Genomic DNA, 461,373 nt, shown 5'->3' with positions numbered 1-461,373 from the left:
TTTGCCGAGCTCCTCATCGACAAACTGCTTGAAGCGGAGCCTTATAAAGTCGCCAAGGAACTGAGAGACATTCAACGAGGGCTTAACGATAACCCCCGTTTTGTCGACCTTCTCAGCACGATTGCACAGGATGATGATGCTATTCGCTACGAATATGACGACATAAGGAGAGCGTTTTCGACGCTGCCGGAGACGTCCCTCAAGGCTGCGGCAGAACGCACTTTCGAAGCCGCGCGTCAGCTCTCACCGGACACGCAGGGATCATCGCTTCTCCTGGAATGTCTCACCCGGGTCGGCGCGCTCGAAAAAGCCTGGACGATCGCGAAAATGGCGCACGACCACGTACCCGACACGATCCGCGATGCACCCGAACGCGACCATGCCCGCCTTCGTGTGATCTCCATCGAATTGGAGCGCATGGTCGAGGCCGGTGATTTTCGGGCCATCCACGCGCTCAAGAGCGAACTCCTTAAGATTCAAACATCAATGGATGAGAGAGTTGCACGTGACCAGCAGGAACCTCCTTTCCCAAGCCATCACTTCTCGCCTTGACACCTTGGCGGTGCTGCGAGAGGCACTGGCTCCCCGCTTTGCCGATGGTCAACGGCTACGCGCGTGCGCAAGTGAACTGGAAACAGTAAGCGCGCTCGAGATTCCGGCGGATACCGCGACAGCCTACGGCGCGTTTGCAGACCTCGTAGGCATCGCGGCGTCATTTGTCGACTGGCGTCAGACGGTGCTTCAGGCCGGGGCTGACGCTGCCAGGCACTTCGCATCTGCCTCTGCGCGGTCGACGCTATGGCTCGACGAATACGCAGGTTCCGCGCCCGTAGCCTTACGGCTGCTGGCTGAAGCGATTCCGTCGGTACAGACGAGCCAGGACGTAGCAGCCTGGCTCGATCGACTCTCAAGAACCGTCTTGCCCGTCGTCTTTTACGAGAAAGGCGCGGTCGGCCGCGGAGCTCCTCCCGTGCGCGACGCCGTCGCACAACCCAGGCCCAAGGAGCTTGAGGTCGCATTCCTTACGTTCACCATCGATGACGAAGCGGTACAGTCGACCCATTACGTCACACCGATGGTCCAGCACGACATATCGATCGAAGTGAAGGTCTCGCGGTGGCCAGAGCATGCAACGAGTCTTCGCCTGTCGCCTATTTCTGTCGAGGACCCGACTACATACACGCTGACGTCATTCGAGTTTGACCGCCCTGTGGGCGATGGACCCTTCGCACTACGTCAGAGCGGTCGCGCCTTGCTCAAATTCGCTCAATCGCTCTCTGCCAGACCGTATGAGTTCAAGTACTCCGCGCAGTTTTTTCCTCCCGAGGTCGAGCAACCGGTGGCCGTTGTAGGGCAGCGAACGTTGCGGCTGGAGGGAGTCGATTTTGCACGAACGCCCCTGACGGGCTTCGCGTCCCTTGACAGGGCAATTCTTGGCCTTCGCGCTCAGCTTCGCCAGGCGCGAGGCGTCACGCACGACGAGTCGATCAATTTCCTTCGGATCATGACGTCCCTCCTCAGTTGTTCAGCTCGCTCAGCGCACGACGACATATTCAGGGATACAGCCTCGGAAGCGGCATTTCAAACGGTACTTGCCAACGAGCTGAGGCGTGACGCAGCGATCGGCGCTGATCTTGAGGAACACCCGCACGTCGGGCGAGGCATCACGGATCTGTCGTACAAAGGCGTTCGCATCGAATTGAAGCTTGAGAAGACGCGGCAGTTGAAGCCGAGCGACCTTCAGGCATATGTAGCCCAGACCCGGACATATGTCGCCGCATCCGGCAGGCGCCTGGGTATCCTTTGCGTTCTGGACGCAAGCGCGAAGGGCGCTCCGATCACCGCTCCTGAGGCACTTTTCCAATTCGACAACGACGGCACGACATGCGTTGCCATACTTGTCATACAGGGCAATTTGACGAGGCCAAGCGACTATTCCAAAGGCCTAACCTCGAAATAGCGGGCAGGGCGTGCAACCCAGGGCAACCACACGCCGCTGTTTTCAGTCAGGTAGGGTGTCAAGCATCGCCGCGAGCTTCTTGAATCGGCTTTGGCCGGCTCGCCGGGCCAAGGGGCGAGCGGCATAGCGCGCCACCATGCGTCCATCTTTCCATCGCCCCGCCTGCTGCGCCTCCTCAGCGGTGGCACCGGCCTCAACCATGTCCAGGGCCGCACCGACCCGCGCGGAATGTCCGGAAAACGGCAATGCGCCGAATCCCGCCAACCGGGCGGCCCGGCGAAAGATTGCCGTCACTTGCGTGGTCGAGAGCGGCAACTCCGCCGCAGCGTGCGATCGTTCGCGAACGGCGGTGAAGACGTGGTTGGGGGAGGGGGCGACCGCGCGCCAAGCGCTGAGCATCGCCATCGTCTCCGGGCGCAGATATTGCGTCACACCGAGGCCCTCCTGGTCGGTTTTACTCCGCCCAAGGCGATACGTGCCACTGCCATCGGCGCTGGCGGCAAGCCGATCCCAGCTGAGGGACACCAGTTCGGCAGAACGGCTCATGAGGTCGTAGGCAACGTTGATCATGGCGAGATCGCGCATACGCCGATGGCGCTGTAAGGCCTCGAGCCTGTCACGGTCGGCCGGCGCTGCTCGGCGGATGCGGACCGGCGTATCGGTCGCAGATAACGCGGCCGTCATCGCCACCACATGGCGCAAGGCCATGGGGGCGGCCTGACGCTGTTCGGCGGACAAGCGCATTCGGACCAGGTCGCGCCACCAGTCCTCAGCCATTACGTCGCCCATCGGATCGGCCAGGCCCAGTCGACGATGCATTTGCCGGAGGGTCCAGAGGTGATGCTCCACCGTCGCTTTCTGTCGTCCGGCGTCGACCAGTAAGGTGATGAAGCGCTGGATATCCGCGAACAGCGCCGGCAAAACCGGCGCATGGGCCCACAAGCAGTATGCCCGCCAGGTCAGCCAGTCAGCCCGAAGGGTCCGGCGACTGTTATCAGCGAGTCCGGAGACCCCTGAGTCGCGCCGCTGATCAAGTAGGCGAAGCACGCGCTCGCGCTCGTGCTGTGACGCAAAACCCCAGCGCAGCTGCGACAACAAGGACGCAGCACCCGAAGCAGGCTCTACCCCCAACTGGGCCGGGATGCGTAGCGGCTGCTTTTCCGCCGTCGCCAGCGCTCGCCGCTCGGCATCAAAAGGCAGCGGTACATGCCGCGGCGGCTTTGCCGACCTGGGCTTGGGCGGACGTCCTCGGCGACGTGGGGTGGGGGAGGTCATAGAAAGTCCGGCAGCTGACGCACTCTACCATTTATCGCCAGCTGACAACGGCCATTGTCAGAGTGCGTTATTTCACGATTGTATGGAATATGTATGGCATATCTTTTTGCGTGATACGCCATATGCGAGTAAGCTCAGCTTGTCCTTCGCCGAGCGTCTGCCATGAGTGATGCGAATCCTTTCAGTGACGTGGAACAGCGCGTGCGCGAGTCCTGGGAAGCCCGCTGCGGTGTCCGTCGCGGCCCGCTGGAGCAAGCCGACGTCGACGCCATCGCCGAGGCGGCGTTCGCGCTGGAAGGGGGCAAGCCGACCGTGGAATTCATCCGGCGCATCGCCGGCGGCGGCTCGCCCAATACGATTCACCCGAAGCTCGATGCGTGGTTTCGCCAGGGCCGCCCGGCCGCGGCACCGAGCGCCGTCCCTGCTGAATTGCTCCTCCTGTGGGAGCGTCTACAGGCCGACGCCACTCGCGTCGCCCAGGACGCCCTCACCCCGATACGCGCTGCGACCGCGGACGATCGGGCGGCGCTGGCTGCGGAAGCGGCGCAGCTGGCCAGCGATCAGGCTGCGGTCGCCGACGAACGCGCAACCACCGAGCGGCTGGTCACGGCAATGCGCGAGGAGTTCCAATCCCTGCAAGCGCGCAACGAGACGTTGCAGGCCGAGCTAACGCAGGTCAGCGAGCAAGCCCGTGAGGCCGCCGAGATGATCAAACAGCTAGACGACGAGGTGGAGCGGTTGCAGCGTGAGGTGATCACGGCCAAAACCGAGCAGACCCGCCTCACCAGCCTATTGGCCGCGGCCGACGTCCGCCACGCCTCGCAGCAGGCCGAGTTGGACGCCGCATGTGAGGCCACGCGTGCCTTCGAAGTGCAGGCCCTTGCGCTGCGGGCGGCGGCCACCGAGTCCGCCAACGCGCTCAGCGAAGCCCAGCAACACGCCGAGCTACAGGACGGCGAACTGGGCGCGGCACAGACCACGGTCACGGCGCTGACCGATCGCATAGACCAGTTGGAGCAAGCGCTTCAGTTGGCGCGGACGGCCGCGAAGGCGGACGCGAGCTTGCACGATCATGTGGCCGCCGATCTCCACCGTGAGCGCGACGCTTTGGTGGCGGTCCGAGCGAAGGCAGCGCAAGCCAGCGAAGCCTTGGCGGCCAGCCAAGCCACGGCGGCCGCACTGGCGCAGGAAAGGGATCGCTTGCACGCCGTCCTCATGCGTGTCTCACCCGATGAGCCGACGATCGTCGACAATCCCCCCGACTAGTTCGCTATCCGACTAATACAGCTGTCGGCGCGCCGGCCGATAGCTCTACCTCGGGAATAATTTCTCGAAATCGTGCTCCACATTTGCAGCAACAACGCGCAAGCGTCCGCGATGCTTCTGTTGAAAAGCGTTCTGGAGACGAAGCGACTTCGAATCTTGTCGAGGAACGCGGGTGCAGACGATCAGTGCTGCCAATCGACCGTCGCCACCAGTTCTTTCGCAACGCTTGAGGAACTCCGCCGTTGCAACGACTTGTTCAACGGCTCGATCTACGTCTTTGCCTTTGAGCTCTACGATAAGGTCGCCGATCTCTCGCTGCGTCACGACGAAATCAGCCGAGAGTGCATGCTTTACCAGGCCTCCGTCGACCTTAGTGATGAAAAATCGTTTCTTCTTCGGATTGAGAAATACAGCGGACTTCCCGTTCTCTTCAACTTTTACTCTTGACACCCTCGTACTTTCCCTGTGTGGCGCACATCCATTACCGGTCATAGGAGGCTTCCAGGTCCAGCAAATCGCTAAATTCCGAACCTGTACGCTCGGACACTTCATCAATGTAATCGGCGTTGATCAACCCGTACTCATCCATGATGGGAACGAGCTGTCGTCCCTGAATTGCGAATGCGCTCGCGCGACCTCTGGCAATACGAGCATCTTGGGGCACGATGCTGTCGAGAGATCGTCTCGCTTGCGCAGGGAGGTCATCAGTCAGCTGCCCCGCCTTGATGAGTGTATTGATTTTAGCGAGGACGTAAGGACTATGAGTCGTAATAACTATCTTGCGCGGGTTCACGGGCTTGCCCGCGGCTTTCCGACGATACGAGTTACATATCCTGGCGAACATCTCTACAAGCGATGTCTGAGCGTCCGGAAAAAGGTGCGCCTCGGGCTCTTCGATGAAGACCAGAGCAGGCCCCTCCCTCCACAGCGCAAACTTCAGCGCATCGAGCAACGGCAGTAGCTCCTGCTGCCCTGATGACAACGCGTTGAGCGGAATGCTTCGGCCGTCGTTGGTGGCGAAGTATTGTTTGTTGCGTTCCTGAACAATTTTCCCCCCCATCAATTCTTCGATGTTGTCTAGAAGAGAAGTCTTCACCTCTCGATGGAAGCTGCCTTCACGAAGAGCCGTGACCAAGCGCCCGAAGTTATGGACTACCGGATCCAGTAAGGTCTGGTCGTCGAATGCAGTGACAATCTTTCCGACGCTGGTAAAGAAGGACCGACCGGCAGGTATGTATAGCGACTCTTCCGGCAGATCGGGACCGAAGCCGCTTTCGATTGATTTGCGCAGAGCCTCGAACACTCTCCAGTGAACCTCGAACTGCTCCTGTCCAGCACCCTTCTTCTGAACCGCTTTGGCGTATGTGGAGAACACCGACGCAAGCAGGGCCTCGAAGGCTTCGGAGAAATGTATGCGACATCCATACTGACCGTTGCGGGCCTTTCTACCTCGGCTAGCCGTAATGCCAAACGCACCGGTTTCAAACGTGATGGTAAAACCTTTTGGGCCCCAACTTGACGGCGGGAACCACTGAACGAATTCTTCGGTCAGGCGCTCCTTAATATCTGCCGGCGAACTGGCGTCGCTGACCCAACCTGGAATTAACGAGGGGAAGCGATTGAAAAAATAGAAGATCTTGCAGATAACGCTCTTTCCGCTTGCTTGCGGACCGATAATTACCGTCAAATCTGTCAGTTCAAGCTTCGCACTATCGATGCACGAAAACGAATGAATTTCGAGTGTTCGCAAGGTCGTATCCCTTTAACCGACTATTAGACGCGCGGCGAGGGTAGCAGGGTGGCACCGGCGAGGCTAGGTACACCGGCGTCGATAGGCGATTCGCGCGACTCCCCGCACCAACGGCGCAGTGGTGGGAGACCTCAGCCCGTGGCCACGCCGGCTTGGTTGATCTTGCAAAAAGGTTTCTCCGCGACGGTCGCTTTGGGGTGCCCGCGGCACGACCTTGGCGGCCGAGCTCGTGCCGCGGGCAGGGGCGGCCGCGCGCAACGGGCTGCGAACGTCGATCCCCCCGGGGTTGGCGACGGCCTGTGTCCACCGTACCCTGATCTGCACGAGCCACGTCCGCGCGCGGAGACCATCGCGCGGTTCAGCGCGCTTCGTCATCCGCAGGGGAGGAGGCCATCGTGATCGCCTGGCATGACAGCTTGCTACTGCCGTGGGAGTCGGCCTGGAGCGTGGGACAGAAGTTGGCCTGGCTCAACGCCGGCAGGCCAAGGGACGTCCTGAAACATCTGGTGCGCCGATGGCACGACGCTGCGCGGCACATCATCCACCCCGTCGATAGCGGACGTTTTCCCTGGGCGGACAATTGCGCGTCCGACACAGCGCAGGGAAAGCAACTGCACGCGACGCTGGCTGCCCGCTTTGGACGCGGCAGTGATGTCGCACGTTGGTGCCAGCGTATGCAGTTCGGCCTTACGTGGCAGGTACGCTATTGCCCCGTCTGTCTGGCGGGTGGCTTTCACTCGATAATCCACCAAATTCCCGGGCTTGCGCGCTGTCCCATCGACGGGGCGCTGTTGCGCAACGATTGCCCGAAGTGCGAGCGAGCGATCGGCGCATACGACCTCATCGATTTCGCGCCATTCGAGTGCCCGCACTGCAGCCACCCGTTTCGTGATCCGGGTGCACCCTTCTTCCGTACGGACGACGATGGGGCGGACGGACGTACCGGGCGGCTGGAACTGGTCGGGCGGTGGGCCGCAGACGCGATGGAGCGGCTCGCGCCGGATGCCGCGTGGCTCGAACTCGAGTGGGTCGATATTGCATGGGAAGGCACGCGACGGGTGGTCCCCATGCGCGAAGCCATCATGGGTCTTTGCCATACGGTCATCCCATTCCCGCTGGCGTCCGATCTTGGTCCGCCGACATTGGTGCACGTCTCCTATAGCGCCGATCTCGAGCTCACCGACCCGTTGACGGTATTCCCTCTAGAGAATGTGCGAGAAACCATTCAGGTTGTTAGGGGGGACATCAGGGCACGGCTGGGATCGCACGCAACATGCTATGACGCCGGCGCAGCTTTGATGCGTGAAGGATATGGCCGCAGTGGATACGATATACCGTGGTACGAGGGATTTTGTCCCACGGCGTATGCCGTTCTCGCATGGGAGAAGCGTGCCGCAGGCTATGCAAGGAGTCTTCGGCTGCGCGAGGCTAAGGGCGAAGTCAATCACACCTACGCGCGTTTGGCGTATCTTGAATCAGCGCTACGAAACCTCTTCGAGTATTCCCTCTTTGCCGCGCGGTTTTCACAGTTCTGGAGATCACGAACCAACTATTCAACGGCCGTTCCCGCTTGCAAGTTACGTCCCGCACCTTGGCTCCAGGTGTGGGGAACGGTGCGCGACTCGGATACCGGTGATTGGCGCTGGTCAACGATGCCACGCCTTTCGATGGCACCCGATTCTGGTTTTTGGTTCGATCGGTGCGATGGCGGCCTCGTCGAAAAGTACTTGCGTCTGCGTAAGACAACGACGGGGATGCTGCCGCCTTACCATCAGTGGGTGAAGGAGTGCTGGACACCCACGACGGGCGATCCTCCAAGCATTTGATGTTCACGCTTCTGGCACGGACCTTCGCCATTTCACGTCAATGAACACATCCTCCACTGGAATCCTGCGCGTCCCCGGTGATAGAAGCCACGGGTGCAAGAGGTCTGGCGACGAGTGTCCTAGCGACCGACGACAACTAGCCACTCCGGTCACGTCACCAAGCCTGATTGGGATCGTCGGTCGCCTCTTGTCGAGCGATGTCGATCACCGCGTCAGGCCGTATCGGGAAGACATCCGAGGCCGCGCGGGCCTCGAGGCTAGCGCCGAGACCCAGTGCGGCGTCGCTCAGCCGCTCCGTACATCCGTAGAGCCAAAACGCACGCGCCCAGCCGCCACGATCCAGGGTCGGCGCCAAACCGGGGATTGCGCCCAGGGCGGTCAGCAACGGCTCAACCTCGGGTCGCACGCCCGAGTCGTCGAACTGAAAGGGCGGAAAGAGGAAGGTCTCGTCCGGCTGCGACCAGACGGCAAAAACCTTGCCAGAGGCCCGTAGGTCCGTGAGCAAGCGTTGCGCACCCTCGACAGAGCGACTGAACAACGGCGCGAGCGCCGCCGCCGACGGCCAGCCAGCGTTGAGGAGGTCGTCGCGCAGCTCAACGGCAGCGCGCCGGGCGGCGAGTTCGGGAGAGTCCGAGGGCACGGTGGGCATCTCATTAATCTCCCATCGGACAAGAGGCGTAGGCCCGCCGGGTTTGCGCTGCCGAGCGCCACAGTGCGTATGATTGAATACGATTTAGCCCATCGAGGCAACGGCTGCTATGAACGATGCCAGTGAGGCGCGCAAATGATACTGCAGCGATCTTTGACGGCATCGTAAGTAGGGGCGTACTTAGGCCTGCTGCAGTGGAGTGCGGGTGATGCGGTAAACGCCCTCGCTCAGGACCCGGAGACAGTATTAGCGTTGGTGCTTAAAACCGCCGGATAAAGTAGGCGTCGCTGGATAGTTGAATGGGTGAAATCGCCTGATGAGTAGCCTTGAACGAAAAGAGATGATCCTCGCAGCCTCTTTGTCGGTGGCCCAGGCGGCGGCGCGTCTGGGCGTCGCCGGCTGGCGTATCGACGAGTTGCGTAGGGCCGGATCGCTGTTTGGGGTATGGCATGCGAAACAGGGCACGTTTGTCTTTCCAGACTTTCAATTTGACCAGCGATTGGATGCCGAGACATTCCGTGAGCTTCTGGCGATCGCCTCGCGAGTCGGTTTCGATCCAGCACAAAGCGACAGGGGAGGCTGGGGACGGGCGTACTGGCTCTACCAGCCAAGTGAGCTCCTGTCACGCCAGGCGCGTGCAGACTACACAGATGCTCTCACCGATCCTGTGCGCGTGGCCATGCGGGTACGTAACCTGTCAGCCGAGGCGCGAACGCCCGTGGAGGCGCTAATGGATGACCCGGAGGGTGTGCTGGCTCTGGCACGGCAGCTGTGGCCTCAGCAAGCCTAGCCTCGACGAATTCAGGCCGGCCCAGGGACTCGGCGGAGCTACTGTACCCTCAGTTCGACTAAAGCTTTGTCGATTACCATCGGCAAAAAATACGATGATTACCGTCAGTTCTCAACTAAAGTTCGAGAATTACCTTCTTCGGGATGGGACTTGGACGCAATCAGTGGTGGAGTAAAGATCGAACTTCTCACAGGTCGTTGTGGCAGCGTTAAAAGCGGCGCCGAACCGGCGAAAAGGTTCGAGATTTAGCGCCTACACCTGGTCGATACGGCCTAACTTTGTTGGCCGCACCCAATCCAGCGCTTAGAAAACGAGCTAGGGCCCGTGAGGGCGAGGGTTTCCCGAAAGGTGGCGGCCGATCTCAGGCAACACAGATGTTCGCATAATGTATATAGGCTGGGGTTTTGTAAAATAGACATTTCCCGGCCAGAAGCGTGCGATTCGGGCGTATAGACGGCTAAACCTAATGCGAGCGCAACGCCTGCCGCCGTCCCCGAAATCCTTTGAGCGCATCGAAGCCACACCTTTGCGCGGCGAGGGTTTACTTGCTCGTCTCGTTCTGCTTGGACTCTTAAAACCCATTCGTCAGGGTCTAGTCCGATTGCCTTCGCCATTTCTTCTACCGCTTCTGGCTGCGCGTGTGACGTTCCGTTTTTCCAGTTAGACAGTGCTGGGCCTGTCAGCCCTAGTTTCCTGCCTGTGGCGGCTAGGCTCGTCAGATGCATAGTTTCCATATACATGTCAAGCAATTTATTCGTGCTGTTCATGGCATCAAGGGCCTTGACTGTGGGACCGTAAAGGTACTTTACTCTGTGCCGTCATCAAGGGCCTTGATGATGTAAACGCCACAGGGGGCTCCGTGCACGACTTTCCGACGATTGACCAGCTTCGCGCCATCGGCGCCTCACCTGACGCCATGCGCGTCCTTTACGGGTTCATGGCCTATCTGGGTCTCTGGGTGCTCGCTGGGAGCATCGTTTGGGGCATCGTCGGCGCGACTGCTCGGATCATCGAGGACCGTCGCTACCTCCGTGAGTGTGCCCTCGACCTCGTTGCGAGGTCTCGCAAGTGATCCATGTGACCGAAGACATGCGTCGCGACTTTATTGCCCATCACGGTCGTGAATGTGAGTTGGCTTTGTTCCGCGCTGACGCGGCTGCTCGCTCTGGCACCGTCCGCGAGCGTTTCACCATGATGGCGTTGCACAAGAGTGATGCCGCTATCTACTCCGCCGCCGCATTCACGTGGGCGAAGCGTGAGGTTGTTTCGTGATGTCCGTGGATCAATCCTTCGCGCTTTGGCTTTTTATGGGCTGGCTGCTCGCTCTGTTTACCCTGTCCGATGATTCGCGGGGGGGCTGGTGATCCGTCGCGGCCTCCCCGAAGCTTTCGTCCCGCCTGAGCGGTGCTACCGCCGTCGCGACCTTTGCACGTCGATCGTTTTCACCCCCGCCCACGTCGATGCCATTCGCCCCCCTGTGGTGGCCTCGGCGTGGTTCGGGGACTTTGTACTGGATGGGTCGGTACACATGGGCGACACGGCCGCGCTGTGCGCGGAAGGGCCCATCAGTAATACGGGCCTAACAGGTTCCCTCGGGGCAGGGGAGGGCGATACCCCCGCTTTTCAGGTCTCTATCGACTATTTCACCCTCGTGTTTCCGGAAGCTGCTGCTGCTGAGCATGGGCAGGTGTCGAAAACCATCCTCGGCTTCCTGTTTGGTCCGTCGAAGATGAAGGCCACGCAGCTACAGACGAAGAACTGGCAGTTCTACAGGTCTAGCTGCTCGATACACGACGACGAAGGCAAGCTGGTTGGTCGCATCGGCATGGATGGCAACGGTGATACGTGGTGCGTGTCCCTTTCCGGCGCTGGCTGCAAGCTGGTTGACGACTGGAAGCGTGTCATGGTCCAGGCGCAGAACCTTCGCGGTCACATAAGCCGTGTAGACGTGGCGTTCGATGATTTCCTCGGCTCGGTGTTCGACATTCATCAAGCCAACGCTATGGCGATGAACGGTGAGTTTGCAGGCAACGGTATGCCGCCTTCCACGCGGTTCATTGACGACCACGGATCGAACCGTGGCTGCACTGTCTACGTCGGTGCCAAGGGCAGGAAAGAGCTTTGCATCTATGAGAAGGGTAAGCAGCTTGGTGACCCCGCATCGCCGTGGGTGCGTGTGGAACTGCGGTTGTGGTCGCGTAACTGCGTCATTCCGCTCGACTGCATCACTGGACCTGAGCGCTTTCTGCGTGGTGCCTATGCCGTGCTCAACGCCCGCATTCCGGTGATTAAGCATGCCGAAGCTGCTAGGCCCGAGTACACGCGTCGCGAAGTGGAAGCAACGCTGGAGGCTGTCAAGCGCGTTCTGAAACAGCAATGCGGACCTATGCTCCATCTGCTCTGGTCGGCCTTTGGCCCCGGTGCGGAGGACTGGCTTAAAGAAAATATTTTCCGCGACACGATGCCCGGTCGATTCAAGGGCAAGGGCGGGGAGCGCGAAACGTTGCTTAGCATATTGCGCGAGGCGACGGGTCGTGAGTTCGTAGCGCCGTTCTGACGGCATCCCAAGGCGTTTAGACGTCCAAACAGAGAAGACAATATGAGCCTCCAAATTCAAATCGAAAACGAAAACGTCAAGGTTCGCGAGGGCATGAGCAAACAGAACAAGCCCTACAAGATGCGCGAGCAGGACTGTGTTGTGTACGGCATCGGTCGCTTTCCGATCCAGATGAAGCTGACGCTTCCCGATGGTATCGAGGGCTACAAGGTCGGTCTGTATGACGTGACCACGCCGCTCAACGCCGGTCGCTACGGACTGGAAGCTGCCCGCGATCTCGGCCTCGTGCCTGCCGCGAAGAAAGCCGTCCAGGCGGCGTAAAGGAATTCATTCCATGGCTATCTGCGTAACTCTCAATCAAGACGGCACGCTCGCGACGACAGGTCAGGCGGTCTCTGAGTGCGCGGGTTACGTGATGGTCAGCGGCAGTGAATACGGGGTCTATCAGGTCGTGCAGGACGCGTTGTCCACACCGACCCCGGAAGAGGCGGCGGGCTGGTTTTTTGGTCCACTCACCTTGATCGCGACTATCTACGTGTTGTCTCGACAGGTCGGATCACTCGCCAATTTTTTTGACCGGTAACACCCAATCAAACTCACTCAATCAAAGGAAAAAACATGAAGAACCTCCGCGAACTCGCCGCCCGCAACGCACGCAAGCTGGGTGCTGCCGGTGCCATCGCTGCCACTGCCGTTTCCGGTTCCGCCATGGCGGCGGGCACCGATTTCTCTTCGGTCACCTCCGGCGTGGACAACAGCACGCTCATCACCGGTCTGGTCGCGATGGCGGTTGTGCTGGTTGGTGCCGGCTTCGCCAAGTGGGGCTCCAAGAAGATCGGTGGCTTCTTTGGCTGATCGGTCATCGAGGTAGGGGAGGGGGCTTCGGCCCCCTCGTTTTTCGTCCGTTTACTTCGTGCCCTTCGGTGAGGGGCACCAGTTAAGCCGACAAGGGGTGACCATGCTGCTGGACTTCGCGATGTTCATATTGGGCTGCGCTGGCGGGTATGCGCTGGTGTCGGGGCTTGACCGGTGAGGGCGCTCGTCTTAGCCCTCGTGGTGCTGTTTCTCGGCTGCGTCTCCATGTCTGTGGTCGCTGCGGCGTCGTGCCCTGCGCAGGACTCCGCCCTCACGCAGTGCCAGGCATACGGCGATAGCTTGGTCGCTAGGTCCGGTGGCGCAGACAACGCGTCGTACACGTGCATCCTGTCCGATGACGGCCATAGCTACTACGCGAGGCTGACGACCAATTGCTGCGGCACGTCAAACTTCCTCGCCGCGTCGTTTGATCCGTGTCCGCCGACCGATTGCACGGCTGGTAAGTGGTCGTCGGGCGTTTGGACTGAGCCCGGCTCTGGCCTCGGTTGTCGTGGTGGTTGCCAGACTAAGCCTCAGTTGCAGGTTGATGACGGCATCACGCGCTTCGGCATGGTGACGACTGGTGAAATGTGCGACGCAACCACGCCTCCTGCGCCTCCGGAATCCACCACGCCACCCAAGACGCCCGGTTATACGCCCAGCGATCCGCAAGACCCTAGCAAGGGTGGCGACTACTGCGCCGAGAGCGGCGACGGCACGTTGTCGTGTGTCCATGGTGCTGCACCGAATACGGGTGGCGATGTTGGGTCTACGGGCGGCACGGGCGGCTCGTCGGGCGGCACAGGTGGCACGGGAGGCTCCACGGGCGGTACAGGCGGCACGGGTGGCTCGTCGGGCGGTACAGGCGACACGGGAGGCTCCACGGGCGGTACAGGCGGCACCGGAGGCTCGTCCGGCGGTACAGGCGGCACGGGAGGCTCCACGGGCGGTACAGGCGGTACCGGTGGTACGGGTGGCTCCGGTGGCGGCACCGGGCCGGCCTCGGGGAGCAGTAGTGGTGGTACCGGTGGAACGGGTGGCACGGGTGGCACGGGTGGTACCGGTTCCGGGTCGGGCACTGGTTCTGGCACGGGTTCCGGTTCCGGTACGGGCAACGGTTCGGGCTCGGGTACAGGGAACGGTTCGGGCTCCGGCACCGGTAATGGTTCGGGCAATACCGGTGGTAATTCGTCCGGCGGTACGAACGGTAACGATGGTGATGGCAAGTGCACCGCTGGCGATGCCTGTAGCAACGGCAACGCGGCGGGTGTTCCGGATATTTCTTACAAGTCAAGCGGCAGGACGGTGGGCGATGAAATTAGCGACTTCAAGGGCCGCGTCAGCAATTCGCCGTTGCTGGGCACGGCTAAGAGCATGTTCACCGTGCAGGTCAGTGGCACGTGCCCGCATTGGCAGTTGCCTGCTACAGCGTGGACGCCGGCCAAGTCGTTCGATTTCATCTGCGAAGATCCCCTTGCTACCGCTCTGGTGGCTGCTGGATGGATCATCTTCGCTGTTGCGGTCTACAAGGCGTTTCAGATCGCCATTTATTGAGGCGTTGGCGCTCGTGTTGTTGGCTGGCATGTCCGTCAGTGGTGCTGCTCACGCTGACGGTTCGGGTTACTCGTGCACCGCGGGGTCCGATGGGACCATTGCTTGCGCTTCGCCCTCTTCAAGTTCGTCCGGGGCGTCCGCTTCTGCCGCTTCGTCGGGTGGTGGTGGTTCGGGTCTGTTGTCTGGATTGACCGACTGGTTTAGTCAGACCACTTCGCGCATTTGGAATTCGGTGACAGGCTTTTTCAAAGACCTTCCGGCCATGGTGGTCGGTACCTTCCTCGGCTTGTTCGCGTCGCTGCTGGAGGCCATTCCGATACCCGATTTCGTCAAGAGTTTTAGCCTGTCGTCCATCCTCTCTGCCGCTGGCCCGCAACTAGGCTATTTCATGACGGTGTTCAAGTTTCCGGAGGGGTTCGCGGCCATCGGGTCCGGTTACGCCTTTCGCCTCCTACGTAAATTCCTGACCCTATTCCAGTGGTGATTGCATGCTAGTTTTTAACGAAGGTGTGCCGCGTTCGGGAAAGAGCTATGACGCGGTGAAGTCGCATATCCTCGTCGCGTTGGCGCAGGGCCGTAAGGTCTACGCGCGACTCAACGGGCTCGACCATGTCGCCATCGCCGTGTACCTCAAGCTCGATGAATCGAGGGTGCGCGAGCTTTTGATTCACGTCGCCAAGGCTGAGGTCGTTGACCTATTTCAGGCTGTCATGTCTGAGCAACTAGGCGACTGGGTGATTCCGCCGCACCTGCAAAACGCGCTGTTCGTGATCGATGAAGTCCACGACTTTTACGTCACTGGGCGGCAAAACCTCCCCGCGCCGGTTGAGAATTTCTTCGCGCTCCACGGCCAGAACGGCATGGATGGCGTCATCATGACGCAGGCTTATAAGCGGCTTCATCCGGTCATCCGCGCGCGCATCGAGCGTAAGAACCAGTTCCAGAAGCTCACCGCCGTGGGTCTCAAGGGATGGTGCCGTCAGACCATGTTCGTCACGATCGCGCCCGACAAGTACGAGAAGGTCGGGGCGAAGACGTGGCGGTACGACAAGCGGATTTTCCCGTTGTATGCCGGCTATGCACCAGGCGCGACCAACGTCGAGGTCTACGAGGGCGGTTCGCGGTCGGCTTGGATGAAACTGGCTCTCCCCGGTGCGCTGATCGCTATCGCGGCGTTCATCTTCCTGCCGAAGCTGTATGCGTTCTTCCACCCCGTGGTTCCGTCAGGCTCCAAGACGATGGGCGTGCATGTGCAGGCCGTCCATCGCGAGCCGGATGCCAAGGTCGGGCAGGGTGCTCAGGCGTCCCCTGTCGGTGCTGAGAAGGCTGCACCGGTCAAGTCGGCGGCGCTGCCGGGCAGGGATCACGGCAAGTACGACACGGACGGTATGCCCCCGGAAGTCGCCTACGTGTTCGATCTAAGCGTGCAGGCGCGGCCTCGGGTGGCCGCTGTGTTGGAATCGAGTTGGCGGGGCACGGTGGGGGTCATTGAGTGGCGTGAGGATCAGGGGCATGTGTTCGAGCGCATGAGCTTTGACGACCTCCGCTCGATGGGGGTCACGGTGGACGTGAAGCCGTATGGCGTTCGCATCGCCTACCAAAAGCAAGTCATCGTCGCTACGCAGTGGCCAGTGGACATGCCTGGCACGATTGCGCAATACGACCGTGCACCAGGCCCTGCGGTCGCGTCCCCGGTGCCGAGCGTCAGCGAGCCGCCGGGGACTCGACCGTCTGGGCCGCAACACGGGAAATGGGCGCAGCGTCCCATGCAGTCGGCGTACTTGCCGCCTGAGCAGACGGTGGTGAGCGCTATTGGTGGGTAATTACTGAACTGGTGGATCCGCCGGCAGTGCATTAATTCGGCCGAATATGCGCAACGTTACGATAAATAATCCTTGCAATTATCGTAACGTTACGTATAATAGGCACATACCCCACGAGACAACGCCATGAAAGACGCACGCGACCCCGGCACCGTTGAAATGTCACTTGCCCTGAAGCGTGGTCGCGGTCGTCCTTCCACCGGCAGGGCTAAGTCCGCCGCTGAGCGGATGCGTGAATATCGTGCCCGTAACGTGACGGTAAATCGCAACGTCCTTGAGGTCGCGCTTGGTAACGCGGGCCAGGTCGACGCGGTGTCGTTTCAGGTCGACGGCATGGACCAGCTGGCTGAGGAAAATCGTCAGCTTCGTGACCGCATTGCCAGCCTCGAGGTCGAACTGGCCGTCCAGCGCGCTATCAGTGGGTATTAACCGTCACGTTACCTAAAAGGGGTGCAGGGGTTCCCCCTGCGGATACGCTCTCGGTGTCACCAACGAAGAAGCCCGGCCATCACTGACCGGGCTTTTTTCATGCGTCGGCCTCTGTCCGCCGAACCCGCTTGTCACGTTCCTCGTAGAACACGAGGCTGCGTATGGCGTTGATGTGCAGACCGCCGTTCGCCATCGTCCGGCCAGGTGGAACGAGGTACTGTTGTACGATCCGCCACCCATGCCACTTATCGGTGTCGATGTTCATTCGGCCGTCGTGTCTTGCCATGGCCCAATTGAGGATCTGACTCAGTGGTATCTTGCGGCCCTGCGGGGTGATCAGTACGTCGGTCTCAAGCTGCCATGTACTGCGCGGCATAGGGCACTCCATGTCGGCGGTACAGGATGCCCAAGGCATCTGTCAACTGTCTGCGAAGCTTCTTCAGGTATTCGCATAATGTATATTATGTCAAATTGCGCGACGCCTTCGCAGGGCCTTGAACGCCGCCATGACCATGCTGGCCGGCCGACAAGGAGAACCCCATGGCCCGGCCCTTCCAGCTTGACGGCGACTCGCTGATCCTACCCAACGGCCGCCGCGTCGCCCTGGACGCTATCGAGGACTGGGCAATGGCGGCTTGGGGTGGCCGGCAGACCATCCAGACCGAAAAGTGGCGCGGGTGGCGCATCGTCCAGCAGTATCTAGTGCCACCGTTCAAGACCATCCACAACTCAGGGCTACACGTCAACAACGTGCTAGCCGTCGCCATGGAAGTCGAGAACTACATGCGCGACCTCAAACGAGTCAGCGGTCAGCGGTAGACCACGACCAGCCCGGCCACCGTGCCGGGCTTTTCATTGATGCGTGCAGTGAACGTTGCCCGGCCACGGCTCGATAACGTGATCGTAGGTGCGATAGACAACGCCGGAAACACACTTAGCCCGCCCGTCTCGCATGGCACGCTCCAACACACAAGGAGGCGCATCGCGATCCTGAGGGCAATGGTAGAGGACGAAATTTGAGTCGCGAGGCGAAGGTTGAGACGGATGAACAGGCGTAGGCGGACGTTCAATTTGGGCACTCACAGGCTGTCCGTGCCGCCAGATGAACCGATAAATCGGGATGCTGGCCAGCACGAGCAATGCCGCAATGGTGTAGTAGTGCCACGGACGCATGGTGGTTCCCTCCCCTTTGCGCGCAGCGTACACAAAAGCGGGTTTGGCGGGCAGTGGTCGAGGCATGAAAAAAAGCCCGGCCAGTGATGACCGAGCTTCCTTGTTGGTGACACCGAGAGCGTATCCGCAGGGGGAACCCCTGCACCCCTACTGTCTTCGAACGTCTCTCCAAACCACGACAATGAGGACAACCACGCTCACCACAGATATCAGAGCAGACAACAGGTCAACGACCGGATACATACTAATTATCCTTTTTCGTAACGTTACGACACAAGCGACGCTAGACGATCACGAACATGCCGAAGCGAGACATTCGAATCCTGCAACTGAGATGCGAACGGACCAATCTTCAACTGGTACTTAGCGTAGGTCTCCGCCAGAACATCGCAAACGCGACCAATAACCAACAGATCAGCCGATAACAGCGCACGAAGCTGACGGTTTTCCTCGGCAAGCTGGTCCATGCCATCGACCTGAAACGACAACGCATCGGCCTGCGAAGCATTGCCAAGGGCAACCTCAAGAACGCCGCGATTTACCGTAACGCTACGGGCACGATATTCCCGCATGCGCTCAGCAGCCGACTTAGCGTTACCCGTAGAAGGACGGCCGCGACCACGCTTGGGAGCGAGAGTCATCTCAACCGTACCGGGGTCGCGTGCGTCTTTCATGGCCTTAGCTCCTTAGGTATGGGTCTATTATACGTAACGTTACGATAATTGCAAGGGTTATTTATCGTAACGCTACGCATATTAGGCAATGATCTAGCCACCGTTGCCCATACGATAATCAGCATCCTTGGCATCCCGACGATGCTGCGCAGCGGCTTCCATGTCGCCACGTTCAACCGCATCGTTATACGACGACCAGGCACGATCTCGATCCGCCTCAGCGCCCCCTCCGAAAAAGCTGGCGATATCACGCACTGCCCACACACCGAAGTAAACAGCGGCCATGGACGCACCAAACGCGATGATTGCATCCACCACCGGCGACACACTGATACTTGCCACGATATCCTCGTAACCCATACACACCTCCCCTACCCTATTCGCTCAGCCACCAATGGCCGACACGTTCGTCAACTGGGGCGGAACATAGGCATTGCCGGTGTCTCGCTCACCCCACTTATGTTTGCTGCTACCGGAATCCCGACTTTGCACCGGCTCCCTTTCGGTCGGCGGTGCAAAGGCGGGGGCCGCTGACGCCGCGCTACGCGCGTCTTGCGGAATCGCACCAGGCATATCCACCGGCCAGCGCGTCGCGACAATGACCTGTTTTTTCCACTCGATACGCACGCCGTAAGGGCGCACGTTGACCTGAACACCCATCGATCGCAGTTCATCGAAAGACATGCTGTCGAGCACATGGCCCTGATCCTCACGCCACTCGACAACGCCGACGACACCACGCCACGAGGACTCAAGCACCGCCGCGACACGCGGCCGGGCTTGCTGGCTGATTTCGAAGACATAAGCGACCTCAGGCGGCATACCTTCGGTGTCATACGCGCCGTGGTGGCTCGTCGGCAGCACCGCGCTTTTGGTGGGAGCAGCTTTCTCCGCCGAAAGAGGCGCCGGTGCCGAACCGGCCTTTGCAGGCGGAGTCATATACGCGGGAGTGGTAGGAGTCTTCGTGAGCTTCACGTCGCCATGCATGAAGCGATTCACCACCGGAATGGCGAAACCGAGAATGACCGCCGCGATAATCAACGGCCGGGCCAGCTTCGCCCAGACGGTGCGACCACCGGACTCGTATACCTCGGTGTTCGTCGCACCAACCGCGTAGCCGGCGTAAAGAGGAAAAATGTCAGGGTCATACTTGAGCGTCTGCCCACCCACGCGCTCGTACCTATCGGGCGCAATGGTCGTGAAATAGCTCACGCGATACCGCGACTTAAGGCCAACGGCGGTGAGCTTTTGGAACTGATTCTTACGCTCGATACGCGCACGGATGACCGCGTGCAGCCGCTTATAAGCCTGCGTCATGATGACACCATCCATGCCATTCTGACCGTGCAGCGCGAAGAACTGCTCGACAGGCTCGGCCAACGGCTGGCGACCAGTCACGTAGAACTCGTGCACCTCGTCAATGACGAACAGCGCGTTCTTCATGTCATCGGGAATCGACCAACTGCCCGCAGCGTCTTTTTCGTAACGTGACGCCGGAGGCACCGCCTGGAAGGTCTTGACCACATCGCGGGTCTCGACATGAATCAGCAGCGCCTGCACCTGCTCCAAAGGGATTTTCAGGTAGGCAGCGATTTTCTCGTGGTTGAGGCCGTTCAAGCGCGCATAGACGCGACGGCCAGCTTTGAGCGCAGGGAGAATGTGGGTCTTGACCGCATCGTAGCTCTTGCCCGAACGCGGCACACCTTCATTGAAAACAAGCATACGTCACCACTGGAATAGGGTCAGGAATTTACGTAACAAACGGAAGGCGTAGCCCGCGCCGATGGTCAAAAGACCCTGCGCGATCTTTAACGTCGTGAGGAACCAACCCACGTCAGGACCAGCCGCAGCGAGCAACGCGCCGAGGCTGTATTGCTTGAGGAAATCAGGCACCGGGATCGCAGCGATGACCAGCGCGAACAAACTCAGAATGGCGCTGATGATCGCCACAACGATATCTTTCAGCAGCGCAACGAGCGAACTGAATCCCGCACTCATGGCACCGGACGCCCAGCCCGTCAGCTTCGACACAAAGCCACCACCGCTCGATGACGAAATGCCGCCGCTACCGCCACTACTGGACGTGCCCTTGCACGACAACTCACCGGTCGAAAGCGTTGTGCACGTGTACCCAGTGCCGTTGTTCGTGCCGGTGCACACACGATCACCATTGGCCTGCGTCACGCACTGGTAGCCCGTTCCGTTCGAAAGACCCGTGCAGGTGTAGACGCCCTTATCGTCGGTGTGGCACTCCACACCCGGAGGCGTCCCGGTGGAATTTGACTGCGCACGCGCCTGCCCTGGCATCGCCAGCGCAAGCAACACGAGCAGCACGAGGCTAGTAAAAAGCGATGCGGAACGCACAGAAGGCAGCCACGGCAAGCATGATGTAACCCGCCCTCTCAAACCAAACCGAGAAGGAGCCATTGCACAACCAGTCAAATCGAATCGTCGGCGTGTACTTCGTCGCCGGGACACTCCACACCGGACACGCGCCACCCGTGCTCACCGTGAAAAATCCCGTAGCGGTGGAAAGCAAAGGGGAGCCCATCACCTGGGCTTTGTAATCCGTGAAGGCGTCACCGACCGTGCGGCCGTTGGATGTATAGAACGAGCCCGGCACACCAGCCGCATCACCTGCGGTGCACGCATCGCCAGCAGTGCACTTGTCGTCCTTGGTGCCCGTGCCATCCCCACCGCCGGTGCCGCCACCCGTGCTACCGCTGCCGGTTCCACCGCCGGTCGAGCCAGACCCCGAACCCGTGCCGCCACCTGTAGAGCCACCAGACGACCCACCACCCGTGGAACCGCCTGTATCGCCGCCTGTAGAACCCCCACCCGTAGAGCCGCCACCGGTGCTACCACCACCGGTAGAACCGCCCGTAGAACCGCCCGTGGAGCCGCCTGACGAGCCTCCGCCTGTAGACCCGCCACCCGTGCCGCCAGAGCCGCCCGTGTTCGGCGCAGCGCCATGGACGCAGATCGTGGGGTCGCTAGTACAGTAATTGCCGCCCTTACCAGGATCAGACGGATCATCGGGCGTATAGCCGGCAGGCGGGCCGGTAGGACTAGTCGGCGGAGGACCACCAGTGGCTGGGCACTGCTCACCACTCTGAATCGTTCCGAAAATCAGAGCGCCAGACGGGTCGTTTCCAGCAGTCACCATGCAGCCACCACGGCAACCCAAGCCTGATCCGTCAGTGGTCCAGCCACCACCCTCAAACTTACCGGACTCACAGGAGTTAGGAGGGCACGGATCAAACGACGAAGACGCGAAATTGGATGCGCCACAACAATTAGTTGTCAACCTAACGTAATAGCTCTGACCGTCGTCGCCGAGGTTGCACACGTAGGAAGCGTTATCCGAACCACCAGAACGAGCTACCAAACTATCGCCATAGCTGTTGCACTGCGACAAAGCGGATTGCTGCGCCGGGCACACAGAAGCCGCAAACGCCGACATCGAAACAAAACCAAGGCAAGCGACGAAAACCGCAACGAAAAACGACCTCATCGCTGAAAACCCGCGACGACGCCATATGCCGAAACGCAGCCGAGAATAAATAAACCGAAGCAAAGCAGCATGAGACCCCCTTCATGTGACTCAGCTCGTGTGACTCGCCCTGGACAAGTCACACCAGGTCAGTCACACCGTATCAACCACCGGATGGAACGAGGGGGCCAAAGGCCCCCTCCCCTACCTCGCTTACGACGGCGATCAGCCGAAGAAGCCGGCCACCTTCTTCGTGGCCCACTTGGCGAAACCCGGGCCCACGTAGATGGCACCGAAGGCCAGCAGACCGGCCACCACGTCCGTGGTGCTGATGCCGGCACCGATGTCGGCGTAACCCGCCGCCATGGCCGAGCCACCCGCGACAGCGCCGGTCAGGACGGCGGAAAGGGTCAGCTTCTTGAGAACGTTACGCATGATGTAGCTCCTATCGTTGTGTGTTGGGCGACATTGCCCGTTGATTGATTGACCCACTTAACGGTCGAAAAAGCGGCCGAGCACGCCCACATTGCGCGCCACAAGGTGCAGGGTGAGCACCAAAGTGAACGGACCTGCAAACCACCCTGCCGCTTCCTCCGGGGTCGGTGTGGACAAGGCGTCCTGCACGACCTGATAGACCCCGTATTCACTGCCGCTGACCAGCACGTAGCCCGCGCACTCAGAGACCGCCTGACCTGTCGTCGCGAGCGTGCCGTCTGGATTAAGGGTTACGCACACAGCCATCGCCAGAAATCCTTATGCCGACTGCACTTTCGAAGCGACCGGCGCACGCATGAGCTTGCGCGCATCGATGGCGAGACGGCTGTTGACAAACTTGCCGTTCGCCTCCGCACGCACGTAAACCTCGTCACCGACGACGTACTCACCTTCAGGAAGCGGCTGGGTGTCGAACAACGGAAATTCGAACGCCGTGCCCGCGCGCGAGCCGTCTTCGATCAGCACACCCTTTTGCGACCTGAACACTTCGCCGGACTTCTTCGACACCGACTCACGCACGCTATTTTTTTCGATCAGAACACGCTTCATGACTATTTACTCCGTATGGACGTCTAAATGGGAACACGTAAAGGATGCGCATCAAGCGCGACTGCCGTTCCGAACGGGTTTTCCGTCACCCACGCCGGAACGGTCGGACGCGTGAGGAACGAGGCGACGAGATCGCCCAAGTCAGCAGCATCGTCAGCGATGCTGGTCAGGTAATTGAGCAAGCCACCGTATTGCCGCTGGCAATGCCGCATGGCGTTTTGCAAGTTGGCTTTCGCACGCACCACGCTCGACTTGATACGGCACATCACCGCGCTCACCCACGAGAGCGCCGGATAACGACCGACAAGGAACAATGCAGGCTCCACCAACACATCGAGCGGGATAACGTGTCCCTTGCGATGATAGAAACGGGCTTCCCAGCGCACCCACTCGGCGTATTCCTCGCCGTCGCGGTAACCCTGCTCCCTGCCCTTCTCGTACACGACCAGCTGACTACGGCCCGTTTGCTTGCCGATATACATCGTCATGCCGCTTCCATCGTTCCAGCCCTGCGTATTCGCCGCCGGTGGACGGCCGCCCGTGATGAATTCGCCCTGGTCATACAGCTCGCGAGCCAGCGAAAGGCCACGCTCACCCTTGTAATCATCGTGAGCGATATCAACACGCGTGATTTTTGCAGCCACGGTTTCCAACATTTCACGGACTTGTGACCACGCCACGTCGTGGTCAAAGCCCGCTTCAACGCGGGCGCATGCTGCGCCGGTTAGTTCAATGGAAACCGTCCCACGCTGATTCTCGCCACCCCAGCAGATATCGCCGCAGGCCGAGCCATCAGGCGTCAGCAACATGACGTGATGGGCGTAACCACGACGACCGCCCTTGACCGCAGGCTCAACCGTAATGCCGGACTTGGGAGCCAGATCGCGCACGAACTTCTCAGCAGCCCACACCATGGCGTCGTCGTCGGTCTCAGAACGGAACACATGACCCGCCCCGGCACTGAAACGAAGGAAGTCGATATTGGCGGCTACCTGCGAACGCTTCGTGGGCAGCGCTTTCTTCGCGTTAAGGAACTTTGATCCCCTGTTAGCCGACGGGATCACCGTCGCTTCGCGCCGGGTCACAGATGCACCCATACGGCATGGAGCCCCTTACGAACGACAAACAGAACCACCGCCAGAGCGACGTAGAACGCCATGGAGCGAACGAACGATCGCGAGCGCATCACAGGCCACGCTCCAACAGAGCAAGCTCAATGCGGATGTACTCAGTGCCGACCTTCGAATGCTCGGCATGCTGGATGCGAGCCTCACGGACACGCACCCGGTCGAAACCCGACAAGCGGGGGTAGACCGAATGCGGGCACACACCACGATTGGCGAAACCAGCCGGATACAAGTGGGCATGGTCGTGGGACGACGTAACACGCTCACCGAACTGGCGACCTGGACAAGCCGGCTCGTCGCATAGGCAAAGCGCCTCAACCACGCTTTCGGCCAAGCGGTCACGGCCAACCGGCAGCGGAGCCGGGCGCGGGACATAGTAATGGCGAGAATTGGGCTCGAAGGCCTCAGGCAGACGACGGGCCTTCATGCGGACCTCCGCAGGAGGCGAGCGACCGAACGATCGAAGCGACGCCAGCCCGGCGTGCGGGACACGTACGCAAACATGAAGTCATAGGTCAGCCGGCCAAGCCACGCGCCGATAAAGCCGGCGATGACCGGCCAGAGGGTCACGATCACCCAAAACATCACAGCCACCCGGCCCGCTTGAGAGCGGCGTCAGAGCGAAGGATGGCGGCGACACGGGGGACCACTACCCCGAGGAACCACGCGGCGCAGAGCGCCAACCATGCAGTGAGAATGACCATCCGAAAGCCCCCTTGAGTGTCTAAGCCGCTTAGACATGGGGCGTATGTATAGTAGCCTTCGACACCCGTGTCTACAGGCCTTTGACGTGAACAGCACAATTATTTTGCTTGACAGGTATCGCGAGATATGCTCGCTACCGTCTGACAATCAGGTAGCCATCAAGCTCGGAGTGACTCGCGGCGCAATCAGCAACTGGCGTCAAGGCCGGAGCCACGCGGAACCGGAAAGCGTCCAGGCGATGGCGAAGGCTTGCGGCCTCGACCAAGAAGAATGGGTGCTGCGAGTGCAGGCTGACCGCGAAATTATCGCGGCCAGAAAACAGGTGTGGCTTCGGGCTGCTCAACGCCTCGCTGCGACGGCTGCGCTTGTCACGCTCACGTTCGGTTTAGACGTCCAAACGGCTAAAGCGAATTTTCACGGAGAATACACACAATTTCGCGAAATTCCCGCGACGTGTATATTATGTCAAATTGGAAACGTCGCCTTCGCAGGGCCTTGAACGCCGCCTGTCGTCGGTCGCCTTCGATGTCGTTTGGTCATTAACCTCGTCGTACCCCTCATACCTCGTCATTTCTCGATGCTTGCCACGGATAAGCGATTGATTTGTTGAGGGTAGACTTCTCTGTCGGAAGCAGAGGCTGGACGGCCGTCGGCGCAGGCCCACCATGGCATTCATTAACGACGTCGTCATTCCTTTCAAGCGACACGGTTAACGACACCGGCGAGGCCACGGCCGCGGATACCCTGATGTGTCCTACGGCTTTCTCGGCGCACGCGCTGCGATCTTCCGGCTGCGTTTTGCAGCTGCGTCGGCAACAACGACGCCCTTTGCTTTTGAACGTGGTGGCGCGGCAGTCCGGCCTTTGGCCAGAGCCTTCTCTAACGCCGAAGCAATGCCCTTGAATCGAGCCACCTCGTTATCTGCCTTCCGCAATTGATCGCGTAATAGGTCACGCTCCGTCTGAACCGTAACAAGGGCGCTCTGATGCGCTCGCTCTAAGGTTTCGAAACGGTGTTGCCACTGCCTGGCGTCTAGTCGAGCGCGATCGATCTCCTGGTGCGCTCGATCTTCGACGTTCCGTATATAGGTTTCTTTCTGCTCGCGATCCCTTCGAAGTTCGCCATCTCGTTCGTCCAGTAGCTCGCGAAGTTCCTTGATCTCTGAGGCCTGATGATCGCCAATAGCCTGAAGACGGTCACGTTGCTTCACAAGGTCGGCACGGAGCGCCTGGTTGTCCTCTAGCTGAGAGTCCAGCGTCTGACTGGCGCGTTCGGCCAGCTCCAAAGCAGCCTTAGCCTGGATGGTTTCGGCGTCGGCTGCCTGTAAACGGGTCTCCCAGCGCTCAATTTCTCGAACCAACTCGGCGCGCGCCGATTCCAATGCAGTGCCTTCGTTTTTGAGGTTGGCTGCGGCTTCGCGGTCGGCATGCTCGACGGCCAACCGCCATAGCTCGACCATCGCCTGCCCTACCGAACCCGGAACGTCCGGAAGGGCGCTCATCTCGCGGAACCGCTTACCGAGTCTGTTACGCCAGGCGTCAAGCATGCGTGTGACGGTGTTCGGCGAACCTGTACCAAGCGAGGCCCGAATCTTTTCTACCGTCGGATTCTCGCCAGCGCTTAGGATCGCGTCCGCAGCCGCGTTGACCTGCTCTTGGGTGATACCAGTACGCATGGAATGGTCTCCTCGATCGACGCCCTGCCCGCTTGGATTCGTACTCACGATAAGTGATGATTATCGCTAGTAGTCGCGCTATTACGTAATGTATATTACATATTATGAAATATAAATGCACATCGAAGGATCTGGCTGCGCCCGCAGCCGACCTCGTGTTGCCGGAACAATTGGCCCAGCAGGCGACCGACGCCGTGCGAGAACTGCTCGCCGAGGCCGCGGCGGCCAATACCACGCGCAGCTACGCCGCTGCGCTGCGTTATTGGGCCGGCTGGCATCAGGCCCGGTTCGGCGTCGAATTAGCGTTACCGGTGAACGAGGCCGTGGTCATCCAGTTCCTGGTGGACCACATCCAGCGCAAGAACAAATCTGGCCTAGTTAGTGAACTGCCACCGGCGGCCGATCAGGCGCTGGTGGCCGCGGGCCTCAAGGCCAAGCTCGGGCCGCTCAAGCTCTCGACGGTGACCCAGCGTGTCGCCGTGCTGTCGACGGCGCACAAGCTCAAGCGACTGGCCAACCCGTGCGAGCTGGCCAGTGCTCGCACGCTGCTTAGTCGGGCCCGTCGCTCGGCGGTGAAGCGCGGTGAGCGGCCGACCAAGAAGACCGCCATCACCCGCCTGGAACTCGAGGCTATGCTGGCCACCTGCAACGACTCGCTAGAAGGCCTTCGTGATCGCGCCCTGCTCTGCTTTGGGTTCGCCAGTGGCGGGCGCCGGCGTAGCGAGATTGCGGCAGCCGACCTGCGCGACCTGCGCAAGATCGGCGACGACGGTTATATCTATCGGCTTGAGTACTCGAAGACCCAGCAGGCCGGGGCAACTGTAGACTCGACGCCGGACAAGCCGATCTTGGGGCGTAGCGCGCAGGCACTCTCAGCATGGCTCGAGGCAACAGGGATCCGCGAGGGCGCGATCTTCCGACGCATCTGGAAGGATCGTGTTGGCGCTGCCCTGCTACCGGGTTCGGTAGCAGCGATCGTGAAGCGACGGGCGTCGCTGGCAGGACTAGAGGGAGATTTTGGGGCACATAGCCTACGATCAGGATTCGTCACTGAAGCCGGTAAGCAAGGCGTGCCATTGCCGGCAGTCATGGCAATGACAGAGCATCGCTCCGTCGCGAGCGTAATCGGGTATTTTCATGCGGGTGCCGCAGAAGATAATCCGGCGGCTCGTCTACTGAAATGAAGGCCAATTCTCCCCTGCTCCAGTCGCTTACGGCCTTTTGGAAACGTTCTGGAGGTCTGTTCCGGGTGCACTCCCACGGGTTTTGACTGCGGGCGCGGTGGCTTGGGAGCCTCCTCGGCCGTACAGTTTGTCGGCGCAACTCGGTGCGGTGGTGCTCAACTAGCAATCGGGGACCTACGATGTGCTTCAAGTCCACCATAAGTCTGTGAGGACGCTGCCCCCTGCTTCTCGCCGACAGAAATGGCGTTAATCCAGAGCTACAAGCATTCGGAAGCTAAATGACCCCGTCTAAGAGCACATCGAAGCCGAAAGCGCCTCGCGGTGGCAGCGCGAAACGCGCGCCCGCAACGCTGCGGTCGATGAGCGGCGCCGGGTTCGAATTCGAGGATCTGATAAGCGCCTGGCAGTTGGTGAAGGCCCTATCGGGTGAGCATGCACCGGGTATCGAGGGCGTCGTCGCGCAGGTCCAAGCCCAAGTCTCGACCTTAGGGTGGCGCATCGACGACCTGCTGCTGACGGCCCAGGCGGCCGGCGCGCTGCGGCGGCTAGCGATCTCAGCGAAGGGGAACTTGCAGGTAACCGCGGCCGGCCTCCCCGCTGACTTCGTGACGCGCGCCTGGGATCAGTGGCGTGATCCGCAGGGGCCGTTCAACCGCGCGACCGACGGACTGGCCTTGGTGACGCTCGGCACCCACCAGGCGTTCGACCCGGCGTGGCGCGAAGTAAAGAACGCGTGCAGCAGCACAGATACGGCGCTCACGATGAGCCGCATACGCAGCAATGCGAGGCAGGCGCACGTCTTCGACAGCGTCCAGAAGCCTGGCGGCGTGTCTGACGAGGAGACCATCGAACTCATTCGCCGTCTGCACGTACTACCGACCGACTTGCAGTCGGCGCACTCAGAGGGCAAGACCCAGGCCATCGCGCAATGCCGCCGCTTGCTCGCGTCTGGCTGTGACGACGAAGCACAGGTTCTTTGGAAAGAACTCATCAACGTCGCGAAAGAGGTGCGCCTCCGCAGCGGCACGATCACCGTCCCGGACTTGTTGTCATTACTCCGGGGCCAGTTCGGCCTCCGCCATCACCCAGACTTTGAGCGTGATTGGGAGGCGCTCTCCAACATCACCACGGACTACAAGGCGCGGATAGAGACGGACCTGCCCTCAGGCTACGCCGTGCGCCGTACGGCGGAGAAAGCGTCACTCCAGGCAGCGGTCGCCAACAACCCGGTTACGGTGGTCTTCGGGGAGTCGGGCTCGGGCAAGTCGGCGTTGGTCAAGTCTGTGTTGGACGGCGCATACCCATCTTGGCACCAGGTGTGGTTCGGTCCCGAAGACCTGAAGACGGCGCTCAGCGCGGCGCGGCGCGGCACCCTCCCCCTGACGCACGAACTTTCGCACGTGCTGAACGCCACGGTGAAACTGCAGAACGTGCTGGTCGTCGACTCTGCGGAACGCATCGAGGCCGGTGAGTTCGTTGTCGTCCGCCAGCTACTCCAAGCTATCCTGCCTGGTGACGGCGAAGAGGCTGAGGGCGCGTGGCGGGTCGTCATCGTCACGCAAACGCAGAGTTGGATTGAAGACGCAGAGACGATACTCGGCGGGCGGAAAGCGCATCTGGTCGAGGTCGAAGCGCTCAAGAGCGATGCTGTGAAGCTGGCGCTTTTGCCGTCGCCCATCTTGGGCTGGTTGGCCGCGCATGACGACACTATCGCGGCGCTGACGAACCTGCGGACATTGGCTTGGGTCATTAAGGCGGGCGCGGCGATGGGTTCGACCGCCGGCGGACTAGCCTCTCACACCGCCATTGCTGACCGCCTCTGGAAATACTGGACGAAGGACAGCGCTGACGTGCAGGCGCTGATGATGCGCCTCGCCCAGCGAGAAGCATCGTTCGAGCGCAGCTTCGCGCTGACCGATTTGGAGCCGGCGGACACGGCAACGTTCATGCGACGGCCTGCGGAGCTTCCGCTGCATCTGAACGAGCGGACCAACCGCATCGAGTTCGAGCACGATCTCGCTGCGGATTGGGCGCGCTTCCAATTCCTGAAACAGATGTGGACAGACACGCCGCGGTGGGCCGTCCTGGCGGGCAACCCGCTCTGGACGAACTCGCTCCGGATGCTAGGCCAGTTCCTGCTACGACAGCCGGCCGAGAATGGCACGGGCTGGGACGTCGCCTTCGGCGCTGCGGAAGCCGCGAAGAACGAGTTGGCGGGCGATATCCTTCTTGATGCGCTCTGTTTGGACCCCGACGCCGAACGGTTCCTGATCGAACGCATCGACCTCCTGCTCGACGGTAGCGCGAAACACTTCACGCGGCTGCTTCTGCGCTTCCACCACATCGCGACGGTGCCGACCGGCGGCGGAACGGGACTGAGCGTGGCGGTCGGCTTGTACATGGAGGCACAGTACCGCTCGATTGTCTTTGGTCGGTGGCCGCCCGTACTCCGCTTCCTTATCTCCCAGCGGGAGCGATTAGCTGGGCTGGTTTCGTCCGCTCTTGCGAAGGTCATCGAGACCTGGCTGACGCAGACACCACGCACCTTGAGCAGCGGCAATCTGATGCCGTTCCGCCTGGAGATGGCGGAGATGGCGCTCGCCATGGCCCGGACCGCGCAGGTTCAGAAGGGCCACGGAGTGGTCTACCTGACACGTGAAGCGTTGTTGTACACCGCGCCACTAGCGGGCGCGGCCGACCTGCCGACCGAGGTCGGGAATTGGGCGCTCGAACTCGCGGGACGCCGAGAGATTGACGCAGACGTCAAGCGGCGCATCGCCGAGGTTCAACTGCAGGAGGCGACGGTGCACGCCCAGCGCCTGAAGACCAATGCCGAATACAGGGCGAGGCACGAAGCACGGATGCAGATGCCGCACATCCTCGGGTCGTCCCGCGAGAGCTTGCCGCCTTGGCCGTTGGGGGCTAGGAGCAAGGTAGACATGGATTTTCGGATCGCCTGCATTAAAGAAAACGGAATCCACGCTCTGATGCGTGCGCAGCCTCAGCTGGCCGCCGAAGTCCTACTGGCGCTTATCATCGAAGATCAGCCGGAACGAGAGTACGGGTCTGACCGGTTCGAGATGGACCTCGGCCTCGAATACCCCAAGGATGCGTACCCAACGGCCTTCTGTAAGAGTCCATTCTTCCTCTTTTTACAGCTAGCCCCGGAACCGGCGCTCACCTCGCTCATCGCGCTGGTGAACTTCTGCACGGAGCGCTGGGTCGCCGAGATAATGAAGGGGAGCACTGGTGAGGTCCCTGGTGTGACGCTACAGTTCGCGGACGGATCAAACAGAACCTTTCCCGGCTGGTGGCAGGTTTTCGGCTGGCCGCAGTCCAATGACTCGATGCGCAACGGAAACCTGTTTTGCGCTCTCGATGGGTTGGAGCGCTGGCTTACGCAGCGGCTCGACGAGGGCAAGGACGTCATCGCTGATATCGAGGTGATACTTCGGGAAGGAAATTCTGCAGCGCTCATCAGCGTGCTCCTCAACGTCGCCAAATATCGGCCGCCTTTGCTAACGGGGCCACTCGCTCCTCTTCTAACGTTCCCGAGCCTGTTCTATTGGGACAGTGCCCGTGTGGAGCAGGTTGCCTATAACTTCATTGGTTGGAGCTGGCTCCAGGGCGGTCAGGCGATGTTTGACTTCGCTCGTGATTGGACCTTGGCACCCCATCGCCAGCGGACGTTTCACGATGTAGTAGTCCAACTCCTATTGGCAGACGATGAGTTTGCACAGCGTCTTCAAGCGCTTCTCCCGACCTGGGCGCTGCCTGATGAGCTTGCCCGGATTTGATGGACACCCATCGTGAGCCGTAAGGTTCGTCCAGAGGTGTCCCATGTCAAAAAGAATTCGTCGTCAGTTCACACCTGATTTCAAGGCCGGCGCGGTTGCCCTGGTCCTTGAGCGAGGTCAGCCGGTGTCTCGGGTATGCCGTGACCTGGATCTGGTCGAGAGTGTCTTCAGGCGCTGGATCGAGAAGGCTCAAGCCGGTTCTGGAGCGCCTTCGCGATCGCCCCCCGCCGTTCCGCTGACGGCCGAGCAGGCCGAGATACAGCAGCTTCGACGCGAGAACGAGATCCTGCGGATGGAGCGTGACATCCTAAAAAAAGCGACGGCGTTCTTCGCCAAGGAATCGAGCTGAAATGCCGGTTTATCGAAGCGGAGAGCGCGTCGTACTCCATCGTGGTTCTCTGCCGGCTGCTCGAGGTGGGTCGCAACAGCTTCTATGCCTGGCGGCATCGCCAAAAGCATCCGAGCCCCCGCGTGCTTCGTGACCGCCAGCACCTGGCGCAGCTGAAGCAGTTGCATGAGCGCAGCCGAGGGCTTTACGGCAGTCCCCGGCTATGGCATCTGGCTCGTGAGCAGGGGCTGAGCCTGGGGCGCCATGCGACCGCCCGCTTGATGCGCCAGGGCGGTCTCGTCGGGCGCAGCTGGCGTACAAGCAAGGCATCACGACGGGCCGCCACGGTGTCCGTGGTGGCCGATAACCATGTTGATCGATGCTTCACCACGGCCGCCCCTGATCAGGTCTGGGTAACGGACATGACACAGTTCGCCACGCAACAGGGTCCAATGTATCTGGCCGTCGTGATCGATCTGTACGCCCGGCGAGTGATTGGCCACGCAACGGCTGCGACTATGCATACCGACTTGCCCTTGCAGGCCTTGCGCATGGCCGTAAGCCAGCGCGGTTCGGCGCAGGGAGTGCTCCATCACTCCGACCAGGGCAGTCAATACACGAGCGCGGCTTACCAGGCCGAACTCGCTCGACTGGGTATGCGGGTGAGCATGAGCCGGCGCGGCGAGTGTTGGGACAACGCGGTGGCTGAGAGCTTCTTCAGTACGTTGAAGTGCGAGATCGCAGCCCCACGCCGCTACGCCTCGATCGAGGAGGCACGCCACGTGGTTTTTGAATACATCGAAGTGTTTTATAACCGGCAGCGCTTACACTCGACCAACGGCTATCGATCGCCTGCGGCGACCGAAGCTGCTACCCCATAACTTGAGTGTCCATTAAACCGGGGCAAGCTCATGACGACTCGAAGAAGGCGTTGGAGTTTAAACTGCTCGTTGCAGCGCTCGACCAAGCCAACTATCCGACCGTCACCGACCCGACAACAGGCGCAGACACCAGGGGCTTCGTCTGCCCTGACGAGCTGAGCCTCGAGGTGCAGTCGTGGCAGGCCGATAGCGCTCACACCCTCGCATACCTTGTCGTGCCAGACCGATGCAAACGGCGGCTGCAAGGTGGTCAATTGCTCACCGACGATGAGGCCGCGTACCTCTTCAATCTGTTCCAAGAGTGTGAGGGCAGAGAGGAAGGCGACGATGAGGGCATGAGATCGAGATGCCGTTTCGCTGTGGCCGGCACGCTCGTCGCATTGGGGGGCGCTTGGCTAGCTCGTAATCCCGAAGCGCGGAGGCGCGCCCTCGAAGCGGTACGCGCCGGTATTGAAACGATCACGTCGACAGGAGAGGAAATCCGCGGGCGGCGCATGGGAGCCCTCGGCGACGAGCTGAAGTTCATCGCCTACGCAGTTACGCACTTGTGGCTCGCCGATGGAGCGGGTGTTCAGGAATGGGAGGCCGCCGTCCTGCTTCTTCTGACAAGTGGCGACACGCGAGCGACCACCGTTGTGCTCGGCGTAGCCTACGCCAATCGGGAGCAGCTTGGCACCGCGTGGTGGCGGCTGCTCCACGCTGGGTTGTTCTGGTCGGGTCTCATTCTGCTTGCTCCGCACCACGGCGATGGCGACGTCGCGGAGCGCGCCTGGAAGGCGTGGCTTGCTCGGCTGCGGCGCTTTCCACTCCGCGGACGGAACGCGATGCCGGACGACCTCGACATCAAGCGCGTGGCTGCAGCCCAAGAACGTTTGGATTTCCAGCGCCGGATGCGGCTCTATAGTGTCGGCGACCAGTCTTGGCGCGGAAAGCCTGAGCGCGATCGTGGCGGTTCGCTAGACGGCCACTTCCTCGAAGCCCTATTCAACTGGCTCATCGAAGGCGATGGCACTGGCAACCGCGACCTCGACACGCTCTTGGCTCTGCGCATCTGGGACTACGACGCCACACGCGCTAAGGCGCGCGAAACGAAGAAAGACGGCGAGTACGACTTGCCGAGCCAAAACCTCGGCTACGACATCCTCTTGAAGCTCGGAGCCCTGTCGATCGCGGCGCCCGAGGGACAAGCGCGCGCGGTTTGGGAACCCGTTCTCATCCACGGCCCGGCCGCGCACTACGCGCTGCGGCATTTCGTTCGCGGCTTGTTCCTGCGGCTCGAGAAAGGTGACGATCCGGCGGCGTTCGAGCGCGTCTGGCGGGCCACCGCGGAGTATGGCCTCGCCGCCGATTGGTCACAACCTGGCCTCTGGTTCTATGGCGAACGCTTGATTTGCGACCTGCTTGGCTTCGGGAGCGAGGACGCCCTGTTCAGGCTGAACTCGGGCGCGGGTCTGCGGATGAAGGATATCTACCAACGCTGGGCCGCCGCACACCTGGCTCGCGACGAAGAATGCGTCACCCGTTTCTGCCACTTTCTGACGACGAAGTTCGGAGCCCCGTTGCGGCTTGATGGGCTTCGCTGGCTCGCCGCCATGCTGAAGGAACACGAGTCTTCGAGGCGCTGGTACCGTGACGGTACAGGCGACGCATTGGTGGAGCTGGTGGCGGTGGCACTGATTTCCGACGCACACTCCCTGTCGCAACACGCTCAGGCGCGGCAGGCGCTTGTCGAGATAGCTGCTGCTCTTGCAGCTATGAACATCCCAACTGCCCTAGCTCTCCAAGAGCGCATTAAGCAGCTGCGATAGCGGTCGAGGAGAAGCTTAATTTGATCGGCGCGACGAAAAGCTCGTTCGCCGCCCCAATCCCAACGTCTGCAATTGGCCGACAGCGGCAACTGATCCTTAATCGATTTCGTGCATCCCCAGATGCATGTCGGAAATTCCATAGCTCCTGGCAATGGTCTGAGCCGACGATGATATCGATTGTTTCAGCTCGTCGATCGCCCGCATGTCGTCGAGTTCTAGGCATACAAAGTTCTGACCGGGACACCGCCGACGGTTGACGATCGCTGTGATTAGGCCGATCCGATCCATCACGAACCGCAGGAAGCAGGTGATCTTGTCATCCTGGAACTCATGGTACGCCTTAGATTTTTCTTTACGGTTCACGGTGCCTTTGCCAATCAGTTCTGTGATCTCAGTCAGGCCTCGGGTCATATCGTCGACGTTGCCCTCGCATGACATGTAGTGTCTAACTGCGTTCCGGCTTATGTATCCAAGCGCGATTCGCAGGCACGACACGTCGTCGTATGGGTGGATCGAAGCGTAGTCCAGATGGTGACGGATGGCATCCAGGACCCCTTGCACGGAAACTTCATCGCCGAGGTCCACTAGTCGGTCGATAAGAAATCCGGGGCCTATCACTTCGCAATATGTCGGCACTTTCGCTCGCTTGGTGTGCTTGCAGAAGCCAAAGATGTAGAGCTTAGCGAAGCCGTCTTTGATGGACGTTCCGTTAGGGCCCTTCTTCTCAAATGCGTCGATCGTCTTCTTTACCTTCGCAGCGTCCGCCACCGAGGTGACCTGCACGGCGATGCCGCCACCCTTGCTCTTGTCGGCGGCATCTATGGCCGGAAAGCTCGTACGGAGTTGATCCATGCGCACCAGGTCTGCAATATCTAGCAACCTAAAGAACTGGATTGTCAGAACCTCAAGTAGCCGGGACATGTCGTTGAAGCCAGCGTCTTTGCCCAACTCGATGCGACGCTGCATCACCGCAATGTCTTGGGTCAGATTCTTGATGAGCGCTTCAAGCAAGTCAGTTCACCTTAGGTCATCGTTGGTTTCAGGGACAGAGCCCTCACCGTTTCGAGCCATCTCAAGACAGTGGTCACCGTGAGGCACCTCCTGCCGATTAGCCTACCGTAAAGCCAACCGCAGCGAACGGCAGGAGTGGTCTATGCCTGCCCTTGCGAGTACGACGTCGGCAGGGCATGCCGCGACGGGCAGAGACCGACCCATTTCTGCCGGTCACGACCGTCCGCTTTCGGGAAGGCCCGTCTTTAACACCTGAGTTAAGCCGCGCCGCGAAGCGGCGTCGGCTTGGACGAATTGTTAGGCATCAGCTATTGGAGTCTGGCTGACACGAGTAATGAAGTACCGCTTTGTTCGGTTTTGACTGGCGGTCTTGAGAGCAACGACCTTGAAATACAGATAGTGCTCACGCCGTAAATTGCTTTCGTGAAGCGACCAAGTGATCAGCGCTCGTTCGCGCGGAGTGAGCCCTTCGCTGAGATGAAACGATATGACTCTGCCTTCGGACCGGTCATAGAGCTTGCCCCAACGGCTTAACGTGTTGTAACGCGTAACATTGCCGAGCACGGGCTCGGCCAAGGTCTCGTTGTGGGGGCGCAGATTGAGGCCCGTTTCGCGATCGAACGTCGCGAGAACCTTGCCTCTTGGCCTTGTGACGTTGAGTCGCATTTCAGGCGACTGCATTAGGGGGCGATGGACATCTAAGAGCGCGCTTTCGAGAACCGCGGGGAGCTCTCCCATGGTTGGCTCAATGCGGTCTTGCAATGAAGGCCTTATGGGCGCGTCGTCTAGGCGGCCAATCGCTTCGTTGAATGCGTACTTTAGAAAGTCGTAGAAGATGCCTGAGGTGATTACACCCCCTACATAGATCGTGGCTTCGTAGATGAAGCTGCCACTACGCGGGGCCTGAATGTAAAACTCCGCTCCCTCCGCCGCGTCGGCGCGCGTTCGAATCTCTCCATTCACGAGGGCGTTCGTCGTGATGGTGATCGCGCGTGCGATTCCTTCGAGTGACTTGGCGCCGTCGTATAGATCAAGCCGATTGTCGTCGGCTGTCCCGTGCTCGTAGACAAATTTAACTTTGAATTCCGGCATAGCTCCCCCTGATGCCTAACGCTGGAGTTAAGCGGCGGCGAAGCCGTCCGCCTTGGACGAGATGTTAGGTACCACTCGCCGAAAGTGCAGAGACATCCTTGAGTGCCTGTACATGCCATGCGGTGAAGTTTGGGAAACCGTAAGCTCTATCCGGAGTGCTGCAAACCATGATGATCTCTGGATTAGACGACGGCACTGCCGCATTGAAGCAAGCAATGTCGTCGTACAGATCGGTTTTGGCAAATGGGACAAGATGTTTGCCTGTTCCAAGAGTTATGCGATACACCAAACGGCCTGCATCAGAGTCTGCGTCAATCATCCACCAAGGATAGAGGTCGAGGGCTGGTCTTGATATTAGCGCAAGAAAATCTGGCGGGTAGGAAAACGTAGCTGGCAAGAGATCGGGTGGAAAGACTGCAAACGTCATTAACTCTCCCGTGACACCTGACTACTGAATATACGGACCCATGGGTCCGGTTATACATCTTGCGCAACGCACCACGAATGGTTACGCAACCCCATGATTGACAACTAACTTCGCCGCGTTCGGTCCGGCTATTCAGATGCAGTATATCCGGACCCAGCAGACGCGCGAATTTCGCTATCTTGGTGCTTTTCACACCACTAGGAGTGACCGTTATGGGGTGAACTGCCCGCTACCTCACCACCCCCACGTCTCATGGATCGGGTGTCCGCGCTCTGCCGCCGGCGCCACCTGAGTCGGCGGACCGAAGAGGCGTATCGATTCTGGATCCGGCGCTACATCCTTTTTCACCACAAACAACATCCTCGTACGCTTGGCACACAAGGCATTGCACCATTTGTAAACCACCTAGCGGTCGATCGCAAAGTCGCTGCGTCCACGCAGTCGCAGGCGTTGAATGCCATCCTTTTCTTGTACCGCGACGTGCTCGAAGTGGCCGTCGGTCACTTGGATGGCCTGCGGCGCGTCCAACGCTCATCTAAACTTCCCGTCGTGCTAACGGTTGAGGAGGTTCGCCAAACCTTGGCCAAGATGCAGGGCACTCCTCGGCTCATGGCCGAGGTGCTCTACGGTGCAGGCCTGCGTGTCACAGAGTGCATGACACTTCGCATCAAGGACATCGATTTTCGTGCAGGAACCATCACCGTTCGAAGCGGTAAGGGGGCGAAGGACCGCACAACTGTGCTGCCTGCGACGCTGACGCAGGCGCTTCAACAGCACCTGTTTCACGTCATCGCCTTATACAAGCGCGATGTCGATCGAGGCCGCGGATATGTTCCGTTGCCCGGAGCGCTGCACCGGAAGTATCCCAAAGCCGCTCGCAGCGCTGCCTGGCAGTTCGTATTTCCGTCCAAAGTAGTGCGTCCCTGCCCTGAAACGGGTCGTCTACTTCGCTGGCACGCATCAGAAGCCACGGTCCAGAGGGCATTCAAGCTGGCGCTGGAGCGAGCTGGTGTCCACAAGCATGCCAGCGTCCATACGTTACGACACTCGTTTGCGACTCACCTGCTTGCCCAAGGGACGGACATTCGAACCATTCAGTTGTTGCTTGGGCACCGCAGCCTACAGACAACGATGATCTACACCCACGTTCACCAGGACGTGAGTCGTACGATGAGTCCGCTTGATCGCCTGTAATGGGTATACATGCGCCGGTCATTACCGCGGCCGGCGCCTGTTCGCGTGCTGTTGCTTGGCGTTGAACATTCCGAGCGCCGAACGACTGCTATCGGGCGACGCGACCGATTCACCGACCGGCTGTTGTTGGCCGACACCTGCCCTCCCCTACCGGGTGATCATGGACCACACACTCGTCCGTCGGTTTCTCTGGGTCAGTAGAGGACATACTTCTGAGGCATAACGCTGGAATTGAGCAGCGGTGTGGCCGTCTGCTGGAACGAACTGTTAGACGTTACCCGCAGATGCCATTTATTTGCACCACTCAGCCCCGCACATTGACATGAAACAACCGCCGTAGGTATGCAGAACCTTTGAAGTCGAAAGGCCAGTAGATCTGATTAATTGCAAGCAGCTCACTGCCAAATGCCCCCTGTGCTACGTGAGCGTAAGGCTGATACAACGATAGAAGCACGTGGACCTGCGTGATGTATTCAGTCACCGATGAGTGCCAGACCTCATCCAAATGGCAAAGCTCATGCCAAATGGCCCCCATTGCCTGGTCACGCTCCGACGCACTCAGGCACTGCGCCACATAGCTAGTGACAGCGAAGTCGAGTTCTGACCACTGGACATCGAAATGCCCGCTGAGATGGGAATCCACGCTACGTCGCCACCGGCTCCATCGCTGGAATGCGTGGCGCCACATGACTTGCTGGGTTGCGAGGCTCGCATGCGAGGCAAATCGACGAAGGCAAACAGCCACCCCCTGCCGTCCCTCTCCCCCGTACGCAGAGCCCGGGGAATAACTGCTAAGGATGATTGAATCGACGTACGCCTCAATCGCATGGGTGGGAGCCGACGCAAGCATCTCACCCAAGGGCGCCTGGATCCAGGGGTAGCGTACTGGATAACGGTTGAATGCCTTCATCCACAACTGCCACTCCACCTTATCTAGCATCACCCGCGCTAGCACGGCTACCAGTGCATTATGTTCTGTTTCGGAGAGCGTCGACTGACGACCCGCCCCTTCTGCCACGGACAGCACCATGCAAAACGTCGCACGCTTGCTCGTGCAATGCGTGGCTAGCTCAAGCTGGCGGCCGCGCGACAGGCAGAGGGACATCATTAGCACCGCGGGCACTTTGGGTTGCGCATCCGCAGCAACGGCGATTGCCTTCATGTCGAACCGCGCCAAACAGCGTGCCAGCTCCCCAAGATACAGGTTAGGGTGCGTTGCACTGGACAATCGCGGCCACTCCTGCGCGATCTCGTCCCATTGCCCGGCGTCATCGTGAGCATCAAACTGCTGGACAAACTCGCCTTCCCATATAGGGACCTCATGATGTGCAAGCTTGTCATAGCGGACTCGATTTCGCGCAAGGATGCCTGCCGCCTCAGCAAGAAACGCTACCGAAGGCCGGCAGGCATCCGGAAGGGCGTCCCAGAGATTTTCCCGTCCACCACACATCCGTGCGGTAATCAGTAGGCACGCAAACAAGGCTCTTGACCCGTCCGTTGAATGCACCCAACCGTCCGACGCTGATCTGAACCAACGCATCAGAGCGACATACAGGTCAGTTACGTCGCCTCGTTTCCCGTCACCGTGGGTAAGCCAGAGCGAATGCTGTTGAGACAAGGGAAATGACGCGTCCATGGCGACGCTTAAGGCCTGCGCGCCGTCTCCGCCCCAGGAAGCGTCCAGCGGGTTGCTCTCCGCTTGCAGGGCCTCAAGAAGCGCTACGGGCACTTTGACATCGCCCTCTTCCATGGCATCAGCGACAAACTGGGTCAGTCTTTCGTGGGTTGTACTCACAGCGCGCCTGCCTTCCAAATGAGGTGCTCAGGTGCACTCAGGCTATCCCATAGATCCACGAAGGCGTCGCTGACTTGCTGGCCATCATCTACGCGCTGCAAGATGTGGTGTGCGCGACCCAGACTGTTGACGGACGTACCTAGCGACCAGGCGAGAGCGGCCTCTTCGGCGCGAGGGAAGATCAGAAACCGGTCGTGGAACGCCCAACCTGCCATGCCAGACCTGGCTCGATACTCAAGCCGCAGACCGTAATGATTGCCTTTAGCGGCGGCAAAGGTCTGGCGCTGACGCGTGAAAAATGCGTCCGTCGGTTTGGCCAGTTGGCCGCACTCTGGAAGATCCTCCATCGATGTGAGGCCACGCAGCTCCGCGCCCGCATGAGGGCAGAAGAACAGCGTCTTCAAAAGATCGTCTGCGCTGAGGTATGGATCCCACAACCATGCGCCCTCGGTGCCATGCGTCGCCACAAGCTGCCGAATATCGTCCAGTGCTTTCTGGTGCTCAGCCCGCTTGGCATGAGGTGCGGGCCGGTATTGAACGAACCGCCGTTCTTTCACCAAGCGCGACGTCTCGTCCCGATACATGCGCTTGCGGGTCCAGTCTTCTCTGGGCCCGACTCCAGGCGCTGCCACGTGTGATCGCATGGAGCGCTGCAGTGCGACGCGCTGTTCCACAAGAGAGCCATCCTCCGCCTTGAGCTTGAACGTACGAGGCTCAGGATCGATGGCGTGCGTGCCGAAGTGCACGCTGTTGATGAATCCTGCCTCGCCTGTCGCGGCCAGTACCAGCTCGTATTGGTCATCCCACACGTACGCCCGGTACTGCCCTGGGTGCGTTGGCGCCGGCAGCACTGTGGTCCCTTCGCTGACTTCCCGCGTGAAATGCCCAGCCACGATGCCATCAAACGCCACGCTCACCGTTGCGTGCAGTGGGCGTGGCGTTGCGTTCTCATGCCAAGCGACGTTGACCTTGAAGCCGTCGTCGCGCATACCATGAAAGCTCGCCATGACAACGGTCACGGGGAGCTGGAAAACTACATCACCTAACCGATCTGACAGACTAGCCAGATGGAGCGGCAACACCTTGGATACCGCTTCTGACAATACCTGCAAGAGGCGCGGATCGTCGAAGAATGGCTTAAATCTGGCCTTGGACAAGTCAGCCCATTCGGCGACGTAGGATCCGTTCCAGAAGTTGTTTTTCAGAATGCGGTTAAGTGGCAGCGGAAAAGCTTGGTCCGGGGGCACGAATTGGGGCATCCCAGCAGTCAAGGGACCCAGTGACAGCGGCTTTCCAGAAGGCGCCCAGCTTCCCTCTTTTTCCAAGCACTCTAGCTTACCAACCGCATCGTCGATCGGAAGCACGTAGCGACAGATGCCGAACTGCCAGTCGCGCAAGTCGCGCAGCAGGATGGGGGAGGCATTTAGAAAAGTTACTTCATCGGACGGCTTCTCCACGCGAGCTTCCGCCACCATCAGGGTAAGCACATTGACCGGAGGCGTGCCCCGGGCCACAAAGGCCACGACCTCGGTGACCTCCACATGCGTGTAGAAACCCAATACCCCGGGCGCAACCATGCGCTTCAGCGCGGCAACTCCCTTCTCCAAGCCCATGCACCCTCCTCCATCCTGTGGTCCTGGGTACCCTGCCGGCGCACCCGACGACGTCCTAAGAATCGCGACCGACCCGGCAAAATCAAACGCGGGGATGGATTGCGATGTACACGAAAGCGACATGACAATCTATGGCGCGCCGGGCGACGCTCGGCGTGATCGCAAACTCCCTACGCATATTAGGCCACTAGTGCTGTCACGGCTGCAAGGACGATCGAACCATGAAGAACGGTCGCCAACGCGGCAGATTATTTGCTCCATCTCAGCGTTGCCTGCGCCAGCGATCTAACTTTTTTAGCCTGGTATCTCCTTGGTATCGATCAGCCATCCTCTTCTCATGCTGTGTCCACCCACGTCCGCCGCGGACCTTAGGTATCGCCGCTATTTCGAGGATGAGTCCATGACAACTCAGGCGTTCCTGTTTCTCCGCTATGGGTCGAAAGCCGCCGCTGCCCTAACCCCGATAACCATCCCTAATCGACTGCACTAAACGGTATGTAGTGACGCCTCTTTAGTGCTGACCTGAGCGGTCCCTCGCTCAGGTTTCAATCGTCCAAAGTTTTACAGGTCACCCTATCGCTTAAGCCACGCCATGCGGTCGCGTTCGAGCGCCTTGCGCAGGCGTACAAGCCGATGGCCGGGCGACCGCGCTAGGCCTCGCTGCAGCGCCACGGGGTCACTCTCCTGCATCGCCCACGAAATGCCACTCGGAGCAAGCTCCTCCGGGAAGTCAGGCAAGGTCAGAGAGGCAGTGATCCACACCGCCCCCCGACGCCACGATGGAGGGCCGGCATGGCGCGCCGCTTCCCATGGGCTGGCTCGCCACGGCGGGGTATCTTCGCGGCGTACCCTGTACAGCGACGCAGGCCCAGGACCCGGCCAGAGGAATTGACCGACCGCCCTACCCTTTCCGCTCTCCAGATGGCCCAAGCAGTGGCAAAGCAACGCTCGCGCCTCATAACCACTAAGCTGCCAATGGGACGGCCACGGCAGGCCTCCGAACAGGTGCCATTCCATGGTTGCGGCGAAATCGTTCAGCAGATCCAACAGCCACCGAGCTTCGTCTGAGGCATCGAGCTGGTGGCGCTCGAACCACATCCGCTGCAACGGGAACAAGGGCGAAGGCGCCCAAGTCAGTGGATCGTTGTGGTGCGAGCACGATAACGCCAGAACGCGCGCCCAACTCTTCCTAAAGTAACGTGGCCGTCCTACAGCATCGTCCTCCTGCCAACAGGCAGGGCAAAACGCTCGCCGCTCTCCTGGCGCAAGCATATCGGGCTCGTCGGGCACCTGAGCATCGCGCATCCGAAGCAGGCTGACCCTCAACAACCGAGCGAGCCGCACAATGTCGCGCGTCCGCAGATAGGCCTCCTCGGTGCCATGCACACCCAATACGTCCGTGAACCAACCCCCACGCTTGAGTACGATACCCCCGTAGACATGCGAGGCTCGCTCAATCAGCGAATCGATGGATTCCTCGGGCAGAAGCGGCTTGACCCACCACCGCTCGCGCGGACCGCCATAGCGATATTGCAACCAGGCGGTCATGGGGTTCTCCCCGGCGGTGTCTCGGGCGGCGGCTCCCTGGAGGCCTTGCGACCGCTGAAGTAAGCCGGAATCTCGGACTCCGCGCGCTCAAGAAAGCGTTCATCTATCCGACTGATGCCTTCCTCAATGGCGAGAGCGGCAGCGAACACGACGCGCTCAACGATAAGGTCCAGCCGCCCCTTGCTGGCCTTCACCAGTAAGCGCTGAATGGCCGGTGTCGAAAGTCGCGAACGCTCGGGTAACGGCAGGCACGATTCCAGCTCGTCCAGAAAATTAGCGAGCAGCTCTCCTGCCCGCCAAAGAGGGAGTTTGACGCTTCGGAAACGAGTGACCAGGTGTTCCTCGCGCATCATGGCTTGCTGCGCGTGCTCTGTGCCTAGTGCGAGTACAGAGATCTCAGCTTCGTTCATCAAATACTTGATGCCCTCGAACGCGTTTTCCATCTGTCGTGCCGATCGCTTAAGCAGGTCCTGAATCTCGTCGATGATGAGCATGCGCACCCCTGCGCCTCGCAGTAGCTCAATCACCAGCTCTTCGCGCTCGTCATTGGTGTAGCTAGCTATATGCGGGCAACCCAAGGCTCGAAGCGTACGAGAGAAGATTTTGCTGGCCTCGCGTGCGTTGGTCATGGTTATCCGCACGACCGGTTGGGCGGCATCTGTGGCATCGGTGTTGTCCTGCTCCGGGTACCGGCGAAGCACGGCATTCGCGATCATCGTCTTGCCAGATCCGCCCACGCCGGAGACCACTAAGCCGCGTGCACGCACTCGACCTCGCGAATTCACCAGCATATCGGTCACCTTGAAAATCGCGTTAATCTGCTCATGCACAATGAATCGATCACGACAGGTCCAGTCGCTGCGTTGCGGAACGGGCATAGCCATTGCGGCGAGGGCGAGCGGGCTCAGATGGGGGTAGGCCGTATTCATTACAGCTCCTCCGTGCGAATGCTGGCTCGGTTGGGGACGACCGTCGTCTCTTCGCTAACGGAGTCTTCAGACTTTGACCCTGTGATCCGCCTCTGGCCGCCGCGACCAGGCGACGGACGCGACTGCTCGTTGGAGCGTGGACGCTTTTTGAATTCGAACTGAGCGATCGCCTCGATGCGATCGCTAGTGGCGAAACCTTCGTCCATGATGGCTTCCATCCGCAGCGTTTCTTCCGGTGTGTGTGCGGCGCGAGGCTGCCCAGCTGCCGGCCCCGCCACTGCCTGCGCTTCAACGATGGTTCCGCAGTCCTCACGCCACCAGATGCGGGTCAGATCCTGCGGGTGGAAGCGCACCAGCACCGAGCGATCGCGCCCTATGGAGGCCTTCATCGCCGGATGCCAATAGCGCGAGCGGCGGAAGGTGATGCCGTCGTTTCGAATGAGACGTTGCGAGCACGGCAAAAAATCCAGGCGAAACTGGTCGGGTGAAGCCATAAGCTGGGGTGCAGTCAGGTCGCCAGATGGTGAGGTCCATGCGCGCTCCCACGCGACGAGCGGGGCGATGCCAAGCGCCCGGTGGCGACGGACGTGGTAATACTGGCAGATGCGTGTTACCAACCATTCGCGGAGTTCTGATAGCGTCATCTGCGCGCGGCGCTCGGAGGGGTATTTGCCGCGGTCCTGCACGTTGCTGAAGGTGGTGCCAGCGAGCCCGTGCACCATCCGCATAAGTGTCCCCATCATGCGTTCGATGTGCCCGCCGTAACGAGGAGTCCCGGGTGGGCGGAAGTCGAGCTCTATACCGTGTTCGGCACACCCCGCTTCTAACGCGCGACCGCGAAACTCCCTGGCATTGTCCACGAGAATAAGTCGGCATTTTCCGTACATAGGCCAGAGCCCCGGACGACCGCCGTTCTCGCGTATCTTTGGTAACGTGGCGTGCTCGACGCACAACGCGACAGACACCGATGAGGGAGCGTCCATGGTCAGGTGGATGCCAAGCACGCAGCGCGTGCCGACATCGATGGCAACGGTGAGCCACGGTCGCCCTAGCACGCGCGAGCGGTCCTCGCTCAGGACCAGGATATCTACCAGCGTGTGATCGATCTGGCAGACCGAAAGCGGCGCCTCAACGAACAGCGTACCTGGCACCGCGCGCCAAATTTCTTGGGCCCTCTTCGCTCCCAGCTTCGCGCGGTCCATCTCGTAGCTGGCCGCGGCACGAATGCGACGGACCACTGTGCTGATACCGGGTACCGGCCAGCGAAGGCGACGGCAAAGTGACTGTGCGCGCAAGGCGACCTCAAGCTGCGAGGTACGCTCTCGCCGGGCGTGGTAGCGAACAATCGAGTGGGCGATAACCTGCTCGGTACGCGGGTCAAGCGCTGTTGCGCCGCGCCGTCGGCCACCGGGGTCGGGCAGTAGCCCCGAAGCGCGTCGATGCGCCTGGTACTGCTCGCGCAGTCGCTGGATCTGACGGACGGACAGACCGTACTTCGCCGCCAACGCCTTAGTCGTCACGAGTGGCAGGCGGGGCCGGTCGATCTGGGCTTCGAAGTCTTGAGCCAGCGCCCGTGCTCGTTCCCACTGGCCGGGGTTGGCTCTAACTCGATCGAAGCCGACGGCTCGCATGCCCGGCAGCGCATGCAAGGCATCGGTGGGTAGATCTAGGCGCTCCCCGGTCGAAACGTCCGTTACGCGAACGCGCCCCAGGTCACGAAGTGCCTCAATGCGGACCACTGCAGCGCCCCAGCCGAACAACGCACCCGGGGTCAAGCTTGTGTATGGGGTGGATCCGGTCGTTACAGGTGTCACCGGCGCCGCGGCCTCAGGACCGCGAACACGTAAATTTTTAGACGACATGATGTTCTCCCTCAGCAGGGCCGAGCGGCCCAAGGCGGGCGCGATCGGCACCCGGGGGCAAAAGTCGCCCGTAACGGCGCTCTATGGAGCGTCGAACGGGTTGACATGGTCGGGCGAGGCTGAGAACCTATGCGTACGGGGTTCCTACCGTAGATAGACAAAAAGACCTGCATTGCCGTGCGGGTCTTTTCTTTTTTCAGCCCCGTATCGGGGCTAGGTTTTCATCGCGATCTCCCGTAACGAGATGGACGACATTCGACACAGCCAGCGTGCACTTGTCCGCTTAACGTGTCGTTGTTGTTGCGTCGCATATGCGCGAGGCGAACTCGCGCAATGGAGAGCGTGCCAGATGCGAAACGTGATCGCAAATCGAAGAAAAGCCCTTTGTTTAAGGGACTTAATCGACTTTTCGCGACATGCGTAGTTCAGGCGATAATCGAGTTGGCGTTCTCGAGATAAGCAATGATGCACCTATGATACCGATGTGATGCAGAAATGATTCATATGTTGTTTCTCTCGTCGCGCTTGTGCGCAGCTACAGCAGTCGGCGTTCCACCTGGCTTAGGAAAGTGATTATCGCGAACGGGGATAGTGCACTTGCTTGAGCAGCAAGCCGTAGAAGTAATACGCCTTCGCAATAGCCGCCGGGTCGCCGTTGGTGACCGCTCTTCGCTCGCTCCGAACCTGTTCTTGAACCAACCGAAGGCCGGTGATTCGGTCCTGGTCTATCACGTCCTTGGCCATTTCATGCCGAATGGCGTGATGCAGGCGCGCCGTGCACTCGGCCATGACGCTTCGAGCAATTTCTCGCTAAATTTCGTCGTTTTCGAACGACATCGGCGCACTCCGTTTGGATGGACGCAAGCTTAGACGCGAGCCACGTCATTCACCAGCGGACAATGACGCTTACGCCTCGTTGGTGACGAAATTGATATGGCGGTCCTTCGCGCTACCGATGTCACGTGCCCACCCGTTGTCAGGGCCCGTCTAGCGGTTCCTGCGACCGGATCCCCGCATTAGACCGCCCGGAATAGTCATGTAGGCGATCCGTAGTAGTCGTGATCGTCTCAAACGTGCCTGCCGAGGCTCGCGGTTTAACAAGCGCTACCGATAGCACGCGAGGATGAGCATCCCCCCTTGGTCACCAACCGTGTCGTCGCACGTATGAGCTGGTCTTAAACCGCTACAACAAACGCACGAATTTCACTAACCGCGTCGGGTTAATCAAACGACGACGCGCATTTTAACCGACGGCTCAAGGAAAGCCCAACCGAATCAGCCCTCTGGGTCGAGACGTGGAAAATGACAGAGTTGGTGACCGACGACATCAGGATCGGCGCGTTGATTGGAGTTGTCCCGAACAACGCCGCCAATTTTTCGACAGCACCTGTTCCCTCGATGAGCGCAGTTCTAGTCAACCTGCGAGCGAATGTCTGAGACCACCCATACTGCAATCGATGGGTCGCCTCAAAAATCTTGTACTCGGCAAGGGTGGTCTGGAGCTCTTTTAGGCTGGCCGCAGGCAGGAGTTCTGTCTGACACCACTCGTCTTCGTGGAACTGTGGCGCCCCATCAAATGATGCTTGGGTAGGCACGACGAAGGTCAGGACATCGGAAGCAACCGTCGGCATCGAGTAACGGATTGATGCCACATCAACTACCTTTTTCTCAACGTCTACATTCTTAGAACCAAGCGACGATTTCAGTCGACTAATCCAGCTCATCCCGGTCCTGCCCTGTGAAGGTGTAAAGGTAGCAAGGTCCACTATGAGTAGAAGGCGGACATCCCGGCGGAGCATAGCCTGCTCTGCCCCGCCCGCGTCAATCGGTCGTCAGCGCGCGCTAATAACAGACGCCACCTGCGTTTGATGCCCGTCCAGCCCTTCACCCACACCAATCAACCAGGCGTGGGGCGAAAGCCGTCCCCGCCTACCCTCGATAACACGAGCTAGTCGACTCGTTGAAAGACCAGCGTACCGTCCGTCTCAACGGGCACCGGCAGTCGCTCCTCAATCAAGGCGATCGCAGCCATGGATCTGGATGACGGAGCCATTCATCGCTACATCGACGCCGCCTCGTGGCACCGGATGACGCCCGACGACTATCCGGCTGCCTTTGATCTCAACGGTCATGGTCCCTCCCGCCACAGTCTCAACGTCCAGGTGTTCGCCCTCACCGATGCGATGCAACGTACGATCCGTGGTGCTCCAGGTAACAGAGACCGGTCGGCCGTTCGGCTGCAGATCGTAGCCGTTGGTATAAATGAATCCTTTCAACGCATGATGTTCGATGAACGCCTGCCGGTCCGCCTTCGCTCCTACGGTGAGCTCGTGCATGGAGTTGGCTTCACAGGAGTCATTCACCGGGGCGATCAGCGAGATGCGAGCGTTCGGAGAAAACGACTGTTCGCCAAGCAATGTGCGAAATTGACTGAGCTCGGGATGGCGGCTTATGGTCTCGATCGTATCGACAGCTGGGGGAGAGGTCGCTTCTGCGGTCGTCGCTAGCGTGAGCGCGCTGCAGGCACATAGCGTGATGAGTCGCATGATCAAGGTTCCTTAATGTGGCATGACAAGACACGGCCGAGGACCCGCCGGGTGGTTGGTCCTCGGCACACACGCTCAGTGATGACGCGAGTTCCATTCGTCCGTGTAGTACTGCTGATAAGTCCGTCCGTCGATGACGTGCTTAGATGTAGCGTAGGTGTTCACCATGGCCTGAGTTGTGCCGTAAACGGTGTTATGCACTGGGTCGGCCACGAAGGCGTTCCACTCCGCCATGTACTGTGCAGACGCCTTGCCTGGAATCTGAATATCCGCACCCGTCGCGTCCAGGATCTCCTGGCGAACCTTTGCCTCGACAAAGGTGGCCGTTCCCTCTTCGCGCATCATGCCGTTAACATAGTCGCCCTGATTGAGGGAATCATGATGAAGAGGGTTCGGATTGTCAGCGTGGGCAAGCTCGTCCGCTATGCTGTAGCCGTCACAACGTCACAACGTCACAACGTCACAGGGACGTCCCGTTGAGCGCGCCGATCGCTCGATTGTCGGCGATGAAGCGAACCGCGCCGGATCGCTTCATCGCGGCGGGTCAGCGCCCAAGCCCCGGTGCCGCCTGCTGCTGGTTCTGATTCTGGGCCAGCGCCCGTTCGGTGGCCTGTTGCTGCTGGGCCGCCTCAAAGCGCTCCATCGCCTGCGGCCACTGGCCGCCGCTCTGCTCCATACTCGTATTTGCCGCGGCCGTCGGGACGTTCGTGCGCAGGTCGGCGAGGTGATCGCGCTGGCCCGGCGGCGTCTGCACCGCCCACATGCGGCTACCGTCTTCCGACAAGGCCACTTGATCGATACGTTGTAGCCCGTCCGAGCGCGCCTGTACCACGAGCGCGGAAGCGATCTGGTCGCTTTGCAGGTCGGGGGTGCGCCCGAGTCGGCGATCAATGACATAAACCTGGTCTCGAGCCTGTTGGAACATGGCGTGATCGGGATGATCCGGGTGGTCGAGGCGTCCTGGCAACTGCGCCGCGGTGGCCGTCTCCGTCTTCGCTCGGACCTGGTCCGCCAGAACCTTCAAAGTATCGTTGCCGGCCACGCCATCGACATCGAGCTTGCGGTCCTGCTGGAATGCTTCCACCGCCGCTTTGGTCGTCGAGCCGAACTTACCGTCCGGCGTGACGGTGTTGTTTAGGTAACCTAGGGCGGCCAGCTTCGTCTGCAATTGCTCCACGTCGGAGCCGTGCGTACCCTGCCTGAGGGCAGCATGGTCACCCTGCTTCGGCGCCTCCTGTTTCGGCTCTCCCTGCTTCTGTGCGCCCTGCCCGACGACATGCAGCAGATCGCGGGTGTGCCCGTCCTGGGTGATCTTCAGGTCGCGCGAATGGTCCTTGTTGCGCTGAAGGCTCAGGTCGGATCGCGACACCTCCGACCATTTCCCGTCGATGTACGACCGTCCGTGACCGTCCATGTCCCACTGGACCAGATCCTTGCCCTGCGCGTAGTAACCGCGCGAACGCTTGCTGGCCGGGTCGCCATGGCTATGGGATGCGCCCTTGTCCATGTCCTGCACCAGTCCACGGCCCTGAACCGGATCGATAAAGATGCCCTTTACGGTTCCGTATTGCGCAGCGAGATCCGGATGCGCCGTGTCCTTCGCAAGGGTCGTGGGATTGACCAGCGGATCGGCCAAGACGGCGTCCCATGCGCCTTTCAGTGGACCGTCCGCGCTAGCGTTCTTCATCGCGTTGAACGTGTCCGCGCCCTTGAGCGCCTCGTCACGGCCGGAGTGGAAATAATCCGGGAACTCGCCAACCTTCGATTTCAGGCCGTCGAGACTCGTGATCTTACCGTCCTGAATACCCGTGATCAGCTTGTCGCCGTAGGCATCACCCTGGTTATAGGCTTTGGCGACCACCGCGAAGATTCGTGCCTTGTCCTCGGTCGAAGCCTTCTGGTACAGGTCCGTGTCCTTCAATGGCTCGGCGACACGGTCCATCAACTTGTTGACCTGCGTGACATCGCGTTCGTGAACGAACGTCTTGCCGGTATCGGTCGCCAGGTATTCGTTGAGATGGGATTTAAACGTCTGGTCGATATCTGGACCGCCGGCCGGCATTAACGATGCCGGGATGTCCTTCTTCTTCTGGTACTGCTTCAGGTGCGCGTCGAAATTTGCATCGCGGACGTGGTTGCCGTCTCGCCCGAGGTCGGCGGACATCTTCGCCTGCTGCTCGTCCGTGAGTACCCATTCGGGATGGTTTTCGTTCGCCCAGCCCTGGTAGGCCGCCACCAACTGGCGCGCATCCGCCGGATGGGCGCCGAAATCGGTCTGCAACGTGCCGATGGTGTAGCCGCTGTTGCCCACCGGCTGAAGATTGACGTTGCCGGCGGCGTCGCGCACCGTATTGCCCGCGAATGCCAATCGGTAAGACGCGTCCTTACCTTCCGAGCTGACGCCGATGCTGAAGTACGCGACCGCTCGAAGTTCGTTATCGGTCAGATCCGCCATGCCTTATTCCGCCTTGCAAGAGAGCTGCGGTGATGACGGCAGGCCGAGCACTTGTGCCACGTATTCCATCGTATCGCTCGCGCCTTTGGCCTTCGCTTCGTCGATCGCCGCCTGGAGTCTGACCTTATCCACCACGCGCACGGCCGGCGCGTCACCGGCGGGACTGAGGTCCGCCTTTTTCAGCCTGAACACGAAGCACCCTTCGACGGCCAGGAAAGTGCCATCGTCGAGGTCCAGCGCCGAGGTGATGTTCGACCAGTATTTCCCCTTCGGACAGGCTGACGCGGACATTTCCTGGTGATAGATCGGAAACTTGTGCCAGGCGTCCGCGCCGCCGGGCGACGGCGTCGCGGCGATAAAGCGGGAGCCGCAGTAGGCGGCCGATTTCTTCACGTAGATGCTGTCCGCCCCCAGGTCCAGCCCGGGCAGCGACGCTGATGACGCACCACCGGAAAAGGCGAAGCCCTTGCCGACGGCCACATGCGAAATGCCCTTGGCATCGGTGAACGAGGCGGACTGGTGGCCGTCGGCTTCGAGCGCGACGTCGACCTTCATACGTTCGCCGGTGAAAAAATCCATCGCTTCCACGTGCGCGCCACCCTTGGATTCCGACAGCACCCACGCGCGCAGCTTGCCGTGATCGTCCTCGACGAACATAGCGGCGCCGTTGGGGAAGGCGCGCTGGGCCACTGTGCTGGCGGGCCAGCGGGCTTCGCCTGACGCCAGGGCGGCCGAACAAAACGGGATGGCGAGCATCCCCAGCGACATGGCGATCCTCAAGGGGATCGCGGACTCTCCTGAAGAGCGGATTGCAGACATCGCGATGGATTCCTGGCTATGGACGAATGGCCAGGTGTGGTGGTGCCCTGCCCGGACTTTATCATAGCGATCCCAGGGTTCATCGCAATGCGGCTCCCATGGCGTTTGATACGTAGCTTCGACAGCCAGATGCTGCTGACCCGCCTGTGCGGCCCGGATGCGAGAGTCGATCGCATCGCCAGCCACGCGGAGGTGGCAGTGATCCTGGTATTCGCTATCCCGAGGGGAGCTAAGCATTCTGCAGAATATTCAGACGAAGCAACTATAGTCATCAAGTGACTGAGTAATGGCGGATGGCATGCTTCTGCGACGATGGGAGGCTTTATCGCCCTGGTTGATTGACCAAGTTCGATGGCAAAGAAGACGTTTCCACTATCCCCTGCCCCTGTGAGCCTGTTGGCGGGTCGCTGATACCGTGGCTGCTGGCACTGTTCCCCGTTTTCCGAATCGCTCGGCTGTGGATGACGCCAGCCGATAACCCGCCGCTATTCGCCCCAACGCCAGTCACGCTCCAGCGACTCGGCGCAAAAAGTTACAAGCGCACGCACCTTCGGAGCCAGATGCTGGCGCATTGGCGTAGACCGCGTGCAGCGGCGCCGCCGGAATGAGCCCGGTATTATTCTCAATCAGACCTGCAAACTGAGCCCGGCGTCGCCCCCACTGCCTCACTTCATCTTCCCAGAAAAATTAGAAGCAGCCTGTTCATAACTTTGTCCCGACCGGGGGTGCCCACTGCACCCCGACCGAGCCGGAAAATGCTCGGTGCCATCGCCTTGGCCCACCGGCCGCTGACCGCACCTCAGTTGGCGACGAACATGGGCGTCAGCCGGCAAGCCGCCCTTAACAACTGAACCTTCTGACGGCGCGCGGCTCGCTCGCAACCGCGTTGGAGGGGCTTGCGTTGTCATGCAACCCGGTCGGGGCCCGGATGCTTCATGAAAAAGACGATCTGGACAATAATCTGTAACAGTGCGTGATTAAAGTAGCCATACTTCCTCCGGCAGTCCTTCATGAAACGGCAACCTCTTTTCCAGGCCCTAGGCCTCGCGCTCCTCGCTCAGGGCGCGCCCTTCTCCTCAGCATTCGCGCAGAATGCTGCACCGACGGAGGAGACAAAGCCCGCCAAGCCCGCCGCAGCGACGAATCTGGGTGCCATGGTCGTCACCGGTGTCAGTGCCGCGACGCAACGTGCCGCCGCCATCAAGCGCGACTCAGATGTGCTCATAGATACGACCTCCGCCTCAGACATCGGTGAGCTCCCCGACTTCAACGCCGGCGATGCCCTAAAGCGCGTCGCGGGCGTCAATGCGCTCACCTACCAGGGCGAGCCACGCTTCGTGATCGTTCGCGGCTTCAACCCGAACTACAACGATCTGCTGATCGACGGCTTCAGTCTGGCGTCTACCGACATCAACCTTGGTCAGACGAATACTGGCGGCCGACAGGTATCGATGGAAGTGCTCCCGTCGAACATCGCGTCGCACATCGACGTCGTCAAGATGGCCACTCCTGCGCAGGATGCCAACTTCATCGGTGGCCTGACCAATTTTGTTACGCCGAGCGCCTTCGACTACCCGGTGCACGCGTTCTCCGCAACCGCCACAGGCGGCATCGCCGAAGATAGTTCCAAAAACGGCGGTAATCACGGGGTCGGACAAGCCCAGGTATCCGGATCACGCCAGTTCGGCGACCACCACCAGTACGGCATTTATCTGTCCGCTACCTATTGGAAGCGCGACATCAACGTGCCCCAGGTCGAGATGGGTGGAACGCGGAACTGGTATAACGCAGCCGGAGTGCAGACCACAGCATACAGCGGGAACGGTTATGCCGTGCCTTCCTCGCGAGTGAATTACAACTATCAGAACAAGCGCGACCGCACCGGCTTGCAGGGCCGTTTCGACTGGGCGATCTCGGATCGCTTCACCGCTTTCCTCAATGCGTACTATTTCCGCCAAAACGAAGATTCGGATCGCAACGACCTCAACGCCGCCGTACAGACCGGCTCGCTGAACCTGGGGCAGACCGCCACCAGCGGCAACCTGACGAAGGTGAACCAGACCATCCAGCTTGGACGTTATCGATGGAAGCGCGAACTTGGCGGTCTGTACGGCCGGTTCAGCGGAGAACTGGATGGCGGCTGGATGGTCGATGGTGGATCGAGCTGGTCGAGTTCGCGCGTCGACAACCCGCAGACGGTCGATAACTTCGCGCAAAATGGGCTGGGCTTCGGCTACGACACGTCCGGTCAGACACCGAGCTTCGCTCCATCCAATCCTGCCCTGGCCAACGACGCGTCACGGTACGCGCTCGGTTATCACCGTGAAGAGCGTTATCGCCTTCGCGAAAACCGCTTCGACGAGCAGCTTAACTTCAGCCGTAACACGCAGACGACCGACCGCGGATGGGGCGTAGGTTTTGGCGCGCGCATCAGCGCGATCTACCAGGATGTCTCGTTCGACCGGACCAGCTGGTCGGGCGCGCCTTATACACTGGCCGATGTCCTTTCCGGACAGAGTCTATGCGCCTTCCAGTGCGATTCGCCGATCCCGCTGATCAGTGCTTCCGCGGCCGACGCAGCATTCCAGCATTATGCCTCGAGCGAAAAGGTGACGGAAGACACCGCCTCCGAAGCCGGCGGCACCTACCGCACTCGCGAGGTGGTCTATGCGGGATACGGCCAGGCACAATATCGCAGCGGCCGCTGGCTGTTGCTCGGCGGCGTACGGGTCGAGGCCACACGGGCCGGGTCGAGCAGCACACAGGCAACGAACGGGACGTATGCGCCCGTCTCCGCCTCCCAGCATTACACCAATGTCCTGCCGTCCCTTATGGCCGTCTACGATACGACCGAAAGCAGCAAACTGCGTTTAGGTTTGAGCAAGACCGTGAGCCGACCCACCTTCGGCTCATCCTCGCTGCACGGCGGCGTGCTCAACACGCTGTCCAGTCCGGCGACGCTAGCCGTCGGCAATCCCGACCTCAAGCCTCGGCAGTCGACCAACCTGGACATCGCCCACGACTGGTACGTCGATGGTGGGCGCGGCATCGTGTCCGTCGCCGGATTCTACAAGTGGATTCACGACGACATCTTCAACTACGGCGAACTGGAGCAGGTCGGCGGCGTGGACGTTCCCATCCTGGTGACGAAGTCGCGAAACACGGATAAAATCGTGCGGGCCTGGGGCGGCGAGTTTGGTTTCTCCGACACGTTCCATTTCCTGCCGCATCCGTTCGATGGCCTCGGCTTCAGCGCAAACGCGACGCTGATGCGCGCCAGCTTCCCCGTGACCTTGTCGGACGGCAGCACGCGGCGTATGAGCAGCCTCCCCGAGCAGCCGAACGAGATCTACAACGCGTCGATTTTCTACGACAAGGGCCCTGTCCACGGGCGTATCGCATGGAACCACCTGGGATGGCTCTGGGACGACCGCTATCCCAACTTCACCACGGCGGGCTTCTATGCGAACCGTTACCAAAAGCCGACAAACAACATCGACCTGCAAGCGTCTTACGACGTGGACAAGCACTTCGCCATATCGCTGGATGTGCTCAACCTTACGCGCCAGGGCGTCACCGACACCTACGGGAAGACGCAGGAGCTGCTCCAGTCCGAATGGCGGCTTCCGCGTCAGGTGATGCTTAGCGTAACCTTCAAAGACCTGTGAGTCTCAACCTTGGTATGGATCGCCGCATGGCCCCTCCCGACACCCGAACACGACGCATCGGGCAAGCATTTCGTCGCAAGAACCCGCTGGTCACGTTCACCGAGAACGAGCGCGCACTGCTCACGCTGGTGCGCGACCTCGGACCTGTGGCCCGCTCTGTGCTCGCCCGCTCGATGGGACTGGCGATGCAATCGGTCGTCCGCATCGTCGAGAGCCTCACCGAGCGCGGATTCCTGCGCATTGGCGACGAGGCCATCCGCAGCAGTGGTCCGGGACAGCCGAGCCTGCCTGTCACGATCGTGCCCGACGCCGCGTATGCGGCGGGCGCCTCGGTGACGGCGGCCCGTACCCATCTGGTTATCCTCGACTTGCTGGGCCGTCCGGTCGCCGAACGTCACTGCCGCGCCGACGGTGCGCATGTCGACGACGTCGTCCAACTGCTTAGAGGGGAATTGACGGGCATGCTCGGCGAAAGCGGTATCCCTGCCGAGCGCCTGTTCGGACTCGGTGTCGCCACGACCGGCTACTTTGTCGGTGAGGGACGCCTGAACACACCTGCCGCCATGGAGGATTGGGCACTCCGCGATGTGGAGGAGACCCTGTCACGTCACCTGAGCCTGCCGGTATGGATCGAAAACGACGGTAACGCCGCCACGGTCGGTGAAAAACTCTTCGGCGTCGGACGGCGCTACGACAGCTTCGCGTACGTCTACGTCGCGGCGGGCCTCGGCGGAGGCGTCGTCACGCAGGGCACGCTTTTCCGAGGCGTCCACGGCAATGCGGGAGAGTTCACCGGTACGCTTCCGCTTGAGCAGCGCGAGTGCCGGCCGAGCCTGGCCCGCCTGCTTCGCCTGGTCAACGATGCCGGTGGCAACCTCAACGACATCGACGAACTGCTGGCCAGCTTCGACATCGAGTGGCCGGGGGTGGACGAGTGGCTTGCGACGTCGGCGCCCGTCATGACCGCCATCGCCTCCGCTATAGGCGGCGTCCTCGATCCCGAAGCCATTGTCATCGGTGGGCGCATTCCACCAGTGCTTGCCCGGCACCTCATCGAGCGAACCACGTTCTACGCTGCGCCCCTTCGTGATCTGGAGCGTCCTTTCCCCATCCTGGTGTGTGCAGAAGCACCAGGTGACGCCGCCGCGCTGGGCGCAGCCTCCCTCCCCTTCAGCGAGCATTTTTTCCTATGACCCCTCCACGCGACCCTTCCGTGCCCTTCGACGGGACTCGCCGCCAGGCCCTGCAGCGCCTCGGAAAAGTCGCCCTGGCAACGTCCATGATCGGCAGCGCCGGCCGCGTCTGGGCCGAAACAACGGCCAGCCGCGCTAAATTGCACGACGTCGGCCGCAAGTTCGAAAGCAATGGCAAGATACGCGGCTTCAGCGGCAACACCATCATCTGCCATGTCCCCCAGCAGGAGGCGGGCTACGAGACGTTCGACAGCCTTCTCGACGTTTACCGCGACCTCCAGCCCATGGGCTTTGCAAAGAAACTGTCCATCCTGCCGCCGTCGAGCTATCACATGACGATCTTTGGCTGCGCCAACGACCAGGATCGTGTGGCGGGAAAGTGGCCCGGTATCGTTCCGCTAGACGCACCGTTGGAAACATGTCACGCCACGCTCATCGCAAGACTGAGCGCGCTGAAGCTGGACAGCGAACTGCCGTTCCGCATGCGCGTCGACGCCGGGCGAACGCCTCCTCCGGAGGGACTCCGGGTCGAGTTGGTGCCCGTCGACGCCGCCGAGGAAGCCAAGCTTCGCCGCCTGCGCGACCGCATTGCCGAGGCGGTAGATATTCATACTACGGACCATGACAGCTACACATACCACCTGTCGCTGGGCTACCAGACGGCGCCATTCGACAAGGACGAAGCCGATGCTTTCGAACGCTCACGGCGGGGCTGGCACCAGATGCTGGCGAAAAAGATCGACGTGCTTCATCTTGGCGCACCGGAGTTCTGCACCTTCCGCGACATGTATGCGTTTCGCCGACGCCTGCTGATTACCTGAAGCTCAGCTCCTCGAAGTTGCACCTGGTTCATTTCGGGCGATCGAATCCTGTTACTGCATTTACAGGGTCGTTATTCCGCCTTGCAAGAGAGCTGCGGTGATGACGGCAGGCCGAGCGCTTGTGCCACGTATTCCCCTTCAGACAGGCCCTGGTGCCCGTCGGCTTCAAGCGCGACGTCGGCCTTCATAATGGCGATTACGAAGGGGCTCGCGCACTCTCTCGAAGACCGGGTTGCAGACATCACGATGGGTTCCTGGCTAAGGACGAATGGCCCCGCGTGGCGGTGCCCCGCCCCAGGCCGCTATTCTACCTGCCCAGTGGCCGGTGATAATGCCGGAACGCCCGTCCCTACCCAGAGTCCCCCATGCCCATCGTTCGTCGTAAGTTCTCGCGCCTTTGCATGGCGATCATGGTCGCTCTCGGTGCTGGCAACATCCACGCTCAGCAGGTCGCTACGGACCAGGTGCCCGCACTGCAAGACGTGCCGTATGTCGGCACGGTAACGCTCAACGTCGATGTCAGCGACACGGCGCAGGGTATCTTCCGGGTCCACGAGTCCCTACCGGTACAGGCAGGCGCGCTGACCCTGCTGTACCCGCAGTGGATTCCCGGCGATCACTCGCCGACGGGCCCTGTCGCGATGCTCGCCGGCCTCAGGCTCAGTGCCGACGGCAAGCCGCTTCCTTGGGTGCGCGACAAGTACAACGTCTACGCTTTCCATGTCGACGTTCCTGCTGGCGTGTCGACGCTCGATGCCGATTTCCAGTACCTGTCGGAACGCGCGGACGACGCGGACTTCGAGATCACCGACCGCATGATGTACATGGAGTGGAGCAAGGTGGCGCTCTATCCAGCGGGTTACTACACGCGCGGCATCACGTTTGCGCCCAGCGTGACCCTACCGCATGGCTGGCAGGCGGGCACGGCGCTCGAGACGGCCGCGACATCGGGAGACACCACCACCTTCAAGCCGGTGACCTTCGACAACCTCGTCGACTCGCCGGTATACGCCGGCCAGTACGTGAAGCGCGTGGCCCTGAACCCCGGCGATAAAGCGCCGGTGTATATGGACGTCTTCGCCGATGAGCCCAAATATCTGGAGATGTCAGCCGAACAAGTGGCAGTGCACCGCAACCTGGTGACACAGGCCACGAAGCTGTTCGGGTCACACCACTACGACCACTACGACTTCCTGTTCTCGCTGTCGGACCAGTTGGCCGGCAATGGCACCGAACACCATCAGTCCAGCGAAGACGGCCTCGGCGCGGACTACTTCACCGCCTGGAGCGAGAATGCATCCGAGCGCGACCTGCTCGCCCACGAGTATGTTCATTCGTGGAACGGCAAGTTCCGCCGCCCCGCCGACCTGTGGACGCCAAACTTCAACGTTCCGATGGGCAACTCGCTGCTCTGGGTCTATGAGGGCCAGACGCAATACTGGGGCTTCGTCCTTACCGCGCGCGCAGGCATGTGGACGCCGCAGGAGTTCCGGGACGGCCTGGCGATGGTCGCCGCCAACTACGATCGCAACCGCGAGGGTTTCCGGTGGCGCTCGCTGGAGGACACCACCAACGATCCCATCGTCGCGCACCGGGCCCCCCTGCCCTACCGTAGCTGGCAGATGAGCGAGGACTACTACAGCGGCGGCCAGATGATGTGGCTTGCCGTCGATGCGAAGCTGCGCAGCCTGACGGGCGACAAGCGCTCGCTGGATGATTTCGCACGCGCGTTCTTCGGCGTCGACAATGGTAGCCACGTACCGAAAACCTATACCTTCGACGACGTGGTCGCTGCGCTGAACGACACGGCAAAGTACGACTGGGCCAGCTTCCTGAAAGCCCGCGCATACAGCCTCAATCCGCCGCTACAGGATGGCCTTGCAGGCACCGGCTGGAAGCTGGTGTACGACGACAACGAAAGCGCGTTCGAGAAGGCCTATGACGGCCGCCCGGAAATTTCGCGCCACCTGTTGAACTTCACATGGTCGATCGGCCTGACGATAACGGGCAGCGGCACCATCAACGACGTGCGCTGGGACGGCCCGGCGTTCAAGGCAGGGGTCAGTACGGGCGCGACCATCGTCGCGGTGAACGGCGTGGCGTATTCGAAGGATGTCCTGAAAGACGCGATCACGTCCGCGAAAGACAGCAGTCGCGAGATCGCACTGACACTGAAGTATCAGGGGCGTTTCCGCACGGTGTCGGTGGATTATCACGGCGGTCTGCAGTATCCGCACCTCGTGCGGGTGCCGGGCACGCCGGATTACCTCAGTGAGATCATTGCGGCGAAGAAGTAGACGGATGTATGGCAGCGGCCCGTGCAGGCCGCTGCCTGCGATAAGGCGAGGTCCAGCGGCGGCCCCGAAGAAAGCATGCAGAAAACCTGGGTACCTAGGATGCACGCATGTTTTCGCGCATTCGCCCCTGGTATGGAACTGTCGGACGTTGTCTGGGCCTGCTGGCCCTGCTTGTCCTGCGCGTGCTTTGGCTGAGGGCATATCCGCTCAATTCCGACGAGCCACAGCACGCGCACGTGGCCTGGAGCATCGCCCAGGGCGACCTGCCCTATCGCGACGTCTTCGATAACCACGGGCCGCTCTTCAGTGCGGTCTATGCCCCGCTGATGCATGCCATGGGTCCACGGTCGGACATCCTCGAGTGGCTGCGACTCGCAGTGGTGCCCTGGTACGTCCTGGCGCTGGTGGCTACGTGGTGTCTGGCCCGTCGGCTTTATTCTCGTGGCATCGCCGATGCCTCCGTGGTGCTGGTTGGCCTGACACACGCCTTTTTCATCAAGATGGGCGAGTTCCGCACGGACGATCTTTGGACGGCGCTCTGGCTTTGTGCACTGGCGACTGCGGTACACGCGCGGGGGCGGGCCTCCCGATGGGCGCTAGTCGGCTTGCTGCTGGGTGCGGCATTGTCGGTATCGCAGAAGACGCTGCCTCTTTCGTGTGTCGCCCTGCTCGCCGCGGCCTGCGTCTGGGCCATCCCGTGGCATAAGGACAGGCGAGCCCTGCTGAAGGGCGGCAGCGCCCTGCTGGCGGGTTGCCTCGTCGTGCCTGGTGCGTTCGCTCTCTATCTCGCTATACAGCATGACCTCGGGCCGGCGTGGTACGACCTCGTGGCGTACAACCTGTCTGCTACCGGGCGCGCGGCACACGCCGATCACCGTCTGGTCTATGGGATGCTGGCCGTCGCAGTCGCCATGGCGACCACGACGTGGTTGCGGCGCGTCGGTCCGGGTGATGCGCGGACACACTGGCGCCTCTTCCTCGGCATCCATGGGCTTTTGTTCGCTTCCTTTATCTGGTTGGTATGGCCGCTGCCTACGGCACAGGACTTTCTGCCGGTGATACCTACGATCTTCGTATCCCTGATCGGCCTGGTCAGCCGGTTTGGGCGATCGGCCGCATGGCCGCGATCGCGCGCGGCAGCCCTCGTGGCCATGCTGGCCGCGGTGGAGCTCGTCTTGCTGATCGAGCAGGCGCCGCCCTGGCGCGACACCCTCGCTTACAAGGAAGGGCAACTGCGCACCGTGCTTGCCTGCACATCGCCCGACGACACCGTCATGGATGCCAAAAGCGGTGCCATCTTCCGCCCGCGGCCGTACCACACGGTGTTGGAAAGCATCGCCCTGCAGCGCTTCGAACGCGGGCTCAAGGCGGAGGACATCGTACCCGCGCTGGTCGCGCACCGCACCATGACGGTGATCGTCGACCGGCTGCCGCCAGCGACCCGTGCCTTCATTGCGCAGAATTACCTGTCCGGCACGGCGAACGTCTTCATGGCCGGGAAACAGCTGGTGGGTCGCGATTTCGATGTGACGTTGGCGGGCACCTACACCGTGACCGACGGCGCGTCTGAGGTCGCCGTCGTCATCGACGGCCGGCCGGCCGCGTCACGTTGGCAGCTATCCGAGGGACATCACTCACTGGATACGCCGTCGCATGGGGCGCTGGACCTGGTATGGAGCCCGGCATGGAGGGGAGGCTGGCGGCCCGTCGTTACCCCAGGCTCGTTTCCACCGGTTCTGGCAGGCACGCGCACCTGATCCTCATTCCGCGTTGGCGATATCGAAGCGGCTGACCCTGCCTTGCGTGAAGTGGAACACGTGACCCACGGTCTTGTCTTTCAGCCCGTGGGTCTGGCCTTCGAGAGGATTGCCTTGCAGATCGCGGATGGTCTGGATGACCCGCACCACGATCGCGCCGTCGGCCGATTCTTCGAACGAAACCGGCTCGACGTGCGCGCGGACCATCTGCCATTGGCCCGTCCAATACGCGCGCACCGCGTCCTTGCCGTGCTCGTGACCGCCGTCCATGCCGTTGGCCCACGCCACATCGTCGGTCAGCTTGGCGAATAGGCCGTCGATGTCACGCGCGTTGAAAAGGCTGTAGATGTCACGAAGTGTCTGGATCGGATCGCTCATCGGGTGTGCTCCTGGTGAATTTACATATGGGCATATGTATTGAGCTACTCTGCACCCTGGCACGGCGTTCCGCAAGGCAAACATGATGCATAAAGACGTACTTTCCACGCCGGGACACCTGATCTCACTGGCGGCGCGGGGCTTTGCCCGCTTGAGCGAAGCGCGGCTGAAACCGATGGGCTTCGGCGTTGGTCACATCCCCGTACTGATCGCGCTGGTAACCGGCAAGGCAAGGACGCAGCGCGACCTCGCCCGCTTCGCGCGCGTCGAACAGCCGCCCATGGCGCAGATGCTCACACGGATGGAGCGCGACGGTTTGATCCGACGCACGCCCGACCCGGTGGACGGTCGCAGTAGCCACGTCACGCTCACGGCCCACGCCGAAGCAAACCTGCCCGACGCTTGCGAGACGCTCTTCGCAGGAAACCGCGAAGCGCTGGACGGCTTCAGCGAAGCCGAACAAGCGCAACTGCTCGCGTTGCTTGGCCGCCTGATCGTCAATCTGGACAAGATGACCGATACGGAGGCCTCCGGGCGTCGGTAGCCTTTCAACTCGTCCCGTCCTCGCCCTCCCCTATCGGCCATCCCCTCCACCGCACTTAAATGCATCGCTCGGCGCCCCTTAATGCGAAAATAGCCGACCGCCCCCCTGCCCCCCCTTGCCCCCATGATTCGACTCACCGACATAAAGCTCCCGCTCGACCACGCCGAAGGCGCCCTCGAGGCGGCCGTCCGCGCCAGGCTGGCGCTCGGCCAGGCGGGGCTGCTCGGCTTCACGGTCTTCCGCCGTGGCCATGACGCGCGCAAGCGCGGCAACATCCAGCTGATCTATACGCTGGACGTCGAGGTGGCTGACGAGGCTGCCCTGCTCGCGCGGTTTGCCGAGGACAAGCACGTGCAGCCCTCCCCCGACACCAGCTATAAGTTTGTGGCGCAGGCGCCGGCCGGTCTCGAGCAGCGCCCTGTCGTGATCGGGCTTGGGCCGTGCGGCCTGTTCGCGGGGCTGCTGCTGGCCCAGATGGGCTACCGGCCGATCATCCTCGACCGGGGCAAGGCGGTGCGCGAGCGCACGGTCGACACCTGGGCCCTGTGGCGCAAGCACAAGCTGGAACCGGAATCGAACGTGCAGTTCGGCGAAGGTGGCGCGGGCACGTTCTCCGACGGCAAGCTGTACAGCCAGATTTCCGACCCGCTCCATCACGGCCGCAAGGTGCTCACGGAGTTCGTGAAGGCCGGCGCGCCGGAAGAAATCATGTACGTCAGCAAGCCGCATATCGGCACCTTCCGGCTGGTGACGATGGTGGAAGCCATGCGCGGGACCATCGAGGCGCTGGGCGGCGAGATTCGCTTCAACCAGCGCGTCGACGACCTGCTGGTCGACAGCGCCGCCGATGGATCCCGGCAGATCCGGGGTGTGGTCCTGGCCGACGGCGAACAGTTGCTGAGCGACCATGTCGTACTCGCGGTGGGACACAGTGCGCGCGACACGTTCTTCATGCTGCACGACCGCGGCGTGTATATGGAAGCCAAGCCGTTCTCTGTCGGCTTTCGCGTGGAGCATCCGCAATCGATCATCGACAAGGCGCGCTTCGGGCCGCAGGCGGGTCACGACCTTCTCGGCGCTGCAGACTATAAGCTGGTGCACCACTGCAAGAACGGTCGCTCGGTCTACAGCTTCTGTATGTGCCCGGGCGGCACGGTGGTGGCTGCAGCGTCCGAGCCGGAACGCGTGGTGACCAACGGCATGAGCCAGTATTCGCGCAACGAACGTAATGCGAACGCTGCCATCGTCGTGGGTATCGACCCCAAGGACTTCGCCGCCTTCGACGACAGTGGCAGTCCGTTGGCCGGTATCGCCTTGCAGCGTGCGCTCGAATCGCGCGCGTATGAGCTGGGTGGTCGCGATTACAGCGCGCCGGCGCAGTTGGTCGGCGACTTCATCAAGGGCACGCCTTCGATCGACTTCGGCACGGTGCAGCCTTCCTATAAGCCCGGGGTGCGTCTGACCGATCTCGCATCGGCCCTCCCCGACTACGCCATAGAGGCCATCCGCGAAGCGCTCCCGGCGTTCGATCGCCAGATCAGGGGCTTCGCCATGAACGATGCGCTGCTCACGGGGGTAGAGACCCGGACCTCGTCGCCGGTACGTATCCGTCGCGGCGACGACTACCAGAGCCTCAACACGCACGGGCTGTTTCCCGCCGGCGAAGGCGCGGGTTATGCGGGCGGCATTCTTTCGGCAGGGGTCGACGGGATCCGTGTGGCGGAAGCCTTGGCCAGGAGTATCAACGGCGCAACCTGATACCGTCACACGCAGACGGCGCCGGTCGTGAGCCCATACGTTCACCGGTCCGAACCTGACGCCGGCCGAGACCTGGAGCACGGGTCACCGCACGCGGTATGGTCTTGCCTTCGGTACCGACGGCCGGCTGTGGGAACTCGAGCACGGTCCTCAGGGCAGCGACGAACTGAACCTGATCGAACGTGGCAGGAGCTTCTGCACCATGTCGCTAACTAACGGATAAAGACGATGGCAGGTTTCGACTGGCATAGCGGCATCATCGAAGCGACGACTCCGGTGGATCGAGGCTACCGTAATACCCAGAATTCCAGACGGTTTTTCGTAGCCGCCTGCGGGCCAGCCTTTACCTTCGATCGCGACTTCATGGCGTATCTAAAGGACGGGCGGGCTAAAACAATGGGTGACGCGGCGAAGGAATGGACGAATCGTCGACATTCATCGGGATGACCGAAGAATAAGAAGCACCCTGCCAGCGACACTGGTGTCCGACGTAGGAAGTTCGCGCATTACACCGACATCCGAGATCGCCTGTTCTATTTCGCTGGCTGTCAAGGCTTTGCACCAAGCGCCTGAAGCTGCTGTACCGCATTGGCATTCTGCGAGCCAAGCGCACGCGACTGGCGGTAATTCTTGATTGCCATTGGTTTATTGCCGTCGCGAGCATAAGCCTCACCACGGCTTCAGCGAAGCCGAACAAGCGCAGCTGGTCGCGTTGCTTGGCCACCTGATCGTCAACCTGGACAAGATGACCGATACGGACGCCTCCGGGCGTCGGTAGCCTTTCACTCCGCTATAAAAAAAAGCGAGGCTAATCGCTTATTAAATGCCTGAGACGGTTCTTGAAGGACGCAACGCGTCCGCCGGCACGCGTCTCGTCCGCACCCTCCCCTTGTAGACGCGATCCGGTCGCCCCAGGCTCGTAGCTGGCCAGGTCGGCGGTCGGCGCGAGAGAGGCCCAGCTGAATTGCACACCCTGGAACCCGCCCAAGGTGCCGAAGTAATTGGGCTTGCGCTCGTACTGGATAGTGACCTCATACGTATGGCCTGCTTCCAGCCGAATCGTGCCCGAAGTACCTCAGTTCGCCTGTGCTCCGGCTTGTCAGCGTCTTGACGATCAGTTTACTGCGCCCTACTTCTCGACGGACAGACAACCCGATGGCCTTCACTGTCCCCTGGTATTCATCGGAATGACCGGTGGCAGAATACGTGCATCGCTCAAGGTACGCGGACGAGTCGTCGGTTTCACCATGGCGCTGAACTGGTGCAACGAGTGAGTCGACAGGTCCTGTGTGTCGGAGCTGAGCGCCTCGTTGATGGGTACCCTGCGGCCCGTATGCAGATCGGAGCGGAAAAGCTCGCGTGCGTCACCCGGTATGTTTGCCGTCGTGGTCAGGTAGTTCTTGATAACGGGAGGCACCATCCCACGAAGACGCGGATCGGCCATCATCTGCGCGCCGACTTCCCATTTCTTGCGTTCCCGCTCCTCCTGGACATGAGCCACCATGCTGTCGAAATGCGCGGGTTGACGTATATCCGCTGTGCCCGTCAAGGCGGTGTAGCGAGGTGTCGCCAATGCCTGCACCCGGCTCTCGATCGCTTTCAGCTCTGTCGACGGACTGGCCATATGCTTGATCGTCGCAAGTTGCGACATCACTGCCACGTCGTTGAAGATGGCTGGCGAGGCGAAGTCTGCTCCCGTCTTGTCCACGGCGGCGGCACGCAGCCCATCGCGCGTACTGTGTTCCGACGTGATCGCACCGGTGGTCCCAGCGACGAGTTGACGCTTGACCGAGGGGGTGTGCCCCGCGATCGGCTCTGCATGGCCCGTTGTCGCCCAGACCAGGTCGGCGGTGCGCGACCGGACACTGAAGACATTCTTGGCCTGCCGGCGAGTGATCGCCTTGAACAGCGCTTTCTTCTTCAACGTCCGCGTGGCAACAAACTCATCCAGCCCGATGCCGACAAACGTCGGTGTCGCACCGGGCACATCGGACATGACCCTCTCCGCGCCGACGCGAATAGCCGGTGCGGTGCCGCCACCGCTCGACGTGACCCATGAGGTCCATTTTCTGCGGTGCCTCCGCAATTCCGCGTAAACGGTTTTGTTGATGCCTCGAAGCGCCAACTTGTGGCCTTCGGCCGGGCCAAGCGTCGGGCTACCCGCCGCAGCAAAGCGCTTGCCGTTGCGCTTCAACATACGTTCCTCGTGGGTGCTCTTGGTCATGGTCGTCTCCGGTGGTCGTCGCCTATGTGATTCACATGCAATAGGCGCGCCAAACCGTGGGATCGTTCCTAGGTGTAGTGCGCCAACGACTCCACGGTGGCGCTGGATAGACGGGCGGGTATATTTCCACACGCTCGAGCAAGCGGCACACACATATATCTCGAGGTGGCCTTCCCGCTAGGGATACCGTTCGTCGGTAGATCGTTTGGCACCTGAAACAGGGGCGGCGAAACTCGACAGGACAAGGTATGCGTTTCGGGCCTGGAGACTAACGACTCGCCCCGTACTCACGACAAAGCTGCTCAACAAGCCCGCGATGATCCGGCAAATCAACCAACGCCCTGGCAGCCGCCTGGCGAATCATCGCAAACTCCCTGCGGGCCGCTTCCGTCTCCGGATAAGCACTACGCCTAGCCTCAAGATCAGTCCGAAACTCCATCCCATAAAGCACATACTGCCAGCTGGCCGGCATGAACATCTCCAGGTCAGTCAAAAAATCCAGCCTGTGAGGCGGCCGCTGCTTCCACTTGACCAGCTTGTCCCGCAAGCTCTGCGGAATACCGGCACCATCACAGTTGTCGACCCAGAACGAAGAATCACGCCTTTGACTGAGGCAATAATGCATCTTGATAAAGTCGATGATCCGGTCGTACCGCGCCACCATCATCTCGTTGAAATGACGCGCAGCCCCTTCCATGTCCTCGGTGCCGCCAGGCAACAGATGCGTAAGCAGATAGCTCGCCAGCTCGACCAGCGCGATGCCCGTGGACTCCAGCGGCTCGACAAAGCCCCCGGCCAGCCCCACCGCCACGCAGTTCTTCCGCCAGTGCTCGGGTCGGTATCCCGTCTCGAACTTGATGTGCAGGGCCTTAAGGTCATCACCCCCCGTCCCCACATACTTCCGGAAGACGTCTTCAGCGCGCTCGTCGGTGGTATGCCGCGACGAATACACATACCCAACGCCACGTCGCTTCTGCAACCCGATATCCCAGATCCAGCCGGCCTCCTGCGCCGTGGAGATGGTGTACGAAGGGATCGGCGCATCGGGCGCCTGGTAAGGCACCTGCATGGCGACGGCGCGATCGGCGAACAGCACGTCCGCCCGGCTGCGAAAGGGTGACTGCATCGTGTCGCCGATCAACATGCCACGCAGTCCGGTGCAGTCCACGTAGAGATCGGCGGTGAGGTCGCCCTCCTCCTTCGTGACCACCCTGGCGATGGCGCCATGATCGTCCAGCTCCGCGCGCTGCACCGTGGCCATGTGCCGAACCACGCCGAGGGTCTGCTGGCCATGCTCGGCAAGCACACGCGCAAAGCAGGCTGCGTCGAAGTGGAAGGCGTGATTCATCGGCCCCTGGTAGTCCGGGTCCCTCGCCCGCCTGGGCGCACGCGAGTGGTCGACCAGTGTGGTTTGCATGGAGACGGCTTCGGCAAACGACATGCCGTCCGGCGCAGCACCAAGCAACCAGTACGGCAACAACTCAGGCCCGCAGGGACGCTGGCTGGGTGCGTTGAACGGATGAAAGAAATGGTCCGGTCCGGGCGCGCCCGGCGGCCGTACCCAGTGGCGATAATGGATACCCTGCTTGTACGTCGCCGTGGCACCGACCAGGAAGCGGCGCTCGTCCAGACCGATCGCCGACAACGTCCCACGAATCGAGGGAAAGGTGGCTTCCCCTACCCCCAGCAAGCCGATGTCGGACGACTCCACCAGATGCACCTGCACGCTGCGCGGATCGACCGCGTTGACGGCCTTGGCCAGGTAGCAAGCCGTCAGCCAGCCGGCGGTGCCTCCGCCGACGATCAGCACTTTCTTCAGGCGCGCCATGGGGTTTCCCTGCCGATACGGCCGGATGCAGATAAAGAAAGGCCGGGCCACCACAGGCGGGCCCGGCAAAAAAGCCACTCAGGGGAGACTGAGAACGGCAAAGCCAGCTAACTCAGAACCAGACGCCCAGCTGCACACCGTAGGTCCGCGGCGCGAGGTACTGCGATACGTACTGCAGCGAGCCGTCGGCCATCTGGAAGCGGCCGGCGCTGGTGCGGGTCTTCTTGTCGGATACGTTTTGCACGTACCCGTTGACCCACCACTTGTCGCCCGGTTCGCTGTAACGCAGCGACAGGTCGCCGCGCACGTAGGCCTTCTGCTGATCCCCGGACCCCAGGTTGAAATAGCTCAGCCACTGCGCGCTCTGGTACTGCGCGCTGACCCGGGGCGTGAGCTTGCCACCGTTGGCAAGGTGGAAGGTGTGCTCATAGATGCCGGTGAGCGACACGTTCGGTGCGTGCGGCAGGTCGTTGCCGGTGACGTCCAGGCAGCTGGCCAGGTTGGATGCCGGCGGGCATGCCGGCAGGCCCTGGTAGTCGTTGGAACCGGCGTACACCAGTTTGCCCAGCTCCTTCTTCGGGATGGCAGAGAAGATCAGGTTGAAACGGTCGTCCTTTTGCTGATAGGCCAACTCCGATTCGATGCCGAACACCTTGGTGCTGCCGCCCACGTTGGAGAAGCCCAGGCCGTGGTTGCCATCGGGGTAGATGATGGGCGCGGACAGCTGGAAGTTCTTGAAGTCTTCGTAGTAGATCGCCGAGTTCCACGTCATGTGGCCCTCGAGGAAGGTGAACTTGGTGCCGACTTCGTAGTTGGTCAGTGATTCGGGCTTGTACAGCGTGCCCGCGTCCTGCGTGCCGCCCGATTTATAGCCGGTGGAGACGCTGGCGTAGAGCAGGCCGTTCTCGCTGACGTCGGTATCCAGGCGCACCAGCCAGGTCGGCTTGCTCTTGCTGTACTTGGCCGTGTTCCGCTGCGAGACGCTGAAGCCGTTCGACGGGTCCGGATACACGTCCGGCGAGATCGGCACCTGCGGCACGGTCGGGTCAGCGGCCCAACCCCAGTTGATACCGCCCTTGTTTTCCTTCTCATCGTGCGACCAGCGCGCACCACCGGTGAGGCGCCAGTGGTCACTCAAGTGCCAGGTGGCCTGACCGAACAGCGCATACGACTCCACCGTTTCCTTCGGCTGGATGAAGGAGCCCTGCCAGCTGACGGTGCCGTAGCGCGTACCGTTCATGATGGGGATGTCGAAGCGGATGTCGTTGTCTTCATAGCCGTAGTAAGCACCGAGGATCCAGTCCACCGTCTGCGGCCCGACGGACTTCAGGTTGATCTCCTGGCTCCAGCTCTTGTACTTCGAGTCGTTGGTCCGGTCGTCCTGGTACACGCCGTTGGTGGTGAAGCTGGTGGGCACGCTCACGCCCACGTCCTGGTCGAAGTCGCTCTTGCCGGAGTAGCGGTTATAGCCGGCGATATAGCTCAGCTGCATGCCGTCGCTGATATTCCAGTCCATGCGGCTGCGCAGTGTCTTGGACGTACGGTCCAGGTAGGGCGCGGTGTCGATCAGCGCCGACCAGAAGTCCTGGCCCTGACGCGGCGTCTGCATGAGGCTCATGCTGGGCGTGCCGCGATCGGCGAAGTACTCGTACGACAGGTTCCACTTGAACGCGTCGCTGGGCTGCCACAAGGCACTGACGCGGGCGGCGGACTGGTCCTGCGAGCTGTACTTGTCGCCGCCCTGCACGTACTGGCCCGGGTCGATCGGCCGGAAGTTGGCCAGCGTACCGCCGGAGATCGGTGACGCCAGATAGGCTTGTTGCTGCTGCGCCACGCTGGGCAGTTGGCCGGACGGTTTCTGGTAGTCGACGTAGCCGTCGTGCTGCTCGTGCACCACGGCCACGCGCATGGCGAAGGTATCGCTGATAGGCAGGTTGAAGGCGGCGCGCGCGCCGGCCTGGTTGTAATTGCCTGCGCCGACCTGCGCATTGCCGTAGAAACCCGCACCGATGTCCGGCTTGGCCGTCTGGAAACTGATGGCACCGGCGGTGGAGTTGCGGCCCCAGAGGGTGCCCTGGGGCCCGCGCAGCGTTTCGACGCCTTCCATATCCAGCAACAGGCCCGAGGCCGCCTCGGCACGTGGCGCGTAAATGCCGTCGACGAAGGTGGCGACTTCCGGATCGGCGTACTCGGTCTTGGCGCTGTCGTTACCGATACCGCGCAGGGTCAGCGTCACGACGCCGTGGTCGCCCTGGGATGTGCCCTGCAGGCCCGGTACCAGCTTGGTCAGGTCCTGCACCGTCATGACGCGCTCCCGATCGAGCGTGTCGACGGTGATCGCGGTGACGGCCACCGGCGTTTTCTGCAGTGGCGTCTCGCGCTTGGTCGCCGTGACCGACACGGCGTCGAGGTTCTGTACTTTCTTTTCGGCGGCGCCCGGCGCGTTGGACGGCGGCGGCGTTTGCGCGGTCGTATCCTGGCCCGCGGCGAACGCCGTGCCCGGCGCAATGACGAGCGATATGGCGACGTACAACAAAGTGCGGTGCAGATTCATCTGGCTCTCCCCATCAATCGTTCGGATAAGTCACGAAGGTCCCCTACTCCCCCCGGCACGCCATCGATCCAGAATGACAGCGCTGTCATCGAGAGATAATAGAGTGCCGTGGCGATGAATGCTTGCCGCAAGGCAGCACGTCATCGAGGCAACGACAAACTCAGGCTACGCAGACTCGCGCGACGCTCGCGGAGCCTTTCCATCGGCGGATATTGGTGCAAAGCGGATAGAACATCAGGGTGTGCCGCTCCCGTGGGCGGGGCACGACAAGGTCCGGTCCGCCACCGTGCCGAGCGACACGTCGGTGATGGCGACCTTTCCACCCGAGCGGCTGGACCACTCGAACGGACGATCTATCCTCCCCATGTTGGCGCCGGCATCGCGGAAGCATTTCAACGGGATGCCGACGCGTAGCCACTGACCCTTTGGCAACGCGGCAAGCTGGCTACCGAGGGCTACCCGGCCACCACAGCCGGCGCCACAGCCCATGCCGATGGTCGAGTTGTCCCCCGGTGAGAGGGCGTCGACGCGCAACGTGGTCACCAGCAGGACATCGCCGTTGGTCTCGCGCTCCGCGTCTATGGGCGCGGGTGCCACCAGTGCGATGCTTGCGGCGCCGGTGCCGATGCCGGACCAGCTGAGGCTGCGCGCGTCTTCCTGTGCCTTGTAGTCGAGCGCGCCGATACGCAGGCTGCCGTCTGCCGTGGCGGCCGGTGTGGCGGCGACATCCATGGCCACGCCGTTCGCCCCCGTCAGGCGCACGACGACATCCTGTGACGGCTTGCCGCGGGTGAAGTAAACGCCGGCCTGTTGGCTGCTCAGGGGGATCCCCGGATCCTCGGACAACGTGGCCGTCTTCCGGGGGGCCACATAGGTCAGGCCGAAGCCGTAGGGAAACTGCGGCTGCTCGCCCTGCGCCCCGGCTGCCGACGGGCCCTGTATCGCCCGGCGCGGCCACGCATAGGACAACGTGCCATGGAAGTCGTGCGCGATACGGCCATCACGGCTACGCAGCAACACATCGGCGATGCCCTCCCCTTCGCTGCCCGGCAGCCATGCCACCACGAAAGCGTCGGCGGCGTTGATCTCGCGATTCATCCACAGGGGTCGTCCGGTCAGGAACACGGCGACCACCGGCACGCCTTGCCCGCGCAGCTTGCGCAGCAGATCGAGGTCGCGGTCGTTACCCGGGCGGTAGGCCAGGTTCGGCCGGTCCCCCTGGAACTCGGCGTAGGGGTCTTCACCGAACACTACGATGGCGACGTCGGGCTTTTGCGTGAAGTCGCCATCCACCGACAGCTCGGCGCTGCCACCCGCGGCGCTTACCTGGGCCTTGATGCCTGCCCAGATGGATGTAGCTCCCGGGAAATTCGCGTTGGTCTGGCCCGTTCCCTGCCAGGTCAACGTCCAGCCGCCATTCTGTTTGGGGATATTGTCGGCGCCGTCGCCGGTGACCAGGACGTGCTTGCGCGGGTCGATCGGCAGCACCGCACGGTCGTTCTTCAACAGCACCAGCGATTCGCGAACGGCCCGCCGCGCCAATGCTCGATGCGCAGGGTTCCCGATCACCTTCGCGGACCTGACGGCCCATGGGTTGGTCGATGGCGCGCCGGCCTCGAACATGCCCAGGCGCACCTTGACCCGAAGAATACGCGTCACCGCTTCGTCGACGCGGCGCATCGGGATCACCCCGGATTTCACCTCGGCCAGCGTGTTTTTGTAGAGCCCCTTCCACGAGTCGGGCGCCTCCAGCATGTCCAGCCCGGCGTTGTACGCCACGGGGCAATCTTCGTTGGTGCAACCGGGCACCTGGCCGTGCGCGTTCCAGTCGCCCAGCACGATCCCGTCGAAACCCATGCGCCCCTTCAGCACGTCGGTGATCAGCGGCTTGTTGCCGGCCATCTTTACGCCGTTCCAGCTGGAGAACGAGACCATGACCACCTGCACACCGGCGTCGATCGCGGGTGCATAGCCTGCCGCGTGGATGTCGCGCAGCGTCGACTCGCTGATCCGTGCGTCGCCCTGGTCCTTGCCATCCTGGGTGCCCCCATCGCCGAGGAAATGCTTGGCGGTAGCGATCACGTGCCCCGAGTCGAGGAATTCGGGCGTACCCGCCTTGCCTTCCAGACCGCCGACCATCGCCGAGGCGTATTGCGCCACCAGTGCAGGATTCTGGGAATAACCCTCATACGAGCGGCCCCAGCGCACATCCTGCGGCACGGTCAGCGTCGGGGCGAATGTCCAGCTGATGCCGCTGGCACGCAGTTCCTGCGCGGTAACGGCGCCGATGTCGTGGATCAGCTGCGGGTCGCGCGTCGCACCCAGCGCCGAGTTTTGCGGAAACAGCGTGCTGCCGACCAGGTTGTTGTGGCCATGCACCGCGTCGATACCGAACAGCACCGGGATCGCCGGCCTTCCGCTCGATGTGTCCATGGACGCGTGGTAGAACGCATCGGCCAGCGCCTGCCACTGCTTGCCATCGGGATACGGCTGTCCTTCGGGCTTGGAGTTGCCACCGGCCAGCACCGAGCCCAGGCGGTACGTGCGTACGTCGTCCGGCGTCACGTATTTGATGTCGGCCTGGATCATCTGGCCGACCTTGTCTTCGACCGACATGGTCGCCAGTAACGCCTTCACCCGGGCTTCGATCGTGGGGTTGGGCGGGAGCGGCGACTGCGCTTTTGGCCATTGTTCCGGGTGTACGGACGCGGCATCGCCAGCGACGGCCGGAACGGTGGTCAGCAAGGCGCCTGCAAACGGCAGCGCGGAAGAAAGACGTCGCAAAAACAGGCTCGATCGCTGCAGCAATGGCACGTCAAGGCTCCAGGCTGGCGTACCGGCGGCACGCTTGTCGAAGCGCATCCTGGCATAAATGACAGCGCTGTCAATTTGCTATGCAGCATGACTTTCCTGGCCGGGCGGCCGGGCGAATGCTTCAGGGCGCGGCGGCGGTGGAGCCGCGGATCTGCAGGGAGAAGGGAATCTGCACCAGCTTGCCCGTGCCTTGACTGCGCAAGGAGTTCAGCAGTTGCTCGGCCGCGATCTTCCCCATCTCGCGACTGGGTTGCTGGACGGTGGTGAGCGCGGGCCACAACTGCCGCGACAGCGGCGTGTCGTCGAAGCCGCAGACCGACAGGTCGTGCGGCACCTTCAGACCGTACTCGCCCGCCGCCCACATGACGCCGGTGGCCATGTCGTCATTGGCCGCGAATACCGCCGTCGGCCGGTCGGCCAGCGAGAACAGTTGCCGCGCCGCCTCTACGCCGGAGCCGAACGTAAAGGCGCCCTGCACCACCACCGCCGGATCCTCCGGCAAGCCCGCGGCGGCCATCGCCTCGCGATAGCCGGCCAGTCGCCAACGGCTGGCGCCATGGTCGGCGATGCCCACCACATGAGCGATCCGTCGGTGTCCCAGCTCCAGCAGATGCTCGACGATCGCGCGCGCGGCCTGTTGCTCGTCCATCGTGACGCCCAGGGCCTTGCCGCGCTTCTGCGGCGACACGCTCGCATAGGGCACGTCGCGTTCGCGCAGGCGTTTCAGCAGGGGCGCATGGTCGGTGATCGGAGGCGTCAGCACGACGCCGTCAGGATGGTGGTCGGAAATCAGCGCATCGAAGCGACGGATGAAATCGCCATCGCGCATGCGCAGTGGCCGCACCATCATGCTGTAGCGATGCGCATCGCAGGCCTCGAGCACGCCATCCTGGATTTCGGCCAGATAGGTCGATGACGGGTTGTCGTTGTTGTCGTACAGCATCGCCACCAGGAACGAGCGGTTGCCCGCCAGGCTGCGTGCCGACGGGTGCGGGCGATAGTCCATCGCTTCCATGGCCGCGCGCACGCGCTCGCGCGTGGCATCGGTCACGTTGGCCTCGTCGTTGAGAACACGCGACACGGTCTTGGGCGATACGCCCGCCGCGCGCGCCACGTCTTCGAGGCGTACCCGCATGGAATCTCCGCTGTCACCTCACTGGCGGCTGACTATGCCGCCAGCCCCTCGCCTTTACAAGGGTGACAAGCGGCCATGATGCTGCGTCCGCAGCATGCGGTAAGCCCTGGGCCATGACATAACTGTGGCTGGAGGAGATACCCATGACCGTTTCAACCACAGCGCGGACCGGTGGCGCGCACGCCCAGCCGGCCGCCGACGGGCGCGGCCGCGCAGGACGTGGTCGGTTGAGCAAGGGCGAGGCGCCGAGGACGGAGCGAGCCGCCCTGTCGTTCTGGCAGATATGGAACATGTGCTTCGGTTTCCTCGGCCTCCAGTTCGGGCTCGCCCTGCAGAACGCGAATGTCAGCCGGATATTCCAGACGCTGGGCGCGAACGTCAACGACATCCCTGCCCTATGGATCGCCGCGCCGCTGACCGGGCTGATCGTGCAACCCATCGTCGGTCACTACTCCGACCGCACCTGGAACCGCATGGGTCGGCGCCGGCCTTACTTCCTGGTCGGGGCGGTGTTCGCCTCGCTGGCCCTGCTGTGGATGCCGAACGCGCCGGCGCTATGGATGGCGGCCGGTCTGCTGTGGATCCTGGATGCGTCGATCAACGTGTCGATGGAACCGTTCCGCGCGCTGGTCGGCGACCAGCTGCCCACGCGGCAAGCACCCACGGGTTTTGCGATGCAGAGCTTCTTCATCGGCGCCGGTGCCGTGGTCGCCTCCCTGTTGCCCTGGGTACTCGCGCGGTTCGGCATCGCCAACGTGGCGAGGGACGGAGCCATCCCCGACACGGTCAAGTACGCGTTCTATGCCGGCGGAGCGGTACTGCTGGGCGCCGTGCTCTGGACCATGCTGACCACGCGCGAATATTCACCCGCGCAGCTGCGATCGTTCGCCGACAACGTACCCGAAGGCCCCGCGGTGGACGTATCGCCGGCACGCCGACCCGGCCTGCTTCTGCTGTCGGCCGGTGCCGTGGTCCTGATCGCTATCCGGTACTTCGCGCTTGAAAAGGAGGTTTACCTGCTGGCCGGTGGCCTGATCGTCTTCGGCGCGCTGCTCACCTGGCTGAGCCGCACCCGTAGCCACGGCATGCTGCGTGAGGTGATGGGCGATCTCTACGGCATGCCCATGTCGATGCGGCGGCTGGCCGGGGTGCAATTGTTCTCCTGGTTCGCGTTGTTTGCGATGTGGATCTACACCACGGCGGGCGTGACCCAGACGATCTACGCCACCACCGATACCACCTCAACCGCGTACAACGAGGGGGCCAACTGGGTCGGCTTGCTGTTCGCGGCCTATAACGGATTCGGCGCACTGGCCGCGGTGGTCATCCCCTTGATGGTGCGCCGTTGGGGCCTGCGCATCAGCCACGTGGTGAATCTGTGCCTGGGTGGCGCGGGCCTGCTGTCGTTCCTCTACATCCACGATCCACGCTGGCTGCTCGCCTCGATGGTGGGGGTGGGCTTTGCCTGGGCCTCCATTCTGTCGCTGCCCTATGCGCTGCTCTCGGACCATCTGCCGACGGCGAAGATGGGCGTCTACATGGGCATCTTCAACTTCTTCATCGTGATTCCCCAGGTGCTCGCGGCGAGCATCCTGGGGTTGCTGCTGCGCCTTTGCTTCCACAACCAGCCCCTCTGGGCGCTTGGTCTGGGCGGCGTCAGCCTGCTCATCGCCGGTCTTTGCACCCTGCGCGTTCCCGAGCCGGGGCGCGAGCCTGTCGCATAAGTCCGCACCCACCCGCCTTTGCTGCACTGCAGTTTGCAATCGATTGCATGGATAGGCACGCTGCGACCCCAGAGGTGGGGACGGTGCACGACTGACCGGATGCAAACTGATCGATGGAGACACGATGACGACCGACCATCGCACAACGCGAGTGGTGCCCGGGTGCACGATGCGCCTGGGGCAGATCCTCAACATGAATGTCGGTTTCTTCGGCATCCAGTTCGGATTTGGATTGCAGCAGGGCAACATGAGCCCGATCTACAAATACCTGGGTGCCGACGATGCGTCGCTCCCCGTACTGTGGTTGGCCGGCCCTGTGACCGGCCTGCTTATCCAGCCGTTGATCGGTGCCCTGAGCGATCGCACGACCTCGCGCTTCGGCCGACGTACCCCGTACTTCGTCATCGGGGCGCTGCTCTGCAGCGTATGCCTGTTCGTCATGCCCAACAGCGGCACGCTATGGATGGCTGCGGGTCTGCTGTGGATGCTGGACGCCGCGGCAAACGTCGCCATGGAGCCCTACCGGGCCTTTGTCAACGACATGCTGAATCCCGCCCAGCGCGCAGCGGGCTATATGGTGCAAAGTGCCTTTACGGGTTTGTCCCAGACCGCGGCCTACCTGATACCGTCATTCCTGATCCTGATGGGCATGCGCGCTGACCGGATGAATGCGCACGGCCTGCCGCTTATCGTGGAAATCGCCTTTACCGTGGGCGGTGTGGTGTCTGTCGCGTCTGTGGCATGGTCGGTCTACACGACACGCGAGGCGCCCGCAGCAACCGTGGCAAACGCCCCCCTGTCCTTACGTGCCGCGTTGGTGGACGTCTACGACGCCGTGCGGGACATGCCCGCTGCCATGCGGCAACTCGGCGCGATGATGCTGTTCCAGTGGTACGCCATGTTTTGCTACTGGCAGTACATCGCCCTGTCGCTCTCGCGAACGCTTTATGGGACGACCGAGGCACACGATCCGCACTTCCTCGATGCCGTGTTGCTGAGCGGACGCATCGGCGGTTTCTACAACTTCGTCGCTTTTGTCGCCGGGTTCGCCCTGCTTCCCTTGTTGCCGAAGTTTGGCCCCGCACGGCTGCACACGGGTGCGCTTCTGCTGGGCGGACTGGGTATCGCGGTGGTTCCCATGATCTCCAACCCCTGGTTGTTACTGGTACCGATGGTCGGCCTCGGCCTCGCATGGGCGAGCATGATGGGCAACCCCTACGCCATGCTGTCCGCGGCGATACCCCAAGCGCGTGCGGGCGTCTACATGGGCATATTCAATACGTTCATCGTGATACCCATGCTGGTCGAAGTGTTCAGCGTGCGCGCGCTTTACAGCATGCTGGGTAACGACCCCCGGCATATCCTCGTGCTGGCCGGTGTCGCCCTTTGTGTCGCCGGCCTGCTCGCCCTCCGCGTACGCATACCGTCCGTGCGTATCTGACGGCGCGTCGCGACGGGCCGTCGCTACCTCCGTACTTACGCGTTCCTGTCACATACTTTTATTATCGTTTTATGCAATCGATTGCATCAACTGTCGAGTCGCCATCATCCTCAGGGGGAATTCGTGACCATCCGCACCGCTCGTTCTGTTGCCGCTCCACTCAAGACACTGACCGTGGCCCTGCTCATCGCACTGTCCGCCCCTGCTGTGGCTCAGGATGCTCAGCAGGAGACCCCGCCGAAGGATGCTGCGACGAAAGACAGCACCGCCCAGGACAAGGCAGTCGGCTTGTCCAACGTCGTGGTCACTGGCGCGGCTACCCAGGTCAGCCAGCTGGACGCGCCGTTCGCTATCACCACCATCGATCGCCAGCAGTACGATCGCGCCGCGCCGACCAGTCTGGTCCAGGCCATCCGGGCGGTACCGGGGTACTGGACGGAGTCGTCTGGCGGTCAGGGCGGTGGCCAGAACATCTACGTGCGCGGCCTGCCTGATGGTGGCTGGTACAACGTCCAGCTACAGCAAGATGGCCTGCCTATCTTCGACGAGCCCCAAGAGTCGTTTCTCAACATCGATACGCTCAACCGCACGGACCTGACCACTGCGGGGCTGGAGGTCGTCACCGGTGGTACCTCGCCCATCTACGCGAACAATGCCGCGGGTGGCACGGTGAACCTGATCTCGCGCTGGGGCACCACCCAGCCCACCGGGGCGCTACGTGTGACTGGAGGTTCGGACGACCTTCGCCGTCTCGAGGGTTATGCCTCCGGCCCCATCACCGACAAGATCCTGTATAGCGTGGGTGGCTTTGCCCGCGACGACAGCGGTTTTCGCAACGCCGGCTACAAGGGCGACAGCGGCAGCCAGTTGCGTACAGCGCTTTCTTTCCTGTTCGACAGCGGTCGACTGGACTGGGACGCCAGATACCTGAATGACCGTACGGCCTTTTATACCGCGACGCCGCTGCGCGATCCGCGGCATGTATCGCAGTCGCTATCCCCGGCTCTCGACCCGGGCGATGGAACCATCCTGTCGAACAGCTATAGGCAACACACGCTCGAAAGCTTCGACGGCAACGGCCGTATGGGACGTGACAGCGACCTGGCCAACGGCATCCACACCAAGATGTTCCAGACCGGCACCTATCTGGACCTGGATCTGGGCGACAGCGGATGGACCCTCAGTAATAAGCTGCGCTACACCAATGCGGAAGTCGATTACGACACGATCTTCTCCGGTGCCAACCCCTCGGACAGCCAGGGCTACCTCGACTCGCGGCTAGCAGCAGCGTCCCGGGCGTTCCCGGGCACGACCCGCCTCGGCTATGTGGACGACGCCAGCGGCACGGACGTGGCACCGGTCAACGGACTGGTCATGGAAAGCCCCTGGTGGGCCGTGCGGACACGCGTGCGCACCGTGATCGACGACCTGCGCCTTAGCCGCACCCTCAACACGGGCTGGGGCGATCACGATGTGGCCGTCGGCCTGTATGGGGATGATTTCAGCTTCCGCCAGAGCCGCCTTTCCAGCACCCTGCTCACAACGGTACAGAACCAGGCCAACGCACTCGACGTGCTGGCCTACAATGCGAACGGCACTCCGATCGGTTCGGTGACCTCTCACGGATTTTCCCGCTACGGCAGCAGTGCTGTCGCCGGCGATGTCACCGGTCGCTACCTCACCGCCTACGCCGCCGATACGTGGCACATCACGCCGGCTTTCTCGCTGGACGTGGGCGTGCGCAAGACGCGTTTGCTCGACAGCGGCAGCAACGACACCACGGCCACGCGCAACCTGGGCGACTCCACCACGCTAGCCGATGACGCCGTGATGGGCTTCACCGGTGCCAGTACGACCAAGTCCGAAACACGCGATGCATTGACCTGGACCCTGGGCGCGTCCTACAAGGTTCTGGACGATACCGAACTGTTCGCCCGCTTCACGCGCTCGCAACGCCTGCCGCGACTGCAGAACATCTACCTGCTGCAAAACCTGCCCGTGACGAACATCAAGCAGGGCGAAGCCGGCATCCGCTTCGGTGAGGACACGCTCTCGTTCTCGTCCATCGCCTACTGGAGTTCCTACAACCGGGTGTCCTTCAGCGGCCTCGTGCTCGACCCGAGCACGCAGACGATCGTCTCGCTGCCCCTGGTCGGCAAGACCCGCACGTACGGCCTGGAGAACTCGGTCAACTGGCGGCCTTCCCACGTGTTCGGCCTGGCTGCCAGCCTGACCGCGCAGGACCCGGAAACACTGAGCCTTTCCGCGCCAGGCGGAGTCGATGCCGCCGCTTACCAGGGCAAGCAGCTGCCGCGCATTCCGAAGTGGATGGGCAGTCTCACCCCCACCGCCTACTTCTCGCTCGGCGGCGTACCGATGGAGTGGTCGGTCACCGTTTTCCACACCGCATCGCGATATGTGGACTTCGCCAACCAGACGTCACTCCCCGGCTATACCACCTACGACTCCAGTCTCCTGGCAAAGCTACAGCCGAACCTCACCTTGCAGCTCTCGGGCAGCAACCTGACCAACTCCCACGGCCTCACCGAGGGCAATCCCCGCACCGACACGCTTGCCGGACAGGGCACGGTAGAGCCGATCTATGCGCGGGCTATCTTCGGACGCTTGTGGCAAGCCTCCGTCACGTACAACTGGTGATCCGGGATGACCTTCCGGCGCACTACCCGGTATGCCTGCACAGCAGGCCTGTTCCTGCTGACAGGGTTCTCGCCGGATGTCAACGCATCCAGCGCATCGTTCGCAGCCAACGAAGCCCGTCTTGCCCATCCCGATGGAAAGGTTATGGTGGTCTCGCATCGCGGTTGCTGGACATACACGGCCGAGAATTCCCTGCCAGGCATCGATAAGTGCGTGGCATTGGGGGTCGACATGGTGGAGATCGACGTCCGTCGTACGCGCGACGGTGACATGGTGCTCATGCACGATGACACCGTCGACCGCACGACCAACGGCCACGGCAAGGTGCGTGATCTTGACGCCAGTGAGGTCCGCTCCCTTCGCCAGCGCGCCCGTGGCGGCGGCAACGAACCGCTCACCGACCAGCACGTGCCGACCCTCGACGACGCACTCGACCGGGTCAAGGGCCGCATCCTGGTCAATCTGGACATCAAGGACGACGACATCTACGACGCGGTCATTGCCCGCGTGCTGGTCAGAAAGATGGAGTCCCAGGTGCTGGTCAAGCGATCGATCGACACCGATCGGGACGACGTGCGGCACTGGGGCAGGCAGCTGCCCTTCTCCGTGGTCCTCCCCGTCACCGCGCATGGCAAGGGTGCCGGTGAGCTGATACGACGCTGCAACGACCTGCCCGTGGTCGCCGTGGAGTTGTTGCTTGGACCGGGAGCCGGGCTCGACGGCGTGGCCAGCGCCGCGCGCTCCCTGTCGGTCCACGTCTGGGTGAACACCCTGGCCACCGATGTCGCCAGTCATCGCCCCATGAACATGTCCGCCGGCCATGACGATGTCGCCGCACGGAACGATCCCGATGCTGCGTGGGGCTGGCTGTTCGACCGTGGCGTCGACATCGTCCAGACCGACGAACCTGCCCTTGCGCTCGACTACTTCACGAAGCGTGGCCTCCACGCCGATATGGCTTCTCGTCCGGCAGGACAGTGACTTTGTTTAACAATCGGATGTTGTACATGACTGTCTATGTTCTTCAGTATGCGTTTGACGACATCAGGGCCGGAAAGTCCCAGTGTCGCTATCACATCGTCATCAATGGAGTCACGGTTGCTTCAAACTGTGTCCCTGGCTTTTGGTCGAGTCGGCGGTCCGCGCAGAACGCAGCTCAGCGTCACGCGAAAGACTTCATATCGCAGGGTCCCCTGGATGTCGGGCTTAGGCCCCAGTGATGAGGCAAAAAAAGCGAAGACGGATCACTCGACGCCGTCGGTCGGCCAGCACGCGATGCGTGCCGGTGCCGCCGAATCCTTGCGCGGAGATGCGCATACCCACCCATGCCCCGTCGCTGCATGGGCAACGGTAAGTCGGATGCCCGAGGGCGCCATCGAAAGCGTGCCTACCTGGGTGGCGGATCGAATGGAGGCTGTACAGCCCGGCCGCCCGGACTGAACGGAGACGATGTCCCAATGGTCGACGCCATGGATATCCATGCGGTCGACGACCAGTGACGAACCCGATCTGACAAGTGCGGGGCACGTCGTCTCTGCCGTCATCGCCGTCGCCCCCTGGACGTCACCCAGGCAGAGCGCTATGCCCAGGACGATGCGCCGCACGGGCATGACCGCGTCAGCGCCCATCGATCGTCGTCACGGCGTCGGCGGCGGTAACGATGACACGTTCGACAAGGGCTCGCGGCAGGGTCCTGTCCCCTCCCATGCGTCGGGCACTGACAGGGGCATCCTGCAGCGCCTGCGATGCCTCGCACAGCGGCGTGCAGCGGGTTTGCTCGGCGAGGTTCCACAGCAGCCCCGCACGAAACATGACTTCATCGACATCACGATCGGAGAACGCCTCCAGCAGGGCAAGCGCATCCTCTGCGATCGCCTGCTGGCAGGTTCGGCTGCTTACGTTGTTTACGGCAGCCGAGGACGGTCGTGCCTTGTCGGCCCGGACGCCCGACACTCCCTTGAATGACCACAACGACATGACTTTCCATCCATCGAGTTTTCACTCGATATGCACATGCCGTGCCAAGCCTAACTCATTGTTTTTAATGCTCGCTTGACATCACGCCAGTGTACCTAGATGACCATATTCGGCATTTTTACCACTTTCGAGCTACTCCCCTATCCTGCATTCCATCAGCAGCGGCGACGGGATATCGCACTCCGGATGCATGCGATTCAACTGGTGGATCGACCCGGAGATGCCGCTCATCAGGCCCGGAGTGAACGCGTCACGCGCCAGGCCGCCGACGATGCCGTGTTCCTCGATGCTCGACAGGATGATCGCGATGCCCGGCATGTTCTCCGGCGGCACAAGGTCGGAATCGATCCGGCGGGCACGCATCAGCAGTTCCCACGTGCTCAGGTCGCCGTGGCATAGCGTGTGGCTGTAGCCCCAACCGCCCTTGACGGCGGCGCGCACCGCGCGTTCCAGCGTGCTCAGGTGACGGGCCTGCCCGGTTCGCGCGTAAAGGTCACACGCGGCCAGGCCGATACCGACACTGCCATGGCACCATGTGTTGGCGAAGTCGCGGCTTTCGGGTTTACGAACGTCGATCCAGTTGCGGCTTTCCGCATCGTAGAGCGACTCCTCGAAATCGAAAGCGCGCTCCGCGAGAGCCAGCCAACGCTGTCGATCGGCCTCCGTGCCGGCCTGGCTCAGGCCCAGCCGAGCCAAGGCCCAGCCGGTTCCGGTCGCGCCATGGGCGAATCCGCCGATGGGTTCGCTGAAGATCGAGGCGGGCCAGCGTGCGCCGCGCGCATCGACGATGGCCGTGGCTTCCAGTCGACGGCCTGCGCGTGCCGCCAGGGCCAGCCAGCGCGCATCGTCCGTGGCGTCGGCCAGATGCAACAGGGGGACGATGGCGCCGCTCACGCCTTCGAGCATGTCGAGCACGCGCTCGTTCGCGATATCCCAGCGTTCCATCACCGAGGCCTGCTTGACAGCGTTGGCGAGCAATCCAGCGTCTGGGCAGAGGCCGTCGAGGGTAAGCCACGTAAGCACCTGGGAACCGAGGCCGATGAAGCCGCCGATGGCTTCCGGCTCGTCCGTGTCCTCGGCCGTGCGCAGCACGCGCAGCACACCGTCGAGCGCCGCCGTCACGCCTTCGACGTCGTCGGCTCGTCCGTGCGTCATCTCGTTCGCGTAACCCGCCAGGGCCAGCGCGATACCTGAAAGGCCGACATAGAGGTTCGGTTGCAGGGTGCGCATCGTCCAGCCGCTGCGCCCGAGGATCGGACTGATCCACGTCATCGTTCCGTCGCGACCGCTGACGGACAGCCGCAGCATCTGCTCGACGGTATCCTTCGCCATCGCGCGCCGGCGGCGATCGATGTTCCCGGCATGGGGATGGCGAGCGGAGAGGTCGTAGGGCGAGCGCTTGTCGTCGTTGAGGCGCACGTTGAGGTGCGCGGTCACCAGTGCGCCGCGTATGGTCAGCTCTTCCATCTCCGGACGCATGTCGAGCCACGCCTGGAATACATCGTCGATCTGCGGCTGTTCCAGCACGTTGGCGAACACGGGGACATCGCCATGGCGCATGTCTTCGATTTCAGCAGCGATGGACGTGGCGTCGGCGGGTGCGACCGGCGAAACCGAGGCATTGCGTTGCAGCAGGTCGGTCGCCCGCGCGATGGCCGCGGGCTCGTCGTGCAGTGATGCCGGGTGCCAGAGCATGCGCATCACTTCGACATACGACTGGGTCGGACGACGAATGCGGCGGATACGGCTGCCTCTGAACGCGGCGACCCGGCCGGCGAGCGCGCCGGCGCGATGCAGGGCGACCAGGCGAGTCGTGAGCTCCTGGAAGCCCGAGACGATATCCTCCCAGAACCGCGAAATGTCCGGATGGATGCACGGATGGTTCTTGGCCTCGTCGATCTGCACGTCGACAAGGCCGACGCGCGCATCGCTGGTACCGGCGTTGACGATTTCCGGGCCGCGGATGGTGGGTTGCTCGCCCTGCAAGGCACCGATAGCGGAAATATCCACGCCATCCAGCCCGAGCGCGGGCGCGCGGAAGGGCACCAGCCCCGTGCGCAGCACCGACGAGCGAATGAGGGCCTGCGCCAGGTCGACGGCTTCGCCCTTGCCCGACGGCGCCATCGTCTCCTCCGTGACGAACAGGCTCTCGACATCGACGACATAGGGCACCGGACCGCAGGCGATCAGGTTTTCGTGGTGGATATCGGTGCCGCCGAGCAGGCGCATGACCGCCAGCCAGTGACCGATGTTCCGGTAGAACGTGACGAGCTCCGCATCGTCCGCACAGAAGATGTGTTCGACGTAGCCTGTCCAGCCGTAGGTGTCCCGATCCAGCACGGCTGGCACACGGATCCGTGGCGATACATCGGCAAGCAGGCTTTCGAGGAAGGATTCCAGCGCCGCATCCACGCGCAACGAGCGCGGTTTGTACATCACGGTGCCGTTGGCGAAGACCACCCTTGCCACCGCTTGCCCGCCGTCATGGACATCGCCCTGGCCGAGGTCCAGCGAGCGCAGTTCGCCCATGGGCTGGCCGAGGAACGCCACAAGCCGGGCACGGTCGGCCGCGAGGCGGGATGCGAGGGTGAGGATGCCCCGGCCCTGCTGCGCAAGCGCGCGCTCGAGGCGTGGGGCGAGCACGGGATAGCGTTGGCGCAGCGCGAGGGGAAAGTCGGCCTGCGTGGCCTTGGCGACGAACTGCGCGAACTTCGCCGCTTCATCGCTGGCGGTCAGTACGCCGGACAATTTCGCCGCATGCAATTCGAGTAGCAGGACGCGATTGAGTTTACGCGCCGCGTTATCCAGCAGCGCACGATCGGCGCTACGGATGAAGATGTCTTTCTCGTCCGCGCTAAGGTCAGGTTGCGCGGCAAGCTCGTCGGCGAGTTGTCGCCTGACGTCGTCCGTCAGGAACGCGATGATCGTGGCGAACGTATCGTTAGGCTGCGAGCCGGCCATGTATGGAATCCGCGCGTTGGCGAGAAATAGCCGTGGGGGTTGGCCACGGCTATCGTTACTGCCGTCTGTCAGCAGCAGAAACTCGGCCGGGAGGCCGTACAGGAACTGCAGTTCGAAGCCAGTGCGATATCGGTACTGGTGAACGCAGCGATGGTGGTGGCGTGCCCTTCGGTATAAAGCGATCCCGCCGGATTGTCGTACCCATCGACGCTGTCGGCACCACTCAACCAGCCAGCCAGGATCTTGTCGGTCTGCATATTGAGATACTCCACGATGTGTTACAGGCAGGCGCCCGAACGTGGCGCGACCCCACCGCCGCGGGCGCTTCGGCGGTGACGTCTCCTGCGTTGCCGGGACAAGCCGACGCAAGGTCGTTTCGACGGTCCCGGGGGACACGTCGGCAAACGTCATCTTGTACGAAATGACGCCCTGCTCGGCTGGCCATGCCGAATTTGCGCCCAACGCGACGAACACGGGCGCGTTCCAGGTGTGACAGTGCGCAGGTGAGCCCGGCTTCGTGTCCTCCATTAACCGGATGAGTCGATGATTCTCAAGCATTTTCTTCGCCGACATCGCCCTGCACTCGTTGCCGCCGTCGTCCTCTCCGCGATGAGCGCGATATCGACGATGGCCTTGCTGTCCCATATCAACAGGCTGGCTGCGGGCGGACCTGGTGCACTGGGTACGATGCCGCTGGTTACGGGGATCGGCTGGCTTCTCGCGCTCCTGGCATCCAGTGGCGCGTCGCAGTTCATCCTGGCGCGCCTGGGGGCGTCGCTTGTGGCGCAGTTGCGCGTGGATCTGTCGAACCGCTTCATCGAGCTCGAATACGAAACACTCATGACGACCAAGCATTCGATCGTGGGCTCCCTGATCGAGGACGTGGCCAGCATCGCCCCGCTGGTACTGGTCGCGCCCCTGCTCGCCTACAACATCTTGCTGGCTGCCCTGTATACCGTCTATCTCGCAAGCGTGTCGTTGCCGCTGCTAGGCACCCTGCTCGCTTTCCTCTGCTCGACGCTGCTGGTATCGCTCATACTGGAGAGGTTCCTTCGCACGCGCTTCGATCGACTGCGCGACGCCAGCGACACCGTGTTCGAATACTTCCGGTACCTCAGCGACGGCAAGAAGGAAATGACGCTGAATGTACCCCGCGCCACCTACGTGGCCGACGAACTGCTGGGTCCGGCGATCCAGCGAGCACGCGTGCTTTCGGTCCAGGTGAATACCGGGCTGGGCTTCAACGAGGCATGGTCGTCGGCGGTGGTCTACGCATCGGTGTTCGTGATCGTCTATCTTGGGTATGCGGCGTTGGCGTTGCCGCAGGCGACGGTCGTCTCCTTCGTCATCGGTGCGCTCTTCCTCAGCGGCCCCGTCGCGTTCATCGTGAGCGCGGCAAGGCAGGTGGGCATGGGCACGGCCAGCCTTCGCCACCTTCAGCGCGCGGGGCTGGATCTCGCGCGTGAAACCGTCGAACGGACACCGGATATCGCGGCAGCGCCACTCGACACCTGGGAATGCATCCGGCTGGAAGATGTCTCTTACCGCTATGCCGGCGACGCCGAACCGCGCATCGCGCTGGGGCCGGTGAACCTGGAAGTACGGCGCGGCGAGATGGTGTTCATCGTCGGTGGCAACGGAAGTGGCAAGTCGACGCTGCTGCTCGTTCTGAGTTCATTGCTGGCACCCCACTCGGGCCGGGTCACGGTGGATGGCGTACCCCTGGATGGCAACATCCATCGTTATCGTGAGCGTTTCACCGGCGTCTTCGGTGATTTCTTCCTCTTCCCCCACGTCATCGACGCGACGGGGCGACGCCTCTCCGACCACCATATCGAGCAGTTGCTGAAGGCACTCGGGCTCGGCGCCCATGTGCAAGTGAACCAGGGCGAGTTGTCGAAGCTCACGTTGTCCACGGGGCAGCGAAAGCGCCTGGCCTTGCTGCAGTGCTATGCGGAAGATCGCGAGATCTTCTTCTTCGACGAATGGGCGGCGGACCAGGACGCCCACTTCCGTGACTACTTCTATCGCACCTTGCTGCCCGAGCTTAAGGCACGTGGCAAGACGGTCATCGCGATCAGTCATGATGACCGCTATTTCCACGTGGCCGACCGTGTCGTCAAGCTCGAGGGCGGAAAGATCCTCGAGTGTCTTGCGGACGTCGGTACGGCCCCGCCCATGTGACGCACGTCCTGTTTTCTTCCCCTCCCATCGCCGACGGTGGGGGGATGTGGTCGTGGCTGCGTTGTAGTCAAGGAGTGGCTCTCGATGCGTCCCGCTGATCCTTCCGCAGACGATGCTCGTCGCCCCTCTGAATTTCCTTCCACTCCAAGGGGTAGACAACAATGACGATCAAGAACATCCGGCGCGCCATTCCGTCGGCCATCGCCACCGTGATCCTGGGCATCGTCCCGTTCGCGGCGGCGACCGCCGCGCAGACGGACATCGCGGCACTCGCAAAGACCCAGGCGGTCCAGGCCTGGCATGAACAGGTCAAGGAGGACGGCCCGCCGGCCGAAGGTTGCTGGAGCGTGTCCTATCCGAGCCGCATCTGGACGGCGGAGCGATGCAATGCAGCGCCCAACTACCGCTCGATCCCGCCGTCGCCGACTTCCGCCGGCCAGTCGCGGGTCACCCGCTCGACCAGCCTTTCCGGTTCGCCGGTCTCCGCCAAGGCAGGCGCCGGTGTCGACTATTCGGCGGTAACAGCTAGCCTCACGCGTTCGGCCACGGGCAGCTTTCCCACGGTGACGGGCGTCACTTCCGAGTCGGGTGCCCTGGGTGCCAACAAGTACACCCTCCAGCTCAACACCAACACCAGCGATGACGTCGTCAACCTCGGCAATACGTCGCCCTACTGCGCCGCCAACGGTTATGCCGCCTGCTCCACCTGGCAGCAATTCATCTACTCGACCGATAACGGTAGCAACAATCCGCAGGTATTCATCCAGAACTGGCTGTTCGTCGGCCCGGGTGACTCGTGCCCGCGAGGCTGGCAGTCCTTCAATACCAGCGAATACCAGGGCTGCTTCACCAATAGCCAGGCCGTCGCGGTGCCCAATGTCCCGGCAAGCAGCCTGGGCAGCGTCAAGCTCGCCGGCTCGGCCACGGCCAACGGAAACGACACCGTGACCTTCACGAACGGAACCAAGGTCTACGCCATCAGCGAGCGCGACAGCACGCTGCAGATCGCCTCGACGTGGAACACCTCGGAGTTTAATGTCGTCGGCGACGGGTCGAACTCGCCTGCGGCGAACTTCAACCGTGGTTCGGCCATCACCGTCAAGCTGGCCGTGAACGACGGCTCGACCCGCGCCCCGAGCTGCCTGGGTCCGAATGGTGGCGGCACGACGGGTGAGTACAACAACCTCACTCTGGGTCGTTGCACCACGTCGGGCGGCGCCACGCCGTTCATTCAGTTCACCGAATCGAATTGATCCCGGAGTGGATCGTGCTCGACGATGCATCGTCGAGCACGATCCATACCACGCCATCAGAACGTCTTTACGAACCGCGCCGATACAAGTCGTGAACTGTCACGTTGGCCCATCTGGTAATCATAGCCAAGGTCCAGCGATGTATCCGTCGCAAGGTTGGCCTTGAGTCCTACGTTAAACAGACCGCTGTAACGCGAGAGGCCGATACCGACCAGGGGCTGCCACTGTTGCAGTCCCACGAAACTGGCATCGAAGACATCGCCCGTTGACGCCAACGTGCGCTGGAACTGTGCACTCGCCCGGACGTCCAGTCCGCGCCCGCCCCCGAAGTCCCAGTGACGACTGGCTCTGAAGCCAGCTCCAGCCTGCCAGCGATCGAGTACCTGCGCATGGGCCTGCAATCCGAAACCGCCCGCCCCTTGCTCGGTAAAACCGTCGCGACGTATGTTTGCGTATTCAACGTTTATGAAGGGAATCACACGCGTGCCGGCCAGGTTCAGATTCAGTCCTGTCTCACCGTAAGCGACGCTGTAGTCACCACCGTACCGTGTGCCCACAGCCTGTGTATCCAGACCCAGCAGCAGTTGCCGATTCACGTCCTGCTCAAAATGTCCCACGCCCAGGCGTGCCTGCGTGTACCAATTGCCGTTGAGCGTGCCCGCGTAAAGCATCCCTTCGGTCGTACGGCTGCGGTTACGGTCGGCACTCTGATCGAGCCGTTGCTGGCCCTGGCTCTGCCCGAACGCGAAGCCGGCCACGCCGGAGTTTCCGATCTTCCGATCATTGCCGATCATCCATCCATTGAGCTGGAAACCGACGCTGTCGAAACCGGATCGCCCCATGTTCCCGTCCATGCTGAGGTCGTGCGTCCACATGCCGTAGCCGCTCTTCCTGTCCAGCAGGTCGTCCAGGTGATCGGCCAACGCGCGGCTGGAGGCGTCGATCGCCTCGAATGTCATGGCCGCACTGGCTGCATGCAGTTGCCCCGACAAGGTCTGCAGGGATGCCTGTGCGGCCTGGACCGTGGGAGCCTGCTGGAACTGACCCGCGGCAGTGACGAACGTCGCGGGCACGTCAGAGAGGGTACCGCTTGCGACGTTGGCGTCCATCTGGTTGAAAGCCTTCTGGACACGCGTGGCGCTGGCCATCGACGCTGTGGTGAGCACGCCACCCCGCTGCGTTACTGCGGTGGTCACGTTGAGGCCGGTGGTATCGAGCCACGCGCTTTGGGCGTCGTACTGGATGGTCGTTGAGGTGAATACGACGCCAGCATCCTTTACCAGCTGACTGAACGTGCCGCTCACACCGCCGGACGCGACGAGGACATCGGTATGCGTGTTGCTGACATAACCGGCGTCGGCACCCGTGACCTCGAGCGTTCCGCCGAGCGTGGCGGCCCCGCTGACGGCAAGCTTGCTGCCCAGGCTGACCGCCAGGATACCGCCGGATGTCTGGCTATAGCCGCCGCCCACCGTCGAATCACCGGCGTGCACCAGGACCCTACCGTTATTGACGAGGCCGCCAAGCACGCCGGGAACACCGTCGAGGCTACCGCTCGTATTTACGGTGACACTCCCTGCAAGCGCCTGCGTCGCGCGCAGCGAACCCGCGTTTATCGCCGTGCTGGCCACACCTGGCAGGGCATTGCCGTCGATCAGCCATGTACCGGTACCATTCTTGAGCACGGCACCACTGAAAGTCGTCGATCCCGTGACCGCATCCGAGTAACGCTGGGTGGTGCCTGCATCACCGTCGAGGGCCAAGGTGGACTGGCTGTTGCCGCCTATCTTCAGTGCACCGTGAATGTAGCCACCGGCACTGAGCGTCACGTGGTGGACCAGCGCCGGGTCCATCTGTACGTCGCCCACGATATAGCCGGCGTTGGAAAGCGTGAGGCTGCCATTCGAACCGTACTGGCCAAATCCGGAATACACGGGGACATAGATCGCGCAGGCCGGCGTAGCGGAACAGTCGCCCGATGAAGCCGCAGTCGTTCCGATCGTCGAACCGGCACCGTTGACGACCACGCCCCCCACGCCGAGTCGGATGCCTGTCTGGCTGCCCGTTATATTGCCGCCGCTCGTATTGTTGACCGCAACGATCGCGCTGGACATGCTGTCGCCGGCAACGCCCGTCATGCCGGCGACGAGGCTCCCTCGGTCATTGTTCACAGCACCACCGTCCCGCAAGCTAATGCCGTTCTGCACGCCGACGATGGAGCTTGCGCCCAGGTTGTTGATAACGACGTTCGTATGCGAGGCGAAGACACCGCTGCTGATCGGAAGGTTGAACGGCGGGGCTTCGCTTCCCGAAGTGATCCGACCACCATTTGTGTTGTTGACAGCAGGCATATCACCATAAATGCCGGCATTGGTGAGGCCTGAAATGGTGCCACCATCATTATTCACGACTCCGGCGGATTCCACCCCCCTGGAACCACGAATGATGCTACCGGACCCATTTGTGAGCGTGCTGTTGGCGCCGAGCGACACAGCGCCGCCGACATAGCCCCGCTGGAGCACCGTCTCGATGATGCCTCCATCACGGTTGATCACGGCGGCCGCGCCGCCGCGGACCGCCGTGAAAGGACCACCACCATGCACGGTGCCGGCATTATCCAGCGTGGCACCGTCCTGGAGCAGGGTGTCGGCGATGCGGGCACCGGCATCCACCCTCAGAACGGCGGGTACCTGATTCCCGCCCACCGTCGCCTGATAGCCGAGCGACGAGCCGCCGGCGACCCGAAGCGTTCCTGCGGTGACGAAGGTTCCGCCGGTGAACGTATTCGCGCCGGAAAGCGTCACCGTGTTCACGCCGAGCTTCGTCACTTGTCCCGAACCGCTGATGGCACCCGCAAAAACCTGGTCATCATTCCGGTTGAATACCAATGACGCGTTGTCGAGGATGGGACCCGCCAGGGTGCCCGTCGTGCCACCGTCGCCGATCTGCAGGCTGCCCTGGTTGATCGTTGTGCCTCCCGTATGGGTGAGGTCGCCCGTGATCGTCAGCGTGTTAGACCCCGTTTTCTGGAACACGCCAGCGCCGCTCACCCGGTTGCTCAGCGTCACATTATCGGAGCGATCGATCACCAGAAGCCCATCGTTGAAAATATCGCCCGTGACGCCGCCCGTGGTGCCACCCGTACCCAGTTGCAACGTGCCGCCATTGATCCGGGTGCCGCCCGTGTACGTATTGTCGGCCACCAGTGCGACGGCGTCGGCCCCCTCCTTGATCAGGTTACCGCTTCCACTGATCGTTGCTGTTATTCCAGGCGCCACGTAGGAAGGATTGCCTAGGTTCAAGACCAGGGTACCGTTGTTGGCGATCGGCCCGGAGTTCCAGTTTTTCGCTCCGCCATTGCCGATCTGCAACGTTCCCCGGCTGATGGTAATCCCCGCCAGGGAAACATCGTTGGCAACGATGAGCGTGCCTGTACCAGCCTGGGTCAGTGAACCCGTACCCCGGATCGCACCATCGACACGCACGGTGTCGCTGCGATTGAACACCAGTGCGGCGTTATCGGTAACGTCCCCTGCGACCGTGCCAATCGTCCCGCCGTTACCGATCTGCAACGTGCCTTCCGTCACCGTGGTCGGTTTGTTGGCTGTGTTCGTGCCATCCTCGGTGAGATTGCCAGTCACTATCAGTGTTCCGGCACCATCTTTCAGCAGCGCACCACTGCCCGTTATGTTGCTGCCGAACAGCACGTCGTCACTGCGATCGAACCTGACGTAGCTGTTGTTGACGATATCGCCGGTGAGCCAGCCAACGGTGCCGCCCTTGCCAATTTGCAGGATGCCGTCAATGACGGTGGTTCCGCCGGTATAGGTATGGTCGCCGGTAAGGATGAGCGTGCCCGCGCCCGCTTTGCGCAATGCGCCCGAGCCCTGGATCACTCCGGCGAACTCGACAAGGTCGCTGCGATTGAACGCCAGTGTCCCGTTGTCGGTCACATCGCCGATGATCGAGCCGCTGGTACCTCCGCTGCCGATCTGCAATACGCCGCCATCAATGGTGGTTCCACCCGTGTACGTGTTGGCGCCGCCAAGCACGAGGGTACCGAGATCGGTTTTGACGAGCCCAGAGCTACCCGTGAGCACACTTTTGATCGTGGCTGCGTAACCGACGCCAGCGGCGGTGCCGTCCCCAACGCGGAACACAGTGAGCTCGGGATGCCCCGCTCCGCCCACAAGGCCAATCGGGTCGCCTTGCACGAGATAACCGGTGCTGGCGAACTGCATGCCCGCCACCGTGACGTCGCCCTTGCCCGCGTCCACCGTAACCGTACCCGGGGTGGCCTGGAATACGGCGAACGAGCCGTTCGCAAAGACCGAATTCGTCGCGCCATTCACGTCGGTCCAGTTCGTTCTGGCCCCAGTGCCGCTCGCCTGCCATGTTCCATTGCCGCCGTTGACGGCGCGGTCGCCCTGCGGGCCGCCATCGCCATCCCAGAAGGTGACGTTCATGCCTTGGGCGTCTACAACGTTGATCTGATGCGCGACGGCGGTCTGCACTCGCAGGCCGCCGTCCACGTCCAGGCCATTATCGATAAGCGATCCGCCATAGTTGAGCAGACGGTAGACGCCCGGCCCAGGAAAGCCACCTGATGAAGAGTCGATCTTGAGCCTGCCGTCCAGCGTCAGGTCTCCTTTGACTTCCAGGAAGTCGCTGACCCACGGGTTATGAGCATCGAAAGCGGTCGCGTCATAGGCCAGCACGGAGCTCGACGAAAGCGCCAGGTTGCCATGGATAAGCAGGTTACCGACGGCTCCCCGGCTGCCGGGTGCCAGGGTAGCGCCGGCGTCAACGGTGACGTTGCCACCGATGGTGCCGCGGCCACCGAGGGTCGCGCCGCTGGCAACCTCCGTGTTCCCGGTCGACGCCGACTGGTCTCCATCCACGTAAAGCTCCCCCGACGTCACCTGTGTGACGCCGGTATAGGCGTTGGTACCAGTGAGCGTCAGCGCGCCGGCACCTTCCTTGACGACGTCGAACGAACCACTGAGCTTGTCAGCCAGTACCGTGGCAACCCCCGTAGCAACGTCGATCGCGCCACCGGCAAAGCCTGTGCCGTTAGTGGGAGGTGAGGTCGGCGGCTGATCGGGCGGTGAGGACGTTGGCGGGACAGATGTCGTCGGCACAGACGGAGGCGACGATGGTGGTACGGTCGATGGTGAGGTCGGCCGGACGTTTCCATTTCCTCCCCCCCCCCCACCGCATGCAGAAAGCCCAAGTGCCATACCCACGGCCAGCGCCATGGCTCCCAGCCTGAATCCCGTGCCCGACGTCGCTGCGCCGAGAGCGCCCACACCTCGCGATGCTTCCATGTACCCCTCCCCTGATTGCGCAGCATCTTGCCGTAAGAACCAGCGAGACGCCATATGCAATGCGGCAGAGGACCACGATACGCAAGACTGGGCAGCGGACGCACGCTTACTATCCGGGAGCATCCGAGTAGAGAGCTCAGGAGAAGGTGCCGAAGCACGATCCTTCGGCACCCTTAACCAGTGAAACGTCTTGCCTAGTTCGACTGGGTAAACTGGACCGACGGTGACGCGCCACCGCTTGCCGTGCAGCTGCCGAGATTCAGATTGTTGGTCTCACCGGTCGTGCCGGCGTTCGACACGCAGGTCGGTCGTGCGGTGGTGCCATCGACGGCGGCGATCTTGACCGTGATCGACGAGCCGGCATTGAAGTCCGCTTCCGCTCCGCCCGCATCGCCGCTTACGTTGAAGTCGGCTTGGCTCCAGACGCTGGCGATACCCAGCACGCTGTCGCTGGCACTGAGCGAGTAGGCCTTCGTACCGTTGGTGAAGACCAGCGTATCGTTGCCACCGATGGTGGCGGTTCCCGTCAGCTTGAGTTTGGCCAGCTGCGTCGCGGGAACGTTCGGTGCGGTCACGCCGGCGCTGTTCTTGTAGCAGGAGCCACTGCCGCCGCCGAACCACCCACTCGGGCACGTGTTGCCGTAGCCGATCAGCCAGTACTGGATGAAGGCCTGGGCCTGGCCCGGCGTGCTGTAGTCGGTGCCATAGACGAATTGCTGCCAGTTCCTGCAGCCCGAATGATTCTGGCAGGCCGAGGTTGCCTGATCGGCATTCGTGTTGACCTGGAGCGTGTACTCGTTGGGTCCGAGAATGCCTCCATTGCCGAACGCAGCCACCCCGACGCTGCTCTCGGACGTCACGCCGGTAACCGACGGAAACGTTCCGGTGGCGCTCCTGATCAGGTTGGATGTGGCGATCGCGTAGTCGTTGCCGTTACCGGTGGTTGCCGCACCCGAGGCCGGTGCAAACGCCCCCACAGCCTGGGCACGGCGCGGCATCGGGTGAGCGGATGGACTCACCTGCGAACAGGACGTCTTTTCCCAGGTCATGCTCGGGAAGGTCGCCTGGAAGCAACCGTTGGAGGGCGTCGACATGCGTGTAATGTCTTCGTGCCAGCTCTGTACGGCTTGCGGAAGCACCATCGACGGCGCTTGCGCCGTGTCATCGCTGAGAGGTGCCGCGAAGGCGGCGGGTACGCAGGCTGCACAGGCAAGGCTGGCGACGACGGCGAGCTTGATGCGTCGAACAGCAACGGAAAGGTTGTTCACTGGCACGTTGTTCTCCCGTGGAAACGCGTTGGTATAGCGGTGAAAGCCGGATGATCCGGGCCCCCCGTTGTTTCCGAAATAACATGCGGCCCTGAAGTGCCACCTCCCTGTGTGCCGGGATGTAACCACGAAATATCGACGTCGCGCCATGCGCCAGGAAACGAAAAATGTTTCGTTTTACGCGTAAAAAGATGATGCCGACAACATATTCAGCACTTTTGAAAATGCTGCCGGCCGACTTGGCGATCCATGCTGCGGAATAATGCCTAGCCGTCGCGAACTGGCGTTTTTCGTCTTTTTTTTGGCAACGTGTGGCTGCCGAAAAAGCTTCGCACTTGTTGCTCTCCGCCGATCAACGGCGCCTGTTCATCAGGTATGGCCGCACCGGAAGATCGACGTACCTCATGACCAGGTAAGCGAAAGCGATCAGGCCAACCACGCTTCCACCGATTATCAGAGTCAATGCCCAGGTGTCCGGCTTAGTCGCCGATAGCAATCGCCGAAGATATACATGAGCGAACGGCGCCACCGACACCCATCGATCCGTGAAAGGCCATGCCCGGGTGCGCGAAGCATCCGGGATCGTCATCGGTGATCGTCCTGTCCGTCGTCATCTGGAATAGATGCATTGTAGATCGGCGGATGGCAGACTGAACCTTGCAACCATCCAGGCAGGGCGCAAACGCCGGCCGCGAGGAAACATGCCCATGAAGCACCTGACGAACGCGCTCTTGCTTGGCGCCCTGCTCACCGGCGCCGCCCATGCACAGACCAATGCAGGCGACCAGAAACCCGATCCGGAACTCCCCTTCACGGTGACGAAGGTAGCCAGCTTCGACCTGCCCTGGCGCATCGCCTTCCTGCCCGATGGCCGGATGCTGGTCACCGAAAAAGTCGGCCGGGTCGATCTGGTGACTCCGCAGGGTGCCAAGACCGAACTCAAGGGCGTTCCGACCAGCTACGTCGAAGGCCAGAACGGCATGCTTGGCGTGTTCCTGTCGCCGCATTACGCCAGCGACCACTACGTCTACCTCACCTACGTCGCCCCCGGTGATTACGGCGGCGGCCTGGCGATGGGGCGCGGCCGCCTGGTCCTGGATAACGACCAGCCACGACTGGAAGGCTTCCAGGTGCTGTGGCAGCAGATGCCCACCGGCAAGGGTGGCCAGCCCGGCGCCCAGATCGCGTTTTCACCCGACGGCAAGTACCTCTTCCTTACCGTGGGCGACCGGCAGCGCTTCACCCCCGCGCAGGATCCCGACCAGCCCGAAGGCAAGATCCTCCGCCTTACGCTGGACGGCAAACCCGCCCCGGGCAATCCGTGGGCAGGCAAGGTCGGCGCCCGGACCATCCCGCTGATCGATCCGCCGGCCGATACCGAGGCGGCCAAGACGGCACCGGTCGTCAGTACCTACACGTTCCCGGGTGCCAACCTCACGCCCGCCGAAACCTGGAGCACCGGCCACCGCACGCCGTACGGCCTCGCCTTCGCCCCGGACGGCCGGCTGTGGGAACTCGAACACGGCCCCTTCGGCGGCGATGAGTTGAACCTGATCCAGCGTGGCAAGAATTACGGCTGGCCGCTGGTGTCCTACGGCGCCAACTACAACGGCGTGCCTATTCCCAGCCCGGATACGCGCCCGGATCTCGTCAAGCCGGTCATCTACTGGAAGCCGGTGATCGCGCCGGGCAACATCATGTTCTACAAGGGCGACCTGTTCCCGGACTGGAAGGGCAGCGCGCTGATCAGTGGTCTGGTCAGCAGCGGACTCATTCGCGTCACCGTCGACGACAAGGGCGGCGCCACCGCGGTCCAGCGCTGGAGCGTCGGCAAGCGCATCCGCGATGTCGAGGAAGCGCCGGACGGCTCGCTCTGGCTGCTGGAAGACGCGCAGCCCGGCGGCCTGTACCGGCTTGCCCCGAAATAAGTCCTGGCGCAGCGTGAGGGCGCCGGTCAGTCCCTGAAAATGGCCGGCGTTCCCACCCAGATCATCCGCACCTCGTCCTTGCCCGCATTGCGCATGCTGTAAGGATGCCGCTGGTCGAAGTGCGCGCTGTCCCCCGCGTGCAGCACGAACGTCTTCCTGCCCACCGTCATTTCGAGCGAACCACTGAGGAGGTACCAGAACCCCTCCCCTTCCCTGTGTATCGTCGGCGCCACGAGCCCCGCCGGCACGGTCAGGCGTAACGCTTCCATCTTGCGCTCGGCATGTCGCCCGCTCAGGCGTTCGTAGACCACGGGCGACTCGAGATCGATCCGGTCGTGCTCATCGGCGCGGCAGACGATCTGCCCCGGCGTGGGAACGCCGACGAAGTAGTCGACGTCCACCTCCAGGGCCTGGGCGATGGCTTCAAGGGACAGCAACGAGGGGTAGGCCAGGTTTCGTTCCACCTGCGACAGGAATGGAACGGACAACCCGGATTGATTGGCCAGGCCTTGCAGGGTCAGACCCAGCCCACGTCGTCGATCCCGGATCGCCGAGCCAATACTGAGCCCTGCGGCTTTGTCCGGCGTTCCCTGCGCGCCCGTCATGGTCAGGAGCTGTGGTCGCTGCTGATCAGCCAACGCGTACCAACCTTGTGGAACAACAACGAAGTAAAGCCCGAGACCTCGGCGCCGGTGTCCGGCTTGAGATGATATCGGCCGATGACGAAGGCGTACTGGGTGCCCAGCGGCTTGACGTCGAGGATATCCACGGTCAGCTTGCCCAGGCCAGCGCCCGGCTTGCGGAAGCGTGACGCGTACATCGTCTCGATGGCCTCGTACCCTTCGACGATGCCGCTCGAACCCACGTAACGCGTGCCAGGCGCGCGTTCGTAACACTCCATGAAGGTTTTCAGGTCACCGGCGGACCATGACGCGGCGCTGGCGTCGAGGGTCTGCTTGATGGCCTGGGCAACCGTTTCGGCTGGGGCATCCGCCGCCATGGAGGCGGTCGTCACCACGGCGCCCAGGGCGCAGAAAAGAACGGACAAGGTTTTCATGGCACCCCTGGAGCATGTGGGAAGTCGCCCTTCCGCCGGCGCCGGCAAGCATGGCCGGATGGCAGCGGTCGGTCCGTTGGCAGCCTAACGTAAAAGCTTGACTCCATCAAAACTTTTTGATCTGATCGAAACAGGGATCGCTGCACTGCCGCAAAAAAAGCGGTTCAGACGGCTATACGTCCGGCGCCAGGGGCGCAACGCACACTTGCTCGAGAACACGCTCGCCATGGCGGCGCGTGCGCGAAGGGTATGCCTGTTTTTCAAGACCGTCTTCCATCCAGCCGAACGGCAGGGGCTTCCATGAACCAAGATCTCAAGCGCACGCTGCTCTACACCGCCCTGCTCTCCGTGGCATTGGCCACCGGCGCGGCCGCCGCGCAGGATGCCACCGACCCGGCCAACGGCAAGAAGAAAGCCCAGGCGTCCGACACCCCGCAGAGCCTCGAAGGCATCACCGTCACCGCCGCCAAGCGCGAGCAGGATATCCAGAAGGTGCCGATCAGCATGACGGCGCTGACCGGCGAGCAGCTCGAACGCCAGGGCGTGACCAGCCTCGTCGACCTGGCGCGTATCGCGCCGTCGTTGACGGTTGCTTCGTCGGGCCCCGGTTCCAATAACCTGATCATCCGCGGTATCTCGTCGAGTGCGGGCTCCGCTGCCACGGTCGGCTATTACCTCGACGACGTACCCATCGCCGCGTCGAGCAATGCCGCGCTGCTGTCCACACGGGGTGTCATCGATCCCTCGGTGTTCGATATCGAGCGGGTCGAGGTGCTGCGCGGGCCCCAGGGCACGATCTACGGCTCCAGTTCGATGGGTGGCACGGTCAAGTACGTGACCAACCAGCCCGACCTGGACTTCGTCGAGGCGCGCATCAAGACGGATGTCTCGGGCACGTACCATGGCGGCCCCAATGCCAACGTCAATGGCGTGCTCAACGTGCCGCTGATCAAGGACACCGTCGCACTGCGCGTATCCGCGTACTACCGCGACGATGACGGCTATATCGATCGTTACCCGATCTCGCCCGCCAACTACCTGGCGGCGGACCCGGATGGGGCGAAGAAGGACAACGTCAACACGTACAAGACGTACGGTGCCCGTGTGGCGATGCTGATCAAGCCGGACGACTCGCTGACGATCACGCCCAGCGTCATCTACCAGTATTCCCGGCTGGGTTCGCCGTTCACCTACGACAAGGTCCCCGCGACGCTCGACAACCCGTACCAGGTACGTGACGTCAGCGAGACCAACGTCCAGAAGTCGACGATCTCCAACCTTGCGATCCACAAGCAGTTCGACGCCTTCGAACTGATGTCGTCCAGTTCGTATTTCACCCGCGATATCAGCATCCGCGACGACAGCTCCAAGGTGATAAACTACTTCTTCGGCCTGCCCAGCGTCTACCCCACGACGATGTACGGCAGCTACAAGAACAAGGAATTCACCGAGGAAGTCCGCGCCACAAGCAAGTTTGACGGGCCGGTGCAGGCGATCCTGGGTGCGTTCTATCACGACGTGCGCGCGCCGCTGAATTCGTCCATTCCCTATCCGGGTGGCTTCAACCAGACCTTCGGCACCCCGTTCCCCGCCTACTCCACCATCTACCAGGGCGGCCGCAACGCCACCCTGGATGAGTACGCGGTGTTCGGCGAGCTGTCCTGGAACATCACCGACAAGCTGAAGGCCAGCGCAGGCCTCCGCGCCTTCGAGGTGAAGCAGGGCTTCTCGCAGACCGGTGACGGCCTGCTCAACGGCGGCCCAAGCGCCGTTCAGAGCAAATCGAAGGATTACGGCAGCACGCCCAAATTCACGCTGCAATACCAGATCACGCCCGACGACATGGTCTACGCCACGGCCTCGGAAGGGTATCGGCCGGGCGGCCCGAACAACCCTGCCCCGGCCACGTTGTGCGGCTCGGAGGTCTCGGGGCTGGGCCTCAGCCAGTCCCAGCTGAACAAGTACAACCCGGACACCCTCTGGAACTACGAGCTGGGCTTCAAGAGCGCCTTGCTCGACCGGAAGTTGCTGGTCGACGCGTCCGTGTATCACATCGACTGGAAACATGTGCAGCAGCAGATCGTGCTCGGCTGCGGCTACAACATCACCGCCAACTTCGGTAGCGCGGTCAGCCAGGGCGCGGAACTGGAACTGAAGTTCCTGCCGGTCAACTCGGTGACCCTGAGCGCCGGCTTCAGCTACAACGATGCCTACCTGAAGAACGATGTGCCCGGCACCTCGGCGAAGGACGGCGACCGTCTGGTCAACGTGCCCCGCTTCACTGGCTCGGTGGCCGGTGAATATCGCCACCGGGTCAACGCGCAGTACGACGGCTTCATGCGTGCGGACGTCAGCTACGTGGGCGACTCCAACTTCCTGTACGACCGACAGAGCCCGTTCTACCGTCGCAAGGGCTTCGCCACCACCAACATCCGCGTGGGCATGGAGGGTCGCAACGGTTTCGATATCTCGCTGTACGCCACCAACCTGTTCGACAAGCGCGGCGAGACCGACCTGCCGGTCGCCATCTCGGCCGACCTGCCGACGACGCGCCGCGTGGCGCTGAACCAGCCGCGCACCATCGGCGTGACGATGCAGTATCAGTATTGAAGGGTCAGGACACTTAGTGAGGGGTCAGGCTTTCTTCAAGAAGCACACCTTGAGCACCAGCCCCTTGATCTTGTCCGAGTTCCCTTCGACGTGTTCTGCATCGCCATCCACTAGGTGGATGCCGCGTATCACGGTGCCTTGCTTCAAGGGGATGGAAGACCCCTTGACCTTCAGGTCCTTGATGACGACGACGGAGTCGCCCTCGTTGAGGACGTTGCCGTGGACATCGCGCACGACCATCATGCCCTCGTCGGCCGCAGCGGACTGCTGCGGCCACTCATGACCGCAATCCGGGCAGATGTACATCTCGCCGTCGGGGTAGGTGTTTTCCATGCCGCAGATCGGGCATGCCGGGATGTCGAGGGTTTGCACGGCGCGCTCACTTGCTGGTAGATACCGAGCGCGTGATTATACGGGGCGATGCAGCGAACGAACCCATCAGCATGGCGACGTCGGGTAGGTGCGACGAATCGCCGCTGCGCCGCCCGCGCCCTACTCCACCGTAAACAAAACCCGCTCCGGCGGCGCCTCATCGACCGCCTCGCGCAGCCGGTCGAACCGATCCGACGCCCAGAAGCCCTTCATCGAAACGTCTTCCACATCTTCCAGCGCATAGTCCACCCGCCCCGTGACCAGCATCGCCGTCATGGCCCGCAGGATCGGGCAACCCGGCAGCATGTCCTCGACGAAGAGGAACTGCCCGGCCTGGTTCACCTCCAGGAAATGGAAGTCACCCTCGGCGTCCATCACCAGGTCGATGCAACCGAACACGAGCCCCAGTTCCCGCATGAACGCCCGCAGCCGAGCCTCCAGCGCCTCGGGCAGCACGATACCGTCTGCGCGTAACTCGGGATCGCCCGCATGCGTGCGCCAGTCCACGAAGCCGCCGCCCCGCTCCTTGTGGATCGCCAGCGCGAACATACGGTCGCCGATCACGGTGACGCGCACGTCGCAGGTCTTCTCGATATAGCGCTGGTAGATACCCGGGCACACGGCGATCGCCTCCGCGGGCAGGTCGCTGTCGCCGTCCAGCAAAGTGACGCCGACCGCGTGCATCTTCCCGCTGTCGCGCTCTTCCCACTGGTGGACCAGGAAACTCTTGAAGACGATCTGGCCCCAGCGCACGCGCATGGCGTGTACCTCGGCCGCGTCGGTGGTCACCACGGTATCGGGGAAGGGAATGCCCAGGCGCCGGCACACGCTGAGCTGCACCAGCTTGTTCTCCGCGTGCCGCGCCGCGTCCATCGGGTTCACCCAGAGCGGGCGCGCAAACGTGCTTTCCAGGCTGAACACGCTGCGCTGGAACATCTTCCATTCCCACTCGGCGAAGGTGCGGTCCGCCTCGGCGCAATGCGGCTTCGGTTCCTGGAACCGTCGGTTCCAGACGGCCGTGACACCACCCGCCAGATCGAACGGCGCATCCATCGACTCGCCGTCCGCGTCGATGTGGAAGCGATAATGCGAACCGGGCGCCGTGGGCAGGGCCGCGAACCACAGCGGCTCCACACCCTGCTGCTCGATCGCCCACGCCAGCGCGCTGGCGTGCGGATCGCTGTGCGGCGCGAGGATAAGCGGACGTGTTCCTGCCATGCTGTCTCTCCCTGAACGAATGCGCCCCGCGAAAGGCGGGGCGCAAGGTGCGGACAGGGGAATCAGCCGCCGATGATGCCGATTTCCGGCTCGGGTCGATCCGGATCGGTATAGACGGTGAGGAATACGTTGCCGCGGTTCTCTTCCTTCAGCGTGGGGGTGACTTCCGTGGCACGAAGGCGGGCGAAGGCGCGGGGAGCGGAAAGATCGTGGGACGACGAGGCATGGCATGTCATGGCAAAACGTCTCCTGGGAGCGGCAGAAGGGCCGCGATTTACCCTAAGCGATCCCCGGAAGCCATGCGTGAAAGCCTGCCGAAAACGCATGGTGGTCCCAGGCGGCGCCCCCTGCGCTTACCAGTCCGTCGGCCGATAGTCCTTGAGGAATTGCCCCCATACATGCTCGCCCGTGTTGATCCCGCTGATGATCGGATCGACGATCCGCGCCGCACCGTCGACGATATCCAGCGGCGGGTGGAACCGTTCTTCCCGCACCTTCTTCGCTGCCAGGTCGGCCGGATCTTCATCGGTCACCCAGCCCGTGTCGACGCTGTTCATGTGGATACCGTCGTTCTGGTAATCCGTGGCCGAGGTGCGCGTCATCATGTTGAGCGCCGCCTTGGCCATGTTGGTGTGCGGATGACGGGTGGTCTTGAAGTTGCGATAGAACTGCCCCTCCATCGCCGAGACGTTGACGATGTGCTTGTCGCGCTCGGGCGTGCGCAGCATCAGCGGCTTCAGCCGCGCGTTGATGATAAACGGCGCGATGGCGTTGACCAGCTGCACCTCCAGCAGTTCCACCGACGGCACCTCGGCCATCAGCAGGCGCCATGAATTGCGCTCGCGAAGGTCCACCTGCTGCAGGTCCTGGTCCAGCCGGCCGTCCGGGAACAGGTGGCTCTGCGCCAGCAGTTCCTCGGGCAGCAGGGGCAGCTGCGAGAGCTCGGCGGCCCGGGTCAGTCCCGGCAACGGTGCCCGCTGTCCGGCGAGCCCGCCGGACGAGGCGGCGGCATCGGGCAGGATGTGCGAGCCGCGCAGGCCCTCGTAATGACCGACCAGCTTGCGAACGTGCTCGGGCATGTCGTGCAGGGCGGCCGTCTCACCCTCCATCATGTGCGCGTAGAAGTCCGGCGGGCGGCGCACGGTCTGGCACGCATTGTTGATGATGAAATCCAGGCGTGGCCGCGTGGCGACCAGTTCCTGGCAGAACGCTTCCACACTGGGCGTGTGCCGCAGGTCCAGCCCGTAGACCTGGAGGCGGTGGCCCCACTCGCCGAAGTCGGGCTCCTCGGCGTAACGCGCCGCGGAATCCCTCGGGAAGCGCGTGGTGACGATCAGTTCGGCGCCGGCACGCAGCAACTTCAGGCCGGCCTGGTAGCCGATCTTCACGCGACCGCCGGTCAGCAGCGCCACGCGACCGCGAAGGTCCACCAGCTCGGTGCGCTTGGCGTAGTTGAATGCAGCGCACGTGGGGCACAACTGGTCGTAGAAGAAATGGATGGCCGAGTATTTCTGCTTGCACACATAGCAATGCTTCGGCTCGATCGATTCGCGCGGTTGCGCGGCATCGGCGTCGGGCCCGATATCGTTGGCCTCGAACCCTTCGGGCGCGAAGACGTTGGGTGTAGTGAACACCGGCTTGCGCCGCAGCGCGCGGATGCCGGTCTGGTTGAGCACGTCGTCCTCGGCCTTGATCTTTTCGGCATGACGCGCTTTTTGGGCAACTTTCAGCTTGATGCGGCGCTCACCCGGGTCGGGGTGATAGACCTGCGCCACCGCCTGGTACAGGCGTTGACGATCATCGGCCGGCAAACGGTCAAGCAGCAGCCTGTCGGCCGCGACGGACTCGAGCAACTGCGTCGCCGCACGCAGGCGCTCCAGCAGCGCGGTCTCGGCGGCGACGTCGGCCAGGGGGGCGGTAGTGTCCAAAAGCATGATCCGTAAAGAGAAAGAGGAAAACCGGAACGGTGCGCCACACAGTCGTGGAGCACATCCAACCCGCTATTTTGCCTGTAATGCCACCCAGGGTGGTAACCGCGCGATCAAGCCGTTTCGGCAGCACGCCGGAAAACGCTTATGCGCCACGACAGCCCGATTCGCCGTCTGCATTGCGGCATGCCGTGACTGTGATGCGCGACACAGCGTCCGACCACGCAGTGTCATATTCACTCTCAACACTACTTAAGAAATCTTTTTTCTTTCAGACGGCCAAACAAGATCGGCGGATATCGTCCTGCCTGTCGTTAACGCGGGGAACACCATGCATACCGAACGACAAGGCAAGCTGCCGCTGACCACGGCACAACGGGGACTGTGGGTGGGACACAAGGTCGGCGCACCCGGCACCACCATGAATATCGCGGAGTTCGTGGAGATCGAGGGCACGCTGCACCTGGAGCATTTCAGGCGAGCTCTGCTCCAGGTGACCGACGAAGCACAGACGCTGCGCGTGGGTATCGACGAAGACAACGGACGTCCATTCCAGTTCGTTCGCGATGTCTATAACGGTACGTTTCCGTGCATCGATCTTCGCGGCGTGACCGACCCGCGCACGGCGGCCGAGGCGTGGATGCTCGACGAGCTGAGCCAGCCCGTCGACCTGGCACGCGATCCGTTGTGGGTGAGCGCGCTTTTCCTGCTCGACGACGATCGCTTCTACTGGTACCAGCGTGCGCACCATGCCGTGTACGACGGCTACAGCGGCGGCAAGGTAGCGCAGCGCGTGGCCGAACTCTACACGGCGTTCGTACGGCAGGAGGCCCCGGGCCCCTGCGACTTCGGTGCGCTGGCGGAACTCGTCGATGCGGAGGCCGCGTATCGGTCGTCGTCCCGTTTCGGACGCGACCGCGATTACTGGACGGCGCAACTGGCAGGACTGCCCGATGCCGTGACCCTCGCCCGCAGGCGACCGCAAGGCAGTGCGGCCGGCCTGCTCCGGAGTGTGGGCCATCTGTCGAGCGCCACGGTGGATCGACTGCGCCAACTGGGACAGCAGCACGCGACCAGCCTGCCGCAGGTGTTGATCGCCCTGGTCGCCGCCTATTACTACCGACTGACCGGCGCCGAAGACCTGGTGTTCGGCATGCCCGTGTCCAGCCGGATGGGCGATGTGTGGCGGCGCACGCCCGGCATGGTGGCCAATGCGGTCACCATCCGCCTCGCACTGTCGCCCGAGATGACGGCGGGCCAGCTCTTCGCCCAGGTGGCCACCACGGTGCGCAGCGCGTTGCGGCACCAGCAGTACCGCTATGAGGACGTGCGGCGCGACCTGGGGCTGGTCGGCCAGGGCCAGCACCTGGCCCGGCTGGGCATCAATATCGAGCCCTTCGATTACGCGCTGGATTTCGCTGGTGGATCGGCCAAGGCGCACAACGCATCGAACGGGTCCGCGGAGGATCTGACCGTGTTCGTTTATGACCGTGGCAACGGCGCCGACCTTCGTTTCGATTTCGATGCCAGTCCCGCGTTGTACGACATGGCCGAACTGGACGAGCACCGGCATCGACTGGTCCGGATGATCGATGCGGTGCTGGAGACACCTTCGCAGCCGCTCGCCGCGATCGACCTGCTCGAGCCCACCGAGCGTCGGCGACTGATGCACGACTGGAATGCGACGACCTGCCCTGTCGATGCGCGTCCGCTGCCGCAGCTGCTGGCGGCGTGGGCGGCGCGCACGCCGGATGCCGTGGCCATACGCTCGGAACGAAGACAACTGACCTATCGCCAGTGGCACGACCGCAGCGCCGCCTATGCCCAACAGCTCATCGACGACGGCATCGAACCCGGCGACATCGTGGCACTGGCGCTACCACGGGACGAACGCCTGCTGGTGGTGCTGCTGGCCGTCATGCGTGCGGGAGCGACTTACCTGTTGCTCGATCCGGAGGGACCGGTCGAGCGCGTGAACGACATGCTCAACGATGCGAAGCCGCTGGCCCTGGTGACCACGCGGGACATCGGCGAGCGGCTGCCGCATGGCGGCATGCTGCTCGTCCATGTCGAGGACGAACCCCTGCCGGTGTCGCGGCATCCCGACCGGTGCCAGGCCGGCGGCATCGCCTACGTGCTTTACACCTCCGGCTCGACCGGCAAGCCGAAGGGCGTGCAGGTGACCCACGCGAACCTGTCGCATTTCCTGCAGGCGATGGTCCATGCGCTGGCGCCGGAACAGCGTGAGCGCTTCGTCGCCCTCACGGGGGTGACCTTCGATATCGCCGGACTGGAGTTCTACCTGCCGCTGGTAGTGGGTGCGCAGGTGGTAGTGGCCGATACGGCCACGCTCCGGCAGCCGGCCGCCGTGGCACGGCTGATCGACGAGGAAGGCGTCACCGTGGTGCAGGCCACCCCGTCGTTGTGGCGGATCCTGCTGGCCCACGCGGCGTTGCGGCTCGACACCGTGCACGCACTGGTCGGCGGCGAGGCCCTGACCGAGGACCTTGCCGCCCGACTCTTGCAGCGCGCGCGCAGGGTCACCCAGCTCTACGGCCCCACGGAAACCACGATCTGGTCCACGGTGGCCGACCTGGATGCCGGCGATATCTCGCCGCCGCCGATCGGGCGTCCCATCAGCAACACGCAGGTGTATGTCCTCGACCGCCAGCGCCAGCCGGTGGTACCCGGTGCCACCGGCGAGCTGTACATCGCCGGTGCCGGCGTAGCGGCGGGTTACCTGCGCCGCGCCCCGCTCACCGCAGAGCGGTTCGTCGCCGATCCCTTCGCGGCAACGGAACGACCGATGTATCGCACCGGCGACCTGGTGCGCTGGCGTGACGACGGCCAGCTCGAATTCGTCGGTCGTGTCGACCAGCAGGTCAAGATCAACGGCTACCGGATCGAGCCGGGCGAGATCGAGCACCGCCTGCTGGCCCTGCCCGGCGTGCATATGGCCGCGGTGGTCGCGCGTCCGGACGAGTCGGGCAAGACCGTGCTGGTGGCGTATGTCGTGCCGTCCGCGGATCGCCCCTTCGACGAGGCCCGGTTACGCATGGGACTGGCGCGCCACCTGCCCGAACCGGTCCTGCCCGCCTATATCCTCCGCCTGGACAGCATGCCGTTGACGGCCAGCGGCAAACTCGACCGCGCGGCACTGCCGGCGCCGACGCTGCTGCGACAGGCCACCTACGAGGCGCCGCGCACCCCCACGGAAGAGCAGTTGGCCGGCCTGTGGCGAGACATCCTGGGCGTGGAGCGGATCGGTATCCACGACAACTTCTTCGCCCTGGGCGGCGACTCGCTCGCCGCGGCGGAGATGGTCGCGCGATGCTCGTCCCAGTTGGGATCCGAACTGTCGCTGGCCAGTCTCTTCGACGCATCCACGATCGCCGGGCTCGCCCGTGTCCTGGAGCGCGCCGAACATCACGACGCCAGCCCGCTGGCGCCCCTGCTCCGGTTGCGTGCCGGCGGTGACGTCCGGCCCCTGTTCTGCATCCATCCCGCCGTGGGAATCAGCTGGAGCTACGGTGGGCTGCTACGCCACCTGGATGCCCACCAGCCGGTGTTCGGTCTGCAGTCCCGCGCACTGCTCGCTGCCGCCACGCACGACACGATCGAGGACGTGGCCGACGATTACGTCGCGCAGATCCGGCAGGTCCAGCCGCAGGGTCCGTATCGGCTGCTGGGCTGGTCCATGGGCGGACTGATCGGGCATGCCATGACGGCGCGCCTGCAGGCGGAAGGCGAGTCCGTCGAGTTCCTGGCGATGCTGGATGCCTATCCTTTCGCGGCTTCCGACCTGCCCGTGGACGACGCCGACGAGGTACGCGCCGTGCTGCATTTCCTCGGTCTGCACGAGTTCGCGGGCGAGGATGCACCGGTGTCGATGGATGCGCTGGCCACGCTGCTATGCGACTCCTACGACGTCTTCAACCTGCCGGTGGTGCGAGCCCTGAGCCAGCGGGATCCTGGCCTCATCGCGCGTGTCATCGCCCTCACCCGCCAGCACCTGGCCATGGCCCGCCGCTATCGACCGGCCCGCGTGGATACCGACGTCATCTTCTTCCATGCGACGCGCAAGACCGCGATCGCGTCGTCCGAGGTGTTCCACCAGCATCCGGACGCCTGGCAGCCGTGGGTCGGCGGCAGCTTCCATGTCCATGACGTCGACTGCCATCACCAGGCGATGCTGGAGCCCGCCCCCGCCATGGAGATCGCACGGCAACTGCGCCACCGGCTGGGCGAAGCGCGCTTTTCCCCGGCGCGCGTCGTCGCCACCACCTGAGGAGGCGGTCCGGTGATCGTTCTGTTCACCCTGGGAACGCGGGGCGACATCCAGCCGTACGTGGGGCTCGGTGTCGGCCTGCAGCGCGCGGGCCACGCCGTGCGCATCGTGACCAGCGAATCGTTTGCGCCGATGATCCTCGCGGCCGGGCTGGCGTTCGCGCCGCTCACCGGCGACTTCAAGGCGACACTGGCGAGCGACCCCACCCTGTCCGCGCGTCCCGATCGGCTTGTCACGGTGGCCAGGATCTTTCGCGCCCGCTACGCCCAGTGGGCCCGTGACTGGATCGCGCAGGGCCGGGAGGCGTGTCGCTCGGCCACGCTGCTGATCGGCTCGGGCAGTGCCACCCTGCTCGCCCGATCCCTGGCCGAGGCGCACGACCTGCCGTTCGTGGCGGTGCAGTTGCAACCCCTTGCACCCTCGCGGCGGCTGCCTCCGCTGACGTTGGGGGGAAACGGGTTATCCCTGCCCGGCGGCGTCAACCTGGTCCTTTACCGCCTGCTGCGACTGCTGGTGTGGCGGGTCATGTGCCCCGCGGTGAACGGCGTGGTGCGCCCGGCACTCGGCCTGCCCCGCTTTCCCTGGCGTGGGCCGCCGCGGGACGGCGTGGATGGGCACGACAAGGTGCTCTACGGCTTCAGCGAGCAGGTGCTGCCCCGTCCGGACGACTGGGAAGAGCGCAGCCAGGTGGTCGGCTACTGGTTTCATGACGATCCGTCCTGGGCACCGCAGTCCGCATTGCAGGCGTTCCTCGATGCGGGGCCGCGTCCGGTCTATATCGGTTTCGGCAGCATGGTCGGTGCGCGATCCCGCGAATTCACCGACACGCTGCTGGACGGCCTGCGCAAGAGTGGGCAACGCGCCGTCCTCGTGACCGGCTGGGGCGGCCTGTTACCACCGGAGGACATCGACCGCGAACGGGTCTTCGTACTGGACCATGCGCCACACGACCGATTGCTACCGCTGATGTCCGCGGCGGTTCACCACGGCGGGGCGGGCACGTCGGCGGCGGCCGCGCGCGCGGGCATCCCGTCGGTGGTGATTCCCTTCTTCGGCGACCAGCCGTTCTGGGCCAGGCGATTGCACGGCCTGGGCGTGGCGCCGCCCCCGCTCGACCGGCGCCGGTTCACCGGCGACGACCTTGCGCATGCCCTCCGCACGACGCAACAGCCCACCATGCAAACGGCGGCCACGATGCTCGGGCAGGCCATCCGGGCGGAAGACAGTGTGGCGCGAACCATCGACCAGCTTCGCCGATGGCAGCTGTTGCCGGCTGACGCGATCGGTTAGTCAGGGCGACTCCTGCGCGATCTTGCGCAGCTGTCGCTCGAACTCCTCCGGTGGCTGTCCGCCGGAGATGAGGTACCGGTCGTTCACCACCACGGCCGGCACACCGGTGATGCCACGGCTTTGCCACAACGCTTCGTCGCGACGCACGTCCTCGGCATAGCGCCCCGTGTCGAGCACTTCCCGCGCCGCGGCGGCATCCAGGCCCACCTCGGCCGCTGCCGCGACCAGTACGTCGCGATTGCCCGGATCGGCCTGGTCGGTGAAGTTCACCGCGAGCAGCCGACGCTTCAACGCGTGCTGCCTGCCCTGCTCCGCGGCCCAGGCAAGCAGGCGATGCGCATCGAAGGTGTTGTAGATGCGGCTGTCGTCGGAGGTTTTCATGGCGAATCCGACATCGGCGGCGCGCGCCGTGATGCGTTCGCGGTTCATCCGAACCTCGTCCACCGACATGCCGTACTTGGCGACGATGTGTTCCAGCGTGTTTTCCCCGCCGGGCGGCATCTGCGGGTTGAGTTCGAAGGGATGAAAGGTGATCCGCGCGTCGACCTCGCCGGCCAGGCGCTCCAGTGCGCGCTCCAGCCCACCCAGGCCGATGGCGCACCAGGGGCATGCGATATCCGATACGAAGTCGATCTTCATGGGTTTGGACATGTCGTCACCTGTTCGTCGATCACACGATCGTACACGCCACCCCGTGATCTTCGATATCATGCCGGCCACGTCACGCAGCCGTCGGCAGGCCATGTCCGCAGGGATTCCACCACTCGACCTGTCGCGTCTGGCTCCCAGCCTCTACGCGCAGGGCACCGAGGAAGCCATCCTCACGCGCATCCTGGACCGTGTCGCGCCGGTCAGTCGTTACTGCGTCGATATCGGCGCGAGCGACGGCCTGCGCAACAGCAACACGGCCCTGCTGCTGCGCGAGCAGGGCTGGCTGGGCACCCTCGTGGAAGGCTCGGCCTACCGCTTCGGGCGCCTGAAGGAAACCTACGGCAACGCCGGCAACGTGCGACTGGTCGGCGAGCGCGTCCAGCCCGATACCGTGGACGCCCTGCTGGACGCCGCCGGCGTGCCGCCCGTCTTCGACCTGCTGTCCCTGGACATCGACGGCAACGATTACTGGGTATGGCGAGGCATGCAGCGCCATCGCGCACGCCTGGTGGTCATCGAGTGCAACCCGTATTACCCGCCGCCGGAGCGCTGGGTCATGGCCTACGACCCCGAACACCACTGGGACGGATCGACCCATTACGGGGCCAGCCTGGCATCGCTGGTGGCCCTGGGCACCACGCTGGGTTACGAGCTGGTGTGTTGCGACGACATGGGCAACAACGCGTTCTTCGTCGATCGCGCCCTCTATCCGCTGCTGGGCATCGCGAACAACGAACCGCGCCTCCTGTTCCGTCCCGCCATGTACAACCTGCGCTATGTCGGCCACAACCGCTTCCTCACCGGCCACCCCTACCGCTACGGTCCGGGCGAGGCGATCTGAGTGACGTCGGTGCCCGTCCTTCCCGCTGCCTACGACCTGCGCCTGCTGGGCGATGGCCAACCGGTCACCACGCGCGTGGCACGCTGGCGGAGCGACATCGGCGAGGTCGCGGTCAAGACGTTCGCGGCGGCCGATCGGGCACGCGGCGAATGGGAAGCCTGTGTCGTGGCCTTTCTCGGCGAAGGCCCGGCGAGCCCGGACATCCGTGTCCAGACCCTCGTGCCCACCCGTGACGGTGCGGCATGGGCCGGGCACCCGGGCGGTGGCTGCGTGCTGGTCACGCGATGGGAGACGGGCAGCTACCGCGCTTACGACACCTACGCCGCGCACGAGTGGGCCGCGCTGGGCCGCGGACTGGGCGCCCTGCACGCACGCCTGGACGCGATGCCGGCGGATGCGCCGCAGACGCTCTCCGCGCGACTGGCTCGTATCGATCCCGCGGCGGAACGCGCACGACTGGACATCGCGGGGCGGCCGCTTCCGGCCCATCCCCGGATCGACGCCGCCTGGGTCGCGCGCTATCTGGCCCTGTGCCGCGAGATGCTGGCGGCGTGTTATCCCGGGGCCATCGAAGGCTTCCCCACCGACGACGCCCAGCGGCCCATACACAACGATTACAACCAGTTCAATTACCTGTTCGGCGACACGCTGCCGCCGCTCGTCATCGACTGGGAAGCTTCCATCGGCGCACCGCGCGAATTCGAGGTAGTTCGCTGCCTCAACCATCTTCCGCTGCGGGCTCCCGCGCTGGCGCGCACCTTCGTTCATGCCTATCGGGAACGTCGCCCGCTGCGCGCCGGGCACATGCGCTGGGCGGTGGACGTGGCCTGCCTGATGCACGCCACCAAGCACTGGGTGTTGCAGGGCTGGCTGGACGGCCTGCCGGGCTTCGACCAGCGGCTGCTGGGTGCGATGGAGATGGTGACGATGCTGGCACGCGAGCGCGAACGCCTCGGCGCGTTCTTCGTCGACACCATCGAGGGATCGCACTGATGTCCAGCGAACGGCAACACGTGTTTCCGCCTCCCATGGAACGGCATTACCCCATCGTGGACGGACGCATTCGCACACGGTCGCTCGAGGCGCACATCGTCGACCACTGCAACCTGACCTGCGTGGAGTGCTGTTCGCTGTCGCCCCTGCTGCCGGCATGGACGGCCGATCCGGAGACGCTCTGCGCCGACCTGCGCCGCGCCTCGCGCGTGCTGCAACCCCGTGTGTTCAAGCTGGTGGGCGGCGAGCCGACCCTGCATCCCGCACTGGTCGATATCCTGCAAGCGGTGCGCGGCACCGGTATCGCGCCGACGATCTCGGTCACCACCAACGGGTTGCTGCTGGACAGGATGCCGGACGCGTTCTGGGCCGGCGTGGACGCGCTGACCATCTCGCTGTACCCACGGCCCCGCCTTTCCGAAGATCGCATACGGCACGTCGAGGCCATGGCCACGCGTTTCGATGTGCGCCTGAACTGGAAGCCGCAGGCGCAGTTCGTCCGGATGACACGCGACCCCGCCTCCACGGATGTCGCGCAGACGCAGGCGATCTACCACGACTGCTGGCTGCGGGAGCGATGCCACCTGCTGCGCGACGGCATCTTCTACACCTGCACACGTCCCGCGCATTTCCACACCCTCCACCGCGGGCGCGACGACTTCACGCAGGATGGCCTGCCGCTGCACGACGGCCCCTCGCTGGCCGACGAGATCCACGCCTACCTGTCGCGCGAGGCGCCCCTGCGGGCCTGCTTCCACTGCCACGGCGGCAGCGCCGTCATGGAGCCGCACCGCATGATGGGGCGGGCCGAACTCGACGCCGCAAAGGCCCGCTTCGCATGATCCTTCGCGAGCGCGATCCTTTCGGGATCAGGCAGGTCGTCTACCATCCCCGCAGCGCGACGTTCGGCGGCGGCATCCGCGAGCTGCTGCGCCATCCGCAGCTGACAACGGGGCCGCTGGACAGCCAGGCGATCGCCGGTTATCTCACCGGCGCACGGTATGCCGATCGCACGATCCTTGCCGACGTCCGGGCCGTGCCTCCCGGTCACGCCCTCGTCGAGGCCAGCGAGGGGCTGGCGGTGATAGAGCGACCACTGCGCCGCATCGCAGGCGACCTGGAAACGCTGCTGCTCGACGCCCTGCGCGACGCGTTGGCCGATGGGCGCGCCACGGCCGTCGCGCTCAGTGGCGGGCTGGATTCCGCCCTGATCCTGGGCCTGCTGCATACCCACGGCATCCGTCACCTGCCGGTCTACGTCCTCGCCACCGGCCTCCCCGGCTACGACGAGCGCGCGGCGGCCTGCGAGACGGCGCGCCGCCTGGGCGTCGAAGTGATCGTGGTCGAGGCCGATGCCCAGGCGTTCGTCGGCGCCCTGCCCGAGGCCATGCGTCATCTGGACGAACCGCTGTACAACCTGCATCCCGTGGCGAAGCTGCTACTGGCCCAGGCCATGGCGCGCGACGGCATCGTGCGGGCCATCACGGGCGATGGCGTGGACCAGGTGCTGCGACGCGATCGCTCCGCCGACTATCTGCCGTTGTGCCGGACCCTGTTCGAGGCCGCCGGCGTGGCACTGTCCCCACCGTTCCTCGCCGCGCCGGTGGTCGCACACCTGTGTTCGTCGCCTGCCGATCCGGACAAGCGCTGCATCCGCCGTCTTGCCCGGCAGCACGGTGTGGCGCGCGCGCTGACCGACGCCCCGAAGCGCGCGCGACTGGCGCCGCCGATGGATCTCGGGCACCTGCTGCCACCGGCGCCCATCCTCGCGCTGGCCGCCGTGCTCGGCCTGCCGGTACCGACACTGGCGACGGATGCGGAACGGGTGCAGTGGGCCACGCTGCTCCTGCTGCTACGCGACCTGGGCGTTACCGCCTGATGTGCGGCCTGGCGGGGCTGATCCGTTTCGACGGCGGCGCGCGGGGGCAGATCGCGCGCGTGCTGGCCGTGCGCGACCGCCAGCGTCACCGCGGTCCGGATGGCGAAGGCCTCTGGCACGACGAGCATGCGGTGCTCGGTCATACCCGACTCGCCCTGCTGGATGCGCCACACGGCGCCCAGCCCATGGCGAGCCCGGACGACCGCTACGTGCTCGTCTACAACGGCGAGGTCTACAACCATGACGCCCTGCGCCGCGAACTGGCGGCGCACTGGTCGTTCCGCTCGTCCAGCGACAGCGAAGTGGTGCTGGCTGCCTACGCCACCTGGGGCGAAGCGTGCGTGTCGCGCTTCAACGGCATGTTCGCCTTCCTGGTCTGGGACACGCGGCGGCGACGCGCCTTTGCCGCGCGCGATCGCCTCGGCATCAAGCCGTTCGTCTTCATGCAGGACCACGACGAGTTCGTCTTCGCCTCGGAAGCCAAGGCCCTCCTTTCCGCCATGCGCACCCGTCCGCGAGCCCATCGGGAAGCGGTGACCGAATACCTGGTGGCGCCGTTCTTCAGCGGCGTGGCGCGACCGATGTTCGACGGCATGGCCTACCTGGCACCGGGCCACGTGTTGCACGTGACGGAGGACGGCGTACGCACCCGGCCCTGGTTCGTCGAAGGCGATGCATCGCGCGCGGCGGCCTCGTGGACCGACACCGCGCACACGCTGCGCCACCACCTCGACCAGGCCGTGCGGCGCACCCTCATCGCCGATGCGCCGGTGGGCCTGTTCCTCAGCGGTGGGCTGGATTCCACGCTCATCGGTGCGTTGGCCAGGCGGGCGGGTGCGACACCGCCCAGCTTCACCCTCGCCTTCGAGGGACATGCGGCGTATGACTATGCGGCCTCGCTGATCGTCGATTCGGACGACCAGCCCTACGCGGAACTGGCGTCGACGCAACTGGGCCTGCCACGCACGGACGTCGTGCCGCTGCGCGCCACCTTCGCCGACAGCGTGCGTGACGTGGCCGCCCAGAACGACGCCCTGCCCGCGTGGGAGCAGGAGGTGGCACAGCACCACCTGGCCCGCGCCGCCAGCCTCAGGGTGAAGGCGGTGATGGTCGGGGATGCGGCCGACGAAACGCACTTCGGCTACCACTTCCTGCTCGATCCGCACGCGGTTGCCGATCCGCTGCACGTGTTGCAGCGGCTCACCGGCGATCCCTACCTGCGCCCGGGCTTGCTGGACGCACCGCTGGTCCACTTCGCCGGGCTGTATCGGCAACTGGCCGTCGACGCCGGCCATGCGTGGTCGACATCGGCGGATGGCCGGCGCGCCACGCAATGGCTGGTCCGGCACCGCTGGCTGCAGCGGCTGCTGCACAACGGTGACATCCATGGCATGGCCCATGGCCTGGAGGCCCGCGTCCCGTTCGGCGACACGGACCTGCTGGACGTCGCCGCATCGATCTCGCCCGAGGACGCGCTGCGCGATGGCGCGGAAAAGGCGCTGCTGCGCGAGGCGGCGCGCGGCCTGGTGCCCGAGGCCATTCGTTGCCGGCGCAAGTCCGCGCTGCCGAAAGACCAGGGCACGGGCGAAGCGATCCGGCGCCACGCGCGCGACACGCTGGCCACCCACGGCGAGCCGGTCGCCGCCGTCATGGACGTGCCGCGCCTGTTGCGCCGCTGCGCGGATGCCCGGCCGCTCGACGAACACGAGCGCGCCGTGATGTTCCGCGCCGCCTCGCTGTCGCACTGGGCGACCCTGCACGACGTGGACCTTGCATGAGCCGCATCCTCTTCTGCGTGGTGCCCGAGCGCGGCCACGTCAATCCCTGCATCGCGCCGGCGCTGGCGCTGAAACACGGCGGCCACGCCGTGGCGTTCCACGCACCGGGCGACATCCGTCCACAGCTGGCGCGTGCGGGCGGCTTCACCTGTTTCGGACCCACCGAATCGCCCCGCCCGGCCGATTGGCGACGTGGCGCCGGCTTCGCCCGGCAGGTACGCGATCCGGCCTGGCTGAGGACGTGGGTCACCTCGTTGTTGCTCGACGACGTGGAGGCCGAGGTGGCGCGCATCCGCGACAGCATCCAGGCATGGCGCCCGGATGTCGTCGTCATCGATCCGTTGCTCTACGCCGCCGCGATCGCCGCCGGAGCGGCAGGCCTGCCATGGGTCGCGATGTCCAACTCGCTCAACCCCGTGCTTCCGGCGTCACTGGATTCCGAACTGCTGCGTACCGTGGCGTCGCTGGCTCCACGGCGCGCGGCGTTGTTCGCCGCCCACGGCATGGCGCCCCGGTTCCGCGGCTGCGACGTCCTCTCGCCGTGGCTGACGCTGGCGTTCACTACGGAGCACTTCGTCGGCGATGCCCCGGCGGGTGTCACGCTGGTGGGCCCGTCGCTTTCGCCGGGCGCACGCGGCGACGAGCCCGCGTTCGACGGCGATAGCCTCGATGCCGCACTGCCGCTGATCTACATGTCGCTGGGTAGCCAGATCTACTACCAGCCCGCGATGTTCGCGACGGTGATCGACGCCGTGCGCGACCGGCCGCTGCAACTGCTGCTTTCCGTGGGCGACCTGATCGACACGGATGCCTTGCCACCGTTGCCCGGCAACGTGCGGGCCGTGCGCTACGCGCCCCAGCTGGCAATGCTGGAACGTGCCTCCCTTTTCATCACCCACGGGGGCGCCAATTCGGTGATGGAAGCGTTGTCCTTCGGCGTGCCGATGATCGTCTCGCCGCTGTGCAACGACCAGTTCCACCAGGTGCACTTCATCGAACAGGCGGGGGTGGGACGGCATCTCGACCTGCGTCATGCATCGGTCGAGCAGACGGCAACGACCATCGAGGCGATGCTCGGCTCGCCCGGGCTACAGGCGAACGCCGCACGGGTCGCACACGGCTATCGCCGGTCCGGCGCCGACGAAGCGGCGCGCCTGGTCAGTCGGCTCGCCGAAGAAAACCGTCGGGCGACAGGGTCATGATCACCCGGTCCTCGATCTCGTGATCCACCGCGAAGCGCGGATCTTCGGCCAGGAACGCCCGCGTGGCCGTGGCCGGGTTGTTACCCCTGCCGTACGGCTTGCCGGCGAAAGTCTCCGGCGGCAGGTGCTCCATGATCGTATCCATCACCACGACATAACTGCCCGGCGTGACCCAGGGCGCATAGGTGCGCAGCTCGCCCAGCACGTGCTCGTGGGTATGCGTGAGGTCCAGCACGAGCATGACCGGGGACCGCTCGCCGACCAGCGTCCTGACCGCCGCCACCGTCGCTTCATCGAGCGGATGACCTTCCACCAGATGTATTCGCGCGGCCAGGCGATGCGCCGCGAGACGCTCGCGCACCTCGGGGCGCAACCGCGGCTCGATCGCCACGACGATGCCGTCCTCGCCCACCAGCTCCAGCATCGAGGCGGTGAACACCGCACCGCCACCGGCCGCGACGCCGGTCTGCACGATGCAGCGTGGCCTGATGCGCCAGACCAGTTCCTGGATGGCCAGCATGTCGCCCGGAAGATGGAAGAACCGCTCGCCCAGCCACCGGGTCTGGAACACGTGATCGGTTTCGCCCGCGCGGGTCAGCCAGGCGAGGGTGAGATCGCGCATGCGCGTGGCGATGCGTTCGGACATGGCAAGGGGCTTCCATGGACGGCGTGACGGAGGGCGCGTTGAGCCGGATGCTGCAACGCGCCTGGGGATGGGGCGAGGTGCGCCTGGTCCCGCTCACTGGCGGTCATATTAACAGGTCGTTTCTCGTGCACGGCGACGCCCCGTCCTGCGTTGCGCGCCTGTCGTGGGCGGGGAAAACGTCGGCCCAGGTGGATCGGGAAGCGAGGATGCTCGCGCTGGCCACCGAGGGCCTGCACACGATCGCCGTTCCCACGATCATCCCCACGCTGCATGGCGCCGGCCATGTCACGACGGCGGCCGGTCAGTGGCTGCACGTCTTCGAACGCATCGAAGGCACCACCGGCGTGCCCGTCGGCGTGCCGGGCGCCTCCGCGGATGCCATGCATGGCCTGGCGGTGCTGCATGCCGCGCTGGCCCGTGCCGACACGGACACCGGCGATCCGGTGGCCTGGCTGCTCACCCGTTACCGACGCGTGTACTCACGCGGCATGCCGACCTGCATGCACGGTCTGGTGCGGGAACGCGAGTACGACGCTGTGCTGACGCACGCAGGCGACTGCCTGGCCCGGGCGTCGACATCGCCATGGGCATCGCGGCGGATCCAGTGGCTGCATGGCGACTTCCATGCGGGAAACCTGCTCTTCCACGGCGCGCGGCTGCGCGGGGTGGTGGATTTCGACGAGGTGGGGCAAGGCTCCGCCTGGCTGGAAGCGGCGTTCGCGGCGTTCGCGCTCAGCCGCGACGTGACCGGCGAGGATGCCTTCCGCTTCGATGCGGTCGCATGGGAACGATCGATGCGCGGCTACGCGCGGTCCGGATCCGTGGGCGATGTCGCGACGTGGATCGCCCGCCGTGACGTCCTGGCCACGCTGTTCTGTGTCGACCAGGTGCTGATCCACCTGGAAGCGGCGCAACGCGGCCTGTGGACACCCGGTCCCGGCATGGGCTTCCTTGGCGGCTGGCGAACCCTGCTGGATCAGGCCTCGCTGGCCAGCGCCTCCGGCGAGGCCAGCCAGCGTCGCACCGCTTCGACCGTGGCCCCCCTCGTCTCGTCGCAGGGCGACCCATCGTGCAGGCAAACGACCGCATCCTCGCCGGCCGCCGACTGATCCACCGCATGCGCACGCAGCCGGTCCGCAAGCTGCGCCGGGCACGGCGCGGGTAGTAGCCAGTCTTCGAACAGGGCCGTCCACCCGACGTGCGCGCGACCCAGCCGTGCCAACACACGCCATCGTGTATCGCCGTCCTGCGTCCCGTACGGCAGCCGCAAGGGAATGACGGCTGGCGGCTGCCTGCCTGTCGCGGCATAGGCATCCCGAATCACCGCGTCGGTGGCCGCGATCTCGTCGGCCAGTGACGCATCGGTCAGCTGGCCGTCGCGTGCGTGCGACCAGGTGTGATTGCCTATCGCATGGCCCTCGTCGAGCATGCGTACGAGCACGTCGCGCCGCGCGGCCGCGTGCTGACCGAGGACAAAAAAGGTCGCCTGCCGACCGGCGCCGCGAAGCACATCCAGCAATGCGGTAGTCGAAGGGCCGGGGCCGTCGTCGAAGGTAAGGTGAATCGCCATGATGCGCTCATGATAACGCGCCCCCCGTGCCGTCATCAGGGGATGATCCCGCGCTCCCGGAACCGCGAGAACAGGCGGAAGAACATCCCGGCGGTGTCCTCGCAGGCATGGAAGCCTGCCCGACGCGCCTTCGAACCGTCGCCGAACATGTCCCATGTCCACGAGAACACGAAGTCCGCGAAGGGCCACGCCGCGACGTGATCCATGGGTAGCGGTGGCAGGCCGTGCCGCTCCCGCAGCGCGTCCCAGGTGCCTGCCCTGTCCGGCATCACCTCGGCCAGTGACATGGCCATCGGCGGCGTGGCCTCCATGCCGAACCACGCGGCAATGCGGGGCCACAGGTCGCACCAGCGCACCAGGTCGCCGTTGCCGATATTCCAGGCCTGGTTGCCCGGCGCGTCGGTGGCGGCCCAGCGTGCCGCGTTCGCCAGAAGGTCCGCATCGGTGAATTCGATCAGGCGTGTATAGGCCTGCGCACTGCCGGGGAAACGCAGCGGCACCTCCAGCGCCTTAGACACGGACGCATAGACGGCGATGGCAAGCGCGAGGTTGAGCGGGTTACCCACCGCGTCGCCGCCGACCACCGCCGGACGCAATGCCGACCAGGTCCAGGCGGCGGACTGGCCGACGCGTTCCAGCAGGCGTTGCTGCGCGGTCATGAACTCCGTCGGCAGGATGGGCGGATCGTCCTCGCGCGCCGGGGTGCGGAACGGCCCCAGGTGGGCACCGTAGACCTTGTAGCCTTGCATGATCGACACATGCCGCAGGCCGTGCGCCACCGGCAGCAACCCGTCGAGCAGGTTTTCCAGCATCGTCATGTTCGGCCCGAGCAGGCCCGGCCAGGTCGGACTGTCCTGGTAGGCCGCGTAGAAGACGTGGGTCACCTCGCGCGCCTCGCGCAGTGCAAGACGGCTGGACGAACGGTCCAGCAGGTCGACGGCCAGGGCATGGTGGAGGCTGTTGGCCTCGCCGCCGCGCCGTGACGCGGTGACGATCGCCCAGTCGGGTTGCCCGGCGAGATGGCGTGTCAGCTGGCTGCCGATGACGCCATGGGCGCCGACTATGAGGGCGGTGTGGGAAGGCATGCGCTCGGGTTCCAAGGGAAAGAAGGAGCCGCCAGCGTATTCAGTGCTCCAGGCAATGATTAGTCCGACCATCAGGCTTACACTTATAAGAAATCGCAATGGAACTCGGATGGATCGCCTCCTCGCCATGCAGGTCTTCGTGCGCGTCGCCGAGCGCGGCAGCTTCTCCGCTGCCGCGCGGGCCATGGGCATCAGCCAGCCGTCGGCAAGCCAGCAGGTCGCCGCCCTGGAGGCCGAACTGGGGGCGCGCCTGATTCATCGCACCACCCGGCGCCTGACCCTTACCGATGCGGGAGCGCGCTACCTCGAACAGGCGACCGTGGTGCTCGATGCCCTGGCCGCCGCGGACGCCGCCGTGAAGGACGACCCGAGGCAACTGCGCGGTCGCCTGCGCGTCCAGGCGCCCAGCGGTATCGGGCAGCAGGTGGTGGCGCCGTTACTGGTGGCCTTCCAGGCGGAGCATCCCGATGTCCGGGTGGAGCTGGCCCTGGACGACCGCATCGCCGATGTCGTGGCGGAGAGGGTGGACCTGGCCCTCAGGCTGGGCCCCTTGCCACCGAACGGGCTGGTCGCACGACACATCGGCCGGGTCGAACGCGCGCTCGTGGCCGCGCCCGACTACCTTGCGCGACACGGTACACCGCGTACGCCGGACCAGCTCAGCCTTCACCCGCACGTCCGCTTCAGCGGCAGCGTCGACCATCCGCTCAGGCTGACCGGACCGGACGGACCGGTCACCCTCGCCGTGTCGCCGGGCTTCGTGGCCAACAACAGTTTCGTGCTGATTGCCGCGCTGGTCGCCGGCCGCGGTATCGGTGGCGTGCAGTTGCCGCTCGTGCGTAACGAACTGTCGCGCGGCACGCTGGTGCGCGTGCTCGACGCGTTCGCCTACCCGCCGCTGGACATGCACCTGGTGCTGCCGACGCGCCGCCATGTGCCATCCATCGTGAGGGCCTTCATGACGCGCGTCGAAACGGCCGCCGCGGACGCGTGTCGTTCCGACGCGTGAATCGACCGACCCGTTTCACGCGGTTTGCCGTGCGAAACGTTCCAGCCAGAGGAAATTCGCCAGGGCGGAGGTCGCCCCATGGGACTGCGTGCGCACCACGGTGTCCAGCAAAGCGAACACCGCACGCGGTTCGACCAGCCCGATGTCGGCCAGCGCGCACTGCGTCAGCTGCGCGGTCAGCAAAAGCGCATGCCGCGCGATCAAAGGCGGCAGCACGTGGGCGAAGGTTTCCTTGCTGTACCCCGGCGGAAACACGTCGGCGCCCAGTTGCGATGCGAGGTAGCGACGCATCACTTCCCTGCCCCGTCGGCTGGCCCGCGGCAACCGGTGGCAGAAGGCCACCAGCTGCGGATCGCCCAGCGGAGCGACGGGCCATTGGCCATGGCGCAGCATGTCCGGCGCACGACAGCCGTTGGCGATCAGCGATGTCATCGGCACGGGACCCGCTGGCGCGTCGAACGTGCGCAGGCTGCGCGCCGCCTCGCGCGCCCGGGGCGTCAGCAGACCTTCCGCGCAGATCGCCGATTCGCCGACCCAGCCCGGGTCCATCGCCGCGCCGGACCGCGCTTCGCCGGCGTACGCGGGAAACAGTTCGTCGCCGCCGACGCCGGTGAAGAGCGTGTCGCGACCTTCGGTTCGCGCCGACGACCACAACGCCATGCAGGCTTCGAGATAGAACTCGCGATAGAACCCTTGCGCGCCCGCGGGCGCCATGTCCAGATCGGGCGGCCAGTCGACGATGTCGACGGTCGCATCCGCCAGGCCCAGGCGATCGACGATGAGCGAGCGACGCGGCACCTGCGTGTCGCGCACCTCGCCGTCCAGAAGGATGCCCCGGCTGGCGAGGGTCGTGCCCAACGAACGCAGCACCGTGGCCACGGTCGCGGAATCCATGCCGCCGCTGAGCTCCACCGTCGCATGCTCCCCGACCGGTCGGGCGGCGGCGCTTCGCCGCAAGGCGGCCTCGAAGGCGGGCAGGTCGTCCTCTCCCTCGCGATCCTCGCGCGGGGCGCTGGGTGCCACCGGGTCGGGATATCGCAGGTGGGCCTTGCCCGGTTCGACGTAAAGCGACGCGCGCTCGGTGAGCATCGTGACGCCGCTGTACGGCTGCCGCGCGGCATACATCGTGTGCATCGCCAGGCGATGCGTGACGACTTCCGTATCCAGGGCCATGGGGAGCGCGGCGAAATCGGCGGAATCCCACGACAAAGTGATCCGGTCGTTCGTCGCCCGTGCATACACGGGGGCCGATCCCAGCATGCCTGCCCGTATCCTCAGGCGACAGCCGACGCGTGCCACCTCCACCATGAGGTAATCGAGCGGCCAGAGCACACACGCCTGGTAGAGGTGATGAAATGCCTCCTCGTCCACGTGCCTCGGCGCGCGTGGCTCGCCGGTAGGCGCAGCAAGGCCCGCGGTGCCCGACTGACGCTCCCGCACGACCAGGAACCAGCGATCCGTCGTCACGACCAGGCAGGATTCCAGCATGCGATGCGCGTAAGGCGTGATCCTGCTGTGTCCCACGACCACCGATCCGTTGCGCCAGGACGGCGCCAGCGAGAGGTCGTGCAGTGCGATGTCCGCCTTGATCACACCATGGTCCCCTTCATGAGAAAGCCGCCCCCGTGAGGGAGCGGCCCGATGGTCACGATGCCCGCGCTATCGCGCGGATCATCCGCTGGCGATCAGCCCCAGTCGCCACCACCGCGCGATCCGATACGGCCGATATCGCCGGTGTCGTCGATCTTCGGCTCGTGCTTGAACGCCGCCATCGTGCGTTGCAGCGGGCCGTCCATCGGTATCCCGAACGGATTCATCATTCCTGTGTCTTGCATGGCGAGATCACGCTGGTCCATGAAAATGCTCCACTGGGTGAGGCCGCGGTAGCGCGGCTCGACGAAGCTAGCACGCGGTACTGCCGACGAACCGTCCCGCGCGCAGCGGTTGCAGAAAACCGGTATCCATTGCCGGAAACGTGCTTTTTCGGCCTGACGAGGGACGCACGGGAGGCTGCCGCTGCCCGGGGCGTTCTGCACGCCGGACGACGATCCGTGCATGACCGTAACCCATTGCTTTGCTAATGCTTTCCACGGCACGAAAACGCGTACGGATCGCCGTGTATCCACGCGCCAGACGAGACCCCGGTCACACTTTCCCGCCGGAGGGCGGCACTAAGCTCGGCGCGCCCTGGACGTCGAAGCCGACGTACGGGCATCACCCAGGGTACGCACGATCACCACCACGACCCCCTACCCGGCATGGCGACATGCGGCCGGTCCTTCGCTACGCGTCAAAGGATTCCTGACCATGCCTTCCCGATACGGTTCCGCCACGAAGCTCCCGTTCGTGCAGCTCACCGCGGCCCTTGCCCTCGCGCTGGCCGCCTGCCCGCCTGCCACGGCAAGCACCTCGCCCGCCGCCGTCCAGACCGACTTCGTCGATACCATGATGCCGCCGCTGGCGCCGCCAGGGACATCATCGGTGCGTGCCGCCCGCCACGACGCGATCGTCGCCGCCGCGGCGCCCGCGGAATTCGTCGCCTTCCTGAGCGAGGTCTCCAACGCCAGGTACGCCACCGTCTCCCATGTGGCCGGCCTTTCCGAGTCCGCTTTCGACGACATGCGCCACTACCTGCGCAACCGCTACGACGGTGTGACCGTGGTCCGATCGTTCGCCGAGCAGGGCACCACATACGACTGCATTCCGACCGGGCAGCAGCCGGCCTTGCGCGACGGCAGCCGTATCGCCACACCGCCGGCGTCGGGGCCGGTCGCCACGCATGCATCGAGCGCGTCTTCGACGGTTCCTTCAACCTGCCCGGCGGGCAGCATCCCGCTGGAACGCGTGGGCCTGGACCAGCTCACCCGCTTCACCAGCCTGAAAGCGTTCTTCGCCAGGAGTCCCGCTCCGGAAGCACACCGGCAGGCATCGGGGTTCGCCACCGCGGATGCGTCGTCGACGCATCACTACGCCTCGATGTTCGCCAGCATGGATGGCGCGGAAATCGCCGGCGCCGGTGCCGACCTGAATATCTGGAACCCGGCCTTCGTCACGTCGAACGACTATATGTCGATCAGCCAGATATGGCTCGACGGGGCCAGCAGCAGCAACCAGACGCAGACCCTGGAAGTAGGCTGGCAACGGCGGCCCAGCTACGGCACTTGGGGTAACCAATCCATCCTGTTCGTCTACTCGACGCAGGACGGCTATGTCAGCACCGGCTGCCACAACCTGGAATGCGGCGAGTTCGTGCAGGTGGCATCGGGGAATGTCTTCGGCGTGGCCTTCGCCGCCAGCCGTTACAGCAGCACCAACGGTGCGCAGGGCGTGGTGAAGGTGGCGTTCCAGCGCAATGCCGACGGCAACTGGTGGCTCAACGTCGATGGCACCTGGGTGGGGTATTACAAGGCGGCGCTGTACTCGGGCGACCTTGCCACGACAAGCACCAACACCGCATTCACGGCTGGCGGCGAGACCTACGCGAATGGCGGCGGCGCAAGCACTCCCATGGGCAGCGGTGTCTTCGCGGCCAATGGCTACCGCAAGGCGGCCTTCCAGGCCAACCATTTCTACATCGACAGTGCCCTTACTTCACACGCCGTCACCCAACTGTCGAGCGTGGTCGTCAGCGACCCCGCCTGTTACACGATCGCGTTCGCCGGACAGCGTTACAGCGGCGTCGTCTCCGGGGCCAGCACGATTGCGCCGTCACCGGAAATGACGACCGGTGAAGGCTTCTACTTCGGTGGGCCCGGTTGCCACTGAACGAAAAGACCTCAGTCAGGCTCGCCCCGGTGGTCGGCGTCAAGCCAGCCCCGGGGCCGGTTCATCGCCCACTCCACCTCGCGCGCTTCTTCCTCGGCCAGGCCACCGCCACCGATCGCGCGCTGCAACGCTTCGCGCGACAGGCCGAGCAGCTTCGATTTCCGTATACGGGGCTCCAGGCCTTCGGGGCCCAGTTCTTCCATCAGGCCGATGAGGTTCGCCCGACGGATGCGCTGGAGGCGCAGCATCGAATCGATATCCGCCGTCACCGGTGCGGACGGAAAAACGTCCGAAGCGGAAGATGCCTCCGGCAGGGGGGTATGCGATCGGGAAAGGTTCATCACGGTCTTGCCTGCTGCATTAATCGGGACTCCGCGTCGCTAAGCTAGCGGCATTCGGCACCGATTGCTCGCCGGAAATAGGCACTCCCGCTGCGGACTTCCGCATAGTCGGATAGCTGCTTCGACACGTATTGCAATCGATTGCTCATTAGGGGAGCCTTCGCGCGGCACGACGGCTCCGCTCAGCCGCAAACCTGTCATCGACAGCGAGCGCTTGCTGGACCGTCACTGGCGCAACCCTGTCCTTTCGGTGTCTCCACCATGCTTGCGCGTTCCGCCATCCCGCTTCGATCCGTACTCGCCAGCCCCCGGTCGATGCGGCTATGGCAGATATTCAATATGAATGTCGGCTTCTTCGGTATCCAGTTCGGGTTCGGCCTGCAACAGGGCTTCATGAGCCCGATCTACAAATACCTGGGAGCCGAGGATGCCTCGCTGCCGCTCCTGTGGCTGGCCGGCCCCGTCACGGGCCTGCTGATCCAGCCACTGATCGGTGCGCTCAGCGATCGCACCACGTCGCGTTTCGGTCGCCGTACGCCTTATTTCGTCGTCGGAGCGATCCTGTGCAGCGCCTGCCTGTTCGCCCTGCCCGGCAGCGGTACCCTGTGGATGGCCGCGGGCCTGCTCTGGGTACTGGATGCGGCCGCGAACGTGACGATGGAGCCCTATCGCGCCTTCGTCAACGACATGCTGCCGCCCGCGCAGCACGCCGCCGGGTTCATGGTGCAGAGCGCCTTTACCGGCCTGTCGCAGACACTGGCCTACCTCATGCCTTCCATGCTGGTGATGCTCGGGATGCATGCCGATCGGACCAACGCGCACGGCGTGCCGGCCGCGGTCGAAGTCGCCTTCATCATCGGTGGTGTGGTGTCGGTGGCCTCCATCGCCTGGTCGGTCTACACGACGCGCGAAGCGCCCGTCACGGCCGACGAGGCAACGCCACTATCGTTGCGCACGGCCGTTCTCGACGTATGGACCGCCGTGCGCGACATGCCCGCCACCATGCGCCAGCTCGCGGCGATGATGCTGTTCCAGTGGTATGCGATGTTCTGCTATTGGCAGTACGTCGCCCTGTCCCTTGCACGCGCCTTGTACGGCACCACGAACGCACACGATCCGCATTTCACCGATGCCGCGCTGCTGAGCGGACGCATCGGCGGCGCCTATAACTTCGTCGCCTTCGTCATGGCGTTCGCCATGCTGCCGCTGCTGCGCAGGGTGGGACCGGCCCGGCTGCATGCCGCGTCGCTCCTGCTGGGCGGGCTGGGTATCGTGGCGGTGCCGGCCATCACTACACCATGGTTGCTGATCGTACCCATGATCGGCCTGGGCATCGCCTGGGCCAGCATGATGGGCAACCCCTATGCGATGCTGGCCTCGTCGATTCCTCGCGAGCGCGCAGGCGTCTACATGGGGATATTCAACACCTTCATCGTCGTACCGATGCTCATCCAGGTGCTCACCGTGCGGGTTTTCTATCGCCTTCTCGGCAACGATCCACGGCACCTCCTGCTATTGGCGGGTGTAGCGCTGTGCATCGCCGCCGTTCTGGCGTGGCGCGTCCGTGCCCCGGCGGCCCTGACGGTTTGAAGAAACGAGTTCGCGCGGCCCTGCTCGTCGCCTGCATGCCGCTTGCCTTCGACTCGACGTCCGCCTTGGCCGATGCATGGCGCGGGACGGTCGGCGTCAGTTCCCAGCTGGTCGGCCTCGGCGTGGCCATGGCCGGACGAGGCCCTGTCATCCAGGCCAACGAAACGCGCGTGGGCACATCCGGCTGGTCGGTGGGTGCTTCCGGCAGCTACCAGGCCGGGCGACCCCGCCACGCGCTCGAAGCCATCCTCCAGGCCGGCAAGGCATGGCCGTTGTCGGACCGTTGGGACCTGCAGGCCTCGGTGGCGCATTACCGGTATCCGAGCCACGATCGCATGGCACGCACGCTCGACCAGACGCAGGTCGGTGCGACGGCGATCTATCGCGACGTGTTCAGCCTGAGTCTGTGGAGCGTGTCGCTGGCACATGGCTCACCGCGCCCGCACGCGGAAGTCGATGCGGCTTTCCACTGGCCGCTGACGGCCTGTTTTTCGCTCGATACAGCGGTGGGCGAGGCGCAATATCTTGCTCCTCGCCACTGGTATGCGAACGACCAGAGGCCGCATTGGTTCGCCTACGGCCATGTCGGTCTCGACTGGAACCGGATGGCCTGGCATGTCGCGGTGCAACGCATTGCCAGCACCTTCCATCGTCCACTCCACGACTACCGTGTGGCACCGTGGGTAGCGACGATCAGCCGGGATTTCTGACACGCATGGCCGACATACACGGCCGTATGGATGTCCATTGTCACGGGGCGTTAGTGCTGGAGTAACAATGTGCCGATAACGTGCATGGCTGACCGCTGCGAATCGTCGATCCCATCGACAGGTTTCGCCGGCGATTTTCCTTGGCCCTGGGGCTGCACCGTCATGAACCTTTCATGTCACCGCGCCGTGCGGATGCTTTCGCTCGCCGGCATCCTGCTGGCGTTGCTTCCCTGCGGGGCGAGCGCGGAAGCGCCGACCCGCATCAACGACGTGCAGTACATCGGCAGCCATAACAGCTACCACGCCGGCCTCGCCCCGGGCGAGGCTGCCGTCTGGAAGCAACTGAATCCCTCGCTGTTCGCGAAACTCGACTATGCCCACCCCGCCTTGCCGAAGCAGCTGGACGACGGCGTGCGCCAGGTGGAACTGGATGTCTATGGCGACCGGCTCGGCGGACGCTATGCCCATCCGGGCATCGTCGGCCGCGTAGCCGCGGCGGGGCTTCCCGCCGATGCGCCGTTCGCCGATCCGCAGGTCATGGCGACGCCGGGATTCAAGGTCATGCATGTGCAGGACCTCGATCAACGCAGCACCTGCGAGCCCTTGCAGGCATGCCTTCATGAACTGCGCGCCTGGTCGCTCGCGCACCCCGGCCATCTTCCCTTGTTCATCCTGCTCGAAACGGAAGAAGAGGCGCTGCCGCTTTCCGTACCCTTCGTACCCGTGGTGCCCGAACCGTTCGACGCCGATGCGATGAACCGGCTCGACGCCGAAGTTCGCCGCGTCTTTCCGCGTTCCTCCTACATCGCCCCGGACGACGTCCGTGGCCATTACGCCACACTGGACGAAGCGGTGCGTCACGATGGATGGCCCACGCTGGCCGCAGCGCGTGGCCACGTCATCTTCCTCCTCGACCAGCATTCGGTCGGCAAGGCGTACCTGCAAGGCCACCCCGCGCTGCGCGGTCGCGCCATGTTCACCAACGCCACACCAGGGGAAGACGATGCCGCCTTCCTCGAACTGAACGACGGACCGGCGGACGAGATCGCAAAGCGCGTACGCCAGGGCTACCTCGTGCGTACACGCACCGATGCCGACCTGGTCGAGGCCGCCCACGACGACGTGCGTCGCCGCGACGCGATGCTCGCCAGCGGCGCACAGCTTTTGAGCACGGATTTCCCGGCCCACGAGCCGGCGTCCACCGGTTACGTCGTTGCCTTCCCCGGCAACGCGGTGGCCCGCTGCAATCCGCTGCGCCTCCACGAGAGCTGCGCGCGGATGGACCTGACACACCGCTAGCGCTTTCTGCCGCCGCTTTCCTGCCTTCCCCTCCGTTTACCCCCTTACCTTCCCTGCCTGAGGTCTCCATGCGCGTGTCCCTTTCTCCCTGCCTGCTCACGCTGGCCATCGTCACCGCCCTCCTCCATGTCGCGCCGGTACACGCGAACGACGTGGACGGCACCACGGACACCAGCGACAAGAAGGTCACGGCCTTGAAGGGCATGAACGTGGATGCCCAGGTGGCCGCTGCCGGCACTGTCGACGAACAGCGCCTGGGCACCGGTGTGACCACGGTGATGAGCAAGCAGCAGATCGAGGCCGTCCCCTCGGCCAACATCGCCGATGTGCTGGCGCATCTGCCGGGCCTGTCGTCCTACAGCGATATGCACCTGGGCCAGGCGGCCACCGGCGAAAGCGAGTACGTGACGATCCGCGGCCTGGATTCCAGTTACAACGCCTATACGCTCAACGGCTTCGCGCTGCCGGAGACCGACGCCTCCACGCGTGCCATCTCGCTGGACATGCTGGCCCCGTTCGGCATCCAGTCGGTGAAGGTTTCCAAGACCCCAACCAGTGACATGCCCGGCGATGCCATCGGCGGAACGATCGACATGCGCACGCCGACGGCGTTCGACTTCGCCCGCGACACCTACGCGAAGACGACGGTGCAGGGGCGGCTCAACGACCTGGCCGACCACCGCGGGCTGCCGGACAAGGGCGGCGTGTTCCAGCAGGAGTTCGCGCACAGGTTCGGGCCGTCGAAGCAGCTGGGCCTGTATGCGGCCGGTTATTACGGCAAGTACGACAACGCCGCCGAAGCGGTCGCGCCCAACGCCGGGTACACACCGGTGAATGCAGCCAACGCGTCGGTGGACGACCTGTCGAAGGCCGGCCCACTGCAGAGCTCGCAGTACAAGTACAGCGTCTACAACAACCAGATCAAGCGTTACGGCGGCAACGTGTCGCTGGACTGGAACGGCGAGACCACCTCGCTGTTCGCCCGCGCGCTCTACGGCGTGTACGACGTGCAGGGCGAGCAGAACCAGATGTCCGCCCGTAACCAGGGCAGCACGCAGGTGCTGCGTGGCGGCTACTTCGACACGCGCGACATCAAGGAAAAGACCGCCACCCTGCAGCTGGGCGGAAGCAGCACGATCGATGCGCTTACCCTGGGCTATGGCACGTCATACGGCGTCGGCTCGCGCAACGTGCCCGATTACGTGGAGGCAAGCCTGTATGGTCCCCGCGCCAACGGTCAGTTCGCCTTCGACCTGAGCAACCCGACCTTCCCCAGCCTGGCCGGCAACGCGCCGGCCTTGCGCAACTACGTCTACAACCTGGCGACCGACAGCTTCTGGAAGACCCAGGGTGGCGATGCGGGCAGCCGGGACAACCGCGTGAACGCGCATGTCGACGGCACCTACACCTTCAGCGACCGCGCGATCGAGAATGTCGCCTTCGGTCTTTCGGGCGACACGTCCAGGCGTAACGCCTACGATCATCCCTTCACCCACGACGATAACAATTTCGTCTACGGCGGCCCCTTCTTCGGCGGTCCGAACTATTCATCCGCGGCACCGGGTGGCCCCTCGCTCGCGGCCCTACCCGGACACCTGGTCACGAACCCCTTCGGCGGGCGTTACGCCGGCCCGTTCAAGCTCATCGACCGCCGCTGGGTGCTCGACCAGGCCGTGCCCTATAAATATCTCGACGATCCGAAGGGCAGCGGCGTATACACGACCAACGATTACAACGCCAACACGACATCGAGCCGGGAAAACATCGTCGCCGGCTACCTCATGGCCACATTCCGCGTTCAGGACCTGACCATCACGCCGGGCGTGCGCTACGAACTGACCGACTATTCGGCGACGTCATGGCGCTCCAACGGTGACGACGCAACGGGCGCCTTCGTCAACCAGGGCAAGCGCTACGGCGAGATTCTCCCCGGTATCGCGCTGAACTACCGCCCCGACGAGCTGACCGTCTACCGCGCCTCGCTGCGACGCAGCTTCAGCCGCCCGGCATTCGGCCTCATCTCGGGACAGACCACCTATTCCATCGACGACATCAGCGGCCAGGTAGTCGGCATCTCCAAGCCCAACCCGGACCTGCGCCCGACCACGGCCGACAACCTGGACCTGTCGGCGGAGTTCTACGACACCACGGGCGGCATGGTCACGGCCTCGGCGTACTACAAGCGCCTGAACGACTTCATCTTCACCTCGCAATCGTCCACCGGCAACGACAGCACGCTGGGCGGCAACGTGCCCACCGGTACGGTGCTGACGGGTGGCGTGCCGGTCAGCATGCCGGAGAACGGTGGTGCGGCGAAGATCTACGGCATCGAGATGGCCCTGCGCAAGCAGTTCGTCACCCTGCCCGGCCTATGGAGCCACTTCGGCGTGGGCGGCAACCTGACGGTGCAGCACAGCTCCGCGCACAGTGGTCGTGATGATCACCCCGGGACGACCTGGTTGCCGCGTGCGCCCGAGCGCATGTACAACGCGAACCTGTTCTACCGCGACGATCGTTTCCACGCGGACCTGATCTACAACTACACCGGCCTGCAGCTGATCGGCCTCAACGGCAACGGCCTCGACTACTACCTGCAGCCCGTCAAGACGCTGGACCTCTCGGCCAACTACGACCTGCCCTACGGGCTGGGCGTCGGCGTGTCGGTGAAGAACCTGCTCGACCATGCCACGTTCTACGAAACCTCCGGCAAGTCACGCCGCTACCTGGCGTACGATCCGGGTGCCGACGGTGCCTATGTGCAGACAGGGCGGATCTACATGGTCAACCTCAGCTACACCTTCTGAGCCGGGACACGCGCATGCCACCACGTACGTACCGTCGGGCCGCCCTCGCCATCGCGACGCTCGCCGCCCTGCTGGTCGCCCTGCCCGGCCAGGCGCACGACGACCTGCGCCTGGAACAGGTGGTCATGGTCTACCGGCACGGCGTGCGCTCGCCGCTGCCGGGCGAGATACGGATAAACGAAGTGCACGGCAAACCGTGGCCGGCCTGGCCGGTCGCGCCATCGATCCTGACCCCTCATGGCCGTGAGGGCGTGATGGCGATGGCGCGATTCGACCGCGAGCGGCTGGCCGCGCAGGGTCTGTTTCCGGCGACGGGTTGTCCCGCCGCCGGCAGCGTCGACCTGTGGGCGAACACGGACCAGCGGACGATAGCCAGCGCGCAGGCCTTCGCGGACGCTTTCGCGCCGGGCTGTGCGCTGGTGGTGAGCCACCTGCCCGAGGGCAGTGTCGACCCGCTGTTCAACCCCGTGGCGGCGGATGCCGTGGCATGGGAAGGCCGCGCCGCACTGGATGCGATACGACAGGCCACGGGGGGTCCGGATGCGCTCACCACCGGATACCGCGAGGCCATGGACGTCTTCGCCCATGTGATGGGATGCATGCCGGGTGACGACCAGGCCGTTTGCCATCCCGCTACATGGAAGGGCTCGCTCGCACTGGCGGCGGACGGTCGCGGTATCGCGCTGGACGGCCCGATCGCGCAGACCTCCGGCACCGCCGAGGCCATCATCATGGCCTACCTCGAAGGCATGCCGATGCCCAGCGTGGGTTGGGGGCGCGTGGATGCAACGGGCTTCCGCGCCTTGTCCCAGCTGCACGCCTTGCTCTTCGCCGTGCACGCGCGACCGACCTACGTGGCCGACCGCGTGGCCGCGGTGCTCGCGGGGCGCATCGTGACGCGGCTGGAGCATCCCGATGCGCCACGGCTCAGCTTGTTCGTCGGCAGCGACAACAACATCCTCGCCCTTGCCGGCGTGCTGGGTATCCACTTCCGGATGCCGGGCTATGCCGAGGACGACCCGCCCGTGGGCGGTGCGCTGGAGCTGGCGGTATGGCGCTCGACCGCCACACGCCATCGCTATGTCACCGTGACCTATCACGCGCAGACCCCGACGCAGTTGCGCGAGGGCCAGGCGTTGTCGATCGCGCATCCTCCGGCCAGCCTGCCGCTGGTACCCGCAGCCTGCCCGCGTGCGCCGGCACCGTGCGACATCGGCGTGGTGCTGGACACACTGCGGCGGGCGGCCGCCCTTCAGCGCACCAGGCGATCCTGAAGCATGCCGGCCCGCTCCAGCGGGAGGTAGGCGAAGGCGACCACGTGCGAGTGGATGCGCTTGAGGTCGCGCAGGATGCGCAGGTACACATCCCCACCGGCAGTGGCGTCGCGGCGCTCGCGCAACGCTCGCAGGTGCCGGTCGGCGGCATCGTTCTCCAGTCGCCAGAGCGTCTCCTTCCGTCCCAGCAGACCCTGCGCCGCCCGCAGGTCGCCATGCATGAAGACGGCGAAGCCCAGGCGCAGGCTCTCCATCAGCTGGCCGTGCATGAGCGCCAGGTCCTGGATATCGTCCGCGCTGAAGTCCTGTCCCCGCTGCGCCTTCTTGGCGGCGAACTCCATCAGGTTGTTGGCGGTGATATCGCCGATGTGCTCCACGTTGATGACGAAGGCCAGGATGTCCTGGCTGCGGCGGGCGTCCTCTTCGTTAAGGGCCTCGCTGCCCAGGTCGGTCAGGTAATCGCGAATGGCCACGCCCAGGCGGTCCAGCCACGGGTCCATCTGCCCGATGGTGGTGGCACGCACGCGATCGTCCTTGCCGAACACCTCGACCACCCACTTCAGCATGCCCTCGACCATGTCGGCCATGCGCATGGCTTCGCGCGTGGCATTGGCCAGCGCCACGTTGGCCGAATCCAGCGCACCGGTGTCCAGGAACTGCGGCACGCCGGGATCGTCGGGACGCGGTGGGTCCGGCAGCAGGCGCACGAGCAGGCCCGCCATGCGTTCCACCGGCAGCAGGAAAACCGCAGCCAGCGCGAGGTTGAACGCGGTATGGAAGTTCACCGCCATGCGCGCCGGGGAACCACCCAGCGGAGCCAGTGCAAGGGCGATCGGATGCAGCAGCGGCAGGCAGACCACGCAGCCGATCCCGCGCACGATCAGGTTGCCCAGCGGCAGGCGCCGGGCCACCGGTGTGTCCGCTTCCAGCAGGGCCGGCAGGGTGCCGCCGAGGTTGGCGCCGAGCACCAGCGCCAGGGCACCGGTCGCATCGACCACGCCCGTCCCGGCCAGCGACGCGACCAGCAACACCATGGCGACGCTGGAGTGGAACAGCCAGGTCAGCAGCGCCGCCACCAGCACGGCCAGCACCGGCTCCGAGGCGAGGCTCTGCGCGATCGCCCGCAGGAACGCGGCGTTTTCCACCGGCGCCAGCGCGCCCACCAACAGGTGCAGCGACAGCAGCATCAGGCCTAGCCCGATGGCCACGCGGCCCAGGTTCTCGTAGCGCGCGTCGTCGGTGCGCCGGTGAATGACGAAGCCCAGCAGGATCAGCACGGGTGCCACCACCGAGATGTCGAACGACATCACCTGCACGATCAGCGTCGTACCGACGTTGGCGCCGAGCATCACGGCCAGGCCCGGGGCCAGGCCGAGGAAACCGCTGGCGGCGAAGGACGTTGCCATCAGGCCGGTTGCCGTACTGCTCTGCAGCAGCGCGGTGATGCACACACCGAAGGCGAAGGCCGCGGGGCGATAGGCCAGGTAGCGACCCAGCCAGCGGCGCAGCGCGCTGCCGTAACCGCGCAGCACGCCGCTGGTTACCATGTGCGTGCCCCACAGGAGCAGCGCCACGTAGCCGAAAAGATCGAGAAGGCCGAGCATGCCGTTCATGGCATACCCCGGCGTGGAACACGAGTAAGGAGCTTCACAGCCCATCTCCTGGTAACGGCGCTCGCGGCGGCCGCACGGAGGGGCCGGGTTTCCTAGTAGCGGAAAACGCCAGCCGACCGGGCACGATCGCCGGGGGCATGCGGATTGTGGTGAGCCGTCGATGCCCGCGGGACGCGGAAACCGACGACGCTACTGGGATAAACGTCCATAGGCCTTGGTTTGGGTATGCAAGAGAGCCGCGCGTGATGACGCGCGGCGTCGGCATTGTGTTGATTGGGGCGGCCCGCGTCAACCGTCACTGGCTGGCTCAGCCCAGGCGGGTCTTGAGTTCTTGCGATGCCTGCGCCATCGCGCTGCGGGGCGCCGGCAGATGGCTGAAACTGTTCGACAGCCCGAAGTCGTGAATCATGCCGTTGTAGCGTATCGATGTCACAGACACACCCGCAACGTCGAGCTTGCGGGCATAAGCTTCTGCTTCATCTCGCAGGACATCGAACTCGGCGGTCTGGATCAGCGTCGGCGGCAGGTTTTTCAGCTGTTCGGTCGTCGCCCGCAGCGGCGACGCATAGCGCTGCTTGCGTGTTTCGCTGTCAGTGGTATAGCTGTCCCAGAACCACACCATCAGATCCTTCGTCAGGAAGTAACCGTCGGCAAATGCCTTGTACGACGGCGTGTCGAAGGTGGCATCCGTCACGGGACACAGCAGTACCTGCGAACGCAGCGCAGGTGTGCCCTTCGCGCTCGCCATCAAGGCCACCACGGCGGCCAGGTTGCCACCTGCACTGTTGCCAGCTACCGCGAGGCGTGTGCCGTCGACGTTGATCTCATGGCCATGCTCGGCCACCCATTGCGTCGCGGCGTAGGCTTGCTCGATGGCGACGCCGTAATCAGCCTCAGGCGACAGGGCATAGTCGACGAAGACCGCCACTGCGCCCGAGCCCGCGACCAGGTCACGCACCAGCCGTTCATGGGTCGGGAAGTCGCCCAACACCCAGCCTCCGCCGTGGAAGAACATGAACGCGGGCAGCTTTTCTTGCGTGCTACCGGCCGGGCGCACGATGGTAAGCGTCAGGTCGCTGCCATGGACGTGGATCGTTTTCTTGCTGACATCGGCAGCCGGCAGGACAACATGGGCAGCAGCCTGGGCACCCGCCAGCGCGGCGCGGGCGTCTGTCGGCGTCATGCTGTCGAGTGTCTCCCCGCCTTCAAGGGAGCGTAAGAATGCTGCGACGGTGGGTTCGACGCCTGTCAGGTCGGCCGCAGAGGCATTGCCGAGCTCCAGGTTGACCACCGGAAGGGAGGGATCGTTCATGATGTTTATGGTTCCAAAAGAGCCTTGAGAGGAAAGCCTCAGCCTTCAAATTGGTGATAGACCTTTGCGATCACTTTCCAGTCACTGCCGATCTTGATTAGCGTGAGGTAATCGTTGTAATCAGCACCGATGGCGTCCTTTTCCATGTCGACGCGGACGACAGCGGTGGTCGGCGTAATGGCCAGCGCATCAAGGCGAGTGGTTATCTCGGGTGCCTTGCCGTTTTTTCTGACGAAATCGAAAAGGTTTTCAATCGGGCCGCCCAGCAGCTCGCCATTCGTGAAACCGTACATGACGGCATCCTTATGGAACGCCTCAGCGACGGCTTCCGCACTGCCGACGCGCAATCCATCGACGTATTTCTGGGCAACCGCGATGACGGCGTCATATTCGCGGGTCGGTACGGACTTGACGTTCTTGCTCATGATGTCTTCCTTACAAGTTGTAGGGTCCTTGATGGACTGTGCAGATGACTGTCAGGGAGCCGCATGCGTCTGGAAGATCTTGCTGACCACCGTCCACTTGCCATCGACTTTCAACAGATGAAAGAAGTCGGTGAACGAAACGCCCGACATGTCGTTGGCGTCGATGCGTGCGCTGGCCGCCGTGCCGACGATCTCGATACGGGTGATTGCGGCCGTGGCATCAGGCGACGGGCGAAAATCCTTATCGACTCCGTCGAACAGCATCGAAATCGCGCCGCCGACCAGCTTGCCATCCGGGCCGACGCTATACATCGTCGCGTGCGGACTGAACGCGGATTTCATGATGCTGCTCTTGGCCTGCCTGCATCCCTCGATGTACTTGTTCAGCACCTCGGAAATGGCCTGGTAATCCTGCACGTAGGTCGATTTGCTCATGGTCTTTCCTTGGTTGGCTTGTGGGCGGGTTGGCTAGTCTGGGGCTCAGTCCGCCAATACAGGCCAGTCGGTGTAACCCGTGGCGCCATTGCCGTAATAGGTTGAACGGGGCGCAATGGCTAGTTCGGCGCCCACCTTCAAGCGGTGCACCAGATCGGGATTGGCAATGAATGGACGACCGAAGGCGACGGCATCCACCTTGCCTTCCTTGCGGCGATTCACGGCCAGGGCAAGGTCGTAGTTGTTGTTGCCGATGTAAGGGCCCTTGAAGATCGCGCGCAATGCGTCCAGGTCTATCCCTTCGGGCACGGAACGCGATGTAGCCGTGGCACCCTCGACAAAGTGCATGTAGGCCAGCTGGAACCGATTCAGCTGCTCGATGAGATAGCCATAGGTCTGCATGACCTGGCTGTCCAGAGGCGTATTGCCTGCGTCCGGCGTGACAGGGGACAGACGGATGCCGACGCGATCGTGGCCCCAGACCTCCACTACCGCGGCAGTGACTTCCAGCGTAAGCCGGCTGCGATTCTCGATGGAGCCGCCGTAGGCGTCCGTACGCCGGTTGGTCGAATCGCGCAGGAACTGATCGAGCAGATAACTGTTTGCCGAATGCACTTCCGCGCCATCGAAACCGGCGCGTTTTGCGCATTCCGCGGCGTGCCGGTATTGCTGGATGATGCCGGGAATTTCAGAGGTTTCCAGTGCGCGCGGCGTGGAGACGTCCAGCATGCCGTTTTCGGTGTAGGTTTGCCCTTCTGCACGAATCGCCGAAGGCGCTACCGGCGCCGCTCCTTCCGGCTGCAGGTCCACATGAGAGAAACGACCCACATGCCATAGCTGGCACACGATCAATCCACCGGCTGCGTGCACCGCATCCGTGACCGTCCTCCAGCCGGCAACCTGTTCGTCCGTCCAGATACCAGGCGTCAACGCATAGCCACGCCCCTGGGCCGAAATATTGGTGGCTTCACTGATGATCAAGCCTGCGGTGGCCCGCTGGGCGTAGTAGCTCGCATGCATGTCATGGGGTACGCCATCGGGCTGCATCCGGCTGCGCGTCAACGGCGCCATGACGATGCGGTTCGCCAGCGTCAGGGCTCCCATCGTCACAGGGGAAAAAAGATCGTGGGCTGCATTATCGAGTTTCATTTTTGTTCCTTCCGACAACCGTGTTGCGTGCTTGATTTACCCTCGGTCAGAAGTATGGCGGTCGGCTATAATGACTTTAATAGTCAGAAACCGGCATACGGTATGAACAACAATGTCACAATAAAGGGCCAAAAGCATGCCGGCGACGCAGGCGCAATGCCCGCCTCTCCGTCTTTGCATTTTCCGGGGCTTTTGACCTTCGAGGCGGCGGCGCGGCATTTGAACTTTGCCCGCGCCGCCGCGGAACTGGGCGTGACGCCAACGGCAGTGTCGCGCACCATCAAAGTCCTGGAAGCGCAATTGAACGTGCGGCTGTTCAACCGGACGACGCGCAGCGTCAGCCTGACCGAAGCGGGTTCGTCACTGAATTCGAAAATGGCCCCCGCGCTTGCACTGATCAGGGACTCCTTGTCGGAAGCTCTGCAGGCAACCGATCAGCCCTCCGGTACGGTGCGGGTCAATTCGTCATACGTGGCATACCGTATGTTGATCGAGCCCTACCTGGAGGCCTTCCTTGCCAGGTTCCCTTTGATCCATGTCGAGATATCGCTGGACAATCTGCTCGGCGATATCGTCAGCGGCGGTTTCGACATCGGCATACGCATGGGCAAGAAAGTGCAGAACGACATGGTTGCCGTTCAATTGGGATCGCGGCAGAAAAGGATCCTGGTGGCCGCTTCGGACTATTTCAAAGATCGGAAGGAACCGAAGAACCTCGACGATCTCCTCAACCACGACTGCATTCGACAACGTTATTCCGTGGGAGGCCGATGGTTTGAATGGAAGTTCGATTCGGAGGGTCAGATGGTGCAAGTCGACGTACAAGGGCGTCTTTTATTCGACGAGATGAGGTCGGTAGTGGACGCCGCCGTGCAGGGGCATGGCATCGGTTACGTCTTCGAGGAATTTGCCAGACAGGAGTTGGCCAGTGGGAAACTGCGGCAGGTCCTCAGGCAGTACAACGGAATGGACGACGCGTTTCATCTTTACTATCCGCATCGCAAGTACATGCCAGGAAAGCTTCGCTCTTTTGTCGATTTCATGCTCGATGCCCATAAAGCGAAACCGATACGACCCGGTCATGGCTGAACGGCATTGCCGCACTCGCAAGAAGTTGCCGACGGTCGTCGATACACTTCCAGGCAAGCCGCCCGAACTTTCGCTCGTACGGCGAATCGAATCGCCATCCTGCCTTGCGGATACATCCATGAAAAAGACGTTACTCGCGTTTGCGCTGTTCTCCGTCGCCCTTGCCGCAACCGCCGCCGATTCGCCGAAGGATGTCCAGGCGCTGATCGCCCGCGGCGATTACACCGGCGCCGAAGCAATGCTGCGCCAGGCGGTCACCGAGCATCCTCAGAGCGCCAAGGCACACTACGTGCTGGCCGAAGTGCTCGCGCATGAGGGCAACATCGGCGACGCGAAGGCGGAAGCGGGCAAGGCCGCCTCGCTCGACCCGTCCATCCGGTTCACCGATCCGACCCGCTTCCAGCAGTTCCAGACCAAGTTGAACCAGGCGCTGGCGCCCGCATCGGCTACCCGTGCGCCTTCGCGCCAGGCGGCCGAGGGTACGCCGGCCCCGGTGGAGGCTGCGCCGCGGGCGGGTTCGTTTCCCCTGACCGGCCTGCTGGTCATCGGCGGCGTGATCGCGCTGATCGCCTTCCTGTGGTCCCGCCGTCGTCGCGCCGCCGCGCCGCCGTATCCCAGCGCGCCCTATGGTGCTCCCCAGCAGCCGCCCCCGCCGCCGTACGGTGGCTACCCCGGCTACGGCAACAACTACGCCCCCCCGCCGACCTCGTCGGGAACGGGCGCTGCGGTGGCCGCGGGCCTGGGCGGCCTGGCTGCGGGCGCACTACTGGACGAGGCGTTCCGCTCCCACCGCGGTGAGGAATCGGCCCGCGACGCAGGCTTCGTGGGCGGCACCAACAATGCGCCTTCATCCTCGCAGCAGGCCTACGACGACCTCCGCGACGAGCCCATCGACATGGGCAACAACGACAGTTCGTGGGACCAGGGTGGTTCCGACGACGGCGGCAGCGACGACAACCAGTGGTGATGGTGAGTCCATGAGTGCCGGTGACGGGGGGTAGGAGCGCACGCACGTGCGCGACATCTTTTAAGGCCGTGCCTCCATCCCTGCGCGTGAATCCCATGCGTCGACGCAAAAGATGTCGCGCACATGCGTGCGCTCCTACAGACCAGTGTCACGCCCCCTGCCAGTGTTGCGCCCGCTGTAGAACCCGACACGCCACGGCACTTTTCCGGCCAACCGCTGTGCTAGGTTTAGCCCGCAGGGGGCGAAACACCGGGGAGTAGCGAGAGATGTCTGTCATCTATCGAGCGGGCCGTCACGGCCTGTGGGCAGGGTTGTTCGGTTGTGTGTTCGCTTGCGGCGCGTCGGGCGCCATATCGGCTACGTCGCCGGGATTCAATGTCGGCTCCGCGAACGTCGCGATCGCCGACCCGCCGGTACCCCGGCCACCGGGCAAGGCGTGCACGGTGCAGCTCTTCAGCGGTTTCACCTTCCGCGATTTCTCCGACCATGCCTACAGCTATGCGCCACCGACCGGCTGCGGTACGTCGTGGTCGAAGGTGGTGCTGGAGGCGGATTTCTCGGTCACCGCGGGTCGTCAGTTCGACCGCACCGCGTCGCTGTGGCTGGGCGGCGCCAACGTCTACTTCGGTACCACGCAGGAGCCCTCCGCCACGGTGGCGCCCAGCTGGCACATCGAGCGCGACGTGAGCGACTTCGCCAGCCTGCTGGGCAATCCGCAGACGGGCCAGGCGATCCTGGGCAACGTCGTCGACGGCACCTACACCGGCATCATCAGCGGTTCGGCACGGCTGGTGTTCTATCCCGCCAACGTCCTGGCACCGAAGCTGGACGCCCCCGATGCCGTGTTCCCGCTGTCCGACGGTACCGCCGGCGGCACCGTGGCGCTGAACACCGGCGCCGACCTGCTCTCGCGCACCCTTACGCTGCCCACGAACATCGAGCGTGCCTACCTCGACGTGTTCGCGCAGGGCCAGGGTGGCGACGAGTTCTGGTACTCGTGCGTGCCCGATGCGCAGGCCAATGAAGCGCAAAGCTGCGGCGGCGGCGCCTACCGCGAGGTACAGGTGTCGATCGACGGGCAGTCCGCCGGCGTGGCGCCGGTGTATCCGTGGATATTCACCGGCGGCATCGATCCGTACCTGTGGCGACCGACGCCCGGTGTGCAGACGCTGAATTTCCTGCCTTACCGCGTCGACCTCACGCCGTTCGCCGCCTTGCTCAACGACGGCAAGCCGCATGCGCTGGCCATCGGGGTCACCGGCGCCAACGGCAACTTCGCGGTGACCGGCAACCTGTTCGTATACCAGGACCATCGGCGCAAGGTGCTGACCGGTGCCGTCACCGCCAACACGCTGCAGGGCCAGCCGGCCACGGCCACCGTCGACAACCGGCTGACCGATAACGCGGGCGTGATCGGCGGCTCCATCGCCACGCATGCGTTGCGCCGTTTCCGCACCGCTGGCTACGTGGATACCTCGCACGGCAGGATCACCACGGAAGTGAACCAGGCGGTGGCGTTCGACAACACGCAGTCGTTCACCATCGATCCGTCGCATTACCTGCAAGGCATCGACCAGCTCACCAGCGTGGACAGCACGACGAAGACACGGCAGGGGCCGCTCGGCATCGCCGTGACGACGGAAGCCCACTTCGATTACCCGTTGCTGGCCAGCTTCGGCACGAACTTCGACGGCGCAGGTAACGTCACCGGTGCGCCCAGTTCGGTCACGCAGGGTTATTCACGGTCGTTCGTGAAGAAGGTGGGTGGCCTGGTGCTGTATCGCAGCGACGTGGACAACAGCATCGATACCGCCGACACCCTCGCCTTCAGCAACGGCGCGGTCACCGGCCACAGCGGCCAGCGCAGCACCCAGGTGTTCCGCTTCAAGGACAACCTCGGCAGCTGCTTCGGACGTGACATCGTCACCGCGGCGGGCGTGCTCAGCGCGGCATCCGATGGCGGCGACTGCGCCGGCGGTCGCAACCGGCTGCTGTGGTTCACCCACCCGGACGGCTCGCCGGATACCTCCCGCACCGAAGATCCCGGCCTGTTCTGATCCACGCCGACGGCGTGGCCGGCCCGTCCTCCGTGGCGCGCCGGCCACGTCACCGGCCAGGGGACCTATAATGTCGGTCTAGCCCGTATCGGTACCCGCCCGAGCATGTCCAGACTGAAAAGCAATCAGGTCCTCGTGACCATCGGCACCGCCTGCACCCTGTCGGCCGTCGGCTCCACCGAAACCTACCAGGCCCTCGTGGCCCACTCCGATGAATTCCTGCCGCTGGCCGCTTTCGACGCGGGTCTGGTGGTGCTCGATCCGGACGCGGCCCATGCCGCCGACGGCATGTGCTGGGCCCATGGCGAACAAGCCGGGCATCCCGTGACCCTGGACGAACTGCAACGGCTGCATGGCGACACGCTGCGCGCCAACAGCGGCATCCGCCATGTGCCGCACGTGCGTGAGCTGGCACCCCGTGTCGTCACCGACATCGCCGCACCGCTGCCGCACGACCTGGAAACCGTCGGGCTGCGTCGCCTGGCCGGCCTGCGCTACGAAGATATCCGCGCGTCCAAGCTGAAGGACATGCACGGCCTGTTCCAGGACGATCCACTGCTCAGCCCCTCGCTGCAGGCGCAGCTGTTCGCCTATGGCGCTCTGGGCGCCCTGGCGGGCCTTCCGCGTCCGCTGTCGGAACTGATCCCCGAACCCTTCGGTTTCCGCGTCGCCTCGGCCACGGCCTTCGGTGGTAACGAGGCGCTTGGCCAATGGCTGCGTCCGGACGCGCCGTTGCCGGAGGAAGGGTTCCCCAAGGACACCTTCGCCGTGCGGCTGGCCCATTCACTCGGCTCGCACGGCCCCGCCCTCGTCTCTACCATGCTCGCCCCGGCCTACAGCATCAGCCGCGTGCTGAAGAATCCCGAACTGCGCGAGTCGCTGCGTTCGGACGAGGTCGGTTTCATGCGCGTGCCGCAGGCACCGATGACCGCCGTGGGCGCCTGCGCGTCCAGCCTGGTCGCGCTGGCGGACATCGCCCCGCAGCTGCTGTTCGACTATCCCGGCTTCCAGAAACCGAAGATGGTGCTTCTCACCGCGGCCGATGCGGCCCTGCAACCCCGGTTCGGTATCCTCGAAGCGTTCGGGGGCGGCGCGCTGATGACCGGCGAAAAGCTGGCCGCCAAGAACGCCGCCCACGACGACGGCAACGTGCGCAGCGTCCACGACGCGCTCGCCCCGTTCGATGTGGACGCCGACGGCACGGTGGTCGGCCATGGGGGCTCCGGTTTGCTGGTCACCACGCTGGCCTTCGCACTGGACCAGCAGCTGGATATCACCTCGATCATCGTCGGCTGGGGCCAGAGCGCCGAAGCCGGCGGCAAGGCGCACTTCGCGGGCGTGGGCTTCGGCGGCGAGAACGCGCTGGTGCAGGCCCTGGACATGGCGTTCGTCGGACACGGTTACGGCGTGCACGACTTCCAGTACCTCGCTGCACACGCCACGGGCACGCGCACCAATTCGAAGACCGACCTGGCGACCGCCCTGGCCGGACTGCGCGGCGCCGCACAGCGGCAGGACATGCAAGGCGACCTGCCGCGCCTCGTGGTCGGTACGCCCAAGGCGGTCGGTGACGGCCACACCATGGGCGAGACGGGCCTGAAGGCACTCTCGCAAGCGCTGCAGTTCGTGCTCGGTCGCAAGGCGCCGGGCGTGCCCACCCTGCGTCGCCTGGATCCGGACCTGGCCGACGTCGCCGCGCATTTCCAGCTTCAGGCCCATCCCTCGGAGGGCAATGCCGACGGCGGCGCCATCTGCGCGACACAGGGTTTCGGCGGCTACAACGGTGCCGTGGCGCTGCGCTCGGCTACGCCGGAAGCCCTGGCGAAATACGATTGCGATCCCGCCGCCTTGCAGGCGTACCTCGATGCATGGCCCACGCTTCGCCGCGAACGCGAGACGCGCGAGCGCGTCGCACGCCGCAGCCCCGCGCTGGCACTGAACATGGCGGAACGGCATCGCTGGATCGGTCTTGAGTAATAGCTCACTGAAAGTGCATCACTGCCGTTAACGCATACGCCTTACCGAAATTACGTAAAAAGCCCCGTATACAGGGCCTATACCTGAAAGGCATTTACGCTTTTCAAGGTTGTCTATGGTTCTGGCGAGACATGTCAGAGGGGTCTCTCTGATCGAAGTCTTGATGGCGGTACTGGTGTTTACGGTCGGCCTCGTCGGCTTGTCCAGCCTGCTCATCGTATCGTTTCGCTCCAACCAGGTCGGGTACCAGCGCACCCAGGCGGGGTTCATCGCGACGAGCATGGCCGACCGCATGCGCGCCAATCCGCTGGGTGTCTGGGCCGGCGGTTATAACTCGTCCTCCTATCCGATCGACGGCACCCAGGCCTGCACGGCCGCTGCCGCCTGCACGCCCGCCAAGCTGGCGCTGCGTGACCAGTACCTGTGGAGCAGCCAGTTGCGGGCGTTCCTGCCCAACGGCACGGCGTCCATCGCGTGCACCAACGGCGCGACACCCGACACCGCCCAGTTGGCGGTAAGACCACCGTACGCGGGCAACTGCGTCATGCGTATCAGCTGGACCGAGCGCGGCGCCGGCGACAGCGACCACCAAGGGGTCGACACCCGTACGTTCGTCTGGAACTTCCAGCCATGATGCGCGTGTCGCGAGGGTTTTCACTGGTCGAACTGATGATCGCGATGGCGCTGGGCCTCATCGTGGCCGGCGGCATCGTCAGCGTGGTGCTGGCCACCTCCGCCAGCAGCGTCGTGCAGACACAGCTGGCCAAGTTGCAGGAAGAGGGGCGGTTCGCCGTGGCGTCGCTCACCGCGGACCTGCGCATGGCCAACGCCCAGTACTGTTCCAACGTCGGCGGACAGTCCTCGCCGCTGTCCAACGGCGTGATGTCGCTGGATCGCTACCTGCGCGCACCGCAGGTGCTGGTTTCCGGCGCCACGCTGCAGGCCGCCCTGACCGACAACGGCACGAAGTGGGGCAGCACCAGTGGCAGCAACACCTATCCCGTGGCACCGGTTGCCCCATTCACCCTGCCCGCCTTCCTGGCGCTGCGCGGCTACGACTGCACCGTGAGTGCGTGCACGCCTGACGACCCGAGCGTGGCCGGACTTCCCGCGCAGGGCAAGACGATCGGCAATCGCGTGCCGGGCAGCGCGGCCATCACGCTGCGCTACCTCGACGGCAGTCGCGGCTGGTCGCTGGACGGCATCAACAGCACCGTGAACCTGAGCGGCAACACGGTGGCCAGCATCGCCGTGACGCCGCAGACCGGCGAGCCGCCGTTGACCTCGTATGTGGCCGGCGACCTGATGATGCTGGCCGACTGCAACGCGGCCCAGGTGTTCTCGGCCTCGCTGTCCGGCAAGACCTTCACGCCGGCGACCAACCTTGCCAGCGTGATGCGACCCTCCGGCGTCTCGCCGAAGTTGTTCGACTTCAACCGCGACATGCGTACGGTGTCCTATTACCTGCAGGTGGTGAGCGACAACAACGGCAACACCACCGGCGCGCTGATGAAGCGGGTGAACGGGGCGGCCGCCGAAGTGGTCAGGGGCGTGGAACGGCTCGACTTCCTCTACGGCGTGCTGGATGCCGCGGGCAACACCAGCTACCGCACCGCGGCGCAGATCGACGGGGCCACCACCTGCGCCTCGTCCACGGTGAGCATTGCCGGCGGCGATCCGGGCTGCATGTGGCGATCGGTGCAGAGCATCGAGATCCACCTGCTCATGACCGGGCAGATCCCGCTGTATTCCCTGAAGCCGACCGATCTGCAGTACCAGTACTACGGCGACCCCGCCGTGGCAGGGGCCGCCGCCCCGGGCAACGCCGGCCGTGCGGTCATGCCCAGCCAGCAGGGCTTCGACGATCATGTGCTGCGCCGCGAATTCTCCACCGTGGTTTCCGTACGGAACTACAACCCATGAGGCGGCAGCGCGGCGCGGTACTGGTGCTGGCCATGGTGTTCCTGCTGGTGCTCACCATCGTGGCCATCAGCACGTCGGGCCGATCGCTGCTGCAGGAGCGCATGGCCGGGGCGATGCGCAACGCGCAGCAGGCCGAGTGGTCGGCCGAGAACGCCCTGCGCGGCGTGGAGTGGAGCATCTTCAACGGCGTCGGCGTGGCCTGCTACAACTCCAGCAACCCGTCGACGATCAGCGGCAAGGTATCGGCGTTCCGGCAGTCGTCGGTGTGGCTGGTGGATGGCGCAACCGAATACAAGGGTGCCGGCGTGGCCGTGGACTACACGACCAAGAGCACCGATCCCGCGCTGTCCACCGCCGTGCTGGCGCGCAACCCCTGGTACATCGTCGAGCTGCTGGGCCAGGACCTGGCACCGAACACCGGCACCAGCACGGCGAAGGAAGCCGGATCGTCCGCGTCGGCCACCGCCAAGTTCTATCTCTACCGGATCACGGCGCGGGCGACCGGTGGCAGTCCCAACACCCTGCGCGTGGTCGAGACCACGTTCGTCACCCCCAACCTCCTCGCGTGCACACTGAGTTGACGATACCCATGACGGCAAGCCCGCACATTGCACGCCGCCTGCGCCTCGTCGCGCTCTGCCTGCTCGCGGCATGCAGCCTGCTGGCGGGCGTGGTCGCCGCGACCACCGTGACCGTCAGCCGCACGCCGCCGGGGGTCACTTCGAAGGTCGCGCCCAACATCGTGGTCACCTTCGACGACTCCGGCTCGATGAACGCCACCTCCATCCCCGATGCGATGGACGGCTTCTACGACAAGAAGTACTACTACTCGTCCACGGGCAACCCGATCTATTTCGATCCAAACGTCACCTACGTCGTTCCGCCGGATGCCAGCGGCGTGCCCCTGGGCACACCCAGCTACACCGCCGCGTGGCGCGACGGTTACTGCGCCAACACGCTGACGAAGACCTGCTGGTCGCCCAATACCGGCACGTATCTCGCCCCCGTGGTCGTCGACCTGAGCAAGGCCTTCTACGCGGGCTTTCTCGCCAACACGCTGGCTGGCAATTCGCCCTGCTCGCGCAACGCCAACGAGACCATCACCTGGTACACCACCGGCGGGCGTACCGGCTGCCAGCAGCTGGACATTCCGGTGTCCGTGCGCGGGCCGACCGTCAGTGTGACCACGTGCTCGTTCTTAGGGTGTGGTCAATTCTCTGGGCTCAACGGAACGCGTACGGTGATCAACAGCGACGGTAGCGTCCTTGTCGCGACATGCACCAGCTTCCTCGGTCTGACCAACTGTAACCTCGCGACCACGACCGGGGATACCGGCGGCTTTTATTACGTCTGCACGTCGCCCATCCTCGAATCCAGCTGCACCTATCACCTCGTTGCCAATGAGTCGGCGGCGATAAAGCAGAACTTCGCCATCTGGTACAGCTACTACCGCACGCGCAACCTCAACGCGCGCGCCGCAGTGGGACGTGTGTTCGGCAGCCTGGCCGATGGCTCGGTGCGCGTGGCCTGGCAGACTCTTCAGGCGCAGTCGCCAGCTGGCAACTACAACGCCTCAGGCGCCTACACCGGGGCGTCCTATGGTCCACTCGCCTCGTCCAGCAAGATCCTGGAGCTGACCAACGCTCCCAGCGGCTGCAATGCCACCAGCACCACCGACACCTGCTGGCGCAGCCAGTTCATGAACTGGCTGTACGGCGCCCCGGCCAGCGGTGGCACGCCCACGCGCATCGCGACGCAGACGGCAGGCGAGTTCTACAAGCGGAGCCTGGCCACCTCGCCCGCGGCGCAGGACCCGTACTGGAACGGCAGCACAAGCACCCCCGGCGAACTGACCTGCCGGAAGAACTTCAACATGCTGGTCACCGACGGTTACTGGAACGGCGACAGCCCGGCCGCTGCCTCTCCCAGCGACAACGTGTCGCTGACCCTGCCCGACGGCACCACGTACGCCACCAGCGGCACCCCCTCCACGGTGTTCTGGAACCAGGCAGGCACGACCGCCCCCTCGCTGGCCGACATCGCGTTTTCCTACTGGGCGAACGACCTGCGCCCGGACCTGTCGAACAACGTGCCCCCGTACTATGCCGACCTGACCACCGGCATCACCGGAGCGTCCACGACGGTCAGTTCCACGGCACCGGGCAGCAACGCCGAGGTCTATTTCAATCCCGCCAACGACCCCGCCAACTGGCAGCACATGTCCCAGTACATGGTGACCATGGGCATTTCCGGGAGCCTCAACTACCCCGGCGACTATGTGTCGCTGCGCAAGGGTACGAAACAGTGGCCGACCCCGGACACCAACGGTGGCGCGAGCAATATCGACGATACCTGGCATGCCGCGATCAACAGCCGCGGCGGCTACTTCAGCGCGGCCGATCCCACCTCGCTGGTCAACAGCCTCACCACGATCCTGTCCTCGGTCATCGCCAGCAGTTCGAGTTCGCTCACGCTGGCACTCAGCACCAACGTGCTGACCACCAACGCGATCGCCTACTACGCCGGCTACAACACCACCGACTGGAGCGGTTCGTTGCTGGCCCGGGCCATCCGCTCGAACGGCGCCGTGGGCGACACGCTGTGGTCGGCGGGCGACCTGCTGACCGCGCGTATCGTCGGCAGCGATCCGCGGCTTATCGTCACCGCCACGGGTCCAGGCACGGGCACCGCGCAGGCCCTGGCCTATACGACGATGACGACGGCACAGAAGGCCATCCTCGACTCCTACGACGGCAGTGGATCGACGGCGACGGCGGACGGCCTGGGCTCGCGGCGCGTGGACTGGCTCAGCGGCGTACGCACCCTGGAAGGCAGCACCTTTCGCACGCGCACGACGCTGCTGGGCGCGATCTTCGGCTCGCAGCCGGCCTACGTCGGCGCACCCGACAGTGGCTATAGCGATACCTTCCCTGCCGGCTCGCCCGAGGCCAAGGCATTGGCCGCCGACGGAACGACCAGCTATTCGGCTTTCCTCAGCCGATGGGCGACGCGTCCCGCCGCCGTCTATGTCGGCGCGAACGACGGCATGCTGCATGCCTTCGATGCACGTATCGCCGGCACCAGCGGCGCCCAGCCCGGCCGGGAACTGTGGGCGTACATTCCGGCCAGCGTCTACCCAAACCTTCCCGCACAGAGCCGGCTGAGCAACTTCACCTTCACGCCCACCGTCGACGGCAGCCCGGTCACCGGCGACGTGTTCTTCAACGGTGCCGACACCCAGAGCAAATCTACGGCGGGCTGGCACACCCTTCTGGTCGGTTCGCTGCGCTTCGGCGGTCGCGGCGTGTTCGGCGTGGACATTACCGATCCTTCGGCGTCGACACTGGGCACCACCAGCGCCGTGGCGTCGAAAATCCTCTGGGAATTCAACAGCGACAGCATCTCCACCGTCGGCACGCCGGCCAACCTGGGATATACGTTCGGCACACCCGTGATCACGCGCGTCGCCTTCACCAACACCGACAAGTCGGTGGGTCGTTGGGTGGTGCTGGTGCCGGGCGGCTATTTTCCGGATGGCAGCACGGCCGCGGCGGCCGGCAACACCTATAGCTCCCTGTTCGTCCTCGACGCCCAGACCGGCACGCTGCTGAAGGAGATCCGCACGCCCTCGGGCAGCGGCAGCACCGCCAGCCACGGACTCACCACCCCCGCCGTGGGCGATTACGACGGTGACCAGGTAGCCGACGTGGCTTTCGCCGGTGACCTCGACGGCAATATCTGGCGGATCGATCTCTCGGCGGCGACGCTGGGCGCGACCGCCGGGTCACAAGGCGTCAGCCTGCTGTTCAAACCCGCCGTGGCCAACGCGCAATCGGTAACCACGTCGCCGCGCCTGCTGGCCGATCCCACCTCGTCGAATTTCCTGGTGGTGTTCGGTACCGGGCGCTACCTGAGCACCGCCGACACCGCCGATACGACGCAGCAGGCTTTCTACGGCCTGCGCGAGCCGGGCACGACGGTCGGCACACCGATCACCGTCGCCGCGGGCAACCTGGTGATGCAGTCGATGACCCTGGACAAGACCAGCGGCGCGATCGGGGTCACCGGCAACGCCGTGCCCGCGGGCAAGTCGGGCTGGTACCTGCCGCTGTCCAGCGTGGCCGGTGAACGCGTCGTGGTCACGCCGGCACTGGATTCCAGCAACAACACGGTGACCTTCAGCACACTGATTCCCACCGCCAGCGACCCCTGCACGACATCGAGCTCGGGCTCGGTCATCGCTCTGGACGGCACCACCGGTGGCGCCGCGTTCGGCGTGTCGATCGGCACCGCGGTGACTTTCGGCCAGGGCTACACGCTGGCCGGCGCGCAGGTCAGCGGGGCCGCCAGTTCCGGTGCCTTGTACACGGCGGCCAGCCTCAGTGGTGGCACCTCGTACCTGCCCGGCCAGGTCACCGCGTCCGGGGCGACGGCAGGCACCAGCATTCCCACCGCGCGTCGCCGCTCGTGGCGCGTACTCAACAGCGGTAACTGATATGCACACGTTCCGACATCGCCGCGGCTTCACCCTGCTGGAACTGATGATCGTGCTGGTCGTGATGGCGATCCTCGCGGCCATCGCCGTGCCCTCGTACACCAAATACGGCTACCGGGCACGACGCAGCGACGGGCAGAAGCTGCTGATGAGCATCGCCAACGCGCAGGAGCGCTATTACGCCCTGCACAACGCGTACGCGGACCTGGCGACGATCGGTTATGCGGCATCCACCACGGCGAATTCCGAAGCGGGCTATTACACGGCATCGGTCACCGTGACGGCAGTGGCATCGCTGGATGCCCAGGCCTATACCGCTACCGCCACGCCCGTTCCCCAAGGCGCGCAGGCGCGCGATGTCTGCGGCGCGCTGTCCCTGACCAGCACGGGCGTCAAGGCGCCCACCGGCACGACCAGCAACGGCACATGCTGGTGAAACGCATGCGCACGCGACGACAGGCTCGGCACCGCCAGCACGGCTTCAGCCTGCTGGAGCTCGTGGTGGCGATCGTCGTCGCGGCGATCCTTGCCGCCCTGGCCGTGCCGTCGTTCCGCACCATGTTGCAGAAGCATCGTCTGCGCGCCGCGACGGACAGCCTGCAGGCAGCGGTGCAGTACGCACGCACCGAGGCCGTCGTGCGCGCCAATTACGTGTCGGTATGCGCCAGCGCGGACGGGGCCACGTGCTCGTCCAGCAATCGCTACGACACCGGCTGGCTCGTCTACGTGCATCCGGTAGCGACCACGACAGCGACCGATGTCTATACGGCTAACGCGTCGGCCGGCATGCAGGTGCTGCGCACGGCGACTGCCTTCAACGGAATCGACGCGGTCGCCAGCGACGCCGCCGTGGTGACCTTCGGCCAGCAGGGCCAACTGGTGCCGCTGGCCTCGCGCACCAACCCCAGCCAGCCCATGGCCTTCGTGCTGTGCGCCGGTGCCACCGGCACCACCACGGGCGCGAACACCACGGCCGTGCCGGGGTCCCGCATCGGGGTCAGCCCCTATGGCGGCATCGCCTCGACCAAGCTGGCCACCACGGACGCGTGCACGCCGTAACCGGCGGGGTCAGGCCAGGACGTTCAACTCGACGGGAATCACGGCATCGCCGCTGATCACCTGCGCCTGGCCGTCCTGCATCATGAACTGGATCTGCATCGTGCGCTGGGTGAGCGCCGCCAGGGCTTCGACGGTGGCCGGCGCCACATCGACCACCGACACGTTCTTCGTCCGTGCCACGGCCGCGGCCGTCTTCTTCCACCACACCTCCGCGCCGCGACCGCTGTAGGTATAGACGATGACCCGGTTGGCGCGCCCGGCCGCGCGACGGATGCGCTGCTCGTCGGGCTGGCCCAGTTCGATCCACAGGTCGACCTCGCCGGTGAGTTCCTTGCGCCACAGGTCGGGCTCGTCGTCGGCGCTCAGCCCCTTGCCGAACACCAGGGCCTCGTCCGCGTTGAGGGCGAAGGCCAGCACCCTCACCATCATGCGCTCGTCGGTTTCCGACGGATGCTGGGCGAGTGTCAGGGCATGGGCCTGGTAGTAATGCCGGTCCATGTCGCTGACCTGCAGGTCGGCCTTGAAGACGGTGGATTTGAGTGCCATGAGGAATGCGCTTCGCTTCGGGTCAGCCGCAAAGCGTACAGGAAGCCCGGCAGCGCCATGCGTGGGCGGCGTGCCGTGGTTAAAATGACCGACTGCCCGTCGAAGGATACCGTCCGTGCCCCACTACTCCGGCCCGTTGCTGACACGCCCCGTCGTCGAGGCCTGGGATGCGGCACAGGCCCGTGGCGAGGACGCCTGGCGCGGCTCGCTCGACCTCGGCCGCTCGAACGACGAGGTGCGCCTGCACGGCGCAACGTGGAGCTGGCGCGGTGGGTGGTTCCCGCACCCCGGCAAACTGAAGGACCGCACCATCTACTGGTGGGACGGCGAGGCATTCGCGCCGGTCTCGCGTTTTGCCGGGTCGCTGATCAAGCTCGTTCCCACGCCGTGGGGCGCGCCCACCTTCGAGATCGACGGCATCAAGATGTTACCGACGGCCAGGGAATCCCCGTTCGACGACGCACGGCGCAAGGTCGCCCTGGTGCAGCCGCGCGGCAAGGTGGTGCTGGACACCTGCGGGGGCCTGGGTTACTTCGCCGCCTGCTGCCTGGACGATGGCGCGGCGCGGGTGGATTCGTTCGAGAAGAACGACGACGTGCTGTGGCTGCGCACGCTGAATCCCTGGTCGCCCGATCCCGATGCCGCCGGCAACGGCGGGCGCCTGCGGCTGTCGCATGCCGACGTGTCGGTGGCCATCGCCGGCCTGGCCGATGCCTCGGTGGACGCGCTGTTGCACGACCCGCCGCGCTTCGGCATTGCCGGCGAACTCTACTCGCAGGTGTTCTACGGACAACTGGCGCGCGTGCTGCGGCGCGGCGGTCGCCTGTTCCATTACACCGGCAGCCCCAACAAGCTCACCAGCGGACGCGACGTGCCGCGCGAGGTGGCAACACGGCTGGACAAGGCCGGTTTCAGGGCCGAGCCCGCGCTGGATGGCGTGTACGCGACACGCCGCTGACGCGGAACGCGCATCCCATCGCCGTCGCGGTCCGTATGATCCTCACGACGCCCCGTCCCTGTGAGGCCCCATGTCCGTTACGTCCGCTCGTCCCGTGCTCGTCCTTGCCGCCTGCGCCCTGGCACTGCCCGCCGCGGCCATGGAACGTTACCTCGGTACCGCTTACGCGCGCGGTGGCGACACCGTGCTCTATCGCGAGGTGCACCTGGGCGATGCCTCGCGGCATCTCATCATGTTCCAGTGCCCCGATGGCAAGCCCTTCGCTCGCAAACGACTGCATGCCGGCACGACACCGACGCAACCGGACTTCGATTTCACCGACGCACGCAACGGGTACGAGGAAGGCGTGCGCGGCGATGGTGCGCGACGTGTGGTCTATGTGCGCCGCGTCGGGGGACAGCGCAGCGAGCAGTCGCTGACGGTACCGCCGGATGCCGTCATCGATGCGGGATTCGATGCCTTCCTGCGCGCCCGCTGGGACCAGGTCATGGATCGCGGCACCTCCGCGCCGTTCCTCATGACCGGCAAGGGCAAGTTCTTCCCGGTCAAGGTCGTCGCGTCCGGGCGGGAGGGCACGGAGCGGCGCATCGCGTTGAAGCTGGACGCCTGGTATGGCTTTGCCGCACCGACGATCGACGTGACCTATACCGAAGCCGACCGTCGCCTGCGTCGCTATGAAGGGCCGGGCACCATCCGCGACGAACGGGGCAAACCCGCGGACGTCCGCATCGAGTTCCTGCCGGCCGATCGCACCGACGGTGTGCCCGACGCCGCGTGGGACCAGGCCCTGGCCCTACCCCTCGATGGACGCTGCCCCGCCTGATCCGAGACGATCCAGCGCAATGGCCAGCACCGCCATGGCCAGCGCCCAGGTGATCGCCAGCCACGTATAGCCGTGCCACGACGGCGCGGCGAGCAACACGGTATGCCAGCCGCGCGCCGCACCGGCATAGGACAACGGCCCGCCGATGGCACCCAGCAGGGCCGCCGGCCAGGGCCGCCCCGCCAGCCAGCGCATCGGGCCGGGCATGGTCACGGCGAACGACGCCCACAGGCCGAGAATCCAGCACGGCGGTCCACCGGGCCACGGTGCCGGCACGTTGGCCGCGTAGTGCACGAAGCCCAGCGCGGTCGCTCCGCCATCCACGACACCACCCAGCACGACAGCCACGCCGGCGAGCCGGAGCATGAGGCGACGCTCCCGCGCCATCGTGACCTGCCAGGCCACGAAGGCCACGGTAAAACCGGAAGCGAGCCAGCCGTGTTCGCCGCCCGCAGAGATGACCACGGCGAACCACAAGGCTTCGTAAACGATGAAAGTGACGATCGGAGAACGTAGCAAGGGCTTGTCCGGAAGGAAACACCAGCGCTGTTTACGTCACGGCGCCCGCCAAGGATGCACCCAGGGCATGCAGCGGTACAGCGGACGATTGCGGGCGACCCCACGAGGCTGTTAGCGTCCTGTCTCCCGGGGGATAGGCGTTCCATCGCCGTGGTCAACGAGTACAGGAAAACATCGGCGCTGGTACGGACCATCGGCCTTGCCGTGGGCGTCATCATCGGCGCCGGCCTCGCGGTGGTCCTGTTCCAGGATTACCAGCACCGTGTCCAGGCGGCGCATGCGCAGGCGCGTACGCTTGCCGATGGCGCGCAGCGCCTGGTCGATGCGCGCCTGAGGCAGCTGGAAATCGCGCTGATGGGCATCTCGGCCAGCGCGCACGACCTGAGGCTCACGGTGCCCAACGAGGCGAAGCCGCTGCTGGTGGACAACCTCAAGGACGCTATCGCGCGCCACGACCAGGTAGAGAGCATCGTGCTGCTCGACGCGAAAGGCCAGGCGGTGGGGCCCGGTGACGGCGAGCCCGCCATCGGGCAGTGGATCGGCCCGCCGGCGGCCGGCACCGACCTTCACATGGGGCCCATACAGCAGCGCGGGAACGGCTGGGTCATTCCCCTTGCCGTGCCGTTCGTGGACGGCGGCTGGCTGCTGGCCCGCATGCGCCAGGAGGATCTACAGGATGTCGTCGACAACCTGCATGCGGGGTCGCAGGATGTCGCGACGGTCATCGACCTCCACGGCACCATCATCGCCCGCACTGGTAACCATCCCGAGCTGATCGGCAAGCCGGTCGATATCCTGTTCGATCCGAACGACACCCGCGCTGGCCGCCGTATCAGCCAGGTCGACGGTGTGGATCGTCTCATCTCACTGGCCGCTCCCGGCCGCTATCCGCTGCGGGTGGGCTTCGGTGCGGCCAGCGGGGCCCTGTTCGGCAACTGGTATCCCGTCGTGGCGCTGACCGCCGCGCTGTATCTGCTCTACTGGATCGCGCTGTGGTACATCCTGGCCCGGATCGGCCGCGCCGAACGCGACCACCTGCGCTACGTGGGCGAGATCGAAACGGCCGAGCGGCGCTTCCGCATCATCTTCGACAAGAACCCCATGCCGTCCTGGGTGTACGACACCGACACCATGCGCTTCCTGGTGGTCAACCAGGCAGCCATCGATGCCTACGGCTATACGCGGGAACAATTCCAGGCCATGACCCTGCTGGACATCCGGCCCGCCACCGATGCGCGTGCGCTGCGAACGGCCGTGGAGGGACGCGGTGGTGGAGACGCCGTCGACAGCCGCCCGTGGACGCATCGCCGTGTCGACGGCAGCCTGTTGCAGGTGCTGATCCATGGCTCCGACATCGATTTTCCCGGCCACGTGGCCCGGCTGGTGGTAGCCGAGGACGTCACCGAGCGGCTGCGCAACGAACGCGTGCTGCGGCACCGGGCCACGCACGACGCGATCACCGGACTGCACAATACCGACGCCCTGCTCGATTTCCTCGACGAGGAGCGTCGCCGGGCCGGCGGCTACGAGCTGGCCTTCGTGCAGCTGCGCGGGCTGGAACTCATCAGCGACACCTTCGGGCAGGCCGTGGGCCAGGACGTGCTGCGGGTCATGGCCGACCGCTTCGCGGCCCTCAAGGGGCCGGGCACGGCCGTCGCCCATCGTCCGGCGGAGACCTTCGTCATGGCGATCATGGACGAAGACCGGCGCGGCGAGACACTGGCCGCGCTGATGCGTGCCGTGACCTCGCCGGTCAGCGTGCACGGCATGCTGCATATCCTGGAGCCGCGTGTGGGCCTGGCGGTCCATCCCCGCGATGGCGACCGCGCGGAGAAAGTGCTCGGCGCCGCCGCCCTGGCGGCGCAGATGGGCAGCGGCGCGCCCGGCACCTGGCACGTGTTCGAGGCGGCCATGGCCGCCGCGTCCATCAATCGCCTGAAGATGGCGGCGCAGATCCGCAGCGCGCTGGACGACGATACGTTCATCGTCCATTTCCAGCCCATCGTGCGCAGCAGCGACGGCGATATCGTCAGCATGGAAGCACTCATCCGCTGGCCGTTGCCGGATGGAGGCTTCGTCGCTCCGGATGTCTTCATCCCGCTGTGCGAGGAAACCGGGCTGATCGTGCCGCTGGGACACCGGGTGCTGCGGGAGGTGGGCCGTGCCTATGCCCGCATGGCGAGTGCGGGTTTCCCGAACGTCGCGCTGGCGGTGAACGTGTCGGCCGTGCAATTGCAGCGCGACGACATCGTGGCGGCGATACGACAGACCATCGCCGAGCACGACCTGCCTCGCGGCGCCATCCAGGTCGAGCTGACCGAAAGCGCGGTCATCGGCGACCAGGCACTACGCGCGATGGAGGCGCTCAGGTCGCTTGGCGTCCCCGTGGCGCTGGACGACTTCGGCACCGGCTTCTCCAGCCTCGCCTACCTGCGTGACCTGCCTATCGATGCGCTGAAGATCGACCGCGCCTTCGTCGCCGAGATCGACTCGGAACTGCGCTCGGCATCCGTATGCGAAGCCATCATCACCCTGGGCCGCACGCTGGGGCTGCAGGTGATCGCCGAAGGCGTGGAACGCGAGTCGCAGGCGCAATGGCTGATCGCGCATGGGTGCGATTACCTCCAGGGCTACCACGCCGCCGTACCGATGTCCGTGGACAACGTCATCGCCTTCCTCCAGCATCGACGCAAGGCACTCCAGGCGTAGAATGGGCGTCTTTTGCCGGAGCCTGCCGTGACGTTCCCGTTCTCCCTGGTCATCTTCGATCTCGACGGTACCCTGGTCGACAGCGCCACGGCCATCGCCGCCGCGGTCAATCGCACGCTCGAGGACTGGAAGCTGCCCCGGGTGGACGATGCGCGCATCGTCGACTGGATCGGCGAGGGCTCGCGCCAGCTGATCACCTATGCGTTCCGCGACGCCGGCAGCGATGCGGACATCGATGCCGTGATGCCGGGCTTCCTCGTGCATTACGCCGAAACCGCGCTCGATGGCGACGCCTATGACGGCGTGGTCGTCACGCTGCAGGCACTGTACGACCAGGGCGTGACCATCGCCGTGTGCACCAACAAGAACGAGGAGTTCGTGCGCCCCCTGCTCGACGCCCGCGGCATGCTGCCCTTCGTCGACGGCATCGCCGGGGGCAATACGCTGCCCCAGCGCAAGCCGAGTGGCGCACCCCTGCTCCACCTCGCCCGCCAGGCGGGGGTCGCCGTGGCGGACGTGCTCATGGTGGGCGATTCGGAAAGCGACGCACTGGCCGCGCACGACGCGGGCGTGGCCCTGGTCATGGTGAGTTACGGCTACCGTAAATCGCTGGACCTGATGAAGACGGGCGCGCTGGCGATCATCGATCGCATGCCCGACCTGCTCAACGTGCGCCGCGGCTCGGCAGGACCCAGTCCGGCCGGATGAAGTGGCAGGTGTAGCCGTTGGGAAACTTCTCCAGGTAATCCTGGTGCTCCGGCTCGGCTTCCCAGAAGTCGCCGGCCGGCGCCAGTTCCGTCACCGCCTTGCCTGGCCACAGGCCCGACGCGTCGACATCGGCGATCGTGTCTTCCGCGACCGCCTTCTGCTCGCCGTCGAGGTAGAAGATGGCGGAGCGGTAACTGAGGCCACGGTCGTTGCCCTGGCGGTTGGGCGTGGTCGGGTCGTGGATCTGGAAGAAGAATTCCAGGATCTTGCGGTAGCTGAGCACGGCGGGGTCGAACTCGATCTCGATGGCCTCGGCGTGGGAGCCGTGGTTCCGATAGGTGGCGTGGGGAACGTCACCGCCGGAATAACCCACGCGGGTGGCGATCACGCCCGGCTGCTTACGGATCAGGTCCTGCATGCCCCAGAAGCAGCCGCCCGCCAGGATCGCGCGCGAGCTCATGCCTCACCCCCGTCACGAGCGGCGAACTGGGCCGCATAGTCCGCATACCCTTCCTTGTCCAGGTCGGCCACGGGAATGAAGCGAAGCGAGGCTGAGTTGATGCAGTAGCGCAGGCCGCCCTTGTCACGCGGGCCGTCCGGGAACACATGGCCCAGATGGCTGTCGGCATGGGTGGAGCGCACTTCCGTGCGGATCATGCCGTGGGTGATGTCGCGCTTCTCCGCCACGTGCTCGTTCTCGAGCGGACGGGTGAAGCTGGGCCAGCCACAGCCGCTGTCGAACTTGTCCAGCGACGAGAACAAGGGCTCGCCGGAGACGATATCGACATAGATGCCGGGCGTGTGGCTGTCGTGGAACGCGTTCTGGAACGGACGCTCCGTGCCGCTTTCCTGGGTGACGCGGAACTGCTCCGGCGTCAGCCTGGCAACGGCTTCGGGGGTCTTGCGGTAGTCGGCCATGGGGCACTCCTCGAGGGGGATGGCGGCGTTCCACCGATAATGCGGGCAGCTTGCGTGGATGCAATGGCAACGCGCTGCCCGCCCGTGCCCGGCCCGTTCAGCCGGCGATGTCCTCGATCCAGCGGTGCCCGGCGCGACGCAGCAGCTCGCGTGCCGCATCCGGACCCCAGGTGCCCGCCTCGTAGGTGTCGGGGCCGTGCGTGTCCGTGTCCCAGGCTTCGAGGATCGGCGTCACCCAGCGCCACGCGGCCTCGGTCTCGTCCTTGCGCACGAACAGCGCCGGGCTGCCCTTCACGGCGTCCAGCAGCAGGCCTTCGTAGGAATCGCGATAAACCACGCGCGACGGGTCGTTCAACGTCGACAGGGCATCGACCTCTTCCAGGGCGAAGCGGTCGCCCGGCTGCTTCACGAACAGCGGCAGGCGGATGCTCTCGTTGGGCTGAATACGAATGCGCACCCGGCTGCCCGGGCGGGCGTCGCCGAACAGCCCGGCCTCCGCGGCACGGAACTGGATGACGATCTCGGTGAGTTTTTCGGGCATGCGCTTGCCCGAGCGCAGGTAGAACGGCACGCCCTGCCAGCGGGGGTTGTCGATCTCCGCCTTGAGCGCGACAAAGGTTTCCGTCGTGCTGGCCGAGTCGTCACCGAGTTCTTCGCGGTAGCCCGGCACCGGCTTGCCGTCGTGCTTGCCCTGCACATACTGACCACGCACCACGCTGGCCTCGAGGCGGTCGCGATCCAGCGGCTTGAGCGAAGTCAGCACACGCACCTTCTCGTCACGCAGCGCATCGGCTTCCAGCGAGGCGGGGCGCTCCATGGCGACCACGGTCAACACCTGCAGCAGGTGGTTCTGGATCATGTCGCGCAATGCGCCGGAGCCGTCGTAGTAACCGCCGCGCCCCTCGAGGCCCACCGTTTCCGCCGCGGTGATCTGCACGTATTCGATGGACTCGCGATCCCACATGCGCTCCAGCATCGGGTTGGCAAAGCGCAAGGCGATGATGTTCTGCACCGCCTCCTTGCCCAGGTAGTGATCGATGCGGAAGATCGTGTTCTCGGGGAAATGACGGCCGACGCCTTCGTTGACCTTGCGTGCGGTTTCCAGGTCGGTCCCGATGGGTTTTTCCAGCACGATGCGCGACTGGGCAGTGCGCAGGCCCTTCTCGTCGACGTTGCGCGCGATGTCGCCGTACAGGTCGGGCGCCGTGGCCAGGTAGAACACGCGAACGCGATCCTCGGCGGCATCCTTTTCCAGCAACGACTTCAGGCCGTCCCAGTTGCCTCCCGCTTCGGCACCGTTGAGGCTGACATAGTGCACGCGCTCGAGGAAACGACTCGCCGTGTCGTCCGTGTATTCGTCCTCACGGATGAATTCCTTCAGGGCCTTCTGCGCGCGTTCGCGGTACGAGGCATCGTCCAGCGGCGAGCGCGCCGTGCCCACGATCCGCGCATCGTCGGGGATCTGGCCTTCGGCAAAGCGCCGATACAGCGCGGGCAGCAGCTTGCGCATGGTCAGGTCGCCCGTGGCGCCGAAGATCACGTAGTCGAACGAGTCGACGGGTTCGAGCGTGGTCGAAGTAGTCATGGTGCGTATTCCCGGCAGTGTCCCGATCATCAATGCGGCATTGCATCATGGATTCAAGGCCAGCGCACCCCGTTACTGTTGCGCGCCACGCACAAATGTTTTGACCGGCGACCTATGACACCCGGGCACCGGGCATCCCCATGCAAGGGACCAGCGGCGGCCATACCGGCGGTCGGTCACGGGAATACAACCATGAGCAAGCTGAAAGACAAGGTCGCGCTGGTCACCGGCGCGTCCAAGGGCATCGGTGCGGCCATCGCACGCGCGCTGGCCGCCGAAGGCGCCTCTGTAGTGGTCAATTACGCCTCGAGCAAGACCGGCGCCGATGCCGTGGTCGCGGCGATCGAAGCCGCGGGCGGCAAGGCGTTCGCCGTGGGCGGCGACGTGTCGAAGCAGGCGGACGCCGAAGGCATGGTGGCCGCGGCCATCGCGCAGTTCGGCCGCCTGGATATCCTGGTCAACAACGCGGGCGTCTACCAGATGGCCCCGATCGAGGAGACGACCGAGGCCCTGTATCGCCGCATCTTCGACATCAATGTACTCGGCACCCTGCTGGTCACCCAGGCGGCATCCCCCCATCTGGGCCAGGGCGCCAGCATCATCAATATCGGGTCCACGGTGTCGCGGATCACACCGCCGGGCAGCGCCGTGTATTCGGGGACCAAGGGCGCGGTGGACGCGATCACCGGCGTGCTGTCGCGCGAGCTGGGCGCCCGCGGCATCCGGGTCAACGCGGTCAACCCGGGCATGGTCATCACCGAGGGCGTGCATACGGCGGGTTTTGCCGGCGGCGACTTCGAACAGTGGGCGGTCGGCCTGACCCCGCTGGGTCGCGTGGGCCAGCCGGACGACATCGCGCCGGTGGTGGCGTTCCTCGCATCCGACGAGGCCAAGTGGCTCACGGGCGAGCTGATCATCGCCTCGGGCGGCATGCGCTAAACCCTGCCGGGAGGCACGGAGACGAACGACGCCAGCGCCGGGGGCCCCTATCGAAGGCGCCGGCGCTGGCAGGGTCGGTCAGAGCTTGAAGCCGCTCACCACCGACTCCAGCGTGCGGGTCTGGTCTTCCAGGGCCTTGGCCGCGGCCGCCGCTTCCTCGACCAGCGCCGCGTTCTGCTGGGTCATGTCGTCCAGCTGCGTGACCACGCCACTGACCTGCTCGATACCCTGGCTCTGCTCGTTGCTGGCGGCCATGATTTCTTCCATGAAGGTGGCCACATGCGCCACGTTGCCGGTCAGTTCGCCGATACGCTGGCCCGCCACGCGGACCAGCGACGAGCCCCGTTCCACATCATCCACGGATTCCGCGATCAGCGTCTTGATGTCCCGGGCCGCCTTCGCCGAACTCTGGGCCAGGCTGCGCACCTCGCCCGCCACCACCGCGAAACCGCGTCCCTGCTCACCGGCACGCGCCGCTTCCACCGCCGCGTTCAGCGCCAGCAGGTTGGTCTGGAAGGCGATGCCGTCGATGACCCCCACGATATCGGCGATGCGGGCGGACGACCGGGTGATGGCGTCCATGGTCACGACCACTTCGTCGACCGTGCCACCGCCGCTACGCGCCGCGGCCGCCGCATCGCGGGCCAGCGTATTGGCCTGACGGGCGTTGTCGGCGTTCTGTCGCACCGTGGCGGTCAGCTCTTCCATCGACGCGGCGGTTTCTTCCAGGGAGCTGGCCTGCTCTTCCGTGCGCTGGGACAGGTCGAGGTTGCCGCTGGCGATCTGCGTGGCGGCCGAGGAAATGGCCGCGGAGCTGTCGCGCACCTGCCGCATCATGCCCTGCAGGCGGGCGATGAAGCCGTTGAAGCTGTCGACCACGCCGTTGTATTCGGTGCCCTTGCCGTAGCTGAGCCGGCGGGTGAGATCCGCTTCACCGGAATTGAGCTCGTCGATATTGGTCTTCAACGTGGCCAGCTGGTTCATCAGCGCGCGGATGCCCAGCACCAGCGCGATGAGCAGCAGCGCGGCGAGCGGCACCTGCACCGCGGCCAGCTTGGTCAGCACACGGGTGCTGTTCTCGGTGAGCAGGTGGGTAGGCAGGCTGGTGGCGAGCACCCAGGGCGTACCGGCGATCGGCTTGAGGAACAGCGTGTGCGATTCGCCGTCGGCGTCGTAGTCGCGCTCGACCTGGCCACCCTTGGCCACGCCCGGGAGGGCATCCTTCACCTGGGCGATCATGGCCGAGCTGCCGGCCAGGTCGGCGATCTTTTTCAGGACGATGTCGTCCTTGATATACGTGCTGTTGCTGACGACGGTGCCGTTCGGCTCGACGATCAGGATCTGGCCGTGCACCTTCTTTTCCATGTCCGCGACGAGGCGGTTGAAGAAGCCGAGCGTGACGTCCACGGTGGAGACGCCGAAGATCTCGTCCCCCTTGTAGATGGCCATGGCGCAGTTGGTACGCGGCTGTGCGCTCGCGTCGTCCTTATAGGCATCGGCCCAGAGGCAATGGCCACGCGGTGCGCTCAGGCCGTTCTTGTACCAACTCTGCTCCCAGTACTTCAGGGCGTCGGGCTGGTTCCAGTGCGTGTTGACCATCAGCTTGCCGCTGGCGTCGCGGGCGAAGAAGGTGCTGTCGCGCTCCTTGGTGGGCTCGCGCTTGAACGGCAGCGGCCAGATGCCACCGCCGAACACGTCGGCGTCGCCGTACTGGTCCACCAGGCCAGGCTGCAGCCGGTCGATGGACGGGCTGTCCATCAGCGCCACCGTCTGCGTGATGCTGCGCTGCTGCGCCTCCACCTGGTGCAGCTTGTTGGTGATGACCGCGCCGATCTCGTCGACATTGCGCCCGACCAGTTCCGCCTCGCTGGCGCGCAGGTCCGGGCTGACGAAGAGCCGGATAACCACCAAAGTGAGCGCCACGAGGACGAGGAAATAGGCCGCTACCGCAACGGTGTAGCGGGCCTGGGTCGATTTGAGAAGAGTCACGCGGGGCGCCCGGAATGAAGGAGACACATCCTTGACGGCGTATTCGGCACAATCTTTAGCCGCCCCGCGGCGAAGTTTTTTTCAGCCGAGCGCCTTGTCCACCATGGCCTGCGCTTCGGCCAGCACCTGGGCGAGATGATCGGGCCCACGGAAGCTTTCCCCGTAGACCTTGTAGATGTCCTCGGTGCCCGACGGGCGTGCCGCAAACCAGGCCTGGCCAGAGCTGACCTTGATCCCTCCGATGGGCTGGCCACCGGCCTGGTTGACCACGGCGACGATGGGATCGCCCGCCAGGGTCTTCGACTCCACCCGCTCGGGGGAAAGCTTCGACAACGTGGCCTTCTGCGCATGCGAGGCCGGCGCGTCGATGCGCGCGTTGGCCGGGTCGCCAAGCTCAGCGGTGATCCCGCGATAGATCTCGCCCGGGTCGCGTTCGAGTCGGGCCGTCATTTCGCCGGCCAGCAACGCCGCGACGATGCCATCCTTGTCGGTCGACCAGGCCGAACCGTCCCGGGACAGGAAGGAAGCGCCGGCACTCTCCTCGCAACCGAAGCCGAGGCTGCCGTCGTAGAGGCCGGAGACGAAATACTTGAAGCCCACCGGTACCTCGCGCAGGGGCCGGCCCAGCTTCGCGGCGACGCGATCCAGCAGACCGGTGCTGACGGCGGTCTTGCCGACCGCGGCGTCGGCGCGCCAACCGGGCCGGTTCTGGAACAGGTACCACGCCGCCGCCGCGAGGTAATGGTTGGCGGGGAGCAAACCGGTGCTGGGCGCCACGACGCCATGGCGATCGTGATCGGTGTCACAGGCGAAGGCGACCTGGAACTTGTCCTTCAGCCCGATCAGGCGCTGCATGGCATAGGACGACGACGGGTCCATGCGCACGCGACCGTCCCAGTCCAGCGACATGAAGGAGAACGTGGTATCGACGGCTTCGCTGACCACGGTGAGGTCGAGCTTGTAGCGCTCGGCGATCGCACGCCAGTAATGGACACCGGCGCCACCGAGCGGATCGACGCCCATGCGGACGCCCCTGGCACGAATGATGTCCAGATCCAGCACGTCGCCGAGATCGCTCACGTAACGATCAAGGAAGTCGTACTCGGTCGTGGTGGAGGCCTTGATCGCCTGCGCGAACAGCTGCCGCTTCACCTCGCGCAGTCCGCCCTCGATCAGCACGTTGGCGCGCTGCGCGATCCATGACGTGGCGTCGGTATCGGCGGGGCCGCCGTGCGGCGGGTTGTACTTGATGCCGCCGCTCTCGGGCGGATTGTGCGACGGGGTGATGACGATGCCATCGGCCAGGCCGCTTTCACGCCCGCGATTGAAGACGAGGATGGCATGCGAGACGGCCGGCGTGGGCGTGAATTCGCCGCCATGGGAGACGTAGGTCGCCACGCCATTCGCGGCCAGCACCTCCACCGTGCTTTCGAACGCGGGAGCGGACAGCGCATGAGTGTCGATGCCCACGAACAGCGGACCGTCGATGCCTTCCTTGCGGCGGTATTCGCAGATCGCCTGGACCACGGCCTGCACGTGCCATGCATTGAACGAGCGGACCAGCGACGAACCGCGGTGGCCGGATGTCCCGAACACCACGCGCTGCTCGGGCACCGACGGATCGGGCTGCAGGTCGTGATAGGCGGCAAGCAGGGCGGCGATGTCCACCAGGGGGGCTTCCGTGGCGGGTTTGCCCGCCAGCGGGCTGATCTTGGCACTCACCGATACGTCTCCTTGCGTGGTGCCGTCGTGGCACCGGACCTTCACATTGTAGGCATGGCGCCTGAACGCCGATGTCAAACCGGCGTGCACTTTTGAGATTTTTTCTATGTCCCGCCGGTACGGCTACGACTATGTTGGCCCGCGGCCTGCACACCGGCCGGCGGCAGTCGCAGCCGCTCGATGTACTCGAAGATCTCCGCATCCGTCTCCAGCCGCAATTTGCGCATGGCATTGGTCTTCTGTTGGCTTATGGTGGACAAGCCGCGCCCCGTGGCCCGGGCGATGTCGGTCACGCTGTTGCCTGCGGCGAACAGGCGCAGGATTTCCAGCTCCCGCGGCGAAAGGTCGGCCAGCGTCCCCGTGCCGATGGGCTCGCCCTGGGGTGTGAAGATCATTTCCCGCACGGAGGCACCCAGGTAGACATGGTTCGACAGGATCTGCACCAGCGCCTCGGGGATCTCCCGCGTATCCCCCGACTTGCCGATCAGTCCGCGCACGCCGGCCTCGAGAATCTCGCGGTAAAGGGCGGGATTGGCCAGGGTGGTGATCACCATGACCGGCAGTTCGGGGTAGCGCCGGCGGATTTCCCCCAGCAGGGCAAGCCCGTCACGGCCCGGTTCGGGCATGCTGAAATCGGTGATCAGCGCGTCGCAGGGCTTACTCGCCAGCACGGCGAGCAGTTCGTCCGGCGACTGCGCCTCGCCGACCACATCGGCCAGGCCGTCCTTCGTCAACGCCAGGCTGATGCCCTTGAGCACGACGGGATGATCGTCGGCCAGGATGACACGGTGAACCATGAGTAATCCTTTCTCGGTAGCCAGTCCGGGCCGCCACTCACCCTTCCAGGGCACCATCGGCGGGGCGCAGAGTTGAGCACATCGCGCCCATCACTGCCACTGCGACGACGCCTGCGTGCACGGCTGCTGGCAGGCTACGACCGCGTCGCACTCGCCTGCGCCCGCATCCGCGAAAGCCGCGACCTGCCGGCGTTGCTGTCCCGCATCGGCCAGCACTACGCCCGCATCGCGCAACGGCAGGGCAGCCAGCTGGAGATCGAGGTGGACCCGGCGCTGGCACACGACCTGGTCGGCCCCTACGCCACGCTGGGCCGCGTGCTGTGCCTCCTGCTGGATAGGGCGTTCGCGGTGCCCGGCAGCGTGCGGGTCGCCTTGCAGGTGGACGTGGTGGGCGACGATCCGGATGGCCAGATGGTCCATATCACCGTCGCGGACACCGGCAACGCGCTCGACGAACAGTGCCCGTGCCTGGCGAAGGCCGATGCCATGGTGGCCGCACTGGACGGCGTCCTGCATATCGAGTGTGCGGCCGACCGTGGCACCCGCATCATCGTGGAGATCACCCTCACCCTGCCCCGCGTACCCCCGCGCATCGATATCGAGACACTGCGCACCACGCTGGGCGGCACGTCCGCGCTGCGCGAGGTGATCGCGGCGCTGGATCGTTCGCTCAGCCGCGACCTGATCCAGCTGCACCTCCTGCTCGCGCAACCCGGCACGGCCGACCTGCAGGCCTGGCTGCACCGCGTATCCGGCGCACTGGGCATGGCCGAAGCCACGGACCTCGCTCGCATGGGGCTGCACCTCGAGCGACGCCTGGCGGAAGAACGCAGCCCCACCCTCGACGCGGCCATCCGGCGCTTCGGCGAGGACGCCGCCTGCGTGCTCGAAGTGCTTCGCAAACACACCTGACCGATCCGCTATAGTTCGCGCATCGTGAGCACCCTGCCCGCCATCGCCTCCGCCGACGATCCGCTGCGCGCCTTCGTCGATGCCCACCCCCGCCTGTTCGTGTTGACCGGCGCGGGTATCAGCACGGACTCCGGCATCCCCGATTACCGCGACGGCCAGGGGGCGTGGAAACGCCGTCCCCCGATGACCCTGCAGATGTTCATGAGCGGGCCGCCGGCGCGTGCCCGCTACTGGGCGCGCGGCATGATCGGCTGGCGTCATTTCGCCGCCGTCAGCCCGAACGCCGCCCACCGTGCGCTCGCGCGGATGGAACAGGACGACCGCATCGCGCTGCTGCTGACCCAGAACGTCGACGGCCTGCACGAGGCGGCAGGCAGCGTCGAGGTAGTGGACCTGCACGGGCGCCTGGACCGCGTACGCTGCATGCAGTGCGGCGACATCACCGGACGCGACGCCATGCAAAACCGGCTGATGAGCGCGAACCCCGCATGGCTGGCGATCCAGGCCACGATCGCACCCGATGGTGACGCGGACCTGGACGGGGTGGACTTCTCCTCCTTCGTCATTCCGGCATGCACGCTCTGCGGCGGCATCCTCAAGCCGGACGTGGTCTTCTTCGGCGAGAACGTGCCGCGTGCCCGTGTGGACACCGCCTGGGAACGCCTTGGCCAGGCCGACGCCATGCTGGTGGTCGGCTCGTCGCTGATGGTCTATTCCGGCTACCGCTTCGTCCTGGAAGCCTCACGGCGCGGCCTGCCCATTGCATCGGTCAACATCGGCGTCACGCGCGCCGACGCCCTGTTCGACCTGAAGATCGAGCGTTCGGTGACCGAGGTGCTGGCGCCGTACGCCTAGCGGCACTCACGAAAGCTAGCGGCGCGCGCGGAAGAACGCGCGCAGCATCGCGCTCGCCCTCTCCGCTTCCAGGCCGCCGACCACGGTCACGCGATGGTTGTGCAACGGGGAAGCCAGGGTGTCGAAGACGCTTCCCGCGGCACCCGTCTTGGGATCGGTCGCGGCATACACCACCCGGCCGACGCGCGCATGGATCATGGCCATGGCGCACATGGTGCAGGGCTCGAGGGTGACGTAGAGCGTGGAGCCGGGAAACCGGTAATTGCTCACCGCCTGCCCGGCCGCACGCAAGGCCTGGATCTCCGCATGCGCGGTGGGATCGTTCAGGGTGATATTGCGATTCCAGCCTTCGCCGATGACGACATCGTTCGACACCAGCACCGCGCCGACAGGGACCTCGCCCTCGGCGTCGCGGGCGTATGCAGCCAACGCCAGTGCACGCTCCATCCAGCGGCGGTCGGCTTCCGAGAACATGTCATCGCTGGCGACGTAGGGCGTGGACAAGGCAGGGGCATTCCCGGGACAAGGGGCGGATTCTACGTCGTTTAGGCGAGTCGGACGATGCGCCCACGCAGCCGGCTACGACCCGGCTTGCCGAGGCTTACGCCGGAAGCACGTCGCAGCATGATCGTCCACGATACCTACCGCCTGCATCCAGGCGTAGGTGATGGTGGGGCCGACGAACTTGAAGCCGCGCTTCTTGAGATCCTTGGAAATCGTCACCGACAACGGGGTCTGCGTCGGCACGCTACGCCCATCGCCCCGGATCACCGTGCCGTCGGTGAACGACCAGCAATACGCATCGAAGGTTTCGCCACGGGCGCGCATGTCCTCGTACACCCGCGCGCCGTTGATGGTGGCTTCGATCTTTGCCCGCGAGCGGATGATGCCGGCATCGTCGAGCAGGCGGACGATGTCCGCCTCACCGAATCGCGCCACCTTGGCCGGATCGAAGCCCTTGAAGGCCGCACGGAAGTTTTCCCGCTTGCGCAGGATGGTGATCCAGGACAATCCCGCCTGGAAACCCTCCAGCATCAACTGCTCCCAGAGCATGCGCGAGTCGTGCAGCGGCACACCCCACTCCGTGTCGTGGTACGCGGCGTAGAGCGGGTCGCTGCCGGCCCAGGCGCAACGCGTGGGTTGGTCGCTCACGCTATTTCCGTCATGGTGAGCACCATCGAGTTACAGACCCAGGTCGGACAGGCCCGGGTGGCCATCGGGACGACGCCCCTGCGGCCAGTGGAACTTACGATCGGCTTCGGCCAGGGGAAGATCGTTGATACAAGCGTAACGGTGGGACATCTCGCCGTCGGCGCTGAACTCCCAGTTCTCGTTGCCATAGGAACGGAACCAGTGGCCGCTGTCGTCATGCCACTCGTAAGCGAAGCGCACCGCGATACGGTTGTCGGTGAACGCCCAAAGCTCCTTGATCAGCCGATAATCCTGTTCCTTGAGCCACTTGCGCTTGAGAAACGCCACGATCTGCTCGCGCCCGGTAATGAACTCGGCACGGTTACGCCAGTGACTGTCGACGGTGTAGGCCAACGAGACTTTTTCCGGGTCGCGGCTATTCCATCCGTCCTCGGCCAGGCGGACCTTCTGCAGCGCGGATTCACGCGTGAACGGGGGAACCGGAGCGGCCATGGTCTGACGCCTGATGAGAAGGCTTCCATTGTACCGATGGGTACAGGGCACGCCCTGGGGAAAAATGCCGCAGGTCCAGAAGAGCGCCTGCGGCATCCGCCGTGCCTTACGAACCAGGCATGCTACCGGTAGCTGCCGTCCTCGTCGCGAATCCACGCCGCCTGCGGCCCGATGCCTTCGGACGAACCGAACAGGTTGCGGAGTCGCGACGGTTGCGAACGCAGGTACTGCTTCGGCGGACGGACGGTAGCGCCCAACTCCGCGGCGGCGTGCCAGGGCCAGCGCGGGTCGTAGAGGATCGTGCGGGCCAGCGCGATCATGTCCGCGTCGCCGGTGGCGACGATGGCCTCGGCTTGCTCGGGGCTGGTGATCAGGCCCACCGCCACCACCGGGATGCCAACCGCCTGCTTGATGCCGCGGGCGAACGGTACCTGGTAGTTCGGTCCTGCCGGGATGGTTTGGCGCTCATCGAGGCCACCGGTCGACACGTGGATGGCATCGCAACCCCGGGCCTCGAGCGCCCTGGCAAAGGCGATCGTCTGCTCAAGGTCCCAGCCGCCCTCTACCCAATCGGTGGCCGATACCCGCATCGTCACCGGCCGATCGGCAGGAAACACCGCACGCACGGCGTCGAAAACCTCCAGAGGGAAGCGCATGCGATTTTCCAGCGACCCGCCGTACTCGTCGGTGCGCTGGTTGGACAAGGGCGACAGGAACTGGTGCAAGAGGTAACCGTGCGCGCCATGGAGCTGCACGAAGGCGAGGCCAAGCCTGGCAGCACGCTGGGCCGCGGCGGCGAAGGCGTCACGGACACGGGCCAGACCGGCCTTGTCGAGCGCCACGGGCGCCTGATCGCCTGCATGGAAAGGCACGGCGGATGCGCCAACCGTCTGCCAGCCATGCTCGTGATCGGCGGCTAGCTGGTGACCGCCAGCCCACGGCGTCTCCGTGGAGGCCTTGCGTCCGGCGTGGCCCAGCTGGATACCGATCGGCATGTCCGACCAGTGTCGGATGCTTTCCAGCACGCCGCCCATGGCTTCTTCCGTAGCGTCGTCGTAGAGGCCCACATCGCCCCAGGTGATGCGGCCTTCCGGTTCCACCGCGGTCGCCTCGATCGTGAGCAGCCCCGCGCCGGACAGGGCCAGCTGGCCGAGGTGGATACGGTGCCAGTCGTTCATGCGGCCATCGTTGTCGGCCGAGTACTGGCACATGGGTGCGATGACGATGCGGTTGGCCAGTTCGAGGTTGCGCACGCGTAAAGGCTTGAAGAGCGCCGGTTGGGCCATGGAAGATACTCCGGGGAAGGCGGGAAGAATTCCGAGATGGTGACGGATTCCCTACACGCAAGCCGGACTTATCCCGCAGCTTTATCAGCCCGGCGCAGTATCGGTGAACGCCAGCCGAGCGTGCTCCTTGGCGATGTTGACCTGCATCGCCGCCAGCGCCGTCTCCATGACCGTCGGATCGACGGTATATCCCTTGCGCTCGGCCAGCCATGCGAGCACGTCGGACAGATGCCATAACGCGCTCGACCCGTCGTGTAACGGTGTCGGAAAGCGACCGGCATGCGTGAGCATCAGTTTGCGCATGTTCTGCCGGGAGACACCGGCTACTTCCGCGATATCGGTCAGACCGACGACATCGGGCGAGGCCTCGATCAATACCGCTGCGGGCACCACCCGGCGCACATCGTCGAGTGCCGACCGCATGGCGTCGACCGCCGAGTCGGCTTCCCGGCTGAATGTCAGGGCCAGGCGCCCCGGCAGGCCGATGCCGAGGGTGGCATCGTCGCAGCCCGCTTCGCCCAGCCGCTCGACAAGCGCATCCATGTCGGTTTCATCGGTGGGCAGGCTGTACTTGAGGGTGAATACGTATTCCATGGAACCTCCTTGGTTCAACGGCTTCGACCGCCCGGCTTGCGAATCGCATTGCAGTGATCCACCACGCGGCGTAGCGCCCGTGCGTGGCTTGCCGGATTTTTGGGCGTGCTCCAGATGCTGGTGATGCAGAACTCGCCACACCGGCAGTCCCGATCGTTGTAGCGGCAATACAACTTTCCCCAGGCATGGCTGCCGCCGGTGCTGACCCGCCAGCCGGAACGCTCCGCGTGGCGTAGTGCGTCTTCTATGTCTTTCTTCGGATGGCTTCGTCGGGACATCCTGGACTCCAATTTTCGTCTTAAAACCAATGGTTGTCAATAGACAACCAGGCATCCATCTACGTGCGCAGGTGGTGTTTTAAGAGTTAACAGAAGGCCAAAGAGAAAGCGGCGGCAGGTCTGGTAAGCAGGCAACGCGACAAAAGCAGGCGTCGCCCTCGCGCCTGCGCATAGGCCCGATGAACAGGACATTGGATCGTCATCGGCAGGCGCGCTCCGACGTGCCCCGATGGCGGCAAGACGGGCCACCGTCCCTGACTCGCCAGGACTTTGATGCATCCGACGCAACGCGAGCGCAAGCCGTGGATCGCATAGTGGCAGCAGGAGCCGGCGATCAAGCGGCCAAAGCGGTGTGGCTGACCGCGACCGATCCGGACAGTCCAGCACCTATGCCTGCGGGCGACGATGCGGTGGCGTTGGCGGTGGACGTCTGAACCCGCACCTTTCCCAGGCAGTTCGCCTCACGTTTCCGGCTCGAGTACACCGCGATAGGCGACAACGAGGTCGACAAACGGCAGCACGATCTCCATTCGGAAGCGAAAGCGCCCCGCTTCCTCGGATTCGACCATGCGGTATGCGGGCATGGAAACGCCGAACAGCGAATGGGCGCGGCACGAAGTCCGGCTGCCGAATGTCCGCGTCCAGCGCTCAGTACCTCGAGCCGCGCCCTCCTCCGGTGCAAAAGCAACCGACACCGAAATATCCACGGTCGCTTGAGGAAAGCCGACCAAGGCAAGTACAAGGCGCGCACAGAGACCTGCGCCGTGGGTCACTTCGGCGTGTCCCGACTGTCCACATCGCACAATAAAATGCTTGTCTCGCTATGACAAGTTATAGGATCGTCAGTGGCAAAGTATCCGCAAGTTTGGCGACCAAAACATTTTGTCGAAAGCGAATCGATTGCTTAAAATAACTGATTAAGCAAAGACGGCTCCGAAGACTTGAGCCGCTCGAGCATATTGTTGACATAAAACATATCAGGAGAAGCGTTAACCGACAACACAACTACAACGTAATCAGGCTGCGCTTTATTCAACATGAAAGTGACGAGCCCGACGCCATGGATGCTGCACAACGACTTCAGACGATTCATATCGTCACTACTTGTCGAGTTCGGGACGACTATGTAGGTTCGGTGCGAGAACAGCCGATAGGCAACGGCTTGTCCAAAGGCCACGACAGGTTGACTTGGCACAGCCTTGATCTCAGCCGTAACGATCTGCGGCTCGAACTTGAAAATATCTTGTGCCCTAGCTTTTAAGACACCGATGACGTCCGGCGTCCCCCACTTTCCACCGAGGCTACTGCCACCAAGCGATTTGGCGACTGTCGCCTCGTCATTCTCTTGAAGCCATTCTGCGAAGCTATCGTAGAAATCTTGCTCCGTAAGAGTTCCCAATGACGGATCAGAGGCCGGCACCTGGGCTGTCTCAATCGCAGCCTGCTTTAGATTTGCAGCTGGGGAGGGGCACTTCACTCGGCGGCATGCGACCCAAGTGCACGATGATCGATGAGAGCGGCTGGCTCGGACTTGTTGGCGGACAGGTCCAGCGAGAGCCATCACAAGGCTCCCGAGGTACCGCCGGCCTTGCTGCGCACACGCTTGGGCACGTACTCATCCATCAAGGTCAGGCCGATCTCGTCGTTCGACGTGTCCAGCAAGTTTTCCAACGCCTGTATTTCGCCGAAGACGTGGAGCGCGCGGGCAAAGAAGGAAATAGGCAAGCGCACGTCGCCCTTTTCCATGCGACGAACCGTGGAGAGGGACGCGCCAATACGCTCGGCCAGCGAAGCCTGGGAGATACGGCGCCGCCGACGCGCCAGTGCAACATCCTGGCCCAGTTTTCGAATGGCTCGCTCAACCGGCATCGGGATTGGGATTGGGATTGGCGTATCCACTGTTAGCACTCCTTCAGGAGCTCACTGGCATGGAGATCTCTATAAGGCTTATTGTCACACACCCACTCATAACTCAATAAGGGCTCCCATAGGGACACCTAAGACAGATAAGTATTCCTATTGGACTATTTACACGGAAAGCAACGCTATCTCAATCAAACGACTGCATCACTCCCACTCAATCGTAGCCGGCGGCTTCCCCGATATGTCATAAACCACACGAGAAATACCACGCAACTCATTGATAATCCTCGTTGAGCACTTATCGAGGAAATCATAGGGAAGATGCGCCCAATGCGCCGTCATAAAGTCGATCGTCTCGACCGCCCGCAGCGCGATCACCCACTCATAGGCACGGCCGTCACCCACCACGCCAACCGAACGCACCGGCAGGAACACCGCGAACGCCTGGCTCACACGATCGTAAAGCCCATGGCTGCGCAACTCCTCGATGAAGATCGCATCCGCCCGCTGCAGCAGGTCGACGTATTCCGCCTTCACCTCGCCGAGCACGCGCACCCCCAGGCCCGGGCCCGGGAACGGGTGGCGATAGACCATGTCACGCGGCAGGCCCAGTTCGACGCCGATGCGGCGCACCTCGTCCTTGAACAGCTCGCGCAGCGGCTCGACCAGCTTGAGCTTCATGTGCTCCGGTAGGCCGCCGACGTTGTGGTGGCTCTTGATGACGTGGGCCTTGCCCGTCTTGCTGCCGGCCGACTCGATGACATCCGGGTAGATCGTACCCTGGGCCAGCCACTTCACGCCGTCGAGCTTCGCCGATTCCTCGTCGAATATCTCGATGAACAGGCGGCCGATGACCTTGCGCTTGGCTTCCGGGTCTTCCACGCCGGCCAGGGCGTCGAAGTAGCGCTGCTTCGCATCCACGCGGATGACGTTGACGCCCATGTGCTCGGCCATGGTCGACATCACCTGGTCGCCTTCCTGGAAGCGCAGCAGGCCGGTATCGACGAACACGCAGGTCAGCTGGTCGCCGATCGCCTTTTCCAGCAGCGCGGCCACCACGGAGGAATCGACGCCACCGCTGAGGCCCAGCAGCACGCGGTCGCTGCCGACCTGCTCGCGCACACGGGACACGGCATCTTCGATGATGTGGGCGGCGTCCCACAGCGTGGCCGAACCGCAGAGGTCGACGACGAAGCGGCGCAGCAGCTCCATGCCGCGCTTGGTGTGGGTCACTTCCGGGTGGAACTGCACGCCATAGAAGCGACGGGCGTCGTCGGCCATGGCGGCCAGCGGCAGGCTAGGCGTGGATGCGACCACTTTGAAGCCTTCCGGCATCGCGGTCACGCGGTCGCCGTGGGACATCCATACGCCCAGCGATTCGCCGTCCTCCACCACCGTCTCGAACAGGCCGCACTGGCCGAAGGTGATCGTGGCGGGGCCGAACTCGCGGTGATGACCGGCCTCCACCTTGCCGCCGAGCTGCTCGGCCATGGTCTGCATGCCGTAGCAGATGCCCAGCACCGGCACGCCGAGGTCGAACACCTGCTGCGGCGCACGCGGGGAGTGGTCCTCGGTCACCGACTCCGGGCCGCCAGAGAGGATCACGCCCTTCGGGTTGAACCCGGCGATCTCATCGGGCGCGTGGTCCCAGCCCCAGACTTCGCAATAGACGCCGATCTCGCGGATACGGCGGGCGATCAGCTGCGTGTACTGCGAACCGAAATCGAGGATGAGGATCTTGTCGCTGTGGATATCGGTCATCGGTGACTGCCTGCCGTAGGGAATGGGGAACGCCCCGCGCCGTGCGCGTTGGGCTGAAAAAGCAGAACACCCGCTTGCGGCGGGCGTCCTGGGTCACCGGGGCTGCACGCGCGGGCGCGTCAGTCCCGGCGGTAGTTCGGTGCTTCCTTCGTGATCTGGATATCGTGCGGATGCGCTTCAAGCACGCCCGCGCCGGTGACCTTCACGAACTGGGCCTTCTCATGGATCTCTTCGATCGACGCCGCGCCCATGTAGCCCATGGAGGCGCGCAGGCCGCCCATCATCTGGTGGATGATGTTGCGCAGCGGGCCACGGTACGGCACGCGGCCTTCGATGCCTTCCGGCACCAGCTTGTCGGCGTCCGCCTCGTCCTGGAAGTAACGATCCTTCGAGCCCAGCTGCATCGCGCCGATGGAGCCCATGCCGCGGTAGCTCTTGTACGAGCGGCCCTGGAACAGCTCGACCTCGCCCGGGGCTTCCTCGGTACCGGCGAACATGGAACCGAGCATCACCGAGGACGCACCGGCCGCCAGCGCCTTGGGAATGTCCCCGGAATAGCGGATGCCGCCGTCGGCGATGAGCGGGATCTCGCCCTTCAGCGCCGTGGCGACCATGTCGATCGAGGTGATCTGCGGCACGCCGATGCCGGTGACGATACGCGTGGTGCAGATGGAGCCCGGGCCCACGCCCACCTTGACCGCGTCGACGCCGGCGTCCAGCAGCGCGCGCGCCGCCTCGCCCGTGACGATGTTGCCGGCGATGACCTGCACCTGCGGGTAGCGCTTCTTGACCCAGCCGGCGCGGTCGATCACGGCCTGCGAATGGCCGTGCGCGGTGTCGACCACCACCACGTCCACGCCTGCCTCGACCAGCAGCTCGATGCGGCGTTCGGTGTCGCCGCCGACGCCCACCGCGGCACCCACCACCAGGCGCTCGTGCGAATCCTTGGCGGCGTGGGGGTTGTCACGTGCCTTCTGGATATCCTTGACGGTGATGAGGCCACGCAGCTGGAAGCCGTCGTTGACCACCAGCACCTTCTCGATGCGGTTGCGGTGCAGCAGCTCGAGCACTTCGTCGTGCGAGGCGCCTTCCTTCACCGTGACCAGGCGATCCTCGCGGGTCATGATGTTGCGCACCGGGTCGTCGTGCTTGCGCTCGAAACGCAGGTCGCGGCTGGTGACGATGCCGACCAGTTTCTCGCCATCCACCACCGGCACGCCGGAGATGTTGTGCGCCCGGGTGAGCGCCATGACCTCGCCGATGGAGGTGTCGGGGCGCACGGTGATCGGGCTGCGGATGACGCCGGCCTCGAACTTCTTGACCAGGCGCACTTCGGCGGCCTGCAGTTCGGCGGTCATGTTCTTGTGGATGATGCCGATGCCGCCGTTCTGGGCCATGGTGATGGCCAGGCGGGCTTCGGTCACGGTGTCCATGGCGGCGGACACGATGGGGATGTTCAGGCGCAGGCCGCGCGTGAACCGCGTTGAGGTGTCCACATCGCGCGGCATGACCGTGGAGTGGCCGGGAACAAGGAACACGTCATCGTAAGTGAGTGCCTCGGCAAGGATGCGCATAGCATTATTCCCGCGAGTAAATCGCGGCATTATACCCTGCAATGCAGCACTCGGGTAGGCGCGCGATGCGACCAGGCGTGCCCTGCACGCCGCCAGGTTAACTAGCCACCATGGCATCCAGTGCGTCGGCCGCCTCCAGCGTGTTTTCCATCAGCGTGGCCACCGTCATCGGGCCGACGCCACCCGGCACCGGCGTGATCCACGCGGCACGCTCCGCCGCGGGCGCGAACTCGACGTCGCCGACCAGACGGCCGTCTTCCAGCCGATTGATGCCCACGTCCACCACCACCGCGCCCGGCTTGATCCACTCCCCACGCACCAGCCCCGGCCTGCCGGCCGCGACCACGAGGATATCGGCCTGGCTGACGAACGAAGCTAGATTCTGGGTGAACTTATGGCAGCAAGTTACTGTACTTCCTGCAATAAGAAGCTCCAGCGCAAGCGGCCGGCCGACATGGTTGGAGACGCCGACGATCACCGCATGCTGGCCACGCACCGGCCGATCCGTGTGGCCGAGCAAGGTCATCACGCCCTTGGGCGTGCACGGGCGCAGTCCGAACCGGCGCAGGGCCAGCCGACCGACATTGACCGCCTGGAAACCGTCCACGTCCTTGCCCGGATCGATCCGGTCGACCAGCGCGTCCTCGTCGATATGGGCCGGCAGCGGTGACTGCACCAGGATGCCGTGCACGGCGGGATCGGCGTTGAGCCGGTCGATCAGTGCAAAAAGTTCGTCCTGCGAGGTGGTGGCAGCGAGATCGTAGCCGAACGACTGGAACCCCACCTGCTGGCAGGCCTTGCGCTTGTTGCGGACATACACCGCCGAGGCCGGGTCTTCACCCACCAGCACCACGGCCAGGCCGGGCGCACGGCGACCCTCGGCAACCCGCTTGGCCACGCGGCGACCGATGTGCTCGAGCAGTTCCTGGGCGATGCGCTTGCCGTCGAGAATACGTGCGGTCATGGGATGTCGCCCTGCGGAAACCGCGCATTATCCCCTGAACCCCGCGTGCGGAAAAGGGTTGGCTCTTGCATACTTTCCGCCATGCACGCCGCACCGATCCCCTACCCGCACGACCTGAGCGATGGCCACGTCGTCCTGCGCCCGCATCGCATGAGCGATGCCCATGCACTTGCCGAGGCCGTTCGCGAATCGGTGGCTACCGTCGGCCGCTGGCAGGACTGGTGCCATGCCGGGTACAGCGAGGCCGATGCCACGACATGGATCGATGTCTGCCATCGGCACTGGCTCACCGGCGAGGGCAACGAGTTCCTGGTCTTCGACGCCACCACCGATACGCTGCTCGGCGGCATGGGGGTCAACCACCTCAACCACCAGCACCGGTTTGCCAACCTCGGTTACTGGGTGCGGGAATCCGCCCAGGGCAACGGCATCGCCACCCGTGCCGGACGACTCGCCGCGCGCTTCGCGCTCGAGACGGTGCAGGTGTCACGACTGGAAATCGTGGCCGCCCACGACAACCTGCCCAGCCGACGGACGGCTGAACGCATCGGAGGCACTTTCGAAGGAATACTTCGAAAGCGATTGGTATTGAAAGAAATAGCGGTCGACGCAGCGATGTATTCTATCGTCGCCCATCAGCCGGCCGACGCACACATCCGCTCGATATCCACATAGCCATCGAACCGGGCTGCCGGCCCGCAGCCCGGACAGTGCGGATCGCGATGCAAAGCGAGCTCGCGAAAGCGCATGCCCAGCGCGTCATAGGTCAGCAGGCGTCCCACCAGCGGTTGGCCGATGCCCAGCACCAGCTTCATCGCCTCCGTGGCCTGCACCATGCCGACCAACCCGGGCAACACGCCCAGTACACCGGCCTCGCTGCAGTTGGGGGCGTCCGCCGCCGCCGGCGGCTCGGGAAACAGGCAGCGGTAGCACGGCGAATCCTCACGCCGTGGGTCGAACACACTGGCCTGGCCGGTAAACCGCTCGATGGCGGCGTAGACCAGGGGCACGCCGAGCCGCCGCGTGGCGGCAGCCAGCAGGTAGCGTGTGGGGAAGTTGTCGGCCCCGTCGATCACCACGTCGTGGCCGTCGATCAGGGCCTCGACGTTATCCGCGCGCAGCCGATCGACCACGACGCGCACATCGATCCGGGGATTCAACGCCAGCAGGGCCATACGGGCGGACTCGGCCTTGCTCACCCCGACACGGGCATCCGCGTGGACCACCTGGCGATGGAGGTTGGATCGCTCTACCCGGTCATCATCGACCAGGGTGAGGTGGCCGATACCGGCGGCGGCCAGGTAGAGCAACACCGGAGAGCCCAGGCCACCGGCACCGATCACCGCTACCCGGGCGGCGCCGAGCCGTGCCTGGCCCGCCTCGCCGATTTGGGGTAGCAGCACCTGACGCGCATAGCGCTCCACGGCATCCGCATCCGATCCCGGTGCGGTCACCGGCAGCCCCGCCGCCTTCCACGCGCCCATGCCACCGCCAACGGATGAAACCTGTCGGTAACCCATGCGTTGCAAGGCTTCGGCAGCCAGCAGCGACCGTTGGCCACTACCGCACAACAGCAGGATCTCACCCTCGCGATCGTGCGCCACCTGCTCGATACGCAGTTCGAGGAAACCGCGGGACAACCCCAACGCGCCTTCCGGCATACCGGAGGCGCGCTCGCTGTCGTCGCGTACGTCGACAAGGAGCGCCCCGGCGCGCTGCCGGGCATGGGCTTCGACGCAGGAAACCTCGGGCACGCGCTCACGGAGCGCCGCCAGCCACGCGTCCTTACCCAGATCTTCGGTCATGCGAGGCACCTCGACGAGGGCGACGCCTACTTCTCGCGTCGCTTCGCATTGCGGATCATCTCCCGACGGCGGCGCTGCTGGCCTTCCGTCAGGACGTTCTTCTTGCCAGCGTAGGGGTTTTCACCATCACGGAAGTCGATCCGGATGGGCGTACCTTCCAGGCGATAGCGCTTGCGGAAGAAGCCTTCCAGGTAACGACGATACGCCGGCGCGATGTGCTTGGTACGACTGCCATGGATCACGATGGTCGGCGGATTGAACCCGCCCGGATGCGCATAACGCAGCTTCGGCGCGTGACCGCGGACCAGCGGCGGCTGATACGCCTCGTAAGCCTGCTCCAGTGTTCGGGTCAGCTCGCTGGACGTAAGCACCTTGGTCGCGGCGTGATGGGCGCGAACCACGGCCTTCATCAACTCGCGCAGGCCGGAGCCGTGCAGCGCGGAAATGAACACGGTCTTGGCCCACTCGGCGAAGACCAACCGGCGCTCGAGCGCCTTCTGCGTCTGCTCGCGGGCGTAGCTGTCCATGCCGTCCCACTTGTTCACCGCGATGATCAGCGCCCTGCCTTCCTCGATGGCATGGCCGATCAGGGTAAGGTCCTGATCAGCCAGATTCTCGCGGGCGTCAATCAGGACGACCGTAACCTGCGACGCAGAAATAGACTGCAATGTCTTGATAACGCTGAATTTCTCCACCGCCTCCTCGACACGAGCACGGCGACGGACGCCAGCGGTGTCGATCAGGGTGAACTTCTTGCCGTCGCGCTCCAGCGGCACCCGGATCGGGTCGCGGGTGGTGCCGGCCACGTCGGAGACGATCAGGCGATCTTCCCCGAGCAGGCGATTGATCAGCGTGGACTTGCCGGCATTGGGACGGCCCACGATGGCGACGCGGATACCTTGGTCGTCCAGGCCGGGATCGTTGTCGCGCTCGTCCGGCAGGTAGCCGAGGGATTTTTCAACCAGTACGTCCACGCCGCGGTTGTGCGCCGCCGACATTGGCAGCGTTTCCGCGATGCCGAACGAGGCGAACTCACCCATGGCGACGGCTTCGTCCACGCCGTCGGTCTTGTTGACCACGACGATGACCGTCTTGCCGCTGCGACGAAGCTCGGAAAGGATGCCCGCATCGAGCGGGAGCACGCCGTCGCGCGCATCGACGACGAACACCAGCAGGTGCGCTTCGCCGATGGCGAGACGGACCTGCGTGGCGGTAAGGCCTTCAATGCCCTCGTCACTGCCGGACATACCGCCGGTATCGACAACCACGAAGGGCCGGGGACCGAGACGGCAGACACCGTAGTGTCTGTCACGGGTGACGCCGGGCATATCGGCGACGAGGGCGTCCCTGCTACGCGTCAGCGCATTGAAGAGGGTCGACTTACCGACATTGGGGCGGCCGACCAGAGCGACGACGGGCAACATGGGAGATACATCTATCCTGTGAATCAGTTCGTGGCGATGCGGTAGGCGCCGATGTGGCCCTCGACATCTTCGACGAACACGGTGTCACCCACCACGACGGGCTGGGCACGAATGGCTTTCTTGGACAGGCGCTCGCGGGCGACGATCTTGCCGTCGGCCGCGGCCATCCAGTGGATGTGGCCGTCGAGGTCGCCGACCACGACGTAGTTGCCCTGCACGGCGGGGCCGGTCAGCCAACGATACTTCAGGTCGGCCTGCTTCCAGATGTTGGCGCCGCTGCTCTTGTCGAAAGCGAACACCTGCGACTGGTCGTCCACACCGTAGACCGCGTTGTCCTTCACGTCCAGCGAGGTGAAGGTGGAGAACCCGTGGTTCCACAGCGGGCGACCGCTGGGGCCGTCGATGGCGGTGAGGTTGCCGTGGTAGGCGGCGCCGTAGATCGTGGAGCCGTCGAGCACCAGCGCGCCGTCGGCATCGTTGAGGCGATCGATCTCGGTACGGCCTTCTCCGCTGGCCAGGGTCTGCTCCCAGAGCTTCTCGCCGTTGTCCAGGCGGATCGCGACCAGCTTGCCGGCGTCGCTGCCGAGAAAGACCACACCGTTGGCGACCAGCAGGCGGCCGTTGCCGCGCAGGCTGAGCAGCGGTACCTGCGACTGGTCGTACACCCAGCGGCGCTCGCCATTGGCGGCATCGATACCGTAGACACGGCCATCGTTGCAGCGGACCACCACGATGTTTCCGGCGACGACCGGCGCGGCGATGACTTCCGAGGAGAGCTCCGCCGACCAGCGGCGGGCGCCATCCTTGGTGCTCATGCCATAGAGGTGGCCATCGAGCGTGCCGATGGCGAGCAGGTCGCCGGCGGCACCGGGACCGCCGGAGAAGCGGGCGTCCTCGCGCTTGGCGTCGCCCCAGCCGAACCAGCCGTGCTGGCGGGTGCTCTTGGACCAGAGGGTCTTGCCCGTGGCGGCATCGAACGCGGCGATCTTGCCGTCGGTGCTGGCGGCATAGACCACGTTGTCGACGACGGCCGGACGCATGCGCACGCCGGATTCGGCCGCACCGTCACCGATGCCCGACTTCCACAGGCGCTCGACCTTCAGGGTCGGCTCGAACTTCTTGTCGAGCGGGGTCGGCGGTTCGACGTTTTCCTTCTTGAACGAATGGCAGCCGGCCAGAACGACCAGCGACGAAGTCAACGCGATTGCCCAGAAACGTTTCATGCACCCTGCTTCCCGGCCACTGCCAGATCATCGAGCTTGGTTTGAACGACACCGCGTTGCGGTGCACTGTCGCCCATCGCGGCGATCGCCGCCTCATAGGCTTTGCGTGCGTCGTCGTGGCGTCCAAGCTTGACCAGCGCATCGCCGCGGAGTTCCTGCGCGATAGCCACGAAGGACTTGCCCTGCATCGCGTCGAGCGAGCTGATGGCGTCCTGCGGCTTGCCCTGGGCAAACTTGAGTTGCGCGACACGAAGCTGCGCGAGGGTTTTCAACGCGTCGTCCTTGGCGTGGGCCACGGCCCAGTCGAGGTCGCCGGATGCTTTGTCCAGCTGGCCGGCCATAACGTTGCGCTGCGCACGCTCGCCAGCCGCGAACACCGACCAGGCGGTGTCCGAGTAATCCTTCAGCAGGGTCTCGGTGCGCAGGTCGATCTCGTTGGCGCGATTCTGCGCCACGGCGGCCTGCAGCGCGGCGTATTCACCCGCAGCGGCCTGTTCGTGGCCGGCGCGATGCGATTTCCACTGCTGCCAGCCGAAGATCAGCACCAGGCCGAGCGCGATGCCGACGGCGATCGACACGCCGTTCCTGCGCAGCCATTGCTGGACGCGTTCACCTTGTTCGTAATCGTCGTATACGTCGAATGACATGCAATCACCCACTGCGCTCCGCGCAGCACATCCTGGAGGGAACAAGCCCGCACCTGCCATCGGGATGATGACGGGACGGATCAATAGGTAAGGATAACCGAAAAGCGCGGGCCGGCGGCGCCGCGCTGAGACAGCGTGGCCTCGGCGGCGATCAGTTCGCGATCGGCGTGGCTTTTCCGTCGCGGATATCCACGCGGAAACGCGCCACATTGGCCCGACGGAAGGCATCCAGCGAGACCGCCTGGCCGTCGACCGTGGCCTGGGCGCCGGTGGCGTTGCCGATGCGGACCTCGAGCGGGCTGTCGCTGCGGTAGGACTTCTGCGTGCCCGCGGGCAGGATGCCGTATTCCAGGCGCGAACCATCGGCGGCGGTGACTTCCACCCAGCTGGCGGACGGCAACGAGAGCGACAGGCTGTGCGCACCCTGCCCCTTGGCCGCGTCGTCGGCTACCGGCGCGGCAACGGACGTCGCCAGCGGTGCCTTCGCCGCGCTGCGGTCCAGCGGCGGGAACATCGCCATGGATGCGAGCAGGGGCTGCTGGTCTTCGACGCGCGATTCGGCGACCGGAGCGGCGGGACCGGCCGGCGTGGCGGAAGCGACGGCGCTGGATGCGCTCGGCGCCGGCGCGTCCTGCTGGGCGACGGGCGACGCGTCCAGGGGCGAGAGGCGCGGCATGTCACGGTCGAGCGTGCCGCGCACGCCCAGCCAGACCATCGGCACGACGATCACGGCCGTCAGCACCACATAGGTGGCGGCGGTGACGTAACGGTCGAGGAGGTAGCGCGAGTGCGAGATACCGCCCGTGACCACCAGTTCCGGCTGACGGGGCGCCAACGTGGCCAACTCGGCCTGGATGGCTTCCGGGTCCACGCCGAGGTGGTCGCCGTATTTGCTCAGGTAGCCGGCCAGGTAGACCTGGTAGTCGATGCCGCCGTACTCGCCGGCTTCCAGCTGCCTGAGAAGGCGCGACGGCAGACGCAGGGCCTGGCCGCAGGCCTCGATCGTGTAGCCGCGGGCCTCGCGGGCCGCCCGCAGGCGGGCGCCGAGCCCGGCGCTCCCGGCGGCGTGATCGATGAGGACACGACCGCTCTCATCGGCGTTCACGTCGAACTGGGGTTCCATGGCGTGCTCCGTAGGTGCATTCGGCGCGATGCCGGCGAACAGATCCTGTTCGCGGTCGTCCGGACCGGAATTATTCGAAGGTACGGATGTCATTGACGTGCGCTGGCTTCGAGGGTGTGCGCCTGTTCCGAATCCGGGAACTGCGAGCGCAGACGTTTGGCGTAGTCCTGGGCAACCTCCCCGTTGCCCAGACGGAGCTCGATGTCATGACCGAGCTTCAACGAATCCGGACTGGGCTTGCCCAGCGCTTCATAGCGCTGCAGGAAGGCCCGTGCCCGGAAAGCATCGTTCTTAAGGTACAACAGGTCGGCCAGCTGATACAGGGCATCGGCGTTATTGGGGTTACGCTGCAGCGCCTTGCGGAAGTAATCCTCCGCGACCGGATAATCCTTCGCCTGCATCTGGCACGTACCCGCGTTGGTCAACGCGAGGTCGGGCGTTTCGTAGAAGGGATCGGCCAGGGCGCGATCGAAGAACGGCCGGGCTTCCACGCCGCGCCCCTGCTTGCACAGGAAAACAGCCAGGTTGTTGTTGACCGAGCCCTTCTTCGGGTCGAACTCGATCGCCTTGCGGTAGTGCAACTCGGCATTGACCGGATCGTTGATCCGCTCGTAAAGCACCGCGATCACGGTGTGCGCCGGCACGTACTTGGGATCGAACTGGAGCGCCTTCTGCAGTTTTTCCATGGCTCCCTGGAGGTCGCCATCCTGCATGTAGCGCTGGCCCAGTTCCGTGTGGACTTCGGCACCCTTGGCGCGATCATCCGCGGCCGACGAGGGCTTCAGCCCGGATTCGCCGGCCACGCAGCCGGCGCAGGCCAGCGCCAGTGCCGCCAGCAAGCCCCAACGCTCAAGCCGCATTCACCACTCCCTCTTCCAGCTTCCGGCGGAACTCGGCCTGGCGACGGGTGCGGTCCACCACCTGGCCCTTCAGCTGACCGCAGGCGGCGTCGATGTCATCGCCACGGGTACGCCGCAGCATGGTGAGCACGCCGGCATTGAGCAGCTGGGTCTGGAAATTGCGGATGTCATCCGGGCTGGAACGCTCGAACCGCGTGCCCGGGAACGGGTTGAACGGGATCAGGTTGACCTTGTTGGCGCCCGGCAGTCGGCGCATGAACTTGATCAGCTGCTTCGCGTGCTCCGGCCGGTCGTTCACGCCCTTCATCAGGGTGTATTCGAAGGTGATGGAAGTTCGCGGGGCGCGGTTGATGTAGCGCTCGCAGGCGGCCATCAGCTCGGCCAGCGGGTAGCGCTTGTTCAGCGGCACCAGCTCGGTACGCAGCTCGTCGTTGGCCGCATGCAGCGACACGGCGAGCGATACGTCGCTCTCCGCCGACAGCTTGTCGATCATCGGCACGAGGCCGGCCGTGGACAACGTGACCCGCTTGCTCGCCAGGCCGAAGCCCAGGTCGTCGCGCATCAGGCTCATCGCCTTGACCACATTGTCGAAATTGAGCAACGGCTCACCCATGCCCATCATCACCACATTGGTGATGCGGCGCTGCTGGTGGGGCACGTTGCCCAGATGCTTGGCCGCGACCCATACCTGACCGATGATCTCGGCCGTGGACAGGTTGCGGGAAAACCCCTGGGTGGCCGTGGAACAGAACTGGCAGTTCAGGGCGCAGCCGACCTGCGACGACACGCACAGCGTGCCGCGGGTCGGCTCCGGGATGTAGACGGTCTCGATGGCGTTGCCGCCATCCATGCCCAGCAGCCACTTCTGCGTGCCGTCGACCGCGGTCTTCTCGAACGCGGTCTTGGGCGGGCCCACGTAGCAGCTGGCACTGAGCTTCTCGCGCAACGCCTTGCCGACATCGGTCATATTCTCGAAATCGCTTTCGAGACGATGGTAGATCCACTTCATGACCTGTTCGGCGCGATAGGGCTTCTCGCCGAGCTGGGCGAAGAAATCGCGCAGCCCCGTGCGATCGAAATCGAGCAGGTTGACCTTGTCGACGGGCGTGTTCACGGCGTGCCTCAGTGCGAAACGACGTCCGAGTCGTTGAAGAAGTACTTGATTTCGTTGGCGGCGTTCTCGAGCGAATCCGAGCCGTGGACGGCGTTGGCGTCGATCGAGTCGGCGAAGTCGGCGCGGATCGTGCCCGGCGCGGCGTCCTTCGGGTTGGTGGCACCCATCAGGTCGCGGTTCTTCAGAACCGCACCCTCGCCTTCCAGGGCCTGGATCATCACCGGGCCGGAGATCATGAAATCGACCAGGGCGCCGAAGAACGGACGCTCCTTGTGGACGGCGTAGAAGCCTTCGGCCTCTTCGCGGGTCAGCTGCTTCATCTTCGCGGCGACGATCTTGAGACCGGCCTTCTCGAAGCGAGCGAGGATTTCACCGATGACGTTCTTCTTGACGGCGTCGGGCTTGATGATCGAAAGGGTGCGCTCCAGCGCCATACGGATGCTCCGGGAAATGGAAAAAAGAAAGACAAGTATGCCGGGGCCCGCGGGGACGCCCGGTGAAAGTTTGAGGCCAAAGCCGTCAGGAATGACTGACTTAGCTCACGAAATCTTGACAGATTCTAGCTCAATCGCAAGCCGCTTGCAGCCATGTGCGGTCGCACATTGACCCTTTCGCGTGCCCGGGCGTATTCTCAAACGATCGTTTGATTCAAACCCTGCCGCCTGCGGAGTCCGCCGAATGACGAACGCCCCCTACGCTTCGCGCGAGCGCAGCACCAAGGAACGTATCCTGGGCGCCGCGGAGGCCCTGTTCGCCACCCACGGCTTTGCCGGCGCGTCGCTGAGGCAGGTAACCGCCGCGGCCCGGGTCAACCTCGCCGCGGTGAATTACCACTTCGGCTCGAAGGACAAGCTGATCGAGGAAGTGTTCCGTCGCCGCCTCGACGAGCTGAACAGCCGGCGCCTGGCCGCCCTGGGCAAGGTGGCCGGTGGCGAAGGTACCCGCCTCGAGGATGTCCTCGACGCCTACATCCGCCCCGCGCTGGACCTGTCCCGCAACGACGGCGGTGGCGCCGCCTTCGTCCGCGTGCTGGCCCGGGCGTATGCCGAGCATAACGAGACCCTGCGGCGGTTCCTGTCCGAGAATTACGGCCACGTGCTTCGCCAGTTCGCCGGCGAGTTCGCCCGGCTGCTGCCGGGCCTGCCCAAGGAAGACATCTACTGGCGGCTCGATATCGTCACCGGCGCCCTCACCTACGCCATGGCCGATTTCGGGATCATCCAGCGCAAGACCGACGTGGCCGAACGCGACCACCGCGAAAGCGCCGCCGAGCACCTGATCCGCTTTGCGGCGGCCGGCCTGCGCAGCCCGGCCGTCTCGCCCGCCCCATCGCCTGTCCCCGTCGCTCGCTGACCGCGGGACGCATCCTCACGCATCACCGGAGATCACCATGACCGCAACACCGTTACGCATTCGCAAGGCCGCGGTACTCGGCGCCGGCGTCATGGGCGCGCAGATTGCCGCGCACCTGACGAACGCCAACGTGGAAACCGTCCTGTTCGACCTGCCCGCCAAGGACGGTCCCAAGAGCGGCATCGCGCTGAAAGCCATCGCCAACCTGGCCAAGCTTTCGCCCGCGCCCCTGGCCGAAAAATCCCTGGGCGCCGCGATCATCCCGGCCAACTACGAGGACGACCTGGCCCAGCTGGCCGATGTCGACCTGGTCATCGAGGCCATCGCCGAGCGCATGGATTGGAAGCTCGACCTCTACCAGAAGATCGCGCCGCACGTGTCGAAGACCGCCGTGCTGGCCAGCAACACCTCGGGCCTGTCGATCAACGGCCTGGCCGAAGCGCTGCCGGAAGACATGCGTCACCGCTTCACCGGCGTGCATTTCTTCAATCCGCCTCGTTATATGCACCTGGTCGAGCTGATCCCGACACGTCTCACCGACGGTGCCGTGCTGGAAGGCCTCGAAGCCTTCCTCACCACCACCCTCGGCAAGGGCGTGGTCTACGCCAAGGACACCCCGAACTTCATCGGCAACCGCATCGGCGTGTTCTCGATGCTCTCCACCATGCACCACACCGAGCAGTTCGGCCTGGGCTTCGACACCGTCGATGCGCTGACCGGCCCGGCCATCGGCCGGCCGAAGAGCGCCACCTTCCGCACCGCGGACGTGGTCGGCCTGGACACCCTGGCCCACGTGGTCAAGACCATGGGCGACACCCTGCCGGACGACCCGTGGCACCGCTATTTCCAGCCGCCCGCCTGGCTGAAGGCCCTGATCGACAAGGGCGCGCTCGGCCAGAAGACCGGCGCCGGCTTCTACCGCAAGGCCGGCAAGGACATCGTGGTGCTCGACCTGCAGAAGCAGGACTACCGCCCGTCCGAGCCCAAGGCCTCGGATGAGGTCTCCGCCATCCTCGCCATCCGCGACCCGGCCGAGAAGTTCGCCAAGTTGCGCGCCTCGGCCGACCCGCAGGCGCAGTTCCTGTGGGCCGTCTTCCGCGATCTGTTCCATTACACCGCCTTCCATCTGGCCGACGTGGCCGAGACGGCCCGCGACGTCGACTTCGCCATCCGCTGGGGCTACGGCTGGAAGCTGGGGCCGTTCGAGCTCTGGCAGGCCGCCGGCTGGCAGCAGGTCGCGGGCTGGATCGCCGAGGACATCGCCGCCGGCAAGACCATGAGCAACGCCCCCCTGCCGGCCTGGGTCACCGACGGCCGCACCGGCGTGCACGGCAAGGCCGGCTCGTACTCGGCCAGCGCCAACGCCGAAAAGCCGCGTTCCACGCATCCGGTCTATGCCCGCCAGGCGTTCCCCGACCCCATCCTCGGCGAATCCTTCGACAAGGGCACCACGGTCTGGGAGAACGAAAGCGTGCGCCTGTGGCATGCGGGCGACGACATCGGCGTGATCTCGTTCAAGACCAAGATGCACACGGTGAACGACCACGTGCTCGACGGCATCCAGCACGCCATTGGCCTGGCCGAGCAGCAGTTCCGCGGCGTAGTGCTGTGGCAGCCGTCCGAGCCGTTCTCGGCCGGCGCGGACCTCAAGGGCGCGCTGGGTCTGCTGCAGGCCGGCAAGCTGGCCCAGTTCGAGGCCATGGTGGCGAACTTCCAGGCCACCAGCATGCGCATCAAGTACTCCCTGGTGCCGGTGGTCGCCGCCGTGCGCGGACTGGCGCTGGGTGGTGGCTGCGAGTTCCAGATGCATGCGGCGCGTACCGTGGCCGCGCTGGAAAGCTACATCGGCCTGGTCGAGGCCGGCGTCGGCCTGCTGCCGGCAGGTGGCGGCCTGAAGGAATTCGCCGTGCGTGCCGCGCAGGCCAACCCGGACGATCCGTTCGAGTTCCTCAAGAAGATCTTCGAGACCGTGGCGATGGCCAAGGTGTCGACCAGTGCGATCGAAGCAAAGGCCATGGGCCTGCTGCGCAAGGACGACATAGTGGTCTTCAACACGTATGAAGTGCTCCACGTGGCCAAGGCGCAGGCCCTGGCCATGGCGGAATCCGGCTACCGCCCGCCGATGCCCGGTCGCGCCATCCCGGTCGGTGGCGACGTGGCCACGGCCACCTTCAAGGCGTCGCTGGCCAACCTGGCCGAGGGCTATTTCGCCTCGCCGCACGACATCGATATCGCCAGCCGCATTGCCGACACGCTCGCGGGCGGCAAGATCGAGCGCGGCTCGCTGGTCGACGAAGCCTGGCTGCTGGCCCTGGAGCGTCGCCACTTCGTGGAACTGGCGCAGACCGAGAAGACCCTGGCCCGTATCGCGCACACGATGACGACGGGTAAGCCGCTGCGTAACTGACGCGCCACGCGCTCGCACGCATCCGACTTTCCCACTTAAAGGAACCACCCATGAGCAAGCAAGTGCAAGATGCCTACATCGTCGCCGCCACCCGCACCCCGGTAGGCAAGGCGCCGCGCGGCGTGTTCCGCCATACCCGTCCGGACGACCTGCTGGCGCACGTCATCCGCGCCGTGATCGAACAGGCGCCCGGCATCGATCCGATGCTGATCGCCGACGCCGTCATAGGCTGCGCCATGCCGGAGGCCGAGCAAGGCATGAACGTGGCCCGCATCGGCGTGCTGCTGGCCGGCCTGCCGGAGCAGGTGCCGGGCGTCACGATCAACCGGTTCTGTTCGTCGGGCGTGCAGGCCATCGCGATGGCTGCCGACCGCATCCGCCTGGGCGAGGCCGACCTCATGCTGGCCGGTGGCACCGAGTCGATGAGCATGGTGCCGATGATGGGCAACAAGATCGCCATGAACCCGGCCATCTTCGAGAGCGACGAGAACCGTGCGATCGCCTTCGGCATGGGCATCACCGCGGAAAAGGTGGCCGAGCGCTGGAAGGTCAGCCGCGAGGACCAGGATCGCTTCGCCCTGCAATCGCACGAGCGCGCGTTCGCGGCCATCGCCGCGGGTGAGTTCAAGGACGAGATCACTCCGTTCCAGCTCGACGACCGCTATCCGGACCTCGCCAACCACAGCGTGCGCGAAGATCGCCGCATCATCGATACCGACGAAGGCCCGCGCAAGGACACCACGCTGGACGTACTGGGCAAGCTTCGCCCCGTGTTCCGCAACGGTCAGTTCGGCGGCTCGGTCACGGCCGGCAACTCCTCGCAGATGTCCGACGGTGCCGGCGCCCTGTTGATCGCCAGCGAGAAGGCGATCAAGGATTACGGCCTGACCCCGCTGGCCCGCTTCGTGGGCTTCTCGGTGGCGGGCGTGGCGCCTGACGTCATGGGCATCGGTCCGAAGGAAGCCATTCCCAAGGCGCTCAAGCAGACCGGCATCACGCAGGACCAGCTCGACTGGATCGAGCTGAACGAGGCGTTCGCAGCGCAGGCCCTGGCGGTCATCCGCGACCTCGGCCTCGATCCGTCGAAGGTGAACCCGCTGGGGGGCGCCATCGCCCTCGGCCACCCGCTCGGCGCCACCGGTGCCGTCCGCGCGGCCACGCTGATCCACGGCCTGCGTCGCCGCAAGCAGAAGTACGGCATGGTCACCATGTGCATCGGCACTGGCATGGGCGCCGCCGGCATCTTCGAAGCGCTGTAGTACCACGTGACAGCGCCGGCCCGGCCATCGCGCCGGGCCGGCGACATCGGGCCGTTAACGCCCGGCCATCGACGATGGGCCCCCGACGACCGGTCGGCCGCCCGGCCACCCGGCCACCGACGATCGGTCGGCCGCACGGCCACCGGTAGGAGCGCACGATGTGCGCGATCCGTCACCCTCACCCACGGCGAAAGAAGCCACGCGCGACAACCGTGCAGGCGTTTCCGGACGCGCACCGGAACCCCCGAACCCCGAACCCCGATTCGCGCACATCGTGCGCTCCTACGACAGCCATGTGCCGTTGTCGCATGCCGTTACGCCCCTCGCATGCCTTTACGCCATCCGCGTGCCGTTCGGCACCGGCCGCTCCGTGGTCGTGATGACCACGCCCTCGTCCGTGTGGAAGCCGGTCAGCAGGAACTGCGAGCGGAACGGGCCGATCTGTTTTTCCGGAAAATTGACGACCGCCACGATCTGCCTGCCGACCAGGTCCTGCGGCCGGTAGATCGCCGCGACCTGCGCGCTGGTCTTGCGCTCGCCGAATGGACCGAAGTCCGCCCATATCTTGTAAGCGGGCCGTCTCGCCTCGGGAAATACCTCGGCGCGGACAATGGTGCCCGCCACGATCATCACCTTCTCGAAATCGGCCCAGCTGATCTCGTCGTCCATCCTCGTCTCCTGATCCATCCTCGTCTCCCGTGTCGCCACGCCTGCGTAGGAGCGCACGATGTGCGTGATAATCGTGCGGCACCCCGGATATTGTAGGAGCGCACGCTGTGCGCGATGATCCCGCAGAACCCGCACACGGGTAGGAGCGCACGATGTGCGCGATCCCGCGAGGACCTTCAAGGGCCTGCAAAGGCCTGGTAAAAAGCATCGCGCACATCGTGCGCTCCTACACATCAGGATGACGCCGACCATGAGCCTGCCGCCGCCGATCGACCTGCAACGCTGGATTGCGGAAAACCGCGCCCTGCTCAAGCCGCCCGTCGGCAACAAGTGCATCGTCGATGGCGATTTTATCATCATGATCGTCGGCGGCCCCAACGCCCGCACCGATTACCACTATGACGAAGGCCCGGAGTTCTTCTACCAGCTGGAAGGCGAGATGGTGCTCAAGGTGCAGGACGACGGCCAGGCACGCGACATTCCCATCCGCGCCGGCGAGATCTTCTATCTTCCGCCACGTACGCCGCATTCGCCGCAACGCATGCCGGATTCGGTTGGGCTGGTGGTGGAGCGGCGACGCCTCGCGGGTGAGCGTGACGGCCTGATGTGGTTCTGCCAGCGGTGCAACCACAAACTGTTCGAGACCTATTTCACCCTCGACAGTATCGAGAAGGATTTTCCGCCCGTGTTCGATACCTTCTACCGCTCGATCGACGCGCGCACCTGCAAACGGTGCGGCACGCTGCATCCTGCGCCTGACAGGTACGAGGACTGATCGATCCTCTGGCGCGGATCGTCCATGGCCGCGACAAGTCAGGTGAAGCGGCCCGATCAGGCCGTGGTCGGCAAGTTCCCGACGGCCAGCCACTTGTCCGCCATGCGCCGCAGCGAAGGTTCGACGCTCTCGTCGTGCGCCAGATCCACAATAGGCACCCACGCAAGCGACAACGACTCCGCATTGGCAGCAAATGCCTCGTCGGCTCCCGCCACCACGACGTAACGCACATCGTAATGCCAGTGTTCCGGCTCATGGCCCCGCGCGGGAATCCGATGGGCATCCACGTCGAAGATCTCCCGCCGCACCGTGAGCCCGAGCAGGCCGGTTTCCTCTTCCGCCTCGCGTAGCGCCACCGCCGCCAGGTCCGGATCGCCATCGGCGTGGCCGCCCGGCTGCAGCCACCGGCCGAGCTTGGCATGCAGCATCAACAGCACACGCGTGCCGTCGCGGCTGACCAGCCAGGCCGAGCCGGTGAAATGGCCGTCCAGGCTTTCGCGTTCGAACGGCCGTTCACCGTCTTCCAGCCAGGCGACGCAGCGAGCGACGTCGGGCTCGCTGGGCCAGCGGTCGCCATATCGGCGCAGGGCGGACAGTAGGGCAAGGCAATCGGCAGTCATAGACGGTGATGGCGGCAAGGAGACCGCGCATTCTCGCACGTCATTTTCAGACTAATCCGATGTTATCGGGCGGGCGGAGCCGCCTAGGATGCATTTCAAGCGCATGACGCGCCTGGCAGATATCCACCCGCAAGGAATCGCATGAACGCTCATCTCCGCGCCGCCACCGCCCTCTCCTGGGTTCTTGCGGCACCGCTCGCCCTCGCCGCGCCGCCCGACACGCAGCACGCATCACCCGACTTCACCGGCCCGCTGGTGACCCCCGCCGTGAACACGATGCCGGCCGGGATGCTCAACATCGAGCCCTACCTCATCCATACCAATACCCGTGGCAGCTATGACAACGACGGGCGCCGCCGCGAACAGCATGCGATGTACCGTCAATGGCAGGTCGCCGTGCCGGTCACCTACGGGCTGACCGACAGCAGTGCCGTGCAAGTCACCCTCAACGCCTCGCGCACCTCGGGCGCCGGCCGCCATACCGACGGCCTGCGCATGGGCGACACCGTGGTGCGTGTGCAGCAGCGCCTGCGGGCACCGGCCGCGGACGGTACCGGCCTGATCCTGGCCCTGGCGCTCGCCCAGCGCCTGCCCACCGGCAGTTTCCAGCGACTCGACAACAACCCGTTGAACGCCACCGGCAACGGCGCGGCCCGCACCACGGTCAGCCTCGGCGCCCAGCAACTCCACTGGCTGGCCAACGATCATGCGGTGCGCTGGCGTGGTCAACTGGCGTGGAGCCCTTCGCCGGGCCACGTACGTGTCCGCGACAGCAGCGTCTATGCCACCGACAGCGGCTTCCGCGGCTTCGCACGACCGGGTCAGGCCTGGAATGCCACCCTCGCGGCCGAATACGTGCTCGACCGGCGCTGGGTGCTGGTCGGCGAAGCCATCTGGAACCGCGCCGGCGCCGTCGCGGTGGCGGGACACGACGAGCACGGGCGCAACGTCCGCCACCGCGTGCCCGCAGGCCACGACATCAGCCTGGCACCGGCCGTGGAGTACCACCTCAGCCCGACCATGGGCCTGATCGCCGGCGTGCAGTTCACGGTGGCCGGGCGCAACGCGGGCGACTACGTGGCCCCGCAGGCCGCACTCAACATGGTTTTCTGAAAGAGCGACATCGCATCATGCACAACCGCCGTAAGTCATGCTCGACATCCGCACCGGTACGTGCAGCGCCTTGGCGCGCATCGCATCGCAGCTTGTACGCCCAAGGCCCGCTGGGCTATGGTGCCGTGCCAGCGCTTCCGGGCAGCGGCGTGTCCACCGTGACTCACGCGGCGGTCCCAAATAATAAAAGGCTACATTCCGGCAGTAGGGGAGACACATGTTGAAACACCTGTTCGCGACGCATCCGATCGAGGCCGCGCCGCACGTTGACGCCGGTGAGCACATCGATACCAGCGCCCACGGTAACGGCGAGCTCCGTCGGGTACTCACCGCCAAGCACCTCATTCTTCTCGGTGTCGGCGCCGTCATCGGTGCAGGTATCTTCGTGATCACCGGGCAGGCCGCCGCCCTGCACGCCGGCCCCGCGCTGGTCATCAGCTTCCTGATCGCCGGTTTCGCCTGCGCCCTGGCCGGCCTGTGCTACGCCGAATTCGCGGCCATGCTGCCCGTGTCCGGCAGCGCCTATTCGTATTCCTACGCCACGCTGGGCGAATACGTCGCCTGGTTCGTCGGCTGGAACCTGGTCCTGGAGTACCTGTTCGCCGCCGCCACCGTCGCCGCCGGCTGGTCGGGCTACTTCAACGAGCTGCTCGGCATGATCGGGCACATGACCAACAGCAACCTCGCCCTGCCCACCGCGCTGGCCTCGGCTCCGTTCCAGTTCGTCGATGGCCACATCCAGGCCACCGGCACGCTGATCAACCTGCCGGCGGTCTGCATCATCGCCGCGCTGTCGGGCCTGTGCTACGTCGGCATCACGCAGTCGGCCTTCGTCAACTCGATCATCGTGGCGATCAAGGTCACCGTGATCCTGCTGTTCCTGGCGTTCGCCGTGCAGGTGATCAACCCCGCCAACTGGCACCCGTTCATCCCCGCCTCCGAAGGCCCGGGCACGTACGGCTGGGGCGGCATCTTCCGCGCCGCTACCATCGTGTTCTTCTCGTATGTGGGCTTCGACGCGGTATCGACCGCCGCCGGCGAAGCGAAGAACCCGCAGCGCGACATGCCCATCGGCATCCTGGGTTCGCTGGCCCTGTGCACCGTGCTCTACATCGCCGTGGCACTGGTACTCACCGGCATCGCCCCGTTCCGCATGCTGAACACGCCGGAGCCGGTAGCCACCGCGCTCAGCCTCTACCCGCAGCTGTCGTGGCTGAAGGCGCTGGTGATCCTCGGCGCGATCACCGGCCTGTCGTCGGTCATCCTGGTGATGCTGATGGGCCTGCCGCGCATCTTCTTCTCGATGGCGAAGGACGGCCTGCTGCCGCCCACCATGGCCAAGGTGCACCCGAAGTTCCGCACACCCTATGTCGGCACCGTGATCGTCGGCGTCGCCGCGGCGGCCATGGCCGGCCTGTTCCCGGTGAGCGTGCTGGGCGAACTGGTCTCCATGGGCACGCTGCTGGCATTCGCCACCGTGTGCATCGGCGTGCTGATCCTGCGCTACACCCGCCCCGAACTGAAGCGCAGCTTCCGCGTGCCATTCGTGTGGCCGATCTGCATCATCGGCGCGCTGGCCTGCGTCTATCTGTTCTGGCAGGCGTTCGAGGAACACTGGCGCCTGATGTGCGGCTGGATCGTCATCGGCCAGGTCATTTACTTCGGCTACGGCTACGCGCACAGCAAGCTGCGCAAGTCGCTGGCCTGATCCTCGCGCGAACGTAAAAGGCCGGCGGGCTCCCGCCGGCCTTTTACGTTTACGGCTATCCTCTCCACGTCACTTCCTCCGGGCCGCCCATGCTCACCCAGCTACTCGCCAAGAAAGCTCCCCAGGCCGAACCCGACGACGCTCACGGTCCCGCGCTCAGGCGCACGCTCGGCCCCTGGGGGCTCACGGCACTGGGTATCGGCGCGGTCATCGGCGGTGGCATCTTCGTCATCACGGGTGTCGCCGCCGCGGAACATGCCGGCCCGGCCATCATCATCTCGTTCATCCTCGCCGCCATCTGCAGCACCTTCACCGCGCTGTGCTATGCCGAGTTCGCCTCGATGATCCCGGTTTCGGGCAGCGCGTATTCCTATGCGTACGCCACGCTGGGCGAAGGCGCGGCATGGTTCATCGGCTGGAACCTGATCCTGGAATACGGCGTGTCCGCCTCGGCGGTGGCGGTCAGCTGGACCGGCTACTTCGTCAGCCTGCTCGATCATGTCGGCATCCATATCCCGACCGCGCTGACCAACGCCCCGCTGGATTTCATCGACGGCCATTTCGTCTTCACGGGTGCCCTGTTCAACCTGCCCGCGGTGGGCATCACCCTGGCGCTCACCTGGCTCTGCTACGTGGGCATCAAGGAGTCCACGGGCATCAACATGGCGATGGTGCTGCTGAAGACGGCGCTGATCATCGTGGTGATCGTGGTGGGCGCCAGCCATATCGACACGGCCAACTGGCACCCGTTCATCCCGCAAAACCAGGGCGGTGACAAGTACGGCTGGTCTGGCATCCTCCGTGGTGCCTCGATGGTCTTCTTCGCCTACATCGGCTTCGAGGCCACCTCCACCGCGGCGCAGGAATCCAAGAACCCGCAGCGCGACATGCCCATCGGCACGCTGGCCTCGCTGGCGATCTGCACCGTGCTGTATATCGCCATGGCCGCCGTGCTTACCGGCCTGGTGCCCTTCGCGGAACTGGGCACCTCCGAGCCGGTGGTCACGGCCATCCGCCAGCACCCGGAACTGGGCTGGCTGCGCGGCATCGTTGAAGTCGGCGCGCTGATCGGCCTGTCGTCGGTGGTGCTGGTGATGATCATCGCCCAGCCGCGCATCTTCATGATCATGGGCCGCGATGGCCTGATGCCGAAGGTGTTCACCACCATCCATCCGAAGTACCGCACACCGCACATCAACACGGTGATTACCGGCGTGGGCATCGCCCTGCTGGCGGCGGTGTTCCCGCTCAACCTGCTCGGCGACCTCACCTCGATGGGCACGCTGGTCGCCTTCTGCGCGGTATGCGCGGGGGTGATGATCCTGCGCAAGACGGCCCCGGGACTGCCGCGGACCTTCCGGGTGCCCTTCGCACCGGTGACGTGCGTGCTCGGAATCCTCAGTTGCGTCGCCCTGCTGTGGTCGATGGGCGTGCGCAATTGGGTACTGATGGGCGTGTGGACCGTGCTCGGTCTGGTGATGTACGTAGCCTACGGATATCGCCACAGCCGACTTAGAGCTGGCTCGAAGTAGTTTTCACAACTCATTGATTTATTGCATTAAATGAGTCAAGCACGACCGTCATTTAACTGCCATTGGCCGGCTGCGGCGGGAGGGGAGTATGATCCTCAGTCCGCGGGTAAATCACTTGGCAGTGGGCCCCGGATTGCCGCCCGGCGCGTTGGGAGGGTCAGCTCCTCGACCCACGCGCCGGGTGGCATTTTGCTTTTCAGATCATGACGGCATGGGACACGCACCAGCCCTTGCTGGCCACGGCCTTGCCGGGGAACAACTGACATGGCCCCCAGGCGGCATCGGCCTTGCCCTGGTAGAAGTTGCAGTTGAAGCAGGCGTCCTTCGAGGTTGCCCGGCCGGCGGCCTTGCTGGCGTCCTCGGTGTACTTCAGCGCGGCGGCCGTCGGGTCGGTCGGGGCCAGATGAGGCAGGTCCTGGGCCACTGCGGCGCGCGGCAACGTGCCCAACACGGCCGCGGCGGCCACGCCGCCCATGGCGGCCTTGAGGAAGCGGCGACGCCCCTCCATGTTCTCGGTGTCTTGCGACATAGGTGAACCTCCGTCGATGATGATCCGGCCCGCGGGCCGTACGGCCGGGATCGTACGCGCTTTGCCGAAAGGCAGTGGTTCGCATTACGCGCCAGGCCCGGTCCGGGTCGCCGCGGGACCGTCATCCCCGCGTGGTACACTCCCCATCCGTTTGGACGTCCAAATCCCCATGCCGACCACCCTGCCCCCCATCGATCCCGCCCTGCTCGCCGACCACGCCGACGCCATCGCCGACGCCGCGCGCGAGCTGGCATCGCTGGGCTGGACGCCTGCGACCAGCAGCAATTTCTCCATGCGCCTGGACGATACGCTGGCGGCCATCACGATCTCGGGCCGCGACAAGGGCCGGCTGGGCCGCGACGACATCATGGTGGTGGACATGCAGGGGAAGGCGGTGGGCTCGGATAACCGGCCTTCCGCCGAGACGGGGCTGCACACGCAGGTATACCGTCGTTTTCCCGAGGCCAGCGTGGTGCTGCATACCCATTCGCGCACGCAGAGCGTCTGCTCGCGGCTGTTCGCCACCGAGGGCCGGGTGCGTCTGGAAGGCTGGGAACTGCAGAAGGCCATCACCGGTTACACCACCCACGAGAGCGTGCTCGAAATCCCCGTCTTTCCCAACACCCAGCACATGCCGGAACTCGAAGCCCGCGTGGATGCCTGGATAGACGCCGGCAAGCCCCTGCATGCCTACCTGATCGACGGGCACGGCATCTACACCTGGGGTCGCGACATGGCCGAGACACGCCGGCACCTGGAGGCCCTGGAATTCCTGCTGGGCTGCGAACTCGACCTGAGGAGGCTTTCCCCATGAGCCGTCTGCGTATCTACGACGACCACACCCACGACGCACCGGTCACCGTGCACGACGACCACGCCGCCATTGCCGCCGCGCTGCAGGCCGTCGGCGTACGGTTCGAGCAGTGGGAGGCCACCCAGCCGATCGCCCCCGGCGCCTCGCAGGACGAGGTCATCGCCGCCTATCGTGCCGACATCGACCGCCTGATGGCGGAGAATGGCTACCGCTCGGTCGATGTGATCAGCCTCAAGCCCGATCATCCGGACCGTGCCACCTTCCGGCAGAAGTTCCTGAACGAGCACACCCATAGCGAGGACGAAGTCCGCTTCTTCGTGGCCGGCGCCGGGCAGTTCACCCTGCATATCGACGGCCGGGTCTACGAGGTGCTTTGCGAGAAGGGCGACCTGATCGGCGTGCCCGACGGCACGCCTCACTGGTTCGACATGAGCGAATCGCCCTATTTCGTGGCGATCCGCCTGTTCACCAACACCGAGGGCTGGGTAGCCGATTTCACCGGCACCGACATCGCCGAGCGGTTTCCCCGCATGACGCCCCACGACTCGGCCAAGGAAACCGGCACGGCGTAAGCCGTTCCTCGGAGGGTCGCGGTCGTTTATCCTGCGGAGTCTCTCCGGCCCACAGGCTTCCCCGCATGTCCGATATCCGCGCCGTCCTCACCGACATCGAGGGCACCACCAGCTCGATCGACTTCGTCAAGGACGTGCTCTTCCCCTATGCGCGGCAGCACCTGCCCGCCTATGTGGAAACGCACACCGACGTGGCGGAGGTGCAGCACTGGCTGCACGAGGCCGCCAGGGAAGCCGGCATCGTCGAAGCCACGCGCGGCGAGATCATCGACCTGCTGATCCGCTGGATCGACGAGGACCGCAAGTCCACCGCGTTGAAGGCCCTGCAGGGGATGATCTGGCGCGAAGGCTACGAGTCGGGCGTGTACACCTCGCACATGTATCCCGAAGTAGCGGCGCGGCTGCGCGCCTGGCATGCGCAGGGGCTGCGGCTCTACGTCTACTCGTCCGGCTCGGTGCCCGCGCAGAAGCTGCTGTTCGGCTTCACGGAATACGGCGACCTCACGCCGCTGTTCAGCGATTACTTCGACACCCAGACCGGGCACAAGCGCGAGACGGCTTCGTACCGCAAGATCGCCGAGGCGATCGGCCTGCCGCCGGCCCAGATGCTGTTCCTGTCCGATATCCGCGAGGAACTGGACGCCGCCCGCGAGGCGGGTATGCGCACCATCCAGCTCGTACGCCCGCCGCAGGCGCTGGTGGAAGCCGGACATCCCGCCGTTGCCGATTTCGATGCCATTGTCCCCTGACCCGCGTCGCCGCACGGCGATCTGGGCCCTGGCGGCCTTTGCCGCCGGTGCGCTGGGAACCGTAGGCATTCTGCAACTCGGGCCAGCACGGCCCGTCACGCAGCCCGTGGCCGCGGCCGGACACGCCCTGCCCGCCGCTGGCTCGACAGCACACGCCGTCCGCGAGACGGGCACCCACCCCGCGGCCGCATCATCCATGACGGCCGTGACCGACCCCGCGGCGGAGCCGGATGCGGACGCCCCGACGCTCCTGGACGACAGCGCCTGGCCCGGCGACGCACCCACGCCGGAGCAGGTCTTCGCCGCCCAGCCGGCACAGATGAAGGCGTCGCTTTCGCGACTGGCACGCCGCACGCCCGGCAAGACCAATGTGTATGCCATCGCGTTTGCCGGCGACGGTTCGGAAAGCGTGTTCCGCAACGAGGCGGAATACCTCGACCGCCTGATGACCACGCGCTTCGGCAGCCCCGGCCACACGCTGGTGCTGGAGAACCATCCGGCCACGCTGTCGAGTCACCCGCTGGCCAGCTGGACCAACCTGGAGGCGGCACTGAATGGCCTGGCCAGCGTCATGGACCCCAGGGAAGACGTGCTGTTGCTCTACATCGCCACGCACGGCGGCAGCGACCATTCGCTGCTGGTGGACATGGACCCGATTCCGCTGGACCAGCTGGACGCCGACGGCCTGGCCGATATATTCGCCAGCCATCCGTTCCGCTGGAAGGTGCTGGTCGTCAACGCCTGCTACTCCGGCGGTTTCGTGCCGAAGCTTCGCGGGCCCGGCACCCTGGTGATGACCTCGGCACGCACCGACCGCACGTCGTTCGGCTGCGGCAGCGATTCGGACATCACGTACTTCGGGCGCGCCTGGCTCGCCGACGGCATCAATGTCACGCCCGATTTCATCGACGCCTTCGGCAAGGCCAGGGCCGAGATCGCCGGCTGGGAGACCAGGGATTCGCTCGAGCCGTCGGAGCCGCAGATCGATATCGGCGAGGGTATCCGGGACAAACTCGGCGCATGGCGCAAGGCGACGCCGGTCGGCCCGGTGGTTCCGTTCGCGCCTGCTAAATGAAGCGGCGCGTCGTGGCAAACGCCGGGCCTTCGGCGGCAAACGCCAGGTCGTTGTAGGAGCGCGCGTTCGCGCGCGACATCTTTTCGCGACAATATATGGATGCTGCGCGCCAGCTCGCAGGCACGGCCTCCAACGATGTCGCGCGCGAACGCGCGCTCCTACACGCCGGTCACGGCTCCCTCAGCGTGAGGGTGGCGCCCCTAGCGTGAGAGTCAGGGAATCAACGAAAACGCGTCGGCGTCCATCCAGGCGGGGAAGCGTTCGCGGTGCGCCTGCAGGGGGGCCGGGTCGAGCACGGTGGTGACCACCTGCTCCTGCGGGCCCAGTTCCAGCAGGGCTTCGCCGATCGGGTCGATGATGGCGCTGTCGCCCGCGTACGGGTGGTCGTTGCCGTCGATACCGACACGGTTCACGCCGATCACATAGGCAAGGTTCTCGATGGCGCGTGCGCGCAACAGGGTGCGCCACGGCTGCCGGCGCGGCGCGGGCCAGTTGGCGACGAACAGCGCCAGGTCATAGTCCATGCCGCCCTCCGCCTCCGCACGCCGGCCATTGCGCAGCCAGACGGGAAAACGCAGGTCGTAGCAGACCTGCGGCAGGATGCGCCAACCCTTCAACGTGACGAGCAGGCGCTGGTTGCCGCCGCCGTAGCGCGTGTGTTCGCCGGCCATGCGGAACAGGTGACGCTTGTCGTAATACGCCAGCGAGCCATCCGGCGAGGCCCAGATGAGCCGGTTGTAGACCGTATCGCCCTCGCGGATCACCAGACTGCCGGTGAGCGTGGCATTTACCTCGCCGGCCAGGTCGCGCATCCAGGCGACGCTGGTGCCATCCATCGTCTCCGCCTGGCCCAGCGCGTCGTTGGTGAACCCGGACAGGAAGGTTTCCGGCAGCACGATCAGATCGCTGGCGGCGGCCGAGCGCACCAGGGCGCCGTAATAATCGCGGTTGGCCGCGGCGTCGTGCCAGCGCGTGGCGCCCTGGACCAGGCTGACGGTCAGAGTTTGCACAGCAGCTCCGCGGCGGCTTCCATCGTGGCGTCGTTCTTGGCGAAGCACAGGCGGACCAGGCGGGTGCCCGGCGCCGTCTCGTAGAACGGACTGAGCGGGATGGCGGCCACGCCTCCCTCGCGCACCAGCCATTCGCTGAAGGCGATGTCGTCGACGTCGCGGATCGCGCTGTAATCGACCAGCTGGAAATACCCGCCCGGCACGTCGAGCAAGGTCAGCCGCGACGGCGCCAGCAATTCGCGGAAGCGATCGCGCTTCGCCTCGTAGAAGGCCGGCAGTTCGAGGTAATGCTCCGGGCTGGACTCCAGGAACTCGGCAAACGCCCACTGCGCCGGGTTGAACGTGCAAAAGGTGATGTACTGGTGCACCTTGCGAAATTCGGCTGTCAGCGCCATGGGCGCGATGGCGTAGCCGACCTTCCAGCCCGTGCAGTGGAACGTCTTGCCGAACGAGGACACCACGATGCTGCGCGCGGCAAGCTCCGGATGGCGCAATACGCTCTGATGCTCCGCTCCGTCGAAGACGATGTGTTCGTAGACCTCGTCGGACAGCACGACGATGCCGGTGTCGCGAACGATCTCGGCGAGCTGGTCGAGATCGACACGCGTGAGCACCGCACCGGACGGGTTGTGTGGCGAATTGACGAGGATCATCCGGGTACGCGGCGTGATCGCCTCGCGCACGCGCTGCCAGTCGATGCCGAACGCAGGCAGCGTCAGCGGGATATGCACGGCGACGGCGCCCTGCAGTTCCACGGCCGGCTCGTAGCTGTCGTAGCAGGGGTCGAAGAGGATGACCTCGTCGCCCCCGCGTACCACGGCGGCGATGGCGCAGAACAGGGCTTCGGTGGCGCCGGAGGTAACGGTCACCTCGGTATCCGGGCTGACCCGGTGACCGTAGAGGCGCTCGGTTTTGGCCGCGATCTGCTCGCGGAGTTTAGGAATGCCGATACCGGGCGCGTACTGGTTGCGGCCCTCGGCCATGGCCCGGGTGACCGCCTCGCGCAGGGCCTGCGGCGGCTCGAAGTCCGGAAAACCCTGCCCCAGGTTCACCGCCTTGTGCTCCAGCGCCAGCTGGCTCATGACACTGAAGATCGTGGTGCCGACCTTGGGTAGCTTGGTTTCGAGCTGCATCGAACGCCCTTATTCGTTTGGACGGCCAAACGCCGCCGGTTGCTCCGATCCTACCATGCGGGCGATCTGCAATGCCCCCGCCAGGCCGGGATCGACGGCCACCTTCTCGCACTCGCGGCGAAAATCCGAGCGTGCCTTGGGCAGCCGCTCGGCCAGGAAGTCGACGAAGCTGCGGATCGCCGGCAGCAGGCCCCGGCGGCTCGGATAGACGAAGTGCAGGGTGCCCTGCGCCGTGGTGTATTCCGGAAGCACCCACTCCAGCTGGCCCGCGGCGATCATCGGCCCGCAGTATTCCTCAGGCAGCAGAGCCACGCCGCAACACTGCAGGGCCGCCGAGATCAGCACCGAGAAGTCGCCGCTGATCAGGCGCGGCCTGACCTCCACCGCGGCTTTCTTGCCCTGCGCGTCCAGCAGTTCCCAGATCTGGGCTCCCTCGTGTTCGAACATCGACAGCGCCGGCAACCGCGACAGCGCTTCCAGCGTGGTGGGCCTGCCGTGGGTGTCGAGGAATTTGGGGCTGGCCACGAGCAGGCTGCGTGCGTAGCCGAAGCTGCGCAGCACCAGCGTGGCGTCGGTGTCGAGCTTTTCGCGCACGCGTATGGCCACGTCGAAGCCCTCGCCGATGAGATCGACGCGGCGGTTGGTGGCGGTGATTCGCACCTGCACCTTGGGATGCTCGAGCAGGAACGCCGGCAGCATCGGCCCCAGTACGTTCTGGGCCAGCGAGATCGGGCAGCTTACCCGCACCACGCCTCGTGGCTCGGTACGCAGCTCTTCCACGGCATCCTGGGCCGCGCGGGCTTCTTCCAGCACAGCCCGACAGTGCTGGAAGAAACGTTCGCCGATCTCCGTGACAACGAAACGGCGGGTGGTGCGCTGCAATAGCCGTACGCCCAGACGGTCTTCCAGCTGGGCGATGCGCTTGCTCAGGCGCGACTTGGGGATGCCCAGCGCCCGGCCGGCCGCGGAAAACCCGCCGTGCTCCACCACCGAGGCGAAGAAATAGAGGTCGTTCAGGTCCTGCAGCGCGCCTTCCATCGGTAGCCCGTCGTTTCTCGTTTAGAACAATGAGTCTACGACAAGCCGCCTAATCGGCGCAGCGTCCCCGGCGTATCGTCGTAACCATGTCGCCGCGGCGGCCCCTTCGAGGAACACCATGAACTCCTGCATATCGATTCGAGCGCGCTGGGCGCGTATTCGGTCTCACGCGGTCTCACCGCCGCCGTGGTCGCGGAATTCGTCGCAAGCCATCCGGGCGTGGCGGTGACCTACCGGGATCTGCACGCCGACGCCCTGCCCCACTGGACGCCCCCGACAGGCGAGAACGATCCCCAGTCCGCTGTCAACGCCGCGGTACTGGAGGAATTCCTGGCGGCGGATGTCGTCGTCCTCGGCGCGCCCATGTACAACTTCGGCATCGCCAGTACGCTCAAGGCCTGGATCGACCGCATCAGCGTGGCCGGCAAGACGTTCCGTTATACGAGCGCCGGCCCCGAAGGCCTGGCGGGCGGCAAGCGGGTGATCATCGCGTCGTCGCGCGGCGGGGTTTACGCGAATGGCGCACCGGCGGCCGGCCTGGACTTCCAGGAACCTTACCTGCGCACCCTGCTCGGCTTTCTCGGCGTCACTGACATCGAAGTAGTGCGCGCGGAGGGCATCGCCATGGGCGACGAGCATCGTGGCCAGTCGATCGACAGCGCGATGGCTGCTATCGATGACGTGGTGCGAAAGGCGGCCTGATACCGGCGAGCCCGCCGGTCATCAGGCGCATGACGGCTCAGGAGCCCTGTTTGCCCGGCTTGTCCTTGGGCATGTTCTGCGATTCGCCGGGGTGCCCTTCGCCGGGCACCTTGTCGGGTGAACCGGACGGTTTGGGGTTGTCTTCGCGATAGCCCGGCGTGGGCTGTTTGGGATCGTTACTCACGGGATGGATCTCCTGATCGGTGATGCTGCTGGCACGCGGCATGCGTGCATTCGCATCCGGCGCCACCCATCTGGCTCTCCGAGGCCATGCGGCAGCTTTCGCTGCAAAAATCCCTCGATACCGGCACCCGGCAATTGCAGCCGTCGTGATCGCAGGTCTTCATGGCTTCGCTCATGGGGAACAGCTCCGCGCCGCGTGGGTAGTCGCGACACCACACTGCGCGGGCCGGCGTCTATTTTTCGTCATGGGGCGGCGAAATCGCGAGGGCATCCCGCGCGGCCCACCCGTGCGCGTGCACGAGCAGTCCGCTGAGGCTGCGCACATCCTGCAGGTTGTGTTCGGCCACGCGGACGAGGTTGGTCGACGCACCGCCACGCAGGTAGGTCAGCCACGCGCGCGGCGCTTCCGAGCCCGGCAGGTCGTCTTCGCGAACGATGCTCAGCAGGCGACGTTCCGCCGTCTGCATCTTGCAGTTCTCCCAGTCATGGCGGTAGCGCCGCCGCATCGGGTGCAACAGGTCCACATGACGCAGGCCGGCGAGCGGATTGGCCAGACGTGCCAGGCGATACCGCGTGGCCAGCAGCGGCGCGTCGTACGACTTGCCGTTGTAGCTGACCAGCACCGTGTCCTGACCGATCCATGTGGCGAAGGTTTTCAGCATCGCCGCTTCCGCGGACAGGGCGGTGATATAGAGCTGGCGCACACGCAGGCGGCCTTCGTGCCAGTCCGCGGCGCCGATCATGAAGGCGCGGGTGCCCGTGCCTCCGGCCAGGCCCGTGGTTTCCGTATCGAAGTGCAGCAGGTGTTCCTTCGACGCCACGTCCAGCCGGGCGAACCCGAGGTCGTAGGTATCGGGCGGCTCGTGGCCGCCGAAGCGTTGCTCGAGGTAACGCAAGCCTGGCGAGAGTTCGTCGCCGGGCACCTCGCGCGTGTACGTGCGCAGCGGTTCGCGCGGCTGGGCGATTCGCTCGCGTACGCCGGCCATGCGGCGCAGGGCGGCCAGGTCGACGGCCGGCCGTGCCATCGAGGGTACGGCGGTCGGGGCCGGAGTCACGGAACGGCCCCGTGCGGCATCGCCGCCTGGCGTACGCGTGCCCGCCACGCCATCACGAATGCCCGCTTGCTGGCGAAGCGCCCGCAGGCGCGCGGCCAGGTCGTTCATGCATCCGCCCCGAGCAGGCGCAGCACCCGCGCGGCCAGTGCACGAGGCGTGTGCTCCGCGCGCGCCTCGTCCGCGGCCAGCACCGGACCGACACAGGCGGGGCAGCCCGCCTTGCATTCGCAGCCCTCGATCGTGGCCAGCGCATGGCGCAGCAGTTCCGGCGCACGGCGGAACAGCGGCTCGCTCAGGCCCACGCCACCGGGGAAGTTGTCGTAGAGATACACCGTGGGCAGGAAACGCTCCAGGGCATCCGGAAGGGCAATGCCGCCGTCGGGGGCATGGATCTGCCCACGCCCGCCGGCGTCCACCTGGGCGGACCAGCCACCGTCGCCGGAGCCCACCGCCTTCTGCAGGTCGCGCGATTCGGCCATTACGGCGACGATGGCGGAGGTGTGCAGCGCATAGGCGGCCCCGAGGAAGCCGTCCAGCGCGTGCTGTCGCGAGCGGAAGGCCTCGTCCAGCACCGTCTGCGGCAATTGCCACCACACGGCGGTGGAGTGCAGTTCCTGGTCGGGCAGGTTGACCGGGCCATAACCGATGTTCTCGTGCGTGTAGTAGCGGATCTTCTTGTAGCCGGACACCCGGCGCACCACGTGCACCTCGCCGTGCCGCGCACTGCCCTGCCCCGCGTTCGTGCCGTCGAAGCATTCCAGTTCTTTCAGCTTGGTGTAGTCGATGGCGTCGGTGTAGTAATCGACCCGGGTGCGCGTGCAATAGGCCTTGCGTCCTTCCCAGTCGAGTTTCTCGACCTGGTAGGGCACCGACTGGATCATGTGGATGGCACCTTCGTAGAGGGTGAGTGCCGCCGCCGAATAATCCACTTCGGCCAGGATGGTCTGCCGGCCTTCCGTACGGTCGACCACGACGAAGTTGCCGTCGGCGACCGAGCGCAGGCTCACGGCGTTGGCCGGGTAACTATCGGCGATCCACTCCCACCGATCGCCCTCGCGATGCAGCACCTCCGACTCTGCCAGCACCTGCAGGAACGGCTCCGCGTCGTCCGGACCGAAGGTGTCCCCTGTGAGGAAAGGCAATTCGAAAGCGGCGCAGCGGATGTGGTCGAGCAGGATAAGTGGCTGGTCGGGCTGGATGCGCGCGTGTTCGGGCGTGGCTTCGATGAGGAAGGACGGATGACGCATCAGGTACTGGTCCAGCGGCGCACTGGTGGCCACCAGCACGCCCAGCGAGGGCTGCTGGCGTCGCCCGGCGCGGCCGAAACGCTGCCACGTGGCCGCGATGGAACCGGGGTAGCCGTTGAGCACCACCGCATCCAGGCTGCCGATGTCGACGCCCAGTTCCAGCGCCGAGGTGGACACGATGCCGTCCACGTCGCCTGCCCGCATCGCACGTTCCACCTCGCGCCGTTCCGTGGACAGGTAGCCGCCGCGATAGGCGCGGATGCGCGCCGGCTTCCGCGTGTCGTGATCGAACACGTCCTTGAGGTACTTGGTGAGCACCTCGACCATCAGGCGCGACTGTGCGAACACCAGGGTTTTCATGCCGGCCTTGATCGCCACGCGGGCGATCAGGTTGGTCTGCGAACGCGCGGATGCGCGCAGGCCCAGGTCGGGATTGACCACCGGCGGGTTCCACAGCAGCACGTGCTTGTCGCCGCTGGGCGCGCCGCTGGCGGCAATGGTGACCACGTCGTCCTCGATCAGTGCCTGGGCATGCTCGGTGGCGTTGCCGATGGTGGCCGAGCAGAGCACGAACTGGGGCTTGACGCCGTAGAAAGCGCAGATCCGCTTCAGGCGACGCAGCACGTTGGCCAGGTGCGAGCCGAACACGCCGCGGTAGGTGTGGATCTCGTCGATCACCACATAGCGGAGGTTCTCGAAGAACTGTGCCCACTTGGTGTGGTGAGGAAGGATGGCCTGGTGCAGCATGTCGGGATTACTGACAACCACGTCGCCGTGCAGCCGGATGGCCTGGCGTGCGTCGCCCGGGGTGTCGCCATCGAAGGTGAACGCCTTGACGCCGAGGTCGCCCGCACGGTTGAGTTCCAGCAGTTCCGCCACCTGGTCCTGGGCCAGTGCCTTGGTCGGGAACAGGTAGAGCGCCTTCGCGCCGGCTTCCAGCACGGAGGACACGACGGGCAAGGTGTAGCAGAGCGTCTTGCCTGAGGCCGTGGGCGTGGCCACCAGCACATGGCGTCCCGCCCGGGCGGCGTCCCAGGCCTCCTGCTGGTGGCTGTAGAGCTGCTCGATGCCACGCGATGCCAGCGCCCGCGCCACGCCCTCGGGAAGGTCGGGCGGCAACGGCACCAGCGTACCCTCGCGGCCGAACACGGTGAACGCCGTGGCTACGCGGTCGCCGTATTTTTCGGTCAGGCGGCTGGCCAGTGTCCGGCCGTCCACGCTCTTGGCCAGTACGGCATCCGCGTCGTCGTGGCGGCGGGCTTGGAGGTAGGCGGCCATGGGCGCATCCGGACAGGTGGGCCCCTTTTATGCCGCTTGGCTATCTCACATCCTGAGACTGGACGTCACCGACTCAATCGGGAACGCCCGCCTCCTTGGCTTCGCCCGTCTTCGCCGCCGACCAGTGGCCGGCTTCGTCCTCCACCTTGATATCCACCACGTGACCGGACTGCGCGCGCAGCGTGGCCGTCAGGCTGACGGCGTGGCGAAGCGCCTCTTCGCGCGTGGCGTACTGGCCCACGAGCTCGGCGTTGCGCCGCAAGATCCAGGGACTGCGGGTGGACGCGTTGAACGGAACGTACAGGGTGGTCTGCTGCAAGGTGCTGGCTCCGCCTCAAGGGGCCGGTGGCCCATGGCGGCGAAGCTAGTCGCCCGGTCGTCGCGGGGGCGTTATGGCGGGGTCGGTGCGGCAGTCACGTCGGCGACGCTGGCGGACTCGTCCAGCCATAGCGCATGGCGGGCGCCGCGCTCCATGGCGGTGTCCACGGCCTGGCGTTCGTCCAGGAACTCATCCAGGAGCGTGATCATGACGAAATCGCGCGGACCGGCGTGCACGGCCAGTTCGACGATATAGGCCGACTTCCACACGCCCGACGGCGCACGGAGGGTACGGACTTCCACGGAATACTTGCCCACCAGCCGTCGATGCACGAAATGATCCCCCCTGGGCGATGTCGCGGCGACGCCTGATTCTTGCGCTACCGCGACGGCCTTGGCAAGGCCTCAGGCCTTGGGCGGCGCCTGCGTCGTCAGGCCCAGGCCGCTGGCGGGGATGGCGAAGGTGCGCGACTCGCCCTGTCCCACGGTGGCATCGACGTCCGTACGGTCGGCGGAGCACGCGCCATGGGGCATCACGCCGAGCTTGCGGCTGCCCGACGGCACTCGGAGCACCAGTTGCTCGCCGATCTCCATGTCGGCCACCATCTTGTCGTCCAGGTAGATGGCACTCGAGCAACCGGCGCCCCACAGGCCCTGGCTGCGGACGATGCTCAGCGTGGCGTCGCCATCCGTCGGCGCCTGGTTCGCCAGCACCGTGCTGGACGGCACGTCGTGGATGCCCACGTGACGTTCGTTCTGGGTGGCACAGCCGGCGAGCAGGACGGAACCGGCAAGGCCGGCAAGAACCAGATAGCGCATGAGATCAGCCTCGGTAAGGAATGTGAAGAGCATTGGCCTGGCACCGTGGACGACCGGTGAACGGGACCCGCCGCTGACGAACCGTGCACACGATACACCGAACAATCGGGCCCCACTCCCGACGAGAAGCTCCCCATGGCCAGCAGAGACTGGATCGACATCGACACCTTCGAAGCGGTGGACGATACGGAGCAGTTCGACCGTCCGGATATCCCTCGGGTCGAAGCCGTGCTGTCCGGCGCGCCGGATCGGGACTGGCAGCAGTTCTTCCTCGTCCGGGCCCGTGCACTGGAACAGACCCATCCGGGCCTGCGCATGGAGATACTGGCCGACCGCCTGGGTTTCCACACGCGGGCCGCGTCGGCCGAGGAAACCTGCCGGCTGGTCAACGAGGCCGTGCAGGGCACCAACGAGGATTTCGCGGCGCAGAAGGCGGCTGAGGAGAAGCGCATCGCGGACCGCAACGAGGAAATTCGTGAGCTGATGGCCAGGATGAAGACGATCAACGCCGCGTGGCCGCCCGCCTCCACGTAAGATCGATCTGCCAAAGCGGGGCGCGCAGCGATAGAATCGCGCCATGACCGACTTCGCCAATCCCCCCGCCCTCGTTTACGATCGTGCCGCCATGGTCGCCGAGACGGTGGCGATGGTCCTCTCGGACGCGGGTTTCGACGCCCGTGGGGTCATGACCTACCGGGAGGCCAAGGCGGCCTTCAACGCCATGGACGACCTGGCCCTGCTGGTCATCCATGCGGATATCCCCGGCGAGCGACGCGGCAGCGTGATCCTGCAGGCCACGCTGCGCGAGCGCCCCTCGACGGCCATCGTGGTCATCTCCAGCCGGCTTCCGCAGGATCTGGCGCCGTTCCCGCGCACCGCGGTGTTCCTGGAGAAACCGTTCGACCGGGCCCAGTTGCTGGAAGCCGTCGAACGCGCGCGCTGCGCCCGTCCCGTGGCCTGATCGCTACTCTTCCATGCCGATGAGTTTTTCGATGTCGTCGATGGCGAACTGGCGCGCGGCGCGCTTGCGTTCGCGCCGCCCCATCGCCTGACAGGCCGCACCGAGCGGCTTGGCCCGACGCAGCCGGCCATCGCGGCTGATGCGATAACCGTCGGGATCGTATTCCACCAGATATTCGGCCTGCAGGCCGCGTGTGCGCCGATAGCGAACCGACTCCATGCACCCTCCCCTCGACGACCCGTACGCCCTGTCGCGGCATGGTCGCGCCGATGCGTCGGGTGAAGTGCGACGCCAATCACGTTTCGGACCGAGGTGCCGCCCCCGCATATTCACCGGGGGGGGCACGGAAACGCCGGCAGGATGCCTGCATGGCTTCAGTCGCGGTAGATGCCGTGACGGTTCGCGGACATCGTCCGCTCCTACGGGGTTGACGAAGGCGTGGGCGAAGGCATCGACGGCGGCGTGGACGGCGACAACGGCGTGGACATCGACGGTGCAGCGGCCGGCGCCGGTGCCGGCAAGACCGATGCCGGGGACGGCGCATCTCCGAGGCAGGCGATGGCTTCGTCGCGGAAGCGGCTGTCGTAGTCGCCGCTCTTGGCCTTCTGGATTTCGTACATGACGACCTGGGCGCCGCTGCCGTTGGCAGTGACGTCGAGGCGTTCGTGCTTGCCGTCGGCGTTGGCGGCCACGCGGCCTTCGTCGTCCTTGGCGTTGCCCTTGGCGTCCTTGGCCAGTGCCTGCCACTTGGGCTCCACGCACTGCACGTAGGTCGTGACGCTCTTGCTCGTCTTGCTGCTGAGCTTGGGCAGGGTATCGGTCATGCCGCTGGTGGCGCAGCCGGCCAGGACGACACAGGCAGCGATCGCAAGAACGTATTTCATGCTCGATTCCACGGTAAGGGTCCGGGAATTCTAGCGCGAGCCGGGGCCTGGGATCAGATTCCGGCGCGGGTGGCGGTATTCGCTTCCGCCTTCGCCAGCTGTCCGCCCGTGCACTTGAGGTATTGCGACGACGCCAGCCAGCGGCGGTCGGGGTAATACGAGAACACCATCTGGCCGCCCTTCAGGGCGTCGATGAGCTTGTGCGCCACGGCGGTACGCACGGCGGGGCATCCCCAACTGCGTCCAATGCGGCCGGCCATCTTCGCCATCGCTTCGTTCACGTAGGCGGCGCCGTGGATCACGATCGCGCGGGCCAGGGCCTGGTCGTTCACGCCCTGCTCCAGGCCGGTCATCCGCAGGGAATACCCGTTCTTGCCCATGTAGGTATCCGACGTACGGAAGAGGCCGATGCTGGAGGCGAGACTTTCCGGGGCGTTGGAGAATCGGGTGGCGTTGGCGTCCCCACTGTTCTTGCCGTGCGCGACCAGTTCCTGGAACAGCAGCTTGCGCTTCACCGTGTCGAACACCCACAGGCGCGGCTGCGACGACGGCCGGGAGTAATCGATGACCGCCAACCGGTCCGACGGCACCCCACCCTGGGTCTGCGCGCATTCGGAGGCCTTCACGGCCAGGTCGATCACCCGGGGGTCCGCCGACGGTGCCAGCCGGGAAAGGGCTTCTCCCAGCGTGTCGGCCGCCCGGGCGGGCGTCACGAACATGCATAGGGTGCCGAGCAGGGGAACACAGGCGAGGAGCGAGCGAAACGATCGAATCATGCGGCCAGCCGGATGGAGTGCGACGGCGCATGCTAACGCGCTGATCATTTATTGACCACAAAGTCGTCACATCCGTGCCATTCATATATGTGAAAGGCTTGAATGATCTGATAGCGAATTCTGGAAGCGATAGATAATGACTATGGAAGCAAGGCGCACTGTCGTGGCATGGGCGCTCCTCACCGCCGGGATCGCGGCGGGGGCCAGCGCACAGACCGCCCCGACCACGTCGGCGTCGGCTGCTTCACCGCCGCCGATCGTCGCGGCCGATCCGGCGACGGCGGTACCCGTGCCCGCGCCGCCCGTCCTGGACGATCCGCTCGCCCAGGCCATCTATGCGCGCCTGCAGCAGATGGCGCCCCCGCAAGGCGGCCTCCTGCCTCGCCAGGATGCGGCCTTGGGTAAGGCTCTCAACGACTTCTACATGCAGCGACGCTACATGCCGGCGTGGTCCGACGACGCCAACGTCCGCCAGCTGCTGGCCGGGCTGTCCTCCGTCGAGGCCGACGGCCTGCTGCCCGAGGATTACCATCTCGACGAGCTGAAGGTCCTGGCCGACGCACCCGACCGGGCCAACGCCACGCCGCAGCAGAAGGCGGATTTCGAGATCGCCGCCACGGGTGCCTATGTCACCGCCTTGGTGCAGCTGGCCCGCGGCAAGGTCGACCCGGTGCGGCTGGACCCCACCTGGAACTTCGACGCGGCGGCCATCGATCCCCAGCAGGGCATGTCGATGCTGCAGACCGCCATCGACGAACGCAGCGTCGACCAGGCCTTCGCCATGGCCCGGCCCCAGAACCCGCTGTACGCGAAGCTTCGCGACGCGCTGGCCCAGCTTCGGGCCACAGCGGCTCAGGGCGGCTGGCCGCTCGTCCCGGACGGTCCGACGCTGAAGCCCGGCATGAAGGACGCCCGTGTGCAGGCGCTGCGGGCCCGGATGGTCGCCGGCGGCTATCTCGACCCGACCCTCGCGCACGGGCACACGTTCGACAACCCGCTGGCCGACGCGGTCAAGCGTTTCCAGGCCGACCAGTACCTCGACGCCGACGGCAGCGTGGGTGCCGGCACGCTGGCGGCGCTGAATGTCCCCGTCCAGGACCGGATCGGCCAGGTGCGGGCCAACCTCGAACGGGCGCGCTGGCTCCTGCATTCCCTGCAGGGCACGTTCGTGGTGGTCGATGTGGCGGGCTACAAGATCACCTTCTACCGCGACGGTGTCCCGGTATGGAAATCGCGCGTACAGGTCGGCAAGCCCTACCGCAGCACGCCGATCTTCCGCTCGCAGATCACCTACGTCACCTTCAACCCCACATGGACGGTGCCTCCCACCATCCTCAAGAACGACATGCTGCCCAAGGTCCGCAGCAACCCGGCCTACCTGGCGAACAACCGCATCCGGGTGCTCGACAGCGCCGGCAACACCGTGTCGCCCGCCAGCGTCGACTGGAAGAACCCCCGCGGCATCACGCTGCGCCAGGATGCCGGCCCGGGCAATTCGCTGGGCCAGGTGGTGATCCGCTTCCCCAATTCCTTCGCGGTTTACCTGCACGACACGCCGCACCAGGAGCTCTTCGCCAAGGCCAAGCGCGATACCAGTTCCGGCTGCATCCGCGTCGAGCACCCGCTGGAACTGGTCGAACGGCTGTTCAACGATCCGGAGAAGTTCAGCCGGCAGGCCATCGACGAGCGCCTGGCCTCGAAGAAAACCCAGAACGTCACCCTGCCGACCGCCGTTCCGGTACTGCTGGCCTACTGGACGGTGGATATCGCCGACGACGGCAAGCTGAGCTACAAGCCCGATGTCTACGATCGCGACGGTCCGCTGCTGGCCGCGCTGGACAAGCCGCAGCCGTTGCGCGTGCCCTGAGCGCAGCGGCCCGGCGAGGCCGTTTGCCGCAGCGCAGCGCGGAGTGACGGCCGTATACTGAGGTCATGAACGCTCCCCTCGCCGTTTCCGAATCGACCCTCCACGACCAGGTGCGCGACGAGGGTTTCGCCTTCGTGCAGGGCGATGCGATGCGCGGCCTGGTGTCGCCTATCGCACCACTGGCCGACTGGGACACCTTCGCCGCGAGCTGGAACGCGCTGGAGCCCGACACCTACCTGGCCGCCACCGGACGGTTCCGCCGTCGCCGCCATGCCGTGTTCACCGCGTCCCGGTTCGGCCACGTCGAGCCGCGCCCGCACCAGGCGCACTTCCAGACACTGGCCTACAACACGCTGCAAGGCGACATCGCGCGGTGGTTCGCGCCGGTGCTGCCCGAGATCGCCGGCGGTGCCACGATGGGTGCGATCCTCGACTTCTGCCGCGACATCTTCGGCGGCCTCTCGCCCACCGTGGAAACCTGGCACGTCGAGGTCCATCAGTTCCGCATCGAGGCCACCGCCGGCGTGGCCGGCGAGCCCACCCCCGAGGGCAGCCATCGGGACGGTGTGGACTACGTGCTGGTGCTGCTGGTCGATCGTGAAAACATCGCCAGCGGCACCACCACCATCCATACGCCGGACGGGCGTCCGCTGGGCGAATTCACGCTCACCCGTCCGCTCGATGCCGCCCTGATCCACGATCCCCGCGTCTTCCACGGTGTCACGCCCGTCACACCGCTGGACGCCTCTAAAGCCTCCCATCGCGATGTGCTGGTAGTCACTTTCCGCGCGGCCTGACGGGGATGCGACGGGTCAGCGTGCGATAATGGTGCGACCCACGATCAAAGCATGAGCATGAACTGGTCCGGAAAGTACGATTTCAAGCAATTCCAGGAGGAACTGGCGGCACTGGAACGGCAATCGAAAAAGCCGTCCGCCGACACCCCTGCTGTGGTTGCGCCGCCACCGGCTCCCGAGCCCGTGGCGCCCAAGCGCCGTGGGCGTCCGCCGAAGGTCGATCCGCTGGCACCCGCGCGGGCGGAGTTCGAGGCCCTGCGTCTGCGTTACACGCTCAGCGTGGCCGACGTGGTGGCCTGGTTTCCGCCCGAGGAAGGCATCGCCTACCTGCAGTCGCTGATCGCCAGCGCGGAGCCCAAGCCGCGCAAGCCACGCAAGAAGGCATCGCCGGAATCCTGAAGGCCGGCAGCCCGGGCCGCGCTCAGAACACGTGGCGCAGCAGCCAGAACAGGCCCGCGGCCAGCGCGATCGACACCGGCAGGGTCAGCACCCAGGCCATCAGCATGCTGCGCACGGTCGACCATTGCAGACCCGAACCGTTGGCGACCATCGAACCCGCCACTCCCGACGACAGCACATGGGTGGTGCTCACCGGCAGGCCGAAACGATCCGCCGCACCGATGGTGAGCATCGCCACCACCTCGGCCGACGCACCCTGCGCATAGGTCAGGTGCTGCTTGCCGATGCGCTCGCCCACCGTGCGGACGATACGTCGCCAGCCGACCATGGTGCCCAGGCCCAGGGCGATCGCCACGGCCACCTTTACCCACGTGGGGATGAACTTCGTGGCCTTGTCCAGCAGCGAGTGGTAGTTGCCCAGCACGGCGCTGTCGTCCACCGTGAACGCCGGCTTCTTGTCCTTCTCCATCAGGCGCAGCGCTTCGGACGTGAGGTACATGTCGTTGCGCACGTTGTTGACCTCGTGCTGCGGCACGTCGGCCAGCGTCGGGCGGTGCGCCACCTGCGCACCGATCGCGTCGGAAAGGCTGACCAGCGCCGCCATCGTCGCCGGGGTGGCCTGGCGCGACTGGATGTAGCGCTCGATCTCGCCGCGCGGCGATGCCACCGGTGCCGCACCGACGGCGTAACGGGCGAAGGTTTCGCTCGCATGGTGGGCCACCGAGGCGAAGCTTTGCGTCTCGCCCTGGGTCACCGCCTTGTTCAGGGCATACGCGCCCGGCACCGTGCCGATCAGGATGAGCATGATCAGGCCCATGCCCTTCTGGCCGTCGTTGGAGCCATGCGCGAACGACACGCCGGTGCAGGTGAGGATGAGCAGGCAGCGCACCCAGAACGGCGGTGGCTTGTCGCCGTGGGGTTCGGCGTAAAGCTCCGGGGCCTTGACGAACGTCTTCAGCAGCATCAGCAGGCCGAAGGCCAGACCGAAGCCGATCAACGGTGAAAACAGCAGCGCCTTGCCGACGCTGAGCGCCTGGCTCCAGTCGACCGCGGCATTCGCGTTACCCGCGTTCATCATCTGGTTCATGAGACCCACGCCGATGATCGAACCGATCAGCGTGTGCGAACTGGACGACGGCAGGCCGAGGTACCACGTGCCCAGGTTCCACACGATCGCCGCCAGCAACAGCGCGAACACCATCGCGAAACCGGTCGACGTACCCACGTTCAACACCAGGCCGATGGGCAGCAGTTGCAGCACCGCATACGCCACGGCGCCACTGGAAACGAGCACGCCGACGAAGTTCCAGCCGCCGGACCACACCACGGCGAAACTGGCCGGCAGCGACCGCGTGTAGATCACGGTGGCCACCGCGTTGGCGGTGTCGTGGAAGCCGTTGACGAACTCGAAGGCCAGGGCGATGGTCAGCGCCACGCCGAGCAGTACGTACTCGAACACGGGACTGGTGGGCGCCACGTGGAGGTCATGGCCCAGCTGGACGCCGACATAGATCGCCGCGGCGACCAGTACCACGGCGAAGACGCCAAGGCTGATCAGGCGTGTCTGGGGCGACCCTTCGGCGTGTTCGGTCAGGACGGTGCTGTTCATGGCGCGCCTCCGGTCGTGGGCCCCCAGAGGTAGCAACGGCACATGACACAACCGTGTCAATGCGGGCGGCAGCATGTGAAGGCCCCCGGCCGTGGTATGAATGCGCCCATGCGAACGCCCTCCCCGCTTGCCACGCCCCTCGCCGACGCCGCGTCCCGCGAATGCCGCCGCGCGCTGCGTGCACTGGGCGACACGCAACACCGCCATCGCGGCATCCACGAGGCCCGTAAATCCCTGCGACGACTGAAGAGCCTGCTGCGGCTGGGCGCCACGACATTCGCCGATGCACTGCCGTCCCTTGAAAAGGCGATCGACCGGCTCGCTGTCGGGTTGTCACCCTTGCGCGATGCCCACGTGGCCGTGGAAACCGCGACGTCGCTGGCCGGCTCCCTGGCGGTCGATGTGGAGGCCTGTGCAGGAGCCGGCCCCGAATCCTGGGGCCGTGCGGTCGACCTGCTGACGCTGCGCTGCGAGGGCCGTCTGGCCGCCGCGTTGACCAGGGACCCCGGCTTCGAACGCCGCCGCAGCGAGGTCCGGATGTTGGCCCGGCAGGTGCACGCGCTGGCGTGGCAGGCGATGACCACGGAAGAGATCGACCACGCGCTGGCGCACTCCGAACGACGCGTGGCCAGGGCACGCAAGCGCATGCGTAAGTCCGCCTCGGTGGCCAACCTCCACCGTTGGCGCCGTCGGGCCCGCCGCCTGCGCATGCAACTCGAACTGGTGCGCAAGGCACGCAAGGCTGCCGGCCTGCCCGCGCCCCATCACGCCGATCGGGAAAAGGCACTGGCGAAGGACATGTCCCTGCTGTCCGATGCCATCGGCGCTCGCCAGGACCTGCGCCTGCTTCGCGACATCCTGCGCACCCTCGTGGACGCGGATACCGCGCCCACCCTGGTTGCCGCCACCACACGCGCCCTGAAGTTGCGCCGGATACCGGTCGATGAACCGACGCTCGGGGTGACGCCACCGGCCTAAAGCGGTTTTTCGGCAAGTGACCGCACGGCACGCGGGCGCACGCCCCACGTTCGATTGACCATCGTTGTCATAACGAGCCAACCACCGACATGACAGCCTGGGCCGACGCTGGCGCGGCGCAGCACGAACGCCATACCTCCCCGCAACGATTGCACCGTAAAAATGCCGTGCATCGCGGCAAACCACCCGGACCCACCCTGCGTCCGTACGGCGGCGAGTTGTCACAAAGCGGATAGACAACGTTGTCATTCCGGACTAGACCGGAGTCGTCCAACCGCGGTTGGGCCTGTCGCGCAGGGACGCGATCGGGGGACGAAGGCTACGGCACGGTGCCGAGGGCCGGTGCGCCCCTTCCTTTGGCAACACCATCGATCTGGAGGCGCTCCATGTTCCTTACGTCATCAACCGTTCGTTCGCGCACGGCCCTGGGCGGCTGCACCGGCAGCCTCGGCCTGGCCATCGCATTCGCCCTTTCTCCCGTCGTTCCCCTGCAGTCCGCGCATGCCGCCACCGCATGCGCCGCCGCCTGGCAGGCGGGTACGGTGTACACCGGCGGCAACACGGCCAGTGAAAACGGCTCGAACTACGTTGCGAACTGGTGGACGCAGGGCGACGACCCGGCCACACACAGCGGTGCCGCGGGCTCCGGCCAGCCGTGGACATCGCAGGGCTCGTGCAGCGGTGGCGGCAGCACGCCACCGACCAATCCGCCGCCCGGCGATCCGCCGCCGAGCAACCCGCCGCCGGCCGCGGGCAGCCTGCTGTTCAGCCCGTACAAGGACATCACGATCAACCTGGACTGGAACACCAACATCATGTCCACGCTGGTCACCGGCACACGCATCCCCGTGGTCGGCAGCGGCAGCCTGGTGTCCACGCAGGTACCCAACCTGGGCGCGATCACCCTCGCCTTCGCCACCGGCGAATGCGGCAGCGAGAACTGGGGCGGTGTGCCCGCCGCGGCGTTTGCCAGCGCGAACATCGCGCGCCTGAACAGTGCCGGGGTGAACTACGTCGTTTCCACCGGCGGACAGGCCGGCACGTTCACCTGCGGCAGCAGCGCGGGGATGGCCAAGTTCATCCAGACCTATCAGTCCTCGCACCTGGTCGGCATCGACTTCGACATCGAGGCGGGACAAACCCCGGCGCAACTCAGTGCGCTGATCGCCAACGCGAAATACGCCGAGGGCCTGTACCCCAACCTGCGTTTCTCGTTCACGCTGGCTACGCTGGCCGCCTCCGACGGCAGCTATGGCGGCCTGAACAACACCGGCGATACCGTGGTCCGTGCCGTGCTGGCCTCGGGCCTGCAGCACTACACCATCAACCTCATGACCATGGATTACGGCGCCGCCGGCCCGGCCATATGCGTGGTGAGCGGCGGCAGCTGCGACATGGGCCTTTCGGCCATCCAGGCGGCCAGGAACCTCCAGCACACCTACGGCATCCCGCTGACGAAGATCGAGCTGACGCCGATGATCGGGGTCAACGACGTCTCCAGCGAGACCTTCACGCTGCAGGACATCGATGAAGTGACGGCCTACGCGGCGACCAACAAGCTGGCCGGCGTGCACTTCTGGTCGCTGGACCGCGATACCCCCTGCGCCAACGGCAACAACAGCGGCTATGCCTCGCCCACCTGCAACTCGGTGTCGGGTACCAGCGCCTTGCAGTACACGCGGCGTTTCCTCAGCGACCTCGGCCGCTAGGAAACGGGGGTACGGCGCCGGGTGCATGACCGGCGCGGTACCCCAGGGCCATGGACGGTCCTTGCGGCGTCCCGACACTGGCGGGTGGGTGGCGGATCGATCATAATACGAGCGATTCGCATTTCCATTCGCCTTTGTCAGGCGCCCTCGCTCCGGGATCCTCATGCTCGCCACCGCTTCTCAGGCGCCTCGCCGCCTCACCGTGTCCATTCGCGCCGCACTCATCGGCGCCCTCCTCCTCGCCGGCACCGCCCAGGCGACCGACGAGGCAGCCACGGACGACCAGGCGCGTCACGCCGACAACGCGACCACGCTTTCCGGCGTGCAGGTAAAGGCCAACGTCACTCCGCCCACCGCCGCCTATGCCGGTGGCCAGGTCGCCCAGGGCGGCCGCTTCGGGGTGCTCGGCAACCAGGACCTGATGAACGTCCCGTTCAACATGACCAGCTACACCGACACACTGATCCGCAACCAGCAGGCGCGTTCGCTGGGCGACGTGGTCGCCAACGATCCGTCCGTCCGCACCGGTTTCGGCTACGGCAACTTCTCGCAGACGTTCGTCATCCGCGGCTTCCAGGTCGCCAGCGACGACATCGGCTTCGACGGCCTGTACGGCATGCTGCCGCGCCAGCTGCTCGCCCCCGAACTGGTCAACCGCGTGGAGGTGTTCAAGGGCGCCAGCGCCTTCCTCAACGGCATCAGCCCGGGCGGTTCGGCCGTCGGCGGCAACATCAACATCGCGCCGAAGCGGGCGGAGGCCACCCCCATCACCCGCATCGGCCTGGACTGGGGCAGCGACAGCCAGACCGGCGGCAGCGTGGATATCGGCCGCCGCTTCGGCCGCAACGATGCCTTCGGCCTGCGCGTGAACGCGGTGCATCGTGACGGCAACACGGCGATCGACGGCGAGCAGCGCCGCGTCACCGCGCTGGGTGTCGCGTTCGATTTCCAGGGTGACAACCTGCGCGTCACCACCGACCTGGGTTACCAGAAGCAGGTCGTCACGGGCGGCCGCGCGGTGGTCTACACCAGCGGCCTCACCTACGTGCCGCGCGCGCCCTCGGCGAAGACCAACTACGCCCAGCCGTGGTCCAACTCGTCGCTGGAAGACACCTTCGGCGTGGTGCGTGCGGAATACGACTTCACGCCATGGCTGACGGGGTACGTGGCCGCGGGCGCGCATCACGGCAACGAGTACGGGGACTACGTCAGCCCCACCCTGCTGGACGGCAGCGGTCGCGCCACGGAAACACGCTTCACCGTGCCTTACATCGCCGATACCGCCACGGGCGAAGCAGGCCTCAACGCTTCCTTCGAGGGCGACGTCAGCCAGCGCGTCAATGTCAGCGTCTCGGCGCTGAACTTCCGCAAGAAAGCCGCGTATGCCGGCTCGCTCGACCCGATCCAGACCAACATCTACGCACCCACGTACGTGCCCGTGCCGAACTTCGTCTACGACATCGGCCCCATCAGCGATCCGGGCATCACCGGGCGCACCCTCCTGCGCAGCCTGGCCGTGTCCGATACGTTCGGCTTCATGGACGAACGCCTCCAGGTCACCCTCGGCGCGCGCCGCCAGAAACTCGAAGTGATCGGCTACGCCTACGCCACCGAAGTAAAGAACTCGCAGTACAGCCAGTTCGCCAACAGCCCGGTGGTCGGCGTGAACTTCCGCCTGGCGGACCACTGGTCGGTGTATGCCAACCACATCGAGGCCCTGACCCAGGGTGGCCAGGCCCCGGACCAGTTCGCCGGCCGTGCGGTCACCAATGCCGGCCAGGTGTTCGCCCCATACAAGTCCAAGCAGAACGAACTGGGCGTGAAGTGGGACGCCGGCGAATTCGGCAGCACGCTGGCCCTGTTCCAGATCAAGCAGCCTAATGCCTATGTGGAGCCGTCCAGCAACACCTACGTGGTGAACGGCGAGCAGCGCAACCGCGGCGTCGAATGGAGCTTCTTCGGTGAACCGGTGGCGGGACTGCGCCTGCTGGGCGGCGCGAACTACATCCAGCCCGAACAGACCGACACGCAGGACGGCATCAACGAAGGCAAGGACTCCATCGGCACGCCGCGCTTCCAGGCCAACCTCGGCGCGGAGTGGGATATTCCCAACACGCCGGACGTGACGCTGAGCGCGCGCGCCGTACGGACCGGCAAGCAGTACCTGGACAACGCCAACACGCTCACGTTGCCGGCATGGACCACCTACGACGTCGGCGCACGGACCACCACGCACCTGGAAGGTGTGCCGGTCACCTTCCGGCTGACCGTGCAGAACCTCGCCAACAAGGGCTACTGGGCCACGTCCAACGGCGGATACCTCAGCCAGGGCGCACCGCGCACGTTCCTGGTATCCGCATCCTTCGACCTGTAACCGTTTCGGCCGAAACCTTTCCGAACCTCTCCGTTCCGGAGCACACGGCGTCCACACGCTGACGTACGATGCGACCATCGTCACAGATCGGCTGTCCGCCCAGACCGCGTCGGCAGGATCGACATCCCGCCGACGCCCGCGCCGTTATGCTGCGGGCCGAGCCACCGGGAGAGGGAAGATGGAGCAGGACCAGGACATGGCGACCTACACCATGGGCGACATCATCGTCGATGCCGTGACCATGAACGAAGCCGCGGTGTGCGGCGACCTCGACGAGAGTCGCCGTCGCGCACGTCGCATCGCCTTCCTCGCGGCACCGGAAGGCCTTACCGGAATCGCCGAAGCGGCGAACGTATTGCTGTGCCTGCTCGGTCCCGCGGGCACCGAGCCGCAGCCGGGATTCGGTGCGGCCATGGTCGCGGTGTCCACCGAAATCGACCGTGCTTTCGGCGACGGTTGAGCGTCACGCGCATCGTAATTATTTGAGAAATTTCTAGGAATGTTTCGTAGGAAAAACGTCCGAATCACGTGATATCAGGATGAAATAAGCGATTTCACGCGTTATTCGTGCGCAAATACCCTTCCCGCCTTGGATTTCCAGCCCCGCCCTGGCTTGACCCTTTTCAATTGTTACGCCAATGTTGCGGCAAGCCGCTCAGTGACGCGGTGCAACATTGCCATGCTGTCGATGCCGCACGTTCGGGGGAATGCGCGGCACTACATCGCAGTCATGGTGGTTTCGGCCTTCGGCCGATTTCCGGCCCTTCACGGGCCCATCTGGGGAAGCTTCGTCCATGACTTCACGCTACATCACCTCGTCGCGCGTGCTGCGCCATACCGCTCTGGCCGTCGCCCTGGCCGTCGGCTTCGGTAGCGCCGGCACCGCCTTCGCGCAGTCGACCACGGGCTCGATCTTCGGTCAGGCCACGCCGGGCAGTACCGTGCAGGCATCAGGCAGCACGGGTATCACCCGCGAAGTCACCGTGGGCCAGGATGGCCGCTACCGCATCGGCAGCCTGCCGCTGGGCAGCTACACGGTCAACGTGATGCAGGATGGCAAGGTCGTCGATTCCCGCAAGGATGTGGGCCTGACCGTCGGTGCCGGCTCCGAGGTGTCCTTCGCCGGTGCCGCCACGGCCAGCAACGCGCAGGCACTGGATTCGGTCACGGTATCGGCCAATGCGCTGCCGGCGATCGACGTGTCGTCCGTGGATTCGCGCACCGTCATCACCTCCGAGCAGCTGGCCCGCCTGCCGCTGGGCCGTAGTGCCGAAGCCATCGCGCTGCTGGCGCCCGGTGTCGTCACGGGCTCGGGCGATTTCGGCCGCGTGGTTTCGTTCGGCGGCGCCGGCGTGTCGGAGAACGCGTATTACATCAACGGCTTCAGCACCTCCGACCCGCTGAAGAACCTGGGTGGCGTGTCGCTGCCGTACGGCGCGATCGACCAACAGGAGGTCTACACCGGCGGCTACAGCGCCATGTACGGCCGCTCCGATGGCGGCGTCATCAGCCAGGTCGGCAAGCGCGGCACCAACGAGTGGCACTTCGGCGCGCAGGTGCTGTGGGAGCCGAAGTTCGCCCGCTCCACCCTCGGCAGCCAGTATTTCCCCGATGGTGCACTGCCGGAAGGCTACAGCTACACCGATCCGTCGCTGGCCGGTTCGATCTACCGCAACCGCCAGGCCAACACGCAGTGGACCCGCACCGTCAGCGGGTACGTCGGCGGCCCGCTGATCAAGGACAAGCTGTATCTCTTCGTGGCCGCGGAAACGGAGAAGACCGAGGGCACGTCCAGCAACACCGCGATCGCCAACCCGATCGCCAACAACCACTACACCTATAACCTGCCCAAGTACTACGCCAAGCTCGACTGGAACATCAACGACGCCAACATCCTCGAGTTGACCGGCATCCGTTCCAATGACGAGCGCAGCGGTGCGTACTACAACTACGACTACGCCACGCGCAAGGCCGGTCCATTCACCGGCACGTACCCCAACAGCACCAAGGACGCGTCGAAGTACGCGATCGCCAAGTACACCAGCTACATCACCGACGACCTCACGTTCTCGGCCACCTACGGCAAGAGCCGCACCGACGACCTGGTGAGCAACCCCGGCGATGACGGCATCACGCCGTTCATCAATCGCCCCGACCTGCAGGATCCGGCGGCTAACGGCGGCACGCCGATCTCGAACGGCACCACCACCACGACCAAGAACGCACCCGACGCGAACAGCAAGACGCACGGCCTGCGCGCGGACCTCGAATGGCAGGTCGGCGACCACCGGCTTACCGGCGGCATCGACAACATGAAGTTCAACGGCCACAACGAAGGCCAGACGACGACCGGCCCCGGTTACTACTATCGCTATCGCCAGACCAGTGCACCGGATCAGGCCATTTCGGAAAGTCTGGGCGTGGGCGCGCCGGGTGGCGACGGTTATTTCGTCGACAAGCAGATCTTCAGCACCATCACCAGCATGGCGGTCGACCAGAAAGCGTATTACCTGGAAGACAAGTGGCAGGTGTCGGACCGGTTCCTGCTCACGTTCGGCCTGCGCAACGACAAATTCAAGAACTACAACAACAACCACAAGGTGTATGTCGATAGCGGCAACCAGTGGGCGCCGCGCCTGGGCGCGTCGTGGGACGTCTTCGGCGACTCTTCGCTCAAGGTCTACGGCAACCTCGGCCGCTACTACCTCGCGCTGCCCAACAGCGTGGCGATCCGCGGGGCGTCTTCGTCGACCTATACGGATGAGTACTTCACCTATACCGGTATCGATCCGGTCGGCAACCCGACGGGCCTCACCGCCCTGGGCCCCGGCCCGGTCTCGTCGGGTGGCGAATACGGCCAGGCCAACGATCCGAAGTCGATCACCGCTACCGACCTGAAGTCGCAGTACCAGGACGAAGCCATCCTCGGCTTCGACAAGACGCTGGGCGACCAGTGGGTGGGCGGCGTGAAGCTCACTTACCGCAAGCTGCAGACCGCCATCGACGATGTGTGCGACACCGGCAGGATTGCCGACAAGCTGCAGACCGAGGGTGTCGACCCGGCCAGCGTGACAATCCCCGGCTGCGTCATCTTCAATCCGGGCGAGACCAATACCTTCAGCCTGGCCAATGCCGACGGTAACGGCCGCACGCGTGTGCGCATGTCCACCGACGACTGGGGCTTCACCTCCGGCGCCAAGCGCAAGTACTACGCGCTGGATATGTACATGGAGCACCCGTTCGACGGCAAATGGGCGTTCCGCGCCGACTACACGTTCTCCAGGAGCTACGGCAACACGGAAGGACAGGTCAAGTCGGATATCGGCCAGGACGACATCTCCAAGACCCAGGACTGGGATTCCAGGGAGCTGATGATCCACAGCAACGGTTTGCTCGCCAACGACCGTACGCACCAGTTCAAGGCCTACGGTTCCTACCAGCTGACCCCGGAATGGATGTTCTCCGGCTCCATGCGGCTCACCTCCGGCGCGCCTCGCTCGTGCCTGGGCTACTTCGGCCCGGACGACAGCGATCCGATCGGATACGGCTCGGCGTATCACTCGTGCGCCGGCAAGTTGTTCGCCCCGGGCGACACGCGCCTGCCCTGGGTGAAGCAGCTGGACCTGGCGGTCGAATACCGCCCGTCGTTCGCGGACCACAAGCTGGCCTTCGGCCTGTCGGTGTTCAACGTGACCAACGAGCGCAAGCCCCTGCTCGTGGACTCCACCTACGAAGACGACAAGTTCACCGTGTCCAACACGTATGGCGCCGGCATCTACTACCAGTCGCCCCGCTACGCGCGCCTCACGGCCACGTACGACTTCTGACGCCACACCACGCATAACAAGAAACGACACAGGCCACGGATGGCCTCCATTGCAGTCTCCCCCTCGCCGCCGTGCCGAACGGTGGCGCTTTTTTGCGTCAGGCGCCGGCGTCGCCCCGCGGGGATACCAGCCGCATGAACGATGCCTGCTGGTAGCGGCTCATGCGCAGCTTCTGCCCGGTATCCATCGTGACCACGTGGTAGCCGTTGAACCATGGCTGGATGGTGCTGACCCGGGCGACGTTGATGATGGCGGACCGATGGATACGGGCGAACCGCCGCGGGTCGAGGCGTTCCGCCAGGGTGGCCATCGTCTCGCGCATTTCGTACTCGCACGAGGCCAGGTGCAGCCGCACCGTGTTGCGTGAGGCCTTGATCCAGACGATATCGTCGACATCGACCAGGGTGATGTGCTCGTCCACGCGGACCGGAAGACGCTGCAGGTAATCCTTGCGCTCGCGTAGCGCGTCAAGCACATCCTGCATGTCCGGCACCGCGGCCGCGCCCCCGCGCGCGTGCAGGCGGGCCTTCGCGCGGCGCAGCGTCTCGGCGAAGCGGTCGCGACTGAACGGCTTCACCAGATAATCGACGGCATGCGCCTCGAACGCGCGCACGGCATAGTGCTCGAACGCGGTGACGAAGACGGTGGCCGGCATGCGCGATGCGCCGATGGTTCCCACCACGTCCATGCCCGTCATGCCCGGCATCTGGATGTCGAGGAACACCAGGTCCGGCGACTGCTCCCGGATGGCACGCGCGGCAGACAAACCGTCGCCGCACTCGCCGACGATCTCGATCTCGGCATCATCGCGGAGCAACCGCGCGATCGCATGCCGGGCCAGCGGTTCGTCGTCCACCACCAGCGTCGCGATGCTCATGCGGGCATGATCTCGGGCATGTCGTCGGCGTCGTCCAGGTCGCGATAAGGCAGGTGGATACGGCAGGTCACGCCTCGCGGCCAGATCATGTCCAGGCGCAGTCCAGCGGCGTCGCCATACAGCTCGCGCAGCCGCAGCGCGGTGTTGCGCAGGCCGATGCCGTGACCGGACGCCGGTGCATCCGGACCGGTCCGCTCCAGGGTGCTGTTGTGGTTGCGCACCTCGATCACCAGGCTGTCGCCTTCATGCCGGATGTCGACCTCGACCCGGTCGTCGCCCACCTGCTCGCCGATCCCGTAGCGGATCGCGTTCTCGACGATGGGTTGCAGGATCAGGCTGGGTACCGCGCACTCCACCGTATCGGGCTGCACGTAGATCCGCGTGGACAACCGATCCTTGAAGCGCATCTGCTGGATGCCGAGGTAGAGATCCAGCAGGACCAGTTCGCGCCGCAGCGTGATTTCCTGGCCGTCCTGGTCTTCGAGGAACGCCCGCAACAGGTCGCTCAGGCGGATCAGCATGTCCTCGGCGGACAGCGCGTCCTCGCGCAACAGCGTGGCGATCGCGTGCAGCGTGTTGAACAGGAAATGCGGCTGTAGCTGCGATTTCAGTGCGTGCAGTCGCGACTGGGCCAGCTCGCTGGCAAGGCGGCTGGCCTCGATCTCGCGCCGGGTCTTTTCCTCATGCAGCTGCACGCTCTGCTGGATCGCCAGCAACGCCCAGTAGGTGAACAGCCCCGTGCCCATGTGCCGGGTGAATTGGTGCAGCTGCTCACCCAGGCCGCTGGGCTCGAAGAACGTGGACGCCACCGCGCCGATCAGCATGGACAGGAAGGTGACGACGATGCTGGCCAGCGCATGGATGCCGACCCCGCGCAGGCGGGACGCGGGGTCGAAGCGGTAACGCGCGGCGAGGCGGAAGACCAGCGGCGCCAGCGCCGCCCAGCTGTACCACTGGATCAGCGACCAGCGCAGGTAGGTAACGGCATCGAACCCGTGACTGTCCAGGTCGTCGTGGATGGAGCGCTGCACGGCGAACACCACCGCAACCACGGTCCATACCCCCAGGTAGCGGCCCAGGCCGATGTCGAGGGTTCCAAGGCGGACCTTCATGGCGATATCCACGGAAAAGAGGGCCCAGTCTTGGACGCCGCGCAACGTGCGTCAACGCCGGTATGCACCGGCTACGATTCGTCCGCGCGCGGCGACGATTCGTCCCGCGGCGCTACGCAAACGACCGCGCAAGCGCTCTGCTTCAGGCCAATACCACGCCGGAGCTGCCCCATGTCGTCCATCCGTATCGCCCTCGTCTGGGTCATCGTCCTCGTCGCCCTGCCCGCGGCCGCCGTCGAATCGCCCGCTCGCGTCTCCGCGTCGCGCCTGTTCACCGTGGTCAACGCCACCTTCGACACCGCCACCGCGCTGGGCGTCGCACCGGCGGGTAGCGGCGCCTTCGCCGAGCTACCGCTGGATCCGCCCCTCCAGGGCGGACGCACCGACGCCACGGTGCGGCTACCCGCCGGCGACTGCCTGCGCGACTTCCGGGTGACCTTTCGCAACGGGGCCGCCTTGACGTTCCCCGGTATCGATGTTTGCCGGGGCAGCGGTCTGCGCCTGGATTCAGGACGGCGTAGCTGACCGTCGACCCTAGGCTTCGACGACGGACACGCCTGCCTGGACCAGTGCGCGGCGTAGCGTATCCGGCGCGGCGTCATCGACCACCACACTCTGGGCCATGTCGATGCCGCCGATGACATAAGGCGAGGCCGCGCCGAGTTTTTCGGTGGACGCCAGCACGACCACCTCGGCAGCCCGGGCCGCGAGCGCACGCTTCACATAGGCCTCCTCGAGGTCGCCCGTACTGAAGCCCTCGGTGGGATGCACGCCGGTGACGCCCATGAAATACGTGTCCGCGCGGATGTGTGCCAGCGCCTCGATGGCGGCGGCGCCGACGGTGACCACGGAATGCTTGAACAGCCGACCGCCGATCAGCACCACCTCGATGCGGGGGTGTGCGGCCAGGGCCACGGCGACGCTGGGACTATGCGTCACTACGGTGGCCTCCAGCGTGGGCGGAAGGGAGCGCGCCATCTCGACGCAGGTCGTGCCGCCATCGAGGATCACGACATGCCCGGGCAGGATCATGCGGGCAGCGCGGACGGCGATGGCCCGCTTCACGTCCATCTGGATGTCCTGCCTCTGCACGAAGTCGCCCGTGGCCGCGGACGCCGGCAGGGCCCCGCCGTGCACGCGCTGAAGCAGACCTTCCGCGGCCAGTTCCCGCAGGTCACGACGCACCGTGTCCTCCGACACGCCGAAGGCGTCGCTCAGCGTCTTGGCGATCACCTGTCCGTCCCGCTGGAGGGCGGCGAGGATGGCCTGTTTGCGATGGGTCGTCAGCATGGTTTGCACGAACTTCATTGACATTGCACGAAACTGCACGTTACCGTGCGCACTCCTTGTTGTCGAGCCCCAGGAGCGCCCATGCCCCCGCTTGCCGAGCGTGTACGGATCGTCGAAAGCCACGTGCTCTCGCACGACTGGTACCTGTTGAAGAAAACCGTGTTCGATTTTCGTCGCTCCGACGGCAGCTGGCAGCGCCAGCAACGCGAAACCTACGACCGCGGCAACGGCGCGGTGGTGCTGCTCTACAACGAACGGGCGCGCACCGTGGTGCTGACCCGGCAGTTCCGCTTCCCCGCGTTCGTCAATGGCTACGCCGACCTGCTGATCGAGGCACCCGCCGGGCTGCTCGACCACGCCACGCCGGAGGAACGCATCCGTCTGGAGGTGGAGGAAGAAACCGGCTATCGCATCCACGACGTGCGCAAGGTGTTCGAGGCGTTCATGAGCCCCGGGTCGGTCACCGAGAAACTGCACTTCTTCGTCGCCACCTACGAGGCTTCGGCCAAGGTCGGCAGCGGCGGTGGCATCGCCGCCGAGGGTGAAGACATCGAGGTGGTCGAAACGCCATTCGACGAAGCGCTGGCCATGGTCGTCCGCGGCGAGATCGTGGATGCGAAGACGATCATGCTGTTGCAGCACGCCGCCCTGCATATCTTCGGCACGACGACGGTCTAGGGCAAGGCGAGCTCGGCCAGTTCGGCATCCGACCATTCGCCGCGCACTTCCTTGGCCGATACGCGATCGTCGCAGCCGGTTTCGCTGAGGTCGAGCACGAATGGCTCCACCCGGCGGCCTTCGACGATCGAATAGAACACACGGACGATCGGCTGGGTGAGTGCATCGCGCGAGCCGTCCAGCACCACGGCCAGGCGCCCCGACTCCAGCCGCACAAGGGCACCTATGGGGTAAACACCCACGGTGCGCACGAAGGCGCGGAACAGGCGCGGATCGAAATGGCCGTGCCAGCTCGCCATGCGCTGTATCGAGTGCGCCGGGTCCCAGGCTTTCTTGTAAGGGCGGTCCGAGGTGATCGCGTCGTACACGTCGCAGATGGCCGTCATGCGCGCCAGGCGGGTGATCTGCTCGCCCACCAGCCCGTGCGGATAGCCCGTACCGTCGAACTTCTCATGATGGTGCAGGCACGCATCCAGGGCCTCCGGGTCCACGCCGCCACGGCTCACCAGCAGGCGATGGCCCAGCTGCGGATGCCGGCGTACCTGGGAGGTTTCCGTCGCGCTGAGTTCGGCCGGCTTGTTCAGGACATCCAGCGGCACCTGAGACTTGCCGACGTCGTGTAACAGACCCGCCATGCCCGCCGCCCGCACGCGAAGCGCGTCGAGTTGCAGGTGCCGGGCGAAGCTGATCATCAGAGCGGCCACGGCCACGGAATGCATATAGGTGTAATCGTCCGCCGTCTTCAGGCGAACCAGGCTGAGCAGGGCCGAGGGATGCGACTCGATCGACCGCGACATGTCGTCGACCAGTTCGCGCGCCGCCGTGGCATCGATACCCCCGCCCAGGCGCGCCTGCTGGAACATCCGCACGACCACGCCGCGCGCGCGCTCACACAAGGCCTGGGCGGTAAGCACAGGATCGGGAACGGACGGCGCGAGTGACGCGCCCGGTTCTGCCACCGCCGTATCGCCCCCCGGCGCCAACGAAGCCGGGGCGGCGGGTGCCGGCGCCGTCACCAGTTCACCCAGCCCCTTGGACGTATCGATCCAGACCGTGGCGACATCCAGCCCGCGAAGCGTCGCCAGGTCGTCGGCGGTCTCTAGTAGAAACTTCGTACGCCAGAACGGATGCGACACCCAGGACACGCCGACGTCATGGACGAACATGCCGAGCCGGAGCTTCCCCGTCGGAATTTCCCTCAGCGACGACCCGCGCGTCCCCATCGCCCTGCCCCCAGACTGTGACCCCCGTCACGTTTGCAGGCTATCGGCACCGCACACAGGGACCTGAATAGGCCAAAAGTCATGGTTGGGCGCAAGAAGCTGCCGCAAGACCACACGAATGTCATCCCACATGCTTAGCATCGGCTTAGTTTTCGTCGATGCCCTGAGGATGTGCCATGTCCCCCCTGCCACTGTTGAGCACCATGGCTTCGGTCGCCGTGGTCCTGGCTTTCGTCGCGACGCTGGCGCCGCCGGCCTCGCGCAAGGCGACCTGCGCGGCGGCGGTCTTGGGTCCGGTACTTGCCTGGATGGCGTGGCGCCTGTTCGATGTCATCGCGCCGCTGGGCGCGACATCCGAGGCACGCGATCCCGTCGAAAGCCTCGACCTGTGGCTGCTGGCGGTCGCAAGCGTGCTGGGCCTGGCAGCGATTGGCTGCGTGCTGCGCGTCGGGCTCGTACTGGTGGGGCGCGCGAGACGGAACGGTCCGGAAGGCTATCCCGCCCGCTGACACGCGGGGGCAAGAACCGGGCGCTACACTGCGTCTTTCCCGTCAAGGCAAGCACGTGAATCCCAACGAGCCGGCCGTCGCCGATGGCGAACTCACGGCATTGCGCCTGATCGACATCGCCTACAGCATCGATCTTGCCCATGCCGAGCGGCTATGGGCCGAGCGTTCGGGGCAGGCCTTCAATCGCTCGCACCTGTCCACGCCACCCAAGGCCGTGTCCTTCGGTGTCGCACCCCTATGGCTGGCGCTGGGCGAAATCGCCTTTCCGCTCGCGGACCGCGACGCCACGGCGGTGCTCTCGGTACGGCTGTACGATTTCGGGGTGGCGGCCCTGTCGTTGCGCATCGCGGTGAAGGACCAGCCGTGGGCCCTGTTCGCGCAGGACGTGGAGACGCTCGATGCACGGGTAGGCGCCGCGGCCGACACGGCGTTCTGGACCGACCTGCTGGCCCGCGTGCGCGACGTCATCCTCCCCTCGCTGGACCGGCCTGCCACCAGCGCCATCGACGAGGATTACCTCATCGCCACCGTGCATGCCTTCGACACGCCGGTGGATGCGGAATCGCTGCGCAGCCAGATCGACCTGACCCAGGTGCTTTCCGGCGAAACCCGCCCGCTGTCGCGCGCGGCACGCAACGAGCTGCTGTCGCGCAGCTTCTCGTATTACGCCGACGACCTGGTGGTGCTGAACTGGGACCGCGCCTTCATCTACGAACCGCGCCGCGACACCGACGTGGCCGACGTGATCGAGGTGGCCAATGCGCAGCTGGTGGAACTGCGTTACTACGACACGTTGCTGGACGACGAGCTACCGCTGATGTACGACCAGGTGGAAAACGCACGCACCGCGGCCTCGCTGCTCGCCTCGCGTCGCTTCGCCTACCTTGCCCGGCGCCTCTACACGCTGGTGGCCGAGGTGACCGAGCTGACCGAGCGCGTGGACAACGCGCTGCAGGTCACCGAGGACGTCTACCTGGCGCGCGTATACAGCAGCGCACTGTCGCTGTTTCGCGTGCCGACGCTCAGTGCCTCGGTGGATCGCAAGCTGGCCATCGTGCGCGACACCTATGCGGCCCTCTATGAAGAAGCGTCGAGCCGACGCTCCGAACTGCTGGAAATCGCGATCGTCGTCCTCATCGTGGTCGAGATCGCAATTTCCCTGCTGCGACTCTAGATCGCCGTACGAAGAACCTTTTCTTCAGGGGTCGATGCCGTGCTTTTCGCCTTCCAGGAAGTGGCCGAAGGCGGCAAGCGGGCGGATGCGATCGCAGACGATCTTGGTGATGGCCAGCATGGGCACGGCGAGGATCGCGCCGGGAACACCCCACATCCAGTCCCAGAACAGCAGCGCCACGATGACCAGCACCGGATTGAGAGTGAAGCGACGCGCCAGCAGCATCGGGGTGACCGTCTCGCCTTCGATGATGTGGATGGCGCCGTAGAGGACCATCGGCATGAAGGCTTTCCAGAGCGGATCGAGGCTGAGCATGCCCACCCCGAGGAAGGTCACCACGCCCACCAGCGGCCCCAGGATAGGCACGTAGTTGAGCAGAAAGGCGACCGCCCCCCACAGGGCGGCATCAGGCAATCCGAGCGCCCACATGGCCAGCCCCGTGGCGACGCCCACCGCCGCGTTCATCACGGTGATCGTCACCAGATAGGACGACACATCGGACTCGACCTGTTGCGAGATGTCGATCACCTGGCGCTTGTCCTTGAAGCGCGGCATCACCTCCACCAGCCGGCGCAGGAAGGTGTCGCCGGAATTGAGCAGGAAGAACAGCACCAGGAACGTGGTCAGGAACTCCGAGGCGAACGTCTGCACGCCGGAAAGGATGGTCGACTGGATATCCGACGAACCCGCGGCGACGGGAGCCGCCTGTTTCTCGTCCGCCGTGCCGGCACCGGCACTGGCCGGAGTGCCACCACCCACCATGCCCTTGGCGTGGTCGAGCATGCCCTTGAGGCTGTCGAGCGGACCGCTGATCACCTGCACACGCTGCTGCAGACGCGGCAGGCCTTCGGGCAGGCGCTTGGCCCAGTTGCTCGCCGGACCGCTGAGCGCGCTGCCCAGACCGGCCAGGATGCCGAACAGCGCCAGGATCATCAGCAGCGACGCCAGCACCCGGGGCACCTTGATCCGCGCCAGCAGCCGCATCACCGGCTGGAGCAGCAGCTTGAGGATGAAGGCGAGCACCACGGGAAGGATGACTTCCTTGGCGACGAAGGCACCCGCCAGCACGGCAAGGATGAACAGACCACCGAGGAACACCGTCTTCGGGTCGCTCGGCAAGGGCATCTCGGCATCGTCGACGGCGGAGTCCAGCACTTTGGAAACCTCCGGTTCGACCGTCGGTTTCGTAGGCGGCGTGCTGCTGTTCATGGGTTCCCCTGAGACCTGATTGAGTTCGGTGCGGAGTGGAGCACCTCGTGTGAGGGCGCCGTGTGAAAGCCGTCAAGGCGCCGCTGTAGCGTAGCGCCGGCAATGTTCGAGATAGCCACCCTCGTGCGCCTGGACAAGTTCGACCACGCTGCGCCACAGCCACGACGGCGCATCGATGTTCGCCGGCCGGTTGCGCGCGAGTTCGCCCAGCCAGGTGCGGCGTTGTTCGCGAGTGAGCTGCGCCGCGTGCGCACGACCGACCACGTTGCCGAGGTAACGCGCCACGTCCATGGCCTGGTCGCCGTCCATGCGCTCGATATCGACCTTCAGGTCCTGCGGGCGCAGTTCGCGCACGAAGACCGACCTTCCCTGTACCCGGCCACCCAGCATGCGCTGGCCGAGATTGGGTGCGAGGTGCAGCGCGCCCTCCCTGACCCGCGACGCGTGGTCGCGTGGCATGACGGCATCGGTGCTGCGGGGCGCGGCCGCGCGCAGGGCTTCCTTCACATCGACCAGGCAGAGCTCACCCTTGCCCTGCCCGACGCGAACGAGCAGCGCATAGCGCAGGCGCCCGAGCGAACTGCATCCCTTGACCCAGTACTTGGCATCGACCAGTTCGATGGCGGCGTCGTCGGCGCGATGCACGATCTGCGTCACCAGTGAGCGCATGCCCTCCGTGGAAACCAGCGCATGCAGTTCCTCGCGCTCCTCGGCCGTGACCGGCCAGAAGCGACGCCCTTCGGGAATGACCGGATGGCTACCGTCGATACGCTCGCGCGCCAGGTCTTTCCAGCGACGCTTGAGCGCCGTCTTCATCACCAGCTTGATCGCGTCCGGTCGTTCGACCACGCGGTAAACCTTGCGGCCGCTGCCCATCGCGCGTTCGTAGCCGTCGATCAGCTGCTCCACCATGTGTGCCGTGACCACGCCCGGCAGGTCGGAGCCGCGCGCCGCGGTAGCAAGCGACACGGCCAGCCGGACGATATCGTGGGCGGGATTGCCGATCACGGACTGGTCGAGGTCGCGGATCTGGATGTCGATCCCGCCTTCCATGTCGGCCACGGGGCCGATGTTGCTGACATGGCAGTCGCCGCAAATCCAGAGATCCGGGCCCTTGGGCAAGGCACGCCCGGACTTCTCCAGCCATTCGTAGAACTGCACGGTGTTGCCACGAACGAAAGCGTGCGCCGACTTCGCCATTTTAAGGTTACGCATGGAGGCCAGCCGGGGAGCCCGCTCCTCCGGTGTGCGTGGAATCGTCTTCGCCATGCTCGCCTCGTAAGTTCTTGCGCACCATCGTGACGCGCATGCAGCCGCTCAGATTGACCATGCGACGGTGAAGCGTTCGAGACGGCTAAACGGTATGCCTTGATGATCGAGGGCTGGAAATGCTCGCGGTCGTTGATTGGCCACGGGGAGGAGGCGTCGGGGGGTCACCCTCTGCGCTCGGGCAGCGGCCGCAAGCGGCCGAACTCGCTCAGAGGATGCCCCCCCGACACCTCCCTCACGACTGAGGTAACGGGTCGGGAAAGCAACGCTCGCGACATCGCGCGCGGCGGATTCTCCAGGGCTCAGCGCCCTAGGTTGCCAACGCTTTGCTCTCCACCCAGATGGCCTCTGGCGTCGCAGAGGCGGCGGGTGGTTACGCTCTGAGCGAGTTCGGCCGCTTGCGGCCGCTGCCCGAGCGCAGAGTGTGACCACCCGGCGCCTCGTCGCCGCACCCTGCGAGTGACGGCAGCTCGGGCGTTGCCATCCCCTTCGCGGCTGTTTCATGCCCCAGGCGGGATGCTGACCCATGGGTTATCTCGGTTGGATCATCTTCTTCGGTGGGTTGCTGGTCGCCACCTCGGCTAGTGCGGGGTTCATCCAGCGAAGCCCGCTCACCACGTTTGCCGTTTACCTCGTCGCCGGGGCGGCCGTTGGCCCTGCGCTGCTTTCGCTGACCGCATTAGCCTTCGATGGCAGCAGCACGGGGTGGCTGCGCCCAGCGACCGAGATGGGCATGATCGTATCGTTGTTCATCACGGGGCTGAAACTGCGCCTGCCGTTCACCGATCGGGGCTGGCGCATGGCGATACGCCTGGCGCTGCCGGGCATGGTGCTTACCGTTGGAGGTGTCTGCGTCGTCGGGCATGTGGTGTTCGGCTGGTCGTGGCCGCTGTCGCTTGCCCTCGCGGCCATCCTGTCTCCCACCGATCCGGTGCTGGCCAGCCTGGTGTCGGTGGACGATGCACGCGACGACGATGCGCTGCGGGTCGGATTGTCCGGCGAAGCGGGTCTCAACGACGGCACGGCCCTGCCCTTCCTCGTCCTGGCGCTGGCCTGGATGACGGGTGAGGCAACCGGCGATCCGGGCTTCTGGCCGCACTGGTTCACCGTGGAACTGGGCTGGGACTGGGTCGGGGGTATCGGCATCGGTTTCCTGATCGGCTGGGGCCTTGGCCACATTGGCACTCGTTTTCGTCATGCCGCGCAGGGCGTAGCGCCGAGCGACCTGCTCGCGCTGGGCACCATGGCGCTGGCGTACGGCGCGGCGGAGGCATTGCATGGCTCCGGTTTCCTCGCCGCGTTCGCTGCGGGGGTGGGCCTGCGCCGCGTGGAGATGGGGGTCACCCATGGGCATCCGCCGGTGGACGAGAACGCCGAGGCACGCGAGGACGAGGGCGTCCGCGCACCGGCGGAATTCCTGGTCAATCCCAACGAACGCACGACGGCGGAAGCGGATCATCCAGCGCAGGCGGTGGGCTGGGTGGTATCCGATGCCTTGTCCTTCGGCGAGACCATGGAGCGGCTGATCGGCGCGGCGATGGTGTTCATGGTGGGCATCGGCGTGCTGCCGCTGTTTACCTTAGACGGGGTGCTGCTGGCGGCGGCCTTGTTCTTCGTGATCCGTCCGCTGGCCGTGTGGATCGCTACCGTACGTTCGGGTGCGCCATGGCAGAGGCGGTTGTTGTTCGGATGGTTCGGCATCCGCGGGCTGGGCAGCCTGAACTACCTGGCGTACGCGCTCGTCCACGGCCTGGCGGGGCCGCACGCACGCACCGCGGCATCCGCCGTCCTGACCGTCGTCGCGCTCAGCATCGTCGCGCATGGCGCCAGCACCACCCCGCTGATGAACTGGCGCAGCCGGGCACTCGCCCGGCACGAAGGCGAGAAAGGCGAAGCTAGAGGCTGACCTTGCTGCTGTAGCCCACCAGTTCCAGGTAGCCACGCCCGCCCTCGGTCTGCACGGCTCCCTCCCAATACACCGGGCCGCCCGTGCGACGCGTATCCAGCTCCTGGTCGTCGAACAGCGGGCGCAGGGTGAAGCGACGCGGGCCCGACGGCAGCGTCACCGTGACATCGGTCTCGACCGGGTAGTCCGCGGCGGTGCGCGGTGAGCGCCAGCGACGACGCGAAGCGAAGACGACATCCGCGGGACCGAACACCGTCACCTTGCCGTCCGCGGCCCGCAGGCTGCCGCCGGCCCACACGGCGTGGCCCTGCGCGTCGCGCACGCGGAATACGGTGAGGGCACTGCCGTCGTCCATGTTCAGGCCCGCCCAGTCCCAGCCGACCGACCGCGGATCCAGCAGGCTGGACGACCATTCGCGGTCGAGCCATGCCTCGCCGTGCACCGTTTCCTTGTGGCCGCCGCGCGAAAGACTGCCGGTGACCGCGAGATGCGGCAGGCTGAAATACGCGCTCGCTTGCTCCGGCAATGGCCCCTTGCGGCTGTAGCCCGCGTCGCCCTGCAACAGGGCGGGCTGCGTCGGCGTCAGTATCAGGTCCAGCGCGAACGCGTCGCCGTGCACCTGTGTGGTGAAGCGACCATCCGGCGTGCGATGCAGGTGCCAGTCGCCGAGTGTAAGGTCGGTGTCCTCGATGGACGCGCCGGCCAGACCGAAGCCTTCGCGCGCCAGTCGCTGCGCGTCCAGGAGATGGCCGGTGGCGGGATCGGACAACGCCACGTGCCCGACGATCGCCTGGCGGGGCGCGAAACGGCTGGGGTTGCCGTCGTCGTACGGCAAGCGGGAACGGAAGAAAGTGACCTGGAAACCGACCGGGCCGCCGCGGGTCTGCAGCCATCCGGTGACATACCACCATTCGGTCTTGTAGCCGGGATGCGCGGCGTGGTCGCGTGGGAGCACCACCGGCAATACCGGCGCGACGGCCGTGTACACCACACGCTCGGCCGCGTGGCACGCGCCGGCGATCACGCACGTGCCGACAACCATCCACAGCGCCAGCCGGCGCGGCCATGTCATCCGCATTACCAGTCCTCCCGCACGGCACGCACGGCATCGGTGGAAAGCACGCGGCGTCCGACCAGTAACGCCGTGCCGCCTGTCGCCACGGCCAGTGCGACGACGACACCGCCGAGCAACGGCCACGGCAACAGGGTATCCATCGTCCAGTGGAACGATTGCGGGTTCACCACCCGGATCAGCACCTGGCTCATGGCCAGGCCGAGGGCGACACCCGCCACGCCACCGACCAGGCCCAGCAGCGTGCCTTCGATCAGCAGCATGCGCGCAAGGTCGCCGCGCAGCGCACCGACGTGGCGCAACATGCCGAACTCGCGGATGCGCGACAGCACCTGCGCGCCGATGGTGGCCGCCACGCCGGCCAGGCCGACGCACACCGCGATGCCCTCGAGCAGGTAGGTGATGAGGAAACTGCGGTCGAACGCCCGCAGCGCCGTGCCACGAATGTCCGCCGGTCGGCTGACGGTCGCCGCCGTGCCGCCCGCCTGCGCGACCACGCGCAACGCATCCGCCACGGCACCGACCGGCGTACCCGGCATCACGCCGATGGATACGCCACTGCGCGAGCGGTCGCCGGTCAGTCGCGTATAGGCACGCTCGTCGATGACGATGGCGCCCTGCTGGCGGGCGTAGTCGCGCCACACGCCGGCCACGCTCGCCCGCGGCGATCCCGGCAGCGGCAAGGTCAGCGTATCGCCGGGCGCCCAGTGATAGAGGCGCGAGGCAGGCTCGGACACCCAGACCGGCAGGCTGCCGGACGGAGGCGTCCGCTGGGGGCCGATCAGCGCCAGCCGTGCGCCCGGTCCGTCGAGCGTCCTGACCACCAGGGTGACCGCGGGTCGACGCGCATCGAACTGCAACGGCACCTCTTTAAGGGTGCCCAGCCAGGCGACGCCCGGCACGGCGCGCATGCGTGCCTGGGTCGCGGCGTCGAAGCTGCCGCCCGCCCCCGTCCCCGCAACGACGTAGAGATCGGCCTGCAACACATCGCCCAGCCAGCGTTCCACGGAGCCCCGGAAGCTGGTGACCATGACCGCCATCGCCACCGTGAGCGCGGTGGAGGCGAGCACGCCCGCCAGGGCGACCGATGCCTGCGACGGCGCGCCCCACAACCGTGCGGCCGCCAGCCGGAACGCGACCGAGCGCACGGGCAGCAGGCGCAGCGGTGCCACCAGCAGCCGCGACAACCACGGCATCAGCATCACGCCACCGGCCAGCAGCAGGGCCATGGCGATGTAACCGAACAGGGCGATGCCGCCGACGGCGGGCAGCAACGACGCGCCGAGTGCCGCGGCCAGCAGCACCAGCGCCGGCCGCACCCGCGCGGGCGTGCGCGGATCGACGGCATCGCCGGCGTTCTTGATCGCGATGCCCGGCGCGATGCGCGAGGCCGCCAGTGCGGGCACCATGCTGCCCAGCACGGCCGCGCCGACGCCGAGCGCGCCGAAGACCAGTGCCGGCCAGGGCGCGAATACCAGCCGGGGCGCCTGGCCGTGGAAGTAGCCGCCGCCCAGGTCGCCGCCGAGCAGCGTCAGCGCCAGTTGCGCAAGTCCCAGACCCAGGCCGATGCCCGCCGCCGCACCAAGCAGGCCCAGCACCAGTGCCTCGCCCAGTATCTGGCCGAGCAGGCTGCCCTTCGCCATGCCCAGCACCCGCAGCAGGGCCAGTTGCGACCGTCGGCGGGCCACCGAGAGCGACTGCGCGGAATAGACCAGGAAGCCGCCCGTCAGCAGGGCGATCAGCGCCAGCATGTCGAGGTTGACCCGATATGCCGCGGACAGGCCGTCGTTACGGGCGACGTCGCTGGCGGCATCCGCGATCACCACGTCGGCCGGAAGGCTTTCGCGAATGGCCCGCCGGACCGCGGCACCATCGGCCGACGGTGCCAGATGGACGTCCAGCCGTTGCAATCTGCCCAGGGCGCCGAAACGCCACTGCGCCGCCGCGATATCCATGACGGCGCGCGGCTGCGCACCCTCGGGAAGGCTGCCGGCGATGCGCACTTGGCGGCTGCGCCCGTTGGCGGTGAGGGTCACTGTCTCGCCCGGCGCACGGCCGACGATCTTCTGGATGCCCTGGGAAAGATAGATCGCGTCACCGGCGAGCAGGCCGCCCATGGCACCGGCATCCATCGGCCCCGTGGCCTGTCCGGCGGGCGCCGGGCGCAACAGGTCGACGCCCTCCAGCGATACCGCCGTCGTGCCGTCGAGGGTGGCCGGCAACACCACCACGGGTGATACGTCTATGTCGGCCAGGCGCGCCACCCGCGGATAAAGCATCTCGTCGAAACCCAGCGGGCTGGCCGAACGCAGGGTGATATCGGCCGCTCCGCTGACCGAATGCACGGCCTTGTCGAACTCGCCCAGCGCCGAGGCGTTGATCAGGTGCACCGCGAAGCCGAGCGAGACGCCCAGCGCGATGGCCAGCACCGCGGAGAGCGCACGTCCGGGATAGGCGCGCCACTCGCTGCCGAGCAGCCAGCGTGCGGCCAGGGGCACCCGCCGGCGCTCAGCCACGCGGCACGAGACCGCGCTGCGACAGCACGAGGGTGCGATCCGCCGCAGCCGCCGCCACGGCGGAATGGGTCACCAGCAGCACCGCGGCGCCGGCTTCGCGCACGCGCTCGACGAACAACGCGAGCGTGCGCTCCGCGGTCTCGGGATCGAGGTTGCCCGTGGGCTCGTCGGCCAGGATCAGCCCGGGGCGGTGGACCAGGGCCCGCGCGACCGCCACACGCTGCAACTCGCCACCCGACAGTTCCCGCGGATAGGCGCCACCGCGGCCGCCCAGGCCCACCGCCACGAGCATGGCTTCCGCGGCCAGCAGCGATTCGCCCGCCTCGCGTCCCTGCAGGGCCAGCGGCAAGGCTACGTTGTGCGCCAGGTCGAGGTGCGGCAAGACGTGGAACGCCTGGAACACGAAACCGATGCTGTCGCGGCGCAACGCGGTGCGGGCATCGTCGTCCAGGCTGGCGATGTCGGTGCCGCCGATACGGACCTGACCCGCATCGGGGGTATCCAGCCCCGCGATGAGGTTCAGCAGCGTGGACTTGCCCGCACCGGATTCGCCGGTGACGGCGACGAATTCACCGGGGGCCAGGGCCAGGTCGAGGCCATCGAACAGCGTGCGCCCACCGGGCACCGTCTTGACCAGTCCGTCGACCGTGAGCATCCGGGATGACCTGCGGAAAACCCCAGTGTATCAATGCCGCGCGCTGCGCCGTGAATGCGCCCGCCCCGCATATAGCGCGCGGTCGGCCTCGGCGATCACGTCGTCCACGGTCGCGCCTGCCCGGCGCAGCGCGGTTCCGACGCTCAGCGACACGCCGGCCACGGCCTGCGCGCGGGCGATCTGGTCAAGTGCGTCGTCGAGGCGCCGGGGATCACGCAGGATCACGATGAACTCGTCACCGCCCATGCGCACCACCACGTCGTCCGAGAGGCAGGCGCCGCGCAGGATGTCGGCGACCACGACCAGCAGTTCATCGCCGCGCTGGTGGCCGTGCGTGTCGTTCACCTGCTTGAAGTGGTCGATATCCACGGCGATACACGCCCAGCGCATGTCGTCGGCCTGCTCGGCCTCGAACCCGGCAAGGTAGCGCCGGTTCATCGCATGGGTGAGCGCGTCGCGCGTGGACCAGTCCAGCAGGGTTTTCTCGTAACTCTTCTGGGCCGTGACGTCCTGGGCGTGGCCCAGCACGTAGGGGTCTTCCGCGTCGGTATCCAGCACGTTCTGGTAGCGCCAGTAACGGATGGAACCGTCCTGCGCCACCAGTTCGAACATGCCGGCATCGATGCGATGCTCCCGTATGCGCTCCAGATAAAGGTCCAGGTAGAACCGACGCTCCGGCCGCATGAAGTCGCCCAGGCTGCGACCGAGGATGTCACCCATGCCGTAACCGATCGAAGCGGCGGCGGCGGGATTGACCGCGAGCACGATGCCTTCCAGGTCGTGCGTGCAGATCAGGCCCAGCGAATACTGGAACAGCTTGCGAAAACGCCGCTCGCTCGTTTCCAGCGCTTGCATGGCACGGCGGCGGTCGGTGATGTCCTGCAGCGCGCCGGAAAGCTTGACGGGAATATCGTCCTCCCGTTCCAGCGCACCCACGGCACGCACCCAGATCGGCCGCCCGCGGGCCGTCACCATGGGCAGTTCCATGTCCCATGGCTGGTTCTTTTCCATGGCGGCGGCGATCGCTTCGGCCAGCAGCGGTCGTGCCTCGGGCGCGTAGTAACCCACCGCCTCGTCCAGCGAAGGCTGGTAGCCCGCCGCCACTTCGTGGATGCGGCAGGTCTGTTCCGACCAGCGCACCGTGCTGCTGGCCAGGTCGAGTTCCCAGCCGCCCACACCGGCCACGTTGCCCGTGCGATGCAGGAACGCCTCGCTGGCGCGCAGCTCCCTTTCGAGGTGGCGTGCGTGGGCCGACTCGCTTTCGGCGGCCTCGCGCTGGCGGACCAGTTCGGCGCGCTGCGCGATAGCCAGGCCGGCGGCATGTCCCAGGTGCTTGAGGACACCCACCTGCTCTGCGGACAGGCTGCCAGGCGCGCTGTCCATGACGCACAGCGCGCCCAGCACAGTGCCGTCGGCCAGGTCGATGGGCACACCCGTGTAGGCGCGGATATGGGGCTGGCCCATCACCAGGGGGTTCTCGGTGAAACGCGGATCGTCCAGCGTATCGGCCACCTCGAAAACCCGCCCGCTGTGCACCACGTGCTGGCAGAAGGCGTATTCCCGCGGTGCCGCGTTCGCACCCTCCAGGCCGACATTGGCCTTGAACCATGTCCGCGATGCGTCGACCAGGCTGAGCAGGGACATCGGGCGCCGGGCGACCAACGCCGCCGCGCGCACCAGTTCGTCGAAGACGGGCTCGGATGGCGTGTCCAGTATCCGCAAGGCATGCAGGGTGGCGAGGCGCTCGCTTTCCGTGATGCCCGTGACGCTCGGGGCCATTGCGTCGTCACGCTCCGCCAGGACCTCGGCTCCGGTATCGCGCCCACGGTGGCAAGATCGCGTCAAGACGACAGTCCTTCAGGGCTGCGAAGTAAGAAGTATGCCCTCGCCGGTCAGCGAACGCACCAGGCGAACCGAAGCATGACAGACAGCCACCGCGCCGCATGTGTCATGCGAGACCAGGGCGATCTCCAGGGCTTCGGCCTCGACGGCCACCTCCGACAACCCGCGCCGGCGACCGGCGCGCTGCAGGCGATGAGCGCGGAACGCCGCCTCGTGGATATCGTCGCGATGCAGGGCAGCGAACAGTGCCGAGGCCTCGGTAGCGGCATCGTGCCTGCCCCACCAGACGCCTTCGCTGATCCACGGCGCGGCGCGGCTCGCCAGCGACGCGCCGCCCGGCAGCGCAAAGACTTCACCGAGACGACGCTGGAGCGTCATCCGCCAGACCAGACGTTCCACCAGTTCGCGCAGCACCACCATGTCGCCTCTCCCGATCCCAAGGCCGGCAAGCAGGCCGGCAGGGAGCAGGAAGCAAGAGCCGTGCCGTAAAAAATCCAATCGAATTCAACGGCTTGGATATTCGGCCTCCGAAGACCAGGTCAATCGCTGGCCACTTTCGTCACTTTTTTGCCACCGCAGGCAGGTCGCCCCGGGCGGGCGGGCCACGTTGACATTCGCAGGATAGTGCACGAGCATGGATTTTCATTCGGCCTTCCAGACGTCCATAAGCCACGACGCTTCCGGGGAAAAATCCATCGTGACCACGCAGCAGCCCATCCACACGCCTTCCCCGATCGCCCTGCCGATCGTGGCGTGTCGCTGTTGTCGTAGCTGACGTTTCGCCGCCGGCGCGCGTCGCCGGCACGGCACACCTCCCCGGTCATCCGGCCGCCCGGCGCTTTCGCGTCGGCACGAGGCCGACCCTGAAAAACCAAGGAAAACGCCCCATGAAGCATGCCCTGCCCGTGCGCCTTTCGCTGTCCGTCCTTGCGGCGGCCCAGGTCTATTCGTCCGCCGCGCACGCCCAGGACGACACCACGAAACTGCAGACCGTGGTGGTCACCGGCACGCGCTCGGTCGATCGCAGCCAGAGCAGTTCGCTGTCGCCCATCGATGTGGTGTCGGCCCAGGACCTGCAATCCTTCGGCGATACGCAGCTGGGCGCGATCCTGTCGCGACTGACACCCTCGCTCAACTTCCCCCGCGCACCGGGCAACGATGGGTCCGGCATCGTCCGTCCGGCGGCTCTGCGCGGCCTGTCGCCGGACCAGACACTGGTGCTGGTGAATGGCAAACGCTGGCACACCAGCGCCCTGCTGAACCTGCAAGGCGCGCTCGGGCGGGGTTCGGCGCCCGCCGATCTCAACGCGATTCCCGTCTCGGCGATCGACCATATCGAGATCCTGCGTGACGGTGCCTCGGCGCAGTACGGCTCCGATGCCATCGCGGGCGTCATCAACGTGGTGCTCAAGGGCGCGGCGGGCGCGGGTACCAACACCGCCAGCATCACCACGGGGCGCTACAGCGCTGGCGATGGCCGGCAATGGCAAGGCGAGGCCAGCCTGGGCGTGCCGCTGGGTGGCGACAAGGGCTGGGCACGCCTGAGCCTGGTCCAGGGCCATGCGGACGCGACCAACCGTGGCGGCCGCGACTATCGCGACCCGTCGTCGCCGGTCTATGGCCAGCACACGCAGCGCATCGGCGAGCCGGATATCCGCAATCACCAGGCCCTGCTGAACGTGCAGTACGCGCTCACGCCCGGCGTGGACGCCTACGCGTTCGCCAGCACCAGCAGCCGCGAGGGCACCTCCCCTGCCCTGTTCCGCACCTACGACAGCGCGCGCAACGTGCCGTCGATCTATCCCGATGGCTACCTGCCCCTGAACGATGTGCGCTCGATCGACAGCGCGCTCGTGGCGGGGGTGCGCGGCACCACGGCGCACGGATGGCGCTGGGACATCAGCGGCAACTACGGCCGCGACCGGGTCGGCATCGATCCGATCCACACGCTCAACGTCGACCTGGGCGATGCCAGTCCGACACGATTCAACGCGGGACGACTGACCGCCACGCAGAAGGCCTTCGACGTGGACCTGGCGCGCGATCTGGAGGTCGGCTGGTTGAACAACCCGTTGACGCTGGCCTTCGGCCTGGAATACCTGCACCAGCAATACACCATCGACGCAGGCGGTCCGGCCTCGTACGTCGGCACCGGCGCGCAGGGGTTCCCGGGGTTCCAGCCGGGCGACGCCGGAACCCACAGCCGCCACGACGTCGCGGAATACCTGAGCCTCGAAAACCAGATCACCGATAAACTCAGCGGGTCGCTGGCCGTCCGCCACGAGTACTACAGCGACTTCGGCCATACCACCTCGGGCACGGTGTCGGCCCGCTACGACTTCACCGACGCCTTTGCGCTGCGCGGCACGGCGGCAACGGGGTTCCGCGCACCGTCCTTGCCGCAGCAGTTCTACACCACCACCTCGACCAACGTCATCGGTGGCGTGCCGACGCAGATCCGCAACTTCGCGGTGAACGATCCCGTGGCACGCGCCCTGGGCGCTGAGCCCCTGAAGCCCGAGAAGTCGCACAACTACACGCTGGGCGCGGTGTACGCACCAGGCGCCTGGACGCTATCGCTGGACCTGTACCAGATCACTATCGGCAACCGCGTGGTGCCCTCCGAGAACCTGGTGGGCGATGACGTGCGGGCCTACCTGGACGGCCAGGGTTTCGCCAACATCCAGGGCGGCAGTTATTTCACCAACGCGCTGAAGACGCGTACGCGTGGCATCGACCTCAGCGGCGGCTATCGCCTCGACCTGGGCGACGCCGGCAAGCTGCAATTCACCGCGGCCTACAACCGCAACCACACGTCGATCCTGTCGGTCGCGCCCAACCCGGCATCGCTGGCGCAGAACGGGCTGGAACTGGTGCGCGTCGGGCACATCGCCCAGGGTTACATCACGCGTGGCGCGCCGCGTGACAAGATCGCGCTGGGCACCGACTACGGCTGGGGGCACTGGAACCTGCACGGCGCCCTGACCCGCTACGGCGAATTCACCGTGAACCAGGACCCGGTCAGCAACCCCGGTTTCGACCAGGTGTTTCCCGCGCGCTGGCTGCTCGACCTGTCGGCCAGTTACGCGACCCACGGCTGGACCTTCACGGCCGGCGTGGACAACCTGACCGACGTCTATCCGCAAAAGTACAAGGCCGGTAGCGACGGTGCGGTCGGCGGCACGTGGCCGTATCCCGACTACTCGCCGTTCGGTTACAGCGGTCGCTACCTGTACACGCGGGTGGCCTATCGCTGGTGAACGGCCTGGGCCGTGCCACGGGTTACGCTATCGAGCGCTTCCGCCAGTTCGGCCGCACCGACCGGCTTGACCAGGTGGCGATCGAAACCGGCGCCCGTACTGGCCAGCTTGTCGGATGCCTGGCCCCAGCCGGTCTGCGCGATGATCGGCAGGTGGCCCAGATCGGCATGCTGCCGGAACGCCCGGCACAGGTCGTAGCCGCTCATCGCGGGCATGCCGACGTCCAGCAGCATCACATCCGGCTGGAACGTCCGCGCCGCCGCGATGGCCTCACGCGGGTCGAGCACCACCTGGTGGCGGTGTCCCATGTCGTGCAGCAGCCAGCCGAGCGTCTGCGCGACATCCGCATTGTCGTCCACCACCAGCACGTTGAGCGGCCGGCGATGCGTCTCCCCGGGGGCGTGCGCGGCGGTTTCGTCGACGTCGGGCTCCAGCGGCAACAACGGCAGCCGGACCGTGAAGCGACTGCCCTGGCCCTCACCGCCGCTGCTGACCGCGATGCTGCCCCGGTGCATGCCCACCAGTTGCCTGACCAGGGCCAGGCCGATGCCCAGCCCCCCCTGCGAGCGGGTGAGGTGCTCACCGACCTGGGTGAACAGTTCGAAGATGTTGGCCTGCATGGACGCCGGTATGCCCATGCCGTTGTCGGACACCACGATGACCACCTCGTCGCCTTCGCGGAAAGCCTCGACGCCGAGCTGCCCCCCGGTCGGCGTGTACTTGGCGGCGTTGTTCACCAGGTTGCCGACCACCTGGACCAGGCGCGTCTTGTCGCCCTCCAGCCACATGGGCTGCGGCGATACGTCCACGCGCAGCGCGTGCCTGCCACCGTCGATCAGCGGATGGCTCGCTTCCAGCGCCGCGTGCACGATGTCGGCCACGGTTACCTTCTGCCGCTGCAAGGTGATCTTGCCCTGGCTGACCCGCGATACATCCAGCAGGTCGTCCACCAGCCGCACCAGGTGCACCAGCTGGCGATCCATCACACCGTGGATCTGCTCTACACGCTCCGGCGAAGGGTGGCCACGCAACACGTCCAGGCCCATGCGCAACGGGGTGAGCGGATTGCGCAACTCATGCGCCAGGATGGCCAGGAACTGGTCCTTGTAGCGATCCGAGCGGGTCAGCGTTTCCGCGTAGGCCTCCAGGCGGTCACGCTGGTCGGCGATCTGCTGCTTCTGGCGATAGAGGTCGAAGAAGACGTTGGCCTTGCTGCGCAGGATGTCCCACTCGATGGGCTTCTGGATGAAGTCCACCGCGCCGGCTTCGTAGCCGCGGAACTTGCGCTGGTTGTCCGTCGTGCTGGCCGTCAGGAAGATGATCGGCACGTTGCGCGTGCGCTCGTTGCCGCGCATCAGCTCGGCCAGTTCGAAGCCGTCCATGCCGGGCATCTGCACGTCCAGCAGCCCCAGGGCCACATCGTGCACCAGCAGCAGCTCCAGGGCTTCCTCGCCCGATCGCGCCTTCAGCAGCACCAGGTTGTCGCGTCGCAGCAGGGCCTCGAGCGACAGCAGGTTGTCGTCGAGGTCGTCCACCAGCAGGAAATACACCGGGCTCAGGGTGGCATCGGCTTCTTTAAGCATCGTCTGACGTCTTCTGGTAGATCCTTTCACCCGGCACGAAATCCTGGAAGGCGGCGGCCTGGCTGGAGAAGCGGATGCTCTCCTTGGAGCCCAGCCCGAGGAAGCCCTTGCGGATGAGGGAATCGTTGAACAGTTTCAGGGTACGGTCCTGCAGGGTGTTGTCGAAATAGATCAGCACGTTGCGGCAGGAAATCAGGTGCATCTCCCCGAACACGGCATCGGTGACCAGGCTGTGGTCGGAGAACACCACCCGCTCGCGCAGGCTGCGGTCGAACGTGGCCTTGCCGTAACCGGTGGTGTAGTAGTCGGACAGCGAGGACCGCCCGCCCGATTGCTGGTGGTTCTCGGTGAAACCACGGATACGGTCTAGGTTGTAGACGCCCGAGGCGGCCGCTTCCAGCGCGCCGGGGTTGATGTCGGTGGCGTAGAACAGCGTCCGCTGTTCCAGCCCTTCCTCGCGGAACAGGATGGCCAGCGAATACAGCTCCTCCCCGCTGCTGCACCCGGCCACCCACACCTTCAGCGAGGGATAGGTGCGCAGGTGCGGCACCACGTGCTCGCGCAGCGCGCGGAAATACGACGGGTCGCGGAACATCTCGCTGACCTGCACGGTGAGATAGGCGATCACCTGCGGCACCACGGCCGGATCGTGCAGCAGGCCCTCGAGCAGCGCCGAGTAGGTGCGGTAGCCCAGCCGGTCTCGCAGCTGTTTGAGGCGCCGCTTCACCGAGGCGCGGGAATACCCGCGGAAGTCGTAGTGGAAACGCTGGTACATCGCCTCGAGCAGCAGCTCGATCTCGATGCCCTCGACGCGGTCGGCCTGGGCGGCGGGCGAAGTCATCGGGCCAGCCATACGCGCACCAGTGACAGCAGCTTGTCAACGTCCAGCGGCTTGGCCATGTAGTCGCTGGCACCGGCGGCCAGGCAGGTGTCCTGGTCGTCCGGCATGGCCTTCGCGGTCAGCGCGATGATCGGCAGCTTCCGCCAGCGGTGGTCCTCGCGGATGTGCCGTGTCGCCGTAAGCCCGTCCATGACCGGCATCATCACGTCCATCAGCACCAGGTCGATCGGCTGGCCGTCGGGCTCGCCAGAGCGCGCCAGCGCATCCAGGGCTTCCTGGCCGTTGCGGGCCACGGTGAGCGTGCAGCCGCGCGGCTCCAGGATGTTGATAAGCGCATAGACGTTGCGCACATCGTCTTCCACCACCAGGATACGGCGGCCTTCCAGCAACGCGTCGCGGTGCTGGGCCTGCTCGATCATGCGCTGCTGTTCCGCGGGCAGGTCGGTCACCACCTGGTGCAGGAACAACGACACCTCGTCCAGCAGGCGCTCCGGCGACTTGGCGCCCTTGATGATGATCGAGCGCGAGTAAACGCGCAGCCGCGATTCCTCCTCGCTGGTAAGGTCGCGCCCGGTGTAGACGATCACGGGCGGGAACGCATGGATGCCTTCCGCACTGAGGTTTTCCAGCAGCGTGAACCCCGACGCATCGGGCAGCGACAGGTCCAGCACCATGCAGTCGAAGGTCTCATCCTTCAGCAGGCCAAGGCACTGCGCCGCGGTTCCCGCTTCCACGGTCTCCACGTCCACCGAGGCCAGCAGGCTGCGGATGGCATCGCGCTGCACGGCGTCGTCCTCCACCACCAGCACGCGCCGGACATGCGTGGAGAGCCGCGCGTCGAGCTTGTCCAGCACCTCGACCAGCTCCGTTCGCTGCACCGGCTTGACCAGGTACCCGATGGCGCCCATCGACAGCGCGGCATGGGAATGGTCTTCGGCGGACACCACGTGGATGGGGATATGCCGGGTGCGCACGTCGCGTTTGAGGATGTCCAGTACCGACAGGCCGGACTGGTCCGGCAGGCCGATGTCCAGCACGATGGCATGCGGCAGGAACTGCCGGGCCAGCGCCAGGGCTTCCTGTGCGCTGGTGGCGACCAGGCAGCGGAAACGCATCTCGCGGGTCAGGTCGAGCAGGATGCGGGCGAACGCTTCGTCGTCTTCGATCACCAGGATGACCCGCCGTGCGTCGTCCTCGGCGTCGCGATCGTCGGGAATGCGCTGGGCCAGCGCCGACGCGGCGGGCGGGATCGGTGCGGTGGGCGGCGCGGCAGCCGACGGCGTCCGTGCCGGCGGGCCGGCGTCACCGGCGGCGCGGATCGGCGACGAAACGGCGGCGCTATCGCCGACCGGTGCCTGGGCCGGTAGCGTGAGCGTGAAGGTGCTGCCCTTGCCGGCCTCGCTGTGCACGGCGATGGTGCCGCCCAGCAGGCGTGCCAGTTCGAGCGAGATCGAAAGACCCAGGCCGGTGCCCCCGTATTTGCGGCTGATGGTGCCGTCCGCCTGCTGGAACGCCTCGAAGACGCGCTGCTGCTGCTCGGCCGGGATACCGATGCCGGTGTCGCTGACCGCGAACACCACCTCACCCTGCGCACCCGCGGCCACGTCGAGCGTCACGCCGCCCTGCTCGGTGAACTTGAACGCGTTGGACAGGAGGTTGCGCAGCACCTGCTCCACACGCTGGCGATCGCTGTCCAGCACGGCGGGACACGCCGGCGACATGGTGACCTCGAACGACAGCCCCCGTTGCTGGGCGACGGGCTGGAAGCCGGGCACTAGGCCCTTGACCATCGCGTCGATGGTGAACGGCTCCGGACGGATGGCGATATGCCCGGCCTCGATCTTGGACAGGTCGAGGATGTCGTTGATCAGCGTGAGCAGGTCGTTGCCGGACGAATGGATGGTGCGCGCGAACTTGACCTGTTCCTCGGTGAGATTGCCCCGCGGGTTGTCGGCAAGCAGCTTGGAAAGGATCAGCGCCGAATTGAGCGGCGTGCGCAGCTCGTGCGACATGTTGGCCAGGAAGTCGGACTTGTAGCGGCTGGCGCGCAGCACTTCCTCGGCCTTTGCCTCGACCTGCAGGTTGGCACGCGCCAGGTCGTCGCGCTGCACCTCCAGCTGGCTGGCCTGTTCTTCAAGATGCGCGTTGGTCTGCTCCAGTTCGGCCTGCTGCTGTTCCAGTTCGTGCTGGGACTGCTTCAGCGCCTGGCTCTGTTCTTCCAGTTCCTCGTTGGAGGCGCGCAGTTCTTCGCTCTGCTGCTGCAGCGAATCCGACTGGCGGCGGGTTTCCTCGAGGAGGCGGTTGAGCTCGGCACGGTAGGTGGCCGAGCGAAGCGCCACGCCGATGTCCGCGGCCATCTCGCCGAGCAGGGCCATGGTGTCCTCGTCCACGGGCCGGAAGAAGCCGAGTTCCAGCACGCCGTTGACCTCACCGTCCACCACGCTGGGCAGCATCAGCAGCTGGCGGGGTTTGTCGCTGCCCAGTGCGGAGCCGACCGACAGGTAGCCGTCGGGTACGTCGCCGACGACGAGCAGCCGGCGTTCGGCCACCGTCTGGCCCAGCAGGCCTTCCGGCGGCACGAAGCGCTTCACCGTCTCGTTACCCGGCGCCAGGCCGTATTCACCGATGCGCTCGTAGACAGCGCCGGTATCGACGAACATGGCGCCCGCCTGCGCATGCAGGAAGCGGGCGAGGAAGGCGAGGATGTTGCCGCCCAGTTCGTGCGTGCCCTGGTCGCCCTGCATCGCGGCAGCCAGGCCGAGTTGCCCTTCCTGCAGCCACTCGTTGCGCTGGCGCGAGCGCGAGGCGCTGCGGATCAGCACGCCGACGAACACCGTCAACGCCACGCCCAGCAAGGCGCTGAGGATGCCGCCGGTGAGCGCGCTGCTGTAGGCGCTGCCCATCTCCGCGACGCGCGCGTCGCGCTGGGCCAGTTCCGCGGTCTGCATGGCGGCCAGCTGGGAGCGGATGGCATCCATGGCCGCCTTGCCGCGATCGCTGTTGACGACGGCCACCGCCGCGTCCGTGCCCTGCGTGCGGCGCAGTTCGATGGTTTCCTTCAGCTCCGCCAGCTTCTCGTTGAAGCGGATGGTCAGCGCCCTCAGGCGCGCCTGCTGCGCGGCGTTGTCCTTCACGTCCTCGCGCACGGCATCCAGCCGCGACGCCGAACTGGCAAGCGCCGCACGGTAGGGTTCGAGGTAACGATCGTTGCCGGTGAGCAGGAAGCCACGCTGCCCGGTTTCGGCATCCTGCGCGGCCGAGAGGATCTCGCTCAGCCCCGTGACGGTCTGCTGCGAATGGATGACCTTCTGGTTGTTCTCGCGGATGCTGCCGATGTTCTGATAGGCGAGAAACCCGGTGATCACGAAAAACACGACCACGGCGCCCAGCGCCAGCGACGTCCGCCGATCCATCTTTCTGGACCGTGCCGCGCCGGAAACCTTAGAAGTCATACCGCCCCTGTCCAGAACCGTGGTGATAGCTGCCTAAGATATCATGACGGCGCGCCTGGTCGAGCCGAGAGGCGCCGTTTTGCACACCGCTTGCCCGGCTGCGCACGCTCGTTTTTTCACCGGAATTTCACGTCGAACGACACTCGTGTGCCGTGCAGCGACCGCCACGTGTCGCGCATCATCAGGGCGTCGTCAACGTTTGAACACCGATCGTTCAACTCTACGCGTCGAGACTCGGGAATACCCTCCCCTGCGGACGACTTCATGAAAGCGCTCACCTATCACGGCTCCAAGGACGTTCGCGTCGAGACGATGCCCGATCCGTCGATCGTCGACGCCGACGACATCGTGCTGCGCGTCACGGCCACGGCCATCTGCGGTTCGGACCTGCACCTCTATCACGGCAAGATTCCCGAAACGCAGCATGGCGATATCTTCGGCCACGAATTCATGGGCATCGTGGAACAGGCGGGCCCCGGGGTTACCGAGGTCAAGGTGGGCGACCGCGTGGTCATCCCCTTCGTGATCGCCTGCGGCAAATGCTTCTTCTGCGACAACGATCAGTTCGCCGCCTGCGAGACGACCAATCCCGACCAGGGAGCCAGCCTGCGCAAACGCGCGAAGATGACCCCGCCGGCCGCGCTGTTCGGCTATTCCCACCTATATGGTGGCGTGCCCGGCGGCCAGGCCGAGTTCGTGCGCGTGCCCAAGGCCAACGTCGGGCCGTTCAAGGTGCCAGGCAGCCTGTCCGACGAACGCGTGCTGTTTCTTTCCGACATCCTGCCGACCGGTTACCAGGCGGTGCTCAACGCGAAGATCGAGCGGGGCTCCACCGTGGCCATCTTCGGTGCCGGCCCCGTCGGCCTCATGGCCGCCGCGTGCGCGAGGATGCTGGGCGCGGAACGTATCTACATGGTCGATTCCGAGCGCTATCGCCTGGATTTCGCCGTGACGGCGTATGACGTGATCCCCGTCGACTTCAGTGAAGTGGACGCGTCCGAATTCATTCTCGAACAGACCGCGGGCCGCGGCGTCGACGCCTCCATCGATGCCGTGGGCTTCGAGGCCAAGGGCAGCACGACCGAAACCGTGCTCAGCGCGCTGAAGCTGGAAACCAGTTCCGGCGAAGTGTTGCGCCAGTGCATCGGCGCCACGCGACGCGGTGGCGTAGTCAGCATACCGGGGGTGTACGCCGGATTCATCCACGCCTTCCTGATCGGCGATGCCTTCGACAAGGGACTGACCCTGGCCATGGGTCAGACGCACGTGCAGAAATTCCTGCCCGAACTGCTCGAATTCGTCGAGGCTGGCAAGCTGGAACCGGACATCATCATCTCGCACCGCATGAAGCTCGCGGACGCGGCGCGTGGCTACGAAATATTCGACAAGAAGGAAGAAGACTGCCGCAAGGTCGTGCTCACTCCCTGAGTACGAGGACGCGCTACCGCATCGACGTCAATCGTCGATGCGGTAGTGGATCGGCTTGAAGGCGAAGTTGTTCGACATGCCGGCCGAGCACGCGGTCAGGCCGACGATGAGGTCCATGCGCGCAAGGAAGACGGTGGCATCACCCGCCTTGCTCAGCGGCGGCTCCACGGTCAGCGTGCCCGTGTCGCCATTGACCGGTACGTTCATGAAAACGTTGAAGGCCGTAGGGATGCGATCGGCCTTCACACCAAAAGGAGACAGGGCATCGCGCAGGTTGCCGAAGCAGCCCTTGTGCGGCTCCGCGTGCCCGTAAAGCTTGCGGAACATCTCAGCCGAGCATGGCGCAAGCAGGAAATCGTGCCGGCCGACGTCGTCGTCCACGATCTCCAGCATCTCGCTGCTGCGGTTGGAATAAAGGATATCGCCGGTCGAAAGATAGATCTTGCTGGCGTAATCCAGCGTGCGTCCGGACGAAATCGCCTCTTCCGGTTCGGCGGCGTTGAACGCCACCAGATCCGCGACCTGCTGGCCCATCGGGTCGATCACCGTAAGACGCTGGCCCGCCTTCAACGCGAACGCCACGCCACTCTGCGGCGGGATTTCAACGATCTCCGCGGTCACTGTCGTGTCCCCTTCGGCTTGAACGGGCATTCCCATGGGCCTTCGATGTGGCGACCGCTGTATTGCAGGGCTTCCGAGTTGTGACCGTGAACGGCCAGCATGGGGTTGGCCGATCCGTTCAGATCCACGTCGCGCTCGATGATCGCCTCGCGCAGCCGGTCGTAACGACCTTGTTCGCGCAGGTATTCGAACTGCGCGTGCAGGTTGAACACCATGGCGGGATGCGCCAGCCGTCTTGCCGCGCGGCTGGCGCCCGGATGCAGGCCGATCACATAGAAGCTCTGCCCGCCCACGCTCATGCTGAACTGGTCCGAGCCCGGATCGGCGCTTACCGTCGGGTCCCAGACGAAGGATTCGCGATCCACCTCGTGGATACCCTGCAGGCGTGCGAACAGGGCGGCCTCGAAGGCGATCTCGTCCTGCGCGGCAGACTCGGGGAAATGGATGACCAGGCTGTGGAACACATGTTCGGGCTTTCGGCGCGCGGCGAAGGCCTGGATCGCCTGCGCCACGAACCTGTCGTGCCTGCCGCAGCGGATGTCACCGGCCTCCACATGCGTCACCTGATCGCGTGCGTGGGCCGTTTTCGCGGCCAGGCAGGGAAAGTTGGCAGCCGCCAGGTGCTCGGAGAAAACGGTGACGATATCGGGACGTGCAGCCATGTGTAAGCCTCGCAGGAACAGGCCGACACTATGGAAATAACCGCGTGAACTTGCGGGGCAGCGTCCGTGAATACGCCGTATCACACAGGGAAACGGGCCACCGGAGCGCTTCCGACCACGGGATGCGCGAACAGGAAGCCCTGTTGCAGTGCCACGCCGAGGTCGGCCAGCGCGGCGGATTCCTCGGGGCGTTCGACACCCTCGGCAATTACCTGCACACCGATGTCCTCACATAGCCGCAACATGTGGTGGATGGTTCGCTGACGCACGCGGTCGGTGTCCACGTGGCGAATCAGGCCGATGTCCAGCTTCAGCAGGTCGGGCTGGAAATCGGCGAGCAGGTTCAGCCCGGCGTAGCCGGCGCCGAAGTCGTCGATGGCCGTCTTGAAACCACGCTGGCGGTAGGTGGTCAGGATGGACAACAGGTGCTGGTGGTCGGTGATGATCTCGTGCTCGGTCACCTCGAAGATGACATCCTTCAACGGCCAGCCCACGCGCTGTGCCGCACTGAGCGTGGCGCGCAGGCAGTGCTCGGGGTTGTAGACGGCATTGGGCAGGAAGTTGATCGATACCATGGCCGGAAGCCGCACCTCGACCGCACACTCCAGCGCCCGGATGCGGCACGCCTGGTCGAACGCGTAGCGGTTGTCCGCATCGACCGAGGCAAGCACCTGTGCCGCCGACGACCCGTCCTCGCCGCGCACCAGCGCTTCGTAAGCGAACACGGTCTTGTCGCGCACGTCGACGATCGGCTGGAAAGCCATGGTGATCGCCTGCGAAAAGCCGTGCCCATCGCGGCAGGCGCCACAGTTGTTTTGTCGTGTCATCCGCGCTCCCGAATCATCCTACCGATATCGGCAGGAGCGGCACCGCCTTAAGTCGTCGACCGGGGCACCGCGCGCAAGCGTAAGCGAAAGGCCCGCGAACGCGCCGTGACGCACGCAGGCCCACGGCTTCAGAAGAACCGATAGGTGAAGGTGACGTTCCAGCTGGCGCCGGCCGCGTAATAGAGGTTACTGAAGTCGTCCAGCACGAAATACTTACGGTTCAGCAGGTTGTCCGCGTTGAACTGCAACGAGCTGCGCTCGTTGAAGGCATAGCGCGCCATGGCGCTCACCAGCGTCACCGACGACTGCGTCAGCCGCTGGGGCCCGGACGGTCCGTCCACCTGGGCCTTCGATGGCCCCTGCCAGTTCACGCCACCGCCCACGGTGACCCGATGCCACGCATCGGGCAACGTGTAGGTGCTGAACAGCCTGACCAGGCTGCGTGGCAACGAGGGACGCAGGGCCCCGCCATCGGGCGATTTCACGTTGAAGTGCGACCAGCCCAGGGTGGCGTTCCAGTTTGCCGAGAGGGCTCCGGAGGCATCGAACTCGTAGCCCCGCGAGGTGGTGCCGTCGACGGACCGGTACGCCTGGGTCAGGCCGTCGGGCAGGTAGACCCCCGGCAACGCATCCGCCACGTGATCCTGTTTCGTTTCGAAGACGACCAGCGAGGTGTTCAGGGCGCCGTCGAAGTGCCGGCCCTTGATACCGGCCTCGCGGCTGGTGCCCAGCACCGGGTCCAGGTAGCTGCCGTCCTGCCGCCGGTTGTTCTGCGGATCGAAGATCTGCGTGTAGCTGACGAACGCCGAATAGGTGGGGGTCAGGTCGTAGATGAGCCCTGCATAGGGAATGGTCTTGCTGGCCTGCTCGCGGTAGATGCCGGCGGTGCTGTCGTCGGTATCGTTTTTCCAACGGGCATAGCGGGCACCGATCACCAGTTTCAGCGGGTCGGCCAGCGAGAGGCGCGCCGCGGCGTAGGCGCCGCTCTGGCGAGTGCGGGCGATCGAGACCCGCTCGCTGCTCGACGCGAAATCCGGATAGGGATACTGCCCGTTCCAGTCGAAGTAGTTGCCGACGTCGGGCAGGTCGCCATGCGGATAATCGAAATAATCGGTGCGGTACTGCGAGCCGGTCAGCCCGACCACCAGTTCGTAGTCACGGCCGAACGCGCTGAAGGGGCCGGACAGGTAAAGATCCAGGTTGTTCTGGCTGCCGCGCTGGAAGCTCTTGTACGCATACGGGGTGATGCCCTCTCCCGTGGCACGGTTGGGCCAGCCGTAGACGTAGAACAGCGCCGAGTCGGCATCCGTCTGCCGGTGGCTGGCCATGGCATGCAGCTGCCAGCCGTTGGCGAACGCATGGGTGAGGTCGACGAACGCCGTCTGCGTAGTGTTGTTCCAGTGGCTCCAGTCGGCTGCCGGCGAGAAGCTGCGCGGCCAGGTGATGAAGCCGCCGGCATCGTCGAACACGGGGTACGAGCCCCAGGTCACGCCGATGGGCCGTGTTTTCTGCCAGTCGTAGCCGACGCTGAGCGTCGTGTCCTCGCCCAGGTCGGCATCGATGACCCCATAGGCCACGTTCTTCTGCTGGTGATAGCGGTCGAGGTAGCTGTCGCCCTCCTCGTGCGCGGCCACGAAACGCCCGCGCACGCTGCCGCTGGCATTGAGCGGCGCCGAAACATCCAGCGTTTCACGCTGGGTGTTCCACTTGCCGTAGCTGAGCGTCACGTTGGCCTGCGCCGTGCGGCTGTCGGCATGCTTGCGCACGAAATTGATGTTGGCCGACGGACTGCCCGAGCCGCTGAGCAATCCCGTGGCGCCGCGGATCACCTCGATCCGTTCGTAGATCGACGTGTCCAGCGAGGCATCGGCGGAGCCGATATTGAGGCTGGCCGCCACCGGCACGCCGTCGTACGACATGTTTTCGATCTGGAAGCCGCGCGACCAGAACACGACGCGCTCGGAGTCGTATGCCGTGGACGAGACGCCGGTGGTGTTGTCCAGCACCTCGCGCAGGTTGGTGAGGTTCTGGTCGGCGATCCGCTGCTCGGTGATCACGCTGATGGATTGCGGCGTGTCCTGCAAGGTGAGCGGGAGACGCGTGGTGGCAGCGCTATGGTCGGCGGTATACGGCGATGCGACCTGGCCCCTCACCTTCACGGTATCCAGGGTGGTGGTGGCCCCGTCCGTAGCGGCGGACGACGTGTCCTGGGCGTGCAGTGCGGCGGACGATGCCGCGGCCAGGGCGATGCTGAGCAAGGACCGCGGGAGCGACCCTCCGTGACGATGAGACATGACGATAAACCCCCAGGCAGGAAAACACCGGGTACGGCCCTCGGGCCACCCGATCGTTGGGACGACTGGGGCTTGCCGTGGGCTGGCTCATCGCTTCGCCGGGAATTTTAACGTATAGGGAACAAGGCGAACAGGGCGCGATATCGGCAATCAGGCTGGAGGATCCGGTTTGCCGGCCGTTACATCCGTACCCCCCCGATCTGCGTATACCCTTCCATGCCCGTACAACGCGTCCGCCACGCCCAGCTCGCCCGCATCCTGCAGTGGATGACCGAAGGCGACATCGCCACGTGGGAGGCCCGGGTGGACTACCTCGGCAACCCGGTCACGGCCAGGCGCCTGGAGATCATGGCGCAGGGCGGTGAGATTCCGGTCCTGGTGGCACGCCATATCGAGGTCGTCCTCGGGCTGCCGCGGGAATGGATGGACGATACGCAGGCGGACACGAACTGGCTCGGTGAGGCACCACGCCCACGATCGACCCATCGCGGCGTCTTCGAGGAAGACCCCGACGCCGCGAGCGCGTGACGACGGCGACGTGGGACCGGCGCATGGCGCTCCCGTAAGACATTCGCCTGCGCTTGACGCGCAGGCTGTTGGACTCGTCCTTTCGATGTTCCCGGGGCAGTGGATGCGTCACCTCGTTATCGTCTTCGGCGACCAGCTGAACATGGATTCGGCCGTCTTCGACGATTTCGACCCGGGGCAGGACCGGGTCTGGATGGCCGAGCGTCGGGGTGAATCCGAGCATGTGTGGTCGCACAAGGCACGCACGGCCCTCTTCCTGGCGGCGATGCGCCATTTCGCGGCCGGCCTGCGCGAACGCGGTTATCCGCTCGACTACACCCCGATCGACGCGCCCGGTCCCGACGCGTTACTGGACCTGCTGGACCAGGCGATCGCTTCGGCACGCCCGCAGCGCCTCGTTGCGGTCCGTCCCGGCGAGCACCGCCTTCGCGCCGGCCTGAGTGCGCTGGCCGATGCCCACGGCCTACCCTACGTGGAGCGCCCCGACCGGCATTTCCTCGTGTCTGCGGACGACTTTTCCCGTTGGGCCAAGGGCAAGACCCATCTACGGATGGAGCATTTCTACCGCTGGATGCGCCGACGCCACGACATTCTGCTGGACGACGGCGAGCCGCTGGGCGGCCAGTGGAACTACGACACGCAGAACCGGAAGAGCTTCGGGCGTCAGGGGCCGGGCTGGCTGCCCGCGCCGGTGTCGTTCGCACCGGATGCCATGACGCGATCCGCCCTGGACGATGTGGAAGCGATGTTTCCCGACCATCCCGGGGAAGCCGGCGCTTTCGACTGGCCGGTGACCCGTGACGATGGCCTGAAGGCGCTGGCCGATTTCCTCGACCATCGGCTGGCCGCCTTCGGGCCGTGGCAGGATGCCATGTGGACGGGTGAGCCGTGGCTCTATCACGCCCGTCTGTCGACCAGCCTCAACCTGCGCCTGATATCACCGGCGGAGGTCATCGAGGCTGCCCTGGCGCGCTACCGGCAGGGTCAGGCCGACCTCGCTTCCGTCGAAGGCTTCGTACGACAGGTGCTTGGCTGGCGCGAATTCGTGCGCGGGGTCTACTGGCTGGCGCCCGAGCGACTGCTCGCCGCCAATGCGCTGGACGCGCGGCAGGCGCTGCCGGCGTTCTACTGGACCGGTCAGACCGACATGCGGTGCCTGAGCGAGGTCATTACCCAGACCCTGCGCACGGGTTACGCCCACCACATCCAGCGACTGATGGTCACGGGCAATTTCGCCCTGCTGCTGGGTGTCGAACCCGCGCAGGTACACGCCTGGTACCTGGCGATCTACGTGGATGCGGTGGAGTGGGTGGAGGCGCCGAACACGCTCGGCATGAGCCAGTTCGCCGACGGGGGACGCATGGTGTCCAAGCCCTACGCGGCCTCCGGTCGATACATCGAGCGCATGAGCGACTACTGTAAGGGCTGCCGCTACCAGCCGGGCAAGGCCACGGGCGACGACGCCTGCCCCTTTACCACGCTGTACTGGGATTTCCTCGACCGTCATCGTGCCCGTTTCCGGCACCACCCACGTGCCGCGCTGCAGTGGCGCTCACTGGATCGCCTGAGCGAACCGCAGGTGGCGGCCATCCGGGAACGCGCAGGGCAACTGAGGGAGGGTTGGAAAGCGTAAAAGGGGTGCCGGCCCCTCAAGCAGACGACCACGCCGGCCGATAACTTCCCTGGAGGAAGTACGGATGCCACTACCGCTTGTCTACGTCCATGGCTTCATCGGCCATCTCAGGTTCCCGCAATTGCTTACCGGCATGGATCCGGCGTGGGTGCTCAGTCCCGACCTGATCGGTTACGGCGTCTATGCGGGGCAACGTCCGCCCTCGGTCGCCGAGCAGGTGATCCACCTGGACCAATTGATCCGCCAGGCTTTCGGCGAGCAACCGGTGGTGCTCGCCGGCCATTCGGGCGGCGCGCCCCTGTGCATTCGTTTCGCCGAGCGCTGGCCCGATCGCGTGGCAGGCCTGATCAGCGCCGAAGGGAATCTCGCACCCAGCGACGCCTTCCTGTCGTCGCGCCTCGCCCCCATGGGGCCTGCACAGATCCAGGCATGGCTGGACCGCGCACAGGCCGACCCGGGCGTCTTCCTGGCCCCGGAACACCTGCGGGGCGATCCCGTGCAGGTGGATCGTGTGCGTGAATGGCTGCATCACCAGTCCGCCACCGCGGTCCACGCGATGGCCCGGGCGTTGCTGGTGGAAACCGTACACCCCGGCTACGCCACGGCCGTGTCGCGGGTCATGGCGCAGACGCCCACCTACCTTATCCAGGGCGAGCTTTCCTCCAGCGCCCTGGGTGTACCCACGCGGCTGGCCGCGATGGCGGTGGACACCTACGTGATGCCCGGCGTCGGTCACCTGATGGTGCTGGAAGATCCGGAAGCCTTCGCCCGGATCGTCGCATCGATCGTCCAGGCCCTGGATACACCGGTGTCCCGCGACTTCGCCATCGCGCGCGACTGACGCATTCGCGGCCCCTATCGCGACCATAGCAACGAACGATTGGATCGCACGCGAGCAAGCGCGCAAGCTTTTACCTGAAGAACAGGGCGCCCCGCCCTGGCGCAGGACCTTGCATGAACACCTCCGTCTCCGCCCGCCCCGCCGGCCACGCGTTCCCGCTCGCGTTGATCGTGCTCGCCCTCGGCGTCATGGCCACCGCACCGCAGTGGCACCAACTCGCCGCATCGGCGCAACGCTCCTCGGCCTTTTCGGCGGACACCGCAGCCGCGGCATCGATCCGTGCTCCCGCCGCGGGTACGATGCTCCCCTACGGCGTCTTCCCCGGCACCGCCTTGACGTCTTCCGAGCACACCCTGCCCTACGGCACGCCCTGATCGTCGCACCGCGTCGATCGACGCGACGTGCGCCGATCAAAGCATCGCCCACATCGTGGGCTACTACACCCTCACGCATGTAGGAGCCCATGATGTGGGCGATCAAAGCACACCCGTGTAGGAGCCCACGATGTGGGCGACGACCCCGTAGGAGCGCACGATGTGCGCGACCCACATACACGACCCACGCACCCAACCCCGCCAAATCCCAAGCTTTCCCCGCAAAAAGAGCCCCGCAAACGCAGGGCTCCGAGTACACATGTCACGACACAGAAGTCACGAAGCCGCCTGATCCAGCAGGTGCCGCACGCTTTCCTTCGGATGCGGCGTCGACGCGATGTCGATACGCCGCGGCTTCATCGCCTCCGGCACCTCACGCTTCAGCTCGATGGAAAGCAACCCGTCACGGAGCGTCGCGCCGGTGACATGCACGTGCTCCGCCAGCTCGAAGCGACGCTGGAACGGGCGTGTCGCGATGCCGCGGTGCAGGTATTCACCTTCACTCTCGGCCTGGCGTTCGCCGCTGACCAGCAGCCAGTTCCCCTGGGTCGAAATCTCCAGCTCGTCCTCGCGGAAGCCCGCGACCGCCATGGTGATGCGGTATTGGTCATCGGCGAGCTTGACCGAATCGAAAGGCGGGTAGTTATCGGCCGACTGGCCGCGCACGGTGGCCGCCTCAAGCAGGTCGAAGACACGATCGAAGCCGACGCTCGAACGATGCAGCGGTGCCACGTTAAGTAGAGTTCGCATAGCCATATCCTCGCAACATGGTAATGAGTTCTCTGCGCCACGCCCGTGACGGGCCGTGGCGAGGCTGGTCCCGAAGCGGCCAGCGGTCGTAATTTATGAACTTTCGAAAAAAGTTCAAGGGGCCCGATTCAGGAAACAGTTAGCCGTCCATACCGGTCAGCTGACTCCCGTGTGCCCCTCCAGGACGATCCGAATCTTCCTTACCAGTTCGGCGCGCCCGTACGGTTTGTGGATGATGTCGAATTCCTTGCCGCCGGCATCCTGGCGCTCGATCGAGGAATCGGCATAGCCCGTCGTCAGCAGTACGCGCACGCGCGGCAACCGCTCCCTCACCTTCCGGGCCAGCATCACGCCGTTCATGCCACCGGGCATGATGAGATCGGTGAACAACAGGTCGAACTTCCGCCCTTCATCCAGGTACGCGAGTGCCTCCAGTGCATGCGTGGCCACGTGCACCGTATAGCCGTTCTCTTCCAGGATGTCGCGCGCCAGCTCGGCCACGTCCTCGCGATCCTCGACGACCAGGATGCGTTCGTGACCGCGACGTTCCACCGTGGGATCGACGCGTTTCTCGATCGGATGATGGATATCCGCCCTGGCCGCCGGAAAAAAGAGGCGCACGGTGGTGCCCACGCCCTCTTCCGAGTAGATGTGCACGCCGCCGCCGGACTGACGTGCGAAGCCGTACACCATGGACAAACCCAGGCCGGTGCCCCTGCCCTCTTCCTTGGTGGTGAAGAAGGGCTCCATGACCCGCTGGATCACTTCAGGCGGCATACCGTTGCCGGTGTCCGTCACGGATATCTCGACATAGCCACCGGGGCGAAGGTCGCTGAAGGAACGCCCGTCCGACGGCCCGATGCTGACGTTGCGCGTACCGATGGTGATGACCTGGCCGGTGCGGCCGGCCATGGCGTCGCGTGCATTGATGACGATGTTGAGCAGCGCCACCTCGCCCTGCGTGGGATCGATACGGCACAGGTGCAGGTCGTCGTCGAAATCGAGCCGGATGTCGGCGGCCTCGCCAAGCACGCGCAACATCATGTCGTGCATGCCCTCGATCAACGAGTTGGCGTTCACGGTACGGCCGTCCAGCCGTTGCTTGCGCGCAAAAGACAGAAGTTGCTGGGTGAGCGTCGCGGCACGCTTCACCGCCTTTTGTGCCGAATCCACCTGACGCTGGATGCGCTCGACATCGGGCTCCGGGCGCGACGCGGTCATGCCGATGCCCTCGAGGTAGCCGTTAATGACCTGCAACAGGTTGTTGAAGTCGTGCGCGATGCCGCCGGTGAGCTGGCCCAGGGCTTCCATCTTCTGCGCCTGGCGCAGGGCATCTTCCGCGTCGCGCCGCCGGCTGATATCCAGCTGGGACGCAAAGAAATAGATCAGCTTGCCCGCGCGGTCGTAGACGGGGGAAATGAACAGCGCATTCCAGAACGTCGCGCCGTCCTTGCGATAGTTCAATATCTCGGTGGCGATCTCGCGCCGCTCCTGCACCGCCTTGCGGATCTCGGCCACGGTGTCCATGTCCGTGTCCTTGCCCTGCAGGAATCGGCAATTCTGGCCCAGCAGCTCGGCCGAGGAATACCCGGTCATGCGGATGAAGGCTTCGTTGGCGAAGACGATGGGATTATCCGGCAGGCTGGGATTGGTCACGATCATCGGCATGCGGGTGGTCTGCACCGCGGCGAAGAAGATGTCGTGCTCGGGATGGTCCATTCCCGTGTAACCCAACGCCACGCGGTTAACGCTGCTTGCCTCGTCGGCAAGCCACTGGGGTTCGTCGCTCATTCGGATCTCGTACGTTCACCTGCCGGGCCTGCCGGGCAGCGTGCATGGATAAATGGCGATCGGATTCCGTGAAACGCGCAGACCCCGGGCGCAGCTACGGCGTATATCGTAGCGGGCCCAGGGTCGGCCGTGAATACGTGCCCGGGAATGCGGCTTACTTACCGGCGGGCAGCTGTTTCGCCATCTCGAGGTGGTGCTTGAGCGTGGGCAGGGTCTTGGTCGCGAAGGCCTTCAGGTCGGGATCCTTGCCCGCGGTGGATTCCTTGGTGAACAGCATCACCGCCTTTTCGTGATCGGCCACCATCTTCTTCTTGAACGCCGCATCGAAGTCGGCGCCCTGCTTTTTGGCGATCATGGCCGCGGCCTTTGCGTCTGGAGCCATGGGCATCGTGGACACAGGGATGGACTTTCCGTCAGCGATGGTCTTCAGCTCGTCGTTGGCCTTGCCGTGATCGTCCACCATCTGCTGTCCGAAGGCCTTCACTTCCTGTGACTGACCCTGCTGCGCGCCCAGCTTGCCCAGCGAAACCTCCGCCAGGCCTGCGGCGCTGGCGGCTTCGACGAACTTGGCATCCGGCGCGTTGGTCATCGTGGACGGATTAGGTGCCGCACGGTCGGACTGGGCTTCATTGGTCTGCGCGGAAGCCATGCCGGTGGCGCCCACGGACAAGGCGAGGGCAAGGGCGAGATAGCGCGGGGCGAGACGGGTCATGGCGGTTCCTGTGGGATTAGGTACCCGTTGGTGTCTCACGCGTTCAATGAAAGAGCTGTGCAGGAATCGTCGTTGACGGCGGGGATTGGCGTCAGGGGGAAGGGGGATCGCGCACATCGTGCGCTCCTACCCAGGGGTGATGGCCTGCAGGAGGGCTACTGCATCTTCAAGGCGTTGCGTTTGCGCGCTAGCGAGGGCGAGTTCGGCGGTACGCAGGGTCTGCTCGGCGGCCAGCAGCGTGAGGGTGCTGATGTCGCCTGCGGCGGACTGGGCCTGTGCTACCTGGTAACTTTGCGCCGCCGCGTCACGCGCGGCCAGCGCCATCTGGTATCCGCGTTCGTCGGCCTCGCGCGCATGCAGGGCATCGGCAACGTTGGCAAAGGCATTGATCACCGTGCTGCGATACGTCGCGGCGGCCTGACGGTCGGTCGCTTCCGCGGCCCGCTGTTTGTGCCGCAGTGCCCCACCATCGAAGATCGGCACGGCCAGGTCGCCGGCGAGGTTCCAGAACGCCGTGCCTGGACCGAACAGCCTGCCGAAGCTGGCCGCGGAGCTTCCGCCCCCGGCCGTGAGCGTCAGCGACGGCAACCGCATCGCCGTCGCCACGCCGACCTGGGCCCGCGCGGCATGCCACTGCGCTTCGGCCATGCGGATGTCCGGCCGGTCCTCCAGCCATGCCGAGGGCACGCTGGCAGGCAGCTCGGCGGGCATCAGGATCGATGCCAGCGTGGCGGGATCGACATCCGGCGCCACCGCGCCAAGGCCCTCGAGAACGGCGTTGCGATCGCGCTGCTGGGCCAGTTGCTTCTCCAGCGCGGGACGTTGCGCCTGCACGCCGGCCAGCGCGGCGGTCTGCAACAGCACGTCGCTGCGTGACGCGTCACCCAGCGCGAGGCGTTTCCGCGCGATGTCCAGGGAACGTTGCTGTGTCTGCACCGCGGCATCGACCGCGTGCAACTGCGCGGCCAGCCCGGCTTCCTGGATGAAGCCGACGGCCACGTTCGCGATCAGGGTCAGCCGTGTGGCCTGCCACTGGGCTTCCTGTGCATCGGCTTGCGAGACCAGCGCCTCGACGCTCCGGCGGTTGCCGCCGAAAAGGTCGGGCGTGTAGGCCATCGTCAGGCTGGCGGTGTGCAGGCTGTACACGTAACTGCCGTCGGCGGGCACGCTGGACAGGGCGCCGGACGTCTTCTGCCGCGTGGGGTTCACCTCCGCGCTCACGGCAGGAAAGAAGCTGCCGCGTTGCGCCGCGGCCGTTTCACGCGCCGCCATCAATGCCGCCTGGGCGGCCTGCACGTCGGGGTTGTTGCGCAGGGCGCGCGCCACGCGCGCATCGAGTTGCGCGTTGCCGAAACCGGACCACCAGTCGGTACGCAGGTGCCGTGCCAGCGCGGCCACGGCGCCTGGCGACGGGTAGTCGCGGGACAGATCCGGGTGCTGGAAGTCGGGCCCGACGGCGCAGCCTGCAGCCAACAGCGGCCAGGCCAGGATCGCCATGCGGCGTGCGTGCGAATGCAACGGCATCATGCGTCGTTCCTCCGGAGCGCGGCACGGCGCTCCGCGCGCGCTTCGATAAGGCAATACAGCGCAGGCAGCACGAACAGCGTCAGCAGCGTGGCGATGCCCAGCCCGCCCACCACCACCGTGGCCAGCCCACGCTGCACGTCGGTACCGATGCCCGTGGCCAGCGCGGCGGGCAACATGCCGGCGGTGGCGACCGTCGCGGTCATCAGCACCGGGCGGAAACGTTGCGTCGCGCCGGCCATCACGGCATCGACGATACCCACGCCCTTCTCGCGTACCCGGTTGAAGTTGGACACCATGATGACCCCGTTCTGTACCGCGACGCCGAAGAGCGCGATGAAGCCCACCGCCGTGGCGATGTTCAGCGTTTCTCCGCGCAGCACGATGGCCAGCATGCCGCCCAGCGCGGCCAGCGGCACCACACCGAGGACCAGCGCGGCCTGGCGCAGCTTGCCGAACTCGGCGAACAGGAAGATCGTCATCACCGCCACCACCATGCACAGGGCCAGCGCCAGGCGCGATTGCGCGCGTTGCTGGTTCTCGAACTGGCCGCCCCACTCCAGCCGGTAACGACTGTGGTCGAAGTGCACGTCCGACTGGATCTTCCGGTTGGCCTCGGCGAGGTAATCCGACAAGGCCCGGCCTTCGTTGTCCACGCGCACGATGAGGTTGCGCCGGCCCATCTCGTGCGCCACCGTGGCCTCGCCGGATTGCTCGCGGATATGCGTCACCATCGATAACGGCACCTGCGCGCCATCGGCGCTGCGCAGCGTCAACGTACCCAGCCGGTCGCGGTCGGCGGCCACGTCGCGCGGCACCTTGGCGGTCATGTTGTAGACGCGGTCGTCCACGTAAACCTGCGACACGGGCGCACCGCCCAGCCCGGTCTGGATGAGCGCATCGATGTCCGCCACGTTGATGCCGTAGCGCGCGGCCGCTTCGCGGTCCACCTCGATAGCGATCTGCGGCACGGGCGACTCCTGGAAGATGGACGCGTCCGCGGTGCCGTCGATGCCCTTGAGCACGTCCACGATACCGTTACCGATCCGCCGCAGTTCCTTGAAATCGTCGCCATAGATGCGTAGCACCAGCGGGCTGTGCGCGCCGCCGATCTTGTCGTTCTCGCCGTCCACGATGGGCTGGCTGATGCCGACGCTGATGCCCGGCATGGCGCTCAGTCGCCGGTTCAGCCGGGCCACGAAATCGGCCTTGGTCTCGCCGGCGGGCCACGTATCGTACGGGGTCAGGCCCACGCCGGATTCGATGTGCGAAGGCGTCCACGGATCGGTGCCGTCGTCGTTGCGCCCCAGCTGCGTGACCACGTACGACACTTCGGGGAACGCACGCACGGCCGCCCGATACTCGGAGGCCATGGCACTGGCCTTCTCCAGCGACAGCCCGGAGGGCAGCTGCACCTGCACCCACAGGGCACCCTCGTCGAGGTCCGGCAGGAATTCCCGGCCCACGTGGCTGCCCATGATACCGACGCAGGCCAGCGTGACCAGCACGGCCACCGCCGCGATCCATGGCCTGACCAGCAAGCGGCCGAGCGCACCTGCATAACGGTTCTGCAGCCATTCCAGCGGCTTGTTGTGGAACAGCTTGTGCGGCTTGCGAAACGCGAGGTACGCCAGGCCGGGAATCAGCACGAGCGTGGTCAGCAGCGCGCCGATCAGCGCGAAGCCCACCGTATAGGCCATCGGCGCGAAGAGCTTGCCTTCCGCGTGTTCGAACGCCAGCAGCGGCAGGTAGGCGGTGATGATGATGAGCGTGGCGAAGAAGATCGGCCGGGCCACCTTGGCGGTGGCCTCGAGCACTTCCTCCGGCGACAGCGTGGTCGTGGGATGCGCCTCGCGGCGCCGCAGGATCGTCTCGGTGACCACGATGGCGCCGTCGACGATCACGCCGAAGTCGATCGCGCCCAGCGAGAACAGGTTCGCCGGCGTTTTCGTCAGGTGCATCAGGATGAACACCACCACCAGCGAAAACGGAATGGTGACGGCCGCGATCAACGCGCTGCGCGGGCTGCCCAGGAACAGGATGAGCACCAGGCAGACCAGGCCGACGCCTTCCACCACCGTGTGCTGCACCTTGTGCACGGTGGCCTGGACCAGGTCGTCGCGATCGATGTAAGGCACGATCCGCACGTCTTCCGCGGCCAGCTTCCGGTTGAGTGCCCACACCGTCGCGTGGATGCCCTGCAGCACGCGCGAGGCGTTCTCGTGCAGCAGCATGTCGACGATGCCCTCGACCGCATCGGGGTTGCCGTCCTTGCCGAGGATGCCCTCGCGGGTCTGGTGGCCGTACGACAGCCGGCCGACATCGCGCAGCATCACGGGCACGCCGTGGTTGTGCGCGACCACGATGGCGCCCATGTCGTCCAGCGACCGGACCAGCCCGATGCCGCGCACCACATAGGACTGCTCGCCGCGCGAGATGCGTCCGCCGCCCGCGTTGGCGTTGTTGGCGGCCATCGCGGCGATGACGTCGTTCATGCCGACGCCCAGGCGTTGCAGGCCGGCCGGGTCAACGGTCAGCTGGAACTCCTTGGTGAAGCCGCCGAAGTTGTCCACCTCGGCCACACCGGGTACCTGTTTGAGGGCCGGGATCACCACCCAGCGTTGCAGTTCGGACAACTGCATCAGGTTCTTCGACGGCGATTCCAGCGTGTAGCGGTAGATCTCGCCGGCGGGCCCGGAGACGGCATCCAGCCCGGCCGACACGCCGGACGGCAACGACACGTCCGCCAGCTTCTCGCGAACGCGCGAGCGCACCCAGTAATCCTCGCTGCCCTCCTTGAAGGTCAGCGTGATCAGCGACAAACCGAACGAGCTACTCGACCGCATCGTGGCTAGGCCCGGCACGCCCGCCAGCGCGCGTTCGATCGGCGTGGTGATCTGCTGCTCGATCTCCTCGGCGGCCAGGCCGGGCGCCTGCGTGGTGACCTGCGCGGTCACGTCGCTCAGCTCCGGGTAGGCCTCGATCGCGATCTGGGTGGCCGCGTAGTAGCCGTAGCCCAGGGTGAGCAACATCACCGCGGCCACCACGCCCAGGCGATGGAAGCAGAACGTCATCAGGCGCGCGATCATTGCAGCAGCACTCCGCCACGCGTGACCACGGCATCGCCGGCTTTCAGGCCCTGCACGATCTCCACGTCGGCACCCACCTCGCGGCCGGCTTCCACCGTGTGTCGTTCGAAACACCAGGGCGCGCGTTCGAGGAAGACGCTCAACCGGTCGTTGTCCATGACCAGTGCGCTTTGCGGCACCAGCACATGGGGGGTAGCGGGCACATCGAACGTCGCCTGGCCGAACATGTTGGGACGCAGGCGATCCTCCTCACCGGCCACGACGAAGTGCGCCTTCAGCCGCCTGGTGTCGCCGTCCAGTGCCGGATCGATCGCATCCACGCGGCCCTGCAGCACCACGCCCGGCAGGCCGATGAAGGTCAGCGCCGCCGTGCTGCCGCGATGGACCCAGCCGGCCTGGTCCTCGGGCACGTAGGCCGTTACCCAGGCATGCGCTGTGTCGCTGATCGTCAGCAGCGCCGTGGCCGCATCGCTGACCAGCGCACCCGGCGCGACGCCGAGCGCGGTGACGACGCCGGCCAGCGGCGCCCTGACCGCGACGCTGCCGTCTTTCGCCACCGCGTCCGGCCCGCCGGCCAGGGCGGCCAGGCGTGCCCGTGCGCGGGCTTCCTCGGCGGTCGCCTGGGCCGATGCGCTGCGTGCGCCCTCCAGGTCGCGGGTGGACGCGCCACCGGCGTCGCTGACTTTCTGCGCACGATCCAGGGCCTCACGGGCCAGGGCCAGCGCATCGACCGCCTTGCGTTCGTCCGCGCGGGCATCGGCGATATCGACCGACGCCAGAGTGAGCAGCACCCGGCCTTTCTCCACACGATCGCCCAGCCCAACCCGGATCTGTGCGATCCGTCCGGTGCCGGGGGAGACGATGGCAACGGTGTGCACCGGATCGGCTTCCACCGTGGTCGGCCAGGTGACGTGCGGCGCGGCGGTGTTCATCCGCACCGGCGCGATGGTGAGGGCACGACGCAGCGGCGATCCGGCACCGACCTTCAACACGCCGTGTTCCACGGTGAAAGCGGGCACCGGCGCGGCGGCCGACGGGGGGTGCGAACAACCGGCGAGAGCGCCGGCGAGGGTAACCAGGGCGAACGGGACGAGGGCGAGGCGAAAGGCAAGGCATGTCATGGCGCGATCTCGAGCGCACACGCAGACGCGCACCGCCCGATGCGAAGGCTCGGGCGTGCGACGCGATACGTGTCATGGAAAACGAAAGGCACCCGCGGCAGCGGGCCACCCGTGGCATGGCCGGGCGGTCAGGCCGATGGTGGCGGTTGCATGCCCCTGCGTTTATAGCTCGTTGGATACATCGCGCCGCTCCAGGGATGGTCGCTGCACCGCAGCAGCGCGATTAACGCCGAGCCGTCTTTCGGTCGTCTTTCCGAATCGCGTTTTTTACGAATTATTTTCGCGCGACAGCGACCAGCCCGGGAACGGATCGGGCAGCGCTCGCCAGGCGACGGTACCCAGGGCCATTTCGTCGTCGGTGAGCAGGCAGGCATCCAGTGCCTCGCGCACCGACGCTTCGGGCAGGTCGACGCCGATCATTACCAGTTCCTGCCGCCGATCGCCGTAACGGACGTCCCACAGCGCGAGCACCGCCCGGCGCTGGTCGTCGCCCGGCAGCTCGTCGGCGTCCGGCGGGGCCACCCCGAGATCGCCTTCCACGAAGGGCAGGCGAAGTCCGGCGCACACGCGATGACGACTGGCCCACCAGTGACCGGCGGCGGCGACCTCGGTGGCGCCGCCGGCCACGGCCAGGCTGCCTACCCAGTCCATGCGCGAGGCCAGCCAGAAATAACCCTTGGCGCGCAGCACGCCGCGGATGCCCTCGTCGAACAGCTGTTGCAGGCGCGCCGGATGGAACGGCCGCGTGGCCCGATAGACGAAGCTGGTGATGCCATAGGCCTCGGTCTCGGGCGTGTGCGCCCCCATCAGCTCCTTGACCCAGCCCGGCGCCGTCTGTGCCTTGTCGTAATCGAACAGGCCGGTGTCCAGCACCAGCGCGAGGTCCACCTCGCCGAACGCCGCCTCGACGATCCGCGCGTCGCGGTTGAGCGCACGCAGCACGGCCCGCACCTGCCGCCGTGCGACGCTGTCCAGCCGGTCGCACTTGTTCACCACGATGACGTCGGCGAACTCCACCTGCTCGGTCAACAGGGTCACCAGCGAACGATCGTCGTCGTCGCCATTGGACTGGCCGCGCGAGGCGATGGAATCGGTGGAGCAGAAATCGGCGAGGAAGCTGGGGCCGTCGACCACCGTGACCATCGTGTCCAGCCGCGCCAGGTCCGACAGCGAGAAACCGTCCTCGTCGCGCACGTGGAAGGTGGCCGCCACGGGCATGGGCTCGCCGATGCCCGTGGATTCGATCAGCAGGTAGTCGAAGCGTCCTTCGTCGGCCAGCCTGCGCACTTCCTGCATCAGGTCGTCGCGCAGCGTGCAGCAGATGCAGCCGTTGGAGAACTCGACCAGTTTTTCCTCGGTGCGGCTGAGATCGGCACCGCCGTCGCGGATCAGCGACGCATCGATGTTCACCTCGCTCATGTCGTTGACGATGACCGCCACCCGTCGTCCGTCGCGGTTGTGCAGCACATGGTTCAACAGCGTGGTCTTGCCCGCGCCGAGAAAACCCGACAGCACGGTGACGGGCAGCCGGTTCGCGCGCGTGGCGGCGACGGGCGCGCTCACGGCTGCAGGTCCACGTGGCTGGCGGTGCCCTGAAGGGTCTGCTGGTTGCTGCCGGAACCACCGATGGTGTCGACCACGATCTTCTGCAGCCCCGGGAAGGCCGCCGCCAGCCGCACGTCCACATGGTCCAGCCGCGCGGCGTCATGGCACGTGTAGTGGTACACCGCATCGATATCGGCATGACCGCCGGGCTCGGTCGCCCCACCGAAGCCGTGCGGCGAAACGGTCGCGGAGACGAGCGTGCAGCCGGCATCCGCGGCAGGCACCAGCCAGGTTGCCGCCTTCAGCGTGGCAAGGGCCTTGTCCAGCGCCGCGCGTTCCTGCACCGAGCCCGGCGGGTGCTCGAAACCGACCGCGTCATGGCCGGGCAGGCTCAACTGCACGTCGAGCGCATCGGCTTCCACCGATACGCCGACGCTGGCCTGACCATGCACATGGGGCCCCAGGTGACGCTCCTCGGCGTTGGCCGCGGCGGGCAGCAGCGCGAGCAGAAACGGAAAGACCATCAGCGTCATGTTCATGCGTTCGTCTCCGGGTTAGTGTTGTTATAATATAACACTCGAAACGAACGATGACGTCATGTTTCATTGAATTTGAGCAGTCTTCCGGCATTGGCGATGACGATGAAGGCTCCCAGGTTTTGCAGCATCGCGGCGGCGAGTGCACCGTTGCCGGCCCATCCGCCGCCGAGCGCCATGCCGACCAGGGCCAGCGTCCAGGCGGCGCTGAGGCCCAGGTTCACCCGCAGTGTGCGCCGGGTGCGGCGCGCGAGGCGCACCGCGGTGGCGATACGCGAGAAGTCGTCGCCCGCCAGCACGATGTCCGCCGAGGCCAGAGCAATGTCGCTGCCCTGCCCGCCCATCGCCATGCCGACCAGGCCCGCGCGCAGCGCCAGAGCATCGTTGATGCCATCGCCCACGACCAGCGGCTTGCCACCGGCGGCGACCACCGACTGGACGTAGGCCAGCTTGTCCGGTGGCAGCGCCCCGGCGACGACGTCCTGCAGGCCCGCGATGGCGGCGACCCGGGCGGCTTCCGACGGACGATCGCCGGTGAGCAAGGCTTGCCGGGCGATGCCCATATCGCGCAACGCAATGAGCGTCTCCGCCACCCCTTCGCGCACTTCATCGGCCAGGCACACCCAGCCAAGCAGACGACCCGCCTCGGCCACGGCCGCCACCGGCCCGTCATGATCCGGCGGTACGGACACCGCAACGCCGTGCTGCCCGAGCAGGCTTTCGCGACCGAGGAACACCGGACCCGCCGGGCCCTGCGCGCGCATGCCGAAGCCGGCCTCCTCGCGGATATCGTCCAGCACGGCCGGCGTGCCTGGCCATTGCGCGATGGCACGCCCGACCGGGTGGCTGCTGGCCGCGCCCAGCGCCATGGCCACGGACGCCAGGCGCGCGCGATCGTCCTCGTGCGATGGCGCCAGCCGGACCACGCGCAGGCGGCCGGTGGTGACCGTGCCGGTCTTGTCGACCACCAGGGCGTCGGCTTCGGCCAGACGTTCGAACACGATGCTGCTCTTGACCAGGATGCCGTGGCGCGCGGCCACGCTCACCGCGGCCAGCGCGGTGGATGGCGCGGCCAGCACCATCGCGGAGGGACATGCGGCAACCAGCAGCGCGAGCACGGCACCCATGCTCTGCGTGGTGAACCAGAGGATCAGGGCGACGAGCAGCACCAGCACGAGGTAGCGCCCCGCATAGCGTTCGAGCAGCCGGGTGATCGGCGGCTTGCTCCGCTCGGCGTCCTGCATCAGCGCCACCACGCGACCGAGCGCGGATTGCGAGCCGACGCGCGACACGCGCACGTGCAACAGGCCGTTGAGGCTGAGCGAACTGCCCAGCACGGTGTCGCCCACCGCCACTTCCACGGGCAACGATTCGCCGGTGAGCGACGCCGTGTCCACGCTGGCCGTTCCCGTCACCACCACGCCGTCTGCGGGGATGCGGTCGCCCGGTCGCACCTCGATCACGTCGCCGGCCACCAACCGTTCGGCAGGCACCGTGTCCACCTGACCGTCGCGCACGACGCGCGCCGTGCTTGCGGTGAGGGCGGTCAGGGCCTCCACCGCTTCGCGCGTGCCCAGCAGCGAGCGGTCTTCCAGCATCTGCCCGACCAGCATGATGACCGGCAACAGCGTGGCGGTGACGAAGTTGGCCGACACCAGGCAGGCCAGGATCGCCAGCGCCACCAGCTGGTCGACCACGCCATGCAGGTCGGGCTGGTGCAGGCTGCGCAGGGCCGAGGCAAACGCCGGCCCGGCCACGAGCACCGCGGCGATGGCCTGGAGCAGCCCTACCTCGACCGTCCGCTCCGGGAACACGGCCGCCAGCACGAACGAAAACGCGATGAGGCCCGCGGCCAGCAGCACCGCGACGATGCGCAGGCGCCAGCGGCGACGCTCGCTGCCAGTCAGCAGCATCGCGCCCGGCGAGGCGACGGTGGCGGTAACGGTCATGGGCTGGCTCCGGAGATCAGGACATGCGTGTGGTCGCCGGCAGGCACCGTATCGACCCGGCCAACGATGTCGAAGATCGACCTGACCCGCTCGCGATAGATCTGGTCGACCACGGTGCGCCGGTCCAGCGAGGCGTCGCGGCCCAGCGACAACACCACGGCCGAACGTTCCTCGGCCTTGTGCACCGCCTCCTGCGCGCGGGCACGCGCCTCGTCGAGGGCACGCTCACGATTCTGCTCGGCCATCTGGCGGCGGTTCTCGGCGGTGGTCCGCGCATCGGCCAGCGAGCGCTCGACCTGCTGGGCGACGGTCAGCACGCTGTCGAACGATTCCTTGGCCCCGGCGGGAATGGACGGCACCACGTCGATGCGCGCCACGCGGATGCCCATGCCACCGTGGGTATCGGCCGCGGCGGCAAGGCGCCGGTTCACCTCACTCACCAGGTCGAGCGCGAAACGCTCGCGCTGCGTGGCCAGCCGCGGCGTGCCCGCCGCCTCCGGCCGTGCCACCAGGATGCCGTCGAGGGAGCGGCTGGCGCACAGGTGCACGGCGGCGGCGATGAGCGCACGCCGCAGCAGCGGCTCGATATGGTCGCCCGCGGTCACGAAGGCCACCGGATCGTCGATCTGGTAGAACAGCATGGTGCGCAGGTGCACCAGGGCTCCATCGCCGGTCATGAAGAACCACGTGTTGTCGCGCGCGTTCGGCGAGGTGGCGGCACCCTGCCCCGGCACGTCCTGCATGCCTTCGTCCATGGGCGATCGCGTCTCGAGCACGTCGGGCGCGAACTGCACCTGGCGCCCCTGCGAAGGCAGCAGGATCACGGCATCGATCGGCGCGGGCCAGGTCAACAGCAGGCCAGGGCCCGCCGTGCGGACCACCTGGCCGAAGCGCATGACCACCGCGCGGCTGTCCGCCGGCACGCGCTGCACGCCGTGCAGCAACCAGGCACCGGCCAGCAGGGCAACCAGCGCGAACAGCAACCGGAACGACCAGGTCAGCGTGTCGGCAAGGACGGGGGCACGCACGGGCATCATGGCTTCTTCGCGCCCTGCCCGGCCGCCGGACCGTCCACCAGCATGCGGAACGGCGCCGCATCCGTGCGCAGGATGATCCGGGTGCCCGGCCCGACCGCGGCATCCATGGTGTCGAACGATCGCAGCATCGTGTAGAGCTTCGGATCGGTGGTGTACGCCTTCTGGTAGATGGCGGTGGACTGCGTCTGCGCGTCCGCCTCGATACCCGCCGCCTCGGCCTTGGCCCCGGCCACGGCGATGCGCGCATCGCGCTCGGCTTCGGACACGATCTGCGCCGCCTGCCGCTGGCCCTCGGCGGAACGCTGCGCGGCCGCCGTGTCGCGCTCGGATTTCATCCGGTCGATCGTCGCCTGCAAGGCTTCGCTGGAGAGCGTCAGGCGCTCGATGCCCACCTGGCGGATATCCACGCCGTAGACACGCCGGGCCTGCTCGCCCACGCGCTCACGCAGCCGCGCCTCGAATGCATCGATGCGGATGCGTCCCGGATCGGTGTTGACCATCTGGGCCAGGTCGAAGCTGCTGGCCGTCATTTCCAGCGACGACGCCATCAGGCTGCGCAGCTGCGACGCAGCCACGTCCGGATCGTTCTGCACGGCACGCAGGAACAGCTGCACGTCGTCGGCGCGATGCGGCACCGACCAGACCACATAAGCCTGCACCAGGACACGCAGGCCATCGCGCGTGCCCACGTCCTGCAAGCCGCTGGATGTGGTGCGCAGTCGAAGATCCACCAACGTGGTCGCCTCCACCGGCGCCGGCCATTTGAAGGCCGCGCCCGGCGCCAGCAGGACTCGGTCCGGACGACCGAACCGGGTGACCACCACGCCCTCGCCCGGGCTGACGATGACGATGCACGCGCAGACCGCGGCCAGCAGCACGATGGCCGCCGCCACGGACCAGCGCACGGCACGGGCGCGTGACGACGAGGTGGCCGATGCTTCAGTGATGCTCACAAGGTGTCCCCTGGTCCGGCCGCGACGGGGCGAAGGTCGAGCGTGGCCTTCTCGCTGTCGAGGCGGTGATCGATGATGGTGAGGTGGGCACGGTTGAGCGCTTCGCCCACGTGCGTCAGCCAGGATTCGAAAACGAATACGTCCGGCCCGGCATGCAGGCTTCTCGTGCTGGCCTGGAAGGTGGCGAAGGTGGCCTGCGCGCCGCCGATCTTCTCGCTGGCCTCGGCACGGGCCTGGTCGACCGTTCGCGACGCGTCCTGGGCCGCACTGCCGCGCAGGGCGAACGCGCGTGCCTCGCTCTGGAAACGCATCGCGTCGCTGCGGATGCCTGCCGCCTGCACGTTGTGATATGCCGAGGCGGCACCGCTGGGCGGATGAATCGCCTCCACCACCACGTTGACCACCGCGATGCCCGCATGGAAAGCGGCTACGCGCCGTTGCAGGTCGTCGCGAAAGCGCTCGACGAAACCGGCGCGGTTTTCGCCCAGCAGTTCGTCCAGCGTGGACGACGAGAAATGGGTCACCAGCATCCGTCCCGCCTCGGCGCGGATGAGCGCGGCCGGATCGGTGGCGCCGTACACCGAGGCCATCGCGCCGTCGTCGTCGTCGGCCACGCGAAACACCACGCGCAGGTCGACGTTGACCACCTGGAAGCCCTGCCGGTCGCCGGAGCGGCTGGCGATGAGGTAGCTGGCCTCGCCCGGGTGCGAGCCATCCCACAGCCGGTCCGCCGTTGCGGCCGGAATCGCCTCCGCGCCCATCGCGCCCTCGGCATCGTCGGCACCCGCACTGGCCAGTTCGGCCATGAGGCGACCGCCCGGCTTGCCGGAAAACACGATCGGCAGCGGATGGATCACGCCGAACTCCACCGTGCGTGCGCGCCCCAGCGGCCACGGCAGGTGCACGTGCAGGCCCGGTCCGACGACGGCGACCGGCACGCCGAAGCGTTCGACGACCGCGCGCTGCGACACGCCCAGGACGGTCACGGCGCTGGACAGCCAAGCCAGCAGCAGCACGAAGAGGCCGGTCGGCAACGCGGCGCGGGCGAGGAAGGCCAGTACCCAGCTGCGCGCGAGGTCGATCCCGTAGGCATCGCGCAACCAGCGCGCCGCATGGCCCGGACGCGGCCACGCCATGCGCAGCACGGAGGTCAGCCACGGCAGGGCCGGATTGCGCCGCGTGGACGTGGGACCCAGCGGCATGAACAGTTGCAGCGCCGCGCGCAGGATGGACTCGACCGCACAGGCGCCGATGACGGCACCGACGACGTAAAGCACGCCGTTGGCCCACAGGTAGCCCTGCGCGGCGAACAGACTTGCCACGCCGCCCGCGGCCAGGGACAGCAGCGGCGCCCGCAGCAGATCGCCGACGCCCGGCCCGTCGCCAGGCGACCAGGTCGCCGCCAGCCGTTGCAGGAACACGGCGGGAAGCGTGGCCACCAGCAGGACCACCGCGGTCCACAGGGGCGGCGGCATATCCATCCAGCCCGGCACGCGGAGGAACCCGACGACGCCCAGCAGCACGACGAGGTTGCCCGCGACGGCCACGATCCCCGGCAACCAGTCGCCGGTCCAGTCGATGGCGTCGAACCGTGCCCGAAGCCGTCGTAAGGCAAGCGTGGCCTGCGCGAGCCAGGGCGACGACGGCAGCTTCGGGTAGGCCATGGCCCGGGCCGGGCCGACCCAGCCGTCCGGCCGCGCACGCACGCGTGCTACCAGACCCTCGGCGAACCACCCCGTGGCGGCGGCCAGCAGGGACAGGCCGGCCAGGCGGAGCACCAGTGCGTCGGCCGACAGGGCGGCCAGGGAAAGGACGAAGGCGAGCGTGCCGGCCACCGGCATGATCCAGGGGACCGGTGGCGACGGACGTCGGTCACCAGCGTGCGAATACGGGAGCATGTGCGACGCCTGCAAACGAAAAGGGCCGGACCCCACGAGGAGTCCGGCCGCGACGTTATGTTATAACGTCTATCGCAATCAAGCCCCAGGCGTCATTCCTCAGGAACTTGCGAACGCGCGATCAGGCATCGACGACCGGGGCGCTGCGGCGACCGAAGATACCCGCGACGAACGACGCGATGGCACCCAGCACCAGCATCGCCAGGGTCATCCAGGCGGCACGGGAGACACCGCGCGCGGCGACGTCGGCCGCTTCACGGGCCTTCTGCTCGGCGGTGGCCTTCAGCGCGTCGTAGCGCGCCACCGCCTGGCGATACGTGGAGATGTAGTTGTCGGCGATCTGCGCGGCCTCGTCGTGCGACTTGCCAGTACGTGCGGCGATGATGTTCACCAGCGCATCGCGATCGGCGGCCTCGAGCGCCGGCTTGCCCTCGCTGCGCACGCGATCGAACCAGGCGGCCAGGTCGTCGGTAGCACCCTGCGGGGTCTGCGCGGCGTTGCCCGCGGCCTGTTTGCCCGCATCGGCCGTATCGGCGGCCTTGTCCTTGAGCGTCTCCGGATTCAGTTCCGGCTTGCCGGTCTGGCGAAGCGTGGTCTCCAGCTGACCTTGCAGGTCTTTCCAGTCCATGTGGATGCCCTGCTTGTCGAGCTGGTCCTTCAGGCCATCGGCCACACCCGGCGCCGCGGCGGCGATGCCCGCGCCCGTCAGCGACAGCCCCTTGCCGACCACCGCACCCGCGGCACCCGCGGCGCTACCGGCCAGGCTGGCCAGCAGCCAGGTGGTGATCAACGAGGTCAGCGCCCAGGTCAGCAGACCATGCATGCCGCCGCCGACCGACGCAAGGCGACCGGCCACGAACGCGCCGACGATGACGGAAACCAGGGAGGTGACGACTACCCAGATGCCGGCGCCGGTCGCCAGCCCGCTGACCGGACTGGCCTCGCGCAGCGGGTCGATCGTCGACGCACCGATGGCGGTGCCCAGCACGCCCAGCGCCAGATAGGTCACCAGTGAAAACACGCAGCCGGCGATTGCCGCACCCCAGGACATCCTGGGAACCAGCCTGTCACGCATGACCAGAGCCATGACCGTTACCTCGTTACTGTGGGGAAAGGTTGGCAAGTCTGGGGATGCCCTCGCTTTGACGCCTGATCCGGATGCATCATGCGGCCTAGTGCATTCGCCTGACGCTCCTGAGGAAACCTTCGATGTCGGTCGTTGAACCCAGCGAGGCACCGCCCGCCCCGCCCCGATCCACCAACCGTCGCCAGTTGCAGCAGATCATCACCGGGCTGACCGAGGGCGTGATCCTGGTCGAGCCCGACCAGTCCATCACCTGGGCGAACGAAGCCGCCCTCGCCATGCACGGCGCTGGCGACGTGGCCGAGCTGGGCGCCACGGTCAGTGAGTACCGAGACCGTTACCGGCTGCGCTATCGCAACAATCACCGGCTGACCGAAGGCAACTACCCGATCGACCGGGTGATCGCCGGCGAAATCTTCGACGACGTGGTCGTCGAAGTGGTGTTGGCCAGCGACGAGGAACGCCGATGGGTGCATCGCGTGCGCAGCCTGGTGCTGACGGACGCGGACGGCGCGCCGGACTGCCTCGCCCTGATCGTCGCCGATGCCAGCGACTGGGCCAGCGCCGAGCAACGCTTCGAGCGCACGTTCAACGCCAACCCGGCGCCCGCCGTGATCTGCCGGCTGGAGGACAAGCGCTACATCAAGGTCAACCAGGGCTTCCAGGAGATGACCGGCTACACGCGCGAGGACGTGATCGGCAAGACCGTCGCCGACGTGGACGTGCTGGAGTTGGCCGACCGGCGCGAACTGGGCCTGCAGCGCCTCAACGAGGGCGCCACCGTGCCGCAGATGCAGGCGCAGCTCAGCCTTCCCGACGGTTCGACCAAGTGCGTGGTGGTGGCGGGCCAGCCGATCGAGATCGGCGAGGAAGCCTGCATGCTGTTCACCTTCATGGACCTGGAACCTCGGCGGCGCGCCGAGGAAGCCCTGCGCCAGAGCGAGGAACGTTTCGCCAAGGCGTTCCGCATCGCGCCGGTGCCCACCCTGATCTGCAATGCCGACAACCTGCAGGTGGTGGAGATCAACGACGCGGTCACGCAGACCACCGGGTATGCCGCCGAGGACATCATGGGCCGGTCGCTCAAGGAGATCGGCCTGTTCGCCACGCACCAGGCCTATAACCAGTTCTGCCGGGCGCTGGAAGAAAGCGGCAACCTGCTCAACGTCGAATACGCGGTGGAGCGCAAGGATGGCGACGCGCTCGATTGCCTGGTCTCGGCGGACACCGTGAGCATCCACGGCGTGCGCTGCTACCTGGTCTCGCTGATGGACATCACCGATCGCAAGCGCACCGAGATGGAGCTGGTGGCGGCCATCGAGGCCGTCATGCAGGACGCCTCGTGGTTCAGCCAGACGCTGCTGGAGAAACTCGCCAACGTGAAACGGGGCAACCGCCCGCTGCAGGCCGAAAGCCTGGGCATCGCCGAACTCACCGCACGCGAGCGCGACGTGCTGGGCCTTCTCGCCGAAGGCCGCGCGGACAAGGACATCGCGCTCGAGCTGGGCGTGTCGCACAACACCGTGCGCAACCACGTGGCGGCGCTGTATTCCAAGATCGACGTGCACAGCCGTGGCGAGGCCATCGTCTGGGCACGCGAGCGCGGCGTACACGGGCGAGACGCCAGGCGCGAGCCACGCAAGCGCTGACCCGTGCCGCCGATGCGAATGCACCAGGTCGCCTGATGCATCCGCACGTGGCCTGCACATCCGCTCCGGTAGACGATGGCCCTACACCCACAACGAGGCATCAGCGCATGGACAAGAACCGCGTCGAAGGCGGCATCAAACAGGCCAAGGGCTCGATCAAGGAAGCGATCGGCAAGGTCACCGGCAACAAGCAGGCCGAAGTCGAAGGCGCCGCCGAGAAGAACGTCGGCAAGGTGCAGCGCAAGGCGGGCGAAGTGGCCGACAAGGTTCGTGACGCCACGAAGTAAGCACAATTGAGTTTAGCGGGCCGGGCGGTCACTATCCGGGGTATTCCCGTCAGGTTCCCTACGCGCCCGCCATGCCGCCCAAGAAAAGCACGCCGAAGAAGACCGCTCCAGCGAAGGCAAGAAAGAAGATGCAGATGGCGGACATCGCCCGCCTGAGCGGCGTGTCCAAGTCCACCGTATCGCGCGCACTGGCCGGCAGCGCGCTCATCAGCGAGGAAACCCGGGAGCGCGTCCGCGAGGTCGCCTCCCGTTTCAAGTACACGATCAACCGGATGGCGGTGGAGTTGCGCTCCGGCACCAACCGCACCATCGCCGTCGTGGTGCCGTACGAGGACCACTGCCGGCAGACCTTCGCCGATCCCTTCTTCCACGCCATGATCGGCAGCCTGGCCGATGCGCTGACCGAGCGCGGGCTGGAAATGCTGCTCACGCGCGTACCCGCCGACCACATCGATTCGATCGCCGCCATCGTCGACGGCGGCCGCGCCGCGGGCGTCATCCTCATCGGCCAGTGGCGCCAGCACGAGGCACTGAACGAACTGGCCGCCCGGTCCGTGCCGTTCGTGGTCTGGGGTGCCCACCTGCCCGGGCAGCAATATTGCAGCATCGGTGGCGACAACCGGCTGGGGGGCCGCCTGGCCGGCGAGCACCTGGTGGCGAAGGGCCGCACGCAGGCCATCTTCCTGGGCGATCGCGAGCTACCGGAGGTGGCACTGCGCCTCAAGGGTTTCACCGAGGCCCTGAAGGCCGGTGGCGCGTCCCTCGGCGCACGCCGGATCAAGGCGACGTCGTTCCTGCCGGAGTCGGGGCGCAAGGTGATGCAGGCGGTGATGAAGGAAGGCCATGCGATCGATGCCATCTTCGCCAGCAGCGACCTCCTGGCCATGACGGCCGTGGGCGTCCTGCACGAGCACGGCGTCTCGGTGCCCGGCGACGTATCCGTCATCGGCTACGACGACGTGGGCATCTCGGCGCATTTCAATCCACCACTGACCACGGTGCGGCAGCCCATCCATGCCGGCAGCGTGGCGCTGGTCGATGCATTGACCCGCCTCATCGCCGGCGAAGCCGTGGCGGACGGGCCCATGCTACCGACGGAACTGGTCGCGCGCGCCAGCAGTTGAAGCCGCCACCGCGGCCTCAGGAACCAGGCCCCGTGGCGGCCCTCGACTCGAGCGCCACCATGGGCGCCCCACCGGCCGATGACACCACCACCCGGTTGCGCCCGCTCCGCTTGGCCGCGTACAGGGCGCTATCGGCCGTCATGACCATGTCGCTCCAGGCTTCGCCCGGCTGCGCCACGTGCAGCCCCACGCTCACCGTGCAGGACAGGCTGTCGCGCGCGTTGAGCAGGATGGGTTCGCCCTCCACCGCCTGGCGCAGTCGCTCGGCGACCAGTCCCGCCGCCCACTCGTCGGCATCCAGCAGCAGCACCATGAATTCCTCGCCGCCCACGCGGCCCAGCCGGTGCGGTGGTGGCACATGCGTGCGCAGCCGGTCGGCGATCGCGACCAGGGCCTCGTCGCCGCCGACATGGCCCCAGCGATCGTTGATCCCCTTGAAATGGTCGACGTCGATCATCACCACGCCGATCCGCTGGCGCCGTCGGGCTGCATCCACGGCGGCGCGCTGGCCCAGCTCCCAGATCACCCGGCGATTGGACAACCCGGTCAGCGAATCCTGGCTGGCATACCGGACCAGTTCGGCATCGAACTGCCGGGTCAGCATCCACAGGAAGCCCGGCGTGATGACCCAGGTCAGGAGCAGCCGGGTCACCAGGCCGAAGTTCGCGGTGGGATCGACCCGGAAAGCCATGTCGGCATGGGCCAGCCACCACAGGCAACGAGCCAGCAGCGCCAGCGCCCAGAGGAAATGGAACGCGGCGCCCACCCGGGCCGCGACGCGCCGGGATTCGTCACGGCATTGCCACAGCATGACGCCGGCCGTCACGGTGAGGATGCCCCGCAGCGTGGTGCCCGCCGGAATCATGAACTCGTAGTACTGGCCCACCACGCCCACATAGATCACTTCCAGCAGCCCCATCACCGCGACCAGGACGATCAGGGGCCAGATCCGAAACGGGCGATCGAGATACAGCCAGAAAGAGACGAGCGAGAACGTCGTGCCCAGGTCGATCAGGAGGTTGCCCACCACAACCGAGCCGATCACGGCGACACGGAACGCCGGCACGATCAATACGATGAATCCGGCGGCTATGCAGGCATGACTGGCCGCCATCCACAGCATGCCGTGGATGTAGCGACGCTTGCGCAGCGCGATGTGCAGGGCCGCGAACATGATCGCGGACAGCGTCGCGAACAACGCATTGATGATGAGCAAGGTGCCGGCATGCGCCTGCGCCGCGAGCCATTCCACGTAGATCCCCAACCCTGGCGAGTGACGGGCGTTCGCCCGGCGCGAAGTATAGAGCGAGCCCCTCTTACCAAGGCTACACCCCGTGTATCGGCCGCCCTACCCGTTTCTGGATGGTTTTCGTGGTCAGACGATGTAGAAGCGCCGCCGGAAGGCGTACATGTCGCCGAAGGTGCAGAACTCGGGCGCGCCCAGGTTCCACACCGGCACCTTGCGGGCCAGGTCCGCATGCCAGCGTCGACGGGCCGCCTCGAACGCCTTGCGCTCGTCGGCGGTCAGGTCGGCCACCAGGTAGCCCAGGGAAATGTGAAAGGTAAAGCTGTCGTGGTCGGGGGCACGGATACCGGTGGCCTGCGATAGACGGTCGCGCAGCCGGCGCAGCTTCGCCTCTTCCGCCGCATCCACGGGCACCATCTCGATGCGCAGGCCCTCGGCGGGCCCGGCCCGCTGCGTGTCCACCCGCATTCGCAGCGGTAACTCGCAGTCCAGGGCGAACAACGCCAGCTTGCCGGCCAGCGCCGCGTCGCACTGGGCCATGGTGGCGTCCGTCGGTACGTCCCGGGGCCATACCCCGGACGTGCGATGCTCGTCGTCCGCGCCCCCCAGCACGGTCATGTGGTAACTGGATGGCGGCAGGACCGCCACCTTTTCCATGAAGGCCTGTGCGGGAAACTCGCGGTAGATGTCCAGCAACGCGTCGAACGCGGCAAAGCCGGCACCCTGCTGCGGCACGTGGCAGATGAGGGTGTTGCCGGCGAAGGCATGCACCTGGCGGTTGGCCAGGAACTTGTGGCCCACCGTGCGCGGCGTGGCCCGCACGGGTGCCATCGGTGCCAGCAACGACAACCCGGCCAGGGCGGAGCCGCCGAGGGCGATCCAGTTCCGGCGGGCCGCATCCGGCACGTCGTCTACCGTGCTTGGGGTATCAGCCTGCACGGGCCGCGCCCTCCAGGCCATCGCGGTAGCGCAGCGCGGCCTCGGGTTCGTCGGTCTGGATGATGCTGACGCCTTCGCGGAACAGGCGCCCCCACACGGCATCCGGATTTGCCAGGGCATCGGCGTCGCCACCGTAGCCGGCCACGAAGCCCTGCCACAGCGTGTTGACGAACAACCGCACGTGCAGGCGGCGCGCGACGACCACCACGGGTGCGAGCTGCGCGGCCTGCATGCGCGGCAGCTCGAACGCCACCGGTCGTGCGCCGCCCTCACCCTGCTTCGTCGCGATTGCGGCCAGGTCGGCATCGCCATGGGCATTCATGAGGATGGGCATGAAGTTGACGTGGTCGAACGGCGACATCGCCGCCACCGGACTGCTGTCCACGCCCACTTCCGTCTTCACCACCACCTGCCGCTCCATGCCCGCGCGGCGCACCGCGTCCACCGTCTCCACATAGACGGCCGCCTTAACGTCGAGGTTGAGCATGATGCGCCCCTTCGCCGCGGCCAGGATCTGCGCCAGCGACAACGGATGCAGGTCGGTCAGGGCCATGCCCGGCTGACCCTCGTCGTCCTTCAGGCGCAGCTGCGAGAGGTCGGCCCAGGTCAGGTCCGCCACCTTGCCGTGGCCGTCCGTGGTCCGGTCCACCGTGTCGTCATGGAACATCACCAGGGTGCCGTCGGCCGCCTTGCGCACGTCCGTTTCCATCATGTCCGCACCGATGGCAATGCAGCGCTGCAACCCGGCCAGCGAGTTCTCGGGTGCATGGCCGGCAAACCCGTGCCCGGGTGCGGGGTTATGGCAACCCCGGTGGGCCACGACGATGAGACCGCCGTCCGGGCGCGCCAGCCGCGCCTGGGTGGCCTGCATGGACGTGGGTGTGGCCTGCGATGGAAGGACAAACGCCAACAGGGCGATGCCAATGGCCGGTAACAGGGGATGCATGGGTGTCTATCCTCGGGATCAGAGCTTGGGCGTGTAACGCACGCCGAACCAGTATGTCGTGGGAACCGAGTAGCTGTCTTTCAGCAGGTTTTCGCGGGGGCCGACGAAGCTGGTGATGCGGGTGTGGGTCACGTTGCTCACCTGCGCCAGGACGCTCAGCGACGGGGTGATCGCATAGGTGGCCGACAGGTCCAGCTGCGAGCGCGGCGCCCAGTACAGGTCCTGCCAGGCGATGTTGCTGACCACCGAGCGCAGCGCCTTGCCCTGCCGGTTGAAGGCCGCGCGCAGTTCCAGGCCGTCATGGGTGTAGAACACCGACGCGTTGGCCGTGTAGTTGGGCTGGCCGACAAGGCGGTCGATATGCCGGCTCTGCTGCGCGATGGTCGTCGTGCCGGTGCTGTAGGGCACCTCCAGGCCACCGTCCAGCATGGCGACGTTGCCGCTGACGCCGAAGTCGGCCAGCCAGGGCACGAGGGGCTCGAGCGAATTGAGCACGCCCGACAGTTCCACGCCGCGGATGTGCGCCCGCGACGCATTGGACGGCGTGCTGATGAAAACGTTGTTGTACGTGGTGCCGTTGTACGCGAAGGTGCCCAGGCTGGACAGCGTGAAGATCTCGTTCTGGATGCGCTTGTTGAACACCGCCGCCGACAGCATGCCGTCGTAGTCGCCGGGAAGCTGCCAGTCCAGCGCCAGGTCGAGGTTGGTCGACACGCGCGGCTTGATCTGCGGATTGCCGATGGTGACCGTGACGCCCTGGGCATTCGGGTTGCCGACATCGCCTGTGTTGACGAAACCGATCGAGGTGCGCGCTGCGTACGCATCGTACGGCGGGCGACCGAGCGTGCGGCTGGCCGCTGCACGCAGGTCCAGGTTGTCGTTGATGTGGTAGGTCATGATCGCGGACGGCAGCAGGTAGCTGTACCGCGAATGGGTCGGCGCATCCACGTAGCCGTACAGGCCCGTGGTCGGATCCAGCTGGCGCTGGCGCCCGACCGTGGACTGGCGCGTGCCGTCGTAGTGCAGGCCGGCCAGGATATCCAGGTTGTCCGAGCGATAGCCCACGTCACCGTACGCGCCGAATATCTTCTCCTCGTGGGAGAAGTTGTCCTGGTTGCTGAAGGACGACTGGTCGGTCGCGTTGAAGGCGCTGAGCGGCACTGCGCGCAACGCGGCGTTGGCCTTTTTCGGATCGATCGTGATCAGGTTGAGACCGAGATAACGCATGGGTGCGTTCGACGGTGCCAATACATCGGCGATGTTCAGCGCGGGCGCCGCGGCGTTCGGCTGGAACTCGTCGCGGTACACGCTGTAACCCGGCTTGTCCGTCGTATACGACACGCCGGCACCGAAACCGAACCCGCGATCGGATTCGTCGCGGTTGAACGCATAGTCCAGCCGCCCGGTCAGGATCTTGTCCTCCGCGGTGCGCTTGTAGTCGGGGCGCCAGTACAACAGGCTGTAGTTGCCGTAGTTGTAGAACGACTGCGGCGACACCGGGAACCGCTGGTTGAACTGCGAGGTGTCGTAGGTGAAGCCATAGGCCGATGTCGGGTTGACGGTCACGCCGGGGCCGGTGGTGCCGGTCGGTACCGCGGCGGGGCGCATCGCCCCGGTGACGTACTTGTACATCTGGATCGGCTCATCGTAGGTCGCATCCGACCACGACGCCTTCGCGCTCAGCACCTGGCGATCGTCCACATGCCAGTCCAGGCCGGTCTGGAACAGCTTGGTGCGCGTGGTGGTCACCTGGTGGGAATAGCCCACCTCGACATCGCCTACCGGATAGGTGCCCGAGGTCGGGGTCTGGTTGTATACCATGTTGCGGTTGCGCGGATCGATGAGCAGTTCGTTGCGCTGCATGTCGTCCTTGAACGAGTAGTAGCCGGCGGTGGCATAGCCCTGCACGTCGTCGCTGAACTTCGCCTCGAACTTGCCGGTGAGGCCGTAGCGGTCGCGCTTGTCGTCGACGTACCAGTACTTGTCCTGCTGCGGCACCGCGTAGCCGTTACCCAGGTTGGTTCCCGAAAGCAGATGCCCACCGTTGTCGTAGAAGCTCTCGTGGATCGTGTCGGTGGTCATGTGCGTTTCGGTGTAGCTGCTCAGCGTCTGGTAGTTGCCGGACAGCGTGAAGCCGTACTGGTGCTCGTCACCGAACGTGGTGCTCCCCGTGGCGTTGAAGCGGTATCCCGGATCGCTCTGGTCGCGCGGGCGGCCGTTCTCGCTGGCGTGTCCTGCGGAGGTCTCCATCGTGAAGAACGGCTTGCCACCGTTCTCGAAGGCGCTGCGGGTCTTCAGGTTGATGGCACCACCGGTCGCGTTGGGGTCCAGCTCGGGCGTGAAGGTCTTCACTACCTGCAACTCGCTGACCATGGAGGACGGCAGGATGTCCAGGCGCACGCCGCGCGTGATGGAGCCGAGGTTGCCGTTGGGCGTACCCGGCGACGCAATGGTCAGGCCATCGATGGTCACGTTGTTGTACGACGGGCCCAGGCCGCGGATGACCGGTGTGGCCGCTTCGTCGCGCGGGTGCTCGTTGTCCGTGGCCGGCAGCACCGAGATACCGGGCACCCGGCGCAGCGCCTCCACGATGGTGGCATCGGGCAGCGCACGCACGTCCGTGGCGCTGACCACGTCGGAAATGTTGGTGCTGGCGCGCTTGCTGTCGATGGCCGCATCGTTCGCACGACGGATACCGGTCACCACCATGCCGTCCAGCTTCTGCGCATCCCCGGCCTGGGCCTTGTCGTCGCCCGGTGCTACCGGGGTAGGCGGCACCGCAGCGGGCGGCACGGGCGCCGACTGTGCGGCGATGCCCTGGCACCAGGCAGCGACAAGGCAGGCCAGCACGGTCTTGCGGAGGATACGAGTGTCGTTCACGGAGAAGCCCCTGGATGAAATGTAATGCAACCGATTGCATCAAGGTTATCGAGGGGATGTTGCCGAATTATTTCCGTGCTCGTCGGAGAGGTTCGGCCGGTTCGGTTCCGGTAGGAGCGCACGTTGTGCGCGACATCTTTTCGCGTCGATCCACGGGCTCACGCGCCGGGGTGGCGGGCATGGCCTCAACGCATGTCGCGCACGTGCGTGCGCTCCTACACACGAGCGTCGAGGTCACGACCCCAACCACCCGTCACGCACCAACCGCCTGCCTCACCGGATCACACACCACAGCGTCAGCACCAACGCCGGCAACATCACCACGCTACCGGTCTTCAGGAACTGCCAGAAGCCCACCGCCTCCCCTTCCCGCCGGATCGCCTGCAACCAGAGGATGGTGGCGAGGGAGCCGGTGATCGACAGGTTCGGGCCCAGGTCCACGCCCACCAGCGTGGCGTCCACGACCTGCTGCGCGGCATGCGCCTGGGCCAGCGTGGCGCTGGCCAGCAGGCCGACCGGCAGGTTGTTGGCCAGGTTGCCGCCCAGTCCCGTCGCCGCGCCAGCCGCCCAGGCGGCGAGGGTGATGCTGCGCGAGGCGAGGTCTTGCAGGCTGTGTGCCAGCAGGCCGACCACGCCGGTGGCGACCAGCACTTCCACCAGCACGAACAGACCGGCCACGAGCGGCAGCACGCCCCACGAGACGCCCGCGATGGCGGCGCGCGGGCTTTCCCGTTTCCGCCACGACACCGCCACGAGGGCCAGCACGCCCATGATCGCGGTCGGAAGGCCCAGGCTGCCGTCCCATGCCGAGACGGCCATCAGCACGACGGCCGTGGCCGCGATGGCGACGAGCGTGAGCTTGCCGTGGCCCGACAGGCGCGGCACGTCCACCTGCGCCTCGCAAGAACCGCCGAGCTTGCTGCGCTGGGTCAGGTACAACGCCGCGAAGGTGGCCACGATGGCGACCACCGAGGCCAGCCCGAAGCGTGCCAGCCACGCTCCCAGCGACGGCACGTGGCCGGCATACAGCACCAGGTTGGCCGGGTTGGAGATCGGCAGCACGAAGCTGGCGGCATTGGCGATGAAGGCGCAGATGAACAGCAGCGGCAGCGGCTCCGCCTTCGCCCGCCGCGCGATGGCGAACACCGCGGGCGTCAGCACCACCGCCGTCGCGTCGTTGGACAGGAACGTGGTGGTGACGATGCCGGTGAGGTACACCAATACGAACAGGCGCACGGGGGAGCCGTGTGCGTGGTTGACCGCGACGGCGGCGATCCAGTCGAACAGGCCTTCGCGCCGGCCCAGTTCGGACAGCAGCATCATGCCGGTCAGGAACAGGTAGACATCCATGCCCTTCATGACCGCCGAACCGGCCGCCGCGGGTGACAGGCAGCCGAAGACGACCACCGCCACCGCGCCGCCCACGGCCCAGATGGCTTCGGGCCATTTGAACGGCCGGCCGACCACGCCCGCGGTGGCGATACCGACGATTGCCCAGGCGAGCCATGGCGCGCTCATGCGACACCTCCGGCAGGAGCGACCCGAGCATCGCGACCGGCGCTGCCGGGATGGCCGCACGCCTCGTGCAGCTGGTGGCGGTTGAGGAACCACAGCGCGAGGGATCCGACCGAGATAGCGCCCAGCACCAGGAACGCGCCGCGGTAACCGATCGACTGCGCCATCATGCCGCCGAGCAACGGGCTGAGTGCCGCGCCCAGGCCCTGCATGGTCATGACTGCGCCCTGCGCGACGTTGACGCGACCGGTGCCTTGCATCAGGCGTGCGATCAGCGCCGGCACAGCGACGCTTTGCAGGCCGGCGCCGATGCCGTCCAGCATCTGTACGGGATATACACCCCAGTGACCGATGAACAGCGCCGCCACGAGGCCACGCACCGGCAACGCCAGGAAGGTGATGAGGATCACCCACCAGTAGCCCGTGGTCCGGATCATCCGCATCGCCACCAGCGAAGCCACCACCATGACCAGCTGGGCGATGATGATGGTCAGCGCCGTGAAGGCACTGGGGTCGGCCTGGCCACCCGCGACCACGGCCAGGCCGTAGAGGGGCAGCATCGCCGCGTTACCCAGGTGAAACAACGCCAGTGCCGCCGACAACAGCAGCAGGGGCCGGCAGGTCAGCAGGATGGAGAAACCCGACGGAGCCTGGTCGTCGTCCGTGTCGTTTTCCAGGCCGCGCGCGGCACGATGATCGATCGCCTTGGCGGGGATCAGCAGCACCGCGCCGATGGACAGCGCGGCGAACACGCCGGCCACGACGAACACGCCGCCGAAGCCGAACTTCCAGCCGATGAAGCCGGACAAGGCCGCACCGATGACGTTACCCGCGTGGTTGGCCACCTGGTTGCGGCCGAATTGCCGGTCGAAACCGCGCGCACGCGCCATGCCGAGCGTGATGCCGGCGATGGCGGGGCCGATCAGCGCACCGGCGATGGCCGTGGCCACCTGCGAGATCGCCACCGTGGCGAAGGAGTGCGTGAACCACACGATGCACGAGGCGAGCACCGTGCACAGGGCGGACAGCACCACGGCCAGGCGTTTGGCGCGAGTGGCGTCGATGATCGCGCCCGCGGGCGCCGTCACCAGCAGCCCCGCCACACCGCCCATCGTCATCACCGTGCCGATCGCGCCGGTCGTCCAGCCCAGCGACTGCAGGAAAACGCCGAGGAAAGGACCGATCCCGGCCTGCACATCGGCGATGAAGAAGTTCAGCGCTTCGAGGGGACGCTGCCCGGGCATGCGCGCCGTGGGCGCGCCTGGTGCGGCGCTCACCAGTGCCGCCCGTGCTTGTTCGGACCCAGCTGGCTGCCCAGGATGCCGTGCGCGGGCCACGCCTCCACGGCATGTGCATCGCTGCCCGGGGCCGCGTCCTGCCGCTCGCGCCGGGCGGCTTCCGTCGGGGTCACGGCGAGGATGGCATCGTCGCCGACGACGCCGTGCCGGTCGGTCGCCACCACCCTGACGGCGACCTGCGTATCGATGGCCGGCCCGTGGATCCGTGCCTCCCACACGCAGGCCTCCCCGGCCACCGGCGACATCGCCACCATCGGGCCGTCGGCCACGCCGGCCGTCACCGAACGGATGTCCTCGCCGAATACCTTGGCGCGCACGTGCACCACACCGGACGGATCGACGACCTGCGGCGATGCCGGATCGGTCACCAGCCGTACATCCGCCGGCTGCGTGATCATCACGAACGGGCGTGGGTCGCGCAGGCGACAGAAGCGCCAGCTCACCACGCCTTCGTCGACGTTCACCACCGTATACCCCGGCGTACCTTCGTCTTCCTCGATCTGCCCGGTGGACCGCGTGGCGCCATATAGCACGGTGCCGTCGTTGAGCAGTTCGTTGTAATGGGTGTGTCCGGTATCGACGAATGCCACGCCCGCCTCGGCGAACATGCGCCCCAGCGCCTCGCCCTCGTCGGCCAGGTCGCCTGGGTAGGCATGCATGAAGACCAGCGGGGCGACACCGGTCGCCCGTGCCTGCGTCAGTTCGTTCGCCAGCCAGGCCTGCTGGGTCTCGCCGAGCCGGAAGTCGGGGCCGCCCGTGCCCTGGGACACGACATCCAGGAACAGGCAGGCCCGACCGTTCACCGTGACGCGACGGGGCAACGTCTCGCCACCCAGACCCTCGTAGAACGCCACCAGGTCGCCATCCTCGAAATCGTGGTCGCCCGGAATGGCGTGCAACGGCAACGGCATGCCTTCGAGCACCTCGCGGATGCGCGCGTATTGCTCGGCCGTGGCGTGGTTGGCGTTGTCGCCAGGCAGGAAGGCGAAGTCGACGCCGTGCTTCATCCGCACGTTGACATCGTCCACGACGGCGGAAAGGTGGGAGAGGCTTTCGTAACCGTCTTCGTCGGACGCGTGCAGGTCGCCTACATGAATCCAGGTCAGCATTCGCATGAACTTGCTCCGTTGGGACGCGGTGGGGATCCGCTCCGGATCGCAGTGCAGCAAACGTGCCAGGCGCCGCGGCGTCCTTCCGGCACCCGCCACGGCGTTCCTCGTTCCCACGGGTGTCCCTTACCGGGACGAACCGATGTCCTCAAAGCGGACACCGCATCGCAAGCACGGTCAGCGCGACGCCGGGGCGGTCTCGTCGAAACTTTCGGCGCTCAGACGGATATCGGCTTGCGTCTCCAGCTGCCGCAGACGGTCGCTGGCATGGGTATCCTGCATTTCCTTCAGTACCCAGTCGCGCGATGAAGCGAAGTCCGGCGCGTCGATGTTGTCCAGCCGGATCAGGTGGAAGCCGTGCGCACTGGCCAGCGGCGCGGTGACCTGCCCCTCCTTCAACGCGAGCACCGCGGCCTTGAACTCGGGCGCGATGAAGCGACCCAGCGTCTGGTCGATCGCGCCGCCCTGCCCGGCGGTCTGCGGGTCTTCCGACCGAGCGGTGGCCAGTGCCGTGAAGTCGCCTCCCGCCTTCAGGGCACGCTGGATCTCGGTGATCTTCGCCCATGCCTTGGCCTTCGCTGCCGGATCCGTGCAGCCGTCATCGCAGCGAACCAGGATGTGGCTGAGCTGGTAGCGCGTGTAGTCCGTCCTGTGACTGTCGAAATAACCATGCAGCGTGGCGTCGTCAGGGTGGTAGTCATCGGCCAGGTGCTGCGCCAGGGAGGCGGCGAGCACTTCATCCTGCGCCATGCGCAGGCGCGCCGCCACACCCGGATCGTTCTCCAGGTGCTGCTGCCGTGCGGCATCGGCGAGCACGCGATTCTTCGCGTAGTTCAGGGCGAATTCGGGTGATCGGCGACGCTCGTATTCCGCAAACCGGGGCGGTAATTCGGACACCAGGCGATGATATGCATCGGCGGTCATCACCGTGTCGCCGAAGCGCAGCATCTGCCCCGCCGGCAACGCTGTCACGGCATGCGGCACCGCCGTGCCTGCGGCGGCATCGGCGAGTTCCTTCGCGGTAACACAGGTGCCGAGCGCCAGTGCGCAGGCCATGGCTACGCTGTACATCGTGACCGTGCGGGCCTTGAGGTTCATGCGGGAAATCCTTGTGGGTAGCAATGAAAAAAATGTCACGGCGAGGGATTGGCAGCGCCCTGGAGCGCGTGCGCGTAGGCCACGGCAGCCAGCGCGTCGTCCTGGCCCAAGTCGTCGAGGGCGGGGTCGCGAATCAGGTCGGTATCGGCCAGCGTTCCGGACTGGTCGATCATGCTGGCGTAAAGCTGCCAGCCGGCAGCGCGCACGGGATCGGGGGGCAGCAGCGTTCCTGCCGACTGGAGTTCGGCGAACTGTCGGGCCGCGGCGGCATCGCCATGCAGGGCCAGGTCGCTCAGCGCGCGCACATCGGCCGCGTAGCGTTCCCGTAGCATGGCCAGTTCCTCCGGGCTGACGTCCACCTTGACGGCATCCAGATCGGCCGCGTCGCTGTCGATGCGTCGCTGGGCGAGATCCAGCGACGCCGCCTGGCTGCCCGCATCGGCGGCGGACTGCAGGCGCGAGACGATATCCGCGTTGCTCGCGGCCAGATGTGCGCGACATCCCTCGACGACCCGGCGTGCCGCGGGCTCCGGCGTTTCCACGGGCACGGCGTCGTCGGCGGACTGGTTGGCGATGGCCTGACACACGGCGAGGCGCTCGGTGTCGGCATATACCCGTTGGGCACGATCGGCACGGGCCAGCCCCGTGTCGTTCGCGCGAGAAAAGGAAGCATGGCGAGGGTCGACGTTACGGACCCGGACCGGATCGGTGGCGTGCACGGCGACGGCGTCGACGTGCAGGAGATAAGAGGCGACGACCACGGCGCCCAGACAGAACAAGGCAAGGCCGCGACCAGGCAAGGGAGACATCGTCGGTTCGTCCTTCGCAGGGTGGCAACGGAGCACTGCAACGGCATGCGCCGTTACAGTGCCGCGAGGGTCGTCAGGTCACAGCGTGTCGAGCAGGCCGAACGGATCGTCGGTGGTGATGATGTCGAAGTTGTCGGTCACGTAGCCGAAGCTGCCGCGCTGGTCGGTACTGTCACGCAAGGTCGAGCTGACCACAAGAAGGTCGTTGAGCTTGTAGCAGCACTGGCCGTTGCTCTTGAAGAACTCCCCGGTGGAGCGATCGGCATCCGGGATGGCGTTGAACACGCCTACCTTGATGCCCGGGTTCCGTTCCGCACTGTTGTAGATGTCGCTGAGAAGACCGTTGGTGGTCTTCATGTCGATTTCGATATGGTGCACGTGCTTGGCCCAGTCCGCGTACGACGCCGGGACATTGATTTTTACCAGCATGTTGGGCGTGTACACCGGAATCGGCGTGATATGCGCATTCGCGCCTGCGGCCGAAAGATAGGCGGCATAGGTTGGGAAGATCGTGGCATTGAGCTTGTAGAACAGTCCCGCGCCCAGGGGATCCAGGCGTGTTCCCAGCGACGCGCGCGCGGCAGCGATCACCTTCTGCATCGTCAGAACGTCTTTCACGTCGAATACGACGGTACCCTTGGGACTGATCGACCAATAATCCAACGCGGTTTCGACGGTGGGAACGTGGTAACCGGTGAGATCACGGTTGCGATTGTCCAGCAGCTGCAGTGCGGTCACCTGCGCCGCGGTCAGAAAAGACACCGTCGGATTGTCGCCGGTGTTTTTGTACGGATCGTATTTCTGTGCCGCGGGGCTGTTGCGTGCGTAGACATTGGTGGTGCGGCCCAGGTTGGTGTCGTGCATCAGCACGGGCACCTGGTCCTTGGTCAGTTTCACGTCCAGTTCCATGCCGTCGAGGCAACTGTCGCGGGCCGTCTCGATCGCCCCGCGCGAGTTTTCCGGGTCGTTGTGCGCCCCCTTTACCAACCCCCAGACGCCACGGTGAGCCAGTACGACGATGTTGCCGGTGGGACCGACACCGGCAACCGCCGCCGCATGCGCGTTGAAGTTGCAGGCGGAGGTTTGTGCGTGAGCCGACGGCGCGGCGAGAAACGCGGCGGTTCCCAGCGAGGCCATGCAGAGCATGGAAAGCATTGTTTTCATATCGGTTACCTGGTTGGAAGGATGGGCTTCCTTGACGGAAGCAGGAGCGCGAGCCCGCGTATATTAATCACCTTTAGTTACATTATGGAGAACTATCCATGACGCTTGGTCGAATGCGCGGAAACAGCCCTTCACGCTCTCCGTAAGAATTAAGTAACTTTACGTGAGTAACATTCGATTCAGGGCGTGGGTTGGCTGCGCCGACTGTCACAGGGGAATCGCATGACCAAGTCATCTTCGCGCACGGGACGCCGCCGTCCCGTGCGCGCACCGTGGGTCGTCACGGTGCTGTCGCTCGCTATCGGGCAGGCCATCGCGCAAGGCGCGCCGCCAGCGGTCCAGGACACGGGCAGCACGTCGCTGGAATCCGTGCAGGTCACGGGCAAGGCGCTGTCGCTACAGAAAGCCGTCGCGGAAAAACGCTCCCTGCCGGTCATTTCCGACGGCATCTCGTCCGATGAGATCGGCTCCATCCCGGATTTCGGCCTGGGTGAGGCGGTGCAACGCATCCCCGGCGTGGCGATGACGATCAACAACGGTCGCGGCGAAGCGCAGTTCCTCAACCTGCGCGGTTTGAACCCGGACTACAACACGGTCACAGTCGATGGCATCGCCCTGCCCTCGACGGAAACCACCACGCGCAACGTGTCGCTGGACGTGCTGCCCTCGTCGCTGGCGCAACAGGTCAGCATCTACAAGTCGGTGACCCCCGACCTTCCCGCCGACGCCATCGGTGGCATTACCAACCTGCGCACGCGCAGTGCCTTCGACGTACCGGGCCTGTTCGCCTCCACGCGCGCCAACCTGTCGCGCTGGGACAACCAGCGTGTCGTCGGCAGTTCGAAGCCCTCGGGCCAGGCCGAGGCCACCGTGACCGACCGCTTCGGTCCGGACAAGCACTTCGGTTTCGTGCTGTCGTCCAGCTACTTCCGGCGGGATTCGTCGTCGCTGGATACGGCCATGGACAGCAATGGCTATTACCCCTACACGGGCGGCACGCAACGGCTGGCCTCGCTGCGCCAGAACGCCGCCGGCACGGGCTCGGTGTTGCGTCCGTCGGATAACGTGGACGACCTGGTCGCCGTGCCCGATCGTCATCGCTGGCTCAGCTACGACAACCTCCGCACGCGCGAGTCGGTGTTCGGCAAGCTGGAATGGGACAACCTGGAGAACGCCCGCGCCCACCTCACCGGCGGCTTTTTCCGGCATGAGAACGACGAGCAGCGGCGCTCGCAGTTCCTTTCCCGTGTAGGCCCGGCCACACTGACCTCGCCGACCACCGGCAGCTTTGCCCGCGGTGCCGCACAGGCGGATTACGACCACTACGACCAGGTCCGTCGCATCAAGTACGCGGAGCTGGGCGGCACGTATGAACCGGCGGAACGCAGCCAGCTGGATGTCACGGCCAACTACGCCGCGGGCAGTTACCGGCAGACCACGCAGGAAGATGTGTTCACCAGCGCCTCGTCGCCCAATCTCGGCTTCGGCTACGACGCGTCGCCCGGCGACACGGCACTGTTCACGCCGACCAACACCACGTATTTCATGAACCCATCCAACTACGCGCAGACCAGCTACCTGTCGCGCGACGAGCACAGTCGCCTGGGCACCGGCACGCTCAAGGCCGATTTCACGCACAACCTGCAGGAGGATGCGAGCGGCTGGGGCTACAAGACCGGCGTGCAGTCCATCCATCGCCAGCAGCGCTACGATCTGGACGAACTGGGCTATGTCCCGACCCGCCCGGTCACGCTCGGCACCGTCGGCGTCGAAGACACGCTGTACCTTCCGTACGACGGCGCGGGACAGACCATGCTGCTGATCGATCCGGCGAAGGCGACCGCCTATTTCCTCGCCCATCCCGGCAACTACGCCCTGGCCTCGACCAACGCGCGCAACAGCGCCCTCAGCGATTTCGACCTCGACGAGACCACGCAAAATGCCTACGGCATGGCGGGTTATCGCGGCGACGCACTTTCCGCGACGGCGGGCGTGCGCTACGAACACACCGCGCAGACCATCGTCAACGCGGTGCCGCAGCCGGCGAACAGCCTGACCCATACCGTGCGGCAGACCAGCGACAGCAGCTACGGTAAATGGCTGCCGTCCGCCGTATTCACCTACCAGATCGACCCGACGCTGGTGCTGCGTGGCGGGGCCAGCAAGACGCTGGCGCGGCCCTCCTACGCCGCGCTGGCCCAGAACGGCGTGCCGACGGTGAGCCTGGCCGGCGGAACGATCTCGCAAACCCTCGCCAATCCGTCGCTGGTACCGCGTGAGTCGAGCAACTACGACCTGTCGCTGGAGTGGTACGCCACGCCCGACGCCATGCTCTCCCTGGCCGCCTTCGACAAGCACATCCGCAACGAGATCATCAACCTTTCCAGTACGCAGTCGCAGGTGAATCCGGCCGGCCTGGCCGGCACCTACCTGGTCACGACCACGCAGGCGCAAAACGCGGCCAGCGCGCGGGTGAAGGGCCTCGAGTTCAGCCTGGTCGACCTGCGCTTCGACTTCCTGCCCGAGCCCTTGCAGGGACTGGGCGGTACGTTCAATGCCACGCTGCTGGACATGACCGGCCCGTCCATCACCATGAGTGACGGCAGCCAGCGCACCTTGCCCGCACTCACCGGTGCCGCGAAAACGGTGTTCAACGCCTCGCTGCTGTACACGGCCGGCGCGTTCAACGCCCAGCTGAGCGCGAACCGCACCGGCAAGATGCCGATCAGCGTCGCCACCGACAACGCGGTGAACGACGTGTACTACGCCCGTACACTGACCTACGACGCCCAGGTGCGTTATGCCTTCACGCCGCACCTCAGCGCACTGGTCCAGGGCAAGAACCTCACCAATGCACGACCGACGCGCCTGATCGGGCCGGGCCAGGACCTGGTCAAGGAAGAACTGGATAACGGTCGTGCGTATTTCGTGGGCGTCAACTATGTCTTCTAAGCGTGTTTCACCCGGCCATGGCATGGCCCAACGGGCGCTTGCCGTGTCGATGGCCGTGGCCTGCCTTGCCGGCGCCGGCGTGGCCTTTGCCGGTAGCGCCCCCGCCGTGCCATTCGTCCCGTTACCCACCCTGGCCACGGCCGGGTGCTGGGGCGCACAGCCCGACGACGTGCGTGCCGCTGTCGCCGAGTGCAGCCACCGCCACGTGCCCTGGCTGGTGCTGCCGGTGCGCGCGGACGCCAACGGGGAGCCCATGGCCACCGACAACCGCGCCACGGCGACATGCGCGCAGGGTGCCGCGTGCGTACCGCTGGGCGACGTACTCGACCTGACCGATGCGCCGCATGTCGTGCTCCAGGTGTCGCCTGACCTGCTCGACAGGGTCCAGCGCATCGTTGCGGCGCACGCCGCGGCCGATCGTGTGATCGTCCAGCCGATGATCGACCGACCAGCAGGCGACGTGGCGCCGACCACGATACGCCCCGGATTGGTCTACACGCGCCGGCAGCTGTCGTCGCCGCGACCGATGATGGTCCATATCCTCGAGGTCGACCTGACCCGGCCCGGCCTGCGTTTCGTCGTCACGCCCGGGCAACCGGGACACGATGACGAGGGTAAGCCGACCGAGTTCGTCGCCACCCGGACATCGGACTTCGCCGAGCGCGAGCACCTGGACGCCGCGGTAAACGCCACCTATTTCCTGCCTTTCGATGGCGGCCACCTGCTCGATAAACCGTATGTCGCACAGCCCGGCCAGCCGGTGACGGTGGATGGCGTGTCGATGTCGCAGGGTCACCTGGATTCCGGCTACGCCAGCACGGACGCGCGCTCCGACGGCTCGCTGTGCATCCATGGCGCCCATCTGTCCATCGCGGCGAAGACGTGTCCCGCAGGCACCACCGAGGCGGTCGGTGCCGGGCCGATCCTGATGCTGGACGGCAAGGCACGTCCGTTGGGAGGCCCCCGCCTGGACTACTACAGGGACAACGAGCCACGTACGGCGATCGGCATCGACAAGGCCGCCAGGCGCCTATGGCTGGTGATCGTCGACGGTCGCCAGACCGGCTACAGCGAAGGCATGCCGCTGCAGGAAATGACCGCGCTGCTGCGTGACCTCGGGGCCAGCTCGGCCATGAACCTGGACGGTGGCGGTTCGTCGACGATGGTGCTGCGCCGGGACGGCGCGGCCACGATCGTCAACAGTCCCATCCACACCGGCATTCCCGGTCGCGAACGGCCCGTGGGCAACCACCTCGGCCTGCGCTTCGATCCGCAGTGACATAATCCACGCTGCCAGCGCCACAGAAACGAGGAACCCTGCCCACCCATGCCCGCCCCCACTCCCCTTGCCAGCCAGGTGGCGCCGCAGTTCCTGCGTGCGCCGGACTCCGCCGATACGGTTTCCCACAACGAACGCGACCTGCTCGACCTCGTCCGTCACCATGGCACCACCACGCGGGCGGATCTCGGCCGGGCCACGGGACTCACGGCCCAATCGATCAAGCGGCTGGTCGACGAACTGGTAGAGCGCGGCATGCTGTGCATGGGCGAGACCATCTCCGTGGGACGCGGCAAGCCGGCGGTGGCGATCACGCTGGACCCGGCATTCGCCTATTCGGCCGGCGTATCGATCACCACCGACTCGATGTCGTTGTGCCTGATCGATTTCGCCGGGAACGTGCTGATCCGCCACGACGAGACGCTAGCCACGACCGGACGGAAAGCCCTGGTCAAACGCATCGACACCTTGCTGGGCCGGCTGGTGCGCCGCACGGGCGTGCCGGTCGAACGGGTATTCGGCGTGGGCGTGGGCACCACGGGCTTCTTCATCGGCGAGGGATCGCGGATGAACCCGCCCTCGGCGCTCGACGATATCGCGCTGATCGAACTGGACGTGCTGTTGTCGGAGGCGACCGGCTATCCGGTCTGGCTGGACAACGACGGCAGCGTGGCGGCCATCGGCGAAAGCCTCTACGGCGTCGGGCGCGACTATCGTGACTTCGCCTATTACTTCTTCGGCCACGGTTTCGGCGGCGGCATGATCCTGGACGGCCGCTGCTACCGCGGTCATCACGGCAACGCGGGCGAGTTCGCCGGTATGCTGCCCGCGCTGGGGCATGAACGCGCCGCCCTGGAAACCCTGCGCACCATGCTGGTCGAGGACGGCCACGACCTGCCCACCGTGCAGGCCCTGATCGACGGCTACGACCCGGCGTGGCCCGCCATCGAGCGCTGGCTGGACCGCGTGGCCCCTGGACTTTCCGCGGTGAGTTCGGCCGTGGTCGCCATCGCGGACCCCGCCGCCATCGTGCTCGGCGGAAGGGCCCCGGCCGACCTGGCGGCACGACTGGCCGCGCGCATCGTCATCGACAACGTATCGCGTCGCGGCCATGGCCGCCCGTTGCCGGCCGTGGTGCTGGCCGATGCCCCCCATGATCCCGTGGCGCTCGGCGCAGCCAGCCTGCCCTTCAAGGAATGTTTTTTCTGGTGAAACACTAGGGCCCTAACATGGTCACCTTTCCACACGGCAAGTGGGGTGTCGGGTGCACGAGGATCGACAGCGGCTGATCGCCTACGGCGGGGCGCATGGCGGCAAAAGCCTGTTCTGGCACGCGGCCGAGCTGCTTTTCGGCTACGTGCTGACCGAGGCATGGCAAATGCCCCCGCTGGATGCCGGGCGCGTCCTCGCGGTCAGCATGGCTTTGTCTGCCGTTCTGGATATCGTCGCCGCGCGGTTCCTGACCCGATGGGGTCTGGGTGTGCGACAGGCCGGCCAGGTCCAGGCGTGGGCCACGCTCGCCTGCGGTGCCGCCTTCGTGGCGTTCGGCCTGTCGGGGCTGCTGCCGCCCTTCGCCCACGGCGCACTGGCTGTCGCAGGCGTCGTCTGCTTTCGTCTCGCCTACGTCTTCATCGACGTGCCGCAGAACGCGTTGCTGGCCATGCTGACCCTCGACGACCGCGAGCGCACCGCGCTGGCCTCGACCCGCTACGTGACCGGCGGCGTTGCGGCCATGCTGGTCACCGGGGTGCTTGCGCCGTTACTGGTCCACGAAAAAGCATCGGCACGCGCGATCTTCGCCTGCTTCACCGTCGCCGTGTCCCTGGTCGCCACGCTGACCGCCATGCTGCTGCGTCGGCACCTCGATGCGCGGATACCCGAGGTCGGCGGGGCGGCCGTGCCCTTGACGTCGCCACCGGCGATGTCGCCCACGCGCTATGGCATGCAACCATCACGCATGCTGGCGGCGATGTTCGTCGTCTCCGCAGGAACCTCACTGTTTGGCCGTCTCGAGGTTTACTTCGTCGCATCATCCGATCAGGGGCACGTGGCCTACCTGCTGCTGGCCATCGCGGCCGGAACGGCCATCTCGCAACCGGCGTGGGTCTGGTTATCCCGCCGCACCACGCTGGCCGGCATGCTGCGCATCGCTGCCGGCGCCATGCTGGCGTCCGTCCTGGTCTTTCGTGGCGTTGCCGCCCAGGGTGGCGACGCGCTGTTGCTGGCCGGATTCGTCTACGGCTCGGCGTGCGGCGGCGTGCTACTGGGGTTATGGTCCCTGGCCGCGGGCATGGCGGCGGAACGAGCGACCCGTGTCGCTCCGGCAACGACGATGGCGTGGCTGACCTTCACCGCCAAGCTCGGCCTGGCAGCTTCCGCGCTGGCCAGCGGCTGGGTGCTGCATGGATCGGATTACCACGCCGCGAACAATCACGGCGTCTTGCAGGCGATGACCGGCGCTGTCATTGTCGGCGCCCTCGCCTGCCTGACCGTGAAGACACGCCGGCACGCCCTTGCGATTTAGACGGCTGCGAGCGCAATAAACAACGATTTTCCGCAACTTTCCAGCGATCCCATCGGATAGATCATGACTCGCCACCGTTCCAACGGTTTCCCTAGCGACGCCCCGCGATACCTCGCCTCGCTGACCGCCGTGTTGCTGGCCTGCGCCGCCGGCACCGCGCAGGCCCAGGCCCAGGCCGCAGCTACCTTCGTCCACCCGGGTGTCATGCACACCGCGAGCGACATCGCGCGGATCAAATCGCATCTTTCGCAGGAGCCGTGGGCCAGCGGCTATGCGGTGTTGCGCGACGACAGGCTTTCGTCGCCGACCTACCGTGCGCGGGGCGGCCATTGTCCACATGTGGTGCGCGACGTGCCGGCGAAGGCGATGTGCATGATCGAGTTCGACGACGATGCCAATGCGGCCTATCAGCAAGCAGTGATGTGGGTGCTCAGCGACGATCCGCGCTACGCCACCAACGCCATCAACATCCTGAACGCGTGGTCCGGCAACCTGGTCTCGATCGAGGGTGCCGATGCGCCGCTGGCGGCCGGCCTGGACGGTTTCAAGTTCGTTGCCGCCGCGGAACTGATTCGCCACAGCGACGCCCACTGGTCGGCCGCCGACGTCAAGGCGTCGGAAGACATGTTCCGCCGCGTCTTCTATCCGGTCATCGGCAACTTCGCTCCCTATGCCAACGGCAACTGGGATTCGAGTTGCATGAAGACCATGATGGCCATCGGCGTGTATACGAACGACTGGCCGATGTTCAACCGCGCGCTGGACTATTACTACAACGGACCGTCCAACGGATCGCTGACGCATTACGTCATCGACACCAAGGGCGAGGCCCAGGAGAGCGGGCGTGACCAGACGCATACCCAGCTGGGCATCGGCAATCTCGCCGAGGTGGCCGAAGTGGCCTGGGCCCAGGGCTTCGACCTGTATGCCGCGCACGGGAACCGACTGCTCGCCGGCTTCGAATACGTCGCGTCGTACAACCTCTTCAACGAGGTGATCTTCACCCCGATGGTGGATACCACCGGCAAATACCGCCACGACACGATCTCCAACATCGACCGGGGCGACCTGCGCCCCGTGTACGAGATGGTGGCCAATCATTACCTCCACCGAAGCGACGTGGCCGCACCGTACACGCAGAAGGCCGCGCTCAAGCTTCGCCCGGAGGGGCGCACGCCCAATGCCGACAACAACGGATTCGGCACCTTGATGTTCTCCCAGGATCTCACGCGCAAGATGGCGCCGAGGGGCACGGGTGACGTACCGCTGGGCTTTGCCGCCTGCGCCTCGGAGGGCGCGGTCTGCCACGTCGCCGAGGGGACGGGTCTGGTAGCGTATGGGGCCAGGGGGTTGTGGCACTACCGCGAGGTGGGCGTCGGGCAGGTGGTCGACTGCTCCGCCGCGTCCTTCGGTCCGGCTCCCGCGACCGCCGGCGCCACGTGCTCCGTTCAGCGCTGATCGACCCGCACCGTTACCGGAAGACCGCATGCGCATCGAGAACAAGGCGATAGGAATGGTCCTGGCGGCGGTGCTGATCGACACGATCGGCTTCGGCATCGTCATCCCGGTGTTCCCTGCCCTGCTCACGAGCCTCGGCCACACGGATATCGAGCACGCGACGCGACTGGCCGGCTACATGCTGGTTGCCTACGCGGGAGCGCAGTTCATCGCCGGTCCCATATTGGGAAACCTGTCGGACCGGTTCGGACGGCGACCGGTGCTGATCGCCTCGATGCTGAGCTTCGGTATCGACTATGCGGTGATGGCGCTGGCGCCGAGCATCGCGTGGCTTTTCCTGGGGCGCGTGATCGCCGGCGCGGCAGGCGCGGTGTACGGTCCGGCAGGATCGGTGGTCGCGGACGTGATGCCGGCGGAAAAGCGTGGCGGTGCGTTCGCGCTCATCGGCGCCATGTTCGGGCTGGGTTTCATCATCGGCCCGGCGATCGGGGGATTGCTCTCGGTATGGGGACCGCGCGCGCCCTTCTATGCCGCCGCCGCGCTGGCACTGGTCAACGCGCTGGTCATGCTCGTGGCCATGCCGGAAACGCTGGCCCGCGAGCATCGCCGTCCTTTCCGCCTGCGCGACGCCCATGTCATCGGCGCATTCAGGCCGCTCTTCCATGCCGGCCATGCGGCACCCCTGCTGGTGGCCGTCTTCCTCTGGCAACTGGCGCAGATGGTCTACCCGGCCACGTGGAGCTTCTGGGCGACGGCACGCTTCGGCTGGGATGCCACGGCCATTGGGTGGAGCCTGGCCTTCGTCGGCCTGACGGCCACCATCGTGCAAGGCGGGTTGACCGGGCCGGCGATCGAACGCTTCGGCGAGCGCAAGGCGGTACTGATCGGCGTGGTAGCCGGCGGCCTGTCGTTCCTGGCGTTTTCGGTGGTCACGGCCAGCTGGCAGGTTTACGTACTGTTTTGCACCAGCGCGCTGTCCGGACTGGCGATGGCCGCGATGCAGGCCATGCTGTCGGGCATGGTCGATGCGACGCGGCAAGGGCAGCTCCAGGGCGGGCTGGGTGCCATGGGCAGCGTGACGGAGATCGTCGGCCCGTTGCTGCTGACGCAGGTGCTGGCCTGGGGCATCGACCACCGGTTTCCGGGCGTGTCGTTCCTCATCGCCGGCGTGCTTGCGCTGGCCTGTGCCGGGATCGTGACGACGCGTGTGCGCGTTACTGCCATACCACCGGAGCCCACGCATGACGCCGCTTGATCGCCGCCGCTTCATGACCACCGCGCTGCGGGCCCTGGCAATCGCGCCGCTGCTGCGTGTGGGTCCCGCCGTAGCGGACGACGCTTTCCGTCCGTTGCGCACCGTGGCCGCGGAGCACGGGCTGTCGTTCGGCTTCGCGGTGGACCCTGCCTTGCTCGCGAGCGACAGCGCATACCAGGACGTCGTAGCGCGACAAGCCGGCATCGTGGTCACGGAAAACGCGTTGAAATGGGCCGAGGTGCATCCCGCGCAGGACCGCTACGACTTCGCACCGGCCGACCGCATCGCCACGTTCGCCGCCACCCACCGTCAAAGCATGCGCGGCCACACGTTGTGCTGGCATCGCGCCTTGCCCGACTGGGTCGAGCGTAGCGTCACGCCCGCCAACGCGGAAAGCGTGTTGACGCAACACATCGCCGCCGTGGTCGGTCGCTACCGGGGCAGGATCGTGTCGTGGGATGTCGTCAACGAGGCGATCCAGGTCGATGACGGAAAGCCCGGCGGTTTGCGCAACGCGTTCTGGTACCGGATGCTCGGTCCGGGCTACCTCGACGTGGCCTTCAGGGCCGCGCATCGCGCCGATCCGGACGCCGTGCTCTGCTACAACGATTACGGACTGGAAAGCGATTCCCCGTCCGGCGTACGCAAGCGTGGTGCCGTACTCGGCCTGCTACGGGAAATGAAGCGACGTGACGTGCCGGTCCATGCGCTGGGTATCCAGTCCCACCTGCGTGCCGCGGATGCGCAAAGCTTCGGCCCGGGACTAGCCGCTTTCCTGCGACAGGTACGCGACCTGGGTCTTCGCGTCTACGTCACCGAACTGGACGTGGACGACAGCCACGTCACCGGTACCCTCACCGAGCGCGATGCCATCGTGGCCGGTACGTACAAGCGCTATCTCGACCTGGTGCTCGGCACCGGCGCCGTGTCGGCCGTGCTGACCTGGGGCGTGTGGGACACCGCGCACCGCACCGGCGCCACCCCGTCCACGGGCCCGGCGGCCCAACGGCCGCTGGTGTTCGGGCCGCACGGAGAGATCAAACCGGCGAGTTGGGTCGTGGCGCATTGCCTTGCACGGTGAGCCACCTGACGGGAAGCAAAACCCTCAACCCCACTGCGCCATCCCCAGAACGGGGGTGGAGGGTACCGCCATGTCACGCGCTTCCATGGGTCCGGCGCGCCAGGCCGCGCGGCCGGCCGTTATCGCGTGTGCGAAGGCGCCGGCCATGCCCACGGGATCGCCGGCCTTCGCCACGGCCGTGTTGAGCAGCACCGCGTCGTAGCCCATCTCCATGGCGGCGGCCGCCTGCGACGGCAGCCCGATGCCGGCATCGACGATCAGGGGCACGCCGGGGTAGTAGCTGCGCAGGGTGCGCAGGGCGTAGGGGTGGCTGAGGCCACGCCCGCTGCCGATCGGCGCCGCCCACGGCATCAGCACGCGGCATCCGGCATCGAGCAGGCGCTCGGCCACGCCCAGATCGTCGGTGGTATACGGGAAGACCTCGAAGCCTTCGGCGGCGAGGATGCGCGCGGCTTCCACGAGGCCGAAGACATCGGGGCGCAGCGTGTCGCTGTCGCCGATCACCTCCAGCTTGATCCACGGCGTGTCGAACAGCTCACGCGCCATGCGCGCCGTGGTAACCGCCTCTTTCACCGAATGGCAGCCTGCCGTGTTCGGCAGCACCCGGCAGCCGAGTTCGCGCACCAGCTGCCAGAACTGCTGCCCACTCTGCGCGCTGGCCGATTCGCGGCGCAGCGACACGGTAACGATCTCGCTACCGGCGGCACGCACGGCGCCGGCCAGGCACGCGGGCGACGGGTACTGGGCCGTGCCCAGCAGCAGTCGCGAGTGCAGTTCATGCCCGTAGAGCGCAAGGGTATCCATGCTCAGCCTCCCTGCATCGGCGCAAGAACCTCGACGTGGTCCCCCGCGCGTAACAGCGTGGAGCCGCGCTGCGCCACCGGCACGAACGTGCCGTTCAACGCCGTGGCGACGACCGCCTCGCGCAGTCCCATCCGCGCGAGCAGCGCGAGCAGGTCGGCGGCATCGTCCTGTGTTTCCCCATTGACCATGATGCTCATGCCGCCTCCGCATAATGATCGGCCAGGCCATCCGCCAGGTGCTCCGCATACCACGGAGCCAGCAGGAAGCCGTGCCGGTAAAGACCGTTGAAACGCAGCACGTGGCCATCGCGCACCACGGCCGGCAGGTTGTCGGGAAAGGCCGGACGAAGGCCGACGCCGAGTTCGACGATCTCGGCATCGGCCAGGGCCGGATGCAACAGGTAAGCGGCGTTGAGCAGTTCCACCGCGGAACGCACGATCACCGGTCCCGCGTGCTCGCTCTCGATCGAGGTGGCACCGAGCATCAGCAGGCCATCCGCACGGGGAATCACATACACCGGCGTGCGTGGATGCAGCAGACGCACCGGACGCTGCAAGCGGATATCCCTGCTACGCAGCAGGATCATCTCGCCGCGCACGGCACGCAGGCTGGGCAGCGCGTCGCGCGCACCCAGCCCACGGCAGTCGATCACCGGCCGGTCGGCGAAGTCGTCGCAACGCACGTCGGCATCCAGTTCGAGGCGACCACCGAGGTGGCGCAAGGCAAGGGCCAGTGCCTCCAGGGCGTGTCGCGGATCGAGATGGGCTTCATCGGCAAACCACAAGGCCTGTCCGAAGCGGCCGGCCAGATCGGGTTCCAGCGCGGCAAGACCGTCGGCATCCAGCGCCTCGTGATGTTCGGTGCGCGCGGCGAAACGCACGAGGTCCGGACGATCACGCGCAGCCGCCACCACCAGCGAACCGCCGCACGTCACCCCCGGCACATGCCGTGGCCACCAGTCCAGCGACGCCATGCCGCGCTCGCTCACGCGCGGCTCGCTGCCGTCTCGCTCGCAATACGGCGCCAGCATGCCACCCGCCATCCAGGAACAGGCTTGCGCGCCCAACGTTGCCGAGCGCTCGTACAGCACCACCCTCGCACCACGCTCGGCCAGCGCCAGGGACGCCGTCAGTCCGGCCACGCCCGCGCCGATCACCGCAACCTCCCTGCCCTCAAGCGGCCGGGACATACAAGGCGCCCCCGCCGGCCAGGAATTCCTCCGACTTCTGTGCCATGCCCTCCATGGCTTCCGCTTCGCGACGCAGGTCCTGCGAGATCTTCATCGAGCAGAACTTCGGCCCGCACATCGAACAGAAATGCGCCACCTTGTGCGCGTCCTTGGGCAGCGTGGCATCGTGGTAGGCACGCGCGGTGTCCGGGTCAAGCGCCAGGTTGAACTGGTCTTCCCAGCGGAAATCGAAGCGCGCGCGCGACAGCGCATCGTCACGCAGCTTCGCGGCCGGATGGCCCTTGGCCAGGTCCGCGGCGTGAGCCGCGATGCGGTAGGTGATGACGCCCACCTTGACATCATCGCGATCGGGCAGCCCGAGGTGTTCCTTCGGCGTAACGTAGCAAAGCATGGCCGTGCCGAACCAGCCGATCATCGCCGCGCCGATACCCGAGGTGATGTGGTCGTAACCGGGCGCCACATCCGTGGTCAACGGCCCCAGCGTGTAGAACGGCGCTTCCCCGCACAGCGCCAGCTGCTTGTCCATGTTCACCTTGATCTTGTGCATCGGTACATGGCCCGGCCCTTCGATCATCACCTGGCAGCCGTGGTCCCACGCGATGCGGGTCAGTTCGCCCAGCGTTTCCAGCTCGGCAAACTGCGCCGCATCGTTCGCATCGGCGATGGATCCCGGACGCAGGCCGTCGCCCAGCGACAACGACACGTCGTACTGCCGGCAAATCTCGCAGATCTCCTCGAATTTCTCGTAGAGGAAACTCTCGCGATGTCCCGCCAGGCACCAGCGCGCCATGATCGAGCCGCCGCGGCTGACGATACCCGTGACGCGTCGCGCCGCCAGCGGTACATGCGCCAGGCGCACGCCCGCGTGGATGGTGAAGTAATCCACGCCCTGCTCCGCCTGCTCGATCAGCGTGTCGCGGAACACCTCCCAGGTGAGCTTCAACGGATCGCCGCCCACCTTCTCCAGGGCCTGGTAGATCGGCACGGTGCCGATGGGCACCGGCGCGTTGCGCATGATCCACGAGCGGATGTTGTGGATGTTGCGCCCGGTGGAAAGATCCATGACCGTGTCGGCGCCCCAGCGCGTGGACCACACCAGCTTCTCGACTTCCTCGGCCACGCCGGAGCTGACCGCGGAATTGCCGATGTTGGCGTTGACCTTCACCAGAAAGTTGCGCCCGATGACCATGGGCTCGAGTTCCGGATGGTTGACGTTGGCGGGCAGGATCGCCCGCCCGCGCGCGATCTCGTCGCGAACGAACTCGGGGGTGACCACATCGGGAATCTCGGCACCGAAGCTCTCGCCGTCCGCCAGCCGCTCCGTGGCATCGCTCAAGGCCTGTTCCCGGCCGAGGTTTTCGCGGAACGCCGCGTACACCATCTCTTCGGTAACGATGCCGGCCCGGGCGAATTCGTATTGCGTCACCAGGCGTCCGGGGAGGCCACGACGCAAGGCGACCGGCGCGGGACAGGCCGGCACCACGGCCTCCGCGCTCAGGTTGCCGTTGTCTTCGGGCCTGACGTCGCGACCCTCGATGCGGACGAGGTCACGGGTCGCCAGCCAGGCTTCACGCACGGGCGGCAAGCCGCGAGCGAGATCGATGCCGGCCTCGGCATCGGTGTAGGGGCCCGAGGCGTCATACAGGTTGAGCGGCGCTTCGCGGGGGTCGCTCAGCGTGACCTGGCGAAAGGGAACGCGCAGGTGGGGATGACCGGGCGGGGAAAGGTAGACCTTGCGCGAGCCGCGTATCGGGCCGGTGGTCACGGTTGCGGGGGCATCCGCGTGAGCAGGCGTGTTCGAAAGCATGGATCTCTTCTCCTGGAGGATGGGAGACCCGGGGCGACGATAAACAGGGGTGCACGCCCCATGGCGTGCTTGGCATTCCCGTCCCTTCGCCGGCATGACCCGGATCAGGTTCGAAGGGTCCGGCCGCTGCCATCTCAGCCCTGCCATCGCAGGACACCCCTCGGAACGGCTCAGAGCCTAACGAGTTTCCTTGCACGGGAACAAGTGCTTGCCTTGACCTTGCAATCGGTTGCACATCGCGGCACGATCGGGGGCTACGGCACGACGGGCGCCTGAATCGACAGGCGTCCGATGCCCACGGAGTGACGATGAGCATGTTGTGCGACGCCGCGGACGCCGGTGCGGATGCGTTCTACGAAGCGCTGGGCAGTACCGCCGGACAAGACCGCCAGCCAGGCGGCGAGACGATCGGCCGGTTGCATCGGCTGCTGGAAACGCTGTACGGCAAACGCGAGGGCTTTGCCGATCGCTTCGCGGAATTTTGCGATCGCCTGGGGCACCTAGCCCACGCGCGGCCCGCCGCCCTTCGCGCACGGGACGACGAACGCTCACGACGGCCCGACGGGTTCCTCGGGGAACGGCCCGTTGCATACATGGCCTATGTGGACCGCTTCGCCGGGGATCTGGAGGGGGTGCGCTCGCGCATACCGCACCTGCAAAAACTGGGCGTGAGCTACCTGCACCTGCTGCCGTTCCTCCGTGGTCGCCATGGCGAGAACGACGGCGGCTTTGCCGTGCGTGCGTTCGACGAGATCGAACCCCGGTTGGGCACGATGGCCGACCTGGAAGCGCTGTGCGCCGACCTGCACGCCGCCGGCATCATGCTGTGCTCGGACCTGGTGTTGAACCATGTCGCCGACGATCATGCATGGGCACGCGCCGCCGCCGCGGGCGACGCGCGTTACCAGGCCTGGTTCCACACCCTGCCCGACCGGCAGGCATGCGACGCGTACGAGATGGGACTGGACCAGGTATTCCCCGAGGCCGCGCCGGGCAATTTCACCCACGTCCCCGCCATGGGTGGATGGGTCTGGACCACGTTCTATCCCTACCAGTGGGACCTCAACTACGCCCATTTTCCCGTGTTCGCCGCGATGGCGGAGACCATGCTGGGCCTGGCCAACCGCGGCATCGACGTGTTTCGCCTGGACTCCGCGCCGTTCCTGTGGAAACGCGCCGGCACCTCGTGCACCAACCAGCCGGAGGTGCACGTCATCCTGCAGGCCTTGCGCGCGGTGATCGAACTGGTCGCGCCGGGCGTGCTGCTGAAGGCCGAGGCGGTGATGCCGCCAGCCGACGTGTCGCGTTACCTGGGCGACGCGCAGCATCCCGAATGTCACCTGGCGTACCACAGTGGCCTCATGGCCGCCGCGTGGACGGCGCTGGTGGAACAACGCGCGGACATGGTGGAAACGGTCATGAAGGCCACCCCGCCACCGCCGCCCGGCACCGGCTGGATGACCTATGTGCGCTGCCACGACGACATCGTGTGGAGCGTGCTGAAGCAGGACGTGGCGGCCGGTGGCCGGCGCTTTCGCGAGCGCATCGGCTTCGTCGCGGATTTCCTCGAAGGGTGCGTGCCGGGTAGCTATGCACGGGGCGTCGCGTTCCAGCGCGGGCGCGAACGCACCCTGCACGGCACCAACGGCATGACCGCCGCGCTGGTGGGCCTGCCCGGCAACGATCCCGCGGCGCAGCGCCTGGCACTGGCCCGGTTCCAGTTGCTCTACGGCCTGGCCTGCTGGGTGGGCGCCGTACCGATGATCTTCATGGGCGACGAACTGGCCCAGGGCAACAACGACGATGCGCGCGACGTCGCCGCCATCGTGGCCGACAGCCGATGGACCGAACGTCCCCGCTTCGACGACACGCGCCTGCGAGACATGGAGATCGGTGAAGGACTACCGGCTTCCAGCTTCGCCGCGCTACGCGCCCTCCTCGATGCACGCGCCGATCCACGCCTGGACCCGCTGGCTACGGTGACGGTAGTCGAGAGCGGCCATCCGGCCGTACTCGCCTTGCAGCGCGGCCCGGATGCCTGGGCGGTATTCAACTTCAGCGGGTCGCGTGTTCCCACACAACAGCTGACGAAGACGATGGGCGCGACCGAGCATGTCCTGCACGGAAAAAACAGTGCGGATCTGCCGCCATACGGCATGCTCTGGGTCAGCGGGGCGAACAAAGGCAACACCGCCGTATCAAGATCACGCGGAGGCAGATAGTCGACCGCTAGAATTTCTCGAACCGGTTCGCCGGTACGACATACACATAGAAACCGCCGTCATCGGCCAAAACACCGATGCGCAGATCGAGGATTTCACCAAAATACGGAGACTCGGGGCCGACGAATGTATTCTCGTAGGGTTGGCTGAGCACCTCGACGACGATGCCTGGCTTGCCATAGGCCGGATAGGTCAGATGTTTCAGCCCTGCTTTCCACTTGACCACATCACCCGGCTTGAAATCGTTGTGTTTCACCAGATCGTTGAGTCGTCCTTGCAGTATCCGGACCAGCTCTTGCGATGCAATCTGCGATATCTGTTGGCCAACGAGGGTCATACCCCCCGGAATCAATGCAGGCGACTTGGCGAGGATATCCATAATCGGGTCGTCACGCATAGTCATGCACTCCTGAGTGTCCTTGGCTGATCTGAGAAACTCTTGGCATCATGTTGCTAATGGCGCCCATACCACTTTCCATACTCCTGGAACGCTTCAGCAGGGACGACATGTACGACGCTGTCATGTTTTCGCCGCTCGCAGAAACGTTCTGGATCTGGGAGAGAATCAAATACGTTGCCTCGATACTATCCATGTCGATGGCTTCGATCGCTTCGACCCGCTCCGCCCGCGCATACATGCGCAACCGTTTTGCAGGATTGGGTGACTTGCGTTCCAACTCAACGATAACGCGAGAACTCGAGCCGAACTTTCGCGAGTCGGTGTGCGCCGTGTTGATGGATCGCACTTTCATGCGAAGAGCCCTTTGTTCGCGATCGAACCTGCTGTAGGAGCGTTGCCGTCCATCGTCAATGGATGAATCCTTGACTGCGAGCCACATTCCATAGGCCAACCGACCCAGGCCAAGCAAGCCAAGGGCGATGAAAAAAAGAAATGCGATATCGAGCCCTGGCCCGAGGAGGAAAATGAAAACGTCATTCATCGGTCAATCCCTGATCGTACAGCGATGACTTGATAGCCATGGAAAGAACAGCAGTACATACATAAACGCCGATGCCGAAGTAGACAAGCTTATCCGGCAGCACAAGAGTAGGAGCGAACTGTCGAACCGTTTTCAACACAACATAATAAATGCAGCAGATAATTCCCACGACCCAGAGTATCCTCAGGGAAATAGAAACAAATCTGCCGTTCACAAGCGGCCGTCCGGAGACTCGAGCTTCCGATATGTCATAACCTACTGCGGCGGCGAGAACAGTGGTAGCGAGCAGGAAGTCTCCCTGGGATATGAAGTCCCTCACGGAGTCGTTATGCGCTGCCAGAACATTGAATAAGATGCCGAGGATCAGGGGGACGGCCATCGGCAGAACAGCACAAAAACAAAACCAGTCGAAACCCAGTGCCCATGGTCCTCTCTTTGAATCGGCCGTTTGCTTCCGCGACATCATGTCTTTATCCTGAGTCCTGCTTGTGCCTGGATCGTATCTGACCAGTCGCAAGTGTACATCGCCGCACGCCTGGGAGTTCCAGATCAGGAGGATTATTCAACCCTTGGCGCTAGCTGGTGCGATGTAGGGCTAACCTCTCAACATCCCTTATCCGGTTCAAGTGCCAACGCATCGGTGGTCTGCCAGATGCCCGAATCGTCCTCCACCCGCATGCGCACCGGCACCTTTCGGCTGCTATGCAGGGTCAGGGCGAGCGCCAGGGCGAACTGCAAGGACTCCGCGCGGCTGGCGAACCCGCCCACCCGCTCGCGTTCCTGCAGCACCGCGTACGCTTCCGCGCCCGTACCGCCCTGGGGCAGGTAGAGGGTAATCGTGTTCCCTAAGTCGCGTGCTTCCATCCTGGTATACCTCGTCTTGGCGGTGCTGCCGACCGAAGTGCACCACAACCGCCGTCAAGGGAAATGCTACGCCGGGCGATGCGTGGGATTACGATAGCCCGATCAGCTTCGATGCGAGACGGCCGGCATGCGACTTCCCACCTACTTCCTCTCCCATGGCGGTGGCCCCTGGCCGTGGCTGAAGGACGACCAGCGCGGTGCCTACGACGCCCTGGAAGCCTCGCTGCATGCCGTTCGCCGTGAACTCGGCGACGCGCCCCGCGCCATCCTGATGGTCTCCGGCCACTGGGAAGCCAGCCGGTTCCTAGTCTCTTCGGGCAAGCAGCCGCCGATGATCTTCGACTACCACGGCTTTCCCGAGCACACCTACCGCATCCGCTACGACGCGCCCGGCGATCCGGCGCTTGCCGAACGCGTGTATCGACTGCTGACGGACGGCGGCGTGCCTTCGGGTCTGGATCCCCACCGTGGCTTCGACCACGGTACGTTCTCGCTGATGCACACGCTCTATCCGGAGGCGACCCTGCCCGTGGTTCAACTGTCGCTGCGGGCAGACTTCGACCCGGCGACGCATATCCGCGTGGGCGAGTTGATTGCGCCGCTGCGTGACGAGGGCGTGCTGATCGTCGGCAGCGGCCTCAGCTTCCATGACTTGCGCAGCTTCATGAACGGCAGGGGCGGTACCGCGTCGGCCATGTTCGATCGATGGTTGAACGATGTCCTGGTGGATGCGCCACCCGCCACGCGACATGCGCAACTGCTGCGCTGGGCGGATGCACCGGCGGCACGCGCGGCCCATCCGCGCGAAGACCACCTGCTGCCGCTCATGGTCGCCGTCGGTGCCGCCGGCAACGATTCCGGCACACGCATCTACCACGAGCGCAATTTCATGGGCGCGATCACCGTGTCCAGTTTCCGCTTCGGCGCGCTACCCCGGTAACCCTGCGGTCGCTTGGATGTCATATCGCTTTGGCCTACTATGCAAACGATTGCATAAGGGCTTTCGGCGCGATCCAGGCTAAACGTCCAGGATGTGCCGCCACGCATCCTGCGGCCTTGCCGCATGGATACACCCGTGCCGGCACATGCCGATGCACGGTCTTCGTTCTGCCTTCGAGGACACACACACATGAGTCGTATCAGCAGATCGTTCCGCCGCTCCGCCATCCCCCTTTGCGTCGCCCTCTCGGTCGCCGCACTGGTCGCCCCCATCACGGCCATGGCCGCCAACAACTGGAATCCCAGCCGCATCCTCGCGGCGTTCGAGAATCCCTACGTCGGCAACACCAAGGATGTCGGAGTTATCTCCCATCGCGGCATCGTCGACAACGGCTGTCCCGAAAACTCGTCGTGCTCCATCCTGAACACGTACAACCACAACGTCGAAGCCATCGAGCTGGACGTGAAGGAAGACGCCGACGGCACGCTCTGGTTGTTCCACGACCAGAACGCCGGCCGCATGCTGTTCCACCTGCCCAACTTCGATATCTTCCAGCCGGCGCAGAACCCGAAGGGCTGGGATCCGGACATCCGCACCATGACGTCACAGGAACTGCTCGGCTCCTTCCTGCGTGACCGCAACTTCTCCAAGACCGGGTACCACCCGGTCACGGTGGCGCGCGCGTTGGCGACGGTGAAGACCGAGGCCAACCACATGCTGGTCGTGCTCGACATCAAGACCGTGACCGCGGTGAATCAGGCGGCCAACCTGGCCAAGCAGTTGGGCATGCAGAACCAGGTCGTGCTGAAGTTCAGCTCGTCGCTGTTCGCCGGCAATCCCAACGCCATGCTCGGCGCGACCAAGGGCGTCGCCTTCGCCCCCACGGTGTACGCGGGTGACGAGGACAACATCGCGACGCATTACAACGGGCTGTGCGGTGCGATCACGCCTGAATCGGCGCAGTGCCGCGTGGACGCGTGGGTCAACGAGGCGAAGGGTATCGGCGCTTCGTGGGTCGAGATCGGCAACAAGCAGCCCGTCGCGGGCGACCCGACGTACGGCCTACTGCGTGCCGAGGCCGGCCTCAAGCGAGCCATAGGCGCGTTCTCGCCCGTTATCGAATACCGCGTCAACATGCATGACGGGTACCACTTCGTCCGCAGCAACGGTACCTGCTGCGCGGCGCTGAGCGACTACCTGAGCCGCACGCGCTACTTCGGCAACGAGACGCGGGACGACCGTCCCAACTTCGCCGCCCAGGTCTTCACCGGCGCCACCAACGTCATCACGGACGACCCGCTGAGCGTCATCCCGGCGGTTCACCGCGATACGTCGCGCTACCAGTAAGCGTCACCGGTGGCCGGGAGCACGTGCTCCCGGCCACCCCCTACCGGATGCTCCCTCATGCGCTATTCGTTCATGGCTGCCGGACTGCTGTCCGGGCTGATCGTCACGGGTCTGTTCGTCTTCCATCACCCGTCGGCCGCCACGGCCGCCGAAGCCGGCCCCGCATCCGCGCAAGCGACACAAAACGCGGCACAGGCCCCGACGGCCCGGGATGGCTCGCCAACCCGGCCCCTGGCGGGCATCCCGGCCGATCGCCTGGGCGCGTGGACGGACGATCTCGCCGCGCGAGCCCATCTCTTGCCCCCCGGCCTCGAAGCCGATGTGCTGCTTCGCCTCGCCGCTGCCTTGCCTGGTGGCGACACCGTGCGTATCGACCGCCTGCTCGACCGCGCGGCAATCGCCGCGGCACATGCCCAGCGCCGCCTGCCCGGGCTGGCGACGCTGGCCTATGTCAACGATGAAACCTCCGACCCGCTGCACCGCCCTTTCACGGCCGGCCTGGACACCACCCACCTGATGCTGCGCAACGCGCACCAGCGTGGATTGCAAGGCGCCGCACTCGCCGATGCGTGGCGCGCCCTGCCCCTTCCCGAAGCCACTACCTGCACGGCCCACTACGCCGACGACCCGCAACCGGCGTTCGAGGCCATCACCGCAGGCGCGCCCCCGGGCGAGCCGCTACAACAGGCATGGGACGCACGCGTGGCCGCCGCGCGGCGCGAAACGGAAGCCGCGGCGGCCCTGCACGCGCTGACCAGGGTGCCCGAAGCCACCGTGCCACGCATGGTACCGGCCCTCGTCGCGCTGCTGGATCGTGCCCGCGGCGACGATGCCGCGTTCGCCCTGACGTCGCTGAGCATGGCCGGCGACCTGCCCCTGGTCGTCGCACGGCTGGACGCCACGCCCGAGCTGCAGAAGCGTCTCAACGACGCTTATATCCGCTATGTCACCGACCACCTCGCGGCCACGCGTTGCGAATCCAGCACAAAGGGCGAGCACTGGCTGCTCGAGCAACGTTTCATGGCCGGGGTGGAAGGCACGCCGGATGCGGACACCACGGTTCCCGTACCGGATGCGCACGACCGTGACGCCAGCGAACTGCGCAAGGCGGGTTTTGCCGTACGCCAGGCGCTCGTTTCCACGGACGGCACCCCGCCCGTGAGCGCCGCGGCGACGGAGGCGGCTGTCGTGGCGCTGCTGGACCGCAGCGAGACGGCGCTCGCCCAGGCCGACGACCACGATGCCGAAGCACGCATGCCGCGCACCGTGCTGCACGAACTGGCGCCGGTACTGGAATCGATGCCTGCGGGTGCGTTACGCGACCGCGCCTTCGGGCTCGTACGAAAGGCCATCACCAGCCGCGCCATCGAACAGGACGACGACCTGTGGTGGGGCGACACCCTGGGCCTCCTTCGCGGCATGGGCTCGTGGCCCGACGGTGCCCAGCGCCTCGCCAGCCTCGCGCGCGACCCCGACCCGCGGCTCTCCCTCTATGCGCAACTGGCGGCGGCAGGCCTGCTCGCGGATTAATCGCAAGAACCATGCCGATATCCGCAATTTCGTAAGGGGCGTGAAAGCGACTTCGCCATATCGTGATCCCGCTCACGGAGAAGGCGTTACTTCTCCTTAACGGGAAGGTTTTACATGTCTGGCTTGCTGGGATGCTGGAAGTCGCACGGGTCGTCCGCACAAGACGCCGACGGCATCCTCGCAAGGATGCATGCCGATACGTCGACGACACGGGAACCGCAGGTCCTGTCACGTTGCGGGTCGCTGTCCCTGTCGTCGTTCTCGTCGTCTCGCCGGGCCGACGGGGGAACGCTGCGCTCCCCCAGTGGACGTTACCTGTTCACCCTTTCCGGCGATATCTACGGGCGGCGCGGGCACCCTGACGAAGGTGCCCTCGTGCCTTACCGCTGCCGCCTGAAGAACTTCGGCGACGCGGTGGACCGCTTCGGCATCGTCGACGCGGTGCGGGGCATGGACGCCGGTGGCGTGGGCTGCCTGTGGGATGAAGACGAACGGTGCCTGTGGCTGTTCCGCGATCGCGCCGGCGAGCGAACCCTCTACTACCGGCCCAGCCAGGAACAGTTCACCTTTTCGTCCTGCCTGCGCTCCATCGCCGACTGCCCGGGCGACATGGCGACGATTTCCCCGGATGCGGTATGCGCTTATCTGCGTTTCGGCTACGTTCCCGCGCCGCTATCCATCTACCGTGACGTCTGCAAGCTCGAGCCGGGCACGCTGAAACGCTTCGAGCCGACTGGTGCGCCGGGCCACGCGTCGCTGGCGCAGGTCGACGAGGTCCGGTACTGGGATATGCGACAGCACATCGGACGCTCCGAAGACGAAGGGCGGCAGCTCACCTTCGAAGAAAGCGTCGATGCCACCCACCGCGCCATCGAGCATTCCGTCGCGCGCCGGTCGTTCGGTGCAGGCACCTTCCTGTCCGGCGGCGTGGATTCCAGCATCGTCACCGCCGTCCTGCAGTCGCACAGCGCCACGCCGGTGGACACATTCACCGTGGGCTTCGACGACCCGGGCCACGACGAAAGCGCATGGGCGGCCAAGGTCGTGACCGCACTGGGCGTGCGCAACACGCATGCCACGCTGGCGGGGCACCAGGTACTGGACCTGCTGGGCAAGGTGCCCGCGGCGTTCTGCGAACCCTTTGCCGACTCGTCGCAGATTCCGTCCTTGCTGGCCTGCCAGCTGGCGTCGTCCGAGGTCGGCGCGGTGCTGACCGGCGACGGTGGCGACGAGCTGTTCTTCGGCCACTCGTCCTACAGCCGCGCGATGCGCAACGCGCGCCTGGCGCAACGCATACCGGGTCCGCTACGGCGTGCCGCCGGGCGGTACACTTCGGCGCGGGGCGAACGCTCTCGTCTGGGTGGCATGCCGGCGGTGATCGCGGAGGCGTCGCTGTCCACGCTGGAGCAATGCTACATGCAGCGTGTATCGAAATGGCGTCATCCCGAGCAGGTCGTGCGCCATAGCACCGAACCGCGCACCGTGTTCACCGATCCCGCCCGGCAATTCGTCGGCGGCAGCGCGATGCAGCGGGTGATGTACCTCGACCTCAAGATGGACCTGGCCGAAGGGCTGATGACCAAGGTGGACCGCTGTGCGGCCGCCTACGGCATCGTCGCGCGCCACCCCTTCCTGGATGCGGGCGTGATGCAGGCGGCATGGCGCATCCCGGCCCACCACCTCTTCGCCGGCGGCGAACACAAGGCCGTGCTCAAGGCGGTGCTGGAAAAATACCTGCCGCGCGAGCTCATCTACCGTCCGAAGGTGGGCTTCGGCGCCCCGGTATCGCGATGGTTGCGCGGCCCCCTGCGTGACTGGGCGAGCTTCCATCTCGATCCGGTGACGCTGGAAAGCCAGGGGATTTTCGATGCCGGAAAGGTCACCGCGCTGTGGCGCGACTTCCAGTCCGGCTGCAACAAATGGCACACGCACCTGTGGCCGATCCTGATGTTCCAGGCATGGATGGCAACCCGGCTCAGCGGAACAACCGCACCGCCACGATGATGCCCAGGACCAGCAGGATCACGAGCACACCGTAGATCGCCCAGAAGATGCCCTTGGGCGCCTCCTCGATCACGCCGGTCTGCTGCCAGCGGGCGATGCGCGAAAGCTGCCCCTGCAGGTACCAGGTGGTGAAGAAGAACAGCGTGACCCCACCGATCTCCATGGGCAGGCCGCGCTCGGCGCCGAAGCGCTTCAGCGATGCCGACATGGAGTAATAGCCCATGTAGATGAAGACCACGTCGACCACCTGCAGCAGCAACGCGATCGGCGAGCGGTCGCCGATGACACCGGCGGCGAACCCGCACAGCAGCGCGATGATGAAATAGACGGTGACGTTGCTGCGAGCATCGATCTTCTTCACCCATACCGACTGCACAAACATCCACACCAGCGCGAAGATGCCCAGCGTGACGACGGACAGCAGGGCGACCCAGCCCCAGTGGAGGTTCGGTGCGGTGGGGTCGGCGTTGCGGGCCGGGGTCGCCGCCACGGTGGTCGCGCGTGGCGTCAGGCCGGGCGGCGGAACCTCAAGCGAGGGCGGTTCGGCCTGGGCGACATCAGCTGCGGGGTGTTCGCGCAGGAACGTGTCCAGCGGCAGCCACTCGCTCATGCCGTCGCGCCAGCACAGCGCCGCGCTGTCGAGCGTGCCCTGCCGGTGCCAGCGCCGGACGGTGTCCATTGCGTACGGCCCGAAACGCTGGCCGTTCAGGCCAAGCCAGATCTGTGCGTCTTCCAATGCGTTCCCCTGTTCCGTGTGATGCGTCACACCGCGCGGACATCATACAGAGGCGCCCGGGCAAGCTGTCTACGGGCGGTATCCCGGGCTGCCTGGATGCCGGGTTCGCGATGCCCCCCCGACGATCACGCGCGCCGGACGAATATGGACTAAGGTCGGCCCTTCTTAGGGACGGGATGGTGGCGGCATGAACGACGAGGGTTCTTTCGGCCTGCATGCTTCCGTCGGCCTGAATGGTCCTGCGGGCCTGGGGGTTGGCCCATCGCCCCACCAGGAACATGCCCTGGCGCTTGCCGAAGCCCATCGTTGCGCCCGCAGCGCCCAGCATGCCGTCGCCGGTACGGCCGCCCTGCTGGTCCGGCAGCGCTCCGAACTGCAGATCCTGCGCCGCGCCCTTGCCCAGACGCCCGTCTCGTCGCCGCTGATGGGTTTTTCGCACGCGATGTATGTCGCGCCGGTGAGCCGGATCGAGGCGGACGCCCTCGTAGCGGTGACCGCCCTTGCGGAAAGCCCGTCGGCAGCGCTCGACGAGCCCTTGATCCGCCTGGCCGTACTCACCCAGGAGGCCGTGGGGCTGGGCCACGCCGTGCTCGGCGGGGACGTGGAGCGCGCGTGCATTCGGGCGCGTGTCATCGTTCGTTGCGCCGAGGCCGCGGGCCTCTCCGAGGTGGTATCCACTGCGGTGCGCGTGCTCGATCTCCTGGCCGAAGGAGATCGAAGCCCTGCGGGGGGCCTGGGACAAGCCGTTCATGCGCTGGCGGTCGAAATCGACCGTGCTCAATCGATCCAATTCGACTCATGACCGATTCATCTGCGGGGGGTTAGATTTACTCCCAAGGTTGCCGAGAGGCACCGGTCCCACGCATATCTGGCAGTTCCCCTGCTGCCTTTGCATCGATGGATGTCCCCTGAGCCCGCGGTCCCCTCCGCGGGCTTTTTAATGGGCGTTGTTCATGACCGGAGCCTGCCCGCCTTAAGCCGAAGCCGAAGCCGAAGCCGAAGCCGAAGCCGAAGCCGAAGCAATCGTCGCTCGGATGGCAAGGACTCAGGCACGCTCGTCGAGGGCCAGCCCCTGGCCTTATCGGCGGATCAACGCCCCAGCGCCGGGTCCGACACGGACGGACGCCCATCCTCGCGATGCCCCGCGAACCGCCGCAGGAACAGTGGGTCGACGTCGCTGGTGGCGGTCAGGTCGTACCAGTGGTCGCAGCCGCCGATGTCCCAGTGGCTTTCCACGCGCTGGCCCGGCAGCAACCAGTACCGCCGCGGCACCTCGTCCAGGTAGTCGTTCGCGGCGATGGTGACCGCACAGGGGCGGCCGCCGTCGTTGCTGACGACAAGGTGCAGTTCGCCGGCACGCCGCCCGCGGACCAGAGTGACCTCGGGCAGCGCGACGCCATGGTGGTCGCTGCCCTTGTCGGGCTGCTTGCCGCTGAACTGGCGGAGGAAGCCGTTGGGGCCATGCACTACAAGATCATAGGCATCGCCGCTGTACGCGCTGGTCCAGTGATCGGACAACTTCTTGCCGGCTTCCACCGTATAGGTCCACGGCCCGTCCTTGCGCAGCGACGAGGTGACGTGGAAGCACGCGCCCATCGCGCCGCGGTTGCCGAAGTCGAGGAGATAGCGGCCCTGTTCGCGATCGACGCGCCCGGTTACCTCCAGGTCGTACGCCAGCGCACGCGCCGGGCGCTGGCCGCGTTCCTGCCGTGGCAGCCGCTGCTCACCGGGCGGTACCGGATGGTAGTCGGCATGGGTAGCCTGATCGGGCTCGTAGGCCTTGGTCGAGGGCAGCGACGGCACGCGGCCATCGTGGCCATCGAAGTCGAAGGCACGCGTCAGGTCGCCACAAACAACACGGCGCCATGCCGAGATATTGGGCTCGGCCACGCCGAACCGCTGCTCGAGGAAACGCAGGATCGACGTGTGGTCGTAGGTCTCGGAACACACCCAGCCACCCTTGCTCCAGGGCGAAATGACCAGCATCGGCACGCGCACGCCGAGGCCGTACACGCCGGGATCGAAACCCTTGCCGCCGGGATACACCTCGTTGTCCGCATTCACGGTGGACAGGCCGCGGTCGCGCGAGGTCGGCGGATAGGCGGGCACCACATGATCGAAGAACCCGTCGTTCTCGTCGTAGGTGATGAACAACGCCGTCTTGCTCCACACCTCGGGATTGGACGTCAAGGCGTCCAGCACGCCGTCGATGTACCAGGCGCCGTAGTTGGCCGGCCAGCTCGGGTGCTCGGTATAGGCTTCCGGCGCGGCGATCCAGGACACCTGCGGCAGCGTGTCGGCCATGACGTCCTTGCGCAGGATGTCGAACAGCGACTGGCCGGTGGTGGTCTGTGTCCCGGTGCGGGCCTTGTCATAGAGGGGGTTGCCCGGCTCCGCATCACGGAAATGGTTGAAATACAGCAGTGAATTGTCGCCGTAGTTGCCGATGTACGGATTCTTGCCCCAACCCCATTTGCCGGCCGCATCCAGGCCGGTGCCGATGTCCTGGTAGATTTTCCAGGAAACACCCGCCGCCTCGAGGCGTTCCGGGTAGGTGGTCCAGCCGTAGCCCTTCTCGTCGTTGGCCAGGACGGGGCCACCGCCCTGCCCGTCGTTGCCGACATACCCGGTCCACATGTAGTAGCGGTTGGGATCGGTGGAGGACAGGATGGAGCAGTGATAGGCGTCGCAGAGGGTGAAGGCGTCCGCCAGTGCGTAGTGGAACGGGATGTCTTCCCGGGTGAGGTAAGCCATGGTGGTGGTGCCTTTCGAGGGCACCCACTGGTCGTACCTGCCTGCGTTGAAGGCAGCGTGCGTGTCGTTCCAGCCGTGCGGCAGGTCTTCGATGAACTGCAGGCCCAGGTCGTCCGCCTGCGGCCGGAACGGCAGCACGTAGTCGTCGCTGCCGGCGGTGAGCGGCTGGTGCCAGACGGTGCGGCCGGAAGCCAGCGTCGTCATCCGCGGGTCGCCGAAGCCGCGCACACCGCGCAGGCTGCCGAAATAATGGTCGAACGAGCGGTTTTCCTGCATGAGGATCACCACGTGCTCGATGTCCTTCAGCGTGCCGGTGCGCCGTGCGGCGGGCACGGCCAGGGCTTTCTGGATCGACATCGGCAGCGCCGTCGCCGCCAGGGCGGCGCCTGCGGCACCGAGGGAGAACTTGAGGAAATGCCGGCGATCAGTCATGCGTATACCCGTGCGCTGGGAAAGGGCCCCTTGCGCCGGGTATTGTCGCGATCGGTTGTTACAGTTTTCTCATCCTCAAGGGGGCGACATGGTGGTGCAAGGGCTGGACGCGAACAGGCGCGTCCTGGTGCGCGTGCTGGGACTGCTGGTCGGCGTCGCCGTGATCGGCGTGGGTTCGTATGCCTTCGTCGTCAACCTGCAAACCGACGCGGACCTCACCTTCCTGCGTTTTGCCAAGGACCTGTTCACCGGCGGCGCGGCCTTCGCGGCCTTCGGCCTCACCTTCCACAGCGTCCGCATGGCCGGCTGGACGTTATCGGCGTCACTACTGGTGTACCTGGCCTGGTACTACGCGCTCACCCCGGTGGTGAGCCTGCCCTCGGCGCTGCTGCCCCTGGTCATCATGATCATCGCCGCCTATGTCGCGGGACGCAGGGCGCTGTGGATCTTCATGGCCGCCACGGAGGTGGTGGTGTTCCTCTCCGCCGCCGTCGAACTGGCCGGTGCCGATGCGCCGCTGAACATCGATCCCGCCTTCATCGTCGCGTTCCTTCGCCAGGTCTTCCAGATCGCCCTCGTCGCCGTGCTGGTCGACCGGACGGTCGTGGTGCTGAGCAACGCCCTGGACTTTTCCGATCAGCAGCGGCGCAAGGCGGAACAGCTTTTCGTTCGCCTCGGCGAACAGGCGGAAATCACCATCGGCCTGCAACGCCAGGTGAGCCGGACCGCCCAGTCCGAGGCGGCGGCGTCCCTGGCCACGGCGGTGTCTCACGACCTGGGCAACCTGCTCAACGTCATCGTCGCCTACGTCGAAAAGGCATGGGGCCATGTACGCCATACGGAGGGGGTGCTGGCCGACTCGTTGAACGGCATCGAGGCCGCCGCGGATCGCGCCGTGCACCTCAACCGGCGCATCACCTCGCTGGCACGCGCCACGCCGCGCCAGGCCACGCCCATCGACCTGGTCACGGTACTGCCCGGGATCGTGCCCCTGCTCGCCATGACCCTGGGCCAGGCCATCGAACTGCGCGTCGATATCGGGCCCGGCGATCACCGGGTGGCGTTCGACGAGCCGTGCCTGGCCCTGATCCTGCTGAACCTGGCCACCAATGCGCGCGACGCGATCGACGGTCGTGGGGTCGTCGACCTGGCCTGCCGCGCCGACGACGGCCAGTCCGTGCTGATCTTCACCGACAACGGCAAGGGCATCCCGGAATCCCAGCGGCATACGGCTTTCGAACCGTTCTGGACGACGAAAGGCCCGGAGCGCGGCACGGGGCTAGGCCTGTTCAGTGCACGCCAGATGGCGGAATCGCTGGGCGGCCAGTTGGTTCTGGCCCCCTCACCGGACACGGGTGCACGCTTCGAGCTACGCCTGCGTCGTGCCGATGAGGCTTACGACTCCAGCAGCCCGTAGCCGCTGCCGCGGATGGTGACGATTTCCAGCTTCGGCTCGGTGGTGCGCACCACTTTGCGACGCAGGCGATGGATGAGGACGTCCAGGCGGTGCGGATCGAAATCCGCGGTATTGCCGGTGAGCGATTCGATCAGCGCCTCGCGTTCCACCGGCCGCCCCTGCTCCCGGCGCAGCCGCTGGATGATGGTGCGCTCGGCCTCCGTCAGGGCGATCAACTCGCCTTCGGGGCCATGGAGGTACCAGCCCTCGCGATCGGACGCGTCGCTGACCACGGTGCCGCCACCGGCGGATGTCGCGGACCACGTCCGCCTCAGCACGGCGTGCAGCGCCGAAGCCAGCAATCCTACGGTGACCGGCTTCATGAGGTAGAGGTCGCCACCCAGCTGAAAGGCCGACAGGCCGGCGGACTCGATGGGGAGCGCGCTCAGCGCCACCATGCCGATCTGCGAGCCGCTGGCCCGCAGGTGCTGGATCACCCGTAATCCACTGCCGCTGGGCAGGTTGACGTCGACCACCAGCAGATCGAAGGCGTCGGCCGTCCATTGCTCGTAGAACTCGGTGGCATCGGGGAACGTGCTCGTGGCGAACCCGTAGCACTCCAGGCCAGGACCGAGCAACTTCTCGCGCAGTTCCTCGTCGTCTTCGATCAATGCAACCCTTGCCAGCACCATCGAACCCCAAGGCTACCGAATATGTGCCTTTAAGCTACCCGCACGACGGGTAGAAAGCCACCGCCACCCGAGCGGGTGACGGTGGCCTGGGGCGTGGCAACGGGTCCGTGGGCCGCTTACAGCGTGTACAGCCCCATGGCCGAGAACGACGTACCGGCCGAGATTCCCGAGACCAGCAGGTAGTACGTGCCGGCGGCCGCGTTGGTCAACGTCACCGATTCGTTGTTACCCACGTGTGCCGAGGTGTACTGGGCCGAACCCACGGCCGGCGCCGTATCCTTGCTGACCAGCAACGTCACGTCGCCGCTGCCGCCCAAGGTGCGCAGGGTCAGGGCGCGCGCCTTCGACGGCACGACCAGCTTGAACAGCACTTCGGAGATGGTGCCGTCGGCCTGGTACTTCGTCGTCACACCGTTGGACAGCGGCAACGCATCCGCCGCCGGGTCGCTCTGCACCATGGCGCGACTGACGGCCGCATAGGTGTCCAGGATGCCTGCGCCGTAGGCGAGCGTAGGCTGCTGCGGGAAGGAGCGCGCCGTGCGCGCCAGATACGTCTTCACCTGCCCGGGGGTCAGTGGGGTCAACCCGGCCTTGGCGCGGGCGCTGATCATCAGGGCGATCGCACCGGATACTTCGGGCGTGGCCTGGGAGGTGCCCGCCATGCTGCCGTAGGTCGGCGTCGTCGGCACGGTGGTACCCGCATTGATCGCCGACCATGCGAAACCGGCGGCCACCAGCGTGCCCGACGATGCATCGTTGGCGTAGCCACCGCCGCCGGGGGCCGACAAGGTCACGACCGATCCGTAGTTCGAGTAGAACGCGGGTTTGCCGGTAATGCCGTTGGAGGCCACGGTGATGACCCCGGGGCAGCTGGCCGGACTGGTGGTCGACGCATCCTGCGCACTGTTGCCTGCCGCCACCACGACGGTGACGCCGCGGCTGATCGCATCGGCGATCGCCTTGCCCATATCGGTCGATGCATTGCACACGCCGCCACCACCCAGGCTCATGCTGATGACCTGCGCAGGGTGTGTATTGTCGTCCAGTCCGTCGACGTGGCCACCGGCCGCCCAGACGATCGCATCGGTAATGTCCGAGGTGCTGCCACCGCAATGACCGAGCGCGCGCAGCGGCAGGACGCGTGCCTTATAGGCCACGCCGGCCATGCCCACGCCGTTATCGGTCAGCTCCGCCACGTTGCCCATCACGTGCGTGCCATGCCAGGTGCTGTTCTCCGGTGTCACGTTCACGTTGTCCACGCAACCGCCGTTACTGGCCAGGTACGTCGAGCCCGTCGTCCAGTCACCCGTATCCCACGCGCCCTTGGCGCGGCCATCGGCGGACCGGCCGGACATCAACGCATTGGAGATGAAGTCGTAGCTCTCGTCGGTCAGGCTGGTATCCAGATCCGGATGCTGCGTCGCGCCCGTGTCGATCACGGCCACCACGACGCCGTCGCCCTGCGCGAGCGACCACGCCTTGACCGCGTTCGAACCGCCGTAATTGGCGAACGCCTGAGTGTCCTTGCCGATCGTCTCCATCGTGCCGTCGCCGGCGCGGAAGTGCCACTGGTAGGAAAAGCTGGGATCGTCGGGCGTGCCGGTGGTCGCGTCCGCAGGATGCAGGTCGCGGAAGGCATGCATGCGCACGTCCGGCTCGATGGACAGGACCGTGGGATCGGCGGCCACCTGTTTCATGAGTTCGAGGGCGCTCTTGCCGTCGATTGCCTTGCCGGTGCGCACGACCATGCCGCCGGTAGCGGTGGTGCGGGCATAACGGAAATCGGCCGAACGCATGGCGCTGGTCATGACCGAGGTCGCCCTGGCATTCATCGCCGATCGCGCGGCGCTGAACGTGCGCACGGCCGTGGCCCCCTGTACGGGCGTGCCCGGCTTGAAACGGACGATGAAGCCATCGATCCGGTCGCTCGCGGCCAGCGGAAGGCTGGCCACTTTCAGCGTCGTATCGACCGCCTGTGCGGACACGTTCGCTGCGACCACGGACAGCGCGACGCCGCAGATCCACCCCATGGATACCGATCTTTTCACGTGATTTCCCCGTTTGCCGTTCTTTGGATGAGTCATGTCTTTTCCCCCGATGCCGTTACCAGCCGAAGCTGACACCTACCGTGCCGCTGCTTTCACCGCCGCCCGCGAGCGAACCGCCCACCAGGATCGCGCCGCTGCCGGGCAGCTGGTGCGCGTAACCCACGGCCAGTGCGCTCTGGCCGTGGTAGCCACCCGCCGCCGCACTGACGCGGTTTTCGGTTCCCGCCGCCGCGGCAATCGCGCCGGCCATGCCGCTCATCGCCGCACCCATCGCACCGACCCGGGAAACGCGCGTGTCCAACGTGCCCAGGCGTTGCTGCACGCTGTTGGCGAAACCGTTGAAGTCACTGCGGCTCACCATGTCCGCGGCACGCGTGTCGGTATAGGCCTTGGCCGAACCCAGCGTCTGCGCGTCGCCGCGATCCGCATAGGTCTGCGCCGCCTGGATCGCCTGACTGGTGGCCGTGTCGAGCTGACCGCGGTTCACCGCATCGGTGCTGCCCTGCCCCGCGGCCACATTGGTCACCCGCCGCGTCGCCCCGGCACTGCCCACCGACACCGTGTTGGCCTGGTCGGCCACCGATCCTGCGCCGAGTGCCACGGCATTGGCCGCGGTGACTTGCGCGCCCTGCCCCAGCGCCGTGCCCGAGGGGCTCTGCACCGAACTGCTTTCGCCGACGGCGACCGAGCGGGTTGCCGCGGCCGCGATGGTGGCGTTGGCGCCGACCGCGGTGCTCTGGTCCGCACCGACGATGGCACCGCCGCCGATCGCCGTATCCGACGGACCGACGGCCTTCGACCCGCCGCCGATCGCCGTCGCCTTGTCACCACCGGCGCTGGCCGTATTGCCCACCGCAACGCCGGTCGATGCCGCCACGGAGGCACCGTTGCCCATCGCCACGCCCGAAGCCGCGCCCGCCGGGCCGGAGCCCATCGAGCCCAAGGCCGTATCCAGCGCGCCGATGGCGCCGGCGATCGTCGTGAAGTCCTGTCCCAGCACCGAGACATGGAATCCGCCCAACTGCCCCGCGGAGTCGAGGACGGCGCCGCCGCCGACCATGCCCGCCACCGAGTTCAGCGACTGGGTGAGCTGCCCGCCGCTGGTCGCCTGCTGGTTTCCCACCACGGTGCGCAGCTGCGCCAGGTTGACCGCGTCCGTATCCTGCGTACCGGCCGCCACGTTCACGATCTGGCGCTCGTGGCCCGCGCTGCCGACCGAGATCGTATTGTTGCGGTTCGCAATCGCGTTGGATCCCAGTGCCACGGCGTCGTCGACGATGCCTGCCGTACCGACCGGCTGGCTGCTGTCGCCGACCTTCGCTCCCGACCCGATGGCGACGGAACGACTGCCGTTGATCTCGCTATCGGTTCCAATGGCGACATCGCGGGAGAACGCCACGGGTGCCTCGTCGCCTTCGGGAATGTTCTGGCGCCACACCATCACGTTGGAGCCGATGGCCACGCTGTAGTCCGCCTGCGCCCAGGCGGCGTTGCCCAGCGCGGCAGCATAGTTACCGGTCGCGTAGCTACCGTTGCCGACGGCCGTCGCGTTTGTTCCATACACGGTGTTGAAGGAGCCCACCGCGGTCGAGCCCTGGCCATGGACCCTGTTACCCGAACCCAGCGCGGTCGCCCAGTCCGCGTTGGCCTCGGTCCGGTCGCCGGCGGCGAACGAGTCGTAGCCCGTGGCCGTGGTGTAGTAGCCCATGGCGATCGAGCGGACGCCCGAGGCCGCCGACATGGCGCCGATGGCGGTCGAGCCGTATTCGGTGGCCTGCGCGCCGCCGCCGAACGCGCTGGAGAGCCGAGCGGTAGCCTGCGTGTTCTGCAGCTGGATGCCCGCGAAGTCTTCGCCCAGCTGGTCCACCAGCACGTCGACCACGCCGCCGACGGCCACCGCGGAGCGGTCGTTCGCATACGAACCGGAGCCGACCGCCGTGTTGAAGATGCCGTTGGCCTGCGCGCCTGCGCCCAGCGCGGTCGATGCGAGTCCGTTGGCCTGCGTGGTGGTGGCCGTGCCGAAGACGGGAGCGCCATCGGCCGTCTCGTTTCGGCCGCCCAGCGCCACCGAGGCCATTCCTGCCGCGCTGGCGTTACCGCCCACGGCCACCGCATTCGCGTTCGACGCCGAGGCGCCATAACCGCCGGCGAAGGCGAGCTGACCGACCGAGGATGCCTGCGCGCCCACGGCGACCGCCCCGTTGCCCAGGGCCAGCGACGAGGAGCCGAGCGCGGACGACTCGCTACCGGATGCGAACGCAGAGCGACCCAGCGCCACCGCGCCGTCGCCATCGGTAACGGCTTGCGACGTATCGTCGGCGGCCGCACCCACACTGAGATACGTACCGGCGACATGCGTGGCCTGCTGGAGCTGGCCGACGTTCACCGCATCGGTCGTTTCCGTACCGGCGGCGACGTTGACGAGCTGGCGCTCCGCGCCGACATCGCCCACCGATACGGTGTTCTCCCGCGAGGCGACCGACGATGCGCCGATCGCCACGGCGTTGACCGCCGTGACCTGGGCCCCCACACCGACGGCCACGGCATTCATGACGCCTGCGACCGACGACGCCCCCAGCGCCAGTGCGCCCTGCCCGCGGGCCAGGGCGTTGCCGCCCAGCGCCGTGGCATCCTGACCGTTCGAGATGGCGCTGCCGCCGATGGCCGTTGCTCGGTCGCCACTGGCGAGCGAGCTGTTGCCGTACGCGGTCGCTTGCTCCCCCGTGGCCGTGGAACCCTGCCCGCAGACCGTGGCATCGGCATTGCCCGATCCCGATGTGTTGGCTGTGCAAGCCGTCTGTGCGTTCGCGACGGCATGCTGCCCCATCGCCAGTGCCAGCGACAACGCCATCACGCTCATTCGCAGCGTGTTGCCCGATGCACGGGTGTGCTCGTCCTGACCGGCCGCGTTGCGGCCAGTATCGTTACCAGTACCTATCATGTGTCGCCCCCGCGAAGTTGCCCCCTGAAGAAGGGCCAACGTTCACAGAACCGACATAGGAATGTCACGCACGGAAGCTCTCGCAACCTCACGGAAGGTCATGGGCAGGCGATGCACGCCCATGACCTACCGGTACCCATCGTTACCAGCCGATCCCCAGCTCGAGGTGCTCCGGGTCCGTCTCGATCAATGTGGAGCTCTGGTCAGACACATCGTCGTATGCGAATCCATAGGCCTTGCCGTCGATCGCGTGCACGTGCCAGAACCGCGAGTAGTAGTTGGCCGGCGACGCCTGGTAGAACGACGCGGCATCCTTCCAGCGTGAGGTGTCTTCCATCACGTGGCGGTTGAACGCCGCACAGATCTGCGCCTGGAGTTGGCCCTCGACACCCCACGGGTCGGTCGAGTGCGCCAGCGCACCCTTGCCTTCCAGCACATCCTGCGTGGTCGGCTTGCCGACGCTGAACACCCTGCCCTCCGCTTCGTCAGGCTCGTGCGTCTGCGCCCAGTTGGTGTGGCGGAAGCTGAGCACCCCGTCGACGACCGTGCCCTCGAACTGCTTGGCGCCGATGGTCATGTCGAGGACGTGGTTCTCGTAGTACGCCCACGCCTCGTCGATGTAGCCGTCGAAGTAATGCTGCTGGGGCTTGCCGACGTCGAACGCGGCCTTGCCGGGCGCTAGGAGGCGAATGGGATCGGCCTCGGTCAGCTGGAACCCGGCAGGCACTTCCTGGTTGTACGCGGCGAAGATCTGCGCGCGCGTCTGGGTGATGCCCGAGCTCAGGTGACGCGTCTTCTGTCCACCATAGACATCGAGCGACAGCGGAAGGGAGAACTGGTCCACCTGCGTCGTGTTGATGAAGATGGCGTTGTCGTTCCAGGTCAGTTCGTACCAGTCGTAATGCACCCCGATGTTCGGATCGGTCGCGTTGAGCGGATTGGGACCGGCAAATCCGAGGGAGCCGTCCGCCGCCTTGACGATCTTGATGTACATCGGCTCACCGACCGAGACGAAGATCCGTGCCGAGTCTAGCTTGGGTAGCTTGAGCAACTTCGTCTGCGCCAGCGTGAAGAAGTAATCGGGATAGTCCTGGCCGTTCTTGCTCAGGTGTCCCGCGCCTTCGTTGTCCTCGACCCGCACCGGCACCACCGTGCCATCGGGCGTGACCCACGAGAACACCTGGGTCTTCGGGTCGCGGCCGATGATGGCCACGAACACCTTGTCGTCCGTCCATCGCCCGTGGGTGGTGTTGCGCAGCTGCGTGCCGATGAAGCCGGGGTACACGTCGTAATTGAAGCCCTGCGACGGATCGTCGGCCGGCGTCGTGACCGGTGCCTGCGGCTGGACAACGACCGGCGGCGCCGCCGCATAGACCTCGAACTCCCACAGCGAGATGCCGTAGTCCGTGCTGCGCGCCGTGCTGTAGACCCGCACGTAACGCGCCGTGACCGCGCTGAAGTTTACCCGCTCCACGCCACCCTTGCCCGTGACCGGCGTGGCGGTGGTCGACGTCCATGTCTGGTCGTCGTTCGACACCTGCACTTCGTACGACGTCGAGTGGGCACGCTCCCAGCGCAGGATCACGTGATCGAAGCGTTTGGCCGCGCCCAGGTCGAGACGAATCCACGCGGGGTCCGTGAAACTCGAGCCCCACCGCGTGGTGAAGTCACCATCCACCGCACCTGCGGGGGCGAGGTAGCCATCGTTCTCGTTGCCACTGGCGGTGACCTTCGCGCCCACCGCCAAGTTGACGCCACCCTGCCCGTCGCCCGGCGTGCCCGGTCCATCCGGGTTGTCCGGCGTGGTGGGCGGCTGGGGCGTGGTACCGCCGGTGGTGCCGCCGTTTTGCCATGCCGGCGGATCGAACCCATCGGTGGAACCCGCGACGGTGAGCGAGGCCAGCGTCGTCTCGCTGGCCAGCCCCTGCGCGCTGATCACCCGCGCCTTGTAGGCCACGCCGTTGTCGGCCAGCGACAGGGCGGGCGTCGCATACGTGCCATCGGCGGTGGACGCCACGAAGTCGTCCGTGGGGGTGCCGTCGGCCGCCGTGGTGCGGCGGTACCACTGGTAGGACAGCGGCCCCACACCTGTGGCAGTGACGGCGAAATGCGCCGAACGGCCCACCCCGGCCTTCTGGGCGACGGGCGCGGCCGTCACGACCGGCGCCGAGACGGTCGCACCCGTCACGCACAGCGCGTGGGAGGGATTGTTCTCGGCCACCAGACGGTTCGGCGTGCCGTCCGATGCCACCTGCCAGGCGAAGGTCGGGTCGGTGCGATCGTTGGTCGAGGTCCAGATGGTCCACGCCGTGGGGAAAGCACCGCTGGACAGGTTCGGGCCGGCGACGGCCAGGGCCTCGTCGAGCGTCGGCAACCGCGCGCCGGCCGCCTTGCAGTCGGCGATCGCATTGGACTGCTTGTACTGCGCGCCCTGGTCGGCAAAGCCACGCTGGGTACGTTCCCACACCAGGCCGCTGAGCCGGTCGAGCACGTGGTTGGTGTCCTGCAGCGTGTAACGGTCGTTGGTGTCGACGCTGCAGCACGTCGGCGAGTCGTATACCTCGAACTCGTAGAGCGAGTAGCCATAGGCGCTGGCGCGCTTGACGCCCTGCATGCGCACGTAGCGTGCCGACACGCGGGCGAAGGTGTTGTCCTCCGTGCCGCCAAGGCTGGTATCGACGACCAGGGCATCCTTGAAGCCGGTGTCCTCGTCGTTCGAGTACTGCACGCGATACTGCGATGCGTGGGCCGCTTCCCACTTGAGGACCACGCGGTTGAAGGAGCGCACGGCCCCGAGGTCCACCGTGAGCCAGGCCGCGTCATTGCCCTGCTCCGACGCCCAGCGACTGGTCTCGTTACCGTCGACGGCGCCGGCACTCGGCGTGCCCTGGGCATTCTCCACGCCGCTGGCATAGGTGACCTTCTCGCGGGCAAGGTTGGCGCCCGGCGGCGCCAGGGTCAGTACCGCCGCCTGGCTGGTCACCGCCGCGGCGTCGCCCGTGATGTTGCTGACGGCGACGGTGTAGCTCCCCACGTCGGCCTGGCCCACGGCGGCGAGGGTGAGCGTGGCGGCATCGTCACCGACCGGCGATCCGTCGTGCATCCAGGTGTAATGGAACGGCGCAGTGCCCGCGACGGCCACGGTAAACGTAGCCGGCTGGCCCGGATTGGCGCGCACGTTGCCCGGCTGCGCCGTGATCACCGGCGGACGCGCCGCGTTGACGGTCAACGTCGCCGGAGCGCTCGGCACGCTGCCCAGCGGATTGGTCACCACCACGGCGTAATCCACGTTGCCGTCGGCCGCGGTGAGCACCGGGGTATCGTAGGTGGACGCGGTGGCCCCCGGGATGGGGGCACTGCCCTTCATCCACTGGTAGGTGACCTTCGGCGAGCCCACTGCCGCCACGCTGAAGTGCGCCTGCTGGCCCACGTCCGCCGACTGGGCCGACGGCTGCTGGGTGATGCTGACCTGACGAGCCGGGAACACGCGCAGCGCGGCCGGCTTGGACTCGCGGTCACCTTGCGCGTTGTGGACGACGACGGTGTACGTCGTGGCGTCATCGGCCTGCGTGGTGGCCTGCGTGTCCAGGATCGCTGCGTTCGCGGACGGCATCACCTGTCCGTTCTTCTTCCACGTGAAGGTCAGCGGCGGCGCGCCGGTGGCGGTTACCGAGAAATGCCCGGCAAAGCCCGCGGTCACCTGGTCCTCGACCGGATTGGCGATGATCGAGGGCGGCCCCGAAGCCCCTGACGAAGGCTGCGGCACACCGACGATGTCGAACGAGGCGGAACCCGCCGCCAGGCCTGCCGCGCTCGCGGTGACCGTCACCGTGCCGGTAGCGAACCGCGTGCGCAGCGCGATCTTCTGCAGGCCGCCCTCGAACCGCAGCTCGTGATCGCCGGGCGAGTGGTAGCCGTGGACCGGCTCCTGGCTGCCGTCGGCGTTGGTGGTGTGGCCGCCGGCCCAGTCCACCAGCTGCTGCGTGCCGCCCTGGTAGGACACCAGCGACGCCCCGCCGGTAACATCGAACGTGACATTGACGTCGGCACCTTCCGGCACCACCACCCCATCCTTGTCGACCACACGCGCCTCGATAAAAGCGGCATCCGACCCATTGGCCGTGACGGCGAACGCGGTGCCGTCGGGGCGCACCACCGCCGGCACGACACGCAGCGCGATGTGGTCCGCCTTGCCGGCGGTGGTCAGGCTGTCCTGCACCGGCGCGCCCTGGGCGTCGGCCACCGTGTTGCCCAGCGCATCGATGCACTGCGCGGTGGCCGTGCCGGACTGCCACGGAATGTTCCAGTGCACCTGGCCGGGCAGTTTCGTGGTGCCCTGTGCCTGCGCCGTGCCGATGATGTGGCCGGTCTGCGGATCGGTGCCGGTGTTCTCGACGTTGTAGCTCTGCTCGTCGATGCTATCCCAGGCGTTGGGCTTCTGGTCCGCGCCCTGCGGCACGCCGTTGACCAGCAGCCGCACCGCGGGACAGTTGGAAAACGCGTTGACCTGCACATCGCTCGAGCGGTTCCAGTGATGCGCCAGCTTGACCACCGGCCGGATGGCGTACGGCACCCATACCGACTGGTAGATGTAATAAAGCAGGCGCGGATAGCGGTTCTGGTCGACCATCGAACTGCCGATGGAGCGCACGTTGTGTACGAACGCCTTTCGGCCGTTCGCGTCGAGGGTGAAGTGCGTGGCGTCTTCCGTGCCTTCGGAGAACTCGATCGTCTCCCCGGGCGTATCGGCGAAGTACCACTGCGCCATGCCGAACGTACCGGCCTTGCGCGCCTGCGAATACGGCACGAGGTAGTTCAGCGCAAAGGCCAGCTCGTAGTCGAACGCATGGCGCTGCGAGCCATAGCCCCAGTACTCGGCGCCCCACGCGGGCTTGTTCGGGAACTGGGTCGAGTGCAGGTAGGTTTCGCAACCGGCCTTCGAGCAGCTCAGGATGTCGCCGTTGTTGGCGTCGGGCGAGCGGTCGGCCGCGGCACGCGGCGCGATGGCGTCCCACGTGCGCGCCAGCGTGCGCAGCTCCTGGGCGAACGGCGTGTACATCTTGCCGTTGTTCGACTCCCAGGCCAGGATGGACGGATGGCTGCGGTCGCGGATGACGATGTCGCGGTGGAGCTCGCGTTTCAGCATCCACATGTTCGTGCACGGGGTGTTGCCGGCAGCGCAGGGGTCGGAAAAACCGTTCTCGCCATCGCCACTGGGCTGCACGATGAACACACCGAGCGCGTCCGCGGCCTCGACGAACTCGGGGCTGGATGGCGAATGGCCCGGGCGCCACAGGTTGCCGCCCGCCGCGGCCAACTGCTGGAGGTCACGCCATTGCTGCTCTTCGGGTACGGACGATCCCAGCGCCGGATAGTCGTAGCGGCCCGACGCGCCCCAGGTGTATTGCTTCTTGCCGTTGACGTACGGGAAATCCTTGTCCCAGGTGATGACGCGGATACCCAGCGAGCTTTGCTTCGAATCCACTACGGCGCCGTCGATGCTCACCGTATGCACCACCTTGTAGAGGTACGGCCGTCCGTCGGGCGAGTTGTTCGGGAACCACAGCGTCGGGTTGGCGATCATCAACGTCTCGTCGAACACCGGCGTGGCGTCGCCCGGCACCACGTGCGCGGCCAGCGTCTTGTCCTGCTGCTCGCTGACGATCACATTGCCGTTCGCGTCCACGATCTGCGTCGTGAGCGTCACCGTGGCCGGCGTGTCGCGATCGTTGACCACGTTGGTCTGCACGCGTATCAAGGCGGTCTTGTGGTCGGCACTGAGCGACTGCGTGCCGACGTACGTGCCCCAGGTGTTCTGCCCTGCGTACACGTTCTCCGGGATATGCACGAGGTTGGTGACATGCAGCCGGACCGGCCGGAACAGGCCCGCTTCCGACTGGCCGAAACGGAACGCCCCGGAAAAGCCGGGGTCCTGGAAGAACCCGCCGCCACCGCGGCTCACCTTCACCGCGATGACGTCGGTGCCGTCGTACCGGAGCAACCCCGTCAGGTCGACGATGTGCGGCACGAAGCCGACGACGTGCGTCGCGTTGGCGTCGATCTGCCCCGCCTGGTTGAGCACGCCGGTGCCCGGGACGAACTGCCCGTTGACGTACACACGGTCGCCCGTGTGCGCACCCTCGAACTCGACCATGACCTTGCGGCCGCGGTAAGACGCACTGTCCTTCAACGTGGTGCGGTACCAGCTGGTCTCACCGTCCAGGCTGCCCTGGCCGCCGCCGGACTCCTGGTTGATGAACGTGGTGAAGTCGTTCGCGGCATGGGGGATACCCACCGTCTCCCAAGCCGTATCGTCGAAGGTGGGTGCGGCACCGGCATCGCCCCCCGGGACCGGGGCATGTCCGCTCTGGTTCGCGTATTGCTTGATGTATTTCCACGGCTGCGCGCCCAGGTCCAGGTCGATCCGGTCGGAGGGCACGACCGTGGCCGCGTTGACCGTCGTTGCCAGGCAGAACGCGGCGACGAGCGCGGCCAGCCGTCGATGCCGCGCACGCGTGTGCGCCGCTACGGAGTGAGTCGTCATGCCTGGAATCCCCTGTCGTTGACCCCAGGCGGGCTACGGTGACTCCCGTAACCTTTCGCGTGTTGTCTGACAAATATGATGGCACCCTTGAAGTGGGCTGCTCAATACGAACAGTGCCGCGATGCCGCGCTTATTTCGGACGATGTGCTTCAGACGCGAACTGCGTCACACAAGGGCATACCGTCGGCCGGCCCGTTCCCGACGCACGACGCTTGCCGACCTCGTCGGGAACGAAGCGGCCCCGTCTGCTAGATTGTCGCGAAGCGGACTCCCAACGTGGTCCAGGCGTGTGTCGAACACGGCCTGCCGCATCGCGGTCCGATGCTTGCCCTACCGTTATCGCCCGAGTGTCTTCATGCCGTCACCTCACCGTTCGCTCGTCATCGTCGTTGCGCTTATCGCAGCCTGCACCAGCGGCAAACGAGACCCCCTGGCTGACGTGCCGTTGGCGCAATGGCGGCAGACGAACGTCGATGCCCGGCACACGACGTTGCCGAACGGACACATCGTGGCCTGGCCGGTGGATGGCGTCCTCGGCTGCTCGACGGAAAGCCAGCCGACATGGCCGACGTGCCTCTATGAAATCGATCGAATAGGCGGCAAGACGCTTTCCGGCAACGGCTACCGTCCGGACCGTTTGAGGGTGCAGCTGGAACTCGATCCGACCTCATACCCCGGCATCTTTGCGATGGCCCGTGGGCATGCCGACCAATGGGCAGAAAGCACAGGCCCGGATCCAAGCCAGAACACCCCTTACCAGGGCGCGGTGCGAAGCCGCCTGCAAGATCGCCTGGGCGAGCACGCTTACTGGGTGGGTTGCTGGAAGCGATACGACGGTTATCCCTTCGGTTACGGCTGCTCGATGGCTCTCGACCTTGGCGACCAGGGGGCCGCCCTGGTCGAGTTCGAAGCGCCGGAAACCGCCGACGACGTACCCACCGACGCCCGGCGAAATGAGGCCCGCGCCATCGCGCAACACGTCGTCGCGTTGCGCGCCTCGCTGGAAGGCGCTCCTCCGGCAGGTCGCTAACCGCACGAGGGGCGGAACGTAGCGGCGGCGCTGTCTAACCGACCGGCTTACTTACCGGCAGGCTTCTGCAGATTCGCCAGCAACGCCTTGTCGAGGCTGGCGGCCACGCCGACGCTGCGGCCGGCCAGATTGGCGACCGAATAATGCACCGAGCTGCCCAGCACCTGCGCCGCCTCGGACAGCGTCAGGCCATAGTCCTGGGCCAGCCACTTGATCAGGCCGGTCGTGGCCGCGCGCGTCGCCTCGTCGACGGATCCGGCCTGCCCCAGCACCATGAGCTGCGTGGGCGATTCCACGCGAGGCATCGATACGGTCTTGCCGTGGATCACATCGACCGAGACCTCCACGTCCATGGACGTTTCCAGGGCGTACTGGGATGTCTCACCGTCGCCCTGGAGCGCGTGCGCATCGCCGAAGTACAACAAGGCGCCGGGCTGGTACACAGGCAGGTAGACGGTATTGCCCTCGACCACCTGGTTGAAGTCCATGTTGCCGCCGGAGCGACCGGTATCGCCCGTCGACATCGCCGGCGAACCGAACCCCGGCGCCACCGCCATCCCACCCAGCATGGGCCTTACGGGTACGCTGTAGTGCGAGAGCGCCGGCGTGGGATTCAGCGGTGAGGCCAGGCCCTTCTCACGATCCAGCTTCCACCGCACCGGCTTGCCCAGCGCTTGCGCCTCCGCGGCGACCGATCGGCCGAGCGCCGGGCCCACGATGCTGTCCAGGCTGTCGGCATAGTCCCTGTTCAATCGCAGCTGCCGTATGTGGACGGCCAGCGTATCGCCGGGCTCGGCGCCAACCACGTAGAACGGACCGACCTGGGGATTGCCGAACAAGGCCACCGTGTTGCCGTACCGGTCGACGCCACCGGAGTCGATCGTTTGGGTACGGATGCCATCGCCCGGCCATACGGTGAGCACGGGCGCGCGTGTCGCGGAGAACTCGTTCGAATAGTACCTGGGCGTGAACGAATACACCTTGGGCGGCCCATCCGGACGCTGCGGCAAGCGATGTCCGGTAAAGGGATGACTCGCGCGTTTGCCGGGGCTGTTGGTGTCGGGGTCATCGGCCACACCGGTCATAGCCGCGCCCGTGATCGTGGCCGTGAGGTGATGGATCGCGTTGCTCGCATCGATAACGGTGACATCCAACGCGTTACCGCGCCGGGTTCCGACGAGTTTGTCGCCGTCGAATACGCCGGTCAGGGTTTGGCCCTCCTGTGCGAACGTCAGGGTTTGATACGACGTGTTACCCCACAGGTCCGTCTTTACCAGCCAGGCCTCTTTAGCCGGTTCGGTGGCGCCCACGGCGAGCGGGAGGCAGAAGCAAAGGCCGAGCAAGGCAAGACGAGACGACATGGCTACCCTTCGACGCTGGTGATGCCGGCACCGTAGCAGCGCCCCCCGGAGCAGGGCATGTGGCGAATGGGCCAGTGACCGCCGTGAAGGCGTCGTCACACTTCGGCGTGCATCCGTGCTTCCGTTCCCTGCGTATCAATAACGACCCAATGACGGGCCCACGGAGAATCTGCCATGAAGACGAATCGCATGAAGACCGCATCGATCGCTGCACTGACCCTGGCCCTCGGCCTGGCCATCTCGGCCCCGGGCTTCGCCCAGAACGCCATGAGCAAGGATCAGACCGTGATGGTCGGCGGCGCGGCGATGTATCCGAGCAAGAACATCGTGCAGAACGCGGTGAACTCCAAGGACCACACCACGCTGGTCGCTGCGGTCAAGGCCGCCGGCCTGGTCGACACGCTGTCGGGCCCGGGCCCGTTCACGGTATTCGCGCCGACCAACGAAGCGTTCGACGCCCTGCCGAAGGGCACGGTAGACACCCTGGTCAAACCGGAAAACAAGGCCACCCTGACCAAGATCCTTACCTACCATGTGGTCTCCGGGCGCTACACCGCCAAGGACCTGATGGCGCTGGTAGCAAAGGGCGGCGGGAAGGCCTCGCTCACGTCCGTCGAGGGCGAGCCGCTGACGGTGATGCAGGCGGGTAATGCGCTTACGGTGACCGATGCGAAGGGCGGCGTGGCGCACGTCACGATCGGCGATGTGCTGCAGTCCAACGGCGTGATCCACGTGGTGGATAAGGTGCTGATGCCGTAACGGCACCGCATCAGACATCTGTTGACAGTTCACCGGGGCGGCGACGAGCCGCCCCTTTCCTGTTCGGCTGCGGAAGCCGCGACGCGTGGCGCAAGATCACGCTACGTAGCCACATCAGTCCTTCGTCACCCTCACGATCGGGGCGATGTAGGATCACTTCCCGAAAAGCAGGTATCCGGAACGGCACCTCCGCGATGCTCAACGGCCAGAGTCGGGCCATCTTGCGTGCCAGATGGCGGTGCATAACCGCGACCCGCTGCGATCCGGCGATAAAGCTGCAAACGCCGGTGAACCGCGGTACGAACAGGACGATCCGGCGTGTTTCAGCGAGCGATGCGAGGGCGGCATCGGGGAACGACACGTAGCGGGAGCGCCCGAAAGCCACCGCGACATGATCCAGTTCCAGGAACGACTCCTGCGTCATCCGCGTTTGCATGGCGGGGTTGTCCTTCCATCCCACCACGACGAAGTCGTCAGAGAACAGCCGTGCCGCCGTCTGTCCGGGTGCGGGAAAAGCGTCCGGCGCGATGACAAGATCGGCCAGCGACGGTTCGGTGGACACGCCGTCCGCGCGTGCCATGACATGAAGCGTCACGCCAGGGGCCCGGGACATCACGTCGTCGAAAACATCGGCCAACAAGACCTCGCTCACATAATCCGATGCCTCGATGGTGAATCGGCGCATGCACGTGGCCGGATCGAACACGGGTGGCGATACCACCGTCGATTCGATCTGGGCAAGGATGTGCCTGACGGGCTCGACCAGTTGCTCCCCGCGCAGCGTCGGGCGCATCCGTCTGCCTTCGACCAGCAGCAGATCGTCGTTGAAATAGTCCCTGAGCCTGTTCAGGGCCGCGCTGGTGGCGGGTTGGCTACGATGCAGGCGTGCGGCGGCTCCCGAGACGCTACGCTCCGTCAACAGCGCATCCAGCGCGACCAGCAGGTTCAGGTCGAGTCCGTCGTAACGCATGGGTGCAACCTCTTGAAAGTCGGTGTCGCCGCTATCGCGGGCGCGCCGTGGATAGTTGATATCCAAACAACGAATTTCTCAATTTAGCGCATGTCTGCGACGATTCCTTGCGGATCGATGGAGAACAGGGGCTCCTCGATGCGATGCAAGCCATGCCAGCCCAAGCCAGACCCATCCAACGAGAATCCCCATGCGTTTACTCCCCTCCCCTGTGGCACGCGCCCACTCGTGCCGCCTGCCGCTCAGCGCGCTCGCCCTCGCCGTGCTCCTCACCTGCACGAGCGCCTCCGCCCAGGATGCCGCCCTCCTCCAGGGCCGGATGGCGTTCAAGACCCACGCATCGTCAACGCATCCGTTCGCCAAGGCCACCAGGCAGGCGAAGGTGCCGCAAGACCCCTGGCAGGCACCGGAAGGCACGTCCATCTACCGCATGACGGACGCGGAAGAGCAACAGGCCAACCAGCTCGCCCGCCGCATGGTGGCAAACCTCAGCTTTGCCCAGAAAGTGGCCTACCTCGGCAGCGACCATTTCGGCGCACAACCCCAATTCAACCTCCCGGCCCTTACGACGGCGGAAGGTACCGACGCCGTCGCCGCGACAGCGACACCCTCCATCGTCTACCCGTCGGCCGCCTCGCTCGCCGCGACCTGGGATCCCGCCATGGCGGCCGAACGCGGACGGCAGCTCGCGCTCGACGCGAAGATGGGCGGCGTCCAGCTGGTCAACGGCCCGGGGCTCAACATGTATCGCACGCCCTACGGTGGGCGCGAGGCCGAATACCTCAGCGGCGAAGACCCGATCCTGGGCGCGGTGCTGGGCACGTCCTACGTACAGGGCCAGCAATCCGCAGGCGTCATGGCGGAACTGAAACACATCGTCGCCAACGACCAGGAATCCAACCGCACCAATATCAACGAGACGATCGACGAGCGTACGTTGCACGAGATGTACTTGTTGCCGTTCGAAGCCGTGGTCAAGCTCGCGCGACCCAGCGCCATCATGTGCGGCTTCACGTCGGTCAACGGCATCTACAGCTGCGAAAACGGCGCCATCGATCACGACCTCATCGTCGGTAAATGGGGTTTCGACGGCTTCCTGCAGTCCGACTGGGGCGCCATCCACGACGTGGGCAAGGCCATGAAGGCGGGCATCGCCATCGACTCGTCAGGCGGCGCCGCCTACACGGAGAGCGCCATCCGTGCGGCGATCGACGCCGGCACCCTTACCGAAGCGGACCTCGACCAGCGAGTGACCGAGGTCATCCGCCAGCTGCTCTATTACAAGATGGGCCCGAACGTCGGCTCTCCCGCCACACGCACCGTGGCACCCCGCCCGGAGGGCGAAGCGCTTGCCACGCAGGCGGCGGCAGACGGCATGGTGCTCCTGAAGAACAGGCAGGGGAACTTGCCCCTTGGCACCACCGTTCGATCCGTCGCCGTGCTCGGCAGCTTTGTCGATGGCCCTCCGGCCCGCCCCGTCGGCAGCGGCTGGGCGCCGTATGCGCATTACGTGTCCGAGTTGGCCGGTCTCAAGGCGGCGCTTCCCGCGGGCACGAAGATCGATTACATCACGACGAACTCCCTCGATCCGGCGACCGCCGCACTGGACGAGCCGTGGCAGAGTTATTACTTCGCCACGCCCAACTGGCAGGGCAGTCCCGAAGTCATGCGCACGGATAGCCATATCGACTTCGACTGGGCGGCAAGCGACGAACCGGCGTGCGCCACGGGCACCGGCAGCTGCGGCTCGGCGGTATGGACAAACCACCTGACACCGACGGTCACCGGCGACTACGTGTTCAAGGTCCATGGCAATGGCCAGATGCAGGTGGTGATCGACGGCAAGCTGGTGGTGCGCACCAACAGCACGCTGGCCACGGGCTCGGGCGCCATCGGCTTCCCGGTGCCCGCTTCGGCCAAGGTGCGACTGGAAGCCGGCCATCGCTACGACATCACCGTCACTTACACCAACGAGTCGACCTGGGTCTCGTTCCTGGGCGGCATCAAGGGCGCGCACTTCTCTTTTGCGTCGTTGACCCCCGATGCTTCGCTGAAGGATTACGACGCCGTCATCGTGTCGGCAGGTCTCGGCAGCGAGTATGAGGGCGAAGGCATCGACCATGAGTTCGCCCTGCCGGACTTCCAGGGCGATCTCATCGCCAACGTCGCCGACGTGAACGCGAAAACCACCGCGGTCATCTATTCCAGCTCCGCCGTGGACCTCCGGCCGTTCAAGTCGAAGGTGGCCTCCCTGCTCTTTGCGTGGTATCCGGGCCAGAACGGCGGCACGGCGCTCGCCGATATCCTGCTGGGCACCATCAATCCGTCCGGCAAGCTGCCCTTGACGATCGACAAGGACGTGGCCGACAACATCGCCGCCGAGAACTTTCCCATGCCCATCAACCACCACGAGGTGGCGGGCACCTATGAACTCGGGTATGACGAAGGCCCCTACTTCGGCTACCGCGGCTACGACCGGATCGGTGTCGAACCGTCGTATCCGTTCGGCTTCGGCCTGTCGTATACCACCTTCAAGTACGGCAACCTGAGCGTTTCCGACGGTTACGTCGACGGGCAGCCTTCCGTCGATGTGGCCTTCGATGTAACGAACACCGGCAAGGTGGACGGCGCCGAGGCGGCGCAGGTGTACGTAGGCGCCACGAATCCTTCGGTCGATCGGCCGGTGCGCGAACTGAAGGGTTTCGACAAGAAGGTGATCAAGGCGGGTGCCACGCAGCATTACGTGGTTCATCTTCCGCAGCGTGCCTTTGCGTATTACGTGAGCCGGAATGCGCGGTGGAGGGTGGATGCGGGGCGTTACGACATCACCGTCGGGGCTTCGTCGGCTGACCTGACGTTGCACGCGAGTTACAACTTCCAGAAACCGGTAGTGCTTACGGAACGGGATAGCTTGCCTATCTTTGATCCGGGGTTTGCGAACTAAGACGCCCCCTCGATAGGGACTGCTTGGAGCAACGCCCGCACATGCGGGCGTTGTCTTTTCATCGGGAGGCAGATGCCTTCACTCCATTGATCACTCGTCTCCGGCCTGTCGAAAAAGCAAGGTCTCAAACAATTGCAGCCATGCAGACATGCCGACGTCAGCGGCATCGCACCAGTCACGAATCTGCAAGGCATCCAGTCGGATCGCGCCGGTCTCGACCGCCGAGACGAAGGATTGATTGCGCCCGAGAAGGCGCCCGAATTCGGACTGGGAGAGGCCGGTTCCGACCCTGATTTGCCGAAAACTCGCACTCAATGCCTTGTTTTCCGGACGGTATAGCGATTTCTGTGCCCTGCGAGTGCGGGGCAGCGTTGTTTGTAGGTGCTTCACTCCCATCAGGCTATTCGTCCGCCTGTCAGCTCTTACCGCTGGCGCAATGCAGCGACTGGCCGCAGCGTTGCAAGATACGGATCAGCTCGTCAGCCTCCGCGCGGGTCATGCCAACGGCCTCGACCGTCACCCGAATCGGCCGTGAGCCAGGCAGGATCGTCGCGATCATTCGCCCGCGAGCGGCGAGCGTTGCGCTCACCAGGGTCCCGACACCTAGCCGCTCCACTTCCGGCGTCTCTATCAGTGCGAAGGCGTGCGAATACCGGAGGACGGCGACCCCTAGGCTCGGCTCACTCCAACTCACTTCGAGCACGGTAGGACTTGGTCTGGCAAGAATTCGATACGGCTCCATGCACTCGTCCCCCTCGTTTCTTCCATGGCCGTTTCGCAACGATTCTTTACTCGCCCATTGGCGATATTCAATCTTTCAATTTTTGGTGGCAGCGACGCCAGGGAACCTGGCACCGGGGACCGGTCACACCACAAACAGGAGTGGGCTCGACTGAATCTGCTCAGGTTATCGAGGCGTCTTCGCGATAGCCGTGAGTCAAGGTTGCCGGGGGGCGTATCGCACGGGCATGAATAGTCGTGGTCTGGCGACCAGCGAATGATCCTGCGGGGAATGGGATTGGCAGCCCCCGGTTCAAACCACGGATGGACGACGACCCGACATGAATCGCAAGAACTCAGGCCAATCGCCCGTCCCGGGATGTACCTTCGCTTGTCGAGCGATCGTTATGCCGAGTTGCGTAGGTATCCACACGCCGTAGCCGCAGCCGGCAACCAGATCCTTTTTCGACAGGCTCTCCAAGACGTCATCGACGACGCTGGCAGCCGGCGAGTCGCCAAACCCACACATCGAAGCGAGAACTTGCGCTTCTTGTCCGGTTAACGATTTGAAGTCGAGCGGATGAATACGTGATCGCTTCATGGAAGTTACCCACATGGAAGCGGCTTGCCGGATGACCCGGAAACTCGCCGTCCAATGCGTCCCCTTGGCTGCTTCTACGTGGCAGGAGCATAGCCAAACTCTCGCCAAACCACCTCACGCAAGGGGAGAGGTAGCGAGATATTGCGAAATCACGCGTTGACGCCTGTGCACGGCCAACAACGTTTGGAAGAACACGATCCATCTGAGTCACGCGTCGCACAATGCGAGAAACGCGGTTGTACACGTCATGGCGACCGTGTAGCTTCACGCCGAACCCTATTTTTAAGCGTGCAACACGCCAACGGAGATGAATATGACGCTACCCAAACTGGCGGGTACGCTAGCGGCCATAGCCGCTGCCATGCTTTCCATCGCACCCGTCCGGGCCCAGAACGTCACCATCGAACCGAGCCAGACCTACCAGACCATCGACGGGTTCGGCGGCATGAACGGGGCGGGATGGATATCGGATCTCAGTCCGGCGCAGGTCGACCTGGCTTACGGCAGCGGTGCTGGCCAGATTGGGCTGTCGATCATGCGCATGCGTATCGCACCATCCAACGCTGACTGGAATCAGCAGGTTCCATCCGCCATGCGTGCTCACGCGCTTGGTGCGAAGCTGCTGGCCACGCCCTGGTCTCCACCGGCCTACATGAAGTCGAACAACAGTCTCGGTAACGGGGGAAAGCTGCTGAAGCAATACTATGCAGCCTATACGAAGCACTTGTTGGATTTTTCGAACTACATGTCCTCGCAGGGAGCACCGCTTTACGCCATCTCACTGCAGAACGAGCCGGACTGGCACCCCGATTATGAATCGGCCGACTGGAACGGCGATGACTTCGTCAACTTCCTCAATGATCAGGGTTCCAACTTCAGCAAACTGAAGCTGGTGGCTGGTGAATCGTTGGGTTTCAACACCACGATCACCGACCCGCTACTCAACAGCGCGACGGCGGGTCGCTATGTTTCCATCATTGGCGGGCATTTGTACGGTACGCATCCGAAAGAGTATCCGCTTGCGCGAAGCAAGGGAAAACAGCTCTGGATGACCGAGCATTACGTCGACAATATCGACGGTAACGCCTGGCCGGACGCGCTGGATGTGGCCACCGAGTTACACGAAAGCATGCTGTCCAATTACAGCGGTTATATCTGGTGGTACATACGGAGAAGCTACGGTTTGATTGGTGAGAATGGCGTGGTCAGCAAGCGCGGCTATGTGATGGCCCAGTATGCTCGCTTCGTTCGTCCCGGTGCCGTACGCATTGGTGCTACCGCTCAACCCTATGCCGACATCGTTACCAGCGCCTACAAGTCGACGGATGGAAAGATCGTGTTGATCGCGGTAAACACGGGAACGCATCAACGCCAGTTGAAAATCGACGTTAAAGACGACAGGAATGGTGATTTCGTCAAGTATTCGACGTCGTCGAGCGTCAACGTGGGGTATGGTGGCAAGTACGTTCTGAGTGGCGGGCAGGCTTCGTTTTATGTCGAACCGCAGAGTGTTACGACGTTTGTGCAGGAGTGATACGCCAAGGACGCGCGATCTTGCCGCGGTCCAGGAAGCCACCCTGTCTGCCACGGTAAGTTTCGTTGTCGCCATGTGCCGCATATCCATCCTTCGTCGGCGTGGACACAACAATGACCAAGCCGTTGAGTGAGGCGTAGCGGCCATTCAGACCGAGGGCGTGTCGACTCCCCGTAAACTTACTCCAGACATAAACCGAGGTCTCCGGGCAAAATATCCCCAAGGAGACCCACGATGCGCAAGAGCAAATTCACCGAGAGCCAGATCGTTGCGACGCTGAAGCAGGTCGAAGGCGGCAGGCAGGTCAAGGACATGTGCCGGGATCTCGGCATTTCCGAGGCGACCTACTACACCTGGAAATCGAAGTACGGTGGCATGGAGGCGTCGGACGTTCATCGCCTGCGTGACCTGGAAGCGGAGCACAACAAGCTCAAGCGCATGTATGCGGATCTGGCGATGGAGAACCACGGGCTTAAGGATCTCATCGCAAAAAAGCTGTAGACCCGGCGCATATGCGCCCGCTCATCACCTGGCTGGTCGAGCAGCACGGATGGAGCGAGCGCCGGGCCTGTGAGGCACTAGGCTTCTCGCGATCTACGCTGCGCTACAAGGCTCGCCCTGATCGCGACGAGCCCGTCATCGGGCTATTAGCGGAGCTGGCTGAGCGATTCCCCGAGCGCGGCTTCGACAAGCTATTTCAGATCATCCGCCGGCGCGGTCTGCCGTGGAACCACAAGAGGGTGTGGCGCGTGTATTGCCAAATGCAGTTGAATCGCCGCCGACGCGGCAAGAAGCGTGTCCCGACGCGTCACCCGCTACCACTGGTGGCCGGCGAGGCGATCAACGGAAGCTGGTCCATCGACTTCATGTCCGACGCGCTGTGGGACGGCCGCCGCTTCCGCACCTTTAATGTCATTGATGACTTCAGTCGCGAGGCACTCGCCGTGGAAATCGATTTGAATTTGCCTGCGTCGCGTGTGATTCGCACGCTCGAGCGTGTCGCTGCATGGCGCGGATATCCATCAAAGCTTCGTCTGGACAACGGCCCGGAATTTGTCGCCCTGGCGCTCGCGGAATGGGCAGAACGCAAAGGCATCAAGCTCGACTTCATCGAGCCGGGAAGGCCGATGCAGAACGGCTTCATCGAGCGCTTCAACGGCAGCTTCCGGCGTGGTGTCCTCGACATGCACGTGTTTCGGAACCTGACCGAAGTACGCGAGCAGGCAGAGCTTTGGCTAGCCGACTACAACCGCGAGATACCGCACGACAGCTTAGGCGGGCTGACGCCCGCAGAATTCAGGCAGCAAAATGATCCGGCGACCTTGGGTTATGGTTGGCACTAACTAACGGGGGGTCGACAAAAGCTAATCTTAAAAAACGTTAGCAATCGTTTAGTGAGAAAGGTGACCATGTGACGTGCTCCCTAGCGCACGTTGTGTAAACAGCCGCGATCCCTAGCACGAAGACGTAGGATTTTGGCGAAAATAGACCAGGTTATCAGCGCCGCAAGAATTGAGTTCACTATGAGAAGGACAAAGAATCCGCCGGGGACATGCTGTACCAAATCATTGGGCTCGTGACCAAGCCACTTTACCAGGTGAGACACAATACCGAGGGGAAGCCCGAGAATTTCGCCAAAAGCACTGCTCCAGGCACCTGCGCAGTTCGTGCGTGTCTCGCAAGCTAAATGGCTCATCACCACAACAAAGCTCAACACGAAGTGGACTACAGCCAAAGCGGCGATGATGAAAACGGATTGCTGTCTGGATATCGATTTCAACGACCTACTCCTCAGTTCGCGCGTGGGTTGAACCTTCCGGGATCATTATTATTGGAGATTCGCATGTCGACAGGGATGGTGGGCCCGACTGCATTTGCAGTAGGGTGAAGCCCTCCCGCGCGAAGAACGTTAGCAGCATAGTCGCCACAGTTGTTCCTAGTTGCGCTATAGGAATCATTGATGTGATCCCGTGCCCAAGTATTCATGAGGATGTCTTGGAGAGGTTGTGTCCTATAGCCCTGTTGCTCGTTATACGCTTGCGAAATGGTCATGGGGGCACCAATGCGATTGGTGTAGGAGGTCAATGAGCCCTCGAGGTCCTGGAGTGTCGCAAATCGCAACGTCGTCGTCATCTGAACCCCATTTTCAACCCCGCTCTCCTGGTAGAAAGTCCATCCATGGTTATCGTCACCGACAGCTACGGCAGCATGTCCACCATAATATCCGGACATAAGTTCAACAGTTCTGGTGTTGACTAGGAGAACAGTGTCCAGCCCCGTCGGATCCGTTCCCGTCAGCGGATTACTATGGGTGTAACTGTAGGTCGAGGCGCCACCTGCAAGCCCAATCGGATCACTCTGGAGGTACCGGCCGATGGCCGCATCAAACGTACGGTTGAGGTTGTACTTCATGCCTGCCTCGCCATCTGCGTACTGGCCTGGCAGGCGTAGATTCAAAACGTACCCGGTGCTGGAGTTCGCTCTGTTCTCGCTAAAAGGATTTAGTGAATAAGGGAGGTTCCAGATGACCACACTAGTTCCCGACGAGACCGCCCTAGGCGTTCCCAGACCGTCGGCGGTTACGAAGCCAACGGACGTGACCGGCCCAGTGTCAACGACGGCCAGCGGAACCCCACCAACCGATACGTAATCGCGCTGCGTCGACCCCGATGCCTCGGCCATCAAACGACTGCCATTGTCGTAAACAAAGCGTGTCGTGGTGGCGCCTGCCGTCTTGGCGACGCGCTCCTCGAGGGCGTTGTAGAGATACGTTCCTGTGGTAGTGCCGGCAACCTGGACGCTCGTCATTCGGCCCCGGCCGTTGTAAACGTAGGTGGTCGTCGTGCCGGCAGACACGTTCCCCGTCGTGCTTCCGTTGGCGTCGTAGGTGCGCGACGCCGTTCCCATGTTAGTGAGCCAGTGCGTGCCGGCCTTGTACTTGTAAGCCCCAGTGTAAGACCCTGGCGCCGTTTTGCTCAAACGGTCGCCGGTCTGGTTATAGGTGTACGCCTCGATGACCTTGCCCGAGCCGTCCTTGACGGTGGTAAGGCGATTCAGCGCGTCGTACACATAACTCGCGGTACCTCCACCCAACTCGGAGACACCGGTGACATTGCCGACGGCATCGAGGACAAAATGCAGCTCGAGCGCTGGCGACACAACGTCCGTGACCCGGTAGTTGGCGTCATAGGTCCGGACCACGGACTGGTTGTTGCCGAGAACGTACTGCTGCACGGGACCGAACGGCAGCCACTTGATGCTGGAGGCGACCGTCAGTGTGGACCCGCCGGGCGCCGGCGTATAGGTCACGCCGGTGACCTGCCCCAGACTGTCCCGTCCATAGGCCACGACGGCACCACCGGGGCGGGTCTCGCTCTGAATGCGGTCAGCCTTGGTGTAGACGTAGTGGATGGCGTCCGTCACCGTACCCTGCGTCTGGCGCTTGTCGGTCACGTTGCCCCGGCCGTCATAGCAATACGACGTTGTCACCCCCGTTTCGACCATGCGCGTCAAGCGCCCGATAGGCGAGGAGGCCGTGCACCCCGTGACCGAATTGGCTTCGTCGTAGTGGTAGGCGACATTAAGAGATGTGTCCGTAAACGATGCCGACGTCGCGCGACCGAGCGCGTCATGGGTGTAGGTGGTGACCACGCCCTTTGCGTCTGTCTTCGTCAGGCGATTGCCCGCCGCATCGACCGTAAACGCAGTCGCGCCCGTGTCGGGACTATTGACGCCGAGCAGGTCGCCGAAGCCATTACGGTCGTAGAGGGTGTTGAAGGCCGCCGGATCACTGATGCCGGTCACGTTGTCCAGGGCATCGAAAGCGGTCGCCAGCTGCGTATTGGCCGTAGAGGTGGAAGTCCCGTTGAAATCACCGACGGAACTGACCAGACGATTGAGCCCGTCGTAGCTGTTCCGGGTAGCCGTACCCCGTGCGTCCTTGGCGCCCACGAAGTTGCCATCGGCGTCGTAACTGCCCGTCGCCGTCGCATCGAAGACCACGTGACCGAGGCCGCCCGTCACCGAGACCAGCTGGCCCAGCGCGTTGTAGGCCCGCGATATGGACCGGCGTAGCGTGCTCGACGAATCGAAGGTTTCTTCCTTGGTGGGGTTCCCCGCTGCATCGAGTGTGTAACGGATGAAACTGCGGTCCGCCCGCGATACGTTCGTCAGGCGGTTGGCGAGGTCGTACTGGAGGTTCAGCGTGACCCCGTCGGGGTCGGTGACCTGCTGGAGCAGCCGGCGATAGCCATAGCTCAACGTGATCGTTGCATCGCCCGATGACGAGGTTCCATCCGCATTGGCCCGCACGATTCTCGACGCCAGCTGTCCACCCGCGTTATAGGCAAGGTCAGCGATGACGCCATTGGCGTCCTTGATGCGGGTTGGCCTCCCGCCGCCGTTGTAGGTCACATACGTCGTGACGTGGCCTGCCTCGTCCGTGATGGTCGAGACATCGCCCATCTTGTGACACGGACCGCCGTAGACGGTGCAGCCGCTCTCGTCGGTGGTCATGTAATAGGCGAAGCGGCGCACATCGGTGATGTCCGTACGTGGTCCGTCGATGGTCAACGCAAGGCCGACTAGCGGGCAGGTGGTCGTATTCACCGCATCACACCACGTGTGGAGTATCTGGCGAATGCCTTTCGGGGCGTGGGCCTGACTGCCACAGGTGTAGTTCGCGGTCACGGACGGGTCAATCACGCACTCGGCGGTGACCTGACCCCGGGCGTTGTAGGCCCAGGCATTCTTGACCACCACATTGCCCTTGGCATTGGAGACGGCACGCGTCAGCGGCAGGCGCAACGTCGTGTCCCAGGTCGTGCTGGTGTTGCGCTGGGCATCCGTGCCGACGGCCTCACTGGTGTGGACCAGCAGCCCGTTGGCGTCATAGGTCATCTGGGTCGTGTTGCCCCGGAAATCGGTCATCGACGCCGGGAATCCAAGGCTGTCGTAGGTGCGCGACTTCCAGCGCTGGCCGCAGTCCGGCCCACAGGGCGTATCGAGGTCCGTGACCCGACCGACGCCCGCGACCGTCGACACGCCAAGTGTCACCGTATTGCCCAGCGGGTAGGTGATGGTCGGTGCAGCGCCATCGTGGTAGGTAACTTTCGTCGCGCCGACGTTGCCCGTAAACGACGAGCTCGTCGCGCGGCCCTGGCTGTCGTAGGTCACACTTTCGTAATTGCCAATAACGTCATAGATGCTGGTGAGAAGGTTAACAGGTGCACCATCGCCGACGCTCCCCTTCTCGTTGTAACCGTAATACTTGATATTCTGGCTACCATAGGCAGCGTACATGCGTGCATACGAATCGTTGTAGTCGAAGCTTGCCGTCGTCCCGTCCGGGAATTTCAGAGAGCGCAGGCGATAGTGGGAATCGTAAGCAAAGGTGATCGTCCTTCCCTTCGAGTCTGTGACCGAGGTCAGCAGCACGCCGGAGACGGTAGGAGTCGAAGATGTCGTGTAGGCCAGCGTGATGCCCTGCCCGTCCTGGCCCGTTACCGACAAGAGTGTGCCCCGCGTGTCGTAGATCTCGGTCTGGCGCACACCACCCACGAAGAAAGTGTAACCGGTCACGTTGCCGGCAGCGTCCTTGACCACGGCAAAGCGGTCGCCCGGCGTCGTGCCAATCCAACCGTCACCGCTTGGCCGGAAGGTCTCCTGCTTGCCGTCCGGGCGCAGCGCGGTCACCGATGTGGCCGGGGACCCGTTGATGACGAGCGAGCGGTCGAAGGAATGACGCCAGTGGAACCCCATGTGAGCGGGCACCATGGCCTGGCTGCTGTTGTAGAAACGGCGGAACGTCAGGTAGTCGCCGCCATCGAAGTCGTCTTCCTGCAGGAAGAAATTACCCGTCGACGCATCGATCGGATCACCCACGTGTGCAGCGCCGAGCTTTTCGGCGCAGGACGAGCCGTCCGCGTTGCCCGACGCACCGCCGCCGCTGCCCGGCCCGTTCTTCATGCTGCCCATGCCGCCATCGCAGGGAGCGCCACTGCCAAGTGCGGCGGCCGCCTGGCCGCCATAGTGGCTGATGGTCATGCTTCCGCCCTGACAGGTCGGTGAGGTCCATGGGCCGGCGAAGGCGGAGCCGTCTGCCGAGAGCGTCATCGTCAGAGTGATGAGGCAGGGCGAACTGCTCGGGTCGCCCTGCTCAAGGATGGCCTGATCGGCAATCGTCATGGTGTTGCCGGACACGGTGCCGGAGACCGAGGTCTTGAACCACTTCTGGCCACTTCCGCCGGGAACGGTCAGGCGCGTGCCGGTGACATTACCGCTGGCGTCCTGGGAGAGGGTGACTTCCTCCGTCCAGGCGTCCGCGACGGAATCGTACGGGGACTTCAGGTTCCCGTACCAGACGCCGGTAACGTCAGGTGCAGGAGCTTCTACCTGTTGCGCAACGTTTTGCTTGGCAGAAGCCGCGGCAACACTACTGGCTTGGCCGTTCCGCCCCGTCTGCGCTATTGCGCTCTGCCATGGGGCCATCGCGACGCCGATCACCACAACCAAGGCAATAGCTTTAGCGAAAAGCCTATTCCTAAACTCATGCCGATTCAGCATGGCCGCATCCTTACGCTTGAAAGGTGCGCGAAGGGTACAGGCTTTGACATAGCGAATGTTCGGCGGCGAAGTCGTAGGAGTTTTCCTACAATGACTTCAGGCGTCAGCATGTACGTACTAACGATTACTCGTGCATCAAGCAGGTTTTGCCGCCTGCAGGTACTTTGCCTTGAGCAGGCATTTGCCCTTACAAGCTCAGTCGAGGCACCGTACAGACTCATAGCCATGCACGCGTCGTAAAATTTGTGACGGTGATCACGTTTACCAGTGTCGCGCTTACAGCATGCACAAACCAAGCATCTTGCACGGGACGGAGCGTACAGAGAACTGGACGACTGGATTGTCTTGGTGTTTTTCGTCGTCGGCGTTGTCTCGCTGATTGGGGTGGTGGTTGATGGCATTGCGGCACTCCGGTCGTGATGTCCAGCTCAGTCGCCTGCGGCTTGATCTGCCGGCCCCGGCCCGTAATGATGGCCCGCTTGTGCACCGTAAAAGACCACTCGGCCATGTCAAGCAAAGAAACATTGGGGGCAGCTCTCCAGGCACTTGCCCTTGGTCGCCACACCGACGCTTCCACATTGCTCAAGGCCGCGCACGGGCTGCGCATGGCCCATGCCCTGCTGGCTCTCATAGGGTCGGACGCGCCTACGGGCGCATACGACCACGCCAAGGCATTTGAAGCATTTATTCGAAGCGGCGGCAATGTTGCGCTGTACAAAGCGGTGAGTTGCTTCCTCGCCGGGGCCTACGATCGCCACGGCCCCGTCTCCCTCCTGGATATCGGGGTCGGCGACGGGCTGGCACTCATCCCTGCCCTCGCACAGACGACCAATGCACTGAAAGTCATTGATGTCGTAGAACCCAATGCTGATCTACTCCGCAGCCTTTCCCAACGCCTTGAGCTGCACGCGACGCATGCGGTGGGATTTGAAGCATTCGCGGAAGACCTTTCAGACGATGACCGGTGGGACATGGCGCAGTCCACGTTTGCCCTGCAGTCGGTTTCCCCGGACGTCCGCAAAGACGCGCTGCGGCGTCTGGCGACCCACGTCGACGTGTTGGTGGTTGTCGAGTTCGACCTTCCCGTGCATGAGGCACGGAGTGAAGAACTCTACCGATCACTGGCGCGCCGCTACGAGCAGGCAGCCCAGGAATGCGGAGAAGACGCCGCCCTTGTAGCCGCCGGTTTTCTCGGGCCGATGCTGTTGGGGCAGCTCAGTGCTTCCACACCGTCGAACTGGGAGCAAACAGCAGGCGCCTGGGTAGATGAGCTGACATCGTGCGGCTTTACGGACATTGTCGTCGAGCATATCCATGACTACAGCTGGGCGCCGGCGGTGGGCATCACGGCGCGGGCGGTAAACGCTTCGGTCTCTCTCCCTTCGACGGCCGACGCTACGACACACCGGCCAACGCGACATCCGTAAGCAAGTAATCGATCGATAACCGTCAGTGTCCCGAGGACTTGGAGAAAACCAACGCGGCTTGTTGCCACGAAGACGGAAACAGCCCGGTTCACAGCAAGGGTATCCGGCCAATGATACCGTCTTCATCTCGTGCCCGAATTGCGCGTCGCTGAGCCTCCCATGCTGGCAGTCCGACTGGCATTTGACTGCACGCCCGTCGGCGACTTTCTTGGCCTACCCATCCATGGGAAGCGCGTCGCCTTCGCGGAGAACGTCATCTACGCCTTCGAGAGCGGAAGGATCCGTGAGGTCTGGTCCGTCATTGACAAGGATGCCATTGAGGCTCAGCTACATGCGGATATAAGGGCTCCAGGCCGCTGAAAAACAAGCGGTGCCGTCGTCCATCGCTACACCGGGCAGGGTGAGCGGCACACCCATCCTGCATCACGTAGTTCTGGCGTACCGCCACATCACTAGTTTTTTCCACCGCTTCCTGAATGCGGCTGCCAGCGCGCTTGGCACCCCATGCGTCGCGGATGTGAACTATGACCTCATCGGTATGCACGGGCCCCTCGATGCGCACGACATCCACCTCGAGTTGGGCGAGGATGCCGGTCGGGGGCTCGTGGATTTCCTCGGTCCGGTGCGCTGGCCGTGCGGATTCGCTTCCACGTAACGGTCAAAAGCGAAGTCACCCTCTTCCGCCCTCGCCTCACGCTCGATGGCGGCGGCCGCGTCTGCCTGCTCCCTTGATAGGACCTCTTCGGCGACACGCTCGTCGAACGCGGCGCGTGCCGCATCGATCTGTCGGCAGACCCGACGTTCCAAAAACCTCTTGACCGCCCGGTGTGGACCGAGCCGGCCGCATGGCGGACGGATGTGTCCGCTGGCCTGGAGCACGACAGATCCGCAAGGCACTTTTCACGGGGCGAGTCCACGCCATGCGCATGCCCATGACGCTGCGGCCTCGCTTGACTACCCAACTTGCCCAATGTCCACGAATTGACACATCGGGCCGTCATAGTTCGCGCCGCGGCCCCTCGTCCGAGCGGCCGCCGCCCGTCCATCACTTGTTTCAGGCCGATCGCACCGGTCGTTTAGACATACCAAAGGCCTCACGCATGAAATTCATCCATCGAGGACACATCGGTCTCCTTTTGCTCGCCACGACCACGCCGACGCTCGCCATGGCTACCGAGCCGTCGAGCAGCGACGTCACACCCCAGGTGTCGCAGGAAGATCACGGCGATGCCACCCCGGCGAAGCCGGCGAACGACCACGAAGGACCGAAGGCCAGCCAGTTGGACGCCGTCCAGGTCACGGGCAAGGCCGTAGGTTTCACCAACACCCAGATCCCGAAGGATGTCCTGAAGTTCGAGCCACCGCTCAGCAGCGTCACCGACGCGGTCAACATGGCACCTGGCGTAAACATTACCCAGGGCGGCGTGTTCGACAGCGACGACTACTCCACGGGTATCACGTTGCGAGGTTTTACCCAGGACCAGTTGGGCTTCACCATCGACGGCCTGCCGAACGGATCCGCCGGCTATGGCGGTGGCTCGAAGCCGAACCGCTTCCTGGACAGCGAGAATCTGGGCGCGGCAAGCGTGTCGCAAGGCACGGCCGACATCGGCTCGCCGTCCCTGCAGGCGCTGGGAGGCACCCTGAGTTACGTGTCCAACGACCCCGCCAAGGTGGCCGGCGTACGGGTTGATGAGTCGATCGGTCAGTGGAACGCGAAGCGCACGTTCGCGCGCTATGACACGGGCGCTCTGTTCGGCGGCAGTACCTATGGCTATATCAGCTACTCCACCACGCATAACGACCGCTGGATCGGCCATGGCCAGGCGGACAATGGGCATACCAGCCGCGACCACGTGGACGCCAAGCTGGTCACATACGCCACCGATCGCCTGACGATCACTTCGCGTGTGTCGTGGGACAACAGTTACGAAAACAACTACAACAGCGTCACCAAGGCGCAGTTTAACGACGATCCGAATTACGATTTCTTGACGACCCGCTGGACGGGAGACCCCAACACCGATCAGCAATACGTCAATGCATGGAATACCAAGCGCAAGAATGGGCTAGCGGGCGTCAAGTTCGACTATCAGGTCAATGACGATGCAGATGTCAGCTTCTATCCGTACTACCATTTTCAGGAAGGCTACGGCGGTTGGATGCCTCCCTATCAGCTCTACGCGAGCGATGCCGACGGCGGGCTGGTAAATCGGTATCCCGCCGAGGGCGCCGACTTCGTGGACGCGTATTATCGTTCCCCGGATGGCACGGCCCTGGCCCAGCCCAAAGGTTGCGCCAATCCCTACGACGCCAGTTGCTATCCCGCCGGTTCAAACCCGATCAACAGCTTCCGTGCGAGCACCTACAAGAACAACCGATACGGGTTCCTGTTGAACGGCCATTGGGATATCGGCGGCAACCATCTGTATGCCGGTACCTGGCTGGAAGACCAGGACCGCCAGGCCGGACGCAAGTGGTACGCCGTGCTCGATACGGCGGCCTCATGGCATTACGCGGGAAAGCCCTATTTCCTGCAGTTCGACGACAAACTGAAGACGGATACGCGCAAGCTCTTTCTTCAAGACAACCTGACCCTGGGTCCGATCGACGTGTCCCTCGGCGTGAGCAAGTACCTCGTGAACATCTCCGGCGACGACCTCATCGCTGGCAACCGTTTTGCCGAGAAGGATTTCAATTCCGACATCCTGCCGTCGGCCGGCGCCGTCTGGCACATCGATCCGCATTCGCAGGTCTATGCCAGCTATACCAAGAACTACGCACCTCCCTCGGACAGTGTCGTACAGGCGGCCGACGACGGCACCGACATCCGCTCGGTGAAGCCGGAGACCTCGTCAAACATCGACCTCGGCTATCGCTACCAGACCGATAGGTTGCAGGCCAGCATCGCCCTCTACCACGTCCGCTTCGCCAATCAGATCAACGAGATCACGCCTGAGTCCGAGTACACCCGCATCAATTACACTGTGGGCACCGAGGGGACCTACATCAACGTCGGCGGCATCGAATCCAAGGGCATTGAAGGACTGCTCAACTGGAGCATCGTCCCCAAGGCGCTCGATCTTTACGTATCGGCGACGCTCAACCATTCCACCTACCTGCAAAGTATCAACGGCACAGAAAAGGGCAACAAGGTCACGGGCCAGCCGGGACGCATGCTCGGCGTGGGCCTGACTTATCACAACGATAACTTTCACGCCGGACTTTCCGCCAAGTACGTAGGTGATCGGTACGGCACCCTGGATAACAGCGAGAAGATGAGTCCCTACACCGTCTTCGATGCAAACGTCGGCTACCACTGGGATCTTGCCGGAAAGCACGCCTTGGGTTCCTGGCTGAAATCGATGGACTTCAGCCTCGCCGTCACCAACTTCACCGACAAGCGTTACCTGGCAACGCTCGGCGACGACTCCACGCCCGGCTACTATTACATCGGCGCCCCTCGCACCGCCGTGCTGACGGTGTCGGCCCAATTCTGAAGCGAGGCTCAGTGCGCGCGCCACGCGTGCTTTCAGAAAAAAAAGGAGGGGGCGACCAGCCGCCCCCTCCTCCGTGAACCACCGACGCTCGCGACGTCCGTAAGCAAGTGATCGATCGATAAGCTTCAGTGTCCCGAGGACTTGGAGAAAACCTGAATCACGAGGACGCCGGACAGGATCAGTGCCATGCCACAGATCGCAGCCGCATCGAGATGCTGCCTGTAGATAACCCAACTTATAAGCCCGATCAGGACGATGCCGACCCCGGACCAGATCGCATAGGCAACTCCGGCGGGCATGGTCTTCAGGGTCAACGAGAGGAAGAAGAACGTGACGCCGTACGCCAGCAGCGCGGCGAGGGTGGGCCAGAGCTTCGACATGCCATTCGAGGCCGTCAGGAGCGTCGTCCCGATGACCTCACCGACAATGGCGACGAGTAGATAAATGTATTGCATGGCTTTTCCTGGTAACGCCTTCCGTGCTGGCGGTCCGCTTGGCATTTGACTCTACACCCGTCACCGGCCGAAATCGATGCACTGATGCGTGACTTGAGCGGATTGCACGCAAGCGTAGACGCAGTTTGGTCAATGCGTCGCCTGCAGCTTGCCCACAGGCTGGGTACCGTCGTGTGCCCAGCGTGCCGCTGTCGCCGCCATGAGCAGCGCCAGTACGCCGCCAACCACCATGGCGCTCGACACACCCAGGTGATCGACGGCCACGCCGCCGATGAGCGCGCCACTGGCCAGTGCAATCTGCACGGTCGAGACAAACACGGCGCCACCGCTTTCCATGGCATCCGGCGCCGCCTGGAAGATCCAGGTCTGTACCGACATCGGCATCATGCCGAAGGCCACGCCCCACACCGCGATCGACAGCGACGCACCAGGCAAGCCGTAACCCAGTAACGGCAGGCCCAGCATCGACACGCCCAGCAGAACGCCGGTGGTTATCAGGCCCGCCTGTACGCTGCGGGAAAGGATCTTGCCGCCGATGACGTTGCCCGCCAGGCCAGCCGCGCCATAGACCAGAAGCAGCGTGCTGATGGTCTTCGGGTTGAGCAGGGTTACCTGGGCAAGGAACGGCGTGATGTACGTGTACGCGGCGAACTGGCCCGTGAAAACGAGCACCGTGATGTAGATGCCCAGCCGTGCTTTCGGCACACGCAGTAGCTGAGGCAGGTGGTTGAAGGTCACGCTCTGCTTCGCCGGTAGCGAGGGCAGCAACCGCATTTGCGTCAGCAGCACCAGCACGGCAACCACACCGCCAGCCTCGAAGGCACTACGCCACCCGAAGAGATCGCCAAGCAGCGCGCCCGCGGGAACGCCTGCCACCGTTCCGAGGGAGACACCCGCGAAGACGATCGACAGTGCCCTCGCCTCCGATCCCGGCGCGAGTCGCGTGCTCAGCGCCGGTCCAAGTGCCCAGAACCCACCCACACCGATGCCGAGCAGCGCGCGGCCGACGAGCACCCATGAGAACGAATGAGAAAACGCGACAATCAGGTTCGACACGAGCATCGTGGCAGTCAGACCCCACAGCACGTAGCGTCGGTCGGTCTTGCCGATGCCCACGGTCACCAGGACAGCCGCCAGTGCCGCGACCAGGCCCGGCCCGGTGACCATCATGCCGGCCACGCCTTCCGTCACGCCCAGTTCGGCGGCGATGGCCGGTAGCAGGCCGACAGGGAGGAATTCCGTCGTCACCAGCGCAAACGCGCCGATCGCGATCGAACTCACGCCTGGCCAGGGGGAGTGATGGACAGCGGAGGACGGCTGCGCCTCGCCCACCGGACGAGGCATATCGGTATGATTTTTCATGGGATTCTTAGAAGTTGAATTTCTTACTGATCGGTAATAATCTAGAGCTCAACCTCTTCTGTCAATCATTTTTTATCGATCGGTATGAAAGATCCCACTCGAAAAACGGGACGGCCGCGAACCTTCGATGCGGATACCGCCCTCGATAACGCCATGAAGGTGTTCTGGCAGAAGGGCTACGAAGGCAGCTCGCTACCCGAGTTGACCGAAGCCATGGGCATGAACCGGCCCAGCATGTACGCCGTGTTCGGCAACAAGGAAAACCTTTTCCGACTCGCGCTCGAACGGTACGGCGTCATCCACGATCCCCTGCTTGACGCCGCGCTCGAGGAACCCACGGCGCGCGGCGTGGTGGAGCATCTGTTGCGCGGTAATGCGCATACCTTGACGGGAGAAGCCACGCCACGTGGCTGCATGGTGATCAATGGCGCACTCGCATGCAGCGATGATGCGCTACCGATTCGCCAGTCGCTGATCGATCGCCTCGCCGCGGCTGAGGTCCGTCTGCGCGCTCGCTTCGAGCGAGCCAGGGATGAAGGCGATCTGCCGCCGGATCTTTTGCCTGAGCAGGTGGCAAAGCTTGTCACGACCACGTCGAATGGCATAGCTGTACAGGCCGCGGCCGGCGCTACATGCGAGCAGTTGCAGGGGGTGGTCGATATGGTGTTGCGCAGCTTTCCGTCTGTCTCGCTGAGCAAGTGATCGTGCCGCGCCGGATCTTTACCGTTGAGGCATTCTCGACTGTTACCACGATGACCTTGACTGAGTTGCCATGCGTTCTTCCTTAACGAATAAAGAGGAGAACGAATAAACCCAATCCAGCGGCGATTCCGACGACCGATTCGACCAAGAACCACGTCCCATCAGGGTTCTTAGCTTCGCGAAGTCGCTGCATCATGGCGAACGCCGAAACATTCGGTCCAAATAATTTCTGGTAACGGAAGTAGATGCGCCAACTGGCGATACCACATCCCGCCATGACGATCGTAAATACCAGATGCAACACATTCAGAGCATTCTTGAAACCTGAACTTGTACATGAGTGTTCGGCAAGGACAGTCAAAGAGCAAAGTCGTGCGAAGGTTAAATCCATAATCGCTTCTTGCAGATTATTCCAACGGTAGAAATTTGGTCATGACTGCCCCGCTTTCCGATCTATATACCGACTACCTCGCCTGCCTCAATACGCAGGATTAGGACAACCTCGATCACCTATAAGCGATCCTGTATCTGGTGCGACCGCACGGCTGACCACCGAGTTCTTCCGAACCCGGCAGCGTGTCGTTTCTCACTTACTCGCGAGATGTTCACGAGCCCACGCTTCGGCTGTGATCACCGGGATGGAATGCGTTGCGTTGAACGTTCCCGCCTTCGGCCAGGCCACCCCTCTTCCCTGAGCAAATACGGCTCGATATTTCTTGATGTGGTGAGTGGGATCCTTCGCCAGCTCGTCCATCAGGTGGGGCAACGTCCAGACGTTTTGCGTGAAGGGACGGCCCAGGACACGCTCCAAGATACCCGCGACCTCCCCGTAAGTCAGGGTGTCACCCGACAGGTAGACAATCTCGTTCCGGAACCGGGGCTCAAAGAAAACAATTTCTGCCGTTAGCACGCCGATATCGTCGGGCGTGGTGAGGGTCACGCTGGTCTCAGGACTACCGAGGGCGTTGACCGTGTCATTCGCGAAGTCAACCACCCCAAACACGGGCTCGAACAAAAAGCTGGTGAACATGCCTGTCGAGATGATCACCCACTCGGTCTTGTCCTGGGAGCGGAGCAGCTCGCGCACATCGAGCTGGGCATCAAACAGGTCCTGCGGGCTGTCCCGACCAATGACTTCGAAGTCCACGCCAAACTGCCACGGAAAATAGCGCTTTATCCCAGATTTAAGGGCAGCCGTGGCGAGCTTCATGGGCGTCTCCGGGCCCGCGACCATGCCGGCGCAACCGACGACGGTGTCAAAGCGGGAGAAAACCGTCGCGAGCTGATCAACCGTGTCATTGACGAGGTCGGCGGCGACCATCTGGACGCCTAGCCCTTGGAGTTCGTCAATCTCCGACTTTTTCCCAGGGTCGCTGGTGTGGATGGTCGAAGCTCGCAGAAGGACGCTGACAGTGGACCCGGGCGCCCGCTTGGCCACCGCTGCGAGGTTGCGTAGCACCGGGAAGCCAAGCTCACCAGCGCCAAGGACTAGGATGGATTGAGGAGGCAGGGATTTGATGTCGCTCATCGGGATGACGGAGACCTGTGCTTGTTAAGATGCACAAATGCTTTCACGATTTGCGACGCCTCGTAAGAAGGCACACGCGTGATCCCAGGAGAGAAAGATGACCGATGAACAAACTCTCTACGACGCCGAGGCGGTGTGCCGGACCCTGGGGGACGACGAGGACGGCATCAGACGGGAGGTGCTTACCCACGCAGGCAGCCGCTGGGCATTAGGCATCCTCCACGCCCTGGGCGTGAACGGCAGGATGCGCCACGCGGCGATCAGGAGACAGATGACCGGAGTGACCCAGCGCATGCTGACCAAGACCTTGCGCGCCATGGAGCGCGATGGCTTGGTCCGCCGGCATGAGTATGGTGAGGTCCCGCCCCGTGTGGAATACGAGTTGACACTCTTGGGCATGGGGCTACTGGTCCGGATGTCGCCCATCTGGACCTGGGTGGTCGAAAACGCTGATGCCGTCCGTGAAGCCCGTGCGGCCTTTGACAGCCAGGAAGGATCAATGTCGCCTTGGCAAATTCCTGGACGTTGATGCCCTGGCCGAGGCACCCCGCTTTCAGTAGCGGTCCGACTTGATTCGAGATTAAGGTAACTGTTTCGCGTAAGTAGCGGGAGTCAACCCGTCGAGTGGTTCGGCTTGCCAGGCTCGATCAGGCGCAGCTATACGCTGCGCTCGTGTGCCCATGCGACCATGCCCTTGCTACAGAAATTCTTTCCGTTATTGCTGCGAATGATCTTCGACAGGCCCAAAGTGGCGGCCAGGCGGTCCATCGTGCACATCAGACTGAGCGAACGGGAACTGGCTGCGCGATATCAAAGCACGGGAAGGTCGCAACCTTACGCTGAGAGGTCGGCTGTTTCGACGACCACCTGCCACGGATCGTTACCGATTCAATCAGGCAAAACGTCCCTATTGGGATAGCTTTCACCTAACGGCATGCGCGGCTGGATGATCCTGGCGAGGCATCCGCAAGGGGTAACGCGTGCGCGAGCCATGACATTCGGCATGCGTGTCAAGGAACACGATTCCTTACGATCTCATCTAACTGCATAGCGCAGACAGGGGGATTTTTCATGATGATATTCGTCGCTTTCATCGCAGGCCTTTTGCTTCCTTCGCAAGGGGAGGCAGCGCCCACGCCCCCAGCCACGGCGGCGCCAGATTCAGCGCTCGAGGTCTATGCCAAGCCGCAGAGGCTCGTCGCCCTTGCGGGTGGGCGGCGGATGAACGTTTATTGCATAGGCACGGGTTCGCCGACGGTGATCCTCGAGGGCGGGCGGACAGCCAACACGTCATCGTGGCGCAAGGTCCAGGCACCGTTGGCGGAGAAAACGCGCGCGTGCAGCTAAGATCGCGCGGGCTACGGCTTCAGCGACGCTGGCCCCCAGCCACGCACGGCCCAGGCGATCGTCAACGACCTCGCGAGTACGCTCAAGGCCGCAGACATCCGCGGCCCGTACATCCTGGTTGCCCATTCGCTGGGCGGGCTGAGTGCCAGGCTCTTCGTGGACCAACATCGCGCAGATGTCGTTGGACTCATCCTCGTCGCCCCCGCCGTCGAGTACCAGGACCGGGACTTCGCCAAGGTATCCGCGGCGAAGGATAAATCCGAGAATGAGTTCGAGGCAAACGTGAAAAGACCTGCGCACAGGCAGTGATCGACGGAACGATGACTCCCGAACTGCCACAGCGACCCTACTGCATCGATGGCCCGAGCAAGTCCCTCCCCGCTTCGGTGAATGCTGCGCACCTCGCATCGCAGTCGACCGCCACCTACCAAAAGGCTGCTGTTTCCGAGTTGACCCAATTCGACGGTGCCAGCTCCGAACAGGTTGCCAAGAGCCGACATGACTGGGGTGATCTACCGGTCATCGTGCTGAGGGCCGAGAACACCCAGAAGGATCCCGATCTTTCCAAGGCTGATCAGAACGCGCTAACCAATTCGTGGTGGGCCATGCACGAGCGCATTGCAAAGCTATCTACTCGCGGCGAAAACCGCCTTGTGCCCGCAACGGGTCATATGATTCCTTCGCAGCGCCCGCAGGTCGTGGTCGACGCGGCGGTGAGCATGGTTGTGGAAGCGCGTAAGGGGCGCGCGGAATAGAGCGGCGCCTGGCTTTGGGGGTGCCTACAACGAAAGAATGCGGATATGAGGAATCCAGGCCGCTGAAAGACTGGAGGTGCCGTCGTCCCTGCACGACGGCACCTCTTGAGCAAAGTACGGTAGTCAGGTTATCCACCGACTCATATCAAGGCCTGCTATGGGCGAATCTTCAGAAGTCCGTCCTCATCGACCAGGCGATCAGCGAGGATCGACCGCTCGACCACCCCGGCCACCCGTTCGCGCACTGAGGCGGAAATAGCTCGAATACCGATAGCGCGGGCAACGCGTTCGATAACCTGGTCGCGGCTGGCGCCGAAGTTACGCTGGACGACGATGAGGACAGCCTCTGCAAGTTCGGATTCCGGCAGGTAGTCGGCCCTGCGGAGCGCCAGTGAGGAAACCTGGGAACGGTCACGGGGAGTGATCGGTAGGCCGGGCATGCTGAGCCAGACACCATCCTGCGCCATGTAGTTCTGACGGACAGCCACGTCGATGGCTTTTTCCACCGCTTCCTGAATGCGGCTGCCAGCGCGCTTCGCACCCCACGCGTCACGTATGCGAGCAACGACCTCATCGGAATGCACGGGTCCCTCGATGCGCACGACATCCACCGCGAGCTGGGTGAGGATGCCGGTCGGGGTCTCGTGGATTTCTTCGGTCCGGTGCGCTGGCCGTTGCGGACTCGCTTCCACGTAAGGGTCAAAGGCGAAGTCACCCTCTTCCGCCCTCGCCTCACGCTCGATGGCGGCGGCCGCGTCTGCCTGCTCCCTTGATAGGACCTCTTCGGCGACGCGCTCGTCGAACGCGTCGCGTGCCGCATCGATCTGTCGGCAGACGAGGTCGAGTTGTTCCTGAGGTCGCTGGAACCAGTCGGTGCTCCAGATGCGGTGGAGGTTCCAGCCGTGATCTGCCAGCACCTGCTGACGGAGGCGGTCGCGGTCACGGGCCGATTGGGCGCCGTGGTACGACGCGCCATCGCATTCGATGCCGAGGAGGAACCGGCCCGGGCGCTCGGGATCGGTCACCGCAAGGTCGATGAAGAACCCCGCCAGGCCCACCTGGCGCTGGACGCTGTACCCACGGGATTCGAGGGCCGTGGCGACCTGTTCTTCGAATATCGAATCGAAATCCCTACCCGTTACAGCGGCCGTTTCGAGCTTTCCGGTGCGCGCATAGCGGAGGAAGATGCGGAATGCCTCGACGCCCTTGCGGTTGGCGGAGAAGGCGGGATCGATGTCCTCGTCGGTCATCGAGGAGAATACCTCGCATCGCTGCTTGGCGCGGCTGATGAGCACATTGAGACGACGCTCGCCTCCTTCATTGTTCAGGGGGCCAAACCGCATGGGCACCTTGCCGCCCGGCACGGTCGGGCCATAGCCGACCGAGATGAAGATGACGTCCCGCTCGTCGCCCTGGACGTTTTCCAGGTTCTTGATGAAGAACGGCTCGCCGCTACGGCGATTGAAGAACGCCTCGACCTCCGGCGGCAGACCGCGACGGAGCAATTCAAGCTCATCGAAGATGGCACGGCTTTGCGACGCGGAGAACGCTGCTACGCCCAATGACAGCTTCGGGTGCATGCGGGCGTGCTGGACGATGGCCTCGGCGACCATCTTGGCCTCGGGCCCGTTGACGCTCTTTACGAAGAAGCCATCCCGCACGTAGTGGAAGCTCAGACCCCGGCCCCCTTCCTGGGTCCAGGGGCTCGGTACGATGAATAGCTTGTTTTCGTAAAACTGGCGGTTACTAACAGCGATAAGCGACTGGTGGCGGCTGCGGTAGTGCCAGCGGAGCATGCGCATGGGCAGGCCACGCGCGGTAAACAGGCCGAGGATGCTTTCCACATCACTGACCTTTGTCGGCTCGTCCTCGTCGATGTCCTCGTCACCGCTGGTGAGCTTGGCAAAGAAGCTGGTGGGCGGCAGCTGGCGGGGGTCACCAACCACGATGACCTGCTTTGCGCGGGCCACCGCACCGAGAGCATCAACCGGCTGAATCTGGCTTGCCTCGTCCATGACAAGGAGGTCGAACTCCAGTGCGCCCGGCGGCAGGAACTGGGCGACCGACAGCGGGCTCATCATGAAAACCGGTTTCAGGGCGGTGAGTGCCGGGGCGGCGCGTTCGACCAGCTTTCGCAGGGCCATGTGACCCTTCTTCTTCTGGATTTCCCCGCGAAGCACACCCAGGGGACCAATCGAACCACTATCCCGTCGTGGAACGTTCTGGTGATGTGCCTGGACGACCTCCCCTGCTGCCGCCGCGATGCGTTGGCGATCGAGGTCGGCGAACTCGCGAACGACGTGGCCGTGGGCGACGCCATCGAAGCGCCCCAGGGCGGGTTCGGCCTTAAGCACGCGACGATATTGGCCTTCGAAATAGGCGAACTCGAAGGCGGCAACCGCGTCCTTCGTCGATAGCCGTCCATCGGCGAGCCGGGCGACGACATCGGCGCAACCATCACGGATGGCCCGTGCGGCACGGTCACGATAGGTCACCCATCGGTGGAGCTCTTCCTGCTCGGTGACCCAGCGGGAGAGACGCCAGGCCATGGTGTCCAGATGCACCTCATGGATGATCGTGGCACCGACGCTCGCCGACAGGTCGAGTGCAAGCTCGTCTGCGATGGCTTGGAAGGCAGTAGCCAGGTGCACGACCTGGCCATCGAGGACCTTTGCGCGGGGAATGAGGGCTTCACGCTCGGTGACACGACCGGCCAGCGCACGGATGTCGCCATTGGCTTTGAGCCAAACAGCGGCTGTCGAGAGTGCTTCCCAATCGCTGTCGAGCCCCTGCCACGCCGAGCCGAACAGTGCCTGACCAAAATTTTCCCCGTCCCTGAGGATCTGGCGCGCCTCGCGCCCGGCATCGAGCCTGTCGAAAACCGTACGGGCGGCCGCTGCGGCGGTAGGCGCGTGTCGCAGCGCGCGGCTTGTCGTCGACCAGGCGTTGGTATGGCGGACAGCGAGCTGCAACAGGGACTCGAGGTCGAGCTGTTCAGGCCCTACCGCATCGCCGAACACCTGTGTTGCCCGGGTGAGGAAATCGGCGTGGACGCCCGACAAGTCGGGCGCCAACTGCGAGAGGAGGAGGCTTACATGCTTCGAGCGCTGGGCGACGTCGTCCTTCTCGGGACCGCGGGAAGCGATGAGGCGGGGCTCTGCACCGAGTCCACGCAGCGACCGCATCCATTCAACGAGCGCTATCAGTGGCGCGGAGACCGAGCGATCGCCCTGCCAGTCACCACCGAAGGCGGCCCTGCCGAAACTGTCTTCATTGCGCAGGACGCGCCGGGCTTCCTGACCGCGCATGAGGGTATCGAGCGAAGCGAGGGTAACCGGCAGGGGCTGGTCGGGATGCGTCAGGACCGAGCGCATCAGCTTGTTGGCCGCACGCCAGTCGCCGCTGAGAAAGCGAAAAAGGCTCGTGCCCTTCGCCGCGAGGGCGGCCCGCGCGGGACCGACATCGATGTCCCAGGCGAGCTCCTGGATCTGGCCTGCGAGCGACGTACGAACGCCCTCGAGATCGGCGACGGTATGGGCGATATGCCCGGCGCGCTCTACCCCTCCTTCCCATAGCTCGGAAGCAAACGTCTCGGGACTTGCCGGGGGCGCGTTGGCCACCCGCTCGCCGATCTTGGCGAGGCGGGTAAATTCACCAGTGGTGGGTGCGCATTCACGGCCCAGCGCATGCGAAAGACCACGGGCCGCCTGCAGGAGCGCCGGGATGGCATCGCGGACGGACGAGAGGCGGCGGACAGCGTCAGCGTTGAAGTCGTCCGGTAGCTCGGCAAGCGCCTGCTGCGCCTCGCGGGTGTCCTCGTCCCATGCCTCGGCTGTGACTTCGGCCGACAGCGACTGGCGCAAGGCGGCAAAGCGGTGACCCGAGGCCAGCAATGCGTCGACCGCTGCTACGTCCGTCCAGCTTTCATGCGCCATGGCGTCGGCATCAAGCACAGGGGCCCCACTGATGCGCTGGGCGAGTGCACTGAGGGGGGCTACATCGGTGAGCCTGTGCGGGGCGTCGGTTTCAAGCAAGCTGGCGGCAGCGCTCATATGCTGGCGGGCGTGCTCGAGCTGGCTGCGGAGGGTTTCGATACGAGCGACGAGACGCTCACGGTCGGTGGGCAGCATCGCCTCGATACCCACACCGGTAAAGGCGTGATCGTCGGGTTTGCCGATGATTTCAATTCGCGTCACGAGGTCACCAAGAAGCGTGTGCCGCCGCTCGAAACCGTCGGCGCCCCACGCGCCAATACCCTCCAGCGCGACATCGTTGGGCATCACCCCAGCCTGCCGCAGGCGCGCGAGGTGCCCCATGACCTGGAACGGGGAGAGACTGGACGCCGGGTCGATGGCATGAAGCCGGGCGACATGGCCGTTCAGTTCGTCGCGCGCTTCCGTCAGGCGAGCCATCAGGCTTCCGGTGGGAGCCGACTTCGGTGCGCCGAGGTCCCACGTGCGACGGAGCTCATCGAGTACCGAGCGCTTGTTCGCCTTGTTGCTGTGGAGCTCCAGGCACGCGTCGCCCACGCCCTTCTCGTCGAGGCGACGTTTTACCACCTCGAGCGCCGCCATCTTCTCTGCCACGAACAGGACGGTTTTGCCGTCCTTGATGGCCGAGGCGATGATGTTGGCGATCGTCTGGCTCTTACCGGTGCCGGGAGGACCCTGGATGACCATGTCGCGACCGCGACGCACCTCGTGGATGGCGATGGCTTGCGAGCTGTCGCAATCGAGGATGTGGAGCATATCCGCCGGCGGGATCACCGGGTCGATGTTGGCGTTCTCATCCAGCATCCCCTCCCCTCCGGGAAATCCGTCGGAGAGCAAGCCCTTGACGAGCGCGCGGTCGACGAGGGTGTTGCCCTTCGGCCACACGGCCGGGTCGAGGTCTCGATACATCAGGAACTTGGCGAAGGAGAAGAAGCCGACGGACATCTCGTCCGGCAGCACTTCCCAGTTGGGCTTGTCCGCCACGGCCCCCGCGACATCTGAAAAATAGGCGTCGATGTCGAAGCTGTCGCTGGCCTCAAAAGCCGGCATGCGGAGCTTGTGGATGCGGTCGAGGTACGCTTCCAACGAGAGGTTGGACGCGACGTCCTCGGCGCGGGCCTTGAGGCGAAATTTCTCGCCGGCCGTTCCACGGTTCAGCTCGACCGGGACCAGGATCAGGGGCGCGTGGCGGACGTTCGCCGCATTGTTCGGGTCGACCCACTTGAGGGCGCCCAGGGAGGCGAAGAGGACGTTGACACCCTGCTCTTCCTCCAGCGTCTTCGAGCTTAGGTACAGTTCGAGCAGACGCTTTTGCAGCCCCTTGCCCGTCAGGCGAGTCTGGAGCCGGGTGTCGCTGTGGCGGTTCAGCACGCCCCGTTCATCGACGCTGTCGTCGTCGGGTTGGGCAAGCTGGTCGATTTCATCGGGCTCTTCGGGTGGGATGGGCTCGTCGGCCGATGGCTCGCCTTGGGACTCATCGGCCGCCGACTTGCCGGCGAGGAAGGTGAATGCCTTTCCCTCACGAACCAGGAGGCGGTAGACCTCGGCTGTCTTCTCATCGACGACCCCGATGGACGACGTCCGGCTCGAGCGCGGCATATTCAGAAGACGATTTCGCGCCGAAAGGTCGAGCAACTGTGTACGCGCCTGCTCGAGCTTCTCCGCGTTGGGAAGCGAGCTCTGGAAAATCGACGCATCCATGGTCGCCTCGGGGGGTGCTACGTCGGTCTTGCTGTCCATCATCATGTCCCTGGCGGAGCTTTTCCGCCGAACGGGCCCGTCCTCGGGCCGTCAAGTATGTTTTCGCGTCTCGGGCGGGCACCCCTCGATGGCCAATAAGGCGAGGAGCAGCGCTGCGATAAGCAATCCCCTTTCCCCACTGAAACTGTGTATCCCCTGTTCCAGATGAAGGCCATATTAAGCCACGCGGAGGCACTTCCAGTACGGTGAGACCGATGGCGAACGATCAATTTGCATAAAGGGCAGGATCTTTCTGTCCATGCCGATTTTGTACATTGCCACCATCACACCATTCGATAGGCTCTGAGCGCCGTATTCGCTGCGCCCTTGCCGCTAGCCTTCACGAAGACATCGTGGCCAAGGCTGCCGAGCCGGCGCAGCTCGATTACCAGAACTAAAGGGCTGGTGCTCGGCAATCATTCGGCTAGACCGTGGACCACAGGGGACGCTCACGCATGGCTCTGGCTCTTCTCATGCTCGCTTTGTCGCGCCCTCGGCGCTATCACCCCCGTACAGAACTGGACGACTGGATTGACCTGGCGTTTTTCGTTTTCGGCGTTGTCGCGCTGATCGGGGCGATGGCTAGTGGCATCGGGGCTTTCCGGGCGCGACGACGAGCCCAGGGCATGCAAGGAGCCATCGAGCGTGCGCGTGCTCGTTACGGGATCAAGCGTGGCTGATTTGCCAGCGGGTGAACGTGGCGCCCGTGTGGCATACGACCACGCATAACGCCCGAGTGTGAGATTATCCGCTCAGAACCACAGGAGAGAGGTGACGTATATGCGTAACAGAGCCACGATCGGCCTGCTATTCGTCTGCGCCATGACCATCGGAGCGGGAGCCTACGCCATGTCTGAATCTCGCAGCGCACCGGGCACATTTCCCGTGTCAGCCCCTTTCGCGCTCGATGCCGCAGGGAACAGCATCACCATCCCCTTCGACGTCCACAGCGGCAGTGTGGATGCCAAGCGGCACCTTATGGTTGGGGTGGATGTACCCCATGCAGCAGACTTCCCGGCGGTGGAAGACGTGCGACTCCACACCCGACTGCTCCGTGTCCGGATCGTGTACGACGACCATGGCACTCATGTGCCGATCGAAACCGAAGACACCGAGATGATCATCGCCGGCAACACAGGTAAGCCACGCCCCCGTGCGGTCCCGACGGTGTGCCGTCTTCATCTTTATGCGGGACTCGATGACGTATCGAACCTCTCGATCTGCGGCTTCTACGCCAGGCGCGATGGGCATTACATCGCGGAGATATCGACGATCGAGCCGATGCCCGCATTCAAGGGCGTTGCCACCACCGTACGTGTAGACAACTATTACAACACCGGCGAATAACGGAGGGCGGACATGGACAAGGATAGGTACACCGTTACGGTTTACGCAGCCGCCCCCGGGACGCCCCTCACACAAGAGAAAGACCCAGGCGCCACATCCACGCCTGGGCACATGTACTACACCACGCAAAAAAACGGGGAGCCTCCGCAGAGCTACGGCTTCGCCCCCGTCAAGCACGGGTCCATCGATGGTCCAGGACATGTCGTACGGGACGACGTAGTCAACTACAAGGATCCGCTGTATTCGAGAACCATGGAGGTATCGAAGGATCAATACGAGAAGCTGAACGACTATGGCAATCGTCCAAAGGAGAACGGCTTCGATACTTACTACAAGGATGCCCGACACAATTGCGTCGACTTCGCCTGGTCGGCGCTGAACCACGCGAATATCAAGCGCACCGAGGTCGGCAGGGACAAGCAGCCGGTAGAAAAGGACGGCCCGGATGCCCTGAGACCATCCCACAACGTGGATGGTCTAAAAAGCATCAAGGATCCCGTGCCGGGCAGCGAACTCAATTCCCAACACAGCAATCCTATGCCGAAGAACCGAAGTACCCTCCAGCGGATACTGAGTGAGGAAAACCGCAGCATGGATGATCCGCTCCATCCGGGCAACGGCATGTATCGTCAGGCGTACAGCGGCGTCGAGTCGCTGAACGCAAAGCATGGTGTAGCAGCATCGGACCGGGACAAGGATTTTGCAGGTTTCATTGCCGCGAACGCCAAGGCTCAGGGCCTGGCTCGGGTTGACCACGTCATGCTGAGTGATGATGGCAGCAAGACCTTCGCCGTACAGGGAAACCTGCAGAGCTCTCATGGGCTTGACCGGCAGATCGCGCAGATGCAAACCACTGACGCGCTCAATACGCCACTAGCGCAAAGTAGCCAGGCTTGGACCCAGCACGCTGCAGAAGCTGAGCTGGTTGCCAGCCAGCAGCAGGCACAGGCCCAAACGCAAAACGACGTGCAGCAGAGCCAACAACAGGCGGCGCAGTCAATGCGGATGGGCTGACTACTACGGTACTGTTGTTGCGACATCCGCCCAGTCCATGCTGGGCGAGAAAATATAACTCCTGCTACGTCGAAGCCAACTCCGTGCGAGGGCGAGCGAAACCGGGCTGCTTATCTTCCACGCTTGCCCCAAACGAGGGAGGTGCGCGCTGCGCCCATTCACGCGATTCAAAAGCAATGCGCATGTTGCCACCGCTTTAAACATCTGATCCACGTGATGCACGCGATCAGACCGGCGTTGTCCTCTTGCCACTGGCTGCAGCGCCTACGCCAGGACAACCTAAGCGGACTGCTTCTGCCCTGTCTACGCGCGCATTGGGGTCGATACCTTCAGGCAGACGGACCTGCCTCGGTCAATGCAGGGCGCAATTACTTGCGCAATGCCAACCGTCCCACGGATTTCATCTTGTCAGGTTTCCCTGACAGACACCCCTACACGGCCCGATTACCATTCGCCGCGAGCGCCCGGCAATTGGGGAACCGGGGCGACTGCAACAACTAATGCCGCCCCGCCACTCGTGCCTGGACTGACATGCTGCTTCGATCACTTCGAACCATTCTGGTTGCTTTCGGCGTTGCCGCTGCCGCACTCTCCGCAGCGTCCGCCACAGATGGGTCAGCGCGAACAAGCTCAGCTGCAACTGCAAGGACCTTCGCACCGCGCGTCTTGGCTGCCGGCGCGACTTACTACGACGCGCCCTACTACTGGAGCGACGGTCACATCAATGCAGATGGCAATCACGACTCGGTATCAGATACAGCCGAGGCCTTCTGGGCGGCTTACCAGAACACATGGGGCGTTGGCCCACCCAATTGCAACTTCCACTACGACGAATACGACGGGACTACCTCAGGTGTTTTCGCAAGGATGTACGAATCGGGAAGTTCGTGCGGTGGCGGACCGGAGCTTGTGCTCGGAACGCCCTATTCCATCGATCTGGGAAAGAATGCCGGGACCGGCGCCGGGTGTGACGGCGGCGAAGGAGATGACGGAAAAGGCGGCGGCAGCGGTAGCGGTAGCGGGTCGGAGGGCGGTCCGACCTGTCAGAGCGATAAAGGTGCTGCAGGTGACGACAACGGTCCCCTCGCTGGCGACCCCATCAATACCGCCACAGGAAACAAATACCTCCAAGAAGACGATTACGCTTCTCACGGATTCCTGACTTTTCGGCGCTTTTATAACAGCAGCACGTCAGCAGGCGAGACCGGTATCGGGACCAGGTGGACCCATTCTTTCAACCGGATAGTCGCCCGCGTCTACGACAATTCAGGCAACGCGACGATAGCCCGGATCACGCGGCCTAGCGGCGCTCGGGAGATTTTCAACCGCGTTGGAAGCCAATGGACCGCGACACCCGAGAACCCGGACCGCCTGACCGAAGCCGACGACGCATCTGGCAATCCGACTGGCTACACCCTGTGGATTGCTGCCCTTCGCCATACGGAAACCTATGGCGCAGATGGTGCCTTGCTTTCGATATCCGATGCTACAGGGCAGACCGCAACACTGGGCTATAGCAACACGCTGACCGACCCCGCCATTGCGCCAAAAGCGGGCCTGCTGCTCACCGTGACGGCACCCGACGGCCGCTTGCTCTCGTTTACCTATGATGCCAATGCTCGCATTCACCAGGTCACCCTGCCCGATGGTGGCACACTGATCTACGGCTATGACGCGACCGGCAACCTCACCTCGGTCCAGTACCCGGACGGCAAGACCCGCCAGTATGTCTACAACGAGTCGACCCTGACGGGCGGATCCAACCTGCCTTCTGCCATGACTGGGCTCGTTGACGAGAACGGCGTGCGTTTCGAAGACACGGCATTTGACGGAACGGGTCGGGCGACCTCGACGCAGTTCAGCGGTGGCGCCGGCAAGGTTTCGATTGCCTACAACAGCGATGGCTCATCCGACGTCACCTACCCTCTTGGCGGCACCTCACACCAGGGCTACACCACGGTCCAGGGCCTCGTCCGTGTGGAAACGCTCGACAAACCCTGCGGCGAGTGCGGCCAGCCCTACGCGTCCCGTACGTACGACGCCAATTCGCGTCCTGCGACCTACACCGACTTCAACGGCAACATCCGCGCCGTCACCTATGACGCCAACGGACTGCTGACCGAAGAGATTGATGCCCAAGGCAGCGCTGACCAGCGAACCACGGACACGACCTGGAACACGACGCTTCGTGTCCCGCTGGTGAGCATAATCAAGGACAACATGGGCAAGGTCCTATCCAAGTCCGCCTGGGCGTACAACGCAAATGGCCAGACCACCGCCGCCTGCCTCATCGACCCGGTCGCCGCACCCTCTTACACCTGCGCCGCAACGGGAACCGCACCGGCCGGCGTGCGCCGCTCGGTCATGACGTACTGCACGACCGTCAACGGCACCACCTGCCCATTGACCGGCCTTCTGCTCAAAGTCGACGGGCCGCGCACGGATGTCACTGACACCGCAACCTACGCCTACTACCTGACGACCGATGAGTCCGGCTGTGCCACGGCCGGCGGCGCCTGCCACCGCCTCGGCGATGTAAAAACCACCACAGATGGCGCGGGGCTCATCACGACCAATGCCACCTACGACAAAGCGGGCCGACCGACCCGCATCAAGGCGCCGAACGGCGTCCTGACCGACCTTACCTACACGCCCCGCGGTTGGCTTGCCACGAAGACCGTGCGCGCGTCAGCCGCAGGCACACCGTCGACCAGTGATGCAACCACCACTCTCGCCTATAACCCAGATGGCACGGTCCATTCTGCGACGGATCCTGATGGCGTCGTAACAACCTACACCTACGACGCCGCCCATCGCCTCACTGATGTCACGGACGCATCGGGCAATCGGATTCACTACGCCCTGGATGCATCGGGCAACAGGACGAGTGAACAGATACTCACCTCGAAAGGTACGGTAACCCGCTCGCTTGGTCGCGCATTTAACCTGCTCGGCCAGTTGACGTCACTCAATGACGGACTCGGCCGCACGGTTTTCTCAGCCGCCAGTACCGACAGCTATGACGGGAACGGAAATCTGGTCCACTCAACGGACGGCCTCGGCGTACAGCAGAAGCACGTTTTCGACGGTCTCGACCGCCTGGTCAGCACGCTCAAGGATTACCAGGGAACCAACGCAGCGACCGCAAATAGTCAGACGGTAACTACCTTCGATGCGCTCGACCGTACTACGGGCTTCAGCGACCCGGACGGCCTAAACACCACGTACGACATTGATGGCCTAGGTAACAGGACCGGCCTGCACAGCCCCGACACTGGGTCAAGCGCCCGTACATTCGACATCGCCGGCAATGTGACGACCTCGACCGATGCAACCAATGTCAGCCATACCTCGACCTATGACGCTGATAACCGCCTGCTGACTACGAGTTACGCGGATACCACTCTGAACGTTCAGTACAAGTACGACGAGGCAGACTCGGTCACCGGCTGCACGGGCAGCGTCTCTAGGGGCCGCCTGACGCGTGTCGTTGAAGGGAATGGTGGATTGATTTACTGCTACGACCGGCGCGGCAATGTGGTCAAGAAGCAACAGACCATCGGGACCGCCACGCGGACGACGACGTATACCTGGACGCTGGCCAACCGGCTCAAATCCGTCACCACGCCAAACGGCACCGCTGTTGCCTACACGCGAAACGCGCTCGGCCAAATTACGGCCGTCAAAGTAACGCCCATGGGCGGCACGGCAACCAATGTGGCCAGTGCGGTCACGTACAGGCCCTTCGGCCCGGTCGCGACGTACAAGCTGGGCGACGGGCAAACCGTCACGCTGGCTTATGACTCAACCGGCGCGTTGACCGACATTGCGAGTACGGCGTATTCGCTGCACGTCAAGCGAGACGTCATGGGCAACGTCGTGGACCTTGGCAATACGGCAGTCGTGCCCTCGCCATCGGAGACGTACGGCTACGACGCTCTCTACCGGTTGACGGGTGTAACTGCGGCCACCGGCGCAGCCATTGAGGCCTACACATACAACAAGACCGGCGACCGCCTGACCAAGGCTGGCCCTGGCCTCCTGACCGGCGCCTATAACTACGCACCGAACACTCACCACCTCATGGGGGTCGGGACGACCACGCGTCAGGTGGATGCACGCGGCAACACAACGGCAGATGTCTTGGCGTCAGGCACGTATGGGTACGGCTACAACGATCGGAACCGCCTAACCATCGTGCAGAACAACGGTGCCACGGTTGGCAGCTACGTCCTGAATGCACAGGGTCTGCGGGTACAGAAGACGGCTGGGACCGTTGTGACACGGTTCGACTACGATGAAGAGGCCCGACTGCTCTCCGATAACAATGGAATGACTACGCGGGATTACGTTTGGATGGACAACTTGCTTGTCGGCGTTGTTGACGGCGCAGGAACCACCACCACGGTCAATTTTGTCCATGCTGATGGCATGGGTTCACCCAGAACGGTAACCAGTTCAACCGGCGCACTGCTCTGGCAGTGGGCCTATGCCAGCAATCCGTTCGGAGAAAACGTTCCGACGTCGACTGTCGGCTACACGCTCAATCTGCGCTTTCCGGGTCAGTATTTCGATGTCGAGTCTGGCTTGAACTACAACGTCAATCGAGACTACGAGGCTGCGGCGGGTCGTTACGTCCAGAGTGACCCGAGTGGGCTAGCTGGAGGCGCCACGACGTATGCATACGTCGGAGATGCTCCATTGTCGTGGATAGATTGGCTGGCGCTGTTTGACCCCAATGCATATAAGAACTTCATGGATCGACACGCAAAGAATGCATCCCAAGGCCAGTGCGCGCGCTACATTCGGCAGGGCCTTGAAGCGGGTGGCGCTGATACGTCAGGGCACCCTATAGACGCCAAAGACTATGGTCCTACACTAGTCAACAACGGATTCTCCGCAGTGCCAGATGACGGATATGTACCCCACGTGGGAGACACTGCCGTTTTCCAGCCGCCAGGCGGCGGCAGTGCGGCAGGGCACATCGAAACCTGGGACGGGGACCATTGGGTGTCTGACTTTAACCAGCGCAGCTTCTACGCTAATCATGGTTACGAAACCGCGCCCCACCAGATCTACCGCCCGCCAGCAGAGCAGCAGCATTGATACAGGACAAGAATATGATGAAACCAGGGTCACTTTGGATGTGGTTAGTTCTGTCGGGGGCCGGCTACCTTTCTCCCAATAATGCGTTCGCTTTCGAAAGTAAGTCTGGGCCAGCCGCCGCTGAAGTCGTCGCCCACCTGTACCGTGACCATGCGTGGGAGGCGATGGCGTCGTCCTCGGGACCTAACGATAAAGGCTTTGGGCCGCCGATAGCTCAGGCGTCACGGCAGGTACTGGAGCAATATTTCGAGAAGCACCTCGTAGACCTTCTTGAACGAGATGCACGTTGTGAGGATAAACATGAGGGAGAGGTATGCAACCTCGACTTCAACATCCTCTTTTCCTCTCAAGACCCGGCTGCCACCGACTTAAGTGTCGAGGCAATCGGTCAGAACGACGTCATGGTGTCATTCACTTACCCGAGTAACAGCGAGAAGATCCGCATCGAATATGTCACTGTCGAAGCATCGGGTGGCTGGAAAATAAAAGACATCATTTTTCACAACAGGAACAACTTGAGTCTGGTGAAGTTGCTAAGGCGATCTACATCTTATTGAGCCATGAGCATTCTGGGCTACGTGGGCCGCCATGACGATCGCTCCCTGCCCTTGCTCAGCAGCATCTGCGGTAATCCTGGCCAGAAGCACGCGTGCTTTGTCAAAGTCCCTTGCAAGGACCGCTTGGCTCATCAGCGCGGCCTGCCGGCTCAGTGCGGCCAATGCCTCGATGGCGTCTTCATGGATGTCCATGCGGCATCGTAGTCCGGGCCGCTTCCGTCAGCAACGCCGTGGAGGGCTTTGCTAGCCCCGACTAAGCACGATCATGCCTCGCTGACGATGCGAGCACCCCAGCCGTCGTAGTTCACCTGGAAGAGCGCAGCGATGCACTGCATAAATCCCGATACGGAAAGCATGGCGTGCTGTTCTACTGCCATTGAAATCGTCGCGACAACGCGATATTCGCCGTCGGCCGGTGTGATTGTCGTCGTGGCGTACTGATAGTCACTCAGGAACCCGGCTACGGCGGATGCTCGGCTCTCTTCCGTAGAAACAAAAACGAAATCAACCGGGCGGTGGCAAGCGAACACATCCCCCTGCCGGTCACGAAGGCGCAGGAGATCAATATCTGCCTGAGCGGTTGCTGCTAAATCTTTCACGATGCTCATCGCATGCCCTTTAGATGACCCATGCAAGATTCAGACGGCATCGATCTTCATGGAGCGAAGCCATTTATTTTTACCGCCGGCGTAACCATCTCGCATGCGATCTTGGACAGGTTCGTCAATCCAGGCCGCTGTACGCTAATGTTCTTGAGACGAGCACTCGGGCCACAGTCATCTATAACAGCGCTCTCATCGAAAGGTTTGTTCGAGAGGAGAATCGCGCCTAGGTTATGTCGCCCAACCATTGGTTTACGACCACCACCCAAACCCCATCCCGGAGCGTGATCCGACCGATGGCTGCCACTTCATCATCGGTGATGTAAGCCTGCAACCCTTCAGTCATAGGTACAACGGTGCCGTCTATCGCTTGACGGTCGTTGCTCCAACTTAACCTCACGGCGTCATCGTCATCGCGAGCGTTGAAATCGACTTGAAATCTCAGCATTGCTACGTTCACGACGATGAGGACCAGTCAACGATCAGCTGAGTATGATGGTCATCAGGACAGAACAACACCCGCGGGCGCTCTGATTATTCTGAGGTCGCGATAGTTTAAATCGAGAATTCGTCGGGCCACTTGCGCTGCGAGCAGAGGGCGGTCGCTGGCTTCGTCCGCAAGAAATAAGAGGTCATCTTGCATTCGTGCGATCTCCTCGCTCATCAAAGAAGATTTGCCGCTCATGAGCGGATGATCTTCACTGATGCCACCGCTAAACCTCAACCGCTGCGTAAACAGATCAATGGTGTCTATCTGCGCGTTGATTGTCGATTCAATCAAGCGTTTCTCTGGTTTCTGAATGAACTCCAAGAGATTGCAAGCAATATCTACCGCATCCATCGCAGCCGGCGTGTGTACAGTTCCATAATCTTCTGAGTCTGGGGCGACCTTCTCACATTCGTTGACCGATACAAATCCAGGCTTCGAGTCAACCTCTGCCTCCAGATAGCGCCAGCAACTGGCCACGGCCGCGAGGACCTCACCGGAGCCACGGTGTCCAGACTCCGCAGCGAACTCAAAAAACAGCGGTACCGCCCGTTCGAGGATGCACAAACCGAAGGCGAATTGGTGTAACTGGCTCAGGTCCTCGAGTGCATCGACGAGGCTCTCGATTTGTGCGTCCACGCTCATGCTTACATCCTCACCGTTGCTTGAGCGGAGATAGTGCCTCCACTCCCTCGTCTTGCAAAGTGCCCGCGCACGATGCGCAAATCGGCCGACTTGCAGCAGTTCCAGTGGGTGTCAGCCCCATTCCTCTGGCCGCATTGATGCCATTTACCTCAGCATGAACGCCGGGAACGCCTTTTCCGTAAACTTCGCCTGGTTCAAGCGCGCGCTGGGTTGTCTTTCTGAGATACCCCTCACTCGACGAGATGACCCGTACACCCTCGACCGTGTCAGTCACCGCAATCGTCGTCCCCGTGCTCGTGCGGGCACTGAGCGTCTGCGCAAGATCATTCGCGCGCTCGGCGGCAGGCTGCGCTTCGCCGATGGTGGGCTTTGGCTCAAGGCCAAGCTCTTGCGCGACGATATGGTCCGAGAATGTCTCAGGAAGCGGCAAGGGCGGCGGCGGCGTGGAAAAACCTGCCGCGGCCATGTTCGGGCCGATGGGCGGATTCAGCCGCGCGAGTGCAGCACGGGTTTCTGCTTCAATTTCGTCACCATCTTCGTCCTGCTTTCCATCCGGGTCCACCTTTCCGATGGGATCGTTCGCCGTGTAGGTGAAGCGCCCGAACTCCGTCGGCGTGCCCGCCTTCGTAGTAACAGGGTCAACGGAGAGGAAACGGCCCACGCTTGGGTCGTAGTAGCGGGCCTGCATGTAGACCAGGCCGCTGTCCGTGTCTTCCACATGCCCCGCATACCCCGGACCTTCTACCGGCGTGCCGCGTGAAATCGTGCCATACGGCCGGTAATCGGTATTACTCAAGACATTGCCGGCGGCATCGGCCGTCGCCAGTACCGTGCCTTGCTGGTCGGTGTAGTAGTAAGTCACCGTCTCGGCCGCGTGGCCAAGCCCCGCAAAAACCAGCAAGGCCGTCCAGACCAACCAAACCGCGGCAAGCCGGACGCGCCAGCTTGTGCGATCGTTCCGGCCAGTTCTCCCCAAGCGCTTGCCGCTGGTCGGTGCGACTGAGGCATTACCGGCATTCAGCGTGTGCATCATGTTCGTCTTCATCAGTCAGCCTGCGCGTAGTCGGAGCAGCCGGTGTCGTTGCACGCCCGCACCAGCGCGGTGTACTTCAGCACGGCGGGCTCTTGGGTGGTTCCCAGCAGGAAGCTCAACGCCGTGCCGGAATAGACCTGGGCCCGTGTGTCGCTCCGGATGGCCTCGTACCGAGTGGCCCCTGCGACGGCGGCCCAACTGACGGTCCATCGGTCTACTTTTCCGTTGCCCGTCTCGTTGAGGAACGGCGAGGGTTTCGCGGGGATCAGCGAAACGACCACTGTCACCGCGCTGCTGAAAGGACCGCACCCGGCCGCGTTGCAAGCCTGCACCTGGTAGACATAGCTGCCGTTGCCTCGCCCACTGGTGGTCCAGGAGGTGGAGCCGTTGGACTGGACGACATGGGTGCCCTGGTTGTCGGCGTTTTCCGTGATCGTGTAGCTGGTCGCGCCGCCGACGGCGGTCCAGCTCAGCGAATAGGCTCCATTGGAACTGGTGCCACCGCCGCTGAGGCTGGGTGCGGCGCTTGGGGGTACCGTCACGGCCACGGCGCCGCTGGCGGTAAAGCCACTGCACCCGTTGGCGTTGCACGCCCGCACTTGGAAGCTCACGCTGCCGCTGGTGCCCACACCAATCGTGGTCGAGGTGCCCGCCCCGCTGTAGACCGAGGACCAGCCGCCGCCATTGATGCTCTCTTGCAGCTCGTAACTGGTGGCATAGGTCGCGCCGTTCCAACTGACCGCGATGGCGCCGGTGCTGGTCGGAGGCACAGAGATGGCCGCTGGTGCGGCGGGTACATGGCTGATGGTCACCTCGTTGCCGCCAGTCCAGGTGCTGCAGCCGTTGGCGTTGCACGACTGCACCTGGAAGCCGTAGGTGCCATCGGCGGGCTGACTGATCGTCACGCTGGTGCCAGACACGCCAGACACCGCCTGCCAGGCGCCGCCATTGATCTGCTCCTGCACCTTGTAGCTGCTGGCGTTGGTCGCCGCTGCCCAGGTGACCTGAATGGACGACAGATCCGCCGCGGCGCTGGCCGACACGCTGGCCGGTGCAGGCGGGGCGGAGATGGACGCCGGCACCACCGCGTTGGCGCCGCCGGAACCGGACAGGACCACATCGGTGCCGCCGTTGGGCGACTTGCCCACGACATACAGCGACTGCCCAGCGTGAGCCACGCGGAAGGCATCCGACAAGGGAATGTCGAACCGATACGATCCGCTGCCGACTTGGCAGGCCTGCGCCACGGCCGCTTCACTGGCCACATTGGCGGTGAACGTGCCCATCGAAGTGCCCGTGCCCGGGCCACCGTTGACGAAGGCCTCCACCTGGATTGACTGGGCCAGACCCGTGGAACACGACCAACCGCGCAAATCCGCAGTCACCGAGGTGGCATTGGATACGCCATCCACATTGCCGACCACCTTCGACAGGCTCGCTTGCGTCGAGGCGACCAGTTGTGGCCCGAGATAGAGGTAATCCGTTCCTAGGGTCGTGGCCGCATCGTAGGCAAACATCAGCTTGCCAGCGCCGTTGTAAGCCCAATACTTGCTGGCGCCGCCCTGCCCGTTCTGGCTGCGCACGCGGCGGCCCGCCGCGTCGTAAAGGTATCCATCCTGCCCCTGGATGCTCAGCAGCCGGTCCGCCTGGTCGAAGGCGAGCGTGGCGCCATCGCGCTGCGCCGTGTTGCCCCGCGCATCGTAGGCGAAGGTGTGGATGGCCGCTCCGCCGCGCTGGATGGCCGTGAGCCGATTGTTGGCGTCGTAGCTGTAGTCGGCCTCACCGTCACCGTTAGTCAGGCTGACCAGGTTGTTGAGCGCATCGTAGCCATAGCTTTCGGTGCCCCATAAGCCATTCGATGTCGCACTGCTCAGCCGGTTCAAATCGTCGTAGACGAAGCTCGCGGTGCGCTGCTGGCCTGTCGTCAGGTCCGTCCGACTCAGGACATTGCCGTTGGCGTCGTAAGCCAGGTCCTGGCTGACCGCCATGCCGGCTGCCGTGCCGTAGGTCTGACTGTTCAAGAGTTGCCGGCCGTTCTCGCCGGCCAGATAGGTCGCCTGATTGCCGAGATTGAACGCCTTGAGCTTGCCGTCGGGAAAATACTGGGTGCCTGACGCGTAGGTCCCCGCGGTGGTGGGCCGTCCAAAGCCATCGGGGGCGGCCGCGACCGTCTTGCCATCGGGGTAGCTGACCGAGGCCACCACGCCCTCGGCGGTATAAGCGTAGTCCAAGGGAAAATTGAAGCCGTCGATCGACAGGTGCTCGGCGGTGAGCAAGCCGCGCAGGTTGTAGCCAAAGGTCCATGAGACCAGTCCGGAGGTCGCCGTCGACTGGCGTCCCGCGTGGTCATAGGTGAAGGTCGCTGGGTCGGTCCCCGACGGATACACGATGGAGGTCACCCGGTTGAGGGCATCGTAAGCCCGCGTGGTCTGGGCGGCGGCGGCCACTTGGTCGTAGCCGCAATCGGTGCCCGTCAAGGCCAGTCCGGCGGCAGTCCAGGCGACGTTGTCGGCCCCGTCGTAAGCCGTCACCCGATCACCCGATTCCGGGTCATGGATGCGACAAAGCCGATGGACGCTGTCGTAAATCCAGGTGCGCGTCAGCAGCGCCCCCGACGAGGTACCCTGAGCCAGCGACTGGACGTTGCCGTAGATATCGCGGGCAATGGTCTGCACGATGCCTCCGGCCGTCACCGAGACCGGGCGGCTCGTATCGGGCTGGTCAAAGACCTGGTAGGCCGTGCTCGTGACCTTGCCGCGCGGGTCGGTGACCTGCACGGTCGCTCCGGCCCCATACGCCGTGGCCGTATTCAAGTTGCCCAGTTCCGAGGTCGCGGTCTGGAGCGTGGTGCGTCCAAGCACATCGTAGGTCGTGCTCAGCCCTGCGGTGATGCCCGACAGGTCCGGTGCGCCGTCCACGGGGTAGGAAGCGAATCCTTTGCGGCCTGCCCAGTCGTAGGCCGTCGCTGTGGAGATCGCCGCACCTGTGGCGGTGTCCGTCGTGGTGACCAGCACCGGACGCCACAACGCGTCGAAGTACGTCGCCGTCGTTTTGGGGCCTTCGGTGACCGAGCGCACCCAATGGCCCGCCGCAATGCCCCGCTCGGCACTGGACGAGAAGCCGTAGGTGTAACGCTTGGCAGACCAGGCGACCGAGTCGCCGGTGGGGTAATCGACTTCCGCCATGCGCCCCAGGGCATCGTAGTGATACTGGGTAGTGGCGCCGACCGGATCGGTCACGCTGGTGATGTCACCGAAGTCGTCCACGGCGAACTGCTCGGTGGTCTGGTCCGGGAAGGTCACGGTCTGCGGGACATCGCGCTTGTAATTGCCCAGCGTCGTGGTGTGGCTGTTGCCATCGGTGAACGACGCAAGGCGGCCCTGCGCGTCGAACTGATAGGACATCAACAAGTGCTCAAACGTATAGTGCGCGGACAGCACCGAGGTGGTGGCGTCATACGCGTTGCGCTGCGTGATTTCCTGGTTGTCGGCGTTGACGGTCGACACCGGAAGCCCCAAGAGCCAATGCGTCGTATCGTTGAGATAGGTGTGGGTTTCGTGGGCCGCCGCCTGCCCCGCCACATCGCTGCTCCGGGTCACCGTCGACGGGTTACCAAAGGCGTCAAAGCCATCCGCGGACCAGGTGAACACATTGCCATCCTGGCTGATCTGCCGAAGGTTCAACGGCTGCTGATTGTTCAGTCGGTTGATGTTGGCCAAAGGATCGAGCGCAAACCCCAGCGGGTTGCCCAGCCCTGCTGCCGCAACATCGGCATACGCATTGGTCTCAACGCGCGTCGCTGACCCATCCTGCGTGTTCAAACCCGTGTGCGTGACGACCATCTTGCCTTCAAGGGGGCCATCGAAGGTGTTGTCGAACTCCGTGCGCACCACGCTGTTGTCGGGCTGGGTCACGTCCGTCCACGCGGTGTGGGCCGGGCAGACGCCGGAGGGGCACTGATCTGCCCAGTAGAGGGTCGGATTGCCGTAGGCGTAATTCCATGTGCTGTCGACGCCAGCACCCGTGTAGTGCTTCTGGGTCAGGGCAATGTTGAAGTACGAGGCCGGCTTGAAATAAGGGACCTCGGTGGCCGAACAGGTCGTCGGTGGCCGGCCGTCGCCTTCTCGGATGCGCTGCGTTGGGGTGACCGTGAAGGACGCCGACAGGCCGCTCGGGGCCTGCATCGTGCCCGAGAACGGTTTGCCTTGATTCGAGACCTGGAAGTAGCCGTGCGCGCACGAGGGCGTGAGCCCCATGCTTTGCCCCACTGTGGCCGACAACAGCCCCTGCAGGCCGAACTGCCAACTGGAGCCGTCCGGCAAGGCAACGCCCGAAAGACGCCCCAGATATTGGGTGGTGTTGGCCACCAGCTGGGATTCGTCGGCGTACTGGTAGGTCCAGGTGCGCGATGCGCCGGAGGCGTCGGTCAGCGTGATGTGGTCGATCCAATCGGTCTCAGGCCGCCAGGTGAGCGTCACGAGGCGGCCGTCGCTAGCGTCGATGCTGGTCAGCCGGCGTCCGGTGTAGTGGTATTGAATCCAATTGCCAAAGCGATCTTCGACTTTGGTGGCCACCGCCTCGGCGGCCGCGATGCGGGCGGTGACATGCTTGCCCGGCGGCGGGTTCGACAAGGTGGCGCTGGGCGAGCTGTAGTAGTTCAGCCAATTGAGGTGATACCGCAGACCCGCAGGAGACACCGCCAGGAACGCATCACCAGGCTCGCCGGACGCCGTCGCCGCCTCACAGCCGATCATCCAATGCGACGGCGTCATGGCCACGAACGAAATCGGCTGGCCTGAGGCGTCCGTCATGGACGGCTGCGGAGTACTCGTGCCCCGGCTGAGCACCGATTGAGAGCCCTGCCCCGGGATTTGCAGCGCATACCCGTGCCACCAGTTGAGGCTGTCGAACAGGGCACCGTTCGTCCCCGGCAGCATCGGGTCGTGGGTCATGTTGGCGCAGCGGTCATCCGGCACCTGGCCGTTCGCTTGCCACTGCCCGCCAAAATTGGCGTAAGCACCGGAGGTCGCCGCGCCGACCAGACTGGTCAGACGTGGCACATCGAGCTGCCAGTCGGCAAAACCGCCGTCCTCGGGAAAATCCAAACTGGTGCGCCAACCGGGGCTAAACGTGCGGGCAATCACGATGTCGGGGCCGGTGCCCTTCAGGGTGATATCGACCTGGCGAAACGACAGCTCGCCCGTGTAGAGATCGAGCGCTTCGCCGAAGGCGTTTTCCCCGAGTGGCGCGATGTCGTCGGACATCTTGATGCGTCGGTGGAACTGCTCTTCCGGGGTGGCCTCATCGGAATCAGCATGCGCGATCCAGGTAGATGCGAGGCACACCGTGATGACCATCGCGCTCACTGCGCGACGCACGAACGAAACCTGCTTGCTCACAGCCATTCCTTACGCTGAGAGCGATGTGATGAGCCGCCCCCTCACTCACCTCGCGGTCGGGATGGTGATCCCGGACGCGCTGTCGGAGCCTTCATCGCGTTTAGGCGTGGCGCCTGCGGTGGATGGCTGCTGGGCGAGGAGCTTACGAGACAGGCCGCGTAGGGGTTCCCTGAATTCTCTGTAGGCGAAGCCTGACAAGATCGTAGCAACTTGCATGCGTTAACGAACGCGCGAGCAATAGCCTGCGCGCACGCGAATCATATTGCGCTACCGCAACTTCTTGCAATCGAATACAGCTCAATGATCCACAGGTCAAAAGGTTTGTCGGGCGTGCCCCAGTGCCACCGAAGGCCTTCGGTGGCATCTGACGCGTCCGAAATGCTCGACCCGCTCGTCGCTCCAAGCGGGTTACCGATGCGGCGAACACACCCATCAGTGTCCCATCGCAACGCAAGCGGATACCGCGACCGACGACGCGATGGAAATCAAGCAAGAACGGGGATGATTTCGTTGCCACCGTCATCGCCCGGATCGTTCTCCATCGAATCCATCCGCATCCCTGGTCGAGTCGCGAGTGGCTCACGAAAGCGCCAAGCGAGTTTCGGGACTCGACGCACGGCAATTTCGCGAAATTCCGACTGGACGAATTAATTGCCGCGCGACTCGACCGATAGCACCGAAAGCGTCAACTCGGTCGCAGCACCAGCGTGTGGCAACCCCGAGGAAATCTTGCCGACTAGGGTGACGTGCGTTCCGATAAGCCCGCGCAGATCGGCTGGCTTCATGCCGGGGAGCACGTTCAGCGAAAGGTCGTACTGATGTTTCGACGCCCCATTCTCACTATCAGGCCGGGCATCGGCACGCATCGAAATCGGCTTATCCAAATGCAAGTAGAGGTATTCGCTGGTCGCCTTGTCGTCCGGCCCCGCCATGAAGTTGGCATGCCCAGACATCACCGTGCCGGTAAGGCGATGTTGCGCGGGCTCGTAGCTTATCCATGCCACCGCGCTGTCTTGACGCTCGTCCACCTCGAACGCCCACGCCGAGCCCGCAACGGCTAAAGCTACGGCGCCCAACCACCACACGGATGACTTCATGCTGCACCTGATATTTTGGAGAGAAGGTTTTCCGCAGCATTAAAACGCTCTACTCCATCGGATGCCAGTGTGCCGCCGTCTGCGACCGCAACCCCCAGCAAGGTCACCAATGCCTCCGGGTGAGCATGGGCCAGCCATCCCAGCACCTCGGACGCGGGTGAGGATTGGGGCCAGTGCGGCTCGACACACGAGCAGGTGGAGCACCGACCGCACCCCGCCTTCGCCTTTTGCCGGCGCCAACAATGCCGGAAGCTCGTCGAGCAGCCCCTGGTGCGCGCCCATGAGGCTTCGAAAGGTCGGATCTTTGCGCAGTGTCAGGAAGACCTGGGCCGCCGCCGCACACTGCTGCCACGCACACTCTGCGGTGGCCGACAGCTCCGCCGCCACAAGGGCCTCCCGCGTGACGCGGGCATCTTCACGGGCATGCACGGCGACCTCCGGGGCATGAGATGCGCGACAGCTCGGTGACGATGGCCAACGACGGGTGGGTGTAGAACCGGACGGCAGCTGACGGGCGATGGTTGACCCACGCCGGCCAGCGGTCCGCCTGGACGCGCGGCAAAATCAGATAGTCCAGGGGTGCGGAGCCGTCCTCGGCCATGCGTGCCGCCACCACGATATCGACCGAGCGGCGCCCGGGGCGGACCTCCCACCGGTAGGACCCGTGGTACGAGCCGGCCTGGAGCAGGCGCACCCGCAGCGTCCACACCCCGTCGATACGCAAGATCCAATCGTCGCGCTCGACCGACGAGCCGGCGGCCCGCAGCTGCTCCATCAGCAGATGCAGGATGCTGAGCCGCCAGGGTCGGATGCGCTCCCGGGTATCGCCATAGGTGATGTCGCGATCCTGGTGATACCCGATCTGCCGATAGGCGGCGCGCAGGGCGCCAAATCGGCGCAGGTAACTTTGGGCGGTCGGGGCAACCGGGTCGTGGTCCAGGAGCCGACTGGTGACCCGTCCGTGCTGCCGCCACACCCCACGCATAGCGTCCAGCATCTCCGCGTCGGTGAGCTTCCTGGCGCGTGCCTCACGCACCGCCTTGGCCCGCCAAAAGAGCGCGTCCGGCACCAAGGCCTCAAAGGCATGCGCCACGCGCACCTCGCGTTCGGGGGTGCAGGCCCCACGGGGTTGCCCGATGGCCTGGGTGGTTCGGGCAAACACGGAGGTGCCGATGTAGCGCTCATCGTCGAGCAACTGACGCATCCCGCTCAGGCTCCATGGCCGGCCATGCTGGTTCGGCGTGCCCTTGGCGTTCAAACGGCGCACGATGGCGTTGCTGTCGAGGCCGGCGGCCGACTGCTGAAACAGCCCGCGCACCACGCGGACTTCCTCGGCAGGCCCAGGCACGAGCTTGACGTGATCGGTGACCAAGGCCTTTTGTTCGCCCGGCGACAACAGGCCCTTGGGCCGACCTTGGGCGTCGACCAGCATCCGCCGCAGGCCGTAGCCCGGCGGGCCACCCATGTGAAAGCCTGCGCGGACCACATGGCACTGGCCCGCGAACACCTTCGCGGACAGTTCGCGCGAGTATTCGGCGGCCATGGACCGCTTCAGCCCTTTGAGCACCGCCGACAGGGGCGTGCCGTCCGCTTCGAAGGGCTCAGCGATGTAGATAACCCGCACCCCGTGGCGCAGGCACAGGTATTCGTAAAAGGCCGCCTCATCGGCGTTTTGGAAGCGTCCCCAGCGGCTGACATCCAGGACCAGCACGGCGTCGAACCCAGGGCTGCCTCGCTCGATGTCGCCGATGAGCTGTTGCAGTCCGGCCCTGCCCTGCAACCGGAGGCCGCTGCGGCCCTCGTCGCGGTAGGTGCGCACGACCGTCATGCCGTGCGCGGCTGCGTAGGCCTGGATGGCCGCGGCCTGGTTGACCGGGGAGTATTCCTGCCGCTCGGTGGACATGCGCAGGTATTCGGCGACACGACTGTTCGCCCTAGGGGCAGCACGACAGGGACGATGGACCATGGTCTGGCTCCGTCGAGAGCCCCTGCCCCAGGCACGCTACGCCGAACCGTGGGAGCCAGCAATCCCGTGCCGAACAGGTCTATCGATCAGGCGCCGTTTCACGAGAGAGTGTCGCCCGAGCGCGTACTCGGTCCCGTCGCCGCTACGAGCCCAACGCACCGCATCGTCCACGCAGGAGGATTGACTCGATGAAGACCTTGGCTCCAGTCCTATGCATAGCCTTCCTGGCATCCGCGTCTGCATCGACGCTGCTGCACGCTGAGGACACTCCACAACCGATGTCGCTCGGCGACTTGGTGTCTGGTGCGATCCCGCTCATCCCAGGCACGGCCGCACCGATGCAGAGGTACCTCCATGCGCGCAGCGATGCTCCAACGCATGGAAGGACAGGTTGGCAATACCCGGCCATTGGTTACCGGACCAAGGAGGGTGCGCTCCTGCGCATCACCCTGATCGCCGATGGGGACAACCCTGCCCCGCCGCCGGTTGTGCGCGTGCTGGCCGCCATTGATGCATCGGGCTGCGTGGATGGTTCAGGCCTGCGCAACGACCTGACCAGTAAGCGTGGGATTCGCTGGACTGCCCTCAGCTCCAACGATGGGTGGACAGCGACGGATTCGGGGAAATATCTGACCATCAGCCAAATGGGCCATTGCGTGACCTCCGTCATCATCGATGTCCGGCGACAGCCTCGCGTGGGGCCGGCGGCGCGCCCTCTCAGAGTCGATGCGTCGGGTCATGTGACGCAGATTCCTTTACCTCACCATTGAAGGCCGACGCCGAAGCGCAGCGTCTTTTCCAGTCGATGAGTTTGCGCACCGAAAACGCTCCCAGCGGCGGCGCCTCCCTCCATCTCGTGCAGGCCCAACTCAGGCTGAAAAAGCTGCCGACCGAAAGCAACTCCAGATTGTAGACACGTACTGCCACGTTGCCTTTGGCGAGGACTCGCCGATCGAAAATATCCTCCTAAGACGTATGATCGGTGCTGAGAAGTAGAAAAGGAAAGGCTTAACGCATGCGCGAATTATTACGATTCATTCTCTGTCTTTCTGGATCGCTCATTGCCATTGGCCCGACCGCCAGTGTAGCCTCGCCGGGAGAACCACCTCAGCGCGCCATCTCCCGTGTAAATCGGGCACTTGCCGGAGCGGACCTGGGCACCTTGATCGAGATGCGCAACGGCCAAGATTCGGTGGCACGCATCCTCGCCGGCATCGCCATTGAGCGTGTTCATTTTAACTTGGACAAGTCGTCTGCCGATGCCAAGGCATGCGAGGCGCAATTGCATGACACTCTGCCGAATATCGCATTTTATTGTGCAAGATTCGTGTCCAGCAACCTGCGACTTGCCGGAAGGACGCGAGAAGCCTCGCTCGAGGAGATCGACGTTGTGCGTCGATATCAGGGGTTGGTGCCGGCTTCGTTGCTGGACAACTTCGATTTCAAGCAGGCACCCGCCTTCGCGGCCTTGCCGGATACGAAGGTGATCCTGCCCACAGAGCCCTCATCCATTCCCGTGAAGAAAAGCCAGTCCCGCAATACCACCGTAGAAGTCACCATCAACGGCAAAGCCGTGACGCTCAAGGTCGACACCGGGGCGCCGACCATTCTTGGCGCAGAGACAGCGGGACGGCTCGGTGTGCGCATTGTGCTGCAAAAGGACGGCGTCATTCGTGGTGCCCTCGGCAAGGAGTCCGTGAAGCAGCTGGGTATCCTCGACCGACTATCGTTTGGGGGCGTCACTATGGAAAACCTCCCTGTGGCCGTCATCCCGGAGGAACACAACGCCCTTGGCATGGATGTCCTAAAGCGACTCGGCGCCTTCGAGTTAACCCAAACGTCCCTGGTTATTTACGGAACGGGAAGGCAGCAACCTGTCTGCAACGAGCCACTGCTCGTCAGCTCGACGTTCGTGGGCGCCACGCCTGCCGTGGTTCACGCCATCAAGGTCAACGGAGTTTCGTTCAACGCGCTGATGGATTCTGGCAGCGACTTTTACTTGACCCAGATGGTCAGGGGAGATGCAACCGATCATGCCTCGACCGAGGCGCTGGCCATTAAAGATGTGAATCAGAGCGGCCAATCGGTGCAATCCGAGCGCATCACCGCCAACGTCGAGTTGGGCGGCGTACCTCGGACAGCGACGTTCACCTCACTCCGAGGGACCGCTGTGCCGTACGACTACATCCTTGGAAACGGGGCATTTAAAGATGTCAGCCTTTTTGTGGATTTTGACCATCGGCGCAGCTGTTTGATTCCCGTGCCCTGATGATTGGTATAGCGTCGGTGTTAGCAGCCAATGTTCACGAAGACGCCCCCGTTGTGTCGCAGCAAGATAGAATACCAAAGTCCTCCCTGGTCCATCGCCATGCATGTCGACAACGCAAGCAAAACCATTTTCTTCCACAACCCGAAGACCGGTGGGCGATCCATCATCGTCGGCTTGGGTCTCCCCGACGACACGCGCCTGAAGCTTATTCACTTCAGTCCACGCGAGGCGCGGCGATGCATCTTTCAAGATGCCTGGCATGAGTTCTTCACTTACAGCTTTGTGCGCAATCCCTGGGAAAGAATGGTCTCGCTGTACGAGTACCATCGAAGTGTCCAATACGGTATTTTTCAGAAGATGAATTTGTCGCACACGCTTGCCCGCCAATACAATTTTGATGAATGGATAGCCATCAATCAGGCAAAGATTCGGCAATCCAACTGGTTTGGAATGCCGCAAGCCCACTGGATGGACGGCGTGACCCGGGTCTACCGATTCGAGGATTTTGATGCCGCGTTTAAGGACATTTCGGAACGCATGAACAAGAAAGTCACTACCCCGCATATCAACCGGTCGAATCGCTCGTCCTACCAAGACTACTACCGGAGCACGGACAGCATTGACATTGTCGGCACTATTGACGCACACGTCATCAAAGAATTTGGCTATCAGTTCTAGGCACAAGGCCAGTAGGGGTAGTCCGGCTCAATCGTTGGCGTCTCGAAGTGCCCCACTGGCCGAGTGCTTGTCGAAGCCCGCGCACGCGGCTCAAGCTTTCTTCTGCAGTGAAGATCTTTAAATAGGGTGGCAAAAGGGCGACTCTCATACAACCAGCCGCCTTCGACCTTCGCACAGCGGCGATGCAGCAATGGATGGAGTTCATCGGTAGATTGGCCGTGTTCAATACGGACCACCGGTGAAGCCATACACGGAAGAATGTCGTCCAGTTCGAACCCCATGCTTCCAAGGTCCAGAACGTTCTGTCTGGACACCCTTGCTATTTCCTCGGATGCTTCTAACAGCCGCGGCCAAAGTCGAAAAAGTGGCGCCGGGTTCCCTCCCCTTGCCGCCAACTGATGCTTGGCAATCGAATGACGCCAGCGAACCATCACATAGCTGGCGGCGGCACTGAGGACAAGTGAGCCGGTTGCGCGAAGCACATATGCTGACACCAATGCCCTGGCCATGCGCCCGTTGCCGTCTTTCAACGGGTGCAGGCTCGTAAATTGGAAATGAAGCTTCCCCATCGCACTGGCATCGTGTCGCGTGCCATCGTTGAAGAAGTCGATGAGGTCGCCTGCCAGGCGCTCATAGTGCCTCGCCTCGGGGCAGATCCAAGACGATCGGCCCATCGAATGCCCCGATCCAATCCACACCCGTTCTTTCCTAGGTAGCTGGGGCGACAACAGTCCAAGCTTCAGTGGGGCCTGTTGCAGGACCGACTCGCTTAGACCTTCTGCCAGGCATTGAATCACATCTAGGAACCGGGCTGCTGCTCGTTCCAGTGCCTCCAGGCGGCCCTTGCTGCAATACGCCAGGACCTGGGACCGGACGCTCCAACTGCGTGGCTGGGGCAAGCGACTCGCTGAAGCCGAAAACAGCAGGCCCGCGGCAAGTGCACGCGCGACCGACGGTGCAAATGTGATGCCGGTGCGAATCGGTGCAGAAACGGGGATACCAGGACTCCACTGACGAAGCGGCGTGGGGACGAAATACCGTTGCGATCCTTCGTCAAACGACAGCGCAATGAAATACCCCATGCTGAATGGAGGTGAGCAGGGTGCGCTGCCGTGGCATGGCGATGCGTCATTGCCGCGCCCCAGCACGTCAGCCCAACTCCATCAGTGCTCTGGTCAGGTGACGCTCTTTGGATTCCAAGGTGTCTGCGCCTCTCAAGGTGACACAGTGGCTCCAGACTGCCGCCCCTACCTTTTGGCTACCCCGATAGAGGTATTCGGGAAGGACCTCGTCACCGGTGTAGGGCGGTAGTTGCATCCTGGTCCGTTCGAGGAACGCCTCAAGGTCACCTCGTGCTCCCCGCGGAACGACTGCACGACGAACGTCCGCCGCCAGTAAGTTCAACATAAAAGCGCGACCCGTGCCCTGCTCCAAGAGATTGGCTGCCTCGACAAGAATCAGCGCCTCTAGCTCACCTATTTCGATGGAGAGTTCTTCATCGACGCCGGCGCTTCGTATCGATAGAACGCCGGTGCGCCAGGCTTTAAGCAAAGAAGCGCCGTCCCGGATCAACGAGAACACCTTGATGAGCCGTAATGCATCGGCCGATACCATCGCAGCAAGGCGCGCTTCAATGTCAATGGTGTCCGGACACCATAAAAAGCGACGCGTTCCCAGCACGCTGTGCATCAGACCCGCGTCTTGCACCACCTGGGAGCACCCCCATCGCCTTAGGAGTGCCTGCGTTCCAATCAGATGGTCATATAAGGTTCGCCCACTGTGGCGGGCCCGATCAGCACCGATGAACTTCAAAAAGGCGAGTTTATCGCCTTCGTCGGCTGACATCTTTATGCCTGAGAGAACATAGTGCCGCTGTCACCACCTGAATCTCCGCCCGTGTCGTCTCCATCGTCGCTATCGCTGTCGCCGTCGCTGTCACCGTCGTCGCTATCGCTGTCTGAATCGCCGGACTGGCCATCACCGGTGTCCACGGTCCCCGATGACTCGGTGGCCGTGCCAAGTTCGGTGCCATCGGGGGTCACCACCATCACGCCGTAATGCAGGCCCTGCGCCTCGATTTCCGATTTCGGCAATACCTGATTGGTGTCCGTGAGATACCAGACATCAGAGGGGTCAGGGAGCGAAGGCCAGTTCACGCTGACCAGGTTGTTGGTGAAGTTGGCCACGTTTTCTTGGTCGGACGCCACAATCAATCCAGCCACGTCGGCAACCACACCCACCACGGTTGCCACTGCAACCACCTCGGGTGCGGCAGCGAAGACGGCCACTGCCGCGACCACGCCAGCGACATTCCCCACGAGCGTCAGCGCGTCACCGGGATTGATGCCCTTGCCATCTTGAAGATCCATGCTCATCTTCAAGACGGTGGTGGTGCCCGCAAACAGGTTTGTCTGGATGGCTATGGGCTGGAGAAAAGGGACGGCGTTGGTAAACGTGGCGATGAGCTGCGCGTCTTGATTAACCAGGTTGAATCCCTGGTTATTGTTTTTGGACGCGTCTACCAGCTGGTTGGCCAAGGATCCCGATGCGTCGGCTCTGCCCGCATGATCAATCGCAGAAAAAACGATTTCTATCTTCGATGGCATAAAAATTACGTCCCTTTACTTTGTATTGATCAAATAAAGCAGCCAGAACACAGCGGCAGTCGTCACCAGCTGACTCACGACCAAGGTCCAGCCTTCAGGTCTCTTCTCTGCGATCAAGCGCTTGCAGATATAGGTGACCCCAGACTCTGCACCCCATGCCTTCCTGTATTTCCCCACAATGGACCAACTCAAAAGGCCCGTTACAGCCACAATCAGATACAGAACTGTTGTCAGCTTCATTCGTGTGACTCAAGTCGCAACTTGTACATCAGCGTCGTTCTAAGTACGGGACAATCCCTACTGGGACTTCGAGCCACGTGTGGAATCGTGCCGTTGAACAAAACCAAGCGCCCCGGCACCGGCGTGACCGCAAGCGTTTCCCGTCCGGGGAGGAAAAACACGGTCTCCCCAGCCCACGCATCCGCCCAGAACTCATTGGTGTAGATGATCGCGGTGATGTCGTTTTCGTGGGTGCTATCGGTGTGTATCTTTCCCTCGAGACCGTAAGTCAACCCGTTCGCATAAGCGCGGAGCAGGCGAGCCTGCTGACCACCCGCTGCGGTTTGAACTCGGTTCCAAAGTTCATCCACAACGGGGAATCGCCCCAGCGGATACTTGTTCTTCTTGGTCTCGGAACGCCCCTCCAACTCAATGAAGTGGCGATGCCAGTAAGGGTACCGGTCCGTCTTGGCGTTGGACTTCCACCCGAACGACCAGACCTGTCCGCGGAACAGCCGCTGGAACTCAACCGTCGCCACCTCTACAAATTCATCGATCACCAGAGGCCGGCTGAAGCTGGCTTCAGGCGGCATTCTTTTTCTTCCTTCTCAACCGCCACACCTTGGATGCCAGCTTCGGATGGTCAACCAGCCGAATCTGGAGATACAGCTTCTCGTGTTTGGGAGCGGCCAGCGTCGCACGCGTGCAAAATGACGTACGCGGATTCGAATAGAACATGTCCGAATAGATGGGATTCGACATGTCGCGACTCTTGGAAATAATCATTTGAAACGGTATTGCAATGGTCGATTGTCCCGACTGCGCCACGCGCATGGAGACCAGCATCTGATGCTTGACGCGCTTGAACCGCAAGTTCGTGCGGTACTTGCCGCTGCTCTTGCTCGCCGCGGGCACGGCCATCGCCTGGCCGGTGGAAATTGCTTCCAACAGTGCGACGCCAGCAGTCGCACCCAACAGAGACTTCGTAAAGTTACGACGATCCATTCAATAACCCTCATCCAGAGAATAAGAACGAATTCCAAGATGTGGCGTTGCCACGAAAACGTGGTGGGCTTAACTGAACCCACGACTTTGAATCCTGGATCGAGCGCAAGTATCCTCCAAACGGGAGTGCTGTCAATATCGCCATTGCGTCGCAATAAATAGCCTTTTCCCACAAGAAAATGCGCTTCGCAGATCACACTTAGATCAGGATCAGGAGCGTCATCGACGAGCTTGCGCGGCACATCCGTCGCATGAGGCGTGTGTGGTGATTTATGTTTATTTTGATCGCGCAATTCGCTCGGCGATAGGCGTGTTCCCAGCTGCCTAATATCTAAAAAGCGTATCGCGTGGTCGGGGCTTGTCATGACACGATGCGGGCTTGCCACGGATAACTTGCTTCAATTTTCTCTGTGCATAATTCATGAGGTGCTCGCGGTATGTCTGACCATGTTTTGGCATCGCCCCCACTTACCGCCCTTGCCCATCCTCGCGGCCACCTGCTCCATCAGCTCTACCTCCCCGAGGCAATAGCAGCGAAAATAAAGGCGGGTGCGACCGATCTTCCAAGCATCACACTAGACCATCGCCAACTTTGTGATCTCGAACTTCTGCTCAACCGTGCCTTCTCACCGCTCGATGGCTTTATGCGCGAAGTGGACTACCAAAGCGTTGTGGATCGTCTTCGCCTAGCCAACGGGCTGCTGTGGCCGATGCCCATCAATCTGGATGTCTCCGAAGCCTTTGCAGCCACGCTGTCGCACGGGCAGGAGGTCGTACTTGTGGATGGAAAGGCGAAGTCCTTGGCGATCCTCTCTGTCAGCGACATTTTCAGACCCGACCGGAAGCATGAGGCGCTGAAAGTGTATGGCACGCTCGATATGTCACACCCTGGCGTGGCTGAGCTTTTCACGCGTGGACCGGTTTATCTGGGTGGGCGTTTGCGGGGGCTGCAGTCGCCTGATCATTCCGATTTTTCCGACCTGAGGCTCTCACCCCATACCCTTCGCCAATGGTTCGAGCGGCAAGGATGGGAGCGGGTTGTTGCCTTCCAGACGCGCAACCCAATGCATCGGGCGCATGTGGAACTCACCCGGCGTGCAATGGACGCCGTCGAGGGCAAGCTTCTCCTCCACCCCGTAGTTGGGCTCACAAAGGACGGCGACATCGATGCCCAGACCCGGGTGCGCTGCTACCGGGCATTGCTGCCCCGATACCCTGAAAACTCGGTGAAGCTCGCCGTGTTGCCGTTGGCCATGCGGATGGCCGGCCCGCGGGAGGCGTTATGGCATGCCATCATCCGGAAGAACTTCGGAGCCACCCACTTCATTGTTGGACGAGATCATGCGGGGCCGGGCAACGACGCGGCTGGTCATCCCTTTTACGCTCCGCTCGCAGCCCAGGAACTGCTCAAGTCCCATGCACATGAGTTGGGCATAGAGATACTGGCGTTTGCGTCCATGGTTTTCTCACCAGCAAGACGCTCCTATGTATCAACCGACGAACTGAAGGAAGGCGAGCCAGTCCTCGATGTTTCCGGCACCCAACTGCGCCAGCATCTTCGGAACGACACACCGATCCCTGGTTGGTTTACGTACCCGGAGGTCGAAGCCATCCTCCGACAGCGTTTCCCGCTGCGATCTCAGCGGGGCTTCACGGTTTTTTTTACAGGGCTATCCGGCGCAGGAAAGTCAACGATTGCCCAAGCCCTTCAGTCCTCAATTGTCGAACTGACCGGCCGCCCAGTCACCATGCTCGATGGGGATGAGGTTCGAAAAAATCTTTCTGCAGGGCTTGGCTTTTCCCAAGCTGACCGTTCAACTAACGTACTTCGCATCGCGTATGTCGCTGCCGAAGTTGCCCGTCACGGCGGCATTTCCATCTGCGCGCCAATTGCCCCTTACGCTCAAGACCGCGAGCGGGCACGGGCCATGGTGGAAGAACATGGCGATTTCATTGAGGTGCATGTCAGCACGAGCCTAGATGTCTGCGAGGCGAGAGACCCCAAGGGTCTTTATGCCCAAGCCAGGGCGGGAACCGTGAAAGCCTTCACCGGCATCAGCGATCCTTACGAGGTACCCACTGATCCCGACATCCGGCTGGATGGCTCAACCCTCACTCCGATCGAACTGGCCGCACACATCCTTACGGAAATGCACCGAAGGGGGCTACTGATTTCCGACAGATAAAGCGTCCAGATGCACCGACCTACGCCCCGGATCTAAGCGATTCCAAAAGCCTGAGGCGGTCGATCGAAATGTTTCGCTCTGCCGACTCCAGGTCCTTCAGCCGCTTGGCCTCGGGCACGCTCATGCCGCCGAACTTGCTTCGCCACAGGTAGTAAGAGGCTTCACTGAAGCCGTGCTTGCGACATAGGTCCTTGACCGGCATGCCTGCCTCGGCCTCGCGCAGGAAGCCAATGATCTGCTCTTCGGAAAAACGCTTCTTCACGTCCAATCTCCTTCTTGTGGGGGATTGAACTCGAAACCGGGGCGCTACTCAAATTTGGGGGGACGTCGAGGTGTACGCGCTCACACTACTTGACCAGGGATCTCGAAGAGAGTTACCGGATAATCGAACACGTTGCCCGCATTGCTGCATCCAATCGTATTGTGAGCAGCGGTGAATGCGTTCGGTCGAATGATCGATATTCATCACGAAAAGTGTTCGGGAGCGGCCACGATCACCTCATGACCACCGACGATAGCGTCCGGTGTGTCTGAGTAATGTTCGTGGTCACGTCCGCCCCCTGACGCTTGCTTGTCGGCATGCGCTAAAAAGAACTGTGCCAGCGAACGCAGCTGCTCCGGGCCTGCAAGGAACGTGACCTCATCCATGGTCAACAACAGGTCCGGTGCCATTTTAGAGCGACCGTAGATTTTCACTCCAGGACTCGCAAAGAAACTCTGACAAGGGTGAGCCTAACCAATCGAAGCTCCATCCGTGTCCACGCGGACACCCTCCAAATCGCGGACCGAATCGACCAAAGCCCGGTATTTTCTGGCATATGTCTCCAGCGTCTCCGGTTGAAAGCCACGATAAGCCAAGGGTCGAGGCGACGGGTGCACGTGCAATGAGGCAACATCGCTGTATCGCACTGGGCCTGACCCGAACCCTGGATCGCGAATGCCCTCCACATCGAAATCGTCCAGCTGTAGAGGTGCCCACTCCTCATACTTTTCTTGGCTTCCTGCATAGCCAACCGTTACCCACAGTCGAGCGCCGTCTAAAAAACGATCAGCCTTTGTCATGGCTTCTGCAAAACGCCTGACAAGTTCAGGCGGCATTTTCTGAAACTCGTTCACCTATTTCATGTAAGCCATGACGTTGACGATACATCCCGAGTTCCGGTCAATCCACACAGCCATTCCGCCGCCAGTCGCTGTCGGCTGCGACGCATTTCCTTGAACGATCCATACGTTCCCGCGTCCCTGAATCACAGTTAGTGGAAGTTGCTTTTTCACCTCAGCCTCGCCAAATCTTGCTTGCAGAATTGCCAGCGCCACTGCCTCAGCGGTTCTCTTATCCGGAACATAGTCGGGATGATTTGAACCTGTGGCTTGCACACTCACCGCTGCTACCAACAGTACGAATAAAATTGAACATCTACGAATCATCGATGAATCACTCCGTTATCACCCGCACTTTTTCAAATTAATTAAGACTGACGGATTGGTGGGAGTTGTTTCCTGCACGTGTCCCCCAGTGCCCTCCGCTGCATCAAAGTGCAGCGCACCCGCACTGCTTGGAACGGTTCGAGCAAGGTTAGATCTCGCTCTCCTGGCATCACTCTCAGCATCGCCGGTGGGCGACCGAGTGGATCAGGTCACTTGACGAGTTCTCGCTAGGGGTGAACACCGACTCCTAGGCCAGCCCGCGCCCTAGCGCGCAGTCCAAGTCAACCTATCGCTAGTCGTTTCGACCGACTGAAAATCCTCAAGAAAGGCGGATAGTTTGCCGAACTTTAGTTGTGCGATCGGCGCTTTCCGCCTTCCACGCAGCTCACACCAAACCGACAACGACTGGACATCGGCATATTCTACCGGACCATCTCCGAATCCCGGGTCCAGAATACCCGTCTTCGTCATTTTCTCGATGCCCCATGGCCCAGTCCCCTCCGTAGACTCGGACATTCCCGTGTAGCGCACCGTGACTCTCAGCGGGGCACCTCCCTCCTCCTCTTCAATTTTGCAAAGCATTCGCAGAAAAGAGTAAAGGCTGACCGATGGGCTTGGAGCATCCGACATATGGCTATTCTGTCGTGATCCCGGCGTCGTCTATCCGAACGCCCTCGCAAGATTCGACAAGGTCACAAAGCGTTCGATATTTGAACGAATATTGTTCTAACGATTCCGCGCGGAATACGTGGTTTTGGGCGGAGCGGGGGACCGCATGGACGGTAACTTTCTCTACATCAGAGTAGGCAATCGGTCCCGACCCAAAGCCCGGGTCACGGATCCCATCTTCTGTGATGTCCTCCAGACGCACCGGTGCCCACTCGTCATATTGATCGGAAGCACCCGTATAGGTCACCGTTACCCAGAGCGCTGGACCATCCCCTGCATATTCGGCACGGTGAAGGAACTCCGCAAACTTTCGCAAACGCTGTTCATCCATCTCACAAACCTTATGGCGCGCGCGAAGGAGAGAAGGCTAGGAAGCCCATCGACCTTCTCGCACGTCGATCTACGAATGCTAAGGCTGGGCTTCCGCTGGACGTTCCGACTGCGATTCGGACGCCTCTAGTTCGTCTTTTGCATATTGAAGCCCTGCATCCGCAGCTTTATGCAGCCAGAATAGAGCACGCGTTCGCTCCTCTTCATCCTCGCTATTGCGAAGCAACCCGAAAAGGCCGTAGGCACAGCCCGCATCACCGTTCTCGGCGCCAATGGTGTACCACTTGATCAAGGCTGCACGATCACCTCTCACAATTGAGTGATAGCTAGCCAGCTTTCGAGCAGCATCGGGAGAGCCCTGGATGGCCTCGCGAACCAGTGTCGCCTGCTGAGAAGAGCTGAGATCCAAATCGCTAGAAAGACGCACCGGCACGTCCTGTTTATTGGTCATCGATGACACGGGATACGCCGTAAAAAAAGAAAGGCTCAAGAACAACGCGCGCGCGGCAACTGGATGTTTCACGGCTTAATCCCCTTGAGCATTTGCTTGCTAACCTCGGGCCCGCGCAAGCATTGAAGGATGTGTTCCATATAAGCGCGCATCGCCTCGATGCAATTGCACGAGCCTTTCTTGCACCCTCTCCAAGTGATTGTGGAATTCGCACGATCCGCGCCCAACCCACGGAATGGTGCGCTTAACTACCCTTCGCCATAGAACCCGGAGGCGCTTGGGCGTTTTCAACACCATCCTTCAGCGATAAGGTAACGGCCGAAGAGTTGGAACCACTGGACTGAAGCACCTGCGCTTTGTTCGCGTGCAGGTAACTCACATCCAACTGACCCGGTGAGGTCCAACGCACGTCCACGCCGTATGCCTCGGCGTTTCTCGTGGCGCCATAAATTTCAGCTACCGCATGGTCTTTGTCGCAAGCTTTTCGGACAGGAACAACGCAAACGATGTAGTTGTAAGGCGACGTTGCATCTACCCCCCCTTCGAGCACGACCGCATCTTTGGAGCCATCGGGGCTTGTTAGCCGAGCGGCTTCAAGAGCTTCTGGCGTACACCCACTCAACATAAAGCAGGTTAATAGACACGCAGCGCAGAGAAAATTAAGTGGAAACGGAGGCATAGTTAATCCAAGCTATGTTTCGTCACAGAGGGCAGCGAAATGCTGTAATCAACAACGTCAGAGAGGTTACTTCGTAACGCCGTAGCAATTGCGATACCACCATATTCCATTGCGAATTTGCGTTTGATCTGCCGGATCGTCTCCGTATGGAGCGTCACCAAAAGGTGTTCCAAACGAAGGGTTGCCGTTGCCAGACCTCGTCTGGGCCCAACCTGCGGCCCTGAGAAGAACTGTATCAGGGATGCCTCCTGCGGCACCAACAGCGCCGTAATGGAAGTTGCCGTAATCCGCATACTGACGACCCTGCTGTTTGAAGTCCCATGGGCCGTGCAAACGTTCATTTTCGTAGAACGTCAGGTATTCTCTACCCATTGCCGTGCCACCGCTGATAATCGTGAGCTGCCGCAGGCCTTGCATGGTGTAAATGTCTGCGGACAGGTCATTGCCGGGAGGCTTAGGCGGCATGATCTCCTCGCAGTCACCGCACAATCCCAGTGGATCAGCATGATTGAAAGGATTACCGTTGACATAGCCGTACGTGCTGATGCCGCCGGTCAAGCCAATGGGATCGCTCTGAATGTATCGCCCCGTGGCGCTGTCGTAGTAACGGTGAATGTTGTAGAGGAACCCGCTTTCGCGGTCCCAATACTGACCCTCGAACCGGAGGTTGAGCACATAACCGTTCGTCGATGTCGGGGCCTGCTCACCAAACGGATTGCCCTGGTAGGCCCACGACCACACCGCCGTGCCGGAAGCGTTGGTGACCGCGCGCGGGGAATTCAAACCGTCGGCGTGCACGAAGGCCACCGTGGTGCCGTCGACTACCGCCACGGGGGTGTCATCCATCCACACGTAGTCTCGGGATGCTGCACCATACTCGCCCAGCAACCCACTGGGGCCATAGGCGAACCGAGTGGTGGCAGAACCCACCGTCTTGGCAATCCGATGCGCTGAGGCGTCGTAGGCGTAGGTCGCCACCGTGGAGCCAGCCTGCTGGAGCACGGTCAACTGGCCGCGCCCGCTATAACCATAGCCCCACGCCGTGCCGGCGCTGGCGTTGCCAGTCGTTGACCCGTTCGCGTCGTAGGTCCGGGAGCCAGTGCCGATGGTCGTGAGCCGATGCGTGCCGCTTTGGTAGCCGTAGGTGCCCGTCGCCAGACCCGGTGCGGTCTTCGTCAGACGGTCGCCGGTCTTCGAGTAGGTGTAAGCCTCGACGAGGGCGCCAATGGCGTTCTTCACACCGGTGAGCCGATAGAGTGGATCGTAGGTGTAGGTCTCCGTGGCCGGCGAGGCACCTGCAGCGTTGCCCAAGGCCACAATGTTGCCCACCGCATCGCGCGCCACATGCAGGCTCAGCGCCGGGCTAACGATATCGGTGAAGCGGTAGTTGGCATCGTAGCTGCGGGCGATGGTCTGACCGTTGCCCAGGGTGTAGCTCGCGACCGGGCCGAACGGTAAGTAGGTGGCCGCACTGACGACGGCGGTGGCCACCCCCTTGGCGGGGGTGACCGTGACCTTGGTGACTTGGCCCACAGCATCCCGTGCGTATTCCGTCACGAGGCCACTTGGGGAGGCGACCGCTGCAAGACGACCGGCCTTGGTGTAGACATAGTCGGTGGTATCGGTGACCGTGCCCTGGGTCTGGCGCTGCTCGGTCACGCGTCCCTGGTTGTCGTAGCAATACACGGTGGTGACCGCGTTCTCCACGACCCGCGTCAGGTGGCCGATGGGGAACGAGCTGGCACACCCGGTGACACTCGTGGCCTCATCGTAGTGAAACGCGACATTCAGCGCGGCGTCGGCGTAGCTGACCGAGGTCTTGCGGCCGAGCGCATCAAACCCCTGGCTCGCCACGGTGGATTTGGCGTCGGTCTGCGTCAGCGGGTTACCCGCCGTGTCGAAGGTGGACGACTGCGCACCCGTATCAGGGCTGGTCATGGAAACGGGGTTGCTCAGGCCATCGAAGCCGTAACTAGTCACCAAGCCATCGGGATCGGTTACCGACTTGACCTGGTCCAGGGCGTCCAGCGAGAGTTTGGTCGTGCTCGAACTGGAGGCATCGGTGCCGTTCGCATTAGCCACACTGCTGACCACGCGGTCCAGGCCGTCATAGCCGCTCTTCTGGACCGTCCCCAGCGCGTCCTTGGCCGACACCAGATTGCCGTTGGCATCGTAGCTGCCGCTGGTCGTCGCGTCGAAGACGACATGCCCCAATCCATCGGTCACACTGACCAGCTGACCCAGCGTGTTGTAGCCGCGCGAGAGGCTCTGCCGCGAAACGCCCTTGGCGTCGAAGGTCTCTTCCTTGATCCGATTGCCGGAGGCATCCAAGGTGTAGTGGATGTGCTCACCCAAGCCATCGGCCACATCGACCAGGCGATGTGCGTCATCGTAGCCGTAGGTGACCGTCACGCCGTCCGCGTCCGTCACCGAGGTCAGCGCGCCGTTGGCGTCGTAGGTGAAGGTGGTCGTGGCGTCGCCGGCCGAGGCCATACCGTTCGTGTTGGCTCGCACCGTCTGGCTGGCCAGCCAGCCGCGGGCGCTGTAGCTGAGATCGGTCACAACCCCGTTGGGGTCCTGGCGGCGCACCGGCCGCCCCGCCTTGTCATAGGCAAGCACTCGGGTCACCTGGCCGAGCGCATTCGTTACTTGGGCCAGGTCGCCCGCCCGGTGGCATGCCCCGCCCAGCGTCCCGCATCCGGACTCATCCGTGGTGAGGTAATAGCCAAGCTGCGTGACATCACCGACATCGGCACGAGGACCGTCCACCGACAGCAGCAGTCCGACCCGCGGGCACTGGGTGGCGTCGACGGCATCGCAGTAGGTCATGGTCGAGCGCCGCACGCCGGCGGGCGCTGCACCCGTGGCCGAGCATGTGTAACTGGCAGCCGCGGAGACGGTTGGGTCCATGTCGCATTGGGCCGTCACTTGACCCCGTGCGTTATAAGCCCAGCCCATTTTGGCGACGACGGCGCCCGCAGCGTTACTGATGGTGCGGGTTAAAGGATTGCGCCAAATCGGCTCCCAGGTCGTTACCGTGGTGCGCTGCGCCGTGGTGTTCTTCGCTTCGATGCGCTGGGTCTCTAGCCCCGCCGACGTATTGATGACCGATGTAACGTGATTGGCAAAGTCGATGTAGCTCGACGGCCAGCCATTGGCGTCGTAATTGATGGTCGAATAAGGCTGAGCGCAGTCGCTGCCGCACGGCGCGGAGCCCCCCGTTACGTGCGACTGAGCCTTGATGCTTTGAAAATTCAGAGCCGTTGTCGCGCCCAACGGCGTGGTCGCGGAGTTGCGCAGAGTGCCGTAGGAAACTTGATAGGTGTCGACATTCCCCGCAAAGCTGGCGGAGATCGCGCGCCCCACGCTGTTATAGGCCGTGGTTTCGAATCGCACGCCTTTCTCGTCGACCAGACCGGTCATCGCATTGGGCTGTGACTTGCCACCCGTCAAGGCACTCTCGTTGTAGACATACGTGCGCGAGTGACTGTCCGGGTAGGTCACCGACGCCAAGTTGCCTTGGCTATCATAAGCATACGAAAGCGCTGCACCATCCGGCAGGGTCACCGTGGACACATGGCCCGAGTTGTCGTAAGCAAAGCTCAACATCCGGCCGCTTGGGCCTTTCACCGTGAGCAAAAGGCCCGCGCGCGGCGCCGTCTGAGCAGGAGTTGCCGCCGTGCTATAGGTAAGTGTCGTCACCGCTCCGGACAGATCCACGATTGACTGGAGCGTTCCATCTAGGGCGTAGTGCTCGGTCTCGCGCGGTGCGCCCAGGAACAAGGCGTAACCGCTCGCTTGCCCTGTGCTGTTGGTCTCGTCAGTTAGGGTATTCATCGTATTCGCGGCCCCAAGCCAGCCGGCCGCCCCCTTGGAAAACCGCTCGACCGAGCCATCAGGGCGATATACGACGGCGGTCTTCACCATCGTGTTATTGACGCCTTTGGCATCGTGAACCACGACAGAGCGGTCAAAACTGTGGCGCCAGTGCGCTCCGATCGCGCTTGAAGTGACTGTGTCGCTGCTATTGTAGAAACGACGAAGCATCAAAGCCTCGTCATCTCGGAAGTCCGTGTCTTGCTGATACTTGTTGCCGTTCGACGCGTTGATGGGGTCTCCGACGAAGTTAGACCCAGGGCACATGGTGCCGGCCTCCTTCGCGGCGTCACCGGAGCTTCGCATGGGACTCGACCCTCCCAACGCGCCTCCTTTGCCGCCATTGGCTGCTGCACACCCGCCCAAATTTTTCTCGGGATTTTCAGCGACATATTCCTTGGCCCATATGGCGTAGCCGGATGTATTGGGCTGGGTCGAGATAGCTGCGGCCACAGAGGAATTCAGCGCATCCATGTCGTAATAGTAGTAGTAGAGCGTTGGACACTGGGTGGTGCAGTTGCCGCGCATCAGGGTGGCCAGCACAGACAGGGCGGCATCAACCGATGAAAAAGTGCCGGTGTATCCGCTGATGGAATAGGGGGCGCCATAGGTCGATGTGGCCCAAGCCGAACCACTCACGCAAAGCAGTATCGCGAGCGAGCACTGGACCATCAACCGAGCGACGGAGCGAGCGGACCAAGTCCTTGTCGTAGGCATCGCGGCAATCTCAGGGGAGGTAACGCATTATCGAAAAATCTTGCTTCACCGGGGTGTCAGCGCAGGCCTACACGCCTTGTAGGGTTTCCCCTACAAGGCGCCTTCCCTGCCTCTTCTGCACTAGGTCCATCGAAGTCCTCGCGGCAGCCTTAATTGCCAAGCGAACAATCGGCCTGCTCGTTCCATTCGCTTGGCAAGGGTGTATCAAGCCGTTCTCTGACCTAGCCTCTGCGAAAGCCGATGCGGCCCGACCTTTATCCTGCTCCGAACTTGGTCACAGTCGAGGCGGCCTGTGGGCCTTCTGCGTCGTACGGTCGACCTTCCTACCATCCTCGGCTGCTTCAGCGGCGTCCACAAGTTTCTGCAGCGATAAGGTGGGCTCGGTCTTCGAGGTGTAGAGCTTGAGCCACGGCAGCTCGTCGCTATTGGCCACGCTCAGCAGGTCTTCTACCGCTTGGTGGTCTTGACGCTCCAGCTCAGCCAGATGCCCCTTTAACTTAAACCGGTCGTGGATGGCTTGACTCCGCCAAGGCTTTGCTCGCTGGCTGATGTCGGCCATCTGCGCATCGATGGACACCGACAGACGCGCCCGCTCCGCCACCTCCTCTTCGATTGTGCGAATCTGGGCGAGACGTCGCCGATGGGCGGCTTGCATGCGCGGCGTGTAAGGGCGACGCGCCTGGTCGTGCTCTCGACGCAACGCACCCAAGGCCTCGCGCTTTTGATCAGCGTCGCACTGCAAGTCAAAACGCACGGTGGAAAAGCGCTTGTACTCGCGATCCAAGTGCAGCAATGCCTTGCCCACCATGACCAAGGCATTGAGAAACCACTGCACGGCCTTCACCGTTCGCATCACCCCCGTCTGGATACCGCCGGGCGACGAGGCCACCCGAGTGACATAGACCGCATCAAAGCGCTCCGCCAGGCCGACGATGGGCGGTGGCTCCCAGGCTACAGGCGATTGCATCCACTCTTCTTGGGTGAGGTATTTGGCTCGGCGCACCGACGCGCTGGGTCTTGGGGTGACCACAGCCGGCGCACCGAGCTTGGCGGCTGGCTTCGAGGTGGGCTGCGGCGCCTGAAACGCCGCAGACGAGCCCAAGGACGGTGGTCGCGGCGTCACCCTTGGACCATCCGTTCTCGTCGTAGCGGCATCAGCGCCCCCCGCTGCGGCCACCCCTGTCAGCTCGGCGGGCGCACCGTCGCGAGTGGCACGGTGGGCCAGCAGCGCATCGCCCAGCCGCGTCTGGGTACCCTGACGCTCCAGCGCGGTCGCCGCTTGGCCAAGCTGCGGCTCCGCCGTTCGCGCGGTTCCCATGCGCTTATAGCTGCGGTGATCCACCCGCACCTCAAGGCCACTGGCCGAGGCAATCAGATTCGATAGCTCAGCCCATTTCGCATTCAGCCGCTCCAGAGCTTCCGCGCCGGCCGTTTGATCGCGAAAGACCTCGAGCTTCAGGCCAAAGGCCGGCGCCCCTTCGACTGCGCCTCGCTTAATCGGCCGGGTGGGAAAATACAGGTGCGCGTGATAGCCGCGCTGGCCCTCCGGCTTGAGCACCCCGAACGCATCGCGTGCGGCGTCTCGGTGCAACGCCACGGACACCGAGGTGTGCAATTCCTCGGCAATGAAAGCCGCCAGCGCTTCGGCTAAATCCGCAGCCTGCGTTTCATCGAAGCCAATCGGTACCGGGCAACGGTAGTCCCGCGCGACTTGGCCATCTTTGCGCCGTTCAGCGCCTTCGACGGCGTTCCAAAGCACCGCCGGGTCGCTCGCCCACGGCGGCGCCCCATCCGGGGCGATGGTGAGCGCGCGGACGACCGAATCGCTGAGCGCGCGTTTGCGGTAGTCGTGCCAAGTCTTGGTGCGTTCGTCGTAAAGGCGAAGACCGAGGCGGTATGCAGCACCGGCAACCGCTGAGTGCGCCTTGGCGCGGGTATGTACACTGAGGTGGGGGCGAGCGTGATAGTGCATGAGATGACAGTCCTTGTCGTGCCGTGGGCGCCGGTCATCCGGACCGACGAATCATTTCTCTCCATGGGTAGCGCCCTCTTCCGTGCGCCGCCCCCATGCCTCCATTCAAGCGGCTTCTTCACGAACGTCAAGGTCGCCTAGACCTTGATATGGCAGTCATAATCAAAAGTGTGACCTCCATCGACTAAGCTGAGCAGTCGTTAGTCGTTGCAAGGAAAGCCTGTGCGCGAATGCGCATCCTCGGTGCGCAAGTAAGGACGCAAAGCAATATCGCAAGAAGATGCGATCAACGCATATGCATGGCCTGAAGCTCGACGCGTTATTTCGAAGAAATAAATAGACGCGCACTTCGCTCGACGCCGAAAAATCCGCAGCGATGGGCCCTCGACTCGGTGGCACCGTCCCGCGCACATTTCACGGGTAAGTAGGCTGGCTGAAACGCGATGCTCCGACAGTTCAACCGCTCGACTAAAGCGACGGCCACCGTCAATTGACCTGAGTTGACAATACCGCGGCTGGCTTTAGCGTTATCACATCAACAAGGAGGTCGGGCTCATGATGAGCGGCAACACATGGAATCAATGGTTGGTCTTTGCGCGCGCCCTGCGGTTCAAAGTCCTAGAGGAATCCAGCGGCATCTACATTTACTGGTCGCCGCCCGATGGCGCCCACCGCGGCAGGCTGTTCCGAAGGCAGCGCCAGCTCATGGCTGAGCTGCGCAAGCTTGCCGTGGTCTATCTTCAGCTGAACTGGGTCATTCGCCAGGATGCGCGCTACGCTTTTTCCTCCGGCGATCACTCGCTGATCCACTATATGATCGACGCCGATCAACCGCGACCATCGGACAGCGCTCGGTCGGCACACCGCTTGCACCACACATTAGCTAAACGCGCGCACCCAGCGCGAGGCTCGTTGGACTTGGAGCAAGCTCTGCCCGACGTGCTAGCGCTGATGAGCACCAACCAAGACGAGTGGTACGCCCAGGTAGCCGGGGCGGAATTGGCAAAACAAAGCGCGCGGCAGATTGAGCGTGAATTGTGCCAAGCACCGCCGGCCATCGTTCGCCCCCGACTCTAGAGGCGTTCGTCAGTCCGCTACCTGCCCAATGGATCATCGCTTACCTGCCCAATGGATCATCGCTGGCAGCTTTGTGTCGTCGAGCAGCGCCACGTTTGGTGAATGAGCCATGCCTATGGCGATAAAGGTGATGCAATTGATACAGTTGACCTGAAGCGCGCGCAGCCCAAGCACAGGATGAAGTGATGATCACGGAGCCAAATGCTCGTGTCGAAAACAACCCAGAGGTCTCGACCGCTCGTAATGAGGTCGGCTTCGCTGTCGTGTATCGGTGGCGCTTGCATCCCCACGCGGAGGAGGCATTCGTATCGGCCTGGGCCCGAGTGAGCAGCCTCTTAGAATCTGAGCGCGGTTCATGTGGCGCCAGGCTCCACCGAGGAGATGACGGGCTTTGGTACAGCTATGCCCAGTGGCCTACCTCTGAAGCACGCGACGCCGCTTTCTCACTAGGCGACGTCGATCCCGCTGCACAGGCAGCCATGAAGGCTGCTGTGCTGGAGTATCTTCCCGAGATCCGCCTAGTGCTGGTTGCAGATCTGCTTCACCGAAGAGGCCGCTATTCACTCTCCTGAGCTACATTTCCATGCAGCTGGTGGCGTGCCCAAACGGAATCGCCGCCCGAGCGCGACCAAAGCGATGATGTCGATGCGAACCTAGGGGAAGAATAGTCTGAGACACGCGACGGCCTCGACAACTGCCCTCTCTTCAACCGGTGCAACGCCAGAAGGTTGCGAAGGGCCACGCGAGGGCCACGAGTCGTAATGAGCCGGCTTCCGAGACAACCATCTGTATTCGTCGGGCGGTGGACGCGCCACAATTTATAGAAAGAATTTAAAGGGAGGCAGCATGAGATTCAGCGACCTTGAAGAGTCTGCGCTACATCTTGTCGACCCCCCGTTAGTTAGTGCCAACCATAACCCAAGGTCGCCGGATCATTTTGCTGCCTGAATTCTGCGGGCGTCAGCCCGCCTAAGCTGTCGTGCGGTATCTCGCGGTTGTAGTCGGCTAGCCAAAGCTCTGCCTGCTCGCGTACTTCGGTCAGGTTCCGAAACACGTGCATGTCGAGGACACCACGCCGGAAGCTGCCGTTGAAGCGCTCGATGAAGCCGTTCTGCATCGGCCTTCCCGGCTCGATGAAGTCGAGCTTGATGCCTTTGCGTTCTGCCCATTCCGCGAGCGCCAGGGCGACAAATTCCGGGCCGTTGTCCAGACGAAGCTTTGATGGATATCCGCGCCATGCAGCGACACGCTCGAGCGTGCGAATCACACGCGACGCAGGCAAATTCAAATCGATTTCCACGGCGAGTGCCTCGCGACTGAAGTCATCAATGACATTAAAGGTGCGGAAGCGGCGGCCGTCCCACAGCGCGTCGGACATGAAGTCGATGGACCAGCTTCCGTTGATCGCCTCGCCGGCCACCAGTGGTAGCGGGTGACGCGTCGGGACACGCTTCTTGCCGCGTCGGCGGCGATTCAACTGCATTTGGCAATACACGCGCCACACCCTCTTGTGGTTCCACGGCAGACCGCGCCGGCGGATGATCTGAAATAGCTTGTCGAAGCCGCGCTCGGGGAATCGCTCAGCCAGCTCCGCTAATAGCCCGATGACGGGCTCGTCGCGATCAGGGCGAGCCTTGTAGCGCAGCGTAGATCGCGAGAAGCCTAGTGCCTCACAGGCCCGGCGCTCGCTCCATCCGTGCTGCTCGACCAGCCAGGTGATGAGCGGGCGCATATGCGCCGGGTCTACAGCTTTTTTGCGATGAGATCCTTAAGCCCGTGGTTCTCCATCGCCAGATCCGCATACATGCGCTTGAGCTTGTTGTGCTCCGCTTCCAGGTCACGCAGGCGATGAACGTCCGACGCCTCCATGCCACCGTACTTCGATTTCCAGGTGTAGTAGGTCGCCTCGGAAATGCCGAGATCCCGGCACATGTCCTTGACCTGCCTGCCGCCTTCGACCTGCTTCAGCGTCGCAACGATCTGGCTCTCGGTGAATTTGCTCTTGCGCATCGTGGGTCTCCTTGGGGATATTTTGCCCGGAGACCTCGGTTTATGTCTGGAGTAAGTTTACGGGGAGTCGACAGCTCGATCTCGATGGCGACTGCCTCATGCGTGGCGTCATCGACGATCGTCAGGCACTTCAATACGCGCCCTTCGGCGGTGCGATCGAAGACGAAATCGATGGACCAGACCTCGTTTGCGGCCGCGGGCCGGAGCAGTGGCTGCCTGTCGGTCGGAGGCACCTTTTTCCTTTTGCGACGGCGCACCTGCAGGTTCGCCTCCTGGTACAGGCGCTCAACTCGCTTGTAGTTGACCATCTGACCGGCCTGGCGGAGTTTCAGGTAGATCATGCCGACGCCGTAGCGTTTATGGCGATTCGCCAGCGCGCAGATCATTTCGCGCAGCTCGACATTGGCGTCGGGCCGCGGCTCGTATCGGTAAGCGCTTGCGCTCATGCCGGCGATCGCCAGCGACCGGCGCTCACTCAGTTCCTGGCAGATCAGATAGCGCACCAGCTCGCGCCGGTCCGGTGCGCTCACCATTTTTTTCGCAGAGCTTCCTTGATGACCTCGTTCTCCAGAAGCTGCTCGGCAAGCAGCTTTTTAAGGCGTCCGTTCTCCGACTCCAGGTCCTTCAGCCGCTTGGCCTCGGGCACGCTCATGCCGCCGAACTTGCTTCGCCACAGGTAGTAAGAGGCTTCACTGAAGCCGTGCTTGCGACATAGGTCCTTGACCGGCATGCCTGCCTCGGCCTCGCGCAGGAAGCCAATGATCTGCTCTTCGGAAAAACGCTTCTTCACGTCCAATCTCCTTCTTGTGGGGGATTGAACTCGAAACCGGGGCGCTACTCAAATTTGGGGGGACGTCGGCAAGACCGCAGCTGCTCCGGACCTACGAGAAACGTGACCTCATCTATCGTCAACAAGACGTCTGGTGCCATTTTAGAGCGACCGTATACTTTCATCGCAGGCTTCGCTGAGAGGTCGCGACAAGGATAAGCCTAACCAATCGAAACTCCATCCACGTCCACGCGGACGCCCTCAAATTCGCTGACCAAATCAACTAACACGCGATATTTGCTTGCGTATGTCTCAAGCGTCTCCGGCTGAAAACTACGATCATCCTGGGGACGAGGCGACGCATGAACGTGCAGCGAGGTAACATCACTGTATCGAACTGGGCCCGACCCAAACCCCGGATCGCGGATACCCGCCGCATCCAAATCGTCCAGTCGCAGAGGTGCCCACTCCTCATACTTCTCTTGACTTCCTGCGTAGACGACCTTGACCCAAAGTCGACCGCCGATCAGGCAGCGATCGGCGCGTGTCATAGCTTCTGCAAAGCGTCTGACAAGTTCTGACTCCATCTCCCGCCTCATTTTCAGAACGGCATTAATAGCGCTGCCTATCTGGCTTTGGCAACCTATGCGCTAAGTTTTAAAATCAAAGTTGGTTGATGATCCAGCTAATACGACCTTGGGCACCGGAGTTCCAAAAAATCCGATTTCAAGAAATAGAGGAACACCGGATTTTATGAACAGAAGGAAATCAACGCCACCGGCCGCTTCAGGATGGGAAGCCCACACGCCTTGATGCGTCACTGAAAAGTCGAGAGGCAATTTTTCGCTTGGCGAGAAATAAATGAACTGTCCAACACATTTTCCTGCATCAGCTACGTCTTCGCTCCACTCTCGCCGATCGACCTTTAAGCTCTTAAAGATCGGTCCTAGATGAGAATCGCGAATTCCAAGGGCGGACAGAATTTTCGAAAGCGCCCGGTGCTCGACCTCTGTAATAATCATGGAATACCTAACGTCTCAAGCAAGTAGTTCTTCGCCAAAATCGTCTGGAGAGCTGACCCAAGCATCAGTCACTTACCTCTTGCATCCGACCTCAAAGACGCGGATCCTTCGCCGCATTTTTCCCGTCCGTCTCGACACGATTTAGCTTTTCTGCGCATCAGCGACATTCTCGCTTGGCAATCTACGGATGTTCCGGCTGAGCTTCCGATGGACGTTTCGGGTGCTTGTCGATCGCCTTTAGTTCGTCTTTTGCGTATTGAAGCCCGGCATCGGCAGCCTTATGCAGCCAAAATAGAGCACGACCGCGCTCTTCTTCATCCTCACTGTTGCGAAGTAACCCGAAAAGTCCATAGGCACAGCCCGCATCACCGTTCTCGGCACCAATGGTGTACCACTTGACCATGGCTGCACGATCACCTCTCACAATTGAGTGATAGCTAGCCAGCTTGCGAGCAGCGTCGGGTGATCCTTGAATGGCCTCTCGACCCAGTGTCGCCTGCTGAGCAGAGCTGAGATCTAAATCTCCGGAGAGACGAACGGGTGCGTCCTGTTTGTCGGTCATCGCTAACGCAGGAGATGCGCACAAGAAACATAGGTTCAAGAACAACGTGCGCACGGTAAATGAGTGTGTCACGGCTTCATCGGTACCATTATCCCCCGGCAAAAGCCCCAGGAGGGCCAAATTTCTTAGTTTTTCCAAAGCCATCCTCGTTGCAGTCCCACCTCACTCGCAGAGGAGGAATTCGAGCATATACCGCGCGGCCCCATCATGATCCGACATGGGTAGCGGTCATCGCACTCGTTGCAGACTTAAAGCCCAGATCTTTCGGGAAGCCCGGTGCTCGATGTGAGCACGCGTCTGACAACGCCGGGGTTTTTCCGACTCAAGTTGACCATGAAGTCACAATATTTACCGACGGTAGAAATCACCAGATGCCCTTCGCCAAGAAGACGCAGGGCATCCCTATCTGCAACGTCGTGGATGTCGTCATTGACAACGTCGAACTCATTTCGTGCAAAGTCAGATCGGAAACTCGACTTAAGGTCACTGCCGAAGACCCAATTTAGTCGGAGTTGCTCCACCGGTATATTGAAGATGGCAGCGATTCTTTGAAGCGAGAGAAACTCAATGTCGACCGACATAGCATTCTTGTCCCGTCATTTGCAGCCACACACCTTGGTCTTCGTGGCAAATGCCGCCGCTTGACCTTCGATGCTCAAGTCGTAAAAGCCCTCAAAAATGGTTGCACCAGTAGCGATAGCTCCAGCAGCCACTCCCGCGCCCGTTCTGCCGATCAACCGCAGCGATCGCGTGCCAAATCTGCCGGACCACCTGCTGAGCTGACTTGTATAAGGATTCATCGCCGTTTTGGCGATGCCTAAGCCTCGAAGTTCCGCAGCAGTCTTCGGCATCGTTCCTATGCCCAGTGTTGTGGCGAGCGTTGAGACCGCAATCGATGGATCGATTGCATTATCTCTAACATAGTCTGCAAATGCGTCGTAATCAAACGTCTCACATGATCGCTCATAGGCCTCGTATTCATCGCGCTGCGCACCAGGTGCGAAAGTCCAGGGGCCAATCCCTTCCAAACCATCAGGGTCAATCTGAATAAGCGGCATCCCGCCCACGTAAGAGTATGTAGTTATGCCCGCAGCCAACCCCATGGGATCGCTCTGGATGTATCGCCCGGTTGTGCTGTCGTAGTAACGATGGATGTTGTAGAGGAACCCGCTTTCCCGGTCCCAGTACTGACCCGCGAACCGGAGATTCAACACATACCCGTTCGTCGATGTCGGTGCCTGCTCACCAAATGGGTTGCCTTGGTAGGCCCATGTCCACAGCACCGTGCCGGAAGCGTCGGTCACCGCCCGGGGCGTGTTCAGGCCATCGGCGTGCACGAAGGCCACCGTGGTGGTGCCGTCCACCACCGCCACGGGGGTGCCGTCCATCCACACGTAGTCCCGGGACGCGGCGCCATATTCGCCCAGCAGCCCACCGGGGCCATAGGCGAACCGGGTGGTGGCAGAACCCACCGTCTTGGCAATCCGATGCGCTGAGGCGTCGTAGGTGTAGGTCGCGACCGTCGAGCCGGCCTGCTGGAGCACGGTCAACTGGCCGCGCCCGCTATAGCCATAGCCCCACGCCGTGCCGGCGCTGGCGTTGCCAGTCGTCGACCCATTCGCATCATAGGTCCGGGAACCGGTACCGATGGTCGTGAGCCGATGCGTGCCGCTTTGATATCCGTAGGTGCCGGTGGCCAGACCCGGTGCGGTTTTGGTCAGGCGGTCGCCGGTCTTCGAGTAGGTGTAAGCCTCGATGAGAGTGCCGCTGGCGTTCTTGACACCGGTGAGCCGATAGAGCGGATCGTAGGTGTAGGTCTCACTGGCCGGCGATGCGCCTGCAGCGTTGCCCAAGGCCACGATGTTACCCACCGCATCCCGTGCCACATGCAGGTTCAGCGCCGGGCTGACGATATCGGTGAACCGGTAGTTGGCATCGTAGCTGCGGGCGACGGTCTGACCGTTGCCCAGGGTGTAACTCGCGACCGGGCCGAACGGCAGGTAGGTGGCTGCACTGACGACGGTAGTAGCCACGCCTTTGGCCGGCGTAACCGTGACCTTGGTGACCTGACCCAAGGCATCGCGTGCGTATTCGGTCACGAGGCCACTCGGGGAAGCGACCGCGGCCAGACGACCAGCCTTGGTGTAGACATAGTCAGTGGTGTCAGTCACCGTGCCCTGCGTCTGGCGCTCCTCGGTCACGCGTCCCTGGTTGTCGTAGCAGTACACGGTGGTCACCGTGTTCTCCACGACTCGCGTCAGGTGGCCGATGGGGAACGAGCTGACACACCCCGTGACACTCATGGCCTCATCGTAATGAAAGGCGGCATTGGGCTTGGCGTCGGTATAGCTGACCGAAGTCTTGCGACCCAATGCATCGAACGACTGACTCGCCACGGTGGATTTGGCATCGGTCTGCGTCAGCGCGTTACCCGCCGTGTCGAAGGTGGACGACTGCGCACCCGTATCAGGGCTGGTCAGGGAAACGGGGTTGCTCAGGCCATCGAAGCCGTAACTAGTCACCAAGCCATCGGGATCGGTTACCGACTTGACCTGGTCCAGGGCGTCCAGCGAGAGTTTGGTCGTGCTCGAACTGGAGGCATCGGTGCCGTTCGCATTAGCCACACTGCTGACCACGCGGTCCAGGCCGTCATAGCCGCTCTTCTGGACCGTCCCCAGCGCGTCCTTGGCCGATACCAGGTTGCCGTTGGCGTCGTAACTGCCGCTGGCCGTGGCGTCGAAAACGACATGACCCAACCCATCGGTGACACTGGCCAACTGGCCCAGCGCATTGAACTTGCGGCTGAGCACGCGACGCGACACCCCTTGAGCATCGAAGGTTTCATCCTTCAGGCGGTTGCCGGCAACGTCGAGCGTGTAATGGATATGACTGCCGGTCGCATCAGCCACATCAACGAGCCGGTGGGCGGTGTCATAGCCGTACGTGAGGGTGACGCCATCGGCATCGGCTACGGCCGTCAATGCCCCCACGGCATCATAGGTCCACGTGGTCGTTGCGTCGGCCGAAGACGCCGAGCCATCAGGACTGGCGCGAACCGTACGACTTGCCACCCATCCACGGGGCGTATAAGTGGTGTCCGTGATGACGCCATTGGCATCCTTCTGACGCGCGACATGTCCATGCCTGTCATAGGACAAAACGGTTGTGACATGGCCCGCCGCATTGATTACCTGCACAAGATCGCCCGCACGGTGGCATGCGCCACCAGCCGCACCGCAACCGCTCTCGTCGGCGGTCAGGTAGTAGGCATAGCGGGTAACATCCGCGACGTCACTACGGGGGCCATCGACGGTCAGCAGCAACCCCACCAAGGGACACTGCGTCCCATCCACCGCATCGCAATAGGCGTAGGTGGTCTGACGGGCTCCCTGGGGCGCTTGTGCTTGGCTGCCGCACGTATAAACGGCAGAGAGCGCCGGGTCGATGATGCATTCGGCCAGCGGTTGGCCCCGGGTGTTGTACGTCCAGGTCCGCTTCGCCAGCACTACACCCTTGGAGTCAGACATTACTTCAGACAGGGGGGCCCGGATGGCCGCGTCATAGGTGGTGCTTGTCGTTCGCTGGGCATCGGTTCCCGAGGCTTCAACCTGTTGCGTCAGAAACCCGTTGGCGTCGTAGGTCGTCTTGGTGACTGTGCCTCTGAAGTCGGTATAGCTGGCGGGGTAGCCATTGGCATCGTAAGTCTGCGACTTCCATTGCTGATGACATTGGGCGCCACACTGCGCTGAGACGCCGGTTGGCACCAGGGCACCCGAACCGTCTTCGGTAAAGCTGTGCGTCACCGTGACCCCGAGTGGATAAGTCACGTCGGATGGCGTCCCGCCATTCTGTGTGTAGTTGGCATAAGACACCGACGTCTTTTCTACACCCCCGGCAAACTGCGTGCTAATGGCTGCGCCATTGGACGCATAGGTCGTTGTTTCAAAGCGCGCACCTTTTTCGTCGATGATGCCCGTGAGCAACCACGGGTACGTTGCACCCGACGGGCTATAAGCCGTCTCGGCATAGAGATACTGCCGGGAGCTACCGTCCGGATAGGTCACACGTGAGAGGTTACTTCCGGCATCGTAGGCATAGCCAACGGTCGTGGCGTCGGGGAGGACCAGCGACACCAACCGGGCACTGGCGTCATATCGCAAGCCCAGTTGGCGACCGGTTTCGTCTGTCACTGCAATCAATAGACCCGACTTAGGCGCCACCGACGTCGGCGTGGTCGTGTCGCTGTAAGTCATCAGCGCCGTTGTCTGGCCCGTTCGGTCATCGACGACCGACAGCAGCCGACCGTTTGCATCGTAGGCTTCCGTTTCGTGGGTGGCTGCCGTATGGAGGAGGAAGCCAGTGTTGCTCGCCCCACCCGCGGCGACCTGGGCCTCAAGCCGGTCGGCCGAGTCTTTATCCACGGTCCAGACACCCCCCTTGCCGACAAAATGCATCATCGACCCATCGGGACGCTTGGCTTGAATCACACCGGTGCCAGCGTTACCGCTGTTCAGCATCAACTGGAGGGATCGGTCGAACGTATGACGCCATTTTTTCGCAAAGGCCGGGGACTGAACGAAACTTTTGGTGTTATAGAAACGCCGGAACGTAAGCCCCGACGGGGATCGATAATCCGTGTCCTGCCGGTAGACATTGGCCGTTGTCGCATTGATCGGGTCGCCGACCATTTGTGGACCATGGGACGGCATGCTGCTCGCCGGCACGCCATCCTGCATGCTTCCTTGCGGGCCGGACGAGTCTCGCACGTCACCATTGCCCGAAGAACAGCGCGAGCAGCCTCCTGCGTTGCGTGGACCGTAGCCCGTGGTCTCGGTCCCCCATACATAGCCCAATAAGTCACCCGACTTGAGGACTATCGCGGCCTCCCCTTGGGTGTTCGAATTGTAAGTGATGCTGTAAGCGCAGGTTGGGCAGTAGCGTTGTTCACCCGCAATCATCGCTTGGGCAGCTTCAGCGGCGGAGTTAAAATTGCTGCCGCCGCCGGAGCCGATCGAATAGTTATAAGGGGGGCCGTAGTAGCTCTTCGCCTGAGCGCCAACGGCTCCAAAGAGGCCGATCAGGCAGAGGAAGACACCGATCGCGTATCGCCGGGCTGTGAAGAAGGAGTGGCGCATGACTATCCTTAGCGGGTATGCGCAGGGAGCATATCTGGGGCACCTTGTAGGCGGTTGCTGATTTACGTGTAGGGGAAACCCTACACGGACAGATAGACAACCAGGGGGTCACTCATGAATGGGATACTGTGAGGCTACGAGAGTTGAGGCTCGCCGCTTCGCCGCACGACACATCCAAATCCTTAGCCCGTGAGATACCAGAGCGCCGGAACAGGCCACCACCTGCCGCCCTCTGCCCGTGATGCGATGAAGGGCGGTCAAGACGGACAGGTGCTGTCGCGAGAGCCATCGAATGATGGCGGGCATTGTCCAGCGTGCTTCTTTCAATGCTTACCCCTCGACACATCTATTTGCAAGGCGGGACAAGTGGACCCTGTCGTTCGCTCCCGAGTCTAGAGACCCTCGCCCCTGCGCTGATGGCATCCCGCTGGATACTGATGCGCAAGCCCTTACCTTTCATTTGACACCGGCAGCGCACGGCGTATCAGAGCCAGACAACTCTTCGCCAGCAATCCCGATGTTGACCGCTCCTGAAAGTTGGCGTGCGGGACTCTCGCCCATTGAGCCGGTGTTGTAAGACCAGAAGAGCACATAAGGGCCTTTTTCGTGCGAATGGCGACCAAAGGGTGGGAACAGCAGCGCGACTTCGCCCGACGTATGCCCTCCGCTTGGAAGCGTTACCCGCGAGATTGGTACAGTTTGCGGAATACTCTCAGGCGCCCAGACTCGCCCAGGAAGTTGATCGGCGCCGAAGAGCGCCATGATCAACGTGTGCTCACCCCATGGTGCGAAAGCTCCGCTGACAACAAGAGGCTTCTCAGAACAATTCCAGAGCGTCAGCCTAAGCCAATGCAATCCGTCGTGCTCCACAACGCCATTCGCCTTGATGGCGATTCTTGCTCCGACAAGCGCAGGCGTTGAGAGCGAGGCAAGCGCTAGCAACGCGCAGCCGACTCTGGTGGAGACTTGGCGGCTGATACCCATAGTGGAAACTCCGAAGATGGTGTTGTGCGTCGGCCAAGGCGCTTTCAATCTCGGCGCACCCCGCTTAGCTCCGCAAGATTACGCGACTTGTCCAGCAGACACCTAGCGCCGGGGCAAGGGTATCATTACCCCAATCCAGCAGGGGAGCCCCCTTATGAGCATGTCGAGGCCAGATCCGATTAACGCATCGATGGCACTCCGCACCCGCTATGCCGGGTCATTCGTCGGGATTTTGTGCATGTGCGCGATTGTCCTGCTCGCTCCTCTCGTCGCGCGGACCTTCGGACTTGCCGTGGTTCCCGCTTGGGGCCTTGGAGCGACAAAGGCCGGATGGCTATGCCTCACAGGCGCTATCCCGGGCTTGGTGTTTGCACCGCGCTTTGTCCACCTGGGTAAGTCGTTCAAGTTGATCGGTTAAAAACGCGCCCTGCCTAGCGCCCCCTCAGTGGCGCCGCAGATGAGTGAGAGCCATCCGACCTCTTTATCTAGGCTCATCAAGCGTGAGCTGATGCACACATGCGTCGGACCTGGGCGCATCCTCCAGCGTCCAATACATGATCGTCAAAACAAGCTTATCGACCGGTCCACTCATACTCTGGAGCGATTTTGGATGAGCCGACGGTAGGACCGAAGGATTTGCAGGCGGAGTTGGCGCCGTCACGAAGACCGGTGCCTCGTGGAGACCGTAGTGACCTGCCAGAGCCCATGCACTGACGCAGGTGTTGGTGTCCATGAAGGTCATGAAATTCGGTGGCGCAATGCCATTACCTGACCAGTGGTTCATGGATGGCAGATATGTACCATCGAGCAAGACGACATCGGCCGTATCACGAGACCACGGCACCCCCTCGAAGGCCACCAACGCAATGCCGTGACTGCCGAAAGGCTTGACCAGCGCGTCGGGTGCCAGCCCGTCGTGAGCCACGGTGTCGATGAGGTCGTACACATCGTGAAAGGAAGAGGCCTGGGTTCCTAGCACAGAGCCGGAGAACAGCAGTGACCAGCCCAGCAGCAGGCCGGTCTAGGGGCGAAGGCGCAGCGGCATCATAGGCAGTCTTTGGGTCATCGCAACCAAGTTTACCCACAAGCAGGGACCCTGGTGACCAAGCCAGGCAACGCGCTCTCACCGGCCTGCCCACCTGTCATGTGGCCCAGACGGCTTCCCGCGTTGCAAGGCTAGCTTCGCTCTTGGATGATCCCAGCATGTGCTACTCCGCTCAAATCGCCAGCGACTTTCGGACCTACCAGCGGCTCGGTGGCGATCTGGACCTGGACGCCTACATCCAGATGGCGGGCTGGTCGAAGAAGCAAGGGACCTGGACCCAACGGGTGCCCAAAGGCCTGCGCAATGCCTTCCTCGACTCCACCGACCCGGCCGAGCAGGACGCCAAAGCGGCCGCACTCGACGCCTACCAAGCTGCAGCGCTCACGCTTGAGGAAGAATTGGCCGCGCAGCGGGCTCGCCTGGTCAAGGCCAAGGCCGTACTGGCGGCCCTAAGCCGAACAAGAAGACGGAGAACGATCAGCGGGTGGCCGCCAAGAAGATCGCTGCGGCAAAGACCAAGCTGGTCGAGGTCCACGACCATGCCGTGGGCGACGGCTACGACCGCATCTGACCGGGCGGCATCACCCCGGTGCTGATGCGGGACCCTGCCACCGGCGAACGCCGAGTGGTACCGATGCGCTACCGGTGTCGGCTTCCCAGTTGGACAGAAGCCGATGAGAAGAAGTGGGACGCCTGATGGATCGGGGAGATATTTGGCTTGGCGGAGAGAGTGGGATTCGAACCCACGGTAGGCTCACACCTACGGCAGTTTTCAAGACTGCTGCCTTAAACCACTCGGCCATCTCTCCACATTTTTCCAACCGCACCGGCAAGGCCTTGCACCCCGCCAGCACATCATTCTACCCGACGATCAGGCAATCACCTCAACCCCCGCCATATACGGCCGCAACACAGCCGGCACCTCAATCGCCCCATCCTTCCGCTGGAAATTCTCCATCACGGCCACCAGCGTCCGCCCCACGGCCAACCCCGATCCATTCAGCGTATGCACCAACTCCGGCTTCCCCGTCGCCGGGTTCCGCCACCGCGCCTGCATCCGCCGGGCCTGGAAGTCCGTGCAGTTGGAACAGCTGCTGATCTCCCGGTACGTATTCTGCGAAGGCAACCACACCTCCAGGTCATATGTCTTCGCTGCGGCGAAACCCATATCCCCCGTGCACAGCTGCACCTTCCGGTACGGCAGCTCCAGCGCCTGCAACACCGCCTCGGCGTGGCCCACCATCTCCTCCAGTTGCTGCATGCTCGTCTCGGCGGTGGCGATCTGCACCATCTCGACCTTCTCGAACTGGTGCTGCCGGATCATGCCGCGGGTGTCGCGGCCGTAGCTGCCCGCTTCCGCACGGAAGCACATCGAGTGCGCGGTCATGCGCATCGGCAGTTCGTCGGCTTCGACGATGCTCTCGCGCACCAGGTTGGTCAGCGTCACTTCCGACGTGGGAATCAGGTAGCGCTTGGCGTCGCCCACCTGCGTGGCGAACAGGTCTTCCTCGAACTTCGGCAGCTGGCTGGTGCCTTCCATCACGGCCGGGTTCACGATCAGCGGCACGTTGTGCTCGAGGTAACCGTGCTTCGTGGTGTGCAGGTCGAGCATGAACTGGGCAAGCGCACGGTGCAGGTGGGCCAGCTGGCCGCGCAGCACGGTGAAGCGCGCGCCGGACAGCTTCGAACCCGCTTCGGCGTCGAGCCAGCCGTGACGGGCGCCCAGGTCCACGTGGTCCTGCACCTTGAAGTCGAACGCACGGGCGTGGCCCCAGCGCAGGATCTCGAGGTTGTCGCTCTCGTCCTTGCCGTACGGCACGCTCTCGTCCGGCAGGTTGGGGATGCCCAGGGCGATATCGGCGATGGTCGCCTGCACCTCGGCCAGGGCCTGCTCGTTGGCTTTCAGCTTGTCGCCGATGCCGGCCACCTCGGCCATCAGCGGGGCGACGTCTTCGCCCTTGCCCTTCGCCTGGCCGATCGCCTTGGAACGCGTGTTGCGCAGGTTCTGCAGTTCCTGGGTCTCGGTGGAGAGCGCCTTGCGCTCGGATTCGAGGCGCTCGATCGTGGCGACGTCGAGGTCGAAGTTCCGGGCGGCGCGCAGGCGTTCGGCCGTTTCAGCGAGTTTGCCGCGCAGGAGGGCAGGATCCAGCATGGGGGTCTTCCGTAGGTGTTCGAACGGGGATTATCGCAAATTCGGCGGGCGGCATGTCCGCTGCCGGCCCTGGTCGCCGTGGCGCTCAGCCACTGCCGATACGCGTAGCCTCGGGCGGCAGAACGGTCAACTCGCGCCAGTCGAGCTGTTCGAGCAGGAAATTGTAGTCCTCGTCGCTCAGCTGGAACGCGAGGCGACAGCGTTCCAGCTCGGCGCGCTGCGCCGCCAGGGCGGCCAGCGACAGCTGGCAATGCCGCTCCATCGCGTCGCCGCGCGGCGGTTCGTCCAGCGCGTCGATCTCGACCTGGAACAGCGCAGCCAGCCGCCTGCCCTCCTCGCTTCCCTCTTTCGCCAGCCGGTCCAGCGCAGCACGCGCCAGCCCCCGACGAACGGACAACAACTCGCGCTCGGTCACCGCGCGATGGTCCAGCCCGAGCAGCCGAATCATCGGCGCCAGGGTCAGCCCCTGCACCACCAGCGTAGCCAGCACCACGCCGAAGGCGGCCAGCACCACGGTGTCGCGCTGCGGGAAGTCGGCAGGCAGGATGAACGCGGTGGCCAGCGTCACCAGGCCTCGCATGCCGCACCAGCCGGCCAGCGTGGCCTGGCGCCAGGTGGCGGGCTCCGGGCGACCCTGTCGACGGCGGCACCACGCCACGCCGCGGTTGAAGCTCAGCGCCACGGCGAGGCGTGCCAGCACCACGATGGCGATGACCAGGCCGGCGAAGCCGAGCGCGTGGCGCAGGTGCTCGCCGCTCATGTCGCCGATGATTCGCCGGGCCTGAAGGCCCATCAGCAGGAAGGCGAGCACGTTGAGGACGAACACCACCACGTTCCACACCGCGTACGACTGCACGCGCACGCGTGGCGACGTCGGACGCGACGGCCGCGAGGCGATGGTCATCGCCATGGCGACCACGGCCAGCACGGGCGACAGGTGCAGGTGCTCGGCCACGATCCAGACCAGGAAGGTATTGACGAACTGCAGCAGGTTGCTGTCCAGCGCGCCGGTAACGAAGCGGGTCATCTTCGGCATCAGCCAGGCCGCCAGCATGCCGAACGCCACCCCGCCCGGCGCGGCCAGCGCGAAGCCGCCGAGCTGGGCCGCGGTCAGTCCACCCGAGGTCTGCGCCATCAAGGCGGCACCGAACAGCAACAGCGCCGCCGCGTCGTTGAACAGGCTTTCGCCGCGCAGGATCGCATCGGTGGCGCGTGGGATGGCCATGCCCGAGAGGATCGCCGTGGCCGCGGCCGCATCCGGTGGCGCGACGATGGCGCCGAGCACCAGCGCCGCGGCGAACGGCAGGCCCGCGTACGCCCAGCCGGCCCAGGCCACCAGCAGCGCGGTCACCAGCACGCCGCCCAGCGCGAAGATCACCAACGGTACCCAGAAGCGCTTCGCCGTGGTGAGCGGGAAATCGAAGGCCGCGTCCATCAGTGCCGGCGCGATGAACAGCGGCAGCGCCGTGCGCGGATCGATCGGGAAATCCGGCGCGCCCGGCAGCAGTGCCACGCCGACACCGGCCAGGGCCAGCATGGACGGGTACGGCAGCGCGAGGCGTCGTGCCACCTGCAGCAGGACGATGGCCGCGAGCAGGAGCAGCAGGAGGCTTTCGAAAAGCGTCACGTCGGCGGCGGTCCGGGCGGCAGGTCGATGCAGGCTACCCGGCGAGCCCGCCGTGCTCAAGCACCGGCGGATGCCTCGGACCGACGCCGGTGCCGCGCACCGCTCAGCGATCGCCCGAACCACGTCGCCATCATCACTGCCAGGCCGATGTTGACCACCACCTCGCCCGGCCACACCTTGCCGTAGCTGATGTCCTCGAAGCCGACGCGGTCGGCAATGATGCCAAGGATGTTGGCCAGCGCACCCGCGGCGATGAAGGCATGGCTGACGCGGTTCACCCGGCGCAGCGTGCGATCGGTGAGCAACCAGCACCCGGCCACCAGCATGACGCTGCTGCAGGCCAGGTCGCCGTAGAGGAATACGACCGGATTCATTGGGGGTCGCCTCCCGCGATGCGGTCGATCATGCGATTGGCCAGCGTCTCGCCGCGCGAGTCGATCAGCCGCTGGGCGATCATCGTCACGCGCAGGCCGAAGCAGCCGATCAGGAAGGACACGCCGGCATGGATCTCCGCCGGCGAATCGGTGAGGAAACGCCGCTCGACGGCGGGCCCCAGGAAGATCGCCATCATGGCACCGCACACCACCTGCACGACGGCACGCTTGCGCGAGGCCTCGTTGCCCAGGGCGACGGGAAGAACGGCGCCGCCCACGGCCGCCAACAGCAGCCAGAAGCGGGTGAACAGAACGACGGTATCCATGATGGCGACCTCGTGGGGATCAGGGTGAGGGAGCGGGCGTGAGCTTGCCGCGCCAGGTGGAACGGGGGCCGTCGAAGACCACGTCGAGCTCCTTTGCGGACACGCTGGTGAAACGGAGGTCGCGGTTGAGCACGCTATCGCAGAACCGGCCACCGTTGATCGACGGCCTGAAGCGGTAGACCGATGTGGCGCCGTCCTCCTTGAGGAACGCGGCGGTGACGTCGCACGAGAATGGCTCGTTGAAGTGCACCTTCACCTGGTTCGTTCCGAAGGCCATCTGCACCGCGACATCGGCATTGGATTGCTGGATCAGGCCCCGCCAGGTGCCCTGCGGCGGCGCGGCCAGCGCGATGGCGGGAAACAGGCCGAACAGGGCGATGCCGGCCAGGGTTTTCATGGATGTGGAATACATCGGGTTTTCCTCTGGAGGTGATGGTAGGTGGCCCAACCTAGCGGGCGAGCCACACGGTGACGCCGGTGATTCCGGCAAGAACGATGAGGCCGGCAAGCAGCCACAGTCGGCGGTCGCGTGGCTTGCGTGGCGGCGGCCCGGGCAACGCGGCGACCAGCGCGGCCTCCCAGTCGGCGGACAGCCGCATCACGGTGAGCTTGTCCATCAGCCCACCTCCTGCGACGGTATGGCCACCGGTCGTCCATCCAGCGAGACGCTCGGCTGCCATGCGTCCGCCGCGCGATAGCCGATGCGCAGGCGATGCAGGGGGCGGCGTCGCCATCGGCCCGGCGGCACCGGGTGCAGGTCGACCACCAGGGCCGTCGCGCCGTCGCTGCCACGCTCGTAGCGCAGGCGGCAGACGAACTCCACGGACAACTCGGTGACCTGCGGCATGCGCGGATCACGAAACCAGCGCAGCGGCAGCACCACGGATTCCAGGGGGGCATCGGCGCCGGCATCCCGCGGCACGTCCACGTGCAGGGCATCGCCGCCGGCATCGCCTGCCGCGTAATGGGCCAGCCGGCGTCGCCGCAGGGATTCGTTGGCGGCCTCCACGGACACGCGCAGCGCGAACAGCAACTGGTCGAACGTGCAGGTGGCCATGCGCCCTACCCCTCGCCCAGCCACGCGGGCTTGCGTGGAAAGCCGACGTGGTAGCACAGCCATTGCAACACCACCTGGTGCTCGCCGACCTGCAGGATGGTGAAACTCTTTTCCGTGCCGATGATGGATCCCTTGGGCGAATCGCTGAGGCATCGGTTGAGCAAGGCGCGGGCGTCTTCCACCTGCGCCTCGGTCTGCATCTGGTTGGGGTTGTCGCTGCCGACAACCACGCGTTTGACGAACTTCACGTCGGTCAGGTCGAACATCCTGTGTCTCCGGAAGGAATCGCGACGACCTTGCGGACGTCGCGATCCATGGTTGGATCGAACCGCTTACGGATTGGTACCGGTGCCGGCAGCCGGCGTGGTGGCCGGCGCGCTACCCGTCACGGCCACCGGCGCACCGACCTTGCGCGGCGCACAGGCGGTCTGCAGGATGTCCATGACGCGTGCCAGGCCTTCCGGCATGCCGCCGTCCTCGGCGTGCACCTCGACGTGGTAACGCGCCGAGTTGTCGGACTTGCGGGTGTTTTCCTTGTGCGTGGCAACCGAGCCGGACACCTTCGCCGAGGCCTTGAACACGCCCCAGCCGATCGACATCTCGGCGCTGAACTCGCCCTTCTTGTCTTCGCTTTCGGTCTGGCTGAAGGACGACTTCACTTCCATGTCGAAGGTGATGTCGACGCGGGTGACGCTGAGGTTGGGCACCTTGACGATGGCCAGCAGCGGCACTTCCAGCTCGACGTCTTCCTCGGCGATGCCACCGGCGTTGGTGGGATCGTCCACGGGGCGCTTGAAACGGAACGTGGCGGTGCGCGTGGCGCCCACGCCGGTCGGATCGTTCGCGGGCGGCGGCAGGAAGCCGATGACCTTGATGAAATCCGCGGTGGCCTGGGCCAGCTTGACCTGCGCTTCGCAGGCGGCGCTGAGCGGCGAACCGATCAGGTCGCCCATGGGCAGACCCTTGAACTGACTGGACATGTTGACGAGTTCGTCAGCCATGGTGTGACTCCTTGCAATGGTTGACGCGACGCACGGGATGCGCGGCGCGGTTCATCCCGGCCGACGGGTCAGTCGTCCGGCGTGAACGTCTTGAAGACCCCCTGGGTCTGTGAGAGGTGGTTCATCAGCCGCGCGGCACCGTCGGTGGGCTCGCTGCCTTCGACGCGAAGCTTCACGTGCACCGAGCCACCACGGCGGTCGTTGCCGCCGGCCACCGGGTCCACGCGCAGGTGCGGGCGGGCCACGGCGCTCTTGCCTTTCCAGCCGGGCTCGTGCGGGTCGTCGTCGCTGGGCGGATTGCCTTCCACGATCGGGCCGATGTCCGCGTCGAAGGTGATCTCCACGTCCTTGATCCGCAGCACGTTGGTCGAGACCAGCGGCAGGATCGGTGCGCGGTACAGGTCCTCGTCGTCTTCGCCGGCCTTGGGATGCAGCGACGGCATGCGGATGACGACGCTCTTGGGCCGGTTGTCCTCGTCGAAAAAGTCGCTCAGGTGCGACATCTGGTGTTGCTCGATGCGGTCCTGCGCATCGACCACCGCGCCGGCGATGGCTTCGATCAGCGTGTTGAGCGAGGTCTGCGCGGCCATGGCTCAGCGACCTCCGGCCGCGGTGGGCGGCAGGTCGGGGAACGAATCCACGCGCGCCAGCCAGCCCTTGAGGAACTTGGCCAGCGACGGGCGCTGCGCCACCAGGGTGTTGTAGTAATCCTTGCGGCCCTGCTTATAGGCCGTATAGACCGCAACCGCGTTCAGGCGGCCCAGGGCGGCCATGGTGCCGGCACCGATCACGCCGTCCACTGTGAGCGGCGGCGTCGCGCTCTGCGCGTTCAGCACGCGCTGCAGCAGCTTGGAGGCATTGGCGCCCGCGTTGACCTGGAAGTCGAAGACGATGTTGGCCAGCGGCTGCAACGCGATCTCGTCGCCGTGCACCTTGTCCCAGTACTGCGCCTTGTAGATCCGGCCCGCGTCCGCATCGCTCAGGGCGCGCAGGTTGTCCAGCGAGGGGTCGATGCCCAGCAGGCTTTTTGCATAGCGCTGGAACGTGGCCAGCGTGATGCCCTTGTTGGTGGCGCCGCCCGGGTCGGCCGGGTCGTTGACGAAACCGCCCTCGTGCCGCAGCAGTGTGGGAAAGAAAAGATTGAAGTCGGCCATGCTGTGATCTCCCGGTTCGACGCGGTGGCGTCGGTGGGTTCACTATCCGTTCGCGGACCGATGCGCGGGATCGGGAAAAACCTGATTGCCGTGCCTGCGCGTGCTGATCGGCGCGCATTAGGGCTCCAGCGTGGTCAGGCCTTCGCGCAGGGCATAGCGCGTGAGCAGCGCAATGCCGTTGATCCCCAGCTTGGCCATGATGTGTTCGCGGTGCGTGCCCACCGTCTTGACGCTGACATGCAGGCGTTCGGCAATCTCCCTCGCGCTGAGGCCTTCGGCGAACAGCTGGGTGATTTCGCGTTCGCGCGCACTCAATGCCTCACGCGGGGCAAAGGCGGGCTCGCTTTGGCGACGCAGGCCATCCACCAGCAGGTGGCCGATGTCGGGACTGATGAAATAGCGCTGTCGCATCACGGTGTCGATCGCCTCGCGCAGCACGTCGAAGCCATCGCGTTTAAGCACGTAACCGTGCGCGCCTGCATCGAAGGCGGCGCGCACCCAGCGCGAGTCCTCATAGCCGGATAGGCACAGCAGCCTAGTTTGCGGACAGCGCGGTGCGATACGGCGAATCGCCTCCAGGCCGCTGAGCCCTCGCATGGCGCAGTCGAAGACGATCAGGCCCGGCTGTTGCCGTAGTGCCTGTCGAACGCAGTCGCGTCCGTCGGCGAGGCTGCCTATCACTTCGTAGCGCGGCGAGCCCGCAAGCAGGGCCGCAACCCCGTCACGCAACAGCGCCTGCTCGTCGGCAAGCAATACGGAAACAGGCGTCATGCAACGGGCCCCTGGGCCGGCGTAACGTCTACGCCACGGCAAAAACCGCCGGCAACGGCGGTAAAGTGATGACACGAATCCACGGTGATCCCCTTGATGGACGGCCTTGGCGGCACGTCGTCCCCTGTTCACGAGCCGTCCAGACCGTTGACGCTTCCGTCGAGTCCCTTCCCTCGACGCGACCTACATCCACAGGCCGTTGTCGAGGGAAGGGGACGGCAAGGTCATCGCCGCCTGAACGCGCCGGTCTGTTCCGTTTTCAGCATGACGTGGCGAACCGCCGCGCTCAGTCGGCCCAGCTCCAGCCGCCGGTATCCGCACGCGCAGCTTCCAGGACCGTGTTGCGTGCGCCCACGGTGAAATCGTAATAGCGCGCCGGCTTGACGCCCTCGGACGGTGCAATTTCGGAGCGATGGGAAAAGACCCTGACTGACAGCCCGTCGTAGCCGGCCGTCCTCATCAAGGCAGGCACCGTGGTCGTGCAGCCGTTGGTGCCTTCACACGGCATCAGCGTGCAGTCGATCTCGACACGTACGATATCGGCTGGCTTGGCGCTGGCGCGGCGCAGCACCTCGGTGAGGACGCAGCGCGGGCTTCTCCAGAACACCTGGTCGGGATGGTTGCTGGCACCTTTGCCGCTACCCTCCGCCACCGGGCCGATCACGGCAACGCGGCCACCGGAGAGGATCAGGTGAGCGATGTAGTGGATGGATCCGTCGTTGCGTGTGTAGTCGGCGACTTCGCCATAAAGGGATGTTTGCTTGGGACGCAGGTAATCGGCAGTCATGACACACTCCAGTCGGTTGGGGTGAGCCACGTTATGTCGAGGCACCCCGCCGACCGTATCGGCCAAATGCTGATTTTTCGGGGATGGCCTACCGGTTACGGATTCTTGCGGGCGGCCGCCCGGGCAGCCCGCAGCGCCTCGAGCTTTTCCCGCAGCTTCGTCTCGAGCCCGCGATCCACCGGCTCGTAGAAGGTCGTGCCGACCAGGGCATCGGGCAGGCACTGCTGGTCGAGGGCGATGCCGCCCTCCACGTCGTGGTCGTACTGGTAACCGGTGCCGTAGCCCAGGCCCTTCATCAGCTTGGTCGGCGCGTTGCGCAGGTGCATCGGCACGTCCAGCGTGCCCATCTGCTTCACGGTCGCCTTGGCCTTGTTATAGGCCATGTAGGCGGCGTTGCTCTTGGGCGAGATGGCCAGCCAGATGGCCAGCTGCGCCAGGCCCAGTTCGCCTTCCGGACTGCCCAGGCGCTCGTAGGTATCCCAGGCATCCAGGGCCATGCGCCAGGCACGCGGCTCGGCCAGGCCCACGTCTTCCACGGCCATGCGGGTCATGCGCCGGGCGAGGTAGAGCGGATCGCAACCGCCGTCGAGCATGCGGGTCAGCCAGTACACGGCGGCATCCGGATCGGACGAGCGCACGGATTTGTGCAGCGCAGATATCTGGTCGTAGAACTGCTCGCCGCTTTTGTCGAAGCGGCGCGTGCGGTCGGCCAGCACCTGCTCCAGCGTGGTGTCGTCGATGCGGCCGTCTTCGGCCAGTTCCGCGGCGATTTCCAGCAGCGTGAGCGCGCGGCGTACGTCGCCGTCCGCCGCGCTGGCGATCAATTTCAGCGAGGCCTCGTCCACATCCAGCGCCAGTTCGCCGAGGCCACGCTCGGTGTCGGCCAGCGCGCGATGCAGCGCGGCCACGATATCGTCGGGGCTCACCGAGTCCAGCACGTGCACGCGGCAGCGCGACAGCAACGCGGAGTTGAGTTCGAAGGACGGATTCTCCGTGGTGGCGCCGACGAAGATGATCACGCCCCGTTCGATGTGCGGCAGGAATGCATCCTGCTGCGCCTTGTTGAAGCGGTGCACCTCGTCCACGAACAAGACGGTGCGGCGGCCTTGCGCGAAGTTGCCCTCGGCTTCGGCCAGCGCCTTGCGCACATCGGGCAGGCCGCTCATCACCGCGGAGATGGCCCGGAAATCCGCATCGGCGTAACGCGCCACCAGCAGCGCCAGGGTGGTCTTGCCGCAGCCCGGCGGCCCCCACAGGATCATTGAGTGCACCTTGCCCGCTTCCAGCGCGCGGCGCAGCGGCTTGCCCTCGCCGGCCACGCGCTGCTGGCCCACGATCTCGTCGAGGGCGCGCGGGCGCATGCGCTCGGCCAGGGGCTTCAGCGCGTCGGGTTCGGCGAACAGGCCGGGGGAGGAGAAGGACATGGCACTCGCGGGCGGGGATGAACACGCATTATCGCGCGTTCACCGTGCACAGTCCCTCAATCCTCCGGCGGCGGCGACCCCGGCTTCGGCTTGCGCAGCAGGCTGCCCGCCATGCCGACGATCAGCGCCGCGCCCAGCAGCAGCACGATCCACAGCAGGGGTCGGGTCCCGTCCAGCGGCACCGCGGGGGCCGCGAGGGCCTGGCGACCGCCCTGCTCCTGCGACGAGCCGAGCGTGGTCCGGTCGGGCCGCCAGGCGGACCCTTCGCTCTTGCGCAGCGCGGCGATGGCGTCGTCCACCGGCCAGGCTGGCCGCCGGGCACGCGCACTGCCCACCAGCAGGCGCCAGGGACCGTTACCCTCGGGCAGGAAGACGAAGCGGTCCGCGCGCCAGCCCACCGAGAAATGCGGCGGCTCCCGCAGCGGCGTGGCCGAGTGCAGGCGGATCAGGTCGCGGCGGCGCGGCGTCACCTCGAGGGGACGGTGCCCCTCGGTGCCGTCCGGCGTGACCACCAGCGTGCCCAATGCCTCGCTGCTCAGGCTGTCCTCCACCGCGGAGGCATCCAGCCGGGCCACGCTGTCGCTCTTGCCCAACGTCACGCGCACGGCGCTCACGGGCAACGCGGCCGGCAAGCGGTAATCGTAATCGACGCCCTGCCCGCTGCTGCGTGTGTCGGCCACGGGCACGTCCAGCCAATGCAGCACGGCTTCATCCCTGGCCGAGGCGTCTTCGACGGTGCCGGACAGCGTGACCGCGGCGGTGCCATCGATCGGCCAGGGCGCGTCGCCGCCGGTCACACGCACCCGGAAATATCGGGCCGCGGGGCCCGCCAGCTTGACCACGCGCGCGTCCACGGCGGCGGCGTCCTTGCCCAGCGTCACCACGGATGCCTCGCGCACGCGCGGGGTCCAGTCCTGCAGGTCGCGACTGACGTCGATGTCCACGGTGAGGTTCACGTCATGGTCCGGCCGGGGAAATTCCAGCCGTTCCGGCGCGATCTCGTCGTGCGCGTCGAACAGCCACGTGCGTGGCATGCCACTCGCCGGCGCGCTGCCCGGCTCGATCACGATGTCGCCGTTGGTGCTGCGCTGGATGCGCGCGCCCGGCACGCCGTCCACCGCGGAAGGCACCGCGCGCAGCGGCGCATCAAGGGTCACCGGATGCGAGGTGGGATCGGCGGCGCGGTACGGGCCGGTGGCCACTTGGCGGCCTTGCGCGTCGACCACCACCACATCGCCCAGGCCTGCATCGCGCACGGCCCAGGCGTAGGCGTCCTGCGGCAGCTCGACCAGATAGGCCTTGCCGCCGGGCGGCGCCACGATGGGCCAGGCATAGGCGAACGCCTCGGGCGTTTCGGCGCGCGCGCCGAGGGTGAACAGACCCGCGATGAGCAGGCAAACCACGTCACGACGCATGCGGCGGCTCCGGAACGATGGCCGCGCCGTCTTTGGGCGGCGCGGGGGCGAGGTAACCGATGACCGTGCACAGCAGGCCATAGGCGATGAAGGAGGCGATGCCGAACAGGTTGCCCAGGTGTCCGCGGTCCACCAGCAGCAGCTTGAGCAGCACCACGCCCATGCTGCCGGCACCGGCCATCCATAGCAGCCGTTGCCCGCGGCGCGAGCCGAGCACCCAGGCGACGACGCCGATGATGCTCCACACCACGGTGAGCGACAGCTCGGCCAGGCTGGACGACGGCATGTCACCGTCCCACGGCACGCCACCCAGGTGATGCACGGCGCGCAGCGTCATGTCGGTGGCGACGACGAAGAACGCGACCGCGAGCACGGCCGGGCGCGCGCGCACCACGCCGGGCGGCATCGCCGCGTCCGCCATGACGCGGGCGAGGAACAACCCCACCGCGACCAGCAGCAGGTCGACCGGGTTGAGCAGCGGGATGAAGGGCAGCGGCTTTACCCCGCCAGCGGCACTGAGCGCGACAAGGCCGACCATGGCCATCGCGATCAGCACGATCGCGCCGACGGCCAGGCGCAGTTCCCGCTCGTAGCGCATCAACGGCGAGGCCACCACGCGCGGTCGCCATACGACCAGCGCGGCGACGAGCAGGGTCGGCGCGGCGCTGGCGAGGATCTGCCAGCCCAGCCCCACGCGCTCCGCACCGTCCAGCGCGAGGCCGATGGATATGGTGAACAGCGCCAGCCAGCGCAACCACCACAGCGTACCGGTGGCGACAGCGGCCACCCGGTGCTGGCTCTCGCCGCGCATCGACAGCCAGCCGGTCACCGCCATCACCGCCACCGCCGCAAGCGGCCAGCCCACCAGCCATTGCATGCCGGCGCTGCTCGTCTGCAGCGTCAGCACCAGCGTGGCCAGGAAGGACACCGGCACGGCAAACGCCAGCACGACGCCCAGGTCCAGCTTGCGCACGCGTGGGCAGGCCAGCGACAGCAACCAGCCGGTGAAGGACACCAGCGCCAGCCATGCGGCGTTCTCGTCGGTCGCCCCGAAAGACGAACGATCGATCTCGCGCCCGAAGCCGACGTACCACCAGAGCACCGCCCAGAACAGAAGGCCGAGACGCGCCAGGCCGGAGATACCGCGCGACGCGCCATGGCGATCGAACTGCCACACGCCCACGCCCGCGCCGACGACCAGGAGCAGGCAGCCCACGAAAGGCGCGTTGAGCAGCGGCGTGTCGAGCGAGTGCACACCGAAGGCCAGCGCCAGGAACCACGCCGCGCCGGCCACCAGCTGCAGGAACACGCCCGACCAGCGCGGCAGCCGCCGCCCCTGGCGGAAGCCGAGCCAGATCAGGCCCGCGCCTTCCAGGGCGAAGACACAGGCGGTGATACTCGCGCTCAACGCCAGCGGCACGGCGATGGTGGCGAAGGCCACGGCCAGTACGGCCCAGGTCTCGCGCAGCAGGCCCATGTCCTCGCGCTTGCGGATCGCGAAGGCAATGGCGATATAGATGGCCGCGGCGATGAGTGCCGAGATCGCCAGGGGCATCGGCTCCCAGTCCAGCAGCGCACCCTGCAACAGCAGGCTGGCAATCGGATTGCCGAACATCAGGCAGCCGTCGAGGATGGCGCGGCCACGTCGGGGCGAGCGCAGCACGTGCAGCCACGGCACGATGAGGTACAGCAGAAAGTGCAGGATGAGGAAGGGTTCGGTGCTGGCGAACAGCGAGGGGTTGTAGCGCAGCACGCCCCACGCCGTGCCCACGCCGAACGTCGCCACGAAGCCGAGCACGTTGAGCACACGCCACGCCTTCTTCCAGGCGATACCGAGGATGCCCAGGTTGAGCACCGCGTAATAACCGAACAGGGCGACATGGTTGCCCTGCCCCGTCGAGGCGATGATCGGCGCGGCAAACCCGGCGATCAGCCCCAGCACGGCCAGTGCCAGCGCATCCTGCAGCACCGCCAGCATACCCATGCCGGCGACGAAGATCACCAGCAGCGCGAAGGTCGGCGTCGCGTCGATCAGGCCGTAGAGCCGGTACGCGGCGAACACCGTCATCACCAGCACGCCCAGCCCGCCACCCTGCAACGCCAGCGCGAACGCACGGCGCCGGTCGCGCTGCACCCAGCCGAACGCCACGCCGGCGATCGCCGCCAGCGCCACGAAACTCAGCCGCACCGACACCGGCACGCGCAGCATGCCGTTATCCGACGCGTACTTGAGGAAGGCCGCCACGCCGGCGAACAACACCAGCATGCCCACCTTCACCGGCACATTGCCTTCGGTGAACCAGCGCTTCGCCGCCGTGATGGCGCTATCGATCCAGGAGGGGCCGGCCGGGATGTCGGCTGCGGAGGATGCGGGGGCTGCAGAGGCAGAGACGGTATCGCTGGCGGCCGAGGCAGAACCGGCATCGATCGCCGTCGCATAGGCCGTGCCCTGTGCCGACGGTAGCGGCGGCATGGCGGGCATGGGCGGCATCGACGGGATCGGTGGATTGGACGGAACGGACGAAGCCAAAGGCACCGCGCTGTCCGGCCACTGTGCCGGCACGAGGGCATCCGAACCATCGGGCGACATCGTCGAGGGCACCCCCGTCGCTGTCGAAGACCCGGGGTCCGACGCTGTCGAAGACGCGCGATCCGGCGATATCGCCGTCGCGTGCCCCGCTCCCCGCTGCCTAGCGGCAACCGTCAGCGCTTCCACCCGCGCATGCATGGCATCGAGGTCACTGCGCAGCTGCGACGTCCGCGCCAGCAGCCAGCCCACGGCGGCGCCCGCGATCCCACCGGTCCACCCCTGATCCACCAGGCCACCGATCGTCGCGCACACCAGTATCCAGACCACAACCATGCACCGCCCCTCGCTCGCATATCCGTATAGGCACGGAGTCTGGCATGAAATGCCAGACTCCGTAGGAGCGCACGATGTGCGCGATCCCTCAGCCCCGCACTGCGGCGAAAGAAGCCACCCGCCCGCACAGGCAGGCGTTTCCGTGCATCCAACGTGCGCTCGTCAGACGCCCGGAACCGTTCGCACCGTTGCGACGGTTGGCATCATTCGGCATAGCGGCGGTGAGGGTTCGCGCACATCGTGCGCTCCTACAGGCGCACATTGCGGCGTCTATTTAACCGGCTGCGTCTGCAACACCGGGGCATCGCCGATCACGTCGGTGCCTTTCGGCGGCACGAACTCGAACGTCCCCGCGGGAATCGCGGCATTCTTCTGCCACCCGGCGAACGATATCTGCGTGGTATTTCCCAACTGGTCCTTGAACGCCATCCGCGCCAGCCCGCTCGCGTCGAAACCGAGATCGGCAAAGTCGAATTGCGGATCCTTGCTGGTGGATTGCAGGCGCAGCCAGACAAGGCCGTCGTGCTCGCCCTGTTCGGTGACCTTGAAATCCTTGTCCATCTGCGAGAGGTCGGTGAGCACGGTGAGCGGGCTCTGCGCTTCCTCGCTGCTCTGCCGGCGGACGGTGACCTGCTCCAGGTCGGGGTCGTACAGCCAGACGCGGCTGCCGTCGGCGACGATGGTCTGCTTGTACGGTGCCGTGGTTTCCCAGCGGAACTGGCGCGGCGCCTGCAAGGCCAGCGTGCCCGAGTTGACCTTGCCCTGGTCGCCGTTGGCATTGGCCAGTGTCTGGCTGAAACGCCCGGTGAGCGCATGCAGCCCCGTGGAGAACGCATTCAGGCGCTCACGGGCCGCGCCGGTGGCGGCGAAGGTCGGCAGGCTGAGGAGGGACAGCGTCGCGGCGAGCAGCAGGCGTTTCATAGGGCGGGGGTATCCTGGGGGAGCAGGCATGGTGATGAGGGTGAAGCGTAAAGGGTAAAGCGTCAGTCGAGCACGCACACGCGACGCCCGACCCGTTGCACGTCAATCTACATCGCCAACGCTTAACACGGGACGCTAGACGACCAACGCCCTAACGGTCCGTTTCAAACAGCGACTTGAGCATGTCGATGGCTTCACCGGGGGAGATCTCGCCGGCTTCCATCTTCTCGCTGATCTCGGCGATGGCCTTGCCGTCGCGATGCCAGAACGGCGCCGCGCGGGTGGCGGTGTGTGCCGGGCGCGTTTCCTGGCCCAGCACCACGATCTCGGCGATGTCCGACTGCTCGGCGAAGATCACTTCCAGCGCGTCGTCGATCTCGCCGGTGTGCCCGGCCGGATAGTCACGCGTGACGAAGCAGGCGCGGCCGTCGTCGGCGCGCAGTTCCAGCCCGGGAATGGACGGGTTGAGTTCGAAGACGCTGGTCACCTCGTCGAGCACCTCGGCCGTGGGCACGAGATCGCCGGTGACGAGAAGGCTCCAGGGGCGCTGACGCAGCACACCCGGTTTCATGGTGTTCATGGTGGGATCAATCCTTGGGCGGCGGCGGCGCCAGCACTTCACGGTTGCCGTTGTGCTGGGGCGCGCTGACGATGCCGTCCTGCTCCATCTGCTCGACGAGGCGGGCGGCGCGGTTGTAGCCGATGCGCAGGTGGCGCTGCACGCCGGAGATGGACGCGCGGCGCGTTTCCGTCACCACGCGCACGGCGCGGTCGTAGAGGGCGTTGTCGCTGTCGCTATCGCCGTCGGCATCCTGCGGGAGGCCGGCGTCGTTGATGATCTTGCCGTCGGCGGTGGACTGCACTTCTTCCAGCACACCCTCGATGTAGTTCGGGGCACCCTGCGCGCGCAGCCATTCCACGACATTGTGCACTTCGTGGTCGTCCACGAACGCGCCGTGCACGCGCTCGGGCGTGGCCGTGCCCGGCGGCAGGTAGAGCATGTCGCCGTGGCCCAGCAGGGCCTCCGCGCCGGACTGGTCGAGGATGGTGCGCGAATCGATCTTGGACGAAACCTGGAAGGCGATGCGCGTGGGAATGTTGGCCTTGATCAGGCCGGTGATGACATCCACCGAGGGGCGCTGCGTGGCCAGGATCAGGTGCACGCCCGCGGCACGCGCCTTCTGCGCCAGGCGGGCGATCAGCTCTTCCACCTTCTTGCCGACGATCATCATCATGTCGGCGAACTCGTCGATGATGATGACGATGTGCGGCAGCGGCTCCAGCGGATCGGCCTTCATCGAGGGCATGTCCGGGTTGGCGCGGAACAGCGGATCGAGCAACGGCTGCCCGCTGCTTTCGGCGTCCTTCACCTTCTTGTTGAAGCCGCCCAGGTTGCGCACGCCCACCGCCGCCATGAGCTTGTAGCGGCGCTCCATCTCGGCCACGCACCAGCGCAGCGCGTTGGCGGCTTCCTTCATATCCGTGACCACGGGCGCCAGCAGATGCGGGATGCCCTCATAGACCGAGAGCTCCAGCATCTTCGGGTCGATCATGATCATGCGCACGTCCTTGGCGCTGGACTTGTACAGCAGGCTGAGCACCATGGCGTTCACCGCCACGGATTTACCGGAGCCCGTGGTGCCGGCCACCAGCAGGTGGGGCATCTTGGCCAGGTCGGTGACCACGGCCTTGCCACCGATGTCCTTGCCCAACGCCAGCGCCAGCGGCGACTTCACCTGGTCGTAGCGCTCGGAGCGGAGGATCTCCGACAGGTAGACGATCTGCTTCTTGGTATTGGGGATTTCCAGGCCAATGACGTTCTTGCCGGGAATCACGTCCACCACGCGCACGCTGACCACGGACAGCCCACGGGCGATGTCCTTGTCCAGGCTGGATACCTGGCTGCCGCGCACGCCGGCGGCGGGCTCCAGCTCGAAGCGGGTAATGACGGGACCGGGATAGACCCCGACCACGCGTGCCTCGACCTTGAAGTCCTTCAGTTTCAGTTCCACCTGGCGCGACAGCACCTCCAGGGTTTCCTCGGAGTACCCGGGACCCTGCGGCGGGGCTTCGTCCAACAGCGACAACGGCGGAATCTCGCCCTCGATGGACGCGCCGGTGAACAGGGGAATCTGGTTTTCGCGGGTGGCGCGCTCGCTCTTGACCACCATCGGCGTGGGCGTCTCGATGCGCACCGGCTCGCGTTTGGCCTGCTTGACCGCTTCCGCCTTCTTGACCACCTCGCGCTCGGCACGGGCGGTACGGGCGGCCATCACATCGGGCGCACGACGCATCTTGCCGCCGAACCAGCCGCCCAGCCGCACCACACCCTGCCCCGTCACGTCCATCAGGCGGAACCAGGACAGGCCGGTGGCCAGGGTGACGGCGATCAGGAACACGGCCAGCAACAACAGCGGCGCGCCCTTGTCGCCGAACGCGGCATGCACCCCGCGACCGACCCACTTGCCGACGATGCCACCCGCGCCTTCCGGCAGCACGGGGGAATCGACGTTCAGGTAGACCAGCGCGGGGCCGGTGATGAAGAAGAAAACGAACCCGATCAGGCGTAGCGAGGGCTCCCACGGGGCGACGTGGCGCTCGCCCCGCTGGCGGATCACCTGCACGCCCAGGGCCAGCAGCAGCAGCGGAAAGCAGTACGAGATCAGGCCGAAGATATAACGCAGCAGGTTGGCGATGTTGGCGCCGACCGCGCCACCGAAATTGGTAGCGTGCTCGGCAACCCCCATGTGGCCCCAGCTCGGGTCCTGGTCGTTGTAGCTGATCAGGCACACGAGCAGGTACAGCGCGAGCGGGAGCACCAGCAGGGCTCCCGCTTCACGCAGGCGGCGCTTGAGCTCGTCGCTCAAGCCCTCGCGCTGGGCCTTGATCTGCGTCCTGGCCTGTTTCTTGACGACTTTCGCGCTACGCGCCACTTAGCAGACGACCTCGGATCGGGTTTTGGGCATCATGCCATGCCCTGGAGGGCCGGATGGACGAGCTTGCCGCCCTCGATGTTGATGCCCGCGGCCAGCGGGGCGTAGTCGCGCCAGGCATCGCCGGCAGCCAGGCGCTGCACGTACGGCAGGATGGCGGCGGAGATGGCGGTGGACGAGGTCTGCGGCACGGCGCCGGGCATGTTGGTCACGCAGAAATGCGTCACGCCGTGGACGTCGTAGGTGGGCTCTTTCCAGGTGGTCGGACGCGAGGTTTCGAAGCAGCCGCCCTGGTCGATCGAGATGTCGACGAGCACCGATCCCTTCTCCATCGTCTTGACCATGTCCTCGGTGACCACGCGCGGGGCCTTGGCGCTGGGGATCAGCACGGCACCGACGACGATATCGGCGTTGCGGACTTCCTCGGCCACCGACGACTCATAGGCATACAGCGCGGTGACGTTGGGGCCCATGGCCATCATCTCGGCCAGGCGATCCTGCCGCTTGTCGAACACCACCACGTTGGCACCGGCCTGGGCCGCCAGGGCCGCGGCGTTGCCACCGGCCGCACCGGCGCCCAGCACCACGACCTTGCCGCGCGGGGTGGAGGCCATGCCGCCCAGCAGCTTGCCTTTGCCGCCGTTGGGCTGGTGCAGGAGGGTGGTGCCGATCTGGGTGGCGATGCGGCCGGCGATGACGGACATCGGCAGCAGCAGCGGCAGCACGCCGTTCTCGTCCACCGACTCGAAGGCGATGCCGGTCAGGCCGATGTCCAGCAGGCTACGGGTCAGCGCCGGTTCGGCGGCCAGGTGCAGGTAGCAGAACAGCAGGTGGTGCTTCTTCAGCAGCTTGAGGTCGCCCTCGATCGGCTCCTTCACCTTGACGATCAGCTCGCCCTTCTCGTAGACGGCGGCGGCGTCCGGCAGGACGGTGACGCCCAGGGCCGAGTAGTCGGCGTCCGAGTAGCCGGACTTGGTGCCGGCACCGGACTGGATGAACACCTCGTGGCCACGGCGGGCCAGGTCGGCCGCGGCGGCCGGGATGAGGGCCACGCGGCCTTCGAGGGTCTTGGTTTCGGAAGGGATACCGATGCGCATCTGAGGATGATCCTGAATGAACCGAAGGGAGTCGTGACGGAACAAAAGCCGCCGTGTGGGGACACGCCGGCAGCATCAATGAAGCGAACGTCTTGAATCGCACCCCCGTCTTCCCCATTCTTCCGGGTCGACAACGATCTCGCGCAACCTCGACACGGCCTGAGCAACCTGCCGCAAGAGGCCAGCGGTACGACTGAAACACGCCGCAGCAAACCTCAAGGATTATACATGAGCACCCCCAAGCACAGCCGCCTGCTGATCCTCGGCTCCGGCCCCGCCGGCTACACGGCCGCCGTCTACGCGGCGCGCGCCAACCTCAAGCCGACGATGGTCACCGGCCTGCAGCAGGGCGGACAGCTGATGACCACCACCGAGGTGGACAACTGGCCCGGCGACGAGAAGGGCGTGCAGGGTCCGGAACTGATGCGGCGCATGGCCGAGCACGCCGAGCGCTTCGAGACCGAGATGGTCTTCGACCACATCCACAGCGTGGACCTGAACAACCGCCCGTTCCGGCTCAAGGGCGACAGCGGCGAGTACACCGCCGACGCCCTGATCATCACCACCGGCGCCACGGCCAAGTACCTGGGCATCGCCTCGGAGGAGAAGTTCAAGGGCCGCGGCGTGTCCGCCTGCGCCACCTGCGACGGCTTCTTCTTCCGCGACCAGGACGTGGTGGTGGTCGGCGGCGGCAACACGGCCGTGGAAGAGGCCCTGTACCTGGCCAACATCGCCCGCAAGGTCTACCTGGTCCACCGCCGCGACAAGTTCCGCGCCGAAAAGATCATGCAGGACAAGGTGTTCGAGAAAGCGGCCGCCGGCAAGATCGAGTTGCTGTGGAACCACCAGGTGGACGAGGTGCTGGGCGACGACTCGGGCGTGAACGGCGTGCGCGTGAAGGACGTGAACTCCGGCGCCACGCGCGACCTGGCCGTCCAGGGCTTCTTCGTCGCCATCGGCCACACCCCGGCCACGGGCATCTTCGAGGGCCAGCTGGAGATGAAGGACGGTTACATCCAGATCCAGTCCGGCACCCAGGGCATGGCCACGGCCACCTCGGTGCCCGGCGTGTTCGCCGCCGGCGACGTGGCCGACCACGTCTACCGCCAGGCGATCACCTCGGCCGGTTTCGGCTGCATGGCCGCACTGGACGCGGAACGCTGGCTCGACCAGCAGCACCTGCTGACGTGATGGAGTCGCCCCGCGCGGCCGGCGCGGGGCGTTGCCCCGCATGAGCGAGATCCGTTTCCTCGACGGGCTCGGCGGCATCCCGGCCGCCGACTGGGACGCGCTCGTGCCCGACGGCAACCCGTTCGTGTCGCACGCGTTCCTGAGCGGCATGGAAGCCAAGGGCTGCCTGCGCGAAGACTACGGGTGGCGGCCGTACCACCTGGCCATTCTCGACGGCGGGCGGCTGGTCGCGGCAGCCCCGACCTACCTCAAGGGCAATTCGCATGGCGAGTTCGTCTTCGATTTCAGCTGGGCGGCCGCCTGGGAACGGGCCGGCGGCGATTACTACCCCAAGCTGCTGGTTGCGGCACCCTACTCGCCCGTGCCCGGGCCGCGCCTGCTGGTGCGCGACGGCCTCGACGCCGAGATCAACCGCAACCGGCTGACCGCCGCGCTGGTCGACGAAGCCGACCGCCTGGGCCTGTCGTCGATCCACGCCAACTTCCTGGCCGAGGCCGACCTGCCCGCCTTCGACGACCGCTGGCTGGCCCGCGCCGACTACCAGTTCCACTGGCACAACCGCGGTTACACGGATTTCGACGATTTCCTCGCCGCGCTGGCCCGGAAGAAACGCAAGAACATCCGCCAGGAACGCGCGCACGCGGCCGCTTCGGGGCTCACGCTGGAGATGCGCGGCGGCGACACGCTGGGCGACGCCGAGTGGCGACAGATCCACGCGCTCTACGAGCTGACCTTCGACATGAAGGGCAACCACGCCGCGCTCACCGCCCGCTTCTTCCAGTACCTGGGGCATACGATGGGCGCCAAGGTGCAGGTAGCCCTTGCACGTGACGGCACGGACATCGTGGCGATGGCGCTGTTCCTGCGCAGTGCCGACGCGCTGTACGGGCGCTACTGGGGCGCCAGCGTGGAGCTTTCAGGGCTGCATTTCGAGCTGTGCTACTACCGTGGCATCGAGTACGCGATCCGTGAAGGCATCGCGCGCTTCGAGCCCGGCGCGCAGGGCGAGCACAAGCTGGCGCGCGGCTTCCTGCCCACGCTAACCCACTCGCGCCACTACATCGCGCACGAGGGCTTCCGCCAGGCGGTGGCTGCGGCGCTGGTCCAGGAGGCGGCGCATCGCGAGGCCTACAGGGACGAACTCATGGCCCATTCGCCGTACGCGGAACGATGATCCACCTGCCCCAGCTGCATCCCCAGCGCCCTGGGCTGTTTCCCGACCCGGAAACCGCGCTGACGGAGCCGAACGGCCTGCTGGCCTGGGGCGGCGACCTATCCGCCGAGCGCCTGCTGGCTGCGTATGCGCAGGGCGTGTTCCCCTGGTACAACGAGGAAGAGCCGATCCTGTGGTGGTCGCCGGACCCGCGCTGCGTCTTCCACACCGACGCCATCCACATCAGCCGCAGCCTGCGCAAGCAGTTGGACAAGTCCCACTGGCGGCTGACCGCCGACACCTCGTTCTCGCGCGTGATGCGCGCCTGCGCCGCCCCGCGCAATGGCCAGCCCGGCACGTGGATCGGACCGGAGATGATCGCCGCCTACGAGGAACTGCACCGCCGCGGCCACGCGCACAGCGTGGAGGTATGGGACCGCGGCTCGTTGGTCGGCGGCATCTACGGCGTGGCCGTCGGCCGGCTGTTCTGCGGCGAATCGATGTTCAGCGCACGCAGCGGCGGATCGAAGGTCGCCCTGGCCGGATTGTGCCGGCTGCTGCACGGCTGGGGATTTCCGCTCCTGGACGCCCAGGTGACCAACGACCACCTGCTGAGCATGGGCGCCGTGGAAATCGCCCGCCGGCCGTTTGTCGCGCAGGCGCGTCGGTTGGCCGCGATGCCCGGGAGGGTGGGGTCTTGGGTGAGTTGTCCGGTGGCGTTGCCGTAACGTTGATCGCGCACATCGTGCGCTCCTACAACGCTCCGCAAACACCAAATGTAGGAGCGCACGATGTGCGCGAAAAACCAACCACGCGAAGAAGACCTAACCCATCGACGAAGCCGCGACCCCGGATCGCGCACATCGTGCGCTCCTACACGCGGCGTTTGTAGGAGCGCACGATGTGCGCGATCGGGGATAACGTTACCTCGCGCGGTGACCGCTCATTTCCGCACCGGCATTCTTCGGCAGCAGCAGGCACACCGGCGCGGCGAGCACCGAGACGAAGGTGACCACCAGGAACGCCACGCTGAAGTCCGGCAGCAACGCGTGTTCGCGGCCGTGCCAGGTGACCGACGCATGAAGCGCCGCGGCGGCGACGCAGATGCCCAGTGAGAGCATCAGCTGCTGGAACGTGGTGTAGAAACTGGTGGCGCTGGAGAACCGTTCGCTGGGTATATCCGCGTAGGCCACCGTGTTGTAGCCGGTGAACTGCAGCGACTGGAAGAATCCGCTCATCAGCAGTACGGCGTAGATGATCCACAGCGGCCAGTCGGGCCGGAATGCGGCGCACAACGCCACACAGCACATCGAGAACACGCCGTTCCAGACCAGCGTGGCGCGGAACCCCCAGCGGCGCAGCACCGGTGCGGCGGTCGCCTTCATCAGCATGGCGCCCAGTGCGGAGACGAAGGTGATGACGCCGCTGTGCGCGGCCGACATGCCGAAACCCAGCTGCATCATCAGCGGCAGCAGGAACGGCACCGAGCCCGCGGTGATGCGCGTGAGCGACCCCGCGATCACCGACAGGCGGAACGTCGGAAAACGCATCAGCGACAGGTCGAGGATGGGATGGGTCACGCGCTGCGCATGCCATACGTAGACCGCGCCGACCACGATGCCGGCCACGATCAGCCCGGTGGAACCGAGCACGGAGGTCACCCCGCGACTGGCCATTTCCAGGCCGAACACCAGGCAGGACAGCGATACGCCCGACAGCACGAAACCCAGCTTGTCGAAGCGCATCTTGTCCGGGATGCGGATATCGGGGATGTAGCGCGAGGCCAGCCACATGCCGACCAGGCCGATCGGCACGTTGATGTAGAAGATCCAGCGCCACGACACCCAGGTGACGATGAATCCGCCCAGCGGTGGCCCGATCACCGGGCCGATCAGCGCCGGCACCAGTAGCCACGACATGGCACTGACCAGTTCCGATTTCGCCACCGAGCGCAACAGCACCAGGCGTCCCACCGGCACCATCATGGCGCCGCCGATGCCTTGCAACAGGCGCGAGAGCACCAGCAGCGGCAGGCTGCCGGAGATGCCGCACAGGATGGAGCCGACGGTGAAGATGGCGATGGCGGCGCGGAACACGTTGCGCGAGCCGTAGCGGTCGGCGATGGCCCCGCTGGCTGGAATGAACACCGCCAGGCTGAGCATGTACGAGGTGAGCGCCACGCTCATGTGCAACGGGGACACGCCGAACGACTCGGCCATGGCCGGCAAGGCGGTGGCGAGGATGGTGCCGTCCAGTTGCTCCATGAACATCGCGCTGGCGATGATGAGGGCGACGGTGCGAAAGCCGGGAGCGGAAGTCATCCGGGTGGAGGTAACGAAGAAGGCGTAAGTCTGCGCCCGCCGCTACGGAAGATCGAGTGAAAGGTTGCTTAGAAATGCCCGCTCCTGCCCCGTCAGCGGATCGACGAAGCGGAGTTCCCGTGCCAGAAGGCGCAGCGGCTGGTCGAAACCGGCGGGCTCGTCGCGCAGCTCCGGGTACACATGATCGCCCAGGATGGGCGCACCCAGGGCCGCCATGTGCACGCGCAACTGGTGCTTGCGACCGGTGACCGGTTGCAGGCGGTAGCGCCAGACCGATGCGCCACGCGCCAGCACTTCGATCCGTGTGCACGCGTTCGGCGTGCCCGGCACTTCGGCCACGCGGAAGAACGGCTCGCCCCGCTCGATCCGGCTTTCCCGCACATGCGGCATCGCCAGGGTCGGCAGCGGCGGCGCCAGCGCTTCATAGGCCTTCACGATGCGCCGCTCACGGAAAAGCCGGGTGTAGGCATCGCGCGTGTCCGGGCGCGCCGAGAACATCACCAGCCCCGCCGTGCCTCGATCCAGGCGGTGCAACGCCACCAGCGCGGGGTTGCCCAGGCGACGCATCAACCGCACGGAAAGGCTCTGCTCGACGAAGCGGCCGGCGGGCATGGTGGGCAGGAAATGCGGTTTATCGGCCACCACGATATCGTCGTCGGCGTAGACGATGCCTTCAGCGAAAGGGATGACCGGCTCGTCGGCCACCTCGCGGTGGTAGGTCAGTACGCCGCCGGGCCGGTACGGCATCAACCGGTCCACGGGCACATCGTCCACCGCGACCGCCCCGCGCGTCATGCGCTCGATCCATGCCTCGCGGCCGATCGCCGGAAACCGTTCGCAGAGGAAATCCAGCAAGGACGGCCAGGCACCGCGAGGCAGGACGATACGGCTGGGTGGGAGCGCTTCCATCGCAAGATTGTATCGCTCAAGTCCTTCGTGGCGCGGCCGCCATATACTGTACGTCTTACCCTCCCCTCCCCAGAGGCATCCGTGATCGGCCGGTTCTTCCGCAAGCTGTTCGGCAACCGTGGCGCCGCTCCCGCGATGCACGCGCGTGCCTTGTCCGTGCCCGTGGCGCCCGTCGCCGTCGGCACGCCGTTCGTCCCTGTCGACGCACCGGCGGGCGCGCTTGCCGCCGACGAGGTGGAAGACCGCTTCTACCGCCTGGTGCTGGGCGCGGCGGCATCGCCGGACCCGGGCATGAGTGCCCATGAGCAGGCCCTGCTGCGTCGCCTGCGCGAGGCCTTCGGCGGCGAGCGCTTCGACGTGGCCCTGCTGCCGCGCCTGCCTGCCGTGGTGCCGCAACTGATGCGCGCGCTGCGCAACGACGCCAGCGACAGCCGCATGCTGGCCGAGCAGGTGGCCCGCGACACCGTACTGGTCGGCGAAGTCATCCGCGTGGCCAACAGCGCGTTCTTCCGGCCGGCCAAGGCAGTGACGGGGCTGCCCCAGGCGATCACCCTGCTCGGTCACGACGGGCTCCGCCGCGTGGTCATGCAGCTGGTGATGCGCCCCATCCTGCGCACCGGTGAAGGCGCCGCGCAGCAGGCGGGCGATCGCCTGTGGGAGCACGCCGAGCGCTGCGCCCGTGCCTGCGCGCACCTGGGTCAAGGCACCTGCGATCCGTTCGAATCGTTCCTCGCCGGGCTGGTCAGCCATACCGGCGCCCAGGCCATCCTTGCCGAACTGGACAAACACGGCCCGGCCGCGCCCGTCTACAGCCGTCGTTTCGTCGCAGCACTGGCCCAGCAGATGGAGCGCCTGTCGCTGCACGCGGCCCGCCACTGGGATTTCCCCTCGCGGGTGGTCCAGGCGCTGGCCGAACGCGCCGACCCGGCCGACGCAGGCGCTCGCACGCCCCTGGGCCGCGCGTTGCTCGCCGCCAGCCGCGTGGCCATGCTGGACGTGATGGTGGACAACGGCCTGGCGGAGGCCGACGCGGTGCTCCTGGCGGGCCCCGATCCGACCTTCACGCAAGCCCAGCTCGTGGCCTGTCAGGACCGGGTGCGAACGGCACATACGGCCGAGGCCTGATCCGCGTCCCCGCGCGGCAAATTTGCCCGAAATGCCCATAAAGCGGGCACATCCGGGGCCGATAGTTAATCCATGTACCGATGGATAACGATCATGGCGGGTGGCCCGCAGGACGGCGAGCGGATTCGCCGCGACTTCTACGCGCCACGGGCCCATCCCCCCGCCATTCGCGCGGACGACGGCAAGGTCTGCTGCCCCGTCGCCATGCATGTGGAACTGTCCCACGCCGTGTGCGTCGTGGTGCACCCGGATGCCTGCGACGCGCAGGTGGAACGCGCCGTGGACACCATGATGGACGCGGATACCGCCGTAGCCGACCGGGTATGATGTCGCCCTGATTCCCCCGGCAGGACGTTCCAGAACGATGTTTGCGGCACGACAGACTCCGTCCCCCGGAGGCGATGCCCTCGCGCGCCTCATCTGGCAGGATTTCGAGCACCTGCTGGCCGAGTACTATCGTGGCCAGGGCTACCACGTGGAGCGCCACAACGCCTCTCGCTCGCTGCAGGCCCCGAAGGGCGGCATCGACCTGCGCCTGCGCCGCGGCAGCGAGACCGTGGTCGTCCAGTGCAAGCACTGGGACGCCGAGGAAGTGCAACTGGCCGACGTCAACGAACTGCTCGGCAACATGCTCAACGAAGCCGCCAGCCGCGGCATATTCGTCACCCGTGGCCGCTACAGTCGCGAGGCCGCCGCGTTCATGCGCCGCCAGCCGCGGCTGCAACTGGTCGATGGCGACATGCTCCGGGCGATGCTCAAGCTGCCCGAACGCGTCGATACGGCGCGGACGACGCGAAGCGAGCGCACGCCCGGCCTGCCGCGACGCCACGCCACGGGCGTGCCTTCCTGGCTCGGGCCGGCGCTGCTGGCGTTCGCTATTGCCGGCCTGCTCGCCCTGTTCGTCTGGCGCACGGTAACGCGCCACGACGAACCGGCGCCCGCGCCGCCATCCGCCAGCACAGCGGACAGCCAGGCCCACGCCGTGGCGCCAACCTCCGTCGACGTTTCGGAATCCGTCGGGGGCACCGGAGGCACCACGTCGCCGGCTGCGGTGCAGCCGCCCCTCCCACCGGCCCTGCCGCCGTTGAGCGGTGCCTCCGGCATCGTCAACAAGGTCGCACCGCTCAATCCGCCCTCCGCCATGCGCGAGATCGCCGAGCGCGAGCGGCTGCGCCAGTCATCCGAAGACGCCCGCAACGCACGCCTGCACGAAGACGGCATGAAGGTGCTCGAACGCAGCACCCGCGAACTGGGCTCGCACGATTGATCGCCCGTCGGGCGTGAGCGGCGTTTGGTCGCGGCCCGCAACCTCCTGAGGGCGGTTCATTTCACGCCGGGGCAATCCCCACGCGCCTAGCCTTCCGGGAGACCCCTGTCGCCTGGAAGCCTCCATGACCGAGACGCTTGCGCCCGATTTGCTACGCCGCATGCACGCCTACTGGCGCGCCGCCAACTACCTCACCGTGGGCCAGATCTACCTCCGCGACAACCCGATGCTGCAGCAGCCTCTCCGGCGCGAGCACATCAAGCATCGCCTGCTCGGGCACTGGGGCACCACCAGCGGCCTCAACTTCATCTACACCCATCTGAACCGCGTGATCGTCGAACGCGACCTGGACATGATCTACGTCATGGGTCCCGGACACGGCGGTCCCGGCGTGGTCGCACACACGTATCTGGAAGGCTCGTACACCGAGGTCTATCCGCATATCGATCGCAGCGAAGCGGGCATGCGCGAGCTGTTCCGGCAGTTTTCCTGGCCGTACGGCATTCCCAGCCATGTCGCGCCGGAAACACCGGGTTCCATCCACGAAGGCGGCGAACTGGGCTATTCGCTGTCGCATGCGTTCGGCGCGGCATTCGACAATCCCGACCTGGTGGTGGCCTGCGTGGTGGGCGACGGCGAAGCGGAAACCGGCGCGCTGGCCACCGGCTGGCACTCGAACAAGTTCCTCAACCCGGCCCGCGACGGCGCCGTGTTGCCCATCCTGCACCTCAACGGCTTCAAGATCGCCAACCCGACCGTGCTGGCGCGCATCCATCCGGACGAACTGCGCGACCTCATGCGCGGCTACGGTTACGAGCCGCACTTCGTCGAAGGCCATGAGGCCGAGCCGATGCACCAGGCGTTCGCGGCGGCACTGGACACCTGCCTGGACGAGATCAAGCGCATCCAGGACGAGGCGCGCAGGGAAGACGCAGCGGATGCCGTACGGCCGCGCTGGCCGATGATCGTGCTGCGCAGCCCCAAGGGCTGGACGGGCCCGAAGGAAGTGGACGGCAAGCCGGTGGAAGGCACCTGGCGTGCCCATCAGGTGCCCATCGCCGACTTCACCTCGGACGAGCACCTCACCATCCTCGAAGACTGGATGAAGAGCTACGACGCGCACGAGCTGTTCGACGAGCGCGGCCGTTTCCGCGAGGAGTTCGCCTCGCTGGCGCCGACCGGCCGGCGCCGCATGGGCATGAACCCGCACGCCAACGGCGGCCTGCTGCTGAAACAACTGCACATGCCGCACTTCCGCACGTTCGCCGAGGACGTGCGCACGCCGGGCGACCACAAGGCCGGCGCCACCGCGGTGCTCGGCAACTTCCTGCGTGAAGTGATGCGCCAGAACATGCAGACCTTTCGCCTGTTCGGCCCCGACGAAACCGCGTCCAACCGTCTTCAGGCTGTGTACGAGGCCAGCGGCAAGACCTGGATGGCCGGGCGCGAGGCCGTGGACGAAGACCTTTCGCCCGCCGGTCGCGTGATGGAAGTGCTGAGCGAGCACCAGTGCCAGGGCTGGTTGGAGGGCTATCTGCTCACGGGGCGACACGGTCTGTTCTCGTGCTACGAGGCCTTCATCCACATCATCGATTCGATGATGAACCAGCATGCGAAGTGGCTGAAGGTCACCCGCACCATGTCGTGGCGGCCGCCGATCGCGTCACTCAACTACCTGCTCAGTTCGCACGTGTGGCATCAGGACCACAACGGCTTCTCGCACCAGGACCCGGGTTTCATCGACCACGTGGCCAACAAGAAGTCCGAGATCGTGCGCATCTACCTGCCGCCGGATGCCAACTGCCTGTTGTCCGTGGCCGACCATTGCCTGCGCAGCCGCCATTACGTCAACGTCATCATCGCCGGCAAGCAGCCCGACTGGCAGTGGCTGGATATCGAGAGCGCGATCCGTCATTGCGCGGCGGGTGCCGGTATCTGGCATTGGGCCAGCCGCGGCGTGGAAAACCCCGACGTGGTGATGGCCTGCGCGGGCGACGCGCCTACCGTCGAGGTGCTGGCCGCCGTGATGCTGCTGCGCGAATACGTGCCCGATATCCGCATCCGCGTGGTCAACGTGGTGGACCTGATGTCGCTGGAACAACCCGACGAGCATCCGCACGGCATGGACGACGACGTGTTCGACGACCTGTTCACCAAGGACACGCCGGTGATCTTCGCCTTCCACGGCTATCCGGGCATCATCCACAAGCTGACCTATCGCCGGCACAACCACGACAACATCCACGTGCGCGGCTACAAGGAAGAAGGCACCACCACGACCGCGCTGGACATGATGGTGCTGAACAACATGGATCGCTTCCAGTTGGCGCTGGATGCGATCAACCGCATTCCCCGCCTTGCCGGCGAGCGCGAGAAGGCCGAGCAGCGCTACTGGTCGGACATCCAGAGGCACAAGCTCTACGTCAGCGAGCACGGGCAGGATCTTCCCGAGGTCCGCGACTGGCAATGGAAGGCCGAGGAGACCGACGCGTGAGCCCGCCCGGGCATGTGTTGGCGCTCAACACGGGATCGTCGTCACTGAAATACGGGTTGTATCGCGTCGACGGCAAGCGGTGCGAGGCATTGTTCTCGGGGCAGACCGAGGGCGCGGTGGATAACGATCCCCTCTCGGCCCTGCTCGCTTCGTTAAGCGAGCAGGACCTGCCCGCGCCCGACGCCATCGGCCACCGCATCGTGCACGGCGGTCCGAACGTGCGTAAGCACGCGCGGATCGACGCGGCGATGATGGAACACCTGGAACAGGCGTGCGCCTTCGCACCGCTGCACGTGCCGCCGGCGGTGGCGCTGGTGAAACAATGCGCGGCACGTTTCCCTGGACTGCCCCAGGTAGCCTGCTTCGATACGGCCTTCCATGCGTCGATGCCGGCGGTAGCGAAGACCCTGCCCTTGCCGGCGGACCTGCGCGAGGGCGGCATCGAACGCTACGGTTTCCACGGGCTGTCGTACGAATCCATCGTGCGGCAACTGGGTGACGACCTGCCCTCGCGCGTGGTCATCGCGCACCTGGGCAACGGTGCCAGCCTGTGCGCCGTGCGCGACGGCCAGTCGATCGACACCACCATGGGCCTCACCCCCACCGGCGGACTGGTCATGGGCACGCGGCCGGGCGACCTGGACCCCGGCGTGCTGCTGTACCTGATGCGCGAGCGCGGCTACGACGCCGACGCGCTGGAAACCCTGGTCGATCGCGAGGCCGGCCTGAAAGGACTCTCCGGCGGCACCAGCGACATGCGCGAACTGCATGCCACGGACAGCGAGGCCTCGAAGCTGGCCCAGGACGTGTTCGTCCATGTCGCCCGCAAGCACGTCGCCGCCATGGTCGCCTCCCTCGGCGGCATCGACCTGCTCGTCTTCACCGGCGGCATCGGCGAGCACGACGAAGTGACCCGCGACGCGATCCTTGCCGGCCTGCGCTGGATCGGCGACTTCGCCTCACGCACCGTCCCCACGCAGGAAGACGAACAGATCGCCCGCCACACGTACACCCTGACCATGTAGGAGCGCACGATGTGCGCGAAAAGCCAACAACGCGACGATGCGGCAACCCCCATCGCGCACATCGTGCGCTCCTACATGTCCTTGCTTACACCACCACCACGGGAATCTTGCCGATCTTCGAGCGCCATTCCTTCGGGCCGGTCTCGTGCACCGACGTGCCGGCACTGTCGACGGCGACGGTCACGGGCATGTCCTTCACCTCGAACTCGTAGATCGCTTCCATGCCCAGGTCTTCGAAGGCCAGCACCCGCGAGGCCTTGATCGCCTTGGAGACCAGGTACGCCGAGCCGCCGACGGCCATCAGGTACACGGCCTTGTTGTCGCGGATGGCTTCGATCGCGGCGGGACCGCGCTCGCTCTTGCCGACCATGCCCAGCAGGCCGGTGGTCTCGAGCATCTGCCGGGTGAACTTGTCCATGCGCGTGGCCGTGGTCGGGCCGGCGGGGCCGACCACTTCGTCGCGCACGGGGTCCACGGGGCCCACGTAGTAGATGAAGCGGTTGGTGAAGTCCACGGGCAGCGTCTCGCCGCGGTTCAACATGTCGATCATCCGCTTGTGCGCAGCGTCGCGGCCCGTGAGCAGCTTGCCGTTGAGCAGGATGGTCTCGCCCGGCTTCCAGTCGAGCACGTCCTCGCGGGTGATGGTGTCGAGGTTCACCCGGCGACCCTTGGACGCGTCGTAGGTAAGCTTCGGCCAGTCGTCCAGCGACGGCGGATCGAGCGACACCGGACCGGAGCCGTCCATCACGAAATGGGCATGGCGGGTAGCGGCGCAGTTGGGGATCATCGCCACCGGCAGGTTGGCCGCGTGGGTCGGGTAGTCCTTCACCTTGATGTCGAGCACGGTGGTGAGGCCACCCAGGCCCTGCGCGCCGATGCCCAGCGCGTTGACCTTCTCGTACAGCTCCAGGCGCAGCTCTTCCGCGCGGTTGGACGGGCCGCGTGCGATGAGGTCGACGATATCGATCGGCTCCATCAGCGCCTCCTTCGCCAGCAGCATCGCCTTCTCGGCAGTGCCGCCGATGCCGATGCCGAGCATGCCCGGCGGGCACCAGCCGGCGCCCATGGTGGGCACGGTCTTCAGCACCCAGTCCACGATGGAGTCGGACGGGTTGAGCATGGCGAACTTCGACTTGGCTTCCGAGCCGCCGCCCTTGGCGGCGACGATCACGTCGAGGGTATCGCCCGGCACGATCGACACGTTGACCACGGCCGGCGTGTTGTCGCGGGTGTTCATGCGCTTGCCCGCCGGATCGGCCAGCACGGAGGCGCGCAGCTTGTTGTCCGGGTGGTTGTAGGCCCGGCGCACGCCTTCGTTGACCATGTCCTCGACGCCCATCGTGGCGTCGTCCCAGCGCACGTTCATGCCCACCTTGAGGAAAACCGTGACGATGCCGGTGTCCTGGCAGATCGGCCGGTGGCCCTCGGCGCACATGCGCGAGTTGATGAGGATCTGGGCGATGGCATCCCGGGCCGCCGGCGACTCTTCACGCTCGTATGCGGCGGAAAGGTTTTTGATGTAGTCGACCGGGTGGTAGTACGAGATGTACTGGAGGGCGTCGGCGACGCTGGTGATGAGGTCGTCCTGCTTGATCGAGGTCATGGCGCTTGGGCTGGCTCGCGGCGGCTGGCAAAGCAGCGATTTTAGCGCACCCGGCGGTGTAAGGTGCCGGGCCTCGGGCCGGTCTGTTCCCCGTACCCATGCACATCGGAGTTTTCATGCGTCAGCTACGTACCGTTTTCCTCGCCCTGCTGGTGGCCGTGTCCACCCTGGCCGCCGCGACGCCCGCCCTGGCGGCGCAGACCGCGCCGGAGTTCGCCGGCATCGCCAACTGGCAGAATTCCGGGCCGCTGACGATGAAGGGCCTGCGCGGCAAGGTGGTGCTGATCGATTTCTGGGCGTATTCGTGCATCAACTGCCTGCGCACCCTGCCCCACGTCACCCGCTGGTACGACCAGTACAAGGACAAGGGCCTGGTGATCGTCGGCGTGCATTCGCCGGAATTCGCCTTCGAGAAGCAGGACGCCAACGTCCGCGACGCCATCGCCAAATACAACATCAAGTATCCCGTGGCCCAGGACAACGACCTGGAAACCTGGGACGCCTGGGACAACCAGTACTGGCCGGCCGAATACCTGGTGGACCAGCGCGGCAATGTGGTGGCCCATCATTTCGGCGAGGGCAACTACGCCGAGATGGAAAACGCCATCCGCACGCTGCTCGGCCTGCCCCGCCTCGCCGCCACCACCGAGAACGACAAGGACGCCCCCGATTTCAGCCAGTTGGGCTCGCCGGAGATGTACTTCGGCAGCGAGCGCAGCAAGAACAACGCCAGCGCCGGCGGCGACAGCACCGGCACGCGCGACTTCACCGCCCCGTCGCGCCTGGAGCTCAACCAGTTCGCCCTGGTCGGCAAGTGGGAAATCGGCCGTCAGAATGCGTCCCTGGTCGGCTCGACCGGCGAGATCCGCCTGCATTTCAAGGCGAAGAAGGTCCACATGGTGGCCAGCGCCAACGACCCGATCACCCTCCAGATCGCCGTCGACGGCAAGCCGATGGCCCCGGTGACCGTGCAGAAGAGCCAGCTCTACACGTTGTTCGACGGTGACGGCTACAAGGACCACGTGCTGACCATCAAGATCGATAAGGCCAACTTCCACGCCTTCACCTTCACCTTCGGCTGATCCAGACGCCGAGGGGTAGGAGCGCACGCTGTGCGCGAAAAGCCAACGGGGCGGCGACGCGGCGACCCTGTTCGCGCACATCGTGCGCTCCTACGACGGCAGGTCGAGGCCCCGCCCGCACGCCGTCCGGGCTTGGCACCTATTGCACGAGTGTTTCTTAAGATATATCGTACGACCACTACGTACGATATATCTGGAGCACCCCCATGCACTTTTTCCATCACGCCAAACACCGCTTCCACGACACCATGTCCGCCATGGCCATGGGCCGCGGCGGTCCAGGGGGTCGCTTCGGCGGCGGCCCGTTCGGCTTCGACGATCGCGGTGACGGCATGCGCGGTGGCCGCGGGGGCGGCCGCTTCGGCGGGCGCATGTTCGGCCACGGCGACTTGCGCCTCTTGCTGCTGGCCCTGATCGAGGAACAGCCTCGCCACGGCTACGAACTGATCCGCACCATCGAGGAGATGTTCGACGGCCAGTACAGCCCCAGCCCGGGCGCCATCTACCCCACCCTGACCATGCTCGAGGAACTGGGCTACGCGCGGGTCGAGGCGGAAACCGGCGGCAAGAAGCTCTATGCCATCACCGAGACCGGCAGCGCCTTCCTGCGGGACAACCGTGACACGCTGGAGGCCCTGACCGAGCGCCTGCAGGTGATGTCCCGGCACATGCGCCGGATGAGCGTGCCCAACGAGGTGCGCGAGGCCATGCATACGCTCAAGCACCAGCTCATCAATCACCACAAGGGCTGGGACGACGCCGAGCTGAAGCGGGTCGCGCAGCTGATCGAGGCCACGGCCCGGGCCATCGCGGAGCGCAACGCATGAACGACGCCGTCCAACGCCACGCCATCACCCGTGTCCGCCACACGCTCAAGGCACGCCGGCTGACGGTCTCGCGCGTGCAGAACCTCTCCCCGCGCATGGTCCGGGTCACGCTCACGGGCGACGACCTGGAGGGCTTCGTCACCGCATCGCCCGACGACCACGTGAAGCTGTTCTTTCCCGTGGAAGGCGGTGCGATCAACGCGCCGACGATGACGCCGGAAGGTCCGGTCTACCCGGAGGGCGTCACCCCCTCGCCCGCCCGCGATTACACGCCAAGGCGCTACGATGCGACCCGCAACGAGCTGGACATCGATTTCGTCCTGCATGGCGAGGGCCCGGCGTCCACCTGGGCCGAGCAGGTAAAGGTCGGCGATACGATCGGCCTGGGCGGCCCCCGCGGTTCCTTGATCGTGCCGGACGACTTCGACCACTACGTGCTGGTCGGTGACGAAACGGCCCTGCCGGCCATCGGCCGCTGGCTGGAAGAGATGCCCGCCACCACGCGGGTCACGGTGCTGGTGGAAGTGGCAGCCGGCGAGGAACGCCAGGTGCTGGCCCGCGACGTGCACTGGTTCATCCGTGGCGCGTCCACGCCGTCGCTCGACGACATGCTGGCCGCGTTGCCCGTGCCCGCCGGCGACACCTTCTGGTGGGTGGCGGTCGAGTCGGCACGGGCGCGCAAGCTCCGCACCCTGCTGGTGGAGACGCGCGGCATCGACAAGGACTGGGTCAAGGCCACCGGCTACTGGCAGGCCGACTGAGGCCCCGAACCTTAATCGCACCCTGTCATGAACACATAACCTTGTCGGCCTTCACGTTAACTCTGTCGCTGTTATGGGAGTGGAGGCAGGACGATGCGGCGTGGAAGGAAAATACTGGCGTGGGTGCTCGGGATCGTCATCCTGCTCATCGTGGCGATCGTCCTGTTCATTGCGTTCTTCGACTGGAACCGGTTGAAACCGACCATCAACGCCAAGGTGTCCGAGGCCATCGGCCGCCCCTTCGCCATCAACGGCGACCTGTCCGCGCACTGGTCGCGTGAGCCCGGCGAGAGTGGGCTCACCAGCCTCATCCCGTGGCCGCACTTCGAAGCACGCGACATCACCGTGGCCAACCCGGACTGGGCGAAGACGAAGCAGTTCGCCACGCTGGACTCCCTGCAATTCCGCCTGTCGCCGTTCCCGCTCATCTCCCACCGCATCGTGGTTCCCGAGATCCGCCTGGGCCAGCCGAAGATCGACCTGCAGCGAATGAAGAACGGCGACGACACCTGGACCTTCAAGCTTCCCGACAGCACCGGCCCGTCGGAATGGCAGCTGGAACTCAACGCCATCGTGTTCGACCAGGGCCACATCGACTTCAACGATGCGCAGACCCAGATCGCCATGGGCATCGACGTGACTCCGCTGACCAAGGGCATCCCGTTCGACCAGATCATGGCGCAGCAGGAAACCGACTCGCGCACGCAGGCGAAAAAGACCACCGGTGCCAGCGCGAAGACGATGGCCAGGAGCGATGCGGACGAAAAGGACCGCAACGACGAGACCAAGAAGAAGCAGGTCTACCTGTTCGCCTGGGATGCCAAAGGCACGTACAAGAAGGCCACGGTGACCGCCACGGCCAAGACCGGCGGCGTGCTGGCGCTGCGCGACGCGACCCGGCCCTTCCCCGTGGCGGCCGATGCCCGCTTCGGCGACACGCATATCGCTTTCGTCGGTACGCTGACCGACCCGGTCAACATGGGCGCGCTGGATATCCGGCTGTGGTTGTCGGGCACGAGCATGTCGCACCTGTACGACCTGACCGGCGTCACCCTGCCGGACACGCCGCCTTACGCGACCGAAGGCCACCTCAAGGCGAACCTGAAGAAGGGCGCCAGTGTCTTCACCTATGACCATTTCACCGGCCGCGTCGGTGGCAGCGACCTCGGCGGTAGCCTGACCTTCAATACCGGCGGCGCACGCCCCAGCCTCACTGGCGCGCTGAAATCCAACCAGTTGCTGTTCAGCGACCTGGCACCGCTGATCGGCGGTGGCACCAACAAGGAAAAGACCGAGCGTGGCGATGCGGTCAGGCAGCCCGACGACAAGGTGTTGCCGGTAGAACCCTTCAAGACGGACCGCTGGAACGCGATGGACGCCGATGTGGAATTCACCGGGGTGAAGATCGTCCACGGCGAGCGCCTGCCGATCGACAACCTGTACACGCACCTGGTCCTGAAGAATGCCGTGCTCACCCTCGACCCGCTGAAGTTCGGCGTGGCCGGCGGTACCGTGGGCAGCAACATCAAGCTGGACGGTTCGAAGACGCCCATGACGGGCGGCTTCAACCTCGGTGCGCGCCACATGAAGCTTAAAGAGCTGTTCCCGAGCTTCGAGCCGATGAAGACCAGCTTCGGTGAACTCAACGGCGATGCCTCGCTCACGGCCACCGGCAATTCCCCGGCCGCCCTGCTCGGCAGCGCCAATGGTGAGGTCAAGCTGCTGATCAACGATGGCGCCATCAGCAGCTCGCTGCTGGAGCTGGCGGGCCTCAACGTGGGCAGCTACGCGGTCAACAAGCTGTTCGGCGACGAGGTGGTCAAGATCAACTGCATGGCCGCGGACCTGGTGACCACGCATGGCGACATGGAATCGAAGCTATTCGCGTTCGATACGGAGAAGGCGCTGATCAACGTCACGGGCGACATCGACTTCAAGAGCGAGAAGCTCAACCTCGACATCGTGCCGCACACCAAGGGCTTCCGCCTGTTCTCGCTGCGCTCGCCGTTGTACGTGCACGGCACGCTGAAAAACCCATCGGTGGGCGTGCATGCTGGCCCGCTGATCCTGCGTGCCGGCGGCGCTGCCGCGCTGGCCGTGTTCGCGGCGCCGGTCGCCGCCCTGGCCGCGCTGGCCGTTCCCGAAAGCGGCAAGGCCGATGCTACCCAGTGCAAGCCTCTACTGGACGACATCCGCAGCACCCCGCCCAAGGCGCCCGCCGTCCGTAAATAAGGACGGCGGTCTCGCAGGGATCCCGCTGACGGACCGAAATGCTGGCGATCTCTTCCAGCCTTCGGCAAGCTTCCCCCCATGACCCCTGCCCGCAAAGCCCACCTCCAGATCCACTTCTGTGTCCTGCTCTGGGGCGTCACCGCCATCCTCGGCAAGCTCATCACCCTGGCGGCGCTGCCGCTGGTCTGGTGGCGCATGCTGCTGGTCTCGGTCACGCTGCTGTGCCTTCCGCGGGTATGGCGGTCGCTGCGTGCCCTGCCCCCGCGGCTGCTGCTGTCCTACGCCGGTATCGGGGTGATCGTCTCGCTGCACTGGCTGACCTTCTACGGCGCCATCAAGCTCGCCAACGCCTCCGTGGCGGCAACCTGCATCGCCCTGTGTCCGGCGTTCCTGTCCATCGTGGAGCCCTGGGTCGCGGGCAAGCGATTCGACGCGCGCGAGCTACTGATCGGCGCGGCCGTGGTGCCCGGCGTGGCGCTGGTGGCCGGTGGCGTGCCGGGGGAGATGCGGATCGGCCTGGCCGTGGGCGTGCTGTCGGCGATCTTCGTGGCGTTCTTCAGCGCACTCAACAAGCGGCTGGTGGACAAGGCGGATGCGCTCACCGTGACCTGCATCGAGTTGGGCAGCGGCACGCTGTTCCTCACCCTGCTGGCGCCGTTCATGGCGGGGCCGCTGTTTCCCGTGCCGGATCTGCATGATGGTGTCCTGATCGTGCTGCTGGCGTACGGGTGCACGCTGCTGCCGTTCGTGCTGGCGCTGACGGCGCTACGGCATCTGACGGCGTTCGCGACGCAGATGGTGACGAACCTGGAGCCGGTGTACGCGATCCTGCTGGCGATTCCGCTGCTGGGGGAGCAGCGGGAGCTGGGCTGGGCGTTCTATGTGGGGGTGGCGATCATCTTGGGCGCGGTGTTTGCGCATCCGTTCCTGCACCGGGGGGAGGTGGCGGGGGCTTCGGATCTGGTGGTGCCTTGAGGGGCTTGATGTTGTGGGGATCGCCGACATCGTCGGCTCCTACACGTGGGTACGCGGATCGAATGGGGGCTCAGGCGCGGCCGCGGGCGCGCATGGTGCGTTGGCGGCGGACGCGTTTGCCGGAGGTGCGGACGGTTTCGCGCTTGCGGGACGGCGAGGCGGCTGCGTCGCCGCGGGTTTTCGACCGGTGCGTTTTCAGGGCGCTGGACATCTTCGGG

At 64.7% G+C, this 461,373-nt stretch carries 383 protein-coding genes, 1 tRNA gene, 3 pseudogenes and 1 riboswitch (2 of these 388 running past the window's edge); of the genes and pseudogenes, 160 read left to right on the top strand and 227 right to left on the bottom strand.

Features of this window, described 5'->3' with window-relative positions:
• Positions 1 to 552: the end of a hypothetical protein gene (locus AB8808_RS11190; protein ID WP_369929371.1), read on the top strand. It extends 2,007 nt beyond the left edge of the window; the window shows 552 of its 2,559 coding nt (coding positions 2,008-2,559); its start codon lies beyond the left edge, outside the window; the stop codon is at positions 550 to 552.
• Complete coding sequence (locus AB8808_RS11185; RefSeq protein ID WP_369929369.1) at positions 506 to 1,960, top strand: hypothetical protein; 1,455 nt, start codon at positions 506 to 508, stop codon at positions 1,958 to 1,960. The genes AB8808_RS11190 and AB8808_RS11185 overlap by 47 nt, the downstream gene beginning before the upstream one ends.
• 42 nt (positions 1,961 to 2,002) lie before the next feature.
• On the opposite strand, the gene AB8808_RS11180 is transcribed toward AB8808_RS11185, so the two are convergent.
• Positions 2,003 to 3,235: a tyrosine-type recombinase/integrase gene (locus AB8808_RS11180; protein ID WP_369929367.1), complete on the bottom strand. Its 1,233-nt coding sequence runs from the start codon at positions 3,233 to 3,235 to the stop codon at positions 2,003 to 2,005.
• A gap of 162 nt (positions 3,236 to 3,397) precedes the next feature.
• Between AB8808_RS11180 and AB8808_RS11175 the strand changes: the two genes are divergently transcribed.
• A complete protein-coding gene (locus AB8808_RS11175) occupies positions 3,398 to 4,501 on the top strand; it encodes a DNA-binding protein (RefSeq protein ID WP_369929365.1) in 1,104 nt (367 codons plus the stop codon).
• Between the two features lie 45 nt (positions 4,502 to 4,546).
• Here the strand turns inward: AB8808_RS11175 and AB8808_RS11170 are convergent, their stop codons facing one another.
• Complete coding sequence (locus AB8808_RS11170; protein WP_369929363.1) at positions 4,547 to 4,951, bottom strand: hypothetical protein; 405 nt, start codon at positions 4,949 to 4,951, stop codon at positions 4,547 to 4,549.
• 31 nt (positions 4,952 to 4,982) lie between these two features.
• Positions 4,983 to 6,251: an AAA family ATPase gene (locus tag AB8808_RS11165; protein ID WP_369929361.1), complete on the bottom strand. Its 1,269-nt coding sequence runs from the start codon at positions 6,249 to 6,251 to the stop codon at positions 4,983 to 4,985.
• A 395-nt stretch (positions 6,252 to 6,646) separates the two neighbouring features.
• Here AB8808_RS11165 and AB8808_RS11160 point away from each other — a divergent pair, with 395 nt between their 5' ends.
• A complete protein-coding gene (locus AB8808_RS11160) occupies positions 6,647 to 8,077 on the top strand; it encodes a hypothetical protein (RefSeq protein WP_369929359.1) in 1,431 nt (476 codons plus the stop codon).
• A gap of 154 nt (positions 8,078 to 8,231) precedes the next feature.
• Here the strand turns inward: AB8808_RS11160 and AB8808_RS11155 are convergent, their stop codons facing one another.
• Entirely contained in the window at positions 8,232 to 8,726 is a 495-nt protein-coding gene (locus AB8808_RS11155) for a hypothetical protein (protein WP_369929357.1), read from the bottom strand.
• Between the two features lie 316 nt (positions 8,727 to 9,042).
• On the opposite strand from AB8808_RS11155, the gene AB8808_RS11150 reads away from it, so the two are divergent.
• A complete protein-coding gene (locus AB8808_RS11150; protein ID WP_369929355.1) occupies positions 9,043 to 9,516 on the top strand; it encodes a hypothetical protein in 474 nt (157 codons plus the stop codon).
• A gap of 272 nt (positions 9,517 to 9,788) precedes the next feature.
• Here the strand turns inward: AB8808_RS11150 and AB8808_RS11145 are convergent, their stop codons facing one another.
• Positions 9,789 to 10,241 (bottom strand): helix-turn-helix domain-containing protein, encoded by a 453-nt coding sequence (locus tag AB8808_RS11145; RefSeq protein ID WP_369931244.1) that lies wholly within the window; start codon positions 10,239 to 10,241, stop codon positions 9,789 to 9,791.
• 343 nt (positions 10,242 to 10,584) lie between these two features.
• On the opposite strand from AB8808_RS11145, the gene AB8808_RS11140 reads away from it, so the two are divergent.
• From AB8808_RS11140 to AB8808_RS11100, 9 genes are all read left to right on the top strand, one after another.
• Positions 10,585 to 10,788, top strand: a complete 204-nt coding sequence (locus AB8808_RS11140; RefSeq protein WP_369929351.1) for a hypothetical protein — start codon at positions 10,585 to 10,587, stop codon at positions 10,786 to 10,788.
• 256 nt (positions 10,789 to 11,044) lie between these two features.
• On the top strand, positions 11,045 to 12,073 hold the full coding sequence (locus tag AB8808_RS11135) for a replication initiation factor domain-containing protein (protein ID WP_369929349.1): 1,029 nt from the start codon (positions 11,045 to 11,047) through the stop codon (positions 12,071 to 12,073).
• A 42-nt stretch (positions 12,074 to 12,115) separates the two neighbouring features.
• Positions 12,116 to 12,394, top strand: coding sequence for a single-stranded DNA-binding protein (locus tag AB8808_RS11130; RefSeq protein ID WP_369929347.1), 279 nt, complete (start codon positions 12,116 to 12,118; stop codon positions 12,392 to 12,394).
• Positions 12,395 to 12,407: 13 nt separating this feature from the next.
• On the top strand, positions 12,408 to 12,656 hold the full coding sequence (locus tag AB8808_RS11125) for a hypothetical protein (protein WP_369929345.1): 249 nt from the start codon (positions 12,408 to 12,410) through the stop codon (positions 12,654 to 12,656).
• Between the two features lie 35 nt (positions 12,657 to 12,691).
• Positions 12,692 to 12,928, top strand: coding sequence for a hypothetical protein (locus AB8808_RS11120; protein WP_369929343.1), 237 nt, complete (start codon positions 12,692 to 12,694; stop codon positions 12,926 to 12,928).
• 588 nt (positions 12,929 to 13,516) lie between these two features.
• A complete protein-coding gene (locus tag AB8808_RS11115; RefSeq protein WP_369929341.1) occupies positions 13,517 to 14,482 on the top strand; it encodes a hypothetical protein in 966 nt (321 codons plus the stop codon).
• A gap of 187 nt (positions 14,483 to 14,669) precedes the next feature.
• Entirely contained in the window at positions 14,670 to 14,966 is a 297-nt protein-coding gene (locus AB8808_RS11110; RefSeq protein WP_369929339.1) for a hypothetical protein, read from the top strand.
• Between the two features lie 4 nt (positions 14,967 to 14,970).
• Complete coding sequence (locus AB8808_RS11105) at positions 14,971 to 16,305, top strand: zonular occludens toxin domain-containing protein (protein ID WP_369929337.1); 1,335 nt, start codon at positions 14,971 to 14,973, stop codon at positions 16,303 to 16,305.
• Positions 16,306 to 16,431: 126 nt separating this feature from the next.
• Complete coding sequence (locus AB8808_RS11100; protein ID WP_369929335.1) at positions 16,432 to 16,734, top strand: hypothetical protein; 303 nt, start codon at positions 16,432 to 16,434, stop codon at positions 16,732 to 16,734.
• Positions 16,735 to 16,831: 97 nt separating this feature from the next.
• On the opposite strand, the gene AB8808_RS11095 is transcribed toward AB8808_RS11100, so the two are convergent.
• Positions 16,832 to 17,110 (bottom strand): hypothetical protein, encoded by a 279-nt coding sequence (locus AB8808_RS11095; protein WP_369929333.1) that lies wholly within the window; start codon positions 17,108 to 17,110, stop codon positions 16,832 to 16,834.
• Between the two features lie 164 nt (positions 17,111 to 17,274).
• Between AB8808_RS11095 and AB8808_RS11090 the strand changes: the two genes are divergently transcribed.
• Positions 17,275 to 17,553, top strand: coding sequence for a hypothetical protein (locus tag AB8808_RS11090; protein ID WP_369929331.1), 279 nt, complete (start codon positions 17,275 to 17,277; stop codon positions 17,551 to 17,553).
• Between the two features lie 620 nt (positions 17,554 to 18,173).
• Here the strand turns inward: AB8808_RS11090 and AB8808_RS11085 are convergent.
• The 11 genes from AB8808_RS11085 to AB8808_RS11035 form a co-directional block, all read right to left on the bottom strand.
• On the bottom strand, positions 18,174 to 18,581 hold the full coding sequence (locus AB8808_RS11085; RefSeq protein ID WP_369929330.1) for a hypothetical protein: 408 nt from the start codon (positions 18,579 to 18,581) through the stop codon (positions 18,174 to 18,176).
• Between the two features lie 93 nt (positions 18,582 to 18,674).
• Positions 18,675 to 18,941, bottom strand: a complete 267-nt coding sequence (locus AB8808_RS11080) for a hypothetical protein (protein ID WP_369929328.1) — start codon at positions 18,939 to 18,941, stop codon at positions 18,675 to 18,677.
• Positions 18,942 to 18,965: 24 nt separating this feature from the next.
• Complete coding sequence (locus AB8808_RS11075) at positions 18,966 to 20,303, bottom strand: zonular occludens toxin domain-containing protein (RefSeq protein ID WP_369929326.1); 1,338 nt, start codon at positions 20,301 to 20,303, stop codon at positions 18,966 to 18,968.
• A 3-nt stretch (positions 20,304 to 20,306) separates the two neighbouring features.
• Positions 20,307 to 20,915: a hypothetical protein gene (locus tag AB8808_RS11070; RefSeq protein ID WP_506193210.1), complete on the bottom strand. Its 609-nt coding sequence runs from the start codon at positions 20,913 to 20,915 to the stop codon at positions 20,307 to 20,309.
• Between the two features lie 4 nt (positions 20,916 to 20,919).
• Positions 20,920 to 21,204, bottom strand: coding sequence for a hypothetical protein (locus AB8808_RS11065; RefSeq protein ID WP_506193209.1), 285 nt, complete (start codon positions 21,202 to 21,204; stop codon positions 20,920 to 20,922).
• A gap of 1,095 nt (positions 21,205 to 22,299) precedes the next feature.
• Positions 22,300 to 22,509 carry a hypothetical protein gene (locus AB8808_RS11060; RefSeq protein WP_369929322.1) on the bottom strand — a complete coding sequence of 70 codons (210 nt, stop codon included), beginning with the start codon at positions 22,507 to 22,509 and terminating at the stop codon, positions 22,300 to 22,302.
• Between the two features lie 57 nt (positions 22,510 to 22,566).
• Positions 22,567 to 22,815, bottom strand: coding sequence for a hypothetical protein (locus tag AB8808_RS11055; protein ID WP_369929321.1), 249 nt, complete (start codon positions 22,813 to 22,815; stop codon positions 22,567 to 22,569).
• A 12-nt stretch (positions 22,816 to 22,827) separates the two neighbouring features.
• Positions 22,828 to 23,118 (bottom strand): hypothetical protein, encoded by a 291-nt coding sequence (locus tag AB8808_RS11050; protein WP_369929319.1) that lies wholly within the window; start codon positions 23,116 to 23,118, stop codon positions 22,828 to 22,830.
• Between the two features lie 23 nt (positions 23,119 to 23,141).
• Positions 23,142 to 24,215, bottom strand: a complete 1,074-nt coding sequence (locus tag AB8808_RS11045) for a replication initiation factor domain-containing protein (RefSeq protein WP_369929317.1) — start codon at positions 24,213 to 24,215, stop codon at positions 23,142 to 23,144.
• Positions 24,216 to 24,303: 88 nt separating this feature from the next.
• Positions 24,304 to 24,672: a hypothetical protein gene (locus AB8808_RS11040; protein ID WP_369929315.1), complete on the bottom strand. Its 369-nt coding sequence runs from the start codon at positions 24,670 to 24,672 to the stop codon at positions 24,304 to 24,306.
• A complete protein-coding gene (locus AB8808_RS11035; RefSeq protein ID WP_369929313.1) occupies positions 24,669 to 24,830 on the bottom strand; it encodes a hypothetical protein in 162 nt (53 codons plus the stop codon). The genes AB8808_RS11040 and AB8808_RS11035 overlap by 4 nt, the downstream gene beginning before the upstream one ends.
• A gap of 205 nt (positions 24,831 to 25,035) precedes the next feature.
• Here AB8808_RS11035 and AB8808_RS11030 point away from each other — a divergent pair, with 205 nt between their 5' ends.
• Positions 25,036 to 25,449, top strand: a complete 414-nt coding sequence (locus AB8808_RS11030) for a helix-turn-helix domain-containing protein (RefSeq protein WP_369929311.1) — start codon at positions 25,036 to 25,038, stop codon at positions 25,447 to 25,449.
• 255 nt (positions 25,450 to 25,704) lie between these two features.
• On the opposite strand, the gene AB8808_RS11025 is transcribed toward AB8808_RS11030, so the two are convergent.
• Entirely contained in the window at positions 25,705 to 26,625 is a 921-nt protein-coding gene (locus AB8808_RS11025; protein ID WP_369929309.1) for a DNA-binding protein, read from the bottom strand.
• A gap of 104 nt (positions 26,626 to 26,729) precedes the next feature.
• Here AB8808_RS11025 and AB8808_RS11020 point away from each other — a divergent pair, with 104 nt between their 5' ends.
• The 5 genes from AB8808_RS11020 (at position 26,730) to AB8808_RS11000 (ending at position 34,623) form a co-directional block, all read left to right on the top strand.
• Positions 26,730 to 27,809 (top strand): site-specific integrase, encoded by a 1,080-nt coding sequence (locus AB8808_RS11020; RefSeq protein WP_369929308.1) that lies wholly within the window; start codon positions 26,730 to 26,732, stop codon positions 27,807 to 27,809.
• A gap of 278 nt (positions 27,810 to 28,087) precedes the next feature.
• Positions 28,088 to 31,606 (top strand): hypothetical protein, encoded by a 3,519-nt coding sequence (locus AB8808_RS11015; protein WP_369929307.1) that lies wholly within the window; start codon positions 28,088 to 28,090, stop codon positions 31,604 to 31,606.
• Positions 31,607 to 31,649: 43 nt separating this feature from the next.
• Positions 31,650 to 31,955, top strand: a complete 306-nt coding sequence (locus AB8808_RS11010) for a transposase (protein ID WP_036140207.1) — start codon at positions 31,650 to 31,652, stop codon at positions 31,953 to 31,955.
• Complete coding sequence (locus AB8808_RS11005; RefSeq protein WP_369931243.1) at positions 31,946 to 32,815, top strand: IS3 family transposase; 870 nt, start codon at positions 31,946 to 31,948, stop codon at positions 32,813 to 32,815. The genes AB8808_RS11010 and AB8808_RS11005 overlap by 10 nt, the downstream gene beginning before the upstream one ends.
• Positions 32,816 to 32,820: 5 nt before the next feature.
• Positions 32,821 to 34,623 carry a hypothetical protein gene (locus AB8808_RS11000; RefSeq protein WP_369929305.1) on the top strand — a complete coding sequence of 601 codons (1,803 nt, stop codon included), beginning with the start codon at positions 32,821 to 32,823 and terminating at the stop codon, positions 34,621 to 34,623.
• Positions 34,624 to 34,719: 96 nt separating this feature from the next.
• On the opposite strand, the gene AB8808_RS10995 is transcribed toward AB8808_RS11000, so the two are convergent.
• The 3 genes from AB8808_RS10995 to AB8808_RS10985 all read right to left on the bottom strand — a co-directional run bounded on the left by AB8808_RS10995 (position 34,720) and on the right by AB8808_RS10985 (position 37,153).
• The gene (locus tag AB8808_RS10995; RefSeq protein ID WP_369929304.1) at positions 34,720 to 35,634 is read right to left on the bottom strand and encodes an SMEK domain-containing protein; all 915 of its coding nucleotides are present in this window, start codon (positions 35,632 to 35,634) and stop codon (positions 34,720 to 34,722) included.
• A 297-nt stretch (positions 35,635 to 35,931) separates the two neighbouring features.
• Complete coding sequence (locus AB8808_RS10990; RefSeq protein ID WP_369929302.1) at positions 35,932 to 36,726, bottom strand: DUF7946 domain-containing protein; 795 nt, start codon at positions 36,724 to 36,726, stop codon at positions 35,932 to 35,934.
• A 64-nt stretch (positions 36,727 to 36,790) separates the two neighbouring features.
• The gene (locus AB8808_RS10985) at positions 36,791 to 37,153 is read right to left on the bottom strand and encodes a hypothetical protein (RefSeq protein ID WP_369929300.1); all 363 of its coding nucleotides are present in this window, start codon (positions 37,151 to 37,153) and stop codon (positions 36,791 to 36,793) included.
• A gap of 252 nt (positions 37,154 to 37,405) precedes the next feature.
• Here AB8808_RS10985 and AB8808_RS10980 point away from each other — a divergent pair, with 252 nt between their 5' ends.
• Positions 37,406 to 38,347: an integron integrase gene (locus AB8808_RS10980; protein ID WP_369929298.1), complete on the top strand. Its 942-nt coding sequence runs from the start codon at positions 37,406 to 37,408 to the stop codon at positions 38,345 to 38,347.
• A gap of 304 nt (positions 38,348 to 38,651) precedes the next feature.
• Here the strand turns inward: AB8808_RS10980 and AB8808_RS10975 are convergent, their stop codons facing one another.
• The 11 genes from AB8808_RS10975 to AB8808_RS10925 all read right to left on the bottom strand — a co-directional run bounded on the left by AB8808_RS10975 (position 38,652) and on the right by AB8808_RS10925 (position 51,914).
• On the bottom strand, positions 38,652 to 40,142 hold the full coding sequence (locus tag AB8808_RS10975; protein WP_369929297.1) for a hypothetical protein: 1,491 nt from the start codon (positions 40,140 to 40,142) through the stop codon (positions 38,652 to 38,654).
• Positions 40,139 to 41,755: a VPA1262 family N-terminal domain-containing protein gene (locus AB8808_RS10970; RefSeq protein WP_369929295.1), complete on the bottom strand. Its 1,617-nt coding sequence runs from the start codon at positions 41,753 to 41,755 to the stop codon at positions 40,139 to 40,141. Before AB8808_RS10970 ends, AB8808_RS10975 begins: the two co-directional genes overlap by 4 nt.
• Before the next feature lie 573 nt (positions 41,756 to 42,328).
• Positions 42,329 to 43,303: a TniQ family protein gene (locus AB8808_RS10965; RefSeq protein WP_369929293.1), complete on the bottom strand. Its 975-nt coding sequence runs from the start codon at positions 43,301 to 43,303 to the stop codon at positions 42,329 to 42,331.
• The gene (locus tag AB8808_RS10960) at positions 43,300 to 44,232 is read right to left on the bottom strand and encodes a TniB family NTP-binding protein (protein ID WP_369929291.1); all 933 of its coding nucleotides are present in this window, start codon (positions 44,230 to 44,232) and stop codon (positions 43,300 to 43,302) included. Before AB8808_RS10960 ends, AB8808_RS10965 begins: the two co-directional genes overlap by 4 nt.
• A complete protein-coding gene (locus AB8808_RS10955) occupies positions 44,232 to 46,094 on the bottom strand; it encodes a TnsB C-terminal domain-containing protein (protein ID WP_369929289.1) in 1,863 nt (620 codons plus the stop codon). The genes AB8808_RS10960 and AB8808_RS10955 overlap by 1 nt, the downstream gene beginning before the upstream one ends.
• A 573-nt stretch (positions 46,095 to 46,667) precedes the next feature.
• The gene (locus AB8808_RS10950; RefSeq protein WP_369929287.1) at positions 46,668 to 46,883 is read right to left on the bottom strand and encodes a hypothetical protein; all 216 of its coding nucleotides are present in this window, start codon (positions 46,881 to 46,883) and stop codon (positions 46,668 to 46,670) included.
• Between the two features lie 431 nt (positions 46,884 to 47,314).
• Positions 47,315 to 47,818 (bottom strand): hypothetical protein, encoded by a 504-nt coding sequence (locus AB8808_RS10945; RefSeq protein WP_369929285.1) that lies wholly within the window; start codon positions 47,816 to 47,818, stop codon positions 47,315 to 47,317.
• A 285-nt stretch (positions 47,819 to 48,103) separates the two neighbouring features.
• Positions 48,104 to 48,640, bottom strand: coding sequence for a hypothetical protein (locus AB8808_RS10940; protein ID WP_369929284.1), 537 nt, complete (start codon positions 48,638 to 48,640; stop codon positions 48,104 to 48,106).
• 75 nt (positions 48,641 to 48,715) lie between these two features.
• Positions 48,716 to 48,985 (bottom strand): hypothetical protein, encoded by a 270-nt coding sequence (locus AB8808_RS10935; protein WP_369929282.1) that lies wholly within the window; start codon positions 48,983 to 48,985, stop codon positions 48,716 to 48,718.
• Between the two features lie 199 nt (positions 48,986 to 49,184).
• Positions 49,185 to 51,095, bottom strand: coding sequence for an XVIPCD domain-containing protein (locus AB8808_RS10930; protein ID WP_369929280.1), 1,911 nt, complete (start codon positions 51,093 to 51,095; stop codon positions 49,185 to 49,187).
• Positions 51,096 to 51,098: 3 nt separating this feature from the next.
• Entirely contained in the window at positions 51,099 to 51,914 is an 816-nt protein-coding gene (locus AB8808_RS10925) for a hypothetical protein (RefSeq protein WP_369929278.1), read from the bottom strand.
• A 1,010-nt stretch (positions 51,915 to 52,924) separates the two neighbouring features.
• On the opposite strand from AB8808_RS10925, the gene AB8808_RS10920 reads away from it, so the two are divergent.
• The 5 genes from AB8808_RS10920 (at position 52,925) to AB8808_RS10900 (ending at position 61,650) form a co-directional block, all read left to right on the top strand.
• On the top strand, positions 52,925 to 55,582 hold the full coding sequence (locus AB8808_RS10920) for a TonB-dependent receptor (protein WP_369929276.1): 2,658 nt from the start codon (positions 52,925 to 52,927) through the stop codon (positions 55,580 to 55,582).
• A gap of 26 nt (positions 55,583 to 55,608) precedes the next feature.
• Positions 55,609 to 56,775 (top strand): ROK family protein, encoded by a 1,167-nt coding sequence (locus AB8808_RS10915; protein ID WP_051938795.1) that lies wholly within the window; start codon positions 55,609 to 55,611, stop codon positions 56,773 to 56,775.
• An 86-nt stretch (positions 56,776 to 56,861) separates the two neighbouring features.
• Positions 56,862 to 57,596 (top strand): DUF1868 domain-containing protein, encoded by a 735-nt coding sequence (locus tag AB8808_RS10910; RefSeq protein WP_369929274.1) that lies wholly within the window; start codon positions 56,862 to 56,864, stop codon positions 57,594 to 57,596.
• Between the two features lie 365 nt (positions 57,597 to 57,961).
• Positions 57,962 to 59,893 carry a M61 family metallopeptidase gene (locus AB8808_RS10905; RefSeq protein ID WP_369929272.1) on the top strand — a complete coding sequence of 644 codons (1,932 nt, stop codon included), beginning with the start codon at positions 57,962 to 57,964 and terminating at the stop codon, positions 59,891 to 59,893.
• Positions 59,894 to 60,000: 107 nt separating this feature from the next.
• Positions 60,001 to 61,650, top strand: coding sequence for a glycosyltransferase family protein (locus AB8808_RS10900; RefSeq protein ID WP_369929270.1), 1,650 nt, complete (start codon positions 60,001 to 60,003; stop codon positions 61,648 to 61,650).
• 3 nt (positions 61,651 to 61,653) lie between these two features.
• On the opposite strand, the gene AB8808_RS10895 is transcribed toward AB8808_RS10900, so the two are convergent.
• On the bottom strand, positions 61,654 to 62,028 hold the full coding sequence (locus AB8808_RS10895; protein ID WP_369929268.1) for a nuclear transport factor 2 family protein: 375 nt from the start codon (positions 62,026 to 62,028) through the stop codon (positions 61,654 to 61,656).
• An 82-nt stretch (positions 62,029 to 62,110) separates the two neighbouring features.
• On the opposite strand from AB8808_RS10895, the gene AB8808_RS10890 reads away from it, so the two are divergent.
• From AB8808_RS10890 to AB8808_RS10875, 4 genes are all read left to right on the top strand, one after another.
• The gene (locus AB8808_RS10890) at positions 62,111 to 62,572 is read left to right on the top strand and encodes a MarR family winged helix-turn-helix transcriptional regulator (protein WP_369929266.1); all 462 of its coding nucleotides are present in this window, start codon (positions 62,111 to 62,113) and stop codon (positions 62,570 to 62,572) included.
• Between the two features lie 123 nt (positions 62,573 to 62,695).
• Positions 62,696 to 64,330 carry an NAD(P)/FAD-dependent oxidoreductase gene (locus tag AB8808_RS10885; RefSeq protein ID WP_369929264.1) on the top strand — a complete coding sequence of 545 codons (1,635 nt, stop codon included), beginning with the start codon at positions 62,696 to 62,698 and terminating at the stop codon, positions 64,328 to 64,330.
• A 55-nt stretch (positions 64,331 to 64,385) separates the two neighbouring features.
• Complete coding sequence (locus AB8808_RS10880) at positions 64,386 to 64,553, top strand: PQQ-dependent sugar dehydrogenase (RefSeq protein WP_369931242.1); 168 nt, start codon at positions 64,386 to 64,388, stop codon at positions 64,551 to 64,553.
• A gap of 5 nt (positions 64,554 to 64,558) precedes the next feature.
• A complete protein-coding gene (locus tag AB8808_RS10875) occupies positions 64,559 to 64,777 on the top strand; it encodes a DUF6434 domain-containing protein (protein WP_369929263.1) in 219 nt (72 codons plus the stop codon).
• Between the two features lie 715 nt (positions 64,778 to 65,492).
• Here the strand turns inward: AB8808_RS10875 and AB8808_RS10870 are convergent.
• The 5 genes from AB8808_RS10870 to AB8808_RS10850 form a co-directional block, all read right to left on the bottom strand.
• Positions 65,493 to 66,554: a hypothetical protein gene (locus AB8808_RS10870; RefSeq protein WP_369929261.1), complete on the bottom strand. Its 1,062-nt coding sequence runs from the start codon at positions 66,552 to 66,554 to the stop codon at positions 65,493 to 65,495.
• 268 nt (positions 66,555 to 66,822) lie between these two features.
• A complete protein-coding gene (locus tag AB8808_RS10865) occupies positions 66,823 to 68,382 on the bottom strand; it encodes a tryptophan halogenase family protein (RefSeq protein ID WP_369929259.1) in 1,560 nt (519 codons plus the stop codon).
• 112 nt (positions 68,383 to 68,494) lie between these two features.
• The gene (locus AB8808_RS10860) at positions 68,495 to 70,936 is read right to left on the bottom strand and encodes a TonB-dependent receptor (protein WP_369929257.1); all 2,442 of its coding nucleotides are present in this window, start codon (positions 70,934 to 70,936) and stop codon (positions 68,495 to 68,497) included.
• A 234-nt stretch (positions 70,937 to 71,170) separates the two neighbouring features.
• Complete coding sequence (locus tag AB8808_RS10855; protein ID WP_369929255.1) at positions 71,171 to 73,798, bottom strand: glycoside hydrolase family 3 protein; 2,628 nt, start codon at positions 73,796 to 73,798, stop codon at positions 71,171 to 71,173.
• A gap of 73 nt (positions 73,799 to 73,871) precedes the next feature.
• Positions 73,872 to 74,885, bottom strand: a complete 1,014-nt coding sequence (locus tag AB8808_RS10850; protein WP_369929253.1) for a LacI family DNA-binding transcriptional regulator — start codon at positions 74,883 to 74,885, stop codon at positions 73,872 to 73,874.
• 290 nt (positions 74,886 to 75,175) lie between these two features.
• On the opposite strand from AB8808_RS10850, the gene AB8808_RS10845 reads away from it, so the two are divergent.
• The 4 genes from AB8808_RS10845 (at position 75,176) to AB8808_RS10830 (ending at position 81,689) form a co-directional block, all read left to right on the top strand.
• On the top strand, positions 75,176 to 76,609 hold the full coding sequence (locus AB8808_RS10845; protein ID WP_369931241.1) for an MFS transporter: 1,434 nt from the start codon (positions 75,176 to 75,178) through the stop codon (positions 76,607 to 76,609).
• A gap of 124 nt (positions 76,610 to 76,733) precedes the next feature.
• Complete coding sequence (locus AB8808_RS10840) at positions 76,734 to 78,050, top strand: MFS transporter (RefSeq protein ID WP_369929251.1); 1,317 nt, start codon at positions 76,734 to 76,736, stop codon at positions 78,048 to 78,050.
• A 123-nt stretch (positions 78,051 to 78,173) separates the two neighbouring features.
• Positions 78,174 to 80,708: a TonB-dependent receptor domain-containing protein gene (locus AB8808_RS10835; protein ID WP_369929249.1), complete on the top strand. Its 2,535-nt coding sequence runs from the start codon at positions 78,174 to 78,176 to the stop codon at positions 80,706 to 80,708.
• Positions 80,709 to 80,714: 6 nt separating this feature from the next.
• Positions 80,715 to 81,689 (top strand): glycerophosphodiester phosphodiesterase family protein, encoded by a 975-nt coding sequence (locus AB8808_RS10830; protein ID WP_369929247.1) that lies wholly within the window; start codon positions 80,715 to 80,717, stop codon positions 81,687 to 81,689.
• Positions 81,690 to 82,325: 636 nt separating this feature from the next.
• Here AB8808_RS10830 and AB8808_RS10825 read toward each other — a convergent pair.
• The 3 genes from AB8808_RS10825 to AB8808_RS10815 form a co-directional block, all read right to left on the bottom strand.
• Complete coding sequence (locus tag AB8808_RS10825; protein ID WP_369929245.1) at positions 82,326 to 82,685, bottom strand: hypothetical protein; 360 nt, start codon at positions 82,683 to 82,685, stop codon at positions 82,326 to 82,328.
• Positions 82,686 to 82,817: 132 nt separating this feature from the next.
• Positions 82,818 to 85,646, bottom strand: coding sequence for a type 2 lanthipeptide synthetase LanM family protein (locus AB8808_RS10820; RefSeq protein ID WP_369929243.1), 2,829 nt, complete (start codon positions 85,644 to 85,646; stop codon positions 82,818 to 82,820).
• A 68-nt stretch (positions 85,647 to 85,714) separates the two neighbouring features.
• Positions 85,715 to 85,903, bottom strand: a complete 189-nt coding sequence (locus AB8808_RS10815) for a DUF6229 family protein (protein ID WP_369929241.1) — start codon at positions 85,901 to 85,903, stop codon at positions 85,715 to 85,717.
• Positions 85,904 to 86,189: 286 nt separating this feature from the next.
• On the opposite strand from AB8808_RS10815, the gene AB8808_RS10810 reads away from it, so the two are divergent.
• On the top strand, positions 86,190 to 87,830 hold the full coding sequence (locus tag AB8808_RS10810) for a cyclic peptide export ABC transporter (protein ID WP_369929239.1): 1,641 nt from the start codon (positions 86,190 to 86,192) through the stop codon (positions 87,828 to 87,830).
• Between the two features lie 161 nt (positions 87,831 to 87,991).
• Positions 87,992 to 89,083, top strand: coding sequence for a hypothetical protein (locus tag AB8808_RS10805; RefSeq protein WP_369929237.1), 1,092 nt, complete (start codon positions 87,992 to 87,994; stop codon positions 89,081 to 89,083).
• Positions 89,084 to 89,139: 56 nt separating this feature from the next.
• Here the strand turns inward: AB8808_RS10805 and AB8808_RS10800 are convergent, their stop codons facing one another.
• A complete protein-coding gene (locus tag AB8808_RS10800) occupies positions 89,140 to 94,224 on the bottom strand; it encodes an autotransporter-associated beta strand repeat-containing protein (protein ID WP_369929235.1) in 5,085 nt (1,694 codons plus the stop codon).
• A gap of 380 nt (positions 94,225 to 94,604) precedes the next feature.
• Positions 94,605 to 95,684, bottom strand: coding sequence for a hypothetical protein (locus AB8808_RS10795; RefSeq protein ID WP_369929234.1), 1,080 nt, complete (start codon positions 95,682 to 95,684; stop codon positions 94,605 to 94,607).
• 701 nt (positions 95,685 to 96,385) lie between these two features.
• Here AB8808_RS10795 and AB8808_RS10790 point away from each other — a divergent pair.
• Complete coding sequence (locus AB8808_RS10790) at positions 96,386 to 97,606, top strand: PQQ-dependent sugar dehydrogenase (protein WP_369929232.1); 1,221 nt, start codon at positions 96,386 to 96,388, stop codon at positions 97,604 to 97,606.
• Positions 97,607 to 97,632: 26 nt separating this feature from the next.
• On the opposite strand, the gene AB8808_RS10785 is transcribed toward AB8808_RS10790, so the two are convergent.
• Both AB8808_RS10785 and AB8808_RS10780 read right to left on the bottom strand, forming a co-directional pair.
• Entirely contained in the window at positions 97,633 to 98,244 is a 612-nt protein-coding gene (locus AB8808_RS10785; protein WP_369929230.1) for a helix-turn-helix domain-containing protein, read from the bottom strand.
• On the bottom strand, positions 98,214 to 98,663 hold the full coding sequence (locus tag AB8808_RS10780; protein WP_369929228.1) for a YybH family protein: 450 nt from the start codon (positions 98,661 to 98,663) through the stop codon (positions 98,214 to 98,216). The genes AB8808_RS10785 and AB8808_RS10780 overlap by 31 nt, the downstream gene beginning before the upstream one ends.
• 300 nt (positions 98,664 to 98,963) lie before the next feature.
• Here AB8808_RS10780 and AB8808_RS10775 point away from each other — a divergent pair, with 300 nt between their 5' ends.
• A complete protein-coding gene (locus AB8808_RS10775; protein WP_369929226.1) occupies positions 98,964 to 101,273 on the top strand; it encodes a TonB-dependent receptor in 2,310 nt (769 codons plus the stop codon).
• Between the two features lie 24 nt (positions 101,274 to 101,297).
• Here AB8808_RS10775 and AB8808_RS10770 read toward each other — a convergent pair whose 3' ends face one another.
• The 4 genes from AB8808_RS10770 to AB8808_RS10755 form a co-directional block, all read right to left on the bottom strand.
• Positions 101,298 to 101,606 (bottom strand): zinc ribbon domain-containing protein YjdM, encoded by a 309-nt coding sequence (locus AB8808_RS10770; RefSeq protein WP_506193271.1) that lies wholly within the window; start codon positions 101,604 to 101,606, stop codon positions 101,298 to 101,300.
• A 159-nt stretch (positions 101,607 to 101,765) separates the two neighbouring features.
• Positions 101,766 to 102,863: an MvdC/MvdD family ATP grasp protein gene (locus tag AB8808_RS10765; RefSeq protein ID WP_369929222.1), complete on the bottom strand. Its 1,098-nt coding sequence runs from the start codon at positions 102,861 to 102,863 to the stop codon at positions 101,766 to 101,768.
• 62 nt (positions 102,864 to 102,925) lie between these two features.
• Complete coding sequence (locus tag AB8808_RS10760) at positions 102,926 to 103,099, bottom strand: hypothetical protein (RefSeq protein WP_369929220.1); 174 nt, start codon at positions 103,097 to 103,099, stop codon at positions 102,926 to 102,928.
• Between the two features lie 117 nt (positions 103,100 to 103,216).
• Complete coding sequence (locus AB8808_RS10755) at positions 103,217 to 104,791, bottom strand: SDR family NAD(P)-dependent oxidoreductase (protein WP_369929218.1); 1,575 nt, start codon at positions 104,789 to 104,791, stop codon at positions 103,217 to 103,219.
• Between the two features lie 331 nt (positions 104,792 to 105,122).
• Here AB8808_RS10755 and AB8808_RS10750 point away from each other — a divergent pair, with 331 nt between their 5' ends.
• Together AB8808_RS10750 and AB8808_RS10745 are read left to right on the top strand one after the other, a co-directional pair.
• On the top strand, positions 105,123 to 109,079 hold the full coding sequence (locus tag AB8808_RS10750) for a non-ribosomal peptide synthetase (protein ID WP_369929216.1): 3,957 nt from the start codon (positions 105,123 to 105,125) through the stop codon (positions 109,077 to 109,079).
• Positions 109,080 to 109,091: 12 nt separating this feature from the next.
• Positions 109,092 to 110,369, top strand: a complete 1,278-nt coding sequence (locus AB8808_RS10745) for a glycosyltransferase (protein WP_369929214.1) — start codon at positions 109,092 to 109,094, stop codon at positions 110,367 to 110,369.
• On the opposite strand, the gene AB8808_RS10740 is transcribed toward AB8808_RS10745, so the two are convergent.
• Positions 110,370 to 111,020, bottom strand: coding sequence for a DsbA family oxidoreductase (locus AB8808_RS10740; protein WP_369929212.1), 651 nt, complete (start codon positions 111,018 to 111,020; stop codon positions 110,370 to 110,372). It lies immediately after the preceding gene.
• Between the two features lie 43 nt (positions 111,021 to 111,063).
• Here AB8808_RS10740 and AB8808_RS10735 point away from each other — a divergent pair, with 43 nt between their 5' ends.
• Genes AB8808_RS10735 through AB8808_RS10710 form a run of 6 tightly spaced genes read left to right on the top strand, consistent with a single transcriptional unit; the run spans position 111,064 to position 117,713 of the window.
• Positions 111,064 to 111,861, top strand: a complete 798-nt coding sequence (locus AB8808_RS10735) for a class I SAM-dependent methyltransferase (protein ID WP_369929211.1) — start codon at positions 111,064 to 111,066, stop codon at positions 111,859 to 111,861.
• On the top strand, positions 111,862 to 112,854 hold the full coding sequence (locus AB8808_RS10730; protein WP_369929210.1) for a phosphotransferase enzyme family protein: 993 nt from the start codon (positions 111,862 to 111,864) through the stop codon (positions 112,852 to 112,854).
• Positions 112,854 to 113,696 carry a radical SAM protein gene (locus AB8808_RS10725; RefSeq protein ID WP_369929208.1) on the top strand — a complete coding sequence of 281 codons (843 nt, stop codon included), beginning with the start codon at positions 112,854 to 112,856 and terminating at the stop codon, positions 113,694 to 113,696. Before AB8808_RS10730 ends, AB8808_RS10725 begins: the two co-directional genes overlap by 1 nt.
• Positions 113,693 to 114,733 carry an asparagine synthase-related protein gene (locus AB8808_RS10720; protein ID WP_369929206.1) on the top strand — a complete coding sequence of 347 codons (1,041 nt, stop codon included), beginning with the start codon at positions 113,693 to 113,695 and terminating at the stop codon, positions 114,731 to 114,733. Before AB8808_RS10725 ends, AB8808_RS10720 begins: the two co-directional genes overlap by 4 nt.
• The gene (asnB, locus tag AB8808_RS10715) at positions 114,685 to 116,511 is read left to right on the top strand and encodes an asparagine synthase (glutamine-hydrolyzing) (protein ID WP_369929204.1); all 1,827 of its coding nucleotides are present in this window, start codon (positions 114,685 to 114,687) and stop codon (positions 116,509 to 116,511) included. The genes AB8808_RS10720 and asnB overlap by 49 nt, the downstream gene beginning before the upstream one ends.
• Positions 116,508 to 117,713: a glycosyltransferase gene (locus AB8808_RS10710; protein ID WP_369929203.1), complete on the top strand. Its 1,206-nt coding sequence runs from the start codon at positions 116,508 to 116,510 to the stop codon at positions 117,711 to 117,713. Before asnB ends, AB8808_RS10710 begins: the two co-directional genes overlap by 4 nt.
• Here the strand turns inward: AB8808_RS10710 and AB8808_RS10705 are convergent.
• A complete protein-coding gene (locus AB8808_RS10705) occupies positions 117,670 to 118,359 on the bottom strand; it encodes a cephalosporin hydroxylase family protein (RefSeq protein WP_369929202.1) in 690 nt (229 codons plus the stop codon). The genes AB8808_RS10710 and AB8808_RS10705 overlap by 44 nt on opposite strands.
• A gap of 14 nt (positions 118,360 to 118,373) precedes the next feature.
• Between AB8808_RS10705 and AB8808_RS10700 the strand changes: the two are divergent.
• A pseudogene (locus tag AB8808_RS10700) lies at positions 118,374 to 119,051 on the top strand (phosphotransferase enzyme family protein); the annotation flags it as partial.
• A gap of 284 nt (positions 119,052 to 119,335) precedes the next feature.
• Here the strand turns inward: AB8808_RS10700 and AB8808_RS10695 are convergent.
• Entirely contained in the window at positions 119,336 to 119,929 is a 594-nt protein-coding gene (locus AB8808_RS10695) for a polysaccharide deacetylase family protein (protein ID WP_369929201.1), read from the bottom strand.
• A gap of 35 nt (positions 119,930 to 119,964) precedes the next feature.
• Complete coding sequence (locus tag AB8808_RS10690; RefSeq protein WP_369929199.1) at positions 119,965 to 121,014, bottom strand: SDR family oxidoreductase; 1,050 nt, start codon at positions 121,012 to 121,014, stop codon at positions 119,965 to 119,967.
• 109 nt (positions 121,015 to 121,123) lie between these two features.
• Here AB8808_RS10690 and AB8808_RS10685 point away from each other — a divergent pair, with 109 nt between their 5' ends.
• Complete coding sequence (locus AB8808_RS10685) at positions 121,124 to 122,023, top strand: LysR family transcriptional regulator (protein ID WP_369929197.1); 900 nt, start codon at positions 121,124 to 121,126, stop codon at positions 122,021 to 122,023.
• Between the two features lie 15 nt (positions 122,024 to 122,038).
• Here AB8808_RS10685 and AB8808_RS10680 read toward each other — a convergent pair whose 3' ends face one another.
• The gene (locus AB8808_RS10680; RefSeq protein ID WP_369929195.1) at positions 122,039 to 123,616 is read right to left on the bottom strand and encodes an adenine nucleotide alpha hydrolase family protein; all 1,578 of its coding nucleotides are present in this window, start codon (positions 123,614 to 123,616) and stop codon (positions 122,039 to 122,041) included.
• Positions 123,617 to 123,708: 92 nt separating this feature from the next.
• Positions 123,709 to 124,119, bottom strand: a complete 411-nt coding sequence (locus tag AB8808_RS10675) for a hypothetical protein (RefSeq protein WP_369929193.1) — start codon at positions 124,117 to 124,119, stop codon at positions 123,709 to 123,711.
• 211 nt (positions 124,120 to 124,330) lie between these two features.
• Between AB8808_RS10675 and AB8808_RS10670 the strand changes: the two genes are divergently transcribed.
• Positions 124,331 to 125,788: a neprosin family prolyl endopeptidase gene (locus tag AB8808_RS10670; RefSeq protein WP_369929191.1), complete on the top strand. Its 1,458-nt coding sequence runs from the start codon at positions 124,331 to 124,333 to the stop codon at positions 125,786 to 125,788.
• A gap of 11 nt (positions 125,789 to 125,799) precedes the next feature.
• Here the strand turns inward: AB8808_RS10670 and AB8808_RS10665 are convergent, their stop codons facing one another.
• Entirely contained in the window at positions 125,800 to 126,129 is a 330-nt protein-coding gene (locus AB8808_RS10665) for a hypothetical protein (RefSeq protein WP_369929190.1), read from the bottom strand.
• A 315-nt stretch (positions 126,130 to 126,444) separates the two neighbouring features.
• Here AB8808_RS10665 and AB8808_RS10660 point away from each other — a divergent pair, with 315 nt between their 5' ends.
• The 5 genes from AB8808_RS10660 to AB8808_RS10640 all read left to right on the top strand — a co-directional run bounded on the left by AB8808_RS10660 (position 126,445) and on the right by AB8808_RS10640 (position 133,806).
• A complete protein-coding gene (locus AB8808_RS10660) occupies positions 126,445 to 127,719 on the top strand; it encodes an MFS transporter (RefSeq protein WP_369931240.1) in 1,275 nt (424 codons plus the stop codon).
• Positions 127,716 to 128,429 (top strand): TorF family putative porin, encoded by a 714-nt coding sequence (locus tag AB8808_RS10655; protein WP_369929188.1) that lies wholly within the window; start codon positions 127,716 to 127,718, stop codon positions 128,427 to 128,429. The genes AB8808_RS10660 and AB8808_RS10655 overlap by 4 nt, the downstream gene beginning before the upstream one ends.
• Positions 128,430 to 128,591: 162 nt before the next feature.
• Complete coding sequence (locus AB8808_RS10650; RefSeq protein ID WP_369929186.1) at positions 128,592 to 129,728, top strand: phosphatidylinositol-specific phospholipase C1-like protein; 1,137 nt, start codon at positions 128,592 to 128,594, stop codon at positions 129,726 to 129,728.
• Positions 129,729 to 129,796: 68 nt separating this feature from the next.
• A complete protein-coding gene (locus AB8808_RS10645; RefSeq protein ID WP_369929184.1) occupies positions 129,797 to 132,532 on the top strand; it encodes a TonB-dependent receptor in 2,736 nt (911 codons plus the stop codon).
• Positions 132,533 to 132,546: 14 nt separating this feature from the next.
• Positions 132,547 to 133,806 carry a histidine-type phosphatase gene (locus tag AB8808_RS10640; protein ID WP_369929182.1) on the top strand — a complete coding sequence of 420 codons (1,260 nt, stop codon included), beginning with the start codon at positions 132,547 to 132,549 and terminating at the stop codon, positions 133,804 to 133,806.
• Here the strand turns inward: AB8808_RS10640 and AB8808_RS10635 are convergent.
• From AB8808_RS10635 to AB8808_RS10615, 5 genes are all read right to left on the bottom strand, one after another.
• The gene (locus AB8808_RS10635; protein ID WP_285404775.1) at positions 133,785 to 135,419 is read right to left on the bottom strand and encodes a Na/Pi cotransporter family protein; all 1,635 of its coding nucleotides are present in this window, start codon (positions 135,417 to 135,419) and stop codon (positions 133,785 to 133,787) included. The genes AB8808_RS10640 and AB8808_RS10635 overlap by 22 nt on opposite strands.
• A gap of 307 nt (positions 135,420 to 135,726) precedes the next feature.
• On the bottom strand, positions 135,727 to 136,731 hold the full coding sequence (locus AB8808_RS10630) for an alpha/beta hydrolase (RefSeq protein ID WP_369929180.1): 1,005 nt from the start codon (positions 136,729 to 136,731) through the stop codon (positions 135,727 to 135,729).
• Between the two features lie 38 nt (positions 136,732 to 136,769).
• The gene (locus AB8808_RS10625) at positions 136,770 to 137,156 is read right to left on the bottom strand and encodes a nuclear transport factor 2 family protein (protein WP_285404773.1); all 387 of its coding nucleotides are present in this window, start codon (positions 137,154 to 137,156) and stop codon (positions 136,770 to 136,772) included.
• Positions 137,157 to 137,207: 51 nt separating this feature from the next.
• Positions 137,208 to 137,591 (bottom strand): nuclear transport factor 2 family protein, encoded by a 384-nt coding sequence (locus AB8808_RS10620; protein WP_285404771.1) that lies wholly within the window; start codon positions 137,589 to 137,591, stop codon positions 137,208 to 137,210.
• Positions 137,592 to 137,636: 45 nt separating this feature from the next.
• The gene (locus tag AB8808_RS10615) at positions 137,637 to 138,740 is read right to left on the bottom strand and encodes an alkene reductase (protein WP_369931239.1); all 1,104 of its coding nucleotides are present in this window, start codon (positions 138,738 to 138,740) and stop codon (positions 137,637 to 137,639) included.
• A gap of 102 nt (positions 138,741 to 138,842) precedes the next feature.
• On the opposite strand from AB8808_RS10615, the gene AB8808_RS10610 reads away from it, so the two are divergent.
• From AB8808_RS10610 to AB8808_RS10565, 10 genes are all read left to right on the top strand, one after another.
• Positions 138,843 to 139,829, top strand: coding sequence for a LysR family transcriptional regulator (locus AB8808_RS10610; RefSeq protein ID WP_369929177.1), 987 nt, complete (start codon positions 138,843 to 138,845; stop codon positions 139,827 to 139,829).
• A 118-nt stretch (positions 139,830 to 139,947) separates the two neighbouring features.
• On the top strand, positions 139,948 to 140,796 hold the full coding sequence (locus AB8808_RS10605) for a tetratricopeptide repeat protein (RefSeq protein WP_369929175.1): 849 nt from the start codon (positions 139,948 to 139,950) through the stop codon (positions 140,794 to 140,796).
• A gap of 266 nt (positions 140,797 to 141,062) precedes the next feature.
• Complete coding sequence (locus tag AB8808_RS10600) at positions 141,063 to 142,853, top strand: peptide-N4-asparagine amidase (RefSeq protein WP_285404764.1); 1,791 nt, start codon at positions 141,063 to 141,065, stop codon at positions 142,851 to 142,853.
• A gap of 105 nt (positions 142,854 to 142,958) precedes the next feature.
• Positions 142,959 to 144,830 carry a beta-ketoacyl-[acyl-carrier-protein] synthase family protein gene (locus AB8808_RS10595; protein ID WP_369929173.1) on the top strand — a complete coding sequence of 624 codons (1,872 nt, stop codon included), beginning with the start codon at positions 142,959 to 142,961 and terminating at the stop codon, positions 144,828 to 144,830.
• A gap of 163 nt (positions 144,831 to 144,993) precedes the next feature.
• On the top strand, positions 144,994 to 145,464 hold the full coding sequence (gene pilV / locus AB8808_RS10590) for a type IV pilus modification protein PilV (RefSeq protein WP_506193265.1): 471 nt from the start codon (positions 144,994 to 144,996) through the stop codon (positions 145,462 to 145,464).
• Positions 145,461 to 146,753, top strand: coding sequence for a PilW family protein (locus tag AB8808_RS10585; RefSeq protein ID WP_369929171.1), 1,293 nt, complete (start codon positions 145,461 to 145,463; stop codon positions 146,751 to 146,753). Before pilV ends, AB8808_RS10585 begins: the two co-directional genes overlap by 4 nt.
• On the top strand, positions 146,750 to 147,334 hold the full coding sequence (locus AB8808_RS10580) for a pilus assembly PilX family protein (protein WP_369929169.1): 585 nt from the start codon (positions 146,750 to 146,752) through the stop codon (positions 147,332 to 147,334). The genes AB8808_RS10585 and AB8808_RS10580 overlap by 4 nt, the downstream gene beginning before the upstream one ends.
• A gap of 8 nt (positions 147,335 to 147,342) precedes the next feature.
• Positions 147,343 to 151,248 carry a pilus assembly protein gene (locus AB8808_RS10575; protein ID WP_369929168.1) on the top strand — a complete coding sequence of 1,302 codons (3,906 nt, stop codon included), beginning with the start codon at positions 147,343 to 147,345 and terminating at the stop codon, positions 151,246 to 151,248.
• A 1-nt stretch (position 151,249) separates the two neighbouring features.
• Positions 151,250 to 151,684: a type IV pilin protein gene (locus tag AB8808_RS10570; protein ID WP_285404754.1), complete on the top strand. Its 435-nt coding sequence runs from the start codon at positions 151,250 to 151,252 to the stop codon at positions 151,682 to 151,684.
• Positions 151,675 to 152,307, top strand: coding sequence for a GspH/FimT family pseudopilin (locus AB8808_RS10565; protein ID WP_369929166.1), 633 nt, complete (start codon positions 151,675 to 151,677; stop codon positions 152,305 to 152,307). The genes AB8808_RS10570 and AB8808_RS10565 overlap by 10 nt, the downstream gene beginning before the upstream one ends.
• Before the next feature lie 9 nt (positions 152,308 to 152,316).
• On the opposite strand, the gene AB8808_RS10560 is transcribed toward AB8808_RS10565, so the two are convergent.
• Positions 152,317 to 152,853, bottom strand: coding sequence for a YaeQ family protein (locus AB8808_RS10560; protein WP_369929165.1), 537 nt, complete (start codon positions 152,851 to 152,853; stop codon positions 152,317 to 152,319).
• Positions 152,854 to 152,968: 115 nt separating this feature from the next.
• On the opposite strand from AB8808_RS10560, the gene AB8808_RS10555 reads away from it, so the two are divergent.
• Positions 152,969 to 153,811 (top strand): class I SAM-dependent methyltransferase, encoded by an 843-nt coding sequence (locus AB8808_RS10555; RefSeq protein WP_369929163.1) that lies wholly within the window; start codon positions 152,969 to 152,971, stop codon positions 153,809 to 153,811.
• Positions 153,812 to 153,881: 70 nt separating this feature from the next.
• Complete coding sequence (locus AB8808_RS10550) at positions 153,882 to 154,634, top strand: hypothetical protein (RefSeq protein ID WP_369929161.1); 753 nt, start codon at positions 153,882 to 153,884, stop codon at positions 154,632 to 154,634.
• On the opposite strand, the gene AB8808_RS10545 is transcribed toward AB8808_RS10550, so the two are convergent.
• Positions 154,605 to 155,153 carry a DUF2878 domain-containing protein gene (locus AB8808_RS10545; RefSeq protein WP_369929159.1) on the bottom strand — a complete coding sequence of 183 codons (549 nt, stop codon included), beginning with the start codon at positions 155,151 to 155,153 and terminating at the stop codon, positions 154,605 to 154,607. The genes AB8808_RS10550 and AB8808_RS10545 overlap by 30 nt on opposite strands.
• A 150-nt stretch (positions 155,154 to 155,303) precedes the next feature.
• On the opposite strand from AB8808_RS10545, the gene AB8808_RS10540 reads away from it, so the two are divergent.
• Together AB8808_RS10540 and AB8808_RS10535 are read left to right on the top strand one after the other, a co-directional pair.
• Complete coding sequence (locus AB8808_RS10540; RefSeq protein ID WP_369929157.1) at positions 155,304 to 157,862, top strand: bifunctional diguanylate cyclase/phosphodiesterase; 2,559 nt, start codon at positions 155,304 to 155,306, stop codon at positions 157,860 to 157,862.
• A 27-nt stretch (positions 157,863 to 157,889) separates the two neighbouring features.
• On the top strand, positions 157,890 to 158,570 hold the full coding sequence (locus AB8808_RS10535; RefSeq protein ID WP_369929155.1) for an HAD hydrolase-like protein: 681 nt from the start codon (positions 157,890 to 157,892) through the stop codon (positions 158,568 to 158,570).
• Here AB8808_RS10535 and msrA read toward each other — a convergent pair.
• The 3 genes from msrA to zwf all read right to left on the bottom strand — a co-directional run bounded on the left by msrA (position 158,527) and on the right by zwf (position 161,073).
• Positions 158,527 to 159,030 (bottom strand): peptide-methionine (S)-S-oxide reductase MsrA, encoded by a 504-nt coding sequence (msrA, locus tag AB8808_RS10530; RefSeq protein WP_369929153.1) that lies wholly within the window; start codon positions 159,028 to 159,030, stop codon positions 158,527 to 158,529. The genes AB8808_RS10535 and msrA overlap by 44 nt on opposite strands.
• Positions 159,027 to 159,488 carry a peptide-methionine (R)-S-oxide reductase MsrB gene (msrB, locus tag AB8808_RS10525; RefSeq protein ID WP_369929151.1) on the bottom strand — a complete coding sequence of 154 codons (462 nt, stop codon included), beginning with the start codon at positions 159,486 to 159,488 and terminating at the stop codon, positions 159,027 to 159,029. The genes msrA and msrB overlap by 4 nt, the downstream gene beginning before the upstream one ends.
• Positions 159,489 to 159,585: 97 nt before the next feature.
• On the bottom strand, positions 159,586 to 161,073 hold the full coding sequence (gene zwf / locus AB8808_RS10520) for a glucose-6-phosphate dehydrogenase (protein WP_369929149.1): 1,488 nt from the start codon (positions 161,071 to 161,073) through the stop codon (positions 159,586 to 159,588).
• A gap of 192 nt (positions 161,074 to 161,265) precedes the next feature.
• Here zwf and AB8808_RS10515 point away from each other — a divergent pair, with 192 nt between their 5' ends.
• A complete protein-coding gene (locus AB8808_RS10515) occupies positions 161,266 to 162,012 on the top strand; it encodes a glucose 1-dehydrogenase (protein ID WP_369929147.1) in 747 nt (248 codons plus the stop codon).
• A gap of 78 nt (positions 162,013 to 162,090) precedes the next feature.
• On the opposite strand, the gene AB8808_RS10510 is transcribed toward AB8808_RS10515, so the two are convergent.
• The 3 genes from AB8808_RS10510 to AB8808_RS10500 all read right to left on the bottom strand — a co-directional run bounded on the left by AB8808_RS10510 (position 162,091) and on the right by AB8808_RS10500 (position 166,520).
• Positions 162,091 to 164,001 (bottom strand): methyl-accepting chemotaxis protein, encoded by a 1,911-nt coding sequence (locus AB8808_RS10510; protein WP_369929145.1) that lies wholly within the window; start codon positions 163,999 to 164,001, stop codon positions 162,091 to 162,093.
• A gap of 81 nt (positions 164,002 to 164,082) precedes the next feature.
• Positions 164,083 to 165,723 carry a phosphoglucomutase (alpha-D-glucose-1,6-bisphosphate-dependent) gene (pgm, locus tag AB8808_RS10505; RefSeq protein WP_369929143.1) on the bottom strand — a complete coding sequence of 547 codons (1,641 nt, stop codon included), beginning with the start codon at positions 165,721 to 165,723 and terminating at the stop codon, positions 164,083 to 164,085.
• 104 nt (positions 165,724 to 165,827) lie between these two features.
• A complete protein-coding gene (locus tag AB8808_RS10500; protein ID WP_369929141.1) occupies positions 165,828 to 166,520 on the bottom strand; it encodes a response regulator in 693 nt (230 codons plus the stop codon).
• A gap of 72 nt (positions 166,521 to 166,592) precedes the next feature.
• Here AB8808_RS10500 and AB8808_RS10495 point away from each other — a divergent pair, with 72 nt between their 5' ends.
• On the top strand, positions 166,593 to 167,432 hold the full coding sequence (locus AB8808_RS10495; protein ID WP_369929139.1) for a histidine kinase: 840 nt from the start codon (positions 166,593 to 166,595) through the stop codon (positions 167,430 to 167,432).
• 33 nt (positions 167,433 to 167,465) lie between these two features.
• Entirely contained in the window at positions 167,466 to 168,287 is an 822-nt protein-coding gene (locus tag AB8808_RS10490) for an NAD-dependent protein deacetylase (protein WP_369931238.1), read from the top strand.
• A gap of 15 nt (positions 168,288 to 168,302) precedes the next feature.
• On the opposite strand, the gene tadA is transcribed toward AB8808_RS10490, so the two are convergent.
• The 12 genes from tadA to folD all read right to left on the bottom strand — a co-directional run bounded on the left by tadA (position 168,303) and on the right by folD (position 178,251).
• The gene (gene tadA, locus AB8808_RS10485; protein ID WP_369931237.1) at positions 168,303 to 168,761 is read right to left on the bottom strand and encodes a tRNA adenosine(34) deaminase TadA; all 459 of its coding nucleotides are present in this window, start codon (positions 168,759 to 168,761) and stop codon (positions 168,303 to 168,305) included.
• Between the two features lie 105 nt (positions 168,762 to 168,866).
• Positions 168,867 to 169,439, bottom strand: coding sequence for a DNA-3-methyladenine glycosylase I (locus tag AB8808_RS10480; protein WP_369929138.1), 573 nt, complete (start codon positions 169,437 to 169,439; stop codon positions 168,867 to 168,869).
• Between the two features lie 30 nt (positions 169,440 to 169,469).
• Positions 169,470 to 169,931 carry a nuclear transport factor 2 family protein gene (locus AB8808_RS10475; protein ID WP_369929136.1) on the bottom strand — a complete coding sequence of 154 codons (462 nt, stop codon included), beginning with the start codon at positions 169,929 to 169,931 and terminating at the stop codon, positions 169,470 to 169,472.
• A gap of 122 nt (positions 169,932 to 170,053) precedes the next feature.
• Positions 170,054 to 171,217 (bottom strand): NADH:flavin oxidoreductase/NADH oxidase, encoded by a 1,164-nt coding sequence (locus AB8808_RS10470; RefSeq protein ID WP_369929134.1) that lies wholly within the window; start codon positions 171,215 to 171,217, stop codon positions 170,054 to 170,056.
• An 84-nt stretch (positions 171,218 to 171,301) separates the two neighbouring features.
• Positions 171,302 to 171,811 carry a helix-turn-helix transcriptional regulator gene (locus AB8808_RS10465; RefSeq protein WP_369929132.1) on the bottom strand — a complete coding sequence of 170 codons (510 nt, stop codon included), beginning with the start codon at positions 171,809 to 171,811 and terminating at the stop codon, positions 171,302 to 171,304.
• 14 nt (positions 171,812 to 171,825) lie between these two features.
• The gene (locus AB8808_RS10460; protein ID WP_369929130.1) at positions 171,826 to 172,089 is read right to left on the bottom strand and encodes a hypothetical protein; all 264 of its coding nucleotides are present in this window, start codon (positions 172,087 to 172,089) and stop codon (positions 171,826 to 171,828) included.
• A 461-nt stretch (positions 172,090 to 172,550) separates the two neighbouring features.
• Positions 172,551 to 172,862: a DUF4166 domain-containing protein gene (locus AB8808_RS10455; protein ID WP_506193264.1), complete on the bottom strand. Its 312-nt coding sequence runs from the start codon at positions 172,860 to 172,862 to the stop codon at positions 172,551 to 172,553.
• A 131-nt stretch (positions 172,863 to 172,993) separates the two neighbouring features.
• Positions 172,994 to 173,509 (bottom strand): hypothetical protein, encoded by a 516-nt coding sequence (locus AB8808_RS10450; RefSeq protein ID WP_369929126.1) that lies wholly within the window; start codon positions 173,507 to 173,509, stop codon positions 172,994 to 172,996.
• 140 nt (positions 173,510 to 173,649) lie between these two features.
• The gene (locus AB8808_RS10445) at positions 173,650 to 173,988 is read right to left on the bottom strand and encodes a helix-turn-helix domain-containing protein (RefSeq protein WP_369929124.1); all 339 of its coding nucleotides are present in this window, start codon (positions 173,986 to 173,988) and stop codon (positions 173,650 to 173,652) included.
• Positions 173,989 to 174,156: 168 nt separating this feature from the next.
• Entirely contained in the window at positions 174,157 to 175,713 is a 1,557-nt protein-coding gene (gene guaA, locus AB8808_RS10440) for a glutamine-hydrolyzing GMP synthase (RefSeq protein WP_369929122.1), read from the bottom strand.
• A gap of 119 nt (positions 175,714 to 175,832) precedes the next feature.
• Positions 175,833 to 177,287, bottom strand: a complete 1,455-nt coding sequence (guaB, locus tag AB8808_RS10435; RefSeq protein ID WP_369929120.1) for an IMP dehydrogenase — start codon at positions 177,285 to 177,287, stop codon at positions 175,833 to 175,835.
• Positions 177,288 to 177,384: 97 nt separating this feature from the next.
• The gene (gene folD, locus AB8808_RS10430) at positions 177,385 to 178,251 is read right to left on the bottom strand and encodes a bifunctional methylenetetrahydrofolate dehydrogenase/methenyltetrahydrofolate cyclohydrolase FolD (protein WP_369929118.1); all 867 of its coding nucleotides are present in this window, start codon (positions 178,249 to 178,251) and stop codon (positions 177,385 to 177,387) included.
• 81 nt (positions 178,252 to 178,332) lie between these two features.
• Between folD and AB8808_RS10425 the strand changes: the two genes are divergently transcribed.
• Positions 178,333 to 178,926 carry a GNAT family N-acetyltransferase gene (locus tag AB8808_RS10425; RefSeq protein WP_369929116.1) on the top strand — a complete coding sequence of 198 codons (594 nt, stop codon included), beginning with the start codon at positions 178,333 to 178,335 and terminating at the stop codon, positions 178,924 to 178,926.
• Here the strand turns inward: AB8808_RS10425 and moeB are convergent.
• The 8 genes from moeB to ndk all read right to left on the bottom strand — a co-directional run bounded on the left by moeB (position 178,887) and on the right by ndk (position 186,881).
• Positions 178,887 to 180,056: a molybdopterin-synthase adenylyltransferase MoeB gene (gene moeB / locus AB8808_RS10420; RefSeq protein ID WP_369929114.1), complete on the bottom strand. Its 1,170-nt coding sequence runs from the start codon at positions 180,054 to 180,056 to the stop codon at positions 178,887 to 178,889. The two genes, AB8808_RS10425 and moeB, sit on opposite strands and share 40 nt — an antisense overlap.
• A gap of 26 nt (positions 180,057 to 180,082) precedes the next feature.
• Positions 180,083 to 181,480: a ribosome biogenesis GTPase Der gene (gene der, locus AB8808_RS10415; protein ID WP_369929113.1), complete on the bottom strand. Its 1,398-nt coding sequence runs from the start codon at positions 181,478 to 181,480 to the stop codon at positions 180,083 to 180,085.
• 23 nt (positions 181,481 to 181,503) lie between these two features.
• Positions 181,504 to 182,703, bottom strand: coding sequence for an outer membrane protein assembly factor BamB (gene bamB, locus AB8808_RS10410; RefSeq protein ID WP_369929111.1), 1,200 nt, complete (start codon positions 182,701 to 182,703; stop codon positions 181,504 to 181,506).
• The gene (locus tag AB8808_RS10405; protein WP_036141569.1) at positions 182,700 to 183,350 is read right to left on the bottom strand and encodes a YfgM family protein; all 651 of its coding nucleotides are present in this window, start codon (positions 183,348 to 183,350) and stop codon (positions 182,700 to 182,702) included. The genes bamB and AB8808_RS10405 overlap by 4 nt, the downstream gene beginning before the upstream one ends.
• 151 nt (positions 183,351 to 183,501) lie before the next feature.
• Positions 183,502 to 184,473, bottom strand: coding sequence for a helix-turn-helix domain-containing protein (locus tag AB8808_RS10400; RefSeq protein ID WP_369929109.1), 972 nt, complete (start codon positions 184,471 to 184,473; stop codon positions 183,502 to 183,504).
• An 89-nt stretch (positions 184,474 to 184,562) separates the two neighbouring features.
• The gene (gene pilW, locus AB8808_RS10395) at positions 184,563 to 185,333 is read right to left on the bottom strand and encodes a type IV pilus biogenesis/stability protein PilW (RefSeq protein ID WP_369929107.1); all 771 of its coding nucleotides are present in this window, start codon (positions 185,331 to 185,333) and stop codon (positions 184,563 to 184,565) included.
• Positions 185,323 to 186,447, bottom strand: coding sequence for a dual-specificity RNA methyltransferase RlmN (gene rlmN, locus AB8808_RS10390; protein ID WP_369929106.1), 1,125 nt, complete (start codon positions 186,445 to 186,447; stop codon positions 185,323 to 185,325). Before rlmN ends, pilW begins: the two co-directional genes overlap by 11 nt.
• A gap of 8 nt (positions 186,448 to 186,455) precedes the next feature.
• The gene (gene ndk, locus AB8808_RS10385) at positions 186,456 to 186,881 is read right to left on the bottom strand and encodes a nucleoside-diphosphate kinase (protein ID WP_036141578.1); all 426 of its coding nucleotides are present in this window, start codon (positions 186,879 to 186,881) and stop codon (positions 186,456 to 186,458) included.
• A gap of 244 nt (positions 186,882 to 187,125) precedes the next feature.
• On the opposite strand from ndk, the gene AB8808_RS10380 reads away from it, so the two are divergent.
• Genes AB8808_RS10380 through AB8808_RS10370 form a run of 3 tightly spaced genes read left to right on the top strand, consistent with a single transcriptional unit; the run spans position 187,126 to position 191,466 of the window.
• A complete protein-coding gene (locus AB8808_RS10380; RefSeq protein WP_369929104.1) occupies positions 187,126 to 187,800 on the top strand; it encodes a TetR/AcrR family transcriptional regulator in 675 nt (224 codons plus the stop codon).
• A 37-nt stretch (positions 187,801 to 187,837) separates the two neighbouring features.
• Positions 187,838 to 190,207 carry a 3-hydroxyacyl-CoA dehydrogenase/enoyl-CoA hydratase family protein gene (locus AB8808_RS10375; RefSeq protein ID WP_369929102.1) on the top strand — a complete coding sequence of 790 codons (2,370 nt, stop codon included), beginning with the start codon at positions 187,838 to 187,840 and terminating at the stop codon, positions 190,205 to 190,207.
• 50 nt (positions 190,208 to 190,257) lie between these two features.
• Positions 190,258 to 191,466, top strand: coding sequence for an acetyl-CoA C-acyltransferase (locus AB8808_RS10370; RefSeq protein ID WP_369929100.1), 1,209 nt, complete (start codon positions 190,258 to 190,260; stop codon positions 191,464 to 191,466).
• 333 nt (positions 191,467 to 191,799) lie between these two features.
• Here AB8808_RS10370 and AB8808_RS10365 read toward each other — a convergent pair whose 3' ends face one another.
• Positions 191,800 to 192,135, bottom strand: coding sequence for a tRNA-binding protein (locus AB8808_RS10365; RefSeq protein WP_369929098.1), 336 nt, complete (start codon positions 192,133 to 192,135; stop codon positions 191,800 to 191,802).
• Positions 192,136 to 192,385: 250 nt separating this feature from the next.
• On the opposite strand from AB8808_RS10365, the gene AB8808_RS10360 reads away from it, so the two are divergent.
• Positions 192,386 to 192,910 carry a 3-hydroxyanthranilate 3,4-dioxygenase gene (locus tag AB8808_RS10360; RefSeq protein WP_369929097.1) on the top strand — a complete coding sequence of 175 codons (525 nt, stop codon included), beginning with the start codon at positions 192,386 to 192,388 and terminating at the stop codon, positions 192,908 to 192,910.
• A 56-nt stretch (positions 192,911 to 192,966) separates the two neighbouring features.
• On the opposite strand, the gene AB8808_RS10355 is transcribed toward AB8808_RS10360, so the two are convergent.
• A complete protein-coding gene (locus AB8808_RS10355; RefSeq protein ID WP_369929095.1) occupies positions 192,967 to 193,530 on the bottom strand; it encodes an NUDIX hydrolase in 564 nt (187 codons plus the stop codon).
• 141 nt (positions 193,531 to 193,671) lie between these two features.
• Here AB8808_RS10355 and AB8808_RS10350 point away from each other — a divergent pair, with 141 nt between their 5' ends.
• The 3 genes from AB8808_RS10350 to AB8808_RS10340 all read left to right on the top strand — a co-directional run bounded on the left by AB8808_RS10350 (position 193,672) and on the right by AB8808_RS10340 (position 197,883).
• Positions 193,672 to 194,643, top strand: a complete 972-nt coding sequence (locus AB8808_RS10350; RefSeq protein ID WP_369929093.1) for a hypothetical protein — start codon at positions 193,672 to 193,674, stop codon at positions 194,641 to 194,643.
• A 217-nt stretch (positions 194,644 to 194,860) separates the two neighbouring features.
• Complete coding sequence (locus AB8808_RS10345) at positions 194,861 to 196,351, top strand: amino acid permease (protein ID WP_369929091.1); 1,491 nt, start codon at positions 194,861 to 194,863, stop codon at positions 196,349 to 196,351.
• An 89-nt stretch (positions 196,352 to 196,440) separates the two neighbouring features.
• Positions 196,441 to 197,883: an amino acid permease gene (locus AB8808_RS10340; RefSeq protein WP_369929089.1), complete on the top strand. Its 1,443-nt coding sequence runs from the start codon at positions 196,441 to 196,443 to the stop codon at positions 197,881 to 197,883.
• A 196-nt stretch (positions 197,884 to 198,079) separates the two neighbouring features.
• Here the strand turns inward: AB8808_RS10340 and AB8808_RS10335 are convergent, their stop codons facing one another.
• The gene (locus AB8808_RS10335) at positions 198,080 to 198,412 is read right to left on the bottom strand and encodes a high-potential iron-sulfur protein (RefSeq protein WP_369929087.1); all 333 of its coding nucleotides are present in this window, start codon (positions 198,410 to 198,412) and stop codon (positions 198,080 to 198,082) included.
• Positions 198,413 to 198,581: 169 nt separating this feature from the next.
• Between AB8808_RS10335 and AB8808_RS10330 the strand changes: the two genes are divergently transcribed.
• The 4 genes from AB8808_RS10330 to AB8808_RS10315 all read left to right on the top strand — a co-directional run bounded on the left by AB8808_RS10330 (position 198,582) and on the right by AB8808_RS10315 (position 201,622).
• Positions 198,582 to 199,226: a methylthioribulose 1-phosphate dehydratase gene (locus AB8808_RS10330; protein WP_369929085.1), complete on the top strand. Its 645-nt coding sequence runs from the start codon at positions 198,582 to 198,584 to the stop codon at positions 199,224 to 199,226.
• Positions 199,223 to 199,798, top strand: coding sequence for a 1,2-dihydroxy-3-keto-5-methylthiopentene dioxygenase (locus AB8808_RS10325; RefSeq protein ID WP_369929083.1), 576 nt, complete (start codon positions 199,223 to 199,225; stop codon positions 199,796 to 199,798). The genes AB8808_RS10330 and AB8808_RS10325 overlap by 4 nt, the downstream gene beginning before the upstream one ends.
• 65 nt (positions 199,799 to 199,863) lie before the next feature.
• Positions 199,864 to 200,547 carry an acireductone synthase gene (gene mtnC, locus AB8808_RS10320; RefSeq protein WP_369929081.1) on the top strand — a complete coding sequence of 228 codons (684 nt, stop codon included), beginning with the start codon at positions 199,864 to 199,866 and terminating at the stop codon, positions 200,545 to 200,547.
• A complete protein-coding gene (locus tag AB8808_RS10315) occupies positions 200,531 to 201,622 on the top strand; it encodes a C13 family peptidase (protein WP_369929079.1) in 1,092 nt (363 codons plus the stop codon). The genes mtnC and AB8808_RS10315 overlap by 17 nt, the downstream gene beginning before the upstream one ends.
• Before the next feature lie 212 nt (positions 201,623 to 201,834).
• Here AB8808_RS10315 and AB8808_RS10310 read toward each other — a convergent pair whose 3' ends face one another.
• Genes AB8808_RS10310 through AB8808_RS10300 form a run of 3 tightly spaced genes read right to left on the bottom strand, consistent with a single transcriptional unit; the run spans position 201,835 to position 204,803 of the window.
• On the bottom strand, positions 201,835 to 202,632 hold the full coding sequence (locus AB8808_RS10310) for an amidohydrolase (protein ID WP_369929077.1): 798 nt from the start codon (positions 202,630 to 202,632) through the stop codon (positions 201,835 to 201,837).
• Positions 202,620 to 203,765, bottom strand: a complete 1,146-nt coding sequence (locus tag AB8808_RS10305; RefSeq protein ID WP_369929076.1) for a pyridoxal phosphate-dependent aminotransferase — start codon at positions 203,763 to 203,765, stop codon at positions 202,620 to 202,622. Before AB8808_RS10305 ends, AB8808_RS10310 begins: the two co-directional genes overlap by 13 nt.
• 9 nt (positions 203,766 to 203,774) lie before the next feature.
• On the bottom strand, positions 203,775 to 204,803 hold the full coding sequence (locus AB8808_RS10300; protein WP_369929074.1) for a LysR substrate-binding domain-containing protein: 1,029 nt from the start codon (positions 204,801 to 204,803) through the stop codon (positions 203,775 to 203,777).
• 126 nt (positions 204,804 to 204,929) lie between these two features.
• Between AB8808_RS10300 and AB8808_RS10295 the strand changes: the two genes are divergently transcribed.
• Complete coding sequence (locus tag AB8808_RS10295; protein WP_369931236.1) at positions 204,930 to 205,505, top strand: FMN-dependent NADH-azoreductase; 576 nt, start codon at positions 204,930 to 204,932, stop codon at positions 205,503 to 205,505.
• Positions 205,506 to 205,542: 37 nt separating this feature from the next.
• Here the strand turns inward: AB8808_RS10295 and AB8808_RS10290 are convergent, their stop codons facing one another.
• From AB8808_RS10290 to AB8808_RS10265, 6 genes are all read right to left on the bottom strand, one after another.
• Entirely contained in the window at positions 205,543 to 205,731 is a 189-nt protein-coding gene (locus AB8808_RS10290) for a hypothetical protein (RefSeq protein WP_369929072.1), read from the bottom strand.
• A gap of 190 nt (positions 205,732 to 205,921) precedes the next feature.
• A complete protein-coding gene (locus AB8808_RS10285) occupies positions 205,922 to 206,851 on the bottom strand; it encodes a ribonuclease H-like domain-containing protein (RefSeq protein ID WP_369929070.1) in 930 nt (309 codons plus the stop codon).
• On the bottom strand, positions 206,848 to 209,268 hold the full coding sequence (locus tag AB8808_RS10280) for a DEAD/DEAH box helicase (protein ID WP_369929068.1): 2,421 nt from the start codon (positions 209,266 to 209,268) through the stop codon (positions 206,848 to 206,850). Before AB8808_RS10280 ends, AB8808_RS10285 begins: the two co-directional genes overlap by 4 nt.
• A gap of 73 nt (positions 209,269 to 209,341) precedes the next feature.
• Positions 209,342 to 209,587, bottom strand: coding sequence for a hypothetical protein (locus AB8808_RS10275; RefSeq protein ID WP_285404679.1), 246 nt, complete (start codon positions 209,585 to 209,587; stop codon positions 209,342 to 209,344).
• A 71-nt stretch (positions 209,588 to 209,658) separates the two neighbouring features.
• Positions 209,659 to 209,919 carry a hypothetical protein gene (locus AB8808_RS10270; RefSeq protein ID WP_369929066.1) on the bottom strand — a complete coding sequence of 87 codons (261 nt, stop codon included), beginning with the start codon at positions 209,917 to 209,919 and terminating at the stop codon, positions 209,659 to 209,661.
• A 72-nt stretch (positions 209,920 to 209,991) separates the two neighbouring features.
• The gene (locus AB8808_RS10265; RefSeq protein WP_369929064.1) at positions 209,992 to 210,405 is read right to left on the bottom strand and encodes a hypothetical protein; all 414 of its coding nucleotides are present in this window, start codon (positions 210,403 to 210,405) and stop codon (positions 209,992 to 209,994) included.
• A 135-nt stretch (positions 210,406 to 210,540) separates the two neighbouring features.
• Between AB8808_RS10265 and AB8808_RS10260 the strand changes: the two genes are divergently transcribed.
• Positions 210,541 to 210,939: a hypothetical protein gene (locus AB8808_RS10260; RefSeq protein WP_369929063.1), complete on the top strand. Its 399-nt coding sequence runs from the start codon at positions 210,541 to 210,543 to the stop codon at positions 210,937 to 210,939.
• 43 nt (positions 210,940 to 210,982) lie between these two features.
• Positions 210,983 to 211,366 carry a DNA-binding transcriptional response regulator gene (locus AB8808_RS10255; RefSeq protein WP_369929061.1) on the top strand — a complete coding sequence of 128 codons (384 nt, stop codon included), beginning with the start codon at positions 210,983 to 210,985 and terminating at the stop codon, positions 211,364 to 211,366.
• Positions 211,367 to 211,369: 3 nt separating this feature from the next.
• Here AB8808_RS10255 and AB8808_RS10250 read toward each other — a convergent pair whose 3' ends face one another.
• From AB8808_RS10250 to AB8808_RS10240, 3 genes are all read right to left on the bottom strand, one after another.
• Positions 211,370 to 211,585 (bottom strand): hypothetical protein, encoded by a 216-nt coding sequence (locus AB8808_RS10250; protein WP_036141637.1) that lies wholly within the window; start codon positions 211,583 to 211,585, stop codon positions 211,370 to 211,372.
• A gap of 200 nt (positions 211,586 to 211,785) precedes the next feature.
• Positions 211,786 to 212,250: a hypothetical protein gene (locus tag AB8808_RS10245; protein WP_369929059.1), complete on the bottom strand. Its 465-nt coding sequence runs from the start codon at positions 212,248 to 212,250 to the stop codon at positions 211,786 to 211,788.
• Between the two features lie 53 nt (positions 212,251 to 212,303).
• Positions 212,304 to 212,969: a murein L,D-transpeptidase catalytic domain family protein gene (locus AB8808_RS10240; RefSeq protein WP_369931235.1), complete on the bottom strand. Its 666-nt coding sequence runs from the start codon at positions 212,967 to 212,969 to the stop codon at positions 212,304 to 212,306.
• Positions 212,970 to 213,189: 220 nt separating this feature from the next.
• On the opposite strand from AB8808_RS10240, the gene AB8808_RS10235 reads away from it, so the two are divergent.
• From AB8808_RS10235 to AB8808_RS10225, 3 genes are all read left to right on the top strand, one after another.
• Positions 213,190 to 214,893, top strand: coding sequence for a L,D-transpeptidase family protein (locus AB8808_RS10235; RefSeq protein WP_369929057.1), 1,704 nt, complete (start codon positions 213,190 to 213,192; stop codon positions 214,891 to 214,893).
• A gap of 65 nt (positions 214,894 to 214,958) precedes the next feature.
• Positions 214,959 to 215,690, top strand: a complete 732-nt coding sequence (locus AB8808_RS10230; protein WP_369929056.1) for a 2OG-Fe dioxygenase family protein — start codon at positions 214,959 to 214,961, stop codon at positions 215,688 to 215,690.
• Between the two features lie 51 nt (positions 215,691 to 215,741).
• Positions 215,742 to 216,089, top strand: coding sequence for a 2-hydroxyacyl-CoA dehydratase (locus tag AB8808_RS10225; RefSeq protein WP_369929054.1), 348 nt, complete (start codon positions 215,742 to 215,744; stop codon positions 216,087 to 216,089).
• A gap of 22 nt (positions 216,090 to 216,111) precedes the next feature.
• Here AB8808_RS10225 and AB8808_RS10220 read toward each other — a convergent pair whose 3' ends face one another.
• Positions 216,112 to 217,698, bottom strand: coding sequence for an inorganic phosphate transporter (locus tag AB8808_RS10220; RefSeq protein WP_369929052.1), 1,587 nt, complete (start codon positions 217,696 to 217,698; stop codon positions 216,112 to 216,114).
• 108 nt (positions 217,699 to 217,806) lie between these two features.
• Here AB8808_RS10220 and AB8808_RS10215 point away from each other — a divergent pair, with 108 nt between their 5' ends.
• The 5 genes from AB8808_RS10215 to AB8808_RS10195 all read left to right on the top strand — a co-directional run bounded on the left by AB8808_RS10215 (position 217,807) and on the right by AB8808_RS10195 (position 226,586).
• On the top strand, positions 217,807 to 218,676 hold the full coding sequence (locus AB8808_RS10215; RefSeq protein WP_369929050.1) for a CHAD domain-containing protein: 870 nt from the start codon (positions 217,807 to 217,809) through the stop codon (positions 218,674 to 218,676).
• Positions 218,677 to 219,062: 386 nt separating this feature from the next.
• On the top strand, positions 219,063 to 220,385 hold the full coding sequence (locus AB8808_RS10210) for a carbohydrate-binding protein (protein ID WP_369929048.1): 1,323 nt from the start codon (positions 219,063 to 219,065) through the stop codon (positions 220,383 to 220,385).
• Positions 220,386 to 220,548: 163 nt separating this feature from the next.
• A complete protein-coding gene (locus AB8808_RS10205; protein ID WP_369929046.1) occupies positions 220,549 to 222,759 on the top strand; it encodes a TonB-dependent receptor in 2,211 nt (736 codons plus the stop codon).
• 178 nt (positions 222,760 to 222,937) lie between these two features.
• Positions 222,938 to 223,219 (top strand): hypothetical protein, encoded by a 282-nt coding sequence (locus AB8808_RS10200; RefSeq protein ID WP_369929044.1) that lies wholly within the window; start codon positions 222,938 to 222,940, stop codon positions 223,217 to 223,219.
• 334 nt (positions 223,220 to 223,553) lie between these two features.
• Positions 223,554 to 226,586, top strand: coding sequence for a TonB-dependent receptor (locus tag AB8808_RS10195; protein WP_369929042.1), 3,033 nt, complete (start codon positions 223,554 to 223,556; stop codon positions 226,584 to 226,586).
• A 97-nt stretch (positions 226,587 to 226,683) separates the two neighbouring features.
• On the opposite strand, the gene AB8808_RS10190 is transcribed toward AB8808_RS10195, so the two are convergent.
• Together AB8808_RS10190 and AB8808_RS10185 are read right to left on the bottom strand one after the other, a co-directional pair.
• A complete protein-coding gene (locus tag AB8808_RS10190; RefSeq protein ID WP_369929040.1) occupies positions 226,684 to 227,463 on the bottom strand; it encodes a LytR/AlgR family response regulator transcription factor in 780 nt (259 codons plus the stop codon).
• Complete coding sequence (locus tag AB8808_RS10185; protein WP_369929038.1) at positions 227,460 to 228,575, bottom strand: sensor histidine kinase; 1,116 nt, start codon at positions 228,573 to 228,575, stop codon at positions 227,460 to 227,462. Before AB8808_RS10185 ends, AB8808_RS10190 begins: the two co-directional genes overlap by 4 nt.
• 171 nt (positions 228,576 to 228,746) lie before the next feature.
• On the opposite strand from AB8808_RS10185, the gene AB8808_RS10180 reads away from it, so the two are divergent.
• Positions 228,747 to 229,100 (top strand): hypothetical protein, encoded by a 354-nt coding sequence (locus AB8808_RS10180; protein ID WP_369929036.1) that lies wholly within the window; start codon positions 228,747 to 228,749, stop codon positions 229,098 to 229,100.
• 9 nt (positions 229,101 to 229,109) lie between these two features.
• Here the strand turns inward: AB8808_RS10180 and AB8808_RS10175 are convergent, their stop codons facing one another.
• Complete coding sequence (locus tag AB8808_RS10175) at positions 229,110 to 229,883, bottom strand: DeoR/GlpR family DNA-binding transcription regulator (RefSeq protein ID WP_369929035.1); 774 nt, start codon at positions 229,881 to 229,883, stop codon at positions 229,110 to 229,112.
• A gap of 63 nt (positions 229,884 to 229,946) precedes the next feature.
• Here AB8808_RS10175 and AB8808_RS10170 point away from each other — a divergent pair, with 63 nt between their 5' ends.
• The gene (locus tag AB8808_RS10170; protein WP_369929033.1) at positions 229,947 to 230,543 is read left to right on the top strand and encodes an NUDIX domain-containing protein; all 597 of its coding nucleotides are present in this window, start codon (positions 229,947 to 229,949) and stop codon (positions 230,541 to 230,543) included.
• On the opposite strand, the gene AB8808_RS10165 is transcribed toward AB8808_RS10170, so the two are convergent.
• Complete coding sequence (locus AB8808_RS10165) at positions 230,540 to 231,709, bottom strand: cyclic di-GMP phosphodiesterase (protein ID WP_506193263.1); 1,170 nt, start codon at positions 231,707 to 231,709, stop codon at positions 230,540 to 230,542. The genes AB8808_RS10170 and AB8808_RS10165 overlap by 4 nt on opposite strands.
• Positions 231,710 to 231,942: 233 nt before the next feature.
• Here AB8808_RS10165 and AB8808_RS10160 point away from each other — a divergent pair, with 233 nt between their 5' ends.
• Both AB8808_RS10160 and AB8808_RS10155 read left to right on the top strand, forming a co-directional pair.
• Positions 231,943 to 232,275: a hypothetical protein gene (locus AB8808_RS10160; RefSeq protein WP_369929029.1), complete on the top strand. Its 333-nt coding sequence runs from the start codon at positions 231,943 to 231,945 to the stop codon at positions 232,273 to 232,275.
• 55 nt (positions 232,276 to 232,330) lie between these two features.
• Positions 232,331 to 233,449, top strand: coding sequence for a hypothetical protein (locus AB8808_RS10155; protein WP_369929028.1), 1,119 nt, complete (start codon positions 232,331 to 232,333; stop codon positions 233,447 to 233,449).
• Between the two features lie 24 nt (positions 233,450 to 233,473).
• Here AB8808_RS10155 and AB8808_RS10150 read toward each other — a convergent pair whose 3' ends face one another.
• Positions 233,474 to 234,658 (bottom strand): AI-2E family transporter, encoded by a 1,185-nt coding sequence (locus AB8808_RS10150; RefSeq protein WP_369929026.1) that lies wholly within the window; start codon positions 234,656 to 234,658, stop codon positions 233,474 to 233,476.
• A 72-nt stretch (positions 234,659 to 234,730) separates the two neighbouring features.
• The gene (locus AB8808_RS10145; RefSeq protein ID WP_369929024.1) at positions 234,731 to 235,927 is read right to left on the bottom strand and encodes a DUF2252 family protein; all 1,197 of its coding nucleotides are present in this window, start codon (positions 235,925 to 235,927) and stop codon (positions 234,731 to 234,733) included.
• Positions 235,928 to 236,453: 526 nt separating this feature from the next.
• Between AB8808_RS10145 and AB8808_RS10140 the strand changes: the two genes are divergently transcribed.
• Positions 236,454 to 237,833: a cation:proton antiporter gene (locus AB8808_RS10140; protein WP_369929022.1), complete on the top strand. Its 1,380-nt coding sequence runs from the start codon at positions 236,454 to 236,456 to the stop codon at positions 237,831 to 237,833.
• On the opposite strand, the gene AB8808_RS10135 is transcribed toward AB8808_RS10140, so the two are convergent.
• The 5 genes from AB8808_RS10135 to AB8808_RS10115 all read right to left on the bottom strand — a co-directional run bounded on the left by AB8808_RS10135 (position 237,823) and on the right by AB8808_RS10115 (position 244,338).
• Positions 237,823 to 238,905 carry a lipocalin-like domain-containing protein gene (locus AB8808_RS10135; RefSeq protein ID WP_369929020.1) on the bottom strand — a complete coding sequence of 361 codons (1,083 nt, stop codon included), beginning with the start codon at positions 238,903 to 238,905 and terminating at the stop codon, positions 237,823 to 237,825. The genes AB8808_RS10140 and AB8808_RS10135 overlap by 11 nt on opposite strands.
• Before the next feature lie 5 nt (positions 238,906 to 238,910).
• Positions 238,911 to 241,421 (bottom strand): FtsX-like permease family protein, encoded by a 2,511-nt coding sequence (locus AB8808_RS10130; protein ID WP_369929018.1) that lies wholly within the window; start codon positions 241,419 to 241,421, stop codon positions 238,911 to 238,913.
• Positions 241,414 to 242,076, bottom strand: coding sequence for an ABC transporter ATP-binding protein (locus AB8808_RS10125; RefSeq protein ID WP_369929016.1), 663 nt, complete (start codon positions 242,074 to 242,076; stop codon positions 241,414 to 241,416). The genes AB8808_RS10130 and AB8808_RS10125 overlap by 8 nt, the downstream gene beginning before the upstream one ends.
• 30 nt (positions 242,077 to 242,106) lie before the next feature.
• Complete coding sequence (locus AB8808_RS10120; RefSeq protein WP_369929014.1) at positions 242,107 to 243,855, bottom strand: sensor domain-containing diguanylate cyclase; 1,749 nt, start codon at positions 243,853 to 243,855, stop codon at positions 242,107 to 242,109.
• Between the two features lie 78 nt (positions 243,856 to 243,933).
• Positions 243,934 to 244,338 (bottom strand): hypothetical protein, encoded by a 405-nt coding sequence (locus AB8808_RS10115; protein WP_036141688.1) that lies wholly within the window; start codon positions 244,336 to 244,338, stop codon positions 243,934 to 243,936.
• 467 nt (positions 244,339 to 244,805) lie between these two features.
• Here AB8808_RS10115 and AB8808_RS10110 point away from each other — a divergent pair, with 467 nt between their 5' ends.
• Positions 244,806 to 247,178 (top strand): TonB-dependent receptor plug domain-containing protein, encoded by a 2,373-nt coding sequence (locus AB8808_RS10110; protein ID WP_369929012.1) that lies wholly within the window; start codon positions 244,806 to 244,808, stop codon positions 247,176 to 247,178.
• On the opposite strand, the gene AB8808_RS10105 is transcribed toward AB8808_RS10110, so the two are convergent.
• From AB8808_RS10105 to AB8808_RS10095, 3 genes are read right to left on the bottom strand one after another with little or no spacing between them, the layout of a single operon-like run.
• On the bottom strand, positions 247,166 to 248,761 hold the full coding sequence (locus AB8808_RS10105; protein WP_369929010.1) for a response regulator: 1,596 nt from the start codon (positions 248,759 to 248,761) through the stop codon (positions 247,166 to 247,168). The two genes, AB8808_RS10110 and AB8808_RS10105, sit on opposite strands and share 13 nt — an antisense overlap.
• Positions 248,754 to 249,602, bottom strand: coding sequence for a CheR family methyltransferase (locus AB8808_RS10100; protein WP_369929009.1), 849 nt, complete (start codon positions 249,600 to 249,602; stop codon positions 248,754 to 248,756). The genes AB8808_RS10105 and AB8808_RS10100 overlap by 8 nt, the downstream gene beginning before the upstream one ends.
• Entirely contained in the window at positions 249,599 to 253,054 is a 3,456-nt protein-coding gene (locus tag AB8808_RS10095) for a response regulator (RefSeq protein WP_369929007.1), read from the bottom strand. The genes AB8808_RS10100 and AB8808_RS10095 overlap by 4 nt, the downstream gene beginning before the upstream one ends.
• 264 nt (positions 253,055 to 253,318) lie before the next feature.
• Here AB8808_RS10095 and AB8808_RS10090 point away from each other — a divergent pair, with 264 nt between their 5' ends.
• Positions 253,319 to 254,482, top strand: coding sequence for a zinc-dependent alcohol dehydrogenase (locus tag AB8808_RS10090; protein WP_369929005.1), 1,164 nt, complete (start codon positions 253,319 to 253,321; stop codon positions 254,480 to 254,482).
• Between the two features lie 27 nt (positions 254,483 to 254,509).
• On the opposite strand, the gene AB8808_RS10085 is transcribed toward AB8808_RS10090, so the two are convergent.
• From AB8808_RS10085 to AB8808_RS10070, 4 genes are all read right to left on the bottom strand, one after another.
• Positions 254,510 to 255,103, bottom strand: coding sequence for a DUF1989 domain-containing protein (locus AB8808_RS10085; RefSeq protein ID WP_369929003.1), 594 nt, complete (start codon positions 255,101 to 255,103; stop codon positions 254,510 to 254,512).
• Positions 255,100 to 255,765 (bottom strand): guanitoxin biosynthesis heme-dependent pre-guanitoxin N-hydroxylase GntA, encoded by a 666-nt coding sequence (gntA, locus tag AB8808_RS10080; RefSeq protein ID WP_369929001.1) that lies wholly within the window; start codon positions 255,763 to 255,765, stop codon positions 255,100 to 255,102. The genes AB8808_RS10085 and gntA overlap by 4 nt, the downstream gene beginning before the upstream one ends.
• Positions 255,766 to 255,845: 80 nt before the next feature.
• A complete protein-coding gene (locus AB8808_RS10075; protein WP_369928999.1) occupies positions 255,846 to 256,592 on the bottom strand; it encodes an EAL domain-containing protein in 747 nt (248 codons plus the stop codon).
• Positions 256,593 to 256,720: 128 nt separating this feature from the next.
• Complete coding sequence (locus AB8808_RS10070) at positions 256,721 to 258,850, bottom strand: TonB-dependent siderophore receptor (protein WP_369928997.1); 2,130 nt, start codon at positions 258,848 to 258,850, stop codon at positions 256,721 to 256,723.
• Between the two features lie 252 nt (positions 258,851 to 259,102).
• Between AB8808_RS10070 and AB8808_RS10065 the strand changes: the two genes are divergently transcribed.
• From AB8808_RS10065 to AB8808_RS10050, 4 genes are all read left to right on the top strand, one after another.
• Positions 259,103 to 259,414: a hypothetical protein gene (locus AB8808_RS10065; protein ID WP_369928995.1), complete on the top strand. Its 312-nt coding sequence runs from the start codon at positions 259,103 to 259,105 to the stop codon at positions 259,412 to 259,414.
• Positions 259,415 to 259,517: 103 nt separating this feature from the next.
• On the top strand, positions 259,518 to 261,047 hold the full coding sequence (locus AB8808_RS10060; RefSeq protein WP_369928994.1) for a cryptochrome/photolyase family protein: 1,530 nt from the start codon (positions 259,518 to 259,520) through the stop codon (positions 261,045 to 261,047).
• A gap of 64 nt (positions 261,048 to 261,111) precedes the next feature.
• On the top strand, positions 261,112 to 261,888 hold the full coding sequence (locus tag AB8808_RS10055) for an alpha/beta fold hydrolase (protein ID WP_369928992.1): 777 nt from the start codon (positions 261,112 to 261,114) through the stop codon (positions 261,886 to 261,888).
• A 113-nt stretch (positions 261,889 to 262,001) separates the two neighbouring features.
• Positions 262,002 to 262,262, top strand: a complete 261-nt coding sequence (locus AB8808_RS10050) for a hypothetical protein (protein ID WP_369928990.1) — start codon at positions 262,002 to 262,004, stop codon at positions 262,260 to 262,262.
• A 276-nt stretch (positions 262,263 to 262,538) separates the two neighbouring features.
• Here AB8808_RS10050 and AB8808_RS10045 read toward each other — a convergent pair whose 3' ends face one another.
• The 13 genes from AB8808_RS10045 to AB8808_RS09985 all read right to left on the bottom strand — a co-directional run bounded on the left by AB8808_RS10045 (position 262,539) and on the right by AB8808_RS09985 (position 280,254).
• Positions 262,539 to 263,012: an Hsp20 family protein gene (locus tag AB8808_RS10045; protein ID WP_036141712.1), complete on the bottom strand. Its 474-nt coding sequence runs from the start codon at positions 263,010 to 263,012 to the stop codon at positions 262,539 to 262,541.
• 156 nt (positions 263,013 to 263,168) lie between these two features.
• The gene (locus tag AB8808_RS10040) at positions 263,169 to 264,731 is read right to left on the bottom strand and encodes a histidine kinase famiy protein (RefSeq protein WP_369931234.1); all 1,563 of its coding nucleotides are present in this window, start codon (positions 264,729 to 264,731) and stop codon (positions 263,169 to 263,171) included.
• 226 nt (positions 264,732 to 264,957) lie between these two features.
• Positions 264,958 to 265,515: a DUF4142 domain-containing protein gene (locus tag AB8808_RS10035; RefSeq protein ID WP_369928988.1), complete on the bottom strand. Its 558-nt coding sequence runs from the start codon at positions 265,513 to 265,515 to the stop codon at positions 264,958 to 264,960.
• Positions 265,516 to 265,641: 126 nt separating this feature from the next.
• Positions 265,642 to 267,042 carry an efflux transporter outer membrane subunit gene (locus tag AB8808_RS10030; protein WP_369928986.1) on the bottom strand — a complete coding sequence of 467 codons (1,401 nt, stop codon included), beginning with the start codon at positions 267,040 to 267,042 and terminating at the stop codon, positions 265,642 to 265,644.
• On the bottom strand, positions 267,039 to 270,128 hold the full coding sequence (locus AB8808_RS10025) for an efflux RND transporter permease subunit (protein WP_369928984.1): 3,090 nt from the start codon (positions 270,126 to 270,128) through the stop codon (positions 267,039 to 267,041). The genes AB8808_RS10030 and AB8808_RS10025 overlap by 4 nt, the downstream gene beginning before the upstream one ends.
• Entirely contained in the window at positions 270,125 to 271,249 is a 1,125-nt protein-coding gene (locus tag AB8808_RS10020) for an efflux RND transporter periplasmic adaptor subunit (protein ID WP_369928982.1), read from the bottom strand. The genes AB8808_RS10025 and AB8808_RS10020 overlap by 4 nt, the downstream gene beginning before the upstream one ends.
• A 267-nt stretch (positions 271,250 to 271,516) precedes the next feature.
• A complete protein-coding gene (locus tag AB8808_RS10015) occupies positions 271,517 to 272,812 on the bottom strand; it encodes a GTP-binding protein (protein WP_369928980.1) in 1,296 nt (431 codons plus the stop codon).
• On the bottom strand, positions 272,809 to 273,333 hold the full coding sequence (locus AB8808_RS10010; protein ID WP_369928978.1) for a ZrgA family zinc uptake protein: 525 nt from the start codon (positions 273,331 to 273,333) through the stop codon (positions 272,809 to 272,811). The genes AB8808_RS10015 and AB8808_RS10010 overlap by 4 nt, the downstream gene beginning before the upstream one ends.
• A 56-nt stretch (positions 273,334 to 273,389) precedes the next feature.
• Positions 273,390 to 275,279, bottom strand: coding sequence for a heavy metal translocating P-type ATPase (locus AB8808_RS10005; RefSeq protein ID WP_369928976.1), 1,890 nt, complete (start codon positions 275,277 to 275,279; stop codon positions 273,390 to 273,392).
• A complete protein-coding gene (locus tag AB8808_RS10000; RefSeq protein WP_369928973.1) occupies positions 275,276 to 276,316 on the bottom strand; it encodes an SPFH domain-containing protein in 1,041 nt (346 codons plus the stop codon). Before AB8808_RS10000 ends, AB8808_RS10005 begins: the two co-directional genes overlap by 4 nt.
• Positions 276,313 to 277,269: an SPFH domain-containing protein gene (locus AB8808_RS09995; protein WP_369928971.1), complete on the bottom strand. Its 957-nt coding sequence runs from the start codon at positions 277,267 to 277,269 to the stop codon at positions 276,313 to 276,315. Before AB8808_RS09995 ends, AB8808_RS10000 begins: the two co-directional genes overlap by 4 nt.
• Complete coding sequence (hflK, locus tag AB8808_RS09990; RefSeq protein ID WP_369928969.1) at positions 277,266 to 279,167, bottom strand: protease modulator HflK; 1,902 nt, start codon at positions 279,165 to 279,167, stop codon at positions 277,266 to 277,268. The genes AB8808_RS09995 and hflK overlap by 4 nt, the downstream gene beginning before the upstream one ends.
• A 121-nt stretch (positions 279,168 to 279,288) precedes the next feature.
• Positions 279,289 to 280,254, bottom strand: a complete 966-nt coding sequence (locus AB8808_RS09985; protein WP_369928967.1) for a hypothetical protein — start codon at positions 280,252 to 280,254, stop codon at positions 279,289 to 279,291.
• Between the two features lie 122 nt (positions 280,255 to 280,376).
• On the opposite strand from AB8808_RS09985, the gene AB8808_RS09980 reads away from it, so the two are divergent.
• From AB8808_RS09980 to AB8808_RS09970, 3 genes are all read left to right on the top strand, one after another.
• Positions 280,377 to 281,900, top strand: coding sequence for a helix-turn-helix transcriptional regulator (locus AB8808_RS09980; protein WP_369928965.1), 1,524 nt, complete (start codon positions 280,377 to 280,379; stop codon positions 281,898 to 281,900).
• A gap of 107 nt (positions 281,901 to 282,007) precedes the next feature.
• Complete coding sequence (locus AB8808_RS09975) at positions 282,008 to 282,187, top strand: CsbD family protein (RefSeq protein ID WP_285404624.1); 180 nt, start codon at positions 282,008 to 282,010, stop codon at positions 282,185 to 282,187.
• 71 nt (positions 282,188 to 282,258) lie between these two features.
• Positions 282,259 to 283,311: a LacI family DNA-binding transcriptional regulator gene (locus AB8808_RS09970; RefSeq protein ID WP_369928963.1), complete on the top strand. Its 1,053-nt coding sequence runs from the start codon at positions 282,259 to 282,261 to the stop codon at positions 283,309 to 283,311.
• 16 nt (positions 283,312 to 283,327) lie between these two features.
• Here the strand turns inward: AB8808_RS09970 and AB8808_RS09965 are convergent, their stop codons facing one another.
• The 10 genes from AB8808_RS09965 to AB8808_RS09920 all read right to left on the bottom strand — a co-directional run bounded on the left by AB8808_RS09965 (position 283,328) and on the right by AB8808_RS09920 (position 296,315).
• Entirely contained in the window at positions 283,328 to 284,563 is a 1,236-nt protein-coding gene (locus tag AB8808_RS09965) for a GGDEF domain-containing protein (RefSeq protein WP_369928961.1), read from the bottom strand.
• A 123-nt stretch (positions 284,564 to 284,686) separates the two neighbouring features.
• Complete coding sequence (locus AB8808_RS09960; RefSeq protein WP_369928959.1) at positions 284,687 to 285,496, bottom strand: DUF1868 domain-containing protein; 810 nt, start codon at positions 285,494 to 285,496, stop codon at positions 284,687 to 284,689.
• The gene (locus tag AB8808_RS09955) at positions 285,486 to 286,442 is read right to left on the bottom strand and encodes a glycerophosphodiester phosphodiesterase family protein (RefSeq protein WP_369928957.1); all 957 of its coding nucleotides are present in this window, start codon (positions 286,440 to 286,442) and stop codon (positions 285,486 to 285,488) included. The genes AB8808_RS09960 and AB8808_RS09955 overlap by 11 nt, the downstream gene beginning before the upstream one ends.
• An 18-nt stretch (positions 286,443 to 286,460) precedes the next feature.
• Positions 286,461 to 289,151, bottom strand: a complete 2,691-nt coding sequence (locus AB8808_RS09950) for a TonB-dependent receptor (protein ID WP_369931233.1) — start codon at positions 289,149 to 289,151, stop codon at positions 286,461 to 286,463.
• A 444-nt stretch (positions 289,152 to 289,595) separates the two neighbouring features.
• Positions 289,596 to 290,840 (bottom strand): arsenic transporter, encoded by a 1,245-nt coding sequence (locus AB8808_RS09945; RefSeq protein ID WP_369928955.1) that lies wholly within the window; start codon positions 290,838 to 290,840, stop codon positions 289,596 to 289,598.
• Entirely contained in the window at positions 290,837 to 292,081 is a 1,245-nt protein-coding gene (locus AB8808_RS09940; RefSeq protein WP_369931232.1) for an MFS transporter, read from the bottom strand. Before AB8808_RS09940 ends, AB8808_RS09945 begins: the two co-directional genes overlap by 4 nt.
• A 29-nt stretch (positions 292,082 to 292,110) precedes the next feature.
• The gene (locus AB8808_RS09935; protein WP_369928954.1) at positions 292,111 to 293,250 is read right to left on the bottom strand and encodes a metallophosphoesterase family protein; all 1,140 of its coding nucleotides are present in this window, start codon (positions 293,248 to 293,250) and stop codon (positions 292,111 to 292,113) included.
• 171 nt (positions 293,251 to 293,421) lie between these two features.
• Complete coding sequence (locus AB8808_RS09930) at positions 293,422 to 294,342, bottom strand: peptidylprolyl isomerase (protein ID WP_369928953.1); 921 nt, start codon at positions 294,340 to 294,342, stop codon at positions 293,422 to 293,424.
• 35 nt (positions 294,343 to 294,377) lie between these two features.
• Complete coding sequence (locus AB8808_RS09925) at positions 294,378 to 295,151, bottom strand: hypothetical protein (RefSeq protein ID WP_285404618.1); 774 nt, start codon at positions 295,149 to 295,151, stop codon at positions 294,378 to 294,380.
• Positions 295,152 to 295,229: 78 nt separating this feature from the next.
• Entirely contained in the window at positions 295,230 to 296,315 is a 1,086-nt protein-coding gene (locus AB8808_RS09920) for a glycerophosphodiester phosphodiesterase family protein (protein WP_369928952.1), read from the bottom strand.
• A gap of 222 nt (positions 296,316 to 296,537) precedes the next feature.
• Between AB8808_RS09920 and AB8808_RS09915 the strand changes: the two genes are divergently transcribed.
• The 7 genes from AB8808_RS09915 (at position 296,538) to AB8808_RS09885 (ending at position 306,864) form a co-directional block, all read left to right on the top strand.
• On the top strand, positions 296,538 to 299,267 hold the full coding sequence (locus tag AB8808_RS09915; RefSeq protein ID WP_369928950.1) for a TonB-dependent receptor: 2,730 nt from the start codon (positions 296,538 to 296,540) through the stop codon (positions 299,265 to 299,267).
• Between the two features lie 22 nt (positions 299,268 to 299,289).
• Complete coding sequence (locus AB8808_RS09910) at positions 299,290 to 300,546, top strand: phosphodiester glycosidase family protein (protein WP_369928948.1); 1,257 nt, start codon at positions 299,290 to 299,292, stop codon at positions 300,544 to 300,546.
• 48 nt (positions 300,547 to 300,594) lie between these two features.
• Entirely contained in the window at positions 300,595 to 301,758 is a 1,164-nt protein-coding gene (locus AB8808_RS09905) for an ROK family transcriptional regulator (protein WP_369928946.1), read from the top strand.
• A 52-nt stretch (positions 301,759 to 301,810) separates the two neighbouring features.
• Positions 301,811 to 303,070: an MFS transporter gene (locus tag AB8808_RS09900; protein WP_369928944.1), complete on the top strand. Its 1,260-nt coding sequence runs from the start codon at positions 301,811 to 301,813 to the stop codon at positions 303,068 to 303,070.
• A 63-nt stretch (positions 303,071 to 303,133) separates the two neighbouring features.
• On the top strand, positions 303,134 to 304,528 hold the full coding sequence (locus tag AB8808_RS09895) for an alginate lyase family protein (RefSeq protein ID WP_369928942.1): 1,395 nt from the start codon (positions 303,134 to 303,136) through the stop codon (positions 304,526 to 304,528).
• Positions 304,529 to 304,556: 28 nt separating this feature from the next.
• Complete coding sequence (locus AB8808_RS09890) at positions 304,557 to 305,783, top strand: MFS transporter (protein ID WP_369928940.1); 1,227 nt, start codon at positions 304,557 to 304,559, stop codon at positions 305,781 to 305,783.
• The gene (locus tag AB8808_RS09885; protein WP_369928938.1) at positions 305,770 to 306,864 is read left to right on the top strand and encodes an endo-1,4-beta-xylanase; all 1,095 of its coding nucleotides are present in this window, start codon (positions 305,770 to 305,772) and stop codon (positions 306,862 to 306,864) included. The genes AB8808_RS09890 and AB8808_RS09885 overlap by 14 nt, the downstream gene beginning before the upstream one ends.
• Positions 306,865 to 306,888: 24 nt before the next feature.
• On the opposite strand, the gene AB8808_RS09880 is transcribed toward AB8808_RS09885, so the two are convergent.
• The 4 genes from AB8808_RS09880 to thiC are packed head-to-tail and all read right to left on the bottom strand — an operon-like array spanning position 306,889 to position 310,664.
• Positions 306,889 to 307,668 (bottom strand): thiazole synthase, encoded by a 780-nt coding sequence (locus AB8808_RS09880; RefSeq protein ID WP_369928936.1) that lies wholly within the window; start codon positions 307,666 to 307,668, stop codon positions 306,889 to 306,891.
• Between the two features lie 2 nt (positions 307,669 to 307,670).
• A complete protein-coding gene (thiS, locus tag AB8808_RS09875; protein ID WP_369928934.1) occupies positions 307,671 to 307,865 on the bottom strand; it encodes a sulfur carrier protein ThiS in 195 nt (64 codons plus the stop codon).
• Positions 307,862 to 308,857, bottom strand: a complete 996-nt coding sequence (locus tag AB8808_RS09870) for an FAD-dependent oxidoreductase (RefSeq protein ID WP_369928932.1) — start codon at positions 308,855 to 308,857, stop codon at positions 307,862 to 307,864. The genes thiS and AB8808_RS09870 overlap by 4 nt, the downstream gene beginning before the upstream one ends.
• Positions 308,841 to 310,664 carry a phosphomethylpyrimidine synthase ThiC gene (thiC, locus tag AB8808_RS09865; protein ID WP_369928930.1) on the bottom strand — a complete coding sequence of 608 codons (1,824 nt, stop codon included), beginning with the start codon at positions 310,662 to 310,664 and terminating at the stop codon, positions 308,841 to 308,843. Before thiC ends, AB8808_RS09870 begins: the two co-directional genes overlap by 17 nt.
• 64 nt (positions 310,665 to 310,728) lie before the next feature.
• A riboswitch (TPP riboswitch) is annotated at positions 310,729 to 310,835 on the bottom strand.
• A 137-nt stretch (positions 310,836 to 310,972) separates the two neighbouring features.
• Between thiC and AB8808_RS09860 the strand changes: the two genes are divergently transcribed.
• Entirely contained in the window at positions 310,973 to 312,886 is a 1,914-nt protein-coding gene (locus tag AB8808_RS09860; RefSeq protein WP_369928928.1) for an alpha-amylase family glycosyl hydrolase, read from the top strand.
• Between the two features lie 7 nt (positions 312,887 to 312,893).
• Here AB8808_RS09860 and AB8808_RS09855 read toward each other — a convergent pair whose 3' ends face one another.
• The 4 genes from AB8808_RS09855 to AB8808_RS09840 form a co-directional block, all read right to left on the bottom strand.
• On the bottom strand, positions 312,894 to 313,283 hold the full coding sequence (locus AB8808_RS09855; RefSeq protein WP_369928926.1) for a hypothetical protein: 390 nt from the start codon (positions 313,281 to 313,283) through the stop codon (positions 312,894 to 312,896).
• On the bottom strand, positions 313,276 to 313,827 hold the full coding sequence (locus AB8808_RS09850; RefSeq protein ID WP_369928924.1) for a hypothetical protein: 552 nt from the start codon (positions 313,825 to 313,827) through the stop codon (positions 313,276 to 313,278). The genes AB8808_RS09855 and AB8808_RS09850 overlap by 8 nt, the downstream gene beginning before the upstream one ends.
• Entirely contained in the window at positions 313,820 to 314,293 is a 474-nt protein-coding gene (locus AB8808_RS09845) for a hypothetical protein (protein ID WP_369928923.1), read from the bottom strand. Before AB8808_RS09845 ends, AB8808_RS09850 begins: the two co-directional genes overlap by 8 nt.
• A 137-nt stretch (positions 314,294 to 314,430) precedes the next feature.
• Positions 314,431 to 314,691 (bottom strand): hypothetical protein, encoded by a 261-nt coding sequence (locus AB8808_RS09840; RefSeq protein ID WP_369928921.1) that lies wholly within the window; start codon positions 314,689 to 314,691, stop codon positions 314,431 to 314,433.
• Between the two features lie 127 nt (positions 314,692 to 314,818).
• Between AB8808_RS09840 and AB8808_RS09835 the strand changes: the two genes are divergently transcribed.
• From AB8808_RS09835 to AB8808_RS09820, 4 genes are all read left to right on the top strand, one after another.
• Entirely contained in the window at positions 314,819 to 315,631 is an 813-nt protein-coding gene (locus AB8808_RS09835) for a DODA-type extradiol aromatic ring-opening family dioxygenase (RefSeq protein WP_369928919.1), read from the top strand.
• 189 nt (positions 315,632 to 315,820) lie between these two features.
• Positions 315,821 to 316,978 (top strand): glycerophosphodiester phosphodiesterase family protein, encoded by a 1,158-nt coding sequence (locus AB8808_RS09830; protein WP_369928917.1) that lies wholly within the window; start codon positions 315,821 to 315,823, stop codon positions 316,976 to 316,978.
• A 57-nt stretch (positions 316,979 to 317,035) separates the two neighbouring features.
• A complete protein-coding gene (locus AB8808_RS09825; RefSeq protein ID WP_369928915.1) occupies positions 317,036 to 318,508 on the top strand; it encodes a hypothetical protein in 1,473 nt (490 codons plus the stop codon).
• Positions 318,509 to 318,622: 114 nt separating this feature from the next.
• Positions 318,623 to 320,512 carry an asparagine synthetase B family protein gene (locus AB8808_RS09820; protein ID WP_369928913.1) on the top strand — a complete coding sequence of 630 codons (1,890 nt, stop codon included), beginning with the start codon at positions 318,623 to 318,625 and terminating at the stop codon, positions 320,510 to 320,512.
• On the opposite strand, the gene AB8808_RS09815 is transcribed toward AB8808_RS09820, so the two are convergent.
• Positions 320,484 to 321,248 (bottom strand): DUF4339 domain-containing protein, encoded by a 765-nt coding sequence (locus AB8808_RS09815; protein ID WP_369928911.1) that lies wholly within the window; start codon positions 321,246 to 321,248, stop codon positions 320,484 to 320,486. The genes AB8808_RS09820 and AB8808_RS09815 overlap by 29 nt on opposite strands.
• 187 nt (positions 321,249 to 321,435) lie before the next feature.
• Between AB8808_RS09815 and AB8808_RS09810 the strand changes: the two genes are divergently transcribed.
• Complete coding sequence (locus tag AB8808_RS09810; protein WP_369928909.1) at positions 321,436 to 322,050, top strand: hypothetical protein; 615 nt, start codon at positions 321,436 to 321,438, stop codon at positions 322,048 to 322,050.
• A 287-nt stretch (positions 322,051 to 322,337) separates the two neighbouring features.
• Here AB8808_RS09810 and AB8808_RS09805 read toward each other — a convergent pair whose 3' ends face one another.
• On the bottom strand, positions 322,338 to 324,434 hold the full coding sequence (locus tag AB8808_RS09805) for a phosphocholine-specific phospholipase C (protein ID WP_369928907.1): 2,097 nt from the start codon (positions 324,432 to 324,434) through the stop codon (positions 322,338 to 322,340).
• Positions 324,435 to 324,522: 88 nt separating this feature from the next.
• Between AB8808_RS09805 and AB8808_RS09800 the strand changes: the two genes are divergently transcribed.
• Complete coding sequence (locus tag AB8808_RS09800; RefSeq protein ID WP_369928905.1) at positions 324,523 to 325,851, top strand: sensor histidine kinase; 1,329 nt, start codon at positions 324,523 to 324,525, stop codon at positions 325,849 to 325,851.
• Here AB8808_RS09800 and AB8808_RS09795 read toward each other — a convergent pair.
• The 4 genes from AB8808_RS09795 to AB8808_RS09780 form a co-directional block, all read right to left on the bottom strand.
• Positions 325,830 to 326,501 (bottom strand): response regulator transcription factor, encoded by a 672-nt coding sequence (locus AB8808_RS09795; RefSeq protein WP_369928903.1) that lies wholly within the window; start codon positions 326,499 to 326,501, stop codon positions 325,830 to 325,832. The genes AB8808_RS09800 and AB8808_RS09795 overlap by 22 nt on opposite strands.
• A 137-nt stretch (positions 326,502 to 326,638) precedes the next feature.
• Positions 326,639 to 328,570 carry a S8 family serine peptidase gene (locus AB8808_RS09790; RefSeq protein ID WP_369928901.1) on the bottom strand — a complete coding sequence of 644 codons (1,932 nt, stop codon included), beginning with the start codon at positions 328,568 to 328,570 and terminating at the stop codon, positions 326,639 to 326,641.
• A 55-nt stretch (positions 328,571 to 328,625) separates the two neighbouring features.
• A complete protein-coding gene (locus AB8808_RS09785; RefSeq protein WP_369928899.1) occupies positions 328,626 to 331,511 on the bottom strand; it encodes an adhesin in 2,886 nt (961 codons plus the stop codon).
• A 142-nt stretch (positions 331,512 to 331,653) separates the two neighbouring features.
• Positions 331,654 to 338,055: a beta-1,3-glucanase family protein gene (locus AB8808_RS09780; RefSeq protein WP_369928897.1), complete on the bottom strand. Its 6,402-nt coding sequence runs from the start codon at positions 338,053 to 338,055 to the stop codon at positions 331,654 to 331,656.
• Between the two features lie 355 nt (positions 338,056 to 338,410).
• On the opposite strand from AB8808_RS09780, the gene AB8808_RS09775 reads away from it, so the two are divergent.
• Complete coding sequence (locus AB8808_RS09775; RefSeq protein ID WP_506193262.1) at positions 338,411 to 339,085, top strand: hypothetical protein; 675 nt, start codon at positions 338,411 to 338,413, stop codon at positions 339,083 to 339,085.
• Between the two features lie 47 nt (positions 339,086 to 339,132).
• On the opposite strand, the gene AB8808_RS09770 is transcribed toward AB8808_RS09775, so the two are convergent.
• Positions 339,133 to 340,446 (bottom strand): acetamidase/formamidase family protein, encoded by a 1,314-nt coding sequence (locus tag AB8808_RS09770; protein WP_369928893.1) that lies wholly within the window; start codon positions 340,444 to 340,446, stop codon positions 339,133 to 339,135.
• A 174-nt stretch (positions 340,447 to 340,620) separates the two neighbouring features.
• Here AB8808_RS09770 and AB8808_RS09765 point away from each other — a divergent pair, with 174 nt between their 5' ends.
• On the top strand, positions 340,621 to 341,205 hold the full coding sequence (locus AB8808_RS09765; protein WP_369928892.1) for a fasciclin domain-containing protein: 585 nt from the start codon (positions 340,621 to 340,623) through the stop codon (positions 341,203 to 341,205).
• Positions 341,206 to 341,215: 10 nt separating this feature from the next.
• On the opposite strand, the gene AB8808_RS09760 is transcribed toward AB8808_RS09765, so the two are convergent.
• Positions 341,216 to 342,241, bottom strand: a complete 1,026-nt coding sequence (locus AB8808_RS09760; RefSeq protein WP_369928891.1) for a LysR family transcriptional regulator — start codon at positions 342,239 to 342,241, stop codon at positions 341,216 to 341,218.
• A gap of 124 nt (positions 342,242 to 342,365) precedes the next feature.
• On the opposite strand from AB8808_RS09760, the gene AB8808_RS09755 reads away from it, so the two are divergent.
• Entirely contained in the window at positions 342,366 to 345,119 is a 2,754-nt protein-coding gene (locus tag AB8808_RS09755) for a glycoside hydrolase family 3 C-terminal domain-containing protein (protein WP_369928889.1), read from the top strand.
• 90 nt (positions 345,120 to 345,209) lie between these two features.
• On the opposite strand, the gene AB8808_RS09750 is transcribed toward AB8808_RS09755, so the two are convergent.
• The 3 genes from AB8808_RS09750 to AB8808_RS09740 form a co-directional block, all read right to left on the bottom strand.
• On the bottom strand, positions 345,210 to 345,515 hold the full coding sequence (locus AB8808_RS09750; protein ID WP_369928888.1) for a helix-turn-helix domain-containing protein: 306 nt from the start codon (positions 345,513 to 345,515) through the stop codon (positions 345,210 to 345,212).
• 19 nt (positions 345,516 to 345,534) lie between these two features.
• Complete coding sequence (locus AB8808_RS09745) at positions 345,535 to 345,708, bottom strand: hypothetical protein (protein WP_369928886.1); 174 nt, start codon at positions 345,706 to 345,708, stop codon at positions 345,535 to 345,537.
• A 444-nt stretch (positions 345,709 to 346,152) separates the two neighbouring features.
• Positions 346,153 to 346,440, bottom strand: coding sequence for a hypothetical protein (locus AB8808_RS09740; RefSeq protein WP_369928884.1), 288 nt, complete (start codon positions 346,438 to 346,440; stop codon positions 346,153 to 346,155).
• Between the two features lie 307 nt (positions 346,441 to 346,747).
• Here AB8808_RS09740 and AB8808_RS09735 point away from each other — a divergent pair, with 307 nt between their 5' ends.
• Complete coding sequence (locus AB8808_RS09735; protein ID WP_369928882.1) at positions 346,748 to 347,974, top strand: glycoside hydrolase family 30 protein; 1,227 nt, start codon at positions 346,748 to 346,750, stop codon at positions 347,972 to 347,974.
• A gap of 234 nt (positions 347,975 to 348,208) precedes the next feature.
• Positions 348,209 to 349,317, top strand: a protein-coding gene (locus AB8808_RS09730; protein ID WP_369928456.1) for an IS3 family transposase whose coding sequence is annotated in 2 segments (ribosomal slippage) — positions 348,209 to 348,470 and positions 348,470 to 349,317 — 1,110 coding nt in all. Because the reading frame shifts where the segments join, the coding sequence is not laid out codon by codon here.
• 80 nt (positions 349,318 to 349,397) lie between these two features.
• On the opposite strand, the gene AB8808_RS09725 is transcribed toward AB8808_RS09730, so the two are convergent.
• Together AB8808_RS09725 and AB8808_RS09720 are read right to left on the bottom strand one after the other, a co-directional pair.
• A complete protein-coding gene (locus AB8808_RS09725; RefSeq protein WP_369928880.1) occupies positions 349,398 to 349,754 on the bottom strand; it encodes a hypothetical protein in 357 nt (118 codons plus the stop codon).
• An 11-nt stretch (positions 349,755 to 349,765) separates the two neighbouring features.
• Positions 349,766 to 354,538 carry an RHS repeat-associated core domain-containing protein gene (locus AB8808_RS09720; protein ID WP_369928878.1) on the bottom strand — a complete coding sequence of 1,591 codons (4,773 nt, stop codon included), beginning with the start codon at positions 354,536 to 354,538 and terminating at the stop codon, positions 349,766 to 349,768.
• Positions 354,539 to 355,044: 506 nt separating this feature from the next.
• Here AB8808_RS09720 and AB8808_RS09715 point away from each other — a divergent pair.
• Together AB8808_RS09715 and AB8808_RS09710 are read left to right on the top strand one after the other, a co-directional pair.
• Positions 355,045 to 355,965 (top strand): class I SAM-dependent methyltransferase, encoded by a 921-nt coding sequence (locus tag AB8808_RS09715; RefSeq protein ID WP_369928876.1) that lies wholly within the window; start codon positions 355,045 to 355,047, stop codon positions 355,963 to 355,965.
• A gap of 159 nt (positions 355,966 to 356,124) precedes the next feature.
• Positions 356,125 to 356,325 carry an ester cyclase gene (locus AB8808_RS09710; RefSeq protein ID WP_506193261.1) on the top strand — a complete coding sequence of 67 codons (201 nt, stop codon included), beginning with the start codon at positions 356,125 to 356,127 and terminating at the stop codon, positions 356,323 to 356,325.
• Here the strand turns inward: AB8808_RS09710 and AB8808_RS09705 are convergent.
• Entirely contained in the window at positions 356,264 to 356,527 is a 264-nt protein-coding gene (locus AB8808_RS09705) for a DUF3320 domain-containing protein (RefSeq protein WP_506193260.1), read from the bottom strand. The genes AB8808_RS09710 and AB8808_RS09705 overlap by 62 nt on opposite strands.
• Positions 356,528 to 356,891: 364 nt before the next feature.
• On the opposite strand from AB8808_RS09705, the gene AB8808_RS09700 reads away from it, so the two are divergent.
• Positions 356,892 to 359,465, top strand: coding sequence for a TonB-dependent receptor domain-containing protein (locus AB8808_RS09700; RefSeq protein ID WP_369928873.1), 2,574 nt, complete (start codon positions 356,892 to 356,894; stop codon positions 359,463 to 359,465).
• Positions 359,466 to 359,590: 125 nt separating this feature from the next.
• On the opposite strand, the gene AB8808_RS09695 is transcribed toward AB8808_RS09700, so the two are convergent.
• Both AB8808_RS09695 and AB8808_RS09690 read right to left on the bottom strand, forming a co-directional pair.
• On the bottom strand, positions 359,591 to 359,920 hold the full coding sequence (locus AB8808_RS09695) for an SMR family transporter (RefSeq protein ID WP_369928872.1): 330 nt from the start codon (positions 359,918 to 359,920) through the stop codon (positions 359,591 to 359,593).
• A gap of 129 nt (positions 359,921 to 360,049) precedes the next feature.
• Complete coding sequence (locus AB8808_RS09690; RefSeq protein ID WP_369928870.1) at positions 360,050 to 361,282, bottom strand: MFS transporter; 1,233 nt, start codon at positions 361,280 to 361,282, stop codon at positions 360,050 to 360,052.
• Between the two features lie 153 nt (positions 361,283 to 361,435).
• On the opposite strand from AB8808_RS09690, the gene AB8808_RS09685 reads away from it, so the two are divergent.
• Positions 361,436 to 361,984 carry a TetR/AcrR family transcriptional regulator gene (locus AB8808_RS09685; RefSeq protein WP_369928868.1) on the top strand — a complete coding sequence of 183 codons (549 nt, stop codon included), beginning with the start codon at positions 361,436 to 361,438 and terminating at the stop codon, positions 361,982 to 361,984.
• A gap of 82 nt (positions 361,985 to 362,066) precedes the next feature.
• Here AB8808_RS09685 and AB8808_RS09680 read toward each other — a convergent pair whose 3' ends face one another.
• Both AB8808_RS09680 and AB8808_RS09675 read right to left on the bottom strand, forming a co-directional pair.
• Complete coding sequence (locus tag AB8808_RS09680) at positions 362,067 to 362,375, bottom strand: hypothetical protein (RefSeq protein ID WP_369928866.1); 309 nt, start codon at positions 362,373 to 362,375, stop codon at positions 362,067 to 362,069.
• A 195-nt stretch (positions 362,376 to 362,570) separates the two neighbouring features.
• Positions 362,571 to 363,512: an aromatic alcohol reductase gene (locus AB8808_RS09675; protein WP_369928864.1), complete on the bottom strand. Its 942-nt coding sequence runs from the start codon at positions 363,510 to 363,512 to the stop codon at positions 362,571 to 362,573.
• A gap of 97 nt (positions 363,513 to 363,609) precedes the next feature.
• Between AB8808_RS09675 and AB8808_RS09670 the strand changes: the two genes are divergently transcribed.
• The 3 genes from AB8808_RS09670 (at position 363,610) to AB8808_RS09660 (ending at position 365,614) form a co-directional block, all read left to right on the top strand.
• A complete protein-coding gene (locus AB8808_RS09670) occupies positions 363,610 to 364,041 on the top strand; it encodes a winged helix-turn-helix transcriptional regulator (RefSeq protein ID WP_369928862.1) in 432 nt (143 codons plus the stop codon).
• Positions 364,042 to 364,916: 875 nt separating this feature from the next.
• Positions 364,917 to 365,168: a serine aminopeptidase domain-containing protein gene (locus AB8808_RS09665; RefSeq protein WP_506193270.1), complete on the top strand. Its 252-nt coding sequence runs from the start codon at positions 364,917 to 364,919 to the stop codon at positions 365,166 to 365,168.
• Positions 365,169 to 365,179: 11 nt separating this feature from the next.
• A complete protein-coding gene (locus AB8808_RS09660) occupies positions 365,180 to 365,614 on the top strand; it encodes a hypothetical protein (protein WP_369928860.1) in 435 nt (144 codons plus the stop codon).
• Between the two features lie 155 nt (positions 365,615 to 365,769).
• On the opposite strand, the gene AB8808_RS09655 is transcribed toward AB8808_RS09660, so the two are convergent.
• On the bottom strand, positions 365,770 to 371,346 hold the full coding sequence (locus tag AB8808_RS09655) for a DUF3320 domain-containing protein (RefSeq protein WP_369928858.1): 5,577 nt from the start codon (positions 371,344 to 371,346) through the stop codon (positions 365,770 to 365,772).
• A 455-nt stretch (positions 371,347 to 371,801) separates the two neighbouring features.
• On the opposite strand from AB8808_RS09655, the gene AB8808_RS09650 reads away from it, so the two are divergent.
• The 5 genes from AB8808_RS09650 to AB8808_RS09630 all read left to right on the top strand — a co-directional run bounded on the left by AB8808_RS09650 (position 371,802) and on the right by AB8808_RS09630 (position 379,370).
• Positions 371,802 to 372,026: a hypothetical protein gene (locus AB8808_RS09650; RefSeq protein WP_369928856.1), complete on the top strand. Its 225-nt coding sequence runs from the start codon at positions 371,802 to 371,804 to the stop codon at positions 372,024 to 372,026.
• A 100-nt stretch (positions 372,027 to 372,126) separates the two neighbouring features.
• On the top strand, positions 372,127 to 372,693 hold the full coding sequence (locus AB8808_RS09645; RefSeq protein WP_369928854.1) for a hypothetical protein: 567 nt from the start codon (positions 372,127 to 372,129) through the stop codon (positions 372,691 to 372,693).
• Positions 372,694 to 372,804: 111 nt separating this feature from the next.
• Positions 372,805 to 373,707: an XVIPCD domain-containing protein gene (locus AB8808_RS09640; RefSeq protein ID WP_369928852.1), complete on the top strand. Its 903-nt coding sequence runs from the start codon at positions 372,805 to 372,807 to the stop codon at positions 373,705 to 373,707.
• A 531-nt stretch (positions 373,708 to 374,238) separates the two neighbouring features.
• A complete protein-coding gene (locus AB8808_RS09635; RefSeq protein WP_369928850.1) occupies positions 374,239 to 378,813 on the top strand; it encodes an RHS repeat-associated core domain-containing protein in 4,575 nt (1,524 codons plus the stop codon).
• Between the two features lie 38 nt (positions 378,814 to 378,851).
• Positions 378,852 to 379,370 carry a hypothetical protein gene (locus AB8808_RS09630; RefSeq protein ID WP_369928848.1) on the top strand — a complete coding sequence of 173 codons (519 nt, stop codon included), beginning with the start codon at positions 378,852 to 378,854 and terminating at the stop codon, positions 379,368 to 379,370.
• On the opposite strand, the gene AB8808_RS09625 is transcribed toward AB8808_RS09630, so the two are convergent.
• The 7 genes from AB8808_RS09625 to AB8808_RS09595 all read right to left on the bottom strand — a co-directional run bounded on the left by AB8808_RS09625 (position 379,347) and on the right by AB8808_RS09595 (position 390,536).
• Positions 379,347 to 379,562, bottom strand: a complete 216-nt coding sequence (locus AB8808_RS09625) for a hypothetical protein (RefSeq protein WP_369928846.1) — start codon at positions 379,560 to 379,562, stop codon at positions 379,347 to 379,349. The two genes, AB8808_RS09630 and AB8808_RS09625, sit on opposite strands and share 24 nt — an antisense overlap.
• Before the next feature lie 71 nt (positions 379,563 to 379,633).
• A complete protein-coding gene (locus AB8808_RS09620; RefSeq protein ID WP_369928844.1) occupies positions 379,634 to 379,978 on the bottom strand; it encodes a ribonuclease E inhibitor RraB in 345 nt (114 codons plus the stop codon).
• 496 nt (positions 379,979 to 380,474) lie between these two features.
• The gene (locus AB8808_RS09615; RefSeq protein ID WP_369928842.1) at positions 380,475 to 381,104 is read right to left on the bottom strand and encodes a DUF416 family protein; all 630 of its coding nucleotides are present in this window, start codon (positions 381,102 to 381,104) and stop codon (positions 380,475 to 380,477) included.
• 10 nt (positions 381,105 to 381,114) lie between these two features.
• Positions 381,115 to 382,149: an RHS repeat-associated core domain-containing protein gene (locus AB8808_RS09610; protein WP_369928840.1), complete on the bottom strand. Its 1,035-nt coding sequence runs from the start codon at positions 382,147 to 382,149 to the stop codon at positions 381,115 to 381,117.
• A complete protein-coding gene (locus AB8808_RS09605) occupies positions 382,149 to 387,536 on the bottom strand; it encodes a hypothetical protein (RefSeq protein WP_369928838.1) in 5,388 nt (1,795 codons plus the stop codon). The genes AB8808_RS09610 and AB8808_RS09605 overlap by 1 nt, the downstream gene beginning before the upstream one ends.
• A 647-nt stretch (positions 387,537 to 388,183) precedes the next feature.
• Positions 388,184 to 388,633 (bottom strand): hypothetical protein, encoded by a 450-nt coding sequence (locus AB8808_RS09600; RefSeq protein WP_369928836.1) that lies wholly within the window; start codon positions 388,631 to 388,633, stop codon positions 388,184 to 388,186.
• 415 nt (positions 388,634 to 389,048) lie between these two features.
• Entirely contained in the window at positions 389,049 to 390,536 is a 1,488-nt protein-coding gene (locus AB8808_RS09595) for a recombinase family protein (RefSeq protein ID WP_506193259.1), read from the bottom strand.
• A 251-nt stretch (positions 390,537 to 390,787) separates the two neighbouring features.
• Here AB8808_RS09595 and AB8808_RS09590 point away from each other — a divergent pair, with 251 nt between their 5' ends.
• From AB8808_RS09590 to AB8808_RS09580, 3 genes are all read left to right on the top strand, one after another.
• Positions 390,788 to 391,369: a hypothetical protein gene (locus tag AB8808_RS09590; protein WP_369928832.1), complete on the top strand. Its 582-nt coding sequence runs from the start codon at positions 390,788 to 390,790 to the stop codon at positions 391,367 to 391,369.
• A gap of 245 nt (positions 391,370 to 391,614) precedes the next feature.
• Complete coding sequence (locus AB8808_RS09585; protein WP_369928830.1) at positions 391,615 to 392,868, top strand: retropepsin-like aspartic protease family protein; 1,254 nt, start codon at positions 391,615 to 391,617, stop codon at positions 392,866 to 392,868.
• Positions 392,869 to 392,967: 99 nt separating this feature from the next.
• Positions 392,968 to 393,546, top strand: a complete 579-nt coding sequence (locus AB8808_RS09580) for a sulfotransferase family 2 domain-containing protein (RefSeq protein ID WP_369928829.1) — start codon at positions 392,968 to 392,970, stop codon at positions 393,544 to 393,546.
• Here the strand turns inward: AB8808_RS09580 and AB8808_RS09575 are convergent.
• The 5 genes from AB8808_RS09575 to AB8808_RS09555 form a co-directional block, all read right to left on the bottom strand.
• Entirely contained in the window at positions 393,543 to 394,628 is a 1,086-nt protein-coding gene (locus AB8808_RS09575) for a Fic family protein (RefSeq protein WP_369928827.1), read from the bottom strand. The genes AB8808_RS09580 and AB8808_RS09575 overlap by 4 nt on opposite strands.
• A 67-nt stretch (positions 394,629 to 394,695) precedes the next feature.
• On the bottom strand, positions 394,696 to 395,391 hold the full coding sequence (locus AB8808_RS09570) for a DUF6817 domain-containing protein (RefSeq protein WP_369928825.1): 696 nt from the start codon (positions 395,389 to 395,391) through the stop codon (positions 394,696 to 394,698).
• A gap of 2 nt (positions 395,392 to 395,393) precedes the next feature.
• Entirely contained in the window at positions 395,394 to 396,152 is a 759-nt protein-coding gene (locus AB8808_RS09565) for a hypothetical protein (RefSeq protein ID WP_369928823.1), read from the bottom strand.
• A gap of 236 nt (positions 396,153 to 396,388) precedes the next feature.
• The gene (locus tag AB8808_RS09560) at positions 396,389 to 396,964 is read right to left on the bottom strand and encodes a 2OG-Fe(II) oxygenase (protein WP_369928822.1); all 576 of its coding nucleotides are present in this window, start codon (positions 396,962 to 396,964) and stop codon (positions 396,389 to 396,391) included.
• Positions 396,954 to 397,376 carry a hypothetical protein gene (locus tag AB8808_RS09555; RefSeq protein ID WP_369928820.1) on the bottom strand — a complete coding sequence of 141 codons (423 nt, stop codon included), beginning with the start codon at positions 397,374 to 397,376 and terminating at the stop codon, positions 396,954 to 396,956. The genes AB8808_RS09560 and AB8808_RS09555 overlap by 11 nt, the downstream gene beginning before the upstream one ends.
• Before the next feature lie 437 nt (positions 397,377 to 397,813).
• Between AB8808_RS09555 and AB8808_RS09550 the strand changes: the two genes are divergently transcribed.
• On the top strand, positions 397,814 to 399,562 hold the full coding sequence (locus AB8808_RS09550) for a bifunctional sulfate adenylyltransferase/adenylylsulfate kinase (protein WP_369928818.1): 1,749 nt from the start codon (positions 397,814 to 397,816) through the stop codon (positions 399,560 to 399,562).
• An 82-nt stretch (positions 399,563 to 399,644) separates the two neighbouring features.
• Here the strand turns inward: AB8808_RS09550 and AB8808_RS09545 are convergent.
• The 8 genes and pseudogenes from AB8808_RS09545 to AB8808_RS09510 form a co-directional block, all read right to left on the bottom strand.
• Positions 399,645 to 399,764: pseudogene (locus AB8808_RS09545) on the bottom strand (transposase); the annotation flags it as partial.
• Positions 399,765 to 400,027: 263 nt separating this feature from the next.
• Positions 400,028 to 400,258, bottom strand: coding sequence for an Imm32 family immunity protein (locus tag AB8808_RS09540; protein WP_369928816.1), 231 nt, complete (start codon positions 400,256 to 400,258; stop codon positions 400,028 to 400,030).
• Positions 400,259 to 400,294: 36 nt separating this feature from the next.
• Positions 400,295 to 400,678, bottom strand: coding sequence for a hypothetical protein (locus AB8808_RS09535; protein ID WP_369928814.1), 384 nt, complete (start codon positions 400,676 to 400,678; stop codon positions 400,295 to 400,297).
• Positions 400,679 to 400,990, bottom strand: coding sequence for an NTF2 fold immunity protein (locus AB8808_RS09530; protein WP_369928813.1), 312 nt, complete (start codon positions 400,988 to 400,990; stop codon positions 400,679 to 400,681).
• A gap of 634 nt (positions 400,991 to 401,624) precedes the next feature.
• Entirely contained in the window at positions 401,625 to 401,990 is a 366-nt protein-coding gene (locus AB8808_RS09525) for a hypothetical protein (protein WP_369928811.1), read from the bottom strand.
• Positions 401,991 to 402,068: 78 nt separating this feature from the next.
• The gene (locus AB8808_RS09520; protein WP_369928809.1) at positions 402,069 to 402,512 is read right to left on the bottom strand and encodes an SEL1-like repeat protein; all 444 of its coding nucleotides are present in this window, start codon (positions 402,510 to 402,512) and stop codon (positions 402,069 to 402,071) included.
• Between the two features lie 673 nt (positions 402,513 to 403,185).
• Positions 403,186 to 407,634, bottom strand: a complete 4,449-nt coding sequence (locus tag AB8808_RS09515) for an RHS repeat-associated core domain-containing protein (RefSeq protein ID WP_369928807.1) — start codon at positions 407,632 to 407,634, stop codon at positions 403,186 to 403,188.
• A gap of 352 nt (positions 407,635 to 407,986) precedes the next feature.
• Positions 407,987 to 409,684: a MobA/MobL family protein gene (locus AB8808_RS09510; protein ID WP_369928805.1), complete on the bottom strand. Its 1,698-nt coding sequence runs from the start codon at positions 409,682 to 409,684 to the stop codon at positions 407,987 to 407,989.
• A gap of 555 nt (positions 409,685 to 410,239) precedes the next feature.
• Here AB8808_RS09510 and AB8808_RS09505 point away from each other — a divergent pair.
• Positions 410,240 to 410,761, top strand: coding sequence for a hypothetical protein (locus tag AB8808_RS09505; protein ID WP_369928803.1), 522 nt, complete (start codon positions 410,240 to 410,242; stop codon positions 410,759 to 410,761).
• 185 nt (positions 410,762 to 410,946) lie between these two features.
• A complete protein-coding gene (locus AB8808_RS09500) occupies positions 410,947 to 411,333 on the top strand; it encodes an antibiotic biosynthesis monooxygenase family protein (protein ID WP_369928801.1) in 387 nt (128 codons plus the stop codon).
• A gap of 329 nt (positions 411,334 to 411,662) precedes the next feature.
• On the opposite strand, the gene AB8808_RS09495 is transcribed toward AB8808_RS09500, so the two are convergent.
• From AB8808_RS09495 to AB8808_RS09455, 9 genes and pseudogenes are all read right to left on the bottom strand, one after another.
• A protein-coding gene (locus tag AB8808_RS09495; protein ID WP_369928456.1) for an IS3 family transposase occupies positions 411,663 to 412,771 on the bottom strand; the annotation gives its coding sequence in 2 pieces (ribosomal slippage) (positions 411,663 to 412,510 and positions 412,510 to 412,771; 1,110 coding nt in all).
• A gap of 74 nt (positions 412,772 to 412,845) precedes the next feature.
• Positions 412,846 to 413,501, bottom strand: a pseudogene (locus AB8808_RS09490) (transposase); the annotation flags it as partial.
• A gap of 260 nt (positions 413,502 to 413,761) precedes the next feature.
• On the bottom strand, positions 413,762 to 414,127 hold the full coding sequence (locus AB8808_RS09485) for a hypothetical protein (RefSeq protein WP_369928800.1): 366 nt from the start codon (positions 414,125 to 414,127) through the stop codon (positions 413,762 to 413,764).
• 63 nt (positions 414,128 to 414,190) lie between these two features.
• Complete coding sequence (locus AB8808_RS09480) at positions 414,191 to 414,562, bottom strand: hypothetical protein (protein ID WP_369928798.1); 372 nt, start codon at positions 414,560 to 414,562, stop codon at positions 414,191 to 414,193.
• A gap of 181 nt (positions 414,563 to 414,743) precedes the next feature.
• Positions 414,744 to 415,268: an SEL1-like repeat protein gene (locus tag AB8808_RS09475; RefSeq protein WP_369928796.1), complete on the bottom strand. Its 525-nt coding sequence runs from the start codon at positions 415,266 to 415,268 to the stop codon at positions 414,744 to 414,746.
• A 104-nt stretch (positions 415,269 to 415,372) separates the two neighbouring features.
• On the bottom strand, positions 415,373 to 415,705 hold the full coding sequence (locus AB8808_RS09470) for a hypothetical protein (RefSeq protein WP_369928795.1): 333 nt from the start codon (positions 415,703 to 415,705) through the stop codon (positions 415,373 to 415,375).
• Between the two features lie 15 nt (positions 415,706 to 415,720).
• Positions 415,721 to 420,259, bottom strand: coding sequence for an RHS repeat-associated core domain-containing protein (locus AB8808_RS09465; RefSeq protein ID WP_369928794.1), 4,539 nt, complete (start codon positions 420,257 to 420,259; stop codon positions 415,721 to 415,723).
• A gap of 456 nt (positions 420,260 to 420,715) precedes the next feature.
• Entirely contained in the window at positions 420,716 to 421,243 is a 528-nt protein-coding gene (locus tag AB8808_RS09460; protein ID WP_369928793.1) for a hypothetical protein, read from the bottom strand.
• A gap of 481 nt (positions 421,244 to 421,724) precedes the next feature.
• Complete coding sequence (locus AB8808_RS09455; RefSeq protein WP_369928791.1) at positions 421,725 to 422,189, bottom strand: hypothetical protein; 465 nt, start codon at positions 422,187 to 422,189, stop codon at positions 421,725 to 421,727.
• Positions 422,190 to 422,446: 257 nt separating this feature from the next.
• On the opposite strand from AB8808_RS09455, the gene AB8808_RS09450 reads away from it, so the two are divergent.
• Entirely contained in the window at positions 422,447 to 422,884 is a 438-nt protein-coding gene (locus tag AB8808_RS09450) for a hypothetical protein (protein WP_369928789.1), read from the top strand.
• A 123-nt stretch (positions 422,885 to 423,007) separates the two neighbouring features.
• Here the strand turns inward: AB8808_RS09450 and AB8808_RS09445 are convergent.
• The 21 genes from AB8808_RS09445 to AB8808_RS09345 form a co-directional block, all read right to left on the bottom strand.
• Positions 423,008 to 423,097 (bottom strand) — tRNA-Ser (locus AB8808_RS09445).
• 62 nt (positions 423,098 to 423,159) lie between these two features.
• On the bottom strand, positions 423,160 to 424,440 hold the full coding sequence (serS, locus tag AB8808_RS09440; RefSeq protein WP_369928787.1) for a serine--tRNA ligase: 1,281 nt from the start codon (positions 424,438 to 424,440) through the stop codon (positions 423,160 to 423,162).
• Positions 424,441 to 424,525: 85 nt separating this feature from the next.
• Positions 424,526 to 426,067: a cation:proton antiporter gene (locus AB8808_RS09435; protein ID WP_369928785.1), complete on the bottom strand. Its 1,542-nt coding sequence runs from the start codon at positions 426,065 to 426,067 to the stop codon at positions 424,526 to 424,528.
• A gap of 56 nt (positions 426,068 to 426,123) precedes the next feature.
• Complete coding sequence (locus tag AB8808_RS09430) at positions 426,124 to 426,441, bottom strand: hypothetical protein (RefSeq protein WP_369928783.1); 318 nt, start codon at positions 426,439 to 426,441, stop codon at positions 426,124 to 426,126.
• Positions 426,438 to 426,767: a hypothetical protein gene (locus AB8808_RS09425; RefSeq protein WP_036141873.1), complete on the bottom strand. Its 330-nt coding sequence runs from the start codon at positions 426,765 to 426,767 to the stop codon at positions 426,438 to 426,440. Before AB8808_RS09425 ends, AB8808_RS09430 begins: the two co-directional genes overlap by 4 nt.
• Positions 426,768 to 426,786: 19 nt before the next feature.
• Positions 426,787 to 427,179, bottom strand: coding sequence for a hypothetical protein (locus AB8808_RS09420; RefSeq protein ID WP_369928780.1), 393 nt, complete (start codon positions 427,177 to 427,179; stop codon positions 426,787 to 426,789).
• A gap of 37 nt (positions 427,180 to 427,216) precedes the next feature.
• Positions 427,217 to 427,384 carry a hypothetical protein gene (locus AB8808_RS09415; RefSeq protein WP_369928779.1) on the bottom strand — a complete coding sequence of 56 codons (168 nt, stop codon included), beginning with the start codon at positions 427,382 to 427,384 and terminating at the stop codon, positions 427,217 to 427,219.
• Positions 427,384 to 427,824: a hypothetical protein gene (locus AB8808_RS09410; protein ID WP_369928777.1), complete on the bottom strand. Its 441-nt coding sequence runs from the start codon at positions 427,822 to 427,824 to the stop codon at positions 427,384 to 427,386. The genes AB8808_RS09415 and AB8808_RS09410 overlap by 1 nt, the downstream gene beginning before the upstream one ends.
• A gap of 5 nt (positions 427,825 to 427,829) precedes the next feature.
• Complete coding sequence (locus AB8808_RS09405) at positions 427,830 to 428,090, bottom strand: hypothetical protein (RefSeq protein ID WP_369928775.1); 261 nt, start codon at positions 428,088 to 428,090, stop codon at positions 427,830 to 427,832.
• Between the two features lie 66 nt (positions 428,091 to 428,156).
• The gene (locus AB8808_RS09400) at positions 428,157 to 428,825 is read right to left on the bottom strand and encodes a DUF2589 domain-containing protein (RefSeq protein ID WP_369928773.1); all 669 of its coding nucleotides are present in this window, start codon (positions 428,823 to 428,825) and stop codon (positions 428,157 to 428,159) included.
• Between the two features lie 68 nt (positions 428,826 to 428,893).
• Entirely contained in the window at positions 428,894 to 429,415 is a 522-nt protein-coding gene (locus tag AB8808_RS09395) for a DUF2589 domain-containing protein (protein WP_369928771.1), read from the bottom strand.
• 3 nt (positions 429,416 to 429,418) lie between these two features.
• Entirely contained in the window at positions 429,419 to 429,979 is a 561-nt protein-coding gene (locus AB8808_RS09390) for a glycoside hydrolase family 108 protein (RefSeq protein WP_369928769.1), read from the bottom strand.
• A gap of 117 nt (positions 429,980 to 430,096) precedes the next feature.
• Positions 430,097 to 430,750, bottom strand: coding sequence for a response regulator (locus tag AB8808_RS09385; protein WP_369928767.1), 654 nt, complete (start codon positions 430,748 to 430,750; stop codon positions 430,097 to 430,099).
• A gap of 286 nt (positions 430,751 to 431,036) precedes the next feature.
• Positions 431,037 to 431,537 carry a hypothetical protein gene (locus AB8808_RS09380; RefSeq protein WP_369928765.1) on the bottom strand — a complete coding sequence of 167 codons (501 nt, stop codon included), beginning with the start codon at positions 431,535 to 431,537 and terminating at the stop codon, positions 431,037 to 431,039.
• A gap of 95 nt (positions 431,538 to 431,632) precedes the next feature.
• Positions 431,633 to 432,961 carry a replication-associated recombination protein A gene (locus AB8808_RS09375; protein WP_369928763.1) on the bottom strand — a complete coding sequence of 443 codons (1,329 nt, stop codon included), beginning with the start codon at positions 432,959 to 432,961 and terminating at the stop codon, positions 431,633 to 431,635.
• 56 nt (positions 432,962 to 433,017) lie between these two features.
• Entirely contained in the window at positions 433,018 to 434,376 is a 1,359-nt protein-coding gene (locus tag AB8808_RS09370) for a DUF3999 family protein (RefSeq protein ID WP_369928761.1), read from the bottom strand.
• Positions 434,366 to 437,239, bottom strand: coding sequence for a DUF2339 domain-containing protein (locus tag AB8808_RS09365; RefSeq protein WP_369928759.1), 2,874 nt, complete (start codon positions 437,237 to 437,239; stop codon positions 434,366 to 434,368). The genes AB8808_RS09370 and AB8808_RS09365 overlap by 11 nt, the downstream gene beginning before the upstream one ends.
• A 270-nt stretch (positions 437,240 to 437,509) precedes the next feature.
• A complete protein-coding gene (gene lolA, locus AB8808_RS09360) occupies positions 437,510 to 438,160 on the bottom strand; it encodes an outer membrane lipoprotein periplasmic chaperone LolA (protein WP_369928757.1) in 651 nt (216 codons plus the stop codon).
• Between the two features lie 151 nt (positions 438,161 to 438,311).
• On the bottom strand, positions 438,312 to 438,740 hold the full coding sequence (locus tag AB8808_RS09355; RefSeq protein WP_036141897.1) for a hypothetical protein: 429 nt from the start codon (positions 438,738 to 438,740) through the stop codon (positions 438,312 to 438,314).
• A 7-nt stretch (positions 438,741 to 438,747) separates the two neighbouring features.
• Positions 438,748 to 441,093: a DNA translocase FtsK gene (locus tag AB8808_RS09350; protein ID WP_369928755.1), complete on the bottom strand. Its 2,346-nt coding sequence runs from the start codon at positions 441,091 to 441,093 to the stop codon at positions 438,748 to 438,750.
• 32 nt (positions 441,094 to 441,125) lie between these two features.
• Positions 441,126 to 442,190 carry an alanine dehydrogenase gene (locus tag AB8808_RS09345; protein WP_036141900.1) on the bottom strand — a complete coding sequence of 355 codons (1,065 nt, stop codon included), beginning with the start codon at positions 442,188 to 442,190 and terminating at the stop codon, positions 441,126 to 441,128.
• 228 nt (positions 442,191 to 442,418) lie between these two features.
• Here AB8808_RS09345 and trxB point away from each other — a divergent pair, with 228 nt between their 5' ends.
• From trxB to aat, 3 genes are read left to right on the top strand one after another with little or no spacing between them, the layout of a single operon-like run.
• Positions 442,419 to 443,381: a thioredoxin-disulfide reductase gene (trxB, locus tag AB8808_RS09340; protein ID WP_369928753.1), complete on the top strand. Its 963-nt coding sequence runs from the start codon at positions 442,419 to 442,421 to the stop codon at positions 443,379 to 443,381.
• 40 nt (positions 443,382 to 443,421) lie between these two features.
• Positions 443,422 to 444,555: a GNAT family N-acetyltransferase gene (locus AB8808_RS09335; protein ID WP_369928751.1), complete on the top strand. Its 1,134-nt coding sequence runs from the start codon at positions 443,422 to 443,424 to the stop codon at positions 444,553 to 444,555.
• Positions 444,552 to 445,262, top strand: a complete 711-nt coding sequence (gene aat, locus AB8808_RS09330) for a leucyl/phenylalanyl-tRNA--protein transferase (protein ID WP_369928749.1) — start codon at positions 444,552 to 444,554, stop codon at positions 445,260 to 445,262. Before AB8808_RS09335 ends, aat begins: the two co-directional genes overlap by 4 nt.
• Before the next feature lie 195 nt (positions 445,263 to 445,457).
• On the opposite strand, the gene AB8808_RS09325 is transcribed toward aat, so the two are convergent.
• A complete protein-coding gene (locus AB8808_RS09325) occupies positions 445,458 to 446,855 on the bottom strand; it encodes an MFS transporter (RefSeq protein ID WP_369928747.1) in 1,398 nt (465 codons plus the stop codon).
• 42 nt (positions 446,856 to 446,897) lie between these two features.
• A complete protein-coding gene (locus tag AB8808_RS09320) occupies positions 446,898 to 447,764 on the bottom strand; it encodes a pseudouridine synthase (protein WP_369928745.1) in 867 nt (288 codons plus the stop codon).
• A gap of 81 nt (positions 447,765 to 447,845) precedes the next feature.
• Here AB8808_RS09320 and AB8808_RS09315 point away from each other — a divergent pair, with 81 nt between their 5' ends.
• From AB8808_RS09315 to AB8808_RS09295, 5 genes are all read left to right on the top strand, one after another.
• The gene (locus AB8808_RS09315) at positions 447,846 to 448,889 is read left to right on the top strand and encodes an HDOD domain-containing protein (protein ID WP_369928743.1); all 1,044 of its coding nucleotides are present in this window, start codon (positions 447,846 to 447,848) and stop codon (positions 448,887 to 448,889) included.
• A gap of 72 nt (positions 448,890 to 448,961) precedes the next feature.
• Positions 448,962 to 449,216: a hypothetical protein gene (locus tag AB8808_RS09310; RefSeq protein WP_369928741.1), complete on the top strand. Its 255-nt coding sequence runs from the start codon at positions 448,962 to 448,964 to the stop codon at positions 449,214 to 449,216.
• Positions 449,217 to 449,253: 37 nt separating this feature from the next.
• The gene (locus AB8808_RS09305) at positions 449,254 to 450,156 is read left to right on the top strand and encodes a restriction endonuclease (protein ID WP_369928739.1); all 903 of its coding nucleotides are present in this window, start codon (positions 449,254 to 449,256) and stop codon (positions 450,154 to 450,156) included.
• A 124-nt stretch (positions 450,157 to 450,280) separates the two neighbouring features.
• The gene (locus tag AB8808_RS09300) at positions 450,281 to 452,650 is read left to right on the top strand and encodes a phosphoketolase family protein (RefSeq protein WP_369928737.1); all 2,370 of its coding nucleotides are present in this window, start codon (positions 450,281 to 450,283) and stop codon (positions 452,648 to 452,650) included.
• Positions 452,647 to 453,675 carry an acetate/propionate family kinase gene (locus AB8808_RS09295; protein WP_369928735.1) on the top strand — a complete coding sequence of 343 codons (1,029 nt, stop codon included), beginning with the start codon at positions 452,647 to 452,649 and terminating at the stop codon, positions 453,673 to 453,675. Before AB8808_RS09300 ends, AB8808_RS09295 begins: the two co-directional genes overlap by 4 nt.
• Before the next feature lie 85 nt (positions 453,676 to 453,760).
• On the opposite strand, the gene AB8808_RS09290 is transcribed toward AB8808_RS09295, so the two are convergent.
• A complete protein-coding gene (locus tag AB8808_RS09290) occupies positions 453,761 to 455,278 on the bottom strand; it encodes a fumarate hydratase (protein WP_369928733.1) in 1,518 nt (505 codons plus the stop codon).
• 116 nt (positions 455,279 to 455,394) lie between these two features.
• Between AB8808_RS09290 and AB8808_RS09285 the strand changes: the two genes are divergently transcribed.
• The 5 genes from AB8808_RS09285 (at position 455,395) to AB8808_RS09265 (ending at position 461,155) form a co-directional block, all read left to right on the top strand.
• On the top strand, positions 455,395 to 456,360 hold the full coding sequence (locus AB8808_RS09285; protein WP_369928731.1) for a thioredoxin family protein: 966 nt from the start codon (positions 455,395 to 455,397) through the stop codon (positions 456,358 to 456,360).
• A gap of 206 nt (positions 456,361 to 456,566) precedes the next feature.
• Positions 456,567 to 457,187 (top strand): PadR family transcriptional regulator, encoded by a 621-nt coding sequence (locus tag AB8808_RS09280; protein ID WP_369928729.1) that lies wholly within the window; start codon positions 456,567 to 456,569, stop codon positions 457,185 to 457,187.
• Positions 457,184 to 457,948, top strand: a complete 765-nt coding sequence (locus AB8808_RS09275; RefSeq protein ID WP_369928727.1) for a siderophore-interacting protein — start codon at positions 457,184 to 457,186, stop codon at positions 457,946 to 457,948. The genes AB8808_RS09280 and AB8808_RS09275 overlap by 4 nt, the downstream gene beginning before the upstream one ends.
• Before the next feature lie 123 nt (positions 457,949 to 458,071).
• A complete protein-coding gene (locus tag AB8808_RS09270) occupies positions 458,072 to 460,180 on the top strand; it encodes an AsmA family protein (RefSeq protein WP_506193258.1) in 2,109 nt (702 codons plus the stop codon).
• A 78-nt stretch (positions 460,181 to 460,258) separates the two neighbouring features.
• Positions 460,259 to 461,155 (top strand): DMT family transporter, encoded by an 897-nt coding sequence (locus AB8808_RS09265; protein ID WP_369928724.1) that lies wholly within the window; start codon positions 460,259 to 460,261, stop codon positions 461,153 to 461,155.
• Between the two features lie 70 nt (positions 461,156 to 461,225).
• On the opposite strand, the gene AB8808_RS09260 is transcribed toward AB8808_RS09265, so the two are convergent.
• A protein-coding gene (locus AB8808_RS09260) for a hypothetical protein (RefSeq protein ID WP_369928723.1) crosses the window boundary here: on the bottom strand, positions 461,226 to 461,373 show its 3' portion. It continues 35 nt past the right edge of the window; only the last 148 of its 183 coding nucleotides appear in the window; the start codon falls outside the window, past its right edge; it ends in the stop codon at positions 461,226 to 461,228.

Source organism: Xanthomonas sp. NCPPB 2632 (genome assembly GCF_041228075.2).
Taxonomy (GTDB): domain Bacteria; phylum Pseudomonadota; class Gammaproteobacteria; order Xanthomonadales; family Rhodanobacteraceae; genus Luteibacter.
This window is presented reverse-complemented; position numbering and strand designations above follow the sequence as displayed.

Coding starts and splice junctions, on each gene's coding strand:
- AB8808_RS11180 (WP_369929367.1), bottom strand. CDS start 3,235: ATGACCTCCCCCACCCCACGTCGCCGAGGACGTCCGCCCAAGCCCAGG.
- AB8808_RS11175 (WP_369929365.1), top strand. CDS start 3,398: ATGAGTGATGCGAATCCTTTCAGTGACGTGGAACAGCGCGTGCGCGAG.
- AB8808_RS11155 (WP_369929357.1), bottom strand. CDS start 8,726: ATGCCCACCGTGCCCTCGGACTCTCCCGAACTCGCCGCCCGGCGCGCT.
- AB8808_RS11150 (WP_369929355.1), top strand. CDS start 9,043: ATGAGTAGCCTTGAACGAAAAGAGATGATCCTCGCAGCCTCTTTGTCG.
- AB8808_RS11145 (WP_369931244.1), bottom strand. CDS start 10,241: ATGCATCTGACGAGCCTAGCCGCCACAGGCAGGAAACTAGGGCTGACA.
- AB8808_RS11135 (WP_369929349.1), top strand. CDS start 11,045: ATGGGCGACACGGCCGCGCTGTGCGCGGAAGGGCCCATCAGTAATACG.
- AB8808_RS11130 (WP_369929347.1), top strand. CDS start 12,116: ATGAGCCTCCAAATTCAAATCGAAAACGAAAACGTCAAGGTTCGCGAG.
- AB8808_RS11125 (WP_369929345.1), top strand. CDS start 12,408: ATGGCTATCTGCGTAACTCTCAATCAAGACGGCACGCTCGCGACGACA.
- AB8808_RS11120 (WP_369929343.1), top strand. CDS start 12,692: ATGAAGAACCTCCGCGAACTCGCCGCCCGCAACGCACGCAAGCTGGGT.
- AB8808_RS11115 (WP_369929341.1), top strand. CDS start 13,517: ATGTGCGACGCAACCACGCCTCCTGCGCCTCCGGAATCCACCACGCCA.
- AB8808_RS11105 (WP_369929337.1), top strand. CDS start 14,971: ATGCTAGTTTTTAACGAAGGTGTGCCGCGTTCGGGAAAGAGCTATGAC.
- AB8808_RS11100 (WP_369929335.1), top strand. CDS start 16,432: ATGAAAGACGCACGCGACCCCGGCACCGTTGAAATGTCACTTGCCCTG.
- AB8808_RS11095 (WP_369929333.1), bottom strand. CDS start 17,110: ATGCCGCGCAGTACATGGCAGCTTGAGACCGACGTACTGATCACCCCG.
- AB8808_RS11090 (WP_369929331.1), top strand. CDS start 17,275: ATGGCCCGGCCCTTCCAGCTTGACGGCGACTCGCTGATCCTACCCAAC.
- AB8808_RS11085 (WP_369929330.1), bottom strand. CDS start 18,581: ATGAAAGACGCACGCGACCCCGGTACGGTTGAGATGACTCTCGCTCCC.
- AB8808_RS11080 (WP_369929328.1), bottom strand. CDS start 18,941: ATGGGTTACGAGGATATCGTGGCAAGTATCAGTGTGTCGCCGGTGGTG.
- AB8808_RS11075 (WP_369929326.1), bottom strand. CDS start 20,303: ATGCTTGTTTTCAATGAAGGTGTGCCGCGTTCGGGCAAGAGCTACGAT.
- AB8808_RS11060 (WP_369929322.1), bottom strand. CDS start 22,509: ATGCGTAACGTTCTCAAGAAGCTGACCCTTTCCGCCGTCCTGACCGGC.
- AB8808_RS11055 (WP_369929321.1), bottom strand. CDS start 22,815: ATGGCTGTGTGCGTAACCCTTAATCCAGACGGCACGCTCGCGACGACA.
- AB8808_RS11050 (WP_369929319.1), bottom strand. CDS start 23,118: ATGAAGCGTGTTCTGATCGAAAAAAATAGCGTGCGTGAGTCGGTGTCG.
- AB8808_RS11045 (WP_369929317.1), bottom strand. CDS start 24,215: ATGGGTGCATCTGTGACCCGGCGCGAAGCGACGGTGATCCCGTCGGCT.
- AB8808_RS11040 (WP_369929315.1), bottom strand. CDS start 24,672: ATGAAGGCCCGTCGTCTGCCTGAGGCCTTCGAGCCCAATTCTCGCCAT.
- AB8808_RS11035 (WP_369929313.1), bottom strand. CDS start 24,830: ATGTTTTGGGTGATCGTGACCCTCTGGCCGGTCATCGCCGGCTTTATC.
- AB8808_RS11025 (WP_369929309.1), bottom strand. CDS start 26,625: ATGCGTACTGGTATCACCCAAGAGCAGGTCAACGCGGCTGCGGACGCG.
- AB8808_RS11020 (WP_369929308.1), top strand. CDS start 26,730: ATGAAATATAAATGCACATCGAAGGATCTGGCTGCGCCCGCAGCCGAC.
- AB8808_RS11015 (WP_369929307.1), top strand. CDS start 28,088: ATGACCCCGTCTAAGAGCACATCGAAGCCGAAAGCGCCTCGCGGTGGC.
- AB8808_RS11010 (WP_036140207.1), top strand. CDS start 31,650: ATGTCAAAAAGAATTCGTCGTCAGTTCACACCTGATTTCAAGGCCGGC.
- AB8808_RS10990 (WP_369929302.1), bottom strand. CDS start 36,726: ATGCCGGAATTCAAAGTTAAATTTGTCTACGAGCACGGGACAGCCGAC.
- AB8808_RS10985 (WP_369929300.1), bottom strand. CDS start 37,153: ATGACGTTTGCAGTCTTTCCACCCGATCTCTTGCCAGCTACGTTTTCC.
- AB8808_RS10980 (WP_369929298.1), top strand. CDS start 37,406: ATGGATCGGGTGTCCGCGCTCTGCCGCCGGCGCCACCTGAGTCGGCGG.
- AB8808_RS10970 (WP_369929295.1), bottom strand. CDS start 41,755: ATGGGCTTGGAGAAGGGAGTTGCCGCGCTGAAGCGCATGGTTGCGCCC.
- AB8808_RS10965 (WP_369929293.1), bottom strand. CDS start 43,303: ATGACCGCCTGGTTGCAATATCGCTATGGCGGTCCGCGCGAGCGGTGG.
- AB8808_RS10960 (WP_369929291.1), bottom strand. CDS start 44,232: ATGAATACGGCCTACCCCCATCTGAGCCCGCTCGCCCTCGCCGCAATG.
- AB8808_RS10955 (WP_369929289.1), bottom strand. CDS start 46,094: ATGTCGTCTAAAAATTTACGTGTTCGCGGTCCTGAGGCCGCGGCGCCG.
- AB8808_RS10950 (WP_369929287.1), bottom strand. CDS start 46,883: ATGGCCGAGTGCACGGCGCGCCTGCATCACGCCATTCGGCATGAAATG.
- AB8808_RS10945 (WP_369929285.1), bottom strand. CDS start 47,818: ATGAGCTGGATTAGTCGACTGAAATCGTCGCTTGGTTCTAAGAATGTA.
- AB8808_RS10940 (WP_369929284.1), bottom strand. CDS start 48,640: ATGCGACTCATCACGCTATGTGCCTGCAGCGCGCTCACGCTAGCGACG.
- AB8808_RS10935 (WP_369929282.1), bottom strand. CDS start 48,985: ATGATGCGCGAAGAGGGAACGGCCACCTTTGTCGAGGCAAAGGTTCGC.
- AB8808_RS10930 (WP_369929280.1), bottom strand. CDS start 51,095: ATGGCGGATCTGACCGATAACGAACTTCGAGCGGTCGCGTACTTCAGC.
- AB8808_RS10925 (WP_369929278.1), bottom strand. CDS start 51,914: ATGTCTGCAATCCGCTCTTCAGGAGAGTCCGCGATCCCCTTGAGGATC.
- AB8808_RS10920 (WP_369929276.1), top strand. CDS start 52,925: ATGAAACGGCAACCTCTTTTCCAGGCCCTAGGCCTCGCGCTCCTCGCT.
- AB8808_RS10915 (WP_051938795.1), top strand. CDS start 55,609: ATGGCCCCTCCCGACACCCGAACACGACGCATCGGGCAAGCATTTCGT.
- AB8808_RS10910 (WP_369929274.1), top strand. CDS start 56,862: ATGATCGGCAGCGCCGGCCGCGTCTGGGCCGAAACAACGGCCAGCCGC.
- AB8808_RS10905 (WP_369929272.1), top strand. CDS start 57,962: ATGCCCATCGTTCGTCGTAAGTTCTCGCGCCTTTGCATGGCGATCATG.
- AB8808_RS10900 (WP_369929270.1), top strand. CDS start 60,001: ATGTTTTCGCGCATTCGCCCCTGGTATGGAACTGTCGGACGTTGTCTG.
- AB8808_RS10895 (WP_369929268.1), bottom strand. CDS start 62,028: ATGAGCGATCCGATCCAGACACTTCGTGACATCTACAGCCTTTTCAAC.
- AB8808_RS10890 (WP_369929266.1), top strand. CDS start 62,111: ATGATGCATAAAGACGTACTTTCCACGCCGGGACACCTGATCTCACTG.
- AB8808_RS10885 (WP_369929264.1), top strand. CDS start 62,696: ATGATTCGACTCACCGACATAAAGCTCCCGCTCGACCACGCCGAAGGC.
- AB8808_RS10875 (WP_369929263.1), top strand. CDS start 64,559: ATGGCAGGTTTCGACTGGCATAGCGGCATCATCGAAGCGACGACTCCG.
- AB8808_RS10870 (WP_369929261.1), bottom strand. CDS start 66,554: ATGACCAAGAGCACCCACGAGGAACGTATGTTGAAGCGCAACGGCAAG.
- AB8808_RS10865 (WP_369929259.1), bottom strand. CDS start 68,382: ATGGCGCGCCTGAAGAAAGTGCTGATCGTCGGCGGAGGCACCGCCGGC.
- AB8808_RS10860 (WP_369929257.1), bottom strand. CDS start 70,936: ATGAATCTGCACCGCACTTTGTTGTACGTCGCCATATCGCTCGTCATT.
- AB8808_RS10855 (WP_369929255.1), bottom strand. CDS start 73,798: ATGCGCTTCGACAAGCGTGCCGCCGGTACGCCAGCCTGGAGCCTTGAC.
- AB8808_RS10850 (WP_369929253.1), bottom strand. CDS start 74,885: ATGCGGGTACGCCTCGAAGACGTGGCGCGCGCGGCGGGCGTATCGCCC.
- AB8808_RS10845 (WP_369931241.1), top strand. CDS start 75,176: ATGTGCTTCGGTTTCCTCGGCCTCCAGTTCGGGCTCGCCCTGCAGAAC.
- AB8808_RS10840 (WP_369929251.1), top strand. CDS start 76,734: ATGACGACCGACCATCGCACAACGCGAGTGGTGCCCGGGTGCACGATG.
- AB8808_RS10830 (WP_369929247.1), top strand. CDS start 80,715: ATGACCTTCCGGCGCACTACCCGGTATGCCTGCACAGCAGGCCTGTTC.
- AB8808_RS10825 (WP_369929245.1), bottom strand. CDS start 82,685: ATGTCGTTGTGGTCATTCAAGGGAGTGTCGGGCGTCCGGGCCGACAAG.
- AB8808_RS10820 (WP_369929243.1), bottom strand. CDS start 85,646: ATGGCCGGCTCGCAGCCTAACGATACGTTCGCCACGATCATCGCGTTC.
- AB8808_RS10815 (WP_369929241.1), bottom strand. CDS start 85,903: ATGCAGACCGACAAGATCCTGGCTGGCTGGTTGAGTGGTGCCGACAGC.
- AB8808_RS10810 (WP_369929239.1), top strand. CDS start 86,190: ATGATTCTCAAGCATTTTCTTCGCCGACATCGCCCTGCACTCGTTGCC.
- AB8808_RS10805 (WP_369929237.1), top strand. CDS start 87,992: ATGACGATCAAGAACATCCGGCGCGCCATTCCGTCGGCCATCGCCACC.
- AB8808_RS10790 (WP_369929232.1), top strand. CDS start 96,386: ATGAAGCACCTGACGAACGCGCTCTTGCTTGGCGCCCTGCTCACCGGC.
- AB8808_RS10780 (WP_369929228.1), bottom strand. CDS start 98,663: ATGAAAACCTTGTCCGTTCTTTTCTGCGCCCTGGGCGCCGTGGTGACG.
- AB8808_RS10775 (WP_369929226.1), top strand. CDS start 98,964: ATGAACCAAGATCTCAAGCGCACGCTGCTCTACACCGCCCTGCTCTCC.
- AB8808_RS10770 (WP_506193271.1), bottom strand. CDS start 101,606: ATGGAAAACACCTACCCCGACGGCGAGATGTACATCTGCCCGGATTGC.
- AB8808_RS10765 (WP_369929222.1), bottom strand. CDS start 102,863: ATGGCAGGAACACGTCCGCTTATCCTCGCGCCGCACAGCGATCCGCAC.
- AB8808_RS10760 (WP_369929220.1), bottom strand. CDS start 103,099: ATGACATGCCATGCCTCGTCGTCCCACGATCTTTCCGCTCCCCGCGCC.
- AB8808_RS10750 (WP_369929216.1), top strand. CDS start 105,123: ATGCATACCGAACGACAAGGCAAGCTGCCGCTGACCACGGCACAACGG.
- AB8808_RS10740 (WP_369929212.1), bottom strand. CDS start 111,020: ATGTCCAAACCCATGAAGATCGACTTCGTATCGGATATCGCATGCCCC.
- AB8808_RS10725 (WP_369929208.1), top strand. CDS start 112,854: ATGTCCAGCGAACGGCAACACGTGTTTCCGCCTCCCATGGAACGGCAT.
- AB8808_RS10720 (WP_369929206.1), top strand. CDS start 113,693: ATGATCCTTCGCGAGCGCGATCCTTTCGGGATCAGGCAGGTCGTCTAC.
- AB8808_RS10710 (WP_369929203.1), top strand. CDS start 116,508: ATGAGCCGCATCCTCTTCTGCGTGGTGCCCGAGCGCGGCCACGTCAAT.
- AB8808_RS10705 (WP_369929202.1), bottom strand. CDS start 118,359: ATGTCCGAACGCATCGCCACGCGCATGCGCGATCTCACCCTCGCCTGG.
- AB8808_RS10695 (WP_369929201.1), bottom strand. CDS start 119,929: ATGGCGATTCACCTTACCTTCGACGACGGCCCCGGCCCTTCGACTACC.
- AB8808_RS10690 (WP_369929199.1), bottom strand. CDS start 121,014: ATGCCTTCCCACACCGCCCTCATAGTCGGCGCCCATGGCGTCATCGGC.
- AB8808_RS10685 (WP_369929197.1), top strand. CDS start 121,124: ATGGATCGCCTCCTCGCCATGCAGGTCTTCGTGCGCGTCGCCGAGCGC.
- AB8808_RS10670 (WP_369929191.1), top strand. CDS start 124,331: ATGCCTTCCCGATACGGTTCCGCCACGAAGCTCCCGTTCGTGCAGCTC.
- AB8808_RS10665 (WP_369929190.1), bottom strand. CDS start 126,129: ATGAACCTTTCCCGATCGCATACCCCCCTGCCGGAGGCATCTTCCGCT.
- AB8808_RS10660 (WP_369931240.1), top strand. CDS start 126,445: ATGCGGCTATGGCAGATATTCAATATGAATGTCGGCTTCTTCGGTATC.
- AB8808_RS10650 (WP_369929186.1), top strand. CDS start 128,592: ATGAACCTTTCATGTCACCGCGCCGTGCGGATGCTTTCGCTCGCCGGC.
- AB8808_RS10645 (WP_369929184.1), top strand. CDS start 129,797: ATGCGCGTGTCCCTTTCTCCCTGCCTGCTCACGCTGGCCATCGTCACC.
- AB8808_RS10640 (WP_369929182.1), top strand. CDS start 132,547: ATGCCACCACGTACGTACCGTCGGGCCGCCCTCGCCATCGCGACGCTC.
- AB8808_RS10635 (WP_285404775.1), bottom strand. CDS start 135,419: ATGAACGGCATGCTCGGCCTTCTCGATCTTTTCGGCTACGTGGCGCTG.
- AB8808_RS10630 (WP_369929180.1), bottom strand. CDS start 136,731: ATGAACGATCCCTCCCTTCCGGTGGTCAACCTGGAGCTCGGCAATGCC.
- AB8808_RS10625 (WP_285404773.1), bottom strand. CDS start 137,156: ATGAGCAAGAACGTCAAGTCCGTACCGACCCGCGAATATGACGCCGTC.
- AB8808_RS10620 (WP_285404771.1), bottom strand. CDS start 137,591: ATGAGCAAATCGACCTACGTGCAGGATTACCAGGCCATTTCCGAGGTG.
- AB8808_RS10615 (WP_369931239.1), bottom strand. CDS start 138,740: ATGAAACTCGATAATGCAGCCCACGATCTTTTTTCCCCTGTGACGATG.
- AB8808_RS10610 (WP_369929177.1), top strand. CDS start 138,843: ATGAACAACAATGTCACAATAAAGGGCCAAAAGCATGCCGGCGACGCA.
- AB8808_RS10605 (WP_369929175.1), top strand. CDS start 139,948: ATGAAAAAGACGTTACTCGCGTTTGCGCTGTTCTCCGTCGCCCTTGCC.
- AB8808_RS10600 (WP_285404764.1), top strand. CDS start 141,063: ATGTCTGTCATCTATCGAGCGGGCCGTCACGGCCTGTGGGCAGGGTTG.
- AB8808_RS10595 (WP_369929173.1), top strand. CDS start 142,959: ATGTCCAGACTGAAAAGCAATCAGGTCCTCGTGACCATCGGCACCGCC.
- pilV (WP_506193265.1), top strand. CDS start 144,994: ATGGCGGTACTGGTGTTTACGGTCGGCCTCGTCGGCTTGTCCAGCCTG.
- AB8808_RS10585 (WP_369929171.1), top strand. CDS start 145,461: ATGATGCGCGTGTCGCGAGGGTTTTCACTGGTCGAACTGATGATCGCG.
- AB8808_RS10580 (WP_369929169.1), top strand. CDS start 146,750: ATGAGGCGGCAGCGCGGCGCGGTACTGGTGCTGGCCATGGTGTTCCTG.
- AB8808_RS10575 (WP_369929168.1), top strand. CDS start 147,343: ATGACGGCAAGCCCGCACATTGCACGCCGCCTGCGCCTCGTCGCGCTC.
- AB8808_RS10570 (WP_285404754.1), top strand. CDS start 151,250: ATGCACACGTTCCGACATCGCCGCGGCTTCACCCTGCTGGAACTGATG.
- AB8808_RS10565 (WP_369929166.1), top strand. CDS start 151,675: ATGCTGGTGAAACGCATGCGCACGCGACGACAGGCTCGGCACCGCCAG.
- AB8808_RS10560 (WP_369929165.1), bottom strand. CDS start 152,853: ATGGCACTCAAATCCACCGTCTTCAAGGCCGACCTGCAGGTCAGCGAC.
- AB8808_RS10550 (WP_369929161.1), top strand. CDS start 153,882: ATGTCCGTTACGTCCGCTCGTCCCGTGCTCGTCCTTGCCGCCTGCGCC.
- msrA (WP_369929153.1), bottom strand. CDS start 159,030: ATGAGCTCGCGCGCGATCCTGGCGGGCGGCTGCTTCTGGGGCATGCAG.
- msrB (WP_369929151.1), bottom strand. CDS start 159,488: ATGGCCGACTACCGCAAGACCCCCGAAGCCGTTGCCAGGCTGACGCCG.
- zwf (WP_369929149.1), bottom strand. CDS start 161,073: ATGACTACTTCGACCACGCTCGAACCCGTCGACTCGTTCGACTACGTG.
- AB8808_RS10515 (WP_369929147.1), top strand. CDS start 161,266: ATGAGCAAGCTGAAAGACAAGGTCGCGCTGGTCACCGGCGCGTCCAAG.
- AB8808_RS10500 (WP_369929141.1), bottom strand. CDS start 166,520: ATGGTTCACCGTGTCATCCTGGCCGACGATCATCCCGTCGTGCTCAAG.
- tadA (WP_369931237.1), bottom strand. CDS start 168,761: ATGTTCTCGGAAGCCGACCGCCGCTGGATGGAGCGTGCACTGGCGTTG.
- AB8808_RS10475 (WP_369929136.1), bottom strand. CDS start 169,931: ATGGCCGCTCCGGTTCCCCCGTTCACGCGTGAATCCGCGCTGCAGAAG.
- AB8808_RS10470 (WP_369929134.1), bottom strand. CDS start 171,217: ATGGCCCAACCGGCGCTCTTCAAGCCTTTACGCGTGCGCAACCTCGAA.
- AB8808_RS10465 (WP_369929132.1), bottom strand. CDS start 171,811: ATGGAATACGTATTCACCCTCAAGTACAGCCTGCCCACCGATGAAACC.
- AB8808_RS10460 (WP_369929130.1), bottom strand. CDS start 172,089: ATGTCCCGACGAAGCCATCCGAAGAAAGACATAGAAGACGCACTACGC.
- guaA (WP_369929122.1), bottom strand. CDS start 175,713: ATGACCGATATCCACAGCGACAAGATCCTCATCCTCGATTTCGGTTCG.
- guaB (WP_369929120.1), bottom strand. CDS start 177,287: ATGCGCATCCTTGCCGAGGCACTCACTTACGATGACGTGTTCCTTGTT.
- folD (WP_369929118.1), bottom strand. CDS start 178,251: ATGACCGCACGTATTCTCGACGGCAAGCGCATCGCCCAGGAACTGCTC.
- AB8808_RS10425 (WP_369929116.1), top strand. CDS start 178,333: ATGCACGCCGCACCGATCCCCTACCCGCACGACCTGAGCGATGGCCAC.
- moeB (WP_369929114.1), bottom strand. CDS start 180,056: ATGACCGAAGATCTGGGTAAGGACGCGTGGCTGGCGGCGCTCCGTGAG.
- der (WP_369929113.1), bottom strand. CDS start 181,480: ATGTTGCCCGTCGTCGCTCTGGTCGGCCGCCCCAATGTCGGTAAGTCG.
- bamB (WP_369929111.1), bottom strand. CDS start 182,703: ATGAAACGTTTCTGGGCAATCGCGTTGACTTCGTCGCTGGTCGTTCTG.
- AB8808_RS10405 (WP_036141569.1), bottom strand. CDS start 183,350: ATGTCATTCGACGTATACGACGATTACGAACAAGGTGAACGCGTCCAG.
- AB8808_RS10400 (WP_369929109.1), bottom strand. CDS start 184,473: ATGGAACCCCAGTTCGACGTGAACGCCGATGAGAGCGGTCGTGTCCTC.
- pilW (WP_369929107.1), bottom strand. CDS start 185,333: ATGCGGCTTGAGCGTTGGGGCTTGCTGGCGGCACTGGCGCTGGCCTGC.
- ndk (WP_036141578.1), bottom strand. CDS start 186,881: ATGGCGCTGGAGCGCACCCTTTCGATCATCAAGCCCGACGCCGTCAAG.
- AB8808_RS10380 (WP_369929104.1), top strand. CDS start 187,126: ATGACGAACGCCCCCTACGCTTCGCGCGAGCGCAGCACCAAGGAACGT.
- AB8808_RS10375 (WP_369929102.1), top strand. CDS start 187,838: ATGACCGCAACACCGTTACGCATTCGCAAGGCCGCGGTACTCGGCGCC.
- AB8808_RS10370 (WP_369929100.1), top strand. CDS start 190,258: ATGAGCAAGCAAGTGCAAGATGCCTACATCGTCGCCGCCACCCGCACC.
- AB8808_RS10365 (WP_369929098.1), bottom strand. CDS start 192,135: ATGGACGACGAGATCAGCTGGGCCGATTTCGAGAAGGTGATGATCGTG.
- AB8808_RS10360 (WP_369929097.1), top strand. CDS start 192,386: ATGAGCCTGCCGCCGCCGATCGACCTGCAACGCTGGATTGCGGAAAAC.
- AB8808_RS10355 (WP_369929095.1), bottom strand. CDS start 193,530: ATGACTGCCGATTGCCTTGCCCTACTGTCCGCCCTGCGCCGATATGGC.
- AB8808_RS10350 (WP_369929093.1), top strand. CDS start 193,672: ATGAACGCTCATCTCCGCGCCGCCACCGCCCTCTCCTGGGTTCTTGCG.
- AB8808_RS10345 (WP_369929091.1), top strand. CDS start 194,861: ATGTTGAAACACCTGTTCGCGACGCATCCGATCGAGGCCGCGCCGCAC.
- AB8808_RS10340 (WP_369929089.1), top strand. CDS start 196,441: ATGCTCACCCAGCTACTCGCCAAGAAAGCTCCCCAGGCCGAACCCGAC.
- AB8808_RS10335 (WP_369929087.1), bottom strand. CDS start 198,412: ATGTCGCAAGACACCGAGAACATGGAGGGGCGTCGCCGCTTCCTCAAG.
- AB8808_RS10330 (WP_369929085.1), top strand. CDS start 198,582: ATGCCGACCACCCTGCCCCCCATCGATCCCGCCCTGCTCGCCGACCAC.
- AB8808_RS10325 (WP_369929083.1), top strand. CDS start 199,223: ATGAGCCGTCTGCGTATCTACGACGACCACACCCACGACGCACCGGTC.
- mtnC (WP_369929081.1), top strand. CDS start 199,864: ATGTCCGATATCCGCGCCGTCCTCACCGACATCGAGGGCACCACCAGC.
- AB8808_RS10315 (WP_369929079.1), top strand. CDS start 200,531: ATGCCATTGTCCCCTGACCCGCGTCGCCGCACGGCGATCTGGGCCCTG.
- AB8808_RS10305 (WP_369929076.1), bottom strand. CDS start 203,765: ATGCAGCTCGAAACCAAGCTACCCAAGGTCGGCACCACGATCTTCAGT.
- AB8808_RS10300 (WP_369929074.1), bottom strand. CDS start 204,803: ATGGAAGGCGCGCTGCAGGACCTGAACGACCTCTATTTCTTCGCCTCG.
- AB8808_RS10290 (WP_369929072.1), bottom strand. CDS start 205,731: ATGCCGCGTGCCAGCAGCATCACCGATCAGGAGATCCATCCCGTGAGT.
- AB8808_RS10285 (WP_369929070.1), bottom strand. CDS start 206,851: ATGAACGACCTGGCCGCGCGCCTGCGGGCGCTTCGCCAGCAAGCGGGC.
- AB8808_RS10280 (WP_369929068.1), bottom strand. CDS start 209,268: ATGGCCGCCTACCTCCAAGCCCGCCGCCACGACGACGCGGATGCCGTA.
- AB8808_RS10265 (WP_369929064.1), bottom strand. CDS start 210,405: ATGCGCTATCTGGTTCTTGCCGGCCTTGCCGGTTCCGTCCTGCTCGCC.
- AB8808_RS10260 (WP_369929063.1), top strand. CDS start 210,541: ATGGCCAGCAGAGACTGGATCGACATCGACACCTTCGAAGCGGTGGAC.
- AB8808_RS10255 (WP_369929061.1), top strand. CDS start 210,983: ATGACCGACTTCGCCAATCCCCCCGCCCTCGTTTACGATCGTGCCGCC.
- AB8808_RS10250 (WP_036141637.1), bottom strand. CDS start 211,585: ATGGAGTCGGTTCGCTATCGGCGCACACGCGGCCTGCAGGCCGAATAT.
- AB8808_RS10245 (WP_369929059.1), bottom strand. CDS start 212,250: ATGAAATACGTTCTTGCGATCGCTGCCTGTGTCGTCCTGGCCGGCTGC.
- AB8808_RS10240 (WP_369931235.1), bottom strand. CDS start 212,969: ATGTTCGTGACGCCCGCCCGGGCGGCCGACACGCTGGGAGAAGCCCTT.
- AB8808_RS10230 (WP_369929056.1), top strand. CDS start 214,959: ATGAACGCTCCCCTCGCCGTTTCCGAATCGACCCTCCACGACCAGGTG.
- AB8808_RS10225 (WP_369929054.1), top strand. CDS start 215,742: ATGAGCATGAACTGGTCCGGAAAGTACGATTTCAAGCAATTCCAGGAG.
- AB8808_RS10220 (WP_369929052.1), bottom strand. CDS start 217,698: ATGAACAGCACCGTCCTGACCGAACACGCCGAAGGGTCGCCCCAGACA.
- AB8808_RS10215 (WP_369929050.1), top strand. CDS start 217,807: ATGCGAACGCCCTCCCCGCTTGCCACGCCCCTCGCCGACGCCGCGTCC.
- AB8808_RS10210 (WP_369929048.1), top strand. CDS start 219,063: ATGTTCCTTACGTCATCAACCGTTCGTTCGCGCACGGCCCTGGGCGGC.
- AB8808_RS10205 (WP_369929046.1), top strand. CDS start 220,549: ATGCTCGCCACCGCTTCTCAGGCGCCTCGCCGCCTCACCGTGTCCATT.
- AB8808_RS10200 (WP_369929044.1), top strand. CDS start 222,938: ATGGAGCAGGACCAGGACATGGCGACCTACACCATGGGCGACATCATC.
- AB8808_RS10195 (WP_369929042.1), top strand. CDS start 223,554: ATGACTTCACGCTACATCACCTCGTCGCGCGTGCTGCGCCATACCGCT.
- AB8808_RS10190 (WP_369929040.1), bottom strand. CDS start 227,463: ATGAGCATCGCGACGCTGGTGGTGGACGACGAACCGCTGGCCCGGCAT.
- AB8808_RS10185 (WP_369929038.1), bottom strand. CDS start 228,575: ATGAAGGTCCGCCTTGGAACCCTCGACATCGGCCTGGGCCGCTACCTG.
- AB8808_RS10180 (WP_369929036.1), top strand. CDS start 228,747: ATGTCGTCCATCCGTATCGCCCTCGTCTGGGTCATCGTCCTCGTCGCC.
- AB8808_RS10175 (WP_369929035.1), bottom strand. CDS start 229,883: ATGAAGTTCGTGCAAACCATGCTGACGACCCATCGCAAACAGGCCATC.
- AB8808_RS10170 (WP_369929033.1), top strand. CDS start 229,947: ATGCCCCCGCTTGCCGAGCGTGTACGGATCGTCGAAAGCCACGTGCTC.
- AB8808_RS10165 (WP_506193263.1), bottom strand. CDS start 231,709: ATGTTCGTCCATGACGTCGGCGTGTCCTGGGTGTCGCATCCGTTCTGG.
- AB8808_RS10160 (WP_369929029.1), top strand. CDS start 231,943: ATGTCCCCCCTGCCACTGTTGAGCACCATGGCTTCGGTCGCCGTGGTC.
- AB8808_RS10150 (WP_369929026.1), bottom strand. CDS start 234,658: ATGAACAGCAGCACGCCGCCTACGAAACCGACGGTCGAACCGGAGGTT.
- AB8808_RS10145 (WP_369929024.1), bottom strand. CDS start 235,927: ATGGCGAAGACGATTCCACGCACACCGGAGGAGCGGGCTCCCCGGCTG.
- AB8808_RS10140 (WP_369929022.1), top strand. CDS start 236,454: ATGGGTTATCTCGGTTGGATCATCTTCTTCGGTGGGTTGCTGGTCGCC.
- AB8808_RS10135 (WP_369929020.1), bottom strand. CDS start 238,905: ATGACATGGCCGCGCCGGCTGGCGCTGTGGATGGTTGTCGGCACGTGC.
- AB8808_RS10125 (WP_369929016.1), bottom strand. CDS start 242,076: ATGCTCACGGTCGACGGACTGGTCAAGACGGTGCCCGGTGGGCGCACG.
- AB8808_RS10120 (WP_369929014.1), bottom strand. CDS start 243,855: ATGGCCCCGAGCGTCACGGGCATCACGGAAAGCGAGCGCCTCGCCACC.
- AB8808_RS10115 (WP_036141688.1), bottom strand. CDS start 244,338: ATGGTGGTGCTGCGCGAACTGGTGGAACGTCTGGTCTGGCGGATGACG.
- AB8808_RS10110 (WP_369929012.1), top strand. CDS start 244,806: ATGAAGCATGCCCTGCCCGTGCGCCTTTCGCTGTCCGTCCTTGCGGCG.
- AB8808_RS10105 (WP_369929010.1), bottom strand. CDS start 248,761: ATGCTTAAAGAAGCCGATGCCACCCTGAGCCCGGTGTATTTCCTGCTG.
- AB8808_RS10100 (WP_369929009.1), bottom strand. CDS start 249,602: ATGACTTCGCCCGCCGCCCAGGCCGACCGCGTCGAGGGCATCGAGATC.
- AB8808_RS10095 (WP_369929007.1), bottom strand. CDS start 253,054: ATGACTTCTAAGGTTTCCGGCGCGGCACGGTCCAGAAAGATGGATCGG.
- AB8808_RS10090 (WP_369929005.1), top strand. CDS start 253,319: ATGAAAGCGCTCACCTATCACGGCTCCAAGGACGTTCGCGTCGAGACG.
- gntA (WP_369929001.1), bottom strand. CDS start 255,765: ATGGCTGCACGTCCCGATATCGTCACCGTTTTCTCCGAGCACCTGGCG.
- AB8808_RS10075 (WP_369928999.1), bottom strand. CDS start 256,592: ATGACACGACAAAACAACTGTGGCGCCTGCCGCGATGGGCACGGCTTT.
- AB8808_RS10065 (WP_369928995.1), top strand. CDS start 259,103: ATGCCCGTACAACGCGTCCGCCACGCCCAGCTCGCCCGCATCCTGCAG.
- AB8808_RS10060 (WP_369928994.1), top strand. CDS start 259,518: ATGCGTCACCTCGTTATCGTCTTCGGCGACCAGCTGAACATGGATTCG.
- AB8808_RS10055 (WP_369928992.1), top strand. CDS start 261,112: ATGCCACTACCGCTTGTCTACGTCCATGGCTTCATCGGCCATCTCAGG.
- AB8808_RS10050 (WP_369928990.1), top strand. CDS start 262,002: ATGAACACCTCCGTCTCCGCCCGCCCCGCCGGCCACGCGTTCCCGCTC.
- AB8808_RS10045 (WP_036141712.1), bottom strand. CDS start 263,012: ATGCGAACTCTACTTAACGTGGCACCGCTGCATCGTTCGAGCGTCGGC.
- AB8808_RS10040 (WP_369931234.1), bottom strand. CDS start 264,731: ATGGACCATCCCGAGCACGACATCTTCTTCGCCGCGGTGCAGACCACC.
- AB8808_RS10035 (WP_369928988.1), bottom strand. CDS start 265,515: ATGACCCGTCTCGCCCCGCGCTATCTCGCCCTTGCCCTCGCCTTGTCC.
- AB8808_RS10030 (WP_369928986.1), bottom strand. CDS start 267,042: ATGATGCCGTTGCATTCGCACGCACGCCGCATGGCGATCCTGGCCTGG.
- AB8808_RS10025 (WP_369928984.1), bottom strand. CDS start 270,128: ATGATCGCGCGCCTGATGACGTTCTGCTTCCATCGCCTGGGCGTGGTG.
- AB8808_RS10020 (WP_369928982.1), bottom strand. CDS start 271,249: ATGACATGCCTTGCCTTTCGCCTCGCCCTCGTCCCGTTCGCCCTGGTT.
- AB8808_RS10010 (WP_369928978.1), bottom strand. CDS start 273,333: ATGAACATGACGCTGATGGTCTTTCCGTTTCTGCTCGCGCTGCTGCCC.
- AB8808_RS10005 (WP_369928976.1), bottom strand. CDS start 275,279: ATGACCGTTACCGCCACCGTCGCCTCGCCGGGCGCGATGCTGCTGACT.
- AB8808_RS10000 (WP_369928973.1), bottom strand. CDS start 276,316: ATGATGCCCGTGCGTGCCCCCGTCCTTGCCGACACGCTGACCTGGTCG.
- hflK (WP_369928969.1), bottom strand. CDS start 279,167: ATGCTCCCGTATTCGCACGCTGGTGACCGACGTCCGTCGCCACCGGTC.
- AB8808_RS09985 (WP_369928967.1), bottom strand. CDS start 280,254: ATGGCTCTGGTCATGCGTGACAGGCTGGTTCCCAGGATGTCCTGGGGT.
- AB8808_RS09980 (WP_369928965.1), top strand. CDS start 280,377: ATGTCGGTCGTTGAACCCAGCGAGGCACCGCCCGCCCCGCCCCGATCC.
- AB8808_RS09975 (WP_285404624.1), top strand. CDS start 282,008: ATGGACAAGAACCGCGTCGAAGGCGGCATCAAACAGGCCAAGGGCTCG.
- AB8808_RS09970 (WP_369928963.1), top strand. CDS start 282,259: ATGCCGCCCAAGAAAAGCACGCCGAAGAAGACCGCTCCAGCGAAGGCA.
- AB8808_RS09955 (WP_369928957.1), bottom strand. CDS start 286,442: ATGCATCCCCTGTTACCGGCCATTGGCATCGCCCTGTTGGCGTTTGTC.
- AB8808_RS09950 (WP_369931233.1), bottom strand. CDS start 289,151: ATGGTGGTGACCGGTATCCGTCGTGCGAACGATGCGGCCATCGACAGC.
- AB8808_RS09945 (WP_369928955.1), bottom strand. CDS start 290,840: ATGAGCGCGCCATGGCTCGCCTGGGCAATCGTCGGTATCGCCACCGCG.
- AB8808_RS09940 (WP_369931232.1), bottom strand. CDS start 292,081: ATGCCCGGGCAGCGTCCCCTCGAAGCGCTGAACTTCTTCATCGCCGAT.
- AB8808_RS09935 (WP_369928954.1), bottom strand. CDS start 293,250: ATGCGAATGCTGACCTGGATTCATGTAGGCGACCTGCACGCGTCCGAC.
- AB8808_RS09930 (WP_369928953.1), bottom strand. CDS start 294,342: ATGAACCTCAAGGCCCGCACGGTCACGATGTACAGCGTAGCCATGGCC.
- AB8808_RS09925 (WP_285404618.1), bottom strand. CDS start 295,151: ATGTCTCCCTTGCCTGGTCGCGGCCTTGCCTTGTTCTGTCTGGGCGCC.
- AB8808_RS09920 (WP_369928952.1), bottom strand. CDS start 296,315: ATGAAAACAATGCTTTCCATGCTCTGCATGGCCTCGCTGGGAACCGCC.
- AB8808_RS09915 (WP_369928950.1), top strand. CDS start 296,538: ATGACCAAGTCATCTTCGCGCACGGGACGCCGCCGTCCCGTGCGCGCA.
- AB8808_RS09910 (WP_369928948.1), top strand. CDS start 299,290: ATGGCCCAACGGGCGCTTGCCGTGTCGATGGCCGTGGCCTGCCTTGCC.
- AB8808_RS09905 (WP_369928946.1), top strand. CDS start 300,595: ATGCCCGCCCCCACTCCCCTTGCCAGCCAGGTGGCGCCGCAGTTCCTG.
- AB8808_RS09895 (WP_369928942.1), top strand. CDS start 303,134: ATGACTCGCCACCGTTCCAACGGTTTCCCTAGCGACGCCCCGCGATAC.
- AB8808_RS09890 (WP_369928940.1), top strand. CDS start 304,557: ATGCGCATCGAGAACAAGGCGATAGGAATGGTCCTGGCGGCGGTGCTG.
- AB8808_RS09885 (WP_369928938.1), top strand. CDS start 305,770: ATGACGCCGCTTGATCGCCGCCGCTTCATGACCACCGCGCTGCGGGCC.
- AB8808_RS09880 (WP_369928936.1), bottom strand. CDS start 307,668: ATGGATACCCTTGCGCTCTACGGGCATGAACTGCACTCGCGACTGCTG.
- thiS (WP_369928934.1), bottom strand. CDS start 307,865: ATGAGCATCATGGTCAATGGGGAAACACAGGACGATGCCGCCGACCTG.
- AB8808_RS09870 (WP_369928932.1), bottom strand. CDS start 308,857: ATGTCCCGGCCGCTTGAGGGCAGGGAGGTTGCGGTGATCGGCGCGGGC.
- thiC (WP_369928930.1), bottom strand. CDS start 310,664: ATGCTTTCGAACACGCCTGCTCACGCGGATGCCCCCGCAACCGTGACC.
- AB8808_RS09860 (WP_369928928.1), top strand. CDS start 310,973: ATGAGCATGTTGTGCGACGCCGCGGACGCCGGTGCGGATGCGTTCTAC.
- AB8808_RS09855 (WP_369928926.1), bottom strand. CDS start 313,283: ATGCGTGACGACCCGATTATGGATATCCTCGCCAAGTCGCCTGCATTG.
- AB8808_RS09850 (WP_369928924.1), bottom strand. CDS start 313,827: ATGAATGACGTTTTCATTTTCCTCCTCGGGCCAGGGCTCGATATCGCA.
- AB8808_RS09845 (WP_369928923.1), bottom strand. CDS start 314,293: ATGATGTCGCGGAAGCAAACGGCCGATTCAAAGAGAGGACCATGGGCA.
- AB8808_RS09840 (WP_369928921.1), bottom strand. CDS start 314,691: ATGGAAGCACGCGACTTAGGGAACACGATTACCCTCTACCTGCCCCAG.
- AB8808_RS09835 (WP_369928919.1), top strand. CDS start 314,819: ATGCGACTTCCCACCTACTTCCTCTCCCATGGCGGTGGCCCCTGGCCG.
- AB8808_RS09830 (WP_369928917.1), top strand. CDS start 315,821: ATGAGTCGTATCAGCAGATCGTTCCGCCGCTCCGCCATCCCCCTTTGC.
- AB8808_RS09825 (WP_369928915.1), top strand. CDS start 317,036: ATGCGCTATTCGTTCATGGCTGCCGGACTGCTGTCCGGGCTGATCGTC.
- AB8808_RS09820 (WP_369928913.1), top strand. CDS start 318,623: ATGTCTGGCTTGCTGGGATGCTGGAAGTCGCACGGGTCGTCCGCACAA.
- AB8808_RS09810 (WP_369928909.1), top strand. CDS start 321,436: ATGAACGACGAGGGTTCTTTCGGCCTGCATGCTTCCGTCGGCCTGAAT.
- AB8808_RS09805 (WP_369928907.1), bottom strand. CDS start 324,434: ATGACTGATCGCCGGCATTTCCTCAAGTTCTCCCTCGGTGCCGCAGGC.
- AB8808_RS09800 (WP_369928905.1), top strand. CDS start 324,523: ATGGTGGTGCAAGGGCTGGACGCGAACAGGCGCGTCCTGGTGCGCGTG.
- AB8808_RS09785 (WP_369928899.1), bottom strand. CDS start 331,511: ATGATAGGTACTGGTAACGATACTGGCCGCAACGCGGCCGGTCAGGAC.
- AB8808_RS09780 (WP_369928897.1), bottom strand. CDS start 338,055: ATGACGACTCACTCCGTAGCGGCGCACACGCGTGCGCGGCATCGACGG.
- AB8808_RS09775 (WP_506193262.1), top strand. CDS start 338,411: ATGCCGTCACCTCACCGTTCGCTCGTCATCGTCGTTGCGCTTATCGCA.
- AB8808_RS09770 (WP_369928893.1), bottom strand. CDS start 340,446: ATGTCGTCTCGTCTTGCCTTGCTCGGCCTTTGCTTCTGCCTCCCGCTC.
- AB8808_RS09765 (WP_369928892.1), top strand. CDS start 340,621: ATGAAGACGAATCGCATGAAGACCGCATCGATCGCTGCACTGACCCTG.
- AB8808_RS09755 (WP_369928889.1), top strand. CDS start 342,366: ATGCGTTTACTCCCCTCCCCTGTGGCACGCGCCCACTCGTGCCGCCTG.
- AB8808_RS09750 (WP_369928888.1), bottom strand. CDS start 345,515: ATGGGAGTGAAGCACCTACAAACAACGCTGCCCCGCACTCGCAGGGCA.
- AB8808_RS09740 (WP_369928884.1), bottom strand. CDS start 346,440: ATGAAGCGATCACGTATTCATCCGCTCGACTTCAAATCGTTAACCGGA.
- AB8808_RS09735 (WP_369928882.1), top strand. CDS start 346,748: ATGAATATGACGCTACCCAAACTGGCGGGTACGCTAGCGGCCATAGCC.
- AB8808_RS09720 (WP_369928878.1), bottom strand. CDS start 354,538: ATGCTGAATCGGCATGAGTTTAGGAATAGGCTTTTCGCTAAAGCTATT.
- AB8808_RS09715 (WP_369928876.1), top strand. CDS start 355,045: ATGTCAAGCAAAGAAACATTGGGGGCAGCTCTCCAGGCACTTGCCCTT.
- AB8808_RS09710 (WP_506193261.1), top strand. CDS start 356,125: ATGCTGGCAGTCCGACTGGCATTTGACTGCACGCCCGTCGGCGACTTT.
- AB8808_RS09700 (WP_369928873.1), top strand. CDS start 356,892: ATGCCCATGACGCTGCGGCCTCGCTTGACTACCCAACTTGCCCAATGT.
- AB8808_RS09695 (WP_369928872.1), bottom strand. CDS start 359,920: ATGCAATACATTTATCTACTCGTCGCCATTGTCGGTGAGGTCATCGGG.
- AB8808_RS09690 (WP_369928870.1), bottom strand. CDS start 361,282: ATGAAAAATCATACCGATATGCCTCGTCCGGTGGGCGAGGCGCAGCCG.
- AB8808_RS09685 (WP_369928868.1), top strand. CDS start 361,436: ATGAAGGTGTTCTGGCAGAAGGGCTACGAAGGCAGCTCGCTACCCGAG.
- AB8808_RS09680 (WP_369928866.1), bottom strand. CDS start 362,375: ATGGATTTAACCTTCGCACGACTTTGCTCTTTGACTGTCCTTGCCGAA.
- AB8808_RS09675 (WP_369928864.1), bottom strand. CDS start 363,512: ATGAGCGACATCAAATCCCTGCCTCCTCAATCCATCCTAGTCCTTGGC.
- AB8808_RS09670 (WP_369928862.1), top strand. CDS start 363,610: ATGACCGATGAACAAACTCTCTACGACGCCGAGGCGGTGTGCCGGACC.
- AB8808_RS09660 (WP_369928860.1), top strand. CDS start 365,180: ATGACTCCCGAACTGCCACAGCGACCCTACTGCATCGATGGCCCGAGC.
- AB8808_RS09655 (WP_369928858.1), bottom strand. CDS start 371,346: ATGGACAGCAAGACCGACGTAGCACCCCCCGAGGCGACCATGGATGCG.
- AB8808_RS09650 (WP_369928856.1), top strand. CDS start 371,802: ATGGCTCTGGCTCTTCTCATGCTCGCTTTGTCGCGCCCTCGGCGCTAT.
- AB8808_RS09645 (WP_369928854.1), top strand. CDS start 372,127: ATGCGTAACAGAGCCACGATCGGCCTGCTATTCGTCTGCGCCATGACC.
- AB8808_RS09640 (WP_369928852.1), top strand. CDS start 372,805: ATGTACTACACCACGCAAAAAAACGGGGAGCCTCCGCAGAGCTACGGC.
- AB8808_RS09635 (WP_369928850.1), top strand. CDS start 374,239: ATGCTGCTTCGATCACTTCGAACCATTCTGGTTGCTTTCGGCGTTGCC.
- AB8808_RS09630 (WP_369928848.1), top strand. CDS start 378,852: ATGTGGTTAGTTCTGTCGGGGGCCGGCTACCTTTCTCCCAATAATGCG.
- AB8808_RS09625 (WP_369928846.1), bottom strand. CDS start 379,562: ATGGACATCCATGAAGACGCCATCGAGGCATTGGCCGCACTGAGCCGG.
- AB8808_RS09620 (WP_369928844.1), bottom strand. CDS start 379,978: ATGAGCATCGTGAAAGATTTAGCAGCAACCGCTCAGGCAGATATTGAT.
- AB8808_RS09615 (WP_369928842.1), bottom strand. CDS start 381,104: ATGAGCGTGGACGCACAAATCGAGAGCCTCGTCGATGCACTCGAGGAC.
- AB8808_RS09610 (WP_369928840.1), bottom strand. CDS start 382,149: ATGAAGACGAACATGATGCACACGCTGAATGCCGGTAATGCCTCAGTC.
- AB8808_RS09600 (WP_369928836.1), bottom strand. CDS start 388,633: ATGAAGTCATCCGTGTGGTGGTTGGGCGCCGTAGCTTTAGCCGTTGCG.
- AB8808_RS09595 (WP_506193259.1), bottom strand. CDS start 390,536: ATGTCCACCGAGCGGCAGGAATACTCCCCGGTCAACCAGGCCGCGGCC.
- AB8808_RS09590 (WP_369928832.1), top strand. CDS start 390,788: ATGAAGACCTTGGCTCCAGTCCTATGCATAGCCTTCCTGGCATCCGCG.
- AB8808_RS09585 (WP_369928830.1), top strand. CDS start 391,615: ATGCGCGAATTATTACGATTCATTCTCTGTCTTTCTGGATCGCTCATT.
- AB8808_RS09580 (WP_369928829.1), top strand. CDS start 392,968: ATGCATGTCGACAACGCAAGCAAAACCATTTTCTTCCACAACCCGAAG.
- AB8808_RS09575 (WP_369928827.1), bottom strand. CDS start 394,628: ATGGGGTATTTCATTGCGCTGTCGTTTGACGAAGGATCGCAACGGTAT.
- AB8808_RS09570 (WP_369928825.1), bottom strand. CDS start 395,391: ATGTCAGCCGACGAAGGCGATAAACTCGCCTTTTTGAAGTTCATCGGT.
- AB8808_RS09565 (WP_369928823.1), bottom strand. CDS start 396,152: ATGCCATCGAAGATAGAAATCGTTTTTTCTGCGATTGATCATGCGGGC.
- AB8808_RS09560 (WP_369928822.1), bottom strand. CDS start 396,964: ATGCCGCCTGAAGCCAGCTTCAGCCGGCCTCTGGTGATCGATGAATTT.
- AB8808_RS09555 (WP_369928820.1), bottom strand. CDS start 397,376: ATGGATCGTCGTAACTTTACGAAGTCTCTGTTGGGTGCGACTGCTGGC.
- AB8808_RS09550 (WP_369928818.1), top strand. CDS start 397,814: ATGTCTGACCATGTTTTGGCATCGCCCCCACTTACCGCCCTTGCCCAT.
- AB8808_RS09530 (WP_369928813.1), bottom strand. CDS start 400,990: ATGATTCGTAGATGTTCAATTTTATTCGTACTGTTGGTAGCAGCGGTG.
- AB8808_RS09525 (WP_369928811.1), bottom strand. CDS start 401,990: ATGGATGAACAGCGTTTGCGAAAGTTTGCGGAGTTCCTTCACCGTGCC.
- AB8808_RS09510 (WP_369928805.1), bottom strand. CDS start 409,684: ATGCACTATCACGCTCGCCCCCACCTCAGTGTACATACCCGCGCCAAG.
- AB8808_RS09505 (WP_369928803.1), top strand. CDS start 410,240: ATGATGAGCGGCAACACATGGAATCAATGGTTGGTCTTTGCGCGCGCC.
- AB8808_RS09500 (WP_369928801.1), top strand. CDS start 410,947: ATGATCACGGAGCCAAATGCTCGTGTCGAAAACAACCCAGAGGTCTCG.
- AB8808_RS09485 (WP_369928800.1), bottom strand. CDS start 414,127: ATGGAGTCAGAACTTGTCAGACGCTTTGCAGAAGCTATGACACGCGCC.
- AB8808_RS09480 (WP_369928798.1), bottom strand. CDS start 414,562: ATGATTATTACAGAGGTCGAGCACCGGGCGCTTTCGAAAATTCTGTCC.
- AB8808_RS09475 (WP_369928796.1), bottom strand. CDS start 415,268: ATGGCTTTGGAAAAACTAAGAAATTTGGCCCTCCTGGGGCTTTTGCCG.
- AB8808_RS09470 (WP_369928795.1), bottom strand. CDS start 415,705: ATGTCGGTCGACATTGAGTTTCTCTCGCTTCAAAGAATCGCTGCCATC.
- AB8808_RS09465 (WP_369928794.1), bottom strand. CDS start 420,259: ATGCGCCACTCCTTCTTCACAGCCCGGCGATACGCGATCGGTGTCTTC.
- AB8808_RS09460 (WP_369928793.1), bottom strand. CDS start 421,243: ATGGGTATCAGCCGCCAAGTCTCCACCAGAGTCGGCTGCGCGTTGCTA.
- AB8808_RS09450 (WP_369928789.1), top strand. CDS start 422,447: ATGTGCTACTCCGCTCAAATCGCCAGCGACTTTCGGACCTACCAGCGG.
- serS (WP_369928787.1), bottom strand. CDS start 424,440: ATGCTGGATCCTGCCCTCCTGCGCGGCAAACTCGCTGAAACGGCCGAA.
- AB8808_RS09430 (WP_369928783.1), bottom strand. CDS start 426,441: ATGAATCCGGTCGTATTCCTCTACGGCGACCTGGCCTGCAGCAGCGTC.
- AB8808_RS09425 (WP_036141873.1), bottom strand. CDS start 426,767: ATGGATACCGTCGTTCTGTTCACCCGCTTCTGGCTGCTGTTGGCGGCC.
- AB8808_RS09420 (WP_369928780.1), bottom strand. CDS start 427,179: ATGTATTCCACATCCATGAAAACCCTGGCCGGCATCGCCCTGTTCGGC.
- AB8808_RS09415 (WP_369928779.1), bottom strand. CDS start 427,384: ATGGACAAGCTCACCGTGATGCGGCTGTCCGCCGACTGGGAGGCCGCG.
- AB8808_RS09410 (WP_369928777.1), bottom strand. CDS start 427,824: ATGGCCACCTGCACGTTCGACCAGTTGCTGTTCGCGCTGCGCGTGTCC.
- AB8808_RS09405 (WP_369928775.1), bottom strand. CDS start 428,090: ATGTTCGACCTGACCGACGTGAAGTTCGTCAAACGCGTGGTTGTCGGC.
- AB8808_RS09400 (WP_369928773.1), bottom strand. CDS start 428,825: ATGGCTGACGAACTCGTCAACATGTCCAGTCAGTTCAAGGGTCTGCCC.
- AB8808_RS09395 (WP_369928771.1), bottom strand. CDS start 429,415: ATGGCCGCGCAGACCTCGCTCAACACGCTGATCGAAGCCATCGCCGGC.
- AB8808_RS09390 (WP_369928769.1), bottom strand. CDS start 429,979: ATGGCCGACTTCAATCTTTTCTTTCCCACACTGCTGCGGCACGAGGGC.
- AB8808_RS09385 (WP_369928767.1), bottom strand. CDS start 430,750: ATGACGCCTGTTTCCGTATTGCTTGCCGACGAGCAGGCGCTGTTGCGT.
- AB8808_RS09380 (WP_369928765.1), bottom strand. CDS start 431,537: ATGACTGCCGATTACCTGCGTCCCAAGCAAACATCCCTTTATGGCGAA.
- AB8808_RS09375 (WP_369928763.1), bottom strand. CDS start 432,961: ATGTCCTTCTCCTCCCCCGGCCTGTTCGCCGAACCCGACGCGCTGAAG.
- AB8808_RS09370 (WP_369928761.1), bottom strand. CDS start 434,376: ATGCGTCGTGACGTGGTTTGCCTGCTCATCGCGGGTCTGTTCACCCTC.
- AB8808_RS09365 (WP_369928759.1), bottom strand. CDS start 437,239: ATGGTTGTGGTCTGGATACTGGTGTGCGCGACGATCGGTGGCCTGGTG.
- lolA (WP_369928757.1), bottom strand. CDS start 438,160: ATGAAACGCCTGCTGCTCGCCGCGACGCTGTCCCTCCTCAGCCTGCCG.
- AB8808_RS09355 (WP_036141897.1), bottom strand. CDS start 438,740: ATGAACACCATGAAACCGGGTGTGCTGCGTCAGCGCCCCTGGAGCCTT.
- AB8808_RS09345 (WP_036141900.1), bottom strand. CDS start 442,190: ATGCGCATCGGTATCCCTTCCGAAACCAAGACCCTCGAAGGCCGCGTG.
- trxB (WP_369928753.1), top strand. CDS start 442,419: ATGAGCACCCCCAAGCACAGCCGCCTGCTGATCCTCGGCTCCGGCCCC.
- AB8808_RS09335 (WP_369928751.1), top strand. CDS start 443,422: ATGAGCGAGATCCGTTTCCTCGACGGGCTCGGCGGCATCCCGGCCGCC.
- aat (WP_369928749.1), top strand. CDS start 444,552: ATGATCCACCTGCCCCAGCTGCATCCCCAGCGCCCTGGGCTGTTTCCC.
- AB8808_RS09325 (WP_369928747.1), bottom strand. CDS start 446,855: ATGACTTCCGCTCCCGGCTTTCGCACCGTCGCCCTCATCATCGCCAGC.
- AB8808_RS09320 (WP_369928745.1), bottom strand. CDS start 447,764: ATGGAAGCGCTCCCACCCAGCCGTATCGTCCTGCCTCGCGGTGCCTGG.
- AB8808_RS09310 (WP_369928741.1), top strand. CDS start 448,962: ATGTACCGATGGATAACGATCATGGCGGGTGGCCCGCAGGACGGCGAG.
- AB8808_RS09305 (WP_369928739.1), top strand. CDS start 449,254: ATGTTTGCGGCACGACAGACTCCGTCCCCCGGAGGCGATGCCCTCGCG.
- AB8808_RS09300 (WP_369928737.1), top strand. CDS start 450,281: ATGACCGAGACGCTTGCGCCCGATTTGCTACGCCGCATGCACGCCTAC.
- AB8808_RS09290 (WP_369928733.1), bottom strand. CDS start 455,278: ATGACCTCGATCAAGCAGGACGACCTCATCACCAGCGTCGCCGACGCC.
- AB8808_RS09285 (WP_369928731.1), top strand. CDS start 455,395: ATGCGTCAGCTACGTACCGTTTTCCTCGCCCTGCTGGTGGCCGTGTCC.
- AB8808_RS09280 (WP_369928729.1), top strand. CDS start 456,567: ATGCACTTTTTCCATCACGCCAAACACCGCTTCCACGACACCATGTCC.
- AB8808_RS09275 (WP_369928727.1), top strand. CDS start 457,184: ATGAACGACGCCGTCCAACGCCACGCCATCACCCGTGTCCGCCACACG.
- AB8808_RS09265 (WP_369928724.1), top strand. CDS start 460,259: ATGACCCCTGCCCGCAAAGCCCACCTCCAGATCCACTTCTGTGTCCTG.